The sequence below is a fragment of the Dokdonella sp. GW821-FHT11D02 genome, from assembly GCF_058808595.1.
Window position 1 is genome coordinate 802,712 of record NZ_CM179520.1, and the last position, 451,564, is coordinate 1,254,275.

Sequence of the window (451,564 nt, forward strand, 5' to 3'; positions counted from 1 at the left end):
GCGCGCTTCGATCGCGAGCGCGGCGTCGTCGCCGAGCTGGTAGCCGCCGAGCACCTTCACCTCGCGCAGCATGCGCAGCGACTGCACGCGCAGCTTGTTGCGGCGCGGCTCCAGCGCGATCGGCTTGCCGTCGTAGCCGCGGTCGGAAAACATCAGCTGGGCGATGCGCCCGCCGGCATGCATCGCGCGGTCGGGATCGTGCGCGTCGACCGCCGCCGCCATCGCGCGCGTCTGCCGCAGCAAGGCCGCGCCGGCCTCGCCGCCATCGGCCGGCAAGCGCGTTGCGGCCTGCGCCCAATCGGTGCGCCGCGTCTGCGTCGCGCTGTCGTAGATGCCGTCGGCGAGCATCGAGGCGAGTTCTTGTTCGGCGCTGCGCGCGCGCCGGCGCGCGAGTTCGGTCGCACCGATACGCATCGAGACGATGCGGTAGTCGGCGCCGGTTTTGGCGTACGGCATTTTCAGCGTGCCCGAGCCGGAGCCGTCGACCGCCTTGCTGACGACTTCGATCACGCCGTCGACGCGCGGCGCTTCGGCGCCTTCCTGGCGCGCCTGTTCGGCGATTTGCGCGCGGAATTCGTCGTCGAGCGGCGCCGGCGCGACCGTGCATTTCGCCTCGCCGGCGCATTCGCGCACCTGGTCGTAGTAGAAGAACTGCAGCTCGCCCGGCGCGGCGGCGAAATCGACCAGCGTTCCGGCGGCCTCGAAGTCGCCGCGATCGAACGCCTGTTGCAAGGCTTGCGCGAGCCGCGCCGGGGTCGAGGCGGCGTTGCCGCAGGCACACAAGAAGCAGGAAAGGCAGGCGGCCTTCGCGGCCAGCACGAATTTCATCGACGGTCTCCTCGCGGATGGGCCAGCGCAGGCTGGCGGGGCGCGGCGCGCCCTCGTTGCGATCCACGGTCAAAGGCGGCGCGTGGGGCCAGCCCGGTTGGCGATCGGTCGCCGGTACCCGACAATCGCCGCATGCTTGCCCAAGCCAACTGGCCGCGCGCGACCGCCGCCTTCCTCAACGAGCGCCTGTCGCGGCTGGAACATGCTTGCCGCGAAGCCGGCGTGCCGTTCTATGACGACGCCGGTGTCGACGATCATCTGCAACGCGTGCTGTTGGCGAGCGACTTCGCCTACGAGAGCTTCCTGCGCGATCCGCGCCTGCTCGGCCCGGAATTCCTGCAGCTGATGAGCGATCCGCGCCACGCCGATGCGCGCGCCGGCATGCTGAGCGAGCTGCACGACGAGGAACTGCGCGCGGAACTGCGCCACTTCCGCCGGCGCGAGGCGCTGCGCCTGATCTGGCGCGACGTCAACGGCGCCGACGCGGTCGAGACCACGCTGGCCGGCGCCTCGGTGCTGGCCGAGGCCTGCATCGAAGCGGCCTTGCGCGGCGCCGAGCGCCAGGTCGCGGCGCGTCACGGCGTCGTGCGCGACGGCAGCGGCCAAGCGCAGCGGCTGGTCGTGTTCGCGCTCGGCAAGCTCGGCGGCGGCGAGCTGAATTTCTCTTCCGACATCGACGTCGTGTTCGCCTACGCGGAAGCCGGCGACAGCGACGGCGCGCGCTCGCTCGACGCCGGCGCCTACTACGCGCGCATCGGCCAGGTGCTGGTGGCCTTGCTCGCCGAGCGCGACGCCGACGGTTACGTCTACCGCGTCGACCTGCGCTTGCGCCCGTTCGGCAGCGCCGGCCGCGTGGCGCTGTCGTTCGCCGCGATGGAGCAGTACTTCCAGCGCGAGGGACGCGACTGGGAGCGCTACGCCTGGATCAAGGCGCGGCCGGTCGCCGGCGATCGCGGCGCCGGCGCGCGCATGCTCGATGCGCTGCGGCCGTTCGTGTTCCGCCGCTATCTCGATTACGGCGCGTTCGCCGGCCTGCGCGAAATGAAAGCGCTGATCGACGCCGAAGTCGCGCGCAAGGACCTGGCCGATCATCTCAAGCTCGGCCCGGGCGGCATCCGCGAGATCGAATTCATCGTGCAGCTGGTGCAGCTGATCCGCGGTGGCCGCGAACCGACCTTGCGCGCGCGCGGCTTGCTGCCGGCGCTGTCGGCCAGCGAGCAGCTCGGTTTCATCCCGGCGGCGCGCGCGCAGAAGTTGCGCGCGGCGTATCGCTTCCTGCGCCGGCTCGAGAACCGCGTGCAGATGTTCGCCGACCAGCAGACGCACGAGATCCCGGCCGACGGCGCGATCCGCGAGCGCCTCGCGCTCGCGCTCGACCGCGCGGACTGGCCGACGCTGGCGCGCGAACTGGATGCGCATCGCAGCGCCGTGGCGGAGGAATTCGGCGCGCTGATGGCGGTCGAGGCGCGCAGCGCCGCGCAGCAGACGCAAGCGCAGTGGACCGAACTCTGGCGCGAGTTCGCGCACGGTGACGGCGTCGACGCGCGCGCGCTGGCGAAGGCCGGCTTCGAGCCGCCGCAGGAAGCGGCCACCGAGCTCGAAGCCCTGCTCGGCAGCGCCGCGCTGCGCAACATGTCGGCGCGTTCGCGCGAGCGCCTCGATCACGTGATGCCGGCGTTGTTCGCCGTCGCCGCGGCACAAGCGGAGCCGGTGCGCTGCCTGACGCGCCTGTTGCGCTTGGCGCAGGCGGTCGCGCGCCGATCGGTGTATTTGGCCTTGCTCGACGAGCAGCCGGCGGCGCTGAAGCGCCTCAGCGGTGTGTTCTCCGCCAGCGCCTTCCTGGCCGATCGCGTGATCGCGCATCCGCTTCTGCTCGACGATCTGTTCGACGATCGCGTCGACCAGGCTGCACCGACGCGGCGCGACGTCGAAGACGAACTCGCTCGCCGGCTCGCCGCACTGGTCGAAGCCGATCCCGAAGCCGAGATCGAGCTGATCCAGGAAGTGCGCCAATCGGCGTTGTTCCGCATCGGCCTGGCTTTTCTCGGCCGGCGCCTGGATGCGGTCGCCTGCGCGCGCGCGCTGAGCGAAGTGGCCGAGGTCGTGCTGGCCGCGGTGCTGCGCGTCGCCGAACGCGACCTCGTCGCCGCGCACGGTCGTCTGGGCGAGCGCGCGCACGAAGGGTGCGGGCTCGCGGTCGTCGCCTACGGCAGCTTCGGCGGCGCCGAACTCGGTTTCGGTTCCGACCTCGATCTGGTGTTTCTCTACGACGGCGAATTCGCGCAAGGCGAATCCGACGGCGTGCGTCCGCTCGACGGCCAGCGCTACTACGCGCGCCTGGCGCAACGCATCGTGCACCTGCTCGGCGTGTTGACGCGCGCCGGGCGCTTGTACGAAGTCGACGTGCGCCTGCGCCCGGACGGCAGCAAGGGCATGCTGGTGCTCAGCCTCGCCGCCTACGAGGCGTATCAGCGCGAACGCGCCTGGACCTGGGAGCTGCAAGCGCTGGTGCGCGCGCGCGCGATCGCCGGCGACGTCGCGCTGGCGCGCCGCTTCGCCCAGTTCCGCGAGGACCTGCTCGCCGCTCCGCGCAGCGCCGACAGTGTGCGCGCCGACGTGGTCGCGATGCGCGCGCGCTGGCGCGCCGAGCGCGATCGTTCCGATGCGCAGCAGTTCGATCTCAAGCAAGGTTCCGGCGGTCTGGTCGACATCGAGTTCTTGTTGCAAGCCTTGGTGCTGACCTATGCGGACCGGCATCCGGAACTGCGTGCGAGCGGCAATTCCGCTGCGCTGATCGCCTTGCTCGCGCAGGCCGGACTGCTCGATGCGGCCGAGGCCGATGCGCTCACGCGCGCGCATGCGGGTCTGCTCGACCGCGCGATTCGCTGCACGCTCGATGGGCGCTCGCGCATGGTCGCGCGCGGCGACGAGGTCGAGCGAGATGCGGCGGTGGTGCGCGCCGTGGCGCTGCGCTTGGGTTTCGCCTAGAGCCGCGCAAGCGTTCAAGAGCGGGACGTCGCGCGAAGTCCGTGCAGCGAGAAGCTTCCAATTGCCTCCGCTTGACAGGCGCTAACATTTCTATGATTCTAGAAATATGAAATCAATTGACGCTCTTGCCGCTCTGAACGCGCTCGCCCACGAGCACCGCCTGACTCTGTACCGCTTGCTGGTCCAGGCGGGTGACGAAGGTTTGGCTGTCGGTGAACTCGGCGAGGCGACCGGACTCGCCGGCGCGACGCTGACCAATCATCTGCACATCCTGCGTCGTGCCGATCTCGTCCGCGACGAACGCCGCGGACGCGTCATCCAGTGCCGCGCGAACTATCCGACGATGAACGCATTGCTCGGATTTCTGACCGAGAACTGCTGCGCGGGATCGCCGTCTGCGGTCGCCTGCGCGCCGCTCGCTGCCTGCAAACCCGCTCGGAGAAAGTCATGAAACGCTTCCACGTCCATGTGAACGTCGACGCTCTCGACGCCAGCATCCGCTTCTACTCGACCCTGTTCGGCACGGCTCCGACCGTGCTCAAGCCCGACTACGCGAAATGGATGCTCGACGATCCGCGCCTCAATTTCGCGATCTCGCGGCGCGATCGCGCCGCCGGGGTCGATCATCTCGGCCTGCAAGCGGACGATGCCGCCGAACTCGAAGCGATCGGTCGGCGCTTGCATGCCGCCGACGCGATCTCGCTGGCGGAGAAAGCCACGGTCTGCTGCTACGCGCGTTCGGACAAATTCTGGGCCGACGATCCGCAGGGTGTGCGCTGGGAGAGTTTCCACAGCCTCGGCGAGGCGACGACCTACTCCGGCGCGCCGCAGGCGCTGCCGTCATCCGCTCGCGCGTCCTCGACCTGCTGCGAGCCGGCCGCTTCCTCGACGTGCGGCTCCGGCGCCGCCGACGCTTGCGCTTGAGGCTTATATGACCGCGTACAACGTATTGTTCCTGTGCACCGGCAACTCGGCGCGCAGCGTGATGGCCGAAGCGATGCTCAACGTGCTCGGCGAAGGGCGCTTCAAGGCCTACAGCGCCGGCAGTTTTCCGGCCGGCAAGGTGCAGCCGATCGCCGCCGAGCTGGCGCAAACCTTCGGCTATGCCGAGACACTGCGCAGCAAGAGCTGGGACGAATTCGCCGATGCGGACGCGCCGTCGATGGACTTCGTCATCACCGTCTGCGACAACGCCGCCGGCGAAGTGTGTCCGATCTGGCCGGGCCAACCCGTGACCGCGCATTGGGGTGTGCCCGATCCGGCCGCGGTCGAGGGCAGCGACGACGATCGTCGCCGCGCTTTTCAGCAAGCCTGGATGAGGCTGCGTCAGCGCATCGATCTGTTCCTGGCTTTGCCGCTCGACAAGCTCGATCGCCTGTCGCGGCAGGCGCAGCTGCGCGACATCGGCAGGTCTTCGTGAGCGCCGAAGCCGGTGCGATCGCCGCCGCGCCGGCCCGATTGGGCTTCTTCTCGCGCTATTTGAGCTTGTGGGTGGTGTTGTGCATCGTCGTCGGCATCGCTCTCGGTCACGCGTTTCCGGCCGCGCTGGCGTGGCTCGCGACGATTGAACTGCAGCAGATCAATCTGCCGGTCGCGGTGCTGGTCTGGCTGATGATCGTGCCGATGCTGCTGAAGGTCGATTTCACGCAGATCGGTGAGGTGCGCAAACAGGTCCGCGGCATCGGCATCACCTTGTTCGTCAACTGGGCGATCAAACCGTTCTCGATGGCGCTGCTCGGCTGGTTGTTCGTGCGCCACGTGTTCGCCCCTTGGCTGCCGGCGGCGCAGCACGACGCCTACATCGCCGGCTTGGTTCTGCTCGCAGCGGCGCCGTGCACGGCGATGGTGTTCGTGTGGTCGCGCCTGTGCGGCGGCGAGCCGAACTTCACCGTGACCCAGGTCGCGCTGAACGATCTGATCATGATCGTCGCGTTCGCGCCGATCGTCGGCGTGCTGCTCGGTGTCGCCTCGATCCAGGTGCCTTGGGGCACGCTGCTGTTGTCGGTGAAGATCTACATCGTCGTTCCGGTAGTCGTCGCGCAGCTGTGGCGGCGACGGCTGTTGCATCAAGGCGTCGCCGCGCTCGAACGCGTGCTGACTCGGATCGATCCTTGGTCGACGGCGGCGCTGCTCGCTACGCTGGTCTTGCTGTTCGGCTTCCAGGGCGAAGCGATTCTGGCGCAGCCCGCGGTGATCGCGCTCCTGGCCGTGCCGATCCTGATCCAGGTCTATCTCAATGCCGCGATTGCCTACGGGTTGAGCCGCCGGTTGAAAGTGCCGTTCTGCATCGCAGGTCCTGCCGCGCTGATCGGCGCGAGCAATTTCTTCGAGCTTGCCGTGGCGGCCGCGATCAGCCTGTTCGGGCTGCGCTCCGGCGCCGCGCTGGCGACCGTGGTCGGCGTGCTGGTGGAAGTGCCGGTCATGCTGTCGATCGTGCATCTGCTCAATCGCAGCCGGCGCTGGTACGAAGCCGGTGCCTCGCGGAACGTCGCGCAGGCTTAGGCGATCTCAAAGCCGTCGAGGCGCGGGCGATCAGGCTGACGGCGTAGAACGTCACCGATAACTTCAGCAGGCTCATCCGGCCTTCGCGAGACACGCATTGCGCGTGTCGACTCGAGACGAACAGCTTTACGGCCGAGCCCGTGAAGACTGAATGATTTGAATAGTCCGTTCAATTCTTCGCTCGATAACGACTCTGTACGCTTCATTGCCGGGCTGCTGAATGTCCCCGGTCTCCCATCCACTCTCCGTGCTCGGCCGTTCGCGCTGAGGGGGAAGCTGTTGCTTAAAAAAGGGATGCACATACGGCACCCATCGGTGCTTTCGATAAAAAACTGATGCTGTACGAAGGAGGGGTATTCATGAAGTGCTTGAAATACCGGTTGCTTCGATGCTGCTGGTCGGCGATTACGCGATCTCCGTTGCGGGGCTCGATGATCGCCTTTGGGTTCGCGGCCGTATCCGTTCTCGCCGGATCGCTGTTCCTGCGCGACCAAGCTTTCGCGCACGGTGTCGAGGCGGATTCCCGCGCAGTTGCCGTTTCCGCCGCGGCGAACTCGCCGGCGAATACGGAACTCGGACTGACGGTCGGGCTGACGCTGAACGGCGACGGCACGACCTGCGGTTCGGCGACTTCGCTGGTCGCTCAACTCGGCGACACCATCGATTTTTGCTACACCGTGACGAACCACTCGGCGACCGCGCTCGCCTACAGCACGCTCGAAGACAGCGTCGACGGCGTCGTTTTCGAGAGTCAGCCGACACCGATCCCGATCGGCGGCACCTACGTCTACCATCGTCGAATCGTCGCCACGCAGAGCCAGACGTACACGGCGACTTGGCGCGCGCAGGATCGGCTGGAGGGTTATCAGTTCGACGATCAGGCAACGACACCGTTCGTCGATATTCGCAGTACGGGCGAGCCTGTTCCTATGGACTCAGAGCGCAACTTTGCATCGATCGAGTTGCCGTTCCCCTTCACACTCTATGAAATAACTGCGCGGCGGCTCTGTATATCGAGCTATGGCGCTCTTTTCCTCGATGTGGAGGAGTGCGGAATTCCGATTTATTCGGTTAGCCTGCCGTTCGATTTTCTCACCCAAAATGGAATTGCCGGTCCCGCTATTCTGCCGCAGTGGGTGTTTTTGCAAGCCGGCGAGCGCGGCGTCTACTGGGAGGTTCGTGGTGAGGTGGGCCGGCGCGAACTCATCGTCCAATGGAATCTGCCGCGCTTCTACGACGAGCCCACGCCGCTGGCCTCGAACTTCGAGGCGATTCTGCGCGAGAACGGCACCTTGTCGTTCGTCTACGACAGCTTGACCTATGGCGCGAGCACGGAATTGGACAATGCCGCCAACGCCACGATCGGCGTGCAGAGCGCGGCGGGCGCGAATCAGATCGCCAATCAGTACTCCTACCGGACGCCCTTGCCGCGACTGCCACCGATGGCGATCGACCTGACGCTGGTGACGACACCCATCCAATTGACGGCACAGGCCTCGGTTTCGGCGGCCATCGTTACGGCCAGGATGAACGTGACCCCCAAGACGATCGCCCGGTCGGTGCCTTCCGGCAGCAGCACGGCGGTCGCGGCCGATGTGACGATCGCCAATCAAGGTGACGGCGACCTGCATTGGTTCGTCGGTGAGGCGCCCAACGCGCGCGCTCATTTCCCACGTTCCGCACGCAACGACCTGACCCCGATCCGCGCGGACCACGCGAAGCGATCGAGCGGGGTCGCCGATCGAAGCGCTCCGCCGACGCTGCGGACGACCGCCGATTCGGTGAGCACGTTGCCGCCCCTGCGCGCGTATGCGTTTCGCGGATTTCCGTGGCGCACCGACTACGTCTGGCTGAATCTCAACGAGCCGGCGACGGTGCATGCGATCGCCGACTTCGCGCCGGCGGACATAAATGCTCGCGGCGGGGCGTTCGCGGATCGCGACGTCGGCAAGCAGTACTTCGTGGACTTCGTCAGCAATGAGCTGAAAACCATCTCGACCGCGTCCGGCGAAACGATCTCGCTGGGTACTATAACCGGCAATGACGGTGCGACCTTCACGGATCTCACGCAGGATCCTAGCGACGGTACGCTCTACGCATCGGCTCGTTCCAACTCGTTGATGGCCGACTATCTCTATAAGCTCGATCCGAATACGCTCGTATCGACCTTGGTCGGCCAATTTCAACCGCCGCCGGGCCCTGAATATTCCGGGGAAATTCTTGCGATCGCGTTCAGTCCGGAAGGACTGATGTACGGCATCGATGCGGTCCAAGGGGCGATGCCGTATCTGGTCGCGGTCGACAAGACCACGGCCGAATACACTGGGATCGGGCCGTTAGGGGGGAGCCAGCAAGCCCTAGAATTTTCCATGGATTTCGACGCCAGGACGGGAGTGCTCCATCTGCTGCGCGGCGAGGGAACGGCTCCGCCGACCCGCAAGACGGACATCGGAACCATCGACCGGACGTCGGGGGTTTATACGGTTAGCGGGCAAGCTTCCCGCATGGTCCTCGCCGACCTCGCGATCGACAGCACCGGTTGCACGCAGCCGAGCGACGTACCGTGGCTGTCGATGACGCCGGGCAGCGGCAGCGTGGCAGTCGGCGATGCGCCGGCCACGATCGCCTTGACCTTCGATCCCAGCGGTCTCGCCGACGGCTTGTACCGGGCCAGCGTCTGCCTCAACAGCAACGATCCGCGGCAGCGGACGGTCGCGGTCGAAATCGAATTCGCCGTGGGCATTGTGCCTGCGACGGCCTCGGTGTCGCCGACGATGCTCAGCGTCGACGTACCCGCCAATCAATCGACGACGCGGTCCCTCACCATCGGCAATGAAGGCGCACTCGGTAGCCTTCTCGACTACGAAGTCACGGAAGCCTCGGACTCGTGCGGTTCGCCGTCGTCCGTCGGCTGGCTGGGTGCGGCTCCAGTGTCGGGAAGCGGCATCGCGCCGGAAGCGTCCGCGACGGTGGAGGCAATGTTCGACAGCGCCGGCCTTGCCGTGGGCACCTACACGGCGAGATTGTGCGTTTCGACGAACGATCCCGCGAATCCGACGATCGAGATTCCCGTCGTGATGAACGTACACGGAGATCGAATCTTCCAAGACGGTTTCGACTCGATCGCATCACTGTCGCTGTCGCAGACCAGCGACGCGACGCCGATACAATCCAATTCGATTTACTGTGGCACTGTGTCGGCATCGGCAGAAGCGCACTACTGGCGGCGCTATGTCCTGAGCGAATACGGTTTGCCGGCTTCGATCGAGATAGAGAGCGTCGACGTGTCCATCGAACTGACGATCGGCGCGCCCGAACTGACCGTGACGCTCTACACCACGCCCAACACCGTTGCCGCGGACACCATCGAGCCTTTGCAGCTGGTTCGCATCGGCCAAGCCACGGCCGCAGCGCCAAGGGACGCATCTTTGACGAATATGAACATACCGGTCGCCGGCACGGTGGCGGTGACGGCGGAGAGCGATCTCGTGGTCGAGGTGTCCAACGTCGATGAGGCCGGCAATGGCCAGCTGTTCGTGATCGGCTCGACGCCGGCGCCTGAGACGCATCCGAGCTTCCTCAGTGCGCACGACTGCGGGGTGACGGTTCCCACGCCGTTGTCGGCTCTCGGCCGTCCGAACATGCATGTGATCGAGGCCGTGCACCTTCGTTGAGAAGAAACGGGCCCAGCGAAGTACGTCTACACCGTGCTTCGCTGGACTCGTGCGTGCCACCCTTTGAACAGTCGGTCGCTCGCGCGCCGTCAGTCTCGGTGGGTTCAGCGAACGAACTCGATCAAAAGCCGCGTCCACAGAACCGCCAGCACCACGTTGCTCACGGCGAACACGCTCATGCGATGCAGGTGCAAGAGGCTGCGCATGATCCGCAGCCCGGCGTAGGACCAGCGAGCGCGAGCGCGGCGGAATCCGTGAGACGCGCATCGCGCGTGTCGACTCGAGACGAACAGCTTTACGGCCGGGCCCGTGAAGACTGAATGATTTGAATAGTCCGTTCAATTCTTCGCTCGATAGCGACTCTGTACGCTTCATTGCCGGGCTGCTGAATGTCCCCGGCCTCCCATCCACTCCCCGTGCTCGGCCGTTCGCGCTGAGGGGGAAGCTGTTGCTTAAAAAAGGGATGCACAAACGGCACCCATCGGTGCTTTCGATAAAAAACTGACGCTGTACGAAGGAGGGGTATTTATGAGTTGCTTGAAATACCAGTTGCTTCGATGCTGCTGGTCGGCAGTTACGCGATCTCCATTGCGTGGATCGATGATCGCATTCGGATTCGCGGTCGTGTCCGTTCTCGCCGGATCGCTGTTCCTGCGCGACGAAGCGTTCGCACACGGTGTCGAAGCGGATTCCCGCGCAGTTGCCGTTTCCGCCGCAGCGAACTCGCCGGCGAATACGGAACTCGGGCTGACGGTCGGGCTGACGCTGAACGGCGACGGCTCGACCTGCGGTTCGGCGACTTCACTGGTCGCTCAACTCGGCGACACCATCGATTTTTGCTACACCGTGACGAACCACTCGGCGACCACGCTCGCCTACAGCACGCTCGAAGACAGCGTCGACGGCGTCGTTTTCGAGAGCCAGCCGACACCGATCCCGATCGGCGGTACTTACGTCTACCATCGTCGAATCGTCGCCACTCAGAGCCAGACGTATACGGCGACTTGGCGCGCGCAGGATCGGCTGGAGGGTTATCAGTTCGACGATCAGGCAACGACACCGTTCGTCGATATTCGCGGCACGGGCGAGCCTGTCCCCATGGAACTCGAGCGCAACTTCGCATCGATCGAGTTGCCGTTCCCGTTCACGTTCTATGAGGTGACGGCGCAGCGGCTCTGCATATCGAGCCATGGCGCTCTTTTCCTTGACGCGGAGGAGTGCCAAATTCTGAGCGCTTATAGCCTGCCGTTCGACTTCCTCGCCTTTAGTGGAATCGCCGGCCCCGCCATTCTGCCGCAGTGGATGTCTCTGCAAGCCGGCGAGCGTGGCGTTTACTGGGAGGTTCGCGGCGAGGTGGGCCAGCGCGAACTCATCGTCCAATGGAATCTGCCATTTCTCGGAATCACGCCCGAGCCCACGCCGCTGGCCTCGAACTTCGAGGCGATTCTGCGCGAGAACGGCACCGTGTCGTTCGTCTACGACAGCTTGAGCTACGGTGCGGACGCGGCCTTGGACAACGCGGCCATTGCCACGATCGGCGTGCAGAGCGCGGCGGGCGCGAATCAGATCGCCAATCAGTACTCCTACCGGACGCCCTTGCCGCGACTGCCACCGATGGCGATCGACCTGACGCTGGTGACGACACCCATCCAATTGACGGCACAGGCCTCGGTTTCGGCGGCCATCGTTACGGCCAGGATGAACGTGACCCCCAAGACGATCGCCCGGTCGGTGCCTTCCGGCAGCAGCACGGCGGTCGCGGCCGATGTGACGATCGCCAATCAAGGTGACGGCGACCTGCATTGGTTCGTCGGTGAGGCGCCCAACGCGCGCGCTCATTTCCCACGTTCCGCACGCGACGATCTGACGCCGATCCGCGCGGACCAGGCGGGGCGATCGAGCAAGGCCGCCGATCGAGAAGCGCCGCCGACTCTGCGGACGATCGCCGCTTCGGCGACCGCGTTGCCGCCCTTGCGTGCGTATGCGTTTCGCGGATTTCCGCAGCGTACTGACTACGTCTGGTTGAATCTCAACGAGCCGGCGACGGTGCATGCGATCGCCGACTTCGCGGCGGTGGACGAACATGCTCGCGGCGGGGCGTTCGCGGACCACGACATCGGCAAAGAGTACTTCTTGGTCGGCGATGAGCTGAAAATCATCTCGACCGCGACCGGCGAAACGTTCTCGCTAGGTACTATCTCGGGCAATGACGGTGCGACCTTCCAGGATCTCACGCAGGATCCTACCGACGGTACGCTCTACGCATCGGCTTATGCAGGCCAGCCGAATTTCTACCAACTCTACAAGCTCGATCCGAATACGCTCGTATCGACCTTGGTGGGCCCATTTCAACCGCCGCCGGACGCTGCATTTTCCAGGGTCATTCCTGCGATCGCGTTCAGTCCGGAAGGGCTGATGTACGGCATCGATTCGAACAACTTGACGGTGCCGCGTTTGGTCGCGATCGACAAGACCACGGCCGAATACACCGGCATCGGACCATTGGGTACCGGGTTCACTCACGAATATTCCATGGATTTCGACCCCAGAACGGGGGTACTCCATATGCTGCGTGGTGAGAGATTGATTCCGTTGTTCTTCAGCGAGACGGACATCGGAACCATCGATCGGACCTCGGGTGCTTATACGATTGCGGGGCAAGCTTCCGGCATAGTCCTCGCCGCACTCGCGATCGACAGCACGGGTTGCGCGCAGCCGGGCGAAGTACCGTGGCTTTCGATGACGCCGGCCAGCGGCAGCGTGGCGGTTGGCGATGCTCCGGCCACGATGGGCTTGACCTTCGATCCCGCCGGTCTCGCCGATGGCTTGTACCGGGCCAGCGTCTGCCTCAACAGCAACGACCCGCGGCAGCGGACCGTCGCGATCGACATTGAATTCACCGTGGGCAATATAGCGGTGGAGGCCTCGGTGTCGCCGCCGATGCTCAGCGTCGACGTACCCGCCAATCAATCGACGACGCGGTCCCTCACCATCGGCAATGGAGGCGGGGTCGGCAGCCTGCTCGACTACGAAGTCATGGAAGCTTCGGGTTCTTGCGGCTCACCGTCGTCCGTCAGCTGGCTGGCTGCTGCTCCGATGTCGAGAAACGACATCGCGCCCGAAGCGCCTGTGACGGCGGAGGTGACATTCAACAGTGCCGGCCTCGCCGTGGGGGCCTACACGGCGAGATTGTGTGTCTCGACGAACGATCCCACGAATTCGACGATCGAGATTCCCGTCGTGATGAACGTCGTACGTGGAGATCGAATCTTCCAAAGCGGCTTCGACTCGATCGCATCGCTGTCGCAGACGGGCGACGCGACGCCGATGCAGGACAACTCGATTTTCTGTGGCCCGGTAGGTGTGCCGGTATCGAACGAAGCGCACTACTGGCGGCGCTATGTCCTGGGCGAATACGGTTTGCCGGCTTCGATCGAGATAGAGAGCGTCGACGTGTCCATTGAAAGGACGATCGGCGCGCCCGAACTGACGGTTACGCTCTACACCACGCCCAATACGGTTGCCGCGGACACCATCGAGCCTTTGCAGCTGGTTCGCATCGGCCAGGCCACGGCCGCAGCGCCAAGGGACGCATCTTTGACGAGCATGAACATACCGGTCGCCGGTACGGTTGCAGTGACGGCGGAGAGCGATCTCGTGGTCGAGGTGTCCAACGTCGACGAGACCGGCAATGGCCAACTGTTCGTGATCGGCTCGACGGCGGAGCCTGAGACGCATCCGAGCTTTCTCAGTGCACACGACTGCGGGGTGACGGTGCCCACGTCGCTGTCGGCGCTCGGCTATCCGTCCATGCATGTGATCGAGGCCGTGCACCTTCGTTGAGAAGAAACGGGCCCAGCGAAGCACGTCTACACCGTGCTTCGCTGGACTCACGCGTGCCACCCTTTGAACAGTTGGTCGCTCGCGCGCCGTCAGTCTCGGTGGGTTCAGCGAACGAACTCGATCAAGAGCCGAGTCCACAGGACCCCCAGCACCACGTTGCTCACCGCGAACACGCTCATGCGATGAATGACGTTGTTGTAGCTCAAGTGCACGAGGCTGTGCACGATGCGCAGCCCGACGTAGGACCAGGCGAGCACGAGCGCGACGGAATCCGCGTGGTGGCTGACGTAGGCGATCAGGCTGACGACATAGAACAGTACCGGCAGCTCCAGCAGGTTCATGTAGTTCCGGTTCGGAATGCTGACGCCGTGCGGAACGCGCGCCGATTCGCCGAACTTGAAGTCGTCCACCTCGACCTGCCGGCTCAGAACCGCTTTGAAGCGCTGGTAGGGCATCAGGAGCAGCACGCACAAGGTCCAGCCGACCAGTGCCATGGCGGGAAGCAGAATGCTCGTTTCTGTCACGGTCTTCTCCTCGGTGGCGCGTGCCCGGCTGCGGTGGAACGGCGACGCGGCGCGCGGCGGTGGACGCGGCCGCGTTCTGTTCGCATACTTTGCCGTATGGTAGCGGTCCTGCAAACCGAAAGCGGGACGCGCGCCGCGTTCGATGCGCAATGGTTTCCGGCTCGGAGTCCGCACTGGTGGAAAAGTGGATCCTGCTCGGGCTCGCCCCGGTCTTCCTCGGCTGCATCGCGCTCGAGGCCTGGTACTGGCGCAAGCGCGGCGTCGACAGCTACACCTGGGCCGACACCGCGTCGAACGCGGTGCTGGCGCTGATGCACCAGGCCGCCGACGCGGTCGCGTGGAGCGTCGTCATCGGTTTGTACTTCCTGGTCTATCAGTTCCGCGTGTTCGATCTGCCGGCGTCGGCGTGGACGATCGCGGCGCTGTTTCTGGCGCAGGATTTCTTCTACTACTTCTTCCATCGCGCCAGCCATCGCATCCGCTGGATGTGGGCTTCGCACGTCACTCATCACTCCTCCGAACGCTTGAACTTGTCGACCGCGTTCCGGCAGAGCCTGACCTATCCGATTTCGGGTATGTGGGTGTTCTGGCTGCCCTTGGCCTGGCTCGGTTTCGAGCCGACTCACATCGTCGCGGTGGTCGCGATCAATCTCGCCTTTCAGTTCTTCGTGCACACGCAGGCGATCGGCAAGCTCGGCTGGCTCGAATACGTGTTCAACACGCCTTCGCACCATCGCGTGCATCACGCACGCAATCCGAAGTACATCGATCGCAACTACGCTGGCGTGCTGATCGTGTGGGATCGCTTGTTCGGCAGTTTCGTCGAAGAGGATCCGGAGGTGCCGTGCGAGTACGGCATCGTCGGGCCGATCCACAGCCACAATCCGCTGACGCTGACCTTCCACGAATGGCGCGCGATGTTGCGCGATGCCTGGCGCGCGCGCGGTCCGCTCGCGCGCCTGCGCCAACTGTTCGGGCCGCCCGAGCGTGCCGCTTCGCACGTCGGGCTCGACGACTCGCGCCGTCCGCTCGAAATCGCGCAGGCCGGCGACGTCTGAGCCGATTCGCGATATCGAATCTTTCCGATCGAGATCGAGCCGATCGCAGCCATTGCGATCGCGCGCGATCTGGGCAATGTTCGGCGCCTGCCCGATGATCGAAGGCTGCGGTCTTCCTGCCGCCGTCATCGGCTCCTGCAACACTGCCTGCGCCGTCGCCCGTGACGGCGCCGCCTCCGCGAGGACGCCATGAGCGCTGCGAATGCCCGCCCCGAATGCGATGTGATCCTCAAAGGCGGCATCACCAGCGGCATCGTCTACCCGCTCGCGCTGGCGCGGCTCGCTTCGCACTACCGCTTGCGCAGTCTCGGCGGTGCTTCCGCCGGCGCGATCGCCGCGGCAGCCGCGGCCGCGGCGGAGTACGGGCGCGAGCAGGGCGGCTTCGAGCGGCTGGCGGGTTTGCCCGAGCAGCTCGGCGCGACCGTGGATGGCGAAACGCGCCTGTTCCGCCTGTTCCAGCCGCAGGCGACGACGCGGCGCTTGTATCGTCTTTTGGTCGCCGGCTTGATGTCGGATCGCCCGCATTGGGGGCTGGCGGCGTGGCGTTGGCTGTGTGCGGCGATCCTGAGCTTCCCGCTCGCCGCGGCGACGGCGGCGACCTTCAGCGTGCTCTTGCTGTGGGCGCTCGACGTGCGTTCCGGCAGCGGCATGTTCTGGGTCGCCTGCGTCGCCGGCCTGTTCGTCGCCGCGCTGGTGTTCGTGCTGGCGCTGGGCTTGTCGATCCTGCTCTATGCGTGGCGCCGCTTGCCGGCCAATGGCTACGGTCTATGTTCGGGGATGGGCGCGGAGGATGCGTTGACGCCGTGGCTGCATGCGACGCTGCAATCCTTGTCCGGACTCGACCCGGCGCGACCGCTGCGCTTCGGCGATCTCTGGCGCGGTCCGGTCGCGGCGGCGGATTACGTCGCCGACAGCGCGGCGCGCGACGCGCGCGAGCGGCGCATCGATCTGCGTCTGATGACGACTGCGCTGAGCCACGGTCGTCCTTACAGCTTTCCGCTCGGCGATCCCTCGTTCGCCTTCGATGCGGAAGAGATGCGCGCGCTGTTTCCGGCCGCGATCGTCGATGCGCTGATCGCCGACTCGCCGGGCCGCTACGAGAGCGGACCCTTGGCCGGGCGTTATCGCCTGCCGGCGATGGCCGACCTGCCGGTGATCGTGCCGCTGCGCATGAGCCTGGCGTTCCCGGTGCTGCTGTCGGCGGTGCCGCTGTGGCGGATGCGCGTCGAGCCGCCGCGGCGCCGCGGCGGCGCCTGGCGCCGGGTCGCCGAGAAGGTGTGGTTTTCCGACGGCGGCATCTGCAGCAATTTTCCGATCCACTATTTCGATGCGCTGGTGCCGTCGCGGCCGAGTTTCGGCATCAACCTCGGCGACGGCCGCTACCTGCCCGAGGACGCGCAGGACCCGGAAGACTACGTTTGGATGCCCGACCGCAACGGCAGCGGCGCGGCGACCCAGGTGGTCGAAGTCGAATCGCACGGCAAGCCGAGCCTGTTCGGCTTTCTGCGCGCGATCGTGGCGACCATGCAGAACTGGGGCGACAGCACCCAGCTGGCGATTCCGGGCTATCGCGACCGCGTCGTCACGGTGCGTCTGCGCGACGACGAGGGCGGCTTCAACCTGCGCATGTCGCAACGGCTGATCCACAGCCTCGCCGCGCGCGGCGAACGCGCGGCCGAGGTGCTGCTGCAGCACTATGCCGGCGCCGAGCCGCCTGCGGGCAGCCGCATCGGTTGGCGCAACCATCGCTGGGTGCGCTACCGCGTCGCGATGCGCCTGCTCGGCAAGGCGCTCGACGATCTGCGCGCGGTCGAGGCGGAGACGGCGGCGAGCGCGGCCGCGCTGCAGCCGATGCATGCCGATCCGCCGAGCTACGATTTCCGTTCCGAACGCCAACGCGCCGCGGCGCTGGCCGCCTATCGCGAACTGTTGGCGCTGGCCGAGCGCTACGCGCACGAGCAAGGTGAGCTCGGCTATCCGATTTTCGATCACGACGCCAAGGACGGCCCGCGTCCGCGCGCGGAGCTGAGCATCCGGCCGCCGTTGTGACGGCGTCGTTCGACGGCGCTTGCCGCCGGCACCGGCGTTCGGCGTCTCCGCCGGGACGGTAAGGCCGCGCCTCCGCGCGTGCCCGGCTCAGAAAAGAAAAAAGAAAAAAAAGACGCATTCGTTCCCGTTTCCGTGACTAGTCCTCCGATGGGAGCCGCCTCGAAGCGACCGGCGGGTCGTACAGCCGCCGCTTCGTCGCACGCCCGTGGCTACCGACCCTGAGGAAAAAAACGACATGAACGCAGTCATCAACGAGAACCCAACCAATGCGGCCGCCGACATCGACGCGCTCGACGTCTCGCCCGCCTGGAAGACCTATTTCCACGGCGTCAAGAAGTACGGCGGCCCGACGCTGCCGGGCATCAAGGCGCTGCCCAAGCAGGACCGCAAGGCGGCGTTGAAGGAAGTCAAACCGCCGATGGCCAGCACGCTCCTGGCTTTCATCTTCGGCTTCCTCTACTACCTGACCAAGGGCATGTGGAAGAAAGGCCTGGTCCTGCTCGGCATCGTCATCGTGCTGCTGCTGGTGCTGGCGACCGTGTTCACGGTAATCGGCATGCCCAAGCTGGTCGACGGCCTGCGCTTCCTCGGCGGCGCGATTTTCATGATCACCGCACCGCGCGACTTCTACGCGTTCAAGGTCCAGGGTGACCGCGGCTGGATGCCGGTGTCGCCGTTCTGATGGAAAGCGGATCGGCGGTGAACGGTCTCGGCGCGGAGCCGGAATGGAAGTCGCGCTCCAATCGCGATTTTCTGCGCGTCGTATTCGGCGTGGACTTGCTGTTGTGCTGCGTGCACGTGCTGATCGGTGCGGCGGTGGGATTCGCGCTGGTGCGCGGCAGCGGTGCCGACGAGGCGCCGTCGCCGACCGCTTTGCTGGCGGCACAACTGGCGATCAGCGCCGGAATCGCCGTGTTCGGCATCGCGGCCAACCGGCTGTTGCGCCAGCAGCGCGGCTTGGGCGTCGTGCTCGGCCGCCTCACCGTCGCGTTCGCGGCGACGGGGCTGGCGCTGTCCGCTTGGGAACACACGCTGCGCAGCGCCATTCCCGATGACGGCGAGGCTTGCGATCCGGCCGTCGCGCTGGCCGGCTTCATCCTCGGCATCAGCTTGCGCATCGGTTGGAACATTCTCTATCTGGTCGCGATTTCGCGCGTGCGGCGCGCGTTGCAGCCGTCGGCACGTCATAGCTAAGCGAGTGGCGAGCGCGCTTGCGGCACGGCAGTGGATCGCCGTGCCGGTTTTTTACTTCGAGCGCACGGCTTCGGCGGCGAGCCGCCGGATGTAGGGATCGGCCAGCGGCGACTGGCGCAGGATCTTCGCGCTGTCGGCGATCAGCGCCTGCGCGGTGGCGTCGTCGCGTTTGATCTGCCGGCGGCAGAGGCCGACGAAGAGCGCTGCCTGTGCGGTTTTCCAGCGCTGCATCGGCTGCTGCGGCAGCGGCTTGTAGCTCTCCCACGATGCTTCGATGGCCGGCAGCGACGCCGCGCAGCGGTTCTCCAAGGTGTCGATCTGGGCCAGAACATAGCGTACGAACGCGATCATCGACGCGTTGGCTGCGCGATCGAGCTGCATCAGCCCGTCGAGTGACGCTTGCGCCTGGCTGCGCGCCTCCGCCCAGTTGTCGAGATTGCGTTCGTCCTGGGCCAGATGGATGCGTGCTTCCTGCACGTCGAAGCTGCTGCTGTCGCCGTTGTCGCGCAGCGCGTCCAGCGCTTGCCGGTGAAAGGCGCGCGCGCCGGCAGCGTCGCCCTGATTGCGTCGCAGAGTGCCCAGCAGCACGAACACATCGGAATTCTGGTTCGAGTGGATGCTGGCCAAGACGGCCAGCAGGTCGCGCAGTTCGCGCTCGGCTTGCACGTAGTCGCCGTTGTCGGCACGCAAACGCGCGAGGTTCTGCCGCATCAAGAGGGCGCGCCAGCTGAGCGTGCCGTCGTGGGCGATGACGTACTTGGCGGTTTGTTCGCTCAGCGCGATCGCAGCGGGATAGTCGTGCTGGGTGTACTTGAGCGCGGCCAGCGCGATCAAGGCATGCGCGGTGACCTCGTTGTCCTCGCCGAATTGACGGCGCGCCGTCGCCAGCGCCTGTTCGAGCAGCGTGCCGGCCTCCTCATAAGCCGGCTTGCGCACCAGCACGCGCGCCAGTTCAATCACGCTGCCGAGGTAGACGGCGTGCGCTTCGCCGTACAGCCGGCGGTTGCTGTCGACCACTTCGCGCAGGATCGCTTCGGCCTCGTCGTTGTTGCCGATGTAGCCGAGCGTGGACGCGAGCTCCATGCGCACGGCGTTGATGCGCGGCTCGAACTGCGCCGGATTGCGCTGGCGGATGGCGAGGATCTCGCGGTACAGCTCGACCGCTTCCGCGCGCCGACCCTTGTCGGCGGCCCAGCTCGCCAGCTCGTGCACGGCGGCGATCAGCTCTTCCTCGCCTGGCGGACCGAGTTCGCGCGCGTCGGAAATCGCGCGCCGCAGATTCTTCTCGGCCGCGTCGAGCTCGCCGACCCTGCGCTGCATGCCGCCGAGCGCGCTCAGCGCGGCGACGGTCACGGTCGCCTCTTCCGGCGAGCTGCGCGCATTGCGCGCGACGATCTTGCCGAGCAGAGCGCGCGCCTCGTCGTAAGGCCCTTCGCTGGCGGCGATCGCGCGCGCGTACTCGAGCGCCAGCTTGCTCTCCGGCAGCGAGCCCTCGCCGAACACCTTCGCGGCCATTGCGCGGCCTTTGCCGAGCAAGGTCGCCGCTTGCGTATAGCGGCCCAAGCCGATGTAGGTGGCGCCGAGCGCGCCGAACAGCTGTCCCTGCAATTCGGGCTGGCCGAGCAAGCCGTTCTCGACCTGGCGCGCCGCTTCGTCGACCAGCTCGACCGCGGTCGGCGGCTTGCCCGGGGTTTCTTCGGGATTGGCCGCTTTGAACACGCCGATGAGGAAGTCGCGCACGGCGTTGGCGCTTTTCGCCTCGCTCAGCGCGCGCGCGGCGGCGGCTTCGGCGCGTGCGCTTTGCAGGCGCGCTTCGTGCGCCTGCCACAAGGTGCCGGCCATGCCGGCGAGCAGCGACAGCGCGAGCAGGCCGGCGCCGAGGATGGCGACGCGGTGGCGCTGCCAGCTGCGCCGCGCGCGATCCCAGGCGCTCGGTACGCGTGCGCCGATCGGACGATTGCTCTGCGCGGCGTCGAGGTCGTCGAGCAGGGCTTCGACGCTGCCGTAGCGCGCCGCCGGCGTCTTCGACAAGGCCTTCAGCGCGATCGCATCGAGATCCTCGACCAGGCGTTTGGACGTCCCGGCGAGGCTCGCCGCATCGGCGCGCGCGCTCGGCGGCGACGGCTGCGTTTCGCGGATCGTTTCGATCATCGCCGCCAGCGCCAGGCCGTGCAGTTGCAGCGGCGGTTTTCCGCACAAGAGGAAATACAGAAGCGCGCCGAGCGCGTAGAGATCGGAGCGCACGCTGGCGCTGTTGTCGGCGATCACTTCGGGTGCGGCGAATTCGGGCGTCAGCGCGACTTGGGTCGCCTGCGGCGCTTCTGCTTCGTGCGCGAGTGCGCGCGCGATGCCGAAGTCGAGCAGATGGGCCTGCTCGTCCGCGCCGACCAGGATATTGGTCGGCTTGATGTCGCGATGGATGACCAGCCGTTCGTGCGCGTAGGCGAGGGCGTCGGCGACGCGGCGGAACAGGCGCAGGCGACGGTCGAGCGTGCGCGGCTCGCGCTGCAACCAGACATCGAGCGTGACGCCTTCGATGAAGTCGGTGACGAGGAAGGGATGGCCGTCGGCGGTGGTGCCGGCATCGAGCAGGCGCACGATGCCGGGGTGTTGCAGCGAAGCCAGCACGCGGCGTTCCGATTCGATGCTGCGTGCCAGCTGCGGGCGATCGTCGCGCAGGAACTTGATCGCGACGCGTTTTTCGAACAGGCCGTCGGCGCGTTCGCCGAGCCAGACCTCGCCCATGCCGCCGCGGCCGATCAGGTGCGACACGCGCCAGCTGCCGATCGCCTCGCCGCCGCGCACGATCGCGGCGGGCGCGCGCGCCGGCGCGAGATAGCCTTCCGAGCGTTCGATGCCGGCGAGCCAGCCGCGCAGCGCGGCCGCGTCGTCGGCCGAGCGGCGCGCGACCTCGTCGATGAAGGCGGCGCGTTCGGTCTCGGGCAGTTCGAGCAGCGCGTCGAGCAATTCCTCCAGGCGCTGCCAGTCTTCTTGCGCAGGCTCCATCCGTGTCAGCCGCTCGAATCGGGATGCAGCTTGTCGTACAGCCAGCCGCGCGCCTTGATCCAGTCGCGCCGCACGGTGCTGCGGTCGAGTTCGAGCACCTCGGCGGTTTCGTCCTCGTTCAAGCCGGCGAAGTAGCGCAGCTGGACCACTTGCGCCAGCCGTGGGCGCACGCGATCGAGCCGATCGAGTGCGTCGTTGAGTTCGAGGATGCGGGTGGCTTCGAGCAGGTCGCCGTCGGGCGGTTCGCTCGGGTCCAGCGTTTCCGCGTGCACGCCGCCGCCGCGCTTCTGCGCGACGCGGTCGCGCGCGTGGTTGATCAGGATGTTGCGCATCGCGCGCGCCGCGATGGCGAGGAAGTGCCGGCGTTCGATCCGCTCGAACAGATCGGGGGAATGGGCGAACTTGAGGTAGGCCTCGTTGACCAGCGCCGTGGTCGACAGCGTTTCGCTGGCGCTGCCGCGGCGCCGCTGCCGGTGCGCGATCAGGCGCAGTTCGTCTTGCAGGCCGACCATCAGCTGCGACAGGCCGATCTGTTGCGCCTGGATCGCGCTTTCGATGCCGGCGCGGATTTCGTCCTCGAGTCGTTCGCTCATATCGGAAGCCGCGTACCGGCGCCGCCGATCGGCGCTTGGCGTTGCCAAGGGGAGTCGCTCGGCAACCCTCTCAGTGTATGCCGCCGCTCAGCCGGATTTCTGCCGACTGTGCCAGCGCCGCGCGATCTCGCTGCAGGCGGCGATGGCGAGCGTCAGCGCGATCGTCGAGAGCAGCTGTAGGCGCGCCCCGTCGGTGTACATCGCCAGCACGAAGATGGCGCCGAGCGCGAGCAGGCCGAGCAGGGTCGGGTAGGGGAATGCGCGCATGCGGAACGGCAGCGGCGTGCCAGCGCGGTCCGCACGCCGGCGCAGGATCCATTGCGATACCAGCGACAAGGTCCACACCACCAGGCAGGTCGAGCCGACCAGATTCAGCAGCGCCGGCAGCACTTTGGACGGGTAGAGCAGCTCGAGCAGGGTGGCGAAGAAACCGAACGCGACGCTGCCCAGCACCGCCAGCACCGGCACTTGGCGGCGGTCGACGCGCGCCAGCGCGCGCGGCGCCTCGCCGCGTTCGGCCAAGGAGAAGATCATGCGCGAGGCGCCGTACAGGTTCGCGTTGAGTGCGGACAGCAAGGCGACCACCGCGACCAGGGTGATCGCGTTCGCCGCGCCCGGGATGCCGACCTGCTGCAACACGGCCGCGAACGGTGACTTCAAAGCGTCGCTGGTCCACGGCACCACCGCGATGATCACGCTGAGCGAGCCCAAATAGAACACCAGGATGCGCCACACCACCGAGTGCGTGGCGCGCGCGATGCTGCGTTCGGGGTCTTCGGTTTCGGCCGCGGCGACGGCGACGATCTCGGTGCCGCCGAAGGCGAAGATCACCACCAGCAGTGCGGCACCGATGCCGGCCCAGCCTTTCGGGGCGAAGCCGTCGTGCGCGTAGAAGTTGCTCAACCCAGGCGAGGCGACACCCGGCAATAGGCCGAACAGGAGCAGGACGCCGACCGCGATGAAGGCGAGGATCGCGGCGATCTTGAGGATCGCGAACCAGAACTCGAACTCGCCGAAGTTGCGGATGCCGAGCAGGTTGATCGCGGTGAAGACGAGCATGAACAAGAGCGACATCCAGGCCACCGGCAGCGCCGGCCACAAGGTCGCCAATAATCCGGCAGCGCCGACCGATTCGGCCGCGATCACCACCACCAGCTGCGCCCACCAGAGCCAGCCGATCGTCGCTCCGGCGGTCGCGCCCATCGCGTCGGCGGCGTACACCGAGAACGCGCCGCTGGCCGGGCGCGCGGCGGCCATTTCGCCGAGCGCGTGCATCACGATGATGACCAGCATGCCGGCGACGAGGTAGGACACCAGCACCGCCGGGCCAGCGGTCTGCACGCCGATGCCGGAACCGAGGAAGAGGCCGGCGCCGATCGCGCTGCCGAGCGCCATCATGGTCAGCTGGCGCGGTTTGAGCGCGTGGCGCAGTCGTTCCGGGCCGCCCGCGCCGGGGGTGGCGCTGGCGGGAGGTTCGGGCAGCCGTTCGGTCGGAGGCATCGTCGGAAATCGCGCAGGGCCAGGGCGGCGAACAGTAGCGTTCGCCCGCCCCGGCGCCTAGGCCCGCCCGTCCGATGCCGGCGGGCGAGGTGGGCTCAATGCGTGTGCAAGGTCCCCGATTTCGGGCAATGGCACATCGCGGTCGGGCCGAACTCGACGCCGAAGCTGCGGCCGTCGCGATGGCGCTGCCAGTAGAACTCCGGCGCCGCGCGGCCCTTGCCGCCGACTTCGGCCATGTCGGCGTCGACGTCGAACACGCGGCCGTTGACCGCGACGTAGCGCGTATCGGCGGTGGCGCGGATGTTTTCCAGCGGATTGGTGTTGAGCACGACGAAGTCGGCGCGCTTGCCCGCTTCGAGCGAGCCGATCTGCTTGGACAGTCCGAGCAGGTCGGCGCCGTCGTAGGTCGCCGCGCGCAGCGCTTCCCAGTTGGAGAAGCCGCTCTGCGCCAGCATCCAGATCTCCCAGTTCTCCGACAGCCCCTGCAACTGGCCATGGCCGCCGGTTTGGATCTTGACGCCGGCGTCGCGCAGCTTCTTCGCCGCCGCGCCGACGGTCTGGTAGTAGTAGTCCCAGTCCGGGGCAGTCTCGCGGCGGATCGCGCGCGCTTCGAGCGTCTCGCGCGGGAAGAAGCGGTTGAGCTTCTTGTCTTCCCACACGTTGTCGCGTGCGTACCAGTAATACTCGCCCGACAAGCCGCCGTAGTTGACCACCAGGGTCGGCGTGTTGCGCACGTCGGTCTGCTTCCACAGGCCGATCACATCGTTGTACAGCGGCGCGACCGGCAGGTTGTGCTCGATGTTGGTGACGCCGTCGAGAATCATCGGCAGGTTGTGGTTGAGGGTTGAGCCGCCTTCCTCCACCACCAGCATGCCGAGCTCGCGCGCGGCCTGGTTGATCTGCTGATGCTGCTCGCGACGCGGCTGGTTGTAGCTCTTCACGCTGAAGGCGCCGTTCGCCTGCATGCGGCGCAGATGCGCGCGCGCGTCGTCGAGCGAATTGACCACCGCTTTGAAGTCGCCGTCGGCGCCGTACAGGATGGTGCCGGTGGAGAACACGCGCGGGCCGACCAGATCGCCGGCTTTGACCAGTTCGGCCTGCGAGAACACCGTTTCGGTGGTCGCGGACGGGTCGTGCATGGTGGTGATGCCGAACGACAGATTGGCGTAGTAGGCCCAGTTCGCCTGCGGCACCACGCCGGTGAAGAAGTGGTTCGCGTGCGCGTGCGCATCGACGTAGCCGGGCGCGATCGTCTTGCCTTGCACGTCGATCACTTTCGCATTCGGCGGGATCGCGACATTCGCGCCGACCGCCTTGATGGTGTCGCCTTCGACCAGCAAGGTGCCATTGTCGATGACTTCCTGCTCGCCGGCCTGCGCGTTGCGCATGGTGACGATGCGCGCATGGGTGAACGCGAAGGTGTCGGCCGGACGATCCATCGGCACCGACAGGCCGACGTCGACGCCCTTGTCGCTGCCCGGCTTGGGCAATTCTTTCGGCGCGCCGGGCACGAACGCGAACGCGTCCTTCAGTTCGCGCGTGTGGTAGTCGCGGCCGACCATCCAGTGCAGCGCGCGCGAATCCTCCGCCCAGTGCAAATAGGAGCCGACGTCCTTGCTCACCGGCGTGACCGGAATCGCCTTGGTGTCCTTGGACAGCTCGATCGCGCCGCCGGTCTGCGGCAGCGGCGCGACGTAGGCGTTGAAGAGTTCGGTGAACGCGACCCATTGACCGTCCGGGCTGACGGCGACGAAGTCGACGTACTTGAGGTCGAATAGCTCGCGCGGTTCCTCGCCGTTGAGTCCGACGCTCATCAGCTTTTTCTTGAGGCCGTCGCCGACCAGATAGAACACGCGCTTGCCGTCGGCGGAGAACTGCGGATTGGCGCCGGTCTTGGCGATGCGCTTGGGCTCGCCGCCGGCGGCGGGCAGCAGGTAGATGCCGGTCTCGCCGGAATTGAGGCTGCCGGTGATCGAAGCGCCGGCGGTCTTGGCGTAGACGATGCGCGCGCCGTCGCGCGAGTAGCGCGGACCGTAGTAGAAGCCGGGCTTGGCCGTCAGCGTGCGCGTCTGGCCGTTCGCCAGATCGCGCTCGACGATCGCGGCCTGCTTGGCATCGGACCAGGTCGTGTAGAGCAGCTTCTTGCCGTCTGGGCTGAAGGCGGGCTGGTATTCGAACGAAGAGACGTCGTTGGTCAGACGCTGCGGCGCGCCGCCCGGCAGCGCCTTGGTCCAGAGGTGGCCGACCGCGTGGAACAGCAGGGTGCGGCCATCCGGACTGGTGGCGACGTCGCGGATCATCTTCGGCTGGAAGCTGCCCTGGTCGAGCTTCTGCTCGAAGCGCAGCGGCTGCGCCACGGTCTGCTCGACCGCGGCGGTGAACGGGATCTGCGTCGGCGTGCCGTTGGCGGCGTCGACGCGCCAGAGCTTGCCCTTGGCCCAGATCACGAGGTTCTTCGAATCGGGCGTCCAGGCGAAATTCGCGTACGGCCCGAAGATCGCCCAGGCTTCCTGCAGGTCGTGCGAGAGACCGTCCCACAGCGGACGCACCTGGCCCGAATCGAGATCGACCAGATGCAGCACGCTCTTCTCGCGCACGCGCTTGACGAAGGCGAGCGTCTTGCCGTCGGGCGAGGGCTGCGGACGCACCGCGCCGCCCGGCGTGGCGACGATCGTCTCGGTCTCGCCGGTCTGGCGGTCGAGGCGCTTGATCGCGTAGATCACGTCGTAGGGATTCTTGTTGTACTGGAACAGCGGTCCGGGCGTGACGTCTTCGGAGTAGTAGACGTAGCGGCCGTCCGGACTGACCGCCGGCTCGCCCAGGTCTTGCTGATCGTTCTTCTGCTTGGTCAGTTGCAGGCCGGCGCCGCCGGCGCGGTGGTACATCCACAATTCGCCGGCGCCGAGCGAGCGCTCGCCGGTGAAGTGCTTGCGCCCGATCAGGTATTGGCCGTCCGGCGTCCACACCGGATTGTTGAGCAGGCGGAAGTCTTCCTTGGACACCTGCGTCGGCGCGCCGCCGCCGACCGGCATGCGCCAGAGGTTGTTGCCGCCGCCGCGATCGGAGGTGAAGGCGACTTCCTTGCCGTCGGGCGAGAAGCGCGGCTGCACGTCCCAGGCCGGCCCTGCGCTGAGGCGCTTGGCGCTGCCGCCTTCGATCGGCAGCAGATACAGATCGCCAAGCAGGCTGAAGACGATCTGGCGGCCGTCGGCGCTGACGTCGAGATCGAGCCAGGTGCCTTCGTCGGTGTTGAACTTGATCGTCTTGGTCGGGCCGTGCGCGGCGTTGACGTCCCACTTGGGCTTGTCGTCGCCCTTGTCGGCGGCGTAGGCGCAGGTACAGGCGAGCGCGACGCTCGCGGCAAGCGTGGCGAGGCGAGGCAGAGGCATGTGGATCTCCCGTGACGAATGCGACCGATCATAGGCAATGCGCCGGCGCCGCAGACGGGTCGAAAGTCCCGGGTCGGGTCGCGGCGGCGTCAGGACGCGCGCCGCCGTGCGTAACGTTCGCGCACCAGCTCGGCGATGGCCGCGGTCTCGGCCAGCGGCGGCGGCTGCGGCGGTGCTTGCAGCGGATCGTCGAGACGGCGCAGATGGCCGCTGCCGGCGAGTTCGGCGTGGAACGCGGCGAGCTTGCCCTCGATCGCGCGCGGGGCGAAGGTGTAGACCGGTTTGCCGGTGGCGCAGGCTTCCGAAATCATATTGACCGAATCGGGCGTGACGACGATGCGGTCGGCCCAGCCGAGATAGCCTGCGTACGGATTTTCGCCGCTCTGCGCGCCGCTCCAGAATGACCCGGGGAAGGCGGCGAACGCGTCGCGCAGTTTTTTCGCCAACTCCGCCGGCGTGCGCCGCGACACGCTGACCAGAAAACTGCCGCCTTCATCGGCGTGGCGCGCGGCGAGACGTTCCAGCAGCGCATCGAGATAGCTGGCGTCGATGCGCTGAGCGCGGTTGGAACCGCCGATCAACACCGCCGTGCGCGGCGAGGGCAATTGCGCAAGATCGGCAAAGCGCGCGCGGCCGGTACCGAGCCAGCCGGCGTCGACCGCGTTCAAGGCGCCGATGCTGTGGATCACGTTGGCGCCTTCGATGCCGTCGTGCTGCGGAACCAGGACCAGATCGAACGCGCTCGGATCGATGCGCGGATCGAGAATCTGCACGGTGTAGCAACGGCGCGCGCTCCATCCGCGCATCAGGCGCGTGACCAGGGCCGCGCGGCGGCCGCAGCCGATCGCGAGGTCGGGCCAGGGCGGCGCCAGCGCTGCGCCGGTTTGATCGCGGATCGCGGCCGCGGCGGCGAAGGTCAGGCGCGGCGCGAACGCGGACCAGGGTTGGCGCAAGCGTACGCGCAATACGCGCGGCGCCAGGCCGAGCGCGCGCGCCAGCGCCAGCGCTTGGTTTTCGTTGCCGGCGGCGCCGTCGCTGATCGCCCAACAGGTCGGAGTCGGTGCATCCATGCGGGCAGGGTAGCCGACGCTTGCGCCCGCTGGCGAACTCCGGCGCCGCGGCGCGATCGTAGTCGCTGCGGAAACGCTGTTTCCCGCTTTCGACGCTTGTTCGATCTCGTGACGCGCTCCACGCTGGAGGCTTCGTTTTCGGGGATGGCTGTCGTATCGTCGGGAAGTTGCACTCGGCGTAACGCGTTCCAACCGGAATCGATCGGCATTACGCCGGCACTTCCATTCCGACCTTCGTCCGTTTTGCCTACAGGAGTTTCATCCATGATCCGCCGTATCGCTCTCGCCGCCGCCATCGCGCTGGCTTCTGCTCCGGCTTTCGCGGCTACCACCGCCTATACGCTCGACCCGGGCCACACCCAGGTCCTCTTGCAATGGAATCACTTCGGCTTCTCCAACCCGACCGCGCAGTTCGGTCAGGTCGGCGGCAAGCTCGAATTCGACCAGGCCGATCCGACCAAGTCGTCGGTCGAAGTCGAGATCAGCACGGCCAGCATCAACAGCAACCTGGCCAAGTTCGACGAGCATTTGAAGAGCGCCGATTTCTTCGACGCGGCCAAGTTCCCGACGGCGACCTTCAAGAGCACCAAGGTCGAGAAAGGCGCGGCACCCGACCAGCTCAAGGTCAGCGGCGACTTGACCATCCACGGCGTGACCAAGCCGGCCACGCTTGCGGTCAAGGTCAACACCGTCGGCGAGCACCCGATGCGCAAGGCGGCGGCGGTCGGCTTCGATGCGACCACGACGATCAAGCGTTCGGATTTCGGCGTCGGCAAGTACGCGCCGAACGTCAGCGACGAGGTCAAGATCGCGATCACCGTCGAGGCGATCGAAGCGAAGGCCTACGCCGAGAGCCAGAAGAAGAAATAAGGATCGGCTGCGCCGGTCGCGACCGGCGCGCTTGCCGACGACGTCCGCTGCGGCGGACGGTATTTCGAAAGGACGAGCCGCGTGCGGGCAGTTTGCCGCCGCGGCTCAGCCTTTTTTGACGCCCTGGTTCTTCAGCGCTTCGAGCGCCGCCAGATTGACGCCGGTGACCGCGGCCTTGAGCTGGTCGATGCTGTCGGCATGGCCGGACGCCTTCACCGAGAAACGCTCGCCGACCACCACCGCGTATTCGCCGTGCTTGTCTTGGCCGTTCCATTGTTCGTGCACGAGGCGGCCGTCCTGTTTGTAGGTTTTCTCGTAGCCGTGGTCGTTTTCCTGCTGGCTGTCGAGCGCGGCCCAGCCGGCCAGCGCCATCAGGCTCTTGGCCGAACCCATGTCGACCACTTCCAGTTGCAGGCGGCGCTCGGCGCCGTCGGAATAGGTCGCGCGCGCCTCCGACACCTGCATGCCGAGCGCACCGTTGCGTTCGGCCGAGAATTCGCTGCGCGTGAGACCGGCCAAGGTTTCCGGCACGAACGGCTTGAGCACGTCCGGCGCCAGCGCCTCGACCTGGTCGCCGCCGCCGGCCGCGGTCAGCACCGCGCCGAGCGCCTTGCCCTGCGCTTCGGCATCGCCCGATTTCTGTGCCGCTTCCAGCTGCTTGCCGGCCGCCTCGACCTTCTTGCTCCAGGCGTCGAGCTTGCCGAGCGAGCTGTCTTTGTCGATCGAGCTGTGGCCGTCGCCGACCTGCGAGGTCGACAAGCCCGACATCGCGCGCATGCCGACCACGCTGCCGATGACCAAGCCGAGCACCAGGCTCAGCACGATCACGACGATGATCGTCACCGCGGTGTAGCCGCCGGCCTTCTCGGGCGGGCACTTCATCGTATGCGGCAGGCCGAGATAGAGCAGGTAGATCGCGTAGATGCCGCCGGCCAGCGCGATCAGCCAGCCGAGCACCGGCACGAAGGCGAAGACCGAGGCGATCCAGCTCGCAGTGTAGGCGTAGCCGATGGTCTTGAGTGCCTGCACTTGGTTCTTCTGCGCGCCGAAGGTCGGCGCCAGGGCGTCGATGATCAGCGCCACCAGGTAGGTCATGATCAGCGCCATCACGTACTGCAGGATCGCAGCAGTCAGGCTGTGGATCGCCAGCAGAACGCCGATCGCCGGCAGCACGGCCAGGATCGCGATGTAGTTCTTGTACAGGTCGGCGACCGTAGTCGATTCGCCCGCGATGACCGGCCATTCGGTCTTCGGCGTCGTCAGGATGGCTCTGACGCGCGCGATCAGCTTGTTGAAATCCATGATGCCCCCTCGTCGATGAGTTGCCGCGGAGCGCATTCTAGCGCCAGAAGATGGACGATCCGGTTCAAGCGCTGCGCAACCGAGACACGGCCTGCGACGGCTGGCACGCGTCGTGCTGGTAGACTCGCGCCCCCGCGCGGTTTGACGACGCCGGCGCCGCAGCGGGAAGGAGCTATCCTGAGCGTTCGGTTCGCCGCCTCGTGGCGAACTGCACCGGCCGCTTCGCAACTTCGTCGCCGAGCGGGTGGACCACCTTCGATGGAGCATCTCATGTCGCGCCCCAATCCCGCGGCGGAAAAGAGCATCCCCGCCAACGCGGAGAACCGCTACCGCGTCACCCGTGCCGATCTGCCGCTGTCCTGCCCGATGCCGGGCATGTCGCTGTGGAATTCGCATCCCAAGGTTTATCTGCCGATCGCCGAGCAGGGCGGTCACGCCAAGTGCCCCTACTGCGGCGCGGAATACGATTTGGCGGATTGACACACCCCGTGTCGCGCAAGCTGACCGTAGTGCAGCTGATCCCGGCGCTGGACGCCGGCGGTGCCGAGCGCTCGACGCTCGAGATCGCGCGTGCGTTGGTCGCCGACGGCCACCGCTCGATCGTGGTCTCGGCCGGCGGTCGCCTGGTCGAATCGCTGCTCGCCGACGGCAGCGAGCACATCCAGCTCGACGTCGCGCGCAAGTCGCCGTTGAGCTTGGCACAGGTACCGAAGCTGCGCGCATCGTTCGAGCGCGAACGCGTCGATCTGGTGCATGCGCGCTCGCGTGTGCCGGCCTGGCTCGGCTGGCTCGCGCTGCGCGGCTGGCGCCAGCGGCCGCGCTTCGTCACCACGGCGCACGGGCTCAACAGTCCCGGTTTCTACAGCAGCGTGATGACGCGCGGCGAACGCGTGATCTGCGTGTCGAACACGGTGCGCGACTATCTCCTGCGGCATTATCCTCGCACCGACCCGGCCAAGCTGGTGATGATTCCGCGCGGCGTCGATCCGGCCGAATACCCGTACGGCTACCAGGCCGATGCGCCGTGGCGCGAATGGTTCTTCGCCGAATTTCCGCAGCTGGCGGGCGCGCCGCTGTTGACCTTGCCCGGGCGCGGCACGCGCTTGAAGGGGCACGGCGACGCGATCGAGCTGGTCGCCGATTTGAAAGCGCGCGGCATCGACACGCGCCTGATGCTGCTCGGCGCGCGCCAGCTCGGCCGCGAGGCCTACGTCGCCGAACTCGAACAACTCGCGCGCGAGCGCGGCGTCGCCGAGCGCATCGCGATCAGCGTGCCGCGCGACGATGCGCGCGACGTATACGCCTGCTCGGCGCTGGTGCTGCAGCTGTCGAACAAACCCGAATCGTTCGGGCGCACCGTGGTCGAAGCGATCGCGCTGTGCCGGCCGGTGCTCGGCTACGACCACGGCGGCGTCGGCGAATTGTTGGGGGATCTCTACCCCGCCGGACGCGTGCCGCGCGGCGATCGCGAACGCTTGGCCGAACGCGCCGCCGAACTGCTGCGCTATGCGCCGGCGATCCTGCCGTTGACGCGCTACCGCCTGGCCGACATGCAGCAGGCGACGCTGGCGCTGTACCGCGACCTCGTGCATGACTGAACTGCTGCGCCAGCGCCTCTCGCAATGGCCGTTCGCGTTGGTGCTGGCGGTGGTCGTGCTGCTGCCGTTCGGGCGCAGCGCCGAGGCGCCGATCGCGCTCGGCGCGATCGCGGCGCTGGTGCTGCTCGCGCGCGGTCGTATCGACCTGCGCACGGACGCTGCGCGCTTGCTGCTGGCCTTGTTCGCTTGCTACTGGATTCCGGCTTTGCTGTCGGGCATCGGCGCGGTCGAGCCGGGCAAGACCTGGTCCACCGTCGCGGTCACCTTGCGCTTCCTGCCGTTCGCGCTGTTCGCGCTGTGGGCGCTGCGGCGGCCGTCGGGCTGGCCGGCGGTTTATGCGACGATCGCCGTGGTGGTCGCGCTGTGGCTGCTCGATGCTTACGTGCAAATGTTCAGCGGCCACAGCCTCGGCGGCGTTGCCGAGAAAGAGCGCTTGTCCGGCATTTTCGGCGCCGGCAACTTGAAGCTCGGTCCGACCTTGGCGGTGCTGGCGCCGTTCGTGCTGCTGGCGGCGCGCGCGCGCTTCGGCCGGCGCGGATTGGCGATCGCGTTCGTCGTGTTGTCGCCGCCGATCCTGCTGGCCGGTTCGCGTGCGGCCTGGCTCGGCTATGCGCTGGTGTGCTTGTTGATCGCCTGGCACGAGACGCGCAGCAAGCGCCGTTTCGCGCTGGTGTCGCTGGTGCTGCTGCTCGGCGTGGGCGTGCTCGGCACGCTGGCCTTGCGCGATTCGGAACGCTTCGGCGCGCGCATCGAGCGCAGCCTGCTCGCGCTGCGCGGCACCGAAGCGGCGTTGGATGAAGCCTCCGCCGGACGCCTCAGCATTTGGAGCACGGCGCTGAAGATGACCGCCGCGCATCCGTGGAACGGCGTCGGCGTACGCGGCTTTCGCTACGCTTATCCGCAATACGCCGCGCCGCAAGATCGCTTCGTCGATACCACCACCGATCTCGGCGCGTCGCACGCGCACCAGATCGTGCTCGAAGTGCTGAGCGAAACCGGCGCGATCGGCTTGCTCGCCTGGCTCGCCGGCGCCTGGTTCGCGCTGCGTGCGTGGAAGCGTGCGTCCGCACCCGCGCGCGAGCGCGCGTTGGCGCCGGGCCTGGCCCTGATCGCGATGTGCTTTCCGCTCAATACCCACCTCGCGTTCTATTCGGCGTGGTGGGGACTCTTGTTCTGGTGGCTGCTCGCGCTGTATTGCGCCGCGCTGGGCGCTAGCGATCCTCGTTCCGAGGCTTCTCGCGCAACAAGCTGAGCGCGAAGCCGCCGACTACGGCGGCACCGGCGACCAGCACGGCCCAGAGCAGCCAGCGTCGCCACGGCAGTGGCGGTTCGGGTCCGCGCAGCGCGGCGTCGCCGGCGCTGACGCGCGCGGCGCCGAGCGTCGCCGTCGGCGGCTGCCAGTCGCGTCCGAGTGTCGCGCGCAAACTCGTCAGCGCGGCGTCGACCGGATAGTCCGGATGGCGCGCGTCGTGGCTGCCGACCGCTAGTGCATAAGGCGCCGGACCTTCGGCGAGGAACACCAGCGCGTCCGGCCGATAGCCGAGCGTCAACTGCGGCGCCGCCGCCAGCGGCGTGCGCGACTGCAGGCGGAAGTCGCGCACGCGTCCGCTCGGCGGCAGTTCGATCTCGTCGTTGTGCAGGACTTGCTCGCCTTGGCGCAGGCGGAACGCATCCACATGCGCCAGCGCGCGCCAGGGCTGCGCGGCGTTGCCGCTTCGCGACGACAGCGTCAACGGCGCCAGCGCGTTGTCGCCGGTGAGTTCGACGCGCGCGCGTTCGACCGGCAACGCGGCCGGCAGCGTGTAGTCGAACTGCGTGCGGTCCGGCGGCGCCGGCTCGTTCGTCGCGGCGGCGGCGCGCAACCAGAGGTAGGTCGGCGGCGCCTGCGTGCGCTCGGTCGAGCGCGCCTGCGCCGACAGATTCTCGAGATCGACACCGTCGTCCAATCGCTGCAAACGGAAGTAGCGCGCGCGCACGGCATCGAAGCCGAGTTCACGCCGATCGATGCGCACGCCGTTCTGTTCCAGCGCGAGTACGCCGGCGCTGCCGAGATCGCGCCAGCGTTGCAGGTCGTCGCTGGCCGCGATCGAGAAGCGCGCCGAGACGCCGGACTTCGGCGCGGACCAGTCGAGCGCGAAGCCGTCGATCGTGCGATCGAGCGCGCTGGCGTCGATCAGCCAGTCGCGCGTGCGCTGGCCGGCGGCGGCTTGCTCGCCGGCGTCGATGCGGCGCAGGCGGCCGTCGGCATCGCGGTCGATGACCAGGCGCAGATCGCCGCCGCCCGGCGTCGTGGTCGCGGGCAGGGCCAAGGTCGGCACCGCCAGCCGGTGCTCGCGCGTCAGTGTCGCCGCGGCCGCTTCGAGGCGCGCGAACGGCACCGGCTGCCCGGCCGCGTTGAACACGGCCAGGTCGCGCAGCTCGGCGTCCTGTGTCCAGGCGTAGGCTTCCGGCGTCAGTTCGACGCGCCAGGCGCTGCTCGCCGGCGTCGCGGTGCCGGTGTCGATCGGGAAAAGGTAGGCATAGTCCGTCGGCGCCGCCGCCGCGGCCGTGCGCAGGATCAGCGCCGCAACGAGCGCGAAGGCGTGGCGTCTCATGCGGCCTCCTTCGATGCGCGTGCCGGTGCCGGCGCGAAGTAGCCGATCACCGTGCATAGCAGTCCGTAGGCGATGAACGAGGCGACGCCGAACAGGTTGCCCAGACGCAGGCGGTCGATCAGCAGCAGCTTGGCCAACACCAACCCCATCAAGACCGCGCCGGCCAGCCACAGCGCGCGTTGGTGGCGGCGCGAGCCGAGGATCCAGGCGAGCACGCCGGCGAGGCTCCAGACCACGGTCAGAGCGGTTTGCGCGAGATTGGATTGCCACAGCTGCGCACTCCACGCGACGCCGTCGTAGTGATGCACGGCGCGCAAGGTCGCCAGCGTGACGAAGGCGAAACCCGCCAGCGCCAGCGGCAGGATGCGTTGTGGCGGCGACAAGGCGAGCGTGGGATCGCGCAGCCAGCGCACGGCGCAGAGCAAGAGGCCGAGCTGCGCGAGTTCGAGCGGATTGAGCACGGGCAGGAACGGCAGCGGTGCGCTGGAACCGGCCGCCGTGAGCAGCGCGACGAAGGCGATCGCAGCGATGGTCGCCTGCGAAATCAAGAGCAGAGAGCGGTGCGGCTCGAAGCGCGCGCCGAGCGGCGGCGCCAGCACGGCCGGGCGCAGCAGAGCCAGCGCCCAGGCGGCGATCAGCGGCAGCGCGACCAGACCGTCGTGCCAGCCGTCAGCGAGTTGCGCGCGTCGCGCGAACTGATCGAGCCCGAGGCCGAGCGCGCAGGTCCAGCTCCACAACCAACCCAGATGGGCGACGCGCAGCGGCATCGCATCGCCGTCGCGCAGTACGCGCAGGGCGAAGACACCGGCGGCGGCGTATAGCGCGAACGCCGCCAGCGCCGGCGGCGAGTACAGCGGTGCGGTCGGGTCGTTCATGCCGAGCACGATGAACAGCGCCGCGGCAACGGTCGCCGCCGCGGTCCAGGCCAGGGCCGCACGCGGCAGGCGCTGATAGGCGAAGGCGGCGAGCGCCGCGGTCAGCGCGACCAGGGCGAGCCACAGCGGCGAACGCAAGGGCGGCACGGCGAAGCGGTCGATCTCGTGCAGCGCGGCGCCGAACCACCAGAGCAGGCCCCACGCGTACAGCGGCAGCGCCAGCGGCGGTTTCGTCGCGGCGCGATCGTGCAGCCACGCGCTGACGAAGGCGGCGGCGGCGATCAGCAGTGCTCCGACAAACGTGCCGTTCGCCAGCGGCGACACCGCTTCGCCGGCGTGGTCGATGGCTCCGAACACGAACGCCGCCGCGGCCAGCGCTTGCAAAGCCAGTCCGCTCAGGCGCGGCAGCAGGCGTTGCTGGCGCAGGCCGAGCCAGATCAGAGCCGCACCTTCGAGCGCGAAAGTGCAGGCGGTCGAGCGCGCGCTCAGCGCGAGCGGTACCGCCAGCGTGGCGAAGCCGACGGCGAGCACGGCGAACGATTCGCCCAGCACGCGCAGACGGTCGCGCGACAGCAGCGCACGCGCCAGCAGGGCATAGATCGCCGCCAGCGCCAGCGCCGAATAGGCCAGCGGCAGACGCGCGCCTTCGAGCAAGGCGGCATGCAGTGCGAATGCGATCAGCGGATTGCCGAACACCAAGGTGCCGTCGACCAGGCCGCGTCGCTGCGGCTCGCCCCGCTGCGCATACAAGATCGGGATGACCAGATAGATCGCGAAGTACAGCAGCAGAAAAGGCTCGGTGCTGGCGAACCATTCGCTGCGATAACGGAGCACGCCCCAAGCAGAGCCGATCGCGTAGGTGAAGGCGAAGCCGAGCAGGTTCAGCGCGCGCCATGGGCGTCGCCAAGCGATCGCGAAGATCGCCAGATTCAACAGCGCGTAGTAGGCGAACAGCACGACGTGATTGCCGCTGCCGGTCGAGATCAGGATCGGCGCGGCGAAGCCGGCGAGGATGCCGAGCAGAGCGAGCGCGAGCGCGTTCTGCAGCACCGCGAGCACGCCGACGCCGGCGATCAGCACGAGCATCAGCGCGAATGCCGCGCTCGCATCGAGCAGGCCGTACAGACGGAACGCGGCGAACACAGTCAGCAGCAGTACGCCGATCGCGCCGCCTTGCAGGCTCAGCGCGAAACTGCGCCGGGCTTCGCGTTGGCGCCAGCCGAACACCAGCGCCGCGATCGCGGCCAGCGCCACCGCCGCCAGGCGCAGTTCCAGCGGCAGACTGAGCCAGCCTTGATCGGAGGCCAGCTTGAGCAGGGCGGCGACGCCGGCGAACAGCACCAGCATGCCGATCTTGACCGGCACGTTGCCTTCGGTGAACCAGCGCTTCAGCGCGGCGGCGAGTTTTTCGGCCAGGTCGGGGCCGCGCGGCGTCGCGTCGGCCGGGCGTGGCGATGGAATCCTCAGCGGCTCGAACGGCGGCGAGATGTTCGTCGGTGATGCCGGCGGCGCCGCTTCGATCGGAGCAGGCGTCTCGCTCGTCCGCGTGATATCGACGATGGGGGATCGCACGACGGCGGCCGGCGCTGTTGCAGACACGCTCTCGACCGAAGCGGCGGCGTCGGTGCGTGGCGTGCGCCGCAGCTCCGCGATCTCGCCCTGCAGTTTGGCGACGGTCTGCGTGAGCGAGTGCAGACGCGCCAGCACGAAGCCGATGCCGAGCGCGCTGAAGAAGCCGATCGGCACCGATTCGGTCTGGAACGCGATCACGCCGCCGGCGATGACGGCGGCGAGGAACCCCAGCAAGCCCATGCGATCTCCCAGTTTTGCGCGAGCTTCAGCGGCGGTAGACCTCCGCCTCCCCGGGCGGCCGCGTCTTGAAGCGCTTGTGCATCCAAAGGTACTGCGTCGGCGCCGCGCGCACCATGCGCTCGATGCTCTCGTTCACGCGCGCCGTGTCGGCGACGACGTCGGCGCTCGGGAAATCGGCGAGCGGCGCTTCCAGGCGGATCGCGTAACCGCCGCTCGCCAGGCGGCGATGAAAGAACGGAATCACCCGCGCGCCCGACAGCCGCGCCAGATGATGGGTGGCGGTGATGGTCGAGGCCGGTACGCCGAAGAACGGCGCGAACACCGCGTCCTTGCCGCGCATGTCTTGGTCCGGCGCGTACCAGAGGGCGCCGCCTTGCTTGAGCCAGCGCACGCTGCGGCGCAGTTCGTCCTTGCTGAACATCTCCGCGGCGTAAGCCAGGCGCGCGCGTTTGATCGCCCATTCGAAGGCGGCGTCCTCGTGTTCGCGGTACATGCCGGCGATGCGGATGCGCTGCGACACCAGCCGTGCGCACAATTCCAAATGGGAAAAATGCGCGCCGACCAGAAGCACGCCGCGGCGCTCGGCCTGCGCGGCCTGCAGGTGTTCGAGGCCTTCGATCTGCAGCGGAATGCGTGCGATCGCGCGTTCCGAACCCATCCAAGCCAGCGCGAACTCGACCAGCATGACGCCGCCGTCGCGCAGGTTTTCCTCCAGCATCGCGGCGCGCTGGTCGCTGCCTAGCTCGGGGTAACAGAGATCGAGATTGCGTGCGGCGACTTCGCGGCGATCGCGCAGGGTTCGCGCGGCAAGCCAGCCGAGGCTGCGCCCGATCGCGAGCAGCCAGCGATACGGCAGCAGGGCGACCAGACGGATGACGCCGAGGCCGATCCAGGCCGGCCAGTGGCGCGGTGCGAGCAGGGCGGGGCGGAACGGCGGGGCGGCTGGTGACATCGGCGCAATTGTAGCGGTCGATCGCAACGGCCGATCGCGCTCGAGGGGCCGCGTTCGCCGGGGCCTGGCTATACTGCGCCGCCGTCGTCGCCGGTTCGATTCGTGTTCCAACGCTTCATCTACACCTTGACGCTGTATCTGCTGACGCCGTTCGTGGTCTATCGGCTGGCGGCGCGCGGCTTCAAGTACCACGGCTATCTGGCACGCTGGCGCGAGCGCTTCGGCTTCTTCGCCGATCCCGGCATCAAGGACAGCATCTGGATCCATGCGGTGTCGCTCGGCGAGGTCAACGCCGCGGTGCCGTTGATCGAGGCCTTGATGCATCGCTACCGCGATACGCCGTTCGTGATCACCACGGTGACGCCGACCGGATCGGATCGCGTGCTGCAGTTGTTCGGCGATCGCGTCTTCCACGTCTACCTGCCGTATGACTTGACCACGGCGGTGCGGCGTTTCCTCGGGCGTGTGCGGCCGCGGCTGGCCGTGATCATGGAAACCGAGATCTGGCCGAACCTGTTCATGGCTTGCGCCGAACGTGGCGTGGCCATCGTCATCGCGAATGCGCGATTGTCGGAGAAGTCGCTGCGCGGCTATTGGCCGATTCAGCCTTTGGTACGGCGGGCGATACGCTGCGCCAGTTTCGTCGCTGCGCAGTCCGCCTCCGACGAAGAGCGCTTGCGCACGCTCGGCGCGGCCGAGCCGAGGCTGGCCGTGGTCGGCAATCTGAAGTTCGACATGAGCGTGCCCGATGACGTGCGCGAGCGCGGCGCGGCGTTTCGCATCGCGGCCGGCGGCGGGCGCCCGGTGTGGATCGCGGCGAGCACGCACGAAGGCGAGGAACTGGTCGTATTGAAGGCGCATGCGGCGGTACTGCGCCGCTTTCCGGATGCGCTGCTGCTGGTCGCGCCGCGCCATCCGGAGCGCTTCAAGCCGTTCGCCGCGGCCTGCCGCGCATTCGGTTTCCGCACGCTGACGCGCAGCGAAGAGGGCGGCGCAGACCCGAACTGCCAATGCTTCGTGATCGACTCGATGGGTGAGCTGCTGGCGTTCTACGCCGCCGCGGACGTCGCCTTCGTCGGCGGCAGCCTGGTACCGGTCGGCGGCCACAACCTGCTCGAACCGGCGGCGCTGGCGCGGCCGGTCATCGTCGGACCGCAGACCTTCAATTTCGCCGAAGTGACCGAAGACCTCATCGCGGCCGGCGCGGCGATGCGCGTGCTCGATCCGGATCTGCTCGGCACCGCCGTCGTGCGTCTGCTGTCGCGCGATGTCGAGCGCCGCAGCATGGGCGAGGCGGCGCGGGCGGTGATGGAGCGTGAGCGCGGTGCGGTGGCGCGCACGATGGGTATCGTGGAAGAGGTGCTGGCAACGACGGCAAGCGGGAAACCCAACAGCGAAGGCTGATCGCGCTTCACGACGCGCCGTTCCGGCGCGCCGCTCTATCCGATTCCCGATCCTCTACTTCTGCATCATTCGAGCAGCGCGTTGACCCCTTCGAGGTCCTTCAGCTCGACCACGCCGGCAGCCTGCTTCAACAGCAGCCCGTTCATCACGAACGCATGGCGCGCGGAGGAATATTGGCTCTGTGCGCTGAGCAGGGTCTGCTGGCTGATCAGCACGTCGACGATGGTGCGCGTGCCGACTTCGTAGCCGGCCTGGGTCGCCTCGACCGAACTCTGCGCCGACACCACCGCAGCCTTGGTCGCTTCGACCTGGCTCGCGCCGGCGATGACCGAGCGATAGCCGTTGCGCGTGTTCGCCTCGACCAGACGACGATTGAATTCGAACTGGTCCTGCGCGAAGTCGCGCTGATGGATCGCCTGGCGCACGCGCGACTGCGTGTAGCCGCCGCTGAAGATCGGCACGCTCAGCGAGAAGGTGATCGACGGGCCCCATTTCGGGTCACCGGCGCCATTGTGGAACGTATCGATACCTGTGTAGCGATTCTCGCCCCACTGCGAAGTCTTGGAATAACCGAGCCGGCCGGTGATCGTCGGCAGATGGCCGGCGCGCGCCGTATTGATGTCGGCATTGGCGGCGTCGACTTGCAACGAAGCCGAACTCAGGGCTGGGTTCTGCTTCAGCGCGACGTCGACCCAGGCGTTCGGGTCGTCCGGCGTGGGATGGTCGAGTGGAAGATTTTCGCGCAGCTTCTTGAACTCGCCCGGATCCTTGTTGGTGAGCCGGCGCACGGCCTCGCGCGCGGTGTCGACGTTGTTCTGATTGCTGATCACGCTGGCGACCGCCTGGTCGTGCTGCGCCTTGGCGTCGTTGACGTCGGTGATCGCGGCCAGGCCGACTTCGAAGCGCTGCTGCGCCTGTTCGAGCTGGCGCGCCAGCGCCTTCTCGTTAGCGTCGGCGAATTTGAGCGCGTCGATCGCAGTCAGCACGTTGAAGTAGGTCTGCGCCGAGTCGATCATCAGCTGCTGCTGCGCGGCCGAGTAAGTCGCCGCACCGGCTTCGGCCGTGTAGCGGCTAGACTTCAGCGCGGTCCACTTGCTGATGTCGAGGATGCTCTGGTTCAGCGTGGCGCCGATCGCCCGCGAATGGGTGGTGGTAGTCGTGCTGGAATAGTCCAGGGGCGGCAGCGGCGCACCATTTTCGTCTAGTTGATTTCGAAGCGTGCCGCCGGCGTCGTTGCCACTGCGCGAGCGCGTGTAGTCGATATTGGCGCCGAGCTGCGGCAGCAGGAACGAGCGCGCCTGGTCGACGCCCTCGTCGGTCGCCAGTTTGGTCGCTTCGGCGCCGGCCAGGGTCGGGTCGGATACACGGGCTTCCTGGTAGACCTGAACCAGGTCGTCGGCGTGCGCGGCGGATGCGCCGAACGCCACCAGCAGCGCGAGCGAGAGGGAACTCTTGCGGATCATTCGATCGTCCTCGAAAGGGATTGGGGCTTCATCAACGTCGCGCAGCTACAGCACGAAGCGGCGCGGCGGCTCGGCATTCTTCAGGTACGGCACATCGGTTTCGAACAGAACTTCCTGCTGCCAATGCGTCTGGTCGACGCGCTTGTACAGCGTGGCTTGCATCGCCGGGGAATCGCCGACGATCGCGAACAAGCGGCCGCCCGGCTTGACCCAAGCGCGGAATCGGTCCGGCAGCGCGTGCACCGCGCCGCCGACCACGACCGCGTCGAACTGTTCGCCGCTGGTGAAATCGCGGACGGCATCGCCGATTTCAAGGCGTGCATTGCGGATCTGCGCGGCGGCCAGATGCGCGCGCGCGGCTTCCGCGATATCGGCGTGCAATTCGACGCTGATCACCAAGTCACACAGGTGGGCGAGACAGGCGGTCAGAAAGCCGCTGCCGGTGCCGATCTCGAGCACGCGCTCGCCCGCCTGAGGAGCGATCGCCTGCAGGATGCGTCCCTCGACCACCGGCTTGAGCATCGTCTCGCCGTGACCGATCGGCAGTGCGAGATCGGCGAAGGCGAGGCTGCGGTGGCGCGCCGGTACGAACTCCTCGCGGCGCACATCGCGCAGCGTGTCGAGCACGCGCGCATCGAGTACCTCCGATGGGCGCACCTGGTTCTCGACCATGTTCTGCCTAGCCAGTTCGGTGTTCATCATCGCGGGCAACTCCAACCGGCAAACAAAAGGATCGGGAGCATAGGCACTCGTTACGCTTGCTGCAATCTACCTTGACGAGGCACCCGAGCGCGACGAAGTGCCGGAAGTCACCGCGCTGCGGTCGCGTGCGCGAACAGCTCTTCACGCGTGCGCGCCAGCGCGGTGCCGACTTGGGTTGCCAGCATCGCGTCGACCCGCGCGAACAACCGCGCCGCCTCCGCCGCCTGCGCCGCCCGGCTGGCCAGCTGCAGCACCAGCCAGCGCTGTAGCCGCGTGTGGTCGTCCGCGGACAGCGCGGACAATGTCCGCCGCGCCGCGCTGCGCAGCTGCGCGAAGCGGAATGTCGCGGCCGGTCCGCCGCGCGCCTCGATCAGCGCTGCGAAGGTGCGCTGCGCAAAGCGCAGCGGCAATCCGACGTCAGCGCCGTTTTCCGGACTCGTTGCGATCGCCGGAGTGTTCATGGGCTACCCCAGGAATTCGCGGCGACGCCGGCTGCGGCATACAGATGCACGATATACAGACAAGGTTGCATGGTGTCCCTCCTAGCAAGACACGAGCCAACGTGGACGCGATCCACTCCCGCATACGAAAAGGTCCGACGTAAAAGACGCCGGACCCTTACTGCCTGGAAATGCTCTCGACCGCGCCGTCCGGGTGCGGGAGGGGGAGATTTCCCGGCCGACGCGGCGAGAGGCTTGAACTAGGGCACGGGGGCCGAATCTTTCAAGGGCCCAGGGGTCGCTTCGATTCCATCGTCGGCGCCCCCATCTGTTCGATCGATGCGCGCAGGCTTAGAATCGCGCGCAGCCTGTTCATGTACCGCCCGGTATAGTATAGTAAGTGAACTCAGCAGTCCAGTAGACGTGCTATGACTCTAGCCATCGCCAAGTCCTGCGGCCCCGGCCGCCCCAAAGATCTCGAGAAGCGCGCTGCGATTCTCGAGGCCGCCAAACGACTGTTTCCGCAGTCGGGCTTCGAAGGCACCAGCATGGATGCGATCGCGGCCGAAGCGGGCGTGTCCAAGCTCACCGTCTACAGTCATTTCACCGACAAGGAGACGCTGTTCATCGCGGCGATCCGCGAGCGCTGCGCCGAGCAGATGCCGGCGACGCTGTTTTCGATCGACCGCAAGGCGCCGGTGCGGCGCCAGCTCGAAGCGATCGGACGGGCGTTCTTCGGCCTGATCATCCGGCCCGACTCGATCTCCTTGCACCGCCTGATGACCGCCGGCACCGCGACTTCGCAGAAGCTCGGACAATTGTTCTGGGATTCCGGCCCGCGTCTGGTGCACGAAGATTTCGAGAAGTTTCTGCGCCAGGAAGTGGAAGACGGCCAGCTCGACATCAGCGACGTGCCGCGCGCGGCGTCGCAGTTCTTCGCCTTGATCAAGGGCGAACTGCATGCGCGCATGCTGTGCGGCTGTTCGCAAGCGATCACGCCGGATGAGATCGACGTCCACGTGCGTGCGACGGTCGAATTCTTCCTGCGCGCCTATGCGCCGTGCGGCGAGCGCGCGGCGATGATCCAAGCGGTACGCTGACGCCTCGCGATCGGATCGATCGTCAGGCCGAGAGGCCGAGCCACTCGCGCAAGATGCGGCGCTCGGCCTCGCCCAGATCGATGAAGCGGAAGCCCGCCCAGTGACGCCCCGGCCGCTGCGCCGGTTCGCTCCACAGTTCGTGCACGCCGACCTCGATCGGACGCAGACGGCCGTGCGAGTCGGGCAATTCGAACGCGAATTGATACAACGCGTCGTCGGCGATCGCCACGTCCGCCAACAGCATCATGCCTTCCAGCGACAGATTGCCGATCTGGCCGATCACGCGGCCGCTGATCGCGTCGGTGACCTGCAAAGCCACGTTCGGGCGCTTGCGCGGCTGGCGGCGTTTTTCGATCACGTGGCCTCCCGCGTGGTGGACAAGGTGTCGAGGATGGCTTTCCAGGCGCGATCGATCAGCGAAGTCTGCGGCGGCACTTCGACGCGCGCCTGGCCGCGCACGATGTCGCGTGCGAGCTGATCGAGCGTGCGCTCTTCGCAGCGTACGCCGCGCTGATTGACGAACAGGCAGCGCTTGGTCACGGTCGAGAACCAGGCCAGCTTGCGCCGCACCGAAGCGCCCTGCTGGTTCTGGGTGAACACGAACCAGGTACCGAACGGGATTTCGCGCAGACGCTCCAGCGTGGCTGTCTCGGTCGCGTTCAATGGGATCGGTTGCGGCTTGGGGATCGCGTCGGCCGCAGCGATCGGCGCGATCGGGCCGCCGAAGCGCGCCTTGTTGTGCAGAGCCTCTTCCACGCGCGCGCGAGCCAGTTCTTCGCTCGTGGCGGACGGCGTTTGCGCCAGCTGCGTGAGTACGCTGGAGATGTCTTCGGCGTGCAAGCCGATCTCGGCGAGGCCGCTTTCGACTTCGCGCAGGATCGCAGCGTCGATCGGTTTGGACGCATCGTCGCGCAGCAATGCGGAAACGACCGTCAGCCGCCGCCGGAATTCGTCGCTGCTGCTGCCGTGGCGTAGCGCACACAAGGCGAGCGCATCGGTCCAGGCCTGCTCCAGCAAGGTGCGTATCGCCGGTGTCGGCGCGCCGTGCTGCAGCGCCTGCGCGATCGCGCCGCGCGCGGTCGCGCGCGCGATCTCGATCCGCTCGCGTCCTCGTGCGGCTTCGACCTGACGTCGCTCGAACGTCTCCGCGCGCCGCGCCAGCATCTGCATGTGGCGACCGAGGTCGGCCAGCAGGTTCTCGAACGTCGCCGGATCGCCATCGTAGTCGGCGCTGACACTGTCGACCACCAGCCGCATCTTGGCCGACAGGTCCGGATCGGCGTCGGTTTCGTCGATCCAGCGCTCGCCGGTCTCGGCGATGGTGTTCAACAGTTCGCGCGCCGGATGCGAACGGCGCGTAAAGAAGCTGCGATCGCCGAGGGCGACACGCAGTACAGGCACGTGCAGACGATGCAGTAGCGCGCGCGCGCTGCTGCCGGCGTGCAGGTTGGCGCCGATGTAGTCGAACAGCAGTCCGACCAGGTCGATCGTATCGGCGTCCTCGTCGAGCAGGCGCAGCGCGTTGCCCTGCGCGCCGCCGCGGCGCAGGCGATCGAACAGTTCGCGCTTGAACTGCGTGTTGTCGTAGGTCTGGCCGGCGCTCTCCGCGCCGCTGCGCTGTTCGTGCTGCAAGGCGCCGAGCAGGCTTTGCAGCTCGGCACCGCTGGCCGGTACCGCCGACGGCGCTGCGGCATAGGCGTAGTCGCGGTCGTGGCGCCGGCGCGCGGCGAGCAGACGATAGATGGTACCGAACAGCTCGGTGTCTTCTTCGGCGGCGGCAATGTCGGGCGTTGCAGCGGTCGCAGGCGGCGTGCCGCGCTCGGCGTCCGTGTTGTGAGATGCCGTCGCGGCGCCCTGCGCGCGCGTCGGTGCCCAATGCAGGTGGGGCAAGATGCGTCGCGCGACCAGCTGCGCGTTGATCGCCTCGTAAAAGCGGCCGAGCGGCACCATTGCGACGCGGTCGAAGGCGCGATACGCGAGTACGCGTCGCTCGACGCCGAGTTCCAGCGCGTCGAGCGCGTGGCGGAACGCGGCCATCACCTGAGTCGGGCCGAGCGGCAGCGCCTCGAACGCCCAGGCCGGCGCGCCGGCGAGCACACCGAAGCGATGGGCGAGCGCATGCAGCGCTTGGCTGTTGCGAATCTCGGCCTTGCCGGCAATTTCATTCAGGGCGAGGTCTTCTTCCAGCGCGGAAGGATCGACCAATTCGAGTGCGGCCGGTTGCGCCGTAGCGGGCGCGGCCGGGGCGCTGGCAATTCGTACGCAGGCCAGCGCCGACTCGATGCGTTGCAGGAAGCGCGGCGCGATTTCGGCGCGTTTGGCGCGCGATTCGCCGAGGTCTTCGAATAATCGCTGTTGCTGCAGAGTGCTCGGAGCGCGTTCGGCCAAACCGAACAGCGATTGATCGAACGCATCCAGCGCCTGCGGCAGGAGCGGCGCGAAATGCGCGCGGGCGCTTTCGAGCAACTCCTCCAGCGCCGCGCGTACGCGCGGCGGCAGGTCGCTGCGTCGCGCCAGCGTAGCCAACCTCGCGCCATCGTCGCGGATCGCCATTCTCCCCGCAGCGGTGCACCTGCGGCGCCGCCGGACCCCGCCCCTCGCCTGCGTCGATCGTGCCCCAGCGCGACCGACGCCCCGTGAAGTCGCGCGGGCTGGCCGCGACGACTCCGAGCCTATTCTGGCACGTCGTCGCGCGCGGCGTTTGCACGTCACACGACGTTACATCAGTGCGCGGGTTGCCAGATCACCTCCAGGAAGCCGGAACGGCCGGCGGTGTTATAGCCACGCACCAGCTCGTAGTCGCGGTCGGTCAGGTTCTCCACTCGCGCGGCCAGGCTCCAGTCACGATCCAGCGCGAAGCTGGCGCGCAGATTGACCAGCGTGTAAGACGGCAGATTGATCGTGCCGCTACCGCCGACGTCGTCGCGATGGCCCGCGTAGACCACCTCCGCCCCGGCGCGCCAACGCTCGCCGAAGGAGCGCTCGACCACGCCGCTCACCTTCTGCTTCGCACGCCGCAACAGCGGCTTGTCGGTGTCGGCGTTGCGCGCGTCCATCCAGGTGTAGTTCGCGCGCAGCGACCAGGCGTCGAGCTTGAACTCGTACTCGAATTCGGCGCCGTCGATCTTCGCTTCGGCGATGTTCTCGGCGCGGTTCTGCGGACCGGTGAAGCTGATCAGATCCTTGACGCGCGTGGTGTAGAGGTTGGCCTTGATGCGCTGGTTCGCGTCCGGAGTGAATTCGACGCCGAGCTCGGTGCTGCGCGAGCGCTCCGGGTCGAGGTTCGGATTGCCGGCGAAATAGCCGCCGTAGCCGGGATGGAACAGCTCGTTCAAGGTCGGCGCGCGGAAACCGCGGGCAACATTCGCGTAGATGCGCAACAGCGGGCTGAAACGCCAGCCGAGCGCGAGCGAGCCGGTGGTGGCGCCGCCGAAGTCGTCGTTGTCGTCGTGGCGCACCGACACCTCGCTGTCGAGCGCGCCGAAGTCACCGCGCCAGCCGCCGAACACGGCGCGGTTGTTGCGTTCGCGCTCGTACACGGTGCTACCGGCGAAGGTGTCGCGCGTCTCGCCCTTCTCGCGCACGAAGTCGAAACCGGCGATCAGGCGCTGGCGTTCGTCGAGACGGAACTCGTTCTGCCACAAGAGGCTGTTACGGCGCGTGTGGTAGAGCGTGGTGAAAGCGGGCGTGTTGAGGTCTTCACGCGAATTGCCGAAGGCGAGGCGGTGATTCCAGTTCTCACCGAGCGCACCTTCGAGATTGATGCCGCCCGACTGCTCGATCACGTCGGAGTAGCCTTGGTCGAACTGCACTTCGCCCTGGCTGCGGTACAGCGAAGCCGACAACACCTGGCTGCCGAACGTGTGCGCGGCGCGGCCGGCGAAGTTGGTGTTGCGGAAGCTGTCGTCGTCGGGATTGAAGATGCAGTACGGATCGTCTGGGCCGGCGCAGATGCCGCGGTTGGTCGCGGAAAAGCCGCCCACGTGGCGCGCGCCGACCTGCACGCTGAAGCCATCGTTGCCGTTCCAGTGGCCGTAACCGGCGCTGCCGGTCGCGTCGCGGTAGCTGCCGTAGCCGATGGCTACGCGCGGGCCTTCGAGCTTGCGCGTGAAGATCTGGATCACGCCACCGATCGCGTCCGAACCCCAATAGCTCGCGCGCGGACCGCGCACGATTTCGATGCGTTCGACCGTGTCGAGCGGCAGCTGCTCGAACGCGAACGCGCCGGTGTTCTGCGAGGACACGCGCACGCCGTCGATCAGGACCAGGACTTGGTTGGAATTGGTGCCGCGCAGGAACAAAGAGGTCTGCTGGCCGGCGCCGCCGGTGCGGTACAGATCGATGCCGGCTTGCAGGCGCAAGAGGTCGATCGCGTCGCGTGCGACGCTGGCGTCGATGTCTTCGCGCGTGATGACGCTGACGTCGGCCAATGTCGAATCGACCGTTTCGGGAACGCGCGAGGCGGTCACCTGCACGGTCGGCTGCAGTTGTTCTTCGTCTGCGCGCGCGGTGGCGCAAAGTGCGCTCGACAGCGCGATGAAAAGCATGGAACGGACCAGCATGGGAAACCCTCCTGTCGCACACCCGCGTGACCAGGGTCGGAAGGAGGAACGCGCAGGACGACGGGCGCCCGTGCCCGTCCGTTGCCCGCCGCAACGCCTGGAGCCGATCGCCGTCGCCTGAGCGAACGACGAAGCCGCAGGCCGGTCTCCGGGCTTGCGAGCGATGCGTCGAGGCGGCCTGCAAGACCGTCCCGGCACATCGACCCGATCGCCTTCCCGTCGCGTTGGCGACAGTGGCATTCGATCGGGTCCGACTCGCCTACCGTTGCGGGGGCAGCGTGGGACTTGGTGCCGAGCGCGGCCACGTCGGCTGCGCCCGCTCTTTGCGATCGCGGACGATCGCAAAACACACCTTACCCACTTCCCGTTTCACCCTGGGCGCTTGACGCGGGCAGGGCACCTGCGGCGGCGCGCAGTGTAGTGGAGGGTCCGGGCCGGTTCAATTGAAGTCCGCGGCAGCCGGCGGCGGCCGCCAAGCCCGCATCATTCGCGGTCGCTGCGCGCCTCGACGCCGGCCAACTCGCCGGCCTCGTCGACGCGCAGCACGATCTCGATCGGACGGCAGCACACGGCGCAATCTTCGATGTAGTTCTGCGAGCCGGCGGAAAGATCAGCGGCGGTCTGGAAGCTCTCACCGCAGTACGGGCAGTCGATGGTGATCGTTTCGAGCATCGCTAAACCTCCGGCAGGAACAGCTGGATCAGGTCGTTGAGGAAGCGGCGTCCGTCCGTCGTCGCTTGCAGGCGAGCTTCTTCACGCAGGAGCCAGCCGCGCTCGCGCGCCTGCGCCAGCGGCGCGGCGATGGCGGCGAACGCGACACCGCTGCGCGGCTCGAACAGCTCGGCGGCGACGCCTTCGTTCAAGCGCAGCGCATTCAGCATGAACTCGAACGGGCGCTCCGCCGCTGCGACCGTTGCCGCGGCGCCGAACGATTCGTGCTGCGCGGCGCGTTCGAGATAACTGCGCGGCAGCTTCAGTTTGGTCGTGCGCACGATCGCATTTCGACTCGCGTCGCTGAGCTTGCCGTGCGCGCCGGCACCGATGCCGAGATAGTCGCCGAAGCGCCAGTAGTTCAGATTGTGCGCGCAACGGCGATCGGTGTGAGCGTAGGCGGAGACTTCGTACTGCGCGTAGCCAGCGTCGGCCAGACGCGCCTGACAAGCCTCCTGCATGTCCCAGGCGCTGTCTTCGTCGGGCAGCGGCGGCGGCTTCGCGGCGAACAAGGTGTTCGGTTCGAGCGTCAGCTGGTAGTGCGAGATGTGCGCCGGTTGCAGCGCGATTGCGCGTTCGACGTCGGCAAGCGCGCCGTCCAGCGTCTGCTGCGGTAGCGCATACATCAGATCGAGATTGAAGTTGGCGATGCCGGCATCCTGGGCCCGCTTGATCGCGCGCTCCGCTTCGGCGGCCGAATGGATGCGGCCGAGCCGGCGCAGCTTGTCGTCGTCGAAACTCTGCACGCCGAAGCTGATGCGGTTGACGCCGGCGCGCAGGTATTGATCGAAGCGGCCGTGCTCGACTGTGCCCGGGTTGGTTTCGAGGGTGATTTCCGCGTCGCACGGTAGCGCGATGCGCGACGCGACGCCGTCGAGAATTCGCGCAATCGCCTCCGCTGCGAACAGGCTCGGCGTACCGCCGCCGAAGAACACGCTGTGGATCGGCCGCGCGGCGATCGCCGCTTCGTGGTGAGCGAGGTCGCGATCGAGATCGGCCAAAAGTGCGTCGACGTACGCGTCGACCGGCAGCGCGCCGTTCTGCGCATGCGAATTGAAATCGCAGTACGGACATTTGCGCACGCACCAAGGAATGTGCACGTACAACGACAGCGGTGGCGCGATCAACGGCATGCCGGCATTGTAGATGCGCGCGGTGCGGCGGTTCGCTTCAGAGCTCGTGCTCGAGCAGCGCACGCAGCTGCGCCAGCGCCTGGCCGCGATGGCTGACGCGATTCTTGAGCGGCGTGTCGAGTTCGGCCGCGCCGCAGCCGAGCGCGGGATCGAAGAACACCGGATCGTAGCCGAAGCCGTTCGCGCCGCGCGGGGCGTCGAGGATGCGGCCGTGCCAGCGTGCTTCGACCAGCAGCGGCGCGGGATCGTCGGCGTCGCGCAAGAGTACGATGGTGCAGTGGAAATGCGCGATCCGTTGCGCCTCTGGAACCTCGCGCATCGCGGCGAGCAGCTTGGCGATGTTCGCGCCGCTGTCGCCGTGCGTGCCGGCGTAGCGCGCCGAATAGAGTCCCGGCGCACCGCCAAGCGCGTCGACGCAGATACCCGAATCGTCGGCCAGTGCAGGCAGGCCGGTCGCACGCGCGGCGTGGCGCGCCTTCAGCAACGCGTTCTCGACGAAGGTCGTGGCGGTTTCCTCGGCGTCGTCGACACCGAGCTCGCCTTGCGCGACCAGCTCGATCTCGAGACCGGCGAGGATCTCGCGCATCTCGGCCAGCTTGCCGGCATTGCTGCTGGCGAGGACGAGCTTCACGCGCGCGGCTCGATCAGATCCCAGCGGTTGCCGTAGAGATCTTCGAACACGATGACGCTGCCATAGGATTCGTGGCGCGGAGCGGCGTCCATGCGCGCGCCGGCGGCGGCCAGGCGTGCGTGATCGCGTGCGAAGTCGTCGGTGTGCAGGAAAAAGCCGACGCGGCCGCCGTGTTGGCGCCCGACCGCGGCCTCTTGCTCGGGGGCCGTCGCGCGTGCGAGCAGCAGCTGGAACGCCGCGTCGGCGCCGGGTGCGATGCGCACCCAGCGCTTGCCGTCGCCGAGATCGTTGTCTTCGACCAGCACGAAGCCGAGCGCGTGCGCGAACCAGGCGATCGCCTCGTCGTAGTCGCGCACGAGCAGCGCGATGTAGGCGATCTGGCGCTTCACGCGGTCTTGTCCAGCGCCTCGCGTTGTCGCGCGCAGAGTTCGGTGATGCCGGTCGCCGCCAGGGCGAGCAGGGCGTCGAGTTCCTCGCGGCGGAACGCGTGTCCTTCGGCGGTGCCTTGCACTTCGATGAAGCCGCCGCCGTCGTTCATGACGACGTTCATGTCGGTGTCGCAGGCGGAGTCTTCGGCGTAGTCGAGATCGAGCACCGGCGTGCCCTGCCAGATGCCGACCGAGACCGCGGCGACCGCGCCGAAGACCGGATCGCGCTTGATCGCATTGCGCGAGCGCAGCCAATTCACTGCATCGACCAAGGCGACGTAAGCGCCGGTGATCGCCGCCGTGCGTGTGCCGCCGTCGGCCTGCAGCACGTCGCAATCGAGCGTGATCGTGCGTTCACCGAGCGCCTGGCGATCGACGCAGGCGCGCAGCGCGCGGCCGATCAGACGCTGGATTTCCATCGTACGGCCGCCTTGGCCGCCGCGTGCGGCCTCGCGCTGCGTGCGCTGGCCGGTGGCGCGCGGCAGCATGCCGTACTCCGCCGTGACCCAGCCTTCGCCCTTGCCGCGCAGGAACGGCGGCACTTTTTCCTCCACGCTGGCGGTACACAGCACGCGCGTGTCGCCGAACGCGACCAGCACGGAGCCTTCGGCGTGGCGTGTATAGCGACGCTCGATGCTGACCGGGCGCAGTTGGTCGGCACGACGGCCGGACGGACGGGTTAGGCTCATGCGAGGGCATGTTTTGGGTTCGGAGCCGCGCAGTTTACCATTGCGGCCCTTTCATTCCCGGAAACGCCGATGTTGCGCAGCATGACTGCCTTTGCCAGCGCCGAAGCCGACAGCGGCCACGGCACGCTGGCGATCGAGCTGCGCTCGGTCAACCATCGTTACCTCGAGTTCGGCCTGCGCCTGCCCGACGAGCTGCGCTCGCTCGAGCCGCAAATCCGCGAGCGCGTCGCAGCCCGGCTCGCGCGCGGCAAGGTCGATCTCGGCTTGCGCTGGAAGCCGGCGGTGGCCGAAGCGACGGCGATCGCGGTCGACCAGGAGCGCGTTGCGCGGTTGGCCGAAACGGCGCAGACGATGGCGGCGAAGTTCCCGCAGATGCAGGTCGATTTCACCGCACTGCTGAGCTGGCCGGGTGTGCTGATCGAGCGCGAGACCGATCTGGAATCGCTGCGCGAAGCGGCCATGGCCGTGCTCGATGCCGCGCTCGACGACATGGTCGCCGCGCGTGCGCGCGAGGGTGAGCGTCTGGGTGGTTTTCTCGGCGATCGGCTCGACGGCATCGAGCGCCTCGTCGCCGAAGTGCGTGCGCATCTGCCCGAGGTGCGGGCGAGTTCGCGTGCGCGCTTCGACACGCGCTTGGCTGAACTCAAGCTGCCGCTCGACCCGGGCCGCATCGAGCAAGAAGTCGTGCTGCAGCTGCAGCGCATCGACGTCGACGAAGAACTCGACCGCTTGACCGCGCACATCGCCGAAGCGCGCCGTATCTTCGGCATGAAGGAAGCGGTCGGCCGCCGCCTCGATTTTCTGATGCAGGAGTTCAACCGCGAGGCGAACACGCTCGGTTCCAAGGCAGCCGATCCGCGCACGACCAAGGCGGCGGTGGAGCTCAAGGTGCTGATCGAACAGATGCGCGAACAGGTGCAGAACCTCGAATGAGCGGCACTCTTTACATCGTCGCGGCGCCTTCGGGATCGGGCAAAACCAGTCTGGTCAACGCTTTGCTCGAACGCGAACCCGGCATCAGCCTGTCCGTCTCCTACACCTCGCGGCGCCCGCGCGCGGGCGAAATCGACGGCAAGCACTACCACTTCGTCTCGCGCGAGGTATTCGAGCGCATGGCCGTGGCGGGCCTATTCTACGAATACGCCAACGTGCACGGCGATCTGAAAGGCACGGCGCGCAGCGCGGTCGAGCCGCTGCTGGCGGCCGGTCGCGACGTGCTGTTGGAAATCGATTGGCAGGGCGCGCGCCAGGTGCGCGCGGCCTGCCCGGAAAGTGTGGGCGTGTTCATCCTGCCGCCGTCGCGCGCCGAGCTCGAGCGTCGCCTGCGCGCGCGCGCTTCCGACAGCGCCGAGACGATCGCGCGCCGACTGGCCGATTCGCGCGAGGAAATCGCGCACGCCGGCGATTTCGATTTCATCGTCGTCAACGATCAGTTCGCCGATGCGCTGACGGATCTGCGCGCGATCGTCGCGGGTCAGCGTTTGAGGCGAACGGTTCAGCTCGCGCGGCACGCGGTGCTGATCGGCGATCTTTTGAAGAACGAGTAACACCGGCGCGTGTCTGGCGGCAGAGCGACCGTATCGGCTAAGGTAGCCCCGCCGCGCGCTCCTCGCGCGTGCCTTCTCCGTCATGGACCGAGTACGAGTGAGCGCAGCCAACGCCCAAGACAGGACCGACGCGCTCGTGCAGGTGCGCGGTCTCAGCACCGTGCTGAACGGCAAGACGATCTTCGACCGTCTCGATCTCGACGTCGCGCGCGGCAAGATCACCGCGATCATGGGGCCGAGCGGCACCGGCAAGACGACACTGCTGCGCCACATCACCGGCCAGCTGCGGCCGGACGCCGGCGAGATCCGCGTCGACGGTCGTAATGTTCCGGCGCTGGCTCGCGGTGAGCTGTTCGATCTGCGCGAGAAGATCGGTTACCTGTTCCAGAACTCCGCGTTGCTGACCGATTTCAGCGTGTTCGAGAACGTCGCGTTTCCGCTGCGCCAGCATTTGAAGCTGCCCGAAGAGCTGGTGCGCAACATCGTGCTGACCAAGTTGCAGGCGGTCGGCCTGCGCGGCGCGGCGGAGCTGATGCCGAGCGAGCTGTCGGGCGGCATGGCGCGGCGCGTGGCGCTGGCGCGCGCGATCGTGCGCGACCCGATGCTGATTCTCTACGACGAGCCGTTCGTCGGCCTCGATCCGATCGCGCTGAACCAGATCCTGACCTTGATCCGCACGCTCAACGACACGCTCGGCATTACCAGCATCCTGGTCGCGCACGAGTTCGCCGCGGTCGCACGCGCTGCCGATCAGGTCTATCTGATCGCCGGCGGCAAGCTCGCCGCGCAAGGTACGCCGGCCGAGCTGGCGCGTGGCGATTCGCCCTGGACCAAGCAGTTCTTCGGCGGTGAGGCCGATGGGCCGGTACCGTTCCAGTATCCCGCGCGCGACTATGCGGCCGATCTCGGATTCCCGACGAGCGCGCAACCGGAGCGCGCACGATGAGCGCTGAGCGTCCGCGTGCCTCGCGTATCGGCGATGCGCTCGCCCAGGCTGGCGCCTGCGTCCTGTTTCTGTTTCAGCTGCTCGGTGCGATTCCACGCAGCCTGCGCTACTTCCGCGAGACGGTGCGTCAGGTCTGGTTCGTCGGCGCGATGAGCCTGGTCATCATCATGACCTGCGGCCTGTTCGTCGGCATGGTGCTCGGCTTGCAGCTCTACTACGTGCTGTCGATCTTCGGCGGCACCGCGGCGCTCGGCACGGTGGTGTCGCTGGCGCTGTATCGCGAATTGGGGCCGGTGGTGACGGCGCTGCTGTTCGCCGGTCGCGCCGGTACCTCGATCACCGCCGAGATCGGCCTGATGCGCGCGACCGACCAGTTGTCGGCGATGGAGATGATGGCGGTCGATCCGCTCGCCTACGTCGCGACGCCGCGCTTCCTCGCCGGCGTGATCGCGATGCCGCTGCTGGCCTGCGTGTTCAACGCGCTCGGTATCTTCGGCGCGCACCTGGTCGGCGTGACTTGGCTCGGCCTGGACAACGGCACGTTCTGGTCCAACATGACCTCCAACGTTGACGTTTGGAAGGACGTGGTCAACGGCGTCTGGAAGAGTACGGCGTTCGGTGCGGTAGTCGCGTTGATCGCGGTGTTCCAGGGCTACACGACGCCGCCGACCAGCGAGGGCGTGGCCTACGCGACGACGCGCACGGTGGTGTTCTCCTCGATCGTCGTGCTGGCGCTCGATTTCGTGATGACCGCATTCCTGACTTGAGATTTCGCGATGACTCAACGACGTTCCTATCAAGTCGGCACCGGCCTGTTCATCCTGCTCGGTTTCGCGGCCTTGGCTTATCTCGCGACGCAGACGACGTCGGTCGCGAATTTTCGTCAGGGCGACAGCTACGTGTTGAAGGCCAGTTTCACCAATGTCGGCCAGCTCAAGCTGCGCGCGCCGGTGAAGGTCGCCGGTGTGCGTATCGGTTCGGTGCAGTCGATCGAACTCGATCCGACCAAATTGCAGGCCAGCGTGATGCTGTCGATCGACAAGCGCTACAGCCAGCTGCCCGACGATTCCTCGGCCGCGATATTCACCAGCGGTTTACTGGGTGATCAGTACGTTGGCGTCCAGCCCGGCGGCTCGCCGGACATGTTCAAGGACGGCGACGAATTCCTGCTCACGCAGTCGTCGATCCAGCTCGAGGATCTGATCGGCAAGTTCCTCGTCAGCGGTTCGCCGAAGCCGGCGGAATCCGCACCGGCAGCCCCGGACGCCAGCAAACCGTCCGCCGACAACCATCAGAAGGAGTAACCCTCATGTTGCGCACCCTCGGCCTTGCGTTCGCCTTGTTGCTCGGCGTGGCCGTACTCCCGACGGCCCAGGCCGCACCCGATCCGCAGGCGGTCGTGCAGACCATTGCCGACGATCTGGCCAAGGCCGTCGACGGTCACCAGGCCGAACTCAAGAACAATCGCGAGAAGCTGTTGAAGGTGATCGACGGCATCCTGCTGCCGCATTTCGACATCGACTACGCGTCGATCCTGGTGCTCGGCCAATATGCGCGCTCGGCGACGCCGGAGCAGCGTGCGCGCTTCGCCAAAGCGTTCTACGAGTCGATCACGCACCGCTATGCCGAAGGCCTGTTGAACTACACCAAGGGCCGCGTGAAAGTGCTGCCGAGCCGCGGCGACACCAACGATCGCAAGACGATCGTGCGCACCCAGGTGCTGCTTGACGATGGCAAGCCGGTCGCCGTCGATTACGCGTTCCGCAAGGCGTCGGACGGGCAATGGAAGGCCTACGACGTGATCGTGGAAGGCATCTCCTACGTCACCAACTATCGCAACCAGGTTGCCGCCGAGATCCAGAAGTCCAGCCTCGATGCGCTGATCAAGCGCCTCGAGACGCAGGGTGCGGATACGCTGAAAACCATGGAAAGCGAGCAGCAGGGTGGCTGATGGCGCCGGCGAAGCGCTGCGCATCGAACGCGTCGATGCGGCGCATGTGCGCCTCAGCGGAGCGCTCGGCTTCAGCGAAGCCGGGCTCGCGTATGCGCGCTACGACGAATTGATCGGCGGTAGCGCGAAGGGCGCTACCGTCGCCGTCGACGTGGCCGGTCTGCGGCGCGTCGACAGCGCAACGCTGGCGGTTCTGTTGGCTTGGGCAGCGCAGGCAGCCAGGAGTGGCCGCCGCTTGCATCTCGATGGGGTTCCGGCCGGCCTGCGCGCGTTGGCGCGTTTATGTCAGGCCGAACCGTTGCTGGGTATCGCTTAAGCGGCCGCAGAGGCGCGGCTCGGTCACTTCTTGCCGCCGCCCTTCTGCCGCTCGTACTCGTGCTGTTCCTTCAGCAGCTCGTCGACGTCGTTCTCGTTGGTGCCTTGCATCTGGTCGATCAGCTCGGTCGGCGGCTGGCCGTCGTAGAGATCGTATAGACGGCGCTGACGGTAGGCGTCGCGGTAGAACACGTAGGGATCGTAGACGCCGTCGAGCAGGCTTTCGGCATCGATCGCGCGTGCGCGCAAGGTCACCAGATAAGCGAGGTTGGGCGTGTATTCGGACAGGAACGAGCCGTCGTTGCGGCGGCCGTACCAGTAGAGCGGATCGAAGTAGTTGTCGACCGGCAGGCGCCAGAAGTCGCGCGCCGTGGTCGAGCCGACCAGCGGCAGCACGATGTAAGGACCCTCGGCGACACCCCATTTGGCCAGGGTGACGCCGAAATCGGTATTGTTCGGCGGCAGGTTCATCTCGCTGGCCGGGTCGAACAAGCCGACGAAGCCGAGCGTCGTATTGACCGCGAAACGCCCGGTGTTCCGCAGCGCCGCTTTCGGTTCCGCCTGCAGCACGTCGTTGACGATCGTGATCGGCATCTTGATGTTGGCGAAGAAGTTCGCCGCCACCCGGCGCACGTTGGGCGAGGTGATCTTGCGATAGCCGACCGCGACGGGGCGGATTACCGCCTTGTCGGCCGCGTCGTTGAACGCATACATCTTGCGGTTGAAGCCTTCCCACGGATCGTCCGTGCGCGGCTTAGCGATGGTGCAGCCGGCCAGAATGGCAACGCTGGCAGCGAGCAGGCCCGCACGCGTGCGGGCGAAATCGGTTATGGGTCGCATCGATACTCGTCTCATGGCGTTGGGCGTCTGGGCGCCTTTGGCCGCTGGCAGTCCCTTCCTGCCCGGCTAGGCTACGCGAATTTGGGGCATTGATGCACTAAGCAAGGGTGCTCGCAACGATCGTGACGGCGTCTTGTTTGCACCGCACAAATGCGCGGCGCTACAATGGGATTCGCTAACGCCATGAATTGGCGCAGGTTTGCAAACCGGGCACACTGTCTGGTTCGGCAGACCAACGGTCGCAGCGGGCTGCGCCACGTTTTTCATACAAGCGCTTTGTGCCCGCTATGATCGCCCATACGTATGCGGAAGCGGTTGTTCGACCGCTCTGCCTTGATTTCGTTTCGGAGAGTTCGGGATGGCACGCATCACCGTAGAAGATTGCCTCGAAGTGGTCGACAACCGCTTCGAGTTGGTACTGATGGCGACCAAGCGCGCCCGTCAGCTGGCGAAAGGTGCGACGGCAGCCGTCGATGCTCACAACGACAAGCCGACGGTGCTGGCGTTGCGCGAGATCGCCGATCGCAAAGTCGATCAGACCATGATCGACGAGATCGACAAGCAGGAACGCGAGCGCAAGGAGCGCGAGGCGTTGGAATGGGCCGCCGCCGAAGTCGACGACGATCTGAGCAAGGGCGGCGACGACATCTGATGGATGCCTGGCGCCGCCAACGCAAGTTCGCCGGCGAGGCGGTCTGAAGGGCGACGCCGACATGGCCACGACTGCGGCCCGGCCGATACGGACGCCGACGGTGGCCCAGCCTCCTGCCGACGTGCGGGCGCTGGAGCAGCAGCTCGCAGCGTATCTGCCGGCCGAACAAGTCGCGCTGGTACGACGTGCGTATGAGACCGGCGCGCTGGCCCACGCCGGCCAGACGCGCAAGAGCGGTGAGCCCTACATCACTCATCCGGTCGCCGTCGCCAGCATCCTCGCCGATCTCGGCTTGGATGCCGAAACCATCATCGCGGCGATCCTGCACGATACGCTGGAAGACACCCAACTCACTTCCGAACAGATCGCGGCCGAGTTCGGCACCACGGTCGTCGAGCTCGTCGATGGTGTCACCAAGCTCGACAAGGTGCGCTTCCGCAGCCGCCAGGAGGCCGCTGCGGAGAGCTTCCGCAAGATGCTGTTAGCGATGGCGCGCGACCTGCGCGTGATCCTGATCAAGCTGGCCGACCGCTTGCACAACATGCGCACGCTTGGTGCGATGGAAGTGGAGGCGCGTCGGCGCATCGCGCGCGAGACGCTCGACATCTACGCGCCGATCGCGCAGCGGCTCGGCATGAATCGCTTCAAATCGGAGCTGCAGGATCTCGGCTTCCGCGCCCTGCATCCGGACCGCCACCGTGTCATTTCCGAGCGCATTCGTGCGGTGCTCGGCAATCGGCGCGAAGCGATGGCGCGGATCGAATCGGCCTTGAACGCGAGGCTGGAATCGGAAGAGATTCCGCATCGTACGGTCAGCCGCATCAAGTCGCCCTACAGCATCTATTCGAAGATGCAGAACGAGCACAAATCGTTCGCGCAGGTGATGGACGTGTACGGCTTCCGCGTCGTGGTCGACAGCGTGCCGCACTCCTACCACGCCCTCGGTGCGGTGCACGGCTTGTACAAGCCGCTGGACGGCCGCTTCCGCGACTTCATCGCGATCCCGAAGGCGAACGGCTACCAGTCGCTGCACACGGTGCTGTTCGGACCGTTCGGCGCACCGATCGAAATCCAGATTCGCACCGAGGACATGGACGCGGTGGCCGAGCGCGGAGTTGCCGCGCACTGGGCCTACAAGAGCGACGCGACCCCTGCGAACAGCGCGCAGACGCGCGCGCGCGAGTGGGTGTCGAACCTGGTCGACCGCCAGACGCAGACGCCGTCGTCGCTCGAATTCATCGAGAACGTCAAGGTCGATCTGTTTCCCGACGAGGTCTATCTGTTCACGCCGAAGGGCGCGATCCTGGCGTTGCCGCGCAACGCGACCGCGCTCGACTTCGCCTATTTCGTCCACACCGACGTCGGCGATCATGCCGTGGCCGCGCGCGCCGACAAGAAGCTGGTGCCGCTGCGCACGCGGCTGGTCAGCGGACAGACGGTCGAAATCGTCACCGCACCGTCGGCCAGTCCGAGCCCGCAATGGCTGGAATGGGTCGTGTCCGGGCGGGCGCGTACGGCGATCCGGCACCATCTCAAGCGCCTGCAGCACGAGGACGCGGTCGACTTCGGCCATCGCATGCTCGATCGCGCGCTCGATGCGCTGAACGGCTCGCTCGAAAGCATTCCGCACGAAACGCTGGACCGCTATCTCGCCGAGCAGAAATACAAGCGGCTGGAAGAACTCCTGGCCGACATCGCGCTCGGCAACCGCGTCGCCGATGCCGTTGCGCAGGCCCTGCTCAGCGGGCACGGCGAGCCGGCGCATGCTACGCGCCCGCACAGCAGCGAAAAAATCCTGATCAGCGGCGCCGAACGCGGCGTGCTGAGCTTCGGCAACTGCTGCCATCCGGTGCCCGGCGACGACATCATGGGTTATCTGTCGGCCGGCAAGGGCATCGTCGTGCACCGGCTCGAATGCCCGAACGTACCGGAGCTGCGCAAGTCGCCCGAGCGCTGCATCGAGATCGCTTGGGACAAGGAAGTGCAGGGCGACTACAAGATCGAACTGCGCATCGAAGTCGCGAACAAGCCGGGCGTACTGGCCCAGGTCGCCGCGGCGATCGCCGATGCGGGCTCCAACATCGAGAACGTCGAGTACAAAGAACGCGATCTGATGACTGCGACGATGCTGTTCACGATCGAAGTGCGCAGCCGCAAGCATCTAGCCGACGTGATGCGCCGCGTGCGCCGCCTGCAAGTCGTTACGGCGGTGCGGCGGCATCCGGTGTAGAGAGGCCGGGATCGGGAATTTGGGATTGGAGATTCGGCAAAGCAGGGCCGATCGGCTTTGCTATGCTTCTGACCAATCCCGAATCCCAAATCCCCAATCCCGGCTCTTCACGATGACTCGTACGATCGTCAGCACCGAACTCGCCCCGAAAGCCATCGGCCCGTATTCACAGGCCGTGCGCGCCGGCAATACGGTTTACCTCTCCGGCCAGATTCCGCTCGATCCCGCCAGCGGCGAGCTGGTCGGCGGCGACATCGCCGCGCAGACCCGACGTGTGTTCGAGAACCTTTCCGCCGTGTGTGCGGAAGCGGGCGGATCGCTGGCCGACGTCGTGCGTGTCGGCATTTATCTGACCGATCTCGGCAACTTCGCGGCGGTGAACGCGGTGATGGCCGAGTACATGAAGCAGCCTTATCCGGCACGCTCGACCATCGGCGTGGCGGCACTGCCGCGCGGGGCCGAGGTTGAGGTCGACGCCGTGCTGGTGCTCGGCGGCTGATTTTCGCGGCCGCACGCGTACGGCGTGCACAGGCGCTAGGCTAGCGCGATGCCGCCTTCCGTCCGACGTTCCATCGCTGCCGAAGAGATCGCGCTGGCGCCGCCGACCGCGCTCGCCGGGGTCGGTCCGTCGTTGGCGCAAGCGCTCGATCGCTTGGGTCTGGCACGCGTGCAGGACCTCTGGTTCCATTTGCCGCTGCGCTACGAAGACCGCACGCGCATCACGCCGATCGGCGATTTGCAGATGGGCGAAAGTGCGCAGGTGATGGGTGTGGTGCAGGCGGTCGAGCGTGGCTTTCGCTATCGGCCGCAACTGAGAGTCGCGCTCGGCGACGCTTCGCGTGCGACCTTGACCTTGCGCTTTTTCCATTTCAATCGGGCGCAAGCCGAGCAATTCGTGCCCGGCGCGCGCTTCCTCTGCTACGGCGAGGTGCGTCACGGCGCTTACGGCCCGGAGATCGTGCATCCAGCCTATCGGCGCGTGCTCGGCGAGGCCGAGGCGGCCGTCGAGGAACGGTTGACGCCGATCTATCCGACCACCGAAGGGCTCGGCCAAAAGCGGCTCGCCGGCGTGATCGCGCGTGCGCTCGATCTGCTGCCCTCGGACGAGGCTTTGGAGCTGATTCCGCAGCAGCTGCGCGAATCGCTGAAGCTCACGTCGCTGCGCGATGCGCTCCTGACCGTTCACCGGCCGGCGCCGGATGCAGACATTGCCGCGCTTGCGCACGGCCGTCATCCGGCCCAGCAGCGGCTCGCGTTCGAGGAATTGTTGACCCACCACCTCGGCCTCAAGCGCTTGCGCGCGCAGGTGCGGCGTCATGCGGCGCCGGCGCTCGGCGGCGACGGCGCCCTGCGCGCGGCGTTGCGCGCGCAGCTGCCGTTCGCGCTGACGGCGGCGCAGCAGCGGGTGGTGGCCGAAGTCGAACACGACCTGCACGCGCGCGAGCCGATGCTGCGGTTGGTGCAGGGGGACGTCGGTTCCGGTAAGACCGTGGTCGCCGCATGGGCCGCGTTGGCCGCGGTCGAGGCCGGTTTCCAGGCGGCTCTGGTGGCGCCGACCGAACTCTTGGCCGAACAGCATTGGCGCAATTTCCAGAAGTGGATGCAGCCGCTCGGCGTCTCACCGGTGTGGCTGTCGGGCAAGGTGCAGGGCCGCGCACGCGAAGCGGCACGCGCGGCAGTCGCCGGCGGTGCGCCGGTGGTGATCGGCACGCATGCGCTGATCCAGGAAGGCGTGTCGTTCCAACGCCTGGGTCTCGCGATCATCGACGAACAGCATCGCTTCGGCGTGCACCAGCGCCTGAGCTTGCGCGACAAGGGGCGAGCGACATCGCACGCACCGCGAGGAAAAGGCTCGGATACCGATCGCCAGCGCACGCAGGCGGAGCGGACGGAAGATGCCGTTCAAGTTCCTCACCAACTCGTGCTGACGGCAACGCCGATCCCGCGCACCCTGGCAATGACCGCGTACGCCGACCTCGACGTTTCGGTGATCGACGAACTGCCGCCCGGACGCACGCCGGTGCAGACCGTCGCGATCTCGAATGTGAGGCGCGGCGAGGTGATCGAGCGCATCCGCGCCGCCTGCGCGGAAGGGCGGCAGGCGTATTGGGTTTGTACGTTGATTGAAGAGTCGGAGCAGCTCGAGGCGCAGGCGGCTGAAGTCGCGTTCGCCGAACTCACAGCAGCATTGCCCGAACTGCGCATCGGTCTCGTGCACGGCCGCTTGAAGCCGAAGGAGAAGCAGGCCGCGATGGAGTTGTTCGGCAGCGGCGAGCTGCGCGTGCTGGTGGCGACGACGGTGATCGAAGTCGGCGTCGACGTGCCGAACGCGAGCTTGATGATCATCGAGAACGCCGAACGGCTCGGTTTGGCACAGTTGCATCAGCTGCGCGGCCGTGTCGGTCGCGGCAGCACGGCGTCGAGCTGCGTATTGCTGTACCAGACGCCGCTGTCGGCTATGGCGCGCGCGCGTCTGGAAGTGATGCGCGAGACCAGCGACGGCTTTCGCATCGCGGAGAAGGATCTCGAATTGCGCGGTCCGGGCGAGATGCTCGGTACGCGCCAGACCGGTCAATTGCAGTTCCGCGTCGCCGACCTCTCGCGCGACGGCGCTCTGCTGCCGGCGGTACAACGTGTCGGCGAGGCGATGTTGCGCGATCACGCGGATCTCGCCGAGAGGCTGATGGCGCGTTGGATCGGCGGCGCCGCGCGTTTCGCCAGCGCCTAGGACACCGCTCGTCGTGCGCCCTATTGCCGACCTCACCGAACTGCCGCCGTCGCGGCAGCTCGCCGTCATCATCAACTGCGGTACGAAATGGATCACCACGTTGGCGCTGGCATCGACGCACGCGGCGACGGCGGCGCCGATTCTGCTCGTCGATTGCGAGTCGCGCGACGGTAGCCGTGCGCACTTCGAGCGCTTGAGCGCGTTGCACGGCCTCGACTTCTTCTGGCTGGAATGGCCGTTGCGGCGGCATGGCGTCGCGCTTGATGCGTTGCTCGCGCAGGTGCGCGCCGAGCAAGTGCTGTTGGTCGATTCGGATGTCGAGCTGCGCGACCCTGCGGTCGTCGCCAAGTTGAGCGCTGCATTGGCCGAAGATCCGTCCGCCTACGGCGCCGGCTTTTTGCATGGGCCGGAATGGCTCGGCGCTGCGCACGGTCTACCGCCACGGATCGGCTACTACGCACAGCGCATGTGGATTCCGTTGGTGTTGCTGCGCACCGCCACGGTGCGTGCCGCGCAGGCGGACGGAGTCAGCTTTGCGCAACGACGTGCGTTCATTGAGTGGCGCGGTTGGCCGCGATTGTCGAGAGCCTTGGCGACGCGCTATTGGATTCCGGGGCTGCGCTCGCTGCGTCGGCGCCTTCCTTCCGACGACGTGAGCCAAGAAACGCAGGCGAGCTTCATCGATTACGACACCGGCGCCGATGTGCATGCACGGCTGCAACGTGTGGGTCATCGACTGGCTTGCCTGCCCGACTCGGATTGGCAACAGGTGACGCACTATCACGGCGTCAGCCGCGCACAGCGGCGCTGGAGCCGGCGCAAGCTGGCGCAGCGTCTGGGTTTGGTCGCTGCAGCGAACGACACCGAGCAGGACTCGATCTTGCGCGAAGTGCGCGAACGTCTGGCGACGCGGTTCGGGATAACATCGCTCGATTGAGGCAACATCCGTGATGTTCGAGCGCAAACGCGGTTAGTGGCGATGCAGTTGCCGCTGGTTGATCACGGCAGCTCGAACATCTTTCTTGGAGCATTCGACTTGATCCTGATAGATACCGACCCCGGCGTCGACGACGCACTCGCGATCCTGATGGCGCATCGGCACGCCGAAGTTGTCGGTCTCAGCATCGCGGCCGGCAATGTCGGGCTCGCGCACACGGTGGCAAACGCGCTGAAACTGGTCGAAGTAATCGGTGCCGACACGCCGGTATTCAGCGGTTGCCCGGTGCCCTTGGTGCTGCCCGCTGCGGATGCCGGATTCGTGCATGGAGCGGATGGCTTCGGCGACATTGGTTATCGGCCGGCGGCGCGCAGCGTCGCAGACGAACACGCGGTCGCGGCGATCTTGCGGCTCTCGCACGAATACGCGGGAAAGCTGGTGCTGGTCGCACTGGCGCCGCTGACGAATCTGGCGTTGGCGCTGCGGCTCGACCCAAGATTGCCGGAGCGCATCGCGCGCTTGGTCGTGATGGGCGGAGCCGTGACCGGTCGCGGCAATACGCATCTGGTGCCGGCCGAGTTCAACATCGGCTTCGATCCGGAGGCGGCGCACGTGGTGTTCTCGGAATGGCCGCAGTTCGACCTGATCGATTGGGAAGCCTGCGTGCGCCACGCGATGGATTTCGCCTGGTTCGATCGTGTCGTCGCCGCGGGCGAAGTGCGCGGCGATTTCTACGCGGCGATCTCGCGCAAGGCGCGGCTGTTCAACGAAGGCCATGGGCGGCGTCGCGGCATGGTCGTCGCGGACGCGCTGGCGATGGCGGTGGCGCTGGAACCGGCGATCGTGCGCAAGGTCGAAGCACGCCATGTCGGCATCGAACTCAACGGCGCGATGACGCGCGGCGCGACCGTGGTCGACTGGGAAAACCGGTTCGGCCGGCCGGCCAACGCACGCATCGTGCTGGAGGTCGATCAGGCGCGCTTCCAGGCGCTGGTTGCCGCTGCGCTTGGCGCCGATGCGGCTTGAGGCAGGGCATACTTGCCGCAGTCTTTGCCGGCAGGCTATACTGCCGCTCTTTTATCGCGGTCTTGCCGCGGAGCAGCCCATGAAAGCCGACATCCATCCGAACTACAAGCCGGTCGTGTTCCAGGACATCTCCAGCGACTTCTCGTTCCTGACCAAGTCGACGATGAGCAGCAAGGAAACGATCAAGTGGGAGGATGGCCAGGAATATCCGCTGATCAAGGTGGAAATTTCCAGCCACTCGCACCCGTTCTTCACCGGTAAGCAGAAGATCGTCGACACCGCTGGTCGCGTCGACAAGTTCCGCCGCCGCTACGCGAAGTAAGACCGGAAAGGTCTCGTCCCGGCCGGGGGCATACGCTTGCTCTGAGCCGAGACCCAGCTTCACGAGTCATCCGAACGCCGGCCTTGTGCCGGCGTTTCGCGTTCCCGCGCGCTGCGCGCATGCGGATGAACATCGCTTCATCCAATGCTCCGTTTGCGGCGTCTGCGCTTGATTCCCGCGCGTGCCGCACGCACCTGCTGCCATGCAATAATTGTGTGTTGACCGCGGCGTAGCATCGGCGGTCGCATTCGCACGTTCAGCCTCCCTCGCACGGTCTGGTGCGTCGGTGGCCCGCAGCCAGGAGTACGCCATGTCCGACAAAATCGTCCAGCTCACCGATCCCGCCACGAATAAGAGCGCCGCATTGCCGGTCGTGAGCGGCACGCTCGGCGATCCGGCGTTCGACATCGGCAAGCTCAACAAGGAAACCGGCTACTTCACCTTCGATCCCGGCTTCATGTCGACCGCGGCGACGCGCAGCGCGATCACCTTCATCGATGGCGACGCGGGCGTGCTGATGTATCGCGGCTATCCGATCGAGCAACTCGCCAAGCAGTCGAGCTTTCTCGAAGTCGCCTACCTCCTGATCAACGGCGAGCTGCCGGACCAGGCGAAGTTCTCGGCCTTCGAGGACGAGGTCACGCATCACACGATGATGCACGAGGCGCTGAAGAACTTCCTGCACGGGTTCCACTACGACGCGCATCCGATGGCGATGCTGTGCGCTTCCATCGCGTCGCTGTCGGCGTTCTATCACGACACGCTCGACATGAACGATCCGGAGCAGCGTCGTCTCGCTGCGATCCGCCTGATCGCCAAAGTGCCGACGATCGCCGCCGCCGCTTATCGCTATTCGATCGGTTGGCCGATCCGCTATCCGCGCAACAATCTCGAATACGTCACGCGCTTCCTGCACATGATGTTCGAAGTCCCGAGCGAGCCGCTGCAGCTGTCGCCGGTGGCGGCGAAGGCGCTCGATCTATTGTTCATCCTGCACGCCGATCACGAGCAGAACGCGAGCACCTCGACCGTGCGCCTGGTCGGTTCGACCGGCGCCAACCCGTACGCTTGCGTCGCAGCCGGCATTGCGGCGCTGTGGGGTCCGGCGCACGGTGGCGCCAACGAAGCCGTGCTGAAGATGCTCGGTGAGATCGGCGACGCCAAGAATGTCGGCAAGGCGGTCGAGAAGGCGAAGGACAAGAACTCCGGCTTCCGCCTGATGGGTTTCGGCCATCGCGTCTACAAGAACTTCGATCCGCGCGCGACGATCATCCGCGAGATGTGCCACAAGGTGCTGGCCGATCTCAACGTCAACGATCCGCTGCTCGACGTCGCGATGGAGCTGGAACAGGCGGCGTTGAAAGACTCTTACTTCGTCGAGCGCAAGCTGTATCCGAACGTCGATTTCTATTCCGGCATCATCTACAAGGCGCTCAAGCTGCCGACCGAAATGTTCACCGTGATGTTCGCGATCGCGCGCACGGCGGGCTGGGTCGCGCATTGGCTCGAGCAGCACCTCGATCCGGAAACCAAGATCGGCCGCCCGCGCCAGATCTATACCGGCTCGCCCAAGCGCGAATACGTGCCGATCGCCAAGCGTTGAAGAGCCGGGATTGGTTGAAGAGCGCGGGCATCGCTGACGCGGGCCCGCGTCGACGATCGCTATGAGCTTTGCAGCAGTGTTTCGAGCGCGGCCAGCGTCGCGCGCTGCATCGGTTTTTCGCTGACGCGATCGAGGGGCGCTTGGCGCAGTCGGTCGTAAGGCAGCACGGTCAGATCGATCGCGGCTTCGTCGGCGCTGAACAGCAGTACCGGGAAATCGTCCGCGGTGTCGCGATCCAGGCGCAGGCGGCGTGTCTGCGTTTCGAACGGAATCGCACGTTCGCGCAGCACAGCTTCGACCTCGAAAGGCTGGTCGGAATACAGATGGAGACACACCGCCGAGTGTTCGTCGGCGGTGCCTTCGAGCACAGCGCCGACCAGGCGCGGCTCGAAGCGTGCGAAGAAGCGCATCGCCTCGCGCGCGACCTCGCGTAGTCGGTGCAAGTTGCCCGCCTGATCCTCGGCTCGAAACAGGCGCTGGTGTTCGCGCAGCGCTTGCTCGATTTCGATGTTTTTCGGCAGGCTGACTTCGTCGAAGATGCCGAGGCGTTCCGCGGCCTTCAGTTTGGCTTGGCGATAGTCGCGCAGGCCGCTTTCGCTGATCAGGCGCGCCGCTTCCACCGCGATACGCCGGCGTTGCTCGCTCGCGCGGTTGTGCGCGTGACTGGCATGCCGGTCGTTCATGCGCAGGCTCTCAGAAGACGTCGTAGGCGGGTTGGTCGTTGCTCGACTCTTCGGTCTGCGGCGGGCGCTCGGCGAGGCGCGTCGCATCCTCGGTCTTCATCACTTCCAAGATAGCGCCTTCGGTTCCGGCGCCGGCGAGATAGCCGCTGGCAGGATCGATGCGAACGCGCGTGATGCCGGGCGGCATGTCGAACGGCTGTTCCGGCACGTCCTTCAGCGCGGTACGCATGAAATCGATCCACAGCGGCAGCGCTGCCTTGGCGCCGAATTCACCGCGGCCGAGCGAGCTGAAGTCGTCGAAGCCGACCCAGCAACTGACCGCCAGCTGCGCATTGAAACCGGTGAACCACGCGTCGCGATGGTCGTTGGTGGAGCCGGTCTTGCCGGCCAAGTCGTTGCGCTTGAGCACCATCGCCGCCGATCCGGTACCACGGCGAACGACGTCGCGCATCAACGAGGCGACCAGATAAGCGTTGCGGGGATCGATGGCGCGCAGCGCCAGATGCGGTTGCGCCGGCGTCGACGGTGCCGAAGTCGCCTGCGCGCTTCCGATCGGATTGAGCGCATTGGTTGCCGAAGCCGGTCGCGGTGGCGGCGGTGTAGCGGAGGCCGAATCGGTGAGCTGGCGCTCGGGGCAACTCGCGCAGGCCACACCGGGCTCGGCGCGGTACACGACCTGTCCGTCGCGGTCGGTGATTTCGCTGATGTAGTACGGATCGACCAGGTAGCCGCCGTTGGCGAATACGGCGAAGCCGCGTGCCATCGCCAGCGGCGCCACTGCGGCCGTGCCGAGCGACATCGACAGGTTCGGTGGGATCTGATCGAGGCTGAGGCCGAAGCGCGTGATGTACTCGCGCGCATAGCGCACGCCGATCGCATCGAGCAGGCGCACCGACACCAAGTTGACCGACTTGACCAAGGCTTCGCGCAGGCGAATCGGTCCTTGGAAGCTGTCGTCGTCGTTCTTCGGCGTCCATACGCCGTCGGGTTTGGACGGATCGGGAAATGAAACCGGCGCGTCGTTGAGCACCGAAGCCGGCGTGAAGCCGTGGTCGAACGCCGCCGAATACAAGAACGGCTTGAAGCCCGACCCCGGTTGACGTGCACTCTGGGTGGCGCGGTTGAACTTGCTGCGCAGGAAGCTGAAGCCGCCGACCATGCTTTCGATCGCGCCGTCCTCGGGTTTCAGCGCGACGATCGCCGCTTCTGCGGCCGGAACTTGCGTGAGCTTCCAGTTGCCTTCGGCGTCGCGCTGCAGGCGCACGACGTCACCGCGTTTGAGCACATCGGAAACGCTCTTCGGCGCAGCACCGCGACGATCCTCGTCGATGCGCGGACGCGCCCATTCCATCGCGTCGAGCGCGAGCGACACGGCCTGACCGTCGGCCATTTGCAAGGTCGCATGGTCCTTGGCCGATTCGGTGACCAGGGCGGGCAGCATGCCGGCGATCGGGCGGTAGTCCGCCAGCGCTTCGTCCCATTGCTCGCGTGCCGCATTCGCGCCGAGATCGACGTGGGCTTCGGCGCCGCGCCAACCGTGGCGGCGGTCGTAGTTGGTCAGAGCATCGCGCAGCGCGCGATTGGCCGCTTCCTGGTAGACCGAGTTCAGGGTCGTCTTGACCACGTAGCCGTCGGTCAGAGCGTTGTTGCCCAGGCGTTCGATGGCTTCCTGGCGCACGAGTTCGGCGAAGTAGGGAGCGTCGACTTCGACCGGCGCCTCGTGCGCCTGCGCGAGGTCAGGCTCCTTCATCGCGCTGTCGTAGTCCGCCTGGCTGACGAAACGATTCTCCAGCATGCGGCCGAGCACGTAGCCGCGGCGCTCGAGCGCGCGCTGCGGTCGGCTCAGCGGATTGCCGGTGGAAGGGAATTTCGGGATCGAGGCGAGCATGGCGCACTCGGCCAGGTTCAATTGGTCGAGCGTCTTGCCGTAGTAGAACTCGGCCGCTGCGATGATGCCGTAAGAGCGGTGACCGAAGAACGCTTTGTTGAGATAGAGCTCGAGGATCTCGTCCTTGCTCAGCGCGTTCTCGATGCGGAAGGCGAGGAAGATCTCCGACAGCTTGCGCGTATAGCTGACTTCCGAACTCAGGAAGAACATGCGCGCGACTTGCTGGGTAATCGTGCTGCCGCCGGCGACGTGCTTGCTGCCGGTGCTCAAGGTCAGCCAGACCGCGCGCGTGATGCCGCCGATGTCGATGCCGCGATGGGTGTAGAAATCTGCGTCCTCGGCGGCGAGGAAGGCCAGTTTCAGCCGCTCAGGCACGTCCTGGATGCGCGCCGGCGTGCGCTTGGTCTCGCCGAAGGTTGCAATCAGCTTGTCGTCGGCGGACTTGATCCTGAGCGGAACCTGCAGGCGCACGTCCTTGAGCGTCTCGACCGACGGCAGGCGCGGGGAGATCAGCCAGTAGGCGGTGCCGAGGGCGAGTCCGCCGAGGAGGACGCCGGCCAGCGCCAGGTAGAGCGCGTAGCGCAGCAGGCGGAAGAAGAGGGGCATGCAGGGTTAAGGACTTGTGATGTCAGTCAAAGTAAGTGCGCTAAGTGGCGGAGTATAGATTGTATGTCGCTCGCGCGAACCGGTCGGGGACGGGGTGGTCGTCACCCTTCAGAAGAAAACCGCAGATTTCGCTCAATTTTGACATACGTGACGGCCGTCGTTGAAAAACCGTTAACACTTGTATCTAATGTGTCGGCGCATCTTTCGCTCGTAAGGGCGCGTGGGAAGGGGGAAAAGTGTGGGCCTGTTCACACCGAAAGCGCCGTCTCTGATCGGCGTCGATATCAGCTCGACTGCGGTCAAGCTGCTCCAGCTGGGTCAAGTGGGGCAACGTTACCGCGTCGAACACTACGCGGTCGAACCGCTGCCGCCGAACGCCGTCGTCGAGAAGAACATCGTCGAGGTCGAAGCCGTCGGTGAAGCGATTCGGCGCGCCCTGAACCGTTCCGGCGCGAAGACCAAGTTCGCCGCCGCCGCCGTGGCCGGCTCGGCCGTGATCACCAAGATCATCCCGATGCCCGCCGACCTGTCGGAAGACGACATGGAGGCGCAGATCCAGGTCGAGGCCAACCAGTACATCCCCTATCCGATCGAGGAAGTCAGCCTCGATTTCGAGGTGATCGGTCCGATCAAGGACAACCCGGACATGGTCAACGTGCTGCTGGCGGCATCGCGCACGGAGAACGTGGATCTGCGGGTGGCGGCGCTCGACCTGGGCGGTCTCGGTGCCAAGGTCATGGACGTCGAGGCGTTCGCGATGGAGAACGCGTTCCGTCTGATCGCCGACCAGTTGGCGGTGCCCAAGGACGCGGTCGTCGCGGTGGTCGACGTCGGCGCCACCATGACCACGCTGATCGTGCTGAAGAGCCAACGCACGATCTACTCGCGCGAGCAGGTGTTCGGCGGCAAGCAGCTGACCGACGAAGTCATGCGGCGCTACGGCCTCAGCTACGAGGAGGCCGGCCTGGCCAAACGCCAGGGCGGACTGCCCGAGTCCTACGAGATCGAAGTGCTGGAGCCGTTCAAGGAAGCGATGGTGCAGCAGATCAGCCGTCTGCTGCAGTTCTTCTTCGCCGGCAGCGAATACAGCCGTGTCGATCAAGTCGTGTTGGCCGGCGGTTGCGCCTCGATCGCCGGCGTGGCCGCGATGGTCGAGGAACATCTCGGCGTGCCGTGCGTGGTCGCCAATCCGCTCGCCAATATGTCGCTGTCCACCCGCGTGCAGGCGCAGACGCTGGCGCAAGACGCGCCGGCCCTGATGATCGCTTGCGGGCTCGCGCTGCGGAGTCTCGACTGATGGCGAAGATCAACCTACTACCGTGGCGCAACGACCGCCGCAAACTGCGCGAGCGCGAGTTCTACATGATGCTGCTGGCGACGGCAGTCGGTGCGTTCGCCGTGCTGTTCGGCGCGATCTACTGGATGAGCCACCTGATCGAGAACCAGAACGATCGCAATACGTATCTGGAAACGGAAATCAAAGGGCTCGAAAAGAAGATCGAGGAGATCAAGGAGCTCGACAAGACCCGCTCGCAGCTGCTGACGCGCAAGGAAATCATCGAGCAGTTGCAGTCCAACCGCTCGCAGATGGTGCATCTGTTCGACGAGCTGGTGAAGACCATCCCCGACGGCGCGCGCCTGGCGACGATGAAACAGGTCGGCGACACCCTGACCCTCGAAGGCATGGCCGAATCGAATTCGCGCGTCGCCACTTACATGCGCAATATCGACGGCTCGCCGTGGATGGGGCGTAGTGATCTGCGTAAGACCGAGAACAAGGCGGACGCGAAAGACACGAACAAAAAGCTGCCGTACACGTTCTCGCTCGACGTCAAGTTGCGCAAGCCCGAAGACGCGCAGGCCGAGCAAGCCAAGCCGGAGGCGCCCAAGCCTGCATCGGCCGCTACCCCAGTCGAAGAGAAAAAGCCTGCCGACCTCGGCGCGCAGCTCGATAACGCCGCAACGAAGCTGATGAACAAGCCGGCTGCACCGAACGAAAAATCGCCGCAGCAGGCGCCGACGTCTCCGGCCGCGGGAGACAAGAAATGAGCTTCCTCGACGATCTGCGCAATCTCGATCGCAACAACGTCGGCGGTTGGCCGAAGTCGGTCAAGCTGTTCTTCGCGACGATCATCGTGGTGCTGATTTTGTTTCTTGGCTGGTATCTGCAAATCAGCAGTCAACAGGACGAACTGGAAACCCTGCGTCAGAAAGAAGTCACCTTGAAGAAGGATTTCTCCGACAAGCAGGCCAAGGTCGTCAACCTCGAGGCCTACCGCAAGCAGCTCGACGACATGAAGGAAATGCTGCAGACGATGCTGCGGCAGTTGCCGAGCAAGACCGAGATGCCGGATCTGCTCAACGATATTTCCGACGCCGCGCTCGGTGCCGGCATCGAGACGCAGCTGTTTCAACCCGGCGCGGAAACCATGAAGGACTTCTACGCCGAGAAGCCGATTCAATTGAGGATGCTCGGAACCTACCATCAGTTCGGTTCGTTCATCAGCAGCGTCGCCGCCTTGCCTCGCGTGGTAATCCTGACCATGCACGACGTATCGCTGCGTCCGCTGGCTGGTCAACCCGCTTCGGCGAAAGCGACCGGAGCCGATCAGTTGATGCTCGAAGGCACGGTCAAGACCTATCGCTACCTCGACGACGAGGAAACCGCCACCATCCAACGCGCAGCGGATGCGAAAGCCGGCGTGAAGCCGAATGCGGGAGGGAAGTGACATGAGAACTTCCATACTCGCCATTCGTGCTGTGGTGATGCTGGCGTTCGGTGTCGGCATTACGGGGTGTGCGCCGGATGACGATCTGCGCCAGTGGGTCGCGCAGGAAAAGGCCAAGAAAGGCGCGCCGTTGCAGCCCTTGCCGGTGGTCAAAACCTTCGAGACTTTCCTCTACAACGACAAAGATCGGCGGAATCCGTTCGAACTCAGTGCGGAAGAGCAGGACCAAGCCGCGGCGAGCGGGCCGCAGCCCGATCAGAATCGGCCGCGCGAGCCGCTCGAGTCGTTTCCGCTGGACGGGTTGAAGATGTCCGGCACGCTCGGCTTGGCGAAATCAATGGAAGGCCTCGTGCGCGACCCGGATGGTGTCGTCCACCGCGTGCGTGTGGGCAACTATCTCGGACAGAACTACGGGCGCATCACCGCCATTACGGAGGAGCGGATCGACATGGTCGAACTGATTCCGAACGGAACCGGCGGCTGGATGGAACGTGCGGCGACCATGTCCTTGGGCGACGGTAAGCAGTAAGCGATCCCACGGGGGAACACATCAGATGAGCACTACAGTCATGACAAAGCCCGCGTCCGGATCGTTCCATGCGGCGGTACGTCCCTGGCTTTTCCGCGTCGCGGTTCTATTCGGTCTTGCACTCGCCGGTACGGCGCAGGCGGAGAACGTTCTCGAGGACGTGAGCTATTCGGCGCTTCCTGGCGGCAAGGTCGAGCTGTCGTTGAAGTTCGCGCAACCGGTTACTGCGCCGCAGGTGTTCTCGACCGAGGCACCGCCGAGCATCGCGCTCGACTTTCCCGATACGCGCAACGGCCTCGCTAAACGCCGTATCGACATCGGCACCGGCGCCACGTCGGCAGCATCCGCGATCGAGGCGGCCGGACGTACGCGCGTGGTCATCGATCTCTTTCGCGTCGCCGGCTACGACACGCGCATCAACGGCAACACCTTGATCGTCGCGGTCAATAATGGATTGATCGGCAATACCAGCATCGCTGCGGCAGTCGGCAAAGCCGATCCGACCAAAGCGGTACGCGCTTCCAATGAAATCGAGGTTTCGAACGTCGACTTCCGCCGTGGCAAGAACGGCGAGGGACGCGTCGTCGTCACCTTCAGCGGTTCGGGCGCGGCCGTGAATCTCAAGCGTGAGGGCGGCACGATCGCGCTCGACCTGGTCAATGTGAAGTTGCCGCCGGCACAGGCGCAGCGGCTCGACGTGCTCGATTTCGCCACTCCCGTGCAATCGATCGATACGCGCGCGCGCAGCGGTGGCGTGCGCATGGAGATCGTCGCCAAGCAGCCGTTCGAGCAGCTGGCCTATCAAACCGGCAACGAGTACGTGGTCGAAGTTTCGGCGAAGAAAGAAGATCCCAAGCTGAAGGGCAAGAACGCCGAGCCCGAGTACAACGGCAGCCGCGTCACGTTCAACTTTCAGGACATTCCGGCGCGCTCGGTGCTGCAGCTGATCGCCGACGTGTCCGACCTCAACATCGTCGTCGCCGACAGCGTGCAGGGCAACGTGACCTTGCGTCTGATCAACGTGCCTTGGGATCAGGCGCTCGACATCGTGCTGCAGGCTAAAGGGCTCGACAAGCGCAAGCGCGGCAATGTGATCTGGGTCGCTCCGCAGAAGGAGATCGCGGAACGCGAAGAGGCGATCGCCGATGCGCGTTTGAAGATGGAAGACAAAGAAGCTCTGGTTTCCGATTTCATCCCGATCAGCTACGGCAAGGCCAAAGACATTGCGGGCTTGCTGACCAAGGATACGCAAACAAATGCAGCGGCCGCTGGCCAAGGTCAAGGGAGCTCTCAGCGCGGCTTTCTGTCATCGCGCGGGAGCGTCAGCTTCGACGATCGCACGAATACTCTTTTGGTCAGTGATATTCCTTCAAAAATCCAGGAAGTCCGCCAACTGGTCGCCGTGCTCGATCGTCCTGTGCAGCAGGTGCTGATTGAGTCGCGCATCGTAATCGCGACCGATAGCTTCGCGCGCGAGCTAGGGGTCAAGTTCGGTGTCAGCGGCGGTTATCAGGACAAGAACGGCAACGTCGTCAGCACTGCCGGAACCGCGCAAGGCACCGATGCGATGAGCAATGTTGTGCTCAACAACCGCCTCAACGGCACTAGCCGCGGTATGCCGAATTCGACACCAGGCGTCATTCCGCGTACGACCGGAGTGGTTAGCGGTATTGCGGTGCCCAACCTCAACGATCGGCTCAACGTGAATATGCCGGCGACCAACCCAACGGGTAGTTTTGGCTTAGCGATCCTCGGCGCCGACTACCTGCTCGATCTGGAACTCTCCGCCGCTCAGAACGAAGGGCGTGGCGAAGTCATCTCGAGCCCGCGGGTGATAACCGCAAACCAGCAGGAAGCGGACATCAAGCAGGGACAAGAGGTCGGCTACGTGACCTATCAGAACTCCGGCGGTGGTGGCTTAGGCACAGCGACCGTGCAGTTCAAGGAAGCCGTGCTTGAACTCAAGGTCACGCCGACGATCACGGCCGACGATCGCGTGGTGTTGAACCTCAACGTCAAGAAGGATGCGATCGCCGGCTTCGTCAACAATCCCGGCGGTGGCAGCGTGCCGACCTTGGACAAGCGCGAGATCAGCACTGAGGTGCTGGTCGACAACGGCCAGACCGTCGTGCTCGGCGGCGTCTACGAGGTGAGCAAGAGCGACACTCTCGACAAGGTGCCGATGTTCGGCGACATCCCCGTGCTCGGCAATCTGTTCAAGAGAACCGGCCGCAAAGACACGAAGGCGGAACTCCTGATCTTCGTCACCCCGCGTATCTTGAACGACAGCCTGAAGTAAACGTATGCGAACCTGCCGAGAAGGCCAGCGGATGCATGCAACCCAAGCGAAACCCTGAATGCAGTATTGGAGAATCTCGATGAAAGCTTTTGGCAAGACTTTAGGGTTGCTGCTTGCTGGGCTGGCGCTTGCCAGCTGCGGCGGTGGCGGCGGCAACGGCGGTGCCTATTCGCCGCCGCAGAGCGGTTCGATCACGCTGACGGCAGATCGTACGACTTTGCCCTTGAACTCCGGCGGCGCGTTGCCCTCCATCGGCTCGCCCTATATGGCGAGCGTCAGCGTTGCATTCCGTAGCGCGAACGGGACGCTCGAAGCCCCGCGTGGAGACGCGACGTTCTCGATCGACAACCCGAACATCGCAACGCTGTCGATTCCCGACAAGCCCGAAACTCAGGACATCAACGAGTTCACACAACGCTACGTCTCGATTCCGCAGACACTCAATAACGGCTCCGGCACGGTTTTCGTCACTTCGCTCGTCACAGTCGGCACGGCGACGTTGACGGCATCCGCCGTCGATCCGCAGACCGGCGTGACCGTAACCAAGACGATCGCGATCGCGGTCAGCAGCGGTGTCGGTCCACAGCCTGCCTCCGTACAGATGACCGCGGATCCCGGTAGCGTCTATCTGCCCGATTCGGGTACGGGAACGTCCTCTACGATCAGCGCGCGCGTCCTCGACGGCGGCGGTCAGCCGGTACCCAACCCTGCCGCCAGTGACAACATCCAATTCGAAATCGTCGGCAATGCCAATGGCGCACGTCTTTCGTCCAGCGCCGCTGGCGGCCCTGCAACCGGCACGACGGTCACCGCTCACACCGTGAACGGTATCGCGAACGCGTCGTTCCTGCCCGGAACGGTGCAGGGTCCGGTTCAGATCAAGGGCACGGTCGACCGCGCCGACAACAACGTCACCAACGGCATCACCGATCCAATTTCGGCCACGACGACCGTGGTGGTTTCCGACGGCAAGCTCTACAGCCTCGTATTGACCTCGCCAACGACGAACGCAATTCAGGTCAATCCGGTTTCCAACAACGTCACGCCGAGCGACGGTAGCGTCACCATTCCGACCAACCCGGATGGCACCTACAGCTTGACCGTGGCTGCGCTCGCGGTCGATCGCCAGGGCAATCCGGTGGTGCCGGGAACGCCGATCGAGTTCGGCGTCGTCGATGCGCCGATGGCAGGATTTCCTGACCAAGGATCGGGCGGCTTCCTGATTGGCGGCAACGACGGCGATCCGCAGGAAGGCGGCACGCTGTTTACGGCGCCCACCGGCAACTTCCGCAGCGCTGGCGGCGGCGCGGGTCCTGGCGATACTTTGCTGGTCTTCGGCGACCTCGTCACCGGTAATCGCGATCTCGAGTCGGCGCGCCAAATCCAGGCCGTCAACAGCAACACCAGCCTCAACGTCAGCTATCGCTTCAATCCGAATGACGATACCGGGATCTCGGTCAACAATGGTCCCGTGTTGCCGTACGTTATCGGTCGCGCAGTCGAAGGCAACATCGGCGCTACGGCGAACACGGACGCGCACGGCGTTGCGCGCACCACGTTGAACTATCCGGTATCGCGCATCGGCAAGGGTGCATTGATCTGGGCACGTGGCGCCGGCGCAGCCGTCAACGGTACGCCGCGATTGGTCACGGAGATCTCCGGTGGCGGCTTCGCCGGCGTCGCGCCGGGTAAGCTGGTGGTCAGCCAAACGCCGCTGCCGGGCAATACCACGTTGAACGTAACAGTTTGTCTGTACGACGCACTTGGCGCGGCTATTCAAGGCTCCGGCATTGGTTTCGGTTTCACCAATCTCGGCCTTGGCACCGGCAGTATCGACGACACGCCGACGTCTGGTGTGATCAGTCAACCGACCAACAGCAGTGGTTGTGCGACGGGTGTCATGAAAACGAGCGGCCTTACGAGTTCCAGCGGCGGCGCCAACTCGCCAGCGGTGACTTTCACGGCTGGCCCGGATGTGCCGGCGGTGGCGGTACCCATTACAGTCAGCGGGAGTCTCTTGCTGCAGGCGTCTCCGTCCTCCATCGGTGCCAACGGCGGAACCGTGACGCTCAGGCTGACCGACTCCAACGGCAACCCGGTGCCGGGCTCTCAGCTGGTAGGCGACTGCAGCGGTGGTGCCGGGCTCGGTACGCAACCTGGTGTTACCGATGCGACAGGGCGCACCAGCGCAACTGTTACCGCCACCGGCCTCAGCGCGGTCTGCCTCGGCGATGATCCGAAAACGGGAACCTGTACGTTCAAGACCGGTTTGGAAGGCGGTCCGACCGCTACGGTTTCGGTCAGCGGTGGATTCTTGGCCGCGAATGATCCGACGTGCCAAGGGACGACGGACAATCCGATTCTCACGGTCGAGGTGCAAATCAGCTCAGGGTCCGCTGCGACGGCCGTTTCCGTCACCTCGACGCCGGCTGGTGTGACCTGTAGCGCTGCACCGGCCCACAACGGTTCGTGCGACAACCCGTTCGCGACCGGCACTGCCGTCACGCTCAAAGCCACCGCGACGCCGGCGAACACGCCGCTGACCTTCGTCGGTGACTGTTCGGCAGGAACGACCGCCGGCACGGCACAAGTGACGATGTCCGCCGACAAAACCTGCAGCGTGATCGCGAACTGACGATCCCATCACAGCGTTCTTCCGAAGGGCCGCCACCGTGCGGCCCTTCTTTTTTGTGTACGATCCGCCCGCCGGCCCGCACTTCTGCGTCCGCCGGCTCCAGGGGATTGGGGGATCGCGACGTGCCGCCTTACAGCGAGCGCTACAGGACCGGCGACATCCTCTTCACCGAGGGGGATCCGCCACGCGGTGCCTTTCTGATCGAAACCGGACGGATCGAGATCAGCACCTCGCAGTTCGGCGAGCGGCGCGTGCTCGGCGAGCTCGGTCCCGGCATGCTGCTCGGCGAACTGGCGGTCATCGACGATTCGCCGCGAATGGCCACCGCTCGCGCGCTGACCGATTGCCTGTTGACGCGGATCGATCGCAATCAATTCGCCGAGCGTCTTGCCGCCGCCGATCCGATCGTGCGCGCTTTGTTGATGAGTCAGCTGACGCGCTATCGCTCGACTCTGGCAGCTTTGAGCGGCAACCCCACTAGCGCGCGCAGCGACTTGCCGGCCGGCGACGCGTTCGCGTTCGACAAGATCCGCCTCGAAGGCGAATTGCGTTCGGCGCTCGAGCGCAAGGAACTCGACGTGCGCTTGCAGCCGATTGAGGAAATCGTCAGCGGCCGCGTGGCCGGCTACGAGGCATTGGTGCGCTGGTCGCATCCGCAGCGCGGCGCGGTGGCGCCGGCGGAATTCATTCGTCTGGCCGAAGAAACCTCGCTGATCCTGCCGGTGGGCGACTACGTGCTGGTGCGCGTCTGCGAGATGCTGGCCGAGCTGCGTCGGCGCGGACGCGAGCCGCTGCCGTTCATCGCGCTGAATCTCTCCGCGCGCCAGCTCGAAGATCCCGCCCTGGTCGAGCGCATCCTCGCGCAATTGCACGAACGCGCGCTGCCGCCCGATCGGCTCAAACTCGAAATCACCGAAAGCCTGGTGCTCGATCACGCGCGCGTCGGCGCTTTGATGACGAGTTGCCATGCGGTCGGTATGCGCGTCGCGTTGGACGATTTCGGCACCGGCTACTCGAACCTCGGCGCGCTACTCGCGCTCGATTTCGATCAGATCAAGCTCGACGGCCGCTTCGTGCAGGCACTCGACACGCCGCGCGGCGTCGCCCTCGCCGGTGTCGTGGTCGCGATGGCGCGCGCGCTCGGCTGCGATCTCGTCGCCGAAGGGGTCGAGACGCGGGCGCAGCGCGAGATCTTGCACCGTCTCGGCTGCCAGTACGCACAGGGCTGGCTGGTCGGCCACCCATTACCTCTGGCAGAGGTGCTGAACGGCGATTGAGATCGGTACGTGCGGAACCGACGCATTTTGTCGGTGGCCGCGCAACTTATCGTTTTCTTTGCGGTCCGACAGCGCGCATGCAGACCTGTTTGCGGCTTTCCATCATCCCGCGGGAGCCGGCTTGTTCGCCGGGCGGGTGAGGAGCGAGGGAGTGGATCGCGATCCGCGCCCGAGCTGGTGAAGACCGTCGACGGGCTCTAGTGCCATCATTACCGGAAACCACGACTTCCCATGGACATGCCCGCACCCACGACGGCTTCGGCCGCCTTTTCCGCGCTGCGCAGCGAACTCGGCCAATGCATCATCGGTCAGGACGCTCTGATCGATCGCCTGCTGATCGCCTTGCTCGCCGACGGCCATTTGTTGGTCGAAGGCGCTCCCGGTTTGGCCAAGACCACCGCGATCAAGGAGCTGGCTTCACGTATCGAAGCCGACTTCCATCGCGTCCAGTTCACTCCGGATCTGTTGCCGGCCGATCTCACCGGCACGGAAATCTATCGTCCGCAGGCGACGGCCTTCGAGTTCCAGCGCGGGCCGATCTTCCACAACCTGATCCTGGCCGACGAGGTCAACCGCGCGCCGGCCAAGGTGCAGTCGGCCTTGCTCGAGGCGATGGGTGAGCGTCAGGTCACGGTCGGCCGCGATACCTATGCGCTGCCGCAGTTGTTCCTGGTGATGGCGACGCAAAACCCGATCGAGCAGGAAGGCACTTATCCCTTGCCCGAGGCCCAGCTCGACCGCTTTCTGTTGCACGTGCGCGTCGACTATCCGAAGGCGGCGGCGGAAGCGGCGATCCTCAAGCTCGCGCGCGATCGCGCCCGCGAGGCTTTGGCCGCTCCGCCCGCTCCGCTGCGTCTGTTGACTCAGCAGCAGGTGTTCGCGGCGCGCAGCGAAGTGCTCGGCCTGCATCTGGCGCCGCCGCTGGAGGAATATCTGGTGCAGCTGGTGTTGGCGACGCGCGACCCGTCCGCGTACGGCGCGGAACTGGCGCGCTACGTCGCGTTCGGCGCGAGTCCGCGCGCGACCATCGCCTTGGATCGCTGCGCGCGCGCCCACGCCTGGCTGGCAGGGCGCGACTACGTCACGCCGGAGGACGTGCACGCGATCGCTCCGGACGTGCTGCGGCATCGTGTGCTGCTGAGCTACGAAGCCGAAGCGGAAGGCATGAGTGCCGACAAGATCGTCGCCTTGCTGCTCGAACGCGTGCCGTTGCCGTAATGAAGCCGGGATCGGAGATCGGGGATTCGAGGCGGCCGACGGATTGTGGATTCAAGGCCGCTTTCTGATTCCCGAGTCATGGATTGAAGACGTCGATGGGCAATTCCGCCACTCACAACGGTACTCGTGTCGCGCTCGAAGAGCTGATCTCGCTCGCCGCGCTCGCGCACGGTGCCAGCTTAGCGCGCAGCCGACGTAGCCCGGCGCTGCGTGCGGGTGGCAACACCTCGCGCTGGCGTGGCCGCGGCGTCGACTTTCGCGAATCGCGCATCTATCAGCCCGGCGATGAAATCCGTCACATGGATTGGCGCGTTACCGCACGCAGCGGCAAACCGCACACGAAGTTGTTCGAAGAAGAACGCGAGCAGGGTCTGCTGCTTGCGATAGATCTCAATCCCGGTATGCGCTTCGGGACACGCATGCGCTTCAAAAGCGTGCAAGCCGCACGTGCTGGCGCATTGTTGGCGTGGATGGCCTCGGCCGCCGGCGATCGCGTCGGTGCGCTCGGTTTCGGCGGCGGCATCGACGGTGAGGTCAAACCGGCCGGCGGCCGTCGTGGTGTGTTGCGCGTATTGCGCGCTTTGCGCGATTGGGATGCCGCAGCCGAGATGACCGCATCGGAACCGTTGTCGCGCGCGCTCTCGCGCGTACGCCGCTTGCTGCGGCCGGGCATGCGGCTGGTGCTGCTGACCGACGGTTTCAGCGTCGATGTCGAAGCCGCGCAGTTGTTGCCGCAGATCGCCGGGCGCCACGAGGTCGCCGTGGTGCTGCTGCGCGACGCGCTCGAACTCAGCGCGCCGCCGCCGGGTCGCTACGCCGTGCATCTCGGAGCGGCCAAGCGCGTGATCGACTTCGCCGATGGCAAGATTCGCAACGCCTGGGCCGAGCGCTTCGCCGCCTCGCGCGAACAGCTGCGCGCGCTGAGCGCGAAGTCCGGCGTGCGTGTGCTCGACCTGGACGGCCACGCCGATCTGCGGCGTGCGCTCGGACCGCTGCTCGCGCGCAGCTTGCATTCGTCGGTGGTGGCATGAATCCGAGCGGTCCCGAGCTGCGCGACATCCACCTGCCGCCGCCGCCGTCGTGGTGGCCGCCGGCGCCGGGCTGGTGGCTGCTCGCAATGATTCTCGCCGCGCTCGCCGTCCTGTTCGCGCGCTGGGCGCTGCGCCGTACGCGCGAACGCCGTTGGCGTCGGCGTGTACACGCCGAACTCGAGCGCATCGCTTCAGTACACGCGGCTCAGCCCGATCCGGTGCGGCTGGCCGCCGACGTGTCGCAGCTGCTGCGTCGCGTCGCGCGCCTGATCGAGCCACAAGCGGTTGCGCTGCGCGACGACGCTTGGCTCGGCTTCCTCGATCAACACTTGCCGCCGCCGCAAGCGGAACAGGCCCCGTTTCTGCGCGGCGCCGGCCGTGCGCTGATCGATGCGCCGTTTCGCCGCGCGGACGATCCGGCCACAGCGGCGCTGGACGCGCGGGCTCTGCTCGATCTCGCGCGCGATTGGCTGGAGCATGCGTTGCCGCGGAGACCTGCGCGTGCTTGAGCTGGCCTGGCCCTGGTTGCTCGCGCTGTTGCCGCTGCCGTTTCTGGTGGCGTGGCTGTTGCCGCGTGCGCGTGGTTTGATCGGTGCCGCGCTGCATCTGCCGCACTTGGGCGTGGCGTTGCCGCAGCAGGCCGAGGGCTCGCCGGTGCCACGTGCGCGGCGCTGGCTCGGCCTGCTCGCCTGGGCGTTGCTGCTGTTGGCCGCCGCCCGACCGCAGTGGCTCGGTACACCGGAAGACGTGCCGCGTTCGGGGCGCGATTTGCTGCTCGCGGTCGACACCTCCGGCAGCATGAGCATCGAAGACATGCAACTCGGCGGCGCGCCGGTGCCGCGATTTGCCGCGATCCAGGCCATCGCGTCCGACTTCGTGCAACGGCGCGAAGGCGATCGCGTCGGTCTGATCCTGTTCGGTTCGCGCGCCTATCTGATGGTGCCGCTGACGTTCGACTTGAAGACGGTCGGTGCGCAGTTGATGGAATCGGCGATCGGCTTGGCCGGGCGCGAGACGGCGATCGGCGACGCGATCGGCTTGGCCGTGAAGCGACTGCGCGAACGGCCGCAGCCGCAGCGCGTCGTCGTGCTCCTGACCGACGGCGTCAACACTGCCGGCGAACTCGATCCGAAGAAGGCGACTGAACTGGCAGAGGCGAATCAAGTGCGCATCTACACGATCGGCATCGGCGCCGACTCGATGCGCGTCAACAGCATGTTCGGCAGCCGCGTAGTCAATCCTTCCGCCGACCTCGACGAGAAGATGCTGACTCGCATGGCCGAGCAAACCGGCGGGCGCTACTTCCGCGCGCGCAACAGTGAGGAGCTGGCCGACATCTATCGTTCGATCGACAAGCTCGAACCGGCCGCGGATGTGAAACAGAGTTTGCGTCCGGTCGACGAGTGGTACTGGATGCCGCTGGGTGGTGCGCTCGCCTTGGGGGCGCTCGCTTTCGCCCTGCCGGGTTGGCGTGCGCGCGGCGTGCGTGGAGTCGCTTCGGCATGAGCGCGCTGGCCGACTTCCACTTCCTGCGCCCGCTCGCGCTGCTCTTGCTGCTGGCGCTGCCGTTGTTCTGGCTGGCCTGGCGCCAGACGCGCGGCGAGGCCGGTGCCTGGCGCCATGCGGTCGACGCCCATCTTCTACCGCATCTGATCGAACGCATCGACGCTGGCGCCGGACACGGCGGCCTGGCGCTCGCCGCTGCGGTGTGGGTGCTCGCCAGTGTCGCGCTGGCCGGCCCAGCATGGGAGCGCGAGCCGATGCCGCTGTATCACAACCAAGCCGCGCGCGTGCTTGCGCTCGAACTCAGCCATACGATGTATGCGCAGGACGAAAAGCCCAATCGTCTGGCGCGCGCGCGCTTCAAGCTCGACGACATCCTCTCGCGCAGTCGCGACTACCAGACCGCCTTGATCGGCTACGCCGGCGACGCCTTCGTCGCCGCGCCGCTGACCGACGACGTCGGCACCGTGCGCAATCTGATCGATGCGCTCGATCCCGGCACGATGCCGGCGCTCGGCAACGACATGGCGCGAGCGATCGAAGCAGGCGTCGACCTGATCGCGCAGGCCGGCCTGCATCGAGGCGAGATCGTCCTGCTCGCCGACGGCGCCGGTGCCGACGCGGAAGCGATCGCAGCGGCACGCAAAGCGCACGCACACGGCGTGACGGTATCGGTGCTCGGTATCGGCAGCGCAGCCGGTGCGCCGGTGCCGTTGCCGCAAGGCGATTTCCTCAAGGACGACAGCGGCAATCTGGTGGTCGCGCGGCTGGACGAGCCGGCGATGCGCGCGGTCGCGACCGCCGGCGGCGGTCGTTTTGCGCCGCTCAGCGCGGATGCGCGCGACCTGGACGCTTTGCTACCCGATCGTGTCGAAGCGGTGACCGATGCCGACGCCAGCGGGCACAAGGCGGAAAGCACACGCTGGCGCGATCGCGGCCCGTGGGTGCTGCTGGCCTTGCTGCCGCTGGCCGCGCTCGGCTTTCGACGCGGCTGGCTCATGCTGTTCGTGTTGGCGATCGGCGTACAGACGCAGCAGGCGCGAGCTGCATCTTTGGCGGATCTGTGGCAGCGGCCCGATCAACAGGCCGCGCTCGCGCTCGAACAGGGCGATCTGAAACGTGCGGCCGGTGTCGCACGCACGCCGGAGTGGCGCGCGGGCGCGGCCTATCGTGCCGGCGATTACGAGGCTGCGCTGCGCGACTACGAGCAGAGTCAAGGCGCCGACGGCATCTACAACAAAGCCAACGCGCTGGCCAAGCTTGGTCGCTACGACGAAGCGCTGGCCGCTTACGACGAGGCGCTGAAGCTCGCGCCGGAGATGGCGGACGCGACCGCGAATCGCCAGGCGGTCGAGGAATTTCTGCGCCAGAAGCAGCAGCAAGAACAAGACTCGCCCTCAGCGCAGAACGGTAGCGGTCAGGACTCCAAACAATCGCCGCAGAAAGGCAAGCAAGACCAGCAGCCCAATTCCGAAGATCAGAACGGCCAGCAAGGTGGCCAGGGCGAGCAATCGAAACAGCAGGATTCGCAGCAGCAACAAGGCGGCCAGGAACAGCCCTCCGATTCGTCGCAAGAGCAGCAGGGCGAAGACAAGAAGGATAAGCAGGGAAGTTCGCAGGAAGGTAAAGCGGGCAGCGGCAAGGAAGAGCAGCAGGGCGCGCAGCAGGAGCAGGCGGGCAAGCCCGATGCCAAGCAGCAGGATGCGCTGTCGAAATCGATCGATCAGGCTCTCGCGGACGGACCCAAACCCGGCGGCAAGGACGCGCAGGCGCAACGCGCCATGCCCGCGGAAGACGACGCGACGCGCGAGAAGAAACAAGCGCTCGAGCATTGGTTGCAGCGCGTGCCGGACGATCCGGGTGGCCTGTTGCGACGCAAATTCCAGCTCGAATACCAGCGCCGCCAGCAGCGCGGAGGAGATCAACCGTGACAGCGACTCCGTCATTCCTGCGAAAGCGGAAGACGAACTCGAGTGGGTTCTTCCGCAGGTTCGTTCGTGCGATAGCGTCGATCTCGCTGTTGCTGTCGTTCGTATCGATGCCGGCGTTCGCCGACGCGCCGCCGGCGCGCGCCTGGCTCGATCGCGATACCGTCCAGCTCGGCGAGACGGTCACCCTGAACGTCGAAGCGCAGGCCGGCGTCGGCGCGCAGCCGGATTTCTCCGCGTTGAAGCAGGATTTCAATCTGCTCGGCACGCAGTCGAGCCAGCAGATCAGCATCGTCAACGGCGTCAGCCAGTCCAAAACGCTGTGGGCGGTCGGGCTCGAACCCAAGCGCGAGGGACGCATCGCGATTCCCGCTTTCGCCGTCGGCAAAGCCAACACCGAGCCGTTGCAGTTGACCGTGCTCGCGCAGCAGGCGAGTACGCAGGGCAAGGCCGGCGACGATGTGTTCCTCGAAGCCACCGCCGAGCCGCTCGCTCCCTACGTGCAGCAGCAGGTGCGCTATACGGTCAAGTTGTACTACGCCTTCGATCTGACCGACGGCAATCTCAACGAACCGCAGGTCGACGGCGTGGCCGTGCAGCGATTAGGGCAGGACAAGTCCTACATCGCCACGCTCGGCGCGCGCCGCTACCACGTGGTCGAACGCCACTATGCGTTGACGCCCGAGCGCAGCGGTCTGATCGACATTCCGGCGCTGGTTTTTCGCGGCAACGCGCTCGACGCCGGCGATCCGACCGGGTTCTTCAGTCGCGGCCGTGCCGTTGGAGCGCGTTCGGACGCGGTGCAACTGAACGTGAAACCGAAGCCGGCGGAATGGACTGACGCGGCCTGGCTGCCGGCTGCTTCATTGCTGCTCAAGGACGACAGCGAGCTGCCGAACGAAGTGCATGTCGGCGATCCGGTCACGCGCACGATCCGTTTGCAAGCGCAGGGTCTGGGCTATGAACAACTGCCCGAACTCGCGCTGAGCGCACCGAGCGGCGCCGAGATCTATCCGGACAAGGCCGACACGCGTACGCGCGACGACGGCGAGTGGCTGTACGGCGAACGCGTGCGCAAGTTCGCCTTCGTGCCGAACCGGTCGGGAGTGCTGACGATTCCGGGCGTGAAAGTTCGTTGGTGGAATACGCAGCAGAATCGCGCCGAGACGGCCGAGCTGCCGTCGCGCACGATCACCGTATTGGCGGCCATCGCTGGAGCGCCCTCGGCGCCTGCGCCGGCGTCCGCTGCGGCGGCCGTTTCCGACAACGCGTCGACGCCCAGCAGTCCTGCTCTCGGCACGACGACGCGGGACAAGACATCCGCGGCGACGCCGTGGCAAGTGCTGGCCGCGATCGGCTTCGCCTTGTGGCTGGCAACGTTCGCGTTGTGGTGGCGTTCGCGCCGTCAACGCAAGGTCGCGCCCGTGAGTGCAACCGTTGCCGTCGACGTCTCGTCGGCGCGCGCGCAGTTTCTGCGCGCTTGTTCGCTCGGTGAGTTCGCCGGCGCCGAGCGTGCACTGATCGCCTGGGCCCGCCGCGAACGCCACGATGTGCGCAATCTCGGCGAACTCGCGACCCGGCTCGGCAGCGGCACGCAGCGTGAAGCGCTGGCCGACTTGCAGCGCGTGCGCTACGCCGGCGCGTCGACGCAGGGTCTGGCGACGCGCTTGCAGACGGCATTCAAGCAAGGGTTGGTGTGGAGCGATCCGGCGATTGCGTGGCCGCGCGAAGCGGTCTTACCGGCCCTGTATCCCGAGCACGAGTAGGTCCGCCTTGCGGCTGACGCTGGTAGGAGCCTCCGCGAACGCCGCGCAGGCGCTCGTGTACCATCGGAGCGTACTTTTTTTGATCGGGGAGACGGTTCGATGATCCACTGCCGCCGTCGGCGCGTTCACGCTGCCGAGTCTTCGCTGCGGACCATTGTCGGTTCGTATTCGGTTTGTGCGAGCGTTTCCCGGTGAAGGCGCGTCTGGCTCTGCACACGCGGGTCTTGATCGGCTTCGTCGCCGGCTCGGCGCTCGGCGCGCTCGCGTTCTGGTGGACCCAGCGTGGCGGCGATGCGAGTTTGGTCAACGGCTTCGTCGACACGGTCGCCCATCCGGCCGGCCTGCTGTTCCTGAAGTTCCTCAAGATGCTGGTGCTTCCGCTGATGTTTTCGGCGCTGATCGTCGGCATCACGGAAATCGGCGACATCGCCAGCCTCGGCCGCGTCGGCCTGCGCATGCTGTTCTACATCGTCATCGTGACCAGCATCGCGATCGTGGTGGGTCTGGTCGTGATCAATCTGATCCAGCCCGGCGTCGGTTTCGATCCGGCGATTCGCGACAGCTTGCTGGCTGCGCATTCGGCGGACGCGCAAGCGATCACCGCGACGAAGCCGACGTTGTCGGGGGTGAAGATTGTCCTCGGGCTGGTGCCCGACAATCCGATCAAGGCGGCGGCTGACGGCGATTTCCTCGCCATGATGTTCTTCGCGGTCATGCTCGGCATTGCTTTGGTGTTGAAGCCGACGCCGGCTACGGCCGCGTTCAAGGCCACCGTGCAAGGGCTGCTCGAGCTGGTGATGAAGCTGATGGAGCTGATCATCAAGCTCACACCGTATGCGGTCGCCGCGCTGATGTTCACGCTGACGGCGCGGTTCGGCACCGACATCCTCGGCAAGCTCGGCCTGTACGCGTTGTGCGTGATTCTCGCGATCGCGATTCACATGTTCGTGGTGCTGCCGTTGTGGGTGCGCATTTCCGGCGGCATGAGTCCGCTGAAATTCTTCAAGGGCAGCGAGGAGGCGATCCTGCTCGCATTCTCGACAGCATCGAGCACGGGCACTTTGCCGACCACGCTCAAGGTCGCCGAGCAGAATCTAAAACTGCCGCCGCAGATCGCGCGCTTCGTGCTGACCATCGGCGCGAGCGCGAATCATCACGGTACGGCCTTGTTCGAAGGCCTCACCACGCTGTTCATCGCGCAGTGTTTCGGCGTCGATTTGAGCTTGGGCCAGCAGCTGATGGTGGTCGGCCTGTGCATCATCGGTTCGATCGGCACGGCTGGCGTTCCGGCCGGTTCACTACCGGTGATTGCGGTGATCTTGGGCTATCTGCATCTGCCGCCCGAGGCGATCGGCATCATCCTCGGCGTCGATCGCTTCCTCGACATGTGTCGCACTTCGCTCAACGTCACCGGGGATCTGGCTACCGCGGTCGTGGTGTCCAGGCACTCGGGCGATGCGGTGCTGCCTCCGGGACATGAACCTTCGGCAAAGACACGGCCCGCGTAGGCGGGCCGTGTCGATTCGCGTATCCGTGCGTTCGAACTATTCGATCAGAAGCGGTATTCGCCGCTGACCGAAACCAGACTCGGATTGAACTTCACCGACTGCAGATCGGCCTTGTAGTAGTCGTAGTTCAGCCCGACGCTCATGTGGTTGCCGAAGTCATAGCCGAAACCGACGCCGGCGTACCACTTGTTGCTGGTGTCGTCGAGCTTGCCGCCCCATCCTTTGACTTCGCTGTCGGCACGGAACAGACCGAAGCGGCCAGCCAAGAACCAGTTTTCGGTCACGTTGAAATGACCGTTGGCGCCGACGTTCCAGCCGTTGACCGAACTCTTGAACCCAGCGCCCGAAAATTCACCCAGATCGGTGTAACCGCCTTCGACGCCGAGCGAAACATTCGGCGCGACCGCCCAGCGGTAACCGAGGTTGACCGCGTAGCCGGTGTCGTTGTCGTCGAACGCGCCCTTGTCGAGGGCCGAGCGGCCGATGCGGCCGTTGATGAACAGGCCGCCGGTATCGGCAGCCTGGCTGGGGGCGGAAAGCATCGCGAGCGCGAGGGCGGCGATGGCGGCGAGCGATGCGGACTTCATGGTCATCTTGACTCCGGATTCTTTTCTTGTGGTTCGTCGATCGGCGGCTCGTACGATCCGCCTAGCCGTCGTCAATCGGCGGCGTGCGGATCATGAAAGCGCATCGATGAACACTCGCCGTCCCCGCCGCGAGTGCATGACTACCTGCATATGAAAATGTGGAAAACGAGCATCGGCACGAATTCCATCGCGCTAGCTGAACAGAACTCGGGCACTCGCGCGGCGCCGCGAGAGATGCGACAAGCAATCGCCCTAGGCGCGAGATCGCCGGAGGCGACGCCTATGAAGATCGGCGAACGCTCGAGAGCGCGATGAGCCGCAACAAAAAGCCCGACCTGCTTGCGCAGGCCGGGCGTCCCGTGCGTCCTTGCCCTGTGGCTCCCGTTGGAGACGTTGGATCAGAAGCGATATTCGGCGCTGACTGAGACCAGGCTGGAATCGAGCTTGAGTCCGCTCTTTTCCGCCTTGTAGTAGTCGTAGTTCAGACCGACGCTGACGTTGTTGTTGAAGTCGTAACCGAAGCCCGCACCGGCGTACCACTTGTTGCTGTTGTCGTCGACGCGGACAGGCACCAAACCGCCGGCGAGATAGCCACCCTTGAGGTCGCCGCGGAAGAAGCCGCCGCGCCCGCTCAGGTACCAGTTGTCGGTGAGATTCCAGTGGCCGTTGACGCCGAGCGTCCAACCGCTGAGTTCGGCCTTGCCCAGCGGAGCGTAGCCGCTCTTGGGCGAGACTTCGCCGAGGTCGACGTAACCGCCTTCGACGCCGAGCAGGAAGTTCGGTGCGAGCGCCCAGCGATAGCCGATATTGGCGCCGTAACCGGTGTCGTCGTCGTCGTACTTGCTCTTGTCGACGTTCGACTGACCGACGTTACCGTTGATGAAGAAGCCGCTGTTGGCGGCATGGCTGGCGATCGGGAGAGCGGCGAGACCGCCGGCAAGGGCAATAGCAAGAATTGTATTTTTCATGACTTTCTACTCCAACTGCTTTGGGGTGGTGATGTCCTTGGCGACGCGTCCTGCGTCGTCTTGTTTCGACTGTCGCCTCTGTCGTCGGTTCGTTTCCGTGGCGGCGCGAGTTAGATGGGATTCACCCCTACAATTTCAATACTGTGTAGTTTATAAATAGTTCAGCTAGCTGAACTGGCTGAGGTTCGTGCGTCGAATCCTCCGAGTCCTTCGGCGGCGACGCACGGCTTGACAGGATCATCTACAGGTGTAATCTCAGGGTTACGATTACATCGGTAAACAACATGGGCGCCAGAGAAACGGAACGTCGCGAAGAAAAGCATCGCTTCGCCCATCGCGAAAACGCGAGAACGCAGACGCGAAGGCGAGTACTGACGGCTACGCGCTCTCAAAGATGCAGCGCGCGCATCACGATCCAGGAGTCGCGCGATGATCGCTGAGCTGTTCGACGCCTCGGTGCGGATGACGTTGGCCGGCTCCTTCGCGGTGATCGTGGTGTTGGCGTTGCGCGTCACCTTGCGGCGAAGAGTGGGCGCGCAGCTCGCCTATGCGAGTTGGACACTGGCGCCGATTGCCGCCATCGCGATGCTGCTGCCGGCACCGGCGCAGCCGGTCGCGAACTTCGTCGAGATCGTGCAGTGGGTGCCTGCCGCGGCGCCGACGAGCATCGAACCACAGGCGGTGTTCGAGTGGCGCCCAATTGTGTTCGCCCTCTGGTCGCTCGGCGCATTGCTCTCGGCAGTCTGGTTCGCGGCGCAGCAGCGCCGCTATCTGCGCAGCCTCGGGCGACTGCAGGCGCGCGACGGCGATCGAATCCTGCAGTCGGAATTCGATACCGGCGGTCCGGCCCTGGTCGGCGCTTGGCGTCGGCGCGTCGTGCTGCCGGCTGATTTCGAAGCGCGTTACAGCCAAGCAGAGCGCGAGCTAATCCTCGCTCACGAGCGCATGCATCAGGCGCGCGGCGACGCTTCGATCAATGCCTTGGTTCTCGCTCTCCGTTGCCTGAACTGGTTCAACCCACTGCTGCACTACGCCGCTGCGAAGTTCCGCCTCGATCAGGAGTTCGCTTGCGACGCTGCGGTGCTTGCACGCTTTCCGGAAGAGCGTCGGCGCTACGCCGGCGCGATGTTGAAGGTGCAGTTGGCCGATCAGCCGCGGCAGGAGCTGCGGTTGCCGGTCGGCTGTCGTTGGCCATCCGGCCATCCCTTGAAAGAGAGAATCGTCATGTTGAACAAACCTCTACCTTCGCGTTTGCAAAGAGCCGGCGGTGTCGCGGTCGTCACGGTGGCGGCAGTAGCCGCGAGTTTGATCAGTTGGGTCGCGCTTTCGTCCCCTGTTTCAGCTGCGGCGCGGACGAGCGCCGAAACCTCCGGCTCTGTGGCGGCTTCCTATCGCCGCCTCTCGCGACCGGCGTATCCCGAGCAATTGATCGCTTCACGCATTGAAGGAATCGTCTACGTCGATGCGCAAGTCGATACCGCCGGAAAAGTCACGGCGGTCAAGGTCGATCACACCGAGCCCTCTACCGCCCGAGACCTGGCCGAGCCCGCTCTGGCCGCGGTGAAATTGTGGACGTTCGAGCCGGCGCAGGAGAACGGCAAGCCGGTTTCGACGCATGTGCTGGTGCCTTTGCGCTATACGCTCGCCGATTCGAAGCCGATCTCTCCGCCCCAGCTGCCGGCCGGGGCGATGGAAATGATCGTCGTCACCGGCGCCCCGAAATCGCCCTAGCGCCGATCGACCCGAGGCCGCCTTCGGCGGGCAAGGATTGGCTCCAATCAACCGGCCCTGTGCGCACGGCGCACAGGGCCGTTAAAATTCGCAGCCTGCTCTTCAACCGTTCGAAGGAGTCTTCAGATGGCTGTGAAAGTCGCGATCAATGGCTATGGCCGTATCGGCCGCAACGTGTTGCGTGCGCTGTACGAAGGCAAGCGCACCGGCGAAATCCAGATCGTCGCGGTCAACGATCTCGGCGACGCCGAGACGAACGCGCACCTGACCCAGTACGACACCGCGCACGGCAAGTTCCCCGGTGAAGTCGGTGTCGAAGGCGGCGATCTGGTCGTCAACGGCGATCGCATCAAAGTCTGCGCCGAACGCGATCCGGCCAAGCTGCCGTGGAAGGAACTCGGCGTCGACATCGTGCTCGAATCGACCGGCTTCTTCACCAGCAAGGCGAAGGCGGGCGCACACATCGCCGCCGGCGCGAGCAAGGTCATCATCTCGGCGCCGGGCGACAAAGACGTCGACGGCACCTTCGTTTACGGCGTCAACCATCAGCAGATCAAGAGCAGCGATCGCGTCATCTCGAACGCGTCCTGCACCACCAATTGTCTCGCGCCGCTGGCCAAGGTGCTGCACGACGCGATCGGCATCGAGCACGGGCTGATGACGACGATCCACGCCTACACCAACGACCAGGTGCTGACCGACGTCTACCACTCCGACCTGCGCCGCGCGCGTTCGGCCACGATGAGCCAGATTCCGGCCAAGACCGGCGCGGCCGCCGCGGTCGGTCTGGTGCTGCCGGAACTCAACGGCAAGCTCGACGGGTTCGCCATGCGCGTGCCGACGATCAACGTTTCGGTGGTGGATCTCACCTTCGTCGCCAAGCGCGCAACCAGCAAGGACGAGATCGACGCCGTGGTGAAGGCTGCCGCCGAAGGTGCGCTGAAGGGCATCATCGGCATCAACACCAAGCCGCTGGTCTCGGTCGACTTCAACCACAATCCGCTGTCGTCGGTCTACGACGCGACGCAGACGCGCGTGATGGGCGGCACCTTGGTCAAGCTGCTGTCGTGGTACGACAACGAGTGGGGCTTCTCCAACCGCATGCTCGACATGACCTTGGCTTTCGCCAAGGCGTAAGCGGTTCACTCCATCGGTTCGCTCTACTGAGAAGTGCGGCCACGGATGGCCGCGTTGGACTCCGTAGTCGAATCGAGCTGCAAGCGGCACTCAGCGTTCGCGGCTGAAGCAATCACGGATGATTGCAGAGGGAAATCCCGGCCACGGGTGGCCGCGTTGGACTTCGTGGCCGAATCGAGCTGCATGCGACACTCAGCGTTCGCGGTTGAAGCAATCATGGATGATTGCAAAGAACCCTCCCGCACGAATCCATGCACACCTTCGCCGTCGCCAACTACCGCTCGCTGCGCGACCTCAAACTCGCATTGACGCCGCTGACCGTCGTCACCGGCGCGAACGGCAGCGGCAAGTCAAATCTGTATCGCGCGCTGCGTCTGCTCGCGCAAGCGGCAGACGGACGGCTGGCCGAAGCGCTCGCGCTCGAAGGCGGCATTCCGTCGGTGCAGTGGGCGGGGCCTGCCGACATCCGCCAGCAGGTAAAACGCGGCGGACCGATTCGAGGCACGGCGAAGAAGGCGCCGCTGCGCGTCAGCTTCGGCTTCGCCGCCGCTGATGTCGCGTACGAAATCGCGCTGGGCCTGCCGACGCCATCGCTGTCGCGCTTCGCCTTCGATCCGGAGATCAAGACCGAAACGGTGTGGCAGAAGCCGCCGCGGCGGCCGTCCAACACATGGCTCGAGCGCGAGGGTATGCACGTGCGTGTGCGCGAGCAGAGCGATTGGATCCGCTTGGATTTCGCGCCGTCGGCGAACCGCTCGGTCTTGGCCGAACTCGGCGAGCCGGAGCGCTTCCCGGAGCTGTTCGCCCTGCGCGAGCGCTTGCGCGGCTGGCGTTTCTACGACGGTTTACGCACCGACGCCGAAAGTCCGCTGCGCCAGCCGCGCATCAGCGTGCAGACCACGGCGCTGGCGCACGACGGCCGCGACTTGGCCGCCGCGTTGCAGACGATCCTCGAGATCGGCGACGCGCCTGCCCTGCACGCTGCGATCGAGGACGCGTTTCCCGGCTCCGCCTTGGAGATACTCGGCGACGATGCGCGTCTGCAGATCGGGCTCCGCGTCGAAGGCTTGCTGCGCCCGCTCGCCGCCGCCGAATTGTCGGACGGCACGCTGCGCTATCTCTGTCTGCTGGCGGCATTGAACAGTCCGCGCCCACCCGAACTCCTCGTACTGAACGAGCCCGAGCAGAGCCTGCATCCGGATCTGCTGCGGCCGCTCGGACGGCAGATCGCGCAGGCCGCCCGACGCAGTCAAATCTGGGTCATCAGCCATGCGCAGGCGCTGGTGGATGCACTCGAGGATCTCGCCGGCGTCGCTGCGGTCGAGTTGGCGCGCGAATTCGGCGAGACGCGCATCGTCGGGCAGCGACTGCTCGACGAGCCGCTGTGGCCCTAGGCGAAGTAGTCCTTGCGCAGCAGTCCGTACAGCGCGGTGTCTTGCACGCCGCCGTCGACGCGCCAGCGTTCGCGCAGATAACCCTCGCGGCGGAAGCCGACGCGTTCGGCCAGCTTGCACGAGGCGAGATTGAGCGGGTCGATGTCGGCTTCGATGCGGTTGAGTGCAAGCGTGTCGAAGGCGAAATCGAGCGCGAGGCGCAGCATCTCGCCGGCATAGCCGCGGCCCCAGAACATTGGGCGCAGCGCGTAGCCGACGACGCCGCGCAGGTGTTCGCGATGAATGCCGAACAGTGAGCACGTTCCGATCGGAACGTCGCCGTCATGCAGGGTTGCGACCCAGGGATAAAACTCCATCGTCGTGTGCTCGCGCGCGAGACGCTCGATGTGCGCGATCGCCTGCTCGCGTTGGGTCCACGCCGGGAAACTCCAATGTCGCATCACCGCAGGATCGGAATGCAGCGCGAACAGCGCGTCGACATCGGCAGCGTCGAGCTCACGCAGGCGCAAACGCGTGCCGATCAGCGTCGGCACCGAGGGCGTTGCCGCTCCCTCCATCAATGCGCGACCAGCAAGGGCAGGTCGCTGTACTGGAACAGATGGCGGGTGGTGCCGCCGAGCACCAGTTCAGTGATGCGCGAGTGTCCCCATGCACCCATCACGATCAGGTCGGAGCCGTCCTTGCGCGCCGCGTCGAGCAGAGCGGCGCCGCGTTCCTTGCCGCCGCTGAACGGACGGATCTCGGCCTCGATGCGATGGCGCGCGAGCCAGGCACGCAGATCGAACTTGGGCAGGTAGCGCAGGCCGAATGGGTTTTCGACCAGATCGCCTTCGAGAATGACGACGCGTTCGGCGCGCGCCAACAGCGGCAATGCACCGCGGATCGCCAAAGTCGCTTCGCGGCTCTGATTCCAGGCGACCAGGATGCGCGTGCCCACCGTGGCGGGCTTGGCGCTTTCCGGCACCACGACCACCGGCGCCGAGGCGCCGAACACGGTGCGCGAAACCACGCCCCAGCCGGTCGGCGCATCGGGTACCAGCTGCGGCCGTTCGACGACGACCAGGTCGCACCAGCGCGATACGTGGCACAGCGATTCGACCACATCGCCTTGAGTGACTTGCCACTCGCCGTCGACGCCGTGCTGGTCGAGCAGGGCACGCCACTGCGGCGCATGATCGAGCGCGCTGCGGTAGAGGCTGTCGATCTCGCCGCTGTAGAGCGCGACCGCTTCGGGCGATGCGAAGGCGACCGGTGACAAGGGCACGACGTGCAGGCCGGTCGCCCATGCCTGCAGGCGCTTGGCCAAGGTCAGGCCGACTTCGGAGGCGGGCGTCGCCACATCGGTGCGGCGTAGATGGATGGCGACTTCGAAGGCGCAAGAATCGGAGTGGGTCATAGCCGTTCTCCTCGGACTTACGGTGGACGGCGCAAGCTTACGGCGACATGAACGCAGAGTCGCGCAGTGGCTGCGATCGTCGCGGCCGATGGAAGACAATCGCCCGTCCATTGCGGGAGGCGAGCTTATGCGTCCGATGATTCCGTTGCTGGGTGTGGTAGTGGGCTTGGCGTTGACGGCCGCGACGCCGGCACGTGCCGAGAAGGAGATCGACTGCCGTCTGACTTTCTCGCTGTCGGGTTGGTCGGCGTTCTACAAAACCGCATCCGGCACCGGCACGGTCAGTTGCAGCAACGGCCAGATGCTCGATGTGACGATCGATGCCAAAGGCGGCGGGCTGACCTTCGGCAAATCCGAGATTCGCGACGGTCGCGGCACGTTCACCGCGATCTACGACATCGAGAACGTGCTCGGTACCTACGTGGTCGCGACGGCGCATGCCGGTGCGGTCAATTCGAGTCAGGCGCAGGCGATGACCAAGGGCCCGGTCTCGCTGGCGCTGACCGGCAAGGGCGAGGGCTGGGATCTCGGTGTCGCATTCGGCAAGTTCACCCTGAGCAGGCGCTGAGCCATCTAGTTCGCGCGTGTGCCGTGGCGGCCGACCACGGCCGCTGCCACGATCAGCCCCGCGGCGACGAACAGCGATGGATTCGCCGGCGCCTGTCCGGCCAGGACCAGCCAGAACGTCGACAGCACCGGTGCCGCGTAGGCGGCGCCGGCGAGCAGGCCGAGATCGCCGCGCTTGGTCGCGCTGTCCCACAGCAGAAACGCGCCGCCGACGGGGCCGATGCCGAGTGCGGCGATCGCGCTCCATTCCAGCACCGTCGGCGCGACCCAGGTTTCGGTCGCGCTGTGTGCGATCAGGCCGGCGAGTGCCGTTGCGGCGCAAGCCGGAATCAAGCTTTGCGCAGGGAGCGTGGCGAAGCGGCGGTTGAGCAGCGAGTAGCCGGCCCAGATCAAGGCGCAGATGGCTGCCAGTGCGTAGCCGAGCGCCGGTTGCGTTCCGCCGTCCTGGTGGCCGGCACCGATCACCAGTACGGTCGCGAGCAGACCGAGTGCGGCGGCACCCAAGCGTCGCAATGGCGCATCGCGTTCGCGCCAGGCCGCGCCGAGCGCGATCAAGAGCGGCCACAGATACACGATCAGACTCGCCGGTGCGGCCGGCGCGAGTCTCAAGGCGTGGAAATAGAGCGCGTGAAATCCGAACAGCGCGACGAAGCCGAGCGCGAACGCAGGCAGCGGCACCGCACAGCGCGTCAATCCAGCGCGTAGGCCGTGGCGCAGCAGCGTCGCCAGCAAGGTGGCGACGACGCCGACCGCGAAGCTGAGTGCGAGCAGCTGATAAGCCGGAATTCGCGCCGCGCCGCGGCTCAACAGCGCGAGCGTCGACCAGAGCAGAATGGCGCCGAATCCGGCGAGAGTGGCATAGCGCGAAGACAGCATAGGGACCGGCCGGGAATCCGAAGCCGGACGCTAGCGCGCGGCGCGTGCGCGCGCTTGACCGTCCGTCTCATCCGCGCAGTCGGCGCGGCGGCAATCCATACGCGCGACGGAAGGCGCGCGTCAGCGTGCTGTGCTCGCCGTAACCAACTTCACCGGCGATGTGGGCGAGCGGAGCGGTGCTTTCGTGCAAACGCGCCAGCGCCAACGCGAGGCGGCGTTCGCGTTGCAGGCGCGCCGGCGCCACGCCGTAGGTCGCGGTGAAGCGGCGATAGAACTGGGCGCGGCTGAGGCCGGCGAGGCGGGCGAGCCAGGCGCTGTCGTAACGGCGCTCGGGTTCGGCTTCGAGCAAGCGATGCACCTCGGCCAGAGCGTCAGCCGAATCGGGCGTGCCGTGCAGCGCGTCGAGCAGCAGGCGCGACCAGAGAAATGTAGCTTCGGTGCGCTGCGGCAGGTGTTCGGCGAGACCGCGCAAGAGCAACGTCGCGCGCGGAGCAAGAGTGAGGAAGCCGCGTTGCAGCAGCGCTTCGTCGCACGCCCGCAGCTGTACTACCGGCAGATCGACGACGACGAAGCGATTCGCGCCGCATGCCTGGAATGCATGCCGTTCGCCGGCGCCGACGAAGGCGGCGCGCCCGCACTCGACGCGGCCGCCGCGGCCCTCGATCTCCAGCTCCATAGCGCCGGACCGCGGCAACACGAGTTGATGAAACGCGTGCCGGTGACTGGCGACGTCGGCGCGGTAGCTGCGCAGGCTGAACATCGCCTCAGACCCAATAGGCGGCGGCGAACAGGCCGAGCATCGCGAAGCACACGCCGAGCTTGACCAGAGCACCGACGACGAAACCGAGCCAAGCGCCGATGCCGACGTCGGTCGCCTTGCGCAAGGTGCCGCCGGCGGCCAGTTCGCCGACTAGCGCACCGACGAACGGTCCGAGCAAGAGTCCGGGCAGCCCGAAAAAGAGGCCGACCACGGTGCCGAGCGCCGCGCCGATCAGGGCGTAACGGCTGGCGCCGACGCGCTGCGCCCCGAGCAGACCGGCGGCGAAATCGACCACCAGTGCGAACGCGGTGAGCACACCCAGCACGATCAGAGTGAACGTGCCAACGCGCTCGAAGCCGCCGGCCCAGGCCGCCAGCAACAGCCCGCCGAATACCAGCGGTACGCCCGGCAGCGCCGGCAGGATGGTGCCGGCGAGGCCGACCACGACCATCACCGCGGCGAGCAGATACCAAAGATGATGCGGGTCCAGCAAAGGTTTCAGCTCTTCCACGCGCGCACTCCGGACGCCGCCGCTGGGCGAATGCGCGGCGAGGACTACTCTAACCGACGTGTGAGGCGCCAATTCGCACGTCAGGCGCGGTCAAGTCGGAACTCAATCGGCACCAACCCCCAGGCTGGCGTCGGCTTGCCGGCGACCAGTACCGGCTTGAAGCGCCCGCGCAATACAGCCTCTCGTGCCGCGTCGTCGAGTTTCGAATGGCCCGAGCTGCGTGCGATCTCGACGCGCTCGACGCGGCCGTCGATGTCGACCAGCACGCGCAGCAGGACGGTGCCTTGTTCGTGAGCGCGCACCGACGCGGCGGGATAGCGCGTACGCAAAGGACCGTCGTAGGCGAGTTGGCGCGCTTCGCCCACAGGCGCCGCGGGGGCGGTCGGGGCGGTATCGACGATGCTTGGCGCCGGCGGGCTAGGTACGACCGGCACGGCCATCGGGCTAGGGACATCGACCGCCACCGGCGTCGGTGGCTGTGGCGGCGTAGGGGCGGGCGCCACGTGACGCGGCGGCGGTTTGCGCAGCGGCTCGGGCTCCGGGGGGGGTTGGATCTTGGGCGGCGGCGGGGGCGCGTCGACGAAGCTGACCTCGATCGTGCGTTGCAGGCTGCGTTCGAGCGGCGGCGCCAGCGGCAGTAGGACCAGGGCGAACGCGGCGATATGGGCGGCCAGGCTGGTGCTGAACGCGCCGACTCGGCGCCAGTCGAATCTCGCAACGGGAAAGGAAACCAAGTGCGCGGCCATGCTCTGCTCCGGTGGAAACCCAGCGGATGCAACGGCGGCCGGTTCACGGCGGGGTTACCTTTATAGAGAGATGGAATATGGAGCGCGGCGATCGGTCGCGCTCGGGTATAGTCGCTTCGTTCAGCTGCCCCGGCGGAGATAAAACTCCATAGTGACGAGGACTTGCGACGAGGCCGCTGCCGCATGCCGAAGCTTCGGCCAGCCACGCGCCCTAGGGTTTCCCCGGATACTGCGAATGGGCGATCGGACTAGAATCGTCACCACCCCGAAACCTTTTGGTCGAACGCCATGAGCATCAGAGCCCCGGATTCGCCGGGCCTCACATCGCTGAACCTGCCGCAAGGCGCCGGTGTCGCTCAAGGCGGCATCACCGGCCTCGGCGATGCACGCGGCTTAGGCGGCTCGCCCAGTGCGATACCGTTCGACGGAGAAGCGGTACTCGCTGCGGACGTATGGGAAGGCGGCGCCTCGCGCAGTCTTCCGCAGAGCAGCCCATCGGCCTACGCGCACGGTCCCGATCTGATCGCCAACGTCGAGCGCGATGTAAACTACATCCTGTCGGCGCTGTCCTGAAATATCGGTTGGGTCGGCCCCTGACGCGAAGTCCGTTCGCGGACGCGGAGCCATGTCGACCGAACTCTATACACCCCTTCGTTTGCGTGAAACCGCCGCCCGCCTCGCCGGGGCGTTACGCAGCGAACGCAGTTCGGAATATCGGCTGGCGATTCTCAAGCGCCTGGCACGGCGTCTGGGCGACGGCGCCTATCCGGTCTTCCTGAAACTGCTTTCGATCATCGCCGAAAGCGACGACGACGGCGCCAAGGCGGCGATCGCCGATGCGCTGGTACTCGCGCTGACGCGGATGGACCTGCCGAGCGGCCAGATCACCTCCTGGGGCGGCTCCCACCTGCGCGGTGGCGAAAGTGAAGGCAACGAACCGGTGTCTTCGACCTCGCCGCGTAGGCAGCTGGGTCCGATCGAGTTCTTGACCGCCTGGTACGCGCAGCGCACCCAGCTGCCGCAACTCGATGAGAAGCACTACGCGCAGACGCTGTCGCTGCTGATCGAGCTGTGCAATCACAGCCCCGAACTGCGCCGGCTGTATCCGGCCAAGCTCGAGGCCGACAGCCGCAGCGAGCTGGAAGGCGCCTACACCCGCGTCACCCGCGATGCGCTGGCGGCGATCGCCCAGTCCTGGAGTTCGGAGGCCGCGCCCGACGAAGTGGCGCGCGTGGCGACCGCGCACGAGGCCGGCATCCAGGCGATTCCGCGCGGCTGGATCCTGCGCGATCTTTGATCCGCAGGCTCTTTCTTTCCTCCCCTTTCGAGTCCAACCGACCTGGCTTGCGCCGGCGCGGAGGGGCGTGGCCGGAGTGCCGCAACTCTTGGGGTAAACCCTAAGCTAGGGTTCGACCTAGTTACCGGCAGCCGCGCATCGCGGCAAAGTCTGCCCCGAAGACGGAAGCGGTTAGTGGAGGGGATGGCTCCAAACATCCCGTTAGTCGACGGCGAACAGACCGGCTCCCTCGCGAAGCCCTGTTTGCAGAATTCAACATCAATGAGGAGACGGTCATGGGTAGCGCATTAGGTTCAGTCTTCGGCGGCGGCGGCGGCGGTGGCATCTTCGGAACCGTGCTGAGTGTTGTCGGCGGTATGTTCGGTCCGATCGGCATGGCCATCGGCGGTCTGGTCGGAAACATGATCGACCAGGCGATGAGCAGCTCGATGCAGGACAACAATATTCCCCAGGATCAGCAGGACGAGGCGCAGACCGCTTATCGCGACGCGTATCGCACCTCTTCGGGCGGCCTGGAGCCGCAGGGCCTGGGTGGTCGTTCGATGCACGACGACATCGATCGTGCAGCGGATGCGAGCGGTGCTTCGGCTGCTGATCGTGGCCAAGCGCATCGTCTGGCCGACGAACTGCAGCAGAAGATCAACGACTTCATCGCCAAGGGCGCTGCGGACGCGGCCGGCGGTGAAGAAGCCAAGGATGCGAAGAGCGGCAAGGGCAGCGGCGGCTGGTTGATGGCGATCGCGAAGGCTCTCGGCACCGTGGCGGGTCAGAGCGCGAAGCGCCTGGTCGCGCTGTCGGACGAAGTCACGGCTGCGAGCAAGGAGAAGAACCAGCTCGCCGACGACAAGGGTGCCAGCGCGGGCGAGAAGGGTGCCGCCGCGGATCGCTACAACCAGGCGGTCACCGAGATGCAGGGCGCGTCGCAGGAGTTCGGCCTGCTGATGAACGCGATCTCGACGACGATCAAGTCGCTCGGCGAAGCCGAATCGGGCGTCGCTCGCAAGCAGTAACGAACGAGCAGTTCGCAGGAAGAAAACGGGGCGCTATGCGCCCCGTTTTTGCATCCGAAGGTCGAAACGCCGGAGCGGCGCTGCTAAGGTGGTGGAAGCGGTGGAAGGGCGAGCCGCCGATGCCGTTCCTGCAGCAATGAGGTGGAACATGCAATGCACTGGACTTTCGACGGCTAGGTGGCTTTGGGCGGGATTCGTATTGAGCGTCGGCGTTGCGCAGGCACAGGTCGGTGACGTCTACTTGTATCCGGTACCGGGCTACAACGCCGCGGTGATGCAGCAGATCCAAACCGACAGCGTCAATCGCGCGCGCGAAAACTTCGACCGCGACACGCGGCAAACGTCTCGGTCCACATCACGGCTTTCCTATCCATCCAATAGGATGAGGGGCGCGGCGAGCGAAAACTTCTTCGTTCCGCGAGACGCCATGGTGTCGGCGCAAGTGAAGCGCGAGCTGCTCGACAAGATCAGCAGCGCCAGCAGCGTAAAGACCGCACAGATCATCGGGCGTACCTTCGATCGCAAGGACGTGCGCACGGCATTCGACGAAATCGCCTCGCCCTACGGTCTGCACACGGACGACTATGCCGAGGTCTACGCCGGCCATCTCATCATGATGTGGATGGTGGCCAACCTGAGGGAAGCGCCGAGCCTCGACCAAGTCCATGCAATCGTGCAGCAGACGCGCCGCGCGCTGGGCCGGGAGATTGCGGATCTGCCCATGCAGGACCGTCAGCGACAGGCCGAAGGCATGATGTACGACACCGTTCTGGCGGTTTACGCCAAGCGTGAGGCGGAGCGCGATCACGACGAAGCGTACTTGCAAGAAATGGCGGCCAGAGCACAGCGGAACATGCTCAAGCAAGGGCTGGATATGCAGGCTCTCGTCCTGAGTGACGCCGGCTTGACGCGCCGTTGATACGGCCACGATACCGGTTGCCGCATGTCGATCGAACCCCAATCCGCGCCGGAATCTCCATGGCGCGATTTTCCCGGCGCAGAGCTGCTGCGCACACGGCGGCTGGTATTGCGCGGGCTGCGTGTTACCGACGCCTCAGCCTTGATGAAGCTCAATGCCGACCTCGAGGTGTCACGTTGGTTGATGGAGCCATGTCCCACCGACTACATCGGCGTGGTCAGAACCATCTTCCACGCCAACCAGTGGTACGAACGGCGCCCGGGCCTGGGGGCTTGGTACGGCAGCGATATGCAAGGCAATTTCGTCGGGATGTATACGCTGGCGTCGCAGGAGGAAGACAGCGATGAGGTGGAAATCGGCATGCGCCTGCCACGTTCGACCTGGGGACGGCTCTACCCGATCGAGGCGGGACGCGCGCTCTGTCGCCACGCTTTCGAAACGCTGAGCCTGCCGTACCTGCTCGGAATGTGTCATCCGCAGAATCTCGCCGTGCCGGCGATCCTGCGGCGCCTCGGCTTCTCGGCCGACGGCGAGGCGCCCTACTTCGGCGGTCGCGCATTGCGTCATGTGCTGCGCAGGGAGGATTGGCTGGCGCACCAATCCGCACGTTCGCCACAGCCCGAACGGGCTCATCGGATGGAGAAAGCAACGTGAATACGAGCAACGACGGCAGCGGCGCGGTATCGCATCCCTTTTCGGTCGGCACGGATCCGGTCGTGTCGGCGCGAGTCCGCAAAGAGCTGCTCCGCACCTTGCAAACGCAAGCCAAGCTCGACCCCGAGCAGGCGGAACGCGAACTGGATTCGATCGACATGCGCGGGGAGTTCGTCCGCCACTTCGATCCCCTCGGGCTGGCGCCGGACATCTTGCCCGATCTGCTTGCCGCGCATCTGCTCGTGATGTGGAGCGCGGTACACGACGCCCCGCTGCCCGATCGCGAGGTCGCCGCGGGCCTGGTGCGCCAGTTCACCGCCCAGATCAGCGGCAACCCGCAAATTACCGACCCGGCGCTGCGGCAGCTGATGGGAGAAGCGCTGCTGCAGGAGGCGGTGCTGTCGCTCGGAGCGCTGCGCGTCGCGCGCGAAAGCGCAAGCAAATCGAAGCTGAAGGAAATCGCCGAATCGGCGCAGCGCAATCTTCTTGCTCAGCGTGGCATCAATCTGCGCAAGACGCGGCTGACCGCGTCCGGTATGGCACGCGCTTGAGCACGGCGATGAGCAGGACGAGCGGACGCCATGGCTGAAGAAGGCGATGCCGGTAACCGAACCGAGAAGCCGACTCCGCATCGCCTGAAGAAGGCGCGCGAAGACGGCGACGTCAGCAAGAGCAAAGAGCTGACCAGCACGGTGCTGGTCATGATCTGGCTCGCTCTGATCTGGTTGATGCTGCCGTCGATGAATCGGCGCCTCGGCGCGCTGATCGACGATTCGATCGGTGCGATCGGACAGCCGTTCGAAATCGTCGCGCCGGCGCTGGGTTGGGAAGCGCTGTGGACGGGCATGGAGATCTGCCTGCCGTTGCTGTTCGGTGCGGTATTCGTCGCGACCTTGACGGATTTCATCCAGGCCGGGCCGGTGATGGCGGGAAAGAAGGTCAAGCCCGATCTCAAGCATCTGAACCCGATGTCGGGGATGAAGAAGATCTTCTCCAAGGACAACCTGGTCGAGGTCGCCAAAGCCCTCATCAAGAGCAGCGCCCTGATCGGCATCTTCATCGCGGTGTTGTTCGCTTTCCTGCCGCAGATCGCCGCGCTGCCGTTCAGTCAGAAGCCGGTCGCGATGGGCGAGCTGCTTTGGTCCAGCGTGACTCGCATCGGCATCTGGGTCGTCTTCGTGTTCTTCTTTCTGTCGGCGTTGGATGTGTTCTATCAGCGCTTCTCGTTCATGAAGAAGATGCGCATGAGCATTCGCGACATCAAGCAGGAAAACAAAGAGAACGAAGGCGATCCGTACGTCAAAGGCCGGCGCCGGCAGTTGCATCAGGAGTGGGCGCAGCAGAACATGCTGTCTTCCGTGCGCCGCTCGAGCGTGGTCGTGACCAATCCCACCCATCTCGCCATCGCGATCTTGTACGAGCCGGGCGAAACCGAGCTGCCGGTGGTTGTCGCCAAAGGCGAGGATTACGAAGCCAAGCTGATCCGCGAGGCAGCCGAGGAGGCCGGCGTTCCGATCATGCAGAACGTCGAACTTGCGCGCGGCATGTACGAACGCGCCGAACTGGACGACTACTTGCCGAGCGAATTCTTCGAGGCGGTAGCCGAACTCCTGCGCTGGGCCGAAACCGTGCGCGAGCAGCGCGACGGCAAGTAGCGCGGCCGGCGGTACTGCGCCGCCGGATCACAGCATCTTCTGCAGCGCTGTCAGTAGCGTGGCATTGGCGGCGATCGTGCGCACCACGGTCTCGACGATCGCACCCAAAGACAGCAGCAGCATCCAGGTCGCGAGCCATGCTTTGATCGGCATCGACAGCGAGAACACGTTGAGCTGCTGCGCATAGCGATTGACCAGGCCGAGCGCGACGTCGAGCAGGCTGGTGATGATCAGTGCGGGCGCGGAGAACATCAGCACCGCCGTCATCAGATAGCTGAATTGGCTGGCGAAATAGCCGATGCCACCGGCATGCAAGGGCGGCAGCGCGTTGCCGACCGGCCACAGCTTGTAGCTCGACAGCAGGATGTCGAGGAACATCGTGAACGCGCCGGTCGCCATGAACAGCCACATGCCGAACTGCGACAAGAACAGGCCGGTCAGCGAGGTCTGATGGCCCGAGATAGGGTCCATCACGCTCGCCATCGACGAACCCACCTTGACGTCGATGACATTGCCGGCGGCGCTCAACGCCCAGAACACGGCGCCGAAGCTGAAGCCGATCACCGTGCCGACGAAGATCTCCTTCAAAATGACCAAGGCCCATGTGCTCTGTCCCACAGCTGCGCCGGGGTCGGCCGCGGCAGCGATCGGATAGGCGACGATGGCGAGGCTGACGAAGAAGCTGTTGCGCACCAGCGCCGGTACGGTTTCCTGCGTCATCAGCGGCAGGATCAGGAACGCCGCCGCGATACGCGGCAGCGTCAACGCCACGGCCAACATCTGGCTTTGCACGTACTCAAGCGGCATACGGGCGGCGCTCGCGAATCGACCGGCGGGAAGTGCGCATCAGTGGATCAAGGTCGAGAAGTTGCTGAACAGATTGTCGGAATAGTTGTACAGCGTGCCGCCGAGCACGGTCGCGGTGGCGAACAGCGCGAGCACGACCGCGACGAATTTCACCGCGTACGGAAACGTCTGCTCCTGCAGCTGCGTGACAGCCTGCAGAAACGCGATCAATAGGCCGACGATGGCGGCGGCGAGGATCGGCGGTGCCGACAACAGCAGCACCAGCCACAGTGCCTCGCGCGCGAGCTGAATTTCGTTCTGATACATGAGCCCCTCAAGCCTTTACTGATAGGTCGCGACGAGGCCGTGGATCAATTTGGCCCAGCCGTTGAGGATCACGAACAGAAGCAGCTTGAACGGCAGCGAGACCATCGTCGGCGACAGCATCATCATGCCGAGAGCGAGCAGGATGTTCGACACGATTAGATCGATCACGACGAATGGTAGGAACAAAAGGAAGCCGATCTGGAACGCCTCGGTCAGCTCGCTCACGGTGAACGCCGGCATCACCACGATGAAGTCGTCGGCGGTCAGTCCGGCCTGCTGCGCGGGCGTCAGCAGGCGCTTGGCGCTTTCCAGGAAGAACTTGCGCTCGTTTTCGTGCGAGTGCTTGATCAGGAACTTGCGCAGCGGCTCCTTGCCGGCGTTGACCATCTGGGCGAGCCGATCGACGGTCATTCGGTCCGAAGCCGGCGCCGCTCCTTGCGCCTGCGCCGTATTCCCCGCATTGATGTCGGCGAACGTATCGAGGATGACGGGGTACATCACGTAGATCGAAAGGATGATCGCGAGGCCGTTGATGACGACGTTCGGCGGCGTCTGCTGCAAGCCCATCGCATTGCGCAAGAGGCTGATGACGACCACGATCTTGGTGAAGGAAGTCACCATCACAGCGACGAACGGCGCCAGCGCAAGGCCGATGACCGTGCTGATGACTAATGCGGGAGAGAAACTACCGAAGTCCACGGTCGTCACCGATCCTTGTGACCTTGACGCCGAGCGTTTCGCCGAGCGAGACCAGCTCGCCGCTGCCGAACACCTTGCCGTTCGCGCGCAATTCCACTCGCGCGCCTTCGACCGGCTGACGCAACTCCAGAATCTGCCCGGCGCCGAGGCGACCGAGTTCGGCCAGGCTCAGGCTCAAACTGTCCAGCAGCAGGTCGACACGGACCGGAATCGCGTCGCGGATGTCGGCCTGCATGTCATCCGCGGGTGGCGGAAGGGCTTCTGGAACGTTTTCGCTCATCGTGAGATTCCTGAATTCGGCAGCGCTCAACGGGCGCGTGATCGAGATGCCGCCGGCGACCGCCGCGGCGAGCCAAGCATGGCGCGCGTCGAGGTTGGGATCGCCGGTGTCGGCGCGCAGGCGCAGCGTGTTGCTGGCGATCATGCGCGAACCGAGCAGGATCACGTCGCCGGTTTCCAGCGCGCGTAAGGTCGCCGCGGGCAGGTCCGGTATCGGTAGCAACAGATCGCACGGCAGCGGCACCTCGTCGCGCTGGACGCGCGCGCCGGTGTCTTCGCGCTGCCAGCCCGGCGCGACGGTGAGCGCCGCCAAGGTGGTCGGATCGAGGCCGAGTAGGCCGCGGCAGTCCTCGTCTTCGCCGCGACCGTAGCGGAATTCGACCCAATGCCAGACGTCGGCATGACGATCGGGCGCTGCGCGCAGCTCGGCCGGCAAGAGCGGCATGCCGAACAGTTCCGACAGACGCGCCAGCAACGGCTCGTAGGCGAGCGCCCAAGCGAGCAGGCGCGCGTCGCCGCCGAAGTCGTGCCAACTGCGGTCGCCGATGGTTGCCTGCTTGTGCTCGGCTGCGAGCACGAGGACGACGCGTCCGTTGGCGTGGTTGAGTTCGACCGTGGTCGCATGCGGCGCTTCCTGCGCGACGTCCGAGCGCAGTTCCAGCCGCACGCCGTCGGCTTCGATCGGCAAGCGGTCGCCGGCGCCGAGCAAGCGTGTAATCGCGGCCGCGCGCTCGGGCGGAATCGAGCGCAGGCGCTCGCCGAGCGGGCGGATCGAGGCGGCGGGAAGGTCCACGACGGGGGCAGCCGTCATCGTGTGATCGCTCCATGGGGTTGTTCGTGGCCGAGCGCGATGCGGATCACCTCGGCGACGTTGCGGGCGCCGAGCTTCTGCATCAGGTTCGAGCGGTGCAGCTCGACTGTTTTGATGCTGATGCCGAGCACGTCGGCGATCGTCTTGTTCAGCTTGCCGGCGACCACCAGTTCGAGCACCTGGCGTTCGCGCGGAGTCAGCTTCTCCATCACGATCGGGTTGGCGCCGACCGCCGCGGCACGGTCGGTCGCGGTGCGCAACGCGTGCACCAGCATAATCGGATCGAATGGCTTCTCGATGAAATTGACCGCGCCGTTGCGCATCGCTTCCACCGCGAGCGGCACGTCGGCGTGCGCGGTGACGAAGATCAGCGGCAGCTCGACCGCGCGCCGCTTGAGCTCCTGCTGCAGCTCGATGCCGCTCATGCGCGGCATGCGCACGTCGCTGACGATGCAGGCCGGAGCATGGCCCGGGGGCGCGTTATCGAGCTCCTGCAGCAACGCGGCGCCGCTGGCGAACGCGCTGACCAGGAAGCCGGCGTCCTCGAGCAGCCAGCGCGTGGATTCGCGGAACTCGTCGTTGTCGTCGACGAGCAGGATGTGTACGGCTGAGGCGTCGGACATCATGCGTTCTCCGCCGGCAGGGTGAAGATGAAGCTGCTGCCGCCGTCCGGGTTCGGCTCGGCGAACAGGCGGCCTTCGTGGAACTCCATGATCGAGCGGCAGATCGCCAGGCCCATGCCGAGCCCGTCGGATTTGGTGCTGAACATCGGAGCAAACATCTTTTCGGCGAAGTCCGGGCCGATGCCGGGGCCGCTGTCGCGCACGCGCACCTCGACCATGCCGTCGAGGTCGCGACGCGCTTCGATGGTGATTTCGCGTTGTGTGCCAACGGTTTCGCGCATCGCGTCGATGGCGTTCTTGACCAGGTTCAGCAACACCTGCTCGATCATGACGCGGTCCGCGACCACCCGCGGCAGCGATTTCGGCAGTTGGGTGAGGATGCGCACCTGATGCTGTTCAGCTTCCAGGCGCAGCAGTTCGACCACGGTCTGCGCCAGCGCGTCGAGCGGATGCGGCTCGCGCTGCGGGTTGCGCGTACGCACGAACTCGCGCAAGCGCGCGATCACTGCGCTGGCGTGTTCAGCTTGGTTGCGCGCCAGCGCGATTCCCTGGCGCAGGCGCGGGTTGGCGAGATCGCCGCGCGCGATCATGCTGTCGCAGCTGCTGAGGTAATTGATGATCGCGCCGAGCGGCTGGTTCAGCTCGTGCGCCAGAGTCGTGGTCATCTCACCGACACTGAGCATGCGCGAGGTGAACAGCAACTGCTCTTGCTGCGCCTTGTGCTGGCGCAGCGCTTCGATTTCATCGCTCAGGCTGCTGACGAAAACGGCATCGCAGCTCATTGCGCGCGCCCACGGCAGATCGCGCCACACCAGCCGATACCAGCGGCGTGTCTTGGGGGCATAGCATTCGATGCCGTCTTCGTCTTCGCTGAGCGAGTCGAAGCGCGCCTCGAAGCGCGTACGGTCGGGTATGGAGTCGGGCGTGCCGAATTCGCGTCTGAACGCATCGTTGGCGAGCACGGCGCGGCCGTCCGGCCGGCGGAACAGGGCGCACGGCAACGGCAATGCGTCCAGCAGGGCGCGCGCCAAGTCGTCGGCGGCCGCCGTCTGTGGAGAGGATTCAATGTGGACGGGCTCGCAACGGGTCGTCGACATCGTCGTTATCCTAGTTTCGCGTCACGCCCCCTTCGTGACAACGTAGCGGCCTGGGCCGATGGAGTAAGCGATCCTTATGAGAAGCGCGTCACGCTACGTCATAGTTTTCCTCGCGCTGGTGGGAGGTGCCTGCGCGGCGGCCGAGCCGGCGACGCCGGAACCCGGCGCGTCGTTAATGGGGCTGTTGCTGCCTTTGCTGGTGGTCGCGTTCGCACTGGCCGCGTTGTGGTGGGTGATGCGCCGACAAGGAGGTCGTGGCAGTGCCGCCGGACCGGCCCGCATCGTGCAGGTGATCGCGGTCGGGCCGCGCGAACGCATCCTCGTCGTCGATCACGACACGCAACGGCTCATGCTCGGCGTTACCCCTACGACGATCAGCCTCCTCGCGCATCTGGAACCGAAGGATGCCGTAAAGAATCCCGCGAAAGCCAGCGCTTCACCGAACGAGAACGCGATCTCCACGCCGCGTTAACGACGAGTCGACAAATCACCAAGGGTTTTCCCTAGGTCAAAGCGAACCGTCATTTCGTTCTGTTAGGCTGATCTCACAGGGTCGTTCAGTTTTCTGGTTCATCACAAGCAAGCCGTACTCGTCGTCTGGCCGTCTAAACGGCCGAGATGGATGCCAAAACTTCTTGTGGACGGTGTTATGGGTAAGGATCTTCGGGAAAATCGGCGCGTGTGCTTCCGCGACGACTCCACGTCAGCTGGGTGGCGAGCGGACGTACGCTCGCGCAGGGAGGCAATGCAGTGAACGCAGTGGCTTCCTTGTTCAAGTTCGGTGGTGGCGGCGGTTCGCGCAGCTACAGCGACATCGTGCTCGTCTTCGGCGTGGTCGCGATCGTCGCGTTGATGATCCTGCCGTTGCCGATGGCGGTCATCGATACGCTGGTCGCGGTCAACATGCTGATCGGCATCGGCCTGTTGCTGATCGCGATCTACATTCCGACCCCGACCGCATTCTCCAGCTTCCCCAGCGTGCTGATGCTGACCACGCTGTTCCGGCTGGCGCTGTCGATTGCGATCACCCGTTCGATCCTGCTGCACGCCGACGCCGGCCACATCATCGATACCTTCGGCAACGTGGTCGTATCGGGCAATTTGGTCGTCGGCCTGGTGATCTTCCTCATTATTACGGTGGTGCAGTTCATCGTGGTGGCCAAGGGCGCCGAACGCGTGGCCGAGGTCGCCGCGCGTTTCTCGCTCGACGCCATGCCCGGCAAGCAGCTCTCGATCGATTCCGATCTGCGTTCGGGACTGGTCGACAAGGACGAGGCCAAGCGCAAGCGCCGCCTGCTTGAGGTCGAAAGCCAGCTGCACGGCAGCCTCGACGGCGCGATGAAGTTCGTCAAAGGCGACGCCATCGCCGGCATCGTCATCATCATCATCAACCTGCTCGGCGGTCTCGCGGTCGGTATGCTGCAGCGCGGAATGTCACTCGGTGACGCGGTTCACACCTACAGCATCCTGACCATCGGCGACGGCCTGGTGTCGCAGATTCCGGCTCTGTTGGCGTCGATGTCCGCCGGCTTGATCGTGACGCGCACCGCCAACGACGGCGAAGCCAAGCACTTGGGTGCGGCGATCGCCTCGCAGATCTCCAACGAGCCGCGCGTGATCTTGGTCACGGGTTTGATCGCGCTCTTGATGATGAGTGTGCCGGGCTTCCCGGTTTTCGTGTTCCTGCTGCTCGGGATCGCCTTCACCGGCCTTGGTGCCTGGCGTTTCCGCCACAGTGTCGGCTTCCTGCGCAAACTGTTCCGCGTGGCCGACAGCAAGGAGCTGCTGCCGCTGGACGTGGTCGCCAGCGACGAGCTGTCCGCGCCGCCGGCGCTGCTGCTCGAGATGGATCTGCAGACCCTGCAGCAGCTCGGAGCGGCCAATGTGCGCAACGTGCTGCGCGAGACGGTCGGCACGCTGCGCGAAGAATACGGTGTGCCGATGCCGGCGCCCGCGCTGCGCGCCGGTCAAGGCCTGCCGCCGAACGCCTACCGCGTGTTCGTGCACGGTGTACGCGTGGGTATTGGGCGCCTGCATCCGGGTGCGCGATTCCTGCCGGCGCCGCGTGTGGGCAACCGTACGGCGCTGCCGGCGCCGGCCGGTGCAGCCGAATCTTCGACCTACTTACCTGCATTCCCCGGTGAGTGGCGCGAGATCGAGGGCGGCTCAGAAGGAGCGATCGGTGCGCTCGAGGTGCTGCGCCGTCATCTGCGCGACTCCTTCGAACAGCATTTGAATTTGTTCGTCGGCATCCAGGAAACCTCGAATCTGTTCAACGGCTTGAGCCGCGACTATCCGGATCTGGTGCGCGAGATGCTGCGCGTGGTCTCGCCGCAGCGTGTCGCCGACATCCTCAAGCGCCTGGTCGAGGAACGCATTCCGGTGCGCCATCTGCGTGACGTGTTCGAGGCGATCACCGACGCCGCCAGCCGCGAAAAGGACATCGTGCTGGTGGCCGAGTACGTGCGCGTCGCGCTGCGCCGCCACATCAGCGATCGCTATGCCGGCGCCAGCCGCACCCTGCACGTCCTGGTCGCGCATCCGGAGCTGGAAGACCGTCTGCGCCGTTCCGTGCACGTCAGCGGCGGCAGCGCCCAACTCGCGGTGGAACCGCAATTGGCGGAAAGCCTGCTCGAGCAGGTGCATGGACGCGTGCGTGCCAGTGCCGACGCGAACATCGTTCTGCTGTGCTCGATGGACGTGCGCAGGCATCTGCGCAAGCTCACCGAGATCGAGTTTCCGGCCTTGCCTGTGTTGTCGTATCAGGAGCTGGTACCGGACGTGAAGCTGGTACCACTGGGGCAGCTCACAGCGACTTGAATTAAGAACAAATTTCAAACAGCGGTTGCGTTAAAACCATTAGGCTAGGGGCTCAGGATGCGAGTAGCGGGAGCGGGGACGAACAAAGCGCGATTTGGGGTCGCTTTCATGGCGCTAGTGCTGACCACCACGATGATGCTGAGCGGAACCGCGGCGCAAGCCGCGCCGATTCCGTTCAAGCGCACGGAGGTCAGCTACAACCCGCAAGAGCGGCCGCTGACCGAATTCCTGCAGGAGTTCTTCAACGATCAGGGGCTTTCGGTCGTAATCAGCCCGCAGGCGCGGGCGCGCGCAGCGACGATCAGCGGCCAACGCGGCGGCAGCCCGTCCAAAGTGTTCACCTCGATCTGCTCGGCGAACGACCTGATCAGCTACTACGACGGTTCCGCCGTCTACGTTTATCTGTCGCAGGAGCGCACCACGCGCTACGCCAACCTGCCGCCGGCACGCGTCGAGGACTTCGTCGGCGCGTTCCAGAAAATGAAGCTCGGTGACGACGGCAACACCTTCACCGCGACCAGCGGCAACGGTCTGGTCATGATCACCGGCGCGCCGCGCTTCGTGGAGCAGGTGCAGCACCTCGCCGACGCGATCAACGGGCAGAGCCCGAGCAACGCGACGGTGTTCAAGTACTACAAGCTGCGCTACGCCTGGGCGGCCGACATGACGATGACGATCGGCAATCGCCAACAGACGGTGCCCGGCGTCGCTTCGCTCTTGCGCGAGCTGGTCGCGCCGAGTTCCGTGTCCGCCTACGTCGCGCAGGATCGCCTGCTGCGTCCTTCCTCGACCAAGCTGCGCGGCAGCGGTCTGGCCGGAGTCGGCAAGCCGCCGTTATCGCCGCCCGGAGCGGAAGGCGACGCCGCGCGCCAGGACGAAGGCGACATCCTGCCGTCGCAGCCGGCACCGCCGGCCAATGCCGCGGCCGATGCGACGCCGAACGCACGCATCGTCGCCGACACCTTCCGCAACGCGGTCATCGTGCGCGATGCGCCCGACCGCATCGGCATGTACGACCGCCTCGTGCAGGCGCTCGACGTCGAACCGCAGATGGTCGAGATCGAAGCGACGATCATAGACGTCAACAAGGGTAAGGCGAAAAAGTACGGCATCGATTGGCGCTGGCAGAACGCGCGTACCGCGGTCGAGTTCGGTCGCGGCACTGCCGACCCGCGCGGCCGCGGCCTCGCCGACGCGCTGGGTAACAACAACATCAGCCTCTTGAACCAGCTCGACGGCTTCCAGATCGGCGCCATCGTCGGCGACGGCGGCAAGTTCATCGCGCGCATCAATGCACTCGCCACCGACGACATCACCAATATCGTCGCGCGACCGCAGGTGATGACGCTGAACGACACCGAGGCGGTGATCGAAAACAGCCAGACCATCTACGTGCCGGTCGCCGGCGCCTACGACGTCGACCTCTTCAACGTCGTCGCCGGTACGGTGCTGCGCGTGACGCCGCACCTGGTCTACGAAAGCGGCCGCCGCCGCATCCGCACGATCGTGCAGATCGAAGACGGCAACGTGCAGGTGAACCAGAGCATCGCCGGCGGCCAGTCGGTCAATATCCCGCTGGTGCAGCGCAAGGCGGTCAATACGCAAGCCTTGATCGACGAAGGTCAGAGTCTCTTGCTCGGCGGCTTGATCACCGACACCGACGACAAGAGCGACCGCAAGATTCCCTTGCTCGGCGACATTCCGCTGCTCGGCAACCTGTTCCGCCAGGTCGAAAAGGACCGCTCGCGCTACGAGCGCCTGTTCCTGATTACGCCGCGCCTGGTCGCCACCAATCGCATCACCGATCAGCAGGCGCCGAGTTCGCCCGATGTCACGGTCGAGCAGATTCGCGCCGACCAAGACGCGCGCGATCACGCCGAACTGCCGTGGGCATCGAAGGAAGAGAAGGCACGCTACGGCACACCCAGCGACGGTGCGCGCAGCGCCGTGCCGGCAACGCCTGCGCCGATCCCCGAACCGCAACCGGCGGCGCCTGCGCCGACCGCTAAACCTGCCGCTGCGCCGGCCGGAGGAGAGTCCTGATGCAAGTCTGGTCGACGCGCAAGCGTGCCGCCGAGGAAGCGCCCAAGGCTGTGGCCAAGGGCGGCAGTCAGCCCGCATCTTCGGCTTGGGCCCTGCGCGTACTCGCCGGCGTACACGCCGGCGCCGAACGCAAGCTGCAGGAAAGCAGCTTCCTGATGGTCGGCAGCAGCGACGACTGCGATTTGATTTTCGCCGACGTCGGCGTCGCTCCGCACCACTGCATCGTCACACGCAGCGGCGGCGAGCTGTCGGTGCGTGCGGTCGATGCCGAAGTGCGCATCGACGATCGCGTGCTGCATCCGGGCGATCCGCAGGAGATCAAGCCGTTTTCGGTACTGCGCATCGGTAACGCCTGCTTCGCGCTCGGCCCGCATTGGAGTGAACGCTGGCAGACCCTGCTGTCGCAGATCGAACCGACGCCGCGCGCGGCAGGCGGCGAGCAGTCGCCGCCGCGTCAGCGCAGCGGCCGCGGCGTGACGCTCGGCGTGGCATTGGTGCTGATGGGCGCGAGCGCCGGTGCGCTGCTATTGGCGCAGAACAACGCCAAGCCGCCGCCGACACCGGTGGCGACCGCGGCGCGTGACGGTGAGCTGCGCACCTTGATCGAAGGTTTCGGCTACAAAGGGTTGCGCGTCAATGCGCGCAGCGACGGCCGCCTGATCGTCAACGGCTACGTCGAACGCAGCGAGGACCTGACCAATCTGCGCACCCAGCTCGATCAGCGCGGCTTCAAGGCCGACATCGAAGCCAAGAGCGGACCGCGTATCGCCGAAGACGTCGCCGAGCAGTTCCGCATGAGCAAGCTGCACGCGAAGACGGAATGGAAGGGCGACGGCCACGTGCTCGCACGCGGCCGCTTCGGCGACGAGACCGCCGTGATGGCTTTCCTGGGCTCGCGCACGATGCGCGACTTCAACGAGAGCCTCAAGCTCAAGATCGACCTGCAGAATCTGGATACCCCGCCGCCGGAAGAAAAGACCATTCCGGAAGGCAAACGCATTCGCCAGATCGTGGATAACGGGCCCGACTCGTACCTGATCTCGGTCGACAAATCGCTGTATTACGTCGGTGCCAAGCTGCCTCGCGGCGGCACGTTTATCGGTATCGAGTACGGCGAAGTACTTGTCCGCGATGATGCGGGCAACCTCCAGCGTCTGCCGCGCGAAAGCGTGATCGACGCTACCACGCAGTGAAACTTGAAACCCAAGGAGACGAGCAATGAGCGATCGTATCGGTAACGGCATCGCGCCGAATGCCCCCGCGGGCGGTTCGAACATCTTCACCAACCCGGTGGGTCTCGGCCCGGTCACCGACGGCCAGAAGAAGAGCTGGTTCGAAGCGCTGGCCAGCGCCTGGGGCGAGTGCCTCGACAAGCAGGCAGAAAAGATCGTCAACCTGTCCAACCAGGTCGGCAACACCGACGGCGCGGACGGCGGCAAGGGTTCGGACAATCCGAGTTCGCTGGTCATGCTGACGGCGGAATCGCAGAAGATGGCGTTCATGTCCAACAGCGCCGCGACCTCGAATAACTCCGTTGCAGACGGAGCGAACTCGCTGGCTCGCAAGGGCTAATCGACGGCGGCAGACCGATGCATCGATCCGTGGACGAACGCTCTCTCCATCCTCGTGGTCCTGCCCGTGCGGCAGCGACCACGCGGGATGGATTCGTTTGTTCGCGGGCCGCTGCACGATCCGTCGATCCAACCAGGAGAAACTTCCCATGACACCCGTTCAGTCGATCGACTTGACGGCGCTGACGGCTACACCACAAGCGACGGGACCGCAGTCCCAGCCGCAGGTGTACGACGTCGCGCGCTTCCAAGAAGCGTATGCCAATGCGGCGCCGGCACAAGTGGTCCAGCCGCCGCTGATCCAGCCCATCTCGCCTGGCTTTCAGGCGGTGCTGCAGAACCTCGAGACGCTCAACGGACGCGCCGGCAACATCGAGGATCTCGCGGCGAAGATTTCCGCCGGCGGCGATCCGACGCCGAGCGAGATGATGCAGTTGACGGTGAAGGCGCACGAGTTCGTGTTCCACGCCGAGCTGACCTCCAACGTCGCCAATCGGACCTCCGACGGCATCCAGCAGTTGTTCCGTCAGCAATCCTGAGATCGCCGCCATGCTTCCGGCCCGTCAGCAATTCACTCTCCGACCCGAGCCGCGCGCGGCCGGGTCGCGTTTTGCCCTGCGCGCGTTGACCGCATTGCTGTTCACGGTCGGCCTCGCAGGCTGCATGAGCGATTCGCAGGTGCTGTACTCACACCTCGACGAGACGCAGGCGAACGAGGTCGCAGCGGCGCTGTTGCGCATGGGCATCGACGCCGACAAGCGCCAAGTCGATCGCAGCACCGATTGGATCGTGAGCGTGGGCAAGAAAAACCTGCCCAACGCCATGGCGATCCTCGAAGCCAGCGGTCTGCCGCGCAGCGCGCACCCCTCGATGGGCGAGGTATTCAAGAAGGAAGGTTTCGTCGCCTCGCCGACCGAAGACAAGGCGCGCTATCTGTACGCGCTCAGCGAAGAACTCGCCGGCACGCTGCAGAAGATCGACGGCGTGGTCAATGCGCGCGTGCACGTGGCCTTGCCGGACCGCGACCTGATCGGCGGCAAGACCGATTCGGCCTCGGCCTCGGTGGTGTTGCAAGTGGTGCCCGGCGCGCACGTGCAGGAGCGCGAGACCGACATCAAGGCGATCGTGAAGGACGCCGTCGAAGGTCTCGACAATCCCGATCGCGTCACCGTCAAGTTCTTCACGCGTGCTGCGTTCCAGGAAGCGGAAACGCCGACTGCAGCGGACACCAACTCGAACAAGAACGCGCCCAACGACCTTTTGCGGGTCGCCACGCGCATGGACATCACGCGCGGGCTGTTGATCGCCTTCGCCGGACTGACCCTGCTCGCGGCCTTGCTGCTGCTGTGGCGCGGTCGCTCCGCTCTGGCTGCGTTCCTGAGTGGGCGTTCGGCCGAACAGAGCCGTCGCGATGGCGCTTGATGCGCACTGGTCGGCGCTGCTGAAGTCCACCTTGGACGGCGCCCACGCGTCCCGCTTCGGTGACGCGCCGCCGATCCTGGTCGAGCGAGCGCGCACTTCGCCGCTCGGCCGGCGCATGCTGGCGTTGCGTATCGAACGCGCGGCGCCGGCACTGTTCGACCTCGCCGCCGCCAACGACTCCGGCTGGGTCGAGCAGCATCCGGTCGCGTTGTTTTCCGGCGAGCGCCTGCGCGGCGCGGCGCTCGATCTCGGTGCGCTCGCGTTCTCACCAGCGCTGCGCGCGCGCGTCGATCGCAGCGAAGTCTTGCGCCTGCGCGAAGCCATCGGCGTCGCGCGCCTGTCGTTCGCGCTGACCACCGATCCGTGGCGCGGCCAGACGCCCGAGGGCGTGCGCCATTGCGCTCTGGCCGGTCTCGCGCGCGTGCTCGACAACGGCGACGCGATCGCCGAACTGCTGCGCCAGCGCGGGCGCGTCGAACTCTTCAGTTACGCGGCGAGCCAGCATGCGCTGCTCGCCGAACGCATCAAGCTCGCCTTTCCTGCGGCGACTTCGGGCGAGCGCCGCGATGCGTGGCTGCCGCCGGAAACCGTCGTGCAGTACCTCGGAGCGGCGCGCGAAAGCGCGGCCGGCGCGCACCTGTGAGCGCCGCCTTCATCGATCTGAAAGAACGTTACGCGCTCGGCGTGAGCGGCCGCGTCATCCCGGCCGCAGCCTGGCTGCCGTTGAGCCAAGCGCAGGAATTGGTCGATCAGGCCAATCAGGCCGTGAAGTCGCTCGACGGCGAATTGGAAGCGGCGCGCGCCGAGGCGCGCGAGCAGGGTTTCGCCGAAGGCCGTCGCGACGGTCTGGATCGTTTCGCCGCGGCCACCGCCGCCTTGCACACGGCGCGCGAACAACTGGCCGAACGCCTGCGCGGACAGCTCACCGAACTTGCCGTGGCCGTGGTCGAACGCATCGCACCGACGCTCGGCGCCGACAAGCTGGTGCCGGTGCTGGTCGGAGAGGCGGTGCGCCAGCTGGCGTTCGAGCCGAATCTGGTCGTGCGCGTGCATCCCGACGTGGCCGAGGCGACCAAGCAGCGGCTGGCCAACGACGGCCTCGGACTCGGCGGCATGCCGACCACCGAGATCGTAGCGACGCCGGAGTTCGGTCAATTCGATTGCGTGATCGAGACCGAAGGCGGCGTCGTGCGCGCCGGCCTGCGCGAGCAGCTCGATCAGGTGCGCACGATCCTCGCGATGGCGCGCGAGCAGACGACAGCCGCAGATACTTCTTACGAGTTCAGGTCCAAGGCTGGCGGAGAATCGGGCGATGCCGCTGACTGACGACTCCATCAGCGCACCCGAAGCGGTCGCCGCGGCGACCTCGCAACCGCTGTTGCGCGCACTCGCCAGCGGCGAGACGCTGCAACGCGTCGGGCGCGTGGCCGAAGCCTACGGCACGCTCGTGCGCGTGACCGGCATCAATGCCGCGATCGGCGAGTTGTGCCTGCTCGAACAAGCCGACAGCGGCTTCGTGCTGCCGGCCGAAGTGGTCGGCATCTCGCGCAACCACACCCTATTGACGCCGCTAGGTCCGCTCGAGGGCATTTCGGCGGCGACCACGGTCACCGCGACCGGGCGCCAGGCCAGCGTGCCGGTAGGCAACGGCCTGCTCGGCCGCATCCTCGATGCGCACGGCGATCCGCTCGACGACTTAGGTCCGCTCGACGCGCGCCAGCGCGCCTCGGTCTACGCGGCTTCGCCCAATCCGCTCAAGCGCCGCCTGATCGAACAGCCGCTGCCGACCGGCGTGCGTGCGATCGACGGCATGCTCAGCGTCGGCGAAGGTCAGCGCCTGGGAATTTTCGCGACCGCCGGCGGCGGCAAGAGCACCTTGCTCGGCATGCTCGCGCGCGGCGCGCAAAGCGACGTCAACGTGATCGTCCTGGTCGGCGAGCGCGGCCGCGAAGTGCGTGAGTTCATCGAAGACAGTCTCGGCGCGGAAGGACTGCGCCGCAGCGTCGTCGTCGTCGCGACTTCCGATCGGCCGGCGCTGGAGCGCAGCCGCGTCGCCTACGTCGGCACCGCGATCGCGGAATACTTCCGCGATCAAGGCCTGCGCGTGATGCTGATGATGGACTCGGTCACGCGCTTCGCGCGCGCGCTGCGCGACGTCGGCCTCGCCATGGGCGAGCCGCCGACGCGGCGCGGCTTCACGCCGTCGGTGTTCTCCGCGCTGCCGCGTCTGTTCGAGCGTGCCGGCAACAACGATCGCGGCACCATCACCGCCTTCTACACCGTGCTGATCGAGGAAGAAGAGGGCGGCGATCCGGTCGGCGAAGAGGTGCGCTCGATCCTCGACGGCCACATTTATCTTTCGAAGAAGCTCGCCGCCGCGAACCACTATCCGGCGATCGACATTCTTTCCAGCGCGAGCCGCGTGATGCCGCGCGTCACCTCGCCCGAACACCAGGAGGCGGCCGGTCTGCTGCGCCGCTATCTGTCCAAGTACCGCGAGATCGAGCTTTTGATCCAGCTCGGCGAGTTCCGCGCCGGCAACGATCCGGAAGCCGACGTCGCGGTGGCGAAGATCGCCGACATCAATGCGTTCCTGCGTCAGCCGGCCGAGAACCTCAGCGGCTACGACGACGCCGTGGTACGCCTGACCGGGATGTTCAGATGAAGCGCTTTCCGCTCGAACCCTTGAGCCGCGTACGCGATCTGCGCTTGGAAGCCGCGCAGAAGCGCGTGTCGGAGTGCCGCGCCGAAGTCGCGCGAGCGGAACAAAAGCGTGACCTCGCCAAGCAGGCGCGCTCGGACGTCGGCGACCGCCGGCGCGCGCATCTGTATGCGTGCGAACACGCGCTCGACGATCCGCAGCGGATGGCGCCGAACTGGCTCGAACGCGCCGAGCGGCATCGCCAATGGCTCGACTACGAGATCGTCAAAAGCGATGCCGCACTCGCCGGGGCCGAGCGCGAAGTGATGCAGGCCGAGGCGAAATTGCGCGAAGAGATCTCGCAACTGCGCCGGGCGCAGGCCAAGGTCGATGCGCTGGAGAACTTCCGTGACGACTGGTCGCGCAAGCGCCAAGTCGAACAAGAGCGGCGCGAAGAGCAGGACGGCGAGGAACTGCACCGTCCGCCCGCGCACGCGATGAGGTGAAGCCATGTACATCTACAACAGCGACACGTCCAATCAGATCGCGCAGCATCGGCGTCGCGTCGAGGCCGACAACAAGAAACAGGCGGATCGTCTCGCGGAAACAGCCGGCGCGCGCGAAACCACGGCGCGCGAAGGTGCGGAACGCAAGGCCGGTGAAGCGCCCGCGCGCGAGGAAATCGCGAAGTTCCGCAGCTTGATGCAGGCGCCAGGGAAAGGGCGCGAGGAACCGAAGTCCGATCCGGCGAAACTGTCCGCAAACACGCAGCCTGGCGCGAGCGAAACGCCGAAATTCGACGGCGAGCTGGCCACGCTGAGTACGGCCGAGCGCTTCCGCACGCTGATGCAGCGCGCGTTCGCGTCGGGCGCCGAGCAGAAGGATCCCGCCGCCGCACACGAACAATCGAGCGCAGCGCAACGCGAGGCGCAGAGCCAGACGAATCGGCCGGAAACGACGGCGTCCGACAGTGCGCGTGCGTCCGCTCAATCGGAGCGTCTCGCCGATGCACGGCAGGCGCCCGATGCGAGACGGCCGGCCGACCTGCGGCAGACGCCCGACTCGCAACGATCGGTGGACCCGCGTCAGGGCGACGATGCGCAGCGCTCTGCCGCAACGCAGGAGCGGCAGCCGGCGCGTGGCACCGAGACCCCGATTCCGCTTCAGGAAGGCGGCAAGTCGCTGGCCGAGACGAGCAAATCCCGCTCCGGCGAAGCCGACCAAACGGAGCGCAAGCCTGGCGGCGAGCGTAAACAGGCGACCACGTCCGCAGGTGCCGACGTCGAGTCGGCGCAGGAGGTCGCGCGCAAGGCTGCCGACGGTCAAACCGAGGCCGGACCGGCTGCGCGCCGCGCACGCAGCGCCGACGAATCGAAGGAAGGCGAAGGCGGCGATGCAGGCGCGGCCCAGACCAACGCAGGGGGCACGCCGACACCGATGTCGGCCGACCTGGCACCGCCACCGATGCAGCCGCAGCAGATGGCCGACGCACCGCAACGGGCGGCGGCTTCGGGCAACGTCGCGCCGGCCTTGTCGGAACTGATGCAGAAGCATGTCCGGCAGATGCTAGTCACGGACCCGCGCAGCTCGCGCGGGCGTTCGCGCGAAGTGCTCCTGCGCATGCAGAACGACGTCCTGCCGGGCACCGACCTGTGGCTGACGCAGACCGACGACGGCTGGCAGTTGCGCGCCGACGTGCGTTCGCGCGACGCCTACGACACCCTGCTCGCGAACCAGGACGAGCTGGTGCAGCGCTTCGCCGACAGCGCGCTCGGCAAGCTCTCGATCGAGCCGGTCTTCCACGGCTGAGGCGATGTTTCCTGTCTTGCCGATCGGCACGTCTGCGGCTCCGCGGCGTGCCGGCCGGCTCGTCGCGCCCGGCTCGGCCGGGCAGCTTCTTGGCCGTGTCGTTTGCTTAGGGTAATCCCTAGCTAGGGATAGTCCCGGCTGTTGTATTTGTTGGAAAGTTTGCAGACTCGCCTCCGCTGCTTCAACCCAATCCATGAAGGGGACTGTCATGACGACCATCGGTGGAAATTTTGTAGAGAATGCGCAATTTCGCGGTGCCGTCGACGGCTCGCTGAGCCGCGTCGACTCGAGCAGTGGTGCGGCGCAGATTCGCGCGGCGCTGGACTCGGTCGATACCAACCGCCTGTCGACGCAGGAAAAGAACGTGTTGATGTCGACCATCGACACGGTCGCTGCGGACGGCTTCATCAGCAACGCCGATGCGAATCTCGTCAGCGGTCTGATCAAGGGCTATGAGAGCACCGGCAAGTTCTTCGACACCCTGATCGGCGGCAACAACGGTCAGCTCAACGTGCCGCAGGGACACCAGGGCTGGAATCCGGCCGACTCGGTGCGCGGTAACGCGTTCGGCACCGCGCACGAAGGCGGCGCGATGGCCAACTGGACCCCCTCGGCGATCGCGTTGGCGGCCGGCCAGTTCCCCTCCAATCCGCTGTTCGGCGGCCTGCTCGGCTTCGCCGTCGACAAGGTCGTGCAGACCTTCAAGGACGCGCTGTTCTCCGGCGCCGGTCAAGGCATGCTCAACACCTGCGACGGCTCCAAGGGCCAGCAGGCGGTCAGTCAGGCGCTCGGCGACGCTGACCTCTCCAAGCTCAATCCGGAAGAGCGTTCGCAGATCCTGTCGCAGATCGGCTTCGCCGCGCTCGACGGCCACATCAGCGACGTCGAATCGCGCGCGATCATCGACACCTTGAACAAGGCGCAGGACATCAAGCCGCCGCAAAGCGGTAACTGGGACGTCAAGCAGGACGGCGGCAAGGCGCACATCGATCTGGGCAAATACACGCTCGATCTGAACGAAGGCAATTCCGAGTTCACCTTGACCAACAAGGAAACCGGCGAGAAGACGCGCATCTGGGGTGACCCGCACATGGAAGTCGACGGCAAGCCGGTCGGCGATTTCTACGGCACGATGACGCTGAACCTCGAAGACGGCACCAAGATCACGATCCACACCACGCCGTACGACGCCAACAAGAACATGACGCTGTCGACCGAATTGGTCATCACCAAGGGCGACCAGGCGATGGTCATCCAGGGTCTGGATCAGAACAAGCTCGGCGATCTGACGATCGGCCAGTCGCAGGGCGGCGGCCGTCTGGCCGACTACGCCAACGATGACGGCGCCAGCATCTACGAGAACGCGGACGGTGCCGGCTGGCTGCGCATGAACGACGGCGGCTACATGACCCAGGTCGACGGCAAGTTCCTCAGCGGCGTTCGCGACGGCAATCCGAACACGCAGGATCGCGCCGCGACGCCGGGCAACTTCCACGAGAACCACGGCTCGTTCATCACGCCGATCTTCTCGCCCATTCGTCTGTTCAACAACATCGACACCGGCGGCAACGACAACAATCGTTTCCACCTGCCGACGCCGGTCGTGAACGATCGTCGCTGATCTGAAGTAACACTTCTGCGCCTGAGCGCCCACGCCGACACCGGCCTGGGCGCTCAGTCGTTTTTGCGGATAACGTTCTGCGGTCGCGAACACAACGGCGCGAGGTGCCGGAATCTCCGCTGCCCGCGCTGCGAAGTCGACGCGGCGAACGCTCCGTTCGCCGCGTCGAGCCGATCAGAAGATTCGGCTGAACAACCAATACAGCGAACCCGACAGCGCGATCGCGACCGGCAGGGTCAGTATCCAGGCCATCGCCAGATTGCGCACGGTGCTGAGCTGCAGGCCGGAACGATTCGCCACCATCGTGCCGGCCACGCCCGAAGACAGCACGTGAGTGGTCGATACCGGCAAGCCGAACATGTCGGCGGCGCCGATCGTCGTCATCGCCACCAGTTCGGCCGAAGCGCCCTGCGCGTAGGTCAAGTGCGTCTTGCCGATCTTCTCACCCACCGTCACCACGATGCGCTTCCAGCCGACCATGGTGCCGAGGCCGAGCGCGATCGCGACCGCGATCTTCACCCACAGCGGAATGAACTTGGTGGCGTCGTCGATCTGCTTCTTGAACGCGCCGAGGTTGGATTTCGCCTCCGCCCCGAGGCCGTTGCCGGCGTCTTTGCTGAGGAAGCGGATCGCTTCGGAGGCGAGGTACATGTCGTTACGCACGTTGGCGACGGACTCGGCCGGCACCTTCGCCAGCGTGCCGTGATCTTTGACCTGTTGACCGATGTTGCCGACCACGGCGGCCAATGACGGCACCACCTCCGGCTTGAGTTCGTGCGTGCGCACGTACTCGCCGAGGTTCTTGCGCGGGTCGGCGATCGCGGCGATGCGGTCGGGGCTGGCCAGCGACTGCTGCGTCGCGCTCGCCATCGCCACGAACGGCACCATCTGATCGGCCGGCATCGCGCGGTTGAGCGCGTAGGCCATCGGCACGGTGCCGACCAGGATCAGCATGATCAAGCCCATGCCCTTCTGGCCGTCGTTGGAGCCGTGCGCGAAGGAGACGCCGGTGCAGGTCAGGATCAGGATGCCGCGAATCCACCACGGCGGCGGCGTGTTGCCCTTGGGTTCGCGATACAAGGCCGGATTCTTCACCAGCGCGCGCAGCAGGATCAGCAGCAGCGCGGCCAGGCCGAAGCCGATCAGCGGCGACAGCAGCAGCGAATAGCCGACCTTGGTCGCCTGCGCCCAATCGACCCCGCTGGTGCCGTCGCGGCCGTGCATCAGCGCATTGGCGACGCCGACGCCGATGATCGAACCGATCAAGGTATGCGAGGAGGAAGCCGGCAGGCCGAACCACCAGGTGCCGAGGTTCCAAATGATCGCCGCGATCAGAAGGGCGAACACCATCGCGAACCCGGCGGAGGAACCCACTTGCAGGATCAGCTCGACCGGCAGCAGCGAGATGATGCCGAACGCGACCGCACCGCTCGACAGCAGCACGCCGAGGAAGTTGAAAAAGCCCGACCACATCACCGCGAAGTTGGCCGGCAGAGAATGGGTGTAGATCACCGTCGCGACCGCGTTGGCGGTGTCGTGAAAGCCGTTGACGAACTCGAAACCGAGCGCGATCAGAAGCGCGATGCCGAGCAAGAAGTAGGGCAGCCAGGTCGTGCGCAACACGCCGCCTTCGGCGTTGCCGATGTCCGACACCAGACTCCAGGCGCTGAAGGCGAGGCCGGCGACGAGCAGGGCGATGAAGATCAGCCCGGTCAAGGGATTGGGTTTGTTGTCGAGATTGGGGCGCGGCGATGCGCGATCGATGCTCAGGCTCGGCGATGACATCACGAATCCTCAGGGCGGGCCGACGAGGATGGTCCTGGCGCATGCCAGATTTGTGACAATCGCCATTGAACCGTCATGCGATGCTGTGAGTCTGATCCTTCGCACGATCCGCTTTTACTTACAGGAGTTGCCCATGAAGTTGTCCGAAGTGCGCCAGCGCGCGTTCGCGATGCCGTTGACGAACCCGTCCTATCCGCCGTCGCCGTACCGCTTCCGCGATCGCGAGTACATCGTCATCACCTACCGCACCGATCCCGCGGCGCTGGCCGCGGTCGTGCCCGAGCCGCTCGAGGTGATCGAGCCGGTGGTGAAGTACGAATTCATCCGCATGCCCGACTCGACCGGCTTCGGCGACTACACCGAATCGGGCCAGGTCATTCCGGTGCGCTATCGCGGCGAGGAAGGCGTCTACGTGCATTCGATGTATCTCGACGACGACGCGCCGATCGCCGGCGGCCGCGAGATCTGGGGCTTCCCCAAGAAACTGGCGAGCCCGAAGATCGTGCACGAGGGCGACGTCATCGTCGGCACCCTGCACTACGGCAGCCAGCTGTGTGCCTCCGGCACGATGGGCTACAAGCACCGCGAAGTGGATCGCGACAGCGTCTTGAAGGCGCTCGGCGTGCCGAACTTCCTGCTCAAGATCATTCCGCACGTCGACGGCAGTCCGCGCATTCTCGAACTGGTGCGCTACTTCCTGACCGATCTCACGCTGAAAGGCGCCTGGACCGCGCCGGCCGCTCTGCAGCTGCACGCGCACGCGATCGCCGACGTGGCGCGCCTGCCCGTGCTCGAAGTCACCTCGGCCCTGCATTTCGTCGCCGACCTCACGCTCGGCCCGGGCGAGGTCGTGCACGACTATCTCGCCGAAGGCTGAGGCGCGCCGTTTCCGAGAGCCGATCGCGTCGTGCCTGCATTCGCGGGCACTAAGCCCTTCCGGGACGGGCGTGTCGTGAGCGAGGAGGCGGGCGACGGGGCGCCCCTGCCGTTCGGCCCATGCGGCAGCCGGCAGCGGCGTCCTAGCATCGCGCGGTCCATCGTTGCGAGGGGAGCATCGCCATGTCCGGTCTTCGAATCCTGCGCGTCCGTACGATCGCCGCCTGCCTGTTCGCTGCCGCCGCGCCCGCCTGGGCCGCGCACGGCATCGATCCGTCCGACATCGATCGCAACGCCGATGCCTGCACCGACTTCTTCGCCTACGCCAATGGCGCCTGGCGCGCGCAGCACCCGATCCCGCAGTACATGGATCGCTGGAGCAAGCGCTGGCAAGCGGGCGAATTGAACAAGGAGCGCGTGCGCGACCTGCTGGCCGAGATGGCCGCCAAGCGCGACTGGCCTGCCGGCAGCTCCGAACAGTTGTCGGGCGATTTCTACGCCACCTGCATGGACGAAACACGGGTCAACGAACTCGGTCTGAAGCCGGCGCAGCCGCTGCTCGACCAGATCGCCGCGATCAAGACCCAGGCCGATCTGCAGCGCACGATCGGGCGCCTGCACGAACTCGGCGTCACCGCGCCGTTCAGTCTGCTCGCGCATCAGGATCTGCACGACCCGAGCAAGGTCATCGCGCACGTCGACGTCGGCGGGCTCGGCATGCCCGATCGCGACTACTACCTCAAGAGCGAGAAGCGCTTCGTCGAGGCGCGCGACAAATACCGCGCGCACGTGGCGAAGATGTTCGAGCTGGCCGGCGCGAAGCCGGCGGCGGCGAAGCAGGACGCCGCCACGGTGTTCGCGTTCGAGAAACGCCTGGCCGAAGTCTCGCTCGACAACGTCGCCCTGCGCGATCCGTATCAGCAGGACCACAAGACCGCGTTCGCCGACCTGGTCAAGCAAGTTCCGCAGTTCGACTGGGCGGCGTACTTCGATACGGCCAAGATCCCGCACGACGATCTGAACGTGACGCAGCCGAAATTCCTGCGCCAGGTCGGCAAGGAACTCAGCTCCACGCCGCTGGCGCAGTGGCGCACCTATCTGCGCTGGCAGGTGCTCAATGCCGCCGCCGACAGTCTGTCGACGCCGTTCGTCGAGGAGCGCTTCGCGTTCAACGGCCGCTATCTCGCCGGCACCACCGAGATGAAGCCGCGCTGGAAGCGCTGCGCCGAGGCGACCGACCAGCAGCTCGGCGAAGCGCTCGGCCGCAAGTACGTCGAAAAGTATTTCCCGCCCGAAGCGAAAGCGCGCATGCAGGAGATGGTCAAGAACATCCTGCTGGCGATGAAGGACACCATCGGCGGCCTCGACTGGATGGGCGAGGACACCAAGAAGAAGGCGCTCGAAAAGCTCGCCACCTTCAATCCGAAGATCGGCTATCCGGACACCTGGAAGGACTACCGCGGCCTCGTCGTCGCGCGCAACAGCCATTGGGACAACCTCGCCGCGACCTCGCGCTGGAACGTCGCCGACGAACGTGCGCGCATCGGCAAGGCGGTCGATCGTGGCCGTTGGGAAATGACGCCGCCGACCTCCAACGCGTACTACAACCCCTTCCTCAACGAGATCGTGTTTCCGGCCGGCATCCTGCAGCCGCCGGCGTTCGACGTGAGCGCGACCGACGCGGTCAACTACGGTGCGATCGGCGTCATCATCGGACACGAGATCAGCCACGGCTTCGACGACCAGGGTGCGCAGTTCGACGCGCAAGGCCGCCTCGCCAACTGGTGGACGCCGAGCGATCAGGAGAAATTCAAGGCGCGCGGGCAGTGCGTGGTCGATCAGTTCGAGGGCTATTTCATCGAGCCGGGCATCCACCACAACGGCAAGCTCGTGCTCGGCGAATCGATCGGCGATCTCGCCGGCGCCAAGCTCGCTTGGCTGGCGTACCAGAAATCGCGCGAAGGCAAGGCAGCGGAACCGACCCTCGACGGCTTCACGCCCGAGCAGCAGTTCTTCATCGCCTGGGGCCAGGTGCGCGGCGACGAAACGCGCCCGGAGACGCAGCGCACGATGGTGCAGGGCGATCCGCATCCGGTCGCGAAGTACCGCGTCAACGGGCCGCTGTCGAATCTGCCTGCCTTCCGCAGCGCGTTCCAATGCAAGGCGGACGCCGCGATGGTGCGGCCGGACAAGGACCGCTGCGAAGTCTGGTGAAGGCTGGCGGTCGCGCTTCGGCGCGACCTGACAGCGTCATCGCAGTTCGTTAGGCTGCCTCGCGTCGGAGGAATCGCCGCGAGGCAGCGCGATGGGTGCGAACCAAGTCGTCGTCGAAACCGGCGCGGTGATCGTGTTGCGGCATTTCGATGTCGCCTACTCGATCGATCTGGCGCAGGCAGAGAGCCTGTGCGCGGCGCATTCGAAAGCGGCCAGCTATCGCGGTCGCCTCAATTCGGTGCCGGAGAAAGCGCTCGCGTTCGGCGTGCCGCCGGTGCAACTGCCGCTGGCGCCGTTCGCGCTCGACATCGGCGGCCGGCGTTGTGCCGCCAGCGCGACCGCGCGCATCTACGATTTCGGCGTCGTCGTGCTGGCCGTGCGTCTGCCGGTCGCGCACTTGGCCTGGTCCGAATTCGTCGCGCTGGTGCAGGCGGCCGACCAGACGATCGGACCGGCCGCGCGCGATGGGGTGTGGGAGCGGTTGCTCGAGGACGTGCGCAGCGTGATCGCCCCGGCCTTGCTGCGTCCGTCCGCGGCGACGCTGGAAGAAGACTATCTGCTCGCCGTCGTCAACGAACTCGATCAGCCGCTGACGGCAGCGATGCTGCAAGAGCGCGTCGATTTGGTGCCGCTCTTGTCGGGTGAGACGCGCCGGCTGTCCGACGCCGCGCGGCGCGACCTGTTGCGGCAGAGCTTCTCCTACTACGAAGACGATCTGGTCGTGCTGACCTGGGATCGCGCCTTCGTGTACGAGCCGCGCGGCGACTCCGACGTCGCCGGCGTGCTCGAAGTCGCCAACGCGCAGCTGCTCGAGCTGCGCTACTACGACGAACTGCTCGACGACGAACTGCCGCGCATGTACGACCTGGTCGAGGAAGCGCGCGGCACCGCGTCGCTGCGCGCGGCGAGCCGCTTCGCCCAGCTCGCGCGGCGCCTGTACACGCTGGTGGCCGAGGTGACCGAGCTGACCGAGAAAGTCGACAACGCCTTGCAGGTTACCGAAGACGTCTATCTCGCGCGCATTTACGCTTCGGCGCTCGATCTTTTCCGCGTGCCCAAACTGAGCGCCGCGGTCGACCGCAAGCTCGCGATCGTGCGCGATACCTACACCGCGCTCTACGACGAAGCGTCGAGCCGGCGCGCCGAGTTGCTCGAAATCGCGATCGTTTTGTTGATCGTGATCGAGGTCGTGCTCGCTCTATTGCGCCATTGAGATCGCGCGGCTTCGAGGAGAGCGGCGGCTATCTCGCCGATGCTTTTCGCTCAAGCGATCGGCTTCGTACGCGCCAGCGCAGCGCGCACGAGGCGCGCGTACAAGCGTTCGCTCAAAGACAGATTTTTGCGCGCGAAATCGAGCCGCTCCAGCACGGCCGGTGCGTCGTCGGCATGGCCCGGTGCGAATAGGGCGCCGAGCAGGGCCGGCCAGCGGCGCGGTTCGGCCAGACACGATTTCAGCCACAACAGCGCCGGCAACACACGGCGCTCGGTCGCATCGAAATCGCTGCCGAACGGGAACGTCGGCAGCAAGCCGCGGGCGGCGAACGGCTGCAGCTTGGCGTTCAACGCCGACGGCGTGTTCGCGCGCCAAGCTTCGGGCACGCGGAAATCGCGCGGCAGCTTGCCGGCACGCATCGCATCCGCAGCCAGCGCATCGACGAAGCGCGCGTCGCTGATCGCGAGCATCGCGCGCACGCAGGCTTCGTCGGACTTGCCGCGCAGATCGGCGACGCCGTACTCGGTCACGTACAGGTCGCGCAGATGGCGCGGGATGGTGGTGTGGCCGTAGTTCCAGCGGATGTTCGATTCGACGCGGCGGCCGCTCTTGCGCGTCGCGCGCAAGAGCAAAGCCGAGCGTCCGCCGTCGAGCGCATGCGCCATCGCGACGAAGTTGTACTGGCCGCCGACGCCGCTGACGACACGGCCGTCTTCGAGCGCGTCGGAGGTCGCCGCGCCGAGCAGGCTCGCCATCATGCAGGTGTTGAAGAACCGCGCATCGCGGCGCTGCAGCGCGTCGAGCTGTTCGCGTCCGCCGTAAAGCTGGTTGACGTCGGAGACGCGGCACATGGCGAGGCCGGCATAGTCGGCGCCTTCGAGCGTGCGCAGCCAGTCGTAGAACGCCTTGCTGCCCAGATAGAACGCGCCCTTGAGATAGTGACCGCCGCGTAGCTTGGCCGGGTCGGCCGCGACGCCGGCGTCGAGCGCGCGCTGCAAGTCGACGTCGTCGTACACCGATCGCGTCAGGATGCCGGCGCGGCGCAGGTGCATGAAACCGTCCATGATCATCTCGCTGGCGCCGTACAGGCCGCGCACGAACGGCGCCACCCCTCCGATGCGCTCGGTCAGCGCGTCGGCGGCGGCATCTTCGCCGCGCACCGCGCGCAACAGCGCCAGATAATCGGCGTTGCCGCGTTGACGCAGCAGCAGCGCGTACACGATTGCATCCGACAGCGCGCCGATGCCGATCTGCAAGGTGCCGCCGTCGCGCACCAGCGCGCTCGCGTGCAGGCCGATCGCGTATTCGGTGAGGTCGACCGCACCGCGCGGCAGCGCGAACAGCGGCTGCGCCGCCGCGCTTTCTTCGACCAAGGCATCGAACAGCTCGGCGCCGACTTCGGCGTCGCCGCCGAGGAAGGGCAACTCCGGATGCACGACGCCGATCACCAGCGGCCGCGGCTTGCCGCGCGCGGCGATCGCGTCGAGCACGTCCAGCGTCACGTCCGGATTGCACGACAGGCTGTAGCGCGCCGCAGGGCCTTCACCGCGCCGCGCGACCAGCTGCACGATCGCGTGCAGTTCGCCGTCGGCGAGATCGCGCGCGACTTGGGTGTAGTTGATGCTGGCGTAGTCGCGCTGCGCCTGCGCCGAGCCGAGCATCGCGCCGGATTGGAAATAGAACTCCTGCACGTGCACGTGCGGCGGCAGCCGCCCGGCCTTGAGGTCGCGCACGTAGTCCAGGCGCGGATAGTCGGCGCCGAACTGGCGTGCCAAGAACGGCTCGAGGAAACGCCGTTCGAGTTCGCTGCTCGGCGCCGGCGGATCCAGCGACAACGCGGTGTACAAAGTCAGACGCTGCGTCGGATCGCGCCGCGCGCTTGCGTACAGCGCATTGAGCAAGCGGTTCGGCTTGCCGAGACCAAGCGGCGCAGCGACGGCGAGATGATCGCCGCCGCGAGCACGGATGCGCTCGACCAGGGTGTCGAACTGGCCGACCTCGGCCGCCGTCACGCCAGGCACCTCCGGCCGCATCGACCGTTTGATCCACGGGCTCGTTCGCGCATTGCCGTCCGCTCCGCTCGCGGCGCGTGCCGCGTCGACAGCCATTCTGCCCGCGTTGGCGGCCGAAGTGTCCGCTTCACCGGCGCCTGCGCCCAGACCGCGTCAGCTGCGCTTGGGCAGGGTCCAATCCGGTCGCACGAAGTGGCAGGTGTAACCTTCGGGGTAGTGCTGCAAGTAGTCCTGATGCTCGGGCTCGGCTTCCCAGAACGGACCGGCCGGAGCGATCTCGGTGACGACCTTGCCCGGCCACAGGCCGGAAGCATCGACGTCGGCGACGGTGTCCTCGGCGACGCGCTTCTGCTCGTCGTCGCGATAGAAGATCGCCGAGCGGTAGCTCGTGCCGACGTCGTTGCCTTGGCGGTTTTTGGTGGTCGGGTCGTGGATCTGGAAGAAGAATTCGAGGATGCGGCGATAGCTGATGCGGCTCGGATCGAACACGATCTCGATCGCCTCGGCGTGCGTGCCGTGGTTGCGGTAGGTCGCGTTCGGCACTTCGCCGCCGCTGTAGCCCACGCGCGTGGAGACCACGCCGGGGACGCGGCGCAAGAGGTCCTGCATGCCCCAGAAGCAGCCGCCGGCCAGAATCGCGGTTTCGGTGTGCGTCGTCATCATGGATTCTCCTTGGAGGATCGAAAGCTTACGCCGGGCGGCCGGTAGATGGCGGTCGCCCGGGCAAGGTCAAGCACGCGTCGTTCAACCAGCGATGACGGTCAGCGCGACGTCGATGTTGCCGCGCGTCGCCTTCGAGTAGGGGCAGATCTCGTGCGCGGCATGGGCGAGCTGCTCGGCCACTTCCTGCGCGAGGCCCGGCGCCCGCACCTCGATGCGCGCCTGCAGGAACCAGGCGGCGCCGGTCTGGCCGAGATCGACTTCGATGTCGACCGCGAGTTCGGCCGGCAGCTTCACTTTCTTCTGCGCGGCGATCAGCCCGAGGGCGGCGCTGTAGCAGGCCGACCAGGCGCCGGCGAACAGCCGCTCGGCGGTCGGATGCGGCGCGACGTCGGTGAACGACAACTCCTGGCCGGCGTTGCCGGGGGAAGAGAGGACGAGGTCCAGGTTGCCGTGGCCGCGCGCTGCGCCCTCGCTCTGGCTGGCGGTGGTGTGCGTCTTGCCGGTGAACAGTACTTTCTCGATCTTGGTCATGGCGGATTCCTCTGTGTTGTGAGTGAGTGACCTGCATATCGCGTGCGATTACATCGCATGCGATATGTATGGGAAACAAAGACCTCAAACTGAGGTCGGGCGTGCATCTGGTTCAGGTAGTGCTTGACTCCGATTACTATCGCATAAGATTAGATCGCATGCGATATATTTAGATTACGGTTGTCACTCAGGCCGTGTCAAGCACTTTCTACGCATCGATCAGCAGCCGATCCGCCGGTGACAGCAGCAGGCGAGGGTGGCCACCGCAATGCGTTTCCGCTCGGCATTCGATTTGAAGCGGTAACGACTGAATCGTATGCGATGTATGATGGGAAGAGCGGCGCGGCCTGCGCCCAGGAGCCTTCGTCATGAAATCCAAGCCGACCGATGCGATCGTCAATCTCAAGCTCGCCGACTACCTGTGCTTCGCGATCTACTCGACCAATCTCGCTTTCGGCAAAGCGTATCGGCCGATGCTGGAAGCGCTCGGCCTCACCTACACCCAATACGTGACCATCGTCGCGCTGTGGGAAGAGGACGATCTCACCGTGAGCCGCCTCGGCGAGAAGCTCTTCCTCGAATCCAACACGCTCACCCCGATCCTGAAGAAGCTCGAGGCGATGGGTTATGTCGAGCGTGCGCGCGACCCGGCGGACGAGCGCCAGGTGCGCGTGCGCCTGACCCGCAGCGGCAAACGCCTGCGCGAGAACGCCTACATCGATCTGACCGATGCCTGCGGCCTCGCGCAGAAGGACTTTCCGCGTCTGCAGAAAGAGATCGTCGGCTTGCGCGAGAACCTGCTCAAGGCCGTGCACGGCGCGGACTGAGCGAAGACTTCGCGATCGATGTCAGAGTGGCCGCCGCAACGGCGTATAGGAAAGGCAGGCGATCCGGTTCGTGTCCGCACCGGTTCCGCGCCTGGCCGTACGTCTTCGGGGGTGTGCCATGTCCGACTTCATCGGGTGCGATTTCCGCGCCGCCGCGCGCGCCCGCGCGCCTCGTTCGCGCGTTTGGTTCGGCGCGTGCCTGATCTTCCTGCTCCTGCTGTTGAACGCGGTTTCCGCCTCGGCGCAATGCTCCGGCGGCCGCACCAACGCCGACACCGTCGTCTACGACCGGCCGCCGGCCTTCTCCAGCGGCAGCGGCTGGAGCTACGGCAACGAAATCGCGCGTCTGCCCGCCGGCAGCGCGCTCAGTGTGTGCGAAACCACCGCAGTCGGCCTCTTCGTCGACAAGAAGAAATGGCTGCGTATCGATCTCGGCGGCGGTCGCAGCGGCTGGATCTTCGCCGGCACCACCACGCTCGCCGATACGCGCCGCGCGCCACGTTTTGATCCATGGCCGATCTCGAGTGCGCTGGCGGCCACACCGGATGCACAGCCGGGATTGCCCGGCTTCGACGAACGCACGATGATCCTGATCGCGCTCTTGTGCGTGCTGCTCGGCATGTTCGGCAAGTTGGTGTTCGATGAAGCCGAGGCGAACGCCCGTTTTTCGTGGCGACAGTGCCTGCAGCCGCGCAAGTTCGTGAAGGCTTTCGTTGCCGCGCCGCTGGCGCTGGTGGCCTTCCTCAACCTCGGTAACTTTTCTTTCAGCAGCGAAGTCGCGGTCGTCGTTTCCTGGTGCATGGCGTTCCAGAACGGATTCTTCTGGCAGACCTTGTTGCCGCCGGCGAAGATCGGCGCCGCCGCCAATGCAGGAGCCGCATCGTGAAGCGCGACATCAGCAACGAAGCCTGGCTGCGCCTGGCCAAGCAGATCGGCGTGGAAGCCGCCGCGCTGCGTGCGGTCGCCGCGGTCGAATCGGCCGGCGACGGCTTCCTGCCGCCGCCGTCGGAGCGGCCGAAGGTCTTGTTCGAAGGCCACGTCTTCCATCGGCTGACGCAAGCGCGCTACGACGCCGCGCACCCCGATCTCAGCTACCCGAACTGGGACCGCAAGCGCTACGCGGGTTCGCTCGCCGGTGAATGGGAACGCCTCGATGCGGCCTGCGCGCTCGACCGCATCGCGGCACTGCAATCGGCGAGCTGGGGCCTGTTCCAGATCATGGGCTTCAACTACGACGCCTGCGGCTGCGCCGACGTCGACGCGTTTGTCGCAGCGCAATCGGAAGGCGCCGAGCAGCAGCTCGCGCTGTTTGCGCGCTTCATCGCCCGCGCACCCTTCATCACCGCCTTGCGTCAGCGCGACTGGGCCGCCTTTGCCCGCGCCTACAACGGCAGCGGTTATCGCCAGAATGCCTACGACCGCAAGCTGCGCGAGGCGTATCGGCATTTCAGCGCTGCGCCGGCCGCTGCAGCGGCGGCACCTACGAAGACGCGCGCGGCGAAGAAGACGGCCGCGCGCAAGACGTCGAGCGCGGCTTCCGCGCTGCCGCCGGGACGTTCCAGCTTCCCCGCAGTAGCGCCGCAGCGCGCGCCGGCACGGCGTGCGCCGGTCAAGCCCGATTCGATCGATCTGCGCGACTGGCTGTACCGGCCGAGCATCGCGGTGAGCCCGCCGCCTTCGATCCTGCCCAACGATCCGCGTCCGGTGAAGGATCAGAAACAGACCAATGCCTGCACCGGCTTCGCGCTGGCGAGCGTGATCGAAACCCTGCTCGCGCGCGGCGGCCGTCCGGCCGAGCAGATTTCCGGCTACATGCTCTACAGCATGGCGCGCCGCTACGACGAATGGAGCGACAACGACGACGAGGACGCCGGCTCGTCCCTGCGCGGCGCGCTCAAAGGCTGGTCGCGCCACGGCGCCAGCCTGGCGCGGCTGTGGAAGAACAAGACGATGCCGCCGGCGACCAACGATCCGAACACCGACTGGTGGCTGGATGCGGTGAAGCGCCCGCTCGGCACCTACTACCGCATCACGCCGAAGGCGATCGGCGACATCCACGTCGCACTGGCCGAAGCCGGTGTCGTCTACGCCAGCGCGATGATCCACGACGGCTGGTCGGCGCTGTCCGACGGCGCGGTGGCGGAAGCGCCGACCGGCGTCGAGCAACTGCGCCGCATCGCGCCCGGGCGCGGCCAGGCCGGACACGCGTTCGCGATCGTCGGCTACTGCGACGCCGGCTTCATCGTGCAGAACTCGTGGGGACCGCAATGGGGCCACGGCGGCTTCGCGATCCTCACCTACGACGACTGGCTGCGCAACGCGATGGATTGCTGGGTGGTGCAGCTCGGCGTCGTCACCAGCGAACACGAAGCGGTCGCCGCAAGCGCGACCTTGCAGGCGAAGGCCGGCCAGGCGGTCGCGCTGGCGACGGATCGCACCCTGGCCGACCATCAGATCGGCCCGTTCGTGATCGACATGGAGAACAACGGCGAGCTGAGCCAGCGCGGCCGCTTCCGCACTCATCCGGACGATCTGGTGCAGCTGCTCGACTTCCATCTGGTCAAGGCTTGTCAGGAATGGCAGCTCGACCGCAACGCCACCGTCGACATCGCGATCTACGCGCACGGCGGCCTGGTCGACGAAGACGCCGCGGCGGAAACCGCGCGCACCTGGATTCCGCTGCTGCGCTCCAATCGCATCTTCCCGATCTTCCTGATGTGGGAGACCGGCGCGTTCAAGACCCTGACCGACCTGCTCGAGGATTTCGCCAGCGAGCAGGATCAAGCCGCCACCGACACCGCCGGCGGCTGGTGGGATCGTTTCAAAAGCGCGGCGCTGGAATGGAAGGACGAGCGCATCGAGAGCTTCGCGCGCTGGCCCGGCGGCAAGCTGTGGGGCGAGATGAAGCAGAACGCCGACGCCCTGTCGGGCTCGCCGCGTTCGGGCGCGGTGCAGTTGTTCAAGCTGTTCAAGCAGCGCGAGCAGAGCCTGCCGAAGGTGCGCCTGCATCTGATCGGCCATTCGGCCGGCGCGATCGTGCATTGCTACTTGGGTCAGCGCGCCGTTCAGCGCGGCCTCGCGCTGGAATCGCTCAGTTTCCTCGCGCCGGCCGCTACGGTCGATCTGTTCGACGCCAGGCTCGGCGAGCTGGTCTCCAAGCGTCCTCTGCGCAGCCTGTTCGCCTATCTCACCGACGCGGCCGAGCGCGCCGACCCAACCTGCCGGCCTTACGGTCATTCGCTGTTGTACTTGCTCGCGCGTTCGCTCGAGGGCGGCCAAGACGTACCGATTCTCGGCATGGAGAAATATCTGGTCCCGGCGATCGTGACCCATCCCTGGGGCGAGCGCATCGCGCGCCTCACCAGCCCCGGCGGCTTGATCGCGAGCGGAACTGCGGCGACCAAGGCGACCACGCACGGCGGCATGGACGACGACACGGCGGTGCAGGCGGCGGTGATCCGGCACATCAAGGGCGCCGGCTGGAGCGGCCCGGTGGTGTGGCCGGCGACACTTTGAAGCACGCCGGTACGTCGCTTCGGCTCAGCACGAGTACGACAAAGCGCTGAGCATCGGTAGTGCGTGCGCTTGCGCGTGCCGCCGATCGAACCGAGCGCTGCGCCGGCGCTGTCCGCCGTGCGACGAGAGCGAGGTCGCCTGCGTACCCGCCTGCATTGCAAGTGGCTGAGGTCGTCTCCGATTCGCAGCCCGCTTGCGGCACACTGCCGGCCGGGTCGCCGCCTCATGCGTGCCGGCCGGCGGCGTGGCGCCACCACGAGCGAGACCAGAGTAGGCGCACATGAGGTTCAAGGCGGCAGCGGTATGGGTTCTGCTCGGGTCGAGTTTCTTTTCGATCCTCCACGCGCAATCGGCGCCGACGCCGGCACCGATCGAGGCGCGCGTACCGTTCGCGCCGACGGCCTTCGTCGGCAGCGACGGCGCGACGCATCTGGCCTACGAGCTGCATCTGAGCAACTTCTACGGCGACACCGGTCCGCTGCGCCCGCAAGGACTGAAGGTCTACGCCGAAGGCAACGATACGCCGCTGCTGGCGGTGGATGCGCAAGCGCTGGCGCAGATGGTCAAGCCGACGCCGGCCGAGAATGCGCCGGTGTCGATCGCGTCGGGCAAGCGCAGCATCGTGTTCGTATGGCTCACGCTGCCGGCCGGTGCGCCGGTGCCGCACGCGCTACGGCACCGAATCGAGTTCACCACCGAAAAGAACGCCACCGTCGTACTCGACGATGCGATCGTGGCGGTGAACGCCGGCAAGGTCGCGACGCTAGGCCCGCCGCTGCGCGGAGGCCGCTGGCTGGCGAACGAAGGGCCGGGCGCGGCGCAATCGCACCACTGGGGTAGTTTGGTCGCGGTCAACGGCCGGCTGACCATCCCGCAGCGTTACGCGCTGGACTTGGTCGGCGTCGATGCGCACGGTCGCGCGATCAAGCCGAAGATCAAGGACATCAAGAAAGCCACGCACGCCGACTGGGTCGGCTACGGCGTCGACGTGCTCGCGGTCGCCGACGGCGTCGTGCGCAGCGCACGCGACGGTGAAGAAGAGCATGCGCCGCTGACCGCGCAGCCCGAGCCGCCTTCGCTCAGCGCCGACGGCTTGTACGGCAACTACGTCATTTTGGAAATCGAACCCGGCGTGTTCGCCAGCTACGCCCACCTGCAGCGCGGCAGCGTCAAAGTGAAGGCAGGCGATCGCGTGCGCCGCGGCGATGTGATCGGAAAGCTCGGACAGTCGGGCAACTCGGCCGGGCCGCACCTGCACTTCCATCTCGCCGATGCCGCGACGTTCGAGGGATCGGAAGGCATTCCCTATACGTTCGCGCGTTTCGAGTCGCTCGGGCCGGAGACCGAAGCGCAGTTGTTCGGGCAGGGCGAGCCGTGGAAGCCGGCAGCCAGCGCGCAGCAAACGGATCGGCTGCCGTTGAGCGGAATCGTGATCCAATTTCCCGATCGCTGAATCAGGCCGATCGGGAAAGATTCGAACCGATCGGCCGGACGGCTAGAATAGCGCCGATGCACGAGATCGATCGAAACGCACGCCGGCTCGCGGTCGCGCCGATGATGGACTGGACCGACCGCCACTGCCGCGTCTTCCATCGCCTGCTCGCACCGAATGCGCTGCTCTATACCGAGATGGTCACCGCGCCCGCGGTGATCCACGGCGATCGCGCGCGTCTGCTCGGCTTCGACGCCAGCGAGCACCCGATCGCCTTGCAGCTCGGCGGCTCGGAACCGGCCGAACTCGAGCAGGCGGCGCGCATCGGTGCCGAGCTCGGTTACGACGAGATCAATCTCAACGTCGGTTGTCCCTCCGATCGCGTGCAGTCCGGCCGCTTCGGCGCCTGCCTGATGCGCGAGCCGGCGCTGGTCGCCGATTGCGTCGCGGCGATGCGCGCGGCGGTGCGCATACCGGTCACGGTGAAGTGCCGGCTCGGCGTCGACGAGCAGGACGAATACGCCGATCTCGAACGCTTCGTCGCGCGCGTGCACGCCGCCGGCTGCACCGTGTTCGTCGTGCATGCGCGCAAGGCCTGGTTGCAGGGACTTTCGCCGAAGGAGAATCGCGAGGTGCCGCCGCTCAACTACGAGCGCGTGTATCGGCTCAAGCGCGATTTCCCGCAGCTGACCGTCGTCATCAACGGCGGCGTCGCGCAGGTCGCCGAGGTGCGCGAGCACCTGCACCACGTCGACGGCGTCATGCTCGGGCGCACCGCGTATCACGAGCCGTATCGGCTGGCCGAAATCGAAGCGGAATTGTTCGGCACGCCGCTGCCCGATCGCGACGAGGTGCTGTTGCGCTTGCGTCCCTACGTCGAAGCGCATCTGGCGCGCGGCGACCGTCTGCAGCACATCAGCCGCCACGTACTCGGTCTGTATCAGGGCCTGCCCGGTGCGCGCGCTTTCCGCCGCGTGCTGAGCGAGCAGGCGCATCGCGCGAATGCCGGTTGGAGCGTGGTCGAACAAGCGCTCGCCGCGCGCCGCGGCGAATCGCGCGCGCGAGCGGCTTAGCGTTTCGCGCGGCGCAGTCGATCGAGCAGGGCCGAAGCGGGATTTGACCAAGGTCGAGTTTCTCGCCGCCGTGCATGCGCCTAGGCTGTAGCGATCGGATCTTCCTTCAGGAATCGGCAATGGACGGCTCGCAAGCGAGCGCCGCGCCCGACGGCGCGGCGGCATCGAAGCCAACACAGAGCAGCTGGCGCGGACGCGGGATGGCGATCGTCTTTGTGCTGTTGTGGTGCTCGGGTTATCCGTCCGGCAAGCTGGCGGTGTTGCATGGCGGGCCGTTCACGGTGCTGCTGTTGCGCTTCGTCGCGGCGGCGGCGATCTTCGGCGCCTTGGCGGTGTTCGCGCAGGCGGTCTGGCCGGGCTGGCGCGCGCTCGGCCACAGCGCGGTGGTCGGACTGCTGTCGCTGGCGCTGTCGTTCGGAGGCATCTACGAGGGCCTGCATCTGGGCTTGTCGACCGGCCTGTCGGCGCTCTTCATCGGTGCGATGCCGTTGGCGACGGCGCTGTTCGCAAGCCTGACCGGCGAGCGACTGAGCCGCTGGCAATGGGGCGGACTCGCGCTCGGCTTCGTCGGCGTGCTGCTGGTGCTGCAGGGGCGCATCGACACCAACGGCGCCGGCGCGGCCAGTTATCTCGCGGGGCTGGTCGGCTTGCTCGGCTTGAGCCTCGGCACGCTGTACCAGAAGCGGCATTCCTCGACCTTGGATTTGCGCGTCGGTCTCGCTGCGCAGCACGCAGCGGCTGCGCTGGCGATGCTGCCGCTGGCGCTGTGGCTGGAGCACTTCCGCAGCGACTGGAGTGCGACCTACATCGGCGCGCTGAGCTGGATCGTGCTGGTCAACGCGGTCGGCGGGTTCGCGCTGCTGTTCGCGCTGATCCGTCGCGGCGCCGCGACCGACGTCGCCGCGTTGTTCTACCTGATGCCGCCGGTGACGGCCCTGATGGGTTATCTCGTGCTCGGCGAGCGCCTGGCACCGGCGATGCTGCCGGGCTTCGCCCTGGTCGCGTTCGGCATCTGGCTCGGTACGCGGCGGGAGGTCGGGTAGCCGATCGGCTGCGCGCCATCAGGTGCTGCGGACGCTTAGGTCTTTCGTTTCGCGTCTCGCGGCAGTTCGAGCAGATGCGCGAGGTCAAGATCGGGCGCTTGCTTCGTCAGTGCGCAGCATACGCGTTCCGCGAGAGCGCCGGCAGGAGCCGTGTGTGGGCAAAGGCGATCGTACATTCGCAATCGAGTCGAATCGACTTCCCGCTACACTTCGCCCATGCCTTTGATCCAACTTCAGAACGTCGACTACTCCGTCGGCGGCCCACTGCTGCTCGAAAAGGTCGATCTGACGATCGAGCCGCGCGAGCGCATCTGCATCGTCGGCCGCAACGGCGCCGGCAAGTCGACCTTGCTCAAACTGATCGCCGGCGAGCTGCGCCCGGACGACGGCGAAGTGCGCGTGCAGACCGGCGCACGCATCGCGCGGCTGACGCAGGAAGTGCCGCACGACCTCGCCGGCACCGTGTTCGACGTGGTCGCCGGCGCGCTCGGCGAACTCGGTGCGCTGCTGGCGGAGTTCCACCGGCTCACGCATCACCTCGATCAAGCCGGCAATCCCGCCGCGATGGCGGCGGTGCAGGCGCGTATCGACGCCGGCGGCGGCTGGAATCTCGATCAGCGCGTGGTGCGCGTGCTGGCGCGGTTGGAATTGGCCGAGGACATCGAGTTTTCGGCCTTGTCGGGCGGCATGAAGCGACGCGTGCTGCTGGCGCGCGCGCTGGTGCTGGAGCCCGATCTCTTGCTGCTGGACGAGCCGACCAACCATCTCGACATCGATGCGATCGCCTGGCTCGAGCGGCTGCTGCTCGATTTCGCCGGCAGCGTGGTGTTCGTCACCCACGATCGCCGCTTCCTGCGCGCGCTCGCCACGCGCATCGTCGAGATCGACCGCGGCCAAGTCACCTCCTGGCCCGGCGACTACGAAAACTATCTGCGCAGGCGCGAGGAGCGGCTGCACGCCGAGGCGCAGGCGAACGCGCTGTTCGACAAGAAACTGGCGCAAGAGGAAGTCTGGATCCGCCAGGGCATCAAGGCGCGGCGCACGCGCAACGAAGGGCGCGTGCGCGCACTCGAAGCGATGCGGCGCGAGCGCGCGCAGCGGCGCGAGCTCGGCGGTCGCGCGCGCATCGCCGCGGACATCGCGGCGCGCTCGGGAAAGCGCGTGGTCGAGGTCGAGAACATCCGCTTCGCCTACGACGGGCGCCGCATCGTCGACGGGCTGACCACGGCGATCCAGCGCGGCGATCGCATCGGCCTGATCGGCGCGAACGGGTCGGGCAAGACCACCTTGCTCAAGCTCCTGCTCGGCCAGCTGGAGCCGCAGGCGGGCGAGGTGCGGCTGGGCACGAATCTGGAAATCGCTTACTTCGACCAGCACCGCGCGCATCTGCGCGAGGACTTGAATGCGCTCGACAACGTCGCCGAAGGACGTGAGTACATCGAGGTCGGCGGCGCGCGCAAGCACGCGCTCGGTTATCTGCAGGAGTTCCTGTTCGCGCCGGACCGCGCGCGCGCGCCGATCACGGCGCTGTCGGGCGGCGAACGCAATCGCCTGCTCTTGGCCAAACTGTTCGCCAAGCCTTCTAATCTGCTGGTGATGGACGAGCCGACCAACGATCTCGACGTCGAAACGCTCGAGCTGTTGGAAGAACTCCTGGCCAACTACCAGGGCACCCTGCTGCTGGTTTCGCACGACCGCGAGTTCCTCGACAACGTGGTCAGCGGCACGCTGGCGCTGGAAGGCGAGGGGCGTGTCGGCGAGTACGTCGGCGGCTACACCGACTGGCTGCGGCAGCGGCCGACGAACGCGCCGGTCGCCGTGGTGCGCGCCGCACGCGAACGCGCGAGCGAAGAACCCAAGCCGATCGTCGCACCGAGCAAGCGCAAGCTCAGCTACAAGGAATCGCGCGAACTGGAAGACCTGCCTCAGCGCATCGAGAGCTTGGAGGCGCGCATCGCCGAACTCGGCGCGGCGATGCAGGAACCGGCGTTCTACAACCAGGACAGCGCCGCCATCGTCGCCGTCAACGATGAGCTGGCTGCTTTGCAGCTGCAGCTCGATGCGGCGTACGAGCGCTGGCAGCTGCTCGAGGCCGGCTGATCGCGGCGATCAGGCATCCGCGGCCAGCGGCGCTTTCGGCGGCGGTGGCGGCGGCGTACTCGGTGCGCGCGGCGGCGCAGCCGGCTTGGGCGGCGCCGGGGGTGCCGGCGGCAGCGGCAGCGCGCTGAAGATCGATTTGTACTCGGGCGCCTTCACGTTCAGCGTGATCGTCTTGCGCTCGCGCAGCACTTTGAACGGAATGTCCTTGCCTGCGGCCTGATCGCGCAGCGCGCGCAGCGCGTCGCCGGGATCGTCGACGCGTTCGCCGGCGACTTCGGTGATCACATCGCCTCCGCGCAGGCCGGAAGGCGACGCCTGGTTGGCGGAGATTACCAAGGCGCCGCGATCGATACCGAAGTAACGGCCGAGATCCGAATTGACCGGGGCCAGGTTCAATCCCCACCACGGCATGGCGCGATGCATCGCGACTTGCGCATCCGCGGTCGCGCGCGCGACGTCGGCGCCGATTTTGGCGTAGTCGATCGAGGCGGCGGCCACGCGTGCGCGTTCGACTTGTTCGCGCACGTCCTTCTCCATGTTCTTCATCTGCACCACGTCGACATCGCCGGCGATCAGCCGCGGCCAGTTGTACGCCTCGCGTCGCGCCGCCTTCACCAGCAGATCGGGCTGCGCCTTGGCGCCGCGTTCGTAGGCGAGGCGCACTTCCTGTCCCTCCTTGAGATCGCTGAGCAGCTCGCGCGCTTCGCGCAGGCCGTCCTCGGGGTCTTCGGCGTTGGCGAAGCGCTTGCCGTTGATGGCGACGATGACGTCGCCGTCGCGCAAGCCGGCGCGTGCGGCCGGGCTGTCGGGAGTGACCGCGCTGATGCGGGCGCCTTTCCGTTCCGACCCCAATACCACGCCGATCATGGCGCGGTTGGGATCGCCGAGATAGCGGTACGCGTAGGCGCGCGGACCGACGTCGCCCAGCTCTTCCGACAACTTGGCCATCTTGCCGGAGAGCTCCTTCATCTGCGTGCGCATCTCGGCCAGCTCGGCGCGTGCGGCTTCGCTGCGCGCGTCGCGCTCTTCGCGCTGCGCTCGATCGCCCGCGGCACGGCTCTTCGCGTCGTCGGTTTTCGGCGGCGCCGTCGGCTCGGCGGCAGCGGCGCTGCCGAGGCAGAACATCAAGGCGGTGATCAACAAGGTGCGCTTCATCGGTGTTTCCTTCGTGAATGAGGTCAGTTCGCGGCGACGGCGTAGGTGTTGCCGCGAATCGTCGCGAGGTCTTCGAGCAGGGTGACGCGCTGGCGCCACAGCGGCAGCGCATCGGCCTCGCCGCGGGTCGCGCCGAGCTGCACGTCGACCAGACCGATCAGATCCTCGACTTCGACCGAGGCCATCAGGTCGCGGCTGTCGAGCGGTGCCACCGTGGCGGTCGCGATCCAGCGCTCGAGTGCCTGCGAACGCTCGTGCAGGGTGCTCAGTTCGTCCGTTGCGGCCGGCACGCTCTGCGTGGCGGCGACGCCGGTGGTGCCGGCGGCGATGGGTGCTTGCGGCCGAGGTTGCAGCAGAAGCGGCGCCAAGGCGGCCAGGGCGATGCCGGCGGCGAGCGCCGTGGGCAGGGCGTAGCGCCAGGGTCGGCGCCGTCTGGCCGTCAGCGCTTGCGCGAGATCGGGCCACAAGTCCGGCTGCGGTGCGGTCTGCGGCAACGCGCGCAGCGCATCGGCGAGCGAGGGTGATGGATTCACGCCGTCACGGTCAGACATGGCGCGGCCTCCCGGTGGGTTGCGGACAAAGTGGGATCGAGCAGATCGCGCAGGCGCGAGCTGCCGCGCGCGACCTGCGATTTGGAGAAGCTGACCGATTTTCCGGTCATCTCGGCGATCTCCTGGTGCGTGTATTCCTCGACGTGGTACAGCCACAGCACGCTGCGCGTCAGCGGCGGCAGCCGTTCCAGCGCGCGTTCGAGGTGTCTGGCGTCGGCCAGCATCCACGGCGGCGGCTCGGTGCTGGGCGCGTCGTCGTCGTCGGGCAGCTCTTCGAACTGCACGCCGCGCTCGCGGCGCAATTTCATCAGCGCCTCGTTCACCACGATCTGCCGCAGCCAGCCCCAGAACGGCGCGTCGCCGCGGAACTGGCCGATGCGCTCGAGCAGATGCAGCATCGCGTCGTGCACGACTTCGCGCGCCGTCTCGACATTGCCGAGCAGGCGCAGTGCCAGGCTGTAGGCCGGACGTTCGAACGCGCGATAGATCTGTTCCAGCGCGCGCAGGTCGCCGCGGCGGGCCATCGCCAGGGTGGTTTCGGGGACGTCGATCTGGAAATTACTGGCGCTCACGGTCAACCCAGATGCAGCGGGGGGCGATTGGGTCGCAGGCATTCTCGCGCGATGGCGGCGAAGACGCCTGCAAGGCGTCCGTCCGGCCTTGTCCGCGGTGCGCTCGGACACTGTCCGGCGGCGTTGTCCGTCCGATGTTTCTTCAGAAAAACAGAGAGTTATCGACTGGCACGCTCGTTGCTGAGGATTTCTCGTCACCAACCAGGGAAGCCGACCGTCCATGATCCGCGACACCTCCGCCCAGGACCGCAAGATCGCACCGCCGCGCAATCGCAAGAAGCTGTTCGTCTGGGGCGGCGCGGCCGCGGCCGTGCTGTTGGCCGGCGCCTTCCTGCTGCCGGCGGCGGCGCGCTTGATGTCGGCCGATTCCTCCGCCAGCTCGGCTCGTCTGCGCATCGCCGAGGTCAAGCGCGGCACGCTGACGCGCGACGTCTCGGTGCAGGGCAAGGTCGTCGCTGCGGTCAGCCCGACCCTGTACGCGCGCACCGCAGGCACCGTTTCGCTCGACATCCACGCCGGCGACAAGGTCAAGAAGGGCGACGTTCTCGCCGAGATCGATTCGCCCGAACTGACCAACAAGCTGAAGCAGGAACAGGCCACCCTGGATAGTCTCGGCTTGGAAGTCGAGCGCGCCACCATCTCCAACCGCAAGCTCGAAGCGGCGACCAAGATGGCCTACGAGCAGGCCGTCATCGACCGCCAGACCGCCGAGCGGGAGCTGGAGCGCAACACCAAGGCGTTCGAACGCGGCGCGCAGCCGGAAATGGAAGTGCTGCGTGCGAAAGACGCCTTGGCCAAGGCCAAGCTCAGCGAAGTGAACGCGCAGCACAACATGCAGCTCGACCGCGACAGCCTCGCTTTCGAGCTGAAGACCAAGCGCTTCGCGCTGGATCGGCAGAAGCTGATGGTCGAGGACCTGACGCGCCAGGTCGACGAGTTGAAGATGCGCTCGCCGGTCGACGGCCAGGTCGGCCAGCTGCTGGTGCAGCAGCGCGCCAACGTCGCTGCCAACGCGGCCGTGCTGACGGTGATCGATCTCAGCGCGTTCGAAATCGAAGTGCAGGTGCCGGAAGTGTTCGCGCACGATCTCGGCCCGGGCATGGCGGCCGAGATTCAAGACGCCAGCGGCAAGTACGCCGGCGAAGTCAGCGCGATCTCGCCCGAAGTCGTCGACGGCCAGGTCACCGGCCGCATCCGCTTCGGCGAGAAGAAGCCCGACGGCCTGCGTCAGAACCAGCGCCTGACCACGCGCATCCTGATGGACGAACACCCGAACGTGCTGATGGTCGAACGCGGTCCGTTCGTCGACACCGGCGCCGGCCGCGTCGCCTACATCGTGCGCGGCGGCATGGCCGAGCGCACCTCGATCCAGGTCGGCGCGACCAGTCTCAACGCAGTCGAGATCGTTTCCGGCGTGAAGGAAGGCGACCGCATCGTGATCTCGGGCACCGACCAGTTCAACGGTGCGCAGCGTGTGGCGTTGAATTGATGGAGGGGCCGGGATTCGGGAGTGGGGATTGGGGATTCGGAACAGCAGCGAAGCTGCTCCGGCTCTTCTATTCCCAACCCGATCCCCGGCTCAGCACGCGAGCCTAAAGCTTCTACCCAATCCCAATCCCCAATCCCCAATCCCGAATCCCGGCTCCCCAGAGGCAAACCCATGTTGAAGATGACCCACCTGCAGAAGGTCTACCGCACGCACCTGATCGAGACCTATGCGTTGCGTGACTTCTCGATCAACGTGCGCGAAGGCGAGTTCGTCGCCGTGACCGGGCCTTCGGGTTCGGGCAAGACCACCTTCCTCAACATCTGCGGTCTGCTGGAAGAATTCACCGGCGGCGAATACTGGCTCGACAGCGTCGACGTGCGCGGTCTCGACGACAACGCGCGCTCGCGCCTGCGCAACGAAAAGATCGGCTTCATCTTCCAGAGCTTCAACCTGATCCCCGACCTGAACCTGTACGACAACGTCGACGTGCCGCTGCGCTACCGCGGCTTCGGCGCGGCCGACCGCAAGCAGCGCATCGAGGAATCGCTCAGCCGCGTCGGTCTCGCCTCGCGCGTGAAGCACTATCCGTCCGAGCTTTCCGGCGGCCAGCAGCAGCGCGTGGCGATCGCGCGCGCGCTGGCCGGTTCGCCGCGCCTGCTGCTCGCCGACGAGCCCACTGGCAACCTCGATTCGCTGATGGCGCGCGGCGTGATGGAGCTGCTCGAAGAGATCAACCGCCAAGGCACCACGATCGTGATGGTCACGCACGATCCGGAGCTGGCCGCGCGCGCGCACCGCAACGTGCACGTGATCGACGGCCAGGTCACCGATTTCGACGACGAGCCGAAGCTGCGCAAGCCGGGCTTGGAGAACGGGAATTCGGGGCTGGCGAAAGAAGCCGCTTCCGCATGACCGCCGATCGCTCCACGTCCGAGGTGCGCTGACATGCCGTCGACCAATCCCCAATCGCAAATCTCCAATCCCGGCCTTTCCATGTTCACCTATTACTTCCAGCTCGGCCTGCGCAGCCTCCGGCGCAATCCGATCCTGACCGCGCTGATGGTGGTCGGCATCGCGCTCGGCATCGCCGCGAGCATGACCACGCTGACGGTGATGCACTTGATGGGCAGCGATCCGATCCCGTGGAAGAGCGACAAGCTGCATTACGTGCAGCTCGACAACTGGAGCCCGGACAACCCCTACACCGACGACGGCCGTCCGCCGGACCAAGTCACCTATCGCGACGCGATGGCGCTGATGGAGGCCGGCAAGGCCGACAAGCAAACGGTCATGTTCAAGCTGTCGCTGCCGGTGCAGCCGGAGAATCCCGAGGTCAAGCCGTTCCAGTCGCTGGTGCGCGTCACCTACACCGATTTCTTCGGCATGTTCGAACCGCCCTTCAAGTACGGCGGCCCGTGGGATCGCAAGCAGGACAGCGAGCACGCGCGCGTGGTCGTGCTCAGCAAAGACGTCAACGAGAAGCTGTTCGGCGGCCAGGACAGCGTCGGCAAGAGCGTGCGCATGAACGGCATCGACTACACCGTGACCGGCGTGCTCGACACCTGGAAACTGCGTTCGAAGTATTACGACCTGACCAACGGCGCGTTCAGTGAAGCGGAAGATCTGTTCATGCCGTTCACGACCGCGGTCGATCTCAAGCAGCGCGGCTCGGGCAACAACAGCTGCTGGAAAGATCCGGGCGCCGGCTGGGAGTCCTACCTCAATTCCGAATGCATCTGGATGCAGATGTGGGTGCAGCTCGACTCGCCGGCGCGGCTGGCCGAGTACCAGTCCTTCCTCGACAACTACGTCAACGAGCAGAAGAAGCTCGGCCGTTTCCCGCGGCCGCTCAACAACCGCCTGCTCGACGTCAACCAATGGATGGCCGACCAGCGCGTCGTCTCCAACGACGTGCAGGTGCAGACCGGCCTCGGTTTCGCCTTCCTCGCCGTGTGCCTGGTCAACACGATCGGCCTCTTGTTGGCGAAGTTCACGCGCAAGGCGGGAGAGATCGGCCTGCGCCGCGCGCTCGGTGCGAGCCGGCGCGAAGTGTTCAAGCAGTTCCTGATCGAGTCGGGCGTGATCGGCCTCAGCGGCGGCGTGCTCGGTCTGCTCTTGACCGGCTTGGGCCTGATCGGCGTGCGCGCGCTGTACAGCGAGTACAAGTCGGTCGCTTCGCTCGATTGGACCATGGTGCTGATGACGATCGCGCTGGCGGTGGTGTCGGCCTTGCTGGCCGGCTTGTATCCGACCTGGCGCGCTTGCCGCGTGCAGCCAGCGGCGCAGTTGAAAGTCTGAAAAGCCGGGATTGGGGATTGGGGATTCGTAAGAGCCTCTCTCCCCATCCTTTCCCGAATTCCCCATCTCGAATCTCGGATTAAAGCCATGGAAATCCGCCCCATCTTCTCCGCCCTGATGCGCAGCAAGGTCTCGATGATCCTGATCGGGCTGCAGGTCGCGCTGACCTTGGCGATCGTCTGCAACGCGCTGTTCATCATCAGCGAGCGGCTCGACCACATGAACCGCCCGAGCGGCATGAACGAGGCGGACACGTTCTGGTTCGGCAGCAACGGCTTCGGCCAAGGCTTCGACGTGAAGAGCGTGCAGCAGTCCGATCTGCAAATGCTGCGGCAGATTCCCGGCGTCGCCGGTGTGACCAGCTCCAATTCCGTACCGATGAGCCAGGGCGGCTGGAGCACCGGCATCAATCTGCAGCCGAACCAGAAGACCTCGACCGCGAGCACGGCGATGTACCTGATCGACTCGCACGGACTCGATGCGTTCGGTTTCAAGCTGGTCGGCGGGCGCGATTTCAAACCCGAGGAAGTCGTGTTCCGCACGATGAACGACCGCGGCTTCCCCAACGTCGTCATCGTCACGCGCGCGGTGGCGGAGAAGGTGTTTCCCGACGGCAATGCACTCGGCAAGCAGATCTACTTCGGCGACGACAATCCGCCTTCGACCATCATCGGCATCGTCGAGCGTGCGCAGACGCCGTGGGTGGACGTCGACTTCGTCGACAACGCGACCTTCGCGCCGGCCTTTCTGCCCTACGGCAACGCCACGCGCTTCCTCGTGCGCGCCGAACCGGGCCGTCGCGACGAGGTGATGAAAGCGGTCGAGCAGAAGATGATCGAAGCCAATCCGAGCCGCATCGTCGGCAAGATGCGCACGATCGAACAAGTTCGCACGGAAGCCTATTCGGGCGACCGCGCGATGGCGATCATTCTCGGTGTGGTCATCGTCGCGCTGCTCGCGATCACCGCGCTCGGCATCGTCGGCATGGCCAGCTTCTGGGTCGCGCAGCGCACCAAGCAGATCGGTACGCGGCGCGCGCTGGGGGCGACCAAGTTCGACATCCTGCGCTACTTCCAGACCGAGAACTTCATCATCACCACGCTCGGCCTGGTCGTCGGCGGCGTGCTCGCCTACGGCTTGAGCCTATGGCTGATGCACGCCTATCAGTCGCCGCGGCTGCCGTGGCACTACGTGCCGGTCGGCTTTCTCTGCCTGTGGCTGCTCGGCCAGCTGGCCGTACTCGGGCCTGCGCTGCGCGCCTCGCGCGTGCCGCCGGCGGTGGCGACGCGCAGCGTCTGAGCTTCGACCGACAAGGACGCTCGATGAATCGTTTCTTCCGCCAATCCGCCATCCGCTGCGCGCTCGCCTGCGCTTTCGTCGCCGCCGCTCCGCTGCTGCGAGCGGGGAGCGCACAGGAATCCCTCGACCGCGACTTGACTCAGCTGCAGGCGAAATCGCAGCTGCCGGGATTTTGTGTCGCGATCGTCGACGCCGGCGGCTTGCGTTACCGCAACGGTTTCGGCTACGCCGACCTGAAGACGAAGCGTCTCTACACGGCCGACACCGTGCAGCCGATCGCATCGGTCAGCAAGACCTTGATCGGCGTCGCGCTGATGAAGGCGGTCGAGCTCGGCTACTTCACGCTGGACACGAACGTCGGCGACGTGTTGCCGTTCAAGGTCGCCAACCCGGCGTTTCCGGAGCGGCCGATCACGCTGCGCCAGCTCGCCACCCACACCTCCGGCATCACCGACCGCGAAGAGATTTACGAAAAAGCGTACGAGCCGGGCGCGCGGCCGAAGACTACGTTGAAGGATTTCCTGTCCGACTACTTCAGCGAAAGCGGCCGCTACTACAGCAAGCAGAACTTCACCAAGGACGCGCCCGGTAAGGCCTATCACTACAGCAACATCGGTGCCGCGCTCGCCGCCTATGCGATCGAGGTGAAGGCCGGCGTCAGCTACGCCGAGTTCGTCAAGAAAAACGTGTTCGATCCGGCCGGAATGGCGGCGTCGAGCTGGTTCACCGACGAGTCGAGAACGGACAACGCCACGCTCTACAACGGCAAGCGTGAGCCGTATCCGCTCTACAGCCTGGTGACTTATCCCGACGGCGGCTTGCACACCTCCTGCACCGACCTCGGCCGCTACCTCAGCCGCATCATCGCGGGATGGCGCGGTGAGCCGGCGAGCGGCGATGCGTTGCTCGCGCGCGCCTCGTTGCAGACGATGCTGAGCGCGCAGTTCGACGCCGCGCAGCTGCCGGCCGGCTTCGACGCCAAGCATCCGAACCAAGGCCTGTTCTGGGAGTTCCTGCGCGGCGGCGAGATCGGCCACTACGGCGGCGATCCGGGCGTCAGCACGTTCTTGGCGTTCGATCCGAGCAGCGGTGTCGGCCGCATCCTGCTGACCAACATCGGCGGTGACGAGACGATGACCGCCGAGCTCGCCGCTCAGCTCAAGCGGATCTGGACGACGCTGCAGGAACAGGCGCCGAAGCTGCGACCGCAGTGATCGGCGATGCTCCGAGGCGTTCCGCTAAACTCGCGCAACCTTTTCGCGCGCCGCCGCATCCAACCGGCGGATGCGCACCCACGAAAGCCAAAGTGAAACTATGCGCACGGTCCTGGTGATCGACGACAATCCTGCGGTCGGCACCGCCCTGGACCTGCTGCTGTCCCTACGCGAGATCCACACGGTCATTGCGCATTCGCCCGGCGAAGGCCTCGCCGCGCTCGCGCGCGAGGACATCGACCTCGTCATTCAGGACATGAACTTCACCGCCGACACCACCTCGGGCGAGGAGGGCGCCGCCCTGTTCCGCGCGATCCGCGCCGAGCACGCCGACCTGCCGATCGTGTTGCTGACCGCGTGGACGCGATTGGAAACCGCGGTCGAGCTGGTCAAGGCCGGCGCCGCCGACTATCTGGCCAAACCCTGGGACGACCACAAGCTTTTGGCCACGGTCGAGAACCTGCTCGAGTTGTCGGAAGCGACGCGCGAGGTTTCGCGCATGCGCGATGAGCGCCGCCGCCGGCGCAAGGCGCTCGATGCGAAGTACGACCTGCGCGGCCTGGTGTTCGCTTCGCCGGCGACCTTGCGCGTGGTCGAGCTGGCCTGCCAGGTCGCGCGCGCCGACATCCCGGTGCTGATCACCGGTCCCAACGGAGCCGGCAAAGAGCGCATCGCCGAAATCGTGCAAGCGAACTCCGCGGTGAAGGCCGGTCCGTTCGTCACCGTCAACTGCGGCGCGCTGCCGTCCGAGCTGATCGAAGCGGAGCTGTTCGGCGCCGAAGCCGGCGCCTATACCGGCGCGACCAACAAGGCGCGCGAAGGCCGCTTCGAAGTGGCCGACGGCGGCACCTTGTTCCTCGACGAGATCGGCAATCTGCCGCTGGCCGGTCAGGCCAAGCTGTTGCGCGTGCTCGAAAGCGGCCAGTTCGAACGGATCGGCTCCAGCCGCACGCGCCAGGTCAAGGTGCGCGTGATCAGCGCGACCAATGCCGATCTACCGGCGATGATCCAGAGCGGCAAGTTTCGCGAGGACTTGTACTACCGCCTCAATGTGATCGAACTGCGCTTGCCGCCGCTCAGCGAGCGCAGCGAGGACATCGTGCCGCTGGCCGAGCATTTCCTCGACGGCCAGGCCCAGCTCGACGAAGGCGCGCGCAACGCGCTCACCGCGCATACGTGGCCGGGCAACGTGCGCGAGCTCAAGAACGCGATCCAGCGCGCTGCCTTGCTGTGCCAGGACAGTCTCATCACCGCGCGCGATCTCGGCCTCGCCGCCGTCCGCAGCGGCAACGGCCGTGCCGCACCGGAAGCCGAGCCCGATCGCGAAATGGTCGAAGCGGCGCTGAAGAGCGCACGCGGCGTGATCAGCCAGGCGGCGAGCGAGCTCGGTCTGTCGCGGCAGGCGCTGTATCGGCGCATGGAGAAAATGGGGCTGAAGGTCGAAGGGTGATGCTTTGGGCTGAGCCTTAGGGCGCGACCCAGCGCATGCGCTTCCTCCTCTCCCGCTTGCGAGAGAGGGAGGGGGTGAGGACAGGCGGAGTGCTGTGCATCCAGCAAGCAACCGTCCTTGGCGCGCTCCCCCTTCGGCATCCTGCCTCAGCCTCGGCCGCTCGTGGCGGCCTCGACCTGACCCGCGCCTTCGGCGCGACCTCTCCCGCTCGCGGGAGAGGTGATAATTCGCCCGAATCCCGAATCCCGAATCCCGAATCCCGAATCCCGAATCCCGAATCCCGAATCCCGAATCCCGAATCCCAGCCCCTCCATGCGCCTACTCTCGCTCGAAGGAAAACTCGCCGCCGCGCTCGCGATCGCCGTGGTCGCGGCCGCCGCGATCGCGGCGTGGGCGACGGTCTGGCTGGGTTCGCCCTGGCTCGGTATCGGTGCGACCTTGCTCGCGCTGGCGCTGCCGGCACTGGTGTTCGCGCATCTGCTCGCGCGTCCGGTCACGGCGCTGATCCGCGCGCTGTCGGGCAGCGTGGTCGCGTTTCGCGACGGCGACTTCAGCTTTTCGATCGGCGCGAACCGCGGCGACGAAGTCGGCGATCTGGTCGACGCGCACAATGAACTGGGGCGCGTGCTGCGCGAGGAACGCCAGCATCTGTTCCAGCGCGAACTCTTGCTCGACACTGTGGTGCAGAACACGCCGACCGCGCTGATCCTGGTCGAGGACGGCGGTCACGTGATCTACGCCAATCTGGCTGCGCGCCAGCTGCTCAATGCCGGCCGTCCGCTCAACGGCGAGCGTTTCGAAGACATCATCGGCAGTGCGCCGGCGCCGCTGGCGCACGCGATCGCGAGCGGCGGCGACGGCTTGTTCAGCGTGCCGTTCGAGCACGAGGACGAAACCTTCCACTTGTCCCAGCGCGTGTTCAAGCTGCAAGGCAAGCCGCACCGGCTGTACCAGCTGAAACGCCTGACGCGCGAACTGGCGCGGCAGGAAGTCGCTACTTGGAAGAAGGTCATCCGCGTGATCAGCCACGAGTTGAACAACTCGCTGGCGCCGATCCGCTCGTTGTCGCATTCGGGCCGCACGCTCGTGCAGCGCAACGACACCGCGCGCCTGGCGATCGTGTTCGACACGATCGAGGAACGCACGCGCCACTTGGAAAGCTTCATCCAAGGCTACGCGCGCTTCGCCAAATTACCGACGCCGCAGCCGGAGACGGTCGAGTGGGCGCCATTCCTCGATGCGCTGTCGCGTCACTACCCGTTCCGTCTGATCGGCCAACCGCCGGCGGGGCCGGCGCGCTTCGACCGCGCTCAGGTCGAGCAGGTGCTGATCAATCTCTTGAAGAACGCGCACGAATCGGGCGGCCCGCTCGACGCGATCGACGTGTCCGTCACGCAGAACATGCGCGAAGCGCGCATCGACGTCGGCGACCGCGGCAGCGGCATGAGCGAAACGGTGCTGGCGAACGCGTTGCTGCCGTTCTATTCGACCAAGCGCAGCGGTTCGGGTCTCGGTCTTGCGCTCGCGCGCGAGATCGCCGAAGCGCACGGCGGCCGTGTCCAGCTCGCCAACCGCGAGGGCGGCGGTCTCACCGTGACGCTGGTGCTGCCGCAGCGCGAGTGAGCCGGCGCCGCCGCGGCAGCAGGCGCCATGCGACTTGCATATACTCAGCGCCTACGTCGAGCTGGGGAGAGCACCATGGGTTTCAGCGGTCTCGTGACCATTGCGGTCTTCGCGGTGATCCTGATCGGTTTGTCCAAGCTCGTGCGCATCGTGCCGCAGGGCTACGAATGGACGGTCGAGCGCTGGGGCAAGTACACGCACACGCTGACGCCGGGCTTCCATCTGCTGGTGCCGTTCATGCAGAACGTCGGCCGCAAGATGAACATGATGGAACAGGTGCTCGACGTGCCGTCGCAGGACGTCATCACCAAGGACAACGCGGTGGTCAAGGTCGACGGCATCGTGTTCTTCCAGGTGCTCGACGCGGCCAAGGCGGCCTATGAGGTCGCTCAGCTGGAACTGGCGGTCATCAACCTGGTGATGACCAATATCCGTACCGTGCTCGGCGGGCTCGATCTCGACGAAAGCTTGAGCAAGCGTGATCAGATCAATGCCGCGCTGTTGAAGGTGGTCGACGAAGCCACTCATCCGTGGGGTCTGAAGGTCACGCGCATCGAGCTGAAGGACATCCAGCCGCCGCGCGATCTGGTCGATTCGATGGCGCGTCAGATGAAGGCCGAGCGCGAGAAGCGCGCCAACATCCTCGAGGCCGAGGGCTTCCGCCAGGCCGCAATCCTGAAAGCCGAAGGCGAGAAGCAGTCGGCGATCCTTGCTTCCGAAGGCCAGAAGGAAGCGGCGTTCCGCGAAGCGGAGGCGCGCGAGCGTCTCGCCGCGGCCGAGGCGAAGGCGACTGAAGTCGTCTCACAGGCGATCGCCGCCGGCGACGTCAACGCGCTGAACTACTTCGTCGCCAACAAGTACGTCGAGGCGCTGAAGGCGATGGCCGAGTCGCCCAACCAGAAGATGTTGCTGCTGCCGATCGAGGCGACCGGCATCATCGGCTCGCTCGCCGGCATCGCGGAGCTTGCGAAGAACGCGCTGTCCGACCAGGAAACCAAGCGTGCGGCGCAGCCGCGCGGACCGGCGCCGCCGGCGGTGCGTTGAAGACGGTTTCGATCGAGGCATCAATCCCATGGAAAACCTCGTGAACAACTACGGTTGGTGGCTGCTGGCGCTGGTGCTGATTGCGGCCGAAATGCTGGCGCCGGGCTATTTCCTGTTGTGGATCGGCATCGCCGCCGGCGTGATGGGCATCGTGACCTTGGTCGCGCCGAATCTGCCGGTGCTGGCGCAGGCGGTGCTGTTCGGCGTGTTCGCGATCGTCGCCTGTCTGGTCTATTGGAAATACGTGCGACCACTGGCCGAGCAGCGCAACGATCAGCCGCTGTTGAACAAGCGCGGCGCCCAACTGGTCGGCCAGCGTTTCGTGCTGGCGCAGGCGATCGTCAACGGCCGCGGCCGCGTCAAGGTCGGCGACAGCGAATGGCTGGCGGAAGGGCCCGATCTGCCGCTGGGCAGTGAGGTCGAGGTCGTCGCCGTGAACGGCGTAGCGCTGTCGGTGCGAGCGGTTTCTTGAATCGCATCGCGGTTCGGTTGGAGCCTGGCGACTACGTCGCCGCGCAACACCTGCACACGCGTTGGACCTCCCGCCAGCTGCTCGTGCACGCATCCGCTTTGATCGCGGGTGCATTGCTGGCGGGGCTGAACCCGCCTACCCATTGGCTGTTCGTACTCGGCTGCGGCTTGATCGGCGGCGCCCTGGGCGGTGCCGGTTTTCGCGAGATCAGCCGTCGCCTGGTGTTGCCGAGGCGTGCGCGCAAACTGTTCGCACAGCAGAAGAGCCTGCAACGCCCGATCGAGTTCTGGTGGGACGAGCAGGCGCTGCATTGGGCGAACGAAGACAGCAATGGCCGTACTCGCTGGAGCGACTACATCAAGCGACGCGAAGACGATCGCATCGTTCTGCTGTATTTGTCCGACCTGATGTTCCAGATGATCCCCAAGCGTTGCTTGGAGGAGCCGGCGCAGCGGCAGGAATTCCTGCAGCGCGCGGCAATGGTCGACGAACGCTGACGGATTGCGCCCAGCGTTGCGTTTACCGACAGCGTTTCAGGCGGCGAGGCGATGGCGTCAGCCGCCGATCCCGCATCGGCGCAACTCAAGAGCCGGGCGCACCGAGCCGTTCGGCGAATCGCGCGAGTTCGATCGCATCGAGATCCGATACCACCACAGCCGACTGCTGACCGAGCGCGAACGGAGCGAGCGTGTAGCCGCGCCGGCTGCTCGCCGCGAGCTGGGCGGTTTCCGCTTCACCGAGCACGAACACGTCGATCAGATGCTGGCCGTGCCGATAGACCAAAACCGGCACGCGTGCTTCGCCGACGTAGTCGATGCGGCCGCCGACCAGCGCATAACCTTCGGCGGCGAAGTCGCGCACCAGCGGCGCCTGCGCCACCTTGCCGGCGAACCACGGCTTGACCGTGTGGCGGTCGCTGGAGACGACGTCGACCGGCGAGGCGGCGGCGAGTGCGCGCCAATGACTGGCGAAGAGGTCGCGCGCGAGCGCTTCGCGCGGCGCATCGTCGGCGCGCCAGGCGGTCGTCGCGACGCCGACGACGACGAAAGCGAACGCCGCGGCCGCCGCGAGCGCGAGCCAGGGATGGCGCTCGCTTGGTCCACGGCCGACTGACGCCTGCAGCTTCTGGCGTAGCGCTGCGGGTGCTTCGACACGCGGCGCGGCGCCGCGCAGATCGCGGCGCAGACGGTCGAGTTCGATCACGGCGGCGCGGCATTCGGCGCAGGTGTCGAGATGGCGTTCGAACTCGCGCGTCGCGCTCGCATCCAATTCGCCGTCGAAATACAGCGCTACTTCAGCGTCGTGTTTACAGGCCATTGCCCACCTCGTCTGCATCCGGATGCACCGCTTTCTGCAGGGTCGCGCGTGCGCGTGCGAGGCGCGACATCACGGTGCCGATCGGCAGCGACAACACCTCGGCGATCTCGCGATAGGACAGCTCCTCGATTTCGCGCAGGATCAGCACTTCGCGATATTCGGTCGGCAGCTGCCGCAGCAAGCGCGCGATCAGCGCCCGCCGCTGCTCGCGCTCGATGCGGTCTTCGGCGCGGTCGTCGCTCGGCGGCACCAGCGCATCGGCTGCGTCGCGGCCGTGTTCGGCGACGATCTGATCGAGCGCGACATTGCGGCGCTCCTTGCCGTGAGCCGCGAGGCGCGCCAGACAACAGTTGCGCACGATCGCGAGCCACCAGGCGCGCGGGTTGCCGTCGACGCGCGCGCCAGCCGAGCCGCTCGCGCGCAGGAACGCGTCGTGCACCGCGTCGGCGGCGTCCTGCTCGTTGCCGAGCAGCCAGCGTCCGAGGTTGTAGGCGGCGTCGAGATGGCGCAACGCCAGCTCGCCGATCTCGGTCCGGTCACCGCGTGCCGCACGTTTCCAGAACAGGACGGACATGGCGGATCGGTCAGCGCTTGCGCACGTGGACGGTGCCGAGCATGAAGGGATGCAGGGTGCAGGAGTAAGGATAGTCGCCTTCGGTCTTGAAGGTGTGTTCGAAACGATCGTCGGTATCGAGCGCGGGCGACGCCAGTTCCGCGCTCTTGCCGGTGACGGTGTGCGGCGTCTGATCGCGATTGGTCCAAGTCACGGTAGTGCCGGGCTCGATCGTGATTTCCGCCGGCACGTAGGCGAACTTGGTGATCTCGACCGTCGTCTGCGCGGCGTGCGCAGGGGCGAGCAGCACGGCGAGTGTGCCGGCGAGGAGACGCGAAACTCGGAGCGATGCATGCATGGCGAGACCTCAACGCTCGAGCGGCGTGTCGATCAGCGCGAGCGCGTGGCGTCCGCGCACCACACTGAGTTCGCGCGTACCGAGGCGTTTGCCGAGCTCGCCGGCGGGCACGGTGACCGGGCCGGGTTCGCCGATGCCTTCCTGTCCCGGCGTCGGCAGCGGATAGGCCAGCGACATCGCGGTGTGCAGGGCGATGTGGCCTTCCACTTTCTGCAGCACCTGGTGCACGTGACCGTTGAGCACGGTGACCGAGCCGAACGGCCGCAGCAACGCGAGCGCCGCAGCGGAGTCGGCGGTACCCCAGCCCCACGGCTCGTAGATCGTCCATAGCGGGATGTGCGCGAGCACGACGATCGGCGTCGAATGCGCGACGCCGGCGAGATCGCGTTTGAGCCACGCCAGTTGTTCTTCGCCGATCGCGGCCAGATGACCCTTACCGAAGTTGCGCACGTTGTCGAGTCCGACGAAATGCACGCCGCCCTGATCGAAGCTGTACCAGGAGCGGCCGCGACCGTCGTGATCGAAGGCTTTCAGGTAGCCGCCGACGCCATCGGCGAGCGCGTCGTGTTCGCCCGGCACGGTGTGCACGCGGTCGACCGCGAGTTCGGCCAATAGCTCGCGCGCCTGGCCGAACTCTTCCGGCTTGGACAAATGGCTGACGTCGCCGGTGTGCACGACGAAGGCCGGCCGCTGCGGCAGCGCGTTGATCGCCGTGGTTGCGCGCCTCAGGCTGCCGACGACGTCGGGGTTGGCTTCTTTGTGGAAGCCGATGTGCGTATCGCTGATCTGGACGAAGCTGAGGGCGTGGTTCGAGGCGGGCGCGAGCGTGCCGGCATGGGTCGCGCCGAGCGCGCGCGGCACGCCGCCGACGACGCTCCAGACCACGGCGGCGCCGGTCCATGCGGCGAGACAACCGAGTGCGCGTCGGCGCGCGTCGGACTTGGGTGCGGCTTGCGCTTCGAGGTCGGGCGAATCCATGACGGCTCCTTGCGATCGGGGTTTGCCGACCAGATCGAAGGAGGCGCCGATTTATTCCCGTTCCGTGGCGTCAGCGAAGAAATCGCTCGCCAGCGAGGTCGCGGCGCGGCGCCACCGTGGGCGCCGCGCCGGACGCTAGCGCTATTGCTTGTCGTAGATATACAGCGTGCCCTGGCCGCTGTTGTTCAGACCTTGCGGCGCGCCGATGAGGACGCTGTCGTTGTCCGCAATGCCGACGGCCGCGCCGAAGCCGTCGTTGCTGGTGCCGTCACTGGCGACCAGCTTCTGGCTTTCGGTCCACACGCCATTGGTCGAACCGAACACGTAGGCCGCTCCGGTGGAATTGGTCGGCCAGCCGGCACCGGCCGCACCGATGACGACGAGTTTTTCGCTCAGCGCGATCGAGCTGCCAAACTGCCAGTTGCGATACGCGTCGCTAGGAATCAGTTGCTGCTGTTGCTGCCATTGTCCGTTGGTCTGGGTGTAGGTGTAGACCGCGCCGGAGGTCTGTTGCAGCGGCAGGTTCTCATCGCCGATCAGGGCGAAGCGGGCGCCGACCAGGAGTTGGGTGCCGTTGAACGCGAGCGCGCCGCCGTACAGCATGCCGGTCGAAGTCGGGCTGCCGACCAGCTTCTGTTTCTCCAGCCAGCCCGGATTGCAGCGGCCGCTGGAGAAGCATTGCTTGCCGTAGACGTAGACGGCGCCGACGCCGTAGTAGCCGAACTGGAACGCGCTGGAGGCGCCGATCACCGCCGTGTCGGCGCTGATCCCGACGGCGCTGCCGAAATCTTCGGCGAAGCCGCCGTCGCTGGCAGTGAACTTCTGCGCGATCGTCCAGACGCCGTCGTCGCCGCGGTGATAGCGATAGGCCGAGCCGCGGCTGTTGATGACGGCATTCAAGCCGCCGCAGCCGGTGGCGCCGACCAGCGCATCCGCGCCGGAGACGGCGACCGAGACGCCGAAGTAGCAATCGGAAGCGGCGCCGTCGGGCGGCGTGAGTTTCTGCACCTGGACGAAGTTGCGGTTTTGGCCGCGCGTGAAGACATAGACCGCGCCCTGGCTCTGGCGGCCATCGACGGTCGCGTTGTGTGCACCGACGAATACGGTGGTGCCGTCGTAGGCAACGGAGGTGCCGAAAGACGCACCGGCGGCGCCGTCACTGGCGATCAAACGCTGCTTCTGCGTCCACGGGCAGGTCGTTCCGCTGCAGATTCCAGTGCGCTGGTAGAGGTAGGTGGCGCCCTGATTGCTGTCGCTGGCGGGAGCGCCGACGAAGGCGATACTTCCCGATACCGCGATCGAACCGCCGAAGCGTTTGCCGTCGGCGACGCGCAGCGTCTGTTCGCCCCAGGCGAAAGGAAGCAGCGGTGCTTGATCGAGGGCTCGATCGCCGCCGCTGCGTGGCGGCGAGACGGATGCACCGTCGGCCAGATAATTCTGGCGGGTATTTGAATTCAGGTCTTCGGCGTCCTGTGCGGACAGAGTCGGGCGGAACACCGGCGCGGTGGAAGGCGCTTCCTGTGCGTAGGGCGTGGCGGCGAGAAAGAACGAAAAAGCCAGGCAGACATATCGGAACGTCATGACCATGCTCCCCATATAAGTGCAGAGAAATTCTGCCCGTGGCTTATAGCTCAGTGGGGTTGCAGCCGTCTGCGCACCCCGACTCGCTTCGTACGAGGGCACGTGGGCGACAAACCGCCGACCTTCCTACGATAATGCGAGCCCCATTTCGCATTGCCCGACCGATGACGCAGAAGACGATCCTCAACGAAACCCACCGCGCGCTCGGCGCCAAGATGGTCGACTTCGGCGGTTGGGACATGCCGCTGAACTACGGCTCGCAGATCGAGGAGCACCATGCGGTGCGCCGCGACGCCGGCATGTTCGACGTTTCGCACATGACCGTGGTCGATCTCACCGGCGCGCGCACGCGCGAATTCCTGCGCTACCTGCTCGCCAACAGCGTCGACAAGCTGAAGGCGCCGGGCAAGGCACTGTACTCGTGCATGCTCGACGAGAAGGGCGGGGTGATCGACGATCTGATCGTCTACTTCCTCGGCGAAGGATTCTTCCGCGTCGTCGTCAATGCGGCCACGCGCGCGAAGGATCTGGCTTGGATCGAGAAGCAGGCGCCGGCGTTCGAGGTGAACGTAACCGAGCGCCCGGAACTGGCGATGATCGCGGTGCAGGGGCCGAACGCGCGCGCGAAGGTGTTCGGTCTGCTCTCGCCCGAAACGCGTGCGAAGGCAGAGAAGCTCGGCAAGTTCGCCGCCGTCGAAGGCGATGGCTTGTTCATCGCGCGCACCGGCTACACCGGCGAAGACGGTTTCGAAATCATCGTGCCGGAAGCGCAAGCCGTGAACCTGTGGAATCGTCTGAAGGACGCCGGCGTCGCGCCGGCCGGACTGGGCGCGCGCGACACGCTGCGTTTGGAGGCCGGCATGAATCTGTACGGCCAGGACATGGACGAGGCGGCGTCGCCGTGGGAGGCGAATCTCGGCTGGACCGTCGCGCTCGACGAGAATCGCGACTTCATCGGTCGCGGCGCGCTGGAAAAACAGAAGGCCGCCGGCGGTCACCGCGTCATGGTCGGCTTGGTGATGGACGAGAAGGGCGTGCTGCGCCACGGCCAGCGCGTCGTCACGCCGAAGGGCGACGGCGAGATCCTCTCGGGCAGCTTCTCGCCGACCTTGGGCAAGTCGATCGCGTTCGCGCGCGTGCCGGCCGATGCCGGCGCCAGCTTGCAGGTGGACATTCGCGGCAAGCTGCTGCCGGTGCGCGTGGTGAAGTATCCGTTCGTGCGCGACGGCAAGGCGATCGAAGGCATCTGAGAACGGGCCCGCAGCCCCCAATCGCGCCGCCGTTGCGGCGTTGCTAGAATCCGCTCCAGCGGCGAGAACCCAAGGACCTGAGCCATGCAAGAAATCCCCGGCGATCTGAAATTCATGAAGTCCCACGAGTGGGCGCGCGTCGAAGACAAAGGCACCGTCACGGTCGGTATCTCCGATCATGCGCAGGGCCTGCTCGGCGATCTGGTTTATGTCGAACTGCCGAGCGTCGGCGATACCGTGAAGGCGGGCAATGCCGTCGCCGTGGTCGAATCGGTCAAGGCCGCTTCGGACGTCTACGCGCCGGTTTCGGGCGAGATCGTCGCGGTCAACGAGGCTCTGCCGGACAAACCGGAGACGATCAACGAGGACGCCTACGGCGACGGCTGGATCTTCGTGATCAAGCCGGACAACCTCGCCGAGGAGCAGGAAGATCTGCTCGATCCCGATGCGTACGCCGAGCTGATCGAAAGCGAAGATCACTGACGCGGACCGCGAGAGTGATCGAAAAAGAAGGCGCGCTTCGGCGCGCCTTTTTCTTTGCGCGTCGTTCGTCTCTCTTCACGCGAACGGACGATGTCGCGACGGTCGTCGAGCGCGAACGCGGCGATGAGGTCGATCGTTCGATGAGACGTTCCGATTGCTCGAACTCGATCTCGCGAATGCATTCGCGGTCGACGATTCGGTCGCGTTCGAACGGCGTGCTTCGACTTCCGAATCGTTCGATGAGACCCGCTGATTGATCCGCGCGGCGGGTTTCGGAAAAAAATTTTTGCGTCCGTTCATTCGCCGTTGCCGGCTCGAACGGCATCTCGTTCGGTGCTTGCGCGGCGTGTGCATCGTCGTGCGTGAGTCGTCGATTCGCGTTACGCGGCGATCTCGATTCGATGTCGCGAAAAAGTCCGGAAAGCCGCATGGCGGCTAGCTTTCCGGGTATTTTGCGGAATTGTTTCCGTATCGAGTAAATAGACGTCTAAACGTCTACACTCCCATATTGAAACGTGTTTTAGGAGGCCCCGGAGGGCTCCGAAATCGGCGTTTTCGGGGGCCTAGCAGTCACGTAGGAACTGCTTGTTTCCCCTAAGAAATTTGTTGACACGCGCGAACGACAGTAATAGTTTCTGCGCCGGCGTGACAAACGAATAAAGGAATCATGACCGCAGCTCGCTTCATCGACCCTTACATTGAACACGGCACGAAGTCCGGGTCGGTAAAGAAGATCACGGTATCGGTTCCCTTCCACGTCTTGAAACTTTTGTCCGACGAACGGACCCGTCGCCAGGTTGCGAACCTGCGCCACGCCACCAACAGCGATCTGCTGTGCGAAGCATTCCTTCACGCTTTTACTGGGCAACCACTGCCAACTGACGAGGAGCTAAGACGCGATATGGCTATGAAGAAAGCAGCTGCAAAGAAGAAACCCGCCGCCAAGAAAGCCGCCAAGAAAGCGGTGAAGAAGACGACGGCCAAGGCGAAGACCGCTACCGCTCGCAAGACGGGCGCCGCGAAGAAGCCGGCCGCTAAGAAGGCTGTGAAGAAGGCAGCCAAGAAGGCCAAGTAAGGCCTGTCTCGATCGGCCACGTCTTTCGTGCGCCGATCGTCGCTGCGGCTCCGCCCTGGTGTTGAGTGCGGAGCCGTCAGCAGCAGCAATACCGCAATACGTTTCAACCGCAATACCTAAGTACCGCAAAACCAAATTCCTCTCCCTGCGGTCGCCCAGCGCAGGGAGAGTATTTGGAACCTCTCGCAGAACCCCCTTCCCGGAAACTTGGAACGCGCGTCCATCGACTGCGCCGCTCAGGCTGCGTCGGATTTCGCGTCCGTGCTCTGCGGCTTGCGCGCCGCCTCGCCGAGATGTCGTTGCGCCTGCTCGAGTACGAGCGAGATGAGCGGCGAGCGCAACAGCAGCATCGCCCCATCGACGACGGCGCGTCCGAGTCGGGCTCCCGCGCGCAGCGGCAGCAACCCTGCGATCACGCCGGCGCCGAATCCACCCCACAGCCACGCTGCGCGATGGCGCGCATAGTGGGCGCCGAGCACGTCCGCGCGTGCGCGCCAGCGAGTGCTTTCGAGTTCGAGCCGCTGCTCGGCGCTGAGTGCGCGGCGGCGTAGTTCAAACAGGCTCACGCGGCTTGTCCTTGAGTTGGCCGAGCATGCGGCGCGTGCGCGGCAGGCTGAGGTCGCGCCAACAGGCGCGCATCGCGAACAACACCACGCCGATGCCGATCAAGTTGGCCAGCGCGACGCTGCCGATGCCGACGAACCAGTTGCCGCTCAGTTGATAGACGCCGGCGGCGATCGCCGCGCTGGTCGCGAGCCACGCGCCGACGCCGAGAAAGATCAATGCAAACGAGAGCCAGATCAGCGCCAGTGCGCTGCCACGCGCGAGCCGCAGCTCGGCGCGCAGCAGCGCGAGCGCGGCTTCCGCCACGCGTACCGCTTGCTCGAGCGCACCGCTCGCGGCTGCATAAGCATCCGCTCGCGGTGCCGCCGGCGTTTCGCCGGCGGCGGGCTCGGGTGCGTCCATCAGCGACTGCGCAGCAGACGCGACAGCACCACACCGGCGGCGAAGGCGACTCCGAAAGCGGCCAGAGGATGTTCGCGAATCTGCTCGACCGCGGCCGCGCTGAACTTCTTCGCACCTTCGCTGAAGCGATCACCGGCGGCGCGCAGATCGTCCTCGAGCTGGGCGCCGTTCATGCGCAGCTTCTCGCGCAGGCGGTGCAATTCGTTCTGCAGATGCTCGACCTGTTCCTGCGTCGCTTCGGCGGCTTCGGCACCGGCTTCGTCCAGCTTCTGCTTCATTTCGCGCACGCTCGCCATAATCGACTCCTTGGAATGATGGGACCGAAAGCGCTTGCCCGTTCCCCGCACCGGCCTGGCGCGGGCTTGCGCGCAAACGCCGGACCGAGCTTAGTCGCGTTCGACTGAACAAACACTCTCCTTCCGGCTGCCGGAACGGATAGGGCGCTGCTGTGATCTGCGTTATATTTCTGTCACCGAGCCGGCGCGCAGCGTCGGTGCACATCAGCCACAGGGGGCTAAAGATGTCGGGTAGCAGTAGCAGGCATGGCGGGGTGGGGGTCGGAATGAAAAAACAACGAGGGCGGCGCGACCGCATGCGCGGAGCGGTTTCCGCGGTGCAGCTCGTGCTCGTCTTGATCTTGATCGCGGTGATCGCGGCGGCGATCTGGTGGTTCCTCGGCCAGCGCGGAGCGTCGACGTTCGCCCCGACAGGCAGTCCGTCGGCAACGACGCCGGCGACAGGCACGGCGCCGCCGCCGTTGCCGACCGCCGAGCTGAGCGTCAGCGAGCTGTACAAAGCGGCGCGCGCGGCGATGGCGGAAAACCGCATGGTCGCCCCACCGGGCAACAACGCGCTCGAGTTCTATCTGGCGATCATGGCGCGCCAGCCCGACGACAACGGTGCGGTCGACGCGGTGCGCGAACTGTTCCCATTCGCGACCGGCAGCGCCGAGGATCAAATCAATCAGGGCAACTACGACGAAGCGACGCGCATCATGGGTCTGTTGGCGACCGCGGATCCGAGCAACTACAGCCTGACGATCCTGCGCAGCAAGCTCGACGCGAAGAAGAAGTTGGCCGACCGCGAGCAGCAGTTGCAGGCGCAGCAGGCCGCGGCGGCTGCAGCGCGCACGCAAGCGGCGGCCAATCCGGCCGCACCAGCGCCCGCTGCTGCCGCGGCGGACGGAACCGCGCCCGCTGCCGCAACGCCGTCGGCGAATCCGACGGCGGCAGCGGCGAAGCCCGCGACCGAAGTCGCACGTGCAACACCGCCGCCGAGCGCCGCACCGGAGCCGGCACCCGCGGCACCGGCATCGAGCGGCGAAACGCGCGACGCGCGCATGACCTCGCCGCCGCAGCCCGAGTATCCGGCCGGTGCCGCACGCAATCGTCAGAGCGGATGGGTCGAGGTCGAATTCACGGTCGCCGCCGACGGCTCGGTGCAGAGCGCGCGTGCGGTCTCGTCCAACCCGCCGCGTGTGTTCGATCGCGAAGCGGTGCGTGCGATTCAGCAGGCGAAGTTCGAGCCGAAGCTGGACAAGGGCCAGCCGGTCGCGACGACCTTGCGGCGCCGGATCGAATTCAAGCTCGGCAACTAAGACAAGAACGGCAGCCGCGCGGTACGCACCGCGCGGCTCAGTCGGTACCGCCGGAGAGGTCGGTGCTGTCGCCGTGGTCGATACCGGCCCAGTTGACTTCGGGCAGGCCGAGGTAGCGGTCGATCAGCATCGGCATCAGGCCCATCGGCACGGCCGATTCGCAGTTCCACATCATGACCGCACCGAAACGATACTTCGGCAGGAACGCGATGATCGCGCGGTAGCCCTGCACGGCGCCGGCGTGGAATACCAGCGTGGTGCCGGCGTAGTCGTAGATGCGCCAGCCGAGCGCGTACTGCGCATCGAGCAGGCGTCCGCGCCGCCACGGCGACGCACGCTTCTCGCGTTCGGTTTCCACCAGCGGCTGGTGCAGCGTCTGCAGCAGTTGCGGCGACAGCACGGCGGGGCGTCCGCCCATCTGTGCGATCAGCCACTGCTCCATGTCGCGGATGCTCGCATTGACACCGGCAGCCGGCGCCACGTGGTAGTAGTTTTCCTTCGGTGCGAACGGCGCCCAGTTGTTCGCGCCGACGCGATGGTGCGGACGCGCCCAGCTCTTTGAGCTTTCCAGCGCCTCACGCCCGTAGGTCGCGGTGTTCATGCCGAGCGGGTGGAAGATGCGCTTCTCGACCTGGTGGTAGTAGAAGTCGCCGGTGGCGGCGTAGGTCACGTCACCGATCAGGCTGAAGGCGATGTTCTGGTAGCCGTAGCACTCGCCGACCGGGCAGGTCAGCGGCACTTCGCCGAGGCGCCCGACCAGGACCTGATACGGCTCGTCCTGTTCGAGCAGGTTGTCGTAGGTGTTGTGCGGCAGGCCGACGCGATGGCTGAGGATGTCGCGCACGGTCAGTTTCTGTGCGCTGGCGACGTCGTTCAGCGTGAACGCCGGCAGCACATCGGCGACGCGCGTATCCCAGTGCAGCTGATTGCGTTCGACCAGGATGCCGGCCAGCGTGGCGGCGAACGCCTTCGACAGCGAAGCGAGGCGGAAGGCGGTATCGCCGGAGATGCGCTCGCGCGTATTCGCGTCGGCGAAGCCGACGCCGCGTTCGAGCAGCACCTTGTCGTCCTTGACGATCGCGGCGGCGAGGCCGGCGACGTCATTGGAACCTTCGACGCCGTCGAGCCAGAGATCGAACTCGCGTGCAACGCCGGCCGCATCGCGCGCGACCGAGCGCGCATCGGCGATCGGAATCGCAATCGGCGGCGGCGCCACGAACTGGCGCTTGCGCAGAGCCACCTGCTTGCCACGCTTGCTCGCCACGGCCTTTTTCGGCGCGGCGGCTGATTTCTTTGAGACGACCGCGCTCTTCTTGCCGACGCTGGCCTTTTTCGCGCTCGCGGTGGCCGACGTGGTTTGTGCGGCCTTGGGTTTCTTCGCGGCGGTGGCGGCGCTGACGGAAGCGGATGCTGCGACGGCGATGGCCGCCCACAGGGCGATCAGAACGCGCAAGGTACTGCTCAATGCGATCTCCGAACCCGAAACTTCTGCGGCCTCGTTTGCGCAACCTACGGCTGCTATGCTGAAACCGCGTCGATTCTAGCCGCATCGAGAGGGGGAAAGAAACATGACTCTGCTGATTTTTCTGGCCGTCGTGGTCGGCCTCGGGTTCTTCTTCATCGGCCTCTACAACGGGCTGGTCACCGGCCGGAACAGCTACAAGAACGCGTTCGCGCAGATCGACGTGCAGCTGACGCGGCGCTACGACCTGATCCCGAATCTGGTCGAAACGGCCAAGGCCTACATGCAGCACGAGCGCGACACGCTGGAAGCGGTGATCCAGGCGCGCAACTCGGCCGTGTCCGGCCTGTCGGCGGCGAAGTCCAATCCCGGCGACGCGGCCGCGATGCAGCAGCTCGCCGGTGCCGACAATGCGTTGACGCAATCGCTCGGTCGCCTGTTCGCGTTGTCCGAGGCCTATCCGGATCTCAAAGCGAACCAGAACATGATGCAGCTCAGCGAAGAGCTGACCTCGACCGAAAACAAGGTCGCGTTCGCACGCCAGGCCTACAACGATGCGGTCATGGGCTACAACAACCGCCGCGAACAATTTCCCGGTTCCCTCGTCGCCAACGTGTTCGGCTTCCAGCCGGCGGAGTCGTTGAAGATCGAAACCGAGAGCAAGCGCGACGTGCCGAAGGTGTCGTTTTCGTGATGAACGGGGATCGGGAATAGGAAATCGGGAATAGGGAATCGAAACAGCACAGCGCCGGCGCGACGAACTCGCCGCTCGATTTTCGATTCCCCGTCCTGCCATGAACTTCTTCGAGCACCAGGAGCTGGCACGCCGGCAGACGCGGCGCATGTTGTGGCTGTTCGCGATCGCGGTCGTACTGATCGTGGCGGTGATCGATGTGGTGCTGCTGTTTGCGCTCGGCCTCGGCGGCCTGTCGTTGCGAAACGGCGAGATCGCCTACGGAACGCTGGCGACGATCAGCGCCGTCGTCGCGCTGGTGATCGGACTCGGCTCGCTCTATCGCGTCGCCAGCCTGCGTGCCGGCGGCGCCGCGGTCGCGCTCGGACTCGGTGCGGTACCGGTGCCGCCGGCGAGCTCGAACTTCGCCTATCGCCGGCTGCGCAACGTGGTCGAGGAGATCGCGATCGCATCCGGCGTGCCGGTACCGGAAATCTACGTGCTCGAGAACGAAGCCGGCATCAACGCGTTCGCGGCCGGCTACGCGCCGACCGATGCCGCGATCACGGTCACGCGCGGCGCGCTGGACAAGCTGACGCGCGCCGAACTGCAAGGCGTGATCGGCCACGAGTTCAGCCATGTGCTGAACGGCGACATGCGCCTGAACATCCGCCTGATGGGCGTGGTGTTCGGCCTGCTCGTGATCGCGACGATCGGACGCAAGATCGCCAGCCGCGACTCCGGCCGCGGTGCCTTGCTCGGGGTGGCGCTGCTCGCGGCCGGCTACCTCGGCGTCGTGCTGGGACGCGTGATCAAAGCCTCGATTTCGCGCCAGCGCGAATTCCTCGCCGACGCGTCGGCGGTGCAATTCACGCGCGAGACCGAAGGCATCGCCGGCGCGCTGAAGAAGATCGGCGGTCTGGCCGAAGGCTCCAAGCTCGCCGGCAGCGACAGCGAGGAGGTCGCGCACATGCTGTTCGGCGACGGCGTCGGCTATTCCGCCTTGTTCGCCACGCATCCGCCGCTGGCGCAACGCATTCGTCGTCTCGATCCCTCGTTCCGCGAAGACGAGTTGAAGGCGATCGCAGCCGACTGGTCGCAGCCGGTGCAGGTCGGCGAAGACCAGCTGGATCGCGCCGACGTGTCGATTGCCGGCTTCGCGCCGGCCGCATCGCATGTCGCTCCGTCTCGCGAACGCGCCGCGCCGCTGCCCGATCCGCGCGTCGAGATCGAGCTGGCGCCGAGCGCGGTCGCGGGCCAAGTCGGCAATCCCGACGGCGGCGACCGCGCGCTCGCGCGCACCTTGCGCAAGACCCTGCCCGAGCCGCTGCGCGAGGCGGCGCGTCAACCCGAGCGCGCCGTGTCGCTGGTGCTGGCTTTGTTGCTCGGCACCGAAGAGCCGCTGCGCGAACGCCAGCTGGCGCGCATCGCGCAGAGTTACGACAGCGGCACGCGCGAATCGGTACGCGCGTTCGCCGCGGCGCTGGCCGAACTGCATCCGATGCAGCGGCTGCCGCTGGCGGCGCTGGCGTTTCCGGCGTTGCGCCGGCGGCCGCGGCCGCAATTGACGATCTTCGTGGCGACCCTGCGCGAACTGATCGAGATGGACGGGCAGGTCAGCTTGCCGGAGTACTGTCTCGCGCATCTGATCGACGTGCAGGTGGTCGCCGCGCTGAATCCCGCGGCGCGGCCCTCGCTCGGACGCGTCAAGCTCAACCAGGCCGCGCCCGAACTGCGCGACCTGCTCGCGATCCTCGCCCGCCACGGTCACGACGACGAAACCGCCGCGCGGCGCGCCTATGCGACCGGACTGCAGGAAGTGCTGCCGGATGCGCCGATCGCCTACGCGCCGCCGATCGATTGGGCCGGCGCGCTGGATCGCGCCTTGCCGAAACTGGATCGGCTGGCGCCGGCCGGCAAGGAACTGGTGGTGCGCGCATTGACGCGTTCGATCGGCAGCGACGGCAAAGTCAGCGTGGCAGAAGCGGAGCTGCTGCGCACGGTATGCGCTGCGCTGCACTGTCCGTTGCCGCCGCTCCTGCAAGCGTCCGACTGAGGTCGGCTCGCGCGTGCGGCACGGATGTTGCCGTTGTTGCGCGGATCATCGTACCTGTCTGCGTTTTCTGCTAGAAATCGCACCATGAACCTGCACGTTTCTCCCCAGCGTGCGACCGACTCCCTGCTGACGCAGTCGAACCTGCGCTTGCGCATCGGCGAGCACGTGATCGACGTCGGTGCGCTGCGCATCGTCACGCGGCCGGAATCCGCGCGGCTGACGAGCAAGGCGATGGCGGTGCTGATCGAGTTGGTGCGCCAGGTCGGCGCCACCGTCACGCGCGAACAGCTGCTCGATCGCGTCTGGGCCGGCCGTGTGACGACACCGGACGTGCTGACCCAGGCGATCAAAGAACTGCGCCGCGCGCTCGCCGACGACGGCAAGCCGCCGCGCTACATTGAAACGATTCCGAAGGTCGGCTACCGCTTGATCGCGCCCGTGCTGGTGCTCGACGGTCCGGGCACCGGTGTGCTGGTGGAAGGCGGAACCGTGTCGATGCCGCTGCCGGAAGTCGCGGCCGACGACGCAGCGGATACGCCCGCCGCAGCAGCCGGCGCGGCGGAACCACCGCGTCGGCGCGGTGTGAACGTCACGCTGTTCGCCGCAAGCGTCGCGATCCTGCTCGCCGCCGCGCTGCTCGCTTATCAGCAACTGCGCGATCGCGGCAGCGCCGGCGTCGCCTCGCGCTGGCAGGTCGGCGACCTGCGTGCGCTCACGTCGGATCCGGGCGCCGAGTATCGCCCGCGTCTGTCTCCCGACGGAACGCGCATCGCGTTCACGGCGCTCGATCCGCACACGTTCTCCGAACGTCTGATCATGCGTTCGGTCGCGCCGTCGCAGCGCATCGTCCTCACGCAGAAGAACGATGCGATCGAAGGCGTGCCGGTGTGGTCGCCGGACGGCCAGCGCATCGTGTTCGAACGCTTCGGTCCGAATTACTGCGAGATGTTCCTCATCGCCGGGCTCGGAGGTGCGGAACAGCAAGTACGCAAATGCCAGGACGTCGGCTCGAACTACTACGACTGGACGCCCGACGGCCGCGGCCTGGTGTCGTCGGAGCGCCTCGATGGCGGCAAAGGCGATTTCCAGCTGTTCCGCTTCGATATGGACAGCGGCCGCCAGGAGCCGCTCATCTACGAACATGCCGATGGCGGGCAGGATCTGGATGCGCGCTATTCGCCGGACGGACGCTGGCTGGCGTTCCGTCGCGGCCTGGCGCCTTACAGCGACTTGTTCGTGATGCCGGCACAAGGCGGCCGGCCGCGGCAGATTACGCAGATCTCCGCGCGCATCCGCGGCTACGCCTGGATGGCCGACAACCGCACCTTGGTCTATTCCTCCGATCACGCCAACGGCGTGCCGGCTTTGTATGCGGTCGACGTCGAGGACCGCAGCACGCAGGCACTCGGCATCGCCCCGGCGGCGTATCCGGATGCGGGGCGCAGCGGCGAGGCGGTGGTGTATGAGATCACGCGCTCGCAGGAACGGCTGAAACGGTTGCCCTTGGGCGCGGAAGGTGCGGACGGCGCCTCGATGCAACTGCTGGGAGCGTCCACCGGCAACGATTACAACGCGCTGCTGTCGCCGGACGGTAAGCGTGTGGTCTTTTCGTCCGATCGCAGCGGCAGCCGCCAAGTGTGGACCTACGATTTCGAGTCCGGTGCGTCGACGCAGCTGACCGATGCTTCCTCGCTACCGACCTTGTCGGCGCGTTGGAGCCCCGGCGCCGATCGCGTCGTCGCCGTGCAGCGCTCGCCCAATACGCGTCGACTGATCGAAGTCGATCTGGCCAGCCGGCGTCAACGCGTGCTGTCGCAGCCGGACGAAAACGTCATGTTCGGCGACTACGACGTCGAAGCGGGCAGCTATCTGATCGCCGTTCGTAAATCCGACCGCGAGACGCGGCTCTATAGAGTCAGACAGGCGGGCACGCCGCAGGAAACCCGCGAGCTGCTGTTGAGCGGCATCGTTTCGATGCAGGTCGATGCGGCCACGCGCTCGCTCTACTACACCTCGCGCATGGGGCTCGGCTTGTACCGCCGCACGCTCGATGGCGGCGCGGACGAGAAAGCGCAACCGATCGGATCGAACCTGCCGGCCGCCGGCTGGCGCTTGGTCGGCGGAAAAATTTGGTACCTCGCCGATCTCGCCATACGTTCGGCGAACCTGCGCGAGTTCGATCCGGCCAGCGGCAATGACCGGCTCGTCGCCAAGCTCGACATGCTGCTGCAGAGCGTCGACTTCGACGTGACGCCGGCGCGCGATGCGCTGATCTTCACACCGGTGGACATCGAAGATACCGACATCGGCATCTTCAATCTGCATCGCCAGCGCTGAGCGCGCAGCGTCCGCTTGGTACCAGACCCAGTACGCGCTTACGGCGCGCAGTCGGCGAGCGGCAACCGCACGACCTGCACCACGCGACCGTCGCGCTCGTTCTGCACGAACGCGACCAGGGCGGAGCGGGTGAGTTCGACGTCCGCTGGCGCGGCAAGGTCGACGTCGCTGCCGCCGGGTGCCAGCGGCCCCTTGAATGCGCGGACGACGTGATCGTGCCGCAGCGTCGCACCGCGATTCTCGCCACCGTTGACCGCGTTGGACAAACCGTCTTCGGTCAGCGCGAGAAAAACTTGGTCGCCTTTCGCCGCCGCTGCCGCGTCCGTCTCGACACGGACCCGCAGCGGGCTGCGCTGCTGTACTTCCAATCGCAGCGCCGGGGCGCGCGTTTCGTCGGGTTCGGGCGGGCGGTTTTTCGGCCAGCCTTTCCACACCCGCCCGTCCAGCGCGAATTGCGGCGTATAGACGAGATCGCGCTCGCCGCGCTTGACCAGCTCGCGCTGCCGCGCGGTGAAGCGCGCGTCGGCGTACGGGTCGCGCCAGTTGTCGGCGTCCCAGTAGTCGACGTGGAATTCGAGCGGGGCGAACAAAGGCTGGTTGCGCAGCTTGCTCAGCCATTCGTCGGCCGGCGGGCAGGAGCTGCAGCCTTCGCTGGTGTAGAGCTCGAGCAGATGCGGGCGCGGCGAGGACTGCTGCGCGAGGCAGGCGGCCTGCGCCGGTAGCGCGATCCAAAACAGCACGGCCGCCGTCGTCGCCCAACGCATCGATCGCTCTCCTATATAGATGGGTTCGTGGGCAGCATAGATTCTGCGGCGCCCAAACCGTTGCCCGGTTTGCGCGTTCGGCTGCCCGTCGTTGCCGTCTGCGGCACATCGCAAGCACGTCGACCGGATCGCGCAACTTATTGATCTTACATGCGCTTCAGCGCCGTTACCGCAAGATTTCGGCGCGAATTCGCAGCAATTTCGGGACCCGGGTCCTGCGCTCGGCCTAAACAAGGCCCCACGCGTACTGTCCCGGAGGTTGTGTGCAGATCGTCCCCCATTCGCTGGTTCCCGGCGGCGTTCTGGAATTGTCGTCCGCTGCGTTCGCTCGCTCTTCGACGCTGATCGTCGTCAGCGGCGGCGGTCGCGGCTGCGTACTGAAAGTCGACGGCGCGTTCACCGCGGTTTGGATTCCTTTGCGCGGCCGACTGCAGCTCGGCAGCGACGTCCTGCTGCATGCCGGCGAGGCTTGCGTCACCGAGCCGGAGGCCTGTCAGCGCGTGATCGGGCGCGGCAATGCGGTGTGGGTCGGCATTCTCGGCACGGCCGCCGCGTGGCGTGCCGTGCTCGGCCGCATGCTCGATGCGCCCGTGTTGGAAACCTCGCTGTTGCCGGCGCGCTACCGCGCCGATCGCGATCTGCGCCGCCGCGCGATCGCGGTGATGCGCGCGAAGGCGGCTGCCGACCTGCAGGTGGAGGCGGTGCTGGAGCGAATCCTCGCCTTGCAGGGCGAACTCGTCGGCGCGATCGCGCGCTGCCCCGGACGTACCTATGCGCAGCGCAGGCACGTGTTCGTGCGGCTGCAGCGCGTGCGCAACTACCTCGAGTCGAACTGCCATCTCGAACTGGACAACGACGCGTTGGCGCGGCTGGCGAACTACTCGCCGTGGCACTTCATCCGCGCCTTCCGCGCGGCCTACGGCGAGACTCCGCACGCGTATCTGGTGCGGCAGCGGCTGGAGCGTGCGCGCCGGCTCCTGCGTGCCAGTCATCTGGCGATCGCGGAAGTCGCCCTCGCCAGCGGTTTCGAGAACCGCTGCGCATTCTCACGCTTGTTCCGTCAGCGCTTCGGCACGACCGCCGGCGCGATGCGTCGACAAAGCAGGTAGGCCTCGAATGCCGCATCGCAGCGCGCTGCGCTCGGGCGAGTGCGGCGTCGATGAAAGCAACGTTTGCAAATTCGTACGCCAATAAAAAGCAACTCGGCCACTTCACGGTTTTTTAAGGTTAGTTCCGATGCGCGTCGCGGTGTGCGGCCGCTGAGTCGTTGCACCTTGGGAGAAAATTTGATGAAACAGACAAAACTCAGAACTGCGATCCGCCACGGGCTGCGCCCGTGTTTGGCCGGGTTGACGCTCGGCGTCGCCGGCGTCGCCTTGGCGCAAGATCCGCAGGGCGAAACGCAGTCGCTGGAAACCGTTACGGTGACCGGTTCGCGCATCCGCAAGGCGGACGTCGAAACCGCGCAGCCGATCTTGGTGCTCGACCGCGCCGCGATCGAGAAGCAGGGCTTCAACTCGGTCGTCGACATCTTGTCGAACCTGACCGAAGCCGGCTCCCCGCCGATCAGCCGCTCGATGGTGCTGTCCTCGGGCGAGGACGTCGGCGGCTACTACCTCGATCTGCGCAATATCGGCAACAACCGCACGCTGATCCTGTTGAACGGCAAGCGCCTCGGCGCGACCAGTTCGGGCGCGCAAGACTTGTCGCAGATTCCGATCGCGGCGATCGAGCGCGTCGAAGTCCTCAAGGACGGCGCGTCGGCGATCTACGGCTCCGATGCGATCGCGGGCGTGGTCAACGTCATCACGCGCAAGAACTACGACGGCATGGAGACGAGCGCCTACCTCGGTCAGTACGACGAGGGCGATGGCACCAAGCAGACCTACAGCATGACGCTCGGCTCGCACAACGAGCGCGGCTCGATCACGGTCGCGGCCGAGTACGCGAAGGAAGAGCCGACCTGGGCGCGCAATCGTCCGTGGAGCGCCTACGGCAACAGCAGCCGGCATCCGCTCGATGCGCTGACGCCGGTGTCGCAGTGGGGCGCCTTCTTCTTCCCCGATGGTTCGTGTCCGGGTCAGGAAGACAGCGCGTTCGCCAATTCGAGAGGCGAGGGCGGTTCGTGCACGCTCAACCCCGGCGGCAATCCCTTCAACAACGGCCGCAACGGACGTCCGAACGACTACCACGGCACCAACTCCGCCGGCGGTACGCAGGATCTGTCCAACTCGAACGCGTCGATGATGGGCACCACCGGCACTGATCGCCACTCGCTGTTCGTCGCCGGCGAATACAACATCAGCGACAACATCAAGTTCTCCGCCGATGCGCTGTACAACAAGCGCTCGACCGTACAGCAGGTGGCCGGCTATCCGTTCCAAGGCGGCAACCTGTCGGCCGACAGCTACTACAACCCGTTCGGCAACCAGCACGCGCCCGAAGGCGAAGGCACCAACATCTACTTCGTGCGTCGCGGCTGGGAAGTGCCGCGCGTCACGCGCAGCGACCTGCAGACCTATCGTTTCTCGGGCACCTTGGAAGGCACCTTCGAGATCGCCGGTCGCAGTTGGAACTGGGACGTCGGCGGTTTCGTCAACACCAACGATCTTCTGGTCACCAACCACGGCGACTTCAGCCTGCCGGCAGTGGCGGCGGCGACGGGCGCATCGTTCTACAACGAGCTGACTCGACGCGTCGAGTGCGGCACGGCGGATCATCCGACGCCCTACGGCGCAGGTCCCGGACAGTGCGTGCCGTGGAATCCGTTCTATCCGGCCGGCACGGTCGCGCCCGATTCGCTTTCCAACAACCCGCAGCTGCAGACCTTCCTGTTCCCGTTCTACCACGACAGCGGCCGCACCAAGACGGTCGACTACAGTGCCAACCTGACCGGTTCGCTGCTCTCGCTGCCGGCCGGCGATCTCAGCCTCGCCGCAGGCTTCGAGCATCGTCAGGAGTCGGGCCGTTTCGAGCCCGACGCGTTCCGGCAGGCGGGCCAGAGCTCGAGCTTGGCCGGCACCATGACCAAAGGCCGCTACGCGGTCGACGAGTACTACCTCGAAGTCGACGTGCCGGTGCTGAAGGACGTACCGTTGGCGAAGGAGCTGTCGTTCAACGTCGCCGGCCGCTTCTCCGACTACTCGACCTTCGGCGAAACGACCAACGGCAAGTTCAGCCTGACCTGGCGTCCGATCGAGGATCTGTTGGTCCGCGGCAACTATGCGCAAGGCTTCCGTGCACCGACCATCAGCGATCTCTACGGCGGCTCGGGTCAGACCTTCGACAGCTATACCGACCCCTGCGACACCGTGCTCGGCGCCGCTGCGCGCAACCCGGATGTCTTGCAGCGTTGCATCAGCGGTTTCGGCGGGCAGAATCCGACCTCGGCGAACTTCCGCCAGACCCGCCAAGGTGGCGCGCCCTGTACAGCGTTGCCGTGTCAGACGGCGATCCCGTTCATGGCGGGCTCGAATCCGAACCTGACGCCGGAAACCGCCACCAGCAAGACCGCCGGCCTGGTCTACAGCCCGCAATGGATTCAGGGCCTGGACCTGAATCTCGACTGGTACAACATCCGCATCAAGAACGTCATCGCGGGCGATACCGTCAGCCGCATGCTGCAAGACTGCTACCAGTTCGGCGTCGCCTCGCGTTGCTCCGAAGCGCTGTTCACGCGCAACGCCACCGGTCTGGTCAACACCGCCCTGCGCGCCGGCATCAACCAAGGCTGGCAGGAAGTCGAGGGCTACGACTTCGGCGTCAATTATCGTCTGCCGGAATTCTCCTTCGGACGCTTCCGCATCAGCTGGGATACGACCTACACCGCGCACAACAACATCAAGCCGGACGACAAGCCGGACACGGTGGTGGCGGTGCAGAACAGCTTCGCCGGCTTCCCGCGCATCCGTTCCAACTTGAATGTGGATTGGACGCTCGGCGACTTCGGCGCGACCTGGACGACGCGCTACTACTCCAGCATGAAAGAGAGCTGCTCCTACGACAAATCCGGCGGTCCGGAGTGCAACCAGCCCGACCACGTCGCTCCCGATACCGGCGCCGAACCGACCAACCGCGTCGGCTCCACCACCTGGAACGATCTGCAGGTGCGCTGGAACGCACCGTGGAACGGCACCATCGCGGTCGGCGCCAACAACGTGTTCAACAAGCAGCCGCCGATCATGTACTCGGCTCCGAACTCGCAGTTCGCCTACTACGGCGGCTTCGACATCGGTCGCTTCTACTATCTGCGCTACACGCAGAAGTTCTAGCGGGCGAGCGGGCTTGCGCGGTCGCGCAAGCCCGCCATCCTTTCGCAGAGATTCCAAGCCGGACGTCGGGAAGACGTCCGGTTTGTTGCATTTTTCGGCTTGGATTCCGCGGCGCGCGAATGCTCGACGCGTTGTGCGTTTCCCGCTTACTCCAGTCCTCGTGTGCCGACTTCTCGCCGACTCGGGCGTGCTGCGGTCATCGCCAGCCGACGCCTCGGCGATGGCGGAATTCCGCCACACGTTTCGATCATCTCTGCTTCTTCGTCGCGACTCGCGCTGGTCGGCGAGGGGCGATCGAATCCTCGCGTGGCGACATCTGCGTGCGCGCACATGAAACCTGCCGGCGCATGCAACGCACTTCCGGACGACAATTTTCGTCACATCGGCTGCGCGTCGCAGCAACCTCTCCGGAACGTCGGCAGCCAACACTATGCAGGCCCTCCAACGGGGCAGATGTGTCACAGCATCGAAGTGCGAAACCCTCGGCGGACTTCGGGTTCGGGACCTTGAAGTCCGTCTTTTTTTTGCCCGCTTTCCTGAAATTGGTTCGACGCCGCCGCGTTTTCCGGCAGCTCGTGCTGAAAGCGCTGGCCCCGCCGCTCGATCCCGCGCATGTACGCCCGCTAAACGCCACCGCTGCCGCGTGCTCCTATGGCGCTTGCGTAACTATGAATCTCTTCGTACATTCGACGCCGACTATGCTATAAATCGTACGAACATATTCGTTGTTCGGTTCATGGATGGCACGGACAAGGTCGGTCCGGACCATCGCGAAATGCGCAAGGCAGGGCATCGTGGTGGTGACGCGCTATCGTTTGGCTCATGGAGCCCGGCTGGAGCTTGGTGCGAAGTCTCTGGTCGTCAACCGCACGGCGGCGCTGGCAGTCGTGCACGGTGGCGGCCGCGGCTGCACCTTGAACGTCGAGGTGCCGGTCGTCGGCGTGTGGATTCCGCTGCGCGGGCGCTTGCAGCTGTGCGGCAACGACATGCTGGCCTACCCGGGCGAGTTGCGCGTGACCGAGGCGGAGCCGAGTTTCCGTGCGGTCGGCCGCGGCGGCGCCGTCTGGGTCGCCTTGCTCGGAACGCCGCAGGCCTGGCGCCAGGTCATCGGATTGCTGGCCGGCCCAGGCGCGAGCTCTTCGCTGTTGCCCGCACGCCACGAAGCGGATTTCGAGCTGCGCCGCGGTGCCGTGGCGACGGCGCGGGCCGAAGCCAAGGGCGGGTTGGAGGCCGCTGTCGAGAGGGTGATCGATCGCGTGCTGTCCTTGCAGGCGCGCTTCGCGCCGGCGATCGCTTCCTGTCCGGGACGAACCTATGCGCAGCGGCGCCAGGTGTTCCTGCGGCTGCAACGCGTGCGCAACTATCTGGCGTCCAACTGTCATCTCGACGTCGACAACGACACCTTGGCGCGGATGGCGAGCTACTCGCCTTCGCATTTCATCCGCGCATTCGGCGCGGCTTATGGCGAGACGCCGCACGCGTATCTGATCCGGCAACGGTTGGAATACGCGCGCAGGCTGCTGCGCACCAGCCCCTTGGCGATATCCGAAGTCGCCTTGGCCAGCGGATTCGAAAGCCGCTGCACCTTCTCGCGTCTGTTCCGCGAGCACTACGGCACCACGGCCGGCGCGATGCGTGCCGTCGTCGCCGCCGCTCGGCCGCTTCAGGCTCAGCTGGCCTAGCCATTGTTTGCGTCAGTTTCGTGAAGGTTGCGCAGCTTCGCTGCGCCCGACGCTTTCACGCGCTCTGAATTTCTGCGCCATCGTCCTTGCGACTTCCGTCACGCTCCGAGCCGCCGCAGCGCGCGATTCGCCGACGCGTCGATAGGCGTCTCCATTCGGCCGCACGGCGCGGCGCGCTCACCCGTCCGCGCTCGATTCGATCGACGAACGCTCAATTTCTGCAACGCGTCCCACGCATCTTCGGCAACAAGGACGATTTACGTCTTTTTAAGGTTCGAGGACGCGTGCCGCGTGTCAGCGGCCGGTCAGCAACACCTAAAACAGGAGAAGCAATTCATGTCTACTACTCTGCTCCGAGACGCGATTCGGCGCGGCTTGAACGTGCAAGGCGTCGCGGGGGCGGCGCTCGCATTCGCTGCGGTCGCTCCGGCGATGGCGCAGGATGCGCCGGGTTCGCAACAACTCGAAACCGTGACCGTGACCGGCTCGCGCATCCGCAAGGCGGACGTCGAAACCGCACAACCGATCCTGGTGCTTGATCGCGCTGCGATCGAGAAGCAGGGCTTCAACTCGGTGGCCGACATCCTGTCGAACCTGACCGAAGCGGGTTCGCCGGCGATCAGCCGTTCGAGCGTCTTGGCTTCCGGCGAAAACGTCGGCGGCTACTACATCGACCTGCGCAACCTCGGCGCCAACCGCACGCTGATCCTGTTGAACGGCAAGCGCCTGGGTGCGACCAGCGGCGGCTTGCAGGACCTTTCTCAGATTCCGATTTCCGCCATCGAGCGCATGGAAGTGCTGAAAGACGGCGCTTCGGCGATCTACGGCTCCGACGCGATCGCGGGCGTGGTCAACATCATCACGCGTCGCAACTACGACGGTATGGAAGCCAGCGCGTACGTCGGTCAGTACGACGACGGCGACGGCACCAAGCAGACCTACAGCATGACGCTCGGCTCGCACAACGAGCGCAGCTCGATCACGGTCGCGGCCGAGTACTCGAAGGAAGATCCGACTTGGGCGCGCAATCGCCCCTACAGCGCTTATCCGAGCGGTCCGCGCCACTCGCGCGATGACTGGACTCCGGTCTCCCAATGGGGTGCCTTCACCCTGCCGGGCGGCTGCCCTGGTATCGAAAATTCGCCGTTCGCGACGTGTACTCTCAATCCGGGTGGCAATCCGTTCAACAACGGCCGCGATGGTCGTCCGAACGATTTCCACGGTACCAACTCGGCCGGCGGCACCACCGACCTGAGCAACTCGAACCAGTCGATGATGGGCACGACCGGCATCGAGCGGCACTCGTTGTTCGTCGCGGGCGAATACAGCATCACCGACAACATCAAGTTCTCCAGCGACATCCTGTACAACAAGCGCTCGACCACGCAGCAGGTGGCCGGTTACCCGTATCAGAGCAAGAACGGCAGTTTCGAGGACCAGTATCTGTCGGCCGACAGCTACTACAACCCGTTCGGCAACAAGTACATGCCGGAAGGAGAAGGTCAGGACATCTACTTCATGCGCCGCTTCTGGGAAGTGCCGCGCGTCACGCGCAGCGACCTGCAGACCTATCGTTTCTCCGGCACCTTGGAAGGCACGTTCGAGCTCATGGGCCGCACGTGGAACTGGGACGTCGGCGGCTTCGTCAACACCAACGATCTGTTGAAGACGGGCCATGGTGACGGCAGCCTGCCGGCGCTGAAAAATGCGCTCGGCGCTTCCTACTACAATCCGCTGACCAAGCGCGTCGAGTGCGGTAGCGCTACGGCTCCGATCCAGTACGGTTCAGGCCCCGGACAGTGCGTGCCGTGGAACCCGTTCTATGGTGCAGGCGTGGTAGGCCCCGATTCGCTGACGGGCAATCCCGAACTGCAGAAATACTTGTTCCCGTTCTATCACGACACCGGTCGCACCAAGACCGTCGACTACAGCGCCAACCTGACCGGTTCGCTGTTCTCGCTGCCGGCCGGCGATCTCAGCATCGCGACGGGTTACGAGCATCGCCAGGAGTCGGGCCGTTTCGAGCCGGACGCGTCCAAGCAGGGCGGGCAGAGTACCGACCTCGCCGGCACCACGACCAAGGGTCGCTACTCGGTCGACGAGTACTACCTCGAAGTCGACGTGCCGGTGCTGAAGGATGTGATGCTGGCGAAGGAACTGTCGTTCAACGTTGCGGGCCGCTTCTCGGACTACTCGACGTTCGGCAATACGACCAACGGCAAGTTCAGCCTCACCTGGCGTCCGATCGAAGATCTGTTGGTCCGCGCCAACTACGCGCAAGGCTTCCGCGCTCCGACCATCGACGATCTGTACGGCGGTTCCAGTCAGTCGTTCGACAAATACTCCGACCCTTGCGATGAAGTGCGTGGCTCCGCGGCGTTCAATCCGGACGTAAAGGGGCGTTGTCGCGCCGGCTTCGGCGGCCACACTCCGACCAAGCCGGATTTCCGGCAGATCGGTCAGGGCAATCGGCCTTGCGCGGCTCTGCCGTGCCAGACCGGTGTCGCGTTCATGGCAGGCTCGAATCCGAACCTGACGCCGGAAACCTCGACCAGCAAGACCGCCGGCCTCGTCTACAGCCCGCAATGGATCCAGGGTCTGGACGTCAGCCTCGACTGGTACAACGTTCGCATCAAGAACGTCATTGCCGGCGACACGATCACGCAGATGCTGGAAGACTGCTACGTGTTCGGCGTCGCCAGTCGCTGCGGCCTTTTCACGCGTGACGCCAACGGTGTGGTCAATACGGCGCTGCGGGCCGGCATCAATCAAGGCTGGAACGAAACCGAAGGCTACGATCTCGGCATCAACTACCGTCTGCCGGAATTCTCCTTCGGCCGCTTCCGCGTCAGCTGGGATTCGACCTACACCTCGCTCAACAACGTCAAACCGGACAATAAGCCGACCACGCCGGTATCGACGCAGAACAGCTATGGTGGTTTCCCCCGCCTGCGTTCGAATCTGAGCCTGGATTGGTCGCTCGGCGATTTCGGTGCGACCTGGACGGCCCGCTACTACTCGGGCATGAAGGAGAAGTGCTCCTACGACTTGAAGGGCGGCCCGGAGTGCAACATGCCCGACTACGTCGCTCCGGACGTGGGCAAGCAGCCGCAGAACCGCACCGGCGCGACGACCTGGCACGACCTGCAGGTGCGTTGGAGCGCACCGTGGAACGCCACCATCTCGGTCGGCGCGAACAACGTGTTCAACAAGCAGCCGCCGCTCATGTACGAGGCGCCGAACTCGCAGTTCCTGTACTACGGCGGCTTCGACATCGGTCGCTTCTACTACCTGCGCTACACGCAGAAGTTCTGATCGAATCCCCATCGATCGTTACCGCGACGGCCCCCGCAATGGGGGCCGTTTTTTCTTTGTCGCCGACCGCGGGACGCTGGCCTCTCGAAGCAACGTGCAGTGCGACCGCATTGTCGAGGGGCGATGCGGGCCGCTACCGATTGCGACTCCCACAAAGGCGTGTCTAGAGGCTCAGCGCGCCAAACATCATGGCTTGCGCCCCAGCGCTGCGTCGGGGAGCATAGCCGGCCCTACGCGTCCGTCCTCCATGCCCACCTTCGTCGACCCCCTCCACGCCCGCCTGGAAGAGCTGTTTCGAGCCTACGGCGCGCGCGTCAAGGGTCTTCTGACGACCTACGGGCTGGATAAACACGGCATCGACCCGGCCGATGTGGAGCAGGAAGTCCGCATCCGGTTGTGGAAAGCGCTGGAGCGTGACCGGTCCGGGGCCTTTCATGCGTCTTATGTGCAGAGGGTGGTCGCGAGTACGGTCATCGACGCGCTGCGGCGTGCCGAAGTCCGTGCCGCGGAGCCGCTGCCGGAGGAAGAAGACGACACTCCGGTCGATCTCGGCGAGGGGCCGGTAGGGCCCGAGCAGAGCGCCGGCGATGTCGAACGCATGCAGGGCATCGAGCGCTGCATGAACGAGATCCCGGAGCGGCGCCGTTTACCGATCGCCCTGCACCTGCAAGGGTTTTCCTTGCAGGAGATCGCCGACCTGGCCGGAATCGCTTCGGCCGAGGCGGCCAGAAAACTGGTTTCGCGCGGATTGGAAGAGCTGAAGTCCCGCCTGCGCGAATTGGGTTACGGCAATTTCGAAGACTGAACGCTTGTCGCCAGGACGGCCGCAGGAGCCAAAGAACATGAACACTCACTCGCTTTCCCGACTCTATCGCCAGCTGACCTCGACCCGGAGCGCCGCGATCGGCGCCGACGACCTGGTCGCCGCCGTTTCCGGCGAAGCCGATGCGGCCCGCCGCGAAGCCGTCGCGACCGAGCTGGGCGCCTCGGCTGCCCAAGCCGATCTCGCGCGCATGCTGAACGCGCTGCAGCCGGCCTCGGCCGAACTGGCCGAGGGCGTGCGTCGCCGCGGTTCGGCGCATCCGCAGCGCAGCCGCGAAGCGCGTCCGCTGCACCACGCGCGCCGCACCACACATCGCCCGCTGCGTTGGGCCGGCGGACTGGCGGCTTGTCTGGCGGTCGCGCTCGGTGTCGTCGGCGTGTGGCATGGCCAGCGCGGCGAAGAGATGCACCGCAACGTGGTCGCTTCCGCGTCGACCGCGTCGCAACCGGATCGGATCTTCACCTCGCAAGACCGTATCTTCGCTTCGAGCGAAGTGTCTGTGCGCTCGCATGCCGGTAAACCGCAGAGTGCGGGCGACCAGGTATTCCGTAGCGACTTTCACGGCAGCTGAGAAACACACTAGGCTTCAAAGCAAACGCCCGGCTCCGTGCCGGGCGTTTGCTTTTAGGATCATTGCTCAGCCGCTACGGCCGGCGCTGATCGAGCGGCGAAGAAGCGCGCGCTTCAGCCGGCCACGTCGACCGCGCTGGCGTGCTCGCGCGTCGCCGCGAAGGTGATCGTCGGCCAGCGCTCTTGCGTCAGCTGCAGGTTCACGCGCGTCGGCGCGATGTAGACCAGCTCGCCGGCGCCGTCGATGGCGAGATTGAGCGCATTCTTCTCGCGGAATTCTTCGAGCTTCTTCGCATCGCTGCAGCGCACCCAGCGTGCGGTGACGACGCCGACGTTCTCGAACGCGGCTTCGACGCTGTACTCGTCCTTGAGCCGATAAGCGACCACGTCGAACTGCAGCACGCCGACCGCGCCCAAGATCAGATCGTTGGACATCAGCGGCCGGAAGAACTGCGTCGCGCCTTCCTCCGACAGCTGCGCCAGACCTTTCTGCAGCGCCTTCATCTTCAACGGGTCCTTCAGCCGCGCGCGGCGGAACAGCTCCGGTGCGAAGTTCGGAATGCCGGTAAAGGAGAGCGCCTCGCCGGCGGTGAAGGTATCGCCGATCGAAATGGTGCCGTGGTTGTGCAGGCCGATCACGTCACCCGGATGGGCGTTCGCGGCGATTTCGCGGTCGGATGCCATGAAGGTCAGCGCATTGGCGATGCGCACTTCCTTGCCGCTGCGTACGTGCAGCATCTTCATGCCGGCTTCGTAGCGGCCCGAACAGACGCGCAGGAACGCAACGCGATCACGATGCATCGGGTCCATGTTCGCCTGAATCTTGAACACGAAGCCCGACAGCGCCTCTTCGCTCGGTTCGACCGTGCGCGTGGTGGTCGCGCGCGGCTGCGGGGCGGGAGCGTGCTCGACGAAGAAATCGAGCAACGGCTGCACGCCGAAGTTGTTCACCGCCGAGCCGAAGAACACCGGCGTCTGGCGGCCGGCCAGATACTCCTCGCGATCGAACGGATGCGAAGCGCCGCGCACCAGTTCCAGTTCCTCGCGCAGTTCCGCCAGCATGTCGGCGCCGATGCGCGCGGCCAATGCGGGATCGTCGAGACCTTTGAAGATGGTCGAATCCTGGCGCGTGAAATTGCGCCCCGCCTCGTACACGTGAACCTCGTCCAAGAGCAGGTGATAGACGCCCTTCAGGCGCGAACCCATGCCGATCGGCCAGGTGATCGGGGCGCACGGGATCTTCAGCACCGACTCGACCTCGTCGAGCAGCTCGATCGGCGCGCGGCCTTCGCGGTCGAGCTTGTTGATGAAAGTCATGATCGGCGTGTCGCGCAGGCGGCACACTTCCATCAGCTTGATCGTGCGCTCCTCCACGCCCTTGGCGCAGTCGATCACCATCAGCGCCGAATCGACCGCCGTCAGCACGCGATAGGTGTCCTCGCCGAAGTCGGCGTGGCCGGGCGTGTCGAGCAGGTTGACGATCTTGTCTTCGTAGGGAAACTGCATCACCGACGAGGTGACCGAGATGCCGCGTTCCTTTTCCAGCGCCATCCAGTCCGAGGTCGCATGGCGCGCCGCCTTGCGGCCCTTGACCGAGCCGGCCATCTGGATCGCGCCGCCGAACAGCAGCAGCTTTTCCGTCAGCGTGGTCTTGCCGGCGTCGGGATGGGAAATAATGGCGAAAGTGCGCCGACGCTGCGCTTCGCTGACGGTAGAGTTCATGATCGGAATCGAAAGGCTGGCGGCGTCACGCCGCCGCGAAGGGCGCGCATTGTACGGAATGCGCGCCTCGGCCGCTCGAAGCGGCGTCGCGGGCGAAGGGTTTCGGCCGCGATGAGCCGCACGATCGCGATGCTGGTCTATGCGGACGGGCAGTCGCTCGACGTCAGCGGCCCGACGGAAGTATTCGCCTTGGCGCATCGGCAGACGCTCGAAGACGATCCCGCCGGCACACCGCCCTATCGGCTTCTGTTCGTCGCGCCCGAGCGTGGCGTGGTGCGAATGGCCTCGGGTCTGTCGCTGTATGCGGAACTGGCCTACGACGAACTGCCCGACCCGGTCGACACCGTGCTGGTCAGCGGCGGCACGGTCGATGCGCTCGATCGCGTGCGCGCGAACGCGGCCCTGGTCGCTTGGGTCGCGACCTTGCCCGCGCGCGCGCGGCGCGTCGGCGCGATCTGCAGCGGTGCGCTGCTGCTGGCCGAGGCCGGCGTGCTCGACGGCCGTCAGGCCACCACGCACTGGCTCGACGTCGCCGAGCTCGACCGCTATCCGGCCGTGCAGGTGGTGCCGGATGCGATCTACGTGCAGGACGGTGCGATCTGGACCTCGGCCGGTATCACCGCCGGCATGGATCTGGCGTTGGCGATGGTCGCCGCCGATCTCGGCATGCCGCTCGCGCTGAAGGTCGCCAAGCGCATGGTCATGCTGGCCAAGCGTTCCGGCGGGCAGACGCAGTTCAGCAGCCTCTTGCGCGCGCAGCACGCGCCGGACGGCTTCGCCGAGCTGGTGTCGTGGCTGCGCGAGGATCTGCGCCGCACGCGCGACCTCGATGTGCTGGCCGAACGCATGCACTTGAGTCCGCGCCATTTTCGCCGTCGCTTCGTCGCGGTCTTCGGCATCACGCCGCAAACCTATCTCGAGCAGTTGCGCGTGGAAGCGGCCAAGGGTCTGCTCGAGAACACGCGCAAGGAACTCAAGCGCATCGCGCACGAATGCGGGTTCGCCTCCGAAGAAGGCCTGCGTCGCGCGTTCGTACGCCAGTGCGGCGTGCGTCCGGCGCAGTACCGCGAGCGTTTCGGTCTGGCCGGCTAGCCGCGCCAGCGACGATGGCCGCGGATGCGCGACGTCTGTCCGCTGCCGCACAGACGCCGGCGGCATCATCGGCGGGCGCGATCTTGCGCACGATCGAGAGTCCCGTCATGCCATTCCGTTTCCTGCGCGCCGTGCTGGTCGGCGCGAGCTTCCTGCTGGCGACCGCCGTGCCCCTACACGCCGCGCACGAGGCGCATTCCGAGCCGAAGATCCGCGTCGGCATCGTGTTGTTCGATGGCGTGGAGATCATCGACTTCGCAGCGCCCTACGAGGTGTTCGGCGCCACCGGCTTCGCCGTCGACACGCTCAGCTTCGACGGCAAGCCGGTGACTACCGCGATGGGCCTGAAAGTGACGCCGGATCGCTCCTTCGCCCAGGCGCCGACCTACGACGTGATCTTGGTGCCCGGCGGCGACGTCGAGCAAGCCAGCGCCGATGCGCGCGTGCTCGACTTCATCCGCACACGCAGCAAGAACGCCAAGGCGGTGCTGTCGGTCTGCACCGGCGCCTCCATCTTGGGCGCCGCCGGCCTGCTCGACGGGCTCAAGGCGACCACCTTCAAGCCGCGCATCGACGACCTCGCCAAGGCCTATCCGAAGGCGAACGTGGTGCGCGACGTGCGCTGGGTCGACAACGGCATCGTCATCACCTCGGCCGGACTCGCCTCCGGCATCGACGCGGCCCTGCACGTGGTCGCGCGCCTGCGTGGCGTCGAAGTGGCGCGCAGCACCGCGGTGCACCTGGAATACGACTGGCATCCGGACGGCGGCTTCGTGCGCACCCTGCTGGCCGACCGCTACCTGCCCAACTTCGAGCGCATCCAATGGCCGGCCGACGCCAATTTCCAGCAGCGCTACGCCTACGGCGACCGCGACCACTGGCGCGCGCGCTACCTCACGCCGACGAAGGCCAAGCCGGAAGAGCTGCTCGCCCTGATCACCAAGGCGATGGGCGAGGCCGGCGGCTGGCAGAAGGACGGCGAGGGCTACGCCTGGCGCTCGGAACGTGAAGGCCGCGCGCTGCGCCTGGTCTTCGCTGCCGGCGAGCGCGATGCGGCCGGCAAAGCGTATGCGGTCGACGTGACGCTCGACGCGCAGTGACGATTTGCGCGGACGGAAGCGGCGAATCGCCGCTTTCTTTCCGGTCGGGCAGTTCTCCGTACTCGCCCGATTGCTCCCGATGGAGCTGCTGTTCCCCCTCTCCCGCTTGCGGGAGAGGGCAGGGTGAGGGCGAGCGGAGTGGTGCGCTCCGCTTCCCCTCACCCGCGCCTTCGGCGCGACCTCTTCCGCAGGCGGGAAAGGTGAATAGGATACTTCGGATATCTAGACGTCTAAACGTCTGTTGACGGCATGAGCACATGTCGCTAAAGTTCGCCTCGCTGCTCATCAAGACCGGCTGAGGGACAGGCCCTTTGAAGCCGGGGCAACCTGCGGGATCAAACCCGCCACGGTGCCAACTCCCGCGGGGACGCGCGTCGCGCGATCCGCCGAGAGATGAGTGCGAAGCCGACCCGCGTCGTCCGACGCGGCTCGTCGTCGCAATCCTCTCCGGTTCCCCTCGGTCGATGGGCGATACGGAGAACTGCGATGACCTTCCAAGCCCAAGCCGACGTCCACCACGCTTTCGAGTTCGAGCGCGTCTCCGCCGTGTTCGCAGACGCGCCATCGCACGTCGCCGAGACCATCGTCGACGCGCGCGGCGAGCTGTCGATCCGGCTCAGCCCCAAGCACGCCGACGGCGCGCGCGACGTGCGTGTTCGCTACGCGCTGCACGGAGCGGCGGGCGCTCCGGTGATGATCGTGCAAGGCGGCATCTCGGCCAGCCGCGACGCCGTCGTCGCGGCCGACGGCAGCGACGGTTGGTGGAGCGCGATCGCAGGCCCCGGCCGTGCGATCGATACCCGCCGCTGCCGCGTACTGTCGATCGACTGGCTCGAACTGGCCGATCTCGGCGACGCGCACGCCATCGACAGCGCCGACCAGGCCGACGCCCTTGCCGGCGTGCTCGACGCGCTCGGCTTGCAACGCGCGCACGCCTTCGTCGGTTCCTCATACGGCGCGATGGTCGGCCTGGCCTTCGCCGCGCGCCATCCACAGCGCGTGCGTCACTTGATCGCGATCGCCGGCGCGCACCGTGCGCATCCGCTCAGCGTCGCCGTGCGCAACATCCAGCGCGAAGTCGTTCGGTTGGGCGCACGCCTCGGCGACGCCGACGCCGGCCTCGATCTGGCGCGGCGCTTGGCCATGACCACCTACCGCGGCGAGCGCGAGTTCGCCGAGCGCTGCGCCGACGCGCCGGTACTCGAAGACGGCCGCTTCCACTTCGCCGAAGAAGCCTGGCTCAAGGCGGCCGGCGCCAGCTTCGTGCAGCGCTTCAGTGCCGAACGTTATCTCTCCCTGTCCGAATCGATCGATCTGCACCGCGTCGAGCCGGAAGACGTGCGTGTTGCGGCCACCCTGATCGGCATCTCGACCGACCGCGTGGTGCCGCTGGCCGACCTGTGCGAGCTGCAGCGCCGCTGCGCCGCCGCGGCGACCTTGCACGTGATCGATTCGCGCTACGGCCACGACGCCTTTCTCAAGGAAGACGCGCAGATTTCCGCGCTGCTTTCGGAAACCTTCCACTCCATCGGAAACTGACATGAGCACCGCATCCTGTACCCGCGCCGTGCGCGCCGGCATCGAATCGGACACCCAGCACGGCGCGGTGGTGCCGCCGCTGCACCTGAGCACGAATTACACGTTCGAAGGCTTCGGTCGCAAACGCCAGTACGACTACTCGCGCAGCGGCAACCCGACGCGCGACCAACTTGGCGCGGCCTTGGCGGATCTGGAAGAGGGCGCCGGCGCGGTCGTCACCGCGAGCGGCATGGCCGCGGTCGCACTGGTGCTCGAGCTGGTGCCCGCCGGCGGCCTCGTGCTCGCCGCGCACGACTGCTACGGCGGCACCTGGCGCCTGCTCGACGCGTGGGCCAAGAAGGGCCGCTTCCGCGTCGTGTTCGCCGATCTCACCGATCCGGTGCAGCTGGCCGAAGCGCTTTTGCACAAGCCCGATCTGGTCTGGGTCGAGACGCCGTCCAATCCGCTCCTGCGCATCACCGACGTGCGCCACGTCGCGCAGGCCGCGCATGCGGTCGGCGCGCGCTGCGTGGTCGACAACACCTTCCTGTCGCCGGCGCTGCAGCGCCCGCTGACGCTCGGTGCCGATCTCGTCGTGCATTCGACCACCAAGTACATCAACGGCCACAGCGACGTCGTCGGCGGCGCCGTGATCGCGAAGGACAAGGAGACCGCCGATCAGCTGGTCTGGTGGGCGAACTGCGTCGGCCTGACCGGCGCGCCGTTCGACAGCTTCCTGACCCTGCGCGGCTTGCGCACCTTGGTGCCGCGCCTGCGTGCGCACGAAGAGAACGCGGCGCGCATCGCCGCCTTGCTGGATGCACATCCTGCAGTCGCGAAGGTGTACTGGCCCGGTCTCGCCGCGCATCCGGGACACCAACTCGCCGCGCGCCAGCAGAGCGGCTTCGGCGCGATGCTGAGCTTCGACCTCGACGGCGGCCTCGACGCGATCGAGACCTTCCTAGACGGGCTGCAATTCTTTTCGCTGGCCGAATCGCTCGGCGGCGTCGAAAGCCTGATCGCGCATCCGGCCACGATGACGCACGCCTCGATGGCGCCCGAAGCGCGGCGCAAGGCCGGCATCAGCGACGCGCTGCTGCGCATCTCCGCCGGCATCGAAGACGGCGCCGATCTTTGCGCCGATCTCGAAGCCGCACTGGCGCGTGTCGAGACGCTCAAACGCACGCGCAAGGTGAGCGCATGAGCGCCGCTCCGCATCTTGTCACGACCTCGAACGCCGACACGGCGTTGGTGTTGCTCGGCACCGGCGTGGTCGGCGGCGCACTGCTGCGTCTGCTGGCGACGCCGGCCGCTTCCACCCTGTATTTGGTGGGCGCGGCGAATTCGAAGCGGCAGATCGCCAACGCGCGCGGCCTGGTGCCGGCGCGCATCGATGCCGCGCTGGCCGAAGCGGCGCCGGGGCGCGACGACGCCAGTCTGCTCGCCGCGCTCGATGCGAGCGGCGCGTCGCGCCGCGTCGTGGTCGACGCGACCGCTTCGGCCGCGACCGCGGCGCGCCACGCGGATTGGCTCGCCGCCGGCTACCACGTCGTCAGCGCCAACAAAGCCGCAACCGGCGAGAGCCTGCAGGCGTGGACCGAACTCGGCCGCGCCGGCCGTCGCGGCGGCGTTGTTTACGGCGATGCGGCAACCGTCGGCGCCGGCCTGCCGGTGCTGTCGACCCTGCGTCGCCTGCGCGACTGCGGCGACCGCCTGCTCGCGCTCGACGGCGTGTTTTCCGGCTCCTTGTCGTGGCTGTTCAACCAATTCGACGGCAGCCGCCCGTTCTCGGCCTTGCTGCGCGAGGCGCGTGCCTTCGGCTACACCGAACCCGACCCGCGCGTGGATCTCGGCGGCGCCGACGTCGCGCGCAAGCTGTTGATCCTCGCGCGCAGCGCCGGGCATGCGCTCGATGTCGCCGATGTCGAGGTCGACAGCTTGGTGCCGGCGGCATTGCGCGAGGTGGAAGTGGATGACTTTCTCGCACGCGCGGAGGAACTCGACGACGATTTGGAACGCCGCCGCGTCGAAGCCGCGTCGCGCGGCCAGCTGCTGCGCTTCCTGGCGCGGCTGGACGAGCGTGGCCAGGCGCGCGTGGGGTTGACCGAAGTCGCGCCGAAGCATCCGGCTGCGCGCTTGGCCGGCACCGACAACCTGTTCGCGCTGAGCACGCAGCGTTATCGCGCACAGCCGCTGGTGATCCAGGGGCCGGGTGCCGGTCCCGAAGTCACGGCGCAGGCCTTGCTCGGCGATGTGTTGGCGTTGGCAGCCACGCGCGCACGTGCTCACGCCTAAACACGTATAGAAAAGCTCTGAACCCTCTCGGCGGCGTCATGACCGCGAACGCGGGTATCTACTGAGTAGCGTCGTGCCAAGTGACCTCACCCGGCGCGCTGCGCAGGCCGGCCTCTCCCGCGAACGGGAGAGGCGAACAACTCAGGCTTTCGCTTTTCTGCGCACCAGCCACAACAGCGCGATCGCCAAGGCGGCGCTGAACAGGCGCAACGCGTTGCCCGACCATCCGAACACGGCTTCGTCGGGAACGCTGAAGACATTCCACGCCGCGTTCAACGAGATGTGGAAGACCCATCCGCTCCAGATCGTGTAGCCGTCGAGCGCATCGAGTACCGCGAAGATCACCCCGCCGATCGCGGTCATACAGAAAATCGTCAGCGCGATGCCGCCACCGCCGCCGGCGCCGTACCAGTGCACCAGGCCGAACGCGATCGCCTGCACCAGCACCGCGGCGGCGAAGCGCCAGCGCAGGTCGTTGCGCGTGAAGACGAAGCCGAAGCCGCGGAACACGATTTCCTCAGCCAGCGGAAACAGCACGGCGAGGAACAACAGATCGCGCAGCGACCATTCGCTGGAGAGCTTGCCGAGCAGGGCGAGTCCGATCCAGCACGGCAAGGTCGCCAGCGCGGTCAACATCGGTCCGCGCCAGCCGTTGCCGTGCAGACCGAGGCTGCGCACGAGTTGGCCGCGCTGCCGACTCAACAGGAACGCGGCGACCAGCGCGACCGCGACCGCGATCAGATTGTCGAGCAGCGAGCCGCCGTAAGGCATCGGCAGCGGTGGAATCTTGAAGCCGAGCAGGGGCGTGAGGTCGCGTACCTGCAGCGCGAGGCCGAGTACGAGCACGACCACGAGGAGGCCGGCGAAGGTTCGCAGGGGAGCGGATCGACTCACGCGGTGTTTCCTTTTGGAGAGGGCTTGCACTGCACAAGAACGAACGCCCCGCGCGGGCGGGGCGTTCGTTCAAGACGCGGAATTCATTCGTGGCGGAGATCGATGTCGCCGCTGAAGGTTTCGATCTTGACCTGACCCTGACCGCCGCCGTTGCTGACGTCGAGGTTGCTGCTGGGGCCGTGTTCCTCGTGCTTGACCGCGCCGAAGTCGGTGCGGATCGAGCCGCTGAAGCTGGAGGCACGCAGGCGCGCCGAGAGGTCCTGCGGCAGATACAGGCGCACGCTGCCGCTCATCGATTCGACGTCGACGCGCACGTCCGCATCCGGCTTGCCGCGCAGGTTGATGTCGCCCGAGACGGTGCCGGCGCTGATCTCGCGGTAACGGCCGTTCTCGGCGTCGATGTCGCCGGAAACGGTTTCGTACTTGATGTGGCCGGACAGGCCGCGTGCGCGGATGTCGCCCGAAACGGTCTGCACGCGTGCGCGCTCGGCCTTGCCGTCGAGGTCGACGCCGCCGCTGACGCTGTCGACATCGATTTCCTTAGCGCCGCTGGACAAGCGCAGCTTGCCGCTGACGCTGTCGACATCGAGCAGGCGCCCCCCCACATCCGACAAAGTCAGATCCGCACTGACCACGCCGACCTTCAGCTCGGCCGATTTGGGCACCTTGATGTCGAGCTCGCTCGGGCCGATGCGCGAATCGGCATTCCAGCCGAACCAGCCTTGCTTGTCGGGCGCCTCGATCTTGATGCGCAGCTGCGCGCCGCCGCCTTCGATGGTCGGCTTGGCGCCGCTGCCGAGTTCGCCGCTGATGGAGACTTCGTTGCGATCCCAACCGCTGATCGTGACCGAGCCTTTCGCGTTGGAGATTTCGATACGCGCATCGGCATCGACGGCGCGCTTTTCGTCGATCGGCGTGCCGGCGTAGGCGCTGGCAGCGGTCAGGGCGAACAGGGTGAGGGAAGCGGATCGGATCATCGGGAAGGCTCCAGGCATCAACCGGCAGTGGCGCCGTAGTGCTCGAGTTTCATGCGGCGGGCGTTGGTACGGTTCAACAGGCCGACCAGGAAGGTGGCGTCGGGACGATCGGCGAGTGCCTGCTCCAGCTCCGCCTGCGCGGCGTCGAGCACGACGGCGGCACCGGCCAGGCGCGGATCGCCGCCCGGCGCATTCATGCGGATGTCGGCGGCGTCGGGCGACACGCGCGGCAGTTCGCGTTCGATCGTGCGCGCATCGCGGGCGGCGAAATCCGATCCGGCCGTGTGCGGTTGCAATCCGAGCACCAGCACGCCGGCGCCGACTGCGACCAGCATCGCGGCCGCCGCTGCCAACGGCAGCCAGCTGCGCCGGCGCGATGCCGGCACGGCGCGCGCCTCGTCGGCGATGCGCTTCTCGATCGCCGGCCACAGGTCGATCTGCGGCGGGCGCGGCGCGTTCATCTCGCGCAACTTGCGCTGGATCTCGAAATCGTTCATGCGGCGTCTCCGAGCATGGTGCGCAACAGACCGCGCGCACGATGCAATTGCGCTTTCGAAGAACCGACCGCCATGCCCAACTCGCGGCCGATCTCTTCGTGTTTCCAACCTTCCACATCATGCAGGACCAGCACCGCGCGCGCACGCGGCGGCAGCTTGGCGACGGCCTGTTCGAGGTCGGCGCGCTCGCCGGCGCAGAACGGGGTGACCGGTTCGCTCGCCGCTTCCAGCACGCCGTCTTCGACGGTGTCTTCCGGATCGCGTCCGCGCACGTCCATCAGTGCCACGTTGACCGCGAGCCGATGCAACCAAGTGGTGAACGCGCTTTCGAAGCGGAAGCTGTCGAGCTTCTGCCAAGCGCGCACGAAAGCTTCTTGGGTCAGTTCCTGCGCACGCGCTTCGTTCATGCCCGACAGCCGCCACACGGCGCCGTGCACGCGGCCGGCGTGGCGGCGGTAGAGCGCTTCGAACGCGCGCATGTCGCCAGCGGCCGCAGCGCGGACCAGCTCGGCATCGGTCGGTTCGGCCACTTCGGTGCGTGGCGGTGCGCTCATCGGCAGGGGCATGGCAAGGCAGGCATTCATCTTGCCAGCTTGGATGCGCGACCGTCGTGAAGGGTTTACACAGTCATGACAGCCGTGTCGACGAGAGCGGCACCGCGAAGGAAGAGAGAGGAACCGCCGCGCCGACCTCGTCCGAGCGTCGGCGCGAACCTCATCCCGCAGCGACCTTGCGTGCCGGCGAGCCGGCCTTCGCCAGCGCCGCGGCGACGCGCTGCTGCTCCTCGCGCAGACGCGCCGGCGTACGCGCGCCGAACGAGTCGAGGTAGCGGCCGATGTCGTCGATTTCGCCGCGCCAGTTCTGCGGGTCGACCTCGAGCAGGGTGTCGAGCGCGCGCTCGGGCAGGTCGAGGCCGTCGAGGTTCAGGTCGTTCTTGCGCGGCAGCTGGCCGATCGGCGTTTCAGTGGCGCCGACGGTGCCGTCGCAGCGGCCGATGATCCATTCCAGCACGCGCAGATTCTCGCCGTAGCCGGGCCAGAGGAACTTGCCGTCGGCGCCTTTGCGGAACCAGTTGACGTGGAAGATCTTCGGCAGCTTCGCGCCGGGGCGGTCGAAGGACAGCCAATGCGCGAAGTAGTCGCCGTAGTTGTAGCCGCAGAACGGTTTCATCGCCATCGAGTCGCGGCGCAGTACGCCGACCGCGCCGGTCGCGGCGGCGGTCGTCTCCGAACCCATCGCGGCGCCGACCAGAACGCCGTGGGTCCAGTCGCGCGCCTCGAACACCAGCGGAATCAGCGACGGACGGCGGCCGCCGAACACGATCGCCGAGATCGGCACGCCTTGCGAATCTTCCGCACGCGGCGACCAGCTCGGCGCCTGCTTGGCCGACACGGTGAAGCGCGAATTGGGATGCGCTGCCGGGCCGTTGGCCGGATCGTAGGGGCGGCCCTGCCAGTCGGTGACCGGCGTGCCGGGCAGGCCTTCCCACCAGGGCTGGTCGTCGGCGGTGACGGCGACGTTGGTGAAGATGGTGTCGCGCTGGATCGAGGCCAGCGCGTTCGGATTGGTGTCGTTGCTGGTGCCGGGCGCGACGCCGAAGAAGCCGGCCTCCGGATTGATCGCGTACAGGCGGCCGTCGGCGCCGGGTTTCATCCAGCAGATGTCGTCGCCCACCGTCCACACCTTCCAGCCGGCGCGGCGGTAGCCTTCCGGCGGAATCAGCATGGCCAGGTTGGTCTTGCCGCAGGCGGAAGGGAACGCCGCGGCGATGTAGTGCGTCTCGCCTTGCGGATTCTCGATGCCGACGATCAGCATGTGTTCGGCCAGCCAGCCTTCCTGGCGCGCTTGGTAGGAACCGATGCGCAAGGCGTGACACTTCTTGCCGAGCAGCGCGTTGCCGCCGTAGCCCGAGCCGTAGGACTTGATCGTCAGCTCTTCGGGGAAATGCATGATGAAGCGGCGCTCGGGATCGAGCTCGCCGATCGAATGCAGGCCTTTGACGAACGCCGGTTGCGCGCCGCGCGCAACCGCTTCAGCACCTTCACGCTCGATCCGCGCCAGCGCCGCGGCGCCCATGCGCGTCATGATGCGCATGTTGGCGACGACGTAGGGCGAGTCGGTGATCTCCACGCCGCAGCGCGAGATCGGCGAGTCGATCGGGCCCATGCAGTAGGGCACCACGTACAAAGTGCGGCCTTGCATGCAGCCATCGAACAGCGCATCGATCTTGGCGTGCGCCTCGGCCGGGTCCATCCAGTGATTGTTCGGTCCCGCGTCTTCCTGATTCCGGGTGCAGACCAGGGTCAGGTGCTCGACGCGCGCGACGTCGGATGGATGCGAGCGGTGCAACCACGCGTTCGGGTGCGTGTCGGGATTGAGCGGCAGCAAGGTGCCGTCGGCCTGCATCTGCTCGAGCAGGGTTTGGTATTCGGCGTCGGAGCCGTCACACCAGTGAATGCGGTCGGGTCGGGTTCGTCGGGCGACGTCGTCGACCCATCGGTTCAATGCTTCGAGTTGGCTGGCCATCGGAGGGGGCGCCGCAGCGCCGGTTGCAAGGGGGTAGGGGGACGGTAGCCTCGCCCTGCGGCCAATGCAAGGAAGCCTGCAAAACCAGGCCGCCGCCGCGGCAAACGGCCGCGGGCGGCCTCAGTCGTCGCTCGGACGCGCCAGTTCGAGCAGGGCGGTGCGGCGCTTGGCCGGCAGCGCGCGGTAGCGTTGCAATAGGGCTTTTTCGTTGCGGTCGCGGATCGTCAGAGCGGGGTCGGTTTCGCCGTAACTGGCGCTCGGTTCCTTCACGCCGACCGCCGCCGGCGGCGCGCCGCAGATCAGCTCGTCGAGCGAGCGGCGCAGGATCGCGCGCAGTTGCGGCAAGACACGGAAACTCGGCGTCTCGCGCCCGTTCTCCCAGGCCGAAACCGAGGATTTGGTCACGCCCAGCGCAAAGCCGAGCTGTTCCTGCGTCATCCCGGACGCGACGCGCGCTTCGCGAAGGCGATCGGCGAAACGCTTCATCTGCAAAGACTCCGTCCGCTGGAGCCTCGGACGGTATTGGCCGCGCCGGCCACTGTCGTGCGGATTTAGTTGACAATTATTGTTCGGATATTCAATACTCATCACTCTTTGATGAGCAAGAGGAGGCGGCAGGCGGCGTAGGCCGCTACGCGGTGCGAGCAAATTGGGGCAATGGCGTCGGGAAGGACGGCCGGCAGAGCTGCCGAACGGGTCCGTCGCGGCGACAGCGAAGTGCCGGTCGCAGGAATGCGCGGCACCGGGCCGGGCTTCTGGCCCGAACGAGTCGCCCAACGGCGGCCGTGCTCCAGCGGCGATACGGAGGTCGCTCGAAGGAGGGACGTATTGCTCGTCACCCATACAGGAGTTTCCCAAATGCTCAGCAATGCCGTTTTATCCGCGCGCTATCTCGATTGGCGCGACAGCATGGCGTTCGCGCCGGAGCTGTCCATTCCGATGGACCCGATGTCGATCTACCGCCTGAACAGCGCGGCGGCCGTCGGCGACCAGCCCGTCGAACAACTGCGCCAGTCCGTGGTGGAAGAGTTCGCCGACAGCGAACGCGGCCGCGATTGGACGCAACGTCTTCATCTGCAGGAAGACCGCCTGCACGACATCCGCCTCGACGACGCCGAACGTTCGGTGCGGATCGCCGGTGCCGAGCGCCTCAGCGGCGGCAATCGGCAGACCCTGCTCGCACTCGAGAAAACCTTTGCCGGGAACGGCTACGGCGTGCCGGCGATCACGATCCTGATTCTTCTGGTCGTGGTCGTCGTGGCGGTTGTGCAGCGAATCGAATGAGTCGGCGAACGCCGCCGGAGACATTCGTTCTTCGGGGGCCGTTCCGGTGCGGTCACAAGGAGCCGTCATGCTCGCGACGCTGTTTTCGGTCTTTCTCGATTACCAATGCAATTTCAGCTGCAGTCACTGCAGCGTCGGCAGCAGTCCGCAGACGAAGTTTCCGATGTCGCGCGAGACGCTGCTGAACTTCTTCCGCCAGCTGCAGGACATCTCAACTAAAAAAGTCGTCGTGTTCACCGGCGGTGAAGCGACGATTCATCGCGAGCTGCTGCTCGAGGGCATCGCGCTCAGCCGCGCGCAAGGCTGCCGCACGCGTCTGGTGACCAATGGCTGGTGGGCGAAGTCGCGGCACCGCGCGATCGACTACGTGCGCATGCTGAAAGAGGCCGGGCTGGACGAGCTCAATACCCGCTACGACGACTACCACGAGCCGTTCATCGGTATCGAAAAAATCGCCCATCTGATCCACGGCGCGCTGGAGAACGAGCTCGCGGTCGGCATGGGCGTGATCGTCGACAAGGCTGCGCGCTGGGATCAGAACCGCGTCGCCGATGCGCTCTGCGCGGAGTTGTCGATGTCGCGCGAGGAACTGCTGCGGCGGGTCACCGTGGTGTACGACTATCCGACTCCGAGCGGCAGCGGCAATCAGCTCGACATGGCCGGGCTCGACGCCGGCGCCAAACCCGACCTCGGCTGCCCGGAAGTAATCAAGAACCTCTCGATTCATCCCAGCGGCAGCGTGAAGGCGTGCTGCGGCCACGTCATGTTCTATTCGCGCGATCTCGCACTCGGCAACCTCAACGAGGAACCGCTGACGGAAATCATCGGCCGCGCGCAGAAGAACCTCTTGTACTGGTGGATCCACATGACCGGCCCCAAGCGGATTCTGGAGCGCCTCGGCGTGAAATCCGACTACACCAGCATCTGTCATGCCTGCCAGGACCTGCTGGTCACGCACCGTGCCGCGCTGCTCGACTACCTGCGCGAGCGGCCGCAGGAAGTATTCGCCGACGGCGTGCTGCTGGCCGACAACATCAAGCGCATGCCGGCCTTTTTGCTGGCCAATGAAGATTCGATCCTGAGAGCGTAAGGAGACGCCGATGAGACTGGCCGACTGTTCGATCGGGTATCCGAACGGCAGAGTTTTGCGCCGCGCGATCAACTACGAATTCCTGCCCGCGCTGTATCTCGTCGACGGCGCCAACGGCTCGGGCAAGAGCACCTTGCTGCGCACCTTGTGCGGCGTGCTGAAACCGTTGTCGGGTTCGGTGACGATGGCCGGTGTCGACGTGCACGAGGTGCCGGCCGTGCGCGGCCGCATCAGTTACTTGCCGCATCGTCTCGCCGGCCAGTCGGGTTTGCGTGTGCGCGACTATCTGAGTTTCTGGAGCGAACTGCGTTCCTCGCACGCGGCGAACGAGCAGCGGCGCGTGGCGGAAAGCTTCGAGCTGGCCGAACTCGCCGAATGCAAGATGGGTACGCTCAGCCGCGGTCAGATGCAGCGCGTCGCGCTGATCAAGACGCTTTCGGTCGCGGCCTCGATCTTCGTGTTGGACGAGCCGTTCACCGGCCTCGACACGCGTTACACGGAGGTACTGGTGCGCGAACTCTCCAGGCGCGTGTCCGCCGGCGCCACCGTGTTGGTCGCGCAGCACGGCCGGCACCGGCTGCGCGACGACTTTCACATCTGCGTGCCGATGCACACGCTCGGAGGCCAGGATGCCGATGTCTAACCCGACCTTTCGACTCGTCGCCGCGCTGGTCCGGCGCACGCTGCGCCAGAACGCCTGGTCGCTGCTGCTGATGCCGGGCGGATTCGTGCTGATCTGTGCCGCCTTCGTCGTCCTTGCCAAGGACTTCCCGCAGATCCTGACCGGCCCGACCGCGCACTCGCTCGACGCGATGGCGCGTCTGTACGCGGGCAGCAGCGGCGATCTCGCCAGTGTGCGCGCGTGGTCGGCGCTGTTCCTGCAGGTGCCGTATCTGGTCACCTTTCTCGGCTCGACCTACGTGGTGTCGCTGCTGTCTTCGAGTCTGATCGCCGAGACGCACAAGGGCGGCATCGAAATGCTCCTGGCCGAGCCGTTCCGGCCGCGCCAGATTGTCGCCGCCTTGTTCTGGAACAGTCTCGCGATCAGCAGCGCGGTGTGGCTGGCGGTGGTAATGCTGTGGATCGCGGCGGGCGCTGTGCTGATGCGCTATTTCGGCTTGGGCGCGCCGGTCGGCGCCGGTATCGGCATCGCGCTGATGCTGCCGCTGGCCGGCATGCTGTGGTCGGCGCAGATCGTGCTCGCACTGCATCTGTTGTGGCCGCGCCTGAGTTCGGTGCGCGTCGGGTCGGCCTGGGCATTGACGCACTACCTCGCGACGCTGCCGGCCGTGCTCGCCTTTCTCGTCATCACCTTCCGCCCCGAACTCGATCCGGTGCGCATCGCGGCAATCTTCCTCGCCGTCGGCGCGCTCGGCGCCGCGCTGGTGACGAGCGTGCTGGCGTGTGCGTTTCGGCCGTCGTCGCTGCTGGAAAGCACTTGAGGCGTTTCGACTCTCGCTCACGGCACGCGCCGTCGGAGACTTCGCATGCACTACTTCATCGAGGCCCATGGCCTCAGCAAAAGCTATGTTCGCGGCAACGAGCGCGTGGCGGCCTTGGTCGACGCAAACCTGGTCGTCTCGCGCGGCGACTTCGCCGCGCTGATGGGTCCCTCGGGTTCCGGCAAGACCACCCTGCTGAATCTGATCGGCGGCCTGGATCGGCCCAGCCGCGGCCGGCTGCGCGTCGACGGCGAAGACCTTTCCGCGATGGGGCAATCGGCCTTGGCGCGCTGGCGCGCCGCGAAGGTCGGTTTCGTGTTCCAGTTCTACCACCTACTGCCGGTGCTGAGCGCGCAGAAGAACGTCGAGTTGCCGCTGCTGTTGGCGAACCTGCCGGCACGCGAACGCAGCCGCCGTGCCGGCGTGGCTTTGGAGCTGGTCGGGCTCGGCGATCGCGCCGCGCACAAGCCGGCCGAACTCTCCGGCGGACAGCAGCAGCGCGTCGCGATCGCGCGTGCCCTGGTCGCCGATCCCGGGCTCTTGGTCTGCGACGAGCCGACCGGCGACCTCGATCGCGCCAGCGCCGACGAGGTGCTGAACCTGCTGCAGCGACTCAATCGCGAATGCGACAAGACCATCGTGATGGTCACGCACGACCCGCGCGCGGCCGCGCATGCACGCCGGCTGCTGCACCTGGAGAAGGGCGTGCTGATCGAGAACGACTGGATTCCGCTGCAGGCGTGAGCGGCGCCGGGAGAATCCGATGAAATACTTGCCGCTGATCGGCGCGAACCTGTTCCGTAGGAAGACGCGCGCCGTGCTGACCATCCTCGCGATCGCGATCGCCTTCCTGCAGTTCGGCCTGTTGCGCACGATTTCTGCGGCGTTCGAAACCGGCGTCGAGGCGGCGCAGGCGGATCGCTTGATCACGCTGCCGCGCTACTCGCTGATGGAAGGCATGCCGGCCGCCTATGCCGAACGCATCGCCGCGCGCGAGCACGTGCGCGCAGTGACCTCGGCCACGATCTTTCCGGCCAGCTATCGAGGGCAGCCGACGCGCTTCGCCGTGGTGCCGGTGGATCACGCGCGCTACTTCGAGGTGTTCGGCGATCTGCATATGGACGATGACGCGCGCGCGGCCTGGCAGCGCACGCGCATCGGCGCCGTCGTGGGTGCGTCGCTCGCGCGCCGCATGGGCTGGAAGGTCGGCGAGCGTCTGGTGATCGAGTCGAAGAGCTGGCCGCGCAGCGACGGTTCGATCGCTTGGCCGCTGGAAGTGGTCGGCGTGTACGCCGATGCGCAGGCGCGGGCGAACTACGAGTCGCAGCTGCTGATGCGCTACGACTATTTCGACGAGGCGCGCGCGTATCAGAAGGGGCGTGTCAATTGGTTGATCGAGCGCGTCGGCGATGCCGCCCACGGCGAGGCGGTCGCGCATGCGATCGACGCCGCGTTCGCCAACTCCGGCGCGCAGACCAAGACGCAGTCGGAGCAGAGCTTCGCCAAGAGTCTGGTGCGGCAGATCGGCGACATCGGCTTGATCGTCACCGCCGTGCTCGGCGCGGTGTTTTTCACGATCCTGGTGGTCGCCGGCAACAGCATGTCGCAGTCGCTGCGCGAGCGCACGACCGAACTCGGCGCGCTGAAGGCGATCGGCTTCGGTGATCGCACCCTGCTCGGCGTTGTGCTCGGCGAATCGATCGCGATGAGCCTGATCGGAGGCGCGCTCGGTCTTGCGTCGGCGGCGGCGCTGATCGTTCTCGCGCGCAGCAATCTGCAGGATTTCGGCGTCACGCAGATGCCGGCCGAGGTGCTCGTCGGCGGCGTGTTGCTGATGCTTTTGCTCGGTCTTCTCGCCGGCTTGCCGCCGGCGCTGCGCGCGCTGCGCATGAACGTCGTCGACGCGCTCGGCGCTTAGGAGGAATGCCGTGTCCGTCTTGCGTCACGCCGTCGAAATCACGCGGATCAATCTGCGCACGTTGCCGCAACGCCGCGCCGCGTCGCTGGTGATTCTGATCGGCGTTGCGGGTGTGGTCGGCGTATTGATCGCGATGCTGTCCTTGGCCGAGGGTTTTCGCGCGAGCCTGAATCAGGCGGCGTACGCCGATCGCGCCCTGGTCTTGCTCGATGGCGCCAGTTCCGAGATCGTCAGCAGCCTCAGTTCTGACCAGGTCGAGCTGATCAAAGCCGCCGACGGCGTTGCGAGGAACGCCGACGGACAACCGCTGGCGTCGGCGGAGTTGCTTCTGGTGGCCGATCTGGCGCGTGCAGGCGCGCGAGCCGGCGCCAGCTTGCCGGTGCGCGGCGTGCAGGCGGCGGCATTCGAGCTGCGACCGGAAATCACGCTCGTCGCCGGTCGCAGCTTCCGCCCCGGATTGCGCGAGATCATCGTCGGCCGCAGCGCGGCGGCGCAGTTCGGCGGGCTCGACATCGGCGCGAAGGTGAACCTGCGCGACAGCGACTGGGTCGTCGTCGGTCATTTCGGTGCCGGCGGCAGTTTCCACGAAGCGGAGATCTGGACCGACTTGGCGACGATGCAGTCGGCCTTCCGTCGCCCCGGTGCGGTGCAATCGGTGGTCGCAAAGCTGACCGTTCCGACGGCGCTGACGCAGCTGCAACGTTCGCTGGCAGCGGATCCACGCCTGGCCGAGATCAAGGCGCAGAGTTTGTCCGTCTACCTCGCCGCGCAGTCGCAGACGCTGACTCGTCTGATCACGACGGTCGGTTATGCGATCGGCTTGATCATGGCGATCGGCGCGGTGTTCTGCGCCTTGAACACGATGTACGGCGCGGTCGCATCGCGGCGACAGGAAATCGCGACCTTGCGCGCGCTCGGTTTCGGCGCGCTGCCGGTGATCGCGTCGGTGCTGGTGGAGGCCTTGTTGCTCGCGCTCGCCGGCGGGCTGCTCGGCGCCGGCCTGAGCGCGGCGCTGTTCAACGGCTATACGGTGGCGACGTTGAACGGCGCGACGTTCGCGCAGACCGCGTTCGGATTTCGCGTCACTCCGGAGCTGATCGCGCAAGGGCTCGGATGGGCGCTGGCGATCGGCCTGCTCGGCGGTATCGCACCGGCGATTCGTGTCGCGCGCATGCCGGTCGCGGCCGCGCTGCGCGCGGCCTGAAGCCTCGATGCGCGAGCGCGTCGCGGTGCCACGCGACTCACTGCGGAATCAGGATACCGATGAAGTCGCGGATGTAGGCTTCGAACTCGTCGTGGTTCATGCGCGGCTGGCCGATCTGCGCGAGCTGCACGAAACCGACGTAGGCGGAGTAGGCCAGGCGCGCGCGGTTGGCGGCGGCGGTGGCGTCGAATCCGGCCTGGTGAAATGCCTCGGTGACGAAGGCGAGGCGGCGTTCGGAGACGCGTTCGATCAGCGGGCGGATCAAGGGCTGATCGATCGATTTGATCAAGGCTGCGAACACCGCATGCGAAGGATGGCGGTGGCTGACCTGACGGATCAGTTCGCGCAGGCGCTCGCGCGGGTCGGAGGCGGCGGCGATCGCCGCTTCGAGTTCGCGCTCGTCCGAGCGTTCCCAGCGTTCCAGCGCGGCCTGCAACAGCGCTTCGCGCGTGGCGAAATGCCAGTAGAAGCTGCCCTTGGTCACGCCGAGTCGACGCGCCAAGGATTCCACTGCGACGGCGCCGAGGCCGCTTTCGGCCAGCACCGCCAAGGCGTTTTCTTCCCAATCGGCCGCACTGAGGCGGGTCTTCGGTTCCAACTTGCTGAGCGCGGCCATTTCCCTAGTCTGCCCGATGGTTTGGGGGAAATGAATCGTGACAGGGTAAACTAATGTTTACAAACGACTATCTTTTCAGTACGCATGCGTATTGATTTCGTCATGCAAGCCATCCATACTGCCTAGTATGGAAAGCGCCGCGAAATCGCTACCGCTCGCAACCGACCGTCGCCTGCGCCGGCCGGACGGGATGGAGCTGGCGCTGTCGTATTGGCCCGGAACGCGTGGCGGCGTGGTGTTCGCGCACGGCTTCGGGCAGACGCGCCTGGCCTGGGCCGGCAGCGCGCAGCGCATCGCCGCGGCCGGCTTCGCGTGCGTCGGTTTCGATTCGCGCGGTCACGGCGACAGCGGCTGGCGCGGCGAAGAACCCTACCATTTCGATCCGATGGTCGAGGACCTCATCGCGGTCGCCGCCACCGTCGGCCCGCGGCCGGTCTTGGTCGGCGCCTCGATGGGTGGCCTGCTCGGCATCGCCGCGCAGAGCCAGCCGGAACCGCCTTTCGCCGCGATGGTGCTGGTCGACGTGACGCCGCGCTGGGAGACGCAAGGCGTCGAGCGCATCCTCGGTTTCATGCGCGCGCATCCGGACGGCTTCGCTTCGTTGCAAGAAGCGAGCGAGGCGATTGCGGCGTATCTACCGCACCGGCGCGAACGCAAGTCGCCCGAACGGCTGCGCTCGCTCCTGGTCGATCGTGGCGACGGCCGCCTGCGCTGGCACTGGGACCCGCGCCTGCTCGACGACCTTACCCCCGACATCGACAGCCATCAGCCGATGCTGCTCGAAGCGGTGCGGCGTATTCGCGTACCGCTGCTTCTGATCAGCGGCAGCGAGAGCGACATCGTCTCGCAGTCGACCATCACCGAATTTCTTGAACTCGCGCCGCACGCGCGCCATGTCGTTGTGCCCAAGGCCACGCACATGGTCGCCGGCGACGACAACGATGCATTTACCCGCCACGTACTAGAGTTTCTGCAATCGCTCGCAAGCGAGGAGTCCTGAGATGAGCTCGATCCTTCCGTTATTGGCCGGCGTGCTGGTCTCGCTCGCCGCCGCGTACCTGCGCATCGGATTGCGCCCCTGGAGCATCGCCACCGCCATCGCGATCGTCGCGGTCGGTTGGCTGGCCGGCTCTTCGTTGCTGGCGATTCTGCTACCCCTCATCGTGTTCGCGGCAATCGTGGTCCCGCTAAACCTGGTCGACTTCCGCCGCAAGAAGATCACCGCCCCGTTATTGGCCGCGTTTCAGAAGGTGATGCCGCCGATTTCCGACACCGAGCGCACCGCGCTCGAAGCGGGCACGGTCGGGTTCGAGGGTGAGCTGTTCAGCGGCAAGCCGGACTGGAGCCAGCTGCTGAAGCAGCCCAAGCCCGAACTCAGCTTGGAAGAACAAGCCTTCCTCGACGGACCGGTGGAAGAGGTCTGCGCGATGGTCAACGACTGGCAGATCAGCCACGAGCTGGCCGACCTGACGCCGGAGATCTGGGACTACGTCAAGAAGAAGAAATTCTTCGGCATGATCATTCCCAAGCAGTACGGCGGTCTCGAGTTCTCCGCGCTGGCGCAGTCGGCCGTGCTGCAGAAACTGATGAGCGTGTCGGGTTCGTTGTCCTCGACCGTGGGGGTGCCCAACTCGCTCGGCCCGGGCGAACTGCTGCTCCACTACGGTACGCAAGACCAGCGCGACTACTACTTGCCGCGCCTGGCCGACGGCCGCGAAGTGCCGTGCTTCGCGCTGACCGGTCCGACCGCGGGTTCCGACGCGACCTCGATTCCGGATTTCGGCATCGTCTGCAAGGGCGAGTGGCAGGGGGCGCAGGTGCTCGGCGTGCGCCTGACGTTCGACAAGCGCTACATCACGCTGGCGCCGATCGCGACTTTGATCGGTCTCGCCTTCCGCCTGCACGATCCCGATCATCTGCTCGGTGACGTCGAAGACATCGGCATCACCCTCGCGCTGTTGCCGCGCGATACCAAGGGCCTGGAAATCGGCCGCCGCCACTTCCCGCTCAACGCCGCGTTCCAGAACGGTCCCTTGCGCGGCAAGGACGTGTTCGTGCCGCTGTCGCAGCTGATCGGCGGCGCCGACATGGCCGGGCAGGGCTGGCGCATGCTGATCGAATGCTTGTCGGTCGGCCGCGCGATCACCTTGCCCTCGACCGCGTCGGGCGGTGTCAAGATCGGTGCGATCGCGACTGGCGCCTACGCACGCATCCGCAAGCAGTTCGGCATGTCGATCGGCCGCTTCGAGGGTGTCGAGGAAGCGCTCGCGCGCATCGGCGGCCACACTTACGCGATCACCGCCCTGTCGAAGGCGGCGGCTGCGGCTGTCGCGCGCGGCGAAAAGCCGGCGGTGCCGTCCGCGATCGCGAAGTACCACGCGACCGAACTCGGTCGCGACGTGGCCAAGGACATCATGGACGTGCACGGCGGCAAGGGCGTGCAGCTCGGACCGTCCAACTACGCCGGCCGCGCTTGGCAGACCGCGCCGATCGCGATCACGGTGGAAGGCGCCAACATCATGACGCGCAGCCTGATGATCTTCGGTCAGGGCGCGATTCGCTGCCACCCGCACGTGCTGAAAGAAATGCAGGCCGCGCAGATTCCCGACTACGGCACGCGTCTGCGCGCGTTCGACCGCGAGCTGTTCGCGCACATGGGCTTCGCCATTTCCAACGCGGTGCGCAGTCTCGTGCTCGGCCTCAGCTTCGCCAAGATCGGCAGCGCGCCGGGCGACGCCTACACGCGCCGCTACTATCGCAAGCTCAATCGCTACGCCGCGAATCTGGCCTTGCTCGCCGACAGCTCGATGCTGCTGCTCGGCGGCAAGCTGAAGTTCAAGGAGAAACTGTCGGCGCGCCTGGGCGATGTGCTGTCCAACCTGTACATCGCCAGCGCCATGCTCAAGCGCTACGAGGATCAGGGCCGGCCGGTCGCCGATCAGCCGCTGTTGGCGTGGGCCTTCCACGACTGCGCCTATCGCATGCAGAACGCGCTCGACGGCGTCTTGCGCAACTTCCCGATTCGTCCGGCGGCGTGGCTGCTGTATGCCTTGGTGTTCCCGTTCGGCCGGCGCGAGGTGCCGCCGTCCGATCGCCTCGGTCATCGCGTCGCCGCCTTGCTGATGACGCCGAACGAGGCGCGCGACCGTCTGGCCGAATGGGTCTATCTGACGCCCAGCGCGAACAACGTCGTCGGGCGCATGAACGCGCTGCTGCCGGATGTGATCGCGGCGGAGCCGATCGAGCGCAAGTTCCTCAAGGCGGCCAAGGCCGGCGAATTGCAGGGGCTCGACTACGAGGCGCAGCTCGCCGACGCCGAGGCCAAGGGCGTTCTGAGCAGCGCCGAACGCGAGCTGCTCGCACGTGTGCGCAAGGCGACGTTCGAGTTCATCTCGGTCGACGATTTCGATCCTTCCGAACTCTCGGCCGGCTCGCGTCACGAGGAGAGCAAGCGCGCGCTGCGCTCGGTGGCTTGACGCGATTGACCTCTCTCGCTTGCGGGAGAGGTCGAAGCCGTTACGCGCAGCTGAGGGTGAGCGCAGTCGGAGCGCACTGCTTCGATTGCCCTCACCCCAACCCTCTCCCGCAAGCGGGAGAGGGGAATGCATATCCCATCGATCGGTGAGGTCGGCTGCGATGAGTTCTCAATCTCTGCGCCTGTTCCGACGCCTCGGCGGTTCGCCGACGGGGCGTTGGTTGTTCTCCAAGCTGATCTGCCGGCGCGCGCCGTACTTCGCCACCATCGCGCCGCGGGTCGAGCTGCTCGAGTCCGGGCGTTGTATCGTGCAGATGCGCGACCGCCGCGCCGTGCACAACCACATCGGCACCGTGCACGCGATCGCGCTGTGCAACATGGCCGAACTCGCCGGCGGGCTCGCCACCGACGCGACCATTCCCGATTCGACGCGCTGGATTCCCAAAGGCATGACGGTGCGCTATCTGGCCAAGGCGCGCGGCACGCTGACCGCGACGGCGACCGTAGCGACCGTCGCCGATGCAAGCGTCGCGCAAGAGCTCTTGGCGCGCGTGCAAGTGCGCGACATCGGCAATACGGTGGTGTTCGAGGCCGACATCGCGATGTGGGTCTCGCCGCGCAAGGCCTGAGATCGTGAGCACCGCCGAGATCCTGATCTTCCTGTGCGGCCTGCACAGCCTCGGCTTCGCCTTGTTCCATCTAGCTTTCTGGAAGTCGTTCGACTGGCCGCAGGCGCTGCGCCAGACCAATCCCGCGACCCGCGCGGTGACGCAGATCCTCAATCTGCGTCTGATCTACGTCTTCCTCTGCATCGGCGCGCTGTGTTTGCTGCTGCCGCAGGATCTGCTCGGCACGCGCCTCGGCCACGTGGTCCTGGCCGGCATGTCGCTGTTCTGGATAGGCCGCACGATCGAGCAGTTCGTCTTCCTGCGCGTGAACCACCCGCTGGTGCATACGCTGACGGTGTTGTTCGTACTCGGCGCCGTCTTGTTCGCCTTGCCCTTGTTCCTCAGCTGAGATGGCGCATTGACGTGCGCGGCGGGCTCATCGACGATCGCCTCAACGGCGGAGGCGATGCGATGAACGCGACGGCACAGCAGCGGGAATTCCTCGGCGCCGCGCGCGCCGAAGCGGAAGCGGGATGGGCCGAAGGCGGCATTCCGATCGGTTCGGTCCTGGTCTACGAAGGACGCATCCTCGGCCGCGGCCACAACCGCCGCGTGCAGCGCGGCAGTGCGATCCTGCATGCGGAGATGGACGCGCTGGAAAACGCCGGCCGCCAGCCGGCCGCGGTCTATCGCGATTGCACCCTGTACACGACGCTGTCGCCGTGCGCGATGTGCAGCGGCGCGACCGTGCTGTACGGCATCCGCCGCGTGGTGATCGGCGAGCACCGCTCCTTCCGCGGCGAGGAAGACTGGCTGCGCAGCCGCGGTGTCGCGATCGAGGTGGTCGACGATGCGGCCTGCGTCGCGCTGATGGGCGAGTTCATGCGTACGCAGCCGCAGCTGTGGAACGAGGACATCGGGCGCTGAGATCGGGCGAATGTAAACGCCGCGACGATCACACGCGCGAGTAGCTCCAAGATTGCATACGCCCCTCGTGATACGGCATCACGCCGTGGAACGGGCGTGGGTCGCCGTCGAATACCAGCGGCAGGAAGTGGCGGTCGCCTTCCCACATCGGCAGTTCGTGCAGGCGGTCGAGCTCGACCCATTCCAGTGCGCCTTCGGGATTACGTTCCAGCGGCGTGCCTTCGAAGCGCGTGATCGTGAAGAGAAAGCCCAGCCAGTCTTCGCCGTGCTTGCCGAAGCCGGGCCAGTTGATCGTGCCGCGCAGCTGCAGCTCGACGCATTCGATGCCCGCTTCCTCGTGAATTTCGCGGCGCATGCCGGCGAGCACGTCCTCGTGCGGATCGAGCTTGCCGCCTAGGCCGTTGTATTTGCCCAGGTGCATGTCGTTCGGGCGCGCGTTGCGATGGATCATCAGCACGCGCCGGCCGTCGGGCGACAGCACGTAACCGAGGGTGGCGACGATCGGCGTGTAGGGCATGGTCGGAGGGCGGTTGCGAATCGGCAATGATAGCGGTCGCCGCTACCAGCCGCCGCTACAATCGGACGAGAGTTTCGCCGCGGGGAGTACGCAGGATGAGTCTGGAGACGATTTCGGAGCAGCGCAGTTTCGGCGGCGTGCAAGGCTTCTATCGGCACGAATCGAAAGAAACCGGCGGCGCGATGAAGTTCGGTGTGTACGTTCCGCCGCTCGCTCTCGGCGCACGCGCGCCGGTGCTGTACTACCTCGCCGGGCTGACCTGCAGCGAAGAAACCTTCGCGATCAAGGCCGGCGCGCAGCGCCTCGCCGCCGAACTCGGCCTGATCCTGGTCACGCCCGATACCAGCCCGCGCGACACCGGCATCGAAGGGGCGAGCGGCGATTGGGAGTTCGGTGAAGGCGCCGGCTTCTATCTCGACGCCACCGTGCCCGCGTTCGCACCGCGCTTTCGCATGTACAGCTACGTGACGAAGGAGCTGCCGGCCGTGCTCGGCGCGCACTTCGCCGCCGCCGACCTGTCGCGCGAAGGCCTCTTTGGCCATTCGATGGGCGGCCACGGCGCGCTGACGATCGCGCTCAGGAATGCGCAGCGCTACAAGTCCGTTTCGGCGTTCGCGCCGATCGTCGCGCCGAGCCAGGTGCCGTGGGGGCTGAAGGCCTTGCCGCGCTATCTCGGCGAGGACACGCGCCGCTGGCGTGTCTACGACAGTGTGGCCTTGCTCGAAGACGGCCAGCGTTTCCCCGGCACCATCCTGATCGACCAGGGCGACGCCGACCGCTTTCTGGAAACCCAGCTGCAGCCCTGGCGCTTGCAAGCCGCGGCGAAAGCCGCCGGTCAGGCGCTGAACCTGCGTACACACGCCGGCTACGACCATCTCTACTATTTCGTAGCCAGCTTCGTCGAAGATCATCTGCGGCATCACGCGCAGGCATTGCGCGGATGACGGCCGGTTTCCCGCAGCGCGAAGGCTATGGGTGGCGCCCGGAAGCGGCGATTTAGCGCGCCGATCTCGCTTGGCCGTGGCGGACTCGACCACGATTCGCGCGGCGAAGCGGTCCGCTTGCGACCAGCCGGCGCGCTGCGTCGGTTAAACTGCGCGCCGCCCACCCGAATTTTGTCCGAGCATGCCCACGTTTTCCGGAGAACCGCGCACGTCTGCCGACGCTCGCTACGCGATCGTCGCCAGCCGTTGGAACCCGCGCATCGTCGATACGCTCGTCGACGGCGCGTTGCGTACCTTGCGCGAGCACGGCGTCGCCGAGGCGGCGATCGATCTGGTGCGCGTGCCCGGCGCCTGGGAGATCCCGCCGACCGCCGCGCGGCTCGCCGCGAGCGCGCAGCACGCCGCGATCCTCGCGCTCGGCTGCGTCGTGCGCGGCGACACGCGTCACTACGAACACGTCGCCGACGGCTGTGCCGAAGGTTTGATGCGCGTCGCGCTGGATTTCCGCATGCCGGTGTTGAACGGTGTACTCGCGGTCGAGCGCCACGCCGACGCCGAAGCGCGTGCCGGCGGCGTGCACGGCAACAAGGGTGAGGAGGTCGCACTGGCGGCCTTGGAAATGGCGGACCTGTGGCGGCACTTGCCGCAGGCCGATCCGCACGCGCGCTCTTCGAGGCTCGCGCTCGATTCCGACCGCAGAGGTACGCCATGACCCACGCCAACGGCATCGATCCGGCCGCCCGCTCGCGCGCGCGGCGCCGCGCGCTGCAGGCGGTCTACGCGTGGCAGCTCAGCGGTTCGCGCATCGACAGTGTCATCGCCCAGTTCCGCCACGAGCAGGACATGCAGGTGGCGGATCTGGAGTACTTCGAAGATCTGGTGCGCGGCGTCGAGCGCGAGCATGCCGAGCTCGACGCGGCGATGGTGCCGTTCCTTGATCGCGAGGTCGAGCGCGTCGATCCGATCGAGCGTGCCGCCTTGCGCATCGCTGCGTACGAATTGCGCCATCGCGTCGACGTGCCTTACCGCGTCGTCATCAACGAAGCGGTCGAGACGACCAAGCGCTTCGGCTCCGATCACGGCCACACCTACGTCAACGGCGTGCTGGACAAGCTCGCCGGCGTATTGCGCGGCGCCGAGTACGCCGCTTCGCGCGATTGATTCGCGCCCGGGGGAGCGGGATGAGACGCGGCTGGAGCGAGGGCGCGGGCGCGGCATGGCTGGTGCTGCTGGTCGGCGTCGCGTTCGCGCTCGGCATCGTGCTGCAGATCGACGGCGTCAGCGGCGCCTGGTACTGGCGCCGGCCTTGGCATGATCTCGGTTTGCTACGGACGACGGCGCTGCTGCTGCCGCCCTTGCTCGCGCTGGGCTTGGCCTGGCGCAACGATCGGGTAGGCGAGGGCGTAGACGCGCGCACACGGCTGCTTTGCCTGATGGCCGCGTGTCTGGCTCTGCAACTGCTCGGCGCGCTCGCGCACGCGGACGGCTTCGCGCGCGTGCACGCGATCGTCGTTTCGCCGGTCGCGACCAGCTATTTCACCGATGCGATGCGCATCGGCGATCTGCGCGATTGGCTGGCGAACTTCCACACCGCGCAACTGGTGCTGCATTCCTCGACCCATCCGCCTGGGCCGGTGCTGTTCTACTACGCGGCGTTGCAGTTGGTCGGGCCGGATGCGGCGCCGCTGCTCGGCGCCGGCGTCATCGCCGCGATGTCCACGCTGGGCATTCCGGTGCTGTGGTCGTTCGCTCGGCTGTGGACGGAAAGCACGCTGCCGCGGCTGACCGCCTGCACGCTGTACGCGTTGCTGCCGGCCCTGATCGTGTTCTTTCCGGAGTTCGATCAGATCTATCCGATCGCGACGATGCTGATCGCGTTCTATTGGGTGATGGCTCTGCGCGGTTCGATCGGACACGCCGCGCTGCTCGGTTTCAGCGTGTTCGTCGCTTCGCTGTTCGCGTGGAACTTGCTCGCGGTGGGGGCGTTCGTCGCGTTGTACGGTTTGTATGCGTTGGCGCGCGATGGCTGGCAGGCGCAGAGCTGGCGTCGTGTCGCGGTGTCGGCGGCTATCGCGGCGGCGGTTTGCGGCGGCGCCTATCTGATCCTCTGGCTCGCCAGCGGATACCACCCACTGCTGAGCCTCCGGCACGCGATGGACATTCAAAGCGCGCAGGCGGCGGTGCTGGATCGTCCGTGGCTGTCGTGCATCGTGTTCGATCCTTACGATTTCCTGCTCGGCGCCGGCATGATGGTGCTGCCGCTGACGGCGATCTTTCTCGCTCGCAAGACCCCTGCGGACGGCCTCGCCGCCGAGGCGCGCGCGCTGACTTGGCTCGGGCTCGCGACCATCGCGCTGATCGATCTGTCCGGCTTGCTGCGCGCGGAAACCGCGCGAGTCTGGCTGTTCCTGCAGCCGTTCCTGCTGGTGCCGGCGGCGCTCGGCCTGTCGGCGTTTCCACGCAATACGCGACTTTGGGTGCTGGCCGTGCAGTGGTTCATCGTAGTGGCCTTGCTTTGCCGGATATCCTTCATCAATCCCTGACTGCACCGGCACGAACCAGACCATGGAGTTCGATCTGATCGACCTGATCCGTGCGCGTTGCGCGATCGAGCGCGCCGACGTGCGCTTGGGCATCGGCGACGACGCGGCGATCCTGGCGCCGCCGCCCGGACACGAGCTGGCGGTCAGCACCGATACCCTGGTCGAAGGCGTGCATTTCCCGGCCTCGACCGGTGCGCGTGATCTCGGCTGGAAGGCGCTCGCGGTGAACCTGTCCGACCTCGCCGCGATGGGCGCGACGCCGGCCTGGGCCTTGCTCGCGCTGACCCTGCCGCGGCCCGACCGCGGCTTCGTCGCCGATTTCGCCGACGGCTTCGCCGAACTCGCCGCGCAGCATCGCGTCGCCCTGGTCGGCGGCGACACCACCAGCGGACCGCTCAGCGTGACCGTCGTCGTGCACGGCTTCGTGCCGCCGGACCGCGCCTTGCGCCGCGACGGCGCGCGCGTCGGCGATCACGTGTTCGTGACCGGCACGATCGGCGATGCGGCCGGCGGCTTGGCTTGCCTCGACCGCCGCAATCCGCACCTGCTCGAACTGCCGGCGGAAGTGCGCACGGCGCTGATCGCGCGGCTGGAACGGCCGACGCCGCGCCTCGCCGCCGGCGCCACATTGCGCGACAGCGCGACCGCGTGCATCGACGTGTCCGACGGGCTGCTCGCCGACTTCGGCCATCTCGCCGCGCGCAGCGGCGTCGGCATCGAGCTCGATGCGCATCGGTTGCCGACCTCGTCCGCGCTGCTCGCCGCATTCGACGAAGCCGAGCGGCTGGTGCTGCAGGCGGGTGGCGGCGACGACTACGAACTCGCCTTCACCGCACCGCTCGATCGCGCCAACGCGATCGAGCGCGACCTCGCGCGCCTGGGTTGCGGCGCGACGCGGATCGGCAGCGTCGTCGGCGGCAGCGGCGTGCGCCTGCTCGACATCAAGGGCGGCGAGCTTTCGCTGGCGCGACGCGGCTGGAACCACTTCGGATGAAGCTCGACGCCGCGCAGCGGCGCCTGCTGCTGGCCGATCCCGCCGGCTGGATCGCGAGCGGTTTCGGCAGCGGCCTGAGCCCATACGCACCGGGGACGGCCGGCTCGTTGGCAGCCCTGATTCCGTGGTTCGCGCTGCGCGAGCTTCCGCCGCTTGCGTATGCGTTGGTCGTCGCGCTTGCGTTCGCGATTGGGGTGTGGGCGTGCGGGCGCGTGGTCGTCAAGCTGCGCCTCGCCGATCCCGGCGTCGTCGTCTGGGACGAATTCGTCGGCCAGTGGATCGCGCTGGCGCCGCTCTTGTGGTTGGGCGGCGACGTGCTGTGGATCGCGGTCGGCTTCGGGCTGTTCCGCTTGTTCGACATCGCCAAGCCGTGGCCGGTGTCGTGGGCGGATCGGCGCGTAGGCGGCGGCTTCGGCGTGATGCTCGACGACGCGCTGGCCGGCCTCTATGCCGCCGTGCTGCTCGGCGTTGCGATGATCTGGCTCCGCTGATTGCACACGGCGGCAATATCGCCGTGGACAGCCGCGTTCTCGATCTCCTGTGGCGCAGCACGGCCGCGCTGCGCCACTCGATCTCAGACCGCTAGGCGCCGTCAGACCACTGGCGCCTGAGAATCAGGAACAAGGACCTTGCGGCGTCGCCGCCGTGCACGACACCTTCGAGCGATGCTCGAACACGCCGCTGTAGTTGGCGAGCTTGCCCGGACGCGCCTGCGCGTTGACCACGTTGTAGGCCATGAAGCCGGTCACCGGCAGGCCGTACAAGGTCACCGCCGAGCCGTCGGCCGCTTTGCCGCCGGGCAATTTGTGCGCCGCGTCCGGCGTCAGTTCGGCCCAGCCCGCCTCCCAGCCGGGGAATGTTGGTCCGACGTTCTCGAGCAGGCGCGAGCCGAACACGCCCGACTCGGTCGCCGCGCTGTCGCGCGCGAGACGGAACGCGAGGGCGTTCACGGAGTACGGCGCGGTCAACGGCGGTAGCGCCGGGGGAATGCCGCAGCCCGGTCCGCACGGATCGGACACCCACATTTCTTCCTGGTCCCACAGACGGTAGTCGATTTCCACCGGCGCCTTGCCGGGCGCGGCGAAGGCGTGCGTAAACGGTGGGTACGGAACGCCTGAGTAGAGAACTTCGTCGGTGTAGTAGCGTTTGGTCGGGAAGCTCAGGATCCAATCTGTATTCGCACCGAGTGCGCTCGTCAGCACGACTTCGTTGTAGATCGAGTCGGCCATGAATACGGCGCTGACCGCGTCCTCGCCCTTCGCGTAGTCGATGCCGATCTGTCGATTGCCGGCAAATACATAGGCGCGAGCGTTGCCTTGGGTTGCTTCGGCGGAGTTGGCTTGCTGCAAGGTGGGTTGCAATGCAGACGAGCCCGAATACAAAGGGATGTCGGTGAAGCCGCTGATCGCATCGGCGTTGTACGGATAGAAAGTGCCTTCGTCGACGTTGATGATCGCGCCGGAACCGAACAGATCGTTGCCGGGCGCGTCGAGATCGCCCATGAAGTTGCCCAGGGTGAGTTCACCGCAAGCGCTCGGCTGCCCCTGATTGGGATGGCCGTTCGATTCGTGCGCGATGCGTCGTTCGGTTTCGCTGCCCGGTCTGACATCGCCCCAAGTAATCAGCTCGACCGAGCCTTCGCGCGTCCGAGCGAGGCCTTGAGGTCCAGCGTCGGGCCGGTCGAAGGGAGCCGGAGCACCGCCGGCGTACGCATTCTTGCGGAAAGGCACCGCGCCACTGGCGGGAAGCGGCGGATACATACAACTCTTGTCGGCCGTCTTCAGCACCGCACCGCCGTCGTCGCTGCGATCGGGTTGGGTGACGACGGCCGTCCAGACGTCGTGCGGCGACAGGAACAGAGCGAAGTCGAGCACCTCGCGGCTGTTGTAGCCCTCGAAGAAGCGCACTTTGATCGCCTTGCCGCGGTCGGACGGATTGACCACTGAGATCATCGTGTCCTGGCCCTTGTTGACCGTGTAGTACGGGTAGATCAACACCTGGCCGAGGCCTTTGGGATTCAGCGCGACCGCGCCGGCGTCGGCTGCGATGCCGGTTAGAGCGAGGCCGATCGTGGCGATCAATGCGCGTTGCTTCATTGCGTTTCTCCTAAGAGCGAGGGACGTCCTGTGCGGCCGATGCATCTTCCAGAGTTTCGGCCATGCTGTCGCGATACACGAATGGACGAGGAAGTTCTGCTGGCGCCGCCAAGCGTGTTCCGATGCGGCTGCGGGAAGCGTGTTTTGCTCGAACACGTCGCTCGCGATTCGGCCGCTGGTTCGCATCGAACGCGGCGGCCTCCGATTGCCGGCGCTGTTTCTTTCAGGGCAGCGCAACACGGGCGTGCTGCGCCGCCCGGTGTCAGGCGGATGTGCGCGAAAAAATCAGGAGCAAGGACCTTGCGGTGTCGCCGCTGTGCACGACACCTTCGAGCGATGCTCGAACACGCCGCTGTAGTTGGCGAGCTTGCCAGGACGTGCTTGCGCATTGATCACGTTGTAGGCCATGAAACCGGTTACCGGCAAACCGTACAAGGTCACCGCCGTGCCGTCGGCCGCCTTGCCGCTGGATAGTACGTGCGCGGCGTTCGGTGTCAGTTCGGCCCAGCCCGCTTCCCATCCCGGAAACCTCGGCCCTACGTTTTCGAGCAGGCGCGAGCCGAACACACCGGACTCGGTCGCTGTGTCGCCTTCGGTGAGACGGAAGGCGAGTGCGTTCACCGCGTACGGTGCAGTCAGCGGCGGTTGCGCCAACGGAATGCCGCAAGCCTGTCCGCACGGGTCGGATACCCACAGTTCTTCCTGGTCCCACAGGCGATAGCCGATTTCCACCGGCGCCTTGCCGGGCGCGGCGAAGGCGTGGGTGAACGGTGGGTATGGAGCGCCGGCGTAGAAGCCCGGGTCGGTGTAGTAGCGCTTGGTCGGGAAGTTCAGGATCCAATCCGTGTTCGCCCCGAGCGCGGTCGTTAATACGACTTCGTTGTAGATCGAGTCGGCCATGAACACGGCGCTGACCGCGTCCTCACCTTTTTCGTAGTCGATGCCGATCTGTCGGTTGCCGGCGAATACGTAAGCGCGAGCGTTGCCTTGGGTTGCTTCGGCGGAATTGGCTTGCTGCAAGCTGGGATCCAATATGGATGCTGAGTACACCGCTAAATCGGTGAACCCACTAAGCGCGTCGGCGTTGTACGGATAGAAGGTGCCTTCGTCGACGTTGATGATCGCGCCGGAGCCGAACAGATCGTTGCCCGGCGTATCAAGATCGGCGGCCGCGCTGCCGAACGTGAGTTCGTCGCAACCCGGCGGCTGCCCTTGATTGGGGTGGCCATTCGATTCGTGCTTGATGCGTCGCTCGGTCGCGCTGCCCGGCCTGATGTCACCGTAGGCGATCATTTCGACCGACCCTTCGCGTGTCCGCGCGAACCCCTGCGGTCCACCATCGGGTTGATTGAAGGGAGCGGGCGCGCCGCCGGAATACGCGTTCTTGCGGAAAGACACCACTCCCTCAGCAGGAAACGGCGGATACGTACAACTCTTGTCGGCCGTCTTCAGCGCCGCGGCTCCGTCTTCGGTGCGATCGGGTTGGGTGACCACGGCCGTCCAGACGTCGTGCGGCGACAGGAACAGAGCGAAGTCGAGTACGTCGCGGCTGTTGTAGCCCTCCATGAAGCGCACTTTGATCATCTTGCCGCGGTCGGACGGATTGACCACTGAGATCATCGTGTCCTGGCCCTTGTTGACCGTGTAGTACGGGTAGATCAACACCTGGCCGAGGCCTTTGGGATTCAGGGCGACCGCGCCGGCATTGCCGGCCACGCCTGCCAAAGCCATTCCGATCGTCGTCATCAAAATTCGCTGTTTCATTGCACTCCTCCCTTGCTGAACGATGTGATTCCCCCTTTGAACCACCGGATCATCAGGCGATCGAACTACGCAATCAATCGTAGTTCGGAAACGAATCGGTAACCTTCGAGCAAGGCCGTGATTCGCGCGTGATAACTGCGGCGTGAAGGCAACACATCGAAGCGATTCGTTGCGTGCGGACGACGGCTTGTGCCGTAACGCGACATTCGTCGTGCTGGAGCAACAGCGGCTCCTCTACAGACGTTCGGCGACGGCGATCCATTCCGGCCGCCGCCGTGGGCGTGCGGATTCTTCGACGCCAGGCGCTCTGCTCAGCGGGCGACTTGCCGCGGAGCGATCGGTTCTGGCGTACCGTCGCAGGAGCCCGGCTCGGCGTTTGCGGCGGCTGCGCAAGAAACCGTCGAACGATGCGCGAAGGTGCCGCTGTAGTTGGCCAGCTTTCCATTCTGCGCGTGATCGTTGACGACGTTGTAGGCCATGAAACCGGTTGCCGGTAGGCCACGGAGGATCTGTTCGGTGCCGGTCGCGGCAGACACGCCGCCGAGCAGTTCGCGCCCCGACTGAGAACGGGCGAGGTTCAGTCGGATCCAGCCGGAATCGCCGGGCGGCGTCTCGGGAGCGGATACCGTCGCAACCAGCGCCGAGCTCAGCATCGAGCCGAACACTTCCGAGGGCGCAGCACGCGCGTCTTCGGGCAGGATGCGAATGACATTGACCGCGTAGGAGATTCTGTAGAAAGGGTCGTCTTGGCAGAGGAAGCCGCAGTCGCCGCTGTTGTAGGTGTCCGAATAGCCTTCTTCGCGATCGAAGAAATCGGCATCCAGTTTGATTTCGGAGCGTCCCGGTGCGGTGAATTCGTGTTCGAAGGGCGGGTAGGGCACCGTGGTCGAAGTGGCACGGTCGACGTAGTAGTTCTTGGTCGGAAAGGTGACGATCCAGTCCGTGCTCGCGCCGAGGTTCGCGGCGGTGAGGTATTCGTTGTAGAGCGCGTCCGCCATGAACACGGCGCTGACCGCGTCCTCGCCTTTCTCGTAGTCCAGCGCAATCTGGCGGTTGCCGGCGAACAGGTACGCGCGCGCGCTTCCCGCAGTCGCCTCGCTCGAGTTGGCTTGCCGCAGCGTTGGGCTGTACGGATCGCTCGCCACGAGAGCGATGTCGGTGAAGCCGCTGATCGCGTCGGCGTTGTAACCGAAGAACGTGCCTTCCTGACCGTTGATGATCGCCGCCGAGCCGAACAGACCGTTGGTCGGCGCGTCGAGGTCCTCCGCAACGTTTCCGTTGCTCAGTTCATTGCAACCTGGCGGTGTGCCGGCGTTCGGCGCAGGCGGACTTTGCTGGATATGCGTGATGCGCTGCGAGGTCGCGCTGCCTGGGCGAATATCGCCTATTGCCAGGATCTCGAAATAACCTTCGCGCGTACGTTCGATGGTCTGTGGACCACCGTCCGGCTCGTTGAACGGAGCCGGCCCGCCACCAGCGTAGGCATTCTTACGAAACGGAACCTGGCGACTGTCCGGAAATCGCGGGTAGGTGCAGCTCTTGTCGTCATTCTTCAGCACCGCACCGCCGGTATCGGCGTGATCGGGTTGTGTGACGACCGCCGTCCAAACGTCGTGAGCGGACAGGAACAGGTTGAAGTCGAGCACTTCGCGATTGTTGTATCCCTCGCGGAAGCGAACCTTGACCAGCTTGCCGACATCCGTGCTGTTGACCACGGACAGCAGGGTGTCCTGGCCTTTGTTGACGGTGTAGTACGGATAGATCAGAACCTGTCCCAGACCTCCGGGATTGAGGCTGGCAGCGCTCGCCGGATGTATGGACGTGCAGCCAAGCGCGAGTAGCCCGAGCATGCCGGTCGACACTTTCATAAGGCTCTCCTGTGAGGGGGCATTTGGAGAAACACCGTTCGGCAGGAATTTGCGACATCTCCGTTTTGCGGCGCGAGTTGCTTCGCACCATCCGCCTACAGCAGATGCTCAAGGGCGGCTATCGAAGTTTGGCGCGCAGTGAAGCGTCGAACGCACTCAGTAATTGCGGCAAGGCGTAGGCAAGCCCCCCGATAGGTGCTGGCAGATCCAGCCGTGGCCGCGGTGCCGAAAAGCGCCCGAATAATTCGCGAGCCGGTTCGGCTGCGCTTGCGCGTTGATGATGTTGTAGCCCATGAAACCGATGCTGGGCAGGCCGAAAACGTACGCCGCCGAGCGTTCGAAAAGATCTTCGGGGTCGATGTCGACTAGGCCGGATTTCAGTATGTGGAGTGTCCCCTCCGGTGCCGCAGACGAGGGGTATTGGTACAGGCGCATGCGACCTGCGCCGCCCAGTGCCGGGATCGGCGTCGTCAACGCCGATCCGAGAACGGCGGAACGATCGCTCGCCGCCGCATCCACGCCAATCGCGAGCGCATTGACCTGGTAGGGCAAGGTCAGTGGCGTGGCGGTAATGAGGTTGGGATCCTCCTGTGGAGGGTCTCGCCGCTGATCGCGGTCGAACAGGGCGATGCCGACCTGCACCACAGGTCGACCATCGACCGGGGCATCGTCGAAGGGTTCATGCGGAGCCTGCGTGCCGATATGCACCGGATCGGTGTAGTACGCCTTGGTCGGGAACGTCACGATCCAATCGGTAGCGCCGCCGATGTTCTGCGCGGCAACGTATTCATTCTCGATCTGCGTCGCCATCAGCACCGCGCTGAGTGCGTCGATACGCGTGTCGTAGTCGACGACGATCGCTCCGGGGAGTCGAGCGGAAAACGACGACGAAGCGGGCGCGGCGGCAGGAGCGGCCAGCGAAGGAGACAAGGGCCCGGCCGAGGGTGTATAGGGGCGTTCGTCCGTGTGCCAGAAGTCGGCGATAGCATCGGGTGAGTAGCCGAAGAACGTGCCTTCCGCGACATTGATGATGGCCGCCGAGCCGAAGATATTGCGCGGAGGGTACAGATCTGCGGCTTTCGGCAGATTCGCACGCAACAGAGTGCAATCGGGCGCCGCGCCGGATGGACGCGTGAGCGCACGGCCGGCCGCCGAATCGGCAAGAATCCAGCCCGTCGAAATCATTTCGATCGATCCTTCGCGCGTGCGCGCGAGATCGGCCGGCCAGCCATCCTCCGGAAACGACCCGCTGCCGTCGAAGTTGCGCGTGCTGAATTCGAGTCCGCCGGCAGGGATCGCCGGGTCGGTGCAACTGGAGTCGGCGGCCGTCAGTCTGGCGCCGCCGGAAGACGCATCCGCGCTTACCGCGGCGGTCCAGACATCGTTTGGACCGAGGAACACGTCCAGTTCCAGAGCCGGGCGGCCGTTCCGTCCCTCGTTGAACCGCACTCTCACGACGGCAGCCCCATCCTCGTCGTTGACCAGCGTGAGCAGGGTGTCCTGTCCCTTGTTGACGGTGTAGTACGGATACAAGAGCACATGGCCGATGCCATTGGGATTGAGATGCATCGCAGCAGCATGGCTTGCCGACAGCGCGGCGCTCATTGCAATGAAGAATCCACGTACAGCTTTCATGATTCACCGTCCTCCCTGGTTGCAATCAAAAGAGCAAGATTTCGATAGCGGCGAAGGTGCAGCGGCGCGCGGCTTCGATCACGCCAATGCCTTCTTGCGACGCACCCCGACCGCGTAATCGACGCAGGAGTTTACGCTGCTACGAAACGCCGCCGAGATCATTGGGCAGCAGCTTGCCCGGATTGAGAATCCCATCCGGGTCGAAGTCGCGCTTGATCGCATGCATCAGCGTCAGCGCCTGCGCATCGAGCGCGCGCGGCATGAAGTCGCGCTTGGCCAAGCCGATGCCGTGTTCGCCCGAGAGCGTGCCGTCCATGCCGATGACGGCGTCGAACACCTCGCTGAGCGCCGCCTCGGCGCGTGCGAGTTCCGCTTCGTCGCGCGGCAACAAGTTCACGTGCAGATTGCCGTTGCCGGCGTGGCCGAAGCAGACGATCGGCAGCGCATGGCGCGCCGCGATCGCGCGCGTCGCGGCGACCAGTTCGGGTACGCGGCTGACTGGCACCACCACGTCTTCGTTGATCTTGTTCGGCGACAAGGTGCGCAGGGCCGGTGACAGCGCCTTGCGTGCGGCCCACAGCGCGCCGACCTCGGCTTCGTTCGCGGCAATGGAAAGATCGAGCAGTCCTTCGCCGCGCGCCGCCTGCGCGACCGCGGCGGCCGCCGCGGGCAGAGCGTCCGGCTCACCATCGACCTCGACGATCAGCATCGCGCCGGCCAGCGGCACCGCCTCGCCGCCGTGCGCGCGGGCGAGACGCAGGCACTCGTCGTCGAGAAATTCCAGCGCGCACGGTGCGACCGGCTGCGCCATGATGCGCGCGACCGCGCGAGCGGCGGCGGCGACGTCGGCGTAGGTGGCGCGCAGCGTGCGTTTGGCCGACGGCAGTGGCGCCAGCTTCAGCGTCGCCTCGGTGACGATCGCGAGCGTGCCTTCCGACCCGATCAACAGGCGCGTCAGGTCGTAACCGGTCGCGCCCTTGGTCGTCGGCGTGCCGCAACGGAACGGCTCGCCGTTGCCAGCCACCGCGCGCAGCGCGAGCACGTTGTCGCGCGTGGCGCCGTATTTCACCGCGCGCGGTCCGCCGGCGTTGCAGGCGATGTTGCCGGCCACCGTGCAGAACGGCGCCGAGGTCGGATCGGGCGGCCAGAACAAGTGGTGCGGCGCGAGTGCCCCTTGCAGATCGCCGTTCAGCACGCCCGGCTCGACCACCGCCAAGCGATTGTCGCGATCGATGCGCAGCACGCGGTTCATGCGTTCGAAGCTCGCCACCACGCCGCCGGCGATCGGCACGCTAGCGCCGGTGGTATTGGTGCCGCGTCCGCGCGCGACCAGCGGCAAGCGATGGCTGCGGCACAGGCGCACCAGCGTGACGACGTCTTCGTGCGTGGCCGGAAATACGACCGCGTCGGGCATCGCTTGACGGCGCGAGTTGTCGTAGCCGTAGACCAGGCGTTCGCTCGCTTCGGTGTGCACAGCGTCGGCCGCGAAGGCGCGCTGCAGGTCGGCGAGGGCGGCGGAAGACAAGCTCATACGATCGGTTCGAGGATGGATGGCGGCGCTGCGAAAGCGGCGTTGCCGTCCGGCTTCGCTATTCCTGTTTGGTCGCGGTTTCGACGTACTCGAACACTTTCACCACACGTTCGACGCCGCTGACGTCGCGCGCCACGTCGGCCACCGCGTCGGCTTCTTCGTGCGTGACCTTGCCCATCAAGTACACGGTGCGATGCGCGGTGCTGATGTTGACGCGAGTCGGGTCGAAGCTCTGCAGGCTGGTCAGATCGAGCAGGGCGGTCTTCACGTGCGCGGTGATCGTGTTGTCGCGCCGGCGCGACCAGAAGCTTTCCGGTTCGCGCACCTCGATCTCGTTGACCAGCCGCCGCGTGCCTTCGAAGCCGCTGGCCAGACGCTCCGCGCGCGTCTTCAGTTCGGCCGTGCGCACTTCGCCGAGCAGCAGCATCGTGCCGTTGTAGACGACCACGCCGACGTTGTTCTTCAGCGCCAGCTCCTTGTCCTTGTTGATCGCATCGTAGGCGCTCAGATAGAGACGCTTGTCGTCGGCCCAGGTGCCGACGCCGCGGCGATCGTGCGCGGCGCTCGCGCCGACGGCGGCGCCGCCGGCCACGGCGAGGAAGCAGCCGCCGAGCAGCGGCAGGGTCGCGAACAGCAGCAGCCAGGCGAATGTGCGTAGGTGCATGACGTGTCTCCTTCGCGGTCGTCCGTGATCGCGACGATCAAACGCGGCCGTCCCGGCTGCGTTCGTGAATGGGGTCAGAAAGCTTGGAACGCATCGCGACGCCAGTCGATCGTCGGCATGTCGTCGCCGCCGATCGCCAGCACGTCGAAGCGGCAGGCGCGTTCGGCCAGTCGCGGCTCGCGCGCCAGATACGCGCTCGCCGCGCGCACCAGTTTCGCGCGCTTGGTCGCGCCGACCGACTCGATGCCGCCGCCGAAACCGCGCGTCGCCGCGCCGCGACGGTAGCGCACTTCGACGAAGACGACGACCTCGCCCTCGCGCATGATCAGGTCGATCTCGCCGTAGCGGCAGGAAAAATTCCGCGCGATCAGCGTCAGGCCGCTGCGTTGCAGATGCGCCAGCGCGAGATCTTCGTAGCGCGCGCCGGCAGCTTGCGTCGCGCTGCCGGCGCTGAGCTTCATTGCAGCGGCTGCATCGGCACGCTGCTGAGCGCGCCTTCGGCCGGCTGCGGCATGCCGTTGACGAAACGCGCCCAGCTGACCAGGCGATGCACGCGGCCGAAATTGTCGGCCGTCAGTTCGCCGGTGGCGCCGCCGAGGTAGGCTTCCGGATGCGCGATCAGCCAATCGATGTAGGGCAGCAGCGCGTAGGCGTCCATGCCGAACGCGAACAGGCGCGCACCGACGCCGTTCGCGCTCGCGATCTGGCCCGACACCTGAGTGCGCTCGGGCTTGCCCGGCAACGGTCCGAACAGCCACGGCGCGTCGCAGAATTCGACGCCCTCCAGATCGCGATCGAGCGTGGCGTTGCTGTCGCCCGAATAGATGTGCGAGGTCGCCAGTACCGGCACGGTCACGTTCGCGATCTTCAGCTGCGGCAGCAAGAGCCGCGCTTGCTGCGGACGCATGCTGATGAAGACCGCGCCGTCGTTGCCGAGGCTGGCGGTGGCCTGGGTGATCGCGGTGGCGAAATTGACCTCTTTCTCGCGCAGCCGCGCTTCGCCGATCAGGGTGCCGCCGCCGGCTTCGAACTGCGCGCGGAACGCGCGCACCGCGCGCTCGGCCCAGTCCGCCTCGGCCACGATCACCGCTGCGCGCGAGATGCCGCGTTCACGCAGGCGCTCGGCGACTTGTGCGCCTTCGGCTTCCGGCAACAGGCCGTATTCCGCACTGCCCGCCGGCGGCACTTCGCCGGTGTCGGGATGGTTGAGCGCGAGCACGCGCGTACTCAGCGGCTGGTGGAACAACTCGCCGACCGCTTCGCGCTGCAGCGGTCCGACCACGCGGTCGGCACCGTCGGCGACCGCTTTTTCGTACGCGGCGATGGCGTCGGCCGGGGTTTTGCCGGCGTCGTAGATGCGCAGTTCGGGGCGGCGGTCGGGGCTGTCGGCGAAATAGGCGGACAGAAAACCGTCACGGATCGCATTGGCGACTCCGGCCAGCTGTGCATTCAGCGGCAGCAGCAAGGCGACGCGCTTGGGCGGCTGATAGCCCTCCGCTTCGAGCGCGCCGCTCTGACCCGGCCGCATCGTGCCGACCGGCTGGCTCGGCCGCGGCAGTTCGCGCGCCAGCGCTTGACCTTGCTTGCGCAGCGCCTGTTCGATCCATGGGCGCAACGGATCGCTCGGCGCCAGGGTGTCGAAGCGCGACTTCAGCGCGTTCGCATCCAGCGCCGCCAGCGTATCGACCAGCTGCTTGCGGTTCTGTTCGCGATCGACGCCGCCGAGCAGACGGTCGAGCTGCGCGCGCGTCTGCGCCGAGGCGAATGCGTCGCCGCCGGCGGCGTCGGCGCGCGCGCGCAGTTCCAGCGCGCGCAGGCGCAGGTTCGGCGGCGTGTCTTCGCCGACCATCAGCAATGCGCGTGCGCGCGCGGCGTCGCCGTGCTTGAGCGCGATCTCGGCATCGAGCAGGTCGAGCCGCAGCGGCTCGTCGCCGTGCAGGCGGCGGCGTTTGATGTCGGCCAGCGTACGCGCGGCGGCATCGAAATCGCCGCGTTCGCGCATCGCTTCGGCCGCGCGCAGTTGGTAGTGCGCGGCGACATCGCCGCGGCTGGTGTTGGCGAGGTCGAGGAAGGCGCCGGCGGCGCGATCGAAGTCGCCCTGCTGATAGAACTCTTCGGCGCGATCGGCGTCCGGCGAGGACGGCGCCGGCGTGCCGCCGCCGCTGCTGTCGCCCATCGTCACGCAGGCGGACATGAGCAGTGCGAGCAGGCCGATGGCGGCGCCGCGCATGAGCCGAGAGGTTCGATGAAGACGTGGCGTCATGAGCGGTCCGAGCGCGAAATGGGCAACGCTGCGATGATAGCCGATCGCGGCGGCGCTCCCGGCGCCGCCTGGAGAAGGCTGTGACACAAGCGACACCGAAGGCCGGGCGGCTGCACGTGGTGGCGACGCCGATCGGCAACCTCGACGATCTCTCGCCGCGCGCGCGAGCGACGTTGCGCGAGGCCAGTCTGATCGCGGCCGAGGACACACGCCACAGCGCGCCGCTGCTGGCGCAGGCCGGCGCGCAGGCGCGCGTGCTCGCCTTGCACGAGCACAACGAACACGAACAGGCGGCGCGCATCGTCGAGCATCTGCGCGGCGGCGGCGACGTCGCACTGATCTCCGATGCCGGCACGCCCCTGATCAGCGACCCGGGTTACCGCTTGGTGCGCGCGGCGCGTGCGGCCGGCTTCGAGGTCTCGCCGGTGCCCGGGCCGTGCGCCGCGATCGCCGCCTTGTCGGCGGCGGGCTTGGCGAGCGACCGTTTCGTCTTCGAGGGATTTCTGCCGGCCAAAGCCTCGGCGCGGCGCGAGCGCTTGCAGGCGCTCGCGCCGGAAACGCGCACGCTGATTTTCTACGAGTCCAGTCATCGCATCCTCGAAGCCTTGGCCGATCTGTCTGCCGTGTTCGGTGCGACGCGCGAGGCGGTGCTTGCGCGCGAACTGACCAAGCTGTTCGAGACCATCCTGGCGGCGCCGTTGGGTCAGCTCGCGGCGCGCGTCGAGGCCGACGCGAATCAGCAGCGCGGCGAGTTCGTCGTCTTGGTCGCCGGTGCCGAGGGCGCCGACGCAGACGCCGAGCTGGCCGAAGGCCGGCGCGTGTTCGCGCTGCTGCGCGAAGAATTGCCGCCGGCGCGGGCGGCCAAGCTCGCGGCGGCGATCAGCGGCGCGCCGCGCAAGTTGCTGTACGAAGGTTAGGGGCGGCGCGTGTTTTGCCGTTTCGGCTTTGAATCGACAGCGTGAGCGCGCAGAATTCGGCCATGCCCGCATCGAATTCTTCCCATCGTTCCGCTCCGCGCAGCGCCGTGCTCGCCTTTTTCGGCAGCGCGCTGACTTTGGCCGTGGTGTTCGCGCTCGCCTACGCGCTGGCCGCCAAAGTGGTCAACGAACGCTATCCGGCGCCCGAGCAGGCGGCCGTCTGGTCGATGATCGGCGTGGTCGTCGCGGCGACGGTGGCGATCGCCGCGGCGGCGCAGGCGTGGTGGCTGATCCGGCGCAAGTGACCGCTGTCGTGGCTGAACACCGGTTCGTTCGGTGCTGGAGCCCTCGCTCAACGCGGCTCACCCCGATACACTGCCCGCTGGGAGCCGGCCAAGCAGCCGCGGCGCATTGCGTCGAGGAAAGTCCGGGCTCCACAGGGCAGGGTGCCAGGTAACGCCTGGGCGGCGCGAGCCGACGGACAGTGCAACAGAGAGCAAACCGCCGATGGCCCCGCAAGGGGATCAGGCAAGGGTGAAACGGTGCGGTAAGAGCGCACCGCGAGTCTGGCAACAGACCGGCACGGCAAACCCCACCTGGAGCAAGACCGAATAGGGGGACCATGACGCGGCCCGCGTCGTCCCCGGGTTGGTCGCTTGAACCGTACGGTGACGTGCGGTCCAGAGGAATGGCTGCTCACGACAGAACCCGGCTTATCGGCCGGCTCCCTTTTACTTTTGCGATCGTCCGTGATCGCTGCGACCTGACAAGGCGAACCGCGGGTTGGGGTTCGGCTTCGGGGCAGTCCACCCGCGGCCATCCATGGCCGCACTTTTTAAGTGAAGCACTTTTCTTTGTGGCGCTTCATTGGGGTGATCGGACGGCGCCTTCTGCGAACTTGGAGGATGGTCCGGTGGCCATGCTCATTCGTTTCGTTCGTCTCTTGCCGATCCGTTCGCTCTGATCGCGCGCGGCGAGCGTGGATTTGTATAGGAATTCCCTAGTGGAAACGGTGGGATTTCCCTTCGATCAATACCTTGTCGCGCACTCCTCATCGACTCGTTAGGAATATCGGTTTGTGAGGGCGAATCAGCCGTCACAAATGCTTGCCGATTGCCCGCAATTTGCCCCGAATTTTCCTTGACAGACCGTAGCTTGAGTCCTAATGTGGGCTTTAGTGGTTTTCTGTGGTGATTCGTGGAATATGTTCCAAGGCGAGACCGCCATCACGCTGGATGACAAGGGTCGGATCGCAATCCCGGCCGCTTATCGCGAGCTCGTCGCGAAGGCCAGCGCGAACCGTCTCGTCGTCACCTACAACCCGTTCGAGCACGGCTGCCTGTGGCTCACGCCGCAGAACGCGTGGGAGCAGTTGCGCGATCAGGTCAACGCGTTGTCGAAGACCAAGTCGGCGCATCGCATCCTGCAGATGAAGCTGGTCGGCGCGGCGGCGCACGTCGAGCCGGACGGCAATGGCCGCATCCTGCTGCCGGCGAGCCAACGCGCGGCGACCGGCATCGAGAAGCGCGCCGTGCTGCTCGGCATGGGCGACCGTTTCGAGCTGTGGGGCGAACAAGCACATCTGGCCAAGATCCGCGAAACGATCGGAGAAGACCAGATCACGGAGGACATGGCCGAGCTGAAGTTGTGACGGGCGCGCGCTCGAGCGCCGCACCGCTTCGGCACGTGCCGGTGATGTTGACGCAGGTCCTGGAGGGTCTGCGGGTGAGGGCGGAGGGAACCTATTTCGACGGCACCTTCGGACGCGGCGGGCATGCGCGCGAAGTGCTGGCGAGGCTGGGACCGGAGGGCCGCTTGCTGTTGATGGATCGCGATCCGGAAGCGATCGCGAGCGCAGAGCGCGAGTTCAGCGCCGATGCGCGAGTGCGGATTCGCCATGCGAGCTTTGCCGAGCTCGCCGCATGGGAGGAAATCGCAGCGGGGTTGGACGGCGTGTTGCTCGACCTGGGCGTGTCTTCGCCGCAGCTCGACGATCCGGCTCGCGGTTTCAGTTTCCAAGGCGAGGGTCCGCTGGACATGCGCATGGACCCGACGCGCGGACTCAGCGCGGCGGAATGGTTGGCAACGGCGCAGGAGCGGGATATCGCCGATGTCTTGTGGCGCTACGGCGAGGAGAGGATGAGCCGACGCATCGCGCGGGCAATCGTGGAAACCAGACGCAGTCGCGCCCTGACGACGACGCGTGAACTCGCCGACCTCGTCGCCAAGACCATCGGCCAGCGCGAACGCCACAAACACCCCGCCACCCGCACGTTCCAGGCGCTGCGCATCGAGGTCAACGACGAACTCGGCGCGCTCGAGCGCGGCCTGGTCGCGGCGACTGCCGCGCTCAAGCCGGGCGGCCGTCTGGCCGTGATCAGTTTCCACTCGCTCGAGGATCGCGCGGTCAAGCAATTCGTGCGCGGCGAAATCGCCCGGCCCGTGCGCCGCGGCCTGCCGCTGCCGGAAGTCGCGCCGCCGATGCTCGTCGCGGTCGGCAAGGCGCAATTCGCCGACGAAGCCGAACTCGCGGTCAACCCGCGTGCGCGCAGCGCGGTGCTGCGCATTGCCGAGCGGGTCGTCGACGGGGGGCGGGCATGAAGGTCGTCGGTGCCCTCGTGCTGGTGCTGCTCCTGCTGGCGACGCTGGCGAGTGCGCTCGCGGTGGTGCAGACGCGCCAGCAGAGCCGTTCGCTGTTCGTCGAACTGAGCCGCCTCGGCAACGAGCGCGACGATCTGAATTTCGAATTCGGCCGCCTGCAGCTGGAGCAGGCGACCTGGGCCGAGAACAACCGCATCGAGCAGATCGCGCGCGGCAAGCTCGGCATGGTCTCGCCCGGGCCGGCGGATACGGTGGTGATCAAGCGATGACTCCGCGCAGCCAACCGGTCACCACGCGCTCGCGCCTGTACGTCGTGCTCGGCATGCTCGGGCTCGCCTCGAGCGCGCTGGTCGTGCGCGCGGTCGATCTTCAAGTCGTGCGCAAGGAGTTCTATCAGGAGCAGGGTGACGCGCGTTACTTGCGCGACCTCGCCATCCCGGTTTCGCGCGGCACCATCTTCGACCGCAACGGCGAGCCGCTGGCGGTGTCGACGCCGGTCGATTCGATCTGGGCGAATCCGTCCGAGGTGCTCGAACACGCCGACCGCATTCCCGAGCTGGCCAAGGCGGCCGGCCTCGACGAGGAAGCGCTGAAGCAGAAGCTGGTCGAGCGCTCGGACAAGGAGTTCATCTATCTCAAGCGCCATCTGAACCCCGACGACGCGCAGGCGATCCTCAAGCTCGACATTCCCGGCGTCGCCAGCCAGCGCGAATTCAAGCGCTACTACCCGAGCGGCGAAGTGTTCGGCCACACGCTCGGCTACACCAACATCGACGACCGCGGCCAGGAAGGACTCGAGCTCGCGTTCGACGACTGGCTCGCCGGCAAGCCCGGCGTCAAGCGCGTGATCCGCGACCGCAAAGGGCACGAGGTCGAGAACGTCGAGCTGGTGCGCGAAGCGCAAGCCGGGCGCGACCTGACCCTGTCGATCGACCGCCGCATCCAATACCTCGCCTACCGCGAGCTGAAAGCCGGCTTGGCCGAGTTTCACGCCACCTCGGGTTCGATGGTGATTCTCGACGTGCCGACCGGCGAGATCCTCGCCATGGTCAATCAGCCGTCGTTCAATCCGAACTCGCGCACCAACGTCGATCCGTCCTATCGACGCAACCGCGCAGTCACCGACGTGGTCGAGCCCGGCTCGACCATGAAGGCGTTCACGATCTCGGCCGCGCTCGAAACCGGCAAGTGGAAGATCCATACGCCGGTCGACACGCGCCCCGGCACCTACACGCTGTACGGCCACACCATCAGCGACGTGCACAACAAGGGGCTGATCGACGTCACCGGCGTGATCACCTATTCGAGCAACGTCGGCGCGGCCAAGATCGCCGCGACCATGTCGCGCGACCACATGTACGACGTGTTCCATCGCTTCGGCTTCGGCGAGGTCAGCGGCAGCGGCTTTCCGGGCGAATCGCCCGGCTACCTGCCGATCGCCAAGGCCTGGGGACCGGTCGAACAAGCCACACTGGCCTACGGTTACGGACTCAACGCGACGCCGCTGCAGGTCGCGCAGGCCTACGCGACGCTCGCCAACGACGGCCGTCTGCATTCGCCGACCTTCGTCAAAGGCGCACAGAATCCCGAGCGCACCGTGGTCGACGCGCAGATCGCGGCGAACCTGCGTGCGATGCTGGAGACGGTGATCGTCGCGCCCGGCGGCGGCGGCGCGGTCAAGGCGCGCGTGACCAACTACCGCGTCGCCGGCAAGACCGGCACCGCGCGCACCGCGGTCGGCGGCGGTTATCAGAAGAAGTACACCTCGCTGTTCGCCGGCATGATCCCGGCCAGCCATCCGCGCCTGGTCGGCGTGGTGGTGATCCGCGAACCGCAGGGCGCGTTCTACGGCGCGGTCGTGGCAGCGCCGGTGTTCGGCAAGGTGATGGACGGCGCCGTGCGCCTGCTCGACGTGCCGCCCGACAATGTCCAGAACTGGTACGCCGCATCGCCAGAAACCGCCCGCAAGATCGAGGTGCCCAAACAAGCGCCCGATGCTGCGGAGGAAATGTCCACCACCGACGACGGAGTGCCGCAGGAATGAGCCGCCCGGCGCTCTCCCTGCGCGAACTCTTGCAAGGCCACGCCGACGCCGGCGCTGCCGGCGACATCCTCGTGCGCGGGCTCACGCTCGATTCGCGCCGCGCGCGCCCGGGCGACGCGTTCGTCGCGCTGCAGGGCGCGCACGCGCACGGCATCGCATTCGCCGCGAGCGCGCTCGAGCGCGGCGCGGCCGCTGTGCTGGCGGAAACGCCAGCGCGCGCAACCCAGCTCGCCGCGCCGGTCGTGTGGATCGACCGCTTGCGCGATGAGCTCGGCGCGATCGCTGCACGTTACTTCGGCGAGCCGTCGCGCGCGCTCGAGGTGATCGGCGTGACCGGCACCAACGGCAAGACCTCGACCGTGCAGCTGTTGGCGCAGGCGCTGCACGGCAGCGGGCGCGGCGTCGCCACCATTGGCACCCTCGGCGCCGGGCTGTACGGCGCGATTCGCGAAGGCGAGCGCACCACGCCCGACGCGATCGCGGTGCACGGCCTGTTGGCCGAGTTCCGCGAGCAAGGCGCCAGCCACGTCGCGATGGAAGTCTCCTCGCACGCGCTCGATCAAGGCCGCATCAATGCGGTCGCGTTCGACCTGGCTGTATTCACCAATCTCACGCGCGACCATCTCGACTACCACGGCACGATGGACGCCTACGGCGCCGCCAAGCAGCGCCTGTTCGCATGGCCGGGCCTCGGCGCTGCGATCATCAACGTCGACGACGCGTTCGGGCGCGCCCTGGTGTCGACGGTCGGCGCCGGCACGCGGCTCTTGCGCTACGGCGTCGAGCGCGACGATGCCGAGGTAGTCGCGCAGGCGGTTCGCAGCGGCGATGACGGCCTCGCGTTCCGTTTGCTCACGCCGTGGGGCGAGGGCGATGTCGCGACGCGCCTGCTCGGCCGCTTCAACGTCTCCAACGTGCTCGCGGTAGCGGCTTGCCTGGGCCAGCTCGGTTTGTCGTTCGAACAGATCCGCACCGCCTTGGCCGCGCTCGAACCGGTAGCCGGGCGCATGAATCGTCTCGGCGGCGGCGCGCAGACGCTGGTCGTGATCGACTACGCGCACACGCCGGACGCGCTCGAACAAGCGCTGACTTCGCTGCGCGCGCATTGCGCCGGCGAGTTGATCTGCGTGTTCGGCTGCGGCGGCGAGCGCGATGTCGGCAAGCGACCGCAGATGGGCGCGATCGCCGAGGCGCTGGCCGATCGCATCGTCGTCACCGACGACAACCCGCGTGGTGAGGACGGCGACGTCATCGTCGCGCAGATTCTGGCCGGCCTCGCGCGTCCGCACGCGGCGACGGTGGTGCGCGATCGCGCCGCGGCGATCGCATCGGCGGTCGGAGCGGCGCAGCGCGGCGACGTCGTGCTGATCGCCGGCAAAGGACACGAGCCGTACCAGGAAATCGCCGGCGACAAGCGTCCGTTCGACGATCTCGCGGTCGCGCGCGGCGCACTGGAGCAGGCCGCATGCTGAACCTGCGACTCTCCGACCTCGCGCGCTGGAGCGGCGGCCGTCTGCATGGGGCCGATGCGAGCGTGACGGCGATTTCGACCGACACGCGCACGCTCGGCGCCGGTGCGCTGTTCGTCGCGCTGAAGGGCGAGCGCTACGACGCGCACGATTTCGTCGCGACCGCGTGCGAGCAGGGTGCCGCCGCACTGCTGGTCGAGCGCGAGGTCGAGATCGAGCTGCCGCAAGTCGTGGTCGCCGACAGCTTGCTCGCGCTCGGCGCGATCGCGCGCGCGGTACGCGCGCAGCGGCACGCTCGCGTGGTCGGTATCACCGGCTCGAACGGCAAGACCACCGTGAAGACCTTGCTCGCCTCGATTCTGAGCGGGCACGGCAGCACGCACGTCAACGCCGGCAACTTCAACAACGAGATCGGTCTGCCGCTGACCCTGCTCGCGATGCCGGCCGAGAGCGAATTCGCGGTGCTCGAAATGGGCGCCGGCAAGCCGGGCGACATCGCCTATCTCGCCGCGATCGCGCAGCCGGACGTGGCCCTGGTCAACAACGTCGCCTCCGCGCATCTCGAGCGTATGGGTTCGTTGCAGGGTGTGGCCGAAACCAAGGGCGCGATCTACCGTGCGCTGCCGGCCGACGGCGTCGCCGTGATCAACGCGGATGATGCGTTCGCCGACTACTTCGCCGTGCTCGCCGCACCGCGCCGCGTGATCCGTTACGGCCTGCTGCATCGCGCCGACGTCAGCGCGGCGATCGAGCCGGACGCACCGTTCGACGGTCATTTTCGCTTGCTGACGCCGGGCGGCGGCATCGCCGTCGCACTGCCGCTGCCGGGGCGCCACAACGTGATGAACGCTCTCGCCGCGAGCGCCGCCGCGCTCGCGCTGGGCGTGCCGCTGGCGACGATCAAGGCGGGCCTCGAATCAGCACCGAACGTTGCCGGCCGGCTGTTGCGTCGTGTGCACGCGTCCGGCGCGATCGTGATCGACGACAGCTACAACGCCAATCCCGGTTCGTTCGCGGCCGCGATCGCAATACTCGCGGCCGAACCGGGTCAACGCGTGCTGGTGATGGGCGACATGGCCGAACTCGGCGCCGACGCCGAACGCCTGCATGCCGAAACGGGCGCGCTGGCCAAGCGCGCCGGCATCCAGCGCCTGCTTGGCGTCGGACGTCTGAGCCGCGCCGCGGTCGAGGCGTTCGGCAGCGGCGGCGCGCACTACGCCGATCAGTCGGCACTGATCGAGACCCTGCGCGGCGAACTGCGCGCCGGTGTCGCCGTGTTGATCAAGGGCTCGCGCTCCTCGGCGATGGATCGCGTCGTGCAGGCGCTGCACGGCGAGGCCGCGGGCAAGGAAGGGGAGCGCCATGCTGCTTGAGCTTGCCGATCTGCTGAAGGGTTACGTCAGCGGGTTCCATCTGTTTCAGTACCTGACCTTCCGCACGATCATGTCGACGCTGACCGCGTTGGCGTTTTCGCTGCTGGTCGGGCCGGCGGTGATCCGCAAGCTGGCGGCGCTCAAGGCCGGCCAGGTCGTGCGCAACGACGGGCCGCAGTCGCATCTGTCCAAGGCCGGTACGCCGACCATGGGCGGTGCGCTGATCCTGCTCGCGGTCGGCATCGCGACCCTGCTCTGGATGGATCTTTCCAGCCGCTACGTCTGGATTGTGCTGGGCGTGACGTTCGCCTTCGGCGGCATCGGCTTCTACGACGACTACAAGAAGATCGTGCTGAAGGACAGCCGCGGTCTGGCCGCGCGTTGGAAGTATCTGTGGCAGTCGCTGTTCGCCTTGATCGTGGCGATAGCGCTGTATCGCACCGCGCAGACGCCGGCTGAGACGGCGCTGTATCTGCCGCTGTTCAAGCAGATCGCGATTCCGCTCGGCCTGCTGTTCGTGCCGCTCGCGTATTTCATGATCACCGGCTTCTCCAACGCGGTGAACCTGACCGACGGCCTCGACGGCCTCGCGATCATGCCGAGCGTGCTGGTGGTGACCGCGCTGGGCGCGTTCGCCTACCTCGCCGGCAACGCGAAGTTCTCCGAATACCTCGGCATCCCCTCGATTCCCGGCGCCGGCGAGCTGGCGATTTATTGCGGCGCGCTGGCCGGAGCCGGTCTCGGCTTCCTCTGGTTCAATGCGTACCCGGCGCAGGTGTTCATGGGCGACGTCGGCGCGCTCGCGATCGGCGCCGCGCTCGGTGCGCTGGCGGTGATCGTGCGGCAGGAAATCGTGCTCCTGATCATGGGCGGCGTGTTCGTGATGGAAACCGTGTCGGTGATGCTGCAGGTCGCCAGCTTCAAGCTGACCGGCAAACGCATCTTCCGCATGGCGCCGATCCACCATCACTTCGAACTGAAGGGCTGGCCCGAATCGCGCGTGATCGTGCGCTTCTGGATCATCAGCGTGGTGCTGGTGCTGATCGGTCTTGCGACGTTGAAGGTGCGCTAGATGCTCCTCTTCAACTACAACGCCGAATCCCAAGCGACGCGCCGCAGCGAGGCGAGGGGTCAATACGACCTCAGCCTGATCCTGGCGGCGTTGGCCTTGGCCAGCGTCGGCGTGGTGATGGTCGCTTCGAGTTCGATCGCGATCGCCGACGGCCAGCACATCGGTCCGTTCTACTACGTGATGCGCCACCTGGTCTTCCTCGCGCTCGGCTTCGTCGCCTGCGTGGTCGCCGCGCGCACCGAACTCGGTTGGCTCGAACGTCACGCCGGCGTGCTGCTCCTGTTCGGCATCGTGCTGCTGTTGCTGGTGTTCGTGCCGATCATCGGCGTGCGCGTGAACGGCGCGCGGCGCTGGGTGCGGCTCGGCATTCTCGGCTTTCAGTCGGTCGAGGCGGTCAAGATCCTCCTGGTCGTGTACATGGCGAGCTATCTGGTGCGCCATCGCGACAACTTGCAGGCGAGCCTGCTCGGCGTGATCAAACCGCTCGGCATCGCCGCGCTGCTGGTGGTGCTGCTGCTGGCGCAGCCGGACTTCGGCTCGGCCGCGCTCTTGATGGCGGTCACGCTCGGCATGGTCTGGCTCGGGGGCGCACGCGTGCGCAACCTGGCCTTGCTCGGCTCGGCCGCGGTGCCGGTGCTGGCTTGGGTTGCGATGAGCCAGGACTATCGCGTCAAGCGGCTGACCTCGTTCCTCGACCCCTGGGCCGATCCGTTCAAGGACGGCTTCCAGCTGACCCAGGCGCTGATCGCGATCGGGCGCGGCGAGTGGTTCGGCGTCGGCCTCGGCGCCTCGGTGCAGAAGTTGTTCTATCTGCCCGAAGCGCACACCGATTTCATCCTCGCGGTGATCGCGGAAGAACTCGGCCTGGCCGGCATCGTGCTGGTGCTCGGCCTGTTCGGCTGGCTGGTCGGGCGCGGTTTCGTGCTCGGCCTGCGCGCGGTCGAACGCAACATGCGCTTCGCCGGCTACGTCGCCTTCGGGCTGTCCTTGATGATCGCGCTGCAGGCGCTGGTGTCGATCGGCGTGAATCTCGGCGTGCTGCCGACCAAGGGTCTGACCCTGCCGCTGATCAGCTCGGGTGGATCGAGCGTGATGATGACCTGCGCGATGATCGGGCTCTTGATCCGCATCAGCTACGAGGTCAGCCGCGCCGAAAACGCGATGATGCAGGCGATCGCCGAGCGGCAGCTGGTCGACGTACGCATGTTCACCGGAGAGCGCCGGTGACGGCAGCGCTCGCCAAAGCCGACCGCCCGGTGCTGATCATGGCCGGCGGCACCGGCGGACACATCTTTCCGGGCCTGGCGGTCGCGGCGGAACTGCGTGCGCGCCAAGTGCCGGTGATCTGGCTCGGCGCCAAGGGCGGTCTCGAGAATCGGCTGGTGCCGGAGCACGATTTGCCCTTGTACGCGCTCTCGATCGGCGGCGTGCGCGGCAAGGGTGTCGTCAATGCGGTGCGCACGCCGTTCCGTCTGATCGGTTCCATTGCGGCGGCGCGCGCACTGGTCAAAAAACATGCACCGCGCAGCGTGCTGTCGATGGGCGGCTACGCCGCCGCACCCGGCGGATTCGCGGCGTGGCTGTCGCACAAACCGATCGTCGTGCACGAGCAGAACAGCATTCCGGGTGTCACCAATCGCTTGCTCGCGCGTCTCGCGCAGCGCGTGTTGACCGGATTTCCGAACGCGTTCGCGAACGGCGAATGGACCGGCAATCCGGTGCGCGCCGTGATCGCGGCACTGCCGCCGCCGGCCGAGCGCTACGCCGGTCGCGACGGCCCGCTGCGTCTGCTCGTGCTCGGCGGCAGCCAGGGCGCGGCCAGTCTCAACGCACAACTGCCCGAGATGCTGCGTCGTCGCGGCGGTCGCAAAGCGGTGATCGTGCGGCATCAGTGCGGCGAGAAGCACGTCGAGAAAACGCGAGCCGCGTATCTGGCCGCCGGTGTCGAGGCCGAGGTGTCCGCCTTCGTCGACGACATGGCGGCAGCCTACGCCTGGTCGGATCTGGTGATCTGCCGGGCCGGCGCCTTGACCCTGGCCGAGCTCGCCGCCGCCGGCGTGCCGGCCGTGCTGGTGCCCTATCCGCACGCGGTCGACGATCACCAGACCAAGAACGCGCAGACGCTGGTCGAGGCTGGCGCGGCGCTGCTGGTCGGCGAGGGCGACGAATTCCTGCGCCGCCTGGGCGCTGCGTTCGAACAGCTCGGCGAGCGCGCTCGCCTGGTGCCGATGGCGGCCTCGGCGCGCGCGCTGGCCAAACCGGACGCGACGCGACGCATCGCCGACGTGTGCTTGCAGGTGGCGGCATGACGCCGGCTCGCCTCGCCCGCTACGGCGACATCATGCAGGACTTCCGCCGCGTGCATTTCGTCGGCATCGGCGGCGTCGGCATGAGCGGCATCGCCGAGGTGCTGTGCAATCTTGGCTATTCAGTTTCCGGTTCGGACAAGGCCGACAACGCGACCACGCGCCGCCTGGCCGAACTGGGCGCACGCATCGATCGCGGTCACGCCGCCGCCAACGTGGCCGACGCCGACGTGCTGGTGGTGTCCAGCGCGATCAAGCCGGACAACGCCGAGCTGCTCGCCGCGCGCGACCGCCGCATTCCGATCGTGCCGCGCGCCGAAATGCTCGGCGAGCTGATGCGTTTCCGCCGCGGCATCGCGGTGGCCGGCACGCATGGCAAGACCACTACCACCAGCCTCACGGCGAGCGTGCTGGCCGAAGCCGGCCTCGATCCGACCTTCGTGATCGGCGGCCAGCTGATCGCCGCCGGCGCCAACGCGCGTCTGGGCACCGGCGAATACCTGGTCGCCGAAGCCGACGAATCGGACGGCTCGTTCCTCTTGCTGTCGCCGGTGGTGGCGATCGTCACCAACATCGATGCCGATCATCTGGAGAACTACGGCGGCGACTTCGAGCGGGTCAAGAAAGCGTTCGCCGATTTCCTGCACCGGCTGCCGTTCTACGGCGTCGCCGTGCTGTGCGCCGACGATGCCGAAGTCGCCGCGCTCGCGCGCGAGACGCCGCGCCGCGTGCTGACCTACGGCATCGACGCCGCCGCCGACCTGCGCGCGACCGATCTGCGGCAGAGCGGTCGCGCGACCGAGTTCACTTTGCATCTGCCCGACGGCGGTCCGGTGGTACCGGTACGGCTGAATCTGCCGGGCCGCCACAACGTGCTGAACGCACTGGCCGCCTGCGCGGTCGGTTGGCAGCTCGGCGTCGCGCCGGAAGCGATGCAGGCCGCCCTGGCGGCGTTCGAGGGTGTCGGCCGCCGCTTTCAGATGCGCGGCGAGATTGCGCTTGACAACGGCGAGGCGCTCGACCGCGGCAAGGTCCTGTTGGTCGACGACTACGGCCACCATCCGCGCGAACTCGCGGCGGTGTTCGCCGCCGCGCGCGAAGGCTGGCCGGAGCGGCGCCTGGTGGTCGCGTTCCAGCCGCATCGCTACTCGCGCACGCGCGATCTGCTCGACGACTTCGCCAACGTGCTGGCCGAGGTCGACGTGCTGGTACTGACCGAGGTCTATCCGGCCGGCGAAGCGCCGATCGCCAACGCCGACGGCCGCGCGCTCGCGCGTGCGGTGCGTGCGCGCGGCAAGGTCGATCCGGTGCTGATCGAACATCCGCGCGATCTCGTCGCCGCGCTGCCGCCGCTGTTGAGCGACGGCGACCTGTTGCTGCTGCTCGGCGCCGGCGACATCGGCGCTGCCGCAAACGAATTGGCTCAGTCGGGCCAGCTGAAATCGAAGGCTGTGTGATGTCCGCGTTCCCCAATCTCCAATCCCGCGTCTCCAATCCCGGCTTATTCGGCCGCGTCGCCGTGGCCATGGGTGGCCAGTCGGCCGAGCGCGAAGTGTCGTTGAACTCCGGCCGCAACGTGCTCGACGCTTTGCGTGCCAAAGGCGTCGACGCGCACGCGGTCGACGGCATTCCTGCCTTGCTCGACGCGCTGCGCGCCGGCCACTACGCGCGCGTGTTCAACATCCTGCACGGCGGCGCCGGCGAGAACGGTGAGTTGCAGGGCGCGCTGCAAGCGCTGCGCGTGCCTTACACCGGTTCCGGCGTGCTCGGTTCGGCACTGGCGATGGACAAGGTGCGCGCGAAGCAGGTGTGGCTCTCGCTCGGTTTGCCGACGCCGCGGTTCAAAGCGCTGCCGCGCGAAACCGACGGCGGCTCGGCGGCCGTGCACGCCGTGCACGCGGCCGCGGCCGAGATCGGCTTTCCGCTGATCGTGAAGCCGGCCTGGGAAGGCTCCAGCGTCGGCGTCACGCGCGTGTTCGAGGAAAAGGATCTCGAGGGTGCCGTCGCGCTGGCGCGGCGCTACCCGGGCGATCTTCTGATGGAGACGCTGATCGAAGGCGGCGAATACACCGTCGGCATCCTCGACCGGCAGGCGCTGCCGACGATCCGCATCGTGCCCAAGGGCGAGTACTACGACTACAACGCCAAGTACATCGCGGAAGACACCGAGTACGTCTGCCCGGGCCTCGACGGCGCGGCGGAAGAGGAAATGCGCGTACTCGCGCTGGCCGCTTTCGATGCGCTCGGCTGCTCCGGCTGGGGCCGTGTCGACGTCATGCGCGACCGCGCGGGCCGCAATTCCCTGCTCGAGGTCAACACCGCGCCGGGCATGACCAGCCACTCGCTGGTGCCGAAGGCGGCGCGTGCGCTCGGAATCGATTTCGAGACCCTGTGCTGGCGCGTGCTCGAAACGAGCTTCGCGCGGGAAGCGGGAGGCGATTCGTGAAAGGCGGAATGATCGCCCGGCTGCTCGCCTGGGGCATCGCGCTGACCCTGGTTGCGCTGCCGATCGTCGGCGTGCTGAACGGCTGGTTCGCGAGCGATCGCTGGCCGGTCGATCGGCTCGGCGTGCGTGCCGAGTTCAATCACGTCAGCGCCGAGCAGATTCGCGCCGCTGCGCAGCCGCTGTTGGGCAAGGGGTTCTTCGCGATTGACCTCGATCAGATTCGTGCCGCGGTGGCGAAACTGCCGTGGGTCGAGCGGGTCGAGGCGCGCAAGCGCTGGCCGGATGCGGTCGACCTGGTCGTCTACGAGCAGCAGCCGTACGCCCGCTGGGGCGAGCAGCGCCTGCTCAATCGGCGCGGCGAGATCTTCACGGTGGTCGGCGCCGGCACGGTACAGGGTCTGCCACGGCTGGCCGGTCCCGACGAACGCGTCGGCGACGTGCTGCAGTTCTACGCCGATTGCTTGAAGGAATTCTCCGGCAGCGGCCTCGCCATCGCCGCGGTCGCGCTTTCGCCGCGCGGCGGCTGGAAACTCGAACTCGCCTCCGGCGCCGTGATCGAGATCGGCCGCGACGACGCCAAGCGGCGCCTGACGCGCTTCCTCGACGTCTGGCCGCAACTGGCCGGCGCCAAGCCGACACCGCCGTCTTACGTCGACCTCCGCTACGAGAACGGTTTCGTCGTGCGCTGGGCCGAGGCGGCGGCGCCGCCGCCGTCGACCGGGACTGGAGATTCGGGATTGGGGATTGGAAGAACGCAGCCGGCGGCCGGAGCGAGCATCCGCAGTGAACGTCGCGTGGAGGGCATCGCCGCCAGTTCCTCCCAATCCCCGATCGTCAATCCCGAATCTCCGTTTTTTGCTTCGCGAATCTCCAATCCCGAATCTCCAATCCCGGCTCTCCCATGAATCGCAAGAGCGAAAAAAACCTGGTCGTCGGCCTCGATGTCGGGACTTCGAAGATCGTCGCGATCGTCGGCGAGCACGCACCGGGCGAGGCGGTCGAGATCATCGGCATCGGCTCGCATCCGGCGCACGGGCTCAAGCGCGGCGTGGTGGTGGACATCGATTCGACCGTGCATTCGATCCAGCGCGCGATCGAGGAGGCCGAGCTGATGGCCGGCTGCCAGATCCGTTCGGTCTATGCCTCGATCGCCGGCAGCCATATCAAAGATGAGAACTCGCACGGCACCGCGCCGATCCGCGATCGCGAGGTCAGCCCCGGCGATCTCGACGCCGTGCTGAATTCGGCTTGCGCGATCGCGATTCCGGCCGACCGCAGCGTGCTTTATCGCGAGCCGCAGGAATACCTGATCGACGGTCAGGAGGGCATCCGTCATCCGGTCGGCATGTCCGGCGTGCGGCTGGAGGCGAACGTGCACCTGGTCACCGGCGCCGCCAGCGCGATCCAGAACATCAGCAAGTGCATCAACCGCTGCGGCTTGCAGGTCGACGAATTGCTGCCGGCGGCGGTCGCTTCGGCGCGCGCGGTGCTGACCGAGGACGAACGCGAGCTCGGCGTGTGCCTGGTCGACATCGGCGCCGGTACCACCGACATCGCGATCTATACCGGCGGCGCGCTGCGCCATACGACCTCGCTGGCGATCGGCGGCGACCAGGTCACCAGCGATATCGCGCATCTGATGCGCACGCCGACCGCGCACGCCGAAGAGTTGAAGGTGCGCTACGCCTGCGCGCTGGCGCAGCTCGCGCACGCGGAAGAGACGATCCAGGTGCCGAGCGTGGGCGACCGTCCACCGCGCCGCCTGGCGCGGCAGAACCTGGCCGAAGCGGTGCAGCCGCGCTACGAGGAAATTTTCGAAATGGTGCAGGCGGACCTGCGCCGCAGCGGCCGCGAGGAACTGGTGCGTGCCGGCATCGTGCTGACCGGCGGGGCTGCGCGCATGGAAGGCGCGCTCGATCTTGCCGAAGAGCTGTTCCACATGCCGGTGCGGCTCGGTACCCCGCAGCACGTCAGCGGTCTGGCCGATGTGGTCGCCAACCCGATGCAGTCGACCGGCGTCGGACTCCTTATTTATGGCAGCCGCCGCGACGGTGCGCGTCTCGCGCCGGCCGGCGTGTCGGCGGTCGGCGGTTTGTGGAATCGGGTTTCGACTTGGTTCAAAGGAGAGTTTTAGCGCTTTCGCTCCCTCTCTCGCTTGCGGGAGAGGGGCTGGAAACGCTGCGCAAGGAGCGCAGCGCAAGCGGCCGAAATGGCCGCGGGACGCCGGCACGCCAGCCGACGTCGGACGGACCGGACCGGGATGGTCACGGATCCGGGAACGATAAGACCAAGGCTGTACTACTTGCGGAGGATGGGAAAATGTTCGAACTGGTAGAAAGAATGGCACCCAATGCGGTGATCAAGGTCGTCGGCGTCGGCGGCGGCGGTGGTAATGCCGTCAGCCACATGGTGCAGGCCGGCGTCGAAGGCGTCGACTTCGTCTGCGCCAATACCGATGCGCAGGCACTGAAATCGAGCGGCGCGAAATTCACGCTGCAGCTCGGCGCGAACGTGACCAAGGGTCTGGGCGCCGGCGCCAATCCGGAAGTCGGCCGTCAGGCCGCGCTGGAAGATCGCGAGCGCATCGTCGAGCTCCTGCACGGCGCCGACATGGCGTTCATCACCTGCGGCATGGGCGGTGGCACCGGTACCGGCGCGGCGCCGGTGGTGGCGCAGCTGGCCAAGGAGCTCGGCATCCTGACCGTTGCGGTCGTGACCAAGCCGTTTCCATTCGAGGGCCGCCGGCGCATGCAGGTCGCGCTGAAAGGCATCGAGGATCTCGGCCAATACTGCGATTCGCTGATCACGGTGCCGAACGAGAAACTTTTGACCGTGCTCGGCCGCGACGTGACCCTGCTGAGCGCGTTCAAGCAGGCCAACGACGTGCTGCTCGGCGCGGTACAGGGCATTGCCGACCTGATCACCCGTCCGGGTCTGATCAACGTCGACTTCGCCGACGTGCGCACGGTGATGTCTGAAATGGGCATGGCGATGATGGGCTCGGGTACGGCCAAGGGCGACGACCGCGCGGTGGCGGCGGCCGAGGCGGCGATCAACAACCCGCTGCTCGACGACGTCAACCTTGCCGGCGCTTGCGGCATCCTGGTCAACGTGACGGCCGGGCCGAACCTGACCATGCGCGAGTTCGACGACATCGGCCAGGTCATCCACGAGTTCGCGAGCGAGGACGCGACCGTGGTGGTCGGTACTGCGCTCGATCCGGAGCTGAAGGACGAGGTGCGCGTGACCGTGGTCGCGACCGGCCTCAACCGCGCCGTCGCACGCCAGCCGCTGCGCGAGCAGCGCGAGCGTGAAGTGGTGGTGGCGCCGCGTGAGCGCATGCGCGTGGTGCGCAATGCGACCACTGGCGAGGTCGACTATCTCGGTATTCCGGGCCAGCCGATGCGTGCGACCGCGCTCGACCACGCTTCGCCGGCGGCCGCGCCGGTGGATGCACCGAGCGACTACCTCGACATTCCGGCGTTCCTGCGCCGGCAGGCGGATTGATGGATCGATCTGAATGGACCGATTCCGATCGCTGATCGGATCGGTCGATCACAAGCGGATTTTTCCATCCTGAAACCGGCGCCGTCCCGCCTTCCCGGGGGACGTCGATGCGAGCCGGCGGCCTGCTTTCCAGGCCGTTTCGGCACGATTCCGCTGTCGCGTGGCGTCGCGACGGCGGCTTTCATCGACGTCAAGGAATGGTGAGGATTTCGTGCTGCTGGAACCCACGGAATGTTGTGTTTTCGCAACATTCTGTGGGTTCCATACATCGCTTAACTTTTCTCCACAAGTTCGCTGTGCTAGTCTCGTCCGCGTTTTGTCAGCCCTGCCCCAGGGGTTAGCGCATAAAAATGATCAGACAACGCACGCTCAAAAACATCATCAGAGCGACGGGCGTAGGTCTTCACACGGGCGAGAAGGTCTATATGACTTTGCGTCCGGCGGCGGTGGATACGGGTATCGTGTTCCGTCGCGTCGACCTTCAGAACCCAGTCGATATCCGTTCCAGTTGCGAAAACGTCGGCGACACCCGCCTCTCGACCACGCTGGTCAAGGGCGACGTCCGCATTGCGACCGTCGAGCATCTGCTTTCCGCGATGGCCGGCCTCGGCATCGACAACGCTTACGTCGACCTGTCGGCCGCCGAAGTGCCGATCATGGACGGCAGCTCCGGTCCGTTCGTGTTCCTGCTGCAGTCGGCGGGCATTGAAGAGCAGGCCAAGGCGAAGCGCTTCATCCGCATCAAGAAGTCGGTCACCGTCCGCGACGGCGACAAGTGGGCCCGCTTCGAGCCGTTCGACGGCTTCAAGGTCGGCTTCTCGATCGACTTCAACCACCCGATGTTCACCAAGCGCTCCTCGACCTCCGAGATCGACTTCTCGACGACCTCGTTCGTCAAGGAAGTCTCGCGCGCGCGCACCTTCGGCTTCATGCGCGACATCGAGATGCTGCGCGAGAAGAACCTCGCGCTCGGCGGTTCGATGGACAACGCGATCGTGCTCGACGACTATCGCGTGCTCAACGAAGACGGCCTCCGCTACGAGGACGAATTCGTCAAGCACAAGATTCTCGATGCGATCGGCGATCTGTACCTGCTCGGCCACAGCCTGATCGGCGCGTTCTACGGCTACAAGTCGGGTCACGAGTTGAACAACAAGCTGCTGCGTACGCTGTTGGCGGAAAAGGCAGCTTGGGAAGAAGTCAGCTTCGAAGACGAACGCGAAGCACCGATCTCCTACGCCCACCCGGCGCAGGCGATCTGATTCACCGGGGCGCGGCTTTGCCGAGCCCCGTTCGTTTGCAAGCCGCGGCACGAAGTCCGGTCAGGCAAACGGCAAGGAACTTCCGGCGCAGGAAATCGCCGGACTTCCGCGGACGGTTGACGTCCGCGACGGTCGGAACGCAAAGCGTCCACCGAATGGCCTTGGCACGACGCCCGGCCCAAGAAAAATAAAAATAGGCTTCCGCCCGGAAGCTCGTTGCGGGGAACAGGAGCCGCCCCGGCTCCTAGTTGGAATCATCGGTGGCGATGGACGCCAGTTGGAGATAGAGGGCCCGGAGTTCCGGGTCGGAGAGAGCTTTCGCTGTCGCTCGCAAATGGCGGGCGGTGGCGGCAGAAAGCGGTTTCGGCTTTGTCGGTTCCGGTGGAACGGCCGGCAAGGGCGCCACTTTCACGGCGAAACGTTCGACGGCACCGCCTAGTGCGGTGCGGGCTTCGGCCAGCAGGGCTGCCTGATACAGCCTGATGCGGCTCGCCCAGGTCGGATTCGACGCCAGAAAGACGATTCGTCCGTTGCGTACGTCCGCGAGACGCGTCTCGCGAGCGACCGCGGCGGGCAACAGGGAGCGCAGTCTTTCGTCCAGTGCATCCAGCGCGCGCGCGCGATCCGCGAGCGCGTCGAGAGTGATGCACTCCGCCGCCGGTTTCGGACCGGCTGTGGGGCCCTGGAGAGGATTGCGACTTGGCGACATGACGAATACGAACTCGGCGTCTGCAGCATGAACATCATTATCGTAGGCAATGCGCATTCGGCGCCACGCCGTATCGACCTCGGCAGCCGACGCATCCGCCTGTTGGCGCTGGCAGCAGGAAGCGCCTGCGCGCTCGGTTTGATTGCGCTGGGTTTCGGTGCGGCCGTGTTGTTCGGCGGCTCGTATGGGCCGGCCGCGCACGAACTGTCCGACCTGCGCGCGACCCTCGCGCATCAGCGCGAGCAGCTCGCCAATCTCGACAACGACTCGCATCGCAGCCTCGACGCGCTGGCCATCCAGCTCGGCCGCCTGCAAGCGCAGGCCACCCGCCTGAATGCGCTCGGCGATCGCCTGACCCAGGTCGGCAAGCTCGACGACGGCGAATTCGACTTCACCGCCTCACCGGCGATGGGCGGTCCGGAAGACGCTAGCGGGCTGGTCGCCACTTCGCTGCCGATCCAGAACGGAGTCGACAGCCTGCGCGCCGAGTTCGACCGCCAGGAAGCCCAGCTCGAAGTGCTGGAAAACCTGCTGCGCGATCGGCAGATCGACAACGCCTTGCTGCCGAGCGGCATGCCGGTGGCGCAGGGTTACATTTCTTCCGGTTTCGGTGCGCGTACCGATCCGCTCGACGGTCACGCCGGCACCCATCTGGGATTGGATTTCGATGCGCCGCTGGGCTCCAACGTCAATGCGGTCGCCGACGGCGTGGTGACCTGGTCGGGTCAGCGCAGCGGTTACGGCAACGTGGTCGAGATCGACCACGGCAACGGCTACATGACGCGCTACGCGCACAACTCGTTGAACGTCGCCGAGGCGGGCACGCGCGTGCACGCCGGCCAGACCATCGCGAAGGTCGGTTCGACCGGACGCTCGACCGGCCCGCACTGCCACTTCGAAGTCTGGTTGAACGGCCGCCCGGTCAACCCGCTGATCTACGTGAAGTCCAAGCGCGCGACCCGAGCTTGACTGGCGGTGATCCGTCCGGGATCGCTGCCACTGGGATGACCGCCTAGCACGCAGAGCCTGCCGCTTCGGACGGTCTGCACGCGCTCGTCGATGGCCGAAGTTCACAGGCCCCCCTCGGGGCCCGGTCGCTCGGCGCCTTGAAAGCGCAACCTGCCGCACAAAGCTGACTTTGTATTGCGCCGGTCAGGCTTTATCATTGATGGTTCGCTGCTGTTCGCGATCCACTGGCCGCAAGATCGGGCCGGCCGGATTTATCGGTCGCGCCGCGCCCGGCGCGCTTCCCGCACTCTGAGTCGAAGATCACCCATGCTGAACAGTTTCCTGACGCGCATTTTCGGCAGCCGCAACGAGCGCGTATTGCGCCAGCTCGGCAAGAACGTGGCCCAGATCAATGCGCTCGAACCGAAGATGCAGGCGCTGTCGGACGAGGAGCTGCGTGCCAAGACGGACGAGTTCCGCCAGCGCCTGGCCGAAGGCAAGACGCTGGACAGCCTGCTGCCGGAAGCGTTCGCGACCGTGCGCGAGGCTTCGCGCCGCGTGCTCGGTCTGCGTCATTACGACGTGCAGATGATCGGCGGCATGGTGCTGCACTCGGGCAAGATCGCCGAGATGCGCACCGGTGAAGGCAAGACCCTGGTCGGTACGCTGCCGGTGTATCTGAACGCGCTGGAAGGCAAGGGCGTGCACGTCGTCACCGTCAACGACTACCTGGCCAAGCGCGACGCCGCTTGGATGGGCAAGCTGTACAACTTCCTCGGCATGTCGGTCGGCGTGGTCTATCCGAACATGGATCACGGCGACAAGCGCGGCGCCTACGCGGCCGACATCACCTACGGCACCAACAACGAATTCGGCTTCGACTATCTGCGCGACAACATGGCGCTGTCGAAAGAGCAGCGCTACCAGCGCGGCCTCAACTACGCGATCGTCGACGAGGTCGACTCGATCCTGATCGACGAAGCGCGCACGCCGCTGATCATCTCCGGTCCCTCCGACGAATCGCCGCAGCTCTACGTCAAGGTCAACCGCATCGTGCCGCGCCTGACGCGCCAGGCGAGCGAGCCGAAGGTCGGCGAGCCGCCGGTTCCGGGCGACTACTACGTCGACGAGAAGCAGAAGCAGGTGCACCTGTCCGAAGAGGGCATGCAGCACGCGGAAGATCTGCTGCGCGAAGCCGGCATCATCGGCGAAGAGGAAGGCTTGTACGACTCGCAGCACATCGCGGTCGTGCACCATCTGAACGCCGCGCTGCGCGCGCAGGTGCTGTACCAGCGCGACGTCGATTACATCGTGCGCGACGGTGAAGTCATCATCGTCGATGAGTTCACCGGCCGCACGCTGGCCGGGCGGCGCTGGTCCGACGGTCTGCACCAGGCGGTCGAGGCGAAGGAAGGCGTGCCGATCCAGCGCGAGAACCAGACGCTGGCTTCGATCACGTTCCAGAACCTGTTCCGCATGTACAAGAAGCTGGCCGGCATGACCGGCACGGCCGACACCGAAGCCTACGAGTTCCAGCAGATCTACGGCCTCGAGGTCGTGGTGATCCCGACGCATCGGCCGATGGTGCGCAAGGACGAAGCCGACGTCGTCTTCCTCAAGCAGCAGCCCAAGTACGACGCGATCGTCGAGGACATCAAGGAAAGCTACGAGCGCGGCCAGCCGGTGCTGGTCGGCACCGCATCGATCGAGATGTCGGAGCTGTTGTCGGGCCTGCTCAAGCAGCAGGGCGTGCCGCACGAAGTGCTCAACGCGAAGCAGCACGAGCGCGAGGCGCACATCGTGGCGCAGGCGGGACGGCCGAAAGCGATCACGATCGCGACCAACATGGCCGGCCGCGGCACCGACATCGTGCTCGGCGGCAGCCTCGAAGCGGAGCTGCACGGGCTCGGCGAAGAAGTGCAGCAGAGCGATCGCGATCGCACCAAGACCGAATGGCAGGCGCGGCACGACGAAGTGCTGGCGCTCGGCGGTTTGCGCATCATCGGCACCGAACGTCACGAATCGCGCCGCATCGACAACCAGCTGCGCGGCCGTTCCGGCCGTCAGGGCGATCCGGGATCGAGCCGCTTCTATCTGTCGCTGGAAGACAATCTGATCCGCATCTTCATGGGCGAAGGCGTCGCGCGCCTGATGCGCATGTTCGGCATGAAAGAAGACGATGCGATCCAGGATCGCATGGTCAGCCGGCAGATCGAGAAGGCGCAGCGCAAGGTCGAAGCGCACAACTTCGACATCCGCAAGCACTTGCTCGAGTTCGACGACACCGCCAACGATCAGCGCAAGGTCATCTACCAGCAGCGCAACGAGCTGCTCGACAGCGACAGCGTCGGCGACACCATCCTCAACGTGCGTCAGGACGTAGTCACCGATCTGGTGCGCCGCTACGTGCCGGCCGATTCCGTCGACGAGCAATGGAATATCGCTGGCCTGGAAACCGAATTGAATTCGGAGTTCGGTCTGCAGATGAATCTCAAGCAATGGCTCGACGAGCAGCACGAGATCGATGCCAACGGCGTGCTCGAACACGTGCTGTCCGCGGCCGACCGGCTGTTCCGCGAGAAGGAAGCGATGCTCGGCTCGGAAGTCATGCGCGGGCTGGAAAAGCACGTGATGTTGTCGGTGCTCGACAACGGTTGGAAAGAACACCTAGCCAGCATGGATTACCTGCGCCAAGGCATTTATCTGCGCGGCTATGCACAGAAGCAGCCGAAGCAGGAGTTCAAGCGCGAGGCGTTCGAGCTGTTCGAGGGCATGCTCGGCCGCATCAAGCACGAGATCGTGCAACTGCTCGCGCGCGTGCGCATCCGCAGCGAAGACGAGGTCGAGGCGATGGAAGCGGAGCAGCGTCGCCAAGCCGAAGCGCAGGCGCGCGCGCTGCAGTTCCAGCACGCCGAAGCGGCTGGATTCGACGTCGGCGAACCGCTGGCCGATGCCGGCGAAGGTTTCGCGCCGCCGCCGCCGCAATCGACGGTGCAGCGCGAGGCGCCGAAAGTCGGCCGCAACGATCCCTGTCCGTGCGGCTCGGGCAAGAAATACAAGCAATGCCACGGCAAGCTCGCGTAAGGGTCTGCTGCAAGTAAGGTCGCCGGGCAGGTGGACGATTTTCTCGAATCGGCATCGCCGCCGATGAGCATCGGTCGCACCCATGTCGTCGCCGGTGTGGTGCGCGACAGCAGTGGCCGCGTGCTGATCGCGCAACGACTGCAAGGCAAGCACCTGGCCGGCTTGTGGGAATTTCCCGGAGGCAAGTGCGAGGACGGCGAGCTGCCGATCGACGCGCTCGCGCGCGAGCTGCGTGAGGAACTCGGCATCGTGGTCGAGTCCGCGCGACCGCTGATCGCGATTCCGCACGATTATTCAGAACACCAGCGCATCCTGCTCGACGTATGGCAGGTCTCGGCGCACTCGGGCATCGTGCTGGCGCGCGAAAACCAGCGCCTGGCCTGGGCCGAGATCGCCGATCTCGATCGCATCGAGATGCCGCCGGCCGATCGTCCGGCGTTGACCGCGCTGCGATTGCCCGATCGCTATCTGATCACGCCTCCGTTGCCGCCGAGCGAGGCCGATTCGGTCGTCCGCGGTATCGAGCGCGCCTGCCGCAAAGGCGTGCGCCTGATCCAGCTGCGCCTGCCGGGTTGGCCCAGCGACCGCCTCGCGCGCGTCGCGCGCAGCGCGCGCAATCTTTGCCGCGACTACGGCGCGCAGCTTCTTTTGAACGCCGATTGGAAACTCGCCGCGGTGCTGGGGCTCGACGGTGTGCATCTGCCGGCCGCGCTCGCCGCTACGCTGACACAGCGGCCGCTACCAGCGGATCGCTGGGTCGGGGTGTCCTGCCACGACGCCGCCGAACTCACGCAAGCTGCACGCATCGGCGCGGATTTCGCAACGCTCGGGCCGGTGTTTCCGACGCCCAGCCACGAAGACGCGGCCACGCTCGGCTGGGAAGGATTGAGCGAGTTGGTCGCGGCGACCGCGCTGCCGACCTATGCGCTCGGCGGGCTGGAGATCGACGACGTCGACGCCGCGCAGGTCAGCGGCGCGCAGGGCGTGGCCGCGATTCGCGCGTTGTGGGACGCCTAAACGCCCGCTTCTGCGTCGTTGCGCGGTTTCGATGCCGCCATCGCCAGATACTGCTGGTGCAATCGCGCGACGGCTGAGTCGAGGTCGAACAGCGACCCGGTATTGTCGATCACTTCATCCGCGATCGCGAGACGTTGTTCGCGCGTCGCTTGCGCATCGAGCATCGCGTCGGCGAGTTCCGGCGTGACGCGATCGCGCCGGATCAGGCGCTCGCGTTGCACAGCACGCGGCACGTCGACCAGAAGGACGCGATCGATCCAGTCGTAGCGCCCGCTCTCGACCAGAAGCGGAATCGCAAGCATGACGTAGTCCGCAACGCTGTCGCGTGCACGCTCGAGCAGCGTGGCGCGTACGCGTGGATGCAGGATCGCTTCGAGTCGGCTGCGTGCGTCCGTATCGGCGAAGACGCGTTCGCGCATCGCGCGGCGATCGAGTGCGCCGTGCGTATCGAGCACGGCATCGCCGAAGGTGGCCGCGATTTCGGCCAAGGCCGGCTGCCCCGGCGCGACAAGTTCGCGTGCGACCAGATCAGCATCGATCACGTCGACGCCGAACGCTGCGAAACGGCTGCTGACGGCGGACTTGCCGCTGGCGATGCCGCCGGTCAAAGCGACGACGAAGGGAAGGCCAGGCATGACGGGAGTCTAGCGCGAGCGGAATGGCTCACTGCAATCCGAACAGGCTCGCGTAGAACCGATCGAGGCGATCGCCGAAGACGAACCAAGTCCAACCCGCTGCGGCGATGAACGGACCGAACGGAATCGGCGTGCTGCGATCCTGCCCGCGCAGAGCGAGCGCTATGCCACCGACGATCGCACCGACCAGCGCGGACAGCAGCACGATCGGCAGCAGGGCGAACGCGCCCATCCAGGCGCCGAGTGCGCCGAGCAGTTTGAAGTCGCCATAGCCCATGCCTTCCTTGCCGGTAGCGAGCTTGAACAGCCAATACACCGACCACAGGCTGAGATAGCCGAGCGCGGCGCCGACGATGGCCGCTTGTGCAGGTACGAACACTGGCAGCAACGACAGCAGCAGGCCGAGCCAAAGCAAGGGCAGGGTCAGTTGATCCGGCAACAGTTGCGTACGCGCGTCGATGCCGGCGGCGGCGATCAGGGTCCAAGTGAAAACCAGCGCCGCAGCGAGCGACCCGTCGAAACCGAACTTCCACGCGACGGTGGCGGAAGCGAGCGCAGTCAGCAATTCGACCAGCGGGTATTGCCAGGAAATCTTCGTCTTGCAGTAGCGGCAGCGGCCGCCCAATGCGAGCCAGCTCAGCAGCGGGATATTGTCGAGCGCGGACAGCGGCTGCTTGCATTGCGGGCAGTGCGAGCCGGTGAAAACCAGATCCGGCGGAGCCGTCTCGGCTTCCCCGGCTTCCTCCAGCAGCTCGCGCGCCTGCTGACGCCATTCGTGCTCGAGCCGCCGCGGCAGGCGTAGGATCACGACGTTCAAGAAGCTGCCGACCAGAAGGCCGAGCAGTCCGGTCAGCGGGATCAGCAGCGCTGCCTCGTGCAGCCAGTTCAGGTCGATCATTCTTCGCGGTTAACCGACCACCGAGCCGAGCTTGAAGATCGGCAGGTACATGCCGACGACCATGCTGCCGACCAGCACGCCGATGACGACCATGATCAGAGGTTCGAGCAGGCTCGACAGCGCATCGACGGCGTTGTTGACTTCGGTTTCGTAGAACTCCGCGATCTTGAACAGCATCTTGTCGAGCGCACCGGCTTCTTCGCCGATCGCGACCATTTGCACGACCATGTTCGGGAACAGCGTGGTCTGGCGCATCGCGAGCTGGAGCTGGTGGCCGACCGCGACGTCTTCGCGTACGCGCTTGACCGCATCGTTGTAGACCACGCTGCCGGTCGCGTTGGCGACCGAATCGAGCGCCTCGACCAAGGGTACGCCGGCGCGGAACGTCACGCCGAGGGTGCGCGAGAAGCGGGCGATCGCGGATTGGCGCAGGATCTGGCCGACGATCGGAATCTTCAGCAAGCTGCGCCCGACGAAGTGCGCGAACTTGTCCGAGCGTTTGTACAGCATGATGATTCCGACGATGGCGCCGACGAAGATCAAGAGGACCATCCACCAGTACGCCACCATGAAGCGCGACAGATTGACCAGCATCTGCGTGAAGGCCGGCAATCCAGCACCGAAATTGCTGAACACGGTTTCAAACTGAGGGATCACGAAGATCAGGAGGATCGAGGCGACGACGATCGCGACGGCGAGCACCGCGGCCGGATAGAACATCGCCTTCTTGATCTTGCCTTTGATGTTCTCGATGTTTTCTTTGTAGGTCGCAATGGTGTCGAGCACCGTGTCGAGCACACCCGCGGATTCGCCGGCGCGGACCAGATTGCGATAGAGCTCGTCGAACTGCACCGGATACTTGCCGAGCGCCTCGTTCAAGGCCGAGCCGCCTTCGATCTCGGTCTTGATGTCCGTCAGCATGTCCTTCATGCGCGGATTGGCCTGGCCGCCCGCGACGATCTCGAAGCCCTGCACCATCGGCACGCCGGCCGCCATCATCGTCGCGAGCTGACGGCTGAAAATTGCGATGTCGCGCCCTTTGATCGCCTTGCCGGTCTTGCCGAACAGCGGTTTCGGCTTCGGCTTGACCACCTGCGGATTGATGCCCTGCTTGCGCAGGTCCGCCTTGACCAGGCTGGCATTCTTGCTGATCTGCTCGCCCTTGATCTTGACGCCGCGCTTGTCGATACCGACCCAGGTGAAGGTCTGCATATCGCTGATTTGCGCGCGCTGTTTGCCGCGCTGCGTAGTCGCCGCTTTCGTCTTCAGGGCAGTGACGGTGGCCATCGGGGACTCTCTTAGTCTTTGGTGACGCGGTTGATTTCGGCCAAGCTGACGACGCCTTGCTTGACCTTCCACAAGGCGGAAGCGCGCAAGTCGCGAATGCCGTCCTGCTTCGCTTGTTCGGCGATCTTCAACGCGCTGCCGCCGGCGAGGACGATCTTCTGGATCTCCTCGTTCATAGGCATCACCTGGTAGAGCCCCGTGCGGCCTTTATACCCCTCGTTGCAGCCGGAACAACCGACTGCGTCGAAAATCTGCAAACCCGCATCGATATCGGCTTGGCTGAAACCTTCTGCCAGCAATGCCGCCGGCGGCAGCGACAGCGGTTGCTTGCAATCATGCAGGCGTCGCGCCAGACGCTGCGCGATGACCAGGGTCACCGACGAGGTGATGTTGTACGGCGCGATGCCCATGTTCATCAGACGCGCGATGGTCTGCGGCGCATCGTTGGTGTGCAGGGTCGAAAGCACCATGTGACCGGTCTGTGCGGCCTTGATCGCGATTTCGGCGGTCTCGAGATCGCGGATTTCGCCGACCATGATGACGTCCGGATCCTGGCGCAAAAACGATCGCAGCGCGGCGGCGAAGGTCATGCCGCGTTTGACGTTCTGCTGCACCTGATTGATGCCCGGCATGCGGATTTCGACCGGATCTTCGACGGTCGAGATGTTGCGGCCTTCGGTATTGAGAATGTTCAGCGCGGTGTACAGCGAGACCGTCTTGCCCGAACCGGTCGGGCCGGTCACCAGCACCATGCCGTAGGGCTTGTCGATCGCGTTGAGGAAGAGCTGCTTCTGATCGTCCTCGTAGCCGAGCTTCTCGATACCCATCTTCGCGGCCGAGGCGTCGAGGATACGCAGCACGATCTTCTCGCCGAACAGGGTCGGGCAGGTGCTGACGCGGAAGTCGACCGATTTGGACTTGGACAGATTGAGCTTGATGCGGCCGTCTTGCGGCACCCGTCGCTCGGCGATGTCCAGGCCGCTCATGACCTTCAGGCGCGAAGAAATACGCGCGTTGAGCTTCACCGGCGGCGAGGCCACCGCGCGCAGCATGCCGTCCATGCGCAGGCGTACGCGGTAGGCGGCTTCGTAAGGCTCGAAATGGATGTCCGAGGCGCCGCGTTTGATCGCGTCGACCAACACCTTGTTGACGAACTTGACGACCGGGGCGTCATCTGTGCCCGTCGCGTCGACGCCGCTCGACTCGCCTTCGTCACCGAGCGAGCCGAGGTCGAGGTTTTCGAGTCCTTCGGCGTCGTCGAGTCCCGAAATCACCGGGCCGGTCGCGTTGACGGCCTGCTCGATCGCGCGTTCGAGCTGTTCGGCGTCGAGCAGGATCGGTTCGATCAGATGGTTCGACTGGAACTTGATCTCGTCCAGCGCGCGCAAATTGGTCGGATCGGACACGCCGACGAACAAGCGGTTGCCGCGCTTGAACAGCGGCAGCGCCTTGTGTCGCGTGATCAAGTCTTCTCGGACTACGGCCATCGGCAGCTGGCCGAGATCCAACGCTTCGATGTCGAGCAGCGGCATGCCGAACTCGGCCGACGAAGCCATTGCGACCTGGCGGCTGCTGGCGAGCCCGTTCTCGGTCAGCCACGCGCCGAGAGGGATCTTTTGCCGTGTCGCTTCTTCAGTGGCCTTGCGTGCATCGCTTTCCGCGACGACGCCGTCCGCCACCAAACGCCGGGCGACGCCGGAAAGGCCTGCCAACGGTGCCACGTTGATCTGCGTTGCCATAGATTTCGCGTGTAACCCCCTGAGGCACCGCACGAATGTAGCGCAAATCCGCGGCCGTGAACATGAAGCCCGACACGCTGAAGCGTCAAACTTCGTCGCATACAAGGAGCGGGTGACGAGGCGAACTTTGCGATCGCGTGGCCGTTTCGCTTTTCCGCGAACCGCTACGCGCTATGATCCCGCGTCGCCCGGGGAGAGCCGGATATCTTGAGCTTGAGCATCGTTCTGCCTGCCAAAAACGAGGCAGCCGCGCTGGCCGATCTGTTGCCGCGTATCAGACGTGCGCAACCGGACGCACAAGTGATCGTCGTCGACGATGGCTCGACCGACGAAACCGCGGCATTGTGCGAGGCGAGCGGCGTAACCGTGCTGCGCAGCCCCTATTCGATGGGAAACGGCGCGGCGATCAAACGCGGCGCACGCATAGCCCGCGGCGAGGTCATCGTCTTCATGGACGCCGACGGTCAGCACGATCCGCTCCTGATCGAGCGCCTGCTGCAGCGATTGGACCAGGGTTTCGACATGGTCGTCGGCGCGCGCGACGGTTCCGGTCAGGCCAGCCTGCATCGGGGCCTCGCCAATACGTTCTACAACTGGCTGGCCAGCCGCATGACCGGCTTCGACGTGAAGGATCTGACCTCCGGCTTTCGCGCCGTTCGCGCCGACAAGTTCCGTGAGTTTCTGCATCTGCTGCCGAACGGTTTTTCGTATCCCACAACGTGCACGATGGCGTTCTTTCGTAGCGCCTATGCCGTCGCCTACGAGCCCATCCCGGTCGCCCGCCGCGTCGGCACGGCCAGCCATATCCGGCCGTTCAAGGACGGCATTCGCTTCCTGTTGATCATTTTCAAGATCGCGACGCTCTATTCGCCGCTGAAGTTGTTCGCGCCGGCGGGCGTCGCATTCTTCCTGCTCGGGCTCGGGCACTATCTCTATACCTATTTCACCGCGCATCGATTGACCAACATGAGCGTGCTGCTGTTCAGTGCCTCGGTCATCGTCTTCCTGATCGGATTGGTGTCCGAACAGATCACCAACTTGATGTATCAGCGCGGGCGCGATTGAGGACGTCATGCCGAACGGCCTCGTCAGCGCTCTGCGCGTTCTGCGTCGTACGCCGCTGCATCCGCAATGGCTATTGGGCGATTCGCGTAAGACGGCGTCGTGGGTGCGAAAAGCGGCTCGTGGCAGGGTGCTCGACATAGGCTGCGCCGATCGCTGGCTCGAAGCCCATCTGAGTCCCGGTTGCGACTACGTCGGCATCGACTATTTCGTCACCGGCAAGCTCATGTATGGCGCCCGGCCGGACGTGTTCGCCGATGCGGCCGAGCTACCCTTGCCGGATTCTTCGATGGACACGGTCGTCATTCTGGAGGTGGTCGAGCACCTGCGCCGGCCGCGCGCTGCGCTCGGCGAAATCGCGCGAGTACTGAAGCCGGGAGGGTGTCTGCTGCTGTCGATACCTTTCCTCTACCCAATCCACGACGCCCCACACGATTATCAGCGCTACACCGCGCACGGTCTCGTGCGCGAAATCGAGGAGGTCGGGTTGCATCTGGGGCAATTGGATTCCAGTTTGGGGTCCGCGGAAACGGCAGGTCTGTTGACGAACTTGGCTCTTGGCGGCATGGCCGTAGAGGCGATTCGTCGTCGCAGTCCGGCCGCCGTGCTGATCCCGGTCATTGCCGTGATGATTCCCGTCATCAATGTGCTGGCCTGGATCGTTGGAAAGTTGCTTCCGTCGTGGTCCCCGGTAACCGCTGGTTACTTTCTGTCCGCGACGAAGCCATGAGCAAGCTCGACGCAATCGTGCTGGTCACGACCTCCTATCCGATCGGCGCGGACGGCAGTGAGGCGGCAGGTTCGTTCGTTTCCGATCTTGCTGAGGAGCTGGCACGGCACCGCACCGTGTACGTGGTTGCGCCCGGCTCCAATACGGGACGCGAAACGAGGAGAGAGGGCGTCGAAGTATTTCGATTCGCAGCGCCAGACCAGCCCCTGTCCACTTTGAAACCGTGGAAACCTTCCGAATTGCGGACCATTCGTTCCGTGCTGATTGCAGGGGAGGAAGCGACTCGAAAAGCCGCGCAGGCGGCCAATGTGAAGCACATCCTGGCGTTGTGGGCCTTGCCTTCCGGACATTGGGCGCGGAGGGCTTCGCGTGTAACTGGGGTGCCCTACTCGGTGTGGACTCTAGGTAGCGACATCTGGACGCTAGGTCGGATCCCTTTCGTGCGCGCGCATCTGCGCCGCGTGCTGCGCGATGCCACGAGCTGCTTTTCAGACGGCTTCCAATTGGCGGAAGACACGCAGCGCATCGGCGGGCGTAAAGTCGAGTTTCTGCCCAGTACGCGCCGCATCGAGCGCGTGCGCACTACGCCATTGAAAGCCGCTGCGCCGTATCGCTTGCTCTTTCTCGGACGTTGGCATCGCAACAAGGGCGTCGACCTGCTGCTCGATGCGCTGGAATTACTGCGCGAGGAAGACTGGAGCCGGATCGAAGCCGTCGAGATCTGCGGCGGCGGTCCGCTCGATGCATCGGTGCGCTCCGGCGTCGAGCGCTTGCGCAAAGCAGGACGACCCGTACAGGTTCGCGGCTATCTTGAAAAGGCGGCTGCGGAAGAAGCGATCTTGAATGCCGATTGGCTGCTGATTCCTTCCCGCATCGAGAGCATTCCGGTCGTCTTCTCCGACGCGATGAAGCTGGGCTGCCCCGTAGTCGCGATGCCGGTTGGCGACTTGCCGCGATTGTTACGACAAGAGGGCGTCGGAGTTTGCAGCGAAGCCGTCAATGCAGGCGCGTATGCGGACGCCTTGCGCGCGGCGCTGACCTCCTCCTCGACGGGTCGTTCGTCGCAACTCGCGCGCGCCGCGGAGCCGTTTTCGCTGGAGCACGCCATTGCGCCGAGAATCCTCGACAGCGCCCGCGCACTGCAGCCCAATTCGAGTACGCCACAATGAACGAGCGCGGCTATCAATACGACTTCTCGCACGAGAATGCGGCAATGCACTCGGTCGAGGGGAGGCAGCGCAAAGCTGCAACGATGATCGCCGTGCTGGAACAGGCTTTGGGAGAGCGCCTAGCCGAGGCACGCTTGCTCAACGTCGGCTGTTCGACCGGCATCATCGACACATTTCTAGCGGCGTACGTGGGGAAGGTCGTAGGGATCGACATCGACGAACCCGCCGTAAGTTCGGCACGCGAGCGTTGCCGTGCGTCGAATGCGGAATTTCGCGTCGGTGACGCAATGCAGTTGGACTTCCCTGACGGGAGTTTCGACATCGTGATTTGCGCGCAGGTCTACGAGCACGTGCCCGACCCGAAACGCATGATGGAGGAGATTCATCGCGTACTCGCCCCGGGCGGCGTCTGCTACTTCGCCGCCACCAACCGCTTCTGCATCATGGAGCAGCACTATCATCTGCCGCTGCTGTCGGCCATTCCCGTTCCGCTCGCGCATTGGTACTTGCGTTTGGCGAGGCGCGGTAAGTACTACCACGAGCGGCACTTGAGCTTGCACGGTTTGCGCGACCTGGCCAGACGCTTCGCGGTGGAAGACTTCACTCGGCGGATTCTCGCCGAGCCAGCAAGATTTCAAGCCTCCTATCTGTTCGGAGGCGGCGCCAAGCTGGCTGTGGCGCGCGCCGTAGCTCAAGTGGCCTACTGGGCGTTTCCCGGTTATATCTGGCTGCTTTGGCGAAATCCTCAATCCGGCACAGTGTCATCGATCTCGCCGATGAGCGAGAGCGGCGATGCGTAATTCTCGCCGCTCGGCGTGGCGAGTCGTCGTCGCGCCGGACTCCGCGCTGAACCGTTGGGTGGACGGCGGTGAGTACGGATTCGCGTCCGCGGAGTGGGCACATGTGCTCGAGGGACTTGGGTGCAAGGTCTTGTTCGCCTGGCATGAACGTTTGTCGGCCGGCGTTGTGGCGCCGATATTTCGGCGAGGGCCGCTGAAAATCGGCTTCATGGGCTTTCCCCACGTCGGTGAGGAATTCAACGAACTGGCATTGCCGCTGCTGTCCGAAGAGCAGCGTTGGTTAGGAGCGGAACTCGGCTGCCATTTGATGCGCGCGACGCGATGCGGCATGCGCGAGTCGAGTGCTGCTGAAGTGATCGAACAACCGGAAACCTGGATCGAGGATTTGGCGACGTGGCCGAAGAGCGCAAGCAAAGCGAAGCGCCTCGACAAGGATCTGTCTTTCGCCAGGCGCGCGAGCGCGCAGTTGCAGGCCGTAGATGGGATCTCCGATGCCGCTGCCGCGTATGCGCTGTATCGAGCGACGGTTCTCAAGCACGGCGGACGGGCGAGATACAATTTGGAGTACTTCAGTCGTTTGCAGGTGCTGTGCGCGAGCGGCCGCTCCTTTCGCGCGATCTCCTACTGCGACCAGCAGCGGCGCATGATGGGCTTCGGTGTATCGGCTCGTCATGCGGAGACGGGCTACTACTTGCACGGCGCGGTGGATGAGACCGTTCGATCGACCGGCCTGGGCGATCTGATTCTTTCAGAGTTGATATCGCAGGTACGTCAGAACGGGGCGTCTCGCTTCAGTCTGATGGCTTCACCAGCGGATCAGGCTGGATTGGTTCATTACAAGAAGAAATGGGGCGACAGCGAGGGATACACGCAAACTACGGACGAGGGCAGGGGAGTGCTGGGAAGGCCACTGGCTTGGTGGCTGCACAAACGCTCCCGCCGAGCGTAGCCGATCGGGCCGCGGACCATACGAGGACAGGCGTTCTTGTCGAAACGAGTTTCCCAACGATTGCGCGACTGGGCATCCTATTTGCCGCGGTTTCATAGACTGCGCGCGTTGATGCGCGGAGGCTTCATAGCGCCGTCGGTTCGTGTGGTTTCCGCCGCGCGGCTTACGCTGGGGCGAGACACGACGATCCAACGCGGTGCCATCCTTCATTGCGGCGGCAAGGCATGGTGCGGGTATGCCGGTCACATACGGCTCGGCACGGGTGTCGCGATTGGCCCGTACTGCGTGATCTACGGGGCGGGAGGCGTGGAGCTGCACGACTACGTGCACCTTGGACCGGGCGTGAAGATCATGTCGCAGGCCGGCCGGCACGATCGCAATCGAATGACGCCGCATCCGACATTCCTGTTCGACGGCGTCGTCGTAGGCGCGGGAAGCTGGATCGGAGCGGGAGCTGTAATTCTCGGTGGAACGCGGATCGGCCGCTGCGTGTCGGTGTCGCCCAATTCCGTGGTGTCGGGTGAAGTGCCCGACTATGCTGTCGTGGTCGGCAATCCCGCGCGAGTGATGTTCAAGAACGAGGTTATCGAGTGATGAAGGGGCAAGGCGATCTCGTAGGATCTCTACTGGAGCGCATAGGAGCGGAAAATCCGATGCACGCCCGTTCCGTGCAAAACGCGGCATCCGAGCTTAAGTTCGAAGAACTGCAGGAGCTCGAGCACTACATCGAGTTCTGTACGCAAGATGGCTGGAACGTCGATCGATTGGCGGGTGCGTACAAGGTCATCACCGACGACACACTGCGTGAGCAGATTCATTTTCGCCGCACCGGCCATTATCGCCACGCGACGTTCGATGCCGTCGCGCACGGCGTCTACTTCGACGCGACCTACATGTCCAACTACATGTACGGCTTAGCGCTCACCTTGTTCCTCTGGCCCAATCACCTGCAGATCGTGCGCTTCTTTCAGCGTGTTCTGCCGCGAGACCGCGAAGGTCGCTATCTCGAAGTCGGCCCGGGCCATGGAACGTTCTTTCGCCACGCGGCCAAGTACGGTCGCTTCGCTTCTTGTCTCGGCGTCGACATCAGCCCTACTTCACTGGAGATGACTCGCCGCTTGCTCGAGTCCGATGCCGCTATTCCCGCGCCGCGAAAGCAGCTGCTTCACGCGGATTTCCTGAAAGCGACTACCTTGACCGGCACTTACGACGCCATCGTAATGGGCGAGGTTCTCGAGCACGTCGAACAGCCCGAGCTGTTCCTGCGAAGAATCAAGGAGCTGGCCGCGGAGGACGCCTTTATCTTCATCACGACCGCCGTGAATGCCCCTGCGATCGATCACATCTACTTGTTCCGTAACGTCGAGGAGGTGCGGCAAGTGGCGGAAGCGGCGGGCTTGCGCGTCGTGGATACGCTGGCCACGCCGTATACCGGCTGCTCAATGGAAGAAACGGTGCGGCAGCGACTGCCGATCAACGTTGCGATGGTGCTTGCTGCATGATCGCTGCGGCCGGGCTTCGCTTTCATCATTTTGGACTGGCCGCTGCTGATCCCAACCGTGCCGTCGTTTTCCTGGAGGCGATGGGCTATCGCTGCGGCGATGCCGTCGTCGACCCGTTGCAGAACGTCGTATTGCGTTGGTGTGAGAAGGAAGCCGCTCCGGCCATTGAAATCGTTTCGCCTACCAAGACGAAAGGCCCGCTCACGAGTGTGTTGGCAGAACACGCCACCAGCTTTTATCACCTGTGTTACGAAGCGGCGTCGATCGATACGGACCCAGTCGAATCGCTGCGCGCGACTGGCGCGCGTTTCGTCACCGTACTGCCGCCCACGCCGGCGGTGCTGTTCGGAGGCAGGTCAGTCAGTTTCCATCTTGTGCACGGGTTCGGTTTGATCGAACTCCTGCAAGCTCGATGACGACGCAGGCGGCGCTGCCAGATGAAATCCGAAGCCAAGCTGACGTTTATCCGCAATTTCTCGGTCGAACCGATTGAGTTCTGGCTGACGCGCGAAGCGCGCGCAATGGGTCTTTCTCTGACCTGCGAGTTCGGTGGTTTCGCTGGTGCGGCGGACGAGATTGGGCAACTGAGTGCGAGCGACGCCGACCTGTCCGTGATAGCGCTCGGGCTGGAAATGACCGCCAGCGATTTCGGCCATGCGTCTTGGTCCGCGCAGGCAGCTTGCGAACGCCATCTCATGCTGATTCGAGCGGCGATCTCCAATGCGTCATCGCCTCTCGCGATCAATACGGTGCTGCCGCCGCTGAGCGGCCCAGGCCGCCGCGTGGCGCCTCCCGGCGTGAGCGATCCCGTTCTACTGGCGGACGAATTGAATGTCGAGTTGAGGAAACTCGCGCGGGCGAACGCCGACAAAGTGGCATTGATCGATTGGGTGCAGTTCGCCCGCGAACTGGGCGAGCAGCGCACCTATGACTATCGCTTTTGGCTGACCAGTGGAGCGCCTTTCGCGCCGCCGTTTCTCACCCGGTACGCCCAGGCGATTGCCGGCGCGGTCCGTGCGCTGTCGGGTCGGATCAAGAAGTGCTTGGTGCTCGATTGCGACAATACCCTATGGGGAGGAATTGTCGGCGAGGACGGGCGTGAAGGGATCGCGCTTTCGTCGGACACGCTGCCTGGAGCATATTTCCGCGAGTTCCAGCGCGCAGCTCTCGATTTGCAAGCGCGTGGCGTCGCCATCGCACTATGCAGCAAGAACGATGAGGCCGACGTCCTGGACGTGATCGATCATCACCCGGACTGCCTGTTGCGTCGCCAACACCTGGCGACTTGGCGTGTCAGCTGGAACGACAAGGCCGCCTCGATCGACGAGATCGCTCGCGAATTGAACATCGGATTGGATTCGATCGTGTTCGTGGACGACAGCCCGCAGGAGTGCGAGCGCGTCAGTCAGGCGCTGCCGCAAGTGCTCGTGCAGCGGACGCCGGCCACGCCGGAGCGCTTGATCGGATTCCTCGACCGGCTCGACCTGTTCGATACGTTCGCTCCGACGTCCGAGGATTTGCTGCGCACGCGTAGTTATCAGCAAAACCGCGAGCGCGCCGAATTCTCCGGCGCAGTGGGGGACATTGCCCAGTACAAGAAACAACTGCAAACACGTCTCGTCGTGCGCATTGCGACGGCGGCCGATCTTGCGCGCGTGGCACAGCTGCTGCAGCGAACGAATCAGTTCAACCTGACGACTCGCCGCCATGATCCGGCTGCGATCCAGCGTTTCTCGGACGACCCGGACGCGCGCGTAGTCTGCGCCGAATTGTCCGATAGATTCGGCGATCTCGGCATCGTCGCCGTCGCGATCGTGTTCCGGAGAGGCGAGGAAGCCGTAGTCGATTCGATGCTGATGAGCTGCCGTGCGCTCGGGCGCGACGCGGAGTTCGCATTCGCAAGCGCGGTCTATGCGATCGTGCTGCGGGAATGGCGTTCTACCGCTGTCGTCGCCGAATATGTCGCTTCTGCGAAAAATTCGTTGGTGGACGATTTTTGGGATCGCGCAGGGCTGGAGCGCGGCCACACGGATGAAAGCGGAGCGATCAGCTATCGTTCAAGTCAGGAACTCGCTGCACTTGCCGCAGCGACTGCGCCTCGATACATCGAAATTGCGGAGTCAATCCAATGAACGAAGAGCTCAGAAAGATCGTATCCGAAGTGCTCGGCATCGCGCCGATGCAAGTCGGTATCCAGACCAGTACGCAGACGGAACCCAAGTGGGACTCGTTGCGACACATGAATCTGATCTTCGCGTTGGAAGATCACTACGGTGTGCGCTTCGGCGACGAAGAAATTCCGAATTTGACCAGCATTGCGGCGATTGAAGCGGCGCTGGCGTCGAAAGCGAATGGAAATTCAGCGCCGGCTTGAGCGTAGTTGCAGCAGCGCGCCGATGCCTAAGCAAGACGCATCGACCAGAAGTTGCCAGCAGCGCGTCAGCATCGCGATCGACAACAGCAGGGCAGCCGGCACTTGCGGGGTGAGGAGCGCGCCCAATCCAACGGCCGCCGCTTCGCGGACACCGATTCCCGCCGGTATAGGCAGCGCAAGCAAGCTGGTGACGAAGCCGAGATAAAGGCTGGCCAGAATCGGCAAGCGCATGCTTACCGGAACGGAAGCTTCAGCGGCGAACAGGACGCACCACGAAGCGGCGAAATTGAGTGCGAACGAAAGCAAAATCAAACCGATCAAGCTCGGTAAGTTTGTCGCGGGTTTTTCTTCGCCGATGGCGGGGAGGCGCAGCCAGCGCGCGACACGCGGGAGCGTGCCCGTCAACCAGGACATCGTTGGCAGCGTCATCAACCCGATACAAGAAACGATGGCGGTCGCGAGCACGGCAACGACGAGCGCAGGCGCTGAGGTGTACAAGCACGCCACTCCGAGCGCCGTCATTTGGATCATGCCGATAACGGCCAGTTCTACATTGGCGAAGACGAGGCCGGCGACGCTGGCCGGCTGCTTCAGCACTAGCGCTTGCATCACAGGCGACCAGATTTTCCCGGGCACGTATTTTCCGGGTTGAGACAACAGAAATGCGATCAGCAGGCCGTGTGGCGCATGTCCGGACGAATGCTTGAGGATCAAACGCGAGAACAGGACGCCCTGCGTCAACGCGAACAGCACGCCGAGTACACAAGCGATCGAGAAGCGGAACGGGTTCGTGTGCGCGAGGACTTCACCGAGCTCGTGGCGTGAAAACCAGGCCAGTGCGACTAGGATCGCCAAGCCTATCGATGTCGCCACCGTACGAAGACGACGTCTGCCCGCGACGAGGTGCGTCGCATTGTCGTGCGCGTTCATCGCGCTAGTGGCGCTCTGCCGCGGGTCGGTTGGAATCGCTCGATCCGTTGACGGTGCTTGCGTCTGCGCTTCGGCTCAGGTCAGCGATGAAAGCAGTTACTTTCGGGTCGTGCATCCCCTCTGGCAGTGCCAAGCGCGCCTGGGTCATTGCCGAACTCGGATTGCTCGCGCTTGCGTACAGTTTTGCGACCTCCAAGCGCAACGCCCGCACGGCGGGGTTGTGCGCACCGAGTCGGGAGTGATCTAGAAGTGCGGCGAGGCGCGCTGCGGCCTCGTCGTTCGGCAGGCCGGCGCAAGGTTCACTGCGCAGCCGCTTGCCCAGCAGCTCGAATACGGCGAGCAAGTCCGCTTCGATCGGTTCGGGCTGACCGTCGTACGCGATCTTCACGGCGGTGGCGTCGGCATTCGCTCCGACATTGCAGTCGACAAGAATCCGTTCCAGCGCGCCAAGCCGTCGCGTGCTCGGATCGGCGGAAGTGAGCAGGCTGTCCGCGTGCGAACGCACGGCATCGAAATCGGGCGGCTGCTGTCCCATGGCTTCGGCGATCAGATCTTGGCGCAGCCAACGTGAATCGGGATGGTGGGCGAGTGCTTGTTGCATGATCGAATGATGACTGGCCCAAACCCCGGCCCGAGCCGCGGTCGACACGGCGAGTGCCAGTACCAAAGCGTAGGCGGTGGCAGAGACGATGCGTGGCGACAGGGGCAGGAAAGAACGCATGGCCTGACCGGCGATCGCCGCGAGACTCAAAATCGCCCAGATCAATCCGACGGCTGGAAAATAGTTGCGGTGTTCGAAGTACATGATCAGTGGGAACACCGTGGATTCCAGCGCGTGGCCGAGCAGAAACAGACCGATGCCGAGCGCGAAACCCGGAACTTGTCTGCGCCAGTGCCAAGCCGCAGCAATCACGGCCAGCCAGGCCGCGATCGCGATCGCCGTCGTCGGCGGATCGAGCCATCCGCGCGAAATGACGTAGTCGTCGTGATAGATACCCATCTGCGGACCGCTCGGTAGCAGTAGGGCTCCTACGTAAGACCACAGCGCACGTGGCTGGGTCAACAGTCGTTCGGTCAGCGAGAACGGTCGATTCTCGTAACCGGCGAGAATCGACGGAAAGCCTGTGAAAGTCAGCGCCAAAACGATCGCAGTCGGCAGCACCAGAACGGCAAGAATGAATGCGCGCGATAGCGTCGTGCGACGCGAACCTGCGGCTGGTTGGAACGCGAACAGCTCGATCATCGCGCACAGCGCCGGCGCGAGTATGCCGTTTTCCTTCGACAAGGCGGCGAGCGCAGTACAAAGCGGAACGGCGAGGCCCAGCAGCATCACGCCGTCTCGTCGCAATCCTTGCGTGAGTGCGAGGCGACCGCGGACATAGGCGATCAGCGTAAGCAAGGTAAACAAGGCGCTGAGCATCGCCATACGCTGGACGACGTATAGAACGGTACTGACCAGCAAGGGATGCAACAGCCAGATCGATGCGCCGAGCCAAGGAAGCCACCAGGCCGCCTCCGCGCGGCTCCGCGTCAGCGCGCCGCAGCGCAGGAGGTCCCGAAAGAGCACGAACACGAGCACGCCGTTGAGAAGGTGGACCAGCAAATTGCCCAGTTTCAACCCCCAAATTCCTGGTCCGAACAGGGCGGTGTTGAGCATGAAGCTGAGAATCGAAACCGGTCGCCCGAGGTGCCCGGACGTATTGCCGAACAAGACTGAGAAGCCGTCGGTGCGCCCCTCCAGCCAAGCCGCCACTGGGAGCAGATTGGCGCGGTCATCGAACAGCAAAGGGCCATGCAGCCCGATCCAGTAGACGAGCGCCGTCAAAAATAAGCTTGCGGGTAATGCGTAACGTCGAAGAAGCGTTGCGTCGGCCATCCGCTGTGGGCCTTAGGTTGGGATGGCAATGGCGGCGCGTAGGCGCCGCAATCGTCGTACATCACGGCATTCTTGCATGGGTCTCGACGTAGGGTATCAGCACCCGCTACGGCGAAGTTTCCGCGGGTTTCTCTTTCGCTAAGCGCAACTTGGTTTCGGCGGCGACCAGCGCACGACCCCCTTCCGCGTCGTAACGACGCATCCGCGGGCGCACCTCGTCCAGGTACCGCCCAGCTTGTTCGTACTGTTTCATTTCCGTAAGTAAATCGACCAGCAGAAGACCGGCGGGTGGATTAGTGCTGGTTGACCATGCGGCCAGCGCTTGCTCTTGCGCACGGGGCAGATCGCCCGCGCGCCGGAAGAAATCGGCAGCGATGTGGCGTAGCGTCCAGACCGGATACGTCGAGGGATTTTGTGGAGCGCGGCTCGCGAGATCAGCGGCCCATTCCGCGAATGCAGTGAGAGAAAAGTTCTCGCAAGGTCGCGCATTGAGCTGATCGACCAACATTCTTACCGCAGTGATTTCGTAATTGCCGATTCTCTTCCCAACGATTGCTTGAGCATCGGCAAGATGCTGCGGATCCGCTGCGCCCTTGGTCTGGCAGTCGAGTACGAGAGGGTCGATCGCGCCGACATTGCGTGACGTGCGCGAAGGACGATCGCGTAACTGCGCGAAGACTCCGTAGGCGCGGTCGAACTGCCCGCTCTTGATGAACAGCGCAGCCAAGTCGAGCTGGGCGCGCATCGAGTTCGGATGCGTCTCAGCCGCCTGCGTGACGATTACGGACCAGGCTTGCCAGCTCCACGCACGTGTGTGGGTGGCGAAACCCAGAGCCACCACGGCCGCTGCCGCTGCGAAACGCAGCAGTCGTTTTGCGTCGGTTCGTTCATTCAAATACATCGCGGCGCGGTTCAATAGAGCAGCCAGCGCAAGAAACACTCCGATGCTCGGCAAATAGTTACGATGCTCGAAGTACAGCTCGAGCGCGAACACCGTCGACTCCATCGCGTGTCCGGCGAGAAACAGGAAAACGCCGGCAGCGAAAGTGGGGTTGTACCGCCGCAACCGCCATGCAGCGATTGTCGCGACGATCCAGAATACGATCGCAGGTAAGGTCGACGCTGGGGAGAATAGGCTGGTCGACGCGACGAAATCGTCGCCGTACAAGCCCAGCGCCGCCCCACGTGGCAATAACATGACGCCGACATAGTCCAGTAGCGCGCGCGGCTCGCTCAGCAGGCGCTGGCCTAGGGTGAAGTCGCGGATTTCGTAGCCGATCAGGAGCGAATTGGGATGCGTTGCATACCAGCCTGCGATCACGAGTCCGGGCAGTAACAGGAAGATCGCGAAGAACGTTCGTACCGCTCGCGGGCGTGCAATGACCCCGAAGTAGCAGAGTTCGAGCACCAAGGCGTACAGAGGGGCCAGTACGCCGTTTTCCTTCGATAGCGTAGCCGCCAGCGTCGCAAGCGGGAAGGCGAGGAACAGCCAGGCTAGTGCGGTAGGTGACGAAACATGATCGGATTGTGTCGATCCTTCGTTATTTTTCGCGTGCGCGGCTTGTTCCAAGAGGTTGCGTCCACGCCAATAGCAGAGCAGCGCGACGAGCACACAGAGCGCGCTCAATTGAGCCATGCGCTGCACGATGTACAGCACCGTGCTGACCTGGATCGGATGCAGTAGCCAGACAGCGCTGATGCCGAGCGCCCACCATGACGCGGCTTGGCGCATGGTTGCATCGCGCTCCAGCAGTCGGCGGCACAGAGCGAAGAGGAGCAGCCCACACAGGAGATGAAGGATGAGGTTCGTCGCTTTGAACGGCAGCGGGTCGCCCCCGAACAGACGCGCGTCGAGCATGAAGCTCGCCATGGCGACTGGCCGACCGAACAGGCCAGAGGCATTGCCCAACAGCATCTCTTGCCAGTCGATCGCACCGGTCAACCAGGCGCCGAGCGGCTGCAGGTTGACGATGTCATCGAGTAAGAATGGGCCCGACAACCCGGGCAGATAGGCCAAAGCAGTCAATAAACAAGCCACGACGATCCAGATTGCCGGGCCGTGTGTCGATGCCGTCACATCAGAAGGTGCCCGGGGTGGGATGTCGCTCATTTCTCGGTGGTGGATTCCTAAACGCAGACTATAAGTCAAAAAAAGAAGGCCCCATGCGGGGCCTTCTTTGGTCTTACCTCGACCGCACTGTTTAGCTGCCGCGGCAGGAGCCAGGCAGGAACTTCACCTTGACAGTGGTGCCAGTGCCGCCACAGACGAAGCCGCTGAGCTGCTTACCCCAGGCTGTCGTCCACACAGCCGCGGTGCCGGGCGCGGACTGAGGAATCAAAGTAATGAACTTGCCGTCGATGTCGGTATCCTTCACGCCTTTCATTTCGACCGTAGCGGCGCCATTGACGTCGGTCGTGACGGCTTTCACGTACTGCGTTGCACCCGCAGCAGCCGTATTTTCGCAGCCCCAACCATTGATGGTAGGCGCCGGGTTGGCCGACTTGGCGCTTTGATACACCTCGGTCACCGTCGTGCGGCAGGCGCTGAGGGCGAGAATGCCTTCGGAAACCTTGGCGCGCTTGACGTAGTCAGCGTAGGCCGGCAGCGCGATAGCCGCCAGGATGGCGATGATCGCGATGACAATCATCAATTCGATCAGCGTGAAGCCTTTCTGGATCATCTTGTTCATGGTGATGCCTCTGGATGGATGGTTCGGTGTTACCCCTAAGAGCCGCCAACCGTGCCAGGCGGGCCCGCTTCCGCGATCGCTTCCGAGGGCAATCGACGGCTCGCGGCGTAGTAGCAGCAGCTTCCGTGCCAAGACCCGCAGCGAGCACCCGATCACATTTGCTTCACGTCAAAAATCGAGGATGCGAACTGGGTCTCTCGAAGGACAAATCGCGGCGCGTAAATTGTCAGGGACTGACAATTTGCGTACAGCCAAGCCAGTCGATCGAGCACAGCAGCGTCGGGACTCTCACCAGATATCGATCGGCAGCGCATCGAGCGGCTGACCGCTCTTGCCGTCGAGCAGCATCGTCAATTCGCCACGCGGTGCGATGATCGGTAGCGCAAGCACCGTGGCCGCTTCGCGTGCGTTGGCGCTTAGCCAAGCATCGATCGTGGAAGCCGCGTTCGGATGTGTTTGTCGCAGCTGGTCGACCGTCTTTGCTTTCGATAGCAGCGCGGGCGCGACGGCGAGGTAGTCGATGTAGTATTTCGGAAATTTCTCGACATCCTTACCAGCAAGTCCCGAGAAGATCAGCTCATCGCGTTCTTTGCCTATTGGCGGTAGCTCGATGCCAACCGTACGCGGCCCAGTCCACGGGATGGAGCGGAATTCGGGTTTTGCGTCGGCCAAATCCTTGGGATCGAGATCGTTTGCCGATACCAGCACGAACCGGTCGATCGCCGCGACGATAAAAGCCGGCCTTGCCCGCGCGACGATAGACATGCCGTAGATCAGCGCCCCGGCCTGCAGCAGCGCGATCACGGCGAGATCGAACTTCATGCCCTTCTTGCCGGCCTTGAACACAGCCAGCGTCAGCAGCGGCCCCAGCACAAGATCGACACCGAGCAGCAGCATGACCAGCTCAGGCGCGCCGGTGGCGCGGCTATACGGTGGGGGATACCAAACACCGAAGATCAGCGCGGCCGAGAGCAGGCCGATGGCGATACTGATCGAGACGTGGATGGCAGCCGCTTTCCAGCGCGTCATGGGCATTCCCCGGTTTCGGAACGCGCGCGAATATACGTCAATCGCCTACCGTTACAAACGGACGGAAGCTTTTCGTGACGTGCTTCGCATGTCGCGAACAACGTCCTACTCGATGCCGAGCTTCTCCAGCCGATAACGCAGCTGCCGCAAGGTCAAGCCGAGCTGGCGTGCCGCTGCGGTGCGGTTCCAGCGCGTCGCTTCGAGCGCCTTCATGATCGCGGCGCGCTCGGTCTCGGCGACTGCTGCGGCCAGGTCGCTGGGGAGGCCGCGGATCGGGTCGTCGTCGTCGTTCGCAAAAGCCGCGGCGGTCGCGACGCGCGACTCCGGGGGTGGCGTCGCGAAGGGGCCTGCTGTACTGGGCGTATTCGCCCAGGTCGCAGCGGTCTCGCCGGCGCTGCGCTCGCGTACTTGCAGACGCAGGTCTTCGATGCCGATGCGCTGGTTCTCGCACAGCGCGACGGCGCGCTCGAGAATGTTCTCCAGCTCGCGCACGTTGCCGGGGAAGTCGTAGCCGAGCAGGGTTTGCAGAGCCTCCGGCGACAGGCGCGCCGGCTCGCCGCCGCCCTCGCGCGCTAGCCGTTCGAGCACGCGCCCGGCCAGTTGCGGGATGTCCTCGCGCCGATCACGTAGCGGTGGCACGCGCAACTCGATCACGTTGATGCGGTAGAAGAGATCCTGCCGGAACGAGCCGAGTTCGACCAGCCGCGCGAGGTTCTTGTGCGTGGCCGAAAGAATGCGCACGTCGACGCCGAGTTCGGCGCGCGCGCCGATCGGACGCACGGCTTTTTCCTGGATCACGCGCAGCAACTTCACCTGCATGTGCATCGGCAGCTCGGCGACCTCGTCGAGAAACAAGGTGCCGCCTTGTGCGGCATGGAACAGGCCGTCTTTGTCGACGTTGGCCCCGGTGAAGCTGCCTTTCTTGTGGCCGAAGAACTCGCTCTCCATCAGTTCGGACGGAATCGCGCCGCAGTTGACCGGCACGAACGGCGCGGCGGAGCGCGGCCCGAGTTCGTGGATCAGGCGCGCGACCAGCTCCTTACCGGTACCCGACTCGCCGGCGATGTAGACCGGCGCCTGGCTGCGTGCGACTTTCGCGATGGTCGCGCGCAGCAGATTCATCGGCGCGGAGTCGCCGATCAATTTCGAGCTGCTCGCGGTCTGCTCGCTGCGTTTTTCTTCCGATAGTTTCAGCGCGGTCTGCACCAGGCGGCGCAGCACGTTGATGTCGACCGGCTTGGAGACGAAGTCGAATGCGCCGGCTTTGAGCGCGTCGACCGCGGCGTCGACGTTGCCATAGGCGGTGATCATCGCGACCGGCGTTTCCGAATACTGCGCCGCGATCAGCGCGATGATCTCCTGGCCCGAACCGTCCGGCAGGCGCATGTCGGTGAAGCACAGCGCGTAGCTGCGCTCGGACAGGCGCTGGCGCGCCTCGGCCACGGTCGCGGCGGTATCGACCATCAGATCCATGCGCCCCAGGGTCAACGTCAGCAGTTCGCGAATGTCGCGTTCGTCGTCGATGACCAGGGCGTAATGCTTGCTCATGCGGTCGGTTCGAGGCTCAGGAATGCCCGCAAGCGTAGAGCGTGAAGCGCGTCAAGGCAAAGAATTGCGAATTCGGCATGGGGCGGTGGGGCTGCGGCCGTTATCGGCGGGGCCGGATCGATCAGCCGGCCAATCTCGCGGCCAGCAGCGAGCCGGCCGGCGTCAGCGTGATACGGAAACAGGCGCCGCCGCCGGCGACCGGCACGTATTCGAGCGCGGCTTGGCTCGCTTCCGCCATCTGCTTGGCCAGGTACAGGCCGAGTCCGGTGCCGTATTCGTGGGTCGTGTAGAACGGCTCGAAGATGCGCGCGGCGACCTTCGGCGGAATACCGGGGCCGCGGTCGACGATCTCGATCAGCGGCGGTCCCTTGTCGGCCGCCAGCCGCGCGACCACGGTCACGCGCGCCGGCTCGTTCGGGTGGCGGCCGTAACGCAGCGCGTTCTGCACCAGGTTCCAGGCCACCTGTTGCAGGTGCTGCGGATCGACCATCGCCTCGATGCGACGATTCTGCGTGACCGCGCGCAGGTGGTCGCCGCCAAGATCGTTGGACTGCTTGTAGTCCTCGACGAAGGCGAGAATCCACGCATTCAAGTCGATGCTCTCCGGGCGCGAGCGCTCGCGCCGCGACAGCTGCAGGATGTTCTCCACCACGTCGTTCGCACGCGTGCAGTGGTTGTTGACGATCTCGACCAGGCGCTTGTCTTCGCTGGTGAGCTTGGGCGATTCGGCCAAAAGCTGCGCGGAGTAGCGGATCGCAGCGAGCGGATTGCGGATTTCGTGCGCAATCGAGGCGGACAGGCGTCCGAGCGAAGACAGCGTGAGTTCCTCGGCGCGACGTGACAACAACGAGGTGTCGTCGAGGAAGATCAGCACGTTGGTGTCGTCGTTCGGGGTCAGGCGGGTGAAGCGCGGAATCACCTCGGGCATGTCCGACGCCAGCGACACCGCGGTCTGATCGGTCTTGCCCGAATGGCGCCAGTGGTACAGCCGGCGCGACAGTTCCGGCGCCACGCTGCCGAGTTCGCGCTGGTCCGGCGGCGGATTGCCGATCAGGTGCCAGGCCGATTCGTTGATGCGCAGGATCGCGTTGGCCGCGTCGACCAGCAGTACGCCGGTTTTCATGCGCTGGATGATGAGCTCGTTGACCTGTTCGAGGTTGAGCAGATCGACGCCGCGCTTCTCCGCCAGCGCTTCGGTCGCGCGCATGTGCAGTCCGACGTGCCGCAGCAGCAGCGCGACGACGAAGGACGCCGTCGCGATCGCCACGGTCTGGGCGGCGGAGCGGGCGAAGGTGACGTCGACGAAACGGCCGTAGACGTACGGCACGATCAGGCCGAGCGCGGCGATGCTGGCGAACAGGAACGCGCGCCGCGGCAGCAGCAGAGACGCGATGCCGACGTTGACCAGCACCATCAGGGCAATCGACTCGTAGCCGCCGATCGAGGTGAGAATCAGCGAAGCGGCGAGGATGTCGATCAGCAGCGCGAGGCTGATGCCGTCAGCGAGCCGCGCACGCAGCCGGTCGGTGCCGAACAGCAGCAGCAGCGAGACGGCCAGATAGGCGCCGGCCACGATCTGGCCGAGCAGCGGACGGGTGACCTTGACCCACTCGACCGCGTAGGGGCTGTAGGTGAGCGCGACGTAGACCACCGCCTCCAGGCAGCGGTAAAGATTGAAGAAATACAGTTCGCGCCGGGTGATGTCGCCCGGCATGTCGGCGTTGTTGCGCGCTCGGCGGTCTGCAGTCACGGCGTCCCCTTGCGGCCCGAGTATAGCGACAGCGCGCGCCGGCGCGGCGAACGCGCGCCCGCAGTGTCTGAAACGTGACGGACTTTTGATTTCACGCGGAGGTTCCCCGAGAATAGGCGCCCGTTTCGCGGCCGGTCGCGGCCTGCCGCTCTCCGGATTGCGCTCCACGGCGCGCTGCTGCGCCGCTCCCGCGCGTCCCACTGTCAAGGTGCCTCATGAATTTCCACGAATACCAAGCCAAGGAATTGTTCGCCAGCTACGGCATCGCGGTGCCGCCCGGCAAGGTCGCGGCGACGCCGGAGGAAGCCGTCGAAGCGGCGCGCTCGCTCGGTGGCGAGCAGTGGATGGTGAAGGCGCAAATTCACGCCGGTGGCCGCGGCAAGGCCGGCGGCGTGAAGTTCTGCAAATCCTTCGACGAGGTCAAGGCGGCCGCGGCCGGCATGCTCGGCAAGGCGATGCAGACCTACCAGTCGGGCGGCCGCGCGCTGCCGGTGAATCTGGTCTTGGTCACCGACGCCAGCGACATCGTCAAGGAGCTGTACCTGTCGATCCTGGTCGACCGCGGCAGCAAGACGGTTTCCTTCATCGCTTCGGCGCAGGGCGGCGTCGACATCGAGCAGGTCGCGCGCGACACGCCCGAGGACATCCACACGCTCGAGATCAACTTCGTCGAAGGCCTGCAGCCCTATCAGTGCCGCAAGCTCGCCTTCGACATGGGCCTGAATGCGAAGCAGGCCAACCAGCTGACCAAGATCATGCTCGGCCTGTACAAGCTGTTCAACGAACAGGACCTCGCCCTGGTCGAGCTCAATCCGCTCGCGATCGTCGGCAGCGGCGATCTGATGGCGCTGGACGGCAAGGTCAATTCCGACGACAACGCCGAGTTCCGCCATCCCAAGCTCGCCGCGATGCGCGACGAGTCGCAGGAAGACGCCGCCGAAGCGGCCGCGGTCAAGAACAACCTCAACTACGTCACCATGGACGGCAACATCGGCTGCATGGTCAACGGCGCCGGTCTCGCGATGGCGACCATGGACGTGATCAAGCTGGCCGGCGGCGAGCCGGCCAACTTCCTCGACGTCGGCGGCGGCGCGACCAAGGAGCGGGTGACGGAAGCGTTCAAGCTGATTCTTTCTTCCGACAAGGTGCGCGCGATCCTGGTCAACATCTTCGGCGGCATCGTGCGCTGCGACCTGATCGCCGAGGGCATCATCGCTGCGGTCAAAGAAGTCGGCCTGACCATTCCGGTCATCGTGCGCCTGCAGGGAACCAACGTGGAGAAGGGGCGCGAGCTGCTCGCGAACTCCGGGCTGGCGATCACGCCGGCCGACGATTTGAACGACGCCGCGCAGAAAGCGGTCGCATCCGTCAAGGCCGCCTGAGCGAAGGACAGAATTCCATGAGCGTTTTGGTCAACAAGAACACCAAGGTCATCACCCAAGGCTTCACCGGCCAGCAGGGCACCTTCCATTCCGAGCAGGCGCTGGAATACGGCACCAAGCTGGTCGGCGGCGTGACCCCGGGCAAGGGCGGCAGCGAGCACATCGGTCTGCCGGTCTACAACACCGTGCTCGATGCGGTGAACGACACCGGCGCCGACGCCTCGATGATCTTCGTGCCGCCGCCGTTCGCGGCCGACGCGATCCTCGAAGCCGCCGATGCCGGCGTGAAGGTGATCGTGACGATCACCGAAGGCATTCCGGTACTCGACATGCTGCGCGTGAAGAACGTGCTCAAGAGCTATCCGGACACCGTCCTGATCGGTCCGAACTGCCCCGGCATCATCACGCCGGGCGAATGCAAGATCGGCATCATGCCGGGCCACATCCACAAGCCGGGCAAGGTCGGCATCGTCTCGCGCTCGGGCACCCTGACCTACGAGGCGGTGTTCCAGACCACCAACGTCGGTCTCGGCCAGTCGACCTGCATCGGCATCGGCGGCGATCCGATCAACGGCCTCAACTTCATCGACTGCCTCAAGCTGTTCCAAGACGATCCGCAGACCGAAGGCATCATCATGGTCGGCGAGATCGGCGGCAGCGCCGAGGAAGAGGCGGCCGAATTCATCGAGGAGTACGTCAAGAAGCCGGTGGTCGCTTTCATCGCCGGCGCCAGCGCCCCGGCCGGCAAGCGCATGGGCCATGCCGGCGCGATCATCTCCGGCGGCAAGGGCACGGCCGCGGCCAAGTTCGCCGCGCTCGAGAAAGCCGGTGTGACGACGGTGAAATCGCCGGCCGACCTCGGCAAGACGCTGGCGCAGAAGATGAAGTAAGGCGCGCTCGCGCGCAGTTGCCTGCGAAAGGCCGCGGAGCGATCCGCGGCCTTTCTTTTTGCCGCGCCGGCCACACGTGCGAGCGAGCGCGCACGAACTTCGTCGCAGCGTGCGCGCGCCGCCTGCGCTTCCGCGCGGGCGGCGAACGACTATGATGCGCGTCCCACTCCCGATCCATATCGCATGGCTCCGCTTCGCATCACTCTCGCTCAGTTCGATTTCCCGGTCGGCGCCGTCGCCCATAACGCCGAGCGCATCGCGGCGATGATCGTCGAGGCGCGCGATGTCCATCGCGCCGACGTGGTGCTGTTTCCCGAACTCGCGATCAGCGGCTATCCGCCCGAAGACCTGCTGCTGCGGCCGAGTTTTCTGGCCGATTGCGAAGCCGCCTTGCTGCGTATCGCGCATGAGGTACGCGGCATCGTCGCCGTGGTCGGTTGGCCGCAAGCGGCCGGCGCGGTGGTCTACAACGCCGCCAGCGTGCTGCAAGACGGCGACGTTGTCGCGACCTATCGCAAGCGCGAGCTGCCCAACTACGCCGTGTTCGACGAACGTCGCTATTTCGAGATCGACCCCGACGGCGAGGCCTGCGTGTTCGAGGTCAAGGGCGTGCCGCTCGGCGTGGTCATCTGCGAGGACCTCTGGTTCGCCGAGCCGCTGGCCGCGACAGCGCGCGCCGGTGCCGAACTGGTACTGGTGCCGAACGCCTCGCCGTTCGAGCGCGACAAACTCGCCGAGCGCGACGCCTTGCTGGCCGCGCGCGTGAAGGAAACCGGCGTCGCGCTGGCCTATCTCAACGTCGTCGGCGGGCAGGACGCGCTGGTGTTCGACGGTGCGTCGGTACTCGCCGACGGCGACGGCACCATCCATCCGGCCGCGCGCGCGTTCGAAGACCACTGGCTGGTGGCCGACTACGATCGCGCCGCGCGCAAGTTCGCGCCGTCCGATTGGCCGGCCGAGACCGACGAGAGCCGTGAGGCGCTGGCTTGGCGCGCGATCGTGCGCGGCACGCGCGATTACTTCACGAAGAACGGATTCCGGCGCGCGTGGATCGGCCTTTCCGGCGGCATCGACTCGGCCCTGGTGTTGGCGCTCGCAGTCGACGCGCTCGGCGCGCGCAACGTGACCGGGGTGCGCCTGCCTTCACGCTACACCTCCGATCTCAGCAATGACCTGGCCGAGCAGCAGGCGCAGGCAGCCGGAGTGGAAATCCTGACCATTCCGATCGAGGCGCCGGTGCGCGGCTTCGCCGATGCGCTGGCGCCGGTCTTCGACGGGCGCGCGGTGGACGCGACCGAGGAAAACCTGCAATCGCGTTGCCGCGGCGCGGTGCTGATGGCGTTGTCGAACAAGCTCGGCGGGCTCTTGCTGACCACCGGCAACAAGAGCGAATACGCCGTCGGTTACGCCACGATCTACGGCGACATGTGCGGCGGCTATGCGCCGATCAAGGACCTGTACAAGACCGAGGTCTACGCGCTGGCGAACTGGCGCAACGCGCAGGATGCGAAGGCGCCGCCGATTCCGCAGGATGTGATCGAGCGTCCGCCGTCGGCAGAACTGCGCGAGAACCAGACCGATCAGGACTCGCTGCCGCCCTACGACGTGCTCGATGCGATCTTGTACCGTTACATCGATCAGGAGCAGTCGCGCGAAGACATCGTGCAGGCCGGTTTTGCGGCGACCACCGTCGATCAAGTGCTGCGGCTGGTGCGCATCAGCGAATGGAAGCGCCATCAGGCGGCGCCGGGCCCGAAGGTGTCGCGACGCGCGTTCGGGCGCGAGCGGCGCTATCCGATCACCTCGGGTTGGCGCTAGAACATCGGCGAAGAAAATCCAGAAAGCCGCTCCCTCTCCCGCTTGCGGAAGAGGGGAAAGCGCGACCTCAACCGCGATTCATCAGCGGAATGAACTTCCACCAGTTCGACGGATAGCGCGGCCAATCGCCGCGGAAGAACGGGTGATCGGGATAATTCAGCTTCAGCACGCTCTCGGCGTCGCTGGCGAGCTTGTCCTGGCCGAGACCGCGGTAGCTTTCGACCATGATCGCCAGCGCGTCGCCGGCCTGCGGTGACTGCGGGTAGGTTTCGAGTACCAGTTTGGCGCGATTCGAGGCGGCGACGAAGGCATTGCGCTTGAGATAGAAGAGGGCGATGTGCAGCTCGGCCTGTGCCATCTCGTTGCGCAAGAAGATCATGCGCTGGCGGCTGTCGGCGGTATAGCGGCTCTGCGGGTAGCGCGAGATCAGCGAGCTGAAGTCGTCGAACGACTGGCGCTGGAACGCCTGTTCGCGCCGCGTCATGTCCTGGCCGATGTAGCGCTCGAGGAAGCCGGACGAGCGGTTGAAATTGATCAGCGCGCGCAGGTAGTAGGCGTAGTCGATGTGCTTGTGCGTCGGGTAGGTCTTGATGAAGCGGTTGACCGACGAGTAGGCGTCCTCGGGCTTGTCCGCCTTGTACTGCGCGTAGGCGAGATTGAGCTGCGACTGCTCGGTGTACGGGCCGAACGGAAAGCGCGAGATCAGGCGCTGATAGCTGCGCTCGGCGCCGTCGTAGTTGCCGCCTTCCAGCAGCTCGGTCGCGGTCTGGTAGACCTGCTCGACCGGCAGCGTATCAGCGGCGTCGCCTTTCTTCTTGCGGTTGAACAGCGAACAGCTGGCCAACAGCACCAGCAGCAGGACCAGCGCGAGGCGCAGGACGAAGCGGAGATTTCTGGAAACTCGCATGCGGGCGGCAGGCTCTGCGATGATGGGGGATGAGATCGAACGGTCGCGACAGGTACCGTCCGTTGCATGGCCGGCGACAGGTCGAGCGAATCGTCGGGCGCCTCGGCGCCGGCTGCAAACAACGATCATAACCCGAACTCCGCCCGCGCTGGAAACGCGCCAGCGGTCAGGAATTGTCCGATGAGTGACCCCCAATCCAGCCTGAACGCGCAGGTGCCGATCGAACTGGCCGGCCGCCGCTTCGACCAGGTGCTGGCCGAGCTGTTTCCCGATTTCTCGCGTTCGCGCCTGACCGCCTGGATCAAATCGGGCGATGCGCTACTCGACGGCGCCGCGGTGCCGCCGCGCCAGCTCGTGCGCGGCGGAGAGGCGATCGCGCTCGAAGTGCGCATGGAACGCGAGATCGGCGCCCAGCCGGAAGCGATCGCGCTGGACATCCGCCACGAGGATGCCGACGTGCTGGTGGTCAACAAGCCGGCCGGCCTGGTCGTGCATCCAGGTGCAGGCAACGCCGCCGGCACCTTGCAGAACGCGCTGTTGCACCACGATCCCGGCCTCGCGGAGATCCCGCGCGGTGGCATCGTTCATCGTCTGGACAAGGACACCTCCGGACTGATGGTAGTCGCGCGCACCCTGCGTGCGCACACCTCCCTGGTCGAGCAGCTGTCCGCGCGCGAGGTGCACCGGCAATACGTCGCGATCGTCTACGGCGCGATGATCGCCGGCGGTCGCGTCGATGCGCCGATCGGCCGACATCCGCGCGACCGTCTCAAACAGGCCGTACGCGAGGACGGCCGCGAAGCGGTCACGCACTACCGCGTGCGCGAGCGCTTCCGCGCGATGACCCTGATCGAGTGCCGCCTGGAAACCGGCAGGACGCACCAGATTCGCGTGCACATGGCGCACGTGCGTCATCCGCTGGTCGGCGATCCGCAATACGGCGGTTTGCTCAAGCTGCCCAAGGGCGCCACGCCGGAGCTGGTCGAAGCGCTGCGCGGATTCCGCCGCCAGGCCCTGCACGCCGAACGGCTCGAATTCCTGCACCCACGCACGGGCGAATTGGTCGCGGTCGCCGCCGATGCACCGGCGGACTTTTCCGGATTGGCGAAAGCCTTGCGCGAGGATACGAAGAACGCGAAAGACTGAAGCGCGAGGGTAGGAGCTAGGACGCTCTTCTCGGTTTCCCCGACGATGTTGTGCTTGTCTTCCGGACGGTTGCTGTCGACACCGGCTCGACTTCCCCTAGCGGAGATCCCTACATGCGTGTGACCGCGGTTTCCTTCGTTTTCACGGCCTGCACCCTGCTGCTCGGCGCGAACGGCGCACACGCGCTCGACGCGGCCGAACGCAAAGCGATCAAGGCCGAAATCGGCAAGCATCACGACGAATCGATCAAGCGCTTGCAGGACTGGATCGCGCTGCCCTCGATCGCGGCGGAAAACCGCAACGCGAAGGAAGGCGCCGAGTACATGGCCAAGCTCGCGCGCGAAGCGGGTTTCCAGAAGGCCACGGTGATCGAGACCGAAGGCAAGCCCGGCGTGTTCGCCACGCTCGATGCGGGCGCCAAGAAAACCGTCGGCCTCTACTTCATGTACGACGTCAAGCAGTTCGATCCGGCCGAGTGGTCTTCGCCGCCGCTCGAAGCCAAGCTGGTCGACAAGCCCGGCATCGGCAAGGCGATCGTCGGCCGTGGCGCGGTCAATCAGAAGGGGCCGCAGACGGCTTTTCTCGCCGCCCTGCATGCGATCCGCGGTGCCGGCAAGAAGATGCCGGTCAACCTCGTGCTGGTCGCCGAAGGCGAAGAGGAGATCGGCTCGCCGCACATCGGCCAGATTGCGCTGCGGCCCGAAGTGCAGGCCGCTTTGAAGAACACCATCGGCGTGTTCATGCCGAGCGCGATGCAGGACGTCGATGGCCTGGTCACGGTCAGCCTCGGCGCGAAGGGCGTGGTCGAGCTGGAGCTGGTTTCCAGCGGCGAGAAATGGGGGCGTGGCCCGGCCAAGGACGTGCATTCCTCGCTCAAGGCGATGGTCGACAGTCCGGCCTGGCACTTGGTCAAGGCGCTCGACACCCTGGTCTCGGCCGACGGCAACACGATCACGATCGACGGCTACCCCAAACCGCGCCCGATCAGCGCCGAGGAGAAGGCGATGGTCGCCGCCGCGATCGCGCGCAGCGACGAGGCGCAGGCGAAGAAGCAGCTCGGCGTACAGCACTGGATCGACGACCTGCCATGGCAGGCGGCGAGCGAACGGTTGGTGTCGCAGCCGACAGTCAATATCGAAGGCCTGGTCGGCGGCTACACCGGTCCCGGCGGCAAGACCGTGCTGCCGCACAAGGCGGTGGCGAAGATCGACATGCGCCTGGTGCCCGACATGACGCTGAAGGACGCCGTCGCCGCGCTGAAGTCGCATCTGGCCAAGCGCGGTTTCGGCGATATCGAGGTCAACGTCTCCGGCGGCTACGATCCGACCAGCACCGCCGCCGACGCGCCGTTGATCGCGGCTCAAATCGCCGTGCTCAAGCGCGACGGCCTCGATCCGACTCTGTGGCCGCGCAGCGCCGGTTCCTACCCGGGCTACATCTTCACCGGCGCGCCGCTCAAGCTCGCCTCCGGACATTTCGGTCTCGGCCACGGCAGCGGTGCGCACGCGCCCGACGAGTACTACTTGATCGAACCGAGCAATCCGAAAGTGCAGGGTTTCGACGGCGCGGTGCTGTCCTTCGTCGATTACTTGTACGAATTGGGCAAGTAGCGCGCCGCGAGTACCGTCGTGAAGGTCAAACGCATCGTCGCCAACCTAGCCGTCGCCGACCCTGAGCGCGCCGCACGCTTTTATCGCGACGCGCTCGGGCTCGAATTGCTAATGGATCACGGTTGGCTTGCGACCTACGGCGCGCCCGCCCGGATGCAGGTCCAACTCAGCCTCGCCAGCGAGGGCGGCTCCGGTACGCCGGTGCCCGATCTGTCGATCGAAGTCGACGATCTCGACGCCGCCTTGGCGCGCATGCACGAAGGCGGATTCGCGATCGAATACGGGCCGGCGACCGAACCTTGGGGCGTGCGCCGGTTCTACGTGCGCGATCCGTTCGGCAAGCTGGTCAACGTGCTCGTGCATGTCTGATCCGATGCGCGAAGGCGTCGTTCCGGACTGGCCCGCAGCGGCCGGCGTGCGCGCGATGGTGACGACACGCGGGATCGTCGGCGCCTCGCCGCCGCCGTTCGACCGCTTCAATCTCGGCGCGCACTGCGGCGACGATCCCGCTGCGGTCGCGGCGAATCGAGCTGCGCTGAAGCGATGGCTCGATCTGCCGGACGAACCGCGCTGGCTGCGCCAGGTGCACGGCACTGAGGTCGTCGAGTGCGATCCAGCCACGGTGACCGAGGCGACGGCCGACGCATCGATCGCGCGTTCACGTGGCGTCGTGCTCGCGGTGCTGACGGCCGATTGCCTGCCGCTGCTCCTGTGCGCCGAAGACGGCAGCGAGATCGCCGCCGTCCATGCCGGTTGGCGTGGACTCGCGGCAGGCGTGATCGAGCGCTGCATCGAGCGGCTGCAGGCGCAGCGCGAAAAACTGTTGGTCTGGCTCGGCCCGGCGATCGGCGCGCACTCCTACGAAGTCGGCGCCGAGGTGCGCGAGGCCTTCGTCGCGCAAGCCGCATCGAACACCGACGCGTTCGCGCCGACACGCCCCGGCCACTGGCACTGCGATCTGTACATGCTCGCGCGCCGCCGTCTCAAAGCACTCGGCGTCGAGCGCGTATACGGCGGCGATTTCGACACGCACGCCGATCCGCGCTTCTATTCCTATCGCCGCGATTCGCGCACCGGCCGCTTCGCCAGCTTGATCTGGCGCGAGTAATCCAAGCCGCCTCGTCTGCGCGTCCGTCAGCTTGCTGCGAGCGGAATTTCTTCCATCAGGCCGATCGCGTTGCCGTCCGGATCGTGAATGATGGCGAGCCACACGTCGCGGTCGGGCAGGCGCGCGATCCTACGCTCGGCATCGATGAACACGACCCCGCGTTCGCGCAGCATCGCCGCATAGTCGGCCAATCCGTCGATGCGCAGATAGGCGACGGTGCCGCCGCTGCCGGCTGCGCCGCCCTGCGTTCCGAGCAGTACGCGCACGCCGCCGCAATCGTAGAAAGCGAGGCCCGGCGGCGCATCGAACAAATGCCTGAGGCCGAGCACCTCGCCGTAGAACGCCTTGCCTTGCGCCAAGTCGCGCACGGTGAAGGCCACCTGCAAGATTCCGGTCGCCGCGCCCATGGTTCGCTCCAGCCGATGATCCGCTCGAAACTGCGGTAATCTGTCGTATTGCTAATAGTTAGCTATGCTAATCATATGAGTCGACTCCGTCAATCATCGATGCGCGACGCCGCCGAACGCCTGCATGGCGCGGCGATTCATCTCTTGCGCCGCGTGCGCCGCCACGACGACGCCAGCGGCCTGCCGTCGGCGCAGCTGTCGGCCTTGTCCGTACTGGTGTTCGGCGGTGCGACCACGCTCGGTGCGCTGGCGCAGGCGGAGCACGTGCGGCCGCCGACCATGACCAGATTGGTCGATGCGCTGGAGCACGCCGGATTGGCCGAACGCGATCGCGATCGCGACGACCGGCGCCGCCAGCTCGTCGCGGCGACCGCGGCTGGAAAAAGCCTATTGGCGGAAGGGCGCGGCCGGCGCGTGCAGGCGCTGACGGCGGCACTGGACGATCTGTCCGCAGCGGAGCGAAAAACGCTGAGCGCCGCGCTCGACCTGATCGAGCGAATCGTTCCTTTGATCCGCTAGCGAGTGATGCCGTCGCCGGGCTGGTGCTGCGATCCAGCCGGTGCGCCAACTATCGCCGCGGTGTTTCTCGATGATGCCGCACTGACCGAGCTCGCGTGCGAGTTCGGTCAGTGCTTTTTTTCAGCGGTGCGCGGGCGGATTCGGGTCGACCGATGTCGGTGACACCGCCGCAGGCGGCGCGAACAAGCTCAACGGGATCGCCTCCGCCACCGCGGCGTAACCGGCGTCGTTGGGATGGGTGTGGTCGCCGCTGTCGTACTCTGCGCGCAGTTGGGTCGGACGCTCCGGATCGCGCAAGATCGCATCGAAATCCAGCACGGCATCGAACTCGCCGCTGTCGCGAATCCAGGCGTTGACGGCTTGCCGAACCTCGTTGCGCCACGGCGTCGCCGGATCGGCTTTGGCGATGGCGGCATTGGGCATCATCGTGGTGCCGATGACGCGGATGCCTTTGAGCCGGGCGGCGGTGATCAGTTGGCGAAAGCCGGAGATCATTTCCGCTGCGGTCACCTTGTCGCTCGCGGGCGCGAACCCGCCGGGGAAGCTCAAGTCGTTGCCGCCGAACAAGACGATCAAATAGCGCACGCCCGCTTGCCCGAGCACGTCGCGCGTGAAGCGCTTCACGCCGGCCTGGCCGAGCGCGGCGCCGAACTGGCTGCGTGCCGGACTGTCGCGCAGCAGACGATTGCCGATCAGCCCCTGATTGAGCACGCCGATCTCGCGCCCGGCCGCGTGCAGCCGCTGCGCCAGCAGATCCGGCCAACGACGATTGGCGTCGGGCGTCGAGCCGTCGCCGTCGACGATCGAGGTGCCGAATGCGACCAGGCTCGCCGCGTGCGGCGAACCGACCACCTCGACACCGCTCAGGAACGGCCACGAGGTGATCGAGCGGGCCGACGGGAACTTCGCCGCCGCGGCCGCATTGCCGGCGGTCGAGACGTAGCTGGTCTGCGAGGCGAGATAGTGCGAGGTGGTCGCGGCGGTCGCCTGCGGCAGGTACAGACTGACCGCGACGTCGCTCAGTGGCGGCAGCGTCAAATCGATCGCGTCGCTGACGGCCGATGCACCCGGCGCCAGCGTGATGCCGGCCTGTCCGTTGAAGGTCAGCGCGCGATCCGTCGCGGCATCGACGTCGGCGCCGCTCGTGCCTCGCGCGAGGTGCGCGGCGCCGATGGTCAGCGGGCGATCGCCGAACAGATTGGAGAGGCGAATGCGCGCGCGCTCGCCGCCGAGGCTGACGCGCACGATCAAGCGCAAGGTCTGGTTCTTGTAGCGGTCGAGATCGCCCGGCATGAACGGCTGCGGCGCAGCGGACCAGGTGCCGATCCAGTTCGGCTCCGGCGCATCGCCCGCTCTGGCGGACGGCATGAAGCCCGCAGCGACGAGGACCGCGACGGCGAAGGCCGCCGCGGCCGGTCGCCGCAGAATGGCGCGACCCAGCATGCGAAGACGGCTCATCGCTTCTTCTCCGCCGCCATCGTGGCGCCGGTGGCGGTCTGCTTCGCCGCGGCTTCGTCGGCCTTTGGCTTCATGCCTTCCTCCCGAGCTTTGTGATCCTCGGCCTCGGCGGTTAGATGTACTTCGACCTCGTCGCCCACTTGCGGCACGTACAGGCCGAGGCCGAAATCGGAGCGCTTGAGCGTCGTCGTCGCCTCGAAGCCGATGCAGGGCAGGCCGCTGCGCGGATTGGTGCCGATCTTGTTCAGCGTGGCGATCAGCACCACCGGTTTGGTCACTCCGCGCAGGCTGAGCTTGCCGCTCACCTTGAACTGGTTGGCGATGTCGCCCTTTTCGACCTTGCTGCTCTGGAAGCTTGCGCTCGGGAATTTGGCGAGATCGAAGAACTCCTCGGCGCGCAGGTACTCGTCGAGGTCGGGCACGCCGCTGCTCAAGTTGGCGATCGGAATGCTGACCGCGACCGATGCCTTGGTCGGATCGGCGGGATCGAAGTCCAAGGTTCCCTCGATGCGGGCGAATTGCGCCGTGGGGTAGGAATAGCCGAGGTGGTTCCAGCGCACGATGCCCTGGGTGTGCTGCGGTTCGAAGGTGTAGGTCACCGCGTGCGCGGAGAGGGGTGCGAAAATCGCAGCGGCGAGGGCGAGTTGGCGAAGCACGAGCGGATTCCTGGGTGGCCGAAGGTCGCCGCGACTGTCGCAGCGGAACGCCGTAATGTCCTGAAAACCGGCCTGAAAAACCCTGAAAAGTTCTGAAAGCGCTGGTTCGGGAAGCCGGGCTGCGCCTGTCCGCTACAATTGCACCATCCCCTCGCTCCGACGCCGCGCTGCTGCATGGACATTCCTGTAACTGCCTCGCTGCGGGTCGGCGACTGGTGCGTCGATCCGGTTTCCGGCCGCATGTCGCGCGAAGGCGAGGTCGTGCGCCTGGAGCAGCGCACCTTGCGTTTGTTGCTCTGCCTCGCCGAGCGCGCAGGCCAGACCGTCGGCACCGACGAGCTGCTCGAACGTGTGTGGCCGGGCGTGATCGTCACCTCGGACTCGGTCTATCAGGCGGTCGCCGCATTGCGCCGGCTGCTCGGGGACGATTCGCGACAATCGCGCTACATCGGCACCGTGCCGCGCATGGGCTATCGCATGATCGCGCAGGTGGCGCCGTGGAACGAGGGCGGCCCTGAGGGCGACGAAATCGCTGCCGCGAAGCCGATCGGGCAGGGCGAGTCCCCCAGCGTGGCGCCGCCGTCGACGTTGCCTCCGGTCGCCTCGCCACGCCGCATCGGCGCGCTTTGGGTCGGCGCCGGCCTCGCCGCCGTCGCCTTGCTGGCGGCATTCCTGTTCCAGGCCAAGATCGGCGACAGCCACGCGCCGGTTCGGACCGCGCCGACCCCGAATTCCGTCGCCGTCCTACCGTTTCTCGATCTGACCGAAGGCATGCGCGAGGAAGTCTTCGCCGACGGCATGACCGAAGAACTGATCGACCAGCTCAGCCGGATTCCGGGGCTGCAGGTGCCGTCGTCGACCTCGGCGTTCTTCTACAAGGAAAAATCGCTACCGGTGGCCGAGATCGCGCGCGGCTTGAACGTCTCCTACGTGCTCGACGGCAGCGTGCGCAAGCAGGACGACATGGTGCGCGTGTCGGCGCGGCTGGTTCGCGCGGACGACGGCTTCGTGCTGTGGTCGGAGACCTACGACAAATCGGCGAGCGACCTGTTGTCGGTGCAGGACGACATCGCCGGAGAAGTCGCCAAAGCGTTCAAGACGCGCATCGGCGGCGAGGCGTCGTCTCCGCCGCGCTGAATCGGCTCGCGCATGGAGCCGTAGCGGCTGTGTTGCTCGCTCCGTTTTAGCGCGCGCCGGAGCGGGCCGTCAGCCGAGTCTCGCGTTTGCGGTCGGCACGGGAGTCGAGATCGAAAGCGGCGCAGGAACGCTCGCTGCACGATGCAGCGCCCAGTAGCCGAGCACGAGCAGCACCGCCAGCAGCAGCGCCCATTTCAGCCAACCGAGGGTGGGCATGAGATTTATCGGTTTGTCCTCGTCGATGCGACCGTGTCTGGTCTGAAAGCCGCCGATGCCGTCGAAACCGATCAAATAACCACCGACGGCGCTCGGTACGCTGGTCGGCAGCTGGCCGTTGCGGGTCAAAAGGCCGATCAGCGCAGGCAGCATCGCCGCGGCGGCGCCGAGCGCCTTGTCGCGATCGCTGCGCAGCCGCTGCGCGATCGCGGAGACGGTCGAGGCGCCGAGTACGTGTTCGAGCTGCTGCGGGTCGATCGGCCGCGGTTGCGCGTTGCCGATCCAGGAACCGAACAAGTCGCCGAAGCCGCGCTGGCGGAACTTCGCCAACAGCCCCGCGATGCCGCCGTTGCTTTCGTCGAAAACGATCGCGAGCAGGGCGGCGAGCAGCTCGCGCGCCTTGTCGCCGAGCCCGAAACGGCCGGCCACCTCGCCAATCAGTGCCTCGAACATGCCTGCTCCCCCGGTTCCTCGCTGTCCGTGCCGATATTGATCACCATTGCGCACGGTTTTTCCTGCATCGAAGTTTAGTTATGCGCGAAATGCACATTGCGAACGTTTGCATCGCCATTGCAAAACATTGGGAAACTTGAAGAGCACGCGCCCGAGACCTACCTTGAGTTCATTCCCGCCGGGGACGGGCCGGCGACTACCGAGATATTCCGCATGCGAATGGACAAACTCACTTCGCGCTTCCAGCAGGCGCTCGCCGATGCGCAGAGCCTGGCGGTGGGGCGCGACCACAACCTGCTCGAGCCGGCGCACCTGCTCGCCGCGCTGCTCGACCAGCAGGGCGGCTCCACGGTGCCCTTACTGGCGCAGGCCGGCGTCAACGTGCCGGCCTTGCGCACGCGCGTCGGGCAGTTGCTCGAGCGCCTGCCGAAAGTGGCCGGGCAGGAGGGCAGCATCAATGTTTCCAACGACCTCAACCGCCTGCTCAACCTGACCGACAAGCTGGCGCAGCAGCGCGGCGACCAATTCATCGCGTCCGAGCTGTTCGTGCTCGCCGCGCTCGAGGACAAGGGCGAGCTCGGTGGCGCGCTGAAGGCGGCCGGCGCGAACAAGGCCAATCTCGAGCCGGCGATCGAGAAGATGCGCGGCGGCGAGAAGGTGCAGTCGGAAAACGCCGAGGATCAACGCCAGGCCTTGGAGAAATACACGATCGACCTGACCGCGCGCTCGGAGAAGGGCAAGCTCGATCCGGTCATCGGCCGCGACGAGGAAATTCGCCGCGTCATCCAAGTATTGCAACGGCGCACCAAGAACAACCCGGTGCTGATCGGCGAGCCCGGTGTCGGCAAGACCGCGATCGTCGAGGGCCTGGCACAGCGCATCGTCAACGGCGAAGTGCCCGAGGGCCTGCGCGACAAGCGCGTGCTCTCGCTCGACATGGGCGCGCTGATCGCCGGCGCGAAGTTCCGCGGCGAATTCGAAGAGCGGCTCAAAGGCGTGTTGAACGATCTGGCCAAGCAGGAAGGCCAGATCATTCTGTTCATCGACGAACTGCACACGATGGTCGGCGCCGGCAAGGCGGAAGGCGCGATGGACGCCGGCAACATGCTCAAGCCCGCGCTCGCGCGCGGCGAGCTGCATTGCGTCGGCGCCACCACGCTGGACGAATACCGCAAGTACATCGAGAAGGACGCTGCGCTCGAACGCCGCTTCCAGAAGGTCTTCGTCGGCGAGCCGAGCGTGGAAGACACGATCGCGATCCTGCGCGGCCTGAAGGAAAAATACGCCGTGCACCACGGCGTGGAGATCACCGATCCGGCGATCGTCGCCGCGGCGACCTTGTCCAACCGCTACATCACCGACCGCCAGCTGCCGGACAAGGCAATCGACCTGATGGACGAGGCCGCTTCGCGCATCCGCATGGAGATCGACTCCAAGCCGGAAGAGCTCGACCGCAAGGAACGCCGCCTGATCCAGCTGAAGATCCAGCGCGAAGCTTTGAAGAAGGAGAGGGACGCCGAATCGAAGCAGCGTCTGGCCGATCTGGAGAAAGAGATCGGCGAACTCGAGCGCGAATATTCCGACCTGGAAGAGGTGTGGAAATCGGAAAAGGCGACCTTGCAGGGCGCGACCAAGATCAAGGAACAGATCGAGGCCGCGCGGCTGGAGCTGGAAGCGGCGCAGCGCCGGCAGGACTACGCCAAGATGAGCGAAATCCAGTACGGCACGATTCCAGCGCTGGAAAAGCAGCTCAAGGTCGCACAAGAGGCCGAGAGCAAGGGCTTCACCCTGCTGCAGGACAAGGTCACGTCCGAAGAAATCGCCGAAGTCGTCGCGCGCTGGACCGGCATTCCGGTCAGCAAGATGCTCGAAGGCGAGCGCGACAAGCTCTTGCGCATGGAGCAGGAGCTGCATCAGCGCGTGGTCGGCCAGGACGAGGCGGTGCGCGCGGTCAGCGATGCGATCCGGCGCTCGCGTGCGGGTCTGTCCGATCCGAACCGTCCGAACGGCTCGTTCCTGTTCTTAGGACCCACCGGCGTCGGCAAGACCGAGCTGTGCAAGGCGCTGGCCGAGTTCCTGTTCGACTCCGGCGATGCGATGGTGCGCATCGACATGAGCGAGTTCATGGAGAAGCACTCGGTCAGCCGCTTGATCGGCGCGCCTCCGGGTTACGTCGGCTACGAAGAAGGCGGCTATCTGACTGAGGCGGTGCGGCGCCGGCCCTACAGCGTGATCCTGCTCGACGAGGTGGAAAAGGCGCACCACGACGTATTCAACATCCTCTTGCAGGTGCTCGACGACGGCCGCCTCACCGACGGCCAGGGCCGCACGGTCGACTTCCGCAACACCGTCATCGTGATGACCTCCAACCTCGGCTCGCAGTACGTGCAGCAGATGTCCGATCAAGGCGGCCCAGGCGATTCGGAGGAGGACTACGTCAAGATGAAGGCGGCGGTGATGGGCGTCGTGCAAGCGCATTTCCGGCCCGAGTTCATCAACCGGCTCGACGAGATCGTCGTGTTCCGTGCGCTGGACAAGACGCAGATCCGCGCCATTGCGCGCATCCAGACCCAATACCTGGCGCGGCGGCTGGCCGAGCGTCAGCTGCGGCTGGAGCTGTCGGACAGGGCGCTCGATCTGCTCGGCAACATCGGTTTCGAACCGGTCTACGGCGCCCGCCCGCTCAAGCGCGCGATCCAGCAGCAGCTGGAGAATCCGCTGGCGCGGGAAATCCTCGAAGGCCGCTTCCAGCCGGGCGATACGATCGCAGTCGACGCTGCTGCCGGCAAGCTGGATTTCCGCAAAGTTTGAGAATGTCGTTTGCGCGGCGCCGCGTCCCGACGCGCGCCGCGCTGCCTACTTCGCGCTCGCCTTGCGGCGAGGGGTCTTGCAATTTTTCGTGATGGCAGCATCCTGCGCGTCCGTTGCGGGCGCCGCCATCCATCACTACCTACAGGCCGACGTATGCCGATCTACGAATTTGAATGTCAGGCCTGTGCGGCGGTGTTCGACCGCTTGCAGAAGATTTCCGATCCCGATCCGGTGAACTGCCCCGAGTGCGGCCAGCCGCGCGTGCGCCGACGCCTGACCGCGCCGTCGTTTCGCCTCGCCGGCAGCGGCTGGTACGAAACCGACTTCAAGAAAGACGGGGACGCCAAGCGCAACTTGGCGGCGAAGGACGATGCACCGGCTGCGGCCAAGAGCGACGCGAAAAGCGAGTCGACCGACAAGCCCAAAGCCGACAAGCCGGCCAGCGCCGATAAGCCTAAGACCAGCGGCACCGGCGACGCCTGACCGCATACGCGCTGCAAACACGAAAGACGTCGTCGATCGTCGCGCGACGGAGCGCGCCGGCAAGCGCTTTGCGGCGCCGGCTGGAACGCGAACAGACAACCCCAGATGCCCACCGTTCAGATGGATGCTCTAGACTTGCCGCGCATTTCCAACATCGGCAAAAGGGGAGAATCCAATGCGCAATCTGTTCTGCGGAATCATTGGCGCGGCGTTGTTGTTCGTCGCGGGTACCGGCACTGCACAAGACGCTTCGCGCATCGCAGCGACGGTCGGCGCTGCCAGCCTCGCGCACTATGACGATTGGCGTCCGGGATCGGGCTGGGATCGCGACATCGAAGTGCGTTGCGCCAGCAACGATTTCCGCTACAACTTCTGCCAGGTCGACACCGGCCGCGGCAGCCGCGTCGTGGTGTCGAAGGGAATTTCCAAGACCTATTGCGAGGAAGGTCGCAACTGGGGCTGGAACCGCGCCGGCATCTGGGTCGACGGCGGCTGCGAAGCGGTCTTCCGCGTGACGCGCCGCTGGAGCGGCGGTGGCGGTGGTGGCGGCGACGATGGCGGCTGGCGTCCGGGTCCCGACTGGGATCGCGCGATCGTCGTGCGTTGCGCCAGCGAAGGCTTCGGCTACAACATGTGCCGTGTCGATACCGGCCGCGGCAGCGATGTGCGCGTACGCCGTCAGATCTCCAAGACGCGCTGCGTCGAAGGCCGCAATTGGGGCTGGAACCGCGCCGGCGTCTGGGTCGACCAGGGCTGCGAGGCCGAGTTCGAGGTCAATCGCCGCTGGCGCTGACGAGTCGGCGCAATCGGGTTCGTCGCGGCGATCGTCTGTGATCGCCGCACGACGAAACGAACGCCGCTCGCGCTGAGCGAAAGGCGGCCATGGGGTCCGATGAGACTGTCCATGGCCGCACTCTCTCAGCCAAATCCATCGCGGCGTTGCAGTGCAGCAACTTCCTCCGTAGCATTCCGCGCTTTCTCCGCGCCGACGGCGCTCAGCGGATTGGCATGCGCACACACTACTGCGGTCTCGTCGACGAGGCCTTGCTCGAGCAGGACGTCGTACTCTGCGGCTGGGTCGATACGCGCCGGGATCACGGCGGCGTCATTTTCATCGACCTGCGCGATCACGAAGGAGTGGTGCAGATCGTCGTCGATCCCGACGACGCCGTCGCGTTCGCAACCGCCAGCGCGGTCGGCTACGAGTACTGCTTGCGCGTGTCGGGCAAGGTACGGCGGCGCGTCAGCGTGAACGAACGCGTGCGCAGCGGTCGTGTCGAAGTGCTGGCGGCGCGCATCGACGTGCTCAACGCCGCGCGCGAGCTGCCGTTCGTCTTGCACGAAACGACCAACGAAGACCTCGCGCTGAAATATCGCTACCTCGATCTGCGCCGGCCCGAGATGCAGCGCAAGATGCGCATGCGCACGAAACTGGTGGCGGCACTGCGCCGTCATCTCGACGCGCAGGGCTTTCAAGACATCGAAACGCCGATCCTGACCAAGGCCACGCCGGAAGGCGCGCGCGATTACTTGGTGCCGAGCCGCGTGCATCCGGGCGAGTTCTATGCGCTGCCGCAATCGCCGCAGCTGTTCAAGCAGCTTCTGATGATGGCCGGCTTCGACCGCTACTATCAGATTGCGCGCTGCTTCCGCGACGAAGATCTGCGCGCCGATCGGCAGCCCGAATTCACCCAGCTCGACATGGAATTCGCCTTCGTCGAAGAGCGCGACGTGCAGGACGCGGTGGAGGCGATGATTCGCGCGATCTTCAAGGACGTCGCCGCGGTCGAGCTGGCCGCCGAGTTCCCGCGCATGACGTACGAAGAAGCGATGCGCCGCTACGGCTCGGACAAACCGGACCTGCGCATCGCGCTGGAGCTGGTCGACGTCGCCGAGATCGTGCGCAAGGTCGAGTTCAAGGTGTTCGCCGAAGCCGCCAACGACGCCGACGGCCGCGTCGCCGCGCTGCGCGTTCCCGGTGGCGCCGAACTCACGCGCAAGCAGATCGACGAACTCGGCATGCACGCGGCGAAGTACGGCGCCAAGGGCCTCGCCTGGATTCGCGTCGACGATCGCGCCAAGGGCCGCGAAGGCCTCAATTCGCCGATCGCGAAGTTCCTGGACGACGCCACGCTCGACGCCGTGCTCGACGCCGTCGCCGCGCAGAGCGGCGACCTGGTGCTGTTCGGTGCCGGCAACTACAAGACCGTGTCCGATTTCATGGGTGCGTTGCGGCTCAAGGTCGGGCGCGATCGCGGCCTGGTCGAGAATGCGTGGAAGCCGCTCTGGGTCATCGACTTCCCGATGTTCGAATACGACGCAGACGGCGGACGCTACGTCGCCCTGCATCATCCGTTCACGGCACCGAAGGTCGACGACGTCGCCGACCTCAAGGCGAACGCGAAGATCGCCGTCTCGCGCGGCTACGACATGGTGCTCAACGGCAACGAAATCGGCGGCGGCTCGATCCGCATCCATCGTCCGGAAATGCAGAGCGCGGTGTTCGACCTGCTCGGCATCGGCGCGGACGAGGCGCAGGCGAAGTTCGGCTTCCTGCTCGAGGCGCTGAAGTTCGGCGCGCCGCCGCACGGCGGCATCGCGTTCGGCATCGACCGCATCGCCGCGCTGATGGCCGGCACCGAGTCGATCCGCGACGTGATCGCCTTCCCCAAGACGACCAGCGCGCAGGATCTGATGACGGCTGCGCCGTCGCAGATTCCGCCGGCTCAGCTGGCCGAACTGCACGTGCGCGTGCTCGAGCCGGAGCCGAAGTGACCCAGGCCGCCCGCAGCGCGAAACGTTCGGCGCTGCGCGCGGCGCCGTCCGAGCGCGTGCGGCGCGCCAGCGGAAGCGCGCCCGAGCGCGAGCACGTGATCCTGCTGCACGGCATCTGGATGCGCGGTGTGACGCTGGCCTATCTGTCGCGTCGTCTGCGTCAGGCCGGCTATGCGGTCGAGACGATGGATTACGCCAGCGTATTCACCGGCTTCACGCCGGCGGTCGAGCAATTGCGCGCGCGCTTGCACGCGATCGATGCGCCGGTGGTGCACGTGGTCGGGCACAGCCTCGGCGGCCTGGTCGCGCTGGAAGCGACGCGCGGTGTGCGTGGCTTGCCGCGCGGCCATCTCGTCGGCCTCGGCTCGCCGCTGCGCGGCAGCGCGGTCGCACGCGGCTTGGCCGCGATTCCCGGCGGCCGCTGGCTGATGGGACACAGCGTCGAGCCGTTGTTGAGCGGGCTCGACGATTGGAGCGGTTCGCGCAAGATCGGCGTGATCGCCGGCAGGCTGCCGTTCGGACTCGGCTTCGCACTCGGCACCCTGACCTCGCCGCACGACGGTACCGTCGCGGTGGCGGAAACGCAGCTACCCGGCATCGCCGACCATCGCACGGTGTCGGCCTCGCACACCGGCATGCTGCTCTCGCACGAAGTCGCCGACCTGACGATCGAGTTCTTGCGCAACGGCCGCTTCGAGTCGCAGCCGCAATGACCGCCGTGGCTCTCGCCAATGCGCAATCCCCAGTCCCCAATCCCGGCTTCACGCGCATCCTCGGCGTCGATCCGGGCAGCCAGCGCACCGGCGTCGGCATTATCGACGTCGATGCCGCCGGCAAGTCGGTGCACGTGTTCCACACCGCACTGAACCTGCTCGGCCAGGAGCATTTCGCGCAACGGTTGAAACAAATCTTCGACCAGCTCGGCGCGATCATCGCGCAGTACGCGCCGCAGGAAGCGGCGATCGAGCGCGTCTTCCTCGCGCGCAATCCCGATTCGGCGCTCAAACTCGGGCAGGCGCGCGGCGCGGCGATCTGCGCCATCGTGCATCGCGGCCTCGAGGTCGCCGAGTACGCGGCGCGCGAGGTCAAGCAAGCGGTGGTCGGCACCGGTGCCGGCGACAAGACCCAGGTACAGCACATGGTCGCGCTGCTGTTGAATCTGAAAGAGCGCCCGCAGGCAGACGCCGCCGATGCGCTCGCGATCGCGCTGACGCATGCGCATACGCGCGCGAGCGTGCAGCGGCTCGGCGTCGAATTCGGCCAGAACCGGCGCAGCTCCTGGAGGCGTCGTCGATGATCGGTCGTCTCAAAGGAATTCTCGTCGCCAAGCAGCCGCCGTGGATCGTGGTCGACGTCGGTGGCGTCGGCTACGAACTCGAAGCGCCGATGTCCACCTTTTTTGACTTGCCCGAGCTCGGCTCCTCGGTGAACCTTTGCACGCACTACGCGGTGAAAGAGGACACGGTGGTGCTGTACGGCTTCCTGCGCGAATCGGAGCGCGTGCTATTCCGCAGCCTGCAGAAGGTCAGCGGAGTCGGCGCGAAGACCTCGCTGGCAGTGCTGTCGGGCGTCAGCGTGGAGGAGTTCGCGCGACTGGTGCAGAGCTCGGATATCGCCGCGCTGACGCGCATTCCGGGTATCGGCAAGAAGACCGCCGAGCGCATGATCGTCGAGCTGCGTGATCGCGTCGACGGCCTCGACAGCGGTTTGCCTTCGGCGACGGCCGGTACCGGCGCGCACGATCCGGTCACCGAAGCCGGCATCGCGCTGCAGGCGCTCGGCTACAAGCCGGCGGAAGTCTCGCGCTTGGTGCGCGACGCGGCCGCGCCCGGCGATCGCGCCGAGGACATCATCCGCAAGGCGCTGAAGGCGGCACTGCGCTGAACGCGAGCGACGCTAAGAGCCGCTCCGGCACAGGGAAGTGCGGACGCTGCGAGCCCCGGTGGGCTGGCAGCGAACGACGTGACGCGGCACGACCGCGTTCGTTTGGTGCGAGCCGCGCCGAGAGGCGCGCGATCGCGAATCGATCCGGAGTCGAGGACTCACGATGAACCAGGACCAGAACCAGGGCGGCGCCACGCCGGCGCGCATGAAGGCGCTGGTGTTGGGCGCGATCGGCGTCGTCTACGGCGACATCGGCACCAGCCCGCTGTACACCATCAAGCAGACCTTCGGCGTGCACGGCGCGACGCCGACCGAGCCGAACGTGCTCGGCGTGCTGTCGTTGGTGTTCTGGTCGCTGATCCTGGTGGTGTCGGTGAAGTACGCCGGCTTCATCATGCGTGCCGACAACAAGGGCGAGGGCGGCATCATGGCGCTGACCGCGCTGGCGCAGCGCAGCGTGCGCTCGAGTCAGCGCGGGCGCTGGTGGATCGTCATGCTCGGACTGTTCGGCGCGGCGCTGTTCTTCGGCGACGGCGTGATCACGCCGGCGATCTCGGTGCTCGGCGCGGTCGAGGGACTCGAGGTGATGGCGCCTGGCCTGCACCGTTTCATCGTGCCGCTGGCGGCGGTGATCATCGTGCTCTTGTTCGCGTTCCAGAACCGCGGCACCGGCAAGGTCGGCGCGGTGTTCGCGCCGGTCATGATTCTGTGGTTCCTCACTCTCGCCGTGCTCGGCATCTGGCACATTGGCGAGAACCCGCACGTCTTGCGCGCGCTGTCGCCGCATTACGCGATCGCGTTCTTCGTGCACGAAAAGTGGGTCGCGTTCTTCACGCTCGGCTCGGTCATCCTCGCCATCACCGGCGCCGAGGCGCTGTATGCGGACATGGGCCATTTCGGCAAGAAGCCGATCCGCTATTCCTGGTTTTGCTTCGTGCTACCGGCTTTGATACTCAACTATTTCGGTCAGGGCGCGCTGCTGATCGCGGACCCCAAAGCGGCCGAGAACCCGCTCTATTTGATGGTGCCGGAGATGCTCCTGGTGCCGATGCTGGTGCTGGCGACGGCGGCTGCGGTGATCGCGTCGCAGGCGGTGATCTCGGGCGCGTTCTCGGTCACGCGCGAGGCGATCCAGCTCGGTTTCCTGCCGCGCATGCGCGTGCGCCACACCTCGCGCGAGCAGATGGGGCAGATCTACCTGCCGTGGATCAACCGCATGCTGTTGGTGCTGACCCTGGCGGTCGTGCTCGGCTTCCGCTCGTCGGACAATCTCGGTGCGGCTTACGGCATCGCCGTGGTCGGCACCATGACGATCGATTCGATCCTGGTCATGATCGTGTTCCGCCGGCTGTGGAACTGGAGCCGCGCGAAAGTGCTCACGATCGGCCTCGGCTTTCTGTTCGTCGATCTCGCCTTCCTCGCCGCGAACGCGGACAAGGTCGAGCACGGCGGCTGGTTCCCGCTGGTGCTCGGCGCGGCCATCTTCACCCTGATGGCGACCTGGCGGCGCGGTAAAGAACTGGTCGTGCGCGAGGTGCGCCAGAGCGGCCTCGCGCTGGACCCGTTCATCTCCTCGATCGTCGCGCATCCGCCGCTGCGCGTACCGGGCACGGCGGTGTTTTTGACCGCCAATCCCGGCGGCGTGCCGAACGCGCTGCTGCACAACCTCAAGCACAACAAGGTGCTGCACGAGCGCAACGTGATCCTGACGGTGGAAACGGTCGATACGCCGATGGCCGAGCCGGACGAGCGCATCGAAGTCACGCCGCTCGGCGACAACTTCCACAAACTCACCTTGCGTTTCGGCTTCGCCGAGGACCCCGACGTGCCGCAGACCCTGCGCGCGGTGACCGAATGCGGACTGCCGTTCGACCTGATGGACACGACCTTCTTCCTGAGCCGCGAAAGCATCGTCGCGACCGACCGCCCCGGCATGGCGCTGTGGCGCGATCGCCTGTTCATGTTCATGCAGCGCAATGCGATGCCGGCCACCGCGTTCTTCCAGATTCCCGGCAACCGACTGATCGAGTTGGGGACGCAGGTGGAGATTTGAGGAACGGCTGGGATTGGGGATTTGGGATTGGGGATTCGACGGGGCACTGCGCTGCGCGATACTGAACGGCGACTGCGCTTGCCGTAGCCGCTGACTACCGAGCGCCAGACAAGCTGGCCATAATCCTCCGAATCCCGAATCCCGAATCCCGAATCCCGGCTCCACCACCGTGCCGAATCTCGAATCCCCAATCCCCAGTCCCGGCTCCACTCGCCTGACCTCGGCCAGCGCCAACCGCGAGGACGATCTGCTCGAGGCGACGATCCGTCCGCAGCGATTGGCCGAATACCTCGGCCAGCAGACCGTGCGCGAGCAGCTCGGCATCTACATCGAGGCGGCGAAGCGGCGCGGCGAGGCGCTCGATCACGTGCTGATTTTCGGGCCGCCGGGATTGGGCAAGACCACGCTGTCGCACGTGATCGCGAACGAGCTCGGAGTGAACCTGCGCTCGACTTCGGGTCCCGTGCTCGAGCGCCCCGGCGATCTGGCCGCGCTCCTGACCAATCTGCAGCCGCGCGACGTGCTGTTCGTCGACGAGATCCATCGGCTGTCGCCGATCGTCGAGGAAGTGTTGTATCCGGCGCTGGAAGATTTCCAGATCGACATCATGATCGGCGAGGGGCCGGCCGCACGCTCGATCAAGCTCGACCTGCCGCCGTTCACCCTGATCGGCGCGACCACGCGGGCCGGACTTCTGACCGCGCCGCTGCGCGACCGTTTCGGCATCGTGCAGCGGCTGGAGTTCTACAGCCCGCTCGAACTCGCCGCGATCGTGCGCCGCGCCGCGAAGATTCTCGGCATCGCCTGCGACGCCGACGGCGCCGCGGAAATCGCCTGCCGCGCGCGCGGCACGCCGCGCATCGCCAATCGCCTGCTGCGCCGCGTGCGCGACTACGCCGAGGTCAAGGCCGGCGGCGCGATTACCGCCGCCGTCGCCGCCGCTGCGCTGGAAATGCTGAAGGTCGACGCCGAGGGCTTCGACGCGCTGGACCGGCGCCTCCTCGGCACCATCATCGAAAACTTCGAAGGCGGTCCGGTCGGGGTCGAATCGCTCGCCGCCGCGCTCAGCGAGGAGCGCGGCACCATCGAAGACGTGCTCGAACCGTTCCTGATCCAACAGGGCTTTCTCGTGCGCACCGCGCGCGGACGCATGGTCACGAGCAAGTGCTGGCGGCATTTCGGCCTGAAGGCGCCGCGCCGCGCCGATCTGTTCGAGGAGCCGGCACTGGGCAATCGCGAAGCGGGCAGCGGAAGCGAAGAATGACCGCATCCCGCGCTGCCGAGATTCCCGCTCCTCCGTTCTCCATTCCTGTCAGAATCTACTGGGAAGACACCGACGCCGGCGGTGTCGTCTATCATGCGCGTTACCTGCATTTCTTCGAGCGCGCGCGCACCGAGTGGCTGCGCGCGGACGGCGTCGGTCAGCAAGGGCTGCGCGAGGAGCTCGGCATCGTCTTCGTCGTGCACCGCATGGAACTCGACTTCAACGCGCCGGCGCGCCTGGACGATCTTCTGCTCGTCACGGTCGAGCCGGCCGAGCGGCGCAGCGCGAGCTTCGTCGTGAAGCAGCGACTGCTGCGCGAGGCGGAAGGCAAGCCGCTGGTCGAGGCGCGCGTGCGCATCGCCTGTGTCGATGCGCAGCGTTTCCGACCGTGCCCGATTCCGGATCATCTGTTTCAAGAGATCGAAAAACGATGAACAACGAACTCAACATCCTCGCCCTGATCATCGGCGCCAGCCTGCCGGTCAAGCTCGTACTCGGCATTCTGATCGCGTTCTCGATCGCCTCCTGGTTCATCATCTTCCGCAAGAAGGCGATGATCGATCGCGCCAACGCGAGCGCGGACGAGTTCGAGGAGCGCTTCTGGTCCGGCGCCGACCTCGCCGGCCTGTTCAAGGAGATCACCAGCGGCGGCGAGCGCATGACCGGCAGCGCGGCGATCTTCGAAGCCGGCTTCCGCGAGTTCGCGCGTCTGCGCCAGCGCCGCGGAGTCGATTCGCGCGCCCTGCTCGAAGGCGCGCAGCGCGCCATGCGTGTCGCCTCCACGCGCGAGGTCGACCGTCTCGAGCAGAGCCTCGAATTTCTCGCCAACGTCGGCTCGATCAGCCCCTACGTCGGCCTGTTCGGCACCGTGTGGGGCATCATGATCGCGTTCCAGGGCCTGGCCAACGTGAAGGAGGCGACCATCGCGATGGTCGCGCCGGGTATTTCCGAAGCGCTGATCGCAACCGCGATGGGCCTGTTCGCGGCGATTCCAGCGGTGTGGGCCTACAACCGCTATTCGACCAAGCTCGAACGCGTGAACTTGCGTTACGACACCTTCGTCGAAGAGTTCTCTTCGATCCTCGCGCGCCAGGCGCACCTCGACGACGTGCCGTGAACCCCGCCGCCGACCGGATCGCGTTGGAATAGCCCATGCAAAGCTACGGAAGAAATCGCAAGCGCCGCAAGCTGAAGGCCGAGATCAACGTCGTGCCTTACATCGACGTCATGCTCGTACTGCTGATCATCTTCATGGTCACCGCGCCCTTGCTCAATCTCGGCGTCGACATCCAGCTGCCGCAATCGGCGGCGAAGTCGATCCAGAACGACAAGGAGCCGGTCGTGGTCAGCGTCGACCAGGACGGCAAGTTGTTCCTGACCCTCGGCAAGGAGCAGCGTGAGCCGATGGAAGCGGACGCGCTGGTCAACAAAATTTCAGCTTTCGTTCGTGAGAATCCGCAAGTTCCGGTGCTGGTCGCCGGCGACCAGCGTGCGGACTACGGCAAGATTTATCAGGCGATGGTGCTGTTGCAGTCGGCTCACGTGCCGAAGGTCGGCCTGATGAGCCAGCCGGTGCAGGCGGAAGGAGCGCGCTGACCGGATGCAACGCGCGCATCAGATCGAAAGCTTTGGCGACAAAGCACGAGCATTCGGATTTGCGCTCGGTTTGCATCTACTCGTGCTGCTGGGACTGCTAGTCGGATTGTGGTGGACGAATACGAACAAGCCGGTGGTACTGCCGGGGCCGGTGATCGAGGCGACCCTGGTCGGGCCGACCGCGGCGCCCAAATCCGGTGCGCGCAGGCCGACGCCGCCCAAGCCGACGCCGGAACCGCCCAAGCCCGAACCGCCTGCGGCGCAGCCGGAGCCGCCCAAACCGGAACCGCCGGCGCCCAAACCGCAAAAGGAAACGCCGGCCGAAGTGCAGAAGCAGGATCTGATCGACCAGCAGAAGATCGCCGCGCTGGCCGAGCAGAAAGCGGAAGAGCAGAAGAAGGAACAAGAGGAAAAGCAGCGCCAGCGTCAGGTGCTGCTGGACGAGCAGGAAAAGCAGAACAAGCTCAAGGAAGAGGCGCAGAAGCAGCTGGCGGAGATCAAGCGGCAGCGCGAAGTGGCGGAGAAGAGCGCCAAGCTCGAAAAGCAACGCTTGGCGCAACTGGAAGACCGCAACCAGCGCGAAGCGCAGAACCGCGAGCCGCAGCCGGAAGCCGAACACGAAGCGCCGCAGGCGACCACCGGTGCCGGCGGTCAGGACAACGATCTGGCGGCGCGCTATGCGGCGGCGATTCAGTCGGCCGTGACGCAGAATTGGAACCGGCCGGAAAGCGCCGTGGCCGGCCTGCGCTGCACGCTCAACATCGTGCAGATTCCAGGCGGCGATGTGATTTCGGTGACGGTGGCTTCGCCCTGCAATGCTGATCAGCCGACACGCAATTCGATCGAACAAGCGGTCATGAAGGCGGCGCCGCTGCCGTACCAAGGTTACGAAAAGGTGTTCCAGCGCGCGGTCAAATTCAATTTCAGATACGACGGATGATCCCGATGATGAAGCGGAATGGGTGGTTGATTCGAATCGGCTTGCTGCTGGTCGGTGTCGTGCTCGGTGGCAGCGTTTTCGCGCAAAGCGGCGGGCTTACCGTCGACATCACCAACGGCAATGCGTCGGCGCTGCCGGTCGCGGTCGTCCCGTTCGGCTTCGAAGGCGCCAGCGTGCCGCCCGAATCCAATCCCGGCGAGATCGTGCGCGCCGATCTCGCGCGCTCGGGCCAGTTCCGCACCTTGCCCAAGAACGACATCGTCGAATTCCCGACCCGCCAGGCCGAAGTCAAATTCGCGACCTGGCGCGTGCTCAAGCAGGACTATCTGGTGGTCGGCCGCATGGCCGACAGCGGCGACGGCGGTTTGCGCGTGGAGTGGGAACTGCTCGACGTGGCCAAGCAGCAGAAGCTCGCCGAGGGCGCGATCAGCGGCCAGCGCACCGGACTGCGCGACATCGCGCATCAGGTCGCCGATGCGATCTACGAGAAGATCCTCGGCGTGCGCGGCGCGTTCTGGACGCGCATCGCCTACATCACCGCGACCGGCTCGCCGCCCAACTATCAATATGCGCTGATGGTCGCCGATTCGGACGGCTACAACCCGCAGGTGGTGGTGCGTTCGCGCGAATCCTTGATGTCGCCGTCGTGGTCGCCGGACGGACGCAAGATCGCCTACGTCTCCTTCGAGAGCGGCAATTCGACCGTTTACGTGCAGGACCTCGGCACCGGTTCGCGCCAGGTCGTGTCCAACAGTCGCGGCATCAACAGCGCGCCGTCGTTTTCGCCGGACGGCTCGCGCTTGGCGCTGTCGCTGTCCAAGGGCGGCAATCCGGACATCTACATCATGGATCTGGGCAGCCGCCAAACCACCCAGATCGCCAAGCATTTCGCGATCGACACCGAGCCGACTTGGGCGGCGGACGGGAAGAGCCTGTACTTCACCTCGGACCGTTCCGGCAAGCCGCAGATCTACCAAGTTTCGCCGAGCGGCGGCGAGCCGACCCGAGTCACCTTCGAGGGGCAATACAACGCCAGCCCCAGCGTGGTGGACGCCAAGGGCATCAAGCTTGCAATGGTGCAGGGCAGCGGAAACGTGTATCGTATTGCGGTCCTCGACCGGACCACCAACCAGTACAGTCTGGTGTCGCCGGGCAGCCAAGATGAAGCCCCGAGTTTCGCTCCCAACGGAAGCATGCTGCTGTATGCCGCGAGTGAAGGATCGCGCGGCGTGCTGTATGCGGTGTCGGCCGACGGGCGCGTGCGTCAGCGCCTCGGACTCGCAGAGGGCGATGTGCGCGAGCCGTCGTGGGGGCCGTTCCGCCAGCGCTAATGTTTGATGCGTAGAAAATAGCAGCCGGTTATCAGCTGCCGGATCGATAGAAAAGTCGCACGGAAGCGCGATTTGGATTTTCGCCCAGCACGGAACGATTCGTGCGGTCGAATCGGGATGTCGGCGCATGGAGGCGCAATCTTGATATTTGTTTTGCGTGGAGCAATCCATGCGCGTTCGAATCGAATTAGACGATTACTGTCCTGTCCTGCCCATTGCCCAGTTGAGGGGAACACCATGAACAACACCGTGCGCATCGTATTTGCCGTTCTGCTGGTTGCCGGCGTCGCGGCCTGTAAGAAGAAGGTCGTGAAAGACACTCCGCCGCCGACCGATACCACCACGCAGTCGACCACCACCGAACCGGTCGACAACAGCGGCCGCTACACGCGCGACAGCCTCGACACCGACTCCTGCCTGCGTCAGCGCGTGGTCTACTTCGACCTCGACCGCAGCGAGATCAAGCCGGAATTCCAGGCGCAGATGTCCTGCCACGCCGCTTACCTGCGCCAGTTCCCGCAGGCGCGCGTGACGCTGGAAGGCAACACCGACGAGCGCGGTTCGCGCGAGTACAACCTCGGCCTCGGCGAGCGCCGCGGCAACGCCGTGCAGGGCGCGCTGAGCGCGGCCGGTGCGTCGTCCTCGCAGCTCAACGTGGTCAGCTACGGCGAAGAGCGTCCGGTCTGCCGTCAGCACGACGAGTCGTGCTGGTCGAAGAACCGCCGCGTCGAAATCGTCTACACCGCCAAGTAATCGGCACCCCGTGAATCGGGCGCCGAGCGATTCGGCGCCCAGCAATCGCGAAGTGATTCGGATGACGTCACTGAAAACGATAGCGAGCGCAACGGCGGCCTTGATGGCCGCCGTTGTTCTGTCCGCCTCCCCGGCGAATGCGCAGCGGCTGTCCTTGGCCGAACGCGTGGATCGCCTCGAGCAGCAGGCCACCGGCCAGCAGAGCGGCGGCAACGCGGTCGATCTGGTCAACCAGATCCAAGCGCTGCAGTCGCAAGTGCAGTCGCTGCAGGGGCAGGTCGAAGAACTCAAGCACGCGCTCGAGCAGACCAAGCAGCGCAACAAGGATCAGTACGTCGATCTCGATTCGCGCATCGGTCGCCTCGAAGGCGGCGGACGCCCAGCAGCGCCCGGTGCCGCTTCGAATGTTCCGGCGCCGCGCAACGACAATCCGCCGGACGTCGAACTCGGCAGCCCGAGCAACCAAGGCAATCCGAGCACGCCGCCGCCGCGCGACTCGCGTTTTGCCCCGCGTAACGGCGTGGGTGAGCTGTCGGCCGACGACCGCGCGGCAGTAGCGCCGGGCGAGCAGGATCCGAATGCGGCGCCCTCGGCTTCGGCCGATCCGGCCGCCGAAACGACGGCCTACAACGATGCGTTCGCGGCCCTCAAAGACGGCCGCTACGCCGAATCGGCCAAGCGCTTTCAGACCTTCATCGACCAGCATCCCAACGGCGAGCTGACCGGCAACGCCTACTACTGGCTCGGCGAGTCGTACTACGTCACGCAGAACTACCAGATCGCGCAGGAGTCGTTCCAAACCCTGCTGCAGCGTTACCCGAACAGCCAGAAAGCGCCCGATGCGCTGCTCAAGGTCGGTTACGCGCAATACGAGCAGAAGCAATGGGACGCGGCCGAGGCGACCTTGAACAAGGTCGTGGAAAGCTATCCCGACACGACCGTCGCGCGTCTGGCGCAAGGGCGGTTGCGCGCGCTCAAGATGGAATCGCGTCGCTGAGCGGCGGCAGGTGATGAACGGCGCCGCCGCTCAGTTCGACGCGGCAGACGCCGCCAACGCCCAGCGGACTTCCGCGCCGGCCGATGCGCGCCTGCGCATCACCGAAATCTTCCACTCGCTGCAGGGCGAAGCCGACGCGGTCGGCTGGCCGACGGTATTCGTCCGCCTGACCGGCTGCCCGCTGCGCTGCGTCTGGTGCGATACCGAGTACTCCTTCCACGGCGGCACTTGGCGCACGATCGCCGATCTCTTGCGCGAGGTCGCCAGCTACGGCGCGCGCCACGTCTGCGTGACCGGCGGCGAGCCGTTGGCGCAGAAGCGCTGCCTCGAGCTGTTGGCGCAACTGTGCGACGCCGGCTACGAAGTCTCGCTGGAAACTTCCGGCGCGCTTGATGTCGCCGCGGTCGACGCACGCGTGCGCAAAGTGGTCGATCTGAAAGCTCCCGGCTCGGGCGAAGTTGCGCGCAATCTGTGGTCGAACCTCGCCGCACTGCATCCGCACGACCAGCTCAAGATCGTGATCGCCGACCGCACCGATTACGAATGGGCGTGCGAGCGTGTCGCGGAGCATCGTCTGTCCGAGCGCTGCCAGGTGTTGTTTTCGCCGGTGCACGGCCGCATCACGCCGCGTGAACTGGCCGAATGGATCCTCGCCGACCGATTGCCGGTACGCATGCAGCTGCAGTTGCACAAGCTGCTGTGGGGCAGTGAGCCGGGCCGATAGCCGGGATTGGAGATTCGGGATTCGGGATTCGTAAAAGCGGGTTCCGGACCGGCGATTCTCGATGTTGGCTTTTGCAAAAGTGGGATAGTCCCGACGTGGAATACTGACCGATGGAAGCCGCCCGAATTCCCAACCCCCAATCCCCAATCCCGGCCGTCGTCCTGGTGTCGGGCGGCATGGATTCCGCCGTCGTGCTCGCGCTGGCGCGTGAGCAGGGATTGGACTGCTACGCGCTCAGCGTCGCCTACGGTCAGCGCCATTCGTCCGAACTGGAAGCCGCGCGCCGCGTCGCCGCGATGCTCGGCGCACGCGCGCACAAGACCGTGCAAGTCGACCTGCGCAGCATCGGCGGCTCCGCGCTGACTGACGACATCGAGGTGCCGGCCAAAGGCGGCGCCGGCATCCCGGTCACTTACGTGCCCGCGCGCAATACGATCATGCTGTCGATCGCGCTCGGCTGGGCCGAGGTGCTCGGCGCGCAAGACATCTACTGCGGCGTCAACGCAGTCGACTATTCCGGCTACCCCGACTGCCGGCCCGAATTCGTCGCCGCGTTCGAGCGCCTGGCCAACCTCGCCACCAAGGCCGGCGTCGAAGGCCACGCACTGCGTGTGCACGCGCCGCTGATGCGGCTGGGCAAGGACCAAATCGTGCGCGAGGGCTTGCGCCTCGGCGTCGACTTCGCGCAGACCGTGTCCTGCTACCAGGCCGACGACGACGGCCGCGCCTGCGCCCACTGCGACGCCTGCCGGCTGCGCGCGCAAGGTTTCGCCGCCGCCGGCGTGGCCGACCCGACGCGCTATCGCTGAGCCCAGCGAGCGGGTAAACTGCGCGGCTCGCCGCGGCGCCCGCCGCGCGTATTGCCTCTGTGGGCCGTTAGCTCAGCGGTAGAGCAGCGGACTTTTAATCCGTTGGTCGATGGTTCGATCCCATCACGGCCCACCAATCCTTTCCGTCAGCCGGATGCGTCGCTCGACGCAATCGAACGCTCGAATCTGAGAGAGCGTTCTCCGGCCACCGAACGTTTGACCTATCCGCAGCGATTGACCGCTGTCTCTGCGAAGTCACTCCAACGAAGAATCTGACCGCGCGGCGTGCAAGCTGATCCGAAGTGCTACGGACGCATGTCGGCAATGCCCCCATGAACTACCCGACGCGCGCGCTCGTGCAAAATTCTTCTGGCGCTTGTCGAATTCCACTCCCGCCGCTCGTCGCCATGGTGAAAGCCGGCCATCAGGCCAGCCAATCCGATCCGAAGGAGCAACGATGAGCATCACCATCACCGCGTTCGAACGTTCACCCGATGGCGGCAAGGGACTGGCGCGCGACACGCGCGTGCGCTGGGCGCTCGAAGAAGCGGGCCAGCCCTACGAGGTTCGCCTCGTTTCGCCCGGTGCGATGAAGGAGCCCGCGCACATCGCGCTTAATCCGTTCGGCCAGATTCCGACCTACGAGGAAGACGAACTCGTCCTGTTCGAAACGGGCGCGATCGTATTCCACATCGCTCAGCGCTGCACGGGTCTGTTGCCGGACGACGCCGATGCTCGGGCGCGCGCGATCACCTGGATGTTCGCAGCGCTCAATACCATCGAGCCGCCGATCCTCGACCTGGTAATCGTCAAGATTTTGGAGGGCGATAAGCCTTGGGCGAAGGAACGGCTACCCCTGGTCGTGGATCGCATTCGTCATCGGTTGGTCCAACTATCCGATCGCTTGGGCAAGGCCGAGTGGTTGGATGGAGCATTCAGTGCGGGCGACCTGATGATGGTGTCGGTGCTGCTGAGGCTGCGACCGTCCGGCATTCTGGATGAGTTTCCGAGTCTGGCCGCGTATGTCGCGCGCGGTGAAGCGCGCCCCGCTTACCAGCGCGCTTTCGCCGCGCAATGGGCGATCAACGCGGCCTAGCCGCGCGTCGGCTGAGGCCTTTTCTTGGTGAGTGGAAAGCGGACGCCGCTCGCATTCGTCGCGCTACATCGGAGCGGCCGGCCCGAACCAGGTGCTGAGTGCCTGCGGCAGCCCTCGCTGGCTGCCGTCGCCCACCCAGGCCACATAGCCGTCCGGACGAATCAATACGGCGCCGGGAGCGGCGACCGCTCCGAGCGCCGGCAGCTCCCACGCTCCGGCGTACGATGCGTCGATGCGTCGAACTCGATCCACCCATGGCGCGATGTCGAAGCCGCCAAGTTCATCGAGATTGATCAGTACCGGCTTCGCATCGTGCAGCAGGCTGTAGACGCGCAGCGGGCCGTCCGCCGTGATCAGATCGAGATCGGGCATGCGGCGCCCGAGCAGTGGATGTCCTTCGCCTAGGTCGTAGTGGATTCCCAAGCCGGACATCATCGCGGCGTATCGTTTGCGCGGCTCGTCCATGCTCAAGAGCTCGGCCACGTTGTCGCGCAGCGCTTCGATGCGCTCGTCGACGCGCATCAGCGCGACTTGCGCCATCGTGTTGCGCAGTACACGCGCGCCGATCGGATGGCGCTCGGCGTGGTAAGTGTCGAGCAGGCTTTCCGGTGAGGTCTGCTTGACCACTTGGGCCAGCTTCCATCCAAGGTTCACTGCGTCCTGCACGCCAGTGTTGAGGCCTTGTCCGCCCACCGGCGAATGCACGTGCGCCGCGTCGCCGGCGAGCAGCACGCGTCCGGCGCGATAGCTTGCGGCTTGTCGCGCCATGTCGGTGAAGCGGGAGATCCAGGTCGGGCTGTGGACGCCGTAGTCGGTGCCGTAGACCGCGACGAGGCGTTCGCTGAGATCACGCAGAGTGGGTTCGCCGCTGCCGATCTGCGCCTCGGTCAGCATGACGCCGACCGTTCCGCCCGGCTGGTAGACAACCTGGCCGTCTTTGATCTCGTACTCGACCTTGCCCAACGCGTGCATGCCCGACGGCGTGCGGCGGATGCCCAATTCCGGTTCCTCGGTCATTTCGACCTGGGCGATCAGGCTGCTGATCGTCGCGTCCCAGCCCGGGAACTCGATGCCGGCAAGCTTGCGCACGAGGCTGCGCCCTCCGTCGCAACCGACGAGGTATTCGGCGTGGAGCGAGCGGCCGTCGGACAGCGCGACGTCCACGCCGGCTTCGTCCTGCGTGAAGCCGGTTACGTCGCGTCCGCGATAGAACGTCACCGCCAATTCGGCGACCCAGTCGGCGAGAATCCGCTCGATGTGGTTCTGCCACAAGCCGAGCCCATACGGATGCCGAGTGGGAAAATCGCTGATGTCCAAACGGAGAGTGGCGAAGCCAGCGACCTGAGCGATCTGTCCTTGCGCGATAAACCGCTCGACGATTCCGCGCTGATCGAACACCTCGAGCGTGCGCGCATGCAGGCCGCCCGCGCGCAAACCCGCCAGATCCTGATTGGCGCGCCGCTCGACGATGGCGACATCGACTCCGGCCAGCGCCAACTCGCCCGCCAACATCAGTCCGGTCGGACCTCCTCCGGCGATCACCACGGCATGCTCAGTCATGACTGTGCTCCGTTATCAGCGCGATCATCCGCCGAACAGAGCGTCCGATGTTTCCGCCCAGTTCGCCTCTCGATAAAGGCATGCTCATCTCGCTACTCCCCGCTCATAGGTTCCGTTGAGCGGGCGATTGAGCGACACGAGCGGGGACTTGCCGCAAGCCCCTGGTGGTTTAAGATATTGAAGCGGGGAGTACGCGATTTTCCGGAGTACGTTTTTCTCCGCCGAGAACGATCGAGCGCAGACGCCTCTACCGTCCTCGACTCAGCACGCGGCAAGCCCAATCATTCAGTCGGCGCGGCGCGGCTTTGAGTGCCGACGATTTCCGCAGCCACATCCGCGAGATCCTCGCCGAACTGGTGATCGCGCCCTTCGACTTCGCGAACCGTGGCGCGCGGCAGCTGGGCTGTGTATAGCGCCAGATGCGAGAACGGCACGACTTCGTCGTCGCGGCTGTGAAAGAGAACCAGCGGCCAGTCACCGGCGAGTCGCATGGCCGCATCGGCAGGTAAGTTCAACTCGTCCCAGCTCCATCCGTTTGGTCCCCAGTACGGCGCGGCGACGAGGAACAAGCCGGCGATGCGCAGCGGCGATGGTTGCTCGCACAAGTACTTCAGCAGCACCGAACCGCCGAACGAATGTCCGACCAAGGTCACTGGGCCCTTCATCGCAGCGAGTTGCGCGTCGATCTCGGCCTTCCAGGCCGGGTACGGGCAGTTTTCCTCGTCCGGCATCGCCGGGTAGCGCAGGTCCCAGCCGCTGCCGAGTGCGCGCTGCAGGGAATCGGCGAGCGCGCGGTCCGCGGCGTAAGCGCCCACTCCGCCGCCTTGGATGAAGAGTACGGACCCGCTCATGGCGTTCGCCGGCAACGCGCGCTGACGATCCACGCGCGCGAGTCGAACCACACGCCGTCGTCGCGATGATGTTGCTCGACGATGCCTCGCAATCGTTTCTGCTCGCGTTCGACACCGGCGGCATCCAACGATCGCCACGCCTCTCGCGTCGCCTGGAATCGTCCGATCCACTCCAGCGCCGCCTCGACGCTGTCGCCGTAGTACACGGGCTCGCGCACGTCCTGGAAGATCGGATCGGCGAAGCCGGCCGCGTCGAGCATCTTCTCTACAACGGCAGGATCGGCCAGCGAGAACGCGGCCGAGGGTTGCGCGCGATCGCCCTGAATCGCCAGCGACCATTCGTTCGCTTCGAGCGCCTGCCAAACCAGCATGACCAGGCGGCCGTCGTCGGTGAGTGCAGCGCGCAGGTTGCGGAACGCGGCGATGGGGTCGGCGAAGAACATCGTGCCGAAGCGGCTGATCGCGACATCGAAGCCGCGCGGTGGAAACGCATGCCCTTGCACGTCGCCCAGCTCGAAGCGCACGTTGCGCACGCCTTCCGCCGCGGCCAACTCGCCGGCGCGCGCGATCATCGGCGCCGAAATATCGATCCCCACCGCGCTGCCGGCGGATGCGGCGCGTGCCGCATCGCGGGTGGTTTTGCCGGCACCGCAGCCGATGTCCAGCACGCGCTCGTCGGTGCGAATGGCGCATGCGGCGCGGAATACGATGTCGTGTCGTTGCAGTTCGCTGTCGTAGTCCACCGGAACTGCGCTCGCTTTGCGCCGCTCGTCCGATGAAGCTTTCTCCGGAAAATTCATGATTCCTCTCTGCGCAGGTCGTCGCTGTTGAGTGGAAAATCGGACGGCTTCACGACCGGGCGCGCGCCGACCCAGGCCGCGATCAAGGTCAGCCCTGCCGCGAGGATGGCAGAGACGACGAAGCCGAAGTTCGCATACACCGCGCCGAATCCGGTGGTGCCGATGAAGACGGCAAGATACGTCACGGCGCTGTTGAGGCCCATGATGGTGCCACGCCGCGCGGGATCGATCGCGGTCAATCGCATGATCAGTGCGTTGAGCGCGATGTGATTGGCGAGGCCCCACAAGAACGCGGTGACCAAGAGTCCATCGAAGCGAGCGCTCGCCAGTGCCAGACAGAGATAGATGGCACCGACCGCGCTCAAGGCGACCGGCAGCGTTCGGCGCGCGCCGACGCGATCGACGAAGCGGTCGAGCGTGGCCGCCGAACCGAATCCGAAACCGTAGGCGAGCGCCACCAGGCCGTTCGCGCTGAGCGGCCGGCCGAGGCCGTTGTGCAGATGGTCGCCGAGGAAACCGTAGATGCCGTAGAACGCCGACATGAAGGCGGCGCACACGACGAGGAGCGACGGTACGCCCGCGATTTTCAGCGCCTCGGTCGGCATCGGCGCCGAGGTTGTCGCGACGGTATCGGGGTGCTTGCGATAGGACAACGTGACGAACGCCACCGCGGCGAGAACGGCGACTGCCGCGTAGACCGCACGCCACTGCACATATTGTGCGAGCACGGCCGAGAGCGAGACTCCTGCGACCAGACTGAGCGTCCAGCCGGTCAGTACCACGCCGATCGTCCGACTCTCCCGCCCCGGCGGCGCGATCGCAGCGGCGCTCGAATAAATGGCGGGCAAGGCCACGCCGGTGGCCAAGCCGGCCAGCGCTTGCGCGGCAGCCAGCGTACCGACGTCGGAAGCCAGAGCGCTGACCAGCAGTGCGACGGCGAGCGCGGCCATCGCGATTCGCAACACGCGCCATGCACCGAGCCGATCGATGTGGCGCGCGAACAGCAGCGCGCTCGCCGCGGTAGCGAGGCCGAATGCCGCCGTCGCCGCCATCACGGTCGAAGTGGTCGATCCGAACGCGTGCGCCACTTCCGGCGCGATCGGCCCGAGGACGAGGGAATTGGAACCGACCGTGGCGACGCAGCCGGTCAGCAGGTACACGGTCGAAGGCAATCCGTTCGATGTACGCATCGATTGATCCACATACGGCACAGTTCTATATTTACCGAATGTGATTCGGATACAAGCGGAATTTACGAGATGACGAAAAATACGAATCCGATTCGGCAGAACGGCTCCCAAGCCCGGGATCTCGATGCGTTCGACCGAAAAATATTAGGCGTGCTGGTGCGCGACGCGAATGTGAGCTACGCCGAGCTGGGCGAGCAGATCGGCCTCTCCGCGCCGGCCGTGCACGAGCGAGTGAAGCGGCTCAAGCGCGACGGCGTGATCCGGCAGACGGCGGCGTTGATCGATCCTCTGGCGCTCGGTAAGACGCTGGTGGCCTTCGTGCACGTAGACACCCGCGGCTGGGGCAAGACGCCCGCCCTGATGGCCGTTGCGGAACTTCCGGAAGTGGAAGAGGTGCACAGCGTCGCCGGCGACACCTGCATGTTGCTCAAGGTCAGGACGGAAGACTCGCGTGCGCTGGAAGGCTTGCTCGCGCGCGTCTACGACGTGCCGGGTGTCATCGCCACGCGCAGCTACATCGTTCTCTCGACGCACCTGGAGCGGCCGGTGCAGCCGCACATGACCCAAGATTGGCCGCCGCCGCGCGTTTAGCGTCCGCCGCTCGGTGGGTCCAGGGATCTGCTCACACGGTGCGTTCGTCCGAGTCGCATGCGGACTGGTCGAGAAGACGGCCGATCGATCTCAAGTGCGTTCGCGTTCCAAGCCGTCCGCCTCGGCTCTGTTGCGGAAAGAATGCGCCGCATTCGGCGCGCCCGCGGCCGGCACGCGAACGAAGACGACGAGAACCGCGGTCGCGAGCAAGGCGACGACGGCGAGACTCGAGAACGCCACACCGTAGCCGAAGCGATCGACCGTCCATCCCGCTACCGCGTTGCTGACCGACGCGCCGATGCCGACGAAGGTGGTCGCAAGTCCCTGCATCGCGTTGAAGCGGCCCGATCCACTGGTGATCTCCTCCACCGCAACCACGCTCAGCACGCCGAACAATCCGGCGCCGACACCGTCGAGCAACTGCACGCCGATGATCCAGGTCGTTGCATCGGACAGCGGATACAGAAATCCGCGCAACGCCAGCACGACGAAGCCGACCGCCAGCAGTGTTTTCCAGCCGATGGCCTTGGCGATCGCGCCGGAGGAGGCCGCCACCGGCACCATGATCGCCTGCGCACCGACGATGCATGCGGCCATATAGGCGGCTGCGTTCGACGGGTCCACCAGACCGAGCTTCATGCCGGCCAGCGGCAGCATCGCCGCGTTGGCGAAATGGAACAGCATGAATGCGCCGACCAGCGCCAGCATGTTGCGATTGCGCAGTGGCGCGTACCACGCTTCGGGCGAAGCGTCGGCGGCAGCGCCGCGCGCGACGCGGTGATCGATCGCTGCCGCCGGAATGGACGCGAGCGCCATCAGCGCGGCCGCAGCCAGCGCGATCAGCAGGCACAGCGCCGCCGGCAAGCCGCCGAATTTGCCGATGGCGCCGAGCGCGATCGCGGCCGCGACGTTGCCGCCGTGATTCCACGCCTGCATGCGCGCCTGCGTCTGCGCGAAAGCGGCACGTCCGACGAGCCCCAGCGTGATCGCGGTGAGCGCCGCCATGATGGCCGCTCCGGCCACCCCGTACAGCGTCTGCACGGCGAGCACGGTGGCGAAGCCGTCGTCGAGGATCATCGCCGCGCTCGCCAGCGCAATCACGACGATCGAAACGGCGAGCAGCGCACGCTTGCGCCGCGTCGTATCGACCCAGGCACCGATCGGTGTTTGCACGACGAGCCCGGCCACCGACGCTACCGACAACGCAACGCCGATGCGCGTGCCGCTCCAACCTGGCCGACCGGCCAGAAAAGCGGCGAGGAACGGCCCGATACCGGTAGCGACATCGGCGAGGAAGAAATTGAGCCAGCCAAGCGAACCGAGCCCGGAGGGTCGCAGACGTCGGAGCATGGCGGCACCGCGCGGCAGAGATCGGCGCATGGTGGTCTGCGCTGTCTGGCCTCAGGCTGAATCGATCGCGTGTTCCGGATGCACGGATTCGGCGTGTGCTGCGGCGACAGCTAGGGGCAGGCTGGGATGCGAAGCGATGCGGCGCGCTTCCGTCGGCAATCCAGTTTCGAGGACGATGGTTCCGGAACGTTTTTCGCTAGCATCGCAATCGGCACGACCGATGAGCGCCATTCTGCGGGCGAACGCTGTGGCAGCGTCTTCGCAGGAAACGACGTAACGGACCCCATCTATGCACAGCTCGAACTCCGAGACCTCGAAATCTGCGTCCACGCGCGTTCTGCACATCGTCGCGGCGGTGGTTCGCGATACGGAAGGACGCGTGCTCCTGGTGCGCAAGCGCGGCTCGCGCGTCTTCATTCAACCCGGCGGCAAGCGCGAGCCGGACGAGGATTCTCTGACCACGCTCGCACGCGAGCTGCGCGAGGAGATCGGCGTTGAAGCCGTGCGCGAGACGGCCGTGCGCTTGGGCAAGTTCGAAGACGACGCCGTGAACGAACCAGGACTGCGCGTGGCCGCGGAAGCCTTCGAGATTGAGATCATCGGCACGCCCACGCCGCTGGCGGAAATCGAGGAACTTGCTTGGGTCTTCGCGGGCGGGTCTTATTCCATCGAGGTTGCGCCGCTGAGCGCCGCACATATCTTGCCGAGCGTGCAGCGTCGTCGTTGACAGTTCGCACGCTCGCGTCAATGCGATTCGAACGAACTGTCGGACAGGGATGCTGCGGAATCCATTCCGCAGTCACGTGCATGGTCGTCGAGACGGCGCCACACCATACTTCGGCAGAACGAAGGCGGAGTTGATGCCCTGGTCGAGCATTGCCCGCCTAGTTCGTATCGAACCCATCCCCAAAAACCCGATCGACCAAGTCAGGCACATACACCTCCGCACTACTCGCCGGCGGCACCCATCCCGGCTGATAGCCGCCCGCAACCAGCACCCTCCCATCCGCCAGCGCCGTGATCGCAGCGCGGCTGCGCCTTTCGTGCATCTCGCCGGCGGAGGTGAACAGGCCGGTCGACGGGTCGAACAATTCGGCGCTGGCCAGCACCTCTTCCGCCTCGGCCAGACCGCCGACCACGAGCACGCGCCCGTCGGGCAGCAAAGCTTGCATGTGATCGCTGCGCGGCCGCGTGAGGTCGCCGACGGTTTGCGAGGTGGCGGTGGCGGGGTCGTACAGCTCGGCTGTGGGGGGCAGCGCGTCGTTGGTGACGCCGCCGGCGACCAGCACGCGGCCGTCGCGTAGCAGGGTGGCTTGGCCGAGCAGGCGTGGGTAGTGCAGGGTGCCGGCGTTCTGGAATTGTCCGCTGGCCGGGTCGTAGGACTCGACGCTGGCGAGCACGCCGCTGGCGTCGGTGTTGACACCGCCGATGATCAGCACGCGGCCGTTCGGCAGCGTGATCGCGATCTGGCCGTTGCGTGCGGTCTGCAGGTCGCCGGTCGGGGTGAAGCGGCCGCTGGCCGGGTCGTAGATTTCGGCGCTGGCGGTGCGCCCGGCTTCGGGCGAAACCCAGCCGCCGGCGATCAGCACGCGGCCGTCGGCCAGTCGCGCGGCGGAATGGAAGTAGCGCGTGGTGTGCATCGCGCCGGTACTGGTGAATGTTCCGCTGGCAGGGTCGTAGCGTTCCGCGCTGGCCAGATGCTGCGTGGTGCCGTCGGCGTCGCGGTAGGTGCCGCCGGCGACCAGCACGCTGCCGTCGATAAGCGGCGTGACGGTGGCGTCGCCGTCGCGCGCTTCGGCCAACGCGCCGGTCGCCGTGAAGATGCCGGTGGCCGGATCGTAGCGTTCCGCGCTGGCTTCGGTGCCGTCGGCGGAGACGCCGCCGAGGACCAGTATTTGGCCGCCGGGCAGCGGCACGGCAAAACCGAAGTCGCGACCATGCGCCATGCTGCCGGTGACGACGAATTCGCCGGCACCGGCGCCGGCCGCGTACAGCGCGTACAGCACGAACGAGAAAACTTGCAAGACGGTCGGGCCAGGGTGCTCTCGCATATCGCCTCTTCTCCTCAGGGTGGAGGCACCGCCGCGCGCACGCGGGCGCGCGGCGCCTGCGAGCAGGGATGAAGCGGACGGTGCGAGGGCGAGAGACTGCGGCGGCGCGTGCGCCGCGGCATTCCAGAGTCGTCAATAGCCGACTCGAAAGCGATGCAGAACGGATCAAATGCGCCGCGGGCGCAACGTTCCCCGGGCTAGGGCAGCCCGTTCAATTCATGCTGCAAGCGCTTCAACTCCGGCCAGCGGTTGTCGACCACCAGCGCGGCCTGCTGCGCCCAGGCGGACGGATTGGCGTAGCGGAAGTTCGGGCCGCCGCTTTCGAGCAGGTCGAGCAATTCGTGCTCGTTCAGCCGCGCCAGTTGCGCGAAGCCGGAGACGCCGTGCGCGCGCAGCAGGTCTTCGATCTTCGGGCCGATGCCTTCGATGATGGTCAGGTCTTCGGCGTGCTTCATGTTGAAGCCGGCGGCGCGCGCGCCGGCGACGTCGATCAGGCGCGCCACGCCGGGGACGTGCGGATAGTCCGGCGGCGGTTCCGCCGCCGGCACGGCAGCGGTGGCGGGCGGAGGCGCGTGCAGTTCGGGCCGCGGCGTCGGCGCCGTTCGGTTGCGTCGTAGCCTTACGATCAGCCAGGCCGACAGCCAGCCGGCCAGTACACCCAGGAGGAACCACAGCGCGCGCTCGCCGGTAGGATCCATCGCCACTCCTCAGTTTTCGCCCCCCGCGGAAAGCCTACCACCGGCGCTACGGCGCAATGGTCAAGATTTCGCAAGTAGAGCGCCGCGCCCGCGCTGCGCCGCCGGGCCGCCCGCGCTGAGCCCGATTTCGTCTGCGGCCGGTCGTAGCGGCGCGCTGCAATTCCGCTGTCCCCGACGATGGAGCGGATGCATGACGACGCGACTGATTCACAGCGTGACCTTCAAAGTGCTCGGCATCGGCCTTCTGGCCTTGCTGATGCTGATTCCTCTCGGCCAGGTCAACGACCTGATCGGTGAACGCGAGGGCCGCGCGCGCGAAGCGACCGCGCAGATCGCCTCGCGCTGGGGCGGTCAGCAACTGGTCGGCGGGCCGGTGTTGGTGGTGCCGGTGCAGACGCGGCAGCGGCAGGGCGATACCACGGTGACGGTGGAGACGCGCGAATACCTGCTGCCCGATCGCCTCGGCTTGCGCGCACAGCTGGCGCCGGAAATGCGCCGTTACGGCTTGTACGAAACCGCGGTCTATCTGGCCGAGCTGAAGATCGAAGGACGCTTCAACGCGGCCGACATCACCGCGCTCGCCGGCGCCGGCCGCGAGGTGCAGTGGCAGCGCGCGGAGCTGCGCGTGCCGGTGGCCGATGTGCGCGGCATTCGCCACGTCTCGCCGTTACGGCTGGGCCAGCGCGAACTCGATTTCGGTCCGGACGGCGGCGGCGTCGCCGGTGTCGCTGCGATCGCCGCGCCGTTCGCGCTCGATCCGGCCACGCTGCCGCCGCAGCTCGCGTTCGCGTTCGAGTTGACCTTGGCCGGCAGCGAGCGGCTCGCCGCCTTGCCGCTGGCGCGGCAGACCAATCTGCAGGCGAGCGGCGCCTGGCCCGATCCGGGCTTCGACGGCGCCTTCCTGCCGGCCGAACGCCGCGTCGACGAGCGCGGTTTCGAAGCGAGCTGGCAGGTGCTCGATCTGAACCGTCGCATCGCGCAGCGCTGGAGCGAGAGCGAAGCGGCCGGCATTGCGTTGGCCGACAACGCGTTCGGCGTCAGCCTGGTGCGGCCGGCCGGGCCGTATCAACAGAACGTGCGCGCCGGCAAATACGGCGTGCTGTTCATCGCGCTGACCTTCGTCGCATTCTTCCTGTTCGAGGTGCTGCGCGGCCTGCGCGTGCATGCGGTGCAATACCTCTTGGTCGGCGTCGCGCTGTGCACGTTCTATGTCGTGCTGCTGGCCTTGTCGGAACAGTTCGGCTTCGGACTGGCCTATTTCGCCGCGGCCGCGACGACGGTGGTTCTGGTCGGCGGCTACGCCGCGGCGGTGCTGGCGCAGAAGCGCGCGGGTTGGGTGCTGGGTGCGCTGTTGGCCCTGATCTACGCGCTGTTGTACGGCCTGGTCGCGAGCGAAGACTACGCTTTGCTGATGGGCGCATTGGCCTTGCTCACCACGGTCTCCGCGCTGATGTACCTGACCCGCCGTGTCGACTGGTACGCGATGGGGCCGACCGCGCGCGGCGCGTAGGCGCGCCTCTCGCTAAACTGGCGTCGATATGAACCTACTCGCCTTCGAAACCGCCACCGAATCCTGTTCCGCCGCCTTGCTGGTGGAGGGGCGCCTGCTCGAGCGCAGCGAGCTGGCGCCGCGCCGGCACGCCGAACTGCTGCTGCCGATGTGCGAGGCCTTGCTGGCCGAAGCGGGGCTCGCGCGCAGCGATCTCGACGCGCTCGCGGTCGGCTGCGGCCCGGGCGCCTTCACCGGCGTGCGCTTGGCGATCTCGGCCGCGCAGGGCATCGCGCTCGCGCTCGATCTGCCGGTGGTGCCGGTGTCGTCGCTGGCCGCGCTCGCCATGCAGGCGCCGCGCAACGGCGCCGGCGTGCTCGCGGTGATCGATGCGCGCATGGGCGAGATTTATGCCGGAGCGTTTCGTTTCGGCGCGGACGGTTTGCTGGTCGCGCTCGACGGCGAATCGGTCGGCAAGGCAGAAGCGCTGTCGCTGCCGCCGGCGCCGGCTTGGAACGTCGTCGGCAGCGGTTGGGCCAGCTATGCCGAGGCACTGGCCGCGCGCCTGCCGGCGGCGCCGTCGTGGGCCGATGGCGCGCGCTATCCGCAGGCCGCTGATGTGGCGCGTCTGGCCGAGCCGCTGGCGCGCGCCGGGCGCGGTGTCACGGCGGAACAGGCGTTGCCGGTGTATCTGCGCGACAAGGTCGCGCTGACCTTGGCCGAGCAGCGCGCCGCGCGCTGACGCGCCGTCTCAGTCGGCCGCCGCGCGCGACGGCGCGATCGAGTCGATACCGTCGGCGAGGACACAGGCCTCGTAGCCGTCCAACGTCTCGCACGCGAACGGCGGCGGCTTGTGCTCGAAGCGGCTGCGCCAGCGGGCGTCCTTGCCGAGCACGTAGATTTCGTCCTTGCTCCAGGCGCCGGCATCGGCTTGCGCGGTCAGTTCTCCGCAATATTGCTGGGTCGCCTTTGCGTTCCAGCGCGCGAGGTAGCCGCTGTTGAAGGTCAGGTGATGGCGTGCGGCGAGCAGCTGGAACGGCAGGTACGAACCGACCGCCTCGCCGCAGGACGGCGGCGGCAGCAAGGTCAGGTGGCGCCGCCCCTGCGCCAGTTGCGCCCAGCGCGGATCGAGCAGCTGCGTGCCGGGAACTTCGAGGTTCGCCTTCAAGCGCGACTTCGCGTAGTACTGATGCATCGTCGACAGATCGGCCATCTGCACGATCAGCGCGAGGCCGAGCAATCCCGCCGCAAGCAACGGGCGATAGCGCTTGAGCACGGTCCAGATCACCAACAGGATCAGCGCGTAGTAGGCGACCCAGACGAAGCGGCCGGAGGAACGGAACGCGCCGAACAGGCGATTCTTGATCGGCCAGTCGATCAGCACCCAGGAACCGACGGCGAGCACGCTGCTGGCAGCGAACAGGCACAGCAGAAGTGCGACCAGCGCGAGCGGCCGCCAGGCCGGCTCGGGCATTGGTAACCGGCGGTAGCGCACCAAGCCATCCAACAGCAGCCACGCGCCTAGCCCGAGTACGCCGATGCCGGCGAAGGCGAAGCCTTCATACTGATCCGGCAGATAGGGCAGGGTCGGCAGTACGCGCGAATACCCCATCGGGTTGAAGAAGCCGAGCAGGTTGAACGAGTAGCGACCGTAAGGGACGCCGCCGGAGCTGTCGGACGTGTGAATGACCATCGCGCCGCTGAGCCAGAACAGCGGCAGCAGGATCGCCAGCGCGACGCCGAAACCGATCGCCGCCTCGCGCAGCGAACGCGCGCGGTCGAGGCGGATGCGCTTGAGCCAGTAGGCGGCCTGGATCGCCAAGGTCATCGCGGTCAGATACGGATGCACCAGAACCGCCACCGCGCCGAGCAGCCACCACGGCCATGCTTCCGCGATCAGACTTTTAGGCGGCTCCTTACGGAAGTACAGCCACAGCCCGGCCAGCAACAGCCATTGGGTGGTCAAGGTGTCGTGACCGAGGCGGCTCAGCAGGAGCGGCGCGAATACGAACAGCGCGGTACCGGCGAGGATCGTCGCCGGATGTCGTGTCGCGCGCGTCAGCAGCAGCGCGGCGAAGGCGCCTTGCAGCACGTAGTTGGTCAGCAGCCACAGGCCGATGTACTGAAATGGTTCGGGCAGCCACGGCGAGATCGGCTTGAACAGCAACGCGAGCAAGGGCAGCGAGTCGGTGTAGGCGATCGACGTGCCGACCGGATACCACAGCTCCGGCAGCAGCCCCGGCGGCCAATGCCAAGGCGCGCTGCGGAACATCGCCCAGCCGCTGTAGTGCTGGGCGAGGTCGTTGTTGAGCAGCCAGCCGATCGCGCCCGGATCGGCCAGCGCGCTGCCGAGCGTGCGCGCGAAGAACAGCAGACCGCAGGCGGCGCCGATCGCGACCGCGAGTCCGCGGCCGACCTCGCGCCGCCGCGCCGATGCGGTGCCGAAGCCGAGCAGGGCCAAGGCCGAGATCAGGATCAACGCGCGATCGAGCTGCAAGCCCGGCACCGCCGCTTGCGTGGCGGCGAGCTGGTCGAGCAGATGCAGCGCGTCGAACGCGAGCACGCCGCAGATCAGCGCATACAGCGCCGCTTCGAGCCGCCAGTTGCCCGGCCGCGTCGTCGCGGCGGGTGCGTCGAGGCTCATCGAAGGTGCGTTGCGCATGCAGTGATCGCGTCCATTGCGGCAAGGGGGCTTGGTGCATCGGCAGCGCCGTGCATAAGCGCATGAAAGGAACTTATTGCGACGACGTGGATCAGTACGCCGTCGTCGCATACGGCAATCCTACAATCGTAGAACGAACCAGCATGGAAGGTGCAGCGGTGATCAGTCTGGACGCAAGGAAGCAAGCGAAGTTCCATGCCGAGCGCTTTCGCACGGCGGTACCGTTCCGTCACGTCGTCATTTCCGATTTTCTCGATCCGGCCGCGTGCGGGCGCCTGCTCGCCGATTTTCCGAGCTTCGAGGAACGGCATGCCTTGAACGAAATGGGCCAAGTCGGCGGCAAGGCCGTGCGCATGGACGTGCGCGACATTTCCGACACCTACCGCGAACTCGACCGCCAGCTGCAGAGTCCCGAATTTCTCGGCTACGTCTCCGAAGTGACGGGCATTCCCGATCTGCTCTACGACCCCGACTACGTCGGCGGCGGCACGCACGAGAATCGCCACGGCCAGAATCTCGATGCGCACGTCGACTTCAACTATCACCCGCGCACGCGCTGGCATCGCCGGCTCAACTTGATCGTTTACTTGAACCCGCGCTGGGACGAGGGTTGGGGCGGCGCACTGGAGCTGCACGCCGATCCGTGGCGCGAGGCGGCCGACGCGGCCGTGCGCATCGCGCCGCTGTTCAACCAGTGCGCGATCTTCGAAACGACCGAGACGTCCTGGCACGGCTTTTCGGCGATCGCCTTGCCGAAGGAGGCGAGGTCGCTGTCGCGCAAGTCGTTCGCGATCTATCTGTACACGCGCGACCGCCCGCCCGAGCAGACCGCGCCGCCGCACGCGACCGTCTATGTGCCGCCGGCGATGCCGCGTGGCTGGCAGGAGGGGCGCACGCTGGTCGCTGCGGATCTGCGTGATTTGAATCAGCGCTTCAGCCGGCTGCGCTCGCAGCTTCGCTATCTCTACGAGCGCGAGAAGCAGCACGGTGCGCAGACGGCGACGCTCGAACGCGCGCTGCAGCAGGCACGCAACGCGCAGCGCTTGCCGTTGCAGGGCTACGCCACCCAGCCTGCCGCACCGGAAGGGTTGTGGCCGGACGGTTGGGTCGGTGAGGAATTCTCGCTGCGTTTCGTACCGACGCGAGCGACCAAATCGCTGCGGCTGGAACTGTGGTCGCCGCCGCAGCTCGGCAACGGCCAAGAGCTGCGCATCACGCTCGGCAAGGACGGCTACACGCAAGCCTTGCGCCCGGGCATGACCACGCCGGTGCAACTGCGATTGCAGGCTCGCGCCGGCGAAGAGATCGCGCTGACGCTGCGCGCCTCGCGCAGCTGGACGCCGGCCGCCGAAGGCGAGAGTGGCGATCGGCGCGCGCTGTCCTACAAGGTCGTCAGCGCGGAGCTGGAGCACTAGCGCCGCGACGGCGCTGCTCCTCAGCGGCGCAGTCGCGCCAGTGCTCGCGCGGCCAGATGGCGCAGGCTGCGGCGACGCATCGCATCCAGCGCCGCCGTCGACTGCTCGAGCTGGCGCGTGAGTTCACTGAGATCGCGATACAGGCGCTGGTTGTGCTGGTCGCGGCGCGCGAGCAACACGCGCAAGGCTTCCACGTCGGCTGCGGTCAGCGTCGCACCGGCCTGCAGATGCGCCGGCAACGGGCGGTCCACGTAGATGGTCGAATGCGTGCCCGCGAGTTCCTCTGCCGGTCGCTCGTGCGTGTAGAAGTACAGCGCGATCGACTTGCGCGTCAGCTCCTGGCGCGATTGAGGCAAGCAGATGCGGCCGAAACCGTGCCAGCTCCATTCGGTGGTTTCGAATATCACGCAGCGGTTGTACAGCGGCGTGACCAGACGGACGCGGTCGTCCGGTGAGCGCGGGTCGGAATGCAGCTCCAGCGAACCGCCCCAGGTGTCCTGCCACTCGCAGTTGAGGTAGACGATCAGGTTGAGCCGGCGATGCCAGTGCTCGATCGGGTGGCGGTTGAAGTCGACGTGCGGATCGAGATCTTGTCCTTCGCGGTTCTCGTGCGTGCCACCGCCGAAGTAGAACGGGTCGTAGAGCAGGTCCGGAACGCCGGTGAGGCGGCCGACGAAATCGAGGAAGGCACGCGACTGGATCAACTCGTCGAGCGCCGCGTACGAGGCGCCGAGCTCGCGGATGCGTTCGACGGTCGACTTGCCGCCGAGTTCGCCGGCCTCGTTGCGCGCGTTGCCGCGCTCGAACGGCGGGAAATCCGCCAGCAGCTGCGCGGCGTAGCCGGCGGCGAGGAAGTCGTCGATGACGAGATGACGAAACGGCTCGCGGCGGGCGAATGCGGCGGCGTGGCGCTCGGTTTCGAGCAGCACGCGCGGGTCGACGAAGCGGTCGAGGTCGGCGACGGTCATGGGCGCGCATGATGCCATGCGCGTCCGCGTCGCGGCGTCTCAGGCCGGCGTCTTCAGCGCCTCGACGATGCGCTCGATGCGCGCGCGCGTCGGTGCGCGCAGGAGCGCGGCGGCTTGCGTGCGCAGCTGCGCGCGGTCGAGCGCATTGACCAGCTCGCGCACTTCCAACAGCAGGCCCGGATGCATGCTGAAGTCGGTCAGGCCGAGCGCGAGCAGGAGCGCGGTGTAGCGGCGGTCGCCGGCCATCTCGCCGCACAAGCTCACGCGCCGCTGCGCGCGCTGCGCGGTCGCGATGGTTTGCGCGATCAGCTTCAGCACGGCCGGATGCAGCGGGTCGTACAGGTTGGCCAGATGATCGTTGTTGCGGTCGACCGCGAGTGTGTACTGGATCAGGTCGTTGGTGCCGATCGCGATGAAGTCGAGCGATTTGATCATCGCCGGCAGCGCGATCGCGGCGGCCGGCACTTCGATCATCGCGCCAAGCTCGATGTGCTCGGCGATCTCGTGACCGGAGGAGCGCAGGTCGCGCGCGCATTCCTTGAGCAGGCGCCGCACGCTGTGCATCTCTTCGGCGGTCGAGACCATCGGCACCAGAATGCGCAAGGGTCCATAGCCGGAGGCGCGCAGGATCGCGCGCAGCTGGGTCGCGAGAATCTGCGGATGGCGCAAGGACAGGCGCACGCCGCGCACACCGAGCGCCGGATTCTCCTCGTCGTCGAGCGCGAGCCCGCTGGCATCGGCCTTGTCCGCGCCGAGGTCGAGCGTGCGCACCGTGACCGGCAGTCCGCCCATGCCGAGCACGAGGTCGCGATAGGCGAGGAATTGCTCGTCTTCGCTCGGAATCTCGCGCCGCTGCAGGAACAGGAATTCGGTGCGGTAGAGGCCGACGCCGGCGGCGCCGAGCGCACGCGCTTGCGCCACGTCGGCCGGCGATTCCGCATTCGCGTACAGCGCGATCGCGACGCCGTCGCGCGTGCGCGTGTCGGCGTCGCGCAAGAGGGCGAGGCGCTTGCCGCGCTGCGCGACCTCGCGCTGCCAAGCGCGGAAGCGCGCCAGATCTTGCGCGGCCGGATGCACGACGATCTCGCCGTGCTCGCCGTCGATCAGCACCAGATCGTCGTCTTGGATGTGCGACAGCGCCTGGTGCGCCGCGACGATCATCGGCAGGTGCAGCGAGCGTGCCAGGATCGCGCTGTGCGAAACCTGGCTGCCGGAAGAAAGCACGACGCCGAGCACGCCGTGCTCGGCCAGCGGCACCAGCTCCGACGGTGCCACCGTGTCGCTGACCAGGATCTCGCCGACGCGCGCGGCGAGGCGGCGCTCCTCCGCGCTCGATTCGCGCGCGAGTCCGGCCTGCACGCGGCCGATCACGTGATCGATGTCTTCCTTGCGGCTGCGCAGGTAGGGATCGTCCATCGCCTCGAATACCGCGACCAGGCGGTCGCGCTGCATCTTCAGCGCGGCGCTGGCGCGGTAGCGGCCGACGCGAATCAGCTCGAACAGGCCGCTGGTCAGTTCGCGATCGGCCAGCATCAGACTGTGCGCGTCGATGAACTCGGCCACCTCGCGCGCCAAGGCGCCGTGCAGTTTTTCGCGCAGCGCCTGCAATTCCTCGCGCGCGATCGCGATCGCGCGATACAGGCGTTCGAGCTCGGCTTCGACTTCCGATTCTTCCAGCGGGCGTTCGTCGACCAGGTAGCGGCTCGGGTGTTCCAGGCGCGCTCGTCCGAGCGCCATGCCGCGCGATGCACCGCTGCCGGCTAGGACGAGCCTCATTGACCCTCGTCGAACTTGCGCTCGAACAGATCGAGCATCGCCGCCATTGCGGCTTCTTCGTCGGCACCGTCGGTGCGCAGCGTGATCGGCGTGCCGAGACCGGCCGCCAGCATCATCACGCCCATGATGCTCTTCGCGTTGACTTCCTTGCCGCGGCAGGCGATGAACGCGCCGGCCTGGAAGCCGTGCAGCAGCTGCACCAGCTTCGCCGACGCGCGCGCGTGCAGGCCGAGTTTGTTGCTGATTGTGATTTCCCTTTCGAGCATGGCGTTCCTGTCGTGGCTGTTGAGGGGTTGGCTGGCGAGGTCGCGTGCCGGGTGGTCAGCGCACCGTCGCGAGGGTTTTACGGCGCGAATCGTCGCCCGCTGCCGTACGTGCCGCTCGCTCTTTCGGACTTGCTTCGCCGTTCGCGCGCACTCCTGCGCGCCGCGTACGGCGAGGCCGCGTGTCGAGAAATGGGCGGGCCGGCCGGTTTCTCAACCTCCTATGGGTTGTCGACGACGATGCCGCCGCGCCCGCCGCTCGCCGCCGTCTGCGCGAGTTCGTCGAGCGACTGCTCCGGATAGTTGAGCACCCGCAGCAGCATCGGCAAATTCAGTCCGGACACGCAGTGCATGCGCACGCCGAGGTCGGGCAGGCGCCGCGCGATGTTGCACGGCGTGGCGCCGTACAGATCCGACAGCACCAGCACGCCATCGCCGTGATCGAGCTCGCGCGCGCTGGCGACGGCGGTGCGCAGCATCGTGTCCGGATCGTCGCTGGGCGCGACTTCCTGCACTTCGACCGACAGCGGCAAGCGGCCGAGCACGTGTCGCGCCGCGCCGATCAAAGCCGCACCCATCGATTCGTGGGTCATCAGGAGGACACCGACGGTCATGGACATGCTCCGCAAGCCGGGATTGGGGATTGGGGATTGGGGATTCGGAAAAGCACGCCGCGGCTCGATGGCGGCATTCGAGCCAATGCCGCCTGCTCCAAACCAATCCCCAATCCCGAATCTCGAATCCCGGCTCTCATCACTCCAACTCCCGATGATAAGTGAGCACCTGCGCATAGCGCTGGCGGAAGTGCTCGGCAAGGCGCTCGGACAGATACACCGAACGGTGGCGGCCGCCGGTGCAGCCGATGCAGATGGTCACGTAACTGCGGCCGTCGTGCTCGAAACGCGGCAGCCAGCGGTCGAGCAGGTGCGCGAGGTCGCCGCGGAATTCGCCGACTTCGGCGCGCTCCTCCAGCCATTCGCGCACCGGTGCGTCTTTGCCCGACAGCGGGCGCAGCTTCGCTTCCCAGTGCGGGTTGGGCAGGCAGCGCGCGTCGAAGACGAAGTCGGCGTCGGTCGGCACGCCGCGGCGATAGGCGAACGATTCGAACAGCAAGGTCATCGCGCCGGCGGTCAGCCCCATCTCGGTGATGATCAGGCGACGCAGCTGGTGCACGTTGAGATCGCTGGTGTCGATCGTGCGGTCGGCGATCGCCAGCATCGGGCGCAGCAAGCGGCGTTCTTCGGCGATCGCCTCGGCCAGCGCGAGGCCGTCGCCCGACAGCGGATGGCGGCGGCGCGTTTCCGAATAGCGCTTGATCAGCACTTCGTCGCGCGTGTCGAGGAAGACCAGCCGGTAGCCGATGTTCGCTTGCGCCAGTTCGGCCAGGATCTGCGGCAGGCGGTTGAGGTTCTCGGCGCGATTGCGCACGTCGACGCCGACCGCGAGCCGGTGGCGCAGGCCGACCGCGTTCTGCGACAGCGCCTGCACGAACGCCGGCATCAGTGCGGCCGGCAGGTTGTCGACGCAGTAGTAGCCGAGATCCTCGAGCGTGCGCAGTGCGACGGTCTTGCCCGAACCGGACAAGCCGCTGACCACGATCAGTTGGTCGGAACCGTTGTCGGGGCTGGCGGGCGTTTCTACCATGGCGGCAAGCGGCGCATCTGGTGCGCCTGGCGGTCGATGAAAGTCTGTGCGGGGTCGAAGCCCTTGGTCTTGAGCATGTGGCTGCGCACCGCCGCCTCCGCCAGCACGGCGATGTTGCGGCCCGGCGCGACCGGGATGACGATCTGCGGCACCTGCACGTCGAGGATCTCGCGATAGCCGACGTCGCCGGTCAGGCGCGTCATCGCGTCGCCCGGTGCGTCGAGTTTCTGCGGTTTGAGGTGCACGATCAGGCGCAAGTATTTCGAGGGTTTGACCGCGGTCTGACCGAACATCTCGCGCACGTTCAGCACGCCCAGGCCGCGCACTTCGAGCAGGTCGCGCAGCATGTCGGGGCAGTTGCCGTCGATCACGTCCGGCGCGATCAAGGTGAATTCGGGCGCGTCGTCGGCGACCAGGCGATGGCCGCGCGTGATCAGTTCCAGCGCGAGCTCGCTCTTGCCGGTGCCGCTCTCGCCGGTGATCAGAACACCGATCGAGTACACCTCCATCAGCACGCCGTGCAGGGTGATCTGGCGCGCCAGCGTGCGCGCGAGCTGGTACTGCAGATAGGTGAGCAGCTCATGTCCGCGCTTGGGGCTGTGCCACAGCGGCGTATTGGTTTCCTCGGCCGCCTTGCGCAGGTCGGCCGGCACCGGCTGGTCCTTGGTCACCAGGAGCGCGGTCGGCTGATAGGCGACGATTTTCTCGACCGTTTCCCAGCGCTGGCGCGAATCGAGGCTGTCGAGGTAGTTCAGCTCCTCGGTGCCGATGATCTGCACTTTGTTGGGATAGATGATGTTGAGGTAGCCGACCAGGGACGGCCGCCGCGCCTGGGTGCCGCCGGTTTCGATCGCACGGTTCTCGCCGCGCATGCCGGCGATCCAGCGCAGCGCCAGGCGCTCGCCGACCGAATCGAACAACTGGCGAGCGCTCAAACGGTCCATGCGCTGGGGCCGGGATGGAGAATTGAGGATTGCTGATTGGGCAGAAGCACGAGAGCGGCAGGTCGCACCGGAGTCCAGACTCGCAGTGTACGGGGACTGGCGCCGATCGTCACAACGAGGGGCCGTCGTGCTCAGGTCTCGCTGCGAAGTCCCTTGCGCAGGGCGTCGTGCAGCGTGGCGGAATCGGTCGCGGCACGCAGCGCGCCGGTGACGGCCGGATTGGAGAACAGCTCGGCGAGTTCGGCCAGGAGCTTCAAGTGCTGGTCGGTGAAATGCGCCGGCACGATCAGCGCGGCGACGAGGTCGACCGGCTGCTGGTCGGAGGCGCCGAAATCGATCGGCGCATCGAGCCGCACGAACGCGGCACGGGCCTGCGCGAGCGCTGCGCTGCGGCCGTGCGGAATGGCGACGCCGTGACCGAGGCCGGTGCTGCCGAGGCGCTCGCGCGCGAGCAGCGCATCGCGTACGACGGTTTCGTCTTCGCCCCCGGCGAGCAAGGTCGACAGTTCGGCGATCAAGGCGGCCTTGTCGCGTGCGACAAGGCCGGTCCGCACCCGCTCGGGCGACAACAAATCGAGAAAAGGCATGGGCGGGTGCGGGGTCTCGCGACGGTAGCCGATAGCTTAGCTGTAACGCGCCGACCGCACCGAATCGGCGTGGTGGTCGGTCAGCTTTTCCTTGTGCTTGCGCACTTGCGTGTCGACCTTGTCGACCAGAGTGTCGATCGCGGCGTACATGTCGACCGCGGTCGCGTCCGCGTGGAGGGTCTTGCCTGACAGCTGGATCGTCGCCTCGGCCTTGTGCAAAAGCTTCTCGACGCCGAGGACGATGGTGAAATCATGCAGGTGGTCGAAGTGGCGCGTGATGCGCTCGAACTTACTGATGGCGTAGTCGCGCAGTGCGGCGGTGACTTCGACCTGATGACCTTTGACATTGATCTGCATGATGGACTCCTCGTGTTGGGGGCGGCGCACGCCGACCCGGACATAAGGTCGCGGGCGTAGCCGGGATTCCGGTACGAGCGCGGCCTGCATGGACTCCGACCTGCGGCGGCCGGCGGTGTTCCCTCCTGTGTGTGGAATGATGGAATTGGATGCGCGCATCGTGCTTCAAGCCAGCCGACTGCGATCGTTGGAAGAAGGAATGTTCAACGCTTCCCGGTACTTGGCCACCGTACGCCGGGCCACGTTAATTCCGCGTCGATTCAATTCGGCGGCGAGCACCTGGTCCGACAGCGGCTTGGCGCGTTGTTCATCGCCGATCAGCTTCTTGATCATCGCCTGAATCGCGGTGGCGGAAGCGGCGCCGCCGTCGACGGTGGTGACGCCGCTGGAGAAGAAATACTTGAACTCGAACGTGCCGCGCGGCGTGTGCAGGTATTTGCGCGTGGTCACGCGGCTGATCGTCGATTCGTGCATGCCGACTTCCTCGGCGACGTCCTTGAGCACCAACGGGCGCATCGCTTCGGCGCCGAATTCGAGAAAGGCTTCCTGCGCACGCACGATTGAGGTGGCGACCTTGAGCATGGTCTCCGCGCGCGTCTTCAGGGACTTGATCAGCCAACGCGCTTCCTGCAGCTGGCCCTTGAGGTAGTTCGCGTCCTCGCGCCGCGCCTTCGCGATCAGGCCGGCATAGTGTTCGTTGATACCCAAACGCGGCTGGCAGCCGGGCGCCAGCGTGACCTGCCAGCGGCCGCTAATCTTGCGTGCGTACGCGTCCGGCGCGACGTAGTCGGTGCTGGTGCTGGCGTAGCTGCTGCCGGGCTTGGGCGCCAGGCTGCGGATCAGGGCCAGCGCGGTTTCGAATGTCTCTTCGTCGACGTGCAGGCGCTGGCACAGGCGCGCGCGATCCTGCCGTGCCAGCGCCTCCAGATGCTCGGCGATCAGGACGCGCGCGAGCGCCAGCCCCGGCGTCGCCGGTTCGAGCACTTCGAGCTGCACGGCGAGGCATTCCTTCAGCGAACGGCTGGCCACGCCGACCGGATCGAACAGCTGCACGCGGTGGCGCACCGCCTGGACTTCTTCCAAGGTGACCGTGTGCAGCGTCGCCAAGGCGTCGCGGATCGATTCGTCGCTTTCGCTGAGGTAGCCGTCGTCGTCGATCGCCTCGATGATGGTCGCGGCGATCGCGCGATCGCGCGCCGAGATCGGCGTCAGGTTCAGCTGCCACAAGAGATGATCGCGCAGGTCCAGCGCTTCGGCGTCCTGCGGTTCGAGGCCATCCTCGTCGGGCGCGGCGCTGCGGTACTCGTCGCGCTCGACTTCGATGTCGAGCGGCGTTTCCTCGCTTTCGGAGGATTCTGCCGGGCTTTCGTTCGGCGTCTCTTCCGCCGTTTCCGCAGCCGGACCGCCGTCCGCTTCTTCCGCTTCGACCGCTTCGCTCGTTTCCATCTCGAGCAGTGGGTTGGATTCCAGCGCGGTGTTCAGCTCCAGCTCCAGCTCCAGCCGCGACAGCTGCAGCAGCCGAATCGCCTGTTGCAGCTGAGGCGTCAGCGCCAGCGATTGGCTGAGGCGAAATTGAAGCGCTGGTTTCATTCCTGGAGCAAGCTGGACCCGTTGACCCATCCTAGCGCCAAACGACGGGTACGGGCAGATTGACTCGGGGCCGGGATTGGGGATTCGGGATTGGGACAAGCCAGGCGTGCGTTTGCGCAAGGGGGAGTCGAAGCAGCTTCTTCGAATCTCCAATCCCCAATCCCAGCTCTTCCTACATTCGAAACTCGCGCCCCAGATAGACCTCGCGCACCTGCTCGTTGGCGAGGATGTCGGCGGGAGCGCCCTGCGCCAGCACGGCGCCTTCGCTCATGATGTAGGCGCGCTCGCAGATACCGAGCGTTTCGCGCACGTTGTGGTCGGTGATCAGGATGCCGATGCCGCGTGCGCGCAGCTGCCGCACGATGCGTTGGATGTCGACCACCGAAATCGGATCGATGCCGGCGAACGGTTCGTCCAGCAGCATGAAGCGCGGCTTCGCCGCCAGCGCGCGCGCGATCTCGACGCGGCGCCGCTCGCCGCCCGACAGGCTGACGCCTTTCTGGCCCGCGATGTGGCCGATCTGCAAGTCGTCGAGCAGGCTCTCCAGCTCGCTGGCGCGCGCACCGGCATCGAGGTCGTCGCGCAGCTCCAGGATCGCGAGAATGTTGTCGGCCACGCTGAGGCGGCGGAACACCGACGCTTCCTGCGGCAGGTAGCCCACGCCCAAGCGCGCGCGCGAGTGCATGGGTAGCGTGGTGACGTCTTGGTCGTCGATGCGGATTGCGCCGGCGTCCGCGGCGATCAGGCCGACGACCATGTAGAAACAGGTCGTCTTGCCCGCGCCGTTGGGGCCGAGCAGGCCGACGATCTCGCCCTGCTCGAGGGTGAAAGCGAAATCGCGCACGACGGCGCGGCCGCGGAAACTCTTGCGCAGACCCGACGCGCTCAACATCAGGGTTGGCCGTCCGCGTCGGCTTTCTTGGGCTGCGCGTCAGCCGGTTTGTCTTGCGCCGGCTTCTTGTCGGCCGGCTTGTCCTTTGCTGGCGCATCGGTTTTCGCAGCCGGTTTGGACTTCGGCTCGATCACCATGTGCACGCGGTTGCCGGCGGTGTTGTCGCCGCTCTCCATTTCGCCGGTATTGGTGTTGTAGGTCATCTTCTCGCCGTGGAAGGTGCCGCGGCCTTGCTGCACCACGGTCACGTTGCCGGTCAGCACGGCGATGCTGGTGTCGTTGTTGTAGTCGATGTTGTCGGCGTCGGCGGTCATCAGACCGGTGCCGTTGTCTTGCTGCTGCTCGATGTGCGCCTGCTTGCCGACCAGCACGACGCGCTGCACTTCGCCGGAAATGTCGTTGCCCTTGGCGTCCTTGGCGTTGCTCGGATGCTGGTAGATCGTCGCTTCCGCGCCGTGCGATTTCATCGAGCCCTGCACGACGACGACGTTGCCGCGCAGAAAGGTCGTGCCCGGCGTCTTGTCGGTGCCCTGCACGATCTTGGAGTAATCGGCCTTGATGTCCATCGGCTGCTGGCGGTCGGTGCTGAGCGCACTCGCCGCGAGCGGCGCCAGCGCGCACAGCGCGGCGAGCACGCCGGCGCGGCTACTTGCGCTGGTTCTTCGGTGGGATCGTCGAATGCACATCGGACAATAGCTCCAGGGTCTTGTCGTTGAGGTCGCCGCGCATACCGACGCCGCGGAGTATAGAACCCGCCTGCGTGATCGTAGCCGGCGCCGCGGTTTCCATCTTCTTGTCCTTCGGCCAGGTGGTCAGGTCGGTGGTGACCAGATCGACCGGTTTGGTCTTGCCGATCGCCTCGCGATGCATCTCGACGTGGCCGAGCAGCTTCATGATCGTGCCGTCCTTGTTGACCCACGCCGAATCGGACTTGCCTTGCCAGGGGTTGCCGCTGCCGTCGACCAGGACATAGTCGGGCGTGGTGACGAAGATCGAGCCGTCGTCGCCGCGCCGCGCGAGGAAGGGGCCGGTGACCTGGAACGTGCGCTGGCCTTCCGCGTTGAGCGCATTCAGGGTGAAGTCGCTCAGCGTGTAGTCCGAGCGCGGGGGACCGGCGAAGGTCTGCTCGTTGGTGCGGTCGCGGTTGAGCCAGAGCAGGTATTCGGTGCCGAGCACGAGCGCGAGAAGCGCGGCGATGGTCAGCCAGTAGTTGCGGCTCACGAAGCGCTACCGATCAGCTCAGGAACGCCGCGAGTTCGCTCTCGGCCTTGCCCTGGGCGGCGAGGATCAAGTCGCACACTTCGCGCACCGCCCCCTGGCCGCCGGCCAGACGCGTGCGCCAATGGGTGCGTTCGCGCAGCCACGGATGCGCATTCGCCACCGCGATCGAGAGGCCGCACAGCTGCATCGCGGCGAGGTCGGGCAGATCGTCACCGGTGTAAGCGGTCTGCTCCCCATCCAGCCGCAGCGCGTGCAGCAGCTGCTGCAGGCAGGCGCGTTTGTCCTTTTGATCTTGATAGACGTGCGCGACGCCGAGCTCGGCCATGCGTTCGGTGACGACGTGGCTGAGGCGCGCGGTGATCACCGCGACCTCGACGCCGTTGGCGAGCAGGCGCTTCAAGCCGAGCCCGTCGTGCACGTTGAACGCCTTCAGCTCGTGCCCGTCGGCGGTGTACCAGAGCTTGCCGTCGGTGAGGACGCCGTCGACGTCGAAAACGGCCAGCTTGATGCGGGCGGCACGGTCGCGGATATCGGCGGGAAGATCGGTCGGAAGCACAGGGACTCGGGATTTGAAGAGAGAAGGTCGAACGAGGCGCAGCGGCACCGAACGGATCGCGACGCGGTCTTCGTATCCCGAATCCCGAATCTCCAATCCCGGCTTCTACACCACTCTGGCGCGCAAGAGATCGTGAATGTTGAGCGCACCGACCACGCGATTGTCCGCATCGACCACCAACAGCGCATGAATCTTGTGCGCTTCCATCAGCTGTGCGGCCTCGACCGCGAGCTTGTCGGCGCCGATCGACTTCGGATGCGCGGTCATCAAACGGGTGACCGGCGTAGTGCGCAGGTCGATGTCGTCGTCGTCGACCGCGCGGCGCAAGTCACCGTCGGTGAAGACGCCGAGCAGGTGCTGCTCGGCGTCGATGATTGCGGTCATGCCCAGGCCCTTGCGCGTCATTTCGACCAGCGCATCGGTCAGGCTGACGTCGGGCGCAACGGTCGGGATGCGTTCGCCGGTGTGCATGATGTCGCTGATCTTCAGCAGCAGCTGGCGGCCGAGGCTGCCGGCCGGGTGCGAGCGCGCGAAATCCTCGTCGGTGAAGCCGCGCGCTTCGAGCAGGGCGATCGCCAGCGCATCGCCCATCACCAGGGCCGCGGTGGTGCTCGAGGTCGGCGCCAGTCCGAGCGGGCAGGCTTCGGCCGGCACGCTGGTATCGAGATGCACGTCGGCCAGGCGCGCTAGCGAGGAGCCGATATTGCCGCTCATGACGATCAGCGGGATGCCCTGGCGTTTGATCAGCGGCAGGATCGCGAGCAGTTCGTCGGTTTCGCCGGAGTTCGACAGCGCCAGCACCACGTCCTTGGGCGTGATCATGCCGAGGTCGCCGTGGCTGGCTTCGGCCGGGTGCACGAAGAACGAGGGGGTGCCGGTCGAGGCCAGGGTCGCCGCGATCTTGCGCGCGATGTGGCCGGACTTGCCCATGCCCGAAACGACCACGCGCCCGGGGCATTCGAACATCAGCTGGCAGGCGCGCAGGAAATCCGCGTCGATGCGGCCCTGCAGCGCGGTGATCGCCTCCGCTTCGATCGCGATCACGGTCTGCGCGCTGCGCACGAGCGCGGTCGCATCGAGCAGAGGGTTGTTCAACGGGCGCACGGCGGCGTGGATCTGGGCATTCATCGTGGTGAGGCGCGCCAGCGTCCTGGCGAAAGTCCTGGATGGGTCGGAGACATCGGAATTTCTGCGCTGCTCTAGGATTTTGAGTACCATGCGCCGCCTCATTGTATCCGCTTCGCCGGGCCGGTTGGTCTGGCGGTCCAAGACTTCAGACGAGCGTCGCCGCCGCAGCGTCGCGGCCGAACCGGCTTCCGGCCTCCCCGCAGGCCGGGCGGGAGTCTACGGTGTATTTCGTAAGCAATTCGTTCCGGAGGCGGCGCGCGGCCCGCCCCGGCACCTAAGTGCTTGGTGCGGCAGTGGGGGCGGGACCGCCGCGAATGTTCGGATACGAGTCGTGGCAGGATGCCCGATCCCTGCCAGTCAGCCCTTTTCCCGGAGAAAAGCACAAGATGGACAGTTCCACCGTGCAAAGTCTGATCCAGCGCGGCATGCCCGAGGCGAAAGTCGAGGTGCACGGCCCCGACGGCGTGCATTTCGAGGCGCTGGTGGTCAGCCCGGCCTTCGCCGGCAAGCTGCCGCTGGCGCGCCACCGCATGGTCTACGCCACCCTCGGCGAGCTGATGGGCGGCGAAATCCACGCGCTGTCGCTGCGCACGCTGACCCCTGACGAAGCGCAGCAGCAGTAAGAACCTCGGGATCCGGCGTCACTGCGCCACTCCCAATCCCCAATCCCGAATCCCGAATCCCGGCATAAAAATGGCAAAAATCGTAATCAACGGCGGCCAACCCCTCAACGGCGACGTCTGGGTATCGGGCGCGAAGAACGCCGTGCTGCCGATTCTCGCGGCGACCCTGCTCGCGGACGGGCCGGTCACCATCGGCAACGTGCCGCACCTGCACGACGTCACCACGACGATGGAGCTGCTCGGCCAGATGGGCGTTGAGCTGATCATCGACGAGCGCATGAAGATCCATGCCGATCCGCGCTCGGCCAAGCACTATTTCGCGCCGTACGACCTGGTCAAGACGATGCGCGCGTCGATCCTCGTGCTGGGTCCCTTGGTGGCGCGCTTCGGCGAAGCGGTGGTGTCGCTGCCGGGCGGTTGCGCGATCGGTTCGCGCCCGGTCGATCTGCACCTCAAAGGCCTGCAAGCGCTGGGCGCCGAGGTCACCGTCGAGAACGGCTACATCAAGGCGCGCGCCAAGCGCCTCAGGGGCGCACGCATCAATCTCGACCTGGTCACCGTGACCGGCACCGAGAATCTGATGATGGCCGCCGCGCTCGCCTCCGGCACGACCATCATCGAGAACGCGGCGCAAGAGCCCGAGGTCGTCGACCTGGCCAACTGCCTCAACGCGATGGGCGCCAAGATCGAAGGCGCCGGCACCGCGACCTTGGTGATCGAAGGCGTCGAACGCCTGTCCGGCACCACCTACGAGGTGCTGCCAGACCGCATCGAGACCGGCACCTTCCTGGTCGCCGGTGCGATCACCGGCGGCAAGGTCACCGCCAAGCGCGCGCGGCCGAAGACGCTCGACGCCGTACTGAGCAAACTCGAGGATGCCGGCGCGCACATTTCCACCGGCGAAGACTGGATCGAACTCGACATGCGCGGAAACCGGCCGAAGGCGGTCAACGTGACCACCGCGCCGTATCCGGCTTTCCCGACCGACATGCAGGCGCAGTTCACCGCGCTCAACTGCATCGCCGAGGGTGTCGGCATCATCACCGAGACGGTGTTCGAGAACCGCTTCATGCACGCGCTCGAACTGCAGCGCCTCGGTGCCGACATCCAGATCGAAGGCAACAGCGCGATCATCAAAGGCGTGGAGAAAATGTCCGGCGCACCGATGATGGCGACCGACCTGCGCGCGTCCGCCTCCCTGGTGCTGGCCGGCCTGGTCGCGCACGGCGATACCGTGGTCGACCGCATCTATCACATCGATCGCGGCTACGAGAACATCGAGGAGAAGCTCGGCGGGCTCGGTGCGCACATTCGGCGCTTGCCGGCGTAAGCACGAGTTACCTATCCGAACGCTTTCCCTCTCCCGCGAGCGGGAAAGCGAATGCCCTTGCGGCGGGCCGAATTCTTCAGCGCTTGATCGACACCAGCTGCAGCATGATCGTGTCGCCCTTGCGATCGGCCTGTTCGATCTGCACCGGCAACCAGCCCAGCGATTCGGCGAACCAGACGCGGCCGACGCGGCGGCGATCGTCGTCGTCGTCGCCTTCGCGGCGCAGCACCACGGTCGAGTAGCTGCCGGCCGGTACCTTCAGCGTCTCCGTGCTGCCGCGCACGTAGCGCATGTCTTCGACGCGATCCTTGACCGCGACCTTGTAGTCGAAGCTCTTCGCCCCGTGCAGCAGATCGGTGGCGAGCGCGAGCGTGACGCTCTGTCGATCGATCAAGCCCGCTACGGTCGCGTAGCGGAATTCGCCGCCTTCGCGCACGCGTACCTCGTGCGCGGTCCAGTCGAACTCGGCCTTGCGCGTGCGCTGCTTGAACGCGCCGTCCTGCTGGTAGTCGTAGCTCAGCGCGAGCGGGCGGCCGTTGTCCCAGCGGAAGCGCGAAGTCTCGACGATGTGGATGCCGGCGATCTTGGCCAGACCTTCGGTACCGTGCGTTTCGCTGCGCAAGGTCCAGCTGCCGTCACGGTTGTCGGACAGTTCCAGCGTGGTGCGGCCGAGCTCGCTGCCGTTCTGCAAGGTCGCGTATTCGGCGCGGAAGGGTTTGATCGAGTCGGGCTTGGCCGAATCGGTTTTGACTGGCTCGGTCTTGGTCGAATCGGCTTTCGCCGCAGCCGCTTTGGCTGCGGGCTTGTTCGCCGCCGGATGGGTCGCAGCGGGCGCCGCGAAGGTCGAAGTCAGCGCGAACAGATTCAGCAGTAACGCGGAGAGCAGGATTCTCATCGAAGGATTCCGCCGAACGAAGGTTTCAGTGTCGCGGGAATTGGCTGAACCTGCGCTCACGCGAGGCTGCCGTCCGCGCTCAGACGCAGCGGCGCCGCCAGCGGTTTGCCGCGATGGAGCACTTGCGAGCCGGCCAGCGCGATGCGCCCGGCGGCGATCTCTTTGACGCAGGCGACTAGCAGGCGATGCTCGTCGGCCAACAGGCGCTGCGCGAGAGTCTCGGCGTCGTCACCGGCGTGGATCGGGATTTCCACTTGCGCGATCAGCGGACCGCCGTCGAGTTCGGCGGTGACGAAGTGCACGCTCGATCCGTGCGTCGCGTCGCCCGCTTCGAGCGCACGCCGGTGCGTATGCAGGCCGCGATATTTGGGCAGCAGCGAGGGGTGGATGTTGACGATGCGGCCGATCCACGGCGCCAAAGCGGCCGGATCGAGGATGCGCATGAAGCCGGCCAGCACGATCAGCGCGGGCGCATACGCGGCGATGCGCTCGAACAGGTCGGCGTCGAAGGCGGCTCGGCTCGGATAGCTCTTCGGGTCGAGCGCCAGCGTGGCGATGCCGGCTTCTTCGGCGCGGCGCAGAGCCAACGCCTGTGTCTTGTCGCTGCCGACCACGACGATTTCGATCGGCAGCTCGCCTGCACGATGCGCCTCGATCAGCGCCTGCAAGTTGGAGCCGCGGCCGGAGGCCAGCACGGCCACGCGCAGAGGCGCGCTCACTGGAGGGGGCGCTGCATCGATCGCCACGAGTTCAGAGCAAACTCCAAGCGACGGCGGCCATCGGCAGCACGCCGAGCGCGGTGGCAATCGAGGCGCGCACCCGCGCGCCCGAAAAAGCGTAACCCGACAGCCAGAGCGAACCGAGAAGACAGAGGATGCCGACGAACAGCGCCAGCATGGACTGGTTTCGCATCGCTTCGATTTCGGTACGCGAAACCGTCGGCGCCGGATCGCCGAGCTGCGACATGAAACCGTAGTACGCCAACGGCCAAGCGAGTACGACCAAGAGCAGCGCGAGATTGGCGGCCGCGCTCGGCTTCATATCAACCGATGTGCACGCGTTCGTCGCCGCTCGCGGCAACCACTTCGCCGATCGCGATCGCCTCGAGACCGAGCGAGCGCAGCGCGGCGATCGTGGTTTCGCGTTCGGTCGCGCCGACGATCAGCACATAACCAATGCCGCAATTGAAGGTGCGCCACATTTCTTCGCGCGCGACGCGGCCTTCGCGCTGCAGCCAGTCGAACACCGGCGGCAATGTCCAAGCGCTCGCATCGAGCGCGATGCCGAGGTGCTCGGGCACGACGCGGATGATGTTCTCCTTCAGCCCGCCGCCGGTGATGTGCGCCATGCCGTGCACGGGCTGGCGTTTGAGCAGATCCAGGATCGGCTTGACGTAGATCGTGGTCGGCGCCATCAGCGCATCGGCCAGCGTGACGCCGCCGAGGTCGAGGTCGAAACCGCCGTTGTCGGCGGCGACGCCGGCACGCGCGAGGATCTTGCGGATCAGCGAGTAGCCGTTGGAATGCGGTCCGCTCGACGGGATACCGACGATCACGTCGCCGGCCTGCACCTTGGCGCCGTCGATCAAGGCCGATTTTTCGACCGCGCCGACGCAGAAGCCGGCGAGGTCGTATTCACCCGGCGGATACATGTCCGGCATCTCGGCCGTTTCGCCACCGATCAGGGCGCAACCGGCCAGCTCGCAGCCTTTGGCGATGCCGCCGACGACGCTGACGGTGGTGTCGACGTCGAGCTTGCCGGTGGCGAAATAGTCGAGGAAGAACAGCGGCTCGGCGCCCTGCACCAGCACGTCGTTGACGCACATGCCGACCAGGTCGATGCCGATGGTGTCGTGGCGGCCGAGTTGCTGCGCCAGCTTGAGCTTCGTACCGACGCCGTCGGTGCCCGAAACCAGGACCGGCTCGCGGTAGCGGCCGGCCAGTTCGAACAGCGCGCCGAAACCGCCGAGCCCGGCCATCACTTCGGGCCGGAAGGTGCGCTTGACCAGCGGCTTGATCCGCTCGACGACTTCGTTGCCCGCGTCGATGTCGACGCCGGCGGCGCGGTAGCTCAAGCTTTCCTGGTCGGAGGACATGGCGAAGGAATGTTTTTCGGGGCGCGGATGATACACCGGCACCGCTCGGCCGAGCCCGCGCCGGGGCGGCGGCATGGACGTGCCGGCGGGCTTTGGGCAGACTTGCGCCCATTCCCTGCAGGCAGTCGGCCCGAGATGCGAGCGTCCTTTCCGTTGCGCGCGATCGTTTTCCTGCTGGCGCTGCTCGCCGCCTGGGCGGCCGTCGCCGCGCCCGGCTCCTATAGCGGCGAAGCGCCGGTCAACTCGCAATCCGACGACGAGCGCGCCGGCGCCCTCAAAACGGCATTGGCCAACGTCGTCGTCGCACAGTCGGGCGACAGCGGCGTGCTCGCGCGCGGCGACGTCGCCAAGGCGGTCGAGCAGGCGGAGCGTTATCTCTTGCAATACCAATACCGCCGCGGCGACGGATCCGGCGCGAAGTACGTGCTGGTCGCGCAGTTCGACGCCGCGGCGGTGAACCAGCTGCTGCGCCGGCTCGGCCTCGGTCCGGCCGGTGCGGCGGCGGAGCCCGAGGTCGCCGACGCGCCGAGCGAGGCGACGGTGTGGATCGGCGGCATCAACAACGCGAACGATTACGCGCGCGTGATCGGCTATCTCGCGCGCAACAACTTCGTGCGCAGCGCGCAGCCGATGCAGGCGCGCGGCGACGGCGTGCTGGTGCGCTTGTCCTTGGCGGCGAGCCTGGCGCGTTTCCTTGAGGCCGCCGCGATGGAGCGCACGCTCGGCGCGATCCAAACGGGAGCGAAGGTCGACGGCGTCGATGCGACGCTCGCGCTCACTCCGTAGTACGCGGCGCCGATGCTGCGCCATCTGCCCAATCTGATCACCGGCCTGCGTATCCTGCTGGCGGTGCCGCTGTGCTGGCTGATCGCGCGCGAACGTTACGACGGCGCCTTGCTGGTCGCGGCGGTGGCCGGCGCCAGCGACGCGCTCGACGGCTTCTTGGCCAAGCATTACGGCTGGCAGAGCTGGATCGGCGGCATGCTCGATCCGATCGCCGACAAGCTGCTGCTGACCACCGCGTTCGTCTCGCTGCTCTTGGTCGGCGCATTGCCGCTGTGGCTGGTCGGCTTGATCGTCGCGCGCGATCTGGTCATCGTCGCCGGCGCGGCCGGCTATCACTGGCTGATCGGTCGTTTCGACGCGGCGCCGAGCCGGCTGTCTAAGCTGACCACGACCTTGCAGATCGTGTTCGTCCTGGTCGAACTCCTGCATCTGTCGCAATGGTTGACCATACCCGCCGCGCTGCGCGGACTTCTGGCCGTGCTGACCGCGCTGGTCACGCTCGCCAGCGGTCTGCACTATGTGGTGATCTGGGGTGCGCGCGCACGGCGCGCGAAGCAAACGGAGAAAAGACATGACGGATAACGGCGGCACGCGGCTCGACTTGCGCTGGCAGGGATTGATCCTGCTGTTGGTGGTCGGCGGCGTGATCTACCTGCTGTCGCCGGTCTTGATGCCGTTCGTGGTGGCGGCTTTGTTCGCCTACCTGCTCGATCCTCTGGTCGATCGTCTCGAAAAGCGTATGGGCCGCAGTTTCGCGGTCAGCCTGGTGTTCCTGGTCGCCACCATCCTGGTGGTCGCGGTGGTGCTGGTGCTGGTGCCCTTCATCGAGCGGCAGATCAGCAATTTCCTGGCCCAGCTGCCGATCTGGCTGAACTGGTTCCAGACTCGCGCCACGCCGTGGCTGCAAGCGCGTTTCGGCATCTCGCCCGACATCCTCGACACGCAGAAGATTCTCGAAGCCTTGCAGGCGAACTGGAAGGAAGCGGGCGGCTTCGCCGCCACCGTGGTGGCGAAAGTGTCCAAGTCCGGCATGACCCTGGTCGGTTGGGTCTTGAACCTGGTCATGATTCCGGTGGTCGCGTTCTACCTGCTGCGCGATTGGGACATCCTGGTCGCGCGCATCCACGCGCTGATCCCGCGTTCGATCGAGCCGGTGATTTCGCGTCTCGCGCGCGAGTCCGACGACGTGCTCGGTGCGTTCCTGCGCGGCCAGCTCAGTGTGATGATCGCGCTCGGCCTACTCTACGGCATCGGCCTGTGGCTGGTCGGCATCGACGTCGGTCCCTTGATCGGCATGATCGCCGGCCTGATCAGCTTCGTGCCGTATTTGGGCGCCATCACTGGCGTGCTGATGGGCGTGATCGCGGCGCTGGTGCAGTATCAGGACTGGTTCCACGTCGCCTTGGTGCTCGGCGTGTTCGTGGTCGGCCAGACTCTCGAAGGCTACGTGCTGGTGCCCAAGCTGGTCGGCGACAAGATCGGCCTGCATCCGGTCGCGGTGATCTTCGCCGTGCTCGCCGGCGGCGAACTGTTCGGCTTCCTCGGCGTGTTGCTGGCGTTGCCGGTTGCTTCGGTGGTGATGGTGGTGCTGCGCTATTTGTACGAGCGCTACACGCAGAGCGAGCTGTACACCACGCGTGCGCAGCCGGAGATCATCGTGCCGGGGGCGGAAAGTGCCGCGGCGCCGTCGGTGATCATCGTCGAAACCTCTTCGCCCAAGAGTTCCGAACCTCCCGCCGGCGCATGACCGATCAGTTGCCGCTCGCGCTGCGCTGGCCGGCGCATCAACGTTTCGAAAGCTTCAGCGCAGGTCCCAACGCGGCCGCGCTGGAACTCCTGCGCGCCGTCGCGCTTGGTGCGGACGAGGCGTGGCCGTACCTGGCCGGGCCCAGCGGCAGCGGCCGCACGCACCTCTTGATTGCCGCCTGCGCCGCCGCCAACGCGGCCGGGCGCAGCGCGCAGTACCTGTCGCTGGCGGCGCTGCATGAACGCCGTGCCGAGGCGATTCGCGGCTTCGGCGGCAGCGACCTGCTCGCGATCGACGATCTCGATGCGATCGCCGGCGAGCGCGACGCCGAACACGCGACCTTCGATCTCTACAACCGCTGCCGCGCCGAGCACACCAGCGTGGTTTTTGCCGCCAGCGTTCCGCCGGCGCAACTGGGCATCGGTTTACCTGACCTGGTTTCGCGCCTGTCCGCCTGCGCTCAACTCGCGCTGAAGCCGCTCGATGAAGCCGCGCGCCGTGATCTGTTGCGCGAACGCGCGCAAGGGCGCGGTATCGAACTCGACGAAGCGGCGTTGGATTGGCTGTTTGCGCGCGGCCGGCGCGATCTCGCCTCGCTGTTCGCTGCGCTCGATCGCATCGATCGCGCCTCGCTCGCTTCGCAGCGGCGCGTGACGGTGCCGTTTCTGCGCGGCCTGCTCGGCCGCGATACGGAAACGGATCGACGCGGCTAGGAATTCTTGCGTGTCGCGGCGCCGGCGCTCTGCGCGCGCTCCAGTTCCTGCAACTGTTCGCGCGTTCCGATGTTGTACCAAACGCCGTCGTAGCGCTCGCCTGACAGTCGCGCCTGACGCATCGCGTGCTGATACATCGGCAGCAGCTTGAAGCGTCCATCCGGCTCGTCGGCCACCAGCTCGGGACGATACACGCCGATGTTGCCGAAGGTCAGGCGTTCGCCGGCGCCGTCTTCGTTCAATCGCGTGCCGTCGAGCCAGAAATCGCCGCGCGAATGGAAGTCCGGATTGGGCACCATGACCAGATGCGCCAGCCCCGGCGGGTCGGACGGCAGCCTCGCGTAGTCGTAGTCGCTGACGATGTCGCCGCTGACGGCGATGAACGGCGCCGCGCCCAGCAAGGGCAGCGCGCGTCGCATGCCGCCGCCGGTTTCCAGCGGCTGCGCGCCTTCGTAGCTGTAGTGGATCGAGAGGCCCCAGCGCGAGCCGTCACCGAGCGCGGCCGGAAACTGCTCGGCCAGATGTGAGGTGTTGATGACGACGCGCTCGATACCGAGCGTCGCGAGCTTGTCGAGATGGCGTTCGATCAGGCGCTTGCCGCCGACGGCGAGCAAGGGTTTGGGTGTTGCGTCGGTCAGCGGACGCAGGCGCTCGCCACGGCCGGCGGCGAAGATCAGCGCGCTGCGAATCGTCATGCCGCGATCTCGCGCGGTCGCGTCAGATCGCGCCCGTCGAGTGCGTGTTCGAGCAGATCGGCCAGTACCGCCAACTCGGGATGCGCCCGCGCGACGTCGATCACGTAGCGCCAGACCAGCGGTAAGTCGGCCAGATATTGCGCCTTGCCGTCGCGATAGCAGAGCCGGCAGAACAAGCCGAGTACCTTGAGATGGCGTTGCAGGCCGGTCAGGTCGAACCAGCGCCGGAATGTTGCAGCATCGATCCGGTGCGACGGCGCCAGGCGATGGCGGTAGCCCTCGCGCCAGCCTTCGACGCGTTCGGGCTCCCACGCGATGTAGCAGTCGCGCAGCAGGGAGGCGAGGTCGTAGGTGAGCGGTCCGATCACGGCGCCCTGAAAATCGATGATGCCCGGATTTGCGATCTGCGACGCGAAGCTCTCTTTCCCGCCTTCCCGGCACACCATCAGATTGCGGCTGTGATAGTCGCGATGCATGAAGCCTTGCGGCTGCTCGCGCGCGGCGGCGACGAGCCGATCGAAGGCGGCTTCAATCGTCGTACGCTGCGCCGGCGACAGCGACACGCCGAGATGACGGCCGAGAAACCACTCCGGCATCAGTCCGAGTTCCATGCGTAGGAAGGCGTCGTCGAACGGCGGGAGTCCGCCTGCATCGACGCGAGTCTGCATGCGCTGCAGCGCATCGAGCGCGTCCGCATACAGGGCGTCCGCGCTGCCTGCATCGAGCTCGGGCAGGTAGGCGCGTGAGCCGAGGTCTTCCATCAGGATGAAGCCGCCGCTGCGATCGACCGCGAATACTTCGGGCACGTGCAAACCGGCGCCGCGCAGGCGCGTGCCGATCTCGAGCCAGGGCTCGATGTTTTCCTTTTCCGGCGGCGCATCCATGACGATGCGCGTGCTGCCGTCGGCAAGCGTCACGCGCCAGTAGCTGCGGAAGCTGGCGTCGGCGGAAGCGGGTGCCAGTGTGGGGGCGGCGCCTGGGAGCGCGGCGGCCACGAAGCGAGACAGCGCCGCATGGCGGCCGGGAGAATCGATCACGCGCGTGTCTTTGTCGGAAGGGCCCTGTGATGCGTATTGTCGGCGCAGACGCGCTTCCAGTTCCAGTTTCAGTGCTGAAGGCACATCGCCAATGCCTCTCCGCTATGCGCTAGCAGGGTTCGACCAAACTAGGGTTGTACGATGACTTTCGCAGGAGTAGGGTCGCGTTCGCGCAGCCGGCCGTCCGAACGGCGGTTGCGCGAGAGGGGGCATACAACCGGGGAGAGGTGCGATGCGTAGATCGGTTTCGTCGATTCTCGTCTTTTCGCTCGCGGTCGCGACTCTGCCGATGCAGCTGTCAGCGCAAGAAATCAATCCGAACTATTCGATCTCGGCCGTCGGCCCGGACTCCTTGCAAGGGCCGATCGGTGCGGTCTTGGCAGACCGGTTCACGGTTCGGATCGTCGATCGCGACGGGCGACCGGTGCCCGACATCGTGGTCTGGTTCTATCCCAACTGCACCATACGTCCGCCGGAAGACCCGGTGGTGCCCTGTGCCCAGGGCAGTTTCGTCGGTATTGCGCCGGACCAGCTGGTGACGGCGACCACCGATCAGAACGGTACCGCGGTCGCGCCGCCTTACAAGGTCGACGGGTCCATCGACATCGTCGCGGGCGCCTACGATTGGAACGACGGCAGCGCGAACGACGTCATCGGCTGGCCGCCCCTGGTCGAGTTTTTCCATGTCAATCATCGCGCCGGAGAACCGCCCGATTCCGGCAACCCGGTGGTGACGCCGAATGGAACGCCGACGCCGTTTGCGGCTCCGGCTTTGTCGTCCTGGGGTTTGATCGCGTTGACGATCCTGGTGCTCGGCATCGGCGCGGCGCGCAGGAAGTTTGTTCGATAAGAGGCACCGCAGCGGCGTGGGTGTTGGTTCCTCCGTTTGACGGTCGCGCCGATTAAATAGTACCATTTAGGTCCTATTTGAACTCCGCGTGTGTCTCCGATGCTCCGCGTCAGCAAACTGACCGACTACGCCACCGTCGTCATGACCTGCCTCGCCACCGCGGGCGAGGGCGTGCTCAGCGCGCAGACGCTGGCCGAGCGCGCGCGCCTGGAGGCGCCGACGGTCAGCAAGCTGTTGAAGCAGCTGGCGCAGGCGGAGCTGGTCGTGTCCACGCGCGGCATCAACGGCGGTTATCGGCTGGCGCGCGCGCCGCAGGACATCTCGATCGCCGACATCGTGACCGCGATGGAAGGGCCGATCGGCATGACCGAATGCAGCGCGCATTCCGGCGCCTGCGGCCACGAATCGCATTGCGGCGTACGTGTGAATTGGCAGCGCATCAACCATGCGATCGCGACCGCGCTGGCCGAGGTCAGCCTGGCCGACATGCTCAAACCGCCGCCGCGCCGCGGCGCCGCGATCCCGTTGCGGGTCGCGGTCTCTTGAGCGAAACGGGCATGGACGGCCGTTCCTCGACACCGCCTCCGGGACGAGCGCAGACAACCTCTAGGCAGCCTTCGTGACATGGCCACCGAACGAATCCAAATGGAAAAGCAATTGCGCGAACGCGCCGAACCGCCGGCCGGCAACGAAGCCGTCGTCGAAGCCCTCAATCGCCGCTACAGCGCCGGTTTCGTCACCGATATCGAGAGCGAAAGCCTGCCGCCGGGCTTGAACGAGGACGTCGTGCGCGCGATTTCGGCGCGCAAGAACGAGCCGGAATGGATGACCGAGTGGCGCTTGAAGGCGTATCGCCATTGGCTGACGATGACGCCGCCGCACTGGGCCAAGCTCGACATCGAGCCGATCGATTTCCAGGCGATCAGCTACTACTCGCAACCGAAGAACCGGCCGAAGTCGCTTGACGAGGTCGACCCCAAGCTGCTCGAAACCTACGACAAGCTCGGCGTGCCGCTGCACGAGCGCGCGCGCCTGGCCGGCGTCGCGGTCGACGCGGTGTTCGACTCGGTCTCGGTCGGCACCACCTTCCGCAAGGAGCTCGCCGCGGTCGGCGTGATCTTCTGTTCGATCAGCGAAGCGGTGCGCGAACATCCGGAGCTGGTGCAGAAGTACCTCGGCAGCGTGGTGCCGCCCGGCGACAACTACTTCGCCGCGCTGAACTCGGCGGTGTTCTCCGACGGTTCGTTCGTGTTCGTACCCAAGGGCGTGCGCTGCCCGATGGAGCTGTCGACCTATTTCCGCATCAATGCGCGCGACACCGGCCAGTTCGAGCGCACCTTGCTGATCGCCGAAGAGGGCGCCAGCGTGTCGTATCTGGAAGGCTGTACCGCGCCGATGCGCGACGAGAACCAGTTGCACGCCGCCGTGGTCGAGCTGGTCGCGCTGGACGATGCGCAGATCAAGTACTCGACCGTGCAGAACTGGTACCCGGGCGACGAGAACGGCGTCGGCGGCATCTACAACTTCGTCACCAAGCGCGGCGACTGCCGCGGCGCGCGCTCGAAGATTTCCTGGACTCAGGTCGAAACCGGTTCGGCGATCACTTGGAAATATCCGAGCTGCGTCTTGCGCGGCGACGATTCGGTCGGCGAGTTCAATTCGGTCGCGCTGACCCACCATCGCCAGCAGGCCGACACCGGCACCAAGATGATCCACATCGGCCGCAACACAAAGTCGAAGATCGTCTCCAAGGGCATCAGCGCCGGGCGCGGGCAGAACACCTATCGCGGCCTGGTCAAGGTCGAGAAAGGCGCTGAAGGTGCGCGCAACCACACCCAATGCGACAGCTTGCTGATCGGCAAGAAGTGCGGCGCGCACACCTTCCCCTACATCGAAGTCAAGAATCCCGGTGCCGTCGTCGAGCACGAGGCGACCACCTCGAAAATCTCCGACGACCAGCTGTTCTACTGCCGCGCGCGCGGCATCGGCGAGGAAGACGCGGTGTCGATGATCGTCGACGGCTTCTGCAAGCAGGTGTTCAAGGAGCTGCCGATGGAGTTCGCGGTGGAGGCGAAGAAGCTGCTCGAAGTGTCGCTCGAAGGAGCGGTGGGGTGAGGGCTATTTCACTGCTGGGCCTTCCGCTCGTTCTCTGCGCATGCCTTCCCATCCCGATCCGCTCTGCAGATTCACCGGACATCTCCGGACGATTGCTGAAGGACGGCACGCCGCTCCCGGCGCAGACGATCTGCGTAATCTCGCCTTTCTCCAAGCCCGCACGAGCCTGCTCGACCACCGATGCGGAGGGCCGTTTTCAAGTCCGCTCGCTGGAACATTGGGGCACGATGAGCTTGGCCGGTGACCGCCCCGTTCAATATCGAGTCGAGTGGCAGGGCGAACAGGAACCGTTGAGTCTCTATACCGGAATAGGAGTGGGTTCCCCGGGCCGATCCGAAGCGCTGCAGTGCGATGTCGGCAAGCCGCTTACGATCGGACGGGATCGAAATTCGCAGCCCGTATTTTGCAAGATCGTGTTTTGAGCGGGATTTGAAATGGATGCATTCGCGAAAGAATTGACGATCAGGCCGGCGAGGAACGAGGACGCCGCTTCGATTCATGCGCTGATCTGCGAACTCGCCGACTACGAAAAGCTGCGCCACGAAGTCGACGCGAGCGAAGCGGACACCGCCGCGGCGCTGTTCGGCGCCAATCCGCGCGCGTTCGCCGAGATCGCGCGGTGGCAGGGCGAGGTGGCCGGCTTCTCGCTCTGGTTCTACAACTATTCGACCTTCCGCGGCCGCCACGGCATTTATCTGGAAGATTTGTACGTGCGTCCGCCGTTTCGCGGGCGCGGCATCGGCAAGGCATTGATTGCGAATCTGGCCGCGCGCTGCGAGGCCGAAGGGCTGCCGCGCCTGCAGTGGCAGGTGCTGGACTGGAATACGCCGTCGATCGAGTTCTACCGCTCGCTCGGCGCCAAGCTGATGCCCGAATGGATCGGTTGCCGCGTCGAAGGCGAGGCGATCGCGAAGCTCGCGCACCCATGATGCAGTCGTCGTTTCCCGCTTTAGGAAACGGCGCGAACGAGAGATGACGATGATGCTGAAAATCGACGACCTGCACGTCCGCGTCGCGGGCAAGGAAATCCTCAAAGGTCTTTCGCTGGAAGCGAAGGCCGGCGAAGTGCACGCGATCATGGGCCCCAACGGCGCCGGCAAGTCCACGCTCGGCAATGTGCTGGCCGGACGCGAAGGCTACGAGGTCACCCAAGGCTCGGTGAGCTACGACGGCCAGGACCTGCTCGCCCTCGAACCGGAAGAACGCGCCGCCGCCGGCGTCTTCCTCGCGTTCCAGTATCCGGTCGAGATTCCGGGCGTCAACAACACCTATTTCCTGCGCGCCGCGCTGAACGCGCAGCGCAAGCGGCGCGGCGAGAGCGAACTCGATTCGATGCAGTTTCTGAAGCGCGTACGCGAGAAGCTCGCCGTGCTGCATCTCAAGGACGAGCTGCTTCATCGCGCCGTCAACGAAGGATTCTCCGGCGGTGAGAAGAAGCGCAACGAGATCTTCCAGATGGCGCTGCTCGAGCCGAAGCTGGCGATCCTCGACGAAACCGACTCGGGCCTGGACATCGACGCGCTGAAGCTGGTCGCCGACGGCGTCAACGCGATGCGCGATCCGGCGCGCGCCTTCCTCGTCGTCACCCATTATCAGCGTCTGCTCGACTACATCGTGCCCGACGTCGTGCACGTGCTCGCCGACGGGCGCATCGTCGAATCGGGTGACGCTGGGCTTGCGCACAAGCTGGAGGAACACGGCTACGCCTGGATCGCCGAGCGTCACCTGCCGCGAGCGGCGGGAGCTGCGTGATGGCAGCGGCGTCGAGAGAGAACGACCTGCTGGAGGAATTCGGCCGTGGCGACGCGCAGGCACGCGCGGAGTCGTGGCGTTACAGCAAGACGGCGCTGCGCGCGCTGGCGCAGCAGGAATTCGCGCCGGCCGATCCGCAGGCGCCGTTGCCCGACGCGTTGCGCGCACAGTTCGAATGGCCGCGAACGCAGGGCCGCCGCGTGGTGGTCGTCAATGGCGTGGTGGCGGAACGCTATTCCGATATCGGGCAGATCGGCGCTGCGGTAACCGTCGGCGAATCGTCCGGCAACAGCTATTCGATCCGCATCGACGGCGACGTCGACGAACCGATGCACGTGGTGCACGTCAGCGTGCCGTCGGCGCAGCCGAGCCGCTGGCAGGCGACGGTGGAAGTGGCGCTCGTGAGCGGACGCGCCTGCATCGTCGAGCAATATCTCGGTGTCGAGGGCGCGCCGCTGCTCGGTTCGGTGCAGCGCAAGTTCGAGCTCGCCGAAGGCACCCAGCTCGACTTGGTCAGCTTGTGCGAGCTGCCCGAATCGGTCGCCACGTATCGCCGGGTCGAAGCACATGTCGGCGCCGAAGCGAGGTTGCGCACCGCGCACGTGCTGCTCGGCGGACGTCTGCAGCGCTTGGATCTGCAGGTCGATCTCGCCGGTGCGGGCGCGCGCTTGGAATCGCGCGGCGTGTTCGCCTTGCGCGGCCGCGCGCATGCCGACACCCACCTCGACATCCGCCATCTCGCGCGCGACACCGCCTGCGACGTGCTCTGGCGCGGCGTCGCCGACCAGCGCGCGCGCGGCATCTTCCACGGCGCGATCACTGTCGCCGCCGGCGCCGACGGCAGCGACGCACAGCTGTCGAACAAGAATCTGCTGCTGTCGGCGCTGGCCGAGATCGACACGCAGCCGGTGCTCGAAATCTACGCCGACGAGGTCAAGGCCGCGCATGGCGCCACCGTCGGCCGGCTCGACGAAAGCGCGCTGTTCTATCTGCGTTCGCGCGGGATTCCGCTGGCCGACGCGCGGCGCCTGATGATCGTGGCGTTCTGTCGCGAAGTGCTCGACGGCGTCGCCGATCCCGATCTGCGCGAGCGCCTGGCGCAACGCGTGCAGACCGTCCTGCCGACGCAAGAATGAGGTTCGCGGCGGCCGCGCGATGCGTGCCTTCGTCGCGGGTGCCGATCCAACGAGAACTCGCCGAGATGAACAGCCAAGTCAATCCGTACCGCAACGACTTTCCGATCCTCGCGCGCGAGGTCCACGGCAAGCCGCTGATCTACTTCGACAACGCCAACACCTCGCAGAAGCCGCAAGTGGTCATCGACACGGTCGATCGCTACTACCGTGAGACCAATGCGAACGTCGCGCGCGCCGTGCACGCGCTCGGCGAGGCCGCCACGGCGGCTTACGAAGGCGTGCGCGACAAGCTCGCGCGCTACCTCAACGCGGCGACGCGCGACGAAGTGATCTTCACCAGCGGCACCACTCAGGCGATCAACACCGTCGCTTACAGCTACGCGCTGCCGCGTCTGCAGCCGGGCGACCAGATCCTGGTCACCACGATGGAGCACCACGCCAACATCGTGCCGTGGCAGCTGGTCGCCGCGCGCACCGGCGCGCAGGTGATCGCGGCGCCGATCACACAAAGCGGCGAGCTGATCGTCGAGGAATTCGTTGCGCGCTTGAACCCGCGTGTGAAGCTGGCCGGCGTGACCCACGTCTCCAACGTGCTCGGCACGATCAATCCGGTGCGCGAACTGGCCAAGGCTTGCCGCGCGCACGGCGTGCCGCTCTTGGTCGATGGTTCGCAGGCAGCGCCGCACCTGCCGATCGACGTGCAAGCACTCGGCTGCGATTTCTACGCGCTGACCGGGCACAAGCTGTACGGTCCGACCGGCACCGGCGTGCTGTGGGCGCGTAAGGAGCATCTGGCGCAGATGCCGCCGTTCTTCGGCGGCGGCGAGATGATCCGCACGGTCAGTTTCGAAGGCACCACCTTCGCCGACGCGCCGCACAAGTTCGAAGCCGGCACGCCCAACATCGCCGGCTTCGTCGGCCTCGGCGCCGCGCTCGACTACGTCGGGCAGGTCGGCCTCGACACGATCGCCGCGATCGAGAGCGATCTGCTCGCGTACGCCACCGACGCGCTGAAATCGGTGCCGGGTCTGCGCTTGTTCGGTGAAGCGAAAGCGAAAGCGCCGGTGCTGTCGTTCCTGATCGACGGCGTGCACGCGCACGATCTGGCGACCTTGCTCGACCACGAAGGCGTCGCGGTGCGCTCGGGCCATCATTGCGCGCATCCGTTGATGCAGTTCTATGGGGTGCCTGCGACGGCGCGCGCTTCGTTGGCGTTCTACAACACGCGTGAGGAAGTCGACGCGTTCATCGCCGCGATCGGCCGGGTGCGCAAGCTGCTGGGATGATGCGTGCCATCCTCTTCGAGCACGGATTTCGACGAGCAGGCCGTTGCGGCCGCACTTTTGCATGAATCCCCTGTACGCACCACGGGTGCTCGAACACTATCGGCAGCCGCATCGGCGCGGTGCGCTGACGCAATGCACGCACGCCGCCGACGGCCGCAATCCGCTCTGCGGCGATGCGTTGCGGATCGAATTGCGTTGCACGGACGGTCACTTAGCCGAGTTCGCTTTCTCCGGTGAAGCCTGCGCGATCGCGACCGCGAGCGCCTCGATGCTCGGCGATGTCGCCGTCGGTCTGGCGCCGGCGCAGATCGCAGCGCTGGCCGCGCGTTTCGGCGCGTTGCTCGAAGGCGCGGCGGAGGATCCTGCGCTCGGCGACTTGAACGCACTGCGCGCTTTGCAGAATCATCCGGCGCGGCGCAAATGTGCGCTGCTGCCTTGGGCCGCGCTGCAGGCTGCGCTGAGTGGCCATTCCCTCATCAGTACCGAAACGGAGCACGTATGAACACCCTTGCCACCGCCCCGATCACCTTTCGAGCCGCGGCTGCCGACGATGTCGCCGCGATCGTCGCGCTGGTGGAATCGGCCTACCGCGGCGAGGTCAGCAAGCAGGGCTGGACCACCGAAGCCGACATGCTCGAAGGCCAGCGCACCGATCCGCAAGGCGTCGCCGCCCTGATCGGCAAGCACGACTGCAAAGTCCTGCTCGGCGAGTCGGAGGGCGGCCTGCTCGCCTGTGCGCATATCGAAGCGACAGCAGGCGAGGGCGGCGCGCGCATCGGTTACTTCGGCATGTTCTCGGTCAGGCCGAACCTGCAGGGCGGCGGCGTCGGCCGCGCCATGCTGACCGAAGCCGAGCGCATCGCGCGCGAGGAATGGGGCTGCGGGGAGATGCAGATGACGGTGATCTCGATCCGCAACGAGCTGATCGCCTGGTACGAGCGGCGCGGCTACCGGCGCACCGGCAAGTACAAGCCGTTTCCGTACGGCGACGAGCGCTTCGGCATTCCCAAGCGCGACGATCTTCGCTTCGAACTCCTGGCCAAGACGCTGTGAGCGGCTGGGTTCGCGTCTGTCCGCAGTCGGAGCTGCTGCCGGGCGAATACCGCAACGTCTACGACGGCGACACGCCGATTGCCGTGTTCAATCTCGACGGCGTGCTGTACGCGCTGGAAGACGTCTGCACGCACGACGGCGGCGAGCTGACCGGCGGCCTCATCGAAGGCCACGAGATCGAATGCCCTCGCCACGGCGCGCGCTTCGACATCACCACCGGCGCGGTGCTGTGCCCGCCGGCGTACGAGCCGGTGGCGAAATTCCCGGTCAAGCTCGAAGACGGCGTCGTTTACACGCGCGACGATCGCTGAGATCGCTCGCCCTCCTGCCGTGACCTCGCTCACGGACGACGAGCGGGTCATACGCACTCCCTTCTGGCCTGCGCCAGCACCAGAAAAAAACACGACGTCCCGGTCGAATGGCGCTTGGCGGAATCCAGCGCCGTATGGCGTATCACAAGCACGATCGATGCGTATCGGCATTCGCCAAGGGGCGTGCGATGAAAATACGACGTTTTCGGCTGCGCGAAACATTCTCGGCAACGGCCGCAGGAGTTCTGCTGACCGTCGTCTTCGCATGGGGTTCGGGCGTCGTTGAGGCACAGACCTGCCTGTCGCCGCAGATCCTGCTGGGAGGCAGTTCGCCGGTCTCGGGCAACACCTGCGGCGGCGAGCACATCGCCGACGTGCTTTGCGCCGCAGTCGGCAATCCCGGACCCAATACAGTATTCGCATTCGCGCTGAACGGGCCATCCAGCGGCGCGTTCGTCTTGGCGTCGGGTACGGATGGATTCGTCCCGGTTATGTACTTGTCCAGTAGTACCCAAGCTTGCGATGTCGCCGCTTGTCTCGCGACGGGCGAGGTCGGCGCACCGATTTCGGTCGCCGGTCTGGGCGCCGGTTCGTACCGCCTGATCATCGCCGCCACACCGGAAGCAGGGGCCGGCTCCTGCGGAGCCTTCACGCTGAGCTACGACATCGCAACGATCGATCGCATCTTCGCCGACGGTTTCGATCGTATCTGACCGATGCGATCAACCGGCCGGGAAGCGCAAGGTCACGCGCAAACCACGGCTGTCGCGGCCGCGATCGAACACCACGCTGGCGCGGTGCCGCTCGGCGATGCGGCGCACGATCGCGAGCCCAAGCCCGGAGCCTTCGGGTCGGCTGTCGGGCGGACGGAAGAAACGCTCGCCCAGGCGCGGCCACCATTCCGGCGCGACGCCGGGGCCGGAATCCTCGACTGCGAGCGCGATCGCGTCGCCGTCGCGGCCGATCGAGATCGTCACCGTGCCGCGCGCGCCGGCGTAGCTCAGCGCGTTGTCGACCAGGTTGACCAGCGCTTCGCGCAACATCACCGCGTCGCCGCTGACCAAGAGGCCGTCGGCCGGTCCTTCGTAACCGAGATCGATGCGCGCAGCGAGCGCGTCCGGCACACGTTCGCCGGCGTAGGCGCGCGCCAGGCGGGCGAGGTCGACCGAGCAGGTACTGGAGTCGTCCTCGTTCACGGTCTGCGCGCGCGCCAGCGCGAGCAGCTGGCCGGCGGCGCGGCCGGCGCCGGTGGACAGGCGTTCAACGTGGACCAGCGCATCGCGCACGCTGTCGGGGCGTGGATCGGCGAGTGCGCGTTCGGCTTGCAGGCGCAAGCCGGCCAGGGGCGTGCGCAGCTGGTGCGCGGCGTCGGCGATGAAACGTTCTTGCAAGTCGAGCAGTTCGCGCAGGCGCGCGAACAGCGCATCGATCGTGCGCGTCAACGGGCGGATCTCGATCGGCACCTGACTCTGGTCCAGCGCGGACAGATCGCGTGCGCGGCGCTGCGCGATCTGCTGGGTCAAGGGGTCGAGCAGACGCAAGCCGCGGCTGACGCCGAACCAGACCAGCACCAGCACGATGAGGATCAGGAGCAGCACGATCGGCGAGGTGCCGATCAGGATTTCGCGCGCGAGTTCGCGCCGCTGGGTGAGCGCTTCGGCGATCGAGATGACTACCGTGTCGGCCGGATCGTCCTGACCGATCGCGAGCGAGGCCATGCGCAGCTCGCGCCCGTTCAGCACGATCGAATCGAGCCGCGGCGACGCGCCGATCGCCGGCTGCGTCAACGGCAGCGGCAACTCCAGATTGGAGGCGAGCATGCCGTGATTGAGGCTGTGCACGGCGTAGTAGGTCGGGTTGTCGCTGTCGTACTCGATCAGGATGCGCACCTGCGGGCTGAGCTCTTCGCGCCCGGCCTCGCTGCGCGTCATCCGTTCCAGCATCAGCGCGCCCTCGACCAGCGAGCGGTCGTAGTTGACGTTGGCGTAGTACAGCGCGAGGCCGTAGATCAAGGCGCCGCTGCCGAGCCAGGCAAGCACCATCGGCACCACCAGGATCGTCAGCAGGCGCCGACGCAGGCTCGGCGGCCGGCTAGCGCGCATCGGGCGTCGTTCCCGCTGCGGCGCGGCGCCTACTCGTCATCTTCCGCCTCCAGCAGATAACCCAGCCCGCGCACGGTGCGGATGCGCACGCCGCTGCTTTCGAGTTTGCGCCGCAGCCGATAGACCGCGATGTCGAGGCCGTTGTCGGTCAAGGTGGTGTCCCAGGTGCACAAGGCGTCGATCAGTTGCTCGCGGCTCATGACGCGATCAAGCCGCGCGGCCAGCGCTTCGAGCAGGCCGAACTCGCGCGGGGTCAGCTCCAGCGGTTCGTCGCCCAGATGCGCGCGCCGGCGCGGCAGATCGATGCGCAGGCGGCCGATCGACAGCTCCGGCACGCCTTGCGTCGTGCGCCGCCGCAGCAGGGCGCGCACGCGCGCTTCGAATTCGCGCAATGCGAACGGCTTGACCAGGTAGTCGTCGGCGCCGAGGTCGAGCGCGTGCACGCGCTCTTCCAGCGCTTCGCGCGCGGTCGCGACCAGTACCGGTACCGAATCCGCGCGCAGGCGCAGCCGGCGCAGCAACTCGATGCCGTCGACGTCGGGCAGACCGAGATCGAGCACGATCAAGTCGTAGGGATGGTCGTGCAGCGCAGCGTCCGCGAGCCGGCCGCTGGCGAGGCGGTCGACCGCATGGCCTGCGTTCGTCAGCGCCGCGCCGATCGCATCGGCGATCGCGGCTTCGTCTTCGATGACCAATACGCGCACCGAGGCATTCTAACCCGGCCTGCGACGAGGACGGCGCCGTCGAGCCGCTCGCATCCATCTGCGCGTGAGCGGCGCTCAGCTGGCGTTGTGGGTGTCGAGGTCGGAGAAGTAGGGGGCGAGGTAGGCGTCGAGAAAGTCGAGGAAGCTCGGCGCGATGAGTTCGGCGTGTCCTCTGCTCGAGTGCTGGTAATACAGAACGACGGGATTCTCACCGTCGATCACACGCGAGGAGTCCAGGCAGAAGGGCTCGTTGTCGTCCTGGCTGCGCTGGACGACGATCAGGTGCGGCGGCAGAGGCGAAGCCCAGAACGCCTGTCGATAGTGCAGGGTGTCGCCGTATACCGTGCCGAGGCCGCCCAGCGGGTCGGCGGCGGGAATGGCGGAAATCGACAGCGTATCGATGCCGCCGCCGCCGGTTCTGAGAATGAAGCGGCGAAACGAACCGCTGAGGTTGGCATCGAGCGCTCGCTCCACGGTCGCGATCGCCTGCTCCGTGCTGGCGCCGGCCCAAGCGATCTCGCAGTCGTCGCCATACTGCGCGAGCTGGTCCAGGCGTGCGATCAGCGCTTCGATGCGTTGGTCGGCGTCCATTGTCGGTCTTCCTTCGCGTCCGGTTGCGGATTCGTGCATGTTCGCTTCGTTCGCGCCGATGCCGCGCGCGGCACGGCCGTGTGACGATAATGTAGCGAAGCGATCGGGACGCTCCAAAGCGTCTTCGATATCACTGCCGATGTCCAAGCGGCGACGCATCCACGCGTCGCGCAACCCCACCACCGCAAGAGCACGACATGACCGAATCGACTGCGAACAACGAATACCTGGTGATCTCGCGCGGCCAATGGGATGCGGACAAGTCGCCCGCCGAGATCCAGCAGGCGATCGATGCGTTCTACACCTGGCACGATCAGCTCGTCGCCGCCGGCAAGCTGCGCGCGGGCCAGCGCCTCGCGCGCGGGGGCCGGCGCATTTCGCGCGCCGGCATCGTCGACGGTCCGTACGCCGAGGCGAAGGAAGTGATCGGCGGCTACTGGTTCTTCCTCGCCGCCAGTCTCGACGAGGCGGCGGCGCTCGCCGCGCAGAATCCGTGCCTCGCCTGCGGGCTTAGTTACGACGTACGGCCTATCGAAGGCGAGCGCGCCAGCGCCTACCGGCGTGGCAACGAAACGCCGCGCGAAGATTCCGTCGCCGGCTGATCGCGGGCAGGCGATTCGTGCCGGATCGCACCGCGCGGCTCCGACTGCATTGCCTCATTTCGCTTCGGCGAAAACGTACTCGTGCTGCTCGTCGCGAAGGATCAGCGAGCGCGTCTGGTCTTTGTCCGCGACCGCCAGCTCGTAGCCGCTCGCGCCCGGCGACACCGTCACCCACACGATGCTGCCGTCTTTCTCGCGGCGCGATGCGACCTCGCTCTTCCAGCCGCCGAAGTCGAACCAGGTCGTAGTGTCTTTCCGCACCACCTCGAGGTCGCCGAGTTCGGCGCTGCGATAGCGCGCGGCGAGCTTGCTTACCGCAACCGGATCGGCCGGCAAGGCGAGGCGTTTGCGTTCGGCGGCGAGATTCTCCTTCATCTGCGCCGCTTCCACCGGCGCATTCGCGACCGCCTCGCGATTGCCGTCGAACAAGACTTCCAACAGGCGCCGGCGGAACAAGTTGCGCATCGAAGCGCCGCCGTCGCTCGAGCCGGCGTTGGTCAAGATCACCGCGCCGACGTTCTGGTCGGGCAGCCACAACATGTCCGAGACGTAGCCGAACGCAGTGCCGCCGTGGCGCACGAGCGGAATGCCCCAGATGCGGTCGATCTTCAGACCCATGCCGTAGCTCATGTCGCTTTCCATGCTCACTTGCGGAACGCGGCGCTCGAGCAAGGGTGCTTCGGCGATGTAGCGCTTGCCGTCGGGCAACAGGCCGCGGTCGAGCTCCATCTGCACGTAGCGCAGCATGTCGCGGACCGTGCTCCACGCGCCGCCGTCGGGACGAGTCGGAATGGCGGAGGCGTTGAGCTCCATGCCGATCGGCACGGTGTGTCCATCGATGTCCTTCGCGTGCGGCTCGGCATGGTTGCCGCGCAGGGCGCGGGCGAAGTCGAAGGTGGTGGAGGTCATCGCCAGCGGATCGAACACCAGCGACTGCATGGCGGCGTCGTAAGCGGCGCCCAGTTCCATCTGCGGATGCAAGGCATGGCCGCCGGCGAATCCGGCGGCGTCGGCCATCAGGTTGGAGTATTGATAGAGCTCGCCGAACTTGCTGGTCGGCCGCATCGTCGCCAGCATCGCCACCACTGATGCGGGCGTCAGGCGCTCGCCTTCGAACATCCATTCCATGTCCTGACGCGGCATGCCGGTGCAGGCGCAGACCAGGTGCTTCATCTGCACGCGCTGCGTGATGTCGGTATCGCCGAGCTTGAAGGTCGGCAGCACCTGGGTGACCGGCGTGTCCCAGGTGAATTTGCCGGCCTCGACCAGCTTCGCCAGCATCAGCGTGGTCAGCGCCTTGTTGTTGGAGGCGATCATGAACGAGGTGTCGGCATCGACCTGGTCCGGCTTGCCCAACTGACGCACGCCGAAGCCGCCGGCGAATACCACTTTCCCATCCTGCACGATGCCCAGGGCCACGCCGGGAACGTCGAACTGCTGGCGCGCACTTTCGACGAACTGCTTGAGCGCCTCGACACGTGACGTGTCCAACTTGTGCGCGCTGCGGCCGGCGAACGTTTCGCGGCTGTAGCCCTTCGGCGCGAGGCGGCCGAGGATCAGGCCGACTTGCGCCTCGCGCTTGCTGCCGACCGCGTCGGTCACGTCGTAGATCGTTACCGTCCAGCGTTCGCCGCGCCGCAGTGCACGCGCGGTGACGCTGCGCTGCTCGTCGGGAGAGGTCTGGTAGCGATAGCCGCGAATCTGCTCCCAGCCGCCGCGCACGATCCGATCACCGCTCTGTTCGAGCGTGCGCTTCGACTTGGGATCGTAAGCGGCCCACGCCTTCGCCACCGCGGCGTCGGCATCCTTGGCCGCGCCGATGTCGACCAGGGCGATCTGAGAACCGCCTTCGGGCGTCGTGAGTATCACGGCCGCGCCGCGCGTGCGGATCGACCACCCGGCCGGTGCGACGAAACGATTGCCGTCGACCGTCGTGCGCGGCGTGTCGGCGCTCAAGGTCTCGCCGGTGGCGGTCGGCGTCGACGCTGCCGGAGCGCGAACTTTTTCGGCCGCCGCCGACCATGCGGGAATGGAGACCGCGAGTGCGGAGCAGAGCAGGGACGGCAGCAGGTTCATCGATGTCCTCGACGGGTAGGCGGGGGCGATCGTTTGGACCGCGCGAAAAATCCGTGTGTCGTCGTTGCAGCGCTCATGCCATCGACGGGTTTCGTCGTCAATCAAGCACTTGAGACGAAGCGGTCGGTTCGTACTGTCCGTCTGCGGACGGCGTCTGTCCGTAGTCGTGCAGCGGCATCAATCGATGTAAAGAGCGCTCGCCGCCACTCTCGATTTATTGAGAGTGATTCTCATTTGTGATGTAATCCCGCGCCGTGACGAGCGGTTTTTCAGCGTCGTCGATTTCCAAAACGGCATCGTGAAAAGGGCAGCGGCGCGATCCGCGTCGCCAGGTGAGGAAGGCATGACGGAAGCGGCGCGCATCGAGCGCATGCCCGATCCGAAACGACGCGCGTACTGGCTGAAGACGCTGCACCAGTGGCACTGGATCAGCTCGGCCGTGTGCCTGGTCGCGCTCGTGTTGTTCAGCGCGACCGGCTTCACGCTCAATCACGCGCGCCAGATCGAAGGCAAACCGCAGGTCAATACGCGCGAAGCGCAACTGCCGGCTGACCTGTTGGCGCGGCTGGCGCAGCGCGAGGAGGCCGACGGCACGGTGCCGGCCGCGGTGCGCGATTGGATCTCGCGTGAGCTCGGCGTCGATCTCGGCGCGCGTGCGGCGGAGTGGTCCGATGGCGAGGTCTATGTGTCGATGCCGCGGCCGGGCGGCGATGCCTGGCTCAGCATCGATCGGGACAGCGGCAAGGTGCAGTACGAGAAGACCGATCGCGGTTGGATTTCCTACTTCAATGATTTGCACAAAGGCCGCAACGCCGGCGCGCTGTGGAGCTGGTTCATCGACCTGTTCGCGGTGGCCAGCCTGATCTTCGCGCTGACCGGTTTGTTCCTGCTCTATCTGCACGGCCGGCAGCGGCCGCTGACCTGGCCGATCGTCGCGTTCGGGCTCGTGCTGCCGTTGTTGATCACATTGCTGTTCATTCACTGACGAGGTCGTTCATGCGCGTATCCGCCTTGCTTGCCGTCATCGCTCTGGCTGCACCTTCCGCCTTCGCCGCGACGGCGCAGCTCAGCGTGGAGATTCCGCGCCTGGACGTGTCCGAATATCACCGCCCTTACGTCGCGGTCTGGATCGAGCGCGAGGATCGCAGCGTCGCTGCGAATCTGGCGGTTTGGTACCAGAACAAAGACGGTAAGGATGCGAAGTCCGGCAAGTCCGAGCCGGGCACGAAGTGGCTGGCGGATTTGCGTCAGTGGTGGCGGCGCAGCGGCCGCGAGCAGACGCTTCCGATCGACGGTGTCAGCGGCGCGACGCGCCCGGCCGGCCAGCATCAGCTCAGCTTCTCCAGCGACAAGCCGCCGCTGGCGGGTCTCGCTGCCGGCAAATACAAACTGGTGGTCGAGGCGGCGCGCGAGGTCGGCGGCCACGAACTTCTCAGTGTTCCGTTCGAGTGGCCGCCGCAGGCGCCGCAGCATCTTTCCGCGCAAGGCGAGCACGAGCTCGGTGCGCTGCGCTTCGATCTGAATCCGTGAGCGGCACCTGCTTGGGCCACGCAAATCCAACGATTTCCTCTATCTGGAGCATCGCATGAACACTTCGCTGAAATGGGCCGCGTTCGCGCTGGCCGCCTGCCTGCCGATGATCGCCTCGGCGCACAAGGCCTTCCTGGTGCCGTCGACGACTGTGCTGTCCGATGGCGAGGACGCCTGGGTCACGGTCGACGCCGCCGCCTCCAACGATCTGTTCAATTTCAATCACCGGCCGATGCCGCTCGACAATCTAGTCATCAGCGCGCCCGACGGCAGCAAGCTGACGCCGGAGAACGCGACCACCGGCAAGTTCCGCAGCAGCTTCGACGTGCACCTGACTCAGCCCGGCACCTACAAGATCGCGCTGGCGACCGGCGGCCTCACTGCCAGCTACGTCGACGCCAAGGGCGAGAAGAAGCGCTGGCGCGGCAGCGCCGACAAGCTGAAGGAGATTCCGGCTGACGCAAAGGATGTCGAGATCTCGCAGTACGAATCGAGCACCGGCACCTTCGTCACCTTGGGCAAGCCGAGCGACGGCGTGCTGAAGCCGAGCGGCAGCGGCCTCGAGCTGGTGCCGGTCACCCATCCGAACGATCTTTACGCCGGCGAGGCGGCCAAGTTCCGCTTCTTGCTCGACGGCAAGCCGGCGAAGGATCTGAAGATCACCTTGCTCGCCGGCGGTACGCGTTACCGCAACAAGCAGGACGAAGTCGCGCTGACGACCGACGCCAACGGCGAGTTCTCGGTGACCTGGCCGGCGCCCGGTCTGTACTGGCTGAACACCTCGTTGGAAGGCCAGAAAGCGACCCTGAAGCCGGCCAAGGATCGCCGCCTGAACTACACGGCGACCTTGGAAGTGCTGCCGCAGTAAGCGCTTGTCCGCTCCGCTCCACACCGGCGCGCGCAGCGTGATGCGCGCGCTGTGGGTCTGCCTCGTTTCGCTCGCGGCCCTCAGCGGCTGCGCCGAGCCGGCGCTGACGACTCTGCACGGCCGCACGATGGGCACGACCTGGACGGTCAAGCTGATCGTGCCGGCGAACCTCGCGGTCGCCGATCTCGAGCGCGGCATCCAGGCCGAAGCCGATCGCGTCGTCGCACAGATGAGCACGTACGAGGCGGAGTCCGACCTCAGCCGCTACAACCGCGCGTCGGCCGGCGCCTGGCAGGAGTTGCCGGCGGAATTCTTCGGCGTGCTCGACTACGCGCTGACGCTCGCGCGCGACAGCGGCGGCGCCTACGACCCGACCGTCGGGCCCCTGGTCAACCTGTGGGGTTTCGGTCCCGGCACGCACGAGCACAAGGTTCCGGCAGCGGCCGCGATCGACGCCGCTCGTGCGCGCATCGGCTGGCAACGCGTGCAGCTCGATCGCGAGCATCGCCGCGTGCTGCAGCCGGGCGATGTCTATCTCGACCTGTCCTCAATCGCGAAAGGCTTCGGCACCGACCAGATCGCGCGCTTTCTCGAACGCCGCGGCGTCGACAATTATCTGGTCGACATCAGCGGCGAGCTGCGCGCACACGGCGCGCGTCCGGATGGGTCGCCATGGCAGGTCGCGATCGAGAAGCCGGGCGCTGCGGCCGGCGCAGTCGACAGCGTCGATCAAGTGCAGCGCACGCTGGTGCTGAAGAACCGCTCGATCGCGACCTCGGGCGACTACCGCCATTTCTTCGAGGACGCCGGCCGCAACTACTCCCATCACATCGATCCGCGCAGCGGCTGGCCGGTCGAGCATCGAATCGCCTCGGTGACCACGGTGGCCGGCGATTGCATGCAGGCCGATGCGATGGGCACCACCATCATGGTGCTCGGCGCCGACGCCGGCCTCGCCTTCGCCGAACAGCGCGGCGTGGCGGTGCTGGTGCTGCTGCACGATGGCGACCGCCTGGTCGAACGGATGACGCCGGCGTTTGCTGCGCTGTTGAAGGAATGAACGTGCGCAGCTCTTCGCCGCCGTCGCGCGAATGGCTCGGCGCGCTGGTGCCGCTGGTCGTGCTGGCGGTTCCTGCATTCGGCCTGCTGCAGTTGCAAGGCGGCTGGCCGGCGTGGAGCGATCCGGGACCACAGCGGCTGATCGCGGCGGCGATCGCACTGCTCGCCTATGCCGGGCTCTGCGGCGCGATCTGGAGTCTGCATCGGACACGCGCGCGCGCACTAGCCGGGCAGCCGAACGACGCATCTTCCGAGGCGTTGCTGGTCGCTTACGCCAGCCAGACCGGCTACGCCGAACAGCTCGCGCGGCAAACCGTCGACTCGTTGCACGCTGCCGGCGTGGCGACGCGACTGACGCCGCTGGGCTTGCTCGACGCGGCGACGCTTGCACGAACCGCGCGCGCGCTGTTCGTCGTCAGCACGACCGGCGAGGGCGATCCGCCCGACAGTGCGGCGGCATTCGTGCGCGACGTGCTCGATCGGCCGGCGCCGTTGTCGAGTCTCGCGTATGGCGTGCTCGCGCTCGGCGATCGCGAGTACCGCAACTTCTGCGCATTCGGCCATCGTTTAGAAACCTGGCTGCGCGCCTGCGCTGCGCAGCCGCTGTTCGATCCGGTCGAAGTCGACGACGGCGACGGCGGCGCGCTGCGCCACTGGCAGCGCGAAATCGGCGTGCTCGCCGGACGTACCGACTTGCCGGACTGGCAAGCGCCGCGCTACGAAGAATGGATTCTGGCCGAGCGGCGCCTGCTCAATCCGGGCAGCGCGGGCGGCGCCTGCTTCCATCTTGCCCTGCATCCGCCGCGCGGCACGCAGCCGCGTTGGCGCGCCGGCGATATCGTCGAAGTCGGCCCGCGCCAAGCGCCGGACGCAGTCGCCGCGTGGCTGCGCGAGGCCGCTGTCGACGGCGATGCGATCATCGACGCCGGCTCCGGTGCGGAGCCGCTGCGCGCGGTGCTGGCACGCAGCCGCTTGCCCGAGCGCGCAGAGCTCGGCGGCCGCGACGCAGCGTCGATCGCGGCGCAATTGGTTCCGCTGCCGCATCGCGAATACTCGATCGCGTCGCTGCCGGCCGACGGCGCGGTGCATCTGCTGGTGCGGCAGCTGCGCCGGCCCGACGGCCGTATCGGTCTCGGCGCAGGCTGGCTGACCGAGCATGCGCGCCTCGGCGAGCCGATCGCGCTGCGCATCCGCACGAACGCGAATTTCCATGCACCGGCCAACGCGCGCCCGCTGATCCTGATCGGCAACGGCACCGGCATCGCCGGCCTGCGCGCCTTGTTGAAGGAACGCATCGCCGGCGGTGAGCGACGCAACTGGCTCTTGTTCGGCGAGCGTCACGCTGCCTGCGACTTTCACTACGGCGAGGAAATCCGAGCCTGGCAGTCGCAGGGTGCGATCGAACGGCTCGATCTCGCGTTCTCGCGCGAGCAGGAAGAGCGGGTCTATGTGCAGAACCGCTTAGCCGCCGCGCAGACGGTGCTGCGCGAGTGGGTCGAAGACGGCGCTGCGATCTACGTATGCGGCAGTCTCGAAGGGATGGCGCCCGGCATCGATGCGGTGCTGGTCGACACGCTGGGGCGCGATCGCGTGCACGAGCTGATCGCGCAGGGACGCTATCGACGCGACGTGTACTGAGCGCCGCCGTTCGATTAGGACTGAACGGAATCGCCCTATCCGTTAGTTGCGAATCATTCTCATTAAGAATAACATTGTCTTTGCATTTCTACCGCCTCGGCGCGAACGCGATCACGTTCGGCCGGGGCGGTTGCGCGAGCGGCCCACGCAGCGCGCATCGATTTCGTACTTTCCATCCAAGGAACTCCTCGATGTCCTCCAGTCCGTTCGTCAAAGCGAGCCAGGCAACGCCCAAGCGTTTGCTGGCCACCGCGCTTGGCACTGCCTTCGTTTCAAGCATCGCGCCTGCACTGGCCGAGCCCGGCTCGGCCGAAGCCGCGTCTGAACCGGCGGCCGCTCCTGACGATATCGACACGCGCGACGCCAACCAGCTCGAGAGCGTGACGGTCGAGGGCAATCTGGTGAAGCAGGCGCAGTCGCCGAAGCTGACCGCTCCCTTGCTCGATACGCCGCAGCAGATCACGATCGTGCCGCAGCGAGTCATCACTCAGCAGAACCTGTTGAACCTGCGCGACATCCTCAGCACTTTGCCGGGCATCACCTTCGGCGCGGGCGAGGGCGGCGGCGGTTACGGCGACAGCATCAATCTGCGCGGCTTCAGCGGCAGCAATGACATCACCGTCGACGGCGTGCGCGACAGCGCGCAGTACACGCGCTCCGATCCGTTCAACCTCGACCACGTCGAACTCGTCAACGGCGCCAACTCGGTCTATTCCGGTTCGGGCTCGGTCGGCGGCACCGTCAACCTGGCCAGCAAGACGCCGTTCCTGGACGATCGCTCGCAGGTCAGCCTCGGCGCCGGCACCGACAGCTACGGCCGCGCGACGCTGGATGCGAACAAGAAGATCGGCGACACCACCGCGTTGCGCCTGAACGTGATGGCGCATCGCAACGACGTACCGGGCCGCGACGTCGAGCAGTTCAAGCGCTGGGGCATCGCGCCGTCGATCGCGTTCGGCCTCGGCACCGACACCACCGTCACGCTGAGCTACTTCCACCAAAGCGACGACAACATCCCGCAGTACGGCGTGCCGACCTTCAAGGGCAAGCTGTTGCCGGGCGTCGACAGCGAGGCCTATTACGGCTATCGCAACTTCGACGAGCAGCGCATCCGCGCGGATGCGTTCACCAGCGCGATCCAGCATCAATTCCAGGGCGGCTTCTCGCTGCGCAATCTGACCCGCGCGCAGCGTGTCACCCAGTTCTCCCTGGTCGATCCGCCGCAAGGCACGTTCTGTCTGCCCAACGGACTGACCCCGGCAGGCGGCTCGTGCAGCAGCGGCGGCATCACGGTGCCGCCGGGCATGTACATGCCGAGCGGTCCGCGCGGCAACGTGCGCGACACCACCAACAAGATGCTCTACAACCAGACCGACTTCAGCGCCGATTTCAACACCGGCGCGCTGGCCCACAGCCTGGTCGTCGGCGCCTCGTTCTCGCACGAAAGCTACGATCTGGACGGCAGCACGCAGTTCCGCAATGCCGACGGCACCAACCCGTACGTCGCGCCGGGGCATTTCCCGTTCACGCCGATCGGCAATCCCGATTCCTACTACGTCGGTCCTTCGCACCGCACGCTGACCTCGAAGGTCGACGGCGACCTCGACAACGCCGCCGTCTACGCCTTCGACAATCTGAAGTTCAACGAGCAGTGGTCGCTGAACTTCGGCGCGCGCTGGGAGCGTAACGACGCCGAGGCGACCAGCTACATCGTCAAGCAGTTCACCGCGCCGGTTGCGGGCAGCCCGCCGCCCGACAACACCGGCATCGGCAACATCCTCGGCGCCAACGCGCCGTCGAAAAATACCGACAACCTGTTCTCCTACCGCGCCGGCCTCGTGTTCAAGCCGGTCGAGAACGCCAGCGTCTATGTCGCCTACAGCAACTCGAAGACGCCGTCGGCGGCGACGGTGAACGGCTCGTGCACGCCGACCAGTACGACCGGCACGGCGAACTGCAACGTCGATCCGGAAACCGCGGTCAACTACGAACTCGGCGCGAAGTGGGACCTGTACGACGGCCGCCTCTCGCTGACCGGCTCGATCTTCCGCAACCAGCGCAAGAACTACCGCGTCGCCGACCCGGGCAATCCGGACAATCCGTCCGGTCAGATGACCTTGGACGGCCGCGCGCGCGTCGACGGCGTGCTGCTCGGCATCGTCGGCAACATTACCGAGCAGTGGGCGGTGTACGCGAACTACTCCCATCTCGACAGCGAAGTCGAGCAGGGCGCGTCGGACTTCGTCGCCGGCGGCGGCGCGGACTACACCAAGGGCGATCCGCTGCTCTCCACGCCGGAAAATTCGCTGAGTTTCTGGACCACCTACGATCTGTCCTCGCAGTGGCAGCTCGGCTACGGCGCGACCTATGTCGGCAGCTATAACGTCAGCCAGCACTCGGCCGCCAATCCGAACGGACCGTTGAATCGGGTCGACAGCTACTGGATGCACCGCGCGATGGTCGGTTATCGCTTCAACCACAACTTCGGCCTGCAGCTCAACGTCACCAATCTGTTCGGCGAGGACTATCTGACCCGCGTGCGCACCGCCGGCGACATCGCCTGGGGCACGCCGGGCGAGTCGCGCTCGGCGGTGCTGACCGCGACCTACGCGTTCTGAGCACAGCGTCGATGTAGAGTGAAGGTCCGCCGTTGTGGCGGACCTTCCACTCCCGAGCTACGCGAACGCCGATGCTGCTGCACGTCCAGAACGTTCTCGCACCCGCCGAACTCGAGCGTTGCCGTCGCGCGCTCGACGGCGCCGCTTGGGCCGACGGGCGCGCGACAGCCGGTTACCAATCCGCGCAAGCCAAGCGCAATTTTCAACTCGCCGAGAACGATCCGATCGCGCGCGAACTCGGCGCGTTGATTCTGGACGCGCTCGGCCGCCATTCGCTGTTCTTCGCCGGCGCGCTGCCACGGCGCATCTATCCGCCCTTGTTCAACCGCTACGAAGGCGGCCAGTCGTTCGGTTTTCACGTCGACAACGCCGTGCGCTACGACCGCTCGCGCGGTGAGGCGCAACCGGTGCGCACCGATCTCTCGGCGACCTTGTTCCTGAGCGCGCCGGAGGAATACGACGGCGGCGAGTTGGTGATCGAGGACAGTTTCGGCACGCACGAGGTCAAGCTCCCCGCCGGCGATTTGATCCTCTACCCGGCAAGCAGCCTGCACCAAGTCGTGCCGGTGACGCGCGGTGCGCGTATCGCCTCGTTTTTCTGGATTCAGAGCCTGGTGCGCTCCGATGCGCAGCGCCGCACCTTGTTCGAACTCGACGTCGCGATCCAGCAGCTGACGCAGAAGCTGCCCGATGCGCCCGAGTTGGTGCAGCTGACCGCCGTCTATCACAACCTGCTGCGCGAGTGGTCGGATGTCTGAGCGCGCCGACGCGCGCGCGGCGCAAGCCGTGTCCGTGGTGAGCGCGGCCGCACGCGCCGGCGACATCGAAGCGCAGGCGCTGTACGCACAGATGCTCGGCGAAGGACGCGGCGTCGCGCTCGATGCGGCCGAAGCGCTGTACTGGTACACGCTCGCCGCCAACAGCGGCCACGCGGCCGCGATGAACATGGTCGGGCGCTGCCACGAACTCGGGCACGGCACGCCCGAGGATCCGGTGTTGGCTGCCGCCTGGTATCGCAAGGCAGCACGCGCCGGTCTCGACTGGGGCCTGTACAACTACGCCAACCTGCTGCACCGCGGGCACGGCGTCGCCGCCGATAGCGCGCAAGCGTTCGCCTTGTACCGGCGCGCCGCCGAACTCGGCCACGCGAAGTCGATGAATTGGGTCGGCCGCTACTACGACGAAGGCTGGGAAGTCGAGCGCGACGCCGACGTCGCCGCCCAGTGGTATCGGCGCGCTGCCGAAGGCGGCGACTTTCGCGGCCAAACGAGCTACGCCTCGATCCTGGCTCAGCGCGGCGAGATCGACGCCGCCGCGATGTGGCTGCGTCGCGCGGCGGAGACGGCGACGCCGGCGTTTCTCGAGCGGCTCGCTGCGGATCTCGCCGCTTCGCCGCATGCGCCGTTGCGAGAGGTCGCTATCCGCATCGGCGAGCGCGTGCGCGTGCCCAGTTGAAGCGTTCGAAACGAGCGGAATCGCAGCCTGACTTCCGCTGAGTGAGCGCTCAGCGCCAATCTCGCGATCGGATCGGCCCGTCGACCCTCGTGATGTGAAAGATGACGGCCGTCAGCACGGCAGCGATCAAGGTCAACGCCAGATAATTTCCGTCGATCATTTCTCTCTTCTCGGCAAGAGATCGGCATTCGACGTTCGAAGGCGCGTCGCGCGCATAAATGATGGAAACGGGGTCGCCGACAGAGGCATCCCTGCAAGAAGAAACGCAGGTTCCGTTGCCGACGTAGTCTTTGCCGTCGACCTTGAACGCGTAAAAGACCTCGCCATGGTTCTCACAATGTTTCCAGGTGATGCGTCCGACGGCCTGCACGCCGGACACCTTCAACTCTTCGAGCCGAAGTTGTGAGCGAACGTTGAGGGCCGCCAATGGCCCCAGCAGCATCAGTGCCAGCAAGCCCAGCGAAACGCGCGCAGGCGTTGGAGAAGATTCGGTGCTCATTGCGCGGAAACGTGTGCTCGAGTTTTGCCGCCACGTTCAATGACTTCGTCGTACGCACGATGCCCTGTGTCGTGTGCGTCGCGCAAGCTCGATCTGTCTGCGCCTTTCGTTGAGAACCTCAGCCTGGAGGCTCGCGCTCGCCGGCCTCGTCGTTCGACGCTTCGAGTCGGACATCTTCCGCACGCTGACGGGTGAACGCGTCGCGCACCCAGTATGCGCCGAACAACACGAGCACCGGACCCGACCCGAACGTGAGCCAACCGCCGACGTACTGCGGTTGCCGTGCCACCAATGAGTTGTAGAGAACCCAACCGATGATGCCCAGACCGGAGGCGAGCGCGATCAGACCGAACAAGGCCTGAGGCAGTCCGAAGACGACGCCGAGGGCGAACATCCAAGGCGAGCGCGACGGCGCGTTGCGCAGTGCGCGCGCCAACTCGGCCCACGTCAGAATCAGCACCGGCAGCTCGCCGAACAAGAGCAACAGGAACCAAGCCGTGAGCCAGGCTTCGTCTCGCGTGCGCGCGATGGCGACGCAGAGTGCCGCGAATGCCGTTGCTGCGAGCAGAAACTTGGTGAGCTGTGCCTTCATTGAATTCGACGGCGGGTGTGTGATGCGCGCCGGACTGTCGCCGAGCCGCGAAAATGCGTCAAGAAGACGATCGCCGCGATAATTGCCGCCACCACATCGATGGGCGCCGCAATCGCTCACGAGTGCCGAGAGTGCTGCCGCCCGACTGCACGCTTCATCGGCGCGACTCGGACCTCGCGTCGAATACGCTCAAGCCGTCGCGACGAATTTCGCCAGCACCAGCTCCCCCGCGCCTTCGAGCGCGAGGCGGCCGGCGTCGTGCGCGTCGCGCAAATCCAAATGCAGCGAAGCGCCGGCTTCGATGGTCAGCACTTCTTCGCCGCGGCGCGCGTCGACGTGTCCGGCCAGCACGTGGATCAGCCACTCGGCGTCGGGTTCGGCGAACACCAGCATCGAGCCGGCCAAGGGGCGCGCGACCACTTCGGTGCGCACCGCGTCGCGGCGCGCCATCACGTTGAAGTCGCGTGTCGGGCCGTCGAGCAGGCGGCAGTCCACGCGCGTCTCGCCGGCGAAATGCACGCGTTCGAAGCGCTGCGTCAGACGGCGCGGCGCGGTTTCGCCGAGGTCGAGTTCGATGCCGGCGCCGTCGAGCAGGATCAGGTCTCGCTCGATGCCGGGAAAGAGCGAGAACGGACCGTCGCTTTCGATCTCGGCGATGCTGACGCGCCAGCGGAAGTCGTCGCCGCCGATCGGATCGCGCGCCAGCTCGGTGGTCCAGCCGCCGTCGTTCTTCCAGCGCACGCGCCGGCTCTCGCTGGCCGGGATCAGGCGCATCAGACGTCCGACTCGGGCGGGTGGTAGATGTAGACCAGGGTCGCGCTGCCGAGGAAATCGATGGTGGTGGCTTGGCGCCCGCCGAGCCGGCGCGCGACGCGCTCGGAGGCGGTGTTCTCGATGCGGATCAAGCTGACCACGCGCAAGGCCTTGACCTGCTCGAAGGCGAACGCCAGCGCCGCGCGTGCGGCTTCGGTGGCATAGCCTTGATGCTGGTGCGCGGGCATCAGCATCCAGCCGAGTTCGAGGTCCGGCCATCCCTCTGGATGGTGCAAGCCGACGCGGCCGACGAATTCGCCGCTGTCTTTCAGTTCGACCGCCCACATGCCGTAGCTGCGCAGCGACCAGTGCCCGAGCAGCATCGCCATCGAGCGCCACGCGTTCATGCGGTCGAGTGGATGGCCGTCGCCGACGAAGCGAGTGCTGGCGGGGTCGCCGAGCATCGAGGCGTAGGCCTCGAAATGGCGGTTGCCGAACGCGGTCAGGCGCAGGCGTTCGGTTTCGAGCGAGGGAATTTCGATCATGTCAGATCAGCGCAGCGAGCGCGTGCGTGGAGGCGCGCAGGCTTTCGGTCCAGGTATAGCCGACGATGCGTTCGCCGCTGAGCGCGTCGCGGAAGTCTTCTTCCTGGCCCGGCGCGAGCAGATGGCGGTAGTCGACGGTGATTTCGGTGCCAGCGTCGAGGTCGGCGCCGGCGAACACGAATCCCAGGTGCCACAGCGCGGTCGGCGCGAAGGCGTGGTTGATGTAGCACTCGTCCGGCCATTCCGGCGTGATCGTGTAGCGGTCTTCGAACCAGCGCACGGTGGCCGGCAGCAGCGCGGCGGCGTCGGGCCGGGCGAGGATGTGTTCGAAGGAGTGCACGTCCGGAATCGCGTCCGGTGCGGTGATCACGCGACCGCGCGCGACCGGCTCGTCGAGGAACAAGCCTTTCCCTGCGCCCGCGATCAAGGACGGGCCGATGTGGTAGCGGGGGAGGATCATGCGTGGGACCGCCGTGGGGCGGGGCGCGAGTCTAGCACGGGCCGGCCGAGCCCCCGCGACGGCCTGCGGCGGCTTGCCGCAGCTACTGCGTAGCGGCGGGACGCGTGCCGCCGGCGCCGGACGGCTCGGGCTTGTCGTCCGGATCGATCACCACGACGGCATCGCGGTTGGCGTCGATCGTCTTCACGCCGATGCCGCGCACCTTGCTCAGATCCTCGATGCGGCGGAACGGGCCGTGCACGGTGCGATAGGCGACGATCGCCTCGGCCTTGACCAGACCGACCCCACTCATCGCCTCGGCCAGCATCTTCGCGTCGGCGCGATTGAGGTCTACCTGGCCCCAGGCCAGCGCGGGCAGGGCGAGCAGTAAGAACAGTAATTTTTTCAGCGTAGGCACGGCGGTATCGGGAGCGGACGCAATCGCCGGGCGAAAGTCTAGGGTCGCGGCGGGGTGGGCGACAGCGACGTGCAGCGCAGATGGGCGTAGGAACGGTGCTCGTCGTCGTGTAGGAAATTTCCTACACGACGTCTCTCAACCCGGCTCCAGCGGCACCGTCAGGCCGCGCTTGAGCGTGCCGAGCGCCACCCGCGTGCGGTAGCGGCGCACGTTCGCGTTCTCGGCCAGAAGTCTTTGCATCAGCGCCTCGAAGGTCTCGACGTCGCGCGCGCTGACGATCAGCACGAAATCTTCCTCGCCCGTCACGTACCAGGCCTGCTGCACGGCCGCTTCCGCCGCCACCCAGCGCTTGAGGCCGGCCAACAGCTCGCTGCGCTCGCGTTCGACTTCGAGGTCGACGATCATCGTCAGCGGCCGGCCCACGCGACCCGGATCGACGATCGCGACCTCGCCGGTGATGATGCCGTCTTCGCGCAAGCGCGTCAGCCGCCGCTGCACCGCCGAGGCGGACAGGCCGATCTCGGCACCGATCGTTTCCGCCGGCAGGCGCGCGTCGCGCTGCAGCAGCGCGAGGATCTTGCGGTCGAGCGAATCGAGCGGCGCCGGCATCGTGCGTGCGGAAGTCGGTTGGCGCGGGAAAGCCGCGCGAGAACGGAGAAAAACGCGGCCCTGCCGCGCGGCCGGACTCTAGCATGGCGATCCGTTCCTCTTGCTGCGAGTCCGCTGCATGCCTCCCTTGTTCGAACTCCCGCGGCTGCGCACGGCCGCCGCCGGCATCGATCCGATTTTTCTTCATACCGAGGTCGCGACCGATGCGGCCTTGGACGCCGTGCTCGGTTGCGAACTGCGGCTGAAGATCGAAACCGCCAATCCGATCGGCTCGTTCAAGGGCCGCGGCGCCGACTGGTTCGTGCGCAGCGCCGTGCGCGCCGGCGAAGCGGTGGTGTGCGCCTCGGCCGGCAATTTCGGTCAGGGCCTGGCCTATGCCTGCGCGCAGCACGGCAGCGCCTGCACCGTCTTCGTCGGCGCCGGTGCGAATCCGCTGAAGGTCGAGGCCTTGCGCCGCTTCGGCGCCGAGGTGCGTGTCTCCGGCGCCGACTTCGACGCGGCCAAACAAGCCGCGCGCCGCTATGCGCACGAGCGGGATTTGCGCTTCGTCGAAGACGGCGTGGAGCCGGCGATCGGCGAGGGTGCCGGCAGCATCGGGCTCGAACTGGCCGATCGCGGCGGCTTCGATGCGATCGCGCTGCCGCTCGGCAACGGCGCCCTGCTCGCCGGCGTCGGCAGCGCGCTGCGCGCCTTGATGCCGAACGTCGAGATCGTCGCGGTGGTGGCGCAGAACGCACCGGCGATGAAGCTCTCGCTGGAGGCCGGCCGCGCGATCGAAACCGAGCACGCCGACACCAGCGCCGACGGCATCGCCGTACGCGTGCCGATCGCCTCGACCTTGGAGCTGTTGCGGCGCTGCTGCGATCGCATCGTCGCCGTGTCGGAAGCGCAGCTGTTCGAGGCGATGCGCCTCATCCATCGCCACCTCGGCCGCCTCGCCGAACCGGCCGGCGCGGCCGGGCTCGCCGCCGTGTTGGCCGAGCGGCCTCGTTATGCCGGCCGCCGTGTCGCCAGCGTGTTGTGCGGCGCGAATCTCACCGCAGCGCTGCGCCAGCGCTTGTTGCAAGAGCGCTCTTCTTCACTCGAGGAAATTCACCGATGAAATTGCTCTACCAGACGCACTCTCCCTACGCGCGCAAGGTCCTGGTCGCCGCGCACGAAGCCGGCCTCGCCGCGCAGATCGAAGTGATCCATCAGGAAACCAGCCCGCTGTTGCGCAACGAGGAGGTGTTCGAGCGCAATCCGCTCGGCAAGGTGCCGGTGCTGATCGCCGCGGACGGCCTGGTCCTGTTCGATTCGAACGTGATCTGCGAATACCTGGACGGCCTGCACGCGGGCCCGCCGTTGATTCCGCGCTCGGGGCCGCCGCGCTGGCGCGCCCTGCGTGCGCAGGCGCTGGCGCAGGGCATCGCCGACGCCGGCATCGACCTGCGCTGGGAAATCGAGCGGCGCCCGGCGGCGCTGCGCTGGCCCGAGCTCGGCGAAGGTCATCGGCAGAAAATCGCCGCGGCTTGCGATTATCTCGAACGCGAACTCGCTCATGCCGACGAAGATCGCATTCACATCGGCGACATCGCCGTGGCGACGGCGCTGAGCTGGATCGAATTCCGCGACGTCTATGCGTTCGGTGACGGCCGTCCGCGGCTGGCGGATTGGTACCGACGTTTCAACGCGCGGCCGTCGATGCAGGCGACCACGCTGTCCGGCGCGACGCACGATCGCTAGCGCTCCCTGCGGCGCGCGCCCGCGTGCGATCCGCTACGATGTAAGGCTTGCGTCGCCGCGTGCGGCGCCCATGCGAAAGGTGAATTCATGGATTCCAACGCACTCAGCAGTTTCGTCGGCGGCTTGTGGGACGGCGAGATCGTTCCGCAGCTGACCGAGTACATCAAGATTCCGAACAAGTCGCCGATGTTCGACGCCGATTGGGCCAAGCACGGCTACATGGACCAGGCCGTCGCGCTGATGGAAGCCTGGGCGAAGGCGCAGGCGATTCCGGGCATGCAGGTCGAGGTCGTGCGCTTGCCCGAGCGCACGCCGCTGATCTTTATTGAAATCCCCGGCCAGGGCGACGACACCGTGCTGCTCTACGGCCATCTCGACAAGCAGCCGGAGATGACCGGCTGGTCGGCGCATTTGGGCCCGTGGAAGCCGGTGCTCGAAGGCGACAAGCTGTACGGCCGCGGCGGCGCCGACGACGGTTATGCGATCTTCGGCTCGCTCGCCGCAATCCTCGCGTTGCAGGCGCAGGGCATTCCGCACGCGCGCTGCGTGGTGATGATCGAAGCCTGCGAAGAGTCGGGCAGCTACGACCTGCCGTATTACGTCGATCACCTCGCCGCGCGCATCGGCAAGCCGTCGCTGATCGTCTGTCTCGACTCGGGCTGCGGCAACTACGAGCAGCTCTGGCTGACCACCAGTCTGCGCGGCCTGACCGGCGGCAACCTCAGCGTGCAAGTGCTGGAGGAGGGCGTGCATTCCGGCGACGCTTCGGGCGTGGTCGCTTCGAGCTTCCGCATCCTGCGCCGCCTCTTGTCGCGGCTCGAAGACGAGGTCAGCGGCAAAATCCTGCCGCAGGAACTGCACGTGGAGATTCCGGCGCAGCGCGTGGCGCAGGCCAAGCGCGCGGCCGAGATCCTCGGCGATGCGGTGTATTCGAAATTCCCGCTGGTCGACGGCATGCAGCCGATGAATGCCGACCTCGCCGAATTGGTGCTCAATCGCACCTGGCGCCCGGCGCTGTCGATCACCGGCGTCGGCGGTCTGCCGGCGCTCGATTCGGCTGGCAACGTGCTGCGGCCGTACACCGCGGTGAAGCTGTCCCTGCGCGTGCCGCCGACCTTGGATGCGAAGAAGGGCGGCGAATTCTTGAAGCGCCTGCTGGAAACCGATCCGCCGTACGGCGCCAAGGTCACCTTCGATCTGGAGAAGGCCGGCAGCGGCTGGGAAGCGCCGGCGCTGGCGCCGTGGCTGGAACAGTCGGTCGACGCCGCCTCGCAGCGCTTCTTCGGCGCGCCGGTCGCCTACAACGGCGAAGGCGGCTCGATTCCGTTCATGGGCATGCTCGGCGAGAAATTCCCCGGCGCGCAGTTCCTCATCACCGGCGTGCTCGGCCCGCACTCGAACGCGCACGGCCCGAACGAGTTCCTGCACATCCCGACCGGCAAGCGCATGTCGATGTGCGTGGCGCAGGTCGTCGCCGATCACTACGTCGCCAGCGGTCAGGGCCTGACCCGCGGCGTCGCCGCCAGTCACGCACACACGGTCAAGGGCGGCGACGGCTGCTGCGACTGAGCTGGTGCAGTTTCCCTCTCCCGCTTGCGGGAGAGGGGTGTGTCGCCCGACGCAGCCGCCGTTCCGCCATCGACCCGCCTCGTTTCGCGCCGATCCGCGCGCTAGCCTGTGGCGACGATGGAGGGCAGGCGATGACGACGATCCGCAATGCGCGCAACTACGACGCCGCGGCGCTGGTAGAACTGTGCGGTGAGCTCGGCTATCCGGCTACGCGGCAACAGGTCGTCGCGCGGCTGGCCGCGATCGAGGCGGAGTGCGGCAGCCGCGCGCTCGTCGCCGAGGACGCCGAAGGCCGCGTCGTCGGCTGGCTGCACGTCGCCATTCACGCGCAACTCGTCGACGACGACGTCGCCGAGGTGCTCGGCCTGGTCGTCGCCGCGTCCACCCGCGGCACCGGCGTCGGTGCCGATCTGTTGCGCGCCGCCGAAGCCTGGGCGCGCGAACGCGGCGCCAAACGCATGCGCGTGCGCAGCCGGGTCGAGCGCGAACGCGCGCATCGCTTCTACGAACGCGCGGGCTATGCGCGCAGCAAGACTCAACAGGTGTTCGTCCGAGCGCTGCGCTAGCCGCTTGCGCGGGCTGCTTTCCAGACAAGACTTCGCGAAGTCGTACTGCACATCGCCGAGCCCGGCACACCGCAGACGCTCGCAGCCGCGAGCCTGACACCGCTGCCCATTAACGAGCCGCCGATCTTCGTCGACGGCTTCGACGGCGGCTGAGTCGCAGCGTGCAAACGCGTCGGCGCCGATCGCCAGCCAAAGCCGGTGCGATCTCACCGCCGTTTTGCGTTGACCTGCGCATGGATCGTGGAGTGCGCCATGCCGATCGCTCGCATGCTCTTGTTCGCCAGTTTCCTCGCCTCGAGCGCGCGCGCCGATTGGCTGCCGCAATGGAGCGTGCCGCAACCCACCGAATTCGAACCGATGCGGCCGCTCGAAGTCGAGCTCGCGCCGGACGGCAGCGCATTCGTCGGCGCGACCTTCACGCGCGCCAATCAGCCGCATATGGCCGTGCTGCGCATCGAGGCCGACGGTCGGCTGGCATGGACGCAGGACATCATCGCGATCTCCTCGCCCGGCGGCATCGAACGGCTTTCGTCGGGGCGCATCGCTGCGTTCGGGGTGCCGCGGTCGGAAGCGAGCGCCGCGCTCGCCGTGCACGGAGACGCGAGCGGCGAAGCGTTGTGGGCGCACGATTCTTCACTCGGGCGTGTGCAAACCGGTCGCATCGGTCTGCGCGCGCTGGTCGAATCGAGCGGCGGCGATCTTCTGCTCGCGTTGTCGGATCCGACGAGCGGCGACTATGTGGTCGCACGCTACGCCGCCGACGGCAGCGAGCGGCCGCCCTGGCGCCGGCACGCCGGCGCGCAGGTGCGCGCGACCGACATCGCCGCGCTGGCGGGTGGCGGCGCCGTCGTCACCGGCGTCGGTACGGGACTCGACGGCGGTTACACGACGATCCGCTTCGACGCCAGCGGTGCAGTGGTGTTCGAGGATCTCGAACCCGGCGATCACGGCTCGCCGCTCGGACCGGCCTACGTCGCGCCCGACGCGCACGGCGATCTCTTGCTCGCCGGCACGCCCGAAGACGGTGTCATGGGGGTGCCCGAAGCGACCGTGTGGAAGCTCGCCGCTGACGGCGCGCGGATATGGAAGCGTGTGCTCGGCGTAAGCGAAGAAACGCCGCTCGGCCGCGACCTGTATCGTTTCCGGCTCGCTGCCAACGGCGATGCCTTGCTGGTGACCGACGGCGGCGGCTCCGCCACCGAGCGCTTGCATCTGGTGCGCCTCGACGGCGTCGACGGGCAGGTGGTGTGGGACCGGCTGTTCTCGTTCTCGATCGGCTACGGCCAGTTTCCGCCGTACGTGCTGGCCGAGACGTCGAACGGACGCATCCTGCTCGCCGGTTACGTCAAGACCGAGCAGTCGAGTTATGCGCGCCTGCTCGAATTCGGCGCCGACGGCGAACTCTGCCGCCGGCGCGACGATCCCGCGCTGTACTACATCGGCGCTGCGGTGGGTTCCGCGCAAGGCTGGATCGCGCTCGGCGCCGGTCCCGATGGCTTGCTCGCGCAACGTTACGATGCGGACGGCCCTTGCGAAGAGCGGCCGGATCGAATCTTCGTCGACGGCTTCGACGACTCCGCGCCGCTGCGCTAGCGAGGCCGTGTCAGGCGGCTACTGCACCGCCGGAATCTCGAACGGCTTGGTCGCCGAACAGGCGTTGCGCATGCGTTTGCCGCAACTGCGCAGCTTGGTGTCCTTGTCCAGGCACACGCGCACTTCGACCAGCTGGCCCTTGCTGCAATGCAAGCTCATCATGTCGTCGCCGAGCGCCGGGTTCGCGCGCTTGAGCGCGCCGCGCAGCTGGTCGCCGTTCATCTGCACGGGCTGGCGCGGCGCCTTCAATTCCGGCGGCACCTGCAGCGCGGCGAAGGCGTGGTCGGCGGTCTCGAAATACTTCTTCGCACCGAGGCCGGTACAGGCGCCGTGCTTGCGCCACTCGTGGTTGATCAGGCGCCGGCTCGGCATGAAGGCCAAGGTCGCGGCGACCGTCTTGCGGTCGGGTCCGCTTTCGCGCGAGTCGCACAGCTCCGGGCCGCCGCCGTTTTCGTACTGCGGCCACAGTCCGTGCAGGATGAAGCCGTAGCCTTTTTCGCCGCATTGGTCGTCTTCGTCCTCGCCGCGCGTCGCGCAGAAGGTCGGCGACCACGACAGCGCCATCACGTAGTAGTCGTATTCGCCGATGTGCTCGTCTTTCGCCGTGCGCACCGGCGAATTCAAGTCGTGCGACTGTTTGCGCGCGGCGGCGACATCGGCGAAGCCGCAAGCGAAGACGGTCAGACAGGCGAGCAGGAGGCGCGGCAGCGACATGGCACACTCGGCGAAGTTGGGCGGCGATTCCGCCGGCGAACGCTAGCAGATCGAGCCCGGTCGCGTGAGTGCGCGCGCCGTCGGCGCTCGCTATGATGCGCGGCTCCGATCTTCCACTGCCCGCCGTTCGTATGCCCAAACGCATCGCCGCCCGCCGCTCGCCGATCCACGGCAACGGCGTCTTCGCCCTCACCGACATTCCGGCCAAGACCGAACTGATCGAATACCGCGGCAAGCGCCTGACGCATGCGCAGGCCGATCGCCTCTACGCCAACACCAGCGACACCGGTCACACGTTTCTGTTCACGCTGAACGACAGGTACGTGATCGACGCCAACAGCGAAGGCAACATCGCGCGCTGGATCAACCACAGCTGCGCGCCGAACTGCCGCGCCCTGCTGGAGGAAGACGAAGGCGGCGATCCGCGCAAGGATCGCGTGCTGATCGAATCGCTGCGGCCGCTGCGGCCGGGCGAGGAGCTGACCTACGACTACGGCATCGTGCTCGACGAACGCCTGACGCCGCGGCTGAAGGCGATCTGGGCCTGCCGCTGCGGCGCGTCGCGCTGCGTCGGCACCATGCTCAAGCCCAAGCGCAAGCCGCGCGTGGCGGCGGCCAAGTCCGGCAGCGCCAAACGCGCGCGCAGCGCCTGAGCGCCGCCGGCGGCATTCGCGTTTCCCGAGCAAGAATCCAAACCCACACAGCGACCGCTGCGGCGGACGAGCTGGCGCTCGTCGAGGACGGTACGTAGAACGCAGGAGGCCGGCTAGCGGCCTCCTGCGCCGTACTCAGTCTCAGTTGCGCGCCGGAGTGTTCTCGGCGAAATACTCGTGGTTGTCGGCGTTGTCGACCGCATTGGTCGGATTGTTCAGCGCCAGGTTGTGCGCGGCGGTCTGTCCATAGGCCCAGTCGTCGGTGCCGGCGACGACGTTGAAGTGGCTGGTCTCGTGGATCAGCGTGCCGGCGCGCGAATCGGTGCCGGTATTGGGTGCCGACCAGAACGCTCCGCACAGATAGACCTTGTACGGCTGGGTCGGATAGACGTAGGCGTAGGAACTGTCGGTGCACGAGCAGTTGAAGGTGTAGGGCTGGGTCGACAGCGCACTGGAGATGTTGTTGTAGTGCGTGGTGACGGTCGACCAGCGCGAACTGCTGTAGGTGCCGAACCACCAGGTGTAGCGCGGACCCGGATTGCCGGCGGCCATGTAGGCCTTCGAGTTGTTGGCATAGGTCACGGCCGAGGCGCGTGCGGTGACCAGCTGCGACTGCCGCGTGTTGTTGCAGCTGACGAAGGTGTTGGTCGCTGCCAGCGGCGAGGGCGCTGCCGCATCGAGCGAGACACCGAGCGGATCGGGTGCCGCATCGACGTACACATTGGCGGTGCCGCGCGCGAGATCGAATCCGGCCACGCCGCCACCGGCGCCGCCCTTGGCCGCGAGCGTAGCCTCGCGCACGACGCTGGCGGCGTCGCGTGCATAGTTCACTTCGAACTGGCCGCCGCTGCGCATGTCGTAGTAGGCGCTGAGATCGACTTCGGCGCTGAGGCTCTCCCCGGGCTTCAGCTCGATGTAGTCCGCTGCACGCGGCTCGGGCCGCTTGTACATCGGACCGGTGTAGTCGACTTCTTCACCGTTGCGCGTCACGCGGAACAGATCCGTGGTGACGCCGTCGACCGGGGTCTGCCAGCGCAGCACGTGAATCGTGGTGGCGCCGTTGTTGACCAGGCGGTAATCGATCATGCCGCTGCCCGGCGTCTTGGCCGCCGCATCGAGCGAAACCTCGATCCCGGCCGCCGATGCGGTGTTGACCCCGAGCCATCCTGTTGCGAGCAAAGCGTACGCAAGCCAATGCTTGTTCATACCAACCTCCTCCTCGTGCAGGAATCGTCTCCCCCGAGACGAGCGGCGCGAATACGCCGCTCGGCGATCCTATGCCCGACATGCGTACGCGAATGGCGACCGGTTCACAGCCCGGCACGCGATGCATTGCGAACATTCGCGACGAATGAGGGCCGATTGCTATCGGCGCTGACGATCTTCGCGCGCGCTTCACGCAGGCGCGTGCGGCGAGTACATCGCCGCAGCGGCCGTTAAGCGCGAAACATCAGCCGACCGCGTCGCCCGACTTGTGCGCGACCCACGCGCCGATCAGCGCCGAGGCGTACGGAATCGCCTGCGCGGCGAGGATCGCGATCCACAACTTGCCTTCGACGTAGTTGATGCCGATCGAATTGACCATGCCGATCACGCAGGCGACGATCGCGAGGAACAGCAGCAATTCCTCGCTGACTGCGGTGAACGGGTTCGGCTTGGCGCCGATGCGGCGGCTCTTGGCGGTGCGGATGAACTCGCCCTTCTTGCGCCAGAGTCCTTCGTAGATGCCGCGCGCGATCGCGTGGCTGAGGCCCATGCTGGCGACCGAGGCGGCGATCGTGTCTTTCCACGAGCACGGCACGCGCACGCGGTAGAGGATCACGCCGAACGCAGCCTTGAACAGGAAGAAGCCGATCAAGGGCACCAGGAACAGATACATCGGCAGGGTGAAGTACTGCGGCGCCAGCACCATGCCGAGCGTCCACAGCATCGCCATCAGGGTGAAGGCGAGGTGCAGCGCGTCGCCGAACCAGGAGAACCAGCCGGTCAGGAAGTGGAAGCGCTGGCCGCGCGTCAAGGTCGAGGCCTTCGAGGTCATCCAGTTCCAACGCGCTTTCATGATCTGCATCGCGCCGAAGGCCCAGCGGTAGCGCTGCGACTTGTACGCCTTGAAGTCGGCCGGCGTCAGGCCCTTGCCCATCAGCTCGTCGACGTAGACGAGGTCGTAACCGGCCTTCATCAGGCGCAGGCCGAGTTCGGCGTCCTCGCAGATCGTCCACTCCGACCAGGCGCCGGTATCGGCCAACAGGTTCTTGCGCACCATCGTCATGGTGCCGTGCTGGATGATCGCGTTGCGCTCGTTGCGATGGTGCATGCCGATGCGGAAGAAGCCGTCGTACTCCCAGTTGGTCATGCGGCGGAACGCGTTGTGCTCCCACTCGCGATGCGCCTGCGGGCACTGCACGACGGCGACTTTCGGGTCGACGAAATAGCCGGTCAGTGCCGACAGCCAGTCGCGCCGCACTTCGTAATCGGCGTCGACGACGGCGACCACCTCCGCGCGCGGATCGGTCTGTTCGAGCCCGAAGTTCAGCGCGCCGGCCTTGAAGCCGGGCCAGGGTTCGAGGTGATAGAAGCGGAACTTCGCGCCGAGCTTGGCGCAATGCGCCTCGACCGGCTTCCAGATGTCGGGGTTCTTGGTGTTGTTGTCGAGCACGAGCACTTCGTAGTTCTCGTAGTCGAGCGCGGCGAGCGAGTCGAGCGTCAGGATCACCATCTCCGGCGGCTCGTTGTAGCAGGCCAGATGGATCGAGACGAACGGCTGCGTCGGTCCCGCGTCCGGCGGCAGCGGCCGGAACTCGCGCAGCCAGCGCGGCCGCCACAGGACTTCGGTGAACTCGAAGCCGTTGATCAAGAGGATCAAGATGATCGCGAACTGCGCCGGGAACAGCAGCACCAGCATGGCCCAGTCGAACGGGCTCAGGTAGAAGTCGTAGGGCAGCGTCGCCATCCACACCAGGATCGAGGCGGACAGCTGCACCAGCACCAGGAAGAAGGCCAGGCCCATCGCGCGGAAGCGAATGAAGTGGCGCGCAAACCAGAACATCGGCAGCAGCGCGAGCAGCGAGGCGAGGGTGGCTTTCCACGGCCAATTGGGATCCTCGATCACCGTGCCGGTGAGCGAGAACTTGAGCTGGCGGTTCGCGTTGAACATGCCCCAATACGCTTCGGCGCGGCCGCCGAGCTGTTCTTTCCAGGGCTGGTCGATCGCCTCCATCACGTAGTACTCGATCTTCTCGCGCGCGGCGATGTTGAACCAGTCACGCAGGAAGTGCGCCTCGTCGGCGAGTGAGGGCTGTGCGTATTCCTTGCGATCGCCGTTGGACGGCCAACCGATCTCGCCGACCACGATCGGCTTGCCCGGCGACACTTGATCGACGATCTGGCGCAGCGACGCGAGCTGGCCGAGTACGAAGCCGGCCGCGTCCTTGCGCGGGATGCGCTCCCAGTACGGCAGGATGTGTACGGCGACGAAGTCGACGTGGCGGATCAGATCCGGATTGCGCTGCCAGGTATCGAGCGGTTCGGCGGTGGAGACCGGAATCTTCAGCTGCGCGCGCGCGCGGTCGATGTAGCCGATCAGGTCGCGCACCGGCAGGTCGCCGCGCAGGATCACCTCGTTGCCGACGATGGCGCGGTCGATGTTGGAGTTCTTGCGCGCCAGCGCGATCAGCGCCGCCAGCTCGCGCTCGTTGCGTTCGGAGCGGCCCTCGATCCAGGCGCCGGCCATCACGCGCACGCCGTAGAAATTGGCCAGCCGCGGAATGGTCGGATTCTCGACCGAGGAATAGGTACGCAGCCGCTTGCTGTATTGCGAGAGCAGGCGGATGTCGCCGTCCAGCTCGCTTTCGCTTGGGAACAGCTGCTTGGTCGGGTCCTGGTAGCGCTGCGAGGGATTGAAGGCGAAGCCGTAGATGTCGCCGCGCCAGTCGGCGATCTGCACCGGGCGGTTGAGGTAGGCCCACAGGCCGACGTTGGCAGCCGCGACCAGGAGGGTCAGGGCGAGCGCGCGCCAGAACGACTTGCGGACCACCAGCGGCGGCGAAACGGGACTCAACGGCACCTCGGACGGCTGCGGCCGGGGCGCCGCGACAACGCGGCAGGATAGCGGAACGCCGCGCCGGCGCTCAATGTCGGCGCCGGAATCGACGATTTGCGATTGGGGTTGGGGGAAGCAGCGGCGAAATCAGCGCCGGCGCAGCCAGCCGATGGCGATCGGCAGCAGCGCCAGCGCGGCCATGCCGAGCGCCGGCCACAGGATCTGCGGATGCGACAGCAGGTTCAGCGAGACCGTGCCTTCGCGTTCGATCGTCTCCAAGAGACCGGCGCCGAGCGCGCTTTCGAACGCGATCATCACGCTGCCGCCGATCGCACTGGCGAGAAAGAACAGCCACAGCGGACAGCGCAGCCAGGCCAGCGCGACGGTGACCGCGCCGAACGGGAAGAACGGCACCAGGCGCAGGAACATCGCATAGCTGACCGGATGGGCCAGATAGCCGCTGCGCAAGCGCGCGACCAGCGGCGGCTCGGCGCCTTCGCCCTGGTCGAATGCGCTGCGGCTGGCGAAGAACAGCAAGGTCGCGCCGAGCAAGGTGCCGATGGTCGACAGCACGGTGCCGGCGAGCGTGCCGAACAGCATGCCGCCGGCGAACACGATCACGATCGCGCCGGGCACGCCGGTTGCGATGGCCAAGGTCATCGCGCCGATCTGGGCCAGCGCGGCCAGCCACGGATGCGCGCCGACGCCGCTGCGCAGCAGGGCTTCTTCTTGCGCGATGCGGTGCGGATCGAAGCGATCGAGCAGGCCGGAGGCGAGCACGGCAACGCCCATCGCGACGAGGATCAACAGCGGAGCGAAGGCGCGCAGGCGTTTCATCGAAAAATCCGTTCGTGGATGTGCCGCCGTTCTCCCTCTCCCGCTGGCGGCAGAGGTGCAAAAGCCCTTCTCGCTCGTGAAGCTACGCCTTCAAGCCAGCTCGGCGCCCGAAACCGTCCGAGCATAACGGGCGCAATCGCGCAGCCGCAATCGCGCAAGCCTCAGCCGAGCACGCGCGCGAACACCGTGATCTCTTCGCGATCGTGATACAGCTGCTTGGCGCGCAGTTCGACTTCGCGACCGGCCTGATGCAGCGCTGCGCGAATCGCGTCGAAGCAGGACTGCACCTCGTCGTAGCGCTTCTTCATCGGCAGCTTCAAATTGAAGATCGCGTAGCGGCACCAGCCCTGCGCCAGCCACTCGGCCATGCGCGCGGCGACGCGGCTCGGCTGCTCGACCATGTCGCAGACCAGCCAGTCGAGCGGCCGTTGCGGGCGATAGCGGAAGCCGTCGGCGCGCAGGTGATCGACCAGGCCGGAGGCGAGCAGGTTCGCGTCCATCGGCCCGTTGTCGACCGCGGTCACGTGCAGCGAGCGGCGCACCAGCTGCCAGGTCCAGCCACCCGGCGAGGCGCCGAGGTCGACCGCGCGCATGCCGGGCTTGAGCCAGCGTTCGCGCTCGCCTTCGTCGAGCAGAATCAGCAGCGCTTCTTCGAGCTTCAAGGTCGAGCGGCTCGGTGCCGCGTGCGGAAACTTCAGCCGTACGATGCCGCCCGGCCATGGCGCCGCCGTGCCGATCTCAGCCGCCGCGACGAAGGCGGCATCGCCGGCGGTCAGGCACACATGCAGGCGCGCGTTCGAGCTGCGATCGAGCAGGCGGCGCTGCTTCAGCGCGGCGATCAGCGCGGCGTTGAGGCCGCGGCAGAGCGCCGCCAGTTCGCGCGCGGCGTCGCTGTCGGGTGCTTCCACCCAGGCATCGCACCAGCGCCGCGGATCGGCTTCGATCAAGGGCAGCAAGACGCCGAGGCGGTCGCGCGTGGGCAACTCGCGCGCGCTCGCCAGCACCTCTAGCGATTGCCGCGCGAACACCAGATCGCGCCAGCGCGCGCGTGCGCCGAGGCGGCGCTGCGCCTGCGCGTCGGTCGCGACGAACTCGACGTATCCGCTGCCGCGCTCGGTGCGCGCATAACCGCCGCCGCCGGTTTCGGCATCGATCGCGGCGAGTTCCTGCGCGCATTCGCCCTCGAAACCGGGGCGGCAATAGGCCAGCAGACTGGGGGAGTGGGATACGGACATCTTGCAGTCCATAAAGGCGCTGCATGATGCCTGCACGCGGCGCGGATGACGAGCGCAGGCGGAGAAGCGACGAACGACGCGTCCTGCGGGCAAATCGCAGCGCCGCATTCACGCGGCGAGCAAGCGCCTCAGTAGCTGGCGCCGTTCAGCTCGGCGTAGCGGTGGAACACCTCGCGCGCCGCCTCGCGCAAGAGGTCGCGGTGCACCGCGATGCCGCGGCGTTCGAGTTCACCGATCCAGTCCGCCGGCAGCGGGCCTTCGTCGAACTCGCTCAGCTCCATCACGTCGTCGCTGCGCGCGCCGATCTCGAGCACGTCGATGCCGGCCCAGAAGCTGGCGCCGTAGCACATCGCGCAGGGCTGCGCGCTGGTCGCCAGCGTGTAGCGGCCGCCGTCTTCGTTGAGCCGTGCGCGACCCAGGCGCGCCTGCGCCGCGATGAAGGCCATCACTTCCGCGTGCGCCGCCGAGCAATGCTGCGGCAGCACGCGGTTGACGCCGGCCGCGACCAAGGCGCCGCCGGCATCGAATACGGCCGCGCCGAACGGGCCGCCGCTGCCTTCCTCGATGTTGCGCCGTGCGAGGCGGATCGCCAAACCCACGCGCGCTTCGGCATCGGGGTAGACGCGTGTCGCGCCGATCTCGGCGTCGAGCCAGGCGGGCAAGGTCAGCTGCAATGCGGTCGAGGGCATGACTTGTAGCCGTTGGGCGCCGCCGGCGAGCCTAGCAGAATGCCGCGGCGCCACGTGCGACGCCGGCGCGCAAGATTTGCGTTGTCATCCCCCTTCGATCCGACCACCATGCGCGGCCCACGCAGCCCTTCGTCTACGAACGCCTCTTCGATGCAATCTCCGAACGACATCACGCGCAATACCGGCATCGACCTCTTGCGCGGCCTTTCGATCTTCCTGGTCGTGCTGCATCACCTCGGCTTGCGCATCCCGCTCAAGAGCACCGCGCTGGCCGACTTCCTGCCCAAGCATTTCCTGAACGCGTTGAACTACAACGGCTACCAGGGCGTGTTCGTGTTCTTCGTGATCTCCGGCTTTCTGATCACCAGCAACGCGCTGCTGCGCTGGGGCGGCTTGGCGCGGATCGACCTGCGCGCGTTCTACGTGCGCCGCGGCGCACGCATCCTGCCGTGCCTGGCGCTCCTGGTCGCGGTACTCGCGCTGCTGCATCTGGGCGGCTTCGAGGACTACGTGGTCAAGCGCGAAGGCCAGTCGCTCGGCGGCGCCACGCTGGCGGCGTTCGGCTTGTATCTGAACTGGTACGAGGGCGTCACCGGCTATCTGCCCGGTTCCTGGGACATCCTGTGGTCGCTGTCGATCGAGGAAGTGTTCTACCTCGGCTTCCCGCTGGTCTGCCTGCTGGTGCGCGACCGCCGCGTGCTGATGCTGCTGCTCGGCGTGCTGGCCTTGTCGCTGCCGTTTTCGCTCGCCGCGATCACCGACAACGAAATCTGGAAAGAGAAGGCGTATCTGCCCGGCATGGCCGCAATCGCCGCCGGCGTGCTGGCTGCGCTGATCGCCGATGCGCTGCGGCCGCGCGCGGCGGTGGTGTGGATCGTCGGTACGCTCGGCCTGTTCGGCCTCGGCGCGAGCATGTTCGCGATGCCGTGGATGTGGCGTCTCTTGCAAGACGGCGTGATGCTGGTGCTGACCTTATCGGCCGCGTGCCTGATCGTCGCGCTGCACTGGCAGCTGCGTGCGGGCAGTCTGCGCGCCTTGCCCGGCACCGGCTGGCTGCGCTCGATGGGCCAGCTCAGCTACGAGATCTACCTCACCCACATGTTCGTCGTCTTCAGCGTCGTCGCGCTGTACAAGGCGGCCGGCGCCGATCTGCGGCTGGGTTGGGCCTGGTACCTGCCGACCGTGCTGATCTGCTGGGGACTGGGTTGGCTGGTGGCGAAGTTCTGGTCGTTGCCGGCCGAGCGCGCGTTCCGGCGCTGGTTCGGCAAGGCGCCGTTGACGACGGCGGAGAATCCGGCTTAGCGGCGTCGGCGAGGTCGTCGTTTCGTTTTCCGCAAAACGGTTCGCGACCGCTTTGAGAGGTTCGCAAGAATTGCCAGCTCAAAAGATGCCCGCGTTCACGGGCATCCCCTTGCTTTGCGCGTGTAGCGTTCCAGACCCTCGCCGCCTCAGGACTTCGCCGCGAGCTGGCGCAGCGCCTGCTCGAACACTTCGACCGGCTGGCCGCCGGAGATCAGGTGGCGCTGGTCGAAGATGATCGCCGGCACGCTGTGGATGCCGCGTTCGAGGAAGTAGCGCTCCTGTGTGCGCACCTCGTCGGCGTATTCGTCGCTGGCGAGAATCTGCTGCGCGCGCGTCGCATCGAGGCCGCTGTCGGCGACCAGGCGCAGCAGCACCGCGGCGGCGGAAACGTCTTCGCCGTCGGTGAAGTAGGCGCGCAGCAAGGCGTGCTTGAGCGTGCGTTCTTTGGCTGTGTCTTCCAGCGCGGCCCAGTGCAGCAGGCGATGCGCGTCGAAGGTGTTGTAGATGCGGCCGCGCGCGTTGAAGGTGAAGCCGAGCGCGGCGCCGCGCGCGCGAATCGCCTCGCGATTGCGCTCGATCTGCTCGGCGTCGATGCCGTACTTGCGCTCCAGATGCTCGACCGTGTCTTCGCCTTCCGGTGCCATTTGCGGGTTCAGCTCGAACGGCTGGAAATGCAGCTCCACTTGGGCGGCGTCGCCGACGCGTGCGATCGCCTGTTCGAGCGCGCTGAGCCCGATCGCGCACCAGGGGCAGACGACGTCGGAGACGAAATCGATACGGATCGGTTTGGCGGACATGGCGGTCTCGTGCGGCGGGGCGCTGGATTCGGATTCGCTTAAATGCGGTCGCTCGGCGTGTGATCAAGTTCGCGTCGGCGGCGACGAGATTCTTCAACGACGCGTACGAGTTTCTTCAATACGCACCGCGTACCTCCTGCCTAGGCTCAGCCATCGTCGCGCGGACTGCATCACGTCCGCGCATCGGGGACATCGGACCGCTACGGGTGAATGCGCATGGTGAAGTTCAGGGCATTCCAATACGAGGGACTTCCCGGTGCATGACCTGCGCTTCCGCATCGCGCGCTGGGTCATGGCGCACCGCACCTCGACCGCCCTGCTGTTCGCGGCGATCACGATCTTCTTCACCGTCGGTCTGTTCAAGGTCGAACTGAGGACGATCTTCTCCGACCTGCTGCCCAAAGACGATCCGTTCGTGCAGGTGTTCAAGGAGCACGGCAATTTCGGCAATCCGCTGACCGTCACCATCATGGTCAAGCGCAAGAACGGCGACATCTACAACGCGCAGACCTTGGACAAGGTCTGGCAGCTCACGCGCGACATCGATCTCGCACCCGGCGTCGATCACGACCAGATCCTGTCGATCACCACCGAGAAGGCGCGCTACGCCGAGGCGACGCCGACCGGCATCGACATCCGTCCGCTGATGGAAGACCGCGTGCCGGCGAGCAAGGAAGAACTCGACGAGTTCCGCTCGCGCGTCGACCGCAGCCCGAGCGCGCGTGCCTTCCTCATCTCCGGCGACGGCTCGGCCACCCTCATCAACGCCACCTTCATCGAACAGCACCTCGACTACGGCGAGGTGTTCAAGTACGTGCAAGGCATCGTCGAAAAAGCACGCGACGCCGACCACGAGATCTACATGGCCGGCCAGCCCGCGCTGACCGGTTGGATCTACCAGTACGAGTCGCAGATGCTGCGCATCGCGCTGATCACGATCGGCCTTTTGATCCTGTGCCTGGTCTTGTACATGCGCAACGTGGTCGGCGTGGTCACGCCGATCGTCGCCAGCGGCGTCGCCGCGATCTGGGGTTTCGGTTTCGTCGGCTGGCTGAAATCGCCGATCGAACCGCTGCTGATGGTGGTGCCGCTGCTTCTGGTCGCGCGCTCGTTCTCGCACTGTGTGCAGTTCACCGAGCGCTACTACGAGATCTACTCGCACGTGCGCGACCGCGTGAAGGCGGCCGAGATCACCATGGGCGTGATGATGGCGCCGTCGGTGCTCGGCATCTTCACCGACATCGTCGGCATCTTCCTGATCGCGATCGCGCCGATCCCGGCGATGGAACGCTTCGCGCTGTTCTGCGGCTTCTGGGCGATCTGGCTGATCCCGACCGGCGTGGTCCTGATCTCGCTGCTGCTGGCGTCGCTGCCGGCGCCCAAGAACGTCGACCGCCTGGTCGGCAAGGGCAAGGGCGGCGGCATCGACGGCTTGCTGCAGTCCTTGCTGCGTGGGCTGGCGCGGCTGACCTACGGCAAGCCGGCGCGCGTCACCACCGTGCTCGCCGGCGTGCTCGCGGTCGCCGCGACCTGGACCTTCCTGCAGATCAAGATCGGCAATCCGGTCGAAGGCAGCGCGCTGTTGTGGCCGATCGCCGAATACAACCGCGGCGTGTCGACCATCAACTCCAATTTCCCCGGCGTGAACACGCTCGAGATCGTGCTCGAATCGAAGGACCAGCGGCAGTCGAACCGCCTGATGCACCAGGCCGACGCGATCCTGACCATGCAGCGTCTGCAGAGCCTGATCGAGAAGGGCGAGCATCCGCCGCGCGCGACGCTGTCCTTCGCCGATTACTTGATGGAAGGCAACCGCCTGTTCGCCGGCGGCAATCCGAAATGGCTGCCGCTCGACGGCGACGACCAGGCCGTCAACGCGGCCGCCAATGCGGTGCTGGTCGGCACCAGCTCGAAAGCGTATTCGAACGTGATCGACTTCGAGCAGCAGAACGGCACCGTTTCGCTTTGGTACAAGGACAACAAGCAAGGCACGGTCGACGCCGCGCTCGGCGCGGCGCGCAAGGCGATCGCCGAAGTCGGCGAAGACCACCCGACCTTCCGCGTGCGCCTGGGCACCGGCACGATCGCGCTGCAGCAGGCGATGAACAACGTGGTCGAGCGCTACCACTGGGTCATCCTCGGCCTGCTCAACTTCGTCATCCTGATCGGCTGCAGCCTCGCCTATCGCTCGATCGTGGCCGGCCTGATCCTGTTGATCCCGGTCAACACGGCGAACTTCATCCTCGGCGCCGGCATGCACCTGATCGGCATCGGGCTCGACATCAATTCGCTCCTGGTCGCCTGCGTCGGCGTCGGTGTCGGCATCGACTACGGCATCTATCTGCTCTCGCGCATCTGCGAGGAATTCCAGGCGCATACCGACGATTGGGGCCGCACCATCACCGCCGCGCTGACCACCACCGGCAAGGCGATCATGTTCACCGCGATGATCATGGTGATCGGCATCCTGCCCTGGTACTTCCTCTCCAGCCTCAAGTTCATGGCCGACATGGGCCTGCTCCTGGTGCTGACCATGCTGATCAACATGGTGCTGGCGCTGGTGCTGCTGCCGCTCCTGGTTTTCTTGGTCAAGCCGAAATTCGTCGGCCGCAAGGACCTTCTGGTCGGCGAGGAGGTGGACTTGTCCGCCTACGTCGCCGGCGACGAGGAGATCGATGGCCGCAAACCGCCGGCCGGCGACCGGCCCGCTTTGCAACCGCATTGAACGACCCGCGCGAGCTGCCCGCAGCCATGAGCGAACGCGCGATCCCTGCCGAAGCGCCGGCAACGTAGCGAGGAGAAACCTCATGCACATCCGCAAATACGATTTCGACTACGGCCGCAGGATGCTCCTGCAGAAAGCCGCCCTGGGCGCAGGTGCGGGCGTGCTCGCGCCGCTGTGGGCGCACATCGCCAACGCCGCCGACGCGAGCAAGGCCTATCCCGACGAGCTGCTGCACATCGAGGCCTACACCAAGGGCAAGATCAAGGTCGGCGATGTGATCTCGGCCGACAACGTCGATGCGGTGAAGGATCTGTTCGATCCGATCACCTACAAACAGATCAAGACGATGGGCCGCAAGATCAACATCATCGAGCCGCCCAAGAGCGTGACCGAGCTGTTTCCGGCCGACTATCTCGAGACGACGCTGCGCAACAAGGGCAAGGCCAAGTTCGACGCCACCGGCAACGTGGTCGATCAGAACGGCAACCCGTGGATCGGCGGCCTGCCGTTCCCCGACGCCAAGACCGGCGAAGAAGCGATCGCGAACCTGACCTTGTCCTGGGGCCGCCACGACTACAGCCAGTACGCGATCCGGCAGTGGGACATGGACCCCTCCGGCGAGCAGGCCTACCAGTACGACTTCGTCTGGGCCGAGCTGCAAGCGCAGGCGCGCACCGACGGCAGCGTGTTCCAGAACCGCAAGGATCTCTTGCGCCTGCAGTCGGTGTGGTTCACCGGTCCGCAAGACGTCAACGGCACCGCCTTCCTCAACACCTGGGCTTACGACCAGCGCAAATTCCCCGAGCTGAAAGGCTATCTGCCAGCGTTCAAGCGCGTGCGCGACTTCCCCACCAACCAGCGCTTCGAGCCGCTGCTGCCGGGCGTGACCTGGTTCCTGTCCGACGCCTGGGCCGCCGGCGATCCGATGCTGACCTGGGGCAACTACAAGATCGTCGAACGGCGGCCGTGGCTGGCGCCGGTGTCGGGCAACTGGCGCGGCTCCAAGCCGAACTGGGAAATCCCCGCGCACGGCGGCCCGAAGGGCAAGACCTTCTTCGATTCGTACTTCTCGCTGGTGCCCGAATGCATCGTGCTCGAAGCCGAACCGACCGGCTATCCGCGCGCGCCTGTCGGCAAGAAGCGCGTCTGGATCGACGTGCGCAATCAACTCGCGACCTCCTACATCACCTTCGATCGCCGCGGCGAGGTGTGGAAATCCTTCGAGGGCGCCTACAGCCGTCTGCAGGACGGCAGCGCGGTGGAGAAGGACGCCAAAGGCAATCCGGACTGGTCGTGGGCCTACTACCTGAGCCACGACTCGCAGACCAATCGCATGAGCCGCGGCTGCCACACGCAATCGTGCGCAGGCGGCTACAAGAGTCTGCTCACGGCCGGCAACGTCGACGTCTACAACAAGTTCCTCACCGTGCAGGCGATCCAGCGCCTGGGTTCGGCCTGAGCCATGCGCGCACGTCTCGCCTGCGCTCTGGCTTGGGCGTTCGGCATCGGCGCAGCGGCGTCGCTGCCGGCGCGCGCCGACGAGCCGAAGGTGCAGGCCGCGCTCGGCACCGTGCACGAGGCGCTGTTCGGCATCGCGCTCGACGGCACTAGCGGTATCGCCGTCGGCGCCGGCGGCGACTTGCGCGAGAGCGGTGACGGCGGCGCCAGCTGGAAGGCGCTCGCCGCCGCACCGACCCGGCTCGCCTTGCTCGGCGTCGCGTTGCACGGCACGCATGCGATCGCGGTCGGCCAGCAGGGCGCGATCGTGGTGCGCGACGCGAACGGCGCCTGGAAGCTGATCGACAGCGGCAGCAAGAGCCGCCTGCTCGGCGTCGGCGTCAACAGCGGCGGGCTCGCGTTCGCGGTCGGCGCGTTCGGCGCGCTGCTGAAATCGAGCGACGGCGGACAGAGCTGGCAGGCGTTGACCTTGAACTGGGCCGATTACGTCGAAGGCGGCGCCGAACCGCATCTGTACGCGGTCGACGTCGCCGACGACGGCGTCGTCACCATCGTCGGCGAGTTCGGTTTGATTTTGCGCAGCGAAGACAGCGGCACCAGTTGGACGCGCAAGAACCAAGGCGAGGCCTCGCTGTTCGCGCTCGATCTGCGCCCGGACGGCCTCGGCTATGCGGTCGGCCAGGACGGCCTCGCGCTGAAGACCAGCGACCACGGCCGCAGCTGGAGCGCGATCGACGTCGGCAGCAAGGCCAACTTGCTCGGTGTCGCCGCCTTGGCCGACGGCCGCCTCTACGCCACCGGCATGCACGAAGTCTTCGTCGGCCGCGACGGCGAGCGCTGGCAACGGCTCCAGGCGAAGGAATTGCCGCCGCTGTGGTACGCCGCGATCGCGGCGGCCGGCGGCGGCGCGACCGATGTGATTGCAGTGGGGCAGGCCGGCGCGGTGGTGCGCATCGGCCGCTGACATCGTCGCCTCGCGCAGGCGCGGGGCGACGCGAAAGGGATCGAACACGGGCGGCGCGAGGGCGCCGTCGCGGCGAAGCTTTGCCGTTCGCTGGCGCGGGCGGTCTTCATCCGATCACGGCGCGTGCGCGTGCACGCTCAGGAGGGGCAATGAAATCGCTGAAGAAACTGCATCTACCCGTGGCCGTCTGCGCCGCACTGACGCTGACGATCGCCAACGCCACGGCCGCCGAACCGCTGCCGTCGGAGGCGGCGGAAGCGCAAGCGCAAGCACCGGCCGACGGCAGTTTCAGCGCCGGCTCCGGCGGCTCCGACGTCTCTTTCCAGATCAACGGCTTCATCCGCTCGGAAACCGCGATCAGCACCGGCAGCGCGAACGGCTTCAATCAAGCCGGCAACCGCTTCAACGGCGTGCCGGTGGCGCGGCCGATCATCGCGCCGCCGGGCGCCGGCATCGTCTTGTCCGACGTCGCCACGCGCAACGTCGGCCAGAGCGAGCACTCGGATCTGAACATGCAGCAGTTCCGCCTGCAGCTCGACACGCAGACCAAGTTCTCCAGCGACTGGTCGTTCGTGGCCAAGCTGCGCGCGATCGTCGACCCGGGCTGGTACGACGAGTTCGATCCGCGCAAGGCGAACAGCCACGCCGCCGGCGGTCTGTATGGAGAGCCGAACTATTTCCGCTACGACGTCGCCGGCAAGTCGCGGCCCAATCCGCTGGAATGGGCCGGCAAGAACTACATGATCGACCTGCCGTCATTCTTCCTGCAGTACAACCACGGCGCCTTCGACCTGCGCATCGGCAATCAGCAGATCGCCTGGGGCCAGGCGATTTTCTTCCGCGTGCTCGACGTGCCCAACGGCCTCGACCTGCGCCGTCATTCGGTGCTCGACTATGCGTCGGAGGAGTACTCCGACAAACGCGTGCCGTCGCTGGCGATACGCGCGTCCTATCAGTTCAACAGCGGCTGGCTGCTCGACGGCTACGTGCAGAAGTTCCAACCCTCGATCCTCAACAATCCCAACAACCCGTTCAATCCGATCCCCTCGCAGTTCACCATCCACGACGCCTACGAGCAGTTCGATTCAAAAGTCGATTTCGGCCTGCGCGCCAAGGGCAACGTCGGCGATCTCGGCTTGCAGGCGATCTACGCGCACCGCTACAACCCCGAGGGCCTGTACCGCTGGACGCAATCGGGCGTCAATCGCGATATTCCGGGCATTCCCGGCAGCGGTGCAGCGCTCGCCTGCACCCCGTTCGAGATCGACCCGACCGGCGTGTGGTCGGCCGACGAGTGGTTCTACTACGCGGCGCAGTCGCGCCTGTCGGGCATCGGCGGACTCAACTCCGCGCTGACGCAGTTCCCGTGCGCGGCCGCACTCGCGGGCGGCGCGACCGCACCGAACAAGCCGGTCGCCGACATCCTGCTCAACACCTTTTTCGCCCTCGGTGGCGGCATCCTCAACGGCCAGCCGGGCCTGGGCGGACTGCGCGGCCATCTGCAGCGCTGGTACAAGGCGGAAGACAACATTGGCGGCGGCCTCAGCTACACCTTCTCCGGAGCCCCCGGCTCGATCACCGATCAGCTGATCTTGAATTGGGAAGTGCTGTACACGCCCAACCGCTGGTTCACCTCGCCCGATCTGCGCCAGGAATTTCTGAAGAAGAAGGAATGGACCTCGGTGGTCGCGCTGGAGAAATACCAGAACGTGTTCGGCGATCTGCCGGCGACCTACCTCGTCGCGCAGTTCATGTACAAGTCCAAGAGCGATCTGTTCGGCCGCTACCTCGGCGGCTACGGCGGCCGCGTCGACAAGTCCGCGCCCGGTGTCGACGGCGGCTTCAAGGCCTTCGCATTCGCCCTGCAGCAACCGTTCCCGAACTTGATCTGGCGCGCCGATCTGGCCGTCTTGTACGACCTCAACGGCGGCGTCCTGATCCAGCCGGCGCTGCGCTGGAAGCCGAACGGCAAGTTCACCTTCGAGGCGTTCTACAACTACATCAACGCGAAGATCGGCGGCAATCCGAACAAGAACATGTTCGGCGGCGCCGACTACGCCGACGAACTCGGCATTCGCATCGGCTACCAGTTCTGAGGCGGCTTCACGCGCACTCGCACCGTCGTTGCCGCGAAGGCGGGAACGACGGCAGCGAGCCGGTTCCGCAACGTCCGTCGACCGAGACGACGATCCGTCCTCATGCACCCCGTCCGCTACCCGCGCTCGCACAGCCGCCGCGTGTTCCTCGACAAGCTGGCGCGCGGCGTCGGCGCGGCCGGTGTGCTGATGCCGCTGTGGCAGGCGCTCGACGCGCACGGCGAGATCGATCGCGCCTATCCGCACGAGCTGCTGTCGATCGAGGACTACACGCGCGGCGCGATCAAAACCGGCGATGAGATCAGCGCGGCCAACGTCGATGCGGTGAAGGCGCTGCTCGAGCCGGTGAAGTACGAGCAGATCCTCAAGCTCGGCCGGCGTCTGCAAGTGGTCAAGACCACCACCGAACTGATGCAGCTGGGCCCTTGGGAGTATCTGCAAGCGAGCGTGCGCAATCGCGGCCAGGCGCAGTTCGATCGCGACGGCAACGTCGTCACGCGCGCGGGCAAGCCGTGGATCGGCGGCAATCCGTTTCCCGATGCGAACGACGCGCTCGAACTGTTCGCCGGCCTGACCCTGAGCTGGGGCCGCCACGACGCCTCGTTCTACGCGGTGAAGGAAACCGATCTGCTCGAAGACGGCGCGCCGGCCTACGAATACCAATCCGGCTGGGCCGAGCTGCAGCCGGTCGCGCGCGTCAGCCTCGACCCCAAGCCGTATTGGCCCGGCCGTGAAGACACGCTGCGCTATCAATCCGTCTTCTTCGCCGCGCCGCAGAACGCGCGCGGCACCTCGTTTCTCAACGTATGGCCGTACGACCAGCGCCAGATGCCCTACCTCAGCGGCTATTTGCCCGAGTTCAAGCGCATCCGCACCTATCCGACCAACCAGCGCTTCGAAGGCTTGATGCCGGGTTCGAACCTGTACCTGTCCGACGCCTGGGCCGCCGGCGATCCGCTGCACACCTGGGGCAACTACCGCATCGTCGGGCGCGGCCCGTTTCTGGCCGCTGTGTCCGGCAATTGGAACGGTGCGCATCCCAACTGGGAGCACGGCACGCACGGCGGACCGCAGGGCAAGACCTTCTTCGACACCAAAGTCGAACTGGTGCCCGAAGCGATCGCGGTCGAGGCCGAGCCGATCAAGTTCCCGCGCGCGCCGGTGTCGAAGAAACGGGTCTGGTTCGATGCGCGCAGCGGCCTGCCGATCGGAATGGTGTCCTACGACCGCCGCGGCCAGGTCTACCGCTCCTTCGACGGCGCCTACGCGATGTACCGCGACGGCGAACGCGAATTCAAGGACGGCGCGCACAGCTACTGGTCGTGGGCGCACGTGCACGCGTTCGACCTGCAGACCGGACGCATGACGCGCCTGCAGCAGGTGCGCGAAATCGCCGGCGGTCATCGCAGCCGCGCCAACGACGCGGCGATCTACGACCAGTACCTGACCAACGCGGCGCTGATGCGGCTGGGCGCTGCGTGATCGATGCGGCGGCGAAGAATGTCCAAACGAATGATGCGGAAATACAAGATCGTCGGCCGCTGCGGCATCGATGATCGCTAACAAGGAAGCGGGCGAAGCGGCGATGCTGATCAACATCGACAACGGCGGCACCTTGACCGACATCTGCGTCATCGACGGCGCGCGCGTGCACCGCACCAAGACGGTGACCACGCCCTACGATTTGTCGCGCTGCTTGTTCGACGGTTTACAGAAGGTGTCGCGCGCGCTGTACGGCAGCGACGATCCGCAACGCCTGCTGCTCGCCACCGAGCACATCCGCTACTCGACCACGCAAGGCACCAACGCGCTGGTCGAACGCAAGGGGCCGCAACTCGGCCTGATCGTCGGCGGCGGCTTGAGCGCGCGCGTCGTGCAAACCGACGCGCAGGCGAAGTCGCTGTACGCGACCCTGGTCGGCGAACGCTGCATCACGCTCGATCTCACGAAAAACCCGGACGCGATCGCCGCCGAAGCGACGCTCGCGGTCACGCGGCTGGCCTCGGCCGGCGCCAGCCGCATCGTCGTCGCGATCGGTGGCGCCGGCCGCATCGAGATCGAGCGGCAGCTGCGCAGCGCGCTGCTGCGCAGATTTCCGCAGCACCTGCTCGGTGCGGTGCCGCTGCTCTATTCGCACGAGGTGGTCGAGGACGACGACGACGTGCGCCGCACCTGGACCGCCCTGTTCAACGCGTTCCTGCATCCAGCGATGGAGCGCTTCCTCTACAACGCCGAACACCGCCTGCGCGACTACAAGACGCGCCATCCGCTGTTGATCTTCCGCAACGACGGCCATTCCGCGCGCGTGGCCAAGACGATCGCGCTCAAAACCTACAGCTCCGGCCCACGCGGCGGTGCCGAGGGCGCCAAGGCGCTGGCGCGGCACTACCGCTTCGCGCATCTGGTTTCGCTCGACGTCGGCGGCACCACCACCGACATCGGCGAAGTGCGCGAGGGTGTAGTGCGCGCGGCGCGGCGCGGCAAGGTCGAGAACGTCGCCACCTCGTTCGCGCTGTGCGAAGTCGAAAGCCACGGCGTCGGCGGCTCCTCGATCATCCGCGCCGAAGCGGGGCGGATCGCGGTCGGTCCGCACAGCGTCGGCAGCGCACCCGGCCCGGCCTGTTTCGGTTTCGGCGGCACCGAGGCGACCATCACCGACGCATTCCTGCTGCAAGGCTTGCTCGATCCGGCCTCTTATTTCGGCGGCGAATTGAAGATCGACGCGGCGCGTGCGCGCGCCGCGGTGACCGAGCGCGTGGCGACGCCGCTCGGTCTCGACGTCGACGCCGCCGTCGTTGCGATGGAGCGCGCCTGGATCGCCAAGATCGCCGCTGCGCTGAAGAGCTACACGACGATCACGCCGCAGACCACGTTGACGGCTTTCGGCGGAGCCGGGCCGTTCGTCGCCTGCGCCATCGCCGACGCGGTCGGTGCCACTCAAGTGCTGATTCCGGGCTTGGCCGCGGTGTTCTCGGCTTTCGGGATCGCGTTCTCCGACATCGCGCACGACTATGCCGCGCCGCTCGCGAGTGCCGGCGCGCTCGCCGCGACGCGCGCGCTGCTGCTCGAACGCGCGCGCCGCGGCATGTTCGCCGAAGGCGTCGAGATGGCGGCGTGCAAGCTGCATTGGTCGGTACAGAACGCAGACGGCGAGGAAGCCGCGCTCGGTGCCAAGGACGCGAAACTGCCGCGCGGCTTCGGCAAGGGGGCGACCTTGCTCCTGCGCGCGGTCAAGCCCTTGCCGCACGCGACCCTGGCGGGAAAGTTCGGCGCGAAACCGTCGGCCGCAAAATCGAACGCGACGCGCACGCTGCGCATCGCCGGCGAGGCCGTCGCCGCGCCGCTCTATCGCGTCGAAGCGCTGAAGGCCGGCAGCGGCGCCGCGGGACCTGCGGTGCTGGAGGAAGCGTTCTACACCTGCCGCATCGATCCGGGCTGGCGCTTCGAGATCAACCAAGCCGGCGACATTCTCTTAAGTCGCATCCCGGCGGATACCGCTTCCGCGCGCGGGAGCGGTCGAAGCCGCAGCGCGGCTCCGGGTGAGGGCAAACGCGCAGCGAGGAATCGCCGATGAGACACCTCCGATTCTCCGGCTCCCACGTGACCGTCCGCTCCGAGGCGACGATATGAAAGTCCTCGTCACCGAATACCTGCGCATCGACCTCACCAGCGAGCGCTGGGAATGCCGCCGCTGCGATCACGTGCACGGCAGCGCGCGCGAGAACTACAAGCGCGGCCTGCTCGTCTACGACCGCGATCCGCGCGAGATCCACAAGCCGCTGCTCGACCCGAACAAGTACGCGCGCACCTATTCGCCCGATCCGACCTGGTGCCGCATCCTCGAATACTACTGTCCGTCCTGCGGCACCTTGGTCGAGGCCGAATATCTTCCGCCCGGCCATCCGCCGCTGCACGACATCGAACTCGACATCGACGCGCTGAAGGCGCAGTGGAAGGAACGCGCGGAAGTGACCGAGCCCGCGCGCGGACCCGATCTGGCGCTGGAAAAAGTGCAACGCGCACGCGCCTCGCACAAGAAGCACGGCCATGCGCACTGACGGCAAAAAATGCCTGCCCGGGAGCGCGCCATGAAACGCGTCTCGGTCGACATCGGCGGTACCTTCACCGACTGCTTCGTGGTCTGGGGCGATGCTTGCATCGAAGGCAAGGCGCTGACCACGCATCACAATCTCGCGCTCGGCTTCAACGAAGCCCTGGCCGACGCCTGTCGCCAGCTCGATCTCGATGCGCAGACCCTGCTGTCGCAAGTCGACTCGGTGCGCTACGCGACCACGCTCGGCACCAATGCGCTGATCGAACGCAAGGGGCCGCGCATCGGCCTGCTCGTCACCAGCGGCTTCAAGAGCACGATTCCGCTGTCGCGCGCGCGCGGCTACGGCGAAGGTCTGCCCGAGTCGCAGCAGATGGACATTCCGAACGCGCAGCGCCCGGCGCCGATCGTGCCGATTCCGATGATCCGCGAGGTGCGCGAGCGCGTCGACTATCTCGGCGCGGCGTTCTGGAAGCTGGACGAAGACGACGTGCGCCTGCGCATCCGCGAGCTGGTCGACGCCGGCGCCGAGGCGCTGGTGGTGCTGTTCGCCAACAGCGTGGTCAATCCGGCGCACGAGCTGCGCGTGCGCGAGATCTTTCGCGACGAGTATCCGGCGCATCTGCTCGGTGCGATCCCGATCCTGCTCTCGCACCAGGTCGCCGGCCGCAAGGGCGAGTACGCGCGCGGCACCTCCACCATCATGGACGCGTTCCTGCACCAGACCATGTATCACGGGCTCGGCACGCTGGAACTGAACCTGCGCGCGCAGGGCTATCGCAAGCCGATGCTGGTCAGCCACAACTCCGGCGGCATGGCTCAGCTCAATTCCACCGACGCGCTGCAGACCGTGCATTCCGGTCCGGTCGCCGGCATCGCCGCCAGCGAGCGGCTCGCCGCCGCGGCCGCGCTCGGCAACGTCGTCGCCACCGACATGGGCGGCACCAGCTTCGACATCGGCATCGTCGACCAGGGCGGCCTCAAGCACTACGACTTCAATCCGGTGATCGACCGCTGGTTGGTGTCGATTCCAATGGTGCACCTGGTCACGCTCGGCGCCGGCGGCGGTTCGATCGCGCGCTACGAGCGCATGTTCGACACGATCGAGATCGGGCCGCAGTCGGCCGGCTCCGATCCGGGACCGGCCTGCTACGACCGCGGCGGCACCCAGCCGACGGTGACCGACGCCGATCTGATTCTCGGCTACCTCGATCCGGCCAACTACGCCGCCGGGCGCATTCCGCTCAATCCCAAGCGCGCGCGCCAGGCGATCACCGATCACCTGTGCGACGAGCTCGATCTCGACGTGATCGCCGCGGCCAAGCTGATCAAGCGCAAGGTCGACACGCACATGGCCAACGGCATCGCCACCGAGCTGCGCACGCGCGGCTACGAGCCGAAGGAATTCACCTTGCTCGCCTACGGCGGCAACGGTCCGCTGCACGCCTGCGGCATCGCCGACGCGCTCGGCGTCACGCGCGTGCTGGCGCCGCCGTATTCCTCGACGTTCTCGGCCTGCGGCGCCGGCAACGTGAGCCAGATGCACATCCACGAGATGAGCAGCTGGACCGTGCTGTTCGATCCGGCGCACAAGGCCTTCTTCGACGACTACGACAGCTTCAACCGCAGCGTCGAAGAACTCGAACGCCGCGGCCGCGAGGATCTGCTGCGCCAGGGCATGCGCGAGGACGCGCTGCGCTACCGGCTCGAACTCGACATGCGCTACGGCAACCAGCGCGTGCAGACCGCGGTCGTCACGCACCTGTCGCGGCTCGAGTCGCAGCGCGACGTGCTCGCGCTGATGGACCAGTTCCACCGCAGCTACGGCGCGCGTTTCGGCGAAGGCAGCCAGTCGCCGGAAACCGGCGTGCGCATCAACACCATCCGCGTCTGCGCCTACGTCGAGCAGCGGGCGATCGAATTCGCGCGGCTGGAAGCGGGCGCCGCGATCGCGCCGCCGGCGCCGGTCGCGCAGCGCAAAGTGCATTTCGTCGACCACGCCGCGCCGCTCGATACGCCGGTCTACGACGACGCCGCGCGCGCGGAAGGCACGCGCATCGACGGTCCGGCCATCGTCGTCACGCGCGCGACGACGTACTTGGTCGAGCCGGGCTGGAGCTACCAGGCGGTCGCGCAAGGCGGGGTCTGGTTCACGCGCGAAGACGGAGCCGCCGCGTGAGCGCCGCGCGCGTGATCACGCACAGTGCTCGCATCGACGAGCTGATCGCGCCGTACGCGGCCGCGTTTCCGCAGCCGTCGGATTTCGCCGGCTACCGCAACCACTGCCTGCGCATGCTCAACGCGATCCTGCGCTTGAGTGAGGACGAGCCCGATCGCGTCGAGAAATGCGAGATCGCGCTGGCCTTCCACGACATCACCGTGTTCCCGGCGCGCACGCTCGACTATCTCGACAGCTCCGCCGAGCGCGCGCGTGCCCATCTGGCGCGCATCGGTCGCGCGGCGTGGGGCGCGCAGATCACGCTGATGATCGGCATGCATCACAAGATCACCGCCTATCGCGGCGAACACGCGAACCTGGTCGAGGCGATGCGCAAGGCGGATTGGATCGACGTCAGCTTCGGTCTGCGCCGCTTCGGTCTCGACCGCGGCTTCCTGGCCGAGCGCGATGCGGCACTGCCGCTCGGCACGTTCTATCCGCGCACGCTGTTCCCGCTGATCGGCGGCTACATGCTGCGCCACCCGTTCGCCCCCTTGCCCAATTTCCGCTACTGAGGAGGCGGCCGTGACGCATGCGCTCGAACTCTCCGACGAAGATCGCGCACTGCGCGAGAAATTTCTCGCCGACAACACGCTGTTTCTCGGCCCCGATCCCGAGATCATGCGCAATCACTCGATCGCTCCGCGCAGCGCGGCGGAAGAAGAAATCCTCGGGCGCGGCCTCGATCGGCATCGCACCCACCACATTCGTGGCTTGATCAACGCGGCGCTGTCGGAAGCGTTCACGATGGTCAACCAGATGGGCGCGGCGCCCGGCGCGAAGTGGGGCGATCTGGTCACCGGCGTCTACACCAATTCCGGCGACCTCGCGATGATCGCGCCGCACGGCATCATCGCGTTCGCCGCCTGCTGCTTCTACCCGATCAAATTCATCATCAAGTACTGGGTCGACGACGCCTCCGTCGGTGTGCGCGACGGCGACGGCTTCATCCACAACGACGCGCGCTACGGCGGCGTCCACAACACCGACCAGTCGATGATGATGCCGCTGTTCTGGAACGGCGAGCTGATCTGCTGGCTGTCTTCGACGATCCACGAGGGTGAGAACGGCGCCTGCGAGCCAGGCGGCATGCCGGCCGCGGCGGAGAGCAAGTACGACGAAGGCATCAAGATGTCGCCGTTCAAGGTCGTCGAGAATTTCCAACTCAAGCGCGACCTGGTCACCTTCCTGCAGAACTCGGTGCGCGATCCGAAGCTGCAGCTGGAGGACATGAAGGTCAAGCTGCACGCGGTGATGCGCCTGCGCGAACGCATTCTGGCGATCCTCGAGCAATACGGCCGCGATGCGCTGATCGGCACCTTGCGCAGCCATCTGGAAGACGTCGAGACCGAGATGCGCCGGCGCATCCGCGAACTGCCCGACGGCACCACGCGCGTCTTGCAGTTCATGGATTCGAGCCTGCGCGAGAACGCGATGCAGAAGATCTCCTGCGCCATCACCGTGCAGGGCGAGCGCATGACGCTCGACTTCCGCGGCAGCGCGCCGCAGTTCTTGAATCGCTGCGTCAACACCAACGTCGCTTCGTTCAAGGCGGCGCTGTGCACCGGCCTGCTGCAGAACATCTGGCCCGACCTGCCGCACACGATGGCGGTGCTGTCGCCGATCGAGATCCTCACCGACCGCAACTCGATCATGGACGCCGAGGGCGAGATGCCGCAGTCGATGAGCCTGATGCCGATGTTCAAGGCTTGCGTGGTGTGGACGATCCCGATGAACAAGCTCAACTACTCGCTGCCGCAGCGCTACTCGGCGGTGATCGCCTCGCAGTACGACCAGGCCGCGACGTTCGTCTACGGCGGTCTGACTCAGCACGGCGACGTCACCGGCAACTTCTGCGCCGACATCAACGGCATGGGGCAGGGTGCGCGCTCGCACGCCGACGGCGAGCACAGCGTGTCGCCGGTGTTCGGCTTCATGGCCGATTCGGGCGAACACGAGATCAACGAAGAAGACACGCCGATCATCCGCCTCGGCGCGCAGCGCCTGGCCAAGGACCGCATCGGCTGGGGCAAGTACCGCGGCGGCATGGGCTACGAGCAGATCGCGACCGCGCGCGGCACCGCGCTGTGGGGCTTCATGACCGGCTGCGAAGGTTCGAAATTTCCGTCCGCGCAGGGCCTGTTCGGCGGTTATTCCTGCCCGTCCTACCAGCTGATGAAGATCAAGGGCATCAACATCTTCGAAGAGCTGGCGAAGAACCCGAAGGTGGTCGAGGCGTTCGACATCGTCGAGCTGATGAACCGGCAGCCGATCGCCGGCGGCCAGTACAGCAGCAACGACATGGGCATGACCTTCGAGCTCTGCAACGAAGGCGAGATCTACATGATCTGCCAGGGCTCGGGCGGCGGCTACGGCGACGTGCTCGAACGCGATCCGGCGCTGGTGATGAAGGACCTCGCCGAAGACCTGATGTCGCACGAGAACGCGCGCGACATCTACAAGGTCGTCTACGACGAAAAAGCTCTGATCGTCGACCAGGCGGCCACCGAGGCCTTGCGCGAGAAGACGCGGCGCGAACGCATCCGCCGCGGCCAGCCGTTCGATGCGTTCTGCAAGAAATGGGTGAGCCGCGAGCCGCCCGCGCACATCCCTTACTACGGCTCCTGGGGCGAGCGCGAAACGATCTACGCGACCAGTTACGGCCGCCGCATCACGATGCCGGCGCACGCGATGCAGGGCGCTTTCATGCCCAACCCGAAGGACGTGCGCATCGCCGAGCTGGAGGCGGAGCTGGCGGCGCTGCGGCGAACGCCCGCCCGCCCGCGCAAAGCGAGTACGCCTAAGACGAGAGCGAGCAAGACGAGAGCGCGCAAGAAATAGACGACCATCGCCCACAGAGGCGAGCGTCCGCTGGCCCGATACCGAGTTCACCCGAGGAAACCGACATGACCGATCTCCATTCCGCCTTCCGCCTCGACGGCAAAGTCGCTCTCGTCACCGGCGCCGCGCGCGGCATCGGCGCGCAGATCGCGCTGACTTTGGCGCAGGCCGGTGCCGCCGTACTGGTCACCGACGTGATCGACGCCGGCGAAACCGCGGCACAGATCAAGGCCGCCGGCGGCAAGGCGCTGGCGCGCAAGCACGACGTCACCGACGAAGCGGAATGGGAAGCCGCCGTCGCCGCCGCGCAGCGCGAACTGAGCGGTCTCGACGTGCTGGTCAACAACGCCGGCATCGAGACCGCGGCGCTGCTGGTGAACTGCACGCTGGAAGATTTCAGCAAGGTGATGGAGATCAACGTCAACGGCACGTTTCTCGGGCTCAAGCACGCGATCCGCGCGATGGCCAAGCCGAACGGCAAGGGCGGTTCGATCGTCAACATGTCCTCGGTCGCCGGCCTGATCGGCACCACCGGCCACGCGGCCTATCACGCCTCCAAGGGCGCGGTACGCCTGCTGACCAAGGCGGCCGCGATCGAGTGCGCGCAATTGCAGACTGGCGTACGCGTGAACTCGGTGCATCCGGCGATCGTGCAGACCGAGATGGGCGCCAACTTCATGAAGCACCTGGTCGAACTCGGCCTCGCGCCCGACTACGCGACGGCGGAAGCGGCGGTCAAGGCGATGCATCCGATCGGTCATTTCGGCGAGCCGGCCGACGTCGCCCACGGCGTCGTCTATCTCGCATCCGACGCGGCCAAATGGGTCACCGGCTCGGAACTGGTGATCGACGGCGGCTTGACCGCGATCTGAGCCCGACGATGAACGCGCTGACCGACCGGCTCGACCGCAGCGAGACCACCGTGTGGCTGGAGCACACGGACTACGCCGCGCGTCTGCTCAACCACGGCGTGGTGCCGTGGCTGCAGCCGGCCGAGTTCGTGTCGCTGCAGCGGCGCGCGCAGGGCCTTCTGAAATCCGACGTGCTCGCATTGGATCTGGCGCCCGCCTGCGCGGCCTGGCTGACGGCGCAGGCGCCGCTGCGCACGGCGATGGCGGCGAAACCGCGCGCGCTGTTCGCGCTGAAGACCCTGCTCGCCGACGCGGCCTTGCGCACGCATCTGGCCGAGCTCGTGCGCGGGCTGCGCGCGAGCCTGCCGGCGACGATCCTGGCCCTGGCGCTGCCGTCGCCGCGCGCCTGGATCGGCATCGCCTACGCGCAGGCGCACGCCGGGGCAGAGGTGGAGATCGGTACCGACGACGCCGACGACGCATCGATGTATCTGGCCGATTTCCTGCGCGCGTTCGCAGACGCCGGCATCGATGCGCTGCTGCTGCAAGAGGCATCGTCGCAAGCATTGCTCGGGGCCGACGAGGTCGCCGCGTATCGCGCCGTGCTCAATGTCGCCGCGAACTATCGCTGGGCGGCGGGTCTGCGCGCCGATCGCGCGGTCGCTGCGGATTCGCTCGATTTCGTCATCGCGCCGCAAGCGCCGGGCGCGAAACATCACGGCGTCGAACTCGGCGCCGAGTTCTGGAGCGGCGCCGCGCAAGTACTGGCGACGCCGCTGCGCTACGCCGCGATTCCGGCCGGCGCGAACCCCGAAACCGTACTCGCGCGCGTCGCCGCGCTGCGCTGACCAGGAGGAAAACCCTTTGGCACGCCTGCACAACAAGATCGCCCTCGTCAGCGGCGGCGCGCGCGGCCTCGGTGCCGCCACCTGCCGCGCGTTCGCGCGCGAGGGCGCCGCGGTCGCGATCGCCGACATCGACCTCGTGGCCGCGCAGGAGCTGGCGCGCGAGATCGGCGCGAACGCACAGGCCTATGCGCTGGACGTGACCGACGAAGCCGCCTGGGATCGCGTGGTCGCGCTGGTCCTCGCCGATTTCGGTGGACTCACCACCGTGGTCAACAACGCCGGTATCGGGCGCTTGGCGACGATCGAGGACTGCAGCCTGCAGGAATGGCGCGAAGTGATCGGCGTCAATCTCGACGGCGTGTTCCTCGGCACGCGCGCGGCGATCCTCGCGATGAAGTCGCGCGGCGGCGGCTCGATCATCAACATGTCCTCGGTCTACGGCATCGTCGGCAGCGAGCTGACCGCGGCCTACAACGCGTCCAAGGGCGGCGTGCGCAACCTGACCAAGTCGGCCGCGCTGCACTGCGCGAAGTCCGGCTACGAGATTCGCGTCAATTCGGTGCATCCGAGTTTCATCTTGACCGACATGGTGGTCGGCGCGGCCGGCAAGCTGGCCGATCCGCAGGCTTTTCTCGACGCGTTGATCGCGCGCCATCCGCTCGGCCGCCTATGCGTGCCCGACGACGTCGCCAACGCCTGCCTTTATCTCGCTTCCGACGAAACGCGCAATCAGACCGGCATCGAACTCGTCGTCGATGCGGGCTACATCGCGCAGTAGCAGGAGACCACGCATGTTCGAGTACGCCATGGAGCACCTGTTTTCCTTCACCGGCCGGCTCGCGCCGCCCGAGCTGATCGGGCCGGTGCCCGAGGGCATCCGCGCCAATTTCAACATCATCGGTGGCGAGGTCGCAGGACCGCGCCTCAAGGGCAGCTTGCGCGCAGTCGGCGCCGACTGGTTCTGTCTCGCCCGCGACGGCACCGGTGCGCCGGACGTGCGCACAACCATCGAAAGCGACGACGGCGCGCTGATCTACGTGACCTATCAAGGCTTCGGCGATCTCGGCGAAGACGGCTACGAAAAGATGGCGCGCGGCGAGTTGCCGCCGCGCTTGCCGCTGAAGAACCGCGTCGTCGCGCGCAGCGCGCACCCGAACTACCAATGGCTGCATCGCGCGTTCTGCGTCGCGGTCGGCGAGTTCGACCTGGCCAGCCTGAGTGCGAGCTACGACGTGTACGCACTGAGATAGAGGCGTCATGCAAGGCGTCATTCCCGCGTGGCGCCCCGCCGCAGTTGGACGGCCGGTCAGACGGGAATGACGAGGGCGACAGCGAACGGGGAGGGAGCCGCGATGCGGGCGGAACGGACGATGAGACAGACGCGGAGAGAGCCATGGTGACCGAAGGCCAACTGTTGTGGACGCCGGATGCGCAGTTCGCCGCCGACTCGAACGTCGCGCGCTACATCAGCTGGCTGCGCCAGAGCGGGCGCGCCGACGTGTCCGACTACGAATCGCTGCGGCGCTGGTCGGTGACCGAGATCGAAGCGTTCTGGGCGTCGATCTGGACCTACTTCGAGGTCGATTCGAGCACGCCGTATCGGCAAGTGCTCGACCGCCGCGTGATGCCGGGCGCGAAATGGTTCGAAGGCTCGCGCGTCAACTACGCCGAGCATTTGCTGCGTTACGCCGGCAAGGCCGGCGCCGACGAGGTCGCGTTCCGCCATCTGACCGAGACGCGGCCGCTGGCGAACATGAGTTGGCACGATGTCGCCGCTGCGGTGCGCAAGGTCGCCACGCAGCTGCGCGCGCTCGGCCTCGAACCGGGCGATCGCGTCGTCTCCTACATGCCGAACGTGCCGGAAACGGCGATCGCGATGATGGCGACGGTCGCGATCGGCGCGGTCTGGTCGTCGGCCGCGCCCGAGTTCGGCGTCAAGACGGTGATCGAGCGCTTTGCGCAGATCGCGCCGAAGCTGCTGTTCGCGGCGGACGGCTACCGCTTCGGCGGCAAGACCTTCGCGCGCGAAGCCGAAGTGCGCAAGATCGCCGAGGAACTGCCGAGCTTGCAGCACATCGTGTGGCTGCCCTACGTCGCAGCCGATGCGCCGGTCCCCGACCTGCGTGGCCTGCGCAGCTGGAACGAGCTGATCGCGGCGCCGGAAGTGGCCGCGCGCGAATTTCAGTTCGAGCGCGTCGAGCACGACCATCCGATCTGGGTGGTGTTTTCCTCCGGCACCACCGGCCTGCCGAAAGCGATCGTGCACAGCCACGTCGGCGTCCTGGTCGAGCATCTGAAGCTGATGCACTTCCATCTCGGCCTCAAGCCCGGCTCGACCATGTTCTTCTACTCGACCACCGGCTGGATGATGTGGAACCTCTTGCTCGCCGCGCTTCTGACCGGCTCCTCGGTCGTGCTCTACGACGGCAATCCGACCTATCCGAATCTCGAGTTCCTGTGGCAGCTCGCCGCCGACACCGGCGCGACCTCGTTCGGCGCGAGCCCGACCTTCGTGCAGATGATGGAGAAGGCCGGGCTCAAGCCCGGCGAGCAGTTCGACCTGTCGCGGCTGGAGTCGATGCTGGTGGCCGGCGCGCCGTCGACGCCGGAGACGTTCGCCTGGTGCTACCGCAACGTCAAACCGAACCTCTGGGTCACCTCGCAATCGGGCGGCACCGAAATCTGCTCCGGCTTCGTCGGCGCGTCGCCGACGCTCGCCGTGCACGCCGGCGAGATCCAGACGCGCATGCTCGGCATGGACGTGCGCTCCTGGAGCGATGAAGGCAAGGAACTGGTCGACGAAGTCGGCGAGCTGGTCGTGCTGCAGCCGTTCCCGTCGATGCCGATCAAGTTCTGGAACGACGAGGGCGGCAAGCGCTACCACGAGTCGTACTTCGACACTTTCCCCGGCGTGTGGCGACACGGCGACTTCATCAAGATCAACGCCCGCGGCGGCTGCTACATCTACGGCCGCTCCGATTCGACCTTGAACCGCTACGGCGTACGCATCGGCACCGCGGAAATCTATCGCGCGGTCGAACAGGAGCCCGAAGTCGCCGACAGCCTGATCGTCTGCTGCGAACTGCCGGGCGGCAACTTCTTCATGCCGCTGTTTGTGAAATTGAAGCCGGGTTTCGCGCTCGAGGAGGACGTGGTCAAGCGCATCAACCAGCGATTGCGCGCCGACTGCAGTCCGCGCCACGTGCCGGACAAGATCTACGCGGTCGCGGCGATCCCTTACACGCTCACCGGCAAGAAGATGGAAGTGCCGGTGCGCAAGATTCTGATGGGCTGGCCGCTGGAGAAAGCCGCCAGCCGCGATGCGATGCAGAACCCCGAGGCGATCGACTATTTCGTGCGCTTCGCCGCCGAGTCGAGCGACTACGACTGGCGCACGCCGGCCGCGCCGGCGGAGCGTGCGTGATGCGCGCCGCGCGCGGCGCCAAGGCCGCGTCCAAGCCGAAAGCCGTCGACAACGCGGATTTCGTCGCGCGCAATGTCGACAACGTGCTCGGGCAGAACGTGCTCGGTGATTTCCGGCCGAGCGATCTGTGGGGCACGGCCGGCAGCCTGCTGCGCGAAGGCACGCGCCATCCGTTGGCGCTGATGCGCACCTCGCTCGGGTTCTTCGGCAGCCTCGGCAAGCTCGCCGCCGGCGAAACCCGCTTCGCGCCCGATCCGAGCGATCGCCGTTTCGCCGATCCGGCCTGGCGCGAATCGACGCTGTATTCGGCCTTGCTGCAAAGTTATCTCGCGCTGCGCGAATCGATGGCGCGCTACAGCAAGAACTCCGGCCTCGATGCGCGCCAGGCCGAGCGCGGCGATTTCCTGCTGGCGCAGATCGGCGATGCGCTGAGCCCGAGCAACTTCCTGTTCGGCAATCCGGTCGCGCTGCGCCGCGCGAAAGAGACTTGGGGCTTGTCGCTGCTGCGCGGCGCGAAGAACCTGCTCGGCGACGTGCGCAAGCGTCGGCCGATTCCGGCCCAGGTCGACGAGGGCGCGTTTCGCGTCGGCGTCAACCTCGGCACCACCGCGGGCGAGGTGGTGCTGCGCACCGAGATGTTCGAGCTGATCCAGTACGCCGCGCAGACCGCCAAGGTGCACGCGCGGCCGATCGTGGTGGTGCCTTCGATCGTCAACAAGTACTACGTGTTCGATCTGGCGCCGGGCCGCAGCGTGTTCGAGCACTTCATCCGGCAGGGCATGACGGTGTTCGTGATCGTCTGGCGCAACCCGCAGCCGCGCCACGACCGCTGGGGCATGCCCGAGTATCAGGACTCGATCGAGGCGGCGATCGACGCCGCGCGCGCGATCCGCAAAGTGAAGGACGTCAACCTGTGGGCCGTGTGCGGCGCAGGTCCGGTCGCGGTGTCGCTGGCCGCGTACTTCGCCGCGACCAAGCAGCGCAAGATCCATTCGCTGATGCTGGTGGTGTCGCCGTTGGACATGCGCGCGATGTCGAACGCGCCGGGCGTCGGCGCCTTCGTCGAGGCGGAAGCGGCCGGCGAGGCGGCTGCGCCGGTGAAGAAAGCCCTGCGCAAGCGGCGCATGAGCGCGAAGGAATTCGCGGTGCTGTTCGCGATGCTGCGCGCGAACGATCTGATCTGGCACTACTGGGTCAGCAACTACTTGCTCGGCGACAAGCCGGCCGCGTTCGACGTGCTGTATTGGAACGGCGACGGCACCGGCATGACCGCGCAGTTCAACTACGACTTCTCCGAACTGGTCGAATCCAATCCGTTCGTCACGCCCGGCGCGATGAAGGTGCGCGGCAAGGCGATCGCCGACTTGTCCGCGCTCGGCCTGGACAGCTACGTGCTCGGCGCGGCCAACGACCATCTGTGCATCTGGCAGGGCGTCTATCGCAGCGCGCAGCTGCTCGGCCCGCGCAGCCAGTTCGTGCTCGGCAACTCGGGACACATCCAGACCATCGTCAATCCGCCGGGCAATCCGAAGGCGAGCTTCTGCACCAACACAGAGTTGCCCGCCACGCCGGAAGCCTGGCTGGCCGGCGCCGAGCGTCATCAGGGCAGCTGGTGGGATCACTGCGTGGCGTGGACGCGCGCGCGTGGCGGCCGCCTCGTCGCCGCACCGCGCCACGCCGGCAGTGCGCAGTACCCGCCCCTGTGCGCCGCGCCGGGCGTGTACGTGCACGAGCGGGTGTGAGCATGACCGCACCCGTCGCCACGCCGCTCAAGCCGATTTCGCAGCGCCCGCTGCAGCTGCGCCAGCTCGATCTCGCCGGCATGTCGCTGCGTGTCGCGATCTGGCCCGGCGATGCTGCGAAAACGCCGCTGCTCTTGTTCAACGGCATCGGCGCGAGCCTGGAGTTGTTGGCGCCGTTCGCCGATGCGCTGGTCGACGTCGAGACGATCGCCTTCGACATGCCCGGCGTCGGCGAGTCGTCGCTGCCGCCGATTCCGTATCGGCTGTGGATGCTGGCCTTGCTCAGCGGGCGCGTACTCGATGCGCTCGGCTACGGTCGCGTCGACGCGCTCGGCGTGTCCTGGGGCGGTGCGATGGCGCAGCAGTTCGCGCTGCAGAACCCGCGCCGCTGCCGCCGCCTGGTCTTGGCGGCGACTTCGCAAGGCATGCTGATGGTGCCGCCCAAACCGTCGGTGCTGGCCAAGTTCCTCACCCCGCGTCGCTTCAACGATCCGGTGTTCCGCCGCGCCGTCGCCGCCGAGATCTACGGCGGCAAGGCGCGCTTGCAGCCGAGTCTCTTGCGTGAGTTCGGCAAGACCGGGCGCATCGGTTATCTGCTGCAACAGTTCGCGCTGGCCGGCTGGACCAGCCTGCCGTGGCTGCGCCTGTTGCGCCAGCCGACCTTGGTCCTCGCCGGCGACGACGATCCGGTGATTCCGCTGGTCAACGCGCGCCTGATGACGCGCCTGTTGCGCGACGCGCGCCTGCACGTATTCCACGACGGCCACCTGTTTCTGCTCTCCGATGCGGCCGAGGCCGGCCGCGTGGTGCGCGAATTTCTGAGCGAGGGCGAGCAAGCGCGCCCAAAACCCCGTCCCTCCCGCGCCGCCGCGCGGGAGGGACTCGCCGCCGCTTGAAGGAGACGCCATGAAGAAACTCGAGGGAAAAGTCGCGCTCGTCTCCGGCTCCGGCCGCGGCATCGGGCGCGAGATCGCGCTCAAGCTCGCCGCCGACGGCGCGCGCGTGGTGGTCAACGATCTCGATGCGGCGCTGGCCGAGGAAACCGTCGCCGCCGTGCGCGCGGCCGGCTCCGACGCGGCCGCTTGCGTGGGCAGTGTGACCGACAAGGACTTCGGCGAGCGCTTCGTCGGCGCTGCGCTGGATGCGTTCGACGGCGTCGACATCATCGTCAACAACGCCGGCTACACCTGGGACAACGTGGTGCAGAAGATCACGGACGAGCAGTGGTACGCGATGCTCGACGTGCACATGACGGCGCCGTTCCGCATCCTGCGCGCCGCTGCCGAAGTGATCCGCGCCAAGGCCAAGGCGGAAGCCGAAGCCGGGCGCGAAGTGTTCCGCAAGGTGGTCAACATTTCCTCGCTCGCCGGCGTCGGCGGCAATGCCGGCCAGCTCGGCTACGGCGCGGCCAAGGCCGGCGTCAACGGCATCACGCGCGTGATGGCGAAGGAGTGGGGGCGCTACAAGGTCAACGTCAATTCGGTCGCGTTCGGCCTGATCAAGACGCGCCTGACCGCGGCCGCCGCCGGCAGCGGCGCGATCGAGGTGGAAGGGCGCGCGATCAAGGTCGGCGTCAACCCCGAGGTCATGAAAACCATGGAAGCCGGCATCCCGCTCGGCCGCGGCGGCACCCCGGCCGAAGCCGCCGGTGCCGTTTATCTCTTCTGCATTCCCGAGTCCGACTACATCAGCGGCCAAGTGGTCGTGTGCAGCGGCGGCTTCATGTTCTAGCCATCCATACGTCCGCACAAACAACCGAGGAGAACGTCATGAGCAGCAAGAAGCCCGTCGTGATCTACGGCGTCACCGGCTACACCGGCCGCCTGGTCGCCGAGTACCTGCGCGAATACCAGATTCCGTTCATCGCGGCGGGGCGCGACGGCAAGCGCATCAAGGAAGTGCTCGACAAGGTGCCGGGCATCGAAACCGCCGACTACGAGATCGCCGAGGTCGCGCACACGGTGCCGGCGCTGACCGAGCTGTTCAAGGGCGCGAAAGTGCTGTGCAACATGGTCGGGCCGTTCGCCAAGTTCGGGCCGGAAGCGGTCGAGGCTTCGCTCGCCGCCGGCCTGCACTACACCGACACCAACGGCGAACAGAACTGGATGATCGAATGCGACGAGAAGTGGGGCGCGAAGTTCGCCGAGAAGAACCTCTGTCTCTCGCCCGGCATCGCGCAGATGTACACCACCGGCGAGATCGCGGCGCAGATCGCGCTGGAAACGCCGGGATTGGACACGCTCGACATTCTCGTATTGTGGAAGGGCTTCCCGACCTACGCTTCGGTGCAGACCATCTTCAGCATCCTTACGTCGGACTTTTTCTATCTGGAAGGCAACCGCTATGTGAAATGGCCGAGCGGGGCCAAGGCCGACGCGGTGGTGCCGGGTCAGCATCAGACCGCGCTGGTGCTGCCGTGGGGCGGCACCGCGCATCCGGTCTGGTTCAAGCACGATCCGCGCGTGGCCAATTGCAAGGTGATGGGCGGCGTGTTCGAGCGCATGGTGATGGACAACGTGGTCGCGATGAACGCGAAGATCGACGCCGACATCCGCCCGCTGCCGCCGGAGCGGCAGCAGGAAGAGCTGTCGAAGATGGCCGCGAGCGTGCAGGCGGGCATGCCGCCGCGCGAGAATCCGCGCGTCAACATCTCGGTCGATTCGGTGATGGCGAGCGGGCCGCTCGGCTCCAAGCACGTGGTCATCCGCGGCAACCAGAACTACAAGCAGACCGGCTTGATGCAAGCATATTTTGCGCACCATCTGCTGCAGGCGCCGCCGCTGCGCACCGGCTTCGCCTCCGGTTGCCAGGCGCTCGGCCACCGCGATCTGCTCGGCGTGCTGCAGAGTTTCGGCCTGGTCGGCAAGCCGGAGGTTCGGGTCAACGCGTTCACCGCGTGAAAGCCGCCGCGCGCGCGATCGATCGCGCGCGCGGTATGCAAGCAGAGACTTCGATCAGCCGCGCGCGTTTTGGCGGTAGCTGTGCGGCGTGGTGCCGAGGAAGCGCTGGAACACGCGCGTCATGTGGCTCTGGTCGGAAAAGCCGCATTGGCCGGAGACGTCCTTGATCGGCAAGGCGGTGCGCGCCAGCAGGCGCTGCGCGCGCGCCAGGCGCATTTGCAGCACGTGCGCATGCGGCGGCGTGCCATAGCGCGTCTTGAACTGGCGCAGGAAGTGCGAGGTGCTGCTGCGCGTGACCGCGGCCAGCTCGTCCAGCGTGAGCTGGCGGTCGAGATTGGCCTCGATGTACTCGTCCAGCGTGCGTGCTTGCAGCGGCGACAGGCCCTGCGCCGCGCGCGGCTCGCGCACGCAGACGTTGGCGTACTTACGCAACAGATGCACGCAGATCTGCATCGAGACCGCATCGACGTAGAGGCGGCCGCCGAGATTGTTGGCGCGCACTTCGTCGGCGATCGCGCCGAGCCCGCGCGTGACGACTTCGTCGTCGGTGCTGAGCACGTCTTGCAGGTGCACGTCGGCGATGTCGCGATCGAGCGCGTCGGCGGAAACCTTGGCCAACAGGTTCTTGGTCAGATAAAGATGGATGACCTCGATCGGCGCGTCCCAGTACCAGTGGCATTCCTCGGCGCGGGTCAGGATCGAGACCGAACCCGGCTCGGCCGCCTCGTTCTGCCACGGCCCGTCGACGCGCCGGCGCATGCGCGTTTCTCCCTTGCGGAAGGAGACGATCACGAAGTCGCTGAGCGGCGGCACCACCACGTCGGACGCGCCGTAGCGATACGAGCGTAGACTGACGCCTTCCCAATGCAAGGAATCGCTGCCGAGCAGGATTTCACCGGGAACCCAGTGATGCAGCAAGTCGGGAGTGACGAGCTCGGTCATCCGCGCTGGTCGCGTTCGGGATTGGGTGAAAAGTGTGCGTCGGCGGCTGATCTCGGGCAATGTGCGACGCAGCATTTACGCGGGCGCCGTGATCGCGCGCAGCCGCTGCCAGCGGGCTCGGCGTGCCGCGCGGGTGGATTCGCGTTCGCAACAAACCTCCTTTAATTGTCAACTATTGAAAAATATCGCCATGACCCTCGAAGGCAAGACGCTTTTCATCACCGGCGCCAGCCGCGGCATCGGCCTCGCGATCGCGCTGCGCGCGGCGCGCGACGGCGCCAACGTCGCGATCGCGGCGAAGACCGCCGAGCCGCATCCCAAGCTCGAAGGCACCATCTACACCGCCGCCGCGGCGATCGAAGCGGCCGGCGGACAGGCGCTGCCGCTGTTGGTCGACGTACGCGACGACGCTGCGGTCGAGCAGGCGGTCGCGCAGACGGCCGAACGCTTTGGCGGCATCGACGTGCTGATCAACAACGCCAGCGCGATCTCGCTCAGCGATACGCCGTCTACCGAGATGAAGCGCTACGACCTGATGCAGTCGATCAACACGCGCGGCACCTTCGTGTGCACGCGCGCCGCGTTTCCGTATTTGCAGAAGTCGAGCAATGCGCACGTGCTGACCTTGTCGCCGCCGCTGGACATGCAGGCGAAATGGTTCGCGCCGCACGTGGCTTACACCATCGCGAAATTCGGCATGAGCCTGTGCACGCTCGGCCACGCCGAGGAATTCCGCCGCTACGGCATTGCGGTCAATTCGCTGTGGCCGCTGACCACCATCGACACGGCGGCGATCCGCAACAAGATTCCCGACCTGGCCGACGCCAGCCGCAGTCCGGAGATCATGGCCGACGCCGCCTACGCGATCCTGACCAAGCCGGCGCGCGAGGTGACCGGGCGCTTCTTCATCGACGAGGAAGTGCTGCGCGGCGAAGGCGTAACCGATTTCTCGATCTACGCGCCGGCCTCCGGCGCGCAGCCGGCGCTCGACTTCTTCATTCCCGACGAGGTCGCCGCGCGCCGCGTGCGCTGACACGCGGCGCGAGCGTCCGCGCGCTCAATGCGCGGCGGCGGTGGCGGCGATCCAAGCGTCGATGCGCGCTTCGAGCAAATCCAGCGGCAGCGCGCCGCCGTCGAGCAGGCGGTCATGGAAGGCACGGATGTCGAAGCGCTCGCCGAGCGCTTTCTTCGCGCGTTCGCGCAGCTCGAGCATCTTCAGCTGGCCGATCTTGTAGGCGAGCGCTTGGCCCGGCCAGGTGATGTAGCGATCGACTTCGGACTGGATGTCGGCTTCGCTAACGTCGGAGTGGGCGCGGAAGTAGTCGACCATCTGCTGGCGCGACCAGTGTTCGTAGTGCACGCCGGTGTCGAGCACCAGCCGGTTGGCGCGCCACAGCTCGCTCGACAGGCGGCCGAAATCCGACAGCGGGTCGCTGTAGAAGCCGATGTCCTTGCCCAGGCGCTCGGCGTACAAGGCCCAGCCTTCGATGTAGGCGATGTAGGCCGCCTGCTGCCGGAACGGCGGCAAGCCCGGCAGCGTCTGCGCGATCGAGAACTGCAGATGATGGCCCGGAATGCCCTCGTGATACGCGGTCGATTCGATCAAGGTGGTCGAACGATCGGCGAAGTCGCTGGTGTTGACGTACAGCTGGCCGGCGCGCGAACCGTCCGGCGTGCCTTGCTGGTAGCTGGCGAGCTGCTCGCCTTTTTCGCGGTAGGCCTCGAACGGCACCACCGTCAGCGCGGTTTTGGGTTGCAATCCGAACAGCTTGGGCAGCTCCGGCTGCATCCGCGCGACGAAGCCGCGATAGCGTGCCAGCACGTCTTCGCGCGAAGTCGGATGCAGCGTCGGATCGTTCTTCAACGCGGTGCGAAAGCTGGCCAGATCGGCGTAGCCGCGCGATGCCGCGATCGCGCTCATTTCCGCTTCGATGCGCTGCACTTCGGCGAGACCGAGCCGGTGGATGTCGGCTGGGTCTTGCTTGGTCGTCGTCTGCTGCTCGACGCGGTAGCGATACATCGCAGCGCCGTTCGGCAACTGCCAGATGCCGGGTTCGCTGCGGCCGTGCGGCGCGTATTCGTCGGCGACGAACTTGCCGAGTTTGCGATAGGCCGGGCGTACGCGGCCGTCGATCGCGGCGAGGATCGCCGCGCGCAGACGCGTGCGCTCGGCTTCCGCCATGCCGGCCGGAAAACGCTGCAGCGGTTGCGCGAAGGTGTTGTCGGCGCCGGCCGGCGCGGCGATGGTGTCGATCTGCGCGAGCACTTTCTCGAGCACGAACTTCGGCGGCATCAGGCCGTCGCGCAAACCCTGGCGCGCCGTCGCGGTGGCTTGCTCGAGCACATGCGGAATCGCTTGCAGGCGCGCCAGATAGTCTTCGTATTGGCGCGTGTCGTCGAACGGGATCGAGCTGATCAAGCCGGGCAGCAGCAGGTGGATGCCGCTCTTCTGTTCGAGCGGCATCTCGTACAGCTTCAAGTCCGCGCCGCGCACGCTTTCTTTCAACTGGCGCAGCATCAGCTCGCGATTGAGCCGCGCCTCGTCCGGGAAACCGGTGGCGTCGATCGCCTCGAAGCGAGCGAGGAAATCCGCCGCGACCTTGCGCTCGTGGCGCGCATGCGCGAGCGAGGCGTCGCTCCAGCGTGCGTTGTAACGCAGATCGCCGAGCACCGTTGCGCTTTCGGGATTGGCTTGTAGCTGGTGCTGCCACTGCTCGTTCAACAGCGCATCCAGGCGCTGCAGGCGCTCTGCCAGCGGCGCGGCGCGTGCCGAGGCGGCGCACAAGGCGTAGCCGGCCAGCACGATCAGGATCGAACTTTGTCGGATCGTCACGAGGTCGTTCCGCTCAAGGATCGGCAAGGTCGGTGCCGCGCAGGCGCAGCGCCGAGACCGGCTCGCGCGCATCGCTGGTCTGCGGCGGCGCACCGTCGGCGCGTTGCCAGACCGATACCGCGACGCTGTCGGTGCCGGGCTGCGCCGGCACTTGGTAGCTCAGCTCGCCGGCGGACAGCACATACGGCCGCACTTGCACGGTGCCGTTCCAGCGCTGCACATAGGAGCGCTCGATGCTGAAGCTGACGGTCTGCGCCGCCGGATCGAGGCTGACGCGGCCGTAGTGTGTGCTGGCCAGTTCGGACGGCTTGAATTCCTTGCGCTGCCCCTTGTCGTCGGTGGCGTAAGTCGGCTCGTCGCTGCGAAAGATCTGCAGCGAATAGCGGCCTTGCGCATCGATGATCAAGACGCCGGTCGGCCGCGCGCCGAAGCCGTAGGTCTTGCGGCCATCCGGATGCAGGTCGTAAGCCGCCTTCAAGGTCCAGGTGCCGGCGAGGGTGGGGCTTGCGTGAGCGCTGACCACGCCGCCGGCGAGCAGGACCGGCAGCAGGATTTTGGAAAGGCTGTGCAGCAAAGGCATGAGATCTCCGTGTTGCGGGAAGTTGCGGGTTGGGATGCCGCTGTCGCGCCCATCGCGCAGCGGTAGGAAGGGCTGGCCGGCGCTAGTTCAGGGCTTACGGAATTTGAGCGCGAAGCGGTCGGTGTGGCCTTTGATCGCGGGCGCGAACACGGCTTCTTCGTGCGCGTCGTTCGGATTGGCGAGCACGTCGCTGCGCGCTTCCAACACGAAGCCCGCCGCCTTGGCCTGCTCGATGACGACGGCCGGGTCGATCCGGTGCAGCGTGTTGGCCTCGTGCTCGCCGGCGCCGGGCTTGGCGGCGTGATCGACCACGACGTAGACGCCGCCGTGCTTGAGCGCCTTGAACGCCGCGGCATCCAGTTTGGCCGTCTCGGCGGGGCCGCTGCTGCCGTCGACGGCGAACACGCTGACCGCGCCGTAGACGTCGTGGTAGTTCTGCGAGGTCCATACAAGGTCGAGCGGTTCGCCGGCGCCGAGGTCTTGGTAGGGCCGCACCAAGAGGCTCGTGTTGGCGTAGGCGGGATCGGCCACCAGCGCTTTGATGCCGTCGAGCGCTTTCGGTTTGGCCTTCTCGATGCTGGCGGGAACGACCGCGTAGACGTGGCCGCCGGCGCCGGCGACCTTGCTGAACAGGCGCGTGAAGTAACCGCCGCCCGGCATGACGTCGGCGATCTTGTCGCCCGGTTTGACTCCGGCGAACGCGATCAGCTCGGCCGGCTTGCGCGCCGCGTCGTTGGCGGTATCGGCGGCAGGACGTGCGGGATCGGCCAGCGCGGCCTCGACGTAAGCCGGGGCGGCGGCGTGGACGAACGCGCACGCGCCGAGCGCGAGCGCCAGTCCGCAAAGAAGGGGGATCGAGGTTTGCCGCTGCATGGAATCGCCTGCTTGATTTGGAGTGGAAGCAGCCTAATTCGCTACCATGCATTGGAAGTAGCCATCTCCCCGTCTTTCAGAAAGTGATTTTTGAAATGATTCACTCGACCAAAACGCTCGACCTCGACGCCGTCAAAGCGTTCGTGCTGACCGCCGAACTGAGCAGCTTCACGCGTGCCGCCGAGGCGCTCGACAGCACTCAATCGGCGGTCAGCCTGAAGCTGCGCCGGCTCGAACAAAAGCTCGGCCGCCGCCTGCTCGAACGCACGCCGCGCCAGGTGCGGCTGTCCGCCGAAGGCGCCGCGTTCCTGGAGGCGGCACGCGATCTGATCGGCGCGCACGAACGCGCGGTCGCCTCGTTCGAGGTGGAGCAGCGCCGTCTGGTGGTCGGCATCAGCCATCAGATCGTCGGCAGCGAGCTGCCGGCGCTGCTGCGCCGCATGCACGAGCACGATCCGCATCTGCTGATCGAACTGCGCGTGGCCGGTTCGCGCGAGGTCGCGCAGTCCTACGACGACGGCGCGCTGGACGCCGCCTTGGTGTTGCAGACGGAAGAACGGCGCGGCCACGGCGAGGTGGTGTTCGCGGAGACCTTCGCTTGGATCGCGGCGGCCGATTGGCAGCCGCGCCCCGGTCAGCCGCTGCCGTTGTCGACGCAAGGAGTGGGTTGCAGCATCCGCGCGGCGGCGGTGCGCGCGCTGGACGCGGCCGGCATCGCCTGGACCGAGATCTTCATCGGCAAGGGCGCCGCCACCGTTGGCGCCGCGGCCACGGCGGGACTCGCGATCGCCGTGCTGGCGCGGCGGACCGCGCCGAGCGGAACCATCGACATCGGCGCCGCCTTGGCGCTGCCGCCGTTGCCGACGCAGGACGTGGTGCTGCACTCGCGCCTGACCGACCGTCGTTCGCGCAGCGCGCTGCGCACGCTGACGACGGCGTTTCGGGCGATGGTGGTCTGAGCGGCTAGCTTTTACCGGCGGCGAGCGCGGCGCCGGATTTGGCGCCGCTGTGCCGAGGCTGACGCCGGCGCGTTAGTTCTTCGCGCCGGCCCAGGAATCGCGCAAGGTCGCCGTGCGGTTGAACACGGGCGCCGTGCGCGTGTGGTCGTGGCGATCGGCGACGAAGTAGCCGAGGCGTTCGAACTGCACGTGCCGTTCCGGTTCGGTCGCGGCCAGCGCCGGTTCGATCCAGGCGCGCACGATGCGCTTGGAATCGGGGTTGATGTGCTCGGCGTAGGTCTTGCCGTCGCTGTCGTCGTCCGGATCGGCGACCGCGAACAAGCGGTCGTACAGACGCACTTCAGCGGCCAGCGCATGCTTGGCGCTGACCCAGTGGATGGTGCCTTTGACCTTGCGCTCGGCGCCGGGCATGCCGGGGCGCGTCTCGGTGTCGAGTGAGCCGCGCAGTTCGACGATCTCGCCGGCGGCGTTCTTGATCACGTCCTCGCAGCGCACGATGCCGACGCCGCGCAAACGCACTTCGCCGCCCGGAACGAGGCGGTGGAAGCCCTTCGGCGGGACTTCGGCGAAATCCTCGCGCTCGATCCAGACCTCGCGCGAGAACGGCAGCGCGCGCACGCCAAACTCGGCGTTCTTCGGATGGTTGGCGAATTCGATGGTTTCCTCGTGCGCAGGATCGAGGTTGCCGAGCACCAGCTTGAGCGGATCGAGCACGGCCATGCGGCGCGGCGCGCGTGCGTCGAGATCTTCGCGCACGTTCGCTTCGAGCACGCCGAAGCCGATCACCGAGTTCTGCTTGGTCACGCCGGCGCGCTCCCAGAACGCGCGGATCGCGGCCGGGGTGAAGCCGCGCCGGCGCACGCCGGCGAGGGTCGGCATGCGCGGATCGTCCCAGCCGTCGACCAGGCCGTCGGCGACCAGGGCCATCAGCTTGCGCTTGCTCATCACGGTGTAGTCGAGGTTGCCGCGCGCGAACTCGATCTGCTGCGGCCGGCTCGGCGGCGTCCACAGGTCGGTGCGGCGCAAGGGCTCGGTCAGACTGGCGTCGCCGGGCAGGTCGAGCTGGTCGAGGAACCAGTCGTACAGCGGGCGGTGGTCTTCGAATTCGAGCGTGCAGAGGGAATGGGTGATGCCTTCGACCGCGTCGGATACGCAATGCGCGTAGTCGTACATCGGGTAGATCGGCCAGGTGTCGCCGGTGTTCTGGTGGGTCAGCTTGCGGATGCGGTAGATGGCCGGATCGCGCATGTTGATGTTGCCCGAGGCCATGTCGATCTTCGCGCGCAAGGTGCGCGCGCCGTCGGCGAACTCGCCCGCGCGCATGCGCCGGAACAGATCGAGACTTTCCTCCGCGCTGCGCTCGCGATAGGGCGAATTGCGGCCCGGTTCGGTCAGGCTGCCGCGATAGGCGCGCACTTCTTCGGCCGACAGATCGCAGACGAAGGCCTTGCCGATGCGGATCAGCTTTTCGGCGCACAGGTAGAGCACCTCGAAATAGTCCGAGGTGTGGCGCAGCGCGTTCCACTCGAAGCCGAGCCAGCGCACGTCGTTCTTGATCGCCTCGACGTATTCGAGGTCTTCCTTGGCCGGATTGGTGTCGTCGAAGCGCAGCGCGGTGCTGCCGCCGAATTCGCGCGCGATGCCGAAGTCCAGGCAGATCGCCTTGGCGTGGCCGAGGTGGAGATAGCCGTTGGGTTCGGGCGGAAAGCGCGTCGCCACGCGGCCGCCGTGCTTGCCGGCGACGCGGTCGTCGAGAACGATCTGGCGGACGAAATTGTTGCTGACGGGCGGAGTCGGAGCGGCCGGTTCGGTCATGCGCAAGCGCCGCGTCGGCGGCGTCGGGTTGAAAAGGGGAAGCGGCAAGTGTAGCGGAGGCGGCGCGAAAGCGGAGGCGCCGCCGCGCACCGGCTGCGGCGCGCGGCCGCAGCGCTCAGGCGGCGTAGCTGGTGCGCCGCCCGTGCAGGCAGCGCAGGCGCAGGCGCACTGGCCCGCGCACTTCGCGCAGATCGACCGCGGTCTCGTGCTGGAACGCTTCGATGCGCCCGGCTTGGGCCAGCGCCAGCGCGATCGTGCGCACCGGCCGCATCAGGTCCTGCCAGCGCCCGCCCAGACGCGCGGCGAGGACGCGCGCGACTTCGCTCGGACAGATGCTGTGACCCGGTCCGCGCTGATCGAGCAGTTCGAGCACGCAGTCGCGGATGCGCATGGCGAGCAAGTCGTCGGGCAGGTGCGGGCTCATACGCGCTCCGAGGCACGATGGCGAGCGGGAGGGGCGAGCGCGGTGCGATGGCGGGCGCCGTGGCTGCAACGCGGCGCGGCGCTCGGCAAGCTGACGATGCGTTGGTCGTTCGTTCGCATTCCGGCACGCTCCCCATGGCGATTCGCGATGATCCGGCGCGTCGAAGGTTGTCAGCGCCGGCGTGAAGGACATGGCAAGATTCCGTCGAATCACCGCACCATTCGCGAAGGTATTGCGTGCATGAAGATCGTCTACCGAGCCGAGAACATCGTCGACGCGAATCTGCTCAAGGCCGCGCTCGCGGCGGAGGGTGTGGTCGCCTTCGTCAGCGGCGAATATCTGGTCGGCGCGATCGGTGAATTGCCGGCGCGCGACTTGATCGTGGTGATGGTGGCCGACATCGATCTCGAACGCGCAGCGCCGGTGGCGCAGGCGATCGACGCCGACCTGCGCCAGCGCCGCGCCGAGGTCGAAGCGGCCGATCCTGAAGGCTGGACGAACGGCATCGCGCCGGCCTGAGCCGCGGCGGCTGCGCGCGCGTGTCGCTCTGCTAGGCTCCGCCTCCGTCTCGACGCGCGCACCGGTTCGTTCATGTCCAAGCTGTTCGCCCTGTTCGTCCTGCTGACGCCGCTGCTGGCGAGCGCCGACGACAGCGCGAGCGGTACGACCCCGTATCTGGCGCTGTATCAAGTACTGGCGCCGGCGCGTTCGATCCGCGCCTACGATCATCTGGTCGCGATCGAACAGGTGCAGAGCAAATCGCCCACGGTGCGCGCGCAGGACATCCGCATCACCATCCACGCCAAGCGCGGTGCCATCGCGGTGCCGGTCGCGGCCGACGGCCACGTCGACTTTCCCGCCGACGAGGCCTTGCAGGCGGAAAATCCCGCGGTCGAAACGAACCAGCCGAAAGGCTCGTTGATGCTGACCGTGCACGCCGCGCTGCGTCTGCCCGAGGCGTTGGAGCTGCCCTGGAGCGAGGTCGAGGTCGGCCTGCGCCAGGCCGAAGACTTGTTCGCCAAGACGCAAGCGGGCAGCGCCGCGAATGCGAAGCCGCGCGGCGTGGAGATCCGCTTCGCGCCCGGCGCTCTCGCATCGGTCACCTTGAGCGGGCGCAGCGAACGTTTGCTGCAGACCGACGCCGACGGCCGCATCCTGGTCACGCGCGACATGATCGTCGCGGCCGAGCAGCCGAGCCTGAAGTTCTCGCGTCGCGCGCTGCGCATCCTGCCTTACGTCGGCGACTAGCCGGGCAGCGCGGCGTCGCCGGGATCGCATCGGCCCGGCGGCCGGGCTGGTGTCTTCGTCGCACAACGGCCGGGCTGTGCGGATGGCCGGGCTCGCGTGCGTGACGTCTGCCGGCAACGATGCAACGCCCTCGCTCGCCGCCGTCGAACGCGGCTGCCGAGCGGCGCAGCGGGCTGGCCGCCGACCTCGCCATCGATCTCGTCAATTCGTGCAAGCTGCGGTTTTCGCGGCAGTTAATAGGGGTTTGATACCGCTTTGCTATCGATCCGTCAGGGATCGAGAGTCTGCCCGACACCTGGCGTGCGTACAGTCTTTCGCCCTTCCGCAGACGCCGTATGCGCCCTGCGGCGGCGCATTCATTCCAACAAAGGTACGGGGAAGATGAAACGTTGGATTCATAGCTTGGCCGCGGCCCTGGTCGCGCTGTGCGCGATGCCGGCGCACAGCGCCATGGTGTTGTCGCAGACGGAGAGTGAAGAGCCATCCACGCAATTGGGCATCGCGTGCAGCGACGGCAACGGCATCTATCCGTTCAGCGTGTGGCGGCGCTTCTACTTCGAGGAGTACGGCGTGCGCGGCTCGGCCACCGTCGAAAGCGTCACGGTCACGAGCTTCGACGCGGTGGCGCCGATGACGCCGACGCCGATCGCCGTGCGCTTGTACTCGATCCCGCACGACATTCCGGCGGACACGCTGCCGGCCACCGCGCTCACGCCGCTCGCCAGCGCCACCGGACTCGGTGACGGCACGCCCGCGCAGAGAATCACGCTGCCCGTCGTGGCAACCATTGCCGACGGACGCGCGCTGGATCTGGTCGTGGAATATCGCGTCGACGCCCCGGCCACGCGCTATTACGCCTTTAACGTCGGAGCGAACGATTCGCCGGAAATGCATCCCTCGTTCTTCAGCGGTGCGCAGTGCGGCGCGCCGGACATCGTGTTGGCGGCCGACGCCGGCTTTCGCGGCACGCACCCGATCATGCTGGTGAACCTCAGCCAGACCGGCCCCGGCCTGCCGCGTCTGACCGGCACCTTCGCGCCGGCCATCGTGGCGGCGGGCCAATCGAGCCGCCTCACCATGACGCTCGACAACGTCACGCGTCCCGCGCCGGCCACGCTGACCGCCGACCTCGTCAACGAGCTGCCCAACGGCCTGCTCGTCGCGCCGACACCGAACGCGTCCACGAACTGCGCCGGCGGCAGCGTCGCCGCCGCGCCGGGCAGCGGCCGCATCACCTTGTCCGGTGCGGCGACTGTGCCGGCGTCGGGCAGCTGCACGATGTCGGTCGACGTGTGGTCGACCACGCCCGGCCGCTACGTCGATGCACTCAATCCCGGCAGCCTCGCCACCGACGTGGGCAGCAATCTCAATGCCGGCAGCTCCACGCTCCTGGTGACCTCCAGTGCGCCGCCGGCGTTTCCGCCGGGTGAGACCTTCGACGCGAATCCGGCGCCGCTGCTGCCCAACGGCTGGACGTCGTCGAGCACGACCGGCGACAGCGACTGGATCACCGTCACCTCCTCCGATGCCGGACCGAACGCCGTGTGGACGCGCGACCGTCTGGAGCAGACCGACTTCACCCTCGACTCGCCGGTGTTCGTGCCGGTGCAGGATCAGAACCTCAGCTTCCGGCAACGCTACGACATCGACCTGGTGCCCGGTTCGCCCGGCTACGGCATCGACGGGGGCGCGCTGGAGATTTCGATCGACGGCGGCGCCTTCGTCGACGTCGTGACGGCAGGCGGTCAGTTCGCCGTGGGCGGATACAACGCGACCCTGCTCGGCGTGCATGAGCTGTCGCGGCGCCAGGGCTGGTCGGGCGATACCGCGGGCCAATTCGTAACGGCCACGGTGACCTTGCCAGCGGCGGCCGTCGGCCATCCCACGCGTCTGCGTTTCCATTTTGCCAGCGCCCAGAAAGACCCGGCGTACTATCGGCCGCGCGCGAGCGGCGGCTGGTGGGTCGACTCGATCGTGCTTGGCATTGCGCGTCCGCCGTCGGCGAGCCTGTCGCAGCCGTCGTTGTCGTTCACCGTCGCCGCGAACGATTCCGCCACCACCACGCTCGGCATTTTCGCGGCGGTCGGCAGCGATCCGTTGCTGTACTCGTTGCAGGCCCACGACGCCGGCGCCGCGGCCGGACACATCGCGTTGCGCACGCCGGTCGCGCCCGTCCTCTCCAGTGGCAGCTCGCCCGACGCGGCCAGCTATCGCCTCGACGACGGCAGCATCGAACGCGTCTGGGGCTACGGCATCGAGAGCGACGACATACCGGCCGAGCGCGCCGCGGTCTGGATCAACCGCTTCCACGCCGCTGCGGCGCTGACGGTCGATTCGGTCTCGGTGTATTGGCCGGACCCGCAGCAGGCCGGCGGCAACTTGCTCGGGCTGCAACCCAACTTGGTCGCCTACTACGACGCCGATGCCGACGGCGACCCGAGCAACGCCGTGCGTGTGGGCATGGATACCTTGGTGACGATCGGCCGCACCGGCGACTACGAAACCTATCGAACGAATTTCGCGGTGCCGGGCGAGGGCGACGTCTACATCGGCTTCGTCGACTACTGGGCGATCGGCGGCCGTTACCGCCCACAACTGTTTCCCGCAGCCGCCGACACGACGACGCCGCAAGGGCGTTCCTACATCTCCGCCTCGGAGCTGGGCGGACCGCCGGTGGACATCGTGACATTGAGCCGCAACGTGTGGACCGGGCCGGTCGAGCGCGTGACCAGCGGGGTGCTCGCCGGCAACTGGATGATTCGTGCGACCAGCACCGGCAACCCCAGCGAAGATCCGTGCACGGGCCTGCTGACGAACTGGCTCAGCGCGGTACCTTCGAGCGGCGTAGTGGAAGCCGGCAGCAGCGCCTCCGTGCGGATACGTGCCACTCCCGCGATCGGCCGGCTGGCCCCGGGCGAGTACGACCACCAGCTGTGCATCGCCACCAACGACCCGACGCAGCCGGTGATCGTCGTGCCGGTGCATCTTTCGGTGACGTCGGCGCCGTGCCTGGCGGGCGACAGCATCTTCTGCAGCGGTTTCGAAGCGGGCTTCGTGCAACCGGTGGCTGATCCGAGCTTCGAATCCGTCCCGCTCGCGGGCGCGCCCAGTTCGAGCTGGACCAGCGAGGACGGCGAGACAGGCTACAGCATCTTCTACGATTGGCATTCGCACGAGGGCGCTGCGCACAGCGGAAACATGGCCGGCTTCTTCGGCGGGGCGGGTCATCTGGGTGCGCCGGCCGATCCGAGGTCGGCATTCGCCGAGCAGACCGTCACCTTGCCCGACGGCGGCGCGCTGTTCCTCAACTACTGGCGCTTCAACGCATCACCGAGCGACGTGCCGACGGCCTTCGTGGTCCTTGTCGACGGCCAGCCGGTGGACAGTCTCGACGTCTCCGCGGTGTTTGACGGCGGTTTCATCAAGCGTTCCATCGACATCAGCGCCTGGGCCGACGGTGGCGCGCACACGGTTCGCTTCCAGTGGGACTATCGCGGCAACTTCCACGACGGCCTCTTGTGCCTGGATGACGTGACGATCGAACGTCAGCCCTTGCCGTGAAACGAGGACGCGCGCCGGCACGGGCCGGCGCGCGTCGGAAGAGTCGCAGGCCATCGATTCCGGATCGAATCGGCGAGCGCGAATCCGCTCGCCTCTCATGTTGCACAGCGCGGTCGGAGAATCGTCGCCGTAACCGCTAGGCTTCAGCCGCTCTCAGCGGCGGCTTCAGGAATCCACGCCCACCGCTCAGCGCTGCCGTCGCCACACTTCGCGCGAGTGCTTGTTGCAAGCCGATGCGGCCCGCCGCATTCTCCTCGCCCGCGATAGGATCGCCGAAGCCGCGCGACGGAGCCTGGCAGTTCTCGCGCCATGCGCTGCGCTCGGCGACGCGCCGCACCGTGCGGCGTCGCCCTGATAGGGAATCCGCATGAGCACGCGACCGATCCTGGTCATCGGCAACAAGAACTATTCTTCCTGGTCGCTGCGGCCGTGGCTGTTGCTGCGCCATCACGGCGTCGCCTTCGACGAGCATCGCATCGCGCTCGATACGCCCGCCTTCGCGGCCGAGGTCGCGCCGTGGTCGCCGAGCGGGCGGGTACCGGCGCTGCGTCACGGCGAGATCGCGATCTGGGATTCGCTGGCGATCTGCGAGTACGCGAACGAAACCTTCCTGGCCGGCGCCGGCTGGCCCGCCGCCGCCGCGGCGAGGGCGCTGGCGCGCACGGTCAGCGCCGAAATGCATTCCGGTTTCCAGGCGCTGCGCACGACCATGCCGATGAACTGGCGCCGGCGCCGGCCGGCCGTCAACGTCGGCGCGCAGACGCGGCGCGATATCGAGCGCGTGCTCGCCTTGTGGGCCGATTGCCGCCGTCGTTTCGGCGCCGGCGGTGCCTTCCTGTTCGGCGAGTTCTCGATCGCTGATGCGATGTATGCGCCGGTCGCGCTGCGCTTCGTCAGTTACGGCGTCGTGCTCGACGCGGATGCGCAGGCCTACGTCGACGCTTTGCTCGGCCTGGTTGCGCTGCAAGAGTGGTTACGCGCGGCCGAGGTCGAGACCGAGGAGCTGCCGGCGACCGACGAGATACCGTGAAGTGTGTCGAGTTCGCGCGGATGTCGTGTTGCGCCTGGAGCGAGCGGCAGTCTCGAGGGGCCCTTCGCGATACGAGCCTTGATCACTGGTCCATGCCTGACGCGGCTACGTCCGACAATTCCTGACCTCGCGCTGCAAACTACGAGCGAGTTCGTCTATATTCCGCAGCGCGGCTCGACTCCCACCAGTGCACGTCGCGAGTGGTCGGAATCGATTCCGCACTAACGCTCCGTTCTCGCTTGCGCATTTTTTGGGGAAATCGCATGTGGCTCTTGCGTCGTGTCGATGCTGCACGTCTGGGGATTCTGCTTTGTGCCGCGTTGTATGCCACGGCGTCGTTCGCCGTGCCGGTCACTGTGCACGGGCACATCAGTGAGCTCGCGACGGCTCAGCCGATCGCGGGAGCAGTCGTGCGCGTCTTCGAGAGATCCTCCGATACCACGCCGATCGCTTCCGTGCAGACGGTGGCCGATGGCAGCTATCTTTGGCAAGGCGACCTGAGCCCGGGTGCCGGCATGGCCTCGGTCGTCGAAGCCTCCGCTCCCGGTCATTCGACGGAACAATCCTCGTTCGATCCCTCGCTCGAGGACGTAGAAATCGATCTTGCGCTGCAAAGCGCAATCGTATTCGGCGTCGTTCGCGATCTCGCGGACAAGCCGCTGCCCAATGTCGCAGTAAAGGCATTGTCGCGTGCCGCGGGCTCGTCGCAGTGGACGGTCACCCGGACCGTCGCGACTGCGGCCGACGGTACGTACACCTTCGACACGTTGCCGCGCGAAACCTACCGCATCTGCGCCGGCGGGCTTTCCTACGGCTTCGTGCAGGAGTGCTATGACGGCGTTCGCGTCAGCCTGCTCACGGACATCGACGGCGCGACGCCGCTCGTGCTCGGCGACGGTTTGACGCGCGACGACATCGACTTTCGATTGACGGCCGGCGCTACGTTCGTCGGTTCGGTGAGCGACAAGCGTTCCAACGATCCCATTCCCAATATCCAGGTCGCGTTCGAACTTTACGACGCGAACGGCAGCCTGCTCGATACCGGCGCCGAACAAGCGGATGCAACCGGCCGCTACACGCTTCGCGGCGTGCCGAGCGGAGCATTCCGTATCGCCGCGCGTGCGCTTTCCGGCGGCTTCGGCGGCAAGCAACTCTATTCGGGCATCGATTGCATCACCAGCGCCTGCGCGCCGATCACTGCCGGCGATGTCGTGCATGCCACGGAGGGCGGCTCGGTCGCGGGCATCGATTTCTCATTCGGGCCCGAAGGCCTCATCCGCGGGCGGATCACCGATGCCGTCGACGGCACGCCGGTTTCGAGCGTCTCGATGTGGGCTTGCTACAACGATACGTTCATCCATACCACGCACTGCAACTATCAGGCGACCTCCGATACGGATGGCCGCTACGAACTCATCGTGAATGTGCGCACGTACTTCGTCCAAGCCAATGCGTCCGCGGACTACGTCGACCAGGTGTATCCAAACATGTCCTGCGTCGGGCGATCGTGCAATGAGGGCGGCGGAAACGTGGTCGTGCAAGCGGGCGACCGAATCGAGGGCATCGATTTCTCTCTGCGCCGCAGCGCGACGCTCGCCGGGCGCGTGCTCGATACCAGCACCGGATTGCCGATTGCGGCCGCCCAGATCGTCGGCTACGACAGCGATTATGTGGAGAGATGGTCGGTCCGGACCGATGCGGAAGGGCGCTACGTCGGCGGCAAGTGGTTGCCGGGCACCCACTATGTCCGTGCCTGGTACGGAAGCTGGCCGCTGATCTCGTGCGCCTTCTATCTCGATCGGCTGTGTCCGAACGAAGGGGATCCGATCTCGCTGATCGATCCGACGCCGGTCGTCCTGACCACCGGCCAACACCGCAGCGACATCGATTTCTCGCTCACCAATCCCTTGATCTTCGCGAACGGCTTCGAACCCAGCGTCACGCATTGACGCAGCGCGGTTGCGCGGGCTTCGCCGCGCAGCCGCACGAACCTCACGCGCGAAAGCGCGGTGCCGTTTCGAGCCGACGCGGCGAGCTATACTTTTCCCTCGCGGCCATCGCATCCCTCTGCACGCTTCGCACGCGCCGGCGCGGCGCGTGCGTTCGGCTTGCCGATCGCCGCCATCCCACGGAATCGCCCACGGCAACGGACGAGCTGCCACGATGCACGCACAAGAATCGGAAATCCCGCGTCGCGCGCTGATCGAGATGATCGTCGGCGCCGCCGCGATCTCGACCACCAGCCTGTTCGTCAAGCTCGCTCACGTCGGGCCGACGGTGTCGGCGTTCTATCGCATGGCTTTCGGCGGCGCGATGCTGCTGGTCGGACTGATCGCGCTGCGGCGCTGGCAGCGCGTGCGCCTCAGCGAAGTCGGCTGGCTGCTGATCCCGGCGGTCGCGTTCGCGGTCGACCTGATGCTCTGGCATCGCAGCATCCTCTACATCGGCCCGGGGCTGGCGACCCTGCTCGGCAACTTCCAGGTGTTCCTGATGGCGCTGGCCGGTTTCGTGCTGTATCGCGAACGGCTCGGCTGGCCTTTCCTGCTCGGTGTCGGGCTCGGCTTCGTCGGCTTGTATCTCCTGGTCGGGCTCGACTGGAGCGCGGTCGGGCCGCAGTACCAACTCGGCGTCGTGCTCGGCATCGTCACCGGCTTCGCCTATGCGGTGTACATGCTGTCGACGCGCCACGCGCAGCGCAGCGGCCACGTGCGCTTGGCCCCGGCGCAGCTGCTGTGCGTGAGTACGCTGCTGTGCGCCGGCGTGCTCGGACTGGCGGTGTTGGTCGAGGGCGACAGCTTCGCCTTGCCCGACGCGCAGAGCTGGTCGTCCTTGCTCGGCCTCGCGTTCTTCGGTCAGGTGCTGGGCTGGGTGTTGTTGACGCGCGCGATGCCGCACCTGCCGGCGTCGCTGATAGGCCTCTTGCTGCTGCTGCAACCGGCCTTGTCGTTCGTGTTCGACGTGCTCCTGTTCGCGCGGCCGACGCGGGTCACCGACTGGATCGGCGTCGGCTTGTCCTTGATCGGTATTTTCATCGGCTCCTACCGCAAGCCCGCACCATCGCCGCCGCCGCCCGCCGGCTGAATGCACCGCCGGGCCGCCGCCGCTTTGAGCGGCACCGGTTCGTGCCCGACAATGCCGCTCCCGACGATCCGCGGAGTGGGCCGATGATCCGACAGTCGATTCGATTGCTTTTGCTGTCGCTGGCGCTGTGCCTGGCGAATGTCGCCGCTGCCGAGGAAAAGGCGCCGGAGGCTTCCAAGGTCGACGTGCAGCTGCGCCTGGAAATTCCGATGCGCGACGGCGTGCGCCTGAACGCGAACCTGTATCGCCCACACGCGCAGAGCGGCGCGCTGCCGGTGTTGTTCTGCCTCAATCCCTACACCGCCGATCTGATCCATCCGCTCGCCAAGTACTTCGCCGAGCACGGCTACGTCTTCGTCGCGATCGATTCGCGCGGGCGCAACGGTTCGGGCGGCGTGTTCCGCTCGTGGACGCACGAAGCGCACGACGGCTACGACGCGGTCGAATGGCTGGCCAAGCAGCCGTGGTCGAACGGCAAGGTCGGCATGTGGGGCGGGTCATATCTTGGCTTCACGCAATGGACCACGCTGAAGGAAGCGCCGCCGCATCTGCGCACGATCGTGCCGACCGCCTCGGTGCGGCCCGGCATCGATTTCCCGCTCACCGGCGGCATCTTCTACAGCTACGACACGCAGTGGCTGACCTTCGTCAGCGGCGTCGCCTCGAACGGCTCCTTGTTCGGCGACGGCGCGTTCTGGCGCGGCAAGTTCGCCGAGCGTTACTTCGGCCACGCCGCGTTCCGCACACTCGACAAGATCGTCGGCAACCCTTCGAGCATTTTCCAGGAGTACCTGCGCCATCCGTCCTACGACGAGTACTGGCAGGCGCTGGCGCCGAACGCGCGCCAGTACGCGGCGATCGATCTGCCGATCCTGACCATCACCGGCCACTGGGACGACGACCAGCTCGGCGCGATGAGCTACTACCGCGAGCACATGCGCTACGGCAACGCGGCGGCGCAGGCGCAGCACTATCTGGTCATCGGTCCGTGGGATCACGGCGGCACGCGGCGTCCGCAGAAGGAACTGGGCGGGCTCAAGTTCGGCGACGCCAGCATGGTCGACATCAAGCAGTTGCATCTGCAGTGGTACGACTGGATCTTGAAGGACGGCAAGAAGCCCGACTTCCTCAAACAGCGCGTCGCCTACTACGTGACCGGCGCGGAGGCGTGGAAGTACGCCGATCGCCTGGAAGACCTCGGCCAGCCGCGCAGTTACTACCTCTCCTCCGACGGCAAGGCGGGCGATGTGTTCGCCTCCGGCGCGCTGGTGTCGGCGCCGCCGGGCGAACAGGAGCCCGACCTCTACGTCGACGATCCGCTCGACGTGCGCCCCGGCCGGCTCGAACTCGAACGCGGCGATGTCGACGGCAGCGTGCTGATCGACCAGACCGATGCGCTGAACCTGCGCGGCGCCGGCGTCGTCTACCACAGCGAAGCCTTGGCCGAGGAAACCGAACTCAGCGGCACGCCGAAGGCGAGCTTGTGGATTTCGCTCGACGTGCCCGATGCGGATTTCCAGGCCACCTTGCACGAGATCAAGTCGGACGGTTCCGCCGTCGCGCTGTCGTCGATGATGCTGCGCGCGCGCTATCGCGAATCTCTGAGCAAGCCGGCGCGCATCGCGCCGGGCGAGGTGCTGCGCTACGACTTCGATCGCTTCACCTTCATCTCGCGCAAACTCGACAAGGGCAGCCGCCTGCGCCTGGTCGTGCGTGCGGTCAACAGCCTGCAGTTCCAAAAGAACTATCACAGCGGCGGCGACGTCTCCGACGAGACCGCGGCCGATGCGCGCACGGCGCATGTGCGCGTGTACCACGACAGCAAGCATCCGAGCGCGATCGAGCTGCCGTTGGTGGCGGCGAAGCCGAAGGGGTGAAGCGAGCGGATTGCGCAGCAGCGTTGCGCGCCGGTTGCACTCACGGCGCCATCGGCCGCAACGCGCCGACCGCTAGGAGTACTGCACCGTGACCAATCCCTTATTGCCGGACGAGTCGTAGAAGACGTACACGACCGCACTTCCGAACACGTCTCGATGGCTGAGAAAGGCGTTCCCGAAGCAGGCCCCCGACAACTGCATCACGAAGGCGTAGCCGCCGTAGCTGAATCGGTCCTGCAGCCAGTTGGGGACGCCGCCGATCTTGTCGTCGATGTCTCCGGAAAATTCGTCCTCGTCCGTCTCGCCATCTCGATCCAACGCCAGCTTCTTCGCTCGCAGAATGGGATCGGCGAATTCCTGCCTCGGCGCTTCCTCGGCGTGCGCGACGACGTATCCGAGTTCGCGGCCTCTCGCCATGTCGAGCAGGTGTTCGATGCCGCCTCGTTGGTAAGGACAAAAAACGGACAAGACGTGCCCGCCGGGGATGAGAACGCCGCACTCCGACTTCAATAGCTCGGACGGTATCGAGGCCAGGAACATCAATTTCTTTCCCGACCGATCCTTGGGCCACTCAACGGCGCCGGACAGCAGCGAGCTTCCGCCGATTCTGCCGCGCTCGTGCTCGTCCGCGTCGTTCTCGTAGTGGATGTAACTCGCCACCGGTTCTCCCGTCGCTTGGGCGAAGCCGCCGCGTACTTTCGCAGAGCTCGGCTTGCGCATCCAAGCGCCGTCGACTCTTTCCGGCTCGACGATCCCGTCAGCGGGTTTCAGCGGACGCTATCGGTGCGCGTGCGCCGTGGCGCGCGGCCAGCTCGCCGACCACCTCGGCCCAGCCGATGCCGCTGCCGCGCAGCAGAACCAGGAGATGGAACACCAGATCGGCCGCTTCCTCGCGCAGCTTCGCCGGCTCGCCGCCGACGGCCGCGAGCGCGGTCTCGACGCCTTCCTCGCCGACCTTCTGCGCGCGCCGCGCGACCGGCGCGGAGAGCAGTTTGGCGACGTAGCTCGAAGCCGGATCGGCGCCGGCGCGCGCGGCGATCAGGGCTTCCAGCTCGTTCAACCACGGATGCGCCGGCGTGCTCGCATCGAAGCAGGTCGGCGTGCCGAGATGACAGGTCGGGCCGGCCGGCAGCGCTTGGCAGAGCAGGGTATCGCGGTCGCAGTCGGCGGCGATCGAAACCAGGCTCAGCACGTGACCCGAGCTCTCGCCCTTGCGCCAGATGCGCTGTTTCGAGCGCGACCAGAAATGGATTTCCCGCGTCTGCAAGGTCAGCACCAGCGCGTCGCGATTGGTGTAGCCGAGCATCAGCACGCGGCCGTCGTGCGCGTGCTGCACGATCAGCGGCAACAAGCCGTCGCCCTTGCCGAAATCGAGCGAATCGACGAGTTCGTTCATTGCCGCACCACGATGCCGCGCGCGGCCAGATAGCGTTTGAGTTCGCCGATGCGGATTTCACCGGAGTGGAACACGCTGGCGGCGAGCGCGGCATCGACGCGGCTTTGCTCGAACACCGCGGCGAAATGCGCCGGCTGGCCGGCGCCGCCGGAGGCGACCAGGGGCAGGGTGGTGGCGGCACGCACGGCGGCGAGTTGCGCCTGCGCGTAGCCGCCGCGCACGCCGTCGGCGCGGATCGAGTTCAGCACGATCTCGCCGGCGCCGCGCGCAGTCGCCTCGCGTACCCAGCCGAGCAGATCGCGGCCGCTGTCGCTGGCGGCGTCGGGCTTGCCGCTGTTGGCGATCACGCGCCAGGACGCGTGCGTGTCCGCTTCGCCTTCGGCGTCGATGCCGACCACCACGCATTGGCTGCCGAAGCGCGCGGCGAGTTCGTCGATCAGCGGCGGGCGCGCCAGCGCGGGACTGTTGACCGAGATCTTGTCGGCGCCGGCGGCGAGCACGCGCTCGGCGTCGGCGACGTTGCGGATGCCGCCGGCGACGCAGAACGGAATGTCGAGTTCGCGTGCGACGCGCGCGACCCAGGCCGGATCGACGCTGCGATTTTCCGGACTCGCCGTGATGTCGTAGAACACCAGTTCGTCAGCGCCTTCGTCGGCGTAGCGGCGCGCCAGCTCGACGATGTCGCCGACGACGCGGTGGTCGCGGAAGCGCACGCCCTTGACGACGACGCCGTCGGCGACGTCCAGGCACGGAATCAGGCGGCGCGCGAGCATGCGGCGATCTCTTCCAGGGCGAGCGTTCCTTCGAGCAGGGCGGTACCGGCGACGCAGGCGGCGACGCCGGTCGCGCCGAGCGCGGCGACGTCGGCGCGATCGCGCACGCCGCCGGAGGCGATCCAGGCGAAGTCCGGCCAGCGTGCCGCGAGTTCGCGATACAGCGCGAGATTGGGGCCGTCGGCCATGCCGTCCTGCGCGATGTCGGTGCTGAGCACGTGGCGCAGGCCGTTGCTGGCGTAGCGGTCGAGCAGGTCGGCGAAATCGATGTCGCTGTCGCCTTGCCAGGCGTCGACGGCAGGGCGCCAGCGGCCGTCTTCGCCGCGGCGCAGATCGAGCGCGAGGCAGAGGCGCTCGGCGCCGAATTCGAACAGCCATTCAACGAAGCGTTCCGGCGCGCGCACCGCGACGCTGCCGACGACCACACGCGCGACGCCGGCAGCGAGCAATCGCTCGATGTCGGCGCGCGTGCGCACGCCGCCGCCGGCCTGCACCGGCGCGCCGAGTGCGGCGATGCGCGCGAGCAGCTCGACTTGCGCCGGTGCGCCGGCGCGGGCGCCGTCGAGGTCGACCAGATGCAGCCAGGGCGCACCGGCTTCGACATAGCGCCGTGCCAACACGACGGCGTCGAGATCGAAGTTGCGCTGCGCGTCGAAGTCGCCTTGCTTGAGGCGCACGACGCGGCCCAGCCGCAGATCGATGGCAGGGATGATCAACATGGGAGCGCGAAAAAGTTGCTCAACAAACGCCGCCCGGCAGCGGCCGATTTTTCCGGATGGAATTGCGCGCCGAACACGCGGCCGCGCGCGACCACCGCGGCGAAGTGTTCGCCGTGATCGCTCGCCGCGAGCGTGTCGTCGCCGGCCGGTGCGGCGTAGCCGTGCACGAAGTAGAACCAGTCGCGATCGTCGATGCCGGCGAGCAGCGGATGTTCGACGCGGTTGCGCAAGGTGTTCCAGCCCATGTGCGGCCAGCTCGGTGCCGCCGGCAGGCGCCGCACGCGGCCGGCGAGCAGGCCGAGGCAGCGCGTCGTGGCGGCACCGTCGGCCTCTTCCGAATCTTCGAACAAGAGCTGCATGCCGAGGCAGACGCCGAGCAGCGGTTGCGTCACGCTGTGCAAGACGCGATCGAGTCCGCGCTCGCGCAGATTGCGCATCGCATGCCCGGCGGCGCCGACGCCGGGCAGGATCACGTGCGTGGCGGCGAAGATGCGGCGCGGCTCGTCGCTGAGCGTCGCTTCGACGCCGACGCGCCGGCACGCTTCGATCAGCGAACCGTAGTTGGCGCCGCCGGCCGGCACGATGATCGCGTCGACTTTCATGCGAGCAGTCCCTTGCTGCTCGGCACCGCCTCGCCATCGCGCCGGATCGCCGCGCGCAGAGCGCGGCCGAGCGCTTTGAAGCACGCCTCGATCATGTGATGGGTGTTGTCGCCGCGCACCGACACGTGCAGATTCGCGCCGAGCGCGTCGGCCAGGCTGCGGAAGAAATGCGGCACCAGCTCGGTCGGCAGTGTGCCGATCTGTTCGCGCGGGAACGCGCCGTCGAACACGAAGTAGGGGCGGCCGGACAAATCCAGCGCGACCTGCGCCGCGCTTTCGTCCATCGGCAGCAGGAAGCCGTAGCGGCAGATGCCGCGGCGGTCGCCGAGCGCTTCGCGCAGCGCCTGGCCAAGCGCGAGCGCGCAGTCTTCCACCGTGTGGTGTTCGTCGATGTGCAGATCGCCGCTGCAGGCCAGCGTCAGCGCGAAACCGCCGTGCACGCCGAGCTGCTCGATCATGTGGTCGAAGAAGCCGATGCCTGTTTGCACTTGTGGCCGCGTCGCGCGGTCGAGGTCGACCGTGGCCTCGATGCGCGTTTCGCGCGTGACGCGCTCGATGCGCGCTTGCCGCGGCGCGTCGAGCAAGGCGTGCGCGATGTTGGGCCAATTCCATTCGGTGCCGAGCCGAAAGCCGCGCAGGCCGAGATTGCGCGCGAATTCGAGATCGGTTTCGCGGTCGCCGATCACCGCGCTGCGCGTGCGATCGAGCGCGCCGGAAGCCAGCCAATGCCGGACCAAACCGGTACTCGGTTTGCGCGTGGGAGCGTTGTCGGCCGGAAAACTGCGGTCGATCAGGATTTCGCGGAAGCGCACGCCTTCGCCGGCGAGGATGTCGAGCAGGAGCTGCTGCGGACCTTCGAACGTGTGCTCGGGAAAACTCGAGGTGCCGAGCCCGTCCTGGTTGCTCACCATCACCAGCTCGTAGCCGGCGGCGACGAAGCGACTCAGTGCTGCGATCGCGCCGGGCACGAGGCGGAACTTCTCGTACGCATCGATCTGCTGATCGGCCGGCTCCTCGATCAAGGTGCCGTCGCGATCGACGAATAAGATCTTCGACAGCGCGCTCATGCCGCGCCTCCCGCCAGCGCGGCGAGCAAGGCGTCGTTCTCGTCCGGCGCGCCGATGGTGATGCGCAGGCAGTGTTCGAGGCCGGCCTGCTTGGAGACGTCGCGCACGAGGATGCCGGCGGCGAGCGCGCGGCGGAACGCGGCGTCGGCGTCGGCGAAGCGCGCCAGCAGAAAGTTGCCGTGCGAACGCCACACGCGATCGACGCCGCGCGTCTGCGCCAGCGCTTGCGCGACGCGCGCGCGTTCGGCCAAGAGCACGTCGATGCGGCGATCGGTGCGTGCGACGGCGTCGTCGTCGAGCGCGGCCAGCGCGGCGCGCACGCTCGGCGTCGGCAGCGGATAGGGCGCGGCGATGCGCGCAACCAGATCGACGATTTCCGCTGCCGCGATCAGCGCGCCGACGCGCGCGCCGGCCAGCGCGTGCACCTTCGACAGCGTGCGCAGCACGGCCAAGTTCGGATGCCGATCGATCAGCGCGCTGGCGCTGCCGACACCGGCGAATTCGATGTAGGCCTCGTCGACCAGGAGCAGGGCGTGCCCGGCAAGCTGCTCGGCGAGTTCGGCCAGCATCTCGCCGTGGTAGAGCGTGCCGGTCGGATTGTTCGGCGAGCAGACTACGACCAGCTTGGTGTCGGCGTCGGTCAACGCGAGCAGCGCCTGTGCATCGAGCGCGAAATCGTCGTCGCCGCGCAGCGCCAGCGCGCGGTACTCGGCGCCTTGCAGCTGCGCGCCGATGCGGTACATGCCGAAGGTCGGTGCCAAGGCGACGACGTTGTCGCGGCCGGCGCGGCAGAACGCGCGCAGCAGGAGATCGATCGCCTCGTCGCTGCCGCGTCCGAGCCAGAGCCGCTCCGGTGCGACCTGATACAGCGCGGCCAGGCGCGCGCGCAGCGCAGCCGGCTGCGGCGCGGGATAGCGGTTCAGGCCGCTGGCGTCGTCGTCGCCGCTCCACGGGCATTCGTTGGCGTCGAGGCGGATGCGCGCCTCGAAACCGCTGCGCCGCGCCGAGGCGTACGGTGTGAACGCGGCCAGCTCGGGGCGTACGCGGGCGAGCAGGCTCATGCGCGCTCCGCGGCGGACTGGCGCGCGCGATCGTCGTTTTGGATGGTGCCGTCGGCGAGCTGCGCCGAGAGGCGCAAGTCGACCGCGCGCGCGTGCGCTTCGAGCCGCTCCGCGCGCGCCAGCACGGCGGCGCCGGGGCCGATCGCGGCGAGGCCGGCGGCGTCGACTTCGAGCACGTTGACCCGGCGCAGGAAGCTGTCCACGCCGACGCCGCCGAAGGCGCGCGCGAAACCGAGCGTGGGCAGCACGTGGTTCGGTCCGGCGCAGTAGTCGCCGAGCGTTTCCGGCGTGTAGTGGCCGAGGAAGATGCTGCCGGCGCGGCTCAGCCGCGGCAGCAGCGCGCGTTCGTCGCCGGTGCTGACGATCAGGTGCTCGGGCGCGTAGCGTTCGGACACGGCGATCGCCTGGTCGAGATCGCGCACTTCGATCAGGCGTGCGTGCGCCAGCGCGGCGGCGGCGATCTCGCGTCGCGGCAAGGTCTCCAGCTGCGTCGCCAGGTGCCGTTCGACCGCGGCGATCAAGCGCGCGCTGGGGCTGACCAGCAGCACCTGCGAATCGGCGCCGTGTTCGGCCTGCGCGAGCAGGTCGGCGGCGACGAAGAACGGCAGCGCCTGATCGTTCGCGATCACCAGCACTTCGGACGGGCCGGCCGGCAGGTCGATCGCGGCGCCGTCCGGATCGGCCGCGACTTCGAGCTTGGCTTGCGTGACCCAGGCATTGCCGGGGCCGAACAGCTTGTCGCAGCGCGGTACCGACTCGCTGCCGTAGGCGAGCGCGGCGATCGCTTGCGCGCCGCCGAGCTTGATCACCCGTCGGACGCCGCACAGTTGCGCCGCAACCAGAATGGCCGGATCGGCGCGGCCGTCGGCGCGCGGCGGCGTCGCCAGCACGATCTCGTCGCAGCCGGCCAGGCGCGCCGGCACCGCCAGCATCCACACGGTCGAGGGCAACGGCGCGCTGCCGGCCGGCGCGTACAGGCCGACCTTGTGGATCGGACGGATCAGCTGCTCGCAGCGCACGCCGCGCGCGGTGTCGACGCGAATGTCGCGCGGCCGCTGCGCCGCGTGGAAGGCTTCGACGCGCCAGATCGCTTCCTGCATCGCCGTGCGCACCTCGCTACCGACTTCGGCTGCCGCGGCGGCGAATTCTTCTGTCGTCACGTCGAAAGAACTCAGCGCGCAGTGATCGAAGCGTTGCGTGTATTCGCGCAAGGCGGCATCGCCGCGCGCACGCACCTCGGCGAGGATCGCGCGCACGGCTTGGATCTGCGTTTCATCGCGCAGCGGGCGCGGCCGCGCCAGCGCTTCGCGGCGCTGGCTTTCGTCCAGCGAAGACCAATCGAGCCGGCGCCAGGCCGGCGTTTTTTCCGCGCGCGCACTCATGCCAGCATGCGCTCCACGTTCAACACCATAAGACTGCGCGCGCCGAGGCGCTTGAGTTCCTCCAGGTGCTGCCAGTCGAGTGCGGCGCTGCACAGCGCCTGCACCGCGATGTCGTCGGGGCGGCCGTCGAGGCTGAGCACACTCGGCACGTCGCGCGCCGGCAGCAGGCGCGTGATGTCGGACAACGCCGCGCGCGGCGCCTGCAGCATCACCAGACGCGCGCCGTCGCCCGACAGCGCGCCGGCGATGCGCGCGCACAGGCGCTCGATCTGCGCGCTCTTCGCACGCGTCGGTTCGAGCGGGCTTTGCGCGAGCACCGCTTCGCTCTCGAACACCGTGGTCAGTTCGCGCAGCTGATTGGCGGCCAAGGTGGCGCCGCTGGAGACCAGATCGCAGATCGCCTCGGCCTTGCCGAGCCGCGGCGCGATCTCGACCGAACCGTTCAGCACGACGATTTCCGCGCGCAAGCCGTTGCGCGCGAGCCAGTCGGCGAGCAGGGCCGGATACGAAGTGGCGATGCGCAGGCCGTCGAGATCAGCGCTTTGCGCGACCGGGCCGGACTGCGGAATCGCGATGGCGAGACGGCAGCCGCCGAAGCCGAGCGAGAGCAGCTCGGTCGGCGCCGGCGCGGCGCCGCCGGCGAGGCGCTGCTCGACCAACACGTTGCGGCCGACCATGCCGAGTTCGCAGCTGCCTTCGACGAGCAGGCCCGGAATGTCGTCGTCGCGCACCAAGAGCACGTCGATCGGCAGATTCTCGCCGTACAGGAACAAGTGATCGCGGCTGGCGCGGAAGGCGAGGCCGGCGCGGCGCAAGAGACCGAGCGAGGCCTCGGCCAGGCGGCCGGATTTCTGCACCGCGATGCGCAGACGATCGGCGCCGGTGCTCATGACGCGGCCCGGCGCGCGTTCGAGGCGCGCCCAGTCTTGTCGGTGACGCGCTTCTTCGCCTGCAGACGCGCGGCAACCATGGCGTAGCCGCCAGCACCCTGTTCGAGGCTGCGCGCGACGCGGCCGATGGTGGTGATGCTGACCGCGGTCGCGTCGTGGATCTGCCAGTACGGCTCGCCGGCGACGAGGTGCGGCACCACGCTCCAGCGGTCGCGCATCGATTCGCGCTCGGCGGGCGTGCACAGGTCGGCGAGGAAGGCGCGCACTTCCTCGACGTTGCGCAGCGCGAGCAAGGCTTCGCACAGCGAGCGCTCGGCGCGTTCGGAGTCGACTTCGGGTTCGAGGTGGCGTCTTTTCATCGCGTTGATGTATTAATGCGTTAGTAGATTGGCGCATGCTACGCAGGGCTGGCGGGCGCGTCAACCGCGCAGTCGCGCAATTGTCGAACTGCTGCCGCCGAGTGGATCGAGCCGCCGCGCCGCGATCGGATCGATGCGTGCGCTGGATCGCCATTCCACGGCGTATGGTCGGTGTACAGTGGGCTGATCCTGGGAACCCCGACGTCTGCGATGAGATTTGCGACTTTCCGCCGACGCTTGACCGCGGGCGCCGTCGCTGCGGCCTGCGTGTTGATGCCGATTGCCGCCGCGTTCGCCGATGCGCCGCCGCCGCGTGCCGAAGCCGATGCGGCGACGCTGACGGCGGAAAACTGCACGCTGGCGGAAGATGCTTCCAGCGCCGCGCGTGCGGCCGCGCTCGCCGCCGCGTTCGAACGCGACGAGACGGCGGTGAAGGCCGGCGACTTCGCTGCCGCCTCCGCTGCGCTCGATTGCGCCGAGCGCCTGGCCGCGGGTTCGGCCGAGTGGCGGCTGCGCTACGAGACGACGCGCCGGCGCGGCGTCTTGCGCTATCGGCAGGAACGCATCGTCGAGTCATTGGACTTGTTCGAAGACGCGCTCGCGATGGCCTCGCGGCACGGCGATCGCATGGCCGAGGCGAAGAGCCTGAAGAACGTCGGCAGCGCGCTGCGCCGGCTCGGCGAATTCCGCGAAGCGTTGCGCGCGTTCCTGGCCAGCCTCGACATCTACCGCCACGACGGCGGCGATTCGCCCGGGCCGGTGCTCAACAACATCGGCGACGTCTATCGCAATCTGCGCGATCCCGCCGCGGCCACGCGCTACTACGAGGAAGCGCTGACCGAATACCGCCAACGTGGCGAAACGATCGAGGCGGCGCATACGCTCGAAAGCCTGGGCGCGCTGTCGCTCGACGAAGGCGACGCGGCGCATGCGATCGAACGCTTGCAGGAGGCGCTCGCGGTCTATCAGCAGAGCGCGGCGCGCACCTACGAGTTGCGCGTCTACGCCGGGCTCGCGCGCGCCGCGCTGGCGCAGAACGATCTCTCCGCAGCGCAAGGCTGGGTCGAGCGCGGCGATGCGCTCGCGCGCAGCCTCGGCATGCCGGCGCCGGCGCCGCTGGTGCTGCAGACCGCGCGCGCGGCGCGGCTGTCCGGCGCGGGCGCGACAGCGGCGAAGGACCTCGAGGGCGCGATCGCGCGTTTGCCGAAAGACGACATCGATCGCGCGGATCTGCTCGAAGAGCTGACCGCTACACGCGAAGCGGCGGGCGATGCGAAGGGCGCGCTGGCGGCGCTGCGCGAGTTCCACGACGCCGACCTTGCGCGACACAAGGCCGAGTACGACCGCGAACTCGGCTGGCTGCGCGCGCGCTTCGAAACCTCCGAACGCGACCGCCGCATCGCCGCGCTGACCGCGGAGAACGAGGTGCGCACGCTGGCGCTGCGCCAGCGCACGATCCTGCTCGGACTGGTGCTGGTCACCGCGCTCGCCGCCGCCTTGGCGGCCTGGCTGCTGCTGCATCGCCGGCGCCAGCGCACGCGCGTGGCGGAAGCCGCGCGCGAGGCGCGGCGCACGCAGGAAATCGAGCACTATCGGCGCGCCGCGGCGGAACTGGTGACCGACCGGCGCTTGCTGCAGGCGGCGCTCGACAGCCGTCCGGATGCGATCCTCGTGCTCGATCCCGCGGCTACCGTCGCCGCTGCCAACGACAGCGCCTGCCGCTTGCTCGGCCGCCAGCGCGAGGCGGTCGTCGGTCATCCGTTTTCCGAGCAGATCGATCCGGCCGACATCGCCGCGTTCGCGACCGTGTTCGAGGAGTTCGAAGAATCGTCCGCCACCGCAACGCTCGATCTGCGCGTGGCCGCTTCGCCGGGCCGGCTGACCTTGCGCCTGGTCGAAGCCGAACAGGAAGACGGCTTGGCCATCATCGGCTTGGAGCCGGCGGCGTCGGCGCTGGTGCCGGCCGCGGTGACGCCGCCGCCGGTGCGCGGCGAGGGCGAAGAGCCGGTGTCGCAGCCGTTCCGGCGCGCGCTGGTCGAGCTGATGTTGGCGGTGGTCGAGGCGTGGGAACGAACCAGCGGCCGCGGCCGCGTCGAGCTGGCCGAACGCAGCCGCATCTGGCGCGTCACCATCGACGACGGCCGCTTGCGCGTGCGCGCGATGGATCGCTATCTGAGCCTGGCGCGGCTGCCGCGCCAGCCGCGCTGGCGCGATGTGCTGCGCTCGGCTTACTTCGTGCTCGCCGAATGCCAGCTCGACGGCGCTCAACGCGAAGAGCTGCAGCGCCGCGTCGACGCGGTGCTCGCTTACACGCGGCGCCGCGCCTTGGTCTGAGGCGCGCGTCGAACGCCGAGCGGAATCGCCCGGCCGCGTCGACGCGCAGCGCCAGCGCAGGGTGTCCTACGCTAGGGCTGCACGTCGACGCACTGCACGCAGACGCCTGCCAACCCCTGACTGGCGGCATACAGCGTGTGATGGTTGTTCGCGTCGAGGAAGCTCGGCGGGCTCAGCACCTGAGCGACGGCGCTGCCGGGCGGCGTCTGCGCGGCGCAATAGTCGCCGGCCAGACGCGCGGCGTGGCCCCAGGCGTCGTCGACGACGCCGCAGCTCATCGGCGTGCAAACCGGACCGCCGAGCGAATGGGCCGGCAGGTCCAACGCCACTTCGCTGCAGTACTGCGGGCGGCAGTCGGGGTCGCGCGAAAGATTCGCCTCGCCGCTTTCGCCGATCCCGCACTGCTCGTGCTGCAGCTTGACGCACTCGTCGTAGATGTGGAGCTGCTTTTCGCTGAATTGGAACGTCGCGACCTGTTTCGCCTGCCCCTTGCCGCAGATGCCGGTGGTGGCCGATCCGTGCGCCGCCGCCGCGCCGGCGACCAAGACGCAAGTCCAAGTGATGTGGCGAAGCGTCTTGCGCATGCGAGCCTCCTCCGATGAGCGATGTCGAGCGATGGTAGGAACGCGTCGCGCGCACTGTCCAGCGGATTTGCAGGCTGAAAGCGGGAAGCGATTGCGGCTAAGTAATTGGCGCACAAGGAACCGCTCGCTGCGCCTTCACGCGCCGTTGACATGCCGCCGCCGCGCCGCTTCCCACCGTGGCCCGATTCGTTCCCGCTATCGTCCTTGGCTCGCGCGCGTGCGGCTGGCTAGCTTGGCGGGCTGTTTCGAGTTCCTTCACGCGATATCGCGAGGTTCCCATGAAAGCCAGCAGACACATCTTTTCCCGCGAGCGGCGCCTGATCGGCCTGCTCGCCTCGTTGCTGATCGCCGCGGCGCCGACCGCGCAGGCGGTCAACTTCGAGAGCTACTACGGTCAGAAGGAAATGCGCGACGACGGTCAGGACGTCAAGGCGGTCAAGTTCTGCCCCGACAACGGCTCGATCATCGTCGGCACGCGCAGCCTGCCCGACGGCGAGACCGAGGCCTTGGCCACGCGCATCAAAGACGATGGCACCGCGATCTGGCAGCGCGCCTACCGCGTCGCCGGCAGCAAGCAGACCAGCGCCAACGCGGTGGTCGAACTCAGCGACGGCAAGGGCTTCGCCCTGACCGGCGCGGTGGTGCGCGATCCCGGCGCGTACATCTACGTGTTGCAGGTCAACTGCGACGGCAAGTTGAACTGGGCGACGATGCTGCAGAACCAGAAGGCCGATTACCGCGCCGTCGGTTACGACATCATCCAGTCGGCCGGCACCACCGGCGCCGCCGCGCCTGGCGATCTGATCGTGGTCGGCGACGAAGTGATCGATCCGGCCAGCGGCAGCAGCTTCGGCCGCATCGCGCGTCTGGCGACCTCGGGCACCGTGATCTGGAGCCAGGCCTACCAGCGTACCGACGTGCAGTTCGGTCTGCGTTTCCGCTCGGTCACCGAGAACATCGCCGCCAGCGGCGCGCCGACCGACCTGGTGGTCGCCGGCTCCGCCGCCGACCGCACGACCTGGAACAGCGAGCGCCGCGCGCTGATGTTCCGCGTCAACGCCGGCGGTGCGCACGTGTGCAACGCGATCCTCGGCAACCAGGGCGAGAACAAGGACTTCAACGGCCTGACTCCGCTCAGCGTCGGCAACTACCGCGGCGAGACCGTGCTGGTCGGCGCCACCGCGCGCAACGGCGGCGTTTCCGACGGCTATCTCGCACGCTTCGCAGTGGGCGCCTGTGCGGTCAAGGCGCAGTCGGAATGGATGGACCCGAACGCCGGCAATGTGATCGCCTACGACGCCGCCGAAGTGCGCGACACCGGCGGCAGCGCCGGCGGCCACGTCGCCGCGGTCGGCACCTTGAACGGCCGTTCCTCCACCGTCGGCTTCCTGCTCTCGGCGCGCTTCGCCGATCTGGCGCAGGAAAATCCGCCCGGTGCGCGTCTGTACGGCACCCTGCGCGACGCGCCCGAAGATCTGTATGCGATGGATCTGATGAAGTCGGACCGTTTCGTGCTGGCCGGCAGCACCTTCGAAGACTGGGAAGGCGTGGGCGATCCGCAGGACTTCTACTTCGTGCAGACCGATCCGGGCCTCAACACGATCTGCTCGGTGGTGTGGGAGCCGCGCGTGCCGCTGCTCGACCTCGCGCCCAAGCGCATCACGCCGCGCATCATCCGCGTGCCCGAGTTCACCCGCGTCGACGTCGAAGAGCGCGGCGCCGAAGGCGAGGGCATCTGCTGCGAACGCGATCCGCCCGAAGGCCGCTGCCCCGGTGTGATCGACAACGGCACCGTGCAGCTCGGCGTGTTGAACACCGGCGCGCTCAACGTCGAATGCGATCCGCCGAATCTTTCCAGCGGGCGCTACGGCACGACCCTGGTCGGCCTGCGCCTGATGTCGACCAACGGCGATGCGTCGGCGCCCGGTTCGCCTTGCGAAGGCTGGGGCGTGGCGAGCGCGGATCTCGGCGTCACCGGCTACACCTCGCGCTGCAGCGGCACGGTCAACGTGGCGGTCAGCAGCTTCAGCTATTCGGGCTCGAGCGCGACTTCGACGGTGCAGATCGGCAACACCTTCCGCGTCACCCACCAGTACAACCCGACGCCGATCACGCCCTATCTCTATCGCGTCGACGTGACGATCGAGAACATCGGCAGCGTGCCGGTGAACGATCTGCGCTATTCGCGCGGCGTCGACTATGACGTCACGCCGAATGGTTTCTCCGAGTACATCACCATCGCCGGCTCCAGCGCGCCGATCGTGATCGCCTCCTACGATAACGGCTTCAACTCGCCCAATCCGCTCGCTTCGCACAGCGGCTTCCCGGGCGACTTCGTCGACCGCGGTCCGAGCGATCTCGGTGCGTTCTTCGACTTCAAGCTGGGCGGTCTCAAATCGGGCGAGAAACTCGCGTTCGTGACCTACTACGGCGCGGCACCGGACGAGCAGAACGCGCTCAACGCGCTCGCCCTGGTCGGCGCCGGCATCTATTCGCTGGGCGAAGCGAATTGGGATGCGAGCGGTTTGCCGCCGTGGAGCACGGGCGCCGGCTTCGGCACCTGGGGCGCCGCCACCGGCGAGCCGAACACCTTCATGTACGGGGTGCAATACCGCCGGCAGTAGGCCGCGCGGTAACGAGGGGAGGCGGCTGTTCTGGGCGAGGGGATGGAGACAGCCGCCGGTCGCAACGCAACGGCCCGCGCGCAAGCGCGGGTCGTTGCGTGAGCGGCGTCAGCGGCCCGGTTCAGTCGAAGCCGTCGGCGAAGATGCGATCGCCGCTCTGCGTCAGCCGCACCACGGCGAGATCGACCAGCGGCGAGTCGGTTGCGCGCTGGACCGAACCGGCCAGGATGGGGCGTCCATCCGGCAGCAGGGTCAGTGCGGTGAGGTCGCTGGCGACGCCGTTCGGCGCGAGGTCGGCTTTGAACAGGCCGGCGTCGGCGAAGTCCGGGTCGAGTTCGCCGTTCGCGCCGACGCGCAGCGCGAGAAAGTTCTGCTTTTCGCCCGGCACGCTGTAGGTGACCGAGAACAGCAGCTTGCCGTCGTCCTGTCGCGCCACGCCGGTGACGTAGTGGTTCCAGGCACCGGCCATCAGCGCGAACGGTTGGAAGCCGGGCGTCGCGACGGCGCCGAAACTCGCATCGGAACTGCCGTCGCCGTCGATGCGGCCGAGCACCAGATCGAGATTGCCGTCGCCGTTCTGGTGGAAGCCGCCGAATACCGCCGTGCCGTCGGGCTGCAGCAGCAGCTTGTTGATGCCGTTCAGCGTGGACGCGTCGCCCGGCACGTGGAACACGCGCCAGCCGCTGCCGTTGAACGCAGTGTCGTAGGCACCGTCGACGTCCAGACGCGCGATCGCGAAATCGCCGCCCATGCCCATGCCGTACACCTCGTACTGGCCGGCGACGAGCATGCCGCCCGTCGGCGTCAGCTCGATCGAGGTCAGGAAACCGCCGTTGCCGGCGACGCCGTCCCAGGCCAGGCTCACGCTGCCGTCGGCGGCGGGGCCGAAGCTCGAATCGGGGCTGCCGTCCGCGTTCATGCGCACGACCAGGCTGCTGTAGGCGCCCTGGGTCACGCGCTCGCCGACGGCGACGATGCGGTTTTGAGCGTCGATCGCGAACGCATGCAGATAGGTCGAAGGCAGCACCACGACGCCGCCGCTGCCGAAGGTCGGATCGAGCACGCCGTGCGTGTCGAGCTTGACCACGAAGCCGGCGAGCGGCCCAAACGCTTCGGCGCTGCCGACGGCGAGGATCGAGCCGTCGGGCAGGATGCGCAGATCTTCGATGATCTGCATCTGATCGCCCGGCACCAGGTCGGGCAACACGACCAAGCCGGCGATGCCGGCGGCGTCGATGAAATCCGCATCCGGGCTGCCGTCCGCATTCAGGCGCATCACCACCGCGCGCATGTGCGGATCGAAGGGTGAGGTGTCGATGAACTTGTTGCGCGTGCCGCCGAACACGAGCTTGCCGTCGGCCTGCACGCGCGCGACGCGGGTGCGCAATTCGCGGCCTTCGATATCGTCCAGCGCCAGGATGGCGACGCCGTCGCTGCCGAAGCCGGGATCGATTTGTCCGTCGGCGGCATGACTGCGCAGAGGGCTCAGCGCGCCGAGCAGCGCTGCCGCGCCGAGTAGGGTAGTTCGCAACGACATCCACACATCTCCGTGATTGAACGCGCCGGCAGCCTGCCGCCGCGGCGGCGCGGCTGCATGCAGAACTCGTCAAGGTCGCGTTCGGTTCGTATCAGCGCGAACGCAAGTGATTGATTGCGCGGCGAGCCGCACCGATCAGCGCGGCTTGGGCGCGAGCCGGAGGTCGGCGTCGATCTCGCGTTCGCCGGCCAGCGCACGCGCGCGGGCGAGCGCGATGCGCCACAGGTTGGCCTCGCCGAGGGCGTGGTAGACGCGCAATTGCAGCAACGCCGACTCGTAGTCGCGTGCGGCCCAGACCGCGACGCGTTCGGCCACCGCGCCTGCCTGCGCCAGATCGCCGGCGCGGATCAGCCAGCCGGCGTAGGCGCGCGCGGCCTCGCGCAGGTCGAGCGGGATGCGCGTCGCATCGGCCTCGGCCAGCGCGTCGGCGTAGAGCTTGCCGGCGCCGGCGTCGCCGCCGGCGGCAGCGATTTCGGCGCGGGCGAGGCTGGCGTGGAAGCGTGTGCCGGCGGAACCGTCGTGCGCGGCCAGCGTGGTCAAGGCGGCGAGCGCGTCGGCGGTGTCGCGGCCGGCGGCGAGCCGCGCGCGCACTCGCAGCAGCCCGACGCGGGCGCGCTCGTGCGGATCGTCGGCGACCGCGGTGTAGTGCTGCGCGGCGGTGTCGGCCGCGTCGGCGGCGCGTGGCGCTTCGCCGCGCGCGAGTGCGAGTTCGGCCGCGAGCGTGCTGGCGCGCGCGATGGCGACGCGGTCGTCGTCGCGGCGCGCTGCGGCGAGCACGCGCTCGAGTTCGCTGTCGAGCGAACGCAAGCGGCCGTTCGCGGCCAGCACCTGCAGGCGCGTCAGCTCGCCGTAGCGTTGGCGCGCCGGATCGGACACTTGACCGACCAGTTGGCTCAAGCGTGCGTCGAGGGCGAGTGCCTGGTCGGGTTCGAGCTGGGCCAGTTTGAGTTCGGCCACCGCGGTCAGCGCGTTCAGTTCCGGCGCATGCGCGCCGAACGTGGCGAAGCGGTCGGCCGCGCGGGTGAAGGCGGCTTCCGCCTCGGCGTAGCGGCCGCGCAGCATGTCGAGCGCACCGAGGTTGGAATCGAGCACGGCCAGCGCGAGCAGATTGCCGGCGGTTTCGAACGCGACGCGCGCCTCGGCCAGATCGGCCAGCGCCGCGTCGTGGCGCTGGATCGCGCTGTAGTAGGCGGCGCGCCCGTTCAGGGCTTTGCCGAGCGCGTCCGGCGCGTGTTCGCGGCGCAACAGAGCGATCGCCTGGTCGAAGCGCTGCTCCGCCAAGCGGTTGTCGTCGCGCTGTGCCGCGATCACACCGAGATTGCTCAACGCACGCGCGTGCAGCACCGCGTCGCGTTCGGGCGATACCGCCGCGGCGATCGCCTTGTAGCCGGCTTCGGCCTGGTCGAGGTGACCGGCCTGATGGTCGATCTGCGCCATGCGCATGCGCAGCTCGGGATTCTCGCGCTGCGCGGGACCGGCCCCTTCGAGCAAGGCGCGCGCGGTGTCGAGGCGCTCGGCCAGGATCGCCGCGTCCACCTGTGGTAACAGATCGGCCAGCGCGGCGGCGTCGGCATTGCCGCCGCGGCGGTCGGCGCCGGGCGCGTAACCGAGTTGCTGCGCCAGTCGATCGGCGGCGATGCGGGCGGCGGCGAGCACGTCGGCGGCTTCGCCTTCGGCGCTGAGCGGCGCGGTGTCGCCGTAGACCGTGCGCAGCGAGACGCGCCAGCGGCCGCCGTTCTCGTTGGCCTGTGCGTCGATCACCAATCCGGCGCCGGCCGCGTGCGCGAGCGCCGCGAAGTCCTCCGTGCGCGTGGCGTTACGCGATCCGGTCAGGGCGACCACGTTGTCGCTCGGCACCACCGGCACGCCGGCCGCGCGCAGGCGCGCCGCGATCAGATCCATCACACCCAGGCGCACCCAGTCGTAGCCGCTGCCGGCGCTGGTCGCCACCGGCAACACCAGCACGACGCGTCCGCCGTCGTGCGATGCGGCGGTCGAGGCCGGTGCGTCCGCTTTGCGCAAGTACGACGCGCCGGCCCACGCCAGCGCCAGTGCGGCGAGCGCTAGCAGGGTCAACCAGAGCGTGCTGCGGCGGCGCGTGCGCGCTGCGGGCGTGCCGGCGTTCGGAGTCGAGTCGGTTGCGGGTGGAGAATCCGCCGTCATCGGCGTCGGTTGCGGTTCCGCCGCGGCGGCCGCTTCGGCCGCGCGTTCCGCCGTCTCCTCGACCGTTTCGGTCGGTGCGACCCAGTGATAGCCGAAGCGGAACACGGTGCGGATGCACTGCTGTTCCTTGCCGGTGTCGTCGAGCACGCGGCGCGCCGACAGCACGGTCTGGCCGAGCATGCCGTCGGTGATGTCGGCCTTGCCCCAGACCGCGGCGATCAGCTCGTCGCGGCCGACCGCGCGATCGCGGTGTTCGACCAGGTAGACGATGCAATCGAAGGCGCGCGGCGGCACCGGCACCGGCGCGCTGCCACGCCGCAGTTCGCGCGTCGCTGCGTCGAGCCGGAATTCGCCGAAACGGTGGATGCGAGCCATCCCGTCAGTATCGCGTCATTCGCGCGACGGCGGAATGCGGTATGGCGCGGCCGATCGCGTCAGCGAAAGTCCGCCGACAGCGCCTCGCGCATCGCGGCAGCGACGACGGCATCGACGGCGTAGTGCGGATGGTCGGCGCGGAAGGCGAAGGCGGCGCCGTCGCGCAGCGCCGCGATCTGCGCCGGTGCGAACTCGAAGCGCAGGAAGTGCACGGCGGCGGTCTTGGTCTCGTTGCTGCGTTCCAGATCCTCGTCGGCGATGGCGTAGACCGGCTCGCTGTCGCCGACCACGGCCGCGATGCGTTCCTCGATGCCGCGCAGGCGCGCCAGTTCGCGCTGGCGTTCGGCGACGTCGTCGTACTCGATCAAGAGGGTCGCCTTGAGATTGCTGCCGTCCGGAATCAGCGGATTGTAGGCCTCGAGTTCTTCGGCGATCGCGGCCGGTTCGAAGATGCGTTCGATGCGCAGCATTTCCTGCACCTGATATTGCACGGTCAGGCGATCTTCGAAGATCAAGGTCAGGTGCTCACCCAGATGCAGCTTGCGCGCGTTCTTGTGCGCCAGCACGCGCGCGCGGAACGCGAGCCGTTCGCGTGCGTAGTCTTCGAGCTTCCAGAGGTCGGCGTGGGTCAGCTTGTTCATGTCGATGGCTTGGGCTTGGCTCGCGCTTGCGGCAGAAGAAAACGGCATGGTGTGTGCGCTTCAAATCCCATAAGCGTAGCGCAGCAGACTGATCGGGCTTTCGGCACCCGGCCGATCGCCGAGCCCGTGCGCCAGATGCGCGCCCGCCATCGGACAGTCGCTGGCGAAATGGTCGGGCGCGGCCTGCGCGATGCGCGTCTCGACCGGCTTGGCGATCTTGCGCGAGATCGCATAGGTCGCGCTTTTGACGCCGTAGGTGCCGTCATGACCGGAGCAGCGTTCGATCGTCGTGATCGCGGTATCGGGCACCAGCGCCAGGACGTCGCGCGTTTTCGGTCCGATGTTCTGCACGCGCTGATGACACGGCGCATGCCAGGCGACCTTGCCGAGCGCTTGTGCGAAATCGGTTTTCAGCAAACCGGCCTGATGGCGCTGCCAGAGGTATTCGAACGGATCGAAGAAATGGCGCTTGACCAGCTGCACGTCTTCGTCGTCGGGGAACATCAGCGGCAGCTCTTGCTTGAACATCAAGACGCATGAGGGAATCGTCGCGCTCAGGTCCCAGCCCGCGCGCGCAGCGGCGGCGAGGACCGGAATATTGGTGCGCTTGTACTTCGCCACCGCATCGAGGTCGCCGAGTTCGAGCTTGGGCATGCCGCAGCAGACTTCGCGCTCGACCAGCTGGGTGGCGACACCGTTGTGACGCAGCACGACGGCGAGATCTTCCACCGCCTGCGGCTGCGAGACATTGCAGTAGCAGGTCGCGAACAGAGCAACCTTGCCGCGCGTACGGCCGGCGGGTTGCGCCGCCTCGGCGGAGCCGTCGAAGTGTTTCAGCCGGCGCCTGGCGGTGGGGCTGTGGTAGTCGGGCAGGCGCGCGTCCGGATGCACACCGAGCGTTTTCTCCAACAGTCGCCGCGTCGGCTTGGCCTGGTTGGACGCGTTGACGAGGTTGACCACCAGCGGTATCGAGGCGAGCTTGCCGACCGCGCTGGTGCTGGACAGGATCTTCTCCGCGAGCGTGGCGCCGTGCTGGCGGAACTGCACCGCTTTCGCGCGCAGCATCAGATGCGGGAAGTCGACGTTCCATTCGTGCGGCGGTACGTATGGACACTTGGTCTGATAGCAGAGGTCGCACAGATAGCACTGCTCGACCACCTTGGCGTAGTCGCTCTTGGCGACGCCGTCGACTTCCATCGTGGTCGATTCGTCGACCAGGTCGAACAAGGTCGGGAAGGCGTGGCACAGGCTGACGCAGCGGCGGCAGCCGTGGCAGATGTCGAACACGCGTTCGAGCTCGGCGTCGAGCGCGTCGCGGTCGTAGAACGCGGGGTTCTTCCAATCCAATGCGTGGCGCGTCGGCGCGTCGAGGCTGCCTTCGCGCGGCGAGGGCGCAACGGTGCTCATCGGAAACTCCGTCCAGTCAACGCCGTTCTTCACC

412 protein-coding genes, 1 tRNA gene, 1 other RNA gene and 2 riboswitches (1 of these 416 only partly in view) are annotated in these 451,564 nt (G+C 66.5%); of the genes, 256 read left to right on the forward strand and 158 right to left on the reverse strand.

The window, feature by feature from the left end:
• A protein-coding gene (locus AC3QL3_RS03225; RefSeq protein ID WP_492896856.1) for a hypothetical protein crosses the window boundary here: on the reverse strand, window positions 1-828 show its 5' portion. It extends 105 nt beyond the left edge of the window; 828 of the gene's 933 nt are visible here — the first part of the coding sequence; its start codon is at window positions 826-828; its stop codon lies beyond the left edge, outside the window.
• 132 nt (window positions 829-960) lie between these two features.
• Here AC3QL3_RS03225 and glnE point away from each other — a divergent pair, with 132 nt between their 5' ends.
• From glnE to AC3QL3_RS03260, 7 genes are all read left to right on the forward strand, one after another.
• Window positions 961-3,816, forward strand: a complete 2,856-nt coding sequence (gene glnE / locus AC3QL3_RS03230; protein ID WP_492896857.1) for a bifunctional [glutamate--ammonia ligase]-adenylyl-L-tyrosine phosphorylase/[glutamate--ammonia-ligase] adenylyltransferase — start codon at window positions 961-963, stop codon at window positions 3,814-3,816.
• A 106-nt stretch (window positions 3,817-3,922) separates the two neighbouring features.
• Window positions 3,923-4,267: an ArsR/SmtB family transcription factor gene (locus AC3QL3_RS03235; RefSeq protein WP_492896858.1), complete on the forward strand. Its 345-nt coding sequence runs from the start codon at window positions 3,923-3,925 to the stop codon at window positions 4,265-4,267.
• Window positions 4,264-4,740, forward strand: coding sequence for an ArsI/CadI family heavy metal resistance metalloenzyme (locus AC3QL3_RS03240; RefSeq protein WP_492896859.1), 477 nt, complete (start codon window positions 4,264-4,266; stop codon window positions 4,738-4,740). Before AC3QL3_RS03235 ends, AC3QL3_RS03240 begins: the two co-directional genes overlap by 4 nt.
• Before the next feature lie 7 nt (window positions 4,741-4,747).
• Entirely contained in the window at window positions 4,748-5,236 is a 489-nt protein-coding gene (locus tag AC3QL3_RS03245) for an arsenate reductase ArsC (protein WP_492896861.1), read from the forward strand.
• A gap of 38 nt (window positions 5,237-5,274) precedes the next feature.
• The gene (gene arsB, locus AC3QL3_RS03250) at window positions 5,275-6,318 is read left to right on the forward strand and encodes an ACR3 family arsenite efflux transporter (protein WP_492898842.1); all 1,044 of its coding nucleotides are present in this window, start codon (window positions 5,275-5,277) and stop codon (window positions 6,316-6,318) included.
• A gap of 359 nt (window positions 6,319-6,677) precedes the next feature.
• Window positions 6,678-9,992: a hypothetical protein gene (locus AC3QL3_RS03255; protein WP_492896862.1), complete on the forward strand. Its 3,315-nt coding sequence runs from the start codon at window positions 6,678-6,680 to the stop codon at window positions 9,990-9,992.
• Window positions 9,993-10,616: 624 nt separating this feature from the next.
• On the forward strand, window positions 10,617-13,835 hold the full coding sequence (locus AC3QL3_RS03260; RefSeq protein ID WP_492896863.1) for a hypothetical protein: 3,219 nt from the start codon (window positions 10,617-10,619) through the stop codon (window positions 13,833-13,835).
• A 104-nt stretch (window positions 13,836-13,939) separates the two neighbouring features.
• Here AC3QL3_RS03260 and AC3QL3_RS03265 read toward each other — a convergent pair whose 3' ends face one another.
• On the reverse strand, window positions 13,940-14,359 hold the full coding sequence (locus AC3QL3_RS03265) for an MAPEG family protein (RefSeq protein ID WP_492896864.1): 420 nt from the start codon (window positions 14,357-14,359) through the stop codon (window positions 13,940-13,942).
• Window positions 14,360-14,535: 176 nt separating this feature from the next.
• On the opposite strand from AC3QL3_RS03265, the gene AC3QL3_RS03270 reads away from it, so the two are divergent.
• The 4 genes from AC3QL3_RS03270 (at window position 14,536) to AC3QL3_RS03285 (ending at window position 18,660) form a co-directional block, all read left to right on the forward strand.
• A complete protein-coding gene (locus AC3QL3_RS03270) occupies window positions 14,536-15,417 on the forward strand; it encodes a sterol desaturase family protein (protein ID WP_492896865.1) in 882 nt (293 codons plus the stop codon).
• Between the two features lie 189 nt (window positions 15,418-15,606).
• The gene (locus AC3QL3_RS03275) at window positions 15,607-17,466 is read left to right on the forward strand and encodes a hypothetical protein (RefSeq protein ID WP_492896866.1); all 1,860 of its coding nucleotides are present in this window, start codon (window positions 15,607-15,609) and stop codon (window positions 17,464-17,466) included.
• Window positions 17,467-17,701: 235 nt separating this feature from the next.
• Window positions 17,702-18,148 (forward strand): DUF2628 domain-containing protein, encoded by a 447-nt coding sequence (locus tag AC3QL3_RS03280; protein WP_492896867.1) that lies wholly within the window; start codon window positions 17,702-17,704, stop codon window positions 18,146-18,148.
• On the forward strand, window positions 18,148-18,660 hold the full coding sequence (locus AC3QL3_RS03285) for a hypothetical protein (RefSeq protein ID WP_492896868.1): 513 nt from the start codon (window positions 18,148-18,150) through the stop codon (window positions 18,658-18,660). The genes AC3QL3_RS03280 and AC3QL3_RS03285 overlap by 1 nt, the downstream gene beginning before the upstream one ends.
• A gap of 51 nt (window positions 18,661-18,711) precedes the next feature.
• Here AC3QL3_RS03285 and AC3QL3_RS03290 read toward each other — a convergent pair whose 3' ends face one another.
• From AC3QL3_RS03290 to AC3QL3_RS03310, 5 genes are all read right to left on the reverse strand, one after another.
• Window positions 18,712-21,666 (reverse strand): serine/threonine-protein kinase, encoded by a 2,955-nt coding sequence (locus tag AC3QL3_RS03290; RefSeq protein WP_492896869.1) that lies wholly within the window; start codon window positions 21,664-21,666, stop codon window positions 18,712-18,714.
• A gap of 5 nt (window positions 21,667-21,671) precedes the next feature.
• Complete coding sequence (locus AC3QL3_RS03295) at window positions 21,672-22,259, reverse strand: ECF-type sigma factor (RefSeq protein ID WP_492896870.1); 588 nt, start codon at window positions 22,257-22,259, stop codon at window positions 21,672-21,674.
• Window positions 22,260-22,346: 87 nt separating this feature from the next.
• Window positions 22,347-23,759 carry an amino acid permease gene (locus AC3QL3_RS03300; RefSeq protein WP_492896871.1) on the reverse strand — a complete coding sequence of 471 codons (1,413 nt, stop codon included), beginning with the start codon at window positions 23,757-23,759 and terminating at the stop codon, window positions 22,347-22,349.
• A 95-nt stretch (window positions 23,760-23,854) separates the two neighbouring features.
• On the reverse strand, window positions 23,855-27,148 hold the full coding sequence (locus AC3QL3_RS03305; protein WP_492896872.1) for an amidohydrolase family protein: 3,294 nt from the start codon (window positions 27,146-27,148) through the stop codon (window positions 23,855-23,857).
• An 89-nt stretch (window positions 27,149-27,237) separates the two neighbouring features.
• A complete protein-coding gene (locus AC3QL3_RS03310; protein ID WP_492896873.1) occupies window positions 27,238-28,218 on the reverse strand; it encodes a mitochondrial fission ELM1 family protein in 981 nt (326 codons plus the stop codon).
• Between the two features lie 264 nt (window positions 28,219-28,482).
• On the opposite strand from AC3QL3_RS03310, the gene AC3QL3_RS03315 reads away from it, so the two are divergent.
• The gene (locus tag AC3QL3_RS03315; protein WP_492896874.1) at window positions 28,483-29,088 is read left to right on the forward strand and encodes a YceI family protein; all 606 of its coding nucleotides are present in this window, start codon (window positions 28,483-28,485) and stop codon (window positions 29,086-29,088) included.
• Between the two features lie 105 nt (window positions 29,089-29,193).
• On the opposite strand, the gene AC3QL3_RS03320 is transcribed toward AC3QL3_RS03315, so the two are convergent.
• Window positions 29,194-30,390 carry a Yip1 family protein gene (locus tag AC3QL3_RS03320; RefSeq protein ID WP_492896875.1) on the reverse strand — a complete coding sequence of 399 codons (1,197 nt, stop codon included), beginning with the start codon at window positions 30,388-30,390 and terminating at the stop codon, window positions 29,194-29,196.
• A 270-nt stretch (window positions 30,391-30,660) separates the two neighbouring features.
• Here AC3QL3_RS03320 and AC3QL3_RS03325 point away from each other — a divergent pair, with 270 nt between their 5' ends.
• Genes AC3QL3_RS03325 through AC3QL3_RS03335 form a run of 3 tightly spaced genes read left to right on the forward strand, consistent with a single transcriptional unit; the run spans window position 30,661 to window position 33,240 of the window.
• Window positions 30,661-30,870 carry a zinc-finger domain-containing protein gene (locus AC3QL3_RS03325; RefSeq protein WP_492896877.1) on the forward strand — a complete coding sequence of 70 codons (210 nt, stop codon included), beginning with the start codon at window positions 30,661-30,663 and terminating at the stop codon, window positions 30,868-30,870.
• An 8-nt stretch (window positions 30,871-30,878) separates the two neighbouring features.
• Window positions 30,879-31,988 carry a glycosyltransferase gene (locus tag AC3QL3_RS03330; protein ID WP_492896878.1) on the forward strand — a complete coding sequence of 370 codons (1,110 nt, stop codon included), beginning with the start codon at window positions 30,879-30,881 and terminating at the stop codon, window positions 31,986-31,988.
• Window positions 31,981-33,240 carry an O-antigen ligase family protein gene (locus AC3QL3_RS03335; protein WP_492896879.1) on the forward strand — a complete coding sequence of 420 codons (1,260 nt, stop codon included), beginning with the start codon at window positions 31,981-31,983 and terminating at the stop codon, window positions 33,238-33,240. Before AC3QL3_RS03330 ends, AC3QL3_RS03335 begins: the two co-directional genes overlap by 8 nt.
• On the opposite strand, the gene AC3QL3_RS03340 is transcribed toward AC3QL3_RS03335, so the two are convergent.
• Genes AC3QL3_RS03340 through lpxL form a run of 3 tightly spaced genes read right to left on the reverse strand, consistent with a single transcriptional unit; the run spans window position 33,200 to window position 38,221 of the window.
• A complete protein-coding gene (locus AC3QL3_RS03340) occupies window positions 33,200-34,582 on the reverse strand; it encodes a DUF3999 domain-containing protein (RefSeq protein ID WP_492896880.1) in 1,383 nt (460 codons plus the stop codon). The genes AC3QL3_RS03335 and AC3QL3_RS03340 overlap by 41 nt on opposite strands.
• The gene (locus AC3QL3_RS03345; protein WP_492896881.1) at window positions 34,579-37,269 is read right to left on the reverse strand and encodes a DUF2339 domain-containing protein; all 2,691 of its coding nucleotides are present in this window, start codon (window positions 37,267-37,269) and stop codon (window positions 34,579-34,581) included. The genes AC3QL3_RS03340 and AC3QL3_RS03345 overlap by 4 nt, the downstream gene beginning before the upstream one ends.
• A gap of 25 nt (window positions 37,270-37,294) precedes the next feature.
• Entirely contained in the window at window positions 37,295-38,221 is a 927-nt protein-coding gene (lpxL, locus tag AC3QL3_RS03350) for an LpxL/LpxP family Kdo(2)-lipid IV(A) lauroyl/palmitoleoyl acyltransferase (RefSeq protein WP_492896882.1), read from the reverse strand.
• A 102-nt stretch (window positions 38,222-38,323) separates the two neighbouring features.
• On the opposite strand from lpxL, the gene waaA reads away from it, so the two are divergent.
• Window positions 38,324-39,625: a lipid IV(A) 3-deoxy-D-manno-octulosonic acid transferase gene (gene waaA / locus AC3QL3_RS03355; RefSeq protein WP_492896883.1), complete on the forward strand. Its 1,302-nt coding sequence runs from the start codon at window positions 38,324-38,326 to the stop codon at window positions 39,623-39,625.
• A 65-nt stretch (window positions 39,626-39,690) separates the two neighbouring features.
• On the opposite strand, the gene AC3QL3_RS03360 is transcribed toward waaA, so the two are convergent.
• From AC3QL3_RS03360 to AC3QL3_RS03370, 3 genes are all read right to left on the reverse strand, one after another.
• On the reverse strand, window positions 39,691-41,088 hold the full coding sequence (locus AC3QL3_RS03360; protein ID WP_492896884.1) for a TolC family outer membrane protein: 1,398 nt from the start codon (window positions 41,086-41,088) through the stop codon (window positions 39,691-39,693).
• A 45-nt stretch (window positions 41,089-41,133) separates the two neighbouring features.
• The gene (locus AC3QL3_RS03365; RefSeq protein WP_492896885.1) at window positions 41,134-41,787 is read right to left on the reverse strand and encodes a protein-L-isoaspartate O-methyltransferase family protein; all 654 of its coding nucleotides are present in this window, start codon (window positions 41,785-41,787) and stop codon (window positions 41,134-41,136) included.
• A 110-nt stretch (window positions 41,788-41,897) separates the two neighbouring features.
• Entirely contained in the window at window positions 41,898-42,251 is a 354-nt protein-coding gene (locus AC3QL3_RS03370) for a hypothetical protein (RefSeq protein ID WP_492896886.1), read from the reverse strand.
• 407 nt (window positions 42,252-42,658) lie between these two features.
• Here AC3QL3_RS03370 and AC3QL3_RS03375 point away from each other — a divergent pair, with 407 nt between their 5' ends.
• Complete coding sequence (locus AC3QL3_RS03375; RefSeq protein ID WP_492896887.1) at window positions 42,659-43,330, forward strand: TetR/AcrR family transcriptional regulator; 672 nt, start codon at window positions 42,659-42,661, stop codon at window positions 43,328-43,330.
• A gap of 22 nt (window positions 43,331-43,352) precedes the next feature.
• Here the strand turns inward: AC3QL3_RS03375 and AC3QL3_RS03380 are convergent, their stop codons facing one another.
• The 8 genes from AC3QL3_RS03380 to rph all read right to left on the reverse strand — a co-directional run bounded on the left by AC3QL3_RS03380 (window position 43,353) and on the right by rph (window position 51,484).
• A complete protein-coding gene (locus AC3QL3_RS03380) occupies window positions 43,353-43,688 on the reverse strand; it encodes a PilZ domain-containing protein (protein WP_492896888.1) in 336 nt (111 codons plus the stop codon).
• Window positions 43,685-45,883, reverse strand: a complete 2,199-nt coding sequence (locus AC3QL3_RS03385; protein WP_492896889.1) for a DUF1631 family protein — start codon at window positions 45,881-45,883, stop codon at window positions 43,685-43,687. Before AC3QL3_RS03385 ends, AC3QL3_RS03380 begins: the two co-directional genes overlap by 4 nt.
• Window positions 45,884-46,053: 170 nt before the next feature.
• On the reverse strand, window positions 46,054-47,892 hold the full coding sequence (locus AC3QL3_RS03390) for a TonB-dependent receptor domain-containing protein (protein WP_492896890.1): 1,839 nt from the start codon (window positions 47,890-47,892) through the stop codon (window positions 46,054-46,056).
• 122 nt (window positions 47,893-48,014) lie between these two features.
• A riboswitch (cobalamin riboswitch) is annotated at window positions 48,015-48,311 on the reverse strand.
• A gap of 64 nt (window positions 48,312-48,375) precedes the next feature.
• Window positions 48,376-48,564, reverse strand: coding sequence for a CPXCG motif-containing cysteine-rich protein (locus tag AC3QL3_RS03395; protein WP_492896891.1), 189 nt, complete (start codon window positions 48,562-48,564; stop codon window positions 48,376-48,378).
• Window positions 48,565-48,566: 2 nt separating this feature from the next.
• Complete coding sequence (hemW, locus tag AC3QL3_RS03400) at window positions 48,567-49,736, reverse strand: radical SAM family heme chaperone HemW (protein ID WP_492896892.1); 1,170 nt, start codon at window positions 49,734-49,736, stop codon at window positions 48,567-48,569.
• Between the two features lie 37 nt (window positions 49,737-49,773).
• Complete coding sequence (gene rdgB, locus AC3QL3_RS03405; protein ID WP_492898844.1) at window positions 49,774-50,322, reverse strand: RdgB/HAM1 family non-canonical purine NTP pyrophosphatase; 549 nt, start codon at window positions 50,320-50,322, stop codon at window positions 49,774-49,776.
• A 41-nt stretch (window positions 50,323-50,363) separates the two neighbouring features.
• Window positions 50,364-50,756, reverse strand: a complete 393-nt coding sequence (locus AC3QL3_RS03410; protein WP_492896893.1) for a VOC family protein — start codon at window positions 50,754-50,756, stop codon at window positions 50,364-50,366.
• Entirely contained in the window at window positions 50,753-51,484 is a 732-nt protein-coding gene (gene rph, locus AC3QL3_RS03415) for a ribonuclease PH (protein ID WP_492896894.1), read from the reverse strand. Before rph ends, AC3QL3_RS03410 begins: the two co-directional genes overlap by 4 nt.
• 69 nt (window positions 51,485-51,553) lie before the next feature.
• On the opposite strand from rph, the gene AC3QL3_RS03420 reads away from it, so the two are divergent.
• From AC3QL3_RS03420 to AC3QL3_RS03450, 7 genes are all read left to right on the forward strand, one after another.
• Window positions 51,554-52,417, forward strand: coding sequence for a YicC/YloC family endoribonuclease (locus AC3QL3_RS03420; protein WP_492896896.1), 864 nt, complete (start codon window positions 51,554-51,556; stop codon window positions 52,415-52,417).
• Window positions 52,414-53,031 carry a guanylate kinase gene (gmk, locus tag AC3QL3_RS03425; protein ID WP_492896897.1) on the forward strand — a complete coding sequence of 206 codons (618 nt, stop codon included), beginning with the start codon at window positions 52,414-52,416 and terminating at the stop codon, window positions 53,029-53,031. Before AC3QL3_RS03420 ends, gmk begins: the two co-directional genes overlap by 4 nt.
• An 82-nt stretch (window positions 53,032-53,113) precedes the next feature.
• On the forward strand, window positions 53,114-53,977 hold the full coding sequence (locus tag AC3QL3_RS03430) for an ABC transporter ATP-binding protein (RefSeq protein ID WP_492896898.1): 864 nt from the start codon (window positions 53,114-53,116) through the stop codon (window positions 53,975-53,977).
• Window positions 53,974-54,744 carry a lipid asymmetry maintenance ABC transporter permease subunit MlaE gene (mlaE, locus tag AC3QL3_RS03435; protein ID WP_492896899.1) on the forward strand — a complete coding sequence of 257 codons (771 nt, stop codon included), beginning with the start codon at window positions 53,974-53,976 and terminating at the stop codon, window positions 54,742-54,744. The genes AC3QL3_RS03430 and mlaE overlap by 4 nt, the downstream gene beginning before the upstream one ends.
• A gap of 9 nt (window positions 54,745-54,753) precedes the next feature.
• Complete coding sequence (mlaD, locus tag AC3QL3_RS03440) at window positions 54,754-55,281, forward strand: outer membrane lipid asymmetry maintenance protein MlaD (protein WP_492896900.1); 528 nt, start codon at window positions 54,754-54,756, stop codon at window positions 55,279-55,281.
• A gap of 5 nt (window positions 55,282-55,286) precedes the next feature.
• Window positions 55,287-55,928: an MlaC/ttg2D family ABC transporter substrate-binding protein gene (locus AC3QL3_RS03445; RefSeq protein ID WP_492896901.1), complete on the forward strand. Its 642-nt coding sequence runs from the start codon at window positions 55,287-55,289 to the stop codon at window positions 55,926-55,928.
• On the forward strand, window positions 55,921-56,244 hold the full coding sequence (locus tag AC3QL3_RS03450; protein ID WP_492896902.1) for an STAS domain-containing protein: 324 nt from the start codon (window positions 55,921-55,923) through the stop codon (window positions 56,242-56,244). The genes AC3QL3_RS03445 and AC3QL3_RS03450 overlap by 8 nt, the downstream gene beginning before the upstream one ends.
• A gap of 23 nt (window positions 56,245-56,267) precedes the next feature.
• On the opposite strand, the gene AC3QL3_RS03455 is transcribed toward AC3QL3_RS03450, so the two are convergent.
• Window positions 56,268-57,083, reverse strand: a complete 816-nt coding sequence (locus tag AC3QL3_RS03455) for an MlaA family lipoprotein (protein WP_492896903.1) — start codon at window positions 57,081-57,083, stop codon at window positions 56,268-56,270.
• Window positions 57,084-57,441: 358 nt separating this feature from the next.
• On the opposite strand from AC3QL3_RS03455, the gene rpoZ reads away from it, so the two are divergent.
• The 8 genes from rpoZ to AC3QL3_RS03495 all read left to right on the forward strand — a co-directional run bounded on the left by rpoZ (window position 57,442) and on the right by AC3QL3_RS03495 (window position 66,581).
• Window positions 57,442-57,735 (forward strand): DNA-directed RNA polymerase subunit omega, encoded by a 294-nt coding sequence (gene rpoZ / locus AC3QL3_RS03460; RefSeq protein ID WP_492896904.1) that lies wholly within the window; start codon window positions 57,442-57,444, stop codon window positions 57,733-57,735.
• Window positions 57,736-57,796: 61 nt separating this feature from the next.
• Window positions 57,797-59,965: a RelA/SpoT family protein gene (locus AC3QL3_RS03465; protein ID WP_492896905.1), complete on the forward strand. Its 2,169-nt coding sequence runs from the start codon at window positions 57,797-57,799 to the stop codon at window positions 59,963-59,965.
• A 112-nt stretch (window positions 59,966-60,077) separates the two neighbouring features.
• The gene (locus tag AC3QL3_RS03470; RefSeq protein WP_492896906.1) at window positions 60,078-60,464 is read left to right on the forward strand and encodes a RidA family protein; all 387 of its coding nucleotides are present in this window, start codon (window positions 60,078-60,080) and stop codon (window positions 60,462-60,464) included.
• A gap of 48 nt (window positions 60,465-60,512) precedes the next feature.
• Window positions 60,513-62,693, forward strand: coding sequence for an ATP-dependent DNA helicase RecG (recG, locus tag AC3QL3_RS03475; protein WP_492896907.1), 2,181 nt, complete (start codon window positions 60,513-60,515; stop codon window positions 62,691-62,693).
• 13 nt (window positions 62,694-62,706) lie between these two features.
• Complete coding sequence (locus AC3QL3_RS03480) at window positions 62,707-63,630, forward strand: glycosyltransferase family 2 protein (protein WP_492896908.1); 924 nt, start codon at window positions 62,707-62,709, stop codon at window positions 63,628-63,630.
• 99 nt (window positions 63,631-63,729) lie between these two features.
• Window positions 63,730-64,656 carry a nucleoside hydrolase gene (locus AC3QL3_RS03485; protein WP_492896909.1) on the forward strand — a complete coding sequence of 309 codons (927 nt, stop codon included), beginning with the start codon at window positions 63,730-63,732 and terminating at the stop codon, window positions 64,654-64,656.
• Between the two features lie 79 nt (window positions 64,657-64,735).
• The gene (locus AC3QL3_RS03490) at window positions 64,736-64,978 is read left to right on the forward strand and encodes a type B 50S ribosomal protein L31 (protein WP_492896910.1); all 243 of its coding nucleotides are present in this window, start codon (window positions 64,736-64,738) and stop codon (window positions 64,976-64,978) included.
• A 310-nt stretch (window positions 64,979-65,288) separates the two neighbouring features.
• Window positions 65,289-66,581: a citrate synthase gene (locus AC3QL3_RS03495; RefSeq protein WP_492896911.1), complete on the forward strand. Its 1,293-nt coding sequence runs from the start codon at window positions 65,289-65,291 to the stop codon at window positions 66,579-66,581.
• Between the two features lie 59 nt (window positions 66,582-66,640).
• Here AC3QL3_RS03495 and AC3QL3_RS03500 read toward each other — a convergent pair whose 3' ends face one another.
• The gene (locus AC3QL3_RS03500) at window positions 66,641-67,264 is read right to left on the reverse strand and encodes a hypothetical protein (RefSeq protein ID WP_492896912.1); all 624 of its coding nucleotides are present in this window, start codon (window positions 67,262-67,264) and stop codon (window positions 66,641-66,643) included.
• Window positions 67,265-67,274: 10 nt separating this feature from the next.
• Window positions 67,275-69,758, reverse strand: a complete 2,484-nt coding sequence (locus AC3QL3_RS03505) for a penicillin-binding protein 1A (RefSeq protein WP_492896913.1) — start codon at window positions 69,756-69,758, stop codon at window positions 67,275-67,277.
• 238 nt (window positions 69,759-69,996) lie between these two features.
• Here AC3QL3_RS03505 and AC3QL3_RS03510 point away from each other — a divergent pair, with 238 nt between their 5' ends.
• The 14 genes from AC3QL3_RS03510 (at window position 69,997) to AC3QL3_RS03575 (ending at window position 88,181) form a co-directional block, all read left to right on the forward strand.
• Window positions 69,997-71,055, forward strand: coding sequence for a pilus assembly protein PilM (locus tag AC3QL3_RS03510; protein ID WP_492896914.1), 1,059 nt, complete (start codon window positions 69,997-69,999; stop codon window positions 71,053-71,055).
• Entirely contained in the window at window positions 71,055-71,807 is a 753-nt protein-coding gene (locus AC3QL3_RS03515; protein WP_492896915.1) for a PilN domain-containing protein, read from the forward strand. The genes AC3QL3_RS03510 and AC3QL3_RS03515 overlap by 1 nt, the downstream gene beginning before the upstream one ends.
• Complete coding sequence (locus AC3QL3_RS03520) at window positions 71,804-72,487, forward strand: type IV pilus inner membrane component PilO (RefSeq protein ID WP_492896916.1); 684 nt, start codon at window positions 71,804-71,806, stop codon at window positions 72,485-72,487. Before AC3QL3_RS03515 ends, AC3QL3_RS03520 begins: the two co-directional genes overlap by 4 nt.
• Window position 72,488: 1 nt before the next feature.
• The gene (locus AC3QL3_RS03525; protein WP_492896917.1) at window positions 72,489-73,016 is read left to right on the forward strand and encodes a pilus assembly protein PilP; all 528 of its coding nucleotides are present in this window, start codon (window positions 72,489-72,491) and stop codon (window positions 73,014-73,016) included.
• A gap of 40 nt (window positions 73,017-73,056) precedes the next feature.
• Complete coding sequence (locus tag AC3QL3_RS03530) at window positions 73,057-75,315, forward strand: type IV pilus secretin PilQ (protein ID WP_492896918.1); 2,259 nt, start codon at window positions 73,057-73,059, stop codon at window positions 75,313-75,315.
• Window positions 75,316-75,394: 79 nt separating this feature from the next.
• On the forward strand, window positions 75,395-77,950 hold the full coding sequence (locus tag AC3QL3_RS03535; protein ID WP_492896919.1) for a beta strand repeat-containing protein: 2,556 nt from the start codon (window positions 75,395-75,397) through the stop codon (window positions 77,948-77,950).
• Between the two features lie 122 nt (window positions 77,951-78,072).
• Entirely contained in the window at window positions 78,073-79,227 is a 1,155-nt protein-coding gene (locus AC3QL3_RS03540) for an EAL domain-containing protein (protein WP_492896920.1), read from the forward strand.
• A 231-nt stretch (window positions 79,228-79,458) separates the two neighbouring features.
• Complete coding sequence (locus AC3QL3_RS03545) at window positions 79,459-80,445, forward strand: AAA family ATPase (protein ID WP_492896921.1); 987 nt, start codon at window positions 79,459-79,461, stop codon at window positions 80,443-80,445.
• A 95-nt stretch (window positions 80,446-80,540) separates the two neighbouring features.
• The gene (locus AC3QL3_RS03550; protein ID WP_492896922.1) at window positions 80,541-81,476 is read left to right on the forward strand and encodes a DUF58 domain-containing protein; all 936 of its coding nucleotides are present in this window, start codon (window positions 80,541-80,543) and stop codon (window positions 81,474-81,476) included.
• Window positions 81,473-81,985, forward strand: a complete 513-nt coding sequence (locus AC3QL3_RS03555; protein ID WP_492896923.1) for a DUF4381 family protein — start codon at window positions 81,473-81,475, stop codon at window positions 81,983-81,985. Before AC3QL3_RS03550 ends, AC3QL3_RS03555 begins: the two co-directional genes overlap by 4 nt.
• On the forward strand, window positions 81,978-82,982 hold the full coding sequence (locus tag AC3QL3_RS03560; protein WP_492896924.1) for a vWA domain-containing protein: 1,005 nt from the start codon (window positions 81,978-81,980) through the stop codon (window positions 82,980-82,982). Before AC3QL3_RS03555 ends, AC3QL3_RS03560 begins: the two co-directional genes overlap by 8 nt.
• Window positions 82,979-84,910: a vWA domain-containing protein gene (locus tag AC3QL3_RS03565; RefSeq protein ID WP_492896925.1), complete on the forward strand. Its 1,932-nt coding sequence runs from the start codon at window positions 82,979-82,981 to the stop codon at window positions 84,908-84,910. Before AC3QL3_RS03560 ends, AC3QL3_RS03565 begins: the two co-directional genes overlap by 4 nt.
• A gap of 89 nt (window positions 84,911-84,999) precedes the next feature.
• Window positions 85,000-86,673, forward strand: a complete 1,674-nt coding sequence (locus AC3QL3_RS03570; protein ID WP_492896926.1) for a BatD family protein — start codon at window positions 85,000-85,002, stop codon at window positions 86,671-86,673.
• 191 nt (window positions 86,674-86,864) lie between these two features.
• On the forward strand, window positions 86,865-88,181 hold the full coding sequence (locus tag AC3QL3_RS03575; protein ID WP_492896927.1) for a dicarboxylate/amino acid:cation symporter: 1,317 nt from the start codon (window positions 86,865-86,867) through the stop codon (window positions 88,179-88,181).
• A 44-nt stretch (window positions 88,182-88,225) separates the two neighbouring features.
• Here AC3QL3_RS03575 and AC3QL3_RS03580 read toward each other — a convergent pair whose 3' ends face one another.
• Both AC3QL3_RS03580 and AC3QL3_RS03585 read right to left on the reverse strand, forming a co-directional pair.
• Window positions 88,226-88,774 carry an outer membrane protein gene (locus AC3QL3_RS03580; protein ID WP_492896928.1) on the reverse strand — a complete coding sequence of 183 codons (549 nt, stop codon included), beginning with the start codon at window positions 88,772-88,774 and terminating at the stop codon, window positions 88,226-88,228.
• A 392-nt stretch (window positions 88,775-89,166) separates the two neighbouring features.
• On the reverse strand, window positions 89,167-89,736 hold the full coding sequence (locus tag AC3QL3_RS03585) for an outer membrane protein (RefSeq protein ID WP_492896929.1): 570 nt from the start codon (window positions 89,734-89,736) through the stop codon (window positions 89,167-89,169).
• Window positions 89,737-90,165: 429 nt separating this feature from the next.
• Between AC3QL3_RS03585 and AC3QL3_RS03590 the strand changes: the two genes are divergently transcribed.
• The 3 genes from AC3QL3_RS03590 (at window position 90,166) to AC3QL3_RS03600 (ending at window position 93,998) form a co-directional block, all read left to right on the forward strand.
• On the forward strand, window positions 90,166-91,467 hold the full coding sequence (locus tag AC3QL3_RS03590; protein ID WP_492896930.1) for a TonB family protein: 1,302 nt from the start codon (window positions 90,166-90,168) through the stop codon (window positions 91,465-91,467).
• A gap of 126 nt (window positions 91,468-91,593) precedes the next feature.
• The gene (gap, locus tag AC3QL3_RS03595) at window positions 91,594-92,604 is read left to right on the forward strand and encodes a type I glyceraldehyde-3-phosphate dehydrogenase (RefSeq protein WP_492896931.1); all 1,011 of its coding nucleotides are present in this window, start codon (window positions 91,594-91,596) and stop codon (window positions 92,602-92,604) included.
• Window positions 92,605-92,855: 251 nt separating this feature from the next.
• Window positions 92,856-93,998, forward strand: coding sequence for an AAA family ATPase (locus AC3QL3_RS03600; protein WP_492896932.1), 1,143 nt, complete (start codon window positions 92,856-92,858; stop codon window positions 93,996-93,998).
• Here AC3QL3_RS03600 and AC3QL3_RS03605 read toward each other — a convergent pair.
• Both AC3QL3_RS03605 and AC3QL3_RS03610 read right to left on the reverse strand, forming a co-directional pair.
• Window positions 93,995-94,531, reverse strand: a complete 537-nt coding sequence (locus AC3QL3_RS03605) for a GNAT family N-acetyltransferase (RefSeq protein WP_492896933.1) — start codon at window positions 94,529-94,531, stop codon at window positions 93,995-93,997. The two genes, AC3QL3_RS03600 and AC3QL3_RS03605, sit on opposite strands and share 4 nt — an antisense overlap.
• A 23-nt stretch (window positions 94,532-94,554) precedes the next feature.
• Window positions 94,555-95,394, reverse strand: a complete 840-nt coding sequence (locus AC3QL3_RS03610) for a universal stress protein (RefSeq protein WP_492896934.1) — start codon at window positions 95,392-95,394, stop codon at window positions 94,555-94,557.
• A gap of 136 nt (window positions 95,395-95,530) precedes the next feature.
• On the opposite strand from AC3QL3_RS03610, the gene AC3QL3_RS03615 reads away from it, so the two are divergent.
• On the forward strand, window positions 95,531-95,962 hold the full coding sequence (locus AC3QL3_RS03615; RefSeq protein ID WP_492898846.1) for a hypothetical protein: 432 nt from the start codon (window positions 95,531-95,533) through the stop codon (window positions 95,960-95,962).
• 5 nt (window positions 95,963-95,967) lie between these two features.
• Here AC3QL3_RS03615 and AC3QL3_RS03620 read toward each other — a convergent pair whose 3' ends face one another.
• From AC3QL3_RS03620 to AC3QL3_RS03635, 4 genes are all read right to left on the reverse strand, one after another.
• On the reverse strand, window positions 95,968-96,837 hold the full coding sequence (locus AC3QL3_RS03620; protein WP_492896935.1) for a DMT family transporter: 870 nt from the start codon (window positions 96,835-96,837) through the stop codon (window positions 95,968-95,970).
• A gap of 67 nt (window positions 96,838-96,904) precedes the next feature.
• Window positions 96,905-97,597 carry an AraC family transcriptional regulator gene (locus tag AC3QL3_RS03625; protein ID WP_492896936.1) on the reverse strand — a complete coding sequence of 231 codons (693 nt, stop codon included), beginning with the start codon at window positions 97,595-97,597 and terminating at the stop codon, window positions 96,905-96,907.
• A 4-nt stretch (window positions 97,598-97,601) separates the two neighbouring features.
• Complete coding sequence (locus AC3QL3_RS03630) at window positions 97,602-98,048, reverse strand: DUF456 domain-containing protein (protein WP_492898848.1); 447 nt, start codon at window positions 98,046-98,048, stop codon at window positions 97,602-97,604.
• A gap of 140 nt (window positions 98,049-98,188) precedes the next feature.
• Window positions 98,189-98,854: an energy transducer TonB gene (locus AC3QL3_RS03635; RefSeq protein ID WP_492896937.1), complete on the reverse strand. Its 666-nt coding sequence runs from the start codon at window positions 98,852-98,854 to the stop codon at window positions 98,189-98,191.
• 288 nt (window positions 98,855-99,142) lie between these two features.
• On the opposite strand from AC3QL3_RS03635, the gene AC3QL3_RS03640 reads away from it, so the two are divergent.
• The 7 genes from AC3QL3_RS03640 (at window position 99,143) to sctU (ending at window position 104,389) form a co-directional block, all read left to right on the forward strand.
• Window positions 99,143-99,427 (forward strand): hypothetical protein, encoded by a 285-nt coding sequence (locus tag AC3QL3_RS03640; RefSeq protein ID WP_492896938.1) that lies wholly within the window; start codon window positions 99,143-99,145, stop codon window positions 99,425-99,427.
• A gap of 52 nt (window positions 99,428-99,479) precedes the next feature.
• Window positions 99,480-100,151 (forward strand): hypothetical protein, encoded by a 672-nt coding sequence (locus tag AC3QL3_RS03645; protein ID WP_492896939.1) that lies wholly within the window; start codon window positions 99,480-99,482, stop codon window positions 100,149-100,151.
• A gap of 275 nt (window positions 100,152-100,426) precedes the next feature.
• Entirely contained in the window at window positions 100,427-101,161 is a 735-nt protein-coding gene (locus AC3QL3_RS03650) for a hypothetical protein (protein WP_492896940.1), read from the forward strand.
• 199 nt (window positions 101,162-101,360) lie between these two features.
• Complete coding sequence (locus tag AC3QL3_RS03655) at window positions 101,361-102,080, forward strand: hypothetical protein (RefSeq protein ID WP_492896941.1); 720 nt, start codon at window positions 101,361-101,363, stop codon at window positions 102,078-102,080.
• Between the two features lie 24 nt (window positions 102,081-102,104).
• The gene (locus AC3QL3_RS03660; RefSeq protein ID WP_492896942.1) at window positions 102,105-102,734 is read left to right on the forward strand and encodes a GNAT family N-acetyltransferase; all 630 of its coding nucleotides are present in this window, start codon (window positions 102,105-102,107) and stop codon (window positions 102,732-102,734) included.
• Entirely contained in the window at window positions 102,731-103,285 is a 555-nt protein-coding gene (locus AC3QL3_RS03665) for a DUF6683 family protein (RefSeq protein ID WP_492896943.1), read from the forward strand. The genes AC3QL3_RS03660 and AC3QL3_RS03665 overlap by 4 nt, the downstream gene beginning before the upstream one ends.
• Before the next feature lie 30 nt (window positions 103,286-103,315).
• Window positions 103,316-104,389, forward strand: a complete 1,074-nt coding sequence (gene sctU, locus AC3QL3_RS03670) for a type III secretion system export apparatus subunit SctU (RefSeq protein ID WP_492896944.1) — start codon at window positions 103,316-103,318, stop codon at window positions 104,387-104,389.
• 27 nt (window positions 104,390-104,416) lie between these two features.
• Here sctU and sctT read toward each other — a convergent pair whose 3' ends face one another.
• The 6 genes from sctT to AC3QL3_RS03700 are packed head-to-tail and all read right to left on the reverse strand — an operon-like array spanning window position 104,417 to window position 109,011.
• Complete coding sequence (gene sctT / locus AC3QL3_RS03675) at window positions 104,417-105,196, reverse strand: type III secretion system export apparatus subunit SctT (RefSeq protein WP_492896945.1); 780 nt, start codon at window positions 105,194-105,196, stop codon at window positions 104,417-104,419.
• A gap of 39 nt (window positions 105,197-105,235) precedes the next feature.
• A complete protein-coding gene (sctS, locus tag AC3QL3_RS03680; RefSeq protein WP_492896947.1) occupies window positions 105,236-105,502 on the reverse strand; it encodes a type III secretion system export apparatus subunit SctS in 267 nt (88 codons plus the stop codon).
• A 15-nt stretch (window positions 105,503-105,517) separates the two neighbouring features.
• Complete coding sequence (gene sctR / locus AC3QL3_RS03685) at window positions 105,518-106,201, reverse strand: type III secretion system export apparatus subunit SctR (protein WP_492896948.1); 684 nt, start codon at window positions 106,199-106,201, stop codon at window positions 105,518-105,520.
• Window positions 106,188-107,291 carry a FliM/FliN family flagellar motor switch protein gene (locus tag AC3QL3_RS03690; RefSeq protein ID WP_492896949.1) on the reverse strand — a complete coding sequence of 368 codons (1,104 nt, stop codon included), beginning with the start codon at window positions 107,289-107,291 and terminating at the stop codon, window positions 106,188-106,190. Before AC3QL3_RS03690 ends, sctR begins: the two co-directional genes overlap by 14 nt.
• Window positions 107,288-107,914 carry a response regulator transcription factor gene (locus AC3QL3_RS03695; protein ID WP_492896950.1) on the reverse strand — a complete coding sequence of 209 codons (627 nt, stop codon included), beginning with the start codon at window positions 107,912-107,914 and terminating at the stop codon, window positions 107,288-107,290. Before AC3QL3_RS03695 ends, AC3QL3_RS03690 begins: the two co-directional genes overlap by 4 nt.
• Entirely contained in the window at window positions 107,914-109,011 is a 1,098-nt protein-coding gene (locus AC3QL3_RS03700; RefSeq protein WP_492896951.1) for a sensor histidine kinase, read from the reverse strand. The genes AC3QL3_RS03695 and AC3QL3_RS03700 overlap by 1 nt, the downstream gene beginning before the upstream one ends.
• A 76-nt stretch (window positions 109,012-109,087) precedes the next feature.
• Here AC3QL3_RS03700 and AC3QL3_RS03705 point away from each other — a divergent pair, with 76 nt between their 5' ends.
• The 13 genes from AC3QL3_RS03705 (at window position 109,088) to AC3QL3_RS03765 (ending at window position 122,938) form a co-directional block, all read left to right on the forward strand.
• Window positions 109,088-109,483: a FliO/MopB family protein gene (locus AC3QL3_RS03705; protein ID WP_492896952.1), complete on the forward strand. Its 396-nt coding sequence runs from the start codon at window positions 109,088-109,090 to the stop codon at window positions 109,481-109,483.
• 278 nt (window positions 109,484-109,761) lie between these two features.
• Complete coding sequence (gene sctV / locus AC3QL3_RS03710; RefSeq protein WP_492896953.1) at window positions 109,762-111,831, forward strand: type III secretion system export apparatus subunit SctV; 2,070 nt, start codon at window positions 109,762-109,764, stop codon at window positions 111,829-111,831.
• A gap of 108 nt (window positions 111,832-111,939) precedes the next feature.
• Entirely contained in the window at window positions 111,940-113,874 is a 1,935-nt protein-coding gene (sctC, locus tag AC3QL3_RS03715; protein ID WP_492896954.1) for a type III secretion system outer membrane ring subunit SctC, read from the forward strand.
• Window positions 113,874-115,067: an FHA domain-containing protein gene (locus tag AC3QL3_RS03720; RefSeq protein ID WP_492896955.1), complete on the forward strand. Its 1,194-nt coding sequence runs from the start codon at window positions 113,874-113,876 to the stop codon at window positions 115,065-115,067. The genes sctC and AC3QL3_RS03720 overlap by 1 nt, the downstream gene beginning before the upstream one ends.
• Window positions 115,068-115,092: 25 nt before the next feature.
• Entirely contained in the window at window positions 115,093-115,446 is a 354-nt protein-coding gene (locus tag AC3QL3_RS03725; RefSeq protein WP_492896956.1) for a hypothetical protein, read from the forward strand.
• A gap of 148 nt (window positions 115,447-115,594) precedes the next feature.
• On the forward strand, window positions 115,595-115,984 hold the full coding sequence (locus tag AC3QL3_RS03730; protein WP_492896957.1) for a hypothetical protein: 390 nt from the start codon (window positions 115,595-115,597) through the stop codon (window positions 115,982-115,984).
• Between the two features lie 10 nt (window positions 115,985-115,994).
• A complete protein-coding gene (gene sctJ, locus AC3QL3_RS03735; RefSeq protein ID WP_492896958.1) occupies window positions 115,995-116,867 on the forward strand; it encodes a type III secretion system inner membrane ring lipoprotein SctJ in 873 nt (290 codons plus the stop codon).
• Entirely contained in the window at window positions 116,857-117,510 is a 654-nt protein-coding gene (locus tag AC3QL3_RS03740; protein WP_492896959.1) for a hypothetical protein, read from the forward strand. The genes sctJ and AC3QL3_RS03740 overlap by 11 nt, the downstream gene beginning before the upstream one ends.
• Complete coding sequence (locus AC3QL3_RS03745; RefSeq protein ID WP_492896960.1) at window positions 117,507-118,193, forward strand: FliH/SctL family protein; 687 nt, start codon at window positions 117,507-117,509, stop codon at window positions 118,191-118,193. Before AC3QL3_RS03740 ends, AC3QL3_RS03745 begins: the two co-directional genes overlap by 4 nt.
• Window positions 118,180-119,532: a FliI/YscN family ATPase gene (locus tag AC3QL3_RS03750; RefSeq protein WP_492896961.1), complete on the forward strand. Its 1,353-nt coding sequence runs from the start codon at window positions 118,180-118,182 to the stop codon at window positions 119,530-119,532. Before AC3QL3_RS03745 ends, AC3QL3_RS03750 begins: the two co-directional genes overlap by 14 nt.
• Window positions 119,529-120,014 carry a hypothetical protein gene (locus tag AC3QL3_RS03755; RefSeq protein ID WP_492896962.1) on the forward strand — a complete coding sequence of 162 codons (486 nt, stop codon included), beginning with the start codon at window positions 119,529-119,531 and terminating at the stop codon, window positions 120,012-120,014. The genes AC3QL3_RS03750 and AC3QL3_RS03755 overlap by 4 nt, the downstream gene beginning before the upstream one ends.
• A gap of 4 nt (window positions 120,015-120,018) precedes the next feature.
• Window positions 120,019-121,317 carry a type III secretion HpaP family protein gene (locus AC3QL3_RS03760; RefSeq protein ID WP_492896963.1) on the forward strand — a complete coding sequence of 433 codons (1,299 nt, stop codon included), beginning with the start codon at window positions 120,019-120,021 and terminating at the stop codon, window positions 121,315-121,317.
• A gap of 208 nt (window positions 121,318-121,525) precedes the next feature.
• On the forward strand, window positions 121,526-122,938 hold the full coding sequence (locus AC3QL3_RS03765; protein ID WP_492896964.1) for a DUF1521 domain-containing protein: 1,413 nt from the start codon (window positions 121,526-121,528) through the stop codon (window positions 122,936-122,938).
• Window positions 122,939-123,112: 174 nt separating this feature from the next.
• On the opposite strand, the gene AC3QL3_RS03770 is transcribed toward AC3QL3_RS03765, so the two are convergent.
• Window positions 123,113-124,723 (reverse strand): inorganic phosphate transporter, encoded by a 1,611-nt coding sequence (locus AC3QL3_RS03770; protein WP_492896965.1) that lies wholly within the window; start codon window positions 124,721-124,723, stop codon window positions 123,113-123,115.
• Window positions 124,724-124,856: 133 nt separating this feature from the next.
• Between AC3QL3_RS03770 and AC3QL3_RS03775 the strand changes: the two genes are divergently transcribed.
• The 3 genes from AC3QL3_RS03775 to AC3QL3_RS03785 all read left to right on the forward strand — a co-directional run bounded on the left by AC3QL3_RS03775 (window position 124,857) and on the right by AC3QL3_RS03785 (window position 129,026).
• Complete coding sequence (locus AC3QL3_RS03775; RefSeq protein ID WP_492896966.1) at window positions 124,857-125,600, forward strand: acetoacetate decarboxylase; 744 nt, start codon at window positions 124,857-124,859, stop codon at window positions 125,598-125,600.
• A gap of 182 nt (window positions 125,601-125,782) precedes the next feature.
• Window positions 125,783-127,813, forward strand: coding sequence for a M13 family metallopeptidase (locus AC3QL3_RS03780; RefSeq protein ID WP_492896967.1), 2,031 nt, complete (start codon window positions 125,783-125,785; stop codon window positions 127,811-127,813).
• A 91-nt stretch (window positions 127,814-127,904) separates the two neighbouring features.
• Window positions 127,905-129,026, forward strand: a complete 1,122-nt coding sequence (locus AC3QL3_RS03785; protein WP_492896968.1) for a hypothetical protein — start codon at window positions 127,905-127,907, stop codon at window positions 129,024-129,026.
• A 50-nt stretch (window positions 129,027-129,076) separates the two neighbouring features.
• Here AC3QL3_RS03785 and AC3QL3_RS03790 read toward each other — a convergent pair whose 3' ends face one another.
• The 3 genes from AC3QL3_RS03790 to AC3QL3_RS03800 form a co-directional block, all read right to left on the reverse strand.
• Window positions 129,077-131,038, reverse strand: coding sequence for an acetyl-CoA hydrolase/transferase C-terminal domain-containing protein (locus tag AC3QL3_RS03790; protein ID WP_492896969.1), 1,962 nt, complete (start codon window positions 131,036-131,038; stop codon window positions 129,077-129,079).
• Between the two features lie 153 nt (window positions 131,039-131,191).
• Window positions 131,192-131,698 carry a peptide-methionine (S)-S-oxide reductase MsrA gene (msrA, locus tag AC3QL3_RS03795; protein ID WP_492896970.1) on the reverse strand — a complete coding sequence of 169 codons (507 nt, stop codon included), beginning with the start codon at window positions 131,696-131,698 and terminating at the stop codon, window positions 131,192-131,194.
• Window positions 131,699-131,782: 84 nt separating this feature from the next.
• Window positions 131,783-132,232: an Ohr family peroxiredoxin gene (locus AC3QL3_RS03800; RefSeq protein ID WP_492896971.1), complete on the reverse strand. Its 450-nt coding sequence runs from the start codon at window positions 132,230-132,232 to the stop codon at window positions 131,783-131,785.
• A 368-nt stretch (window positions 132,233-132,600) separates the two neighbouring features.
• On the opposite strand from AC3QL3_RS03800, the gene AC3QL3_RS03805 reads away from it, so the two are divergent.
• The 7 genes from AC3QL3_RS03805 (at window position 132,601) to AC3QL3_RS03835 (ending at window position 142,223) form a co-directional block, all read left to right on the forward strand.
• Window positions 132,601-133,059 (forward strand): MarR family winged helix-turn-helix transcriptional regulator, encoded by a 459-nt coding sequence (locus tag AC3QL3_RS03805; RefSeq protein ID WP_492896972.1) that lies wholly within the window; start codon window positions 132,601-132,603, stop codon window positions 133,057-133,059.
• A 118-nt stretch (window positions 133,060-133,177) separates the two neighbouring features.
• Window positions 133,178-133,945, forward strand: a complete 768-nt coding sequence (locus tag AC3QL3_RS03810) for an SH3 domain-containing protein (RefSeq protein ID WP_492896973.1) — start codon at window positions 133,178-133,180, stop codon at window positions 133,943-133,945.
• Complete coding sequence (locus AC3QL3_RS03815; protein ID WP_492896974.1) at window positions 133,942-136,575, forward strand: N-acetylmuramidase domain-containing protein; 2,634 nt, start codon at window positions 133,942-133,944, stop codon at window positions 136,573-136,575. The genes AC3QL3_RS03810 and AC3QL3_RS03815 overlap by 4 nt, the downstream gene beginning before the upstream one ends.
• Window positions 136,576-136,855: 280 nt before the next feature.
• Complete coding sequence (locus tag AC3QL3_RS03820) at window positions 136,856-138,028, forward strand: M23 family metallopeptidase (RefSeq protein WP_492896975.1); 1,173 nt, start codon at window positions 136,856-136,858, stop codon at window positions 138,026-138,028.
• Window positions 138,029-138,084: 56 nt separating this feature from the next.
• Entirely contained in the window at window positions 138,085-139,080 is a 996-nt protein-coding gene (gene dusA, locus AC3QL3_RS03825) for a tRNA dihydrouridine(20/20a) synthase DusA (protein ID WP_492896976.1), read from the forward strand.
• Between the two features lie 200 nt (window positions 139,081-139,280).
• The gene (locus AC3QL3_RS03830; RefSeq protein WP_492896977.1) at window positions 139,281-140,123 is read left to right on the forward strand and encodes a DMT family transporter; all 843 of its coding nucleotides are present in this window, start codon (window positions 139,281-139,283) and stop codon (window positions 140,121-140,123) included.
• Between the two features lie 216 nt (window positions 140,124-140,339).
• Complete coding sequence (locus AC3QL3_RS03835; protein ID WP_492896979.1) at window positions 140,340-142,223, forward strand: ATP-binding cassette domain-containing protein; 1,884 nt, start codon at window positions 140,340-140,342, stop codon at window positions 142,221-142,223.
• A gap of 9 nt (window positions 142,224-142,232) precedes the next feature.
• Here the strand turns inward: AC3QL3_RS03835 and AC3QL3_RS03840 are convergent, their stop codons facing one another.
• From AC3QL3_RS03840 to AC3QL3_RS03850, 3 genes are read right to left on the reverse strand one after another with little or no spacing between them, the layout of a single operon-like run.
• Window positions 142,233-143,378, reverse strand: coding sequence for a PDZ domain-containing protein (locus AC3QL3_RS03840; RefSeq protein ID WP_492896980.1), 1,146 nt, complete (start codon window positions 143,376-143,378; stop codon window positions 142,233-142,235).
• Window positions 143,379-143,401: 23 nt separating this feature from the next.
• Window positions 143,402-143,929, reverse strand: a complete 528-nt coding sequence (locus AC3QL3_RS03845; protein WP_492896981.1) for a hypothetical protein — start codon at window positions 143,927-143,929, stop codon at window positions 143,402-143,404.
• A complete protein-coding gene (locus tag AC3QL3_RS03850; RefSeq protein ID WP_492896982.1) occupies window positions 143,908-144,501 on the reverse strand; it encodes an RNA polymerase sigma factor in 594 nt (197 codons plus the stop codon). Before AC3QL3_RS03850 ends, AC3QL3_RS03845 begins: the two co-directional genes overlap by 22 nt.
• A gap of 220 nt (window positions 144,502-144,721) precedes the next feature.
• On the opposite strand from AC3QL3_RS03850, the gene AC3QL3_RS03855 reads away from it, so the two are divergent.
• The 10 genes from AC3QL3_RS03855 (at window position 144,722) to AC3QL3_RS03900 (ending at window position 155,887) form a co-directional block, all read left to right on the forward strand.
• Entirely contained in the window at window positions 144,722-145,990 is a 1,269-nt protein-coding gene (locus AC3QL3_RS03855) for an efflux RND transporter periplasmic adaptor subunit (RefSeq protein ID WP_492896984.1), read from the forward strand.
• Between the two features lie 171 nt (window positions 145,991-146,161).
• Window positions 146,162-146,902, forward strand: coding sequence for an ABC transporter ATP-binding protein (locus AC3QL3_RS03860; protein ID WP_492896985.1), 741 nt, complete (start codon window positions 146,162-146,164; stop codon window positions 146,900-146,902).
• A gap of 33 nt (window positions 146,903-146,935) precedes the next feature.
• Window positions 146,936-148,288, forward strand: a complete 1,353-nt coding sequence (locus AC3QL3_RS03865) for an ABC transporter permease (protein WP_492896986.1) — start codon at window positions 146,936-146,938, stop codon at window positions 148,286-148,288.
• A gap of 87 nt (window positions 148,289-148,375) precedes the next feature.
• On the forward strand, window positions 148,376-149,587 hold the full coding sequence (locus AC3QL3_RS03870) for an ABC transporter permease (RefSeq protein ID WP_492896987.1): 1,212 nt from the start codon (window positions 148,376-148,378) through the stop codon (window positions 149,585-149,587).
• A 23-nt stretch (window positions 149,588-149,610) separates the two neighbouring features.
• Window positions 149,611-150,801 carry a serine hydrolase domain-containing protein gene (locus tag AC3QL3_RS03875; RefSeq protein ID WP_492896988.1) on the forward strand — a complete coding sequence of 397 codons (1,191 nt, stop codon included), beginning with the start codon at window positions 149,611-149,613 and terminating at the stop codon, window positions 150,799-150,801.
• 100 nt (window positions 150,802-150,901) lie between these two features.
• Window positions 150,902-152,251 carry a sigma-54-dependent transcriptional regulator gene (locus tag AC3QL3_RS03880; protein ID WP_492896989.1) on the forward strand — a complete coding sequence of 450 codons (1,350 nt, stop codon included), beginning with the start codon at window positions 150,902-150,904 and terminating at the stop codon, window positions 152,249-152,251.
• Between the two features lie 312 nt (window positions 152,252-152,563).
• The gene (locus AC3QL3_RS03885) at window positions 152,564-153,874 is read left to right on the forward strand and encodes a sensor histidine kinase (protein WP_492896990.1); all 1,311 of its coding nucleotides are present in this window, start codon (window positions 152,564-152,566) and stop codon (window positions 153,872-153,874) included.
• Window positions 153,875-153,949: 75 nt separating this feature from the next.
• A complete protein-coding gene (locus AC3QL3_RS03890) occupies window positions 153,950-154,918 on the forward strand; it encodes an SPFH domain-containing protein (RefSeq protein ID WP_492896991.1) in 969 nt (322 codons plus the stop codon).
• A gap of 28 nt (window positions 154,919-154,946) precedes the next feature.
• Window positions 154,947-155,390 carry an NfeD family protein gene (locus AC3QL3_RS03895; RefSeq protein ID WP_492896992.1) on the forward strand — a complete coding sequence of 148 codons (444 nt, stop codon included), beginning with the start codon at window positions 154,947-154,949 and terminating at the stop codon, window positions 155,388-155,390.
• Window positions 155,387-155,887, forward strand: coding sequence for a YcxB family protein (locus AC3QL3_RS03900; protein WP_492896993.1), 501 nt, complete (start codon window positions 155,387-155,389; stop codon window positions 155,885-155,887). The genes AC3QL3_RS03895 and AC3QL3_RS03900 overlap by 4 nt, the downstream gene beginning before the upstream one ends.
• 85 nt (window positions 155,888-155,972) lie before the next feature.
• Here the strand turns inward: AC3QL3_RS03900 and AC3QL3_RS03905 are convergent, their stop codons facing one another.
• From AC3QL3_RS03905 to AC3QL3_RS03925, 5 genes are all read right to left on the reverse strand, one after another.
• On the reverse strand, window positions 155,973-156,707 hold the full coding sequence (locus tag AC3QL3_RS03905) for an anti-sigma factor family protein (protein WP_492896994.1): 735 nt from the start codon (window positions 156,705-156,707) through the stop codon (window positions 155,973-155,975).
• Window positions 156,697-157,281 (reverse strand): sigma-70 family RNA polymerase sigma factor, encoded by a 585-nt coding sequence (locus AC3QL3_RS03910; protein WP_492896995.1) that lies wholly within the window; start codon window positions 157,279-157,281, stop codon window positions 156,697-156,699. Before AC3QL3_RS03910 ends, AC3QL3_RS03905 begins: the two co-directional genes overlap by 11 nt.
• Window positions 157,282-157,291: 10 nt before the next feature.
• Window positions 157,292-157,618 (reverse strand): cupredoxin domain-containing protein, encoded by a 327-nt coding sequence (locus AC3QL3_RS03915; RefSeq protein ID WP_492896996.1) that lies wholly within the window; start codon window positions 157,616-157,618, stop codon window positions 157,292-157,294.
• A gap of 9 nt (window positions 157,619-157,627) precedes the next feature.
• Window positions 157,628-158,596: a metallophosphoesterase family protein gene (locus AC3QL3_RS03920; RefSeq protein WP_492896997.1), complete on the reverse strand. Its 969-nt coding sequence runs from the start codon at window positions 158,594-158,596 to the stop codon at window positions 157,628-157,630.
• A 141-nt stretch (window positions 158,597-158,737) separates the two neighbouring features.
• On the reverse strand, window positions 158,738-160,177 hold the full coding sequence (locus AC3QL3_RS03925; RefSeq protein ID WP_492896998.1) for a hypothetical protein: 1,440 nt from the start codon (window positions 160,175-160,177) through the stop codon (window positions 158,738-158,740).
• A 164-nt stretch (window positions 160,178-160,341) separates the two neighbouring features.
• Between AC3QL3_RS03925 and gcvT the strand changes: the two genes are divergently transcribed.
• From gcvT to metJ, 3 genes are all read left to right on the forward strand, one after another.
• Complete coding sequence (gene gcvT / locus AC3QL3_RS03930) at window positions 160,342-161,427, forward strand: glycine cleavage system aminomethyltransferase GcvT (RefSeq protein ID WP_492896999.1); 1,086 nt, start codon at window positions 160,342-160,344, stop codon at window positions 161,425-161,427.
• Window positions 161,428-161,511: 84 nt separating this feature from the next.
• A complete protein-coding gene (gcvH, locus tag AC3QL3_RS03935) occupies window positions 161,512-161,910 on the forward strand; it encodes a glycine cleavage system protein GcvH (protein WP_492897000.1) in 399 nt (132 codons plus the stop codon).
• Between the two features lie 667 nt (window positions 161,911-162,577).
• A complete protein-coding gene (metJ, locus tag AC3QL3_RS03940; protein ID WP_492897001.1) occupies window positions 162,578-162,985 on the forward strand; it encodes a met regulon transcriptional regulator MetJ in 408 nt (135 codons plus the stop codon).
• A 236-nt stretch (window positions 162,986-163,221) separates the two neighbouring features.
• Here metJ and AC3QL3_RS03945 read toward each other — a convergent pair whose 3' ends face one another.
• Genes AC3QL3_RS03945 through AC3QL3_RS03955 form a run of 3 tightly spaced genes read right to left on the reverse strand, consistent with a single transcriptional unit; the run spans window position 163,222 to window position 164,247 of the window.
• Window positions 163,222-163,551: a hypothetical protein gene (locus tag AC3QL3_RS03945; protein ID WP_492897002.1), complete on the reverse strand. Its 330-nt coding sequence runs from the start codon at window positions 163,549-163,551 to the stop codon at window positions 163,222-163,224.
• On the reverse strand, window positions 163,538-163,951 hold the full coding sequence (locus AC3QL3_RS03950) for a hypothetical protein (protein WP_492897003.1): 414 nt from the start codon (window positions 163,949-163,951) through the stop codon (window positions 163,538-163,540). The genes AC3QL3_RS03945 and AC3QL3_RS03950 overlap by 14 nt, the downstream gene beginning before the upstream one ends.
• Window positions 163,951-164,247, reverse strand: coding sequence for a hypothetical protein (locus tag AC3QL3_RS03955; RefSeq protein WP_492897004.1), 297 nt, complete (start codon window positions 164,245-164,247; stop codon window positions 163,951-163,953). Before AC3QL3_RS03955 ends, AC3QL3_RS03950 begins: the two co-directional genes overlap by 1 nt.
• A gap of 266 nt (window positions 164,248-164,513) precedes the next feature.
• On the opposite strand from AC3QL3_RS03955, the gene AC3QL3_RS03960 reads away from it, so the two are divergent.
• Window positions 164,514-165,548: an energy transducer TonB gene (locus AC3QL3_RS03960; RefSeq protein ID WP_492897005.1), complete on the forward strand. Its 1,035-nt coding sequence runs from the start codon at window positions 164,514-164,516 to the stop codon at window positions 165,546-165,548.
• A 37-nt stretch (window positions 165,549-165,585) separates the two neighbouring features.
• Here AC3QL3_RS03960 and AC3QL3_RS03965 read toward each other — a convergent pair whose 3' ends face one another.
• Complete coding sequence (locus AC3QL3_RS03965) at window positions 165,586-166,812, reverse strand: serine hydrolase domain-containing protein (protein ID WP_492897006.1); 1,227 nt, start codon at window positions 166,810-166,812, stop codon at window positions 165,586-165,588.
• Here AC3QL3_RS03965 and AC3QL3_RS03970 point away from each other — a divergent pair.
• The 4 genes from AC3QL3_RS03970 to AC3QL3_RS03985 all read left to right on the forward strand — a co-directional run bounded on the left by AC3QL3_RS03970 (window position 166,793) and on the right by AC3QL3_RS03985 (window position 172,076).
• The gene (locus tag AC3QL3_RS03970; RefSeq protein WP_492897007.1) at window positions 166,793-167,092 is read left to right on the forward strand and encodes a hypothetical protein; all 300 of its coding nucleotides are present in this window, start codon (window positions 166,793-166,795) and stop codon (window positions 167,090-167,092) included. The genes AC3QL3_RS03965 and AC3QL3_RS03970 overlap by 20 nt on opposite strands.
• Before the next feature lie 24 nt (window positions 167,093-167,116).
• Window positions 167,117-167,704: a LemA family protein gene (locus AC3QL3_RS03975; protein ID WP_492897008.1), complete on the forward strand. Its 588-nt coding sequence runs from the start codon at window positions 167,117-167,119 to the stop codon at window positions 167,702-167,704.
• A gap of 100 nt (window positions 167,705-167,804) precedes the next feature.
• On the forward strand, window positions 167,805-169,739 hold the full coding sequence (locus AC3QL3_RS03980; RefSeq protein ID WP_492897009.1) for a M48 family metallopeptidase: 1,935 nt from the start codon (window positions 167,805-167,807) through the stop codon (window positions 169,737-169,739).
• Window positions 169,740-169,823: 84 nt separating this feature from the next.
• A complete protein-coding gene (locus AC3QL3_RS03985) occupies window positions 169,824-172,076 on the forward strand; it encodes a winged helix-turn-helix domain-containing protein (RefSeq protein ID WP_492897010.1) in 2,253 nt (750 codons plus the stop codon).
• Window positions 172,077-172,114: 38 nt separating this feature from the next.
• Here AC3QL3_RS03985 and AC3QL3_RS03990 read toward each other — a convergent pair whose 3' ends face one another.
• Window positions 172,115-172,840: a DUF1223 domain-containing protein gene (locus AC3QL3_RS03990; protein ID WP_492897011.1), complete on the reverse strand. Its 726-nt coding sequence runs from the start codon at window positions 172,838-172,840 to the stop codon at window positions 172,115-172,117.
• A 263-nt stretch (window positions 172,841-173,103) separates the two neighbouring features.
• On the opposite strand from AC3QL3_RS03990, the gene AC3QL3_RS03995 reads away from it, so the two are divergent.
• The 6 genes from AC3QL3_RS03995 (at window position 173,104) to AC3QL3_RS04020 (ending at window position 183,502) form a co-directional block, all read left to right on the forward strand.
• Window positions 173,104-173,949 (forward strand): helix-turn-helix domain-containing protein, encoded by an 846-nt coding sequence (locus AC3QL3_RS03995; protein WP_492897012.1) that lies wholly within the window; start codon window positions 173,104-173,106, stop codon window positions 173,947-173,949.
• A 180-nt stretch (window positions 173,950-174,129) separates the two neighbouring features.
• Complete coding sequence (locus AC3QL3_RS04000) at window positions 174,130-177,111, forward strand: TonB-dependent receptor plug domain-containing protein (RefSeq protein ID WP_492897013.1); 2,982 nt, start codon at window positions 174,130-174,132, stop codon at window positions 177,109-177,111.
• 800 nt (window positions 177,112-177,911) lie between these two features.
• Complete coding sequence (locus tag AC3QL3_RS04005) at window positions 177,912-178,793, forward strand: helix-turn-helix domain-containing protein (RefSeq protein WP_492897014.1); 882 nt, start codon at window positions 177,912-177,914, stop codon at window positions 178,791-178,793.
• A 336-nt stretch (window positions 178,794-179,129) separates the two neighbouring features.
• The gene (locus AC3QL3_RS04010) at window positions 179,130-182,108 is read left to right on the forward strand and encodes a TonB-dependent receptor plug domain-containing protein (RefSeq protein ID WP_492897015.1); all 2,979 of its coding nucleotides are present in this window, start codon (window positions 179,130-179,132) and stop codon (window positions 182,106-182,108) included.
• Window positions 182,109-182,355: 247 nt separating this feature from the next.
• A complete protein-coding gene (locus tag AC3QL3_RS04015) occupies window positions 182,356-182,913 on the forward strand; it encodes an RNA polymerase sigma factor (RefSeq protein ID WP_492897016.1) in 558 nt (185 codons plus the stop codon).
• 37 nt (window positions 182,914-182,950) lie between these two features.
• Window positions 182,951-183,502 (forward strand): hypothetical protein, encoded by a 552-nt coding sequence (locus AC3QL3_RS04020; RefSeq protein WP_492897017.1) that lies wholly within the window; start codon window positions 182,951-182,953, stop codon window positions 183,500-183,502.
• 113 nt (window positions 183,503-183,615) lie between these two features.
• Here the strand turns inward: AC3QL3_RS04020 and AC3QL3_RS04025 are convergent, their stop codons facing one another.
• Complete coding sequence (locus AC3QL3_RS04025) at window positions 183,616-185,223, reverse strand: peptide chain release factor 3 (protein WP_492897018.1); 1,608 nt, start codon at window positions 185,221-185,223, stop codon at window positions 183,616-183,618.
• Window positions 185,224-185,334: 111 nt separating this feature from the next.
• On the opposite strand from AC3QL3_RS04025, the gene AC3QL3_RS04030 reads away from it, so the two are divergent.
• The 5 genes from AC3QL3_RS04030 (at window position 185,335) to AC3QL3_RS04050 (ending at window position 191,228) form a co-directional block, all read left to right on the forward strand.
• Window positions 185,335-186,315: a GlxA family transcriptional regulator gene (locus AC3QL3_RS04030; protein ID WP_492897019.1), complete on the forward strand. Its 981-nt coding sequence runs from the start codon at window positions 185,335-185,337 to the stop codon at window positions 186,313-186,315.
• 107 nt (window positions 186,316-186,422) lie between these two features.
• Window positions 186,423-187,415 (forward strand): DJ-1/PfpI family protein, encoded by a 993-nt coding sequence (locus AC3QL3_RS04035; protein ID WP_492897020.1) that lies wholly within the window; start codon window positions 186,423-186,425, stop codon window positions 187,413-187,415.
• A gap of 279 nt (window positions 187,416-187,694) precedes the next feature.
• Window positions 187,695-187,815: riboswitch (SAM riboswitch) on the forward strand.
• An 86-nt stretch (window positions 187,816-187,901) separates the two neighbouring features.
• Entirely contained in the window at window positions 187,902-188,954 is a 1,053-nt protein-coding gene (gene metX / locus AC3QL3_RS04040) for a homoserine O-succinyltransferase MetX (protein WP_492897021.1), read from the forward strand.
• A 1-nt stretch (window position 188,955) separates the two neighbouring features.
• Window positions 188,956-190,137, forward strand: a complete 1,182-nt coding sequence (gene metB / locus AC3QL3_RS04045; RefSeq protein ID WP_492897022.1) for a cystathionine gamma-synthase — start codon at window positions 188,956-188,958, stop codon at window positions 190,135-190,137.
• Window positions 190,134-191,228, forward strand: coding sequence for a homoserine dehydrogenase family protein (locus tag AC3QL3_RS04050; protein WP_492897023.1), 1,095 nt, complete (start codon window positions 190,134-190,136; stop codon window positions 191,226-191,228). The genes metB and AC3QL3_RS04050 overlap by 4 nt, the downstream gene beginning before the upstream one ends.
• Window positions 191,229-191,369: 141 nt before the next feature.
• Here the strand turns inward: AC3QL3_RS04050 and AC3QL3_RS04055 are convergent, their stop codons facing one another.
• The 6 genes from AC3QL3_RS04055 to AC3QL3_RS04080 all read right to left on the reverse strand — a co-directional run bounded on the left by AC3QL3_RS04055 (window position 191,370) and on the right by AC3QL3_RS04080 (window position 196,608).
• Window positions 191,370-192,122, reverse strand: a complete 753-nt coding sequence (locus tag AC3QL3_RS04055; RefSeq protein ID WP_492897024.1) for a CPBP family intramembrane glutamic endopeptidase — start codon at window positions 192,120-192,122, stop codon at window positions 191,370-191,372.
• An 83-nt stretch (window positions 192,123-192,205) separates the two neighbouring features.
• Window positions 192,206-193,099: a DUF4097 family beta strand repeat-containing protein gene (locus tag AC3QL3_RS04060; protein WP_492897025.1), complete on the reverse strand. Its 894-nt coding sequence runs from the start codon at window positions 193,097-193,099 to the stop codon at window positions 192,206-192,208.
• 17 nt (window positions 193,100-193,116) lie between these two features.
• Window positions 193,117-193,596 carry a hypothetical protein gene (locus AC3QL3_RS04065; RefSeq protein WP_492897026.1) on the reverse strand — a complete coding sequence of 160 codons (480 nt, stop codon included), beginning with the start codon at window positions 193,594-193,596 and terminating at the stop codon, window positions 193,117-193,119.
• Window positions 193,593-194,162 (reverse strand): RNA polymerase sigma factor, encoded by a 570-nt coding sequence (locus AC3QL3_RS04070; RefSeq protein ID WP_492898850.1) that lies wholly within the window; start codon window positions 194,160-194,162, stop codon window positions 193,593-193,595. Before AC3QL3_RS04070 ends, AC3QL3_RS04065 begins: the two co-directional genes overlap by 4 nt.
• Before the next feature lie 148 nt (window positions 194,163-194,310).
• Window positions 194,311-196,122: a phosphoenolpyruvate carboxykinase (GTP) gene (locus AC3QL3_RS04075; protein ID WP_492897027.1), complete on the reverse strand. Its 1,812-nt coding sequence runs from the start codon at window positions 196,120-196,122 to the stop codon at window positions 194,311-194,313.
• Window positions 196,123-196,242: 120 nt separating this feature from the next.
• Window positions 196,243-196,608 (reverse strand): helix-turn-helix domain-containing protein, encoded by a 366-nt coding sequence (locus AC3QL3_RS04080; protein ID WP_492897028.1) that lies wholly within the window; start codon window positions 196,606-196,608, stop codon window positions 196,243-196,245.
• Window positions 196,609-196,854: 246 nt separating this feature from the next.
• On the opposite strand from AC3QL3_RS04080, the gene AC3QL3_RS04085 reads away from it, so the two are divergent.
• The 7 genes from AC3QL3_RS04085 (at window position 196,855) to AC3QL3_RS04115 (ending at window position 203,060) form a co-directional block, all read left to right on the forward strand.
• Window positions 196,855-197,406, forward strand: a complete 552-nt coding sequence (locus tag AC3QL3_RS04085) for a hypothetical protein (protein ID WP_492897029.1) — start codon at window positions 196,855-196,857, stop codon at window positions 197,404-197,406.
• Window positions 197,407-197,473: 67 nt separating this feature from the next.
• A complete protein-coding gene (locus AC3QL3_RS04090) occupies window positions 197,474-198,496 on the forward strand; it encodes a radical SAM protein (RefSeq protein WP_492897030.1) in 1,023 nt (340 codons plus the stop codon).
• Between the two features lie 10 nt (window positions 198,497-198,506).
• Window positions 198,507-199,139, forward strand: a complete 633-nt coding sequence (locus AC3QL3_RS04095) for an ABC transporter ATP-binding protein (protein ID WP_492897031.1) — start codon at window positions 198,507-198,509, stop codon at window positions 199,137-199,139.
• Complete coding sequence (locus AC3QL3_RS04100) at window positions 199,132-199,938, forward strand: hypothetical protein (RefSeq protein WP_492897032.1); 807 nt, start codon at window positions 199,132-199,134, stop codon at window positions 199,936-199,938. Before AC3QL3_RS04095 ends, AC3QL3_RS04100 begins: the two co-directional genes overlap by 8 nt.
• A gap of 45 nt (window positions 199,939-199,983) precedes the next feature.
• Entirely contained in the window at window positions 199,984-200,682 is a 699-nt protein-coding gene (locus AC3QL3_RS04105; protein ID WP_492897034.1) for an ABC transporter ATP-binding protein, read from the forward strand.
• A gap of 19 nt (window positions 200,683-200,701) precedes the next feature.
• Entirely contained in the window at window positions 200,702-201,856 is a 1,155-nt protein-coding gene (locus AC3QL3_RS04110; protein ID WP_492897035.1) for an ABC transporter permease, read from the forward strand.
• 10 nt (window positions 201,857-201,866) lie between these two features.
• Window positions 201,867-203,060: an ABC transporter permease gene (locus AC3QL3_RS04115; RefSeq protein WP_492897036.1), complete on the forward strand. Its 1,194-nt coding sequence runs from the start codon at window positions 201,867-201,869 to the stop codon at window positions 203,058-203,060.
• 37 nt (window positions 203,061-203,097) lie between these two features.
• Here AC3QL3_RS04115 and AC3QL3_RS04120 read toward each other — a convergent pair whose 3' ends face one another.
• Window positions 203,098-203,676, reverse strand: coding sequence for a TetR/AcrR family transcriptional regulator (locus AC3QL3_RS04120; protein WP_492897037.1), 579 nt, complete (start codon window positions 203,674-203,676; stop codon window positions 203,098-203,100).
• Window positions 203,677-203,803: 127 nt separating this feature from the next.
• On the opposite strand from AC3QL3_RS04120, the gene AC3QL3_RS04125 reads away from it, so the two are divergent.
• The 5 genes from AC3QL3_RS04125 to AC3QL3_RS04145 all read left to right on the forward strand — a co-directional run bounded on the left by AC3QL3_RS04125 (window position 203,804) and on the right by AC3QL3_RS04145 (window position 208,686).
• A complete protein-coding gene (locus tag AC3QL3_RS04125) occupies window positions 203,804-204,676 on the forward strand; it encodes an alpha/beta fold hydrolase (RefSeq protein ID WP_492897038.1) in 873 nt (290 codons plus the stop codon).
• A gap of 1 nt (window position 204,677) precedes the next feature.
• Complete coding sequence (locus AC3QL3_RS04130; protein ID WP_492897039.1) at window positions 204,678-207,152, forward strand: acyl-CoA dehydrogenase; 2,475 nt, start codon at window positions 204,678-204,680, stop codon at window positions 207,150-207,152.
• A 160-nt stretch (window positions 207,153-207,312) separates the two neighbouring features.
• The gene (locus AC3QL3_RS04135; protein WP_492897040.1) at window positions 207,313-207,780 is read left to right on the forward strand and encodes a hotdog fold domain-containing protein; all 468 of its coding nucleotides are present in this window, start codon (window positions 207,313-207,315) and stop codon (window positions 207,778-207,780) included.
• Window positions 207,781-207,784: 4 nt separating this feature from the next.
• A complete protein-coding gene (locus tag AC3QL3_RS04140; RefSeq protein ID WP_492897042.1) occupies window positions 207,785-208,168 on the forward strand; it encodes a hypothetical protein in 384 nt (127 codons plus the stop codon).
• Between the two features lie 62 nt (window positions 208,169-208,230).
• Window positions 208,231-208,686, forward strand: coding sequence for a nucleoside deaminase (locus tag AC3QL3_RS04145; protein ID WP_492897043.1), 456 nt, complete (start codon window positions 208,231-208,233; stop codon window positions 208,684-208,686).
• Between the two features lie 28 nt (window positions 208,687-208,714).
• Here the strand turns inward: AC3QL3_RS04145 and AC3QL3_RS04150 are convergent, their stop codons facing one another.
• On the reverse strand, window positions 208,715-209,203 hold the full coding sequence (locus AC3QL3_RS04150; protein WP_492897044.1) for an NUDIX hydrolase: 489 nt from the start codon (window positions 209,201-209,203) through the stop codon (window positions 208,715-208,717).
• Window positions 209,204-209,298: 95 nt separating this feature from the next.
• Here AC3QL3_RS04150 and fghA point away from each other — a divergent pair, with 95 nt between their 5' ends.
• The 6 genes from fghA (at window position 209,299) to AC3QL3_RS04180 (ending at window position 214,175) form a co-directional block, all read left to right on the forward strand.
• A complete protein-coding gene (fghA, locus tag AC3QL3_RS04155; protein WP_492897045.1) occupies window positions 209,299-210,147 on the forward strand; it encodes an S-formylglutathione hydrolase in 849 nt (282 codons plus the stop codon).
• 181 nt (window positions 210,148-210,328) lie between these two features.
• Window positions 210,329-210,859, forward strand: coding sequence for a 6,7-dimethyl-8-ribityllumazine synthase (ribH, locus tag AC3QL3_RS04160; protein WP_492897046.1), 531 nt, complete (start codon window positions 210,329-210,331; stop codon window positions 210,857-210,859).
• Entirely contained in the window at window positions 210,856-211,308 is a 453-nt protein-coding gene (gene nusB, locus AC3QL3_RS04165; RefSeq protein ID WP_492897047.1) for a transcription antitermination factor NusB, read from the forward strand. Before ribH ends, nusB begins: the two co-directional genes overlap by 4 nt.
• 20 nt (window positions 211,309-211,328) lie before the next feature.
• The gene (locus AC3QL3_RS04170) at window positions 211,329-212,690 is read left to right on the forward strand and encodes a hypothetical protein (RefSeq protein WP_492897048.1); all 1,362 of its coding nucleotides are present in this window, start codon (window positions 211,329-211,331) and stop codon (window positions 212,688-212,690) included.
• 22 nt (window positions 212,691-212,712) lie between these two features.
• Window positions 212,713-213,684 (forward strand): thiamine-phosphate kinase, encoded by a 972-nt coding sequence (gene thiL, locus AC3QL3_RS04175; RefSeq protein ID WP_492897049.1) that lies wholly within the window; start codon window positions 212,713-212,715, stop codon window positions 213,682-213,684.
• Window positions 213,681-214,175 carry a phosphatidylglycerophosphatase A family protein gene (locus AC3QL3_RS04180; protein ID WP_492897050.1) on the forward strand — a complete coding sequence of 165 codons (495 nt, stop codon included), beginning with the start codon at window positions 213,681-213,683 and terminating at the stop codon, window positions 214,173-214,175. Before thiL ends, AC3QL3_RS04180 begins: the two co-directional genes overlap by 4 nt.
• A 123-nt stretch (window positions 214,176-214,298) precedes the next feature.
• On the opposite strand, the gene AC3QL3_RS04185 is transcribed toward AC3QL3_RS04180, so the two are convergent.
• The 8 genes from AC3QL3_RS04185 to AC3QL3_RS04220 form a co-directional block, all read right to left on the reverse strand.
• Entirely contained in the window at window positions 214,299-215,780 is a 1,482-nt protein-coding gene (locus tag AC3QL3_RS04185; protein ID WP_492897051.1) for a hypothetical protein, read from the reverse strand.
• Between the two features lie 285 nt (window positions 215,781-216,065).
• A complete protein-coding gene (locus tag AC3QL3_RS04190) occupies window positions 216,066-217,544 on the reverse strand; it encodes a hypothetical protein (RefSeq protein WP_492897052.1) in 1,479 nt (492 codons plus the stop codon).
• Between the two features lie 311 nt (window positions 217,545-217,855).
• Window positions 217,856-219,412, reverse strand: coding sequence for a hypothetical protein (locus tag AC3QL3_RS04195; RefSeq protein ID WP_492897053.1), 1,557 nt, complete (start codon window positions 219,410-219,412; stop codon window positions 217,856-217,858).
• A 156-nt stretch (window positions 219,413-219,568) separates the two neighbouring features.
• Complete coding sequence (locus AC3QL3_RS04200; protein ID WP_492897054.1) at window positions 219,569-221,047, reverse strand: hypothetical protein; 1,479 nt, start codon at window positions 221,045-221,047, stop codon at window positions 219,569-219,571.
• A 139-nt stretch (window positions 221,048-221,186) separates the two neighbouring features.
• Window positions 221,187-222,578, reverse strand: a complete 1,392-nt coding sequence (locus AC3QL3_RS04205; RefSeq protein WP_492897056.1) for an FAD-binding oxidoreductase — start codon at window positions 222,576-222,578, stop codon at window positions 221,187-221,189.
• A gap of 58 nt (window positions 222,579-222,636) precedes the next feature.
• Window positions 222,637-223,242 carry a BON domain-containing protein gene (locus AC3QL3_RS04210; RefSeq protein WP_492897057.1) on the reverse strand — a complete coding sequence of 202 codons (606 nt, stop codon included), beginning with the start codon at window positions 223,240-223,242 and terminating at the stop codon, window positions 222,637-222,639.
• Between the two features lie 74 nt (window positions 223,243-223,316).
• A complete protein-coding gene (locus AC3QL3_RS04215; RefSeq protein ID WP_492897058.1) occupies window positions 223,317-223,703 on the reverse strand; it encodes a YraN family protein in 387 nt (128 codons plus the stop codon).
• Window positions 223,700-225,472 (reverse strand): penicillin-binding protein activator, encoded by a 1,773-nt coding sequence (locus AC3QL3_RS04220; RefSeq protein ID WP_492897059.1) that lies wholly within the window; start codon window positions 225,470-225,472, stop codon window positions 223,700-223,702. Before AC3QL3_RS04220 ends, AC3QL3_RS04215 begins: the two co-directional genes overlap by 4 nt.
• Window positions 225,473-225,585: 113 nt before the next feature.
• Between AC3QL3_RS04220 and rsmI the strand changes: the two genes are divergently transcribed.
• The 18 genes from rsmI (at window position 225,586) to lpxC (ending at window position 244,502) form a co-directional block, all read left to right on the forward strand.
• Window positions 225,586-226,422, forward strand: coding sequence for a 16S rRNA (cytidine(1402)-2'-O)-methyltransferase (gene rsmI / locus AC3QL3_RS04225; protein WP_492897061.1), 837 nt, complete (start codon window positions 225,586-225,588; stop codon window positions 226,420-226,422).
• 62 nt (window positions 226,423-226,484) lie between these two features.
• Window positions 226,485-226,727 (forward strand): hypothetical protein, encoded by a 243-nt coding sequence (locus AC3QL3_RS04230; protein WP_492897063.1) that lies wholly within the window; start codon window positions 226,485-226,487, stop codon window positions 226,725-226,727.
• Between the two features lie 80 nt (window positions 226,728-226,807).
• Window positions 226,808-227,154: RNase P RNA component class A (gene rnpB, locus AC3QL3_RS04235), an RNA gene on the forward strand.
• Window positions 227,155-227,626: 472 nt separating this feature from the next.
• Complete coding sequence (gene mraZ, locus AC3QL3_RS04240; RefSeq protein ID WP_492897064.1) at window positions 227,627-228,073, forward strand: division/cell wall cluster transcriptional repressor MraZ; 447 nt, start codon at window positions 227,627-227,629, stop codon at window positions 228,071-228,073.
• 44 nt (window positions 228,074-228,117) lie between these two features.
• A complete protein-coding gene (gene rsmH, locus AC3QL3_RS04245) occupies window positions 228,118-229,023 on the forward strand; it encodes a 16S rRNA (cytosine(1402)-N(4))-methyltransferase RsmH (RefSeq protein WP_492898852.1) in 906 nt (301 codons plus the stop codon).
• Window positions 229,020-229,292 carry a cell division protein FtsL gene (ftsL, locus tag AC3QL3_RS04250; RefSeq protein WP_492897065.1) on the forward strand — a complete coding sequence of 91 codons (273 nt, stop codon included), beginning with the start codon at window positions 229,020-229,022 and terminating at the stop codon, window positions 229,290-229,292. The genes rsmH and ftsL overlap by 4 nt, the downstream gene beginning before the upstream one ends.
• Window positions 229,289-231,067 (forward strand): peptidoglycan D,D-transpeptidase FtsI family protein, encoded by a 1,779-nt coding sequence (locus AC3QL3_RS04255; RefSeq protein WP_492897066.1) that lies wholly within the window; start codon window positions 229,289-229,291, stop codon window positions 231,065-231,067. Before ftsL ends, AC3QL3_RS04255 begins: the two co-directional genes overlap by 4 nt.
• Window positions 231,064-232,539: a UDP-N-acetylmuramoyl-L-alanyl-D-glutamate--2,6-diaminopimelate ligase gene (locus tag AC3QL3_RS04260; protein ID WP_492897067.1), complete on the forward strand. Its 1,476-nt coding sequence runs from the start codon at window positions 231,064-231,066 to the stop codon at window positions 232,537-232,539. The genes AC3QL3_RS04255 and AC3QL3_RS04260 overlap by 4 nt, the downstream gene beginning before the upstream one ends.
• Window positions 232,533-233,909, forward strand: a complete 1,377-nt coding sequence (locus tag AC3QL3_RS04265) for a UDP-N-acetylmuramoyl-tripeptide--D-alanyl-D-alanine ligase (protein WP_492897068.1) — start codon at window positions 232,533-232,535, stop codon at window positions 233,907-233,909. The genes AC3QL3_RS04260 and AC3QL3_RS04265 overlap by 7 nt, the downstream gene beginning before the upstream one ends.
• Complete coding sequence (gene mraY / locus AC3QL3_RS04270) at window positions 233,899-234,981, forward strand: phospho-N-acetylmuramoyl-pentapeptide-transferase (RefSeq protein ID WP_492897069.1); 1,083 nt, start codon at window positions 233,899-233,901, stop codon at window positions 234,979-234,981. The genes AC3QL3_RS04265 and mraY overlap by 11 nt, the downstream gene beginning before the upstream one ends.
• Window positions 234,982-236,208 (forward strand): putative lipid II flippase FtsW, encoded by a 1,227-nt coding sequence (ftsW, locus tag AC3QL3_RS04275; protein ID WP_492897070.1) that lies wholly within the window; start codon window positions 234,982-234,984, stop codon window positions 236,206-236,208.
• Window positions 236,205-237,290 carry an undecaprenyldiphospho-muramoylpentapeptide beta-N-acetylglucosaminyltransferase gene (gene murG, locus AC3QL3_RS04280; RefSeq protein ID WP_492897071.1) on the forward strand — a complete coding sequence of 362 codons (1,086 nt, stop codon included), beginning with the start codon at window positions 236,205-236,207 and terminating at the stop codon, window positions 237,288-237,290. The genes ftsW and murG overlap by 4 nt, the downstream gene beginning before the upstream one ends.
• Window positions 237,287-238,744: a UDP-N-acetylmuramate--L-alanine ligase gene (gene murC / locus AC3QL3_RS04285; protein WP_492897072.1), complete on the forward strand. Its 1,458-nt coding sequence runs from the start codon at window positions 237,287-237,289 to the stop codon at window positions 238,742-238,744. Before murG ends, murC begins: the two co-directional genes overlap by 4 nt.
• Entirely contained in the window at window positions 238,744-239,733 is a 990-nt protein-coding gene (locus tag AC3QL3_RS04290; protein ID WP_492897074.1) for a D-alanine--D-alanine ligase, read from the forward strand. The genes murC and AC3QL3_RS04290 overlap by 1 nt, the downstream gene beginning before the upstream one ends.
• 8 nt (window positions 239,734-239,741) lie before the next feature.
• Window positions 239,742-240,638, forward strand: a complete 897-nt coding sequence (locus tag AC3QL3_RS04295) for a cell division protein FtsQ/DivIB (protein ID WP_492897075.1) — start codon at window positions 239,742-239,744, stop codon at window positions 240,636-240,638.
• On the forward strand, window positions 240,635-241,867 hold the full coding sequence (gene ftsA / locus AC3QL3_RS04300; RefSeq protein WP_492897076.1) for a cell division protein FtsA: 1,233 nt from the start codon (window positions 240,635-240,637) through the stop codon (window positions 241,865-241,867). The genes AC3QL3_RS04295 and ftsA overlap by 4 nt, the downstream gene beginning before the upstream one ends.
• 185 nt (window positions 241,868-242,052) lie before the next feature.
• Window positions 242,053-243,240: a cell division protein FtsZ gene (ftsZ, locus tag AC3QL3_RS04305; protein ID WP_492897077.1), complete on the forward strand. Its 1,188-nt coding sequence runs from the start codon at window positions 242,053-242,055 to the stop codon at window positions 243,238-243,240.
• Between the two features lie 350 nt (window positions 243,241-243,590).
• On the forward strand, window positions 243,591-244,502 hold the full coding sequence (lpxC, locus tag AC3QL3_RS04310; protein WP_492897078.1) for a UDP-3-O-acyl-N-acetylglucosamine deacetylase: 912 nt from the start codon (window positions 243,591-243,593) through the stop codon (window positions 244,500-244,502).
• Window positions 244,503-244,746: 244 nt separating this feature from the next.
• Here lpxC and AC3QL3_RS04315 read toward each other — a convergent pair whose 3' ends face one another.
• Complete coding sequence (locus AC3QL3_RS04315) at window positions 244,747-245,268, reverse strand: DciA family protein (RefSeq protein WP_492897079.1); 522 nt, start codon at window positions 245,266-245,268, stop codon at window positions 244,747-244,749.
• On the opposite strand from AC3QL3_RS04315, the gene AC3QL3_RS04320 reads away from it, so the two are divergent.
• From AC3QL3_RS04320 to AC3QL3_RS04330, 3 genes are all read left to right on the forward strand, one after another.
• Window positions 245,239-246,180 carry a M23 family metallopeptidase gene (locus AC3QL3_RS04320; RefSeq protein ID WP_492897080.1) on the forward strand — a complete coding sequence of 314 codons (942 nt, stop codon included), beginning with the start codon at window positions 245,239-245,241 and terminating at the stop codon, window positions 246,178-246,180. The two genes, AC3QL3_RS04315 and AC3QL3_RS04320, sit on opposite strands and share 30 nt — an antisense overlap.
• A gap of 306 nt (window positions 246,181-246,486) precedes the next feature.
• Entirely contained in the window at window positions 246,487-249,243 is a 2,757-nt protein-coding gene (gene secA / locus AC3QL3_RS04325; RefSeq protein WP_492897081.1) for a preprotein translocase subunit SecA, read from the forward strand.
• A gap of 63 nt (window positions 249,244-249,306) precedes the next feature.
• The gene (locus tag AC3QL3_RS04330; protein WP_492897082.1) at window positions 249,307-250,260 is read left to right on the forward strand and encodes a Nudix family hydrolase; all 954 of its coding nucleotides are present in this window, start codon (window positions 249,307-249,309) and stop codon (window positions 250,258-250,260) included.
• Here the strand turns inward: AC3QL3_RS04330 and coaE are convergent.
• From coaE to pilB, 4 genes are all read right to left on the reverse strand, one after another.
• Window positions 250,257-250,895, reverse strand: a complete 639-nt coding sequence (gene coaE / locus AC3QL3_RS04335; protein WP_492897083.1) for a dephospho-CoA kinase — start codon at window positions 250,893-250,895, stop codon at window positions 250,257-250,259. The genes AC3QL3_RS04330 and coaE overlap by 4 nt on opposite strands.
• Window positions 250,896-250,923: 28 nt before the next feature.
• Complete coding sequence (locus tag AC3QL3_RS04340; protein ID WP_492897084.1) at window positions 250,924-251,793, reverse strand: prepilin peptidase; 870 nt, start codon at window positions 251,791-251,793, stop codon at window positions 250,924-250,926.
• A 9-nt stretch (window positions 251,794-251,802) separates the two neighbouring features.
• Entirely contained in the window at window positions 251,803-253,005 is a 1,203-nt protein-coding gene (locus AC3QL3_RS04345) for a type II secretion system F family protein (protein WP_492898854.1), read from the reverse strand.
• A gap of 86 nt (window positions 253,006-253,091) precedes the next feature.
• Window positions 253,092-254,819, reverse strand: coding sequence for a type IV-A pilus assembly ATPase PilB (pilB, locus tag AC3QL3_RS04350; RefSeq protein WP_492897085.1), 1,728 nt, complete (start codon window positions 254,817-254,819; stop codon window positions 253,092-253,094).
• 204 nt (window positions 254,820-255,023) lie between these two features.
• Here pilB and AC3QL3_RS04355 point away from each other — a divergent pair, with 204 nt between their 5' ends.
• From AC3QL3_RS04355 to AC3QL3_RS04400, 10 genes are read left to right on the forward strand one after another with little or no spacing between them, the layout of a single operon-like run.
• Window positions 255,024-255,884: a glycosyltransferase family 2 protein gene (locus tag AC3QL3_RS04355; RefSeq protein WP_492898856.1), complete on the forward strand. Its 861-nt coding sequence runs from the start codon at window positions 255,024-255,026 to the stop codon at window positions 255,882-255,884.
• A gap of 7 nt (window positions 255,885-255,891) precedes the next feature.
• On the forward strand, window positions 255,892-256,611 hold the full coding sequence (locus AC3QL3_RS04360) for a class I SAM-dependent methyltransferase (RefSeq protein ID WP_492897086.1): 720 nt from the start codon (window positions 255,892-255,894) through the stop codon (window positions 256,609-256,611).
• Window positions 256,608-257,780, forward strand: coding sequence for a glycosyltransferase (locus tag AC3QL3_RS04365; protein ID WP_492897087.1), 1,173 nt, complete (start codon window positions 256,608-256,610; stop codon window positions 257,778-257,780). Before AC3QL3_RS04360 ends, AC3QL3_RS04365 begins: the two co-directional genes overlap by 4 nt.
• Window positions 257,777-258,580, forward strand: coding sequence for a class I SAM-dependent methyltransferase (locus AC3QL3_RS04370; protein WP_492897088.1), 804 nt, complete (start codon window positions 257,777-257,779; stop codon window positions 258,578-258,580). Before AC3QL3_RS04365 ends, AC3QL3_RS04370 begins: the two co-directional genes overlap by 4 nt.
• Window positions 258,573-259,529: a GNAT family N-acetyltransferase gene (locus AC3QL3_RS04375; RefSeq protein WP_492897089.1), complete on the forward strand. Its 957-nt coding sequence runs from the start codon at window positions 258,573-258,575 to the stop codon at window positions 259,527-259,529. Before AC3QL3_RS04370 ends, AC3QL3_RS04375 begins: the two co-directional genes overlap by 8 nt.
• A gap of 60 nt (window positions 259,530-259,589) precedes the next feature.
• The gene (locus tag AC3QL3_RS04380; protein ID WP_492897090.1) at window positions 259,590-260,123 is read left to right on the forward strand and encodes an acyltransferase; all 534 of its coding nucleotides are present in this window, start codon (window positions 259,590-259,592) and stop codon (window positions 260,121-260,123) included.
• 59 nt (window positions 260,124-260,182) lie between these two features.
• Complete coding sequence (locus tag AC3QL3_RS04385; protein WP_492897091.1) at window positions 260,183-261,031, forward strand: class I SAM-dependent methyltransferase; 849 nt, start codon at window positions 260,183-260,185, stop codon at window positions 261,029-261,031.
• Window positions 261,028-261,447: a VOC family protein gene (locus AC3QL3_RS04390; protein ID WP_492897092.1), complete on the forward strand. Its 420-nt coding sequence runs from the start codon at window positions 261,028-261,030 to the stop codon at window positions 261,445-261,447. The genes AC3QL3_RS04385 and AC3QL3_RS04390 overlap by 4 nt, the downstream gene beginning before the upstream one ends.
• A 21-nt stretch (window positions 261,448-261,468) precedes the next feature.
• Window positions 261,469-263,163, forward strand: a complete 1,695-nt coding sequence (locus tag AC3QL3_RS04395; protein ID WP_492897093.1) for an HAD-IIIC family phosphatase — start codon at window positions 261,469-261,471, stop codon at window positions 263,161-263,163.
• Complete coding sequence (locus AC3QL3_RS04400; protein ID WP_492897094.1) at window positions 263,160-263,405, forward strand: acyl carrier protein; 246 nt, start codon at window positions 263,160-263,162, stop codon at window positions 263,403-263,405. Before AC3QL3_RS04395 ends, AC3QL3_RS04400 begins: the two co-directional genes overlap by 4 nt.
• On the opposite strand, the gene AC3QL3_RS04405 is transcribed toward AC3QL3_RS04400, so the two are convergent.
• From AC3QL3_RS04405 to AC3QL3_RS04435, 7 genes are all read right to left on the reverse strand, one after another.
• Window positions 263,391-264,335, reverse strand: coding sequence for a lysylphosphatidylglycerol synthase domain-containing protein (locus AC3QL3_RS04405; protein ID WP_492897095.1), 945 nt, complete (start codon window positions 264,333-264,335; stop codon window positions 263,391-263,393). The genes AC3QL3_RS04400 and AC3QL3_RS04405 overlap by 15 nt on opposite strands.
• A gap of 4 nt (window positions 264,336-264,339) precedes the next feature.
• Window positions 264,340-266,211 carry a hypothetical protein gene (locus AC3QL3_RS04410; RefSeq protein WP_492897096.1) on the reverse strand — a complete coding sequence of 624 codons (1,872 nt, stop codon included), beginning with the start codon at window positions 266,209-266,211 and terminating at the stop codon, window positions 264,340-264,342.
• Between the two features lie 106 nt (window positions 266,212-266,317).
• Window positions 266,318-268,321, reverse strand: coding sequence for a hypothetical protein (locus AC3QL3_RS04415; protein ID WP_492897097.1), 2,004 nt, complete (start codon window positions 268,319-268,321; stop codon window positions 266,318-266,320).
• Between the two features lie 91 nt (window positions 268,322-268,412).
• The gene (locus AC3QL3_RS04420) at window positions 268,413-268,901 is read right to left on the reverse strand and encodes a pilin (RefSeq protein ID WP_492897098.1); all 489 of its coding nucleotides are present in this window, start codon (window positions 268,899-268,901) and stop codon (window positions 268,413-268,415) included.
• A 288-nt stretch (window positions 268,902-269,189) separates the two neighbouring features.
• Window positions 269,190-269,930 (reverse strand): TfpX/TfpZ family type IV pilin accessory protein, encoded by a 741-nt coding sequence (tfpZ, locus tag AC3QL3_RS04425; protein WP_492897099.1) that lies wholly within the window; start codon window positions 269,928-269,930, stop codon window positions 269,190-269,192.
• Window positions 269,931-270,035: 105 nt separating this feature from the next.
• Window positions 270,036-271,478 carry a sigma-54-dependent transcriptional regulator gene (locus AC3QL3_RS04430; protein WP_492897100.1) on the reverse strand — a complete coding sequence of 481 codons (1,443 nt, stop codon included), beginning with the start codon at window positions 271,476-271,478 and terminating at the stop codon, window positions 270,036-270,038.
• Between the two features lie 121 nt (window positions 271,479-271,599).
• Window positions 271,600-273,228, reverse strand: a complete 1,629-nt coding sequence (locus AC3QL3_RS04435) for an ATP-binding protein (RefSeq protein WP_492897101.1) — start codon at window positions 273,226-273,228, stop codon at window positions 271,600-271,602.
• 215 nt (window positions 273,229-273,443) lie between these two features.
• Between AC3QL3_RS04435 and sucC the strand changes: the two genes are divergently transcribed.
• The 3 genes from sucC (at window position 273,444) to AC3QL3_RS04450 (ending at window position 277,318) form a co-directional block, all read left to right on the forward strand.
• On the forward strand, window positions 273,444-274,610 hold the full coding sequence (gene sucC / locus AC3QL3_RS04440) for an ADP-forming succinate--CoA ligase subunit beta (protein ID WP_492897102.1): 1,167 nt from the start codon (window positions 273,444-273,446) through the stop codon (window positions 274,608-274,610).
• Between the two features lie 17 nt (window positions 274,611-274,627).
• Window positions 274,628-275,500: a succinate--CoA ligase subunit alpha gene (gene sucD / locus AC3QL3_RS04445; RefSeq protein ID WP_492897103.1), complete on the forward strand. Its 873-nt coding sequence runs from the start codon at window positions 274,628-274,630 to the stop codon at window positions 275,498-275,500.
• Window positions 275,501-275,683: 183 nt separating this feature from the next.
• On the forward strand, window positions 275,684-277,318 hold the full coding sequence (locus AC3QL3_RS04450; RefSeq protein ID WP_492897104.1) for an NAD+ synthase: 1,635 nt from the start codon (window positions 275,684-275,686) through the stop codon (window positions 277,316-277,318).
• Between the two features lie 67 nt (window positions 277,319-277,385).
• Here AC3QL3_RS04450 and AC3QL3_RS04455 read toward each other — a convergent pair whose 3' ends face one another.
• Entirely contained in the window at window positions 277,386-278,225 is an 840-nt protein-coding gene (locus tag AC3QL3_RS04455) for an outer membrane protein assembly factor BamD (protein WP_492897106.1), read from the reverse strand.
• 180 nt (window positions 278,226-278,405) lie between these two features.
• On the opposite strand from AC3QL3_RS04455, the gene rluD reads away from it, so the two are divergent.
• From rluD to pgeF, 4 genes are all read left to right on the forward strand, one after another.
• Window positions 278,406-279,371, forward strand: coding sequence for a 23S rRNA pseudouridine(1911/1915/1917) synthase RluD (rluD, locus tag AC3QL3_RS04460; RefSeq protein WP_492897108.1), 966 nt, complete (start codon window positions 278,406-278,408; stop codon window positions 279,369-279,371).
• A 113-nt stretch (window positions 279,372-279,484) separates the two neighbouring features.
• Window positions 279,485-280,981 (forward strand): M20/M25/M40 family metallo-hydrolase, encoded by a 1,497-nt coding sequence (locus AC3QL3_RS04465; RefSeq protein WP_492897109.1) that lies wholly within the window; start codon window positions 279,485-279,487, stop codon window positions 280,979-280,981.
• An 18-nt stretch (window positions 280,982-280,999) separates the two neighbouring features.
• Window positions 281,000-281,350, forward strand: coding sequence for a VOC family protein (locus AC3QL3_RS04470; RefSeq protein WP_492897110.1), 351 nt, complete (start codon window positions 281,000-281,002; stop codon window positions 281,348-281,350).
• Complete coding sequence (gene pgeF / locus AC3QL3_RS04475; RefSeq protein WP_492897111.1) at window positions 281,343-282,089, forward strand: peptidoglycan editing factor PgeF; 747 nt, start codon at window positions 281,343-281,345, stop codon at window positions 282,087-282,089. Before AC3QL3_RS04470 ends, pgeF begins: the two co-directional genes overlap by 8 nt.
• 26 nt (window positions 282,090-282,115) lie before the next feature.
• Here pgeF and AC3QL3_RS04480 read toward each other — a convergent pair whose 3' ends face one another.
• The gene (locus AC3QL3_RS04480) at window positions 282,116-282,496 is read right to left on the reverse strand and encodes a VOC family protein (protein ID WP_492897113.1); all 381 of its coding nucleotides are present in this window, start codon (window positions 282,494-282,496) and stop codon (window positions 282,116-282,118) included.
• 99 nt (window positions 282,497-282,595) lie between these two features.
• Here AC3QL3_RS04480 and AC3QL3_RS04485 point away from each other — a divergent pair, with 99 nt between their 5' ends.
• Window positions 282,596-283,015 carry a MarR family winged helix-turn-helix transcriptional regulator gene (locus tag AC3QL3_RS04485; protein ID WP_492897115.1) on the forward strand — a complete coding sequence of 140 codons (420 nt, stop codon included), beginning with the start codon at window positions 282,596-282,598 and terminating at the stop codon, window positions 283,013-283,015.
• Window positions 283,016-283,135: 120 nt separating this feature from the next.
• On the opposite strand, the gene AC3QL3_RS04490 is transcribed toward AC3QL3_RS04485, so the two are convergent.
• Complete coding sequence (locus AC3QL3_RS04490; protein WP_492897117.1) at window positions 283,136-284,473, reverse strand: SGNH/GDSL hydrolase family protein; 1,338 nt, start codon at window positions 284,471-284,473, stop codon at window positions 283,136-283,138.
• Window positions 284,470-285,129: a YceI family protein gene (locus AC3QL3_RS04495; protein WP_492897119.1), complete on the reverse strand. Its 660-nt coding sequence runs from the start codon at window positions 285,127-285,129 to the stop codon at window positions 284,470-284,472. The genes AC3QL3_RS04490 and AC3QL3_RS04495 overlap by 4 nt, the downstream gene beginning before the upstream one ends.
• Before the next feature lie 174 nt (window positions 285,130-285,303).
• On the opposite strand from AC3QL3_RS04495, the gene AC3QL3_RS04500 reads away from it, so the two are divergent.
• Complete coding sequence (locus tag AC3QL3_RS04500) at window positions 285,304-286,266, forward strand: winged helix-turn-helix domain-containing protein (protein WP_492897121.1); 963 nt, start codon at window positions 285,304-285,306, stop codon at window positions 286,264-286,266.
• A gap of 69 nt (window positions 286,267-286,335) precedes the next feature.
• Here AC3QL3_RS04500 and AC3QL3_RS04505 read toward each other — a convergent pair whose 3' ends face one another.
• Complete coding sequence (locus tag AC3QL3_RS04505; protein ID WP_492897123.1) at window positions 286,336-286,935, reverse strand: YidB family protein; 600 nt, start codon at window positions 286,933-286,935, stop codon at window positions 286,336-286,338.
• A gap of 213 nt (window positions 286,936-287,148) precedes the next feature.
• Here AC3QL3_RS04505 and clpB point away from each other — a divergent pair, with 213 nt between their 5' ends.
• From clpB to AC3QL3_RS04605, 20 genes are all read left to right on the forward strand, one after another.
• Window positions 287,149-289,746: an ATP-dependent chaperone ClpB gene (gene clpB / locus AC3QL3_RS04510; RefSeq protein ID WP_492897125.1), complete on the forward strand. Its 2,598-nt coding sequence runs from the start codon at window positions 287,149-287,151 to the stop codon at window positions 289,744-289,746.
• Between the two features lie 153 nt (window positions 289,747-289,899).
• Window positions 289,900-290,229, forward strand: a complete 330-nt coding sequence (locus tag AC3QL3_RS04515) for an FmdB family zinc ribbon protein (protein WP_492897127.1) — start codon at window positions 289,900-289,902, stop codon at window positions 290,227-290,229.
• A 175-nt stretch (window positions 290,230-290,404) separates the two neighbouring features.
• The gene (locus AC3QL3_RS04520; RefSeq protein WP_492897129.1) at window positions 290,405-291,022 is read left to right on the forward strand and encodes a DUF3011 domain-containing protein; all 618 of its coding nucleotides are present in this window, start codon (window positions 290,405-290,407) and stop codon (window positions 291,020-291,022) included.
• Between the two features lie 215 nt (window positions 291,023-291,237).
• Window positions 291,238-293,004 carry an aspartate--tRNA ligase gene (gene aspS, locus AC3QL3_RS04525; RefSeq protein ID WP_492897130.1) on the forward strand — a complete coding sequence of 589 codons (1,767 nt, stop codon included), beginning with the start codon at window positions 291,238-291,240 and terminating at the stop codon, window positions 293,002-293,004.
• Window positions 293,001-293,717, forward strand: coding sequence for an esterase/lipase family protein (locus AC3QL3_RS04530; protein WP_492897131.1), 717 nt, complete (start codon window positions 293,001-293,003; stop codon window positions 293,715-293,717). The genes aspS and AC3QL3_RS04530 overlap by 4 nt, the downstream gene beginning before the upstream one ends.
• The gene (ruvC, locus tag AC3QL3_RS04535; RefSeq protein ID WP_492897132.1) at window positions 293,714-294,301 is read left to right on the forward strand and encodes a crossover junction endodeoxyribonuclease RuvC; all 588 of its coding nucleotides are present in this window, start codon (window positions 293,714-293,716) and stop codon (window positions 294,299-294,301) included. Before AC3QL3_RS04530 ends, ruvC begins: the two co-directional genes overlap by 4 nt.
• Entirely contained in the window at window positions 294,298-294,888 is a 591-nt protein-coding gene (ruvA, locus tag AC3QL3_RS04540; RefSeq protein ID WP_492897133.1) for a Holliday junction branch migration protein RuvA, read from the forward strand. Before ruvC ends, ruvA begins: the two co-directional genes overlap by 4 nt.
• A gap of 163 nt (window positions 294,889-295,051) precedes the next feature.
• Window positions 295,052-296,941 carry a potassium transporter Kup gene (locus tag AC3QL3_RS04545; RefSeq protein ID WP_492897134.1) on the forward strand — a complete coding sequence of 630 codons (1,890 nt, stop codon included), beginning with the start codon at window positions 295,052-295,054 and terminating at the stop codon, window positions 296,939-296,941.
• A gap of 214 nt (window positions 296,942-297,155) precedes the next feature.
• Complete coding sequence (gene ruvB / locus AC3QL3_RS04550) at window positions 297,156-298,205, forward strand: Holliday junction branch migration DNA helicase RuvB (RefSeq protein ID WP_492898858.1); 1,050 nt, start codon at window positions 297,156-297,158, stop codon at window positions 298,203-298,205.
• Entirely contained in the window at window positions 298,202-298,639 is a 438-nt protein-coding gene (gene ybgC, locus AC3QL3_RS04555) for a tol-pal system-associated acyl-CoA thioesterase (protein WP_492897135.1), read from the forward strand. The genes ruvB and ybgC overlap by 4 nt, the downstream gene beginning before the upstream one ends.
• The gene (tolQ, locus tag AC3QL3_RS04560) at window positions 298,636-299,322 is read left to right on the forward strand and encodes a protein TolQ (RefSeq protein ID WP_492897136.1); all 687 of its coding nucleotides are present in this window, start codon (window positions 298,636-298,638) and stop codon (window positions 299,320-299,322) included. Before ybgC ends, tolQ begins: the two co-directional genes overlap by 4 nt.
• Before the next feature lie 35 nt (window positions 299,323-299,357).
• The gene (gene tolR, locus AC3QL3_RS04565) at window positions 299,358-299,801 is read left to right on the forward strand and encodes a protein TolR (protein WP_492897137.1); all 444 of its coding nucleotides are present in this window, start codon (window positions 299,358-299,360) and stop codon (window positions 299,799-299,801) included.
• 70 nt (window positions 299,802-299,871) lie between these two features.
• Window positions 299,872-300,741 carry a cell envelope integrity TolA family protein gene (locus AC3QL3_RS04570; protein WP_492897138.1) on the forward strand — a complete coding sequence of 290 codons (870 nt, stop codon included), beginning with the start codon at window positions 299,872-299,874 and terminating at the stop codon, window positions 300,739-300,741.
• A gap of 5 nt (window positions 300,742-300,746) precedes the next feature.
• Window positions 300,747-302,072: a Tol-Pal system beta propeller repeat protein TolB gene (gene tolB / locus AC3QL3_RS04575; RefSeq protein WP_492897139.1), complete on the forward strand. Its 1,326-nt coding sequence runs from the start codon at window positions 300,747-300,749 to the stop codon at window positions 302,070-302,072.
• A 237-nt stretch (window positions 302,073-302,309) separates the two neighbouring features.
• Window positions 302,310-302,825, forward strand: coding sequence for a peptidoglycan-associated lipoprotein Pal (gene pal, locus AC3QL3_RS04580; RefSeq protein ID WP_492897140.1), 516 nt, complete (start codon window positions 302,310-302,312; stop codon window positions 302,823-302,825).
• Between the two features lie 103 nt (window positions 302,826-302,928).
• Window positions 302,929-303,822 carry a tol-pal system protein YbgF gene (ybgF, locus tag AC3QL3_RS04585; protein WP_492897141.1) on the forward strand — a complete coding sequence of 298 codons (894 nt, stop codon included), beginning with the start codon at window positions 302,929-302,931 and terminating at the stop codon, window positions 303,820-303,822.
• A gap of 13 nt (window positions 303,823-303,835) precedes the next feature.
• Window positions 303,836-304,546 carry a 7-carboxy-7-deazaguanine synthase QueE gene (gene queE / locus AC3QL3_RS04590; RefSeq protein WP_492897142.1) on the forward strand — a complete coding sequence of 237 codons (711 nt, stop codon included), beginning with the start codon at window positions 303,836-303,838 and terminating at the stop codon, window positions 304,544-304,546.
• 110 nt (window positions 304,547-304,656) lie between these two features.
• Window positions 304,657-305,355, forward strand: a complete 699-nt coding sequence (queC, locus tag AC3QL3_RS04595; protein ID WP_492897143.1) for a 7-cyano-7-deazaguanine synthase QueC — start codon at window positions 304,657-304,659, stop codon at window positions 305,353-305,355.
• Between the two features lie 61 nt (window positions 305,356-305,416).
• Window positions 305,417-305,491 (forward strand) — tRNA-Lys (locus AC3QL3_RS04600).
• Window positions 305,492-305,812: 321 nt separating this feature from the next.
• The gene (locus AC3QL3_RS04605) at window positions 305,813-306,451 is read left to right on the forward strand and encodes a glutathione S-transferase family protein (RefSeq protein ID WP_492898860.1); all 639 of its coding nucleotides are present in this window, start codon (window positions 305,813-305,815) and stop codon (window positions 306,449-306,451) included.
• A gap of 63 nt (window positions 306,452-306,514) precedes the next feature.
• Here AC3QL3_RS04605 and AC3QL3_RS04610 read toward each other — a convergent pair whose 3' ends face one another.
• From AC3QL3_RS04610 to AC3QL3_RS04625, 4 genes are all read right to left on the reverse strand, one after another.
• Entirely contained in the window at window positions 306,515-308,011 is a 1,497-nt protein-coding gene (locus tag AC3QL3_RS04610; RefSeq protein WP_492897144.1) for an FAD-dependent monooxygenase, read from the reverse strand.
• A gap of 281 nt (window positions 308,012-308,292) precedes the next feature.
• Window positions 308,293-308,862 carry an alpha/beta fold hydrolase gene (locus AC3QL3_RS04615; RefSeq protein WP_492897145.1) on the reverse strand — a complete coding sequence of 190 codons (570 nt, stop codon included), beginning with the start codon at window positions 308,860-308,862 and terminating at the stop codon, window positions 308,293-308,295.
• A complete protein-coding gene (locus AC3QL3_RS04620) occupies window positions 308,859-309,662 on the reverse strand; it encodes a class I SAM-dependent methyltransferase (protein WP_492897146.1) in 804 nt (267 codons plus the stop codon). The genes AC3QL3_RS04615 and AC3QL3_RS04620 overlap by 4 nt, the downstream gene beginning before the upstream one ends.
• On the reverse strand, window positions 309,659-310,963 hold the full coding sequence (locus AC3QL3_RS04625; protein WP_492897148.1) for an MFS transporter: 1,305 nt from the start codon (window positions 310,961-310,963) through the stop codon (window positions 309,659-309,661). The genes AC3QL3_RS04620 and AC3QL3_RS04625 overlap by 4 nt, the downstream gene beginning before the upstream one ends.
• Here AC3QL3_RS04625 and AC3QL3_RS04630 point away from each other — a divergent pair.
• Window positions 310,922-311,443: an Lrp/AsnC family transcriptional regulator gene (locus tag AC3QL3_RS04630; protein ID WP_492897149.1), complete on the forward strand. Its 522-nt coding sequence runs from the start codon at window positions 310,922-310,924 to the stop codon at window positions 311,441-311,443. The two genes, AC3QL3_RS04625 and AC3QL3_RS04630, sit on opposite strands and share 42 nt — an antisense overlap.
• A 90-nt stretch (window positions 311,444-311,533) precedes the next feature.
• On the opposite strand, the gene AC3QL3_RS04635 is transcribed toward AC3QL3_RS04630, so the two are convergent.
• Both AC3QL3_RS04635 and AC3QL3_RS04640 read right to left on the reverse strand, forming a co-directional pair.
• Complete coding sequence (locus AC3QL3_RS04635; protein ID WP_492897150.1) at window positions 311,534-312,793, reverse strand: MFS transporter; 1,260 nt, start codon at window positions 312,791-312,793, stop codon at window positions 311,534-311,536.
• 51 nt (window positions 312,794-312,844) lie between these two features.
• Window positions 312,845-313,123, reverse strand: a complete 279-nt coding sequence (locus tag AC3QL3_RS04640) for a hypothetical protein (RefSeq protein WP_492897151.1) — start codon at window positions 313,121-313,123, stop codon at window positions 312,845-312,847.
• Between the two features lie 49 nt (window positions 313,124-313,172).
• Here AC3QL3_RS04640 and AC3QL3_RS04645 point away from each other — a divergent pair, with 49 nt between their 5' ends.
• On the forward strand, window positions 313,173-313,520 hold the full coding sequence (locus AC3QL3_RS04645; protein ID WP_492897152.1) for an NUDIX hydrolase: 348 nt from the start codon (window positions 313,173-313,175) through the stop codon (window positions 313,518-313,520).
• Window positions 313,521-313,677: 157 nt separating this feature from the next.
• Here the strand turns inward: AC3QL3_RS04645 and AC3QL3_RS04650 are convergent, their stop codons facing one another.
• Complete coding sequence (locus AC3QL3_RS04650) at window positions 313,678-314,844, reverse strand: Kelch repeat-containing protein (protein ID WP_492897153.1); 1,167 nt, start codon at window positions 314,842-314,844, stop codon at window positions 313,678-313,680.
• Between the two features lie 197 nt (window positions 314,845-315,041).
• Window positions 315,042-315,542: a helix-hairpin-helix domain-containing protein gene (locus AC3QL3_RS04655; RefSeq protein WP_492897154.1), complete on the reverse strand. Its 501-nt coding sequence runs from the start codon at window positions 315,540-315,542 to the stop codon at window positions 315,042-315,044.
• A gap of 190 nt (window positions 315,543-315,732) precedes the next feature.
• Here AC3QL3_RS04655 and creD point away from each other — a divergent pair, with 190 nt between their 5' ends.
• Window positions 315,733-317,052: a cell envelope integrity protein CreD gene (gene creD / locus AC3QL3_RS04660; RefSeq protein ID WP_492897155.1), complete on the forward strand. Its 1,320-nt coding sequence runs from the start codon at window positions 315,733-315,735 to the stop codon at window positions 317,050-317,052.
• A 28-nt stretch (window positions 317,053-317,080) separates the two neighbouring features.
• Complete coding sequence (tsaB, locus tag AC3QL3_RS04665) at window positions 317,081-317,773, forward strand: tRNA (adenosine(37)-N6)-threonylcarbamoyltransferase complex dimerization subunit type 1 TsaB (RefSeq protein ID WP_492897156.1); 693 nt, start codon at window positions 317,081-317,083, stop codon at window positions 317,771-317,773.
• A gap of 9 nt (window positions 317,774-317,782) precedes the next feature.
• Here tsaB and AC3QL3_RS04670 read toward each other — a convergent pair whose 3' ends face one another.
• Complete coding sequence (locus AC3QL3_RS04670; RefSeq protein WP_492897157.1) at window positions 317,783-319,693, reverse strand: DUF6311 domain-containing protein; 1,911 nt, start codon at window positions 319,691-319,693, stop codon at window positions 317,783-317,785.
• A 143-nt stretch (window positions 319,694-319,836) separates the two neighbouring features.
• Between AC3QL3_RS04670 and AC3QL3_RS04675 the strand changes: the two genes are divergently transcribed.
• The gene (locus AC3QL3_RS04675) at window positions 319,837-321,108 is read left to right on the forward strand and encodes a 2OG-Fe(II) oxygenase (protein WP_492897158.1); all 1,272 of its coding nucleotides are present in this window, start codon (window positions 319,837-319,839) and stop codon (window positions 321,106-321,108) included.
• Window positions 321,109-321,128: 20 nt separating this feature from the next.
• Here the strand turns inward: AC3QL3_RS04675 and AC3QL3_RS04680 are convergent, their stop codons facing one another.
• The 14 genes from AC3QL3_RS04680 to AC3QL3_RS04745 all read right to left on the reverse strand — a co-directional run bounded on the left by AC3QL3_RS04680 (window position 321,129) and on the right by AC3QL3_RS04745 (window position 333,034).
• A complete protein-coding gene (locus AC3QL3_RS04680; RefSeq protein WP_492897159.1) occupies window positions 321,129-322,076 on the reverse strand; it encodes a 2OG-Fe(II) oxygenase in 948 nt (315 codons plus the stop codon).
• A gap of 39 nt (window positions 322,077-322,115) precedes the next feature.
• A complete protein-coding gene (gene ptsP, locus AC3QL3_RS04685; protein WP_492897160.1) occupies window positions 322,116-323,852 on the reverse strand; it encodes a phosphoenolpyruvate--protein phosphotransferase in 1,737 nt (578 codons plus the stop codon).
• Complete coding sequence (locus AC3QL3_RS04690) at window positions 323,849-324,118, reverse strand: HPr family phosphocarrier protein (RefSeq protein ID WP_492897161.1); 270 nt, start codon at window positions 324,116-324,118, stop codon at window positions 323,849-323,851. Before AC3QL3_RS04690 ends, ptsP begins: the two co-directional genes overlap by 4 nt.
• 218 nt (window positions 324,119-324,336) lie before the next feature.
• The gene (locus AC3QL3_RS04695) at window positions 324,337-324,729 is read right to left on the reverse strand and encodes a PTS sugar transporter subunit IIA (RefSeq protein ID WP_492897162.1); all 393 of its coding nucleotides are present in this window, start codon (window positions 324,727-324,729) and stop codon (window positions 324,337-324,339) included.
• Window positions 324,730-324,868: 139 nt separating this feature from the next.
• Window positions 324,869-325,759, reverse strand: coding sequence for an RNase adapter RapZ (rapZ, locus tag AC3QL3_RS04700; RefSeq protein WP_492897163.1), 891 nt, complete (start codon window positions 325,757-325,759; stop codon window positions 324,869-324,871).
• Entirely contained in the window at window positions 325,753-326,703 is a 951-nt protein-coding gene (hprK, locus tag AC3QL3_RS04705) for an HPr(Ser) kinase/phosphatase (RefSeq protein WP_492897164.1), read from the reverse strand. The genes rapZ and hprK overlap by 7 nt, the downstream gene beginning before the upstream one ends.
• A 131-nt stretch (window positions 326,704-326,834) precedes the next feature.
• A complete protein-coding gene (locus AC3QL3_RS04710) occupies window positions 326,835-327,290 on the reverse strand; it encodes a PTS sugar transporter subunit IIA (protein WP_492897165.1) in 456 nt (151 codons plus the stop codon).
• A gap of 36 nt (window positions 327,291-327,326) precedes the next feature.
• On the reverse strand, window positions 327,327-327,647 hold the full coding sequence (hpf, locus tag AC3QL3_RS04715; protein WP_492897166.1) for a ribosome hibernation-promoting factor, HPF/YfiA family: 321 nt from the start codon (window positions 327,645-327,647) through the stop codon (window positions 327,327-327,329).
• Window positions 327,648-327,812: 165 nt separating this feature from the next.
• A complete protein-coding gene (locus AC3QL3_RS04720; RefSeq protein WP_492897168.1) occupies window positions 327,813-329,237 on the reverse strand; it encodes an RNA polymerase factor sigma-54 in 1,425 nt (474 codons plus the stop codon).
• 172 nt (window positions 329,238-329,409) lie between these two features.
• Window positions 329,410-330,129, reverse strand: coding sequence for an LPS export ABC transporter ATP-binding protein (lptB, locus tag AC3QL3_RS04725; protein WP_492897169.1), 720 nt, complete (start codon window positions 330,127-330,129; stop codon window positions 329,410-329,412).
• A complete protein-coding gene (gene lptA, locus AC3QL3_RS04730) occupies window positions 330,129-330,764 on the reverse strand; it encodes a lipopolysaccharide transport periplasmic protein LptA (RefSeq protein ID WP_492897170.1) in 636 nt (211 codons plus the stop codon). The genes lptB and lptA overlap by 1 nt, the downstream gene beginning before the upstream one ends.
• A 10-nt stretch (window positions 330,765-330,774) precedes the next feature.
• Window positions 330,775-331,350: an LPS export ABC transporter periplasmic protein LptC gene (gene lptC / locus AC3QL3_RS04735; protein ID WP_492897171.1), complete on the reverse strand. Its 576-nt coding sequence runs from the start codon at window positions 331,348-331,350 to the stop codon at window positions 330,775-330,777.
• A gap of 13 nt (window positions 331,351-331,363) precedes the next feature.
• The gene (locus tag AC3QL3_RS04740) at window positions 331,364-331,906 is read right to left on the reverse strand and encodes a KdsC family phosphatase (protein ID WP_492897172.1); all 543 of its coding nucleotides are present in this window, start codon (window positions 331,904-331,906) and stop codon (window positions 331,364-331,366) included.
• A 105-nt stretch (window positions 331,907-332,011) separates the two neighbouring features.
• Window positions 332,012-333,034, reverse strand: coding sequence for a KpsF/GutQ family sugar-phosphate isomerase (locus AC3QL3_RS04745; protein ID WP_492897173.1), 1,023 nt, complete (start codon window positions 333,032-333,034; stop codon window positions 332,012-332,014).
• Window positions 333,035-333,420: 386 nt separating this feature from the next.
• On the opposite strand from AC3QL3_RS04745, the gene AC3QL3_RS04750 reads away from it, so the two are divergent.
• Window positions 333,421-333,657: a BolA family protein gene (locus tag AC3QL3_RS04750; protein ID WP_492897175.1), complete on the forward strand. Its 237-nt coding sequence runs from the start codon at window positions 333,421-333,423 to the stop codon at window positions 333,655-333,657.
• Between the two features lie 70 nt (window positions 333,658-333,727).
• The gene (gene murA / locus AC3QL3_RS04755) at window positions 333,728-334,987 is read left to right on the forward strand and encodes a UDP-N-acetylglucosamine 1-carboxyvinyltransferase (RefSeq protein ID WP_492897176.1); all 1,260 of its coding nucleotides are present in this window, start codon (window positions 333,728-333,730) and stop codon (window positions 334,985-334,987) included.
• Between the two features lie 76 nt (window positions 334,988-335,063).
• Here murA and AC3QL3_RS04760 read toward each other — a convergent pair whose 3' ends face one another.
• From AC3QL3_RS04760 to purM, 4 genes are read right to left on the reverse strand one after another with little or no spacing between them, the layout of a single operon-like run.
• On the reverse strand, window positions 335,064-335,882 hold the full coding sequence (locus AC3QL3_RS04760; RefSeq protein WP_492897177.1) for a DUF3108 domain-containing protein: 819 nt from the start codon (window positions 335,880-335,882) through the stop codon (window positions 335,064-335,066).
• A 56-nt stretch (window positions 335,883-335,938) separates the two neighbouring features.
• Window positions 335,939-336,601, reverse strand: a complete 663-nt coding sequence (purN, locus tag AC3QL3_RS04765) for a phosphoribosylglycinamide formyltransferase (protein ID WP_492897179.1) — start codon at window positions 336,599-336,601, stop codon at window positions 335,939-335,941.
• 31 nt (window positions 336,602-336,632) lie between these two features.
• The gene (locus AC3QL3_RS04770; protein WP_492897180.1) at window positions 336,633-336,923 is read right to left on the reverse strand and encodes a hypothetical protein; all 291 of its coding nucleotides are present in this window, start codon (window positions 336,921-336,923) and stop codon (window positions 336,633-336,635) included.
• Between the two features lies 1 nt (window position 336,924).
• The gene (gene purM, locus AC3QL3_RS04775; protein ID WP_492897181.1) at window positions 336,925-337,977 is read right to left on the reverse strand and encodes a phosphoribosylformylglycinamidine cyclo-ligase; all 1,053 of its coding nucleotides are present in this window, start codon (window positions 337,975-337,977) and stop codon (window positions 336,925-336,927) included.
• A 153-nt stretch (window positions 337,978-338,130) separates the two neighbouring features.
• Between purM and AC3QL3_RS04780 the strand changes: the two genes are divergently transcribed.
• Genes AC3QL3_RS04780 through hda form a run of 4 tightly spaced genes read left to right on the forward strand, consistent with a single transcriptional unit; the run spans window position 338,131 to window position 341,223 of the window.
• A complete protein-coding gene (locus AC3QL3_RS04780) occupies window positions 338,131-338,763 on the forward strand; it encodes a DUF8605 domain-containing protein (RefSeq protein ID WP_492897182.1) in 633 nt (210 codons plus the stop codon).
• Between the two features lie 12 nt (window positions 338,764-338,775).
• Window positions 338,776-339,345 (forward strand): CDP-alcohol phosphatidyltransferase family protein, encoded by a 570-nt coding sequence (locus AC3QL3_RS04785; RefSeq protein ID WP_492897183.1) that lies wholly within the window; start codon window positions 338,776-338,778, stop codon window positions 339,343-339,345.
• Window positions 339,335-340,510, forward strand: a complete 1,176-nt coding sequence (locus AC3QL3_RS04790) for an AI-2E family transporter (protein ID WP_492897184.1) — start codon at window positions 339,335-339,337, stop codon at window positions 340,508-340,510. Before AC3QL3_RS04785 ends, AC3QL3_RS04790 begins: the two co-directional genes overlap by 11 nt.
• Window positions 340,507-341,223, forward strand: coding sequence for a DnaA regulatory inactivator Hda (gene hda, locus AC3QL3_RS04795; RefSeq protein ID WP_492897186.1), 717 nt, complete (start codon window positions 340,507-340,509; stop codon window positions 341,221-341,223). Before AC3QL3_RS04790 ends, hda begins: the two co-directional genes overlap by 4 nt.
• Here hda and murU read toward each other — a convergent pair.
• Both murU and AC3QL3_RS04805 read right to left on the reverse strand, forming a co-directional pair.
• Window positions 341,220-341,912 carry an N-acetylmuramate alpha-1-phosphate uridylyltransferase MurU gene (gene murU, locus AC3QL3_RS04800; protein WP_492898862.1) on the reverse strand — a complete coding sequence of 231 codons (693 nt, stop codon included), beginning with the start codon at window positions 341,910-341,912 and terminating at the stop codon, window positions 341,220-341,222. The two genes, hda and murU, sit on opposite strands and share 4 nt — an antisense overlap.
• A 2-nt stretch (window positions 341,913-341,914) precedes the next feature.
• Window positions 341,915-342,955, reverse strand: coding sequence for an aminoglycoside phosphotransferase family protein (locus tag AC3QL3_RS04805; RefSeq protein ID WP_492897187.1), 1,041 nt, complete (start codon window positions 342,953-342,955; stop codon window positions 341,915-341,917).
• A 232-nt stretch (window positions 342,956-343,187) separates the two neighbouring features.
• Here AC3QL3_RS04805 and AC3QL3_RS04810 point away from each other — a divergent pair, with 232 nt between their 5' ends.
• From AC3QL3_RS04810 to AC3QL3_RS04865, 12 genes are all read left to right on the forward strand, one after another.
• Window positions 343,188-343,805, forward strand: coding sequence for a hypothetical protein (locus AC3QL3_RS04810; RefSeq protein WP_492897188.1), 618 nt, complete (start codon window positions 343,188-343,190; stop codon window positions 343,803-343,805).
• A gap of 99 nt (window positions 343,806-343,904) precedes the next feature.
• The gene (locus AC3QL3_RS04815) at window positions 343,905-344,351 is read left to right on the forward strand and encodes an SUF system Fe-S cluster assembly regulator (RefSeq protein ID WP_492897190.1); all 447 of its coding nucleotides are present in this window, start codon (window positions 343,905-343,907) and stop codon (window positions 344,349-344,351) included.
• 99 nt (window positions 344,352-344,450) lie between these two features.
• Window positions 344,451-345,920: a Fe-S cluster assembly protein SufB gene (gene sufB, locus AC3QL3_RS04820; protein WP_492897191.1), complete on the forward strand. Its 1,470-nt coding sequence runs from the start codon at window positions 344,451-344,453 to the stop codon at window positions 345,918-345,920.
• Window positions 345,917-346,342: a hypothetical protein gene (locus AC3QL3_RS04825; RefSeq protein WP_492897192.1), complete on the forward strand. Its 426-nt coding sequence runs from the start codon at window positions 345,917-345,919 to the stop codon at window positions 346,340-346,342. Before sufB ends, AC3QL3_RS04825 begins: the two co-directional genes overlap by 4 nt.
• A 12-nt stretch (window positions 346,343-346,354) precedes the next feature.
• Window positions 346,355-346,849, forward strand: coding sequence for a GNAT family N-acetyltransferase (locus AC3QL3_RS04830; protein ID WP_492897194.1), 495 nt, complete (start codon window positions 346,355-346,357; stop codon window positions 346,847-346,849).
• A 52-nt stretch (window positions 346,850-346,901) separates the two neighbouring features.
• On the forward strand, window positions 346,902-347,672 hold the full coding sequence (sufC, locus tag AC3QL3_RS04835) for a Fe-S cluster assembly ATPase SufC (protein WP_492898864.1): 771 nt from the start codon (window positions 346,902-346,904) through the stop codon (window positions 347,670-347,672).
• A complete protein-coding gene (sufD, locus tag AC3QL3_RS04840) occupies window positions 347,672-348,808 on the forward strand; it encodes a Fe-S cluster assembly protein SufD (protein WP_492897195.1) in 1,137 nt (378 codons plus the stop codon). Before sufC ends, sufD begins: the two co-directional genes overlap by 1 nt.
• Before the next feature lie 65 nt (window positions 348,809-348,873).
• Complete coding sequence (locus tag AC3QL3_RS04845) at window positions 348,874-350,094, forward strand: aminotransferase class V-fold PLP-dependent enzyme (protein ID WP_492897196.1); 1,221 nt, start codon at window positions 348,874-348,876, stop codon at window positions 350,092-350,094.
• 61 nt (window positions 350,095-350,155) lie between these two features.
• Window positions 350,156-350,596 (forward strand): Fe-S cluster assembly sulfur transfer protein SufU, encoded by a 441-nt coding sequence (sufU, locus tag AC3QL3_RS04850; protein WP_492897197.1) that lies wholly within the window; start codon window positions 350,156-350,158, stop codon window positions 350,594-350,596.
• A complete protein-coding gene (locus AC3QL3_RS04855; protein WP_492897198.1) occupies window positions 350,593-351,147 on the forward strand; it encodes a GNAT family N-acetyltransferase in 555 nt (184 codons plus the stop codon). Before sufU ends, AC3QL3_RS04855 begins: the two co-directional genes overlap by 4 nt.
• Window positions 351,144-351,458, forward strand: a complete 315-nt coding sequence (locus AC3QL3_RS04860) for a non-heme iron oxygenase ferredoxin subunit (protein WP_492897199.1) — start codon at window positions 351,144-351,146, stop codon at window positions 351,456-351,458. Before AC3QL3_RS04855 ends, AC3QL3_RS04860 begins: the two co-directional genes overlap by 4 nt.
• 188 nt (window positions 351,459-351,646) lie before the next feature.
• Window positions 351,647-352,171 carry a hypothetical protein gene (locus AC3QL3_RS04865; RefSeq protein WP_492897200.1) on the forward strand — a complete coding sequence of 175 codons (525 nt, stop codon included), beginning with the start codon at window positions 351,647-351,649 and terminating at the stop codon, window positions 352,169-352,171.
• A gap of 9 nt (window positions 352,172-352,180) precedes the next feature.
• On the opposite strand, the gene AC3QL3_RS04870 is transcribed toward AC3QL3_RS04865, so the two are convergent.
• The 3 genes from AC3QL3_RS04870 to AC3QL3_RS04880 form a co-directional block, all read right to left on the reverse strand.
• Entirely contained in the window at window positions 352,181-353,560 is a 1,380-nt protein-coding gene (locus tag AC3QL3_RS04870; protein ID WP_492897201.1) for a sensor histidine kinase, read from the reverse strand.
• 29 nt (window positions 353,561-353,589) lie between these two features.
• Window positions 353,590-354,264 carry a response regulator gene (locus AC3QL3_RS04875; RefSeq protein ID WP_492897203.1) on the reverse strand — a complete coding sequence of 225 codons (675 nt, stop codon included), beginning with the start codon at window positions 354,262-354,264 and terminating at the stop codon, window positions 353,590-353,592.
• Between the two features lie 75 nt (window positions 354,265-354,339).
• On the reverse strand, window positions 354,340-354,855 hold the full coding sequence (locus tag AC3QL3_RS04880) for an SMI1/KNR4 family protein (protein WP_492897204.1): 516 nt from the start codon (window positions 354,853-354,855) through the stop codon (window positions 354,340-354,342).
• A 197-nt stretch (window positions 354,856-355,052) separates the two neighbouring features.
• Here AC3QL3_RS04880 and AC3QL3_RS04885 point away from each other — a divergent pair, with 197 nt between their 5' ends.
• Complete coding sequence (locus tag AC3QL3_RS04885; RefSeq protein ID WP_492897205.1) at window positions 355,053-355,457, forward strand: YciI family protein; 405 nt, start codon at window positions 355,053-355,055, stop codon at window positions 355,455-355,457.
• A 54-nt stretch (window positions 355,458-355,511) separates the two neighbouring features.
• On the opposite strand, the gene AC3QL3_RS04890 is transcribed toward AC3QL3_RS04885, so the two are convergent.
• A complete protein-coding gene (locus AC3QL3_RS04890) occupies window positions 355,512-357,533 on the reverse strand; it encodes a serine hydrolase domain-containing protein (RefSeq protein ID WP_492897206.1) in 2,022 nt (673 codons plus the stop codon).
• Window positions 357,534-357,876: 343 nt separating this feature from the next.
• Here AC3QL3_RS04890 and AC3QL3_RS04895 point away from each other — a divergent pair, with 343 nt between their 5' ends.
• The 8 genes from AC3QL3_RS04895 to AC3QL3_RS04930 all read left to right on the forward strand — a co-directional run bounded on the left by AC3QL3_RS04895 (window position 357,877) and on the right by AC3QL3_RS04930 (window position 366,701).
• Entirely contained in the window at window positions 357,877-358,518 is a 642-nt protein-coding gene (locus AC3QL3_RS04895; RefSeq protein ID WP_492897207.1) for a PepSY-associated TM helix domain-containing protein, read from the forward strand.
• Between the two features lie 11 nt (window positions 358,519-358,529).
• Window positions 358,530-359,063: a DUF2271 domain-containing protein gene (locus tag AC3QL3_RS04900; RefSeq protein ID WP_492897208.1), complete on the forward strand. Its 534-nt coding sequence runs from the start codon at window positions 358,530-358,532 to the stop codon at window positions 359,061-359,063.
• A gap of 55 nt (window positions 359,064-359,118) precedes the next feature.
• Window positions 359,119-359,931: a DUF4198 domain-containing protein gene (locus AC3QL3_RS04905; protein WP_492897209.1), complete on the forward strand. Its 813-nt coding sequence runs from the start codon at window positions 359,119-359,121 to the stop codon at window positions 359,929-359,931.
• Between the two features lie 40 nt (window positions 359,932-359,971).
• Entirely contained in the window at window positions 359,972-360,991 is a 1,020-nt protein-coding gene (locus AC3QL3_RS04910; RefSeq protein ID WP_492898866.1) for an FAD:protein FMN transferase, read from the forward strand.
• Window positions 360,988-362,628 carry a sulfite reductase subunit alpha gene (locus tag AC3QL3_RS04915; RefSeq protein WP_492897210.1) on the forward strand — a complete coding sequence of 547 codons (1,641 nt, stop codon included), beginning with the start codon at window positions 360,988-360,990 and terminating at the stop codon, window positions 362,626-362,628. Before AC3QL3_RS04910 ends, AC3QL3_RS04915 begins: the two co-directional genes overlap by 4 nt.
• 191 nt (window positions 362,629-362,819) lie before the next feature.
• Window positions 362,820-365,246, forward strand: a complete 2,427-nt coding sequence (locus tag AC3QL3_RS04920; protein ID WP_492897211.1) for a TonB-dependent receptor — start codon at window positions 362,820-362,822, stop codon at window positions 365,244-365,246.
• Window positions 365,247-365,317: 71 nt separating this feature from the next.
• Window positions 365,318-366,004, forward strand: a complete 687-nt coding sequence (locus tag AC3QL3_RS04925; protein ID WP_492897212.1) for a Fe2+-dependent dioxygenase — start codon at window positions 365,318-365,320, stop codon at window positions 366,002-366,004.
• Window positions 365,997-366,701 carry a tetratricopeptide repeat protein gene (locus AC3QL3_RS04930; RefSeq protein ID WP_492897213.1) on the forward strand — a complete coding sequence of 235 codons (705 nt, stop codon included), beginning with the start codon at window positions 365,997-365,999 and terminating at the stop codon, window positions 366,699-366,701. The genes AC3QL3_RS04925 and AC3QL3_RS04930 overlap by 8 nt, the downstream gene beginning before the upstream one ends.
• A 49-nt stretch (window positions 366,702-366,750) precedes the next feature.
• Here AC3QL3_RS04930 and AC3QL3_RS04935 read toward each other — a convergent pair whose 3' ends face one another.
• From AC3QL3_RS04935 to AC3QL3_RS04965, 7 genes are all read right to left on the reverse strand, one after another.
• Window positions 366,751-367,200 carry a hypothetical protein gene (locus AC3QL3_RS04935; RefSeq protein ID WP_492897214.1) on the reverse strand — a complete coding sequence of 150 codons (450 nt, stop codon included), beginning with the start codon at window positions 367,198-367,200 and terminating at the stop codon, window positions 366,751-366,753.
• Between the two features lie 118 nt (window positions 367,201-367,318).
• Window positions 367,319-367,792, reverse strand: a complete 474-nt coding sequence (locus AC3QL3_RS04940; protein ID WP_492897215.1) for a hypothetical protein — start codon at window positions 367,790-367,792, stop codon at window positions 367,319-367,321.
• 189 nt (window positions 367,793-367,981) lie between these two features.
• The gene (locus tag AC3QL3_RS04945) at window positions 367,982-368,566 is read right to left on the reverse strand and encodes a HutD/Ves family protein (RefSeq protein WP_492897216.1); all 585 of its coding nucleotides are present in this window, start codon (window positions 368,564-368,566) and stop codon (window positions 367,982-367,984) included.
• Window positions 368,566-369,090, reverse strand: coding sequence for a GNAT family N-acetyltransferase (locus tag AC3QL3_RS04950; RefSeq protein ID WP_492897217.1), 525 nt, complete (start codon window positions 369,088-369,090; stop codon window positions 368,566-368,568). Before AC3QL3_RS04950 ends, AC3QL3_RS04945 begins: the two co-directional genes overlap by 1 nt.
• A 1-nt stretch (window position 369,091) precedes the next feature.
• Window positions 369,092-369,550: an SET domain-containing protein gene (locus tag AC3QL3_RS04955; RefSeq protein WP_492897218.1), complete on the reverse strand. Its 459-nt coding sequence runs from the start codon at window positions 369,548-369,550 to the stop codon at window positions 369,092-369,094.
• A gap of 82 nt (window positions 369,551-369,632) precedes the next feature.
• Window positions 369,633-369,947: a ComEA family DNA-binding protein gene (locus AC3QL3_RS04960; protein ID WP_492897219.1), complete on the reverse strand. Its 315-nt coding sequence runs from the start codon at window positions 369,945-369,947 to the stop codon at window positions 369,633-369,635.
• Window positions 369,948-370,082: 135 nt separating this feature from the next.
• A complete protein-coding gene (locus AC3QL3_RS04965; RefSeq protein ID WP_492897220.1) occupies window positions 370,083-370,556 on the reverse strand; it encodes an Lrp/AsnC family transcriptional regulator in 474 nt (157 codons plus the stop codon).
• 118 nt (window positions 370,557-370,674) lie between these two features.
• Here AC3QL3_RS04965 and AC3QL3_RS04970 point away from each other — a divergent pair, with 118 nt between their 5' ends.
• The 5 genes from AC3QL3_RS04970 (at window position 370,675) to AC3QL3_RS04990 (ending at window position 376,009) form a co-directional block, all read left to right on the forward strand.
• On the forward strand, window positions 370,675-371,658 hold the full coding sequence (locus AC3QL3_RS04970) for a threonine ammonia-lyase (RefSeq protein ID WP_492897221.1): 984 nt from the start codon (window positions 370,675-370,677) through the stop codon (window positions 371,656-371,658).
• Window positions 371,655-372,281: a glutathione S-transferase family protein gene (locus AC3QL3_RS04975; protein WP_492897222.1), complete on the forward strand. Its 627-nt coding sequence runs from the start codon at window positions 371,655-371,657 to the stop codon at window positions 372,279-372,281. Before AC3QL3_RS04970 ends, AC3QL3_RS04975 begins: the two co-directional genes overlap by 4 nt.
• 87 nt (window positions 372,282-372,368) lie before the next feature.
• Window positions 372,369-373,850, forward strand: a complete 1,482-nt coding sequence (locus tag AC3QL3_RS04980; RefSeq protein ID WP_492897223.1) for a M20 family metallopeptidase — start codon at window positions 372,369-372,371, stop codon at window positions 373,848-373,850.
• Window positions 373,851-373,981: 131 nt separating this feature from the next.
• Window positions 373,982-374,416 (forward strand): GNAT family N-acetyltransferase, encoded by a 435-nt coding sequence (locus AC3QL3_RS04985; RefSeq protein WP_492897224.1) that lies wholly within the window; start codon window positions 373,982-373,984, stop codon window positions 374,414-374,416.
• Window positions 374,417-374,668: 252 nt separating this feature from the next.
• Complete coding sequence (locus tag AC3QL3_RS04990) at window positions 374,669-376,009, forward strand: hypothetical protein (RefSeq protein ID WP_492897225.1); 1,341 nt, start codon at window positions 374,669-374,671, stop codon at window positions 376,007-376,009.
• A gap of 18 nt (window positions 376,010-376,027) precedes the next feature.
• Here the strand turns inward: AC3QL3_RS04990 and AC3QL3_RS04995 are convergent, their stop codons facing one another.
• Entirely contained in the window at window positions 376,028-376,723 is a 696-nt protein-coding gene (locus AC3QL3_RS04995) for a ribonuclease T2 family protein (protein WP_492897226.1), read from the reverse strand.
• A gap of 131 nt (window positions 376,724-376,854) precedes the next feature.
• Here AC3QL3_RS04995 and AC3QL3_RS05000 point away from each other — a divergent pair, with 131 nt between their 5' ends.
• Entirely contained in the window at window positions 376,855-377,376 is a 522-nt protein-coding gene (locus AC3QL3_RS05000; RefSeq protein ID WP_492897227.1) for an SET domain-containing protein, read from the forward strand.
• A 141-nt stretch (window positions 377,377-377,517) separates the two neighbouring features.
• On the opposite strand, the gene AC3QL3_RS05005 is transcribed toward AC3QL3_RS05000, so the two are convergent.
• From AC3QL3_RS05005 to AC3QL3_RS05025, 5 genes are all read right to left on the reverse strand, one after another.
• Window positions 377,518-378,582 carry a M35 family metalloendopeptidase gene (locus tag AC3QL3_RS05005; RefSeq protein WP_492897228.1) on the reverse strand — a complete coding sequence of 355 codons (1,065 nt, stop codon included), beginning with the start codon at window positions 378,580-378,582 and terminating at the stop codon, window positions 377,518-377,520.
• A 244-nt stretch (window positions 378,583-378,826) separates the two neighbouring features.
• A complete protein-coding gene (locus tag AC3QL3_RS05010; RefSeq protein ID WP_492897229.1) occupies window positions 378,827-381,439 on the reverse strand; it encodes a glycosyltransferase family 2 protein in 2,613 nt (870 codons plus the stop codon).
• Window positions 381,440-381,562: 123 nt separating this feature from the next.
• Window positions 381,563-382,252, reverse strand: coding sequence for a TVP38/TMEM64 family protein (locus tag AC3QL3_RS05015; RefSeq protein WP_492897230.1), 690 nt, complete (start codon window positions 382,250-382,252; stop codon window positions 381,563-381,565).
• Window positions 382,253-382,413: 161 nt separating this feature from the next.
• Complete coding sequence (rlmM, locus tag AC3QL3_RS05020) at window positions 382,414-383,487, reverse strand: 23S rRNA (cytidine(2498)-2'-O)-methyltransferase RlmM (RefSeq protein ID WP_492897232.1); 1,074 nt, start codon at window positions 383,485-383,487, stop codon at window positions 382,414-382,416.
• 128 nt (window positions 383,488-383,615) lie between these two features.
• Window positions 383,616-384,176 (reverse strand): nucleoside deaminase, encoded by a 561-nt coding sequence (locus tag AC3QL3_RS05025; protein ID WP_492897234.1) that lies wholly within the window; start codon window positions 384,174-384,176, stop codon window positions 383,616-383,618.
• Window positions 384,177-384,326: 150 nt separating this feature from the next.
• Between AC3QL3_RS05025 and AC3QL3_RS05030 the strand changes: the two genes are divergently transcribed.
• Window positions 384,327-385,478: an acyltransferase family protein gene (locus AC3QL3_RS05030; protein WP_492897235.1), complete on the forward strand. Its 1,152-nt coding sequence runs from the start codon at window positions 384,327-384,329 to the stop codon at window positions 385,476-385,478.
• A gap of 146 nt (window positions 385,479-385,624) precedes the next feature.
• On the opposite strand, the gene AC3QL3_RS05035 is transcribed toward AC3QL3_RS05030, so the two are convergent.
• Entirely contained in the window at window positions 385,625-386,275 is a 651-nt protein-coding gene (locus AC3QL3_RS05035; protein ID WP_492897236.1) for a DsbA family oxidoreductase, read from the reverse strand.
• Between the two features lie 256 nt (window positions 386,276-386,531).
• On the opposite strand from AC3QL3_RS05035, the gene AC3QL3_RS05040 reads away from it, so the two are divergent.
• The 19 genes from AC3QL3_RS05040 (at window position 386,532) to AC3QL3_RS05130 (ending at window position 412,393) form a co-directional block, all read left to right on the forward strand.
• The gene (locus AC3QL3_RS05040) at window positions 386,532-389,000 is read left to right on the forward strand and encodes an efflux RND transporter permease subunit (RefSeq protein ID WP_492897237.1); all 2,469 of its coding nucleotides are present in this window, start codon (window positions 386,532-386,534) and stop codon (window positions 388,998-389,000) included.
• An 82-nt stretch (window positions 389,001-389,082) separates the two neighbouring features.
• Window positions 389,083-390,459, forward strand: a complete 1,377-nt coding sequence (locus AC3QL3_RS05045; RefSeq protein WP_492897238.1) for a DUF1329 domain-containing protein — start codon at window positions 389,083-389,085, stop codon at window positions 390,457-390,459.
• 3 nt (window positions 390,460-390,462) lie between these two features.
• Window positions 390,463-391,422: a WD40/YVTN/BNR-like repeat-containing protein gene (locus AC3QL3_RS05050; RefSeq protein ID WP_492897239.1), complete on the forward strand. Its 960-nt coding sequence runs from the start codon at window positions 390,463-390,465 to the stop codon at window positions 391,420-391,422.
• Window positions 391,423-391,571: 149 nt separating this feature from the next.
• Window positions 391,572-393,518, forward strand: coding sequence for a DUF1302 family protein (locus AC3QL3_RS05055; protein ID WP_492897240.1), 1,947 nt, complete (start codon window positions 391,572-391,574; stop codon window positions 393,516-393,518).
• Between the two features lie 102 nt (window positions 393,519-393,620).
• Window positions 393,621-395,000 (forward strand): DUF1329 domain-containing protein, encoded by a 1,380-nt coding sequence (locus tag AC3QL3_RS05060; RefSeq protein ID WP_492897241.1) that lies wholly within the window; start codon window positions 393,621-393,623, stop codon window positions 394,998-395,000.
• A gap of 70 nt (window positions 395,001-395,070) precedes the next feature.
• Complete coding sequence (locus AC3QL3_RS05065) at window positions 395,071-397,092, forward strand: hydantoinase/oxoprolinase family protein (RefSeq protein WP_492897242.1); 2,022 nt, start codon at window positions 395,071-395,073, stop codon at window positions 397,090-397,092.
• 52 nt (window positions 397,093-397,144) lie between these two features.
• Window positions 397,145-397,576 (forward strand): acetone carboxylase subunit gamma, encoded by a 432-nt coding sequence (locus tag AC3QL3_RS05070; RefSeq protein WP_492897243.1) that lies wholly within the window; start codon window positions 397,145-397,147, stop codon window positions 397,574-397,576.
• Window positions 397,577-397,606: 30 nt separating this feature from the next.
• On the forward strand, window positions 397,607-399,748 hold the full coding sequence (locus AC3QL3_RS05075) for a hydantoinase/oxoprolinase family protein (protein WP_492897244.1): 2,142 nt from the start codon (window positions 397,607-397,609) through the stop codon (window positions 399,746-399,748).
• Window positions 399,745-400,302 carry a hypothetical protein gene (locus tag AC3QL3_RS05080; RefSeq protein WP_492897245.1) on the forward strand — a complete coding sequence of 186 codons (558 nt, stop codon included), beginning with the start codon at window positions 399,745-399,747 and terminating at the stop codon, window positions 400,300-400,302. Before AC3QL3_RS05075 ends, AC3QL3_RS05080 begins: the two co-directional genes overlap by 4 nt.
• A 10-nt stretch (window positions 400,303-400,312) precedes the next feature.
• Entirely contained in the window at window positions 400,313-402,628 is a 2,316-nt protein-coding gene (locus AC3QL3_RS05085) for a hydantoinase B/oxoprolinase family protein (RefSeq protein ID WP_492897246.1), read from the forward strand.
• Between the two features lie 65 nt (window positions 402,629-402,693).
• Window positions 402,694-403,500 (forward strand): glucose 1-dehydrogenase, encoded by an 807-nt coding sequence (locus AC3QL3_RS05090; RefSeq protein WP_492897247.1) that lies wholly within the window; start codon window positions 402,694-402,696, stop codon window positions 403,498-403,500.
• Window positions 403,501-403,508: 8 nt separating this feature from the next.
• A complete protein-coding gene (locus AC3QL3_RS05095; protein WP_492897248.1) occupies window positions 403,509-404,327 on the forward strand; it encodes a hypothetical protein in 819 nt (272 codons plus the stop codon).
• 16 nt (window positions 404,328-404,343) lie between these two features.
• Window positions 404,344-405,105, forward strand: a complete 762-nt coding sequence (locus tag AC3QL3_RS05100; RefSeq protein ID WP_492897249.1) for a glucose 1-dehydrogenase — start codon at window positions 404,344-404,346, stop codon at window positions 405,103-405,105.
• Window positions 405,106-405,118: 13 nt separating this feature from the next.
• Window positions 405,119-405,577, forward strand: coding sequence for a DUF3237 domain-containing protein (locus AC3QL3_RS05105; protein ID WP_492897250.1), 459 nt, complete (start codon window positions 405,119-405,121; stop codon window positions 405,575-405,577).
• A gap of 143 nt (window positions 405,578-405,720) precedes the next feature.
• Entirely contained in the window at window positions 405,721-407,751 is a 2,031-nt protein-coding gene (locus AC3QL3_RS05110) for an acetoacetate--CoA ligase (RefSeq protein ID WP_492897251.1), read from the forward strand.
• Window positions 407,751-409,493: an alpha/beta fold hydrolase gene (locus AC3QL3_RS05115; RefSeq protein ID WP_492897252.1), complete on the forward strand. Its 1,743-nt coding sequence runs from the start codon at window positions 407,751-407,753 to the stop codon at window positions 409,491-409,493. The genes AC3QL3_RS05110 and AC3QL3_RS05115 overlap by 1 nt, the downstream gene beginning before the upstream one ends.
• A 2-nt stretch (window positions 409,494-409,495) precedes the next feature.
• Window positions 409,496-410,389: a poly(3-hydroxyalkanoate) depolymerase gene (gene phaZ / locus AC3QL3_RS05120; RefSeq protein ID WP_492897253.1), complete on the forward strand. Its 894-nt coding sequence runs from the start codon at window positions 409,496-409,498 to the stop codon at window positions 410,387-410,389.
• Window positions 410,390-410,399: 10 nt separating this feature from the next.
• Window positions 410,400-411,224, forward strand: a complete 825-nt coding sequence (locus tag AC3QL3_RS05125; RefSeq protein ID WP_492897254.1) for an SDR family NAD(P)-dependent oxidoreductase — start codon at window positions 410,400-410,402, stop codon at window positions 411,222-411,224.
• A gap of 38 nt (window positions 411,225-411,262) precedes the next feature.
• Window positions 411,263-412,393 carry a DUF5938 domain-containing protein gene (locus AC3QL3_RS05130; RefSeq protein WP_492897255.1) on the forward strand — a complete coding sequence of 377 codons (1,131 nt, stop codon included), beginning with the start codon at window positions 411,263-411,265 and terminating at the stop codon, window positions 412,391-412,393.
• Window positions 412,394-412,447: 54 nt separating this feature from the next.
• Here the strand turns inward: AC3QL3_RS05130 and AC3QL3_RS05135 are convergent, their stop codons facing one another.
• Window positions 412,448-413,335 (reverse strand): helix-turn-helix domain-containing protein, encoded by an 888-nt coding sequence (locus AC3QL3_RS05135; RefSeq protein ID WP_492897256.1) that lies wholly within the window; start codon window positions 413,333-413,335, stop codon window positions 412,448-412,450.
• A 190-nt stretch (window positions 413,336-413,525) separates the two neighbouring features.
• Between AC3QL3_RS05135 and AC3QL3_RS05140 the strand changes: the two genes are divergently transcribed.
• Entirely contained in the window at window positions 413,526-414,368 is an 843-nt protein-coding gene (locus AC3QL3_RS05140; protein WP_492897257.1) for an SDR family oxidoreductase, read from the forward strand.
• Between the two features lie 24 nt (window positions 414,369-414,392).
• Here the strand turns inward: AC3QL3_RS05140 and AC3QL3_RS05145 are convergent, their stop codons facing one another.
• The 3 genes from AC3QL3_RS05145 to AC3QL3_RS05155 form a co-directional block, all read right to left on the reverse strand.
• Entirely contained in the window at window positions 414,393-416,162 is a 1,770-nt protein-coding gene (locus AC3QL3_RS05145) for a DUF885 domain-containing protein (protein ID WP_492898868.1), read from the reverse strand.
• Window positions 416,163-416,181: 19 nt separating this feature from the next.
• Window positions 416,182-416,748 carry a lipocalin-like domain-containing protein gene (locus tag AC3QL3_RS05150; RefSeq protein WP_492897258.1) on the reverse strand — a complete coding sequence of 189 codons (567 nt, stop codon included), beginning with the start codon at window positions 416,746-416,748 and terminating at the stop codon, window positions 416,182-416,184.
• A gap of 87 nt (window positions 416,749-416,835) precedes the next feature.
• A complete protein-coding gene (locus AC3QL3_RS05155) occupies window positions 416,836-417,621 on the reverse strand; it encodes a class I SAM-dependent methyltransferase (RefSeq protein ID WP_492897259.1) in 786 nt (261 codons plus the stop codon).
• A 95-nt stretch (window positions 417,622-417,716) separates the two neighbouring features.
• On the opposite strand from AC3QL3_RS05155, the gene AC3QL3_RS05160 reads away from it, so the two are divergent.
• Complete coding sequence (locus tag AC3QL3_RS05160) at window positions 417,717-418,580, forward strand: LysR family transcriptional regulator (RefSeq protein WP_492897260.1); 864 nt, start codon at window positions 417,717-417,719, stop codon at window positions 418,578-418,580.
• A gap of 72 nt (window positions 418,581-418,652) precedes the next feature.
• Here AC3QL3_RS05160 and AC3QL3_RS05165 read toward each other — a convergent pair whose 3' ends face one another.
• Together AC3QL3_RS05165 and AC3QL3_RS05170 are read right to left on the reverse strand one after the other, a co-directional pair.
• Window positions 418,653-420,395: a glutamine--tRNA ligase/YqeY domain fusion protein gene (locus AC3QL3_RS05165; RefSeq protein ID WP_492897261.1), complete on the reverse strand. Its 1,743-nt coding sequence runs from the start codon at window positions 420,393-420,395 to the stop codon at window positions 418,653-418,655.
• Between the two features lie 115 nt (window positions 420,396-420,510).
• Window positions 420,511-420,819: a DUF3253 domain-containing protein gene (locus tag AC3QL3_RS05170; RefSeq protein WP_492897262.1), complete on the reverse strand. Its 309-nt coding sequence runs from the start codon at window positions 420,817-420,819 to the stop codon at window positions 420,511-420,513.
• Window positions 420,820-421,059: 240 nt separating this feature from the next.
• Between AC3QL3_RS05170 and AC3QL3_RS05175 the strand changes: the two genes are divergently transcribed.
• The 7 genes from AC3QL3_RS05175 (at window position 421,060) to AC3QL3_RS05205 (ending at window position 431,616) form a co-directional block, all read left to right on the forward strand.
• A complete protein-coding gene (locus AC3QL3_RS05175; protein WP_492897263.1) occupies window positions 421,060-421,338 on the forward strand; it encodes a putative signal transducing protein in 279 nt (92 codons plus the stop codon).
• Window positions 421,339-421,410: 72 nt separating this feature from the next.
• Window positions 421,411-422,067, forward strand: coding sequence for a hypothetical protein (locus tag AC3QL3_RS05180; protein ID WP_492897264.1), 657 nt, complete (start codon window positions 421,411-421,413; stop codon window positions 422,065-422,067).
• 381 nt (window positions 422,068-422,448) lie between these two features.
• Window positions 422,449-425,628 carry a DUF7933 domain-containing protein gene (locus AC3QL3_RS05185; protein WP_492897266.1) on the forward strand — a complete coding sequence of 1,060 codons (3,180 nt, stop codon included), beginning with the start codon at window positions 422,449-422,451 and terminating at the stop codon, window positions 425,626-425,628.
• Between the two features lie 367 nt (window positions 425,629-425,995).
• Window positions 425,996-426,658: a glutathione S-transferase family protein gene (locus AC3QL3_RS05190; RefSeq protein ID WP_492897267.1), complete on the forward strand. Its 663-nt coding sequence runs from the start codon at window positions 425,996-425,998 to the stop codon at window positions 426,656-426,658.
• A gap of 263 nt (window positions 426,659-426,921) precedes the next feature.
• Window positions 426,922-428,607, forward strand: coding sequence for an MSCRAMM family protein (locus tag AC3QL3_RS05195; RefSeq protein WP_492897268.1), 1,686 nt, complete (start codon window positions 426,922-426,924; stop codon window positions 428,605-428,607).
• A 214-nt stretch (window positions 428,608-428,821) separates the two neighbouring features.
• Window positions 428,822-429,739 carry a DMT family transporter gene (locus tag AC3QL3_RS05200; protein WP_492897269.1) on the forward strand — a complete coding sequence of 306 codons (918 nt, stop codon included), beginning with the start codon at window positions 428,822-428,824 and terminating at the stop codon, window positions 429,737-429,739.
• An 83-nt stretch (window positions 429,740-429,822) separates the two neighbouring features.
• Window positions 429,823-431,616, forward strand: coding sequence for a CocE/NonD family hydrolase (locus tag AC3QL3_RS05205; protein WP_492897270.1), 1,794 nt, complete (start codon window positions 429,823-429,825; stop codon window positions 431,614-431,616).
• A gap of 72 nt (window positions 431,617-431,688) precedes the next feature.
• Here the strand turns inward: AC3QL3_RS05205 and AC3QL3_RS05210 are convergent, their stop codons facing one another.
• From AC3QL3_RS05210 to AC3QL3_RS05255, 10 genes are read right to left on the reverse strand one after another with little or no spacing between them, the layout of a single operon-like run.
• Window positions 431,689-432,336: a YwqG family protein gene (locus tag AC3QL3_RS05210; protein WP_492897271.1), complete on the reverse strand. Its 648-nt coding sequence runs from the start codon at window positions 432,334-432,336 to the stop codon at window positions 431,689-431,691.
• Between the two features lie 37 nt (window positions 432,337-432,373).
• Window positions 432,374-433,012, reverse strand: coding sequence for a bifunctional phosphoribosyl-AMP cyclohydrolase/phosphoribosyl-ATP diphosphatase HisIE (hisIE, locus tag AC3QL3_RS05215; RefSeq protein ID WP_492897272.1), 639 nt, complete (start codon window positions 433,010-433,012; stop codon window positions 432,374-432,376).
• The gene (gene hisF, locus AC3QL3_RS05220) at window positions 433,009-433,785 is read right to left on the reverse strand and encodes an imidazole glycerol phosphate synthase subunit HisF (RefSeq protein WP_492897273.1); all 777 of its coding nucleotides are present in this window, start codon (window positions 433,783-433,785) and stop codon (window positions 433,009-433,011) included. The genes hisIE and hisF overlap by 4 nt, the downstream gene beginning before the upstream one ends.
• On the reverse strand, window positions 433,767-434,504 hold the full coding sequence (locus AC3QL3_RS05225; protein ID WP_492897274.1) for a 1-(5-phosphoribosyl)-5-[(5-phosphoribosylamino)methylideneamino]imidazole-4-carboxamide isomerase: 738 nt from the start codon (window positions 434,502-434,504) through the stop codon (window positions 433,767-433,769). The genes hisF and AC3QL3_RS05225 overlap by 19 nt, the downstream gene beginning before the upstream one ends.
• Window positions 434,498-435,106, reverse strand: coding sequence for an imidazole glycerol phosphate synthase subunit HisH (gene hisH, locus AC3QL3_RS05230; protein ID WP_492897275.1), 609 nt, complete (start codon window positions 435,104-435,106; stop codon window positions 434,498-434,500). The genes AC3QL3_RS05225 and hisH overlap by 7 nt, the downstream gene beginning before the upstream one ends.
• A complete protein-coding gene (hisB, locus tag AC3QL3_RS05235) occupies window positions 435,103-436,173 on the reverse strand; it encodes a bifunctional histidinol-phosphatase/imidazoleglycerol-phosphate dehydratase HisB (protein ID WP_492897276.1) in 1,071 nt (356 codons plus the stop codon). Before hisB ends, hisH begins: the two co-directional genes overlap by 4 nt.
• Window positions 436,170-437,234, reverse strand: coding sequence for a histidinol-phosphate transaminase (gene hisC, locus AC3QL3_RS05240; protein ID WP_492897277.1), 1,065 nt, complete (start codon window positions 437,232-437,234; stop codon window positions 436,170-436,172). Before hisC ends, hisB begins: the two co-directional genes overlap by 4 nt.
• Window positions 437,231-438,616 carry a histidinol dehydrogenase gene (gene hisD, locus AC3QL3_RS05245; protein ID WP_492897278.1) on the reverse strand — a complete coding sequence of 462 codons (1,386 nt, stop codon included), beginning with the start codon at window positions 438,614-438,616 and terminating at the stop codon, window positions 437,231-437,233. Before hisD ends, hisC begins: the two co-directional genes overlap by 4 nt.
• Window positions 438,613-439,506, reverse strand: a complete 894-nt coding sequence (gene hisG, locus AC3QL3_RS05250) for an ATP phosphoribosyltransferase (RefSeq protein WP_492897279.1) — start codon at window positions 439,504-439,506, stop codon at window positions 438,613-438,615. The genes hisD and hisG overlap by 4 nt, the downstream gene beginning before the upstream one ends.
• The gene (locus AC3QL3_RS05255; RefSeq protein WP_492897280.1) at window positions 439,503-439,865 is read right to left on the reverse strand and encodes a YerC/YecD family TrpR-related protein; all 363 of its coding nucleotides are present in this window, start codon (window positions 439,863-439,865) and stop codon (window positions 439,503-439,505) included. Before AC3QL3_RS05255 ends, hisG begins: the two co-directional genes overlap by 4 nt.
• A gap of 210 nt (window positions 439,866-440,075) precedes the next feature.
• Between AC3QL3_RS05255 and AC3QL3_RS05260 the strand changes: the two genes are divergently transcribed.
• Complete coding sequence (locus AC3QL3_RS05260) at window positions 440,076-442,199, forward strand: tetratricopeptide repeat protein (RefSeq protein ID WP_492897282.1); 2,124 nt, start codon at window positions 440,076-440,078, stop codon at window positions 442,197-442,199.
• A gap of 71 nt (window positions 442,200-442,270) precedes the next feature.
• On the opposite strand, the gene AC3QL3_RS05265 is transcribed toward AC3QL3_RS05260, so the two are convergent.
• The gene (locus AC3QL3_RS05265; RefSeq protein WP_492897283.1) at window positions 442,271-442,783 is read right to left on the reverse strand and encodes a hypothetical protein; all 513 of its coding nucleotides are present in this window, start codon (window positions 442,781-442,783) and stop codon (window positions 442,271-442,273) included.
• A gap of 278 nt (window positions 442,784-443,061) precedes the next feature.
• Between AC3QL3_RS05265 and AC3QL3_RS05270 the strand changes: the two genes are divergently transcribed.
• Window positions 443,062-445,407: a hypothetical protein gene (locus AC3QL3_RS05270; protein WP_492897284.1), complete on the forward strand. Its 2,346-nt coding sequence runs from the start codon at window positions 443,062-443,064 to the stop codon at window positions 445,405-445,407.
• Window positions 445,408-445,528: 121 nt separating this feature from the next.
• Here AC3QL3_RS05270 and AC3QL3_RS05275 read toward each other — a convergent pair whose 3' ends face one another.
• The 4 genes from AC3QL3_RS05275 to AC3QL3_RS05290 all read right to left on the reverse strand — a co-directional run bounded on the left by AC3QL3_RS05275 (window position 445,529) and on the right by AC3QL3_RS05290 (window position 451,530).
• Complete coding sequence (locus tag AC3QL3_RS05275) at window positions 445,529-446,944, reverse strand: hypothetical protein (RefSeq protein ID WP_492897285.1); 1,416 nt, start codon at window positions 446,942-446,944, stop codon at window positions 445,529-445,531.
• A 135-nt stretch (window positions 446,945-447,079) separates the two neighbouring features.
• The gene (locus tag AC3QL3_RS05280; RefSeq protein WP_492897286.1) at window positions 447,080-449,482 is read right to left on the reverse strand and encodes a winged helix-turn-helix domain-containing protein; all 2,403 of its coding nucleotides are present in this window, start codon (window positions 449,480-449,482) and stop codon (window positions 447,080-447,082) included.
• 59 nt (window positions 449,483-449,541) lie between these two features.
• Window positions 449,542-450,123 carry a DUF3501 family protein gene (locus AC3QL3_RS05285; RefSeq protein ID WP_492897287.1) on the reverse strand — a complete coding sequence of 194 codons (582 nt, stop codon included), beginning with the start codon at window positions 450,121-450,123 and terminating at the stop codon, window positions 449,542-449,544.
• Between the two features lie 60 nt (window positions 450,124-450,183).
• Window positions 450,184-451,530, reverse strand: coding sequence for a heterodisulfide reductase-related iron-sulfur binding cluster (locus AC3QL3_RS05290; protein WP_492897288.1), 1,347 nt, complete (start codon window positions 451,528-451,530; stop codon window positions 450,184-450,186).
• Window positions 451,531-451,564 lie beyond the last annotated feature (34 nt).

Bases quoted from the DNA above. Each gene is read 5' to 3' on its own strand.
- glnE (WP_492896857.1), top strand. From the start codon at position 961: ATGCTTGCCCAAGCCAACTGGCCGCGCGCGACCGCCGCCTTCCTCAAC.
- AC3QL3_RS03235 (WP_492896858.1), top strand. From the start codon at position 3,923: ATGAAATCAATTGACGCTCTTGCCGCTCTGAACGCGCTCGCCCACGAG.
- AC3QL3_RS03240 (WP_492896859.1), top strand. From the start codon at position 4,264: ATGAAACGCTTCCACGTCCATGTGAACGTCGACGCTCTCGACGCCAGC.
- AC3QL3_RS03245 (WP_492896861.1), top strand. From the start codon at position 4,748: ATGACCGCGTACAACGTATTGTTCCTGTGCACCGGCAACTCGGCGCGC.
- AC3QL3_RS03255 (WP_492896862.1), top strand. From the start codon at position 6,678: ATGAAGTGCTTGAAATACCGGTTGCTTCGATGCTGCTGGTCGGCGATT.
- AC3QL3_RS03275 (WP_492896866.1), top strand. From the start codon at position 15,607: ATGAGCGCTGCGAATGCCCGCCCCGAATGCGATGTGATCCTCAAAGGC.
- AC3QL3_RS03280 (WP_492896867.1), top strand. From the start codon at position 17,702: ATGAACGCAGTCATCAACGAGAACCCAACCAATGCGGCCGCCGACATC.
- AC3QL3_RS03285 (WP_492896868.1), top strand. From the start codon at position 18,148: ATGGAAAGCGGATCGGCGGTGAACGGTCTCGGCGCGGAGCCGGAATGG.
- AC3QL3_RS03290 (WP_492896869.1), bottom strand. From the start codon at position 21,666: ATGGAGCCTGCGCAAGAAGACTGGCAGCGCCTGGAGGAATTGCTCGAC.
- AC3QL3_RS03295 (WP_492896870.1), bottom strand. From the start codon at position 22,259: ATGAGCGAACGACTCGAGGACGAAATCCGCGCCGGCATCGAAAGCGCG.
- AC3QL3_RS03300 (WP_492896871.1), bottom strand. From the start codon at position 23,759: ATGCCTCCGACCGAACGGCTGCCCGAACCTCCCGCCAGCGCCACCCCC.
- AC3QL3_RS03305 (WP_492896872.1), bottom strand. From the start codon at position 27,148: ATGCCTCTGCCTCGCCTCGCCACGCTTGCCGCGAGCGTCGCGCTCGCC.
- AC3QL3_RS03310 (WP_492896873.1), bottom strand. From the start codon at position 28,218: ATGGATGCACCGACTCCGACCTGTTGGGCGATCAGCGACGGCGCCGCC.
- AC3QL3_RS03315 (WP_492896874.1), top strand. From the start codon at position 28,483: ATGATCCGCCGTATCGCTCTCGCCGCCGCCATCGCGCTGGCTTCTGCT.
- AC3QL3_RS03320 (WP_492896875.1), bottom strand. From the start codon at position 30,390: ATGGATTTCAACAAGCTGATCGCGCGCGTCAGAGCCATCCTGACGACG.
- AC3QL3_RS03325 (WP_492896877.1), top strand. From the start codon at position 30,661: ATGTCGCGCCCCAATCCCGCGGCGGAAAAGAGCATCCCCGCCAACGCG.
- AC3QL3_RS03335 (WP_492896879.1), top strand. From the start codon at position 31,981: ATGACTGAACTGCTGCGCCAGCGCCTCTCGCAATGGCCGTTCGCGTTG.
- AC3QL3_RS03340 (WP_492896880.1), bottom strand. From the start codon at position 34,582: ATGAGACGCCACGCCTTCGCGCTCGTTGCGGCGCTGATCCTGCGCACG.
- AC3QL3_RS03345 (WP_492896881.1), bottom strand. From the start codon at position 37,269: ATGGGCTTGCTGGGGTTCCTCGCCGCCGTCATCGCCGGCGGCGTGATC.
- lpxL (WP_492896882.1), bottom strand. From the start codon at position 38,221: ATGTCACCAGCCGCCCCGCCGTTCCGCCCCGCCCTGCTCGCACCGCGC.
- AC3QL3_RS03360 (WP_492896884.1), bottom strand. From the start codon at position 41,088: ATGATCCGCAAGAGTTCCCTCTCGCTCGCGCTGCTGGTGGCGTTCGGC.
- AC3QL3_RS03365 (WP_492896885.1), bottom strand. From the start codon at position 41,787: ATGAACACCGAACTGGCTAGGCAGAACATGGTCGAGAACCAGGTGCGC.
- AC3QL3_RS03370 (WP_492896886.1), bottom strand. From the start codon at position 42,251: ATGAACACTCCGGCGATCGCAACGAGTCCGGAAAACGGCGCTGACGTC.
- AC3QL3_RS03375 (WP_492896887.1), top strand. From the start codon at position 42,659: ATGACTCTAGCCATCGCCAAGTCCTGCGGCCCCGGCCGCCCCAAAGAT.
- AC3QL3_RS03385 (WP_492896889.1), bottom strand. From the start codon at position 45,883: ATGGCGATCCGCGACGATGGCGCGAGGTTGGCTACGCTGGCGCGACGC.
- AC3QL3_RS03390 (WP_492896890.1), bottom strand. From the start codon at position 47,892: ATGCTGGTCCGTTCCATGCTTTTCATCGCGCTGTCGAGCGCACTTTGC.
- AC3QL3_RS03395 (WP_492896891.1), bottom strand. From the start codon at position 48,564: ATGCTCGAAACGATCACCATCGACTGCCCGTACTGCGGTGAGAGCTTC.
- hemW (WP_492896892.1), bottom strand. From the start codon at position 49,736: ATGCCGTTGATCGCGCCACCGCTGTCGTTGTACGTGCACATTCCTTGG.
- rdgB (WP_492898844.1), bottom strand. From the start codon at position 50,322: ATGCGCGAGATCCTCGCCGGTCTCGAGATCGAGCTGGTCGCGCAAGGC.
- rph (WP_492896894.1), bottom strand. From the start codon at position 51,484: ATGAGCCTAACCCGTCCGTCCGGCCGTCGTGCCGACCAACTGCGCCCG.
- AC3QL3_RS03420 (WP_492896896.1), top strand. From the start codon at position 51,554: ATGTTGCGCAGCATGACTGCCTTTGCCAGCGCCGAAGCCGACAGCGGC.
- gmk (WP_492896897.1), top strand. From the start codon at position 52,414: ATGAGCGGCACTCTTTACATCGTCGCGGCGCCTTCGGGATCGGGCAAA.
- AC3QL3_RS03430 (WP_492896898.1), top strand. From the start codon at position 53,114: ATGGACCGAGTACGAGTGAGCGCAGCCAACGCCCAAGACAGGACCGAC.
- mlaE (WP_492896899.1), top strand. From the start codon at position 53,974: ATGAGCGCTGAGCGTCCGCGTGCCTCGCGTATCGGCGATGCGCTCGCC.
- mlaD (WP_492896900.1), top strand. From the start codon at position 54,754: ATGACTCAACGACGTTCCTATCAAGTCGGCACCGGCCTGTTCATCCTG.
- AC3QL3_RS03445 (WP_492896901.1), top strand. From the start codon at position 55,287: ATGTTGCGCACCCTCGGCCTTGCGTTCGCCTTGTTGCTCGGCGTGGCC.
- AC3QL3_RS03455 (WP_492896903.1), bottom strand. From the start codon at position 57,083: ATGCGACCCATAACCGATTTCGCCCGCACGCGTGCGGGCCTGCTCGCT.
- rpoZ (WP_492896904.1), top strand. From the start codon at position 57,442: ATGGCACGCATCACCGTAGAAGATTGCCTCGAAGTGGTCGACAACCGC.
- AC3QL3_RS03465 (WP_492896905.1), top strand. From the start codon at position 57,797: ATGGCCACGACTGCGGCCCGGCCGATACGGACGCCGACGGTGGCCCAG.
- AC3QL3_RS03470 (WP_492896906.1), top strand. From the start codon at position 60,078: ATGACTCGTACGATCGTCAGCACCGAACTCGCCCCGAAAGCCATCGGC.
- recG (WP_492896907.1), top strand. From the start codon at position 60,513: ATGCCGCCTTCCGTCCGACGTTCCATCGCTGCCGAAGAGATCGCGCTG.
- AC3QL3_RS03490 (WP_492896910.1), top strand. From the start codon at position 64,736: ATGAAAGCCGACATCCATCCGAACTACAAGCCGGTCGTGTTCCAGGAC.
- AC3QL3_RS03495 (WP_492896911.1), top strand. From the start codon at position 65,289: ATGTCCGACAAAATCGTCCAGCTCACCGATCCCGCCACGAATAAGAGC.
- AC3QL3_RS03500 (WP_492896912.1), bottom strand. From the start codon at position 67,264: ATGAACGACCGGCATGCCAGTCACGCGCACAACCGCGCGAGCGAGCAA.
- AC3QL3_RS03505 (WP_492896913.1), bottom strand. From the start codon at position 69,758: ATGCCCCTCTTCTTCCGCCTGCTGCGCTACGCGCTCTACCTGGCGCTG.
- AC3QL3_RS03515 (WP_492896915.1), top strand. From the start codon at position 71,055: ATGGCGAAGATCAACCTACTACCGTGGCGCAACGACCGCCGCAAACTG.
- AC3QL3_RS03520 (WP_492896916.1), top strand. From the start codon at position 71,804: ATGAGCTTCCTCGACGATCTGCGCAATCTCGATCGCAACAACGTCGGC.
- AC3QL3_RS03525 (WP_492896917.1), top strand. From the start codon at position 72,489: ATGAGAACTTCCATACTCGCCATTCGTGCTGTGGTGATGCTGGCGTTC.
- AC3QL3_RS03530 (WP_492896918.1), top strand. From the start codon at position 73,057: ATGACAAAGCCCGCGTCCGGATCGTTCCATGCGGCGGTACGTCCCTGG.
- AC3QL3_RS03535 (WP_492896919.1), top strand. From the start codon at position 75,395: ATGAAAGCTTTTGGCAAGACTTTAGGGTTGCTGCTTGCTGGGCTGGCG.
- AC3QL3_RS03545 (WP_492896921.1), top strand. From the start codon at position 79,459: ATGGACATGCCCGCACCCACGACGGCTTCGGCCGCCTTTTCCGCGCTG.
- AC3QL3_RS03550 (WP_492896922.1), top strand. From the start codon at position 80,541: ATGGGCAATTCCGCCACTCACAACGGTACTCGTGTCGCGCTCGAAGAG.
- AC3QL3_RS03555 (WP_492896923.1), top strand. From the start codon at position 81,473: ATGAATCCGAGCGGTCCCGAGCTGCGCGACATCCACCTGCCGCCGCCG.
- AC3QL3_RS03565 (WP_492896925.1), top strand. From the start codon at position 82,979: ATGAGCGCGCTGGCCGACTTCCACTTCCTGCGCCCGCTCGCGCTGCTC.
- AC3QL3_RS03580 (WP_492896928.1), bottom strand. From the start codon at position 88,774: ATGACCATGAAGTCCGCATCGCTCGCCGCCATCGCCGCCCTCGCGCTC.
- AC3QL3_RS03585 (WP_492896929.1), bottom strand. From the start codon at position 89,736: ATGAAAAATACAATTCTTGCTATTGCCCTTGCCGGCGGTCTCGCCGCT.
- AC3QL3_RS03590 (WP_492896930.1), top strand. From the start codon at position 90,166: ATGATCGCTGAGCTGTTCGACGCCTCGGTGCGGATGACGTTGGCCGGC.
- gap (WP_492896931.1), top strand. From the start codon at position 91,594: ATGGCTGTGAAAGTCGCGATCAATGGCTATGGCCGTATCGGCCGCAAC.
- AC3QL3_RS03600 (WP_492896932.1), top strand. From the start codon at position 92,856: ATGCACACCTTCGCCGTCGCCAACTACCGCTCGCTGCGCGACCTCAAA.
- AC3QL3_RS03610 (WP_492896934.1), bottom strand. From the start codon at position 95,394: ATGACCCACTCCGATTCTTGCGCCTTCGAAGTCGCCATCCATCTACGC.
- AC3QL3_RS03615 (WP_492898846.1), top strand. From the start codon at position 95,531: ATGATTCCGTTGCTGGGTGTGGTAGTGGGCTTGGCGTTGACGGCCGCG.
- AC3QL3_RS03620 (WP_492896935.1), bottom strand. From the start codon at position 96,837: ATGCTGTCTTCGCGCTATGCCACTCTCGCCGGATTCGGCGCCATTCTG.
- AC3QL3_RS03625 (WP_492896936.1), bottom strand. From the start codon at position 97,597: ATGTTCAGCCTGCGCAGCTACCGCGCCGACGTCGCCAGTCACCGGCAC.
- AC3QL3_RS03630 (WP_492898848.1), bottom strand. From the start codon at position 98,048: ATGGTCGTGGTCGGCCTCGCCGGCACCATCCTGCCGGCGCTGCCGGGC.
- AC3QL3_RS03635 (WP_492896937.1), bottom strand. From the start codon at position 98,854: ATGGCCGCGCACTTGGTTTCCTTTCCCGTTGCGAGATTCGACTGGCGC.
- AC3QL3_RS03640 (WP_492896938.1), top strand. From the start codon at position 99,143: ATGAGCATCAGAGCCCCGGATTCGCCGGGCCTCACATCGCTGAACCTG.
- AC3QL3_RS03645 (WP_492896939.1), top strand. From the start codon at position 99,480: ATGTCGACCGAACTCTATACACCCCTTCGTTTGCGTGAAACCGCCGCC.
- AC3QL3_RS03650 (WP_492896940.1), top strand. From the start codon at position 100,427: ATGGGTAGCGCATTAGGTTCAGTCTTCGGCGGCGGCGGCGGCGGTGGC.
- AC3QL3_RS03660 (WP_492896942.1), top strand. From the start codon at position 102,105: ATGTCGATCGAACCCCAATCCGCGCCGGAATCTCCATGGCGCGATTTT.
- sctU (WP_492896944.1), top strand. From the start codon at position 103,316: ATGGCTGAAGAAGGCGATGCCGGTAACCGAACCGAGAAGCCGACTCCG.
- sctT (WP_492896945.1), bottom strand. From the start codon at position 105,196: ATGCCGCTTGAGTACGTGCAAAGCCAGATGTTGGCCGTGGCGTTGACG.
- sctS (WP_492896947.1), bottom strand. From the start codon at position 105,502: ATGTATCAGAACGAAATTCAGCTCGCGCGCGAGGCACTGTGGCTGGTG.
- AC3QL3_RS03690 (WP_492896949.1), bottom strand. From the start codon at position 107,291: ATGACGGCTGCCCCCGTCGTGGACCTTCCCGCCGCCTCGATCCGCCCG.
- AC3QL3_RS03695 (WP_492896950.1), bottom strand. From the start codon at position 107,914: ATGTCCGACGCCTCAGCCGTACACATCCTGCTCGTCGACGACAACGAC.
- AC3QL3_RS03700 (WP_492896951.1), bottom strand. From the start codon at position 109,011: ATGTCGACGACCCGTTGCGAGCCCGTCCACATTGAATCCTCTCCACAG.
- AC3QL3_RS03705 (WP_492896952.1), top strand. From the start codon at position 109,088: ATGAGAAGCGCGTCACGCTACGTCATAGTTTTCCTCGCGCTGGTGGGA.
- sctC (WP_492896954.1), top strand. From the start codon at position 111,940: ATGGCGCTAGTGCTGACCACCACGATGATGCTGAGCGGAACCGCGGCG.
- AC3QL3_RS03720 (WP_492896955.1), top strand. From the start codon at position 113,874: ATGCAAGTCTGGTCGACGCGCAAGCGTGCCGCCGAGGAAGCGCCCAAG.
- AC3QL3_RS03725 (WP_492896956.1), top strand. From the start codon at position 115,093: ATGAGCGATCGTATCGGTAACGGCATCGCGCCGAATGCCCCCGCGGGC.
- AC3QL3_RS03730 (WP_492896957.1), top strand. From the start codon at position 115,595: ATGACACCCGTTCAGTCGATCGACTTGACGGCGCTGACGGCTACACCA.
- sctJ (WP_492896958.1), top strand. From the start codon at position 115,995: ATGCTTCCGGCCCGTCAGCAATTCACTCTCCGACCCGAGCCGCGCGCG.
- AC3QL3_RS03740 (WP_492896959.1), top strand. From the start codon at position 116,857: ATGGCGCTTGATGCGCACTGGTCGGCGCTGCTGAAGTCCACCTTGGAC.
- AC3QL3_RS03750 (WP_492896961.1), top strand. From the start codon at position 118,180: ATGCCGCTGACTGACGACTCCATCAGCGCACCCGAAGCGGTCGCCGCG.
- AC3QL3_RS03755 (WP_492896962.1), top strand. From the start codon at position 119,529: ATGAAGCGCTTTCCGCTCGAACCCTTGAGCCGCGTACGCGATCTGCGC.
- AC3QL3_RS03760 (WP_492896963.1), top strand. From the start codon at position 120,019: ATGTACATCTACAACAGCGACACGTCCAATCAGATCGCGCAGCATCGG.
- AC3QL3_RS03765 (WP_492896964.1), top strand. From the start codon at position 121,526: ATGACGACCATCGGTGGAAATTTTGTAGAGAATGCGCAATTTCGCGGT.
- AC3QL3_RS03770 (WP_492896965.1), bottom strand. From the start codon at position 124,723: ATGTCATCGCCGAGCCTGAGCATCGATCGCGCATCGCCGCGCCCCAAT.
- AC3QL3_RS03775 (WP_492896966.1), top strand. From the start codon at position 124,857: ATGAAGTTGTCCGAAGTGCGCCAGCGCGCGTTCGCGATGCCGTTGACG.
- AC3QL3_RS03780 (WP_492896967.1), top strand. From the start codon at position 125,783: ATGTCCGGTCTTCGAATCCTGCGCGTCCGTACGATCGCCGCCTGCCTG.
- AC3QL3_RS03785 (WP_492896968.1), top strand. From the start codon at position 127,905: ATGGGTGCGAACCAAGTCGTCGTCGAAACCGGCGCGGTGATCGTGTTG.
- msrA (WP_492896970.1), bottom strand. From the start codon at position 131,698: ATGACGACGCACACCGAAACCGCGATTCTGGCCGGCGGCTGCTTCTGG.
- AC3QL3_RS03800 (WP_492896971.1), bottom strand. From the start codon at position 132,232: ATGACCAAGATCGAGAAAGTACTGTTCACCGGCAAGACGCACACCACC.
- AC3QL3_RS03805 (WP_492896972.1), top strand. From the start codon at position 132,601: ATGAAATCCAAGCCGACCGATGCGATCGTCAATCTCAAGCTCGCCGAC.
- AC3QL3_RS03810 (WP_492896973.1), top strand. From the start codon at position 133,178: ATGTCCGACTTCATCGGGTGCGATTTCCGCGCCGCCGCGCGCGCCCGC.
- AC3QL3_RS03820 (WP_492896975.1), top strand. From the start codon at position 136,856: ATGAGGTTCAAGGCGGCAGCGGTATGGGTTCTGCTCGGGTCGAGTTTC.
- dusA (WP_492896976.1), top strand. From the start codon at position 138,085: ATGCACGAGATCGATCGAAACGCACGCCGGCTCGCGGTCGCGCCGATG.
- AC3QL3_RS03830 (WP_492896977.1), top strand. From the start codon at position 139,281: ATGGCGATCGTCTTTGTGCTGTTGTGGTGCTCGGGTTATCCGTCCGGC.
- AC3QL3_RS03835 (WP_492896979.1), top strand. From the start codon at position 140,340: ATGCCTTTGATCCAACTTCAGAACGTCGACTACTCCGTCGGCGGCCCA.
- AC3QL3_RS03840 (WP_492896980.1), bottom strand. From the start codon at position 143,378: ATGAAGCGCACCTTGTTGATCACCGCCTTGATGTTCTGCCTCGGCAGC.
- AC3QL3_RS03845 (WP_492896981.1), bottom strand. From the start codon at position 143,929: ATGTCTGACCGTGACGGCGTGAATCCATCACCCTCGCTCGCCGATGCG.
- AC3QL3_RS03855 (WP_492896984.1), top strand. From the start codon at position 144,722: ATGATCCGCGACACCTCCGCCCAGGACCGCAAGATCGCACCGCCGCGC.
- AC3QL3_RS03860 (WP_492896985.1), top strand. From the start codon at position 146,162: ATGTTGAAGATGACCCACCTGCAGAAGGTCTACCGCACGCACCTGATC.
- AC3QL3_RS03865 (WP_492896986.1), top strand. From the start codon at position 146,936: ATGCCGTCGACCAATCCCCAATCGCAAATCTCCAATCCCGGCCTTTCC.
- AC3QL3_RS03870 (WP_492896987.1), top strand. From the start codon at position 148,376: ATGGAAATCCGCCCCATCTTCTCCGCCCTGATGCGCAGCAAGGTCTCG.
- AC3QL3_RS03875 (WP_492896988.1), top strand. From the start codon at position 149,611: ATGAATCGTTTCTTCCGCCAATCCGCCATCCGCTGCGCGCTCGCCTGC.
- AC3QL3_RS03880 (WP_492896989.1), top strand. From the start codon at position 150,902: ATGCGCACGGTCCTGGTGATCGACGACAATCCTGCGGTCGGCACCGCC.
- AC3QL3_RS03885 (WP_492896990.1), top strand. From the start codon at position 152,564: ATGCGCCTACTCTCGCTCGAAGGAAAACTCGCCGCCGCGCTCGCGATC.
- AC3QL3_RS03890 (WP_492896991.1), top strand. From the start codon at position 153,950: ATGGGTTTCAGCGGTCTCGTGACCATTGCGGTCTTCGCGGTGATCCTG.
- AC3QL3_RS03895 (WP_492896992.1), top strand. From the start codon at position 154,947: ATGGAAAACCTCGTGAACAACTACGGTTGGTGGCTGCTGGCGCTGGTG.
- AC3QL3_RS03905 (WP_492896994.1), bottom strand. From the start codon at position 156,707: ATGGCCTGTAAACACGACGCTGAAGTAGCGCTGTATTTCGACGGCGAA.
- AC3QL3_RS03910 (WP_492896995.1), bottom strand. From the start codon at position 157,281: ATGTCCGTCCTGTTCTGGAAACGTGCGGCACGCGGTGACCGGACCGAG.
- AC3QL3_RS03915 (WP_492896996.1), bottom strand. From the start codon at position 157,618: ATGCATGCATCGCTCCGAGTTTCGCGTCTCCTCGCCGGCACACTCGCC.
- AC3QL3_RS03920 (WP_492896997.1), bottom strand. From the start codon at position 158,596: ATGGATTCGCCCGACCTCGAAGCGCAAGCCGCACCCAAGTCCGACGCG.
- AC3QL3_RS03925 (WP_492896998.1), bottom strand. From the start codon at position 160,177: ATGACGTTCCGATATGTCTGCCTGGCTTTTTCGTTCTTTCTCGCCGCC.
- gcvT (WP_492896999.1), top strand. From the start codon at position 160,342: ATGACGCAGAAGACGATCCTCAACGAAACCCACCGCGCGCTCGGCGCC.
- gcvH (WP_492897000.1), top strand. From the start codon at position 161,512: ATGCAAGAAATCCCCGGCGATCTGAAATTCATGAAGTCCCACGAGTGG.
- metJ (WP_492897001.1), top strand. From the start codon at position 162,578: ATGACCGCAGCTCGCTTCATCGACCCTTACATTGAACACGGCACGAAG.
- AC3QL3_RS03950 (WP_492897003.1), bottom strand. From the start codon at position 163,951: ATGGACGCACCCGAGCCCGCCGCCGGCGAAACGCCGGCGGCACCGCGA.
- AC3QL3_RS03955 (WP_492897004.1), bottom strand. From the start codon at position 164,247: ATGGCGAGCGTGCGCGAAATGAAGCAGAAGCTGGACGAAGCCGGTGCC.
- AC3QL3_RS03960 (WP_492897005.1), top strand. From the start codon at position 164,514: ATGAAAAAACAACGAGGGCGGCGCGACCGCATGCGCGGAGCGGTTTCC.
- AC3QL3_RS03975 (WP_492897008.1), top strand. From the start codon at position 167,117: ATGACTCTGCTGATTTTTCTGGCCGTCGTGGTCGGCCTCGGGTTCTTC.
- AC3QL3_RS03980 (WP_492897009.1), top strand. From the start codon at position 167,805: ATGAACTTCTTCGAGCACCAGGAGCTGGCACGCCGGCAGACGCGGCGC.
- AC3QL3_RS03985 (WP_492897010.1), top strand. From the start codon at position 169,824: ATGAACCTGCACGTTTCTCCCCAGCGTGCGACCGACTCCCTGCTGACG.
- AC3QL3_RS03990 (WP_492897011.1), bottom strand. From the start codon at position 172,840: ATGCGTTGGGCGACGACGGCGGCCGTGCTGTTTTGGATCGCGCTACCG.
- AC3QL3_RS04000 (WP_492897013.1), top strand. From the start codon at position 174,130: ATGAAACAGACAAAACTCAGAACTGCGATCCGCCACGGGCTGCGCCCG.
- AC3QL3_RS04010 (WP_492897015.1), top strand. From the start codon at position 179,130: ATGTCTACTACTCTGCTCCGAGACGCGATTCGGCGCGGCTTGAACGTG.
- AC3QL3_RS04015 (WP_492897016.1), top strand. From the start codon at position 182,356: ATGCCCACCTTCGTCGACCCCCTCCACGCCCGCCTGGAAGAGCTGTTT.
- AC3QL3_RS04020 (WP_492897017.1), top strand. From the start codon at position 182,951: ATGAACACTCACTCGCTTTCCCGACTCTATCGCCAGCTGACCTCGACC.
- AC3QL3_RS04025 (WP_492897018.1), bottom strand. From the start codon at position 185,223: ATGAACTCTACCGTCAGCGAAGCGCAGCGTCGGCGCACTTTCGCCATT.
- AC3QL3_RS04030 (WP_492897019.1), top strand. From the start codon at position 185,335: ATGAGCCGCACGATCGCGATGCTGGTCTATGCGGACGGGCAGTCGCTC.
- AC3QL3_RS04035 (WP_492897020.1), top strand. From the start codon at position 186,423: ATGCCATTCCGTTTCCTGCGCGCCGTGCTGGTCGGCGCGAGCTTCCTG.
- metX (WP_492897021.1), top strand. From the start codon at position 187,902: ATGACCTTCCAAGCCCAAGCCGACGTCCACCACGCTTTCGAGTTCGAG.
- metB (WP_492897022.1), top strand. From the start codon at position 188,956: ATGAGCACCGCATCCTGTACCCGCGCCGTGCGCGCCGGCATCGAATCG.
- AC3QL3_RS04050 (WP_492897023.1), top strand. From the start codon at position 190,134: ATGAGCGCCGCTCCGCATCTTGTCACGACCTCGAACGCCGACACGGCG.
- AC3QL3_RS04060 (WP_492897025.1), bottom strand. From the start codon at position 193,099: ATGATCCGATCCGCTTCCCTCACCCTGTTCGCCCTGACCGCTGCCAGC.
- AC3QL3_RS04065 (WP_492897026.1), bottom strand. From the start codon at position 193,596: ATGAACGATTTCGAGATCCAGCGCAAGTTGCGCGAGATGAACGCGCCG.
- AC3QL3_RS04070 (WP_492898850.1), bottom strand. From the start codon at position 194,162: ATGCCCCTGCCGATGAGCGCACCGCCACGCACCGAAGTGGCCGAACCG.
- AC3QL3_RS04075 (WP_492897027.1), bottom strand. From the start codon at position 196,122: ATGGCCAGCCAACTCGAAGCATTGAACCGATGGGTCGACGACGTCGCC.
- AC3QL3_RS04080 (WP_492897028.1), bottom strand. From the start codon at position 196,608: ATGAAGCGTTTCGCCGATCGCCTTCGCGAAGCGCGCGTCGCGTCCGGG.
- AC3QL3_RS04085 (WP_492897029.1), top strand. From the start codon at position 196,855: ATGCGCGGCACCGGGCCGGGCTTCTGGCCCGAACGAGTCGCCCAACGG.
- AC3QL3_RS04090 (WP_492897030.1), top strand. From the start codon at position 197,474: ATGCTCGCGACGCTGTTTTCGGTCTTTCTCGATTACCAATGCAATTTC.
- AC3QL3_RS04095 (WP_492897031.1), top strand. From the start codon at position 198,507: ATGAGACTGGCCGACTGTTCGATCGGGTATCCGAACGGCAGAGTTTTG.
- AC3QL3_RS04100 (WP_492897032.1), top strand. From the start codon at position 199,132: ATGTCTAACCCGACCTTTCGACTCGTCGCCGCGCTGGTCCGGCGCACG.
- AC3QL3_RS04105 (WP_492897034.1), top strand. From the start codon at position 199,984: ATGCACTACTTCATCGAGGCCCATGGCCTCAGCAAAAGCTATGTTCGC.
- AC3QL3_RS04110 (WP_492897035.1), top strand. From the start codon at position 200,702: ATGAAATACTTGCCGCTGATCGGCGCGAACCTGTTCCGTAGGAAGACG.
- AC3QL3_RS04120 (WP_492897037.1), bottom strand. From the start codon at position 203,676: ATGGCCGCGCTCAGCAAGTTGGAACCGAAGACCCGCCTCAGTGCGGCC.
- AC3QL3_RS04125 (WP_492897038.1), top strand. From the start codon at position 203,804: ATGGAAAGCGCCGCGAAATCGCTACCGCTCGCAACCGACCGTCGCCTG.
- AC3QL3_RS04130 (WP_492897039.1), top strand. From the start codon at position 204,678: ATGAGCTCGATCCTTCCGTTATTGGCCGGCGTGCTGGTCTCGCTCGCC.
- AC3QL3_RS04135 (WP_492897040.1), top strand. From the start codon at position 207,313: ATGAGTTCTCAATCTCTGCGCCTGTTCCGACGCCTCGGCGGTTCGCCG.
- AC3QL3_RS04145 (WP_492897043.1), top strand. From the start codon at position 208,231: ATGAACGCGACGGCACAGCAGCGGGAATTCCTCGGCGCCGCGCGCGCC.
- AC3QL3_RS04150 (WP_492897044.1), bottom strand. From the start codon at position 209,203: ATGCCCTACACGCCGATCGTCGCCACCCTCGGTTACGTGCTGTCGCCC.
- fghA (WP_492897045.1), top strand. From the start codon at position 209,299: ATGAGTCTGGAGACGATTTCGGAGCAGCGCAGTTTCGGCGGCGTGCAA.
- ribH (WP_492897046.1), top strand. From the start codon at position 210,329: ATGCCCACGTTTTCCGGAGAACCGCGCACGTCTGCCGACGCTCGCTAC.
- nusB (WP_492897047.1), top strand. From the start codon at position 210,856: ATGACCCACGCCAACGGCATCGATCCGGCCGCCCGCTCGCGCGCGCGG.
- AC3QL3_RS04170 (WP_492897048.1), top strand. From the start codon at position 211,329: ATGAGACGCGGCTGGAGCGAGGGCGCGGGCGCGGCATGGCTGGTGCTG.
- thiL (WP_492897049.1), top strand. From the start codon at position 212,713: ATGGAGTTCGATCTGATCGACCTGATCCGTGCGCGTTGCGCGATCGAG.
- AC3QL3_RS04180 (WP_492897050.1), top strand. From the start codon at position 213,681: ATGAAGCTCGACGCCGCGCAGCGGCGCCTGCTGCTGGCCGATCCCGCC.
- AC3QL3_RS04185 (WP_492897051.1), bottom strand. From the start codon at position 215,780: ATGAAGCAACGCGCATTGATCGCCACGATCGGCCTCGCTCTAACCGGC.
- AC3QL3_RS04190 (WP_492897052.1), bottom strand. From the start codon at position 217,544: ATGAAACAGCGAATTTTGATGACGACGATCGGAATGGCTTTGGCAGGC.
- AC3QL3_RS04195 (WP_492897053.1), bottom strand. From the start codon at position 219,412: ATGAAAGTGTCGACCGGCATGCTCGGGCTACTCGCGCTTGGCTGCACG.
- AC3QL3_RS04200 (WP_492897054.1), bottom strand. From the start codon at position 221,047: ATGAAAGCTGTACGTGGATTCTTCATTGCAATGAGCGCCGCGCTGTCG.
- AC3QL3_RS04205 (WP_492897056.1), bottom strand. From the start codon at position 222,578: ATGAGCTTGTCTTCCGCCGCCCTCGCCGACCTGCAGCGCGCCTTCGCG.
- AC3QL3_RS04210 (WP_492897057.1), bottom strand. From the start codon at position 223,242: ATGCACCTACGCACATTCGCCTGGCTGCTGCTGTTCGCGACCCTGCCG.
- AC3QL3_RS04215 (WP_492897058.1), bottom strand. From the start codon at position 223,703: ATGAAGCTCAGCGCCGGCAGCGCGACGCAAGCTGCCGGCGCGCGCTAC.
- AC3QL3_RS04220 (WP_492897059.1), bottom strand. From the start codon at position 225,472: ATGCGCGGCGCCGCCATCGGCCTGCTCGCACTGCTCATGTCCGCCTGC.
- AC3QL3_RS04230 (WP_492897063.1), top strand. From the start codon at position 226,485: ATGCCCGCATCGAATTCTTCCCATCGTTCCGCTCCGCGCAGCGCCGTG.
- mraZ (WP_492897064.1), top strand. From the start codon at position 227,627: ATGTTCCAAGGCGAGACCGCCATCACGCTGGATGACAAGGGTCGGATC.
- rsmH (WP_492898852.1), top strand. From the start codon at position 228,118: ATGTTGACGCAGGTCCTGGAGGGTCTGCGGGTGAGGGCGGAGGGAACC.
- ftsL (WP_492897065.1), top strand. From the start codon at position 229,020: ATGAAGGTCGTCGGTGCCCTCGTGCTGGTGCTGCTCCTGCTGGCGACG.
- AC3QL3_RS04255 (WP_492897066.1), top strand. From the start codon at position 229,289: ATGACTCCGCGCAGCCAACCGGTCACCACGCGCTCGCGCCTGTACGTC.
- AC3QL3_RS04260 (WP_492897067.1), top strand. From the start codon at position 231,064: ATGAGCCGCCCGGCGCTCTCCCTGCGCGAACTCTTGCAAGGCCACGCC.
- AC3QL3_RS04265 (WP_492897068.1), top strand. From the start codon at position 232,533: ATGCTGAACCTGCGACTCTCCGACCTCGCGCGCTGGAGCGGCGGCCGT.
- mraY (WP_492897069.1), top strand. From the start codon at position 233,899: ATGCTGCTTGAGCTTGCCGATCTGCTGAAGGGTTACGTCAGCGGGTTC.
- ftsW (WP_492897070.1), top strand. From the start codon at position 234,982: ATGCTCCTCTTCAACTACAACGCCGAATCCCAAGCGACGCGCCGCAGC.
- murC (WP_492897072.1), top strand. From the start codon at position 237,287: ATGACGCCGGCTCGCCTCGCCCGCTACGGCGACATCATGCAGGACTTC.
- AC3QL3_RS04290 (WP_492897074.1), top strand. From the start codon at position 238,744: ATGTCCGCGTTCCCCAATCTCCAATCCCGCGTCTCCAATCCCGGCTTA.
- AC3QL3_RS04295 (WP_492897075.1), top strand. From the start codon at position 239,742: ATGATCGCCCGGCTGCTCGCCTGGGGCATCGCGCTGACCCTGGTTGCG.
- ftsA (WP_492897076.1), top strand. From the start codon at position 240,635: ATGAATCGCAAGAGCGAAAAAAACCTGGTCGTCGGCCTCGATGTCGGG.
- ftsZ (WP_492897077.1), top strand. From the start codon at position 242,053: ATGTTCGAACTGGTAGAAAGAATGGCACCCAATGCGGTGATCAAGGTC.
- lpxC (WP_492897078.1), top strand. From the start codon at position 243,591: ATGATCAGACAACGCACGCTCAAAAACATCATCAGAGCGACGGGCGTA.
- AC3QL3_RS04320 (WP_492897080.1), top strand. From the start codon at position 245,239: ATGAACATCATTATCGTAGGCAATGCGCATTCGGCGCCACGCCGTATC.
- AC3QL3_RS04315 (WP_492897079.1), bottom strand. From the start codon at position 245,268: ATGCGCATTGCCTACGATAATGATGTTCATGCTGCAGACGCCGAGTTC.
- secA (WP_492897081.1), top strand. From the start codon at position 246,487: ATGCTGAACAGTTTCCTGACGCGCATTTTCGGCAGCCGCAACGAGCGC.
- AC3QL3_RS04330 (WP_492897082.1), top strand. From the start codon at position 249,307: ATGAGCATCGGTCGCACCCATGTCGTCGCCGGTGTGGTGCGCGACAGC.
- coaE (WP_492897083.1), bottom strand. From the start codon at position 250,895: ATGCCTGGCCTTCCCTTCGTCGTCGCTTTGACCGGCGGCATCGCCAGC.
- AC3QL3_RS04340 (WP_492897084.1), bottom strand. From the start codon at position 251,793: ATGATCGACCTGAACTGGCTGCACGAGGCAGCGCTGCTGATCCCGCTG.
- AC3QL3_RS04345 (WP_492898854.1), bottom strand. From the start codon at position 253,005: ATGCAGACCTTCACCTGGGTCGGTATCGACAAGCGCGGCGTCAAGATC.
- pilB (WP_492897085.1), bottom strand. From the start codon at position 254,819: ATGGCAACGCAGATCAACGTGGCACCGTTGGCAGGCCTTTCCGGCGTC.
- AC3QL3_RS04360 (WP_492897086.1), top strand. From the start codon at position 255,892: ATGCCGAACGGCCTCGTCAGCGCTCTGCGCGTTCTGCGTCGTACGCCG.
- AC3QL3_RS04365 (WP_492897087.1), top strand. From the start codon at position 256,608: ATGAGCAAGCTCGACGCAATCGTGCTGGTCACGACCTCCTATCCGATC.
- AC3QL3_RS04370 (WP_492897088.1), top strand. From the start codon at position 257,777: ATGAACGAGCGCGGCTATCAATACGACTTCTCGCACGAGAATGCGGCA.
- AC3QL3_RS04375 (WP_492897089.1), top strand. From the start codon at position 258,573: ATGCGTAATTCTCGCCGCTCGGCGTGGCGAGTCGTCGTCGCGCCGGAC.
- AC3QL3_RS04385 (WP_492897091.1), top strand. From the start codon at position 260,183: ATGCACGCCCGTTCCGTGCAAAACGCGGCATCCGAGCTTAAGTTCGAA.
- AC3QL3_RS04390 (WP_492897092.1), top strand. From the start codon at position 261,028: ATGATCGCTGCGGCCGGGCTTCGCTTTCATCATTTTGGACTGGCCGCT.
- AC3QL3_RS04395 (WP_492897093.1), top strand. From the start codon at position 261,469: ATGAAATCCGAAGCCAAGCTGACGTTTATCCGCAATTTCTCGGTCGAA.
- AC3QL3_RS04400 (WP_492897094.1), top strand. From the start codon at position 263,160: ATGAACGAAGAGCTCAGAAAGATCGTATCCGAAGTGCTCGGCATCGCG.
- AC3QL3_RS04405 (WP_492897095.1), bottom strand. From the start codon at position 264,335: ATGAACGCGCACGACAATGCGACGCACCTCGTCGCGGGCAGACGTCGT.
- AC3QL3_RS04410 (WP_492897096.1), bottom strand. From the start codon at position 266,211: ATGGCCGACGCAACGCTTCTTCGACGTTACGCATTACCCGCAAGCTTA.
- AC3QL3_RS04415 (WP_492897097.1), bottom strand. From the start codon at position 268,321: ATGAGCGACATCCCACCCCGGGCACCTTCTGATGTGACGGCATCGACA.
- AC3QL3_RS04420 (WP_492897098.1), bottom strand. From the start codon at position 268,901: ATGAACAAGATGATCCAGAAAGGCTTCACGCTGATCGAATTGATGATT.
- tfpZ (WP_492897099.1), bottom strand. From the start codon at position 269,930: ATGACGCGCTGGAAAGCGGCTGCCATCCACGTCTCGATCAGTATCGCC.
- AC3QL3_RS04430 (WP_492897100.1), bottom strand. From the start codon at position 271,478: ATGAGCAAGCATTACGCCCTGGTCATCGACGACGAACGCGACATTCGC.
- sucC (WP_492897102.1), top strand. From the start codon at position 273,444: ATGAATTTCCACGAATACCAAGCCAAGGAATTGTTCGCCAGCTACGGC.
- sucD (WP_492897103.1), top strand. From the start codon at position 274,628: ATGAGCGTTTTGGTCAACAAGAACACCAAGGTCATCACCCAAGGCTTC.
- AC3QL3_RS04450 (WP_492897104.1), top strand. From the start codon at position 275,684: ATGGCTCCGCTTCGCATCACTCTCGCTCAGTTCGATTTCCCGGTCGGC.
- AC3QL3_RS04455 (WP_492897106.1), bottom strand. From the start codon at position 278,225: ATGCGAGTTTCCAGAAATCTCCGCTTCGTCCTGCGCCTCGCGCTGGTC.
- rluD (WP_492897108.1), top strand. From the start codon at position 278,406: ATGAGTGACCCCCAATCCAGCCTGAACGCGCAGGTGCCGATCGAACTG.
- AC3QL3_RS04465 (WP_492897109.1), top strand. From the start codon at position 279,485: ATGCGTGTGACCGCGGTTTCCTTCGTTTTCACGGCCTGCACCCTGCTG.
- pgeF (WP_492897111.1), top strand. From the start codon at position 281,343: ATGTCTGATCCGATGCGCGAAGGCGTCGTTCCGGACTGGCCCGCAGCG.
- AC3QL3_RS04480 (WP_492897113.1), bottom strand. From the start codon at position 282,496: ATGGGCGCGGCGACCGGAATCTTGCAGGTGGCCTTCACCGTGCGCGAC.
- AC3QL3_RS04485 (WP_492897115.1), top strand. From the start codon at position 282,596: ATGCGCGACGCCGCCGAACGCCTGCATGGCGCGGCGATTCATCTCTTG.
- AC3QL3_RS04490 (WP_492897117.1), bottom strand. From the start codon at position 284,473: ATGAGCCGTCTTCGCATGCTGGGTCGCGCCATTCTGCGGCGACCGGCC.
- AC3QL3_RS04500 (WP_492897121.1), top strand. From the start codon at position 285,304: ATGGACATTCCTGTAACTGCCTCGCTGCGGGTCGGCGACTGGTGCGTC.
- AC3QL3_RS04505 (WP_492897123.1), bottom strand. From the start codon at position 286,935: ATGTTCGAGGCACTGATTGGCGAGGTGGCCGGCCGTTTCGGGCTCGGC.
- clpB (WP_492897125.1), top strand. From the start codon at position 287,149: ATGCGAATGGACAAACTCACTTCGCGCTTCCAGCAGGCGCTCGCCGAT.
- AC3QL3_RS04515 (WP_492897127.1), top strand. From the start codon at position 289,900: ATGCCGATCTACGAATTTGAATGTCAGGCCTGTGCGGCGGTGTTCGAC.
- AC3QL3_RS04520 (WP_492897129.1), top strand. From the start codon at position 290,405: ATGCGCAATCTGTTCTGCGGAATCATTGGCGCGGCGTTGTTGTTCGTC.
- aspS (WP_492897130.1), top strand. From the start codon at position 291,238: ATGCGCACACACTACTGCGGTCTCGTCGACGAGGCCTTGCTCGAGCAG.
- ruvC (WP_492897132.1), top strand. From the start codon at position 293,714: ATGACCGCCGTGGCTCTCGCCAATGCGCAATCCCCAGTCCCCAATCCC.
- ruvA (WP_492897133.1), top strand. From the start codon at position 294,298: ATGATCGGTCGTCTCAAAGGAATTCTCGTCGCCAAGCAGCCGCCGTGG.
- AC3QL3_RS04545 (WP_492897134.1), top strand. From the start codon at position 295,052: ATGAACCAGGACCAGAACCAGGGCGGCGCCACGCCGGCGCGCATGAAG.
- ybgC (WP_492897135.1), top strand. From the start codon at position 298,202: ATGACCGCATCCCGCGCTGCCGAGATTCCCGCTCCTCCGTTCTCCATT.
- tolQ (WP_492897136.1), top strand. From the start codon at position 298,636: ATGAACAACGAACTCAACATCCTCGCCCTGATCATCGGCGCCAGCCTG.
- tolR (WP_492897137.1), top strand. From the start codon at position 299,358: ATGCAAAGCTACGGAAGAAATCGCAAGCGCCGCAAGCTGAAGGCCGAG.
- tolB (WP_492897139.1), top strand. From the start codon at position 300,747: ATGATGAAGCGGAATGGGTGGTTGATTCGAATCGGCTTGCTGCTGGTC.
- pal (WP_492897140.1), top strand. From the start codon at position 302,310: ATGAACAACACCGTGCGCATCGTATTTGCCGTTCTGCTGGTTGCCGGC.
- ybgF (WP_492897141.1), top strand. From the start codon at position 302,929: ATGGCCGCCGTTGTTCTGTCCGCCTCCCCGGCGAATGCGCAGCGGCTG.
- queE (WP_492897142.1), top strand. From the start codon at position 303,836: ATGAACGGCGCCGCCGCTCAGTTCGACGCGGCAGACGCCGCCAACGCC.
- queC (WP_492897143.1), top strand. From the start codon at position 304,657: ATGGAAGCCGCCCGAATTCCCAACCCCCAATCCCCAATCCCGGCCGTC.
- AC3QL3_RS04605 (WP_492898860.1), top strand. From the start codon at position 305,813: ATGAGCATCACCATCACCGCGTTCGAACGTTCACCCGATGGCGGCAAG.
- AC3QL3_RS04610 (WP_492897144.1), bottom strand. From the start codon at position 308,011: ATGACTGAGCATGCCGTGGTGATCGCCGGAGGAGGTCCGACCGGACTG.
- AC3QL3_RS04615 (WP_492897145.1), bottom strand. From the start codon at position 308,862: ATGAGCGGGTCCGTACTCTTCATCCAAGGCGGCGGAGTGGGCGCTTAC.
- AC3QL3_RS04620 (WP_492897146.1), bottom strand. From the start codon at position 309,662: ATGAATTTTCCGGAGAAAGCTTCATCGGACGAGCGGCGCAAAGCGAGC.
- AC3QL3_RS04630 (WP_492897149.1), top strand. From the start codon at position 310,922: ATGACGAAAAATACGAATCCGATTCGGCAGAACGGCTCCCAAGCCCGG.
- AC3QL3_RS04635 (WP_492897150.1), bottom strand. From the start codon at position 312,793: ATGCTCCGACGTCTGCGACCCTCCGGGCTCGGTTCGCTTGGCTGGCTC.
- AC3QL3_RS04650 (WP_492897153.1), bottom strand. From the start codon at position 314,844: ATGCGAGAGCACCCTGGCCCGACCGTCTTGCAAGTTTTCTCGTTCGTG.
- AC3QL3_RS04655 (WP_492897154.1), bottom strand. From the start codon at position 315,542: ATGGATCCTACCGGCGAGCGCGCGCTGTGGTTCCTCCTGGGTGTACTG.
- creD (WP_492897155.1), top strand. From the start codon at position 315,733: ATGACGACGCGACTGATTCACAGCGTGACCTTCAAAGTGCTCGGCATC.
- tsaB (WP_492897156.1), top strand. From the start codon at position 317,081: ATGAACCTACTCGCCTTCGAAACCGCCACCGAATCCTGTTCCGCCGCC.
- AC3QL3_RS04670 (WP_492897157.1), bottom strand. From the start codon at position 319,693: ATGCGCAACGCACCTTCGATGAGCCTCGACGCACCCGCCGCGACGACG.
- AC3QL3_RS04675 (WP_492897158.1), top strand. From the start codon at position 319,837: ATGGAAGGTGCAGCGGTGATCAGTCTGGACGCAAGGAAGCAAGCGAAG.
- AC3QL3_RS04680 (WP_492897159.1), bottom strand. From the start codon at position 322,076: ATGACCGTCGCCGACCTCGACCGCTTCGTCGACCCGCGCGTGCTGCTC.
- ptsP (WP_492897160.1), bottom strand. From the start codon at position 323,852: ATGAGGCTCGTCCTAGCCGGCAGCGGTGCATCGCGCGGCATGGCGCTC.
- AC3QL3_RS04690 (WP_492897161.1), bottom strand. From the start codon at position 324,118: ATGCTCGAAAGGGAAATCACAATCAGCAACAAACTCGGCCTGCACGCG.
- AC3QL3_RS04695 (WP_492897162.1), bottom strand. From the start codon at position 324,729: ATGACCGTCGGTGTCCTCCTGATGACCCACGAATCGATGGGTGCGGCT.
- rapZ (WP_492897163.1), bottom strand. From the start codon at position 325,759: ATGGTAGAAACGCCCGCCAGCCCCGACAACGGTTCCGACCAACTGATC.
- hprK (WP_492897164.1), bottom strand. From the start codon at position 326,703: ATGGACCGTTTGAGCGCTCGCCAGTTGTTCGATTCGGTCGGCGAGCGC.
- AC3QL3_RS04710 (WP_492897165.1), bottom strand. From the start codon at position 327,290: ATGCCTTTTCTCGATTTGTTGTCGCCCGAGCGGGTGCGGACCGGCCTT.
- hpf (WP_492897166.1), bottom strand. From the start codon at position 327,647: ATGCAGATCAATGTCAAAGGTCATCAGGTCGAAGTCACCGCCGCACTG.
- AC3QL3_RS04720 (WP_492897168.1), bottom strand. From the start codon at position 329,237: ATGAAACCAGCGCTTCAATTTCGCCTCAGCCAATCGCTGGCGCTGACG.
- lptB (WP_492897169.1), bottom strand. From the start codon at position 330,129: ATGTTGAGCGCGTCGGGTCTGCGCAAGAGTTTCCGCGGCCGCGCCGTC.
- AC3QL3_RS04745 (WP_492897173.1), bottom strand. From the start codon at position 333,034: ATGAATGCCCAGATCCACGCCGCCGTGCGCCCGTTGAACAACCCTCTG.
- AC3QL3_RS04750 (WP_492897175.1), top strand. From the start codon at position 333,421: ATGGACAGTTCCACCGTGCAAAGTCTGATCCAGCGCGGCATGCCCGAG.
- murA (WP_492897176.1), top strand. From the start codon at position 333,728: ATGGCAAAAATCGTAATCAACGGCGGCCAACCCCTCAACGGCGACGTC.
- AC3QL3_RS04760 (WP_492897177.1), bottom strand. From the start codon at position 335,882: ATGAGAATCCTGCTCTCCGCGTTACTGCTGAATCTGTTCGCGCTGACT.
- AC3QL3_RS04770 (WP_492897180.1), bottom strand. From the start codon at position 336,923: ATGAAGCCGAGCGCGGCCGCCAATCTCGCGCTGCTCTTGGTCGTACTC.
- purM (WP_492897181.1), bottom strand. From the start codon at position 337,977: ATGTCCTCCGACCAGGAAAGCTTGAGCTACCGCGCCGCCGGCGTCGAC.
- AC3QL3_RS04785 (WP_492897183.1), top strand. From the start codon at position 338,776: ATGCTGCGCCATCTGCCCAATCTGATCACCGGCCTGCGTATCCTGCTG.
- AC3QL3_RS04790 (WP_492897184.1), top strand. From the start codon at position 339,335: ATGACGGATAACGGCGGCACGCGGCTCGACTTGCGCTGGCAGGGATTG.
- hda (WP_492897186.1), top strand. From the start codon at position 340,507: ATGACCGATCAGTTGCCGCTCGCGCTGCGCTGGCCGGCGCATCAACGT.
- AC3QL3_RS04810 (WP_492897188.1), top strand. From the start codon at position 343,188: ATGCGTAGATCGGTTTCGTCGATTCTCGTCTTTTCGCTCGCGGTCGCG.
- AC3QL3_RS04815 (WP_492897190.1), top strand. From the start codon at position 343,905: ATGCTCCGCGTCAGCAAACTGACCGACTACGCCACCGTCGTCATGACC.
- sufB (WP_492897191.1), top strand. From the start codon at position 344,451: ATGGAAAAGCAATTGCGCGAACGCGCCGAACCGCCGGCCGGCAACGAA.
- AC3QL3_RS04830 (WP_492897194.1), top strand. From the start codon at position 346,355: ATGGATGCATTCGCGAAAGAATTGACGATCAGGCCGGCGAGGAACGAG.
- sufC (WP_492898864.1), top strand. From the start codon at position 346,902: ATGCTGAAAATCGACGACCTGCACGTCCGCGTCGCGGGCAAGGAAATC.
- sufD (WP_492897195.1), top strand. From the start codon at position 347,672: ATGGCAGCGGCGTCGAGAGAGAACGACCTGCTGGAGGAATTCGGCCGT.
- AC3QL3_RS04845 (WP_492897196.1), top strand. From the start codon at position 348,874: ATGAACAGCCAAGTCAATCCGTACCGCAACGACTTTCCGATCCTCGCG.
- sufU (WP_492897197.1), top strand. From the start codon at position 350,156: ATGAATCCCCTGTACGCACCACGGGTGCTCGAACACTATCGGCAGCCG.
- AC3QL3_RS04855 (WP_492897198.1), top strand. From the start codon at position 350,593: ATGAACACCCTTGCCACCGCCCCGATCACCTTTCGAGCCGCGGCTGCC.
- AC3QL3_RS04865 (WP_492897200.1), top strand. From the start codon at position 351,647: ATGAAAATACGACGTTTTCGGCTGCGCGAAACATTCTCGGCAACGGCC.
- AC3QL3_RS04870 (WP_492897201.1), bottom strand. From the start codon at position 353,560: ATGCGCGCTAGCCGGCCGCCGAGCCTGCGTCGGCGCCTGCTGACGATC.
- AC3QL3_RS04880 (WP_492897204.1), bottom strand. From the start codon at position 354,855: ATGGACGCCGACCAACGCATCGAAGCGCTGATCGCACGCCTGGACCAG.
- AC3QL3_RS04885 (WP_492897205.1), top strand. From the start codon at position 355,053: ATGACCGAATCGACTGCGAACAACGAATACCTGGTGATCTCGCGCGGC.
- AC3QL3_RS04890 (WP_492897206.1), bottom strand. From the start codon at position 357,533: ATGAACCTGCTGCCGTCCCTGCTCTGCTCCGCACTCGCGGTCTCCATT.
- AC3QL3_RS04895 (WP_492897207.1), top strand. From the start codon at position 357,877: ATGACGGAAGCGGCGCGCATCGAGCGCATGCCCGATCCGAAACGACGC.
- AC3QL3_RS04900 (WP_492897208.1), top strand. From the start codon at position 358,530: ATGCGCGTATCCGCCTTGCTTGCCGTCATCGCTCTGGCTGCACCTTCC.
- AC3QL3_RS04905 (WP_492897209.1), top strand. From the start codon at position 359,119: ATGAACACTTCGCTGAAATGGGCCGCGTTCGCGCTGGCCGCCTGCCTG.
- AC3QL3_RS04910 (WP_492898866.1), top strand. From the start codon at position 359,972: ATGCGCGCGCTGTGGGTCTGCCTCGTTTCGCTCGCGGCCCTCAGCGGC.
- AC3QL3_RS04915 (WP_492897210.1), top strand. From the start codon at position 360,988: ATGAACGTGCGCAGCTCTTCGCCGCCGTCGCGCGAATGGCTCGGCGCG.
- AC3QL3_RS04920 (WP_492897211.1), top strand. From the start codon at position 362,820: ATGTCCTCCAGTCCGTTCGTCAAAGCGAGCCAGGCAACGCCCAAGCGT.
- AC3QL3_RS04925 (WP_492897212.1), top strand. From the start codon at position 365,318: ATGCTGCTGCACGTCCAGAACGTTCTCGCACCCGCCGAACTCGAGCGT.
- AC3QL3_RS04930 (WP_492897213.1), top strand. From the start codon at position 365,997: ATGTCTGAGCGCGCCGACGCGCGCGCGGCGCAAGCCGTGTCCGTGGTG.
- AC3QL3_RS04935 (WP_492897214.1), bottom strand. From the start codon at position 367,200: ATGAGCACCGAATCTTCTCCAACGCCTGCGCGCGTTTCGCTGGGCTTG.
- AC3QL3_RS04940 (WP_492897215.1), bottom strand. From the start codon at position 367,792: ATGAAGGCACAGCTCACCAAGTTTCTGCTCGCAGCAACGGCATTCGCG.
- AC3QL3_RS04945 (WP_492897216.1), bottom strand. From the start codon at position 368,566: ATGCGCCTGATCCCGGCCAGCGAGAGCCGGCGCGTGCGCTGGAAGAAC.
- AC3QL3_RS04950 (WP_492897217.1), bottom strand. From the start codon at position 369,090: ATGATCGAAATTCCCTCGCTCGAAACCGAACGCCTGCGCCTGACCGCG.
- AC3QL3_RS04955 (WP_492897218.1), bottom strand. From the start codon at position 369,550: ATGATCCTCCCCCGCTACCACATCGGCCCGTCCTTGATCGCGGGCGCA.
- AC3QL3_RS04965 (WP_492897220.1), bottom strand. From the start codon at position 370,556: ATGCCGGCGCCGCTCGATTCGCTCGACCGCAAGATCCTCGCGCTGCTG.
- AC3QL3_RS04970 (WP_492897221.1), top strand. From the start codon at position 370,675: ATGCCTCCCTTGTTCGAACTCCCGCGGCTGCGCACGGCCGCCGCCGGC.
- AC3QL3_RS04975 (WP_492897222.1), top strand. From the start codon at position 371,655: ATGAAATTGCTCTACCAGACGCACTCTCCCTACGCGCGCAAGGTCCTG.
- AC3QL3_RS04980 (WP_492897223.1), top strand. From the start codon at position 372,369: ATGGATTCCAACGCACTCAGCAGTTTCGTCGGCGGCTTGTGGGACGGC.
- AC3QL3_RS04985 (WP_492897224.1), top strand. From the start codon at position 373,982: ATGACGACGATCCGCAATGCGCGCAACTACGACGCCGCGGCGCTGGTA.
- AC3QL3_RS04990 (WP_492897225.1), top strand. From the start codon at position 374,669: ATGCCGATCGCTCGCATGCTCTTGTTCGCCAGTTTCCTCGCCTCGAGC.
- AC3QL3_RS04995 (WP_492897226.1), bottom strand. From the start codon at position 376,723: ATGTCGCTGCCGCGCCTCCTGCTCGCCTGTCTGACCGTCTTCGCTTGC.
- AC3QL3_RS05000 (WP_492897227.1), top strand. From the start codon at position 376,855: ATGCCCAAACGCATCGCCGCCCGCCGCTCGCCGATCCACGGCAACGGC.
- AC3QL3_RS05005 (WP_492897228.1), bottom strand. From the start codon at position 378,582: ATGAACAAGCATTGGCTTGCGTACGCTTTGCTCGCAACAGGATGGCTC.
- AC3QL3_RS05015 (WP_492897230.1), bottom strand. From the start codon at position 382,252: ATGAAACGCCTGCGCGCCTTCGCTCCGCTGTTGATCCTCGTCGCGATG.
- rlmM (WP_492897232.1), bottom strand. From the start codon at position 383,487: ATGTCCGTATCCCACTCCCCCAGTCTGCTGGCCTATTGCCGCCCCGGT.
- AC3QL3_RS05025 (WP_492897234.1), bottom strand. From the start codon at position 384,176: ATGCCCTCGACCGCATTGCAGCTGACCTTGCCCGCCTGGCTCGACGCC.
- AC3QL3_RS05030 (WP_492897235.1), top strand. From the start codon at position 384,327: ATGCAATCTCCGAACGACATCACGCGCAATACCGGCATCGACCTCTTG.
- AC3QL3_RS05035 (WP_492897236.1), bottom strand. From the start codon at position 386,275: ATGTCCGCCAAACCGATCCGTATCGATTTCGTCTCCGACGTCGTCTGC.
- AC3QL3_RS05045 (WP_492897238.1), top strand. From the start codon at position 389,083: ATGCACATCCGCAAATACGATTTCGACTACGGCCGCAGGATGCTCCTG.
- AC3QL3_RS05050 (WP_492897239.1), top strand. From the start codon at position 390,463: ATGCGCGCACGTCTCGCCTGCGCTCTGGCTTGGGCGTTCGGCATCGGC.
- AC3QL3_RS05055 (WP_492897240.1), top strand. From the start codon at position 391,572: ATGAAATCGCTGAAGAAACTGCATCTACCCGTGGCCGTCTGCGCCGCA.
- AC3QL3_RS05060 (WP_492897241.1), top strand. From the start codon at position 393,621: ATGCACCCCGTCCGCTACCCGCGCTCGCACAGCCGCCGCGTGTTCCTC.
- AC3QL3_RS05065 (WP_492897242.1), top strand. From the start codon at position 395,071: ATGATCGCTAACAAGGAAGCGGGCGAAGCGGCGATGCTGATCAACATC.
- AC3QL3_RS05070 (WP_492897243.1), top strand. From the start codon at position 397,145: ATGAAAGTCCTCGTCACCGAATACCTGCGCATCGACCTCACCAGCGAG.
- AC3QL3_RS05075 (WP_492897244.1), top strand. From the start codon at position 397,607: ATGAAACGCGTCTCGGTCGACATCGGCGGTACCTTCACCGACTGCTTC.
- AC3QL3_RS05090 (WP_492897247.1), top strand. From the start codon at position 402,694: ATGACCGATCTCCATTCCGCCTTCCGCCTCGACGGCAAAGTCGCTCTC.
- AC3QL3_RS05095 (WP_492897248.1), top strand. From the start codon at position 403,509: ATGAACGCGCTGACCGACCGGCTCGACCGCAGCGAGACCACCGTGTGG.
- AC3QL3_RS05105 (WP_492897250.1), top strand. From the start codon at position 405,119: ATGTTCGAGTACGCCATGGAGCACCTGTTTTCCTTCACCGGCCGGCTC.
- AC3QL3_RS05110 (WP_492897251.1), top strand. From the start codon at position 405,721: ATGGTGACCGAAGGCCAACTGTTGTGGACGCCGGATGCGCAGTTCGCC.
- AC3QL3_RS05115 (WP_492897252.1), top strand. From the start codon at position 407,751: ATGCGCGCCGCGCGCGGCGCCAAGGCCGCGTCCAAGCCGAAAGCCGTC.
- phaZ (WP_492897253.1), top strand. From the start codon at position 409,496: ATGACCGCACCCGTCGCCACGCCGCTCAAGCCGATTTCGCAGCGCCCG.
- AC3QL3_RS05125 (WP_492897254.1), top strand. From the start codon at position 410,400: ATGAAGAAACTCGAGGGAAAAGTCGCGCTCGTCTCCGGCTCCGGCCGC.
- AC3QL3_RS05130 (WP_492897255.1), top strand. From the start codon at position 411,263: ATGAGCAGCAAGAAGCCCGTCGTGATCTACGGCGTCACCGGCTACACC.
- AC3QL3_RS05135 (WP_492897256.1), bottom strand. From the start codon at position 413,335: ATGACCGAGCTCGTCACTCCCGACTTGCTGCATCACTGGGTTCCCGGT.
- AC3QL3_RS05140 (WP_492897257.1), top strand. From the start codon at position 413,526: ATGACCCTCGAAGGCAAGACGCTTTTCATCACCGGCGCCAGCCGCGGC.
- AC3QL3_RS05150 (WP_492897258.1), bottom strand. From the start codon at position 416,748: ATGCCTTTGCTGCACAGCCTTTCCAAAATCCTGCTGCCGGTCCTGCTC.
- AC3QL3_RS05155 (WP_492897259.1), bottom strand. From the start codon at position 417,621: ATGCAGCGGCAAACCTCGATCCCCCTTCTTTGCGGACTGGCGCTCGCG.
- AC3QL3_RS05160 (WP_492897260.1), top strand. From the start codon at position 417,717: ATGATTCACTCGACCAAAACGCTCGACCTCGACGCCGTCAAAGCGTTC.
- AC3QL3_RS05165 (WP_492897261.1), bottom strand. From the start codon at position 420,395: ATGACCGAACCGGCCGCTCCGACTCCGCCCGTCAGCAACAATTTCGTC.
- AC3QL3_RS05170 (WP_492897262.1), bottom strand. From the start codon at position 420,819: ATGAGCCCGCACCTGCCCGACGACTTGCTCGCCATGCGCATCCGCGAC.
- AC3QL3_RS05175 (WP_492897263.1), top strand. From the start codon at position 421,060: ATGAAGATCGTCTACCGAGCCGAGAACATCGTCGACGCGAATCTGCTC.
- AC3QL3_RS05180 (WP_492897264.1), top strand. From the start codon at position 421,411: ATGTCCAAGCTGTTCGCCCTGTTCGTCCTGCTGACGCCGCTGCTGGCG.
- AC3QL3_RS05185 (WP_492897266.1), top strand. From the start codon at position 422,449: ATGAAACGTTGGATTCATAGCTTGGCCGCGGCCCTGGTCGCGCTGTGC.
- AC3QL3_RS05190 (WP_492897267.1), top strand. From the start codon at position 425,996: ATGAGCACGCGACCGATCCTGGTCATCGGCAACAAGAACTATTCTTCC.
- AC3QL3_RS05195 (WP_492897268.1), top strand. From the start codon at position 426,922: ATGTGGCTCTTGCGTCGTGTCGATGCTGCACGTCTGGGGATTCTGCTT.
- AC3QL3_RS05200 (WP_492897269.1), top strand. From the start codon at position 428,822: ATGCACGCACAAGAATCGGAAATCCCGCGTCGCGCGCTGATCGAGATG.
- AC3QL3_RS05205 (WP_492897270.1), top strand. From the start codon at position 429,823: ATGATCCGACAGTCGATTCGATTGCTTTTGCTGTCGCTGGCGCTGTGC.
- AC3QL3_RS05210 (WP_492897271.1), bottom strand. From the start codon at position 432,336: ATGCGCAAGCCGAGCTCTGCGAAAGTACGCGGCGGCTTCGCCCAAGCG.
- hisIE (WP_492897272.1), bottom strand. From the start codon at position 433,012: ATGAACGAACTCGTCGATTCGCTCGATTTCGGCAAGGGCGACGGCTTG.
- hisF (WP_492897273.1), bottom strand. From the start codon at position 433,785: ATGCTCGCGCGCCGCCTGATTCCGTGCCTGGACGTCGCCGACGGCGTC.
- AC3QL3_RS05225 (WP_492897274.1), bottom strand. From the start codon at position 434,504: ATGTTGATCATCCCTGCCATCGATCTGCGGCTGGGCCGCGTCGTGCGC.
- hisH (WP_492897275.1), bottom strand. From the start codon at position 435,106: ATGAAAGTCGACGCGATCATCGTGCCGGCCGGCGGCGCCAACTACGGT.
- hisB (WP_492897276.1), bottom strand. From the start codon at position 436,173: ATGAGCGCGCTGTCGAAGATCTTATTCGTCGATCGCGACGGCACCTTG.
- hisC (WP_492897277.1), bottom strand. From the start codon at position 437,234: ATGAGCCTGCTCGCCCGCGTACGCCCCGAGCTGGCCGCGTTCACACCG.
- hisD (WP_492897278.1), bottom strand. From the start codon at position 438,616: ATGAGTGCGCGCGCGGAAAAAACGCCGGCCTGGCGCCGGCTCGATTGG.
- hisG (WP_492897279.1), bottom strand. From the start codon at position 439,506: ATGAGCACCGGCGCCGATCGTCTGCGCATCGCGGTGCAGAAATCCGGC.
- AC3QL3_RS05255 (WP_492897280.1), bottom strand. From the start codon at position 439,865: ATGAAAAGACGCCACCTCGAACCCGAAGTCGACTCCGAACGCGCCGAG.
- AC3QL3_RS05260 (WP_492897282.1), top strand. From the start codon at position 440,076: ATGAGATTTGCGACTTTCCGCCGACGCTTGACCGCGGGCGCCGTCGCT.
- AC3QL3_RS05265 (WP_492897283.1), bottom strand. From the start codon at position 442,783: ATGCGCAAGACGCTTCGCCACATCACTTGGACTTGCGTCTTGGTCGCC.
- AC3QL3_RS05270 (WP_492897284.1), top strand. From the start codon at position 443,062: ATGAAAGCCAGCAGACACATCTTTTCCCGCGAGCGGCGCCTGATCGGC.
- AC3QL3_RS05275 (WP_492897285.1), bottom strand. From the start codon at position 446,944: ATGTCGTTGCGAACTACCCTACTCGGCGCGGCAGCGCTGCTCGGCGCG.
- AC3QL3_RS05280 (WP_492897286.1), bottom strand. From the start codon at position 449,482: ATGGCTCGCATCCACCGTTTCGGCGAATTCCGGCTCGACGCAGCGACG.
- AC3QL3_RS05285 (WP_492897287.1), bottom strand. From the start codon at position 450,123: ATGAACAAGCTGACCCACGCCGACCTCTGGAAGCTCGAAGACTACGCA.
- AC3QL3_RS05290 (WP_492897288.1), bottom strand. From the start codon at position 451,530: ATGAGCACCGTTGCGCCCTCGCCGCGCGAAGGCAGCCTCGACGCGCCG.